General features: G+C 72.8%; 386 protein-coding genes, 8 tRNA genes, 2 rRNA genes, 4 pseudogenes and 1 riboswitch (2 of these 401 only partly in view). Of the genes and pseudogenes, 123 read left to right on the forward strand and 277 right to left on the reverse strand.

What is annotated here, in order from left to right:
- Nucleotides 1-1594 carry the 3' portion of a phosphoenolpyruvate--protein phosphotransferase gene (gene ptsP, locus ACP7TJ_RS04590; protein WP_093768201.1) on the forward strand. It extends 77 nt beyond the left edge of the window, so the window shows 1594 of its 1671 coding nt (coding positions 78-1671); the start codon falls outside the window, past its left edge; it ends in the stop codon at nucleotides 1592-1594.
- 83 nt (nucleotides 1595-1677) lie between these two features.
- Here ptsP and ACP7TJ_RS04595 read toward each other — a convergent pair whose 3' ends face one another.
- Entirely contained in the window at nucleotides 1678-2568 is an 891-nt protein-coding gene (locus tag ACP7TJ_RS04595; protein ID WP_266544787.1) for a hypothetical protein, read from the reverse strand.
- A gap of 91 nt (nucleotides 2569-2659) precedes the next feature.
- A complete protein-coding gene (locus ACP7TJ_RS04600) occupies nucleotides 2660-4636 on the reverse strand; it encodes an acetoacetate--CoA ligase (RefSeq protein WP_427762220.1) in 1977 nt (658 codons plus the stop codon).
- Nucleotides 4637-4849: 213 nt separating this feature from the next.
- On the opposite strand from ACP7TJ_RS04600, the gene ACP7TJ_RS04605 reads away from it, so the two are divergent.
- Nucleotides 4850-7060, forward strand: a complete 2211-nt coding sequence (locus tag ACP7TJ_RS04605; RefSeq protein WP_427762222.1) for a glycoside hydrolase family 31 protein — start codon at nucleotides 4850-4852, stop codon at nucleotides 7058-7060.
- Here the strand turns inward: ACP7TJ_RS04605 and ACP7TJ_RS04610 are convergent.
- Together ACP7TJ_RS04610 and ACP7TJ_RS04615 are read right to left on the reverse strand one after the other, a co-directional pair.
- On the reverse strand, nucleotides 7051-7581 hold the full coding sequence (locus tag ACP7TJ_RS04610; protein WP_093768205.1) for an NUDIX domain-containing protein: 531 nt from the start codon (nucleotides 7579-7581) through the stop codon (nucleotides 7051-7053). The genes ACP7TJ_RS04605 and ACP7TJ_RS04610 overlap by 10 nt on opposite strands.
- A 49-nt stretch (nucleotides 7582-7630) precedes the next feature.
- On the reverse strand, nucleotides 7631-8440 hold the full coding sequence (locus ACP7TJ_RS04615) for a M15 family metallopeptidase (protein WP_093768206.1): 810 nt from the start codon (nucleotides 8438-8440) through the stop codon (nucleotides 7631-7633).
- A 328-nt stretch (nucleotides 8441-8768) separates the two neighbouring features.
- Between ACP7TJ_RS04615 and ACP7TJ_RS04620 the strand changes: the two genes are divergently transcribed.
- Nucleotides 8769-9494 carry an MIP/aquaporin family protein gene (locus tag ACP7TJ_RS04620; RefSeq protein WP_093768207.1) on the forward strand — a complete coding sequence of 242 codons (726 nt, stop codon included), beginning with the start codon at nucleotides 8769-8771 and terminating at the stop codon, nucleotides 9492-9494.
- A gap of 27 nt (nucleotides 9495-9521) precedes the next feature.
- Entirely contained in the window at nucleotides 9522-11033 is a 1512-nt protein-coding gene (glpK, locus tag ACP7TJ_RS04625; RefSeq protein WP_427762225.1) for a glycerol kinase GlpK, read from the forward strand.
- A gap of 58 nt (nucleotides 11034-11091) precedes the next feature.
- Here the strand turns inward: glpK (ACP7TJ_RS04625) and ACP7TJ_RS04630 are convergent, their stop codons facing one another.
- From ACP7TJ_RS04630 to ACP7TJ_RS04650, 5 genes are read right to left on the reverse strand one after another with little or no spacing between them, the layout of a single operon-like run.
- Entirely contained in the window at nucleotides 11092-11697 is a 606-nt protein-coding gene (locus tag ACP7TJ_RS04630; RefSeq protein WP_093768209.1) for a GTP-binding protein, read from the reverse strand.
- A complete protein-coding gene (locus ACP7TJ_RS04635) occupies nucleotides 11678-15322 on the reverse strand; it encodes a hydantoinase B/oxoprolinase family protein (RefSeq protein ID WP_427762227.1) in 3645 nt (1214 codons plus the stop codon). Before ACP7TJ_RS04635 ends, ACP7TJ_RS04630 begins: the two co-directional genes overlap by 20 nt.
- Nucleotides 15323-15346: 24 nt before the next feature.
- A complete protein-coding gene (locus ACP7TJ_RS04640) occupies nucleotides 15347-15742 on the reverse strand; it encodes a DUF742 domain-containing protein (RefSeq protein ID WP_093768211.1) in 396 nt (131 codons plus the stop codon).
- Between the two features lie 9 nt (nucleotides 15743-15751).
- Nucleotides 15752-16183: a roadblock/LC7 domain-containing protein gene (locus ACP7TJ_RS04645; protein ID WP_006136686.1), complete on the reverse strand. Its 432-nt coding sequence runs from the start codon at nucleotides 16181-16183 to the stop codon at nucleotides 15752-15754.
- Nucleotides 16180-19089 carry a nitrate- and nitrite sensing domain-containing protein gene (locus tag ACP7TJ_RS04650; RefSeq protein ID WP_427762230.1) on the reverse strand — a complete coding sequence of 970 codons (2910 nt, stop codon included), beginning with the start codon at nucleotides 19087-19089 and terminating at the stop codon, nucleotides 16180-16182. The genes ACP7TJ_RS04645 and ACP7TJ_RS04650 overlap by 4 nt, the downstream gene beginning before the upstream one ends.
- A 419-nt stretch (nucleotides 19090-19508) precedes the next feature.
- Between ACP7TJ_RS04650 and ACP7TJ_RS04655 the strand changes: the two genes are divergently transcribed.
- Both ACP7TJ_RS04655 and ACP7TJ_RS04660 read left to right on the forward strand, forming a co-directional pair.
- Complete coding sequence (locus tag ACP7TJ_RS04655) at nucleotides 19509-20054, forward strand: hypothetical protein (protein ID WP_193459228.1); 546 nt, start codon at nucleotides 19509-19511, stop codon at nucleotides 20052-20054.
- Between the two features lie 106 nt (nucleotides 20055-20160).
- Nucleotides 20161-20955, forward strand: coding sequence for an IclR family transcriptional regulator (locus ACP7TJ_RS04660; protein ID WP_380876302.1), 795 nt, complete (start codon nucleotides 20161-20163; stop codon nucleotides 20953-20955).
- A gap of 45 nt (nucleotides 20956-21000) precedes the next feature.
- Here the strand turns inward: ACP7TJ_RS04660 and ACP7TJ_RS04665 are convergent, their stop codons facing one another.
- The 4 genes from ACP7TJ_RS04665 to ACP7TJ_RS04680 all read right to left on the reverse strand — a co-directional run bounded on the left by ACP7TJ_RS04665 (nucleotide 21001) and on the right by ACP7TJ_RS04680 (nucleotide 28949).
- Nucleotides 21001-25626 carry a hypothetical protein gene (locus tag ACP7TJ_RS04665; RefSeq protein WP_427762233.1) on the reverse strand — a complete coding sequence of 1542 codons (4626 nt, stop codon included), beginning with the start codon at nucleotides 25624-25626 and terminating at the stop codon, nucleotides 21001-21003.
- 33 nt (nucleotides 25627-25659) lie between these two features.
- Nucleotides 25660-26541, reverse strand: coding sequence for a hypothetical protein (locus ACP7TJ_RS04670; RefSeq protein WP_093768214.1), 882 nt, complete (start codon nucleotides 26539-26541; stop codon nucleotides 25660-25662).
- An 82-nt stretch (nucleotides 26542-26623) separates the two neighbouring features.
- Nucleotides 26624-28150 carry a hypothetical protein gene (locus ACP7TJ_RS04675; protein WP_093768215.1) on the reverse strand — a complete coding sequence of 509 codons (1527 nt, stop codon included), beginning with the start codon at nucleotides 28148-28150 and terminating at the stop codon, nucleotides 26624-26626.
- A 103-nt stretch (nucleotides 28151-28253) separates the two neighbouring features.
- Entirely contained in the window at nucleotides 28254-28949 is a 696-nt protein-coding gene (locus tag ACP7TJ_RS04680; protein ID WP_093768216.1) for a GntR family transcriptional regulator, read from the reverse strand.
- A 134-nt stretch (nucleotides 28950-29083) separates the two neighbouring features.
- On the opposite strand from ACP7TJ_RS04680, the gene ACP7TJ_RS04685 reads away from it, so the two are divergent.
- From ACP7TJ_RS04685 to ACP7TJ_RS04705, 5 genes are read left to right on the forward strand one after another with little or no spacing between them, the layout of a single operon-like run.
- A complete protein-coding gene (locus ACP7TJ_RS04685; RefSeq protein ID WP_425823444.1) occupies nucleotides 29084-30409 on the forward strand; it encodes an MFS transporter in 1326 nt (441 codons plus the stop codon).
- Complete coding sequence (locus tag ACP7TJ_RS04690; RefSeq protein WP_176710885.1) at nucleotides 30406-31251, forward strand: putative hydro-lyase; 846 nt, start codon at nucleotides 30406-30408, stop codon at nucleotides 31249-31251. The genes ACP7TJ_RS04685 and ACP7TJ_RS04690 overlap by 4 nt, the downstream gene beginning before the upstream one ends.
- Nucleotides 31252-31296: 45 nt before the next feature.
- Nucleotides 31297-32055 (forward strand): LamB/YcsF family protein, encoded by a 759-nt coding sequence (locus ACP7TJ_RS04695; protein WP_427762236.1) that lies wholly within the window; start codon nucleotides 31297-31299, stop codon nucleotides 32053-32055.
- Nucleotides 32052-32681 (forward strand): 5-oxoprolinase subunit PxpB, encoded by a 630-nt coding sequence (gene pxpB, locus ACP7TJ_RS04700; protein ID WP_093768219.1) that lies wholly within the window; start codon nucleotides 32052-32054, stop codon nucleotides 32679-32681. Before ACP7TJ_RS04695 ends, pxpB begins: the two co-directional genes overlap by 4 nt.
- Entirely contained in the window at nucleotides 32678-33556 is an 879-nt protein-coding gene (locus ACP7TJ_RS04705) for a biotin-dependent carboxyltransferase family protein (protein ID WP_167743972.1), read from the forward strand. The genes pxpB and ACP7TJ_RS04705 overlap by 4 nt, the downstream gene beginning before the upstream one ends.
- A 134-nt stretch (nucleotides 33557-33690) precedes the next feature.
- Here ACP7TJ_RS04705 and ACP7TJ_RS04710 read toward each other — a convergent pair whose 3' ends face one another.
- Nucleotides 33691-35109: a HEAT repeat domain-containing protein gene (locus tag ACP7TJ_RS04710; RefSeq protein WP_427762239.1), complete on the reverse strand. Its 1419-nt coding sequence runs from the start codon at nucleotides 35107-35109 to the stop codon at nucleotides 33691-33693.
- 300 nt (nucleotides 35110-35409) lie between these two features.
- On the reverse strand, nucleotides 35410-35802 hold the full coding sequence (locus ACP7TJ_RS04715; RefSeq protein WP_093768222.1) for an ankyrin repeat domain-containing protein: 393 nt from the start codon (nucleotides 35800-35802) through the stop codon (nucleotides 35410-35412).
- Between the two features lie 259 nt (nucleotides 35803-36061).
- Between ACP7TJ_RS04715 and ACP7TJ_RS04720 the strand changes: the two genes are divergently transcribed.
- Nucleotides 36062-36256, forward strand: coding sequence for a hypothetical protein (locus tag ACP7TJ_RS04720; RefSeq protein ID WP_024887312.1), 195 nt, complete (start codon nucleotides 36062-36064; stop codon nucleotides 36254-36256).
- A gap of 49 nt (nucleotides 36257-36305) precedes the next feature.
- Nucleotides 36306-37988: a hypothetical protein gene (locus ACP7TJ_RS04725; RefSeq protein ID WP_167743974.1), complete on the forward strand. Its 1683-nt coding sequence runs from the start codon at nucleotides 36306-36308 to the stop codon at nucleotides 37986-37988.
- A gap of 241 nt (nucleotides 37989-38229) precedes the next feature.
- Here ACP7TJ_RS04725 and ACP7TJ_RS04730 read toward each other — a convergent pair whose 3' ends face one another.
- Nucleotides 38230-39729 carry a PLP-dependent aminotransferase family protein gene (locus ACP7TJ_RS04730; protein ID WP_427762241.1) on the reverse strand — a complete coding sequence of 500 codons (1500 nt, stop codon included), beginning with the start codon at nucleotides 39727-39729 and terminating at the stop codon, nucleotides 38230-38232.
- Nucleotides 39730-39828: 99 nt separating this feature from the next.
- Between ACP7TJ_RS04730 and ACP7TJ_RS04735 the strand changes: the two genes are divergently transcribed.
- The 4 genes from ACP7TJ_RS04735 (at nucleotide 39829) to ACP7TJ_RS04750 (ending at nucleotide 43312) form a co-directional block, all read left to right on the forward strand.
- Nucleotides 39829-40494: a YczE/YyaS/YitT family protein gene (locus ACP7TJ_RS04735; RefSeq protein ID WP_093768225.1), complete on the forward strand. Its 666-nt coding sequence runs from the start codon at nucleotides 39829-39831 to the stop codon at nucleotides 40492-40494.
- A complete protein-coding gene (locus ACP7TJ_RS04740; RefSeq protein WP_391113305.1) occupies nucleotides 40491-41258 on the forward strand; it encodes a glycerophosphodiester phosphodiesterase in 768 nt (255 codons plus the stop codon). The genes ACP7TJ_RS04735 and ACP7TJ_RS04740 overlap by 4 nt, the downstream gene beginning before the upstream one ends.
- 53 nt (nucleotides 41259-41311) lie before the next feature.
- A complete protein-coding gene (locus ACP7TJ_RS04745; protein ID WP_107308680.1) occupies nucleotides 41312-42658 on the forward strand; it encodes an MFS transporter in 1347 nt (448 codons plus the stop codon).
- Nucleotides 42659-42937: 279 nt separating this feature from the next.
- Nucleotides 42938-43312 (forward strand): RNA polymerase-binding protein RbpA, encoded by a 375-nt coding sequence (locus tag ACP7TJ_RS04750; RefSeq protein WP_003977404.1) that lies wholly within the window; start codon nucleotides 42938-42940, stop codon nucleotides 43310-43312.
- A gap of 121 nt (nucleotides 43313-43433) precedes the next feature.
- On the opposite strand, the gene fxsA is transcribed toward ACP7TJ_RS04750, so the two are convergent.
- The 4 genes from fxsA to ACP7TJ_RS04770 all read right to left on the reverse strand — a co-directional run bounded on the left by fxsA (nucleotide 43434) and on the right by ACP7TJ_RS04770 (nucleotide 47640).
- Nucleotides 43434-44024, reverse strand: coding sequence for an FxsA family membrane protein (gene fxsA, locus ACP7TJ_RS04755; protein WP_367452694.1), 591 nt, complete (start codon nucleotides 44022-44024; stop codon nucleotides 43434-43436).
- Between the two features lie 65 nt (nucleotides 44025-44089).
- Complete coding sequence (locus ACP7TJ_RS04760) at nucleotides 44090-44959, reverse strand: polyprenol monophosphomannose synthase (RefSeq protein ID WP_093768228.1); 870 nt, start codon at nucleotides 44957-44959, stop codon at nucleotides 44090-44092.
- 539 nt (nucleotides 44960-45498) lie between these two features.
- Nucleotides 45499-47103: an amidohydrolase gene (locus tag ACP7TJ_RS04765; RefSeq protein ID WP_266544818.1), complete on the reverse strand. Its 1605-nt coding sequence runs from the start codon at nucleotides 47101-47103 to the stop codon at nucleotides 45499-45501.
- A gap of 96 nt (nucleotides 47104-47199) precedes the next feature.
- Nucleotides 47200-47640 carry an Lrp/AsnC family transcriptional regulator gene (locus ACP7TJ_RS04770; RefSeq protein WP_093768230.1) on the reverse strand — a complete coding sequence of 147 codons (441 nt, stop codon included), beginning with the start codon at nucleotides 47638-47640 and terminating at the stop codon, nucleotides 47200-47202.
- Nucleotides 47641-47854: 214 nt separating this feature from the next.
- On the opposite strand from ACP7TJ_RS04770, the gene ACP7TJ_RS04775 reads away from it, so the two are divergent.
- Together ACP7TJ_RS04775 and ACP7TJ_RS04780 are read left to right on the forward strand one after the other, a co-directional pair.
- Nucleotides 47855-48289 (forward strand): hypothetical protein, encoded by a 435-nt coding sequence (locus tag ACP7TJ_RS04775; RefSeq protein WP_266395648.1) that lies wholly within the window; start codon nucleotides 47855-47857, stop codon nucleotides 48287-48289.
- 169 nt (nucleotides 48290-48458) lie between these two features.
- Complete coding sequence (locus ACP7TJ_RS04780) at nucleotides 48459-48713, forward strand: hypothetical protein (RefSeq protein WP_208840759.1); 255 nt, start codon at nucleotides 48459-48461, stop codon at nucleotides 48711-48713.
- On the opposite strand, the gene ACP7TJ_RS04785 is transcribed toward ACP7TJ_RS04780, so the two are convergent.
- Nucleotides 48676-49848, reverse strand: coding sequence for an acyl-CoA dehydrogenase family protein (locus ACP7TJ_RS04785; protein WP_093768233.1), 1173 nt, complete (start codon nucleotides 49846-49848; stop codon nucleotides 48676-48678). The genes ACP7TJ_RS04780 and ACP7TJ_RS04785 overlap by 38 nt on opposite strands.
- Before the next feature lie 334 nt (nucleotides 49849-50182).
- On the opposite strand from ACP7TJ_RS04785, the gene ACP7TJ_RS04790 reads away from it, so the two are divergent.
- Nucleotides 50183-51421, forward strand: coding sequence for a glycoside hydrolase family 18 protein (locus ACP7TJ_RS04790; protein ID WP_093768234.1), 1239 nt, complete (start codon nucleotides 50183-50185; stop codon nucleotides 51419-51421).
- A gap of 20 nt (nucleotides 51422-51441) precedes the next feature.
- On the opposite strand, the gene ACP7TJ_RS04795 is transcribed toward ACP7TJ_RS04790, so the two are convergent.
- The 3 genes from ACP7TJ_RS04795 to ACP7TJ_RS04805 all read right to left on the reverse strand — a co-directional run bounded on the left by ACP7TJ_RS04795 (nucleotide 51442) and on the right by ACP7TJ_RS04805 (nucleotide 53845).
- The gene (locus ACP7TJ_RS04795) at nucleotides 51442-52098 is read right to left on the reverse strand and encodes a TetR/AcrR family transcriptional regulator (RefSeq protein ID WP_427762247.1); all 657 of its coding nucleotides are present in this window, start codon (nucleotides 52096-52098) and stop codon (nucleotides 51442-51444) included.
- 91 nt (nucleotides 52099-52189) lie between these two features.
- Nucleotides 52190-52330, reverse strand: a complete 141-nt coding sequence (locus ACP7TJ_RS04800; RefSeq protein ID WP_167743982.1) for an SCO1431 family membrane protein — start codon at nucleotides 52328-52330, stop codon at nucleotides 52190-52192.
- Nucleotides 52331-52471: 141 nt separating this feature from the next.
- Nucleotides 52472-53845, reverse strand: coding sequence for a peptidase C39 family protein (locus tag ACP7TJ_RS04805; RefSeq protein WP_427762249.1), 1374 nt, complete (start codon nucleotides 53843-53845; stop codon nucleotides 52472-52474).
- 345 nt (nucleotides 53846-54190) lie between these two features.
- On the opposite strand from ACP7TJ_RS04805, the gene ACP7TJ_RS04810 reads away from it, so the two are divergent.
- Nucleotides 54191-54748, forward strand: a complete 558-nt coding sequence (locus ACP7TJ_RS04810) for a uridine kinase family protein (protein ID WP_427762251.1) — start codon at nucleotides 54191-54193, stop codon at nucleotides 54746-54748.
- Nucleotides 54749-55200: 452 nt separating this feature from the next.
- On the forward strand, nucleotides 55201-57063 hold the full coding sequence (locus tag ACP7TJ_RS04815; protein WP_093768238.1) for an AAA family ATPase: 1863 nt from the start codon (nucleotides 55201-55203) through the stop codon (nucleotides 57061-57063).
- A gap of 33 nt (nucleotides 57064-57096) precedes the next feature.
- Here ACP7TJ_RS04815 and ACP7TJ_RS04820 read toward each other — a convergent pair whose 3' ends face one another.
- The 9 genes from ACP7TJ_RS04820 to ACP7TJ_RS04860 form a co-directional block, all read right to left on the reverse strand.
- The gene (locus ACP7TJ_RS04820) at nucleotides 57097-58173 is read right to left on the reverse strand and encodes a hemolysin family protein (protein ID WP_093768239.1); all 1077 of its coding nucleotides are present in this window, start codon (nucleotides 58171-58173) and stop codon (nucleotides 57097-57099) included.
- On the reverse strand, nucleotides 58170-59501 hold the full coding sequence (locus ACP7TJ_RS04825) for a hemolysin family protein (RefSeq protein ID WP_093768240.1): 1332 nt from the start codon (nucleotides 59499-59501) through the stop codon (nucleotides 58170-58172). The genes ACP7TJ_RS04820 and ACP7TJ_RS04825 overlap by 4 nt, the downstream gene beginning before the upstream one ends.
- Before the next feature lie 254 nt (nucleotides 59502-59755).
- Nucleotides 59756-60217 (reverse strand): PH domain-containing protein, encoded by a 462-nt coding sequence (locus ACP7TJ_RS04830; protein WP_427762254.1) that lies wholly within the window; start codon nucleotides 60215-60217, stop codon nucleotides 59756-59758.
- A gap of 19 nt (nucleotides 60218-60236) precedes the next feature.
- Complete coding sequence (hisG, locus tag ACP7TJ_RS04835) at nucleotides 60237-61085, reverse strand: ATP phosphoribosyltransferase (protein ID WP_167743985.1); 849 nt, start codon at nucleotides 61083-61085, stop codon at nucleotides 60237-60239.
- 46 nt (nucleotides 61086-61131) lie between these two features.
- The gene (locus ACP7TJ_RS04840; RefSeq protein WP_004990764.1) at nucleotides 61132-61404 is read right to left on the reverse strand and encodes a phosphoribosyl-ATP diphosphatase; all 273 of its coding nucleotides are present in this window, start codon (nucleotides 61402-61404) and stop codon (nucleotides 61132-61134) included.
- A gap of 34 nt (nucleotides 61405-61438) precedes the next feature.
- The gene (gene ribH, locus ACP7TJ_RS04845) at nucleotides 61439-61924 is read right to left on the reverse strand and encodes a 6,7-dimethyl-8-ribityllumazine synthase (protein WP_019523710.1); all 486 of its coding nucleotides are present in this window, start codon (nucleotides 61922-61924) and stop codon (nucleotides 61439-61441) included.
- 20 nt (nucleotides 61925-61944) lie between these two features.
- Complete coding sequence (locus ACP7TJ_RS04850; RefSeq protein ID WP_255303968.1) at nucleotides 61945-63285, reverse strand: bifunctional 3,4-dihydroxy-2-butanone-4-phosphate synthase/GTP cyclohydrolase II; 1341 nt, start codon at nucleotides 63283-63285, stop codon at nucleotides 61945-61947.
- Nucleotides 63282-63923 (reverse strand): nicotinamide mononucleotide transporter family protein, encoded by a 642-nt coding sequence (locus ACP7TJ_RS04855; protein ID WP_093768243.1) that lies wholly within the window; start codon nucleotides 63921-63923, stop codon nucleotides 63282-63284. Before ACP7TJ_RS04855 ends, ACP7TJ_RS04850 begins: the two co-directional genes overlap by 4 nt.
- Complete coding sequence (locus tag ACP7TJ_RS04860) at nucleotides 63920-64534, reverse strand: riboflavin synthase (protein WP_093768244.1); 615 nt, start codon at nucleotides 64532-64534, stop codon at nucleotides 63920-63922. The genes ACP7TJ_RS04855 and ACP7TJ_RS04860 overlap by 4 nt, the downstream gene beginning before the upstream one ends.
- A 144-nt stretch (nucleotides 64535-64678) precedes the next feature.
- Nucleotides 64679-64809, reverse strand: a riboswitch (FMN riboswitch).
- Nucleotides 64810-65222: 413 nt separating this feature from the next.
- Here ACP7TJ_RS04860 and ACP7TJ_RS04865 point away from each other — a divergent pair.
- Nucleotides 65223-65981: an SDR family oxidoreductase gene (locus tag ACP7TJ_RS04865; RefSeq protein ID WP_266544837.1), complete on the forward strand. Its 759-nt coding sequence runs from the start codon at nucleotides 65223-65225 to the stop codon at nucleotides 65979-65981.
- Between the two features lie 283 nt (nucleotides 65982-66264).
- Here the strand turns inward: ACP7TJ_RS04865 and ACP7TJ_RS04870 are convergent, their stop codons facing one another.
- A complete protein-coding gene (locus tag ACP7TJ_RS04870; RefSeq protein ID WP_403451878.1) occupies nucleotides 66265-67452 on the reverse strand; it encodes an ROK family transcriptional regulator in 1188 nt (395 codons plus the stop codon).
- Nucleotides 67453-67602: 150 nt separating this feature from the next.
- Between ACP7TJ_RS04870 and ACP7TJ_RS04875 the strand changes: the two genes are divergently transcribed.
- Entirely contained in the window at nucleotides 67603-68808 is a 1206-nt protein-coding gene (locus ACP7TJ_RS04875) for an MFS transporter (protein WP_266544843.1), read from the forward strand.
- Here the strand turns inward: ACP7TJ_RS04875 and ACP7TJ_RS04880 are convergent.
- Complete coding sequence (locus ACP7TJ_RS04880; RefSeq protein ID WP_093768248.1) at nucleotides 68768-69226, reverse strand: acyl-CoA thioesterase; 459 nt, start codon at nucleotides 69224-69226, stop codon at nucleotides 68768-68770. The genes ACP7TJ_RS04875 and ACP7TJ_RS04880 overlap by 41 nt on opposite strands.
- A 174-nt stretch (nucleotides 69227-69400) precedes the next feature.
- Here ACP7TJ_RS04880 and ACP7TJ_RS04885 point away from each other — a divergent pair, with 174 nt between their 5' ends.
- Nucleotides 69401-70804, forward strand: coding sequence for a uracil-xanthine permease family protein (locus ACP7TJ_RS04885; RefSeq protein WP_093768249.1), 1404 nt, complete (start codon nucleotides 69401-69403; stop codon nucleotides 70802-70804).
- Here the strand turns inward: ACP7TJ_RS04885 and ACP7TJ_RS04890 are convergent.
- The gene (locus ACP7TJ_RS04890) at nucleotides 70786-71898 is read right to left on the reverse strand and encodes a glycoside hydrolase family 6 protein (protein ID WP_367560392.1); all 1113 of its coding nucleotides are present in this window, start codon (nucleotides 71896-71898) and stop codon (nucleotides 70786-70788) included. The two genes, ACP7TJ_RS04885 and ACP7TJ_RS04890, sit on opposite strands and share 19 nt — an antisense overlap.
- 173 nt (nucleotides 71899-72071) lie before the next feature.
- Here ACP7TJ_RS04890 and ACP7TJ_RS04895 point away from each other — a divergent pair, with 173 nt between their 5' ends.
- On the forward strand, nucleotides 72072-72758 hold the full coding sequence (locus ACP7TJ_RS04895) for a DUF5995 family protein (RefSeq protein WP_193459248.1): 687 nt from the start codon (nucleotides 72072-72074) through the stop codon (nucleotides 72756-72758).
- A 2-nt stretch (nucleotides 72759-72760) separates the two neighbouring features.
- On the opposite strand, the gene ACP7TJ_RS04900 is transcribed toward ACP7TJ_RS04895, so the two are convergent.
- The 14 genes and pseudogenes from ACP7TJ_RS04900 to fmt all read right to left on the reverse strand — a co-directional run bounded on the left by ACP7TJ_RS04900 (nucleotide 72761) and on the right by fmt (nucleotide 88484).
- On the reverse strand, nucleotides 72761-74458 hold the full coding sequence (locus tag ACP7TJ_RS04900) for a flavin monoamine oxidase family protein (RefSeq protein WP_367453050.1): 1698 nt from the start codon (nucleotides 74456-74458) through the stop codon (nucleotides 72761-72763).
- 39 nt (nucleotides 74459-74497) lie between these two features.
- Nucleotides 74498-75286, reverse strand: a complete 789-nt coding sequence (locus tag ACP7TJ_RS04905) for a carbon-nitrogen hydrolase family protein (RefSeq protein WP_193459249.1) — start codon at nucleotides 75284-75286, stop codon at nucleotides 74498-74500.
- Nucleotides 75287-75497: 211 nt separating this feature from the next.
- On the reverse strand, nucleotides 75498-76697 hold the full coding sequence (locus ACP7TJ_RS04910) for an MFS transporter (protein ID WP_367488590.1): 1200 nt from the start codon (nucleotides 76695-76697) through the stop codon (nucleotides 75498-75500).
- A 100-nt stretch (nucleotides 76698-76797) separates the two neighbouring features.
- Nucleotides 76798-78979, reverse strand: a pseudogene (locus ACP7TJ_RS04915) (bifunctional polysaccharide deacetylase/glycosyltransferase family 2 protein).
- A complete protein-coding gene (locus ACP7TJ_RS04920) occupies nucleotides 78979-79683 on the reverse strand; it encodes a hypothetical protein (RefSeq protein WP_193459252.1) in 705 nt (234 codons plus the stop codon). The pseudogene ACP7TJ_RS04915 and the gene ACP7TJ_RS04920 overlap by 1 nt, the downstream one beginning before the upstream one ends.
- A gap of 83 nt (nucleotides 79684-79766) precedes the next feature.
- On the reverse strand, nucleotides 79767-80219 hold the full coding sequence (locus tag ACP7TJ_RS04925; protein ID WP_030867804.1) for an Lrp/AsnC family transcriptional regulator: 453 nt from the start codon (nucleotides 80217-80219) through the stop codon (nucleotides 79767-79769).
- Nucleotides 80220-80229: 10 nt separating this feature from the next.
- Nucleotides 80230-81708, reverse strand: coding sequence for an amino acid permease (locus tag ACP7TJ_RS04930; RefSeq protein ID WP_093768256.1), 1479 nt, complete (start codon nucleotides 81706-81708; stop codon nucleotides 80230-80232).
- A 245-nt stretch (nucleotides 81709-81953) separates the two neighbouring features.
- Nucleotides 81954-83396, reverse strand: a complete 1443-nt coding sequence (locus ACP7TJ_RS04935; RefSeq protein WP_193459317.1) for a GuaB1 family IMP dehydrogenase-related protein — start codon at nucleotides 83394-83396, stop codon at nucleotides 81954-81956.
- Between the two features lie 92 nt (nucleotides 83397-83488).
- Nucleotides 83489-83857, reverse strand: coding sequence for a barstar family protein (locus tag ACP7TJ_RS04940; protein ID WP_427762263.1), 369 nt, complete (start codon nucleotides 83855-83857; stop codon nucleotides 83489-83491).
- Nucleotides 83854-84087, reverse strand: coding sequence for a ribonuclease domain-containing protein (locus ACP7TJ_RS04945; RefSeq protein ID WP_427762265.1), 234 nt, complete (start codon nucleotides 84085-84087; stop codon nucleotides 83854-83856). The genes ACP7TJ_RS04940 and ACP7TJ_RS04945 overlap by 4 nt, the downstream gene beginning before the upstream one ends.
- A 6-nt stretch (nucleotides 84088-84093) precedes the next feature.
- Nucleotides 84094-85137 carry a sugar-binding transcriptional regulator gene (locus ACP7TJ_RS04950; RefSeq protein WP_019523731.1) on the reverse strand — a complete coding sequence of 348 codons (1044 nt, stop codon included), beginning with the start codon at nucleotides 85135-85137 and terminating at the stop codon, nucleotides 84094-84096.
- Between the two features lie 78 nt (nucleotides 85138-85215).
- Nucleotides 85216-85902 (reverse strand): ribulose-phosphate 3-epimerase, encoded by a 687-nt coding sequence (rpe, locus tag ACP7TJ_RS04955; protein WP_189910316.1) that lies wholly within the window; start codon nucleotides 85900-85902, stop codon nucleotides 85216-85218.
- Nucleotides 85903-86048: 146 nt separating this feature from the next.
- On the reverse strand, nucleotides 86049-87476 hold the full coding sequence (locus ACP7TJ_RS04960; protein WP_093768261.1) for an RsmB/NOP family class I SAM-dependent RNA methyltransferase: 1428 nt from the start codon (nucleotides 87474-87476) through the stop codon (nucleotides 86049-86051).
- Nucleotides 87477-87551: 75 nt separating this feature from the next.
- Nucleotides 87552-88484, reverse strand: coding sequence for a methionyl-tRNA formyltransferase (fmt, locus tag ACP7TJ_RS04965; protein WP_427762268.1), 933 nt, complete (start codon nucleotides 88482-88484; stop codon nucleotides 87552-87554).
- A gap of 292 nt (nucleotides 88485-88776) precedes the next feature.
- Between fmt and ACP7TJ_RS04970 the strand changes: the two genes are divergently transcribed.
- Entirely contained in the window at nucleotides 88777-89325 is a 549-nt protein-coding gene (locus tag ACP7TJ_RS04970; RefSeq protein ID WP_427762270.1) for a hypothetical protein, read from the forward strand.
- Between the two features lie 130 nt (nucleotides 89326-89455).
- On the opposite strand, the gene ACP7TJ_RS04975 is transcribed toward ACP7TJ_RS04970, so the two are convergent.
- The 14 genes from ACP7TJ_RS04975 to pyrR form a co-directional block, all read right to left on the reverse strand.
- The gene (locus tag ACP7TJ_RS04975; protein WP_401409052.1) at nucleotides 89456-91603 is read right to left on the reverse strand and encodes a primosomal protein N'; all 2148 of its coding nucleotides are present in this window, start codon (nucleotides 91601-91603) and stop codon (nucleotides 89456-89458) included.
- Nucleotides 91604-91739: 136 nt separating this feature from the next.
- The gene (gene metK, locus ACP7TJ_RS04980) at nucleotides 91740-92948 is read right to left on the reverse strand and encodes a methionine adenosyltransferase (protein WP_093768265.1); all 1209 of its coding nucleotides are present in this window, start codon (nucleotides 92946-92948) and stop codon (nucleotides 91740-91742) included.
- A gap of 237 nt (nucleotides 92949-93185) precedes the next feature.
- Nucleotides 93186-94388, reverse strand: coding sequence for a bifunctional phosphopantothenoylcysteine decarboxylase/phosphopantothenate--cysteine ligase CoaBC (coaBC, locus tag ACP7TJ_RS04985; RefSeq protein ID WP_167743997.1), 1203 nt, complete (start codon nucleotides 94386-94388; stop codon nucleotides 93186-93188).
- 122 nt (nucleotides 94389-94510) lie between these two features.
- The gene (rpoZ, locus tag ACP7TJ_RS04990) at nucleotides 94511-94783 is read right to left on the reverse strand and encodes a DNA-directed RNA polymerase subunit omega (RefSeq protein WP_006131222.1); all 273 of its coding nucleotides are present in this window, start codon (nucleotides 94781-94783) and stop codon (nucleotides 94511-94513) included.
- A gap of 62 nt (nucleotides 94784-94845) precedes the next feature.
- Nucleotides 94846-95439: a guanylate kinase gene (gene gmk, locus ACP7TJ_RS04995; RefSeq protein WP_093768267.1), complete on the reverse strand. Its 594-nt coding sequence runs from the start codon at nucleotides 95437-95439 to the stop codon at nucleotides 94846-94848.
- A 60-nt stretch (nucleotides 95440-95499) separates the two neighbouring features.
- Nucleotides 95500-95823 carry an integration host factor gene (locus tag ACP7TJ_RS05000; protein ID WP_003977346.1) on the reverse strand — a complete coding sequence of 108 codons (324 nt, stop codon included), beginning with the start codon at nucleotides 95821-95823 and terminating at the stop codon, nucleotides 95500-95502.
- Between the two features lie 290 nt (nucleotides 95824-96113).
- Nucleotides 96114-96959, reverse strand: a complete 846-nt coding sequence (gene pyrF, locus ACP7TJ_RS05005; protein WP_093768268.1) for an orotidine-5'-phosphate decarboxylase — start codon at nucleotides 96957-96959, stop codon at nucleotides 96114-96116.
- Nucleotides 96956-98062: a quinone-dependent dihydroorotate dehydrogenase gene (locus ACP7TJ_RS05010; protein WP_193459257.1), complete on the reverse strand. Its 1107-nt coding sequence runs from the start codon at nucleotides 98060-98062 to the stop codon at nucleotides 96956-96958. Before ACP7TJ_RS05010 ends, pyrF begins: the two co-directional genes overlap by 4 nt.
- A 48-nt stretch (nucleotides 98063-98110) precedes the next feature.
- The gene (gene carB / locus ACP7TJ_RS05015; RefSeq protein WP_167743999.1) at nucleotides 98111-101425 is read right to left on the reverse strand and encodes a carbamoyl-phosphate synthase large subunit; all 3315 of its coding nucleotides are present in this window, start codon (nucleotides 101423-101425) and stop codon (nucleotides 98111-98113) included.
- On the reverse strand, nucleotides 101418-102560 hold the full coding sequence (carA, locus tag ACP7TJ_RS05020) for a glutamine-hydrolyzing carbamoyl-phosphate synthase small subunit (protein WP_427762276.1): 1143 nt from the start codon (nucleotides 102558-102560) through the stop codon (nucleotides 101418-101420). Before carA ends, carB begins: the two co-directional genes overlap by 8 nt.
- Nucleotides 102557-103117 (reverse strand): hypothetical protein, encoded by a 561-nt coding sequence (locus tag ACP7TJ_RS05025; RefSeq protein WP_093768272.1) that lies wholly within the window; start codon nucleotides 103115-103117, stop codon nucleotides 102557-102559. The genes carA and ACP7TJ_RS05025 overlap by 4 nt, the downstream gene beginning before the upstream one ends.
- Nucleotides 103114-104400 carry a dihydroorotase gene (locus tag ACP7TJ_RS05030; protein ID WP_427762278.1) on the reverse strand — a complete coding sequence of 429 codons (1287 nt, stop codon included), beginning with the start codon at nucleotides 104398-104400 and terminating at the stop codon, nucleotides 103114-103116. The genes ACP7TJ_RS05025 and ACP7TJ_RS05030 overlap by 4 nt, the downstream gene beginning before the upstream one ends.
- A gap of 4 nt (nucleotides 104401-104404) precedes the next feature.
- A complete protein-coding gene (locus ACP7TJ_RS05035) occupies nucleotides 104405-105400 on the reverse strand; it encodes an aspartate carbamoyltransferase catalytic subunit (protein ID WP_167744000.1) in 996 nt (331 codons plus the stop codon).
- Nucleotides 105401-105506: 106 nt separating this feature from the next.
- On the reverse strand, nucleotides 105507-106091 hold the full coding sequence (pyrR, locus tag ACP7TJ_RS05040) for a bifunctional pyr operon transcriptional regulator/uracil phosphoribosyltransferase PyrR (protein ID WP_167744001.1): 585 nt from the start codon (nucleotides 106089-106091) through the stop codon (nucleotides 105507-105509).
- 262 nt (nucleotides 106092-106353) lie between these two features.
- Here pyrR and bldD point away from each other — a divergent pair, with 262 nt between their 5' ends.
- Entirely contained in the window at nucleotides 106354-106857 is a 504-nt protein-coding gene (bldD, locus tag ACP7TJ_RS05045; protein WP_006131213.1) for a transcriptional regulator BldD, read from the forward strand.
- A 168-nt stretch (nucleotides 106858-107025) separates the two neighbouring features.
- Here the strand turns inward: bldD and nusB are convergent, their stop codons facing one another.
- The 19 genes from nusB to ACP7TJ_RS05140 form a co-directional block, all read right to left on the reverse strand.
- The gene (gene nusB / locus ACP7TJ_RS05050) at nucleotides 107026-107457 is read right to left on the reverse strand and encodes a transcription antitermination factor NusB (protein ID WP_093768276.1); all 432 of its coding nucleotides are present in this window, start codon (nucleotides 107455-107457) and stop codon (nucleotides 107026-107028) included.
- A 2-nt stretch (nucleotides 107458-107459) separates the two neighbouring features.
- Nucleotides 107460-108026, reverse strand: a complete 567-nt coding sequence (gene efp, locus ACP7TJ_RS05055; protein ID WP_006131211.1) for an elongation factor P — start codon at nucleotides 108024-108026, stop codon at nucleotides 107460-107462.
- Nucleotides 108027-108096: 70 nt separating this feature from the next.
- Entirely contained in the window at nucleotides 108097-109203 is a 1107-nt protein-coding gene (locus ACP7TJ_RS05060; RefSeq protein WP_093768277.1) for an aminopeptidase P family protein, read from the reverse strand.
- A 131-nt stretch (nucleotides 109204-109334) separates the two neighbouring features.
- Nucleotides 109335-110177: a Pro-rich N-terminal domain-containing protein gene (locus tag ACP7TJ_RS05065; protein ID WP_093768278.1), complete on the reverse strand. Its 843-nt coding sequence runs from the start codon at nucleotides 110175-110177 to the stop codon at nucleotides 109335-109337.
- A 131-nt stretch (nucleotides 110178-110308) separates the two neighbouring features.
- A complete protein-coding gene (gene aroB, locus ACP7TJ_RS05070) occupies nucleotides 110309-111403 on the reverse strand; it encodes a 3-dehydroquinate synthase (RefSeq protein WP_167744002.1) in 1095 nt (364 codons plus the stop codon).
- Nucleotides 111400-111882, reverse strand: a complete 483-nt coding sequence (locus ACP7TJ_RS05075) for a shikimate kinase (RefSeq protein ID WP_189910380.1) — start codon at nucleotides 111880-111882, stop codon at nucleotides 111400-111402. Before ACP7TJ_RS05075 ends, aroB begins: the two co-directional genes overlap by 4 nt.
- A gap of 26 nt (nucleotides 111883-111908) precedes the next feature.
- Complete coding sequence (gene aroC / locus ACP7TJ_RS05080) at nucleotides 111909-113093, reverse strand: chorismate synthase (RefSeq protein ID WP_093768281.1); 1185 nt, start codon at nucleotides 113091-113093, stop codon at nucleotides 111909-111911.
- 181 nt (nucleotides 113094-113274) lie between these two features.
- A complete protein-coding gene (locus ACP7TJ_RS05085) occupies nucleotides 113275-113610 on the reverse strand; it encodes a hypothetical protein (protein ID WP_189910322.1) in 336 nt (111 codons plus the stop codon).
- Nucleotides 113611-113661: 51 nt separating this feature from the next.
- The gene (locus ACP7TJ_RS05090; RefSeq protein WP_189910323.1) at nucleotides 113662-114489 is read right to left on the reverse strand and encodes a shikimate dehydrogenase; all 828 of its coding nucleotides are present in this window, start codon (nucleotides 114487-114489) and stop codon (nucleotides 113662-113664) included.
- Nucleotides 114489-116210 (reverse strand): endolytic transglycosylase MltG, encoded by a 1722-nt coding sequence (gene mltG / locus ACP7TJ_RS05095; protein ID WP_427762283.1) that lies wholly within the window; start codon nucleotides 116208-116210, stop codon nucleotides 114489-114491. Before mltG ends, ACP7TJ_RS05090 begins: the two co-directional genes overlap by 1 nt.
- A gap of 127 nt (nucleotides 116211-116337) precedes the next feature.
- Nucleotides 116338-116802: a Holliday junction resolvase RuvX gene (gene ruvX, locus ACP7TJ_RS05100; RefSeq protein ID WP_387792072.1), complete on the reverse strand. Its 465-nt coding sequence runs from the start codon at nucleotides 116800-116802 to the stop codon at nucleotides 116338-116340.
- Nucleotides 116803-116837: 35 nt separating this feature from the next.
- Nucleotides 116838-119510, reverse strand: a complete 2673-nt coding sequence (gene alaS / locus ACP7TJ_RS05105; RefSeq protein ID WP_093768286.1) for an alanine--tRNA ligase — start codon at nucleotides 119508-119510, stop codon at nucleotides 116838-116840.
- Complete coding sequence (locus ACP7TJ_RS05110; protein ID WP_093768287.1) at nucleotides 119510-119878, reverse strand: hypothetical protein; 369 nt, start codon at nucleotides 119876-119878, stop codon at nucleotides 119510-119512. Before ACP7TJ_RS05110 ends, alaS begins: the two co-directional genes overlap by 1 nt.
- A 7-nt stretch (nucleotides 119879-119885) precedes the next feature.
- A complete protein-coding gene (locus tag ACP7TJ_RS05115) occupies nucleotides 119886-120335 on the reverse strand; it encodes a DUF948 domain-containing protein (protein ID WP_093768288.1) in 450 nt (149 codons plus the stop codon).
- Between the two features lie 200 nt (nucleotides 120336-120535).
- A complete protein-coding gene (rpsD, locus tag ACP7TJ_RS05120; protein WP_019523761.1) occupies nucleotides 120536-121150 on the reverse strand; it encodes a 30S ribosomal protein S4 in 615 nt (204 codons plus the stop codon).
- 300 nt (nucleotides 121151-121450) lie between these two features.
- Nucleotides 121451-122806, reverse strand: a complete 1356-nt coding sequence (locus tag ACP7TJ_RS05125; RefSeq protein ID WP_093768289.1) for a replication-associated recombination protein A — start codon at nucleotides 122804-122806, stop codon at nucleotides 121451-121453.
- A gap of 43 nt (nucleotides 122807-122849) precedes the next feature.
- Nucleotides 122850-123515, reverse strand: a complete 666-nt coding sequence (locus ACP7TJ_RS05130) for a vitamin K epoxide reductase family protein (RefSeq protein ID WP_176710886.1) — start codon at nucleotides 123513-123515, stop codon at nucleotides 122850-122852.
- A gap of 260 nt (nucleotides 123516-123775) precedes the next feature.
- Nucleotides 123776-125038: a histidine--tRNA ligase gene (gene hisS, locus ACP7TJ_RS05135; RefSeq protein ID WP_093768291.1), complete on the reverse strand. Its 1263-nt coding sequence runs from the start codon at nucleotides 125036-125038 to the stop codon at nucleotides 123776-123778.
- An 11-nt stretch (nucleotides 125039-125049) separates the two neighbouring features.
- Nucleotides 125050-125760, reverse strand: coding sequence for an MBL fold metallo-hydrolase (locus ACP7TJ_RS05140; RefSeq protein ID WP_093768292.1), 711 nt, complete (start codon nucleotides 125758-125760; stop codon nucleotides 125050-125052).
- Nucleotides 125761-125943: 183 nt separating this feature from the next.
- Between ACP7TJ_RS05140 and ACP7TJ_RS05145 the strand changes: the two genes are divergently transcribed.
- Both ACP7TJ_RS05145 and ACP7TJ_RS05150 read left to right on the forward strand, forming a co-directional pair.
- Nucleotides 125944-126765, forward strand: a complete 822-nt coding sequence (locus ACP7TJ_RS05145) for a peptidylprolyl isomerase (RefSeq protein WP_167744007.1) — start codon at nucleotides 125944-125946, stop codon at nucleotides 126763-126765.
- Between the two features lie 137 nt (nucleotides 126766-126902).
- Entirely contained in the window at nucleotides 126903-128132 is a 1230-nt protein-coding gene (locus ACP7TJ_RS05150; protein ID WP_167744008.1) for a DUF349 domain-containing protein, read from the forward strand.
- A 75-nt stretch (nucleotides 128133-128207) separates the two neighbouring features.
- Here the strand turns inward: ACP7TJ_RS05150 and relA are convergent, their stop codons facing one another.
- The 15 genes from relA to pgsA form a co-directional block, all read right to left on the reverse strand.
- Nucleotides 128208-130733: a GTP pyrophosphokinase gene (gene relA, locus ACP7TJ_RS05155; protein WP_093768295.1), complete on the reverse strand. Its 2526-nt coding sequence runs from the start codon at nucleotides 130731-130733 to the stop codon at nucleotides 128208-128210.
- 193 nt (nucleotides 130734-130926) lie between these two features.
- Entirely contained in the window at nucleotides 130927-131475 is a 549-nt protein-coding gene (locus ACP7TJ_RS05160; RefSeq protein WP_427762288.1) for an adenine phosphoribosyltransferase, read from the reverse strand.
- Nucleotides 131472-132587 carry a protein translocase subunit SecF gene (gene secF, locus ACP7TJ_RS05165; protein ID WP_093768297.1) on the reverse strand — a complete coding sequence of 372 codons (1116 nt, stop codon included), beginning with the start codon at nucleotides 132585-132587 and terminating at the stop codon, nucleotides 131472-131474. The genes ACP7TJ_RS05160 and secF overlap by 4 nt, the downstream gene beginning before the upstream one ends.
- A 3-nt stretch (nucleotides 132588-132590) precedes the next feature.
- On the reverse strand, nucleotides 132591-134363 hold the full coding sequence (gene secD / locus ACP7TJ_RS05170; RefSeq protein WP_167744010.1) for a protein translocase subunit SecD: 1773 nt from the start codon (nucleotides 134361-134363) through the stop codon (nucleotides 132591-132593).
- Nucleotides 134364-134498: 135 nt separating this feature from the next.
- A complete protein-coding gene (gene yajC, locus ACP7TJ_RS05175) occupies nucleotides 134499-134981 on the reverse strand; it encodes a preprotein translocase subunit YajC (protein WP_093768299.1) in 483 nt (160 codons plus the stop codon).
- A 165-nt stretch (nucleotides 134982-135146) separates the two neighbouring features.
- Entirely contained in the window at nucleotides 135147-136217 is a 1071-nt protein-coding gene (gene ruvB, locus ACP7TJ_RS05180) for a Holliday junction branch migration DNA helicase RuvB (RefSeq protein ID WP_367544671.1), read from the reverse strand.
- Between the two features lie 61 nt (nucleotides 136218-136278).
- Complete coding sequence (gene ruvA, locus ACP7TJ_RS05185) at nucleotides 136279-136884, reverse strand: Holliday junction branch migration protein RuvA (RefSeq protein WP_167744011.1); 606 nt, start codon at nucleotides 136882-136884, stop codon at nucleotides 136279-136281.
- Nucleotides 136881-137459, reverse strand: a complete 579-nt coding sequence (ruvC, locus tag ACP7TJ_RS05190) for a crossover junction endodeoxyribonuclease RuvC (protein WP_093768302.1) — start codon at nucleotides 137457-137459, stop codon at nucleotides 136881-136883. Before ruvC ends, ruvA begins: the two co-directional genes overlap by 4 nt.
- A 106-nt stretch (nucleotides 137460-137565) precedes the next feature.
- Nucleotides 137566-138318 carry a YebC/PmpR family DNA-binding transcriptional regulator gene (locus tag ACP7TJ_RS05195; RefSeq protein WP_033275074.1) on the reverse strand — a complete coding sequence of 251 codons (753 nt, stop codon included), beginning with the start codon at nucleotides 138316-138318 and terminating at the stop codon, nucleotides 137566-137568.
- 48 nt (nucleotides 138319-138366) lie between these two features.
- Nucleotides 138367-138972 (reverse strand): pyridoxal 5'-phosphate synthase glutaminase subunit PdxT, encoded by a 606-nt coding sequence (pdxT, locus tag ACP7TJ_RS05200; protein WP_167744012.1) that lies wholly within the window; start codon nucleotides 138970-138972, stop codon nucleotides 138367-138369.
- Nucleotides 138972-139883 carry a pyridoxal 5'-phosphate synthase lyase subunit PdxS gene (pdxS, locus tag ACP7TJ_RS05205; RefSeq protein WP_093768304.1) on the reverse strand — a complete coding sequence of 304 codons (912 nt, stop codon included), beginning with the start codon at nucleotides 139881-139883 and terminating at the stop codon, nucleotides 138972-138974. Before pdxS ends, pdxT begins: the two co-directional genes overlap by 1 nt.
- A gap of 136 nt (nucleotides 139884-140019) precedes the next feature.
- Nucleotides 140020-140562 (reverse strand): hypothetical protein, encoded by a 543-nt coding sequence (locus ACP7TJ_RS05210; RefSeq protein ID WP_093768305.1) that lies wholly within the window; start codon nucleotides 140560-140562, stop codon nucleotides 140020-140022.
- 362 nt (nucleotides 140563-140924) lie between these two features.
- Entirely contained in the window at nucleotides 140925-142088 is a 1164-nt protein-coding gene (locus ACP7TJ_RS05215; RefSeq protein ID WP_228918634.1) for a glycosyltransferase family 4 protein, read from the reverse strand.
- The gene (locus tag ACP7TJ_RS05220) at nucleotides 142085-143014 is read right to left on the reverse strand and encodes a phosphatidylinositol mannoside acyltransferase (protein WP_228918633.1); all 930 of its coding nucleotides are present in this window, start codon (nucleotides 143012-143014) and stop codon (nucleotides 142085-142087) included. The genes ACP7TJ_RS05215 and ACP7TJ_RS05220 overlap by 4 nt, the downstream gene beginning before the upstream one ends.
- A complete protein-coding gene (pgsA, locus tag ACP7TJ_RS05225; RefSeq protein WP_167744015.1) occupies nucleotides 143011-143736 on the reverse strand; it encodes a phosphatidylinositol phosphate synthase in 726 nt (241 codons plus the stop codon). The genes ACP7TJ_RS05220 and pgsA overlap by 4 nt, the downstream gene beginning before the upstream one ends.
- Nucleotides 143737-144001: 265 nt before the next feature.
- On the opposite strand from pgsA, the gene ACP7TJ_RS05230 reads away from it, so the two are divergent.
- Nucleotides 144002-146200, forward strand: coding sequence for an elongation factor G-like protein EF-G2 (locus ACP7TJ_RS05230; protein ID WP_093768309.1), 2199 nt, complete (start codon nucleotides 144002-144004; stop codon nucleotides 146198-146200).
- Between the two features lie 216 nt (nucleotides 146201-146416).
- Nucleotides 146417-148072, forward strand: a complete 1656-nt coding sequence (locus ACP7TJ_RS05235; RefSeq protein WP_193459266.1) for a hypothetical protein — start codon at nucleotides 146417-146419, stop codon at nucleotides 148070-148072.
- A 54-nt stretch (nucleotides 148073-148126) separates the two neighbouring features.
- On the opposite strand, the gene ACP7TJ_RS05240 is transcribed toward ACP7TJ_RS05235, so the two are convergent.
- The 4 genes from ACP7TJ_RS05240 to ACP7TJ_RS05255 all read right to left on the reverse strand — a co-directional run bounded on the left by ACP7TJ_RS05240 (nucleotide 148127) and on the right by ACP7TJ_RS05255 (nucleotide 152614).
- On the reverse strand, nucleotides 148127-148675 hold the full coding sequence (locus ACP7TJ_RS05240; protein ID WP_167744017.1) for an HIT family protein: 549 nt from the start codon (nucleotides 148673-148675) through the stop codon (nucleotides 148127-148129).
- A 79-nt stretch (nucleotides 148676-148754) separates the two neighbouring features.
- On the reverse strand, nucleotides 148755-150731 hold the full coding sequence (gene thrS, locus ACP7TJ_RS05245; RefSeq protein ID WP_427762295.1) for a threonine--tRNA ligase: 1977 nt from the start codon (nucleotides 150729-150731) through the stop codon (nucleotides 148755-148757).
- Between the two features lie 93 nt (nucleotides 150732-150824).
- The gene (locus tag ACP7TJ_RS05250) at nucleotides 150825-152051 is read right to left on the reverse strand and encodes a hypothetical protein (protein WP_427762297.1); all 1227 of its coding nucleotides are present in this window, start codon (nucleotides 152049-152051) and stop codon (nucleotides 150825-150827) included.
- A complete protein-coding gene (locus ACP7TJ_RS05255; RefSeq protein WP_190004194.1) occupies nucleotides 152048-152614 on the reverse strand; it encodes a DUF4365 domain-containing protein in 567 nt (188 codons plus the stop codon). Before ACP7TJ_RS05255 ends, ACP7TJ_RS05250 begins: the two co-directional genes overlap by 4 nt.
- Before the next feature lie 168 nt (nucleotides 152615-152782).
- On the opposite strand from ACP7TJ_RS05255, the gene ACP7TJ_RS05260 reads away from it, so the two are divergent.
- Complete coding sequence (locus tag ACP7TJ_RS05260) at nucleotides 152783-153508, forward strand: 3'-5' exonuclease (protein ID WP_093768315.1); 726 nt, start codon at nucleotides 152783-152785, stop codon at nucleotides 153506-153508.
- Nucleotides 153509-153570: 62 nt separating this feature from the next.
- On the opposite strand, the gene ACP7TJ_RS05265 is transcribed toward ACP7TJ_RS05260, so the two are convergent.
- The 9 genes from ACP7TJ_RS05265 to ACP7TJ_RS05305 form a co-directional block, all read right to left on the reverse strand.
- Nucleotides 153571-153642, reverse strand: a tRNA-Val gene (locus ACP7TJ_RS05265).
- A 39-nt stretch (nucleotides 153643-153681) separates the two neighbouring features.
- The gene (locus ACP7TJ_RS05270; protein ID WP_093768316.1) at nucleotides 153682-154131 is read right to left on the reverse strand and encodes an SRPBCC family protein; all 450 of its coding nucleotides are present in this window, start codon (nucleotides 154129-154131) and stop codon (nucleotides 153682-153684) included.
- Between the two features lie 35 nt (nucleotides 154132-154166).
- Nucleotides 154167-156902 (reverse strand): Tat pathway signal sequence domain protein, encoded by a 2736-nt coding sequence (locus tag ACP7TJ_RS05275; RefSeq protein ID WP_427762300.1) that lies wholly within the window; start codon nucleotides 156900-156902, stop codon nucleotides 154167-154169.
- A 91-nt stretch (nucleotides 156903-156993) separates the two neighbouring features.
- The gene (locus ACP7TJ_RS05280) at nucleotides 156994-157572 is read right to left on the reverse strand and encodes a hypothetical protein (RefSeq protein WP_427762302.1); all 579 of its coding nucleotides are present in this window, start codon (nucleotides 157570-157572) and stop codon (nucleotides 156994-156996) included.
- Nucleotides 157573-157583: 11 nt separating this feature from the next.
- On the reverse strand, nucleotides 157584-158474 hold the full coding sequence (locus ACP7TJ_RS05285) for a carbohydrate ABC transporter permease (protein WP_167744021.1): 891 nt from the start codon (nucleotides 158472-158474) through the stop codon (nucleotides 157584-157586).
- Nucleotides 158471-159472: a carbohydrate ABC transporter permease gene (locus ACP7TJ_RS05290; RefSeq protein ID WP_427762304.1), complete on the reverse strand. Its 1002-nt coding sequence runs from the start codon at nucleotides 159470-159472 to the stop codon at nucleotides 158471-158473. Before ACP7TJ_RS05290 ends, ACP7TJ_RS05285 begins: the two co-directional genes overlap by 4 nt.
- Complete coding sequence (locus ACP7TJ_RS05295) at nucleotides 159472-160761, reverse strand: ABC transporter substrate-binding protein (RefSeq protein ID WP_427762306.1); 1290 nt, start codon at nucleotides 160759-160761, stop codon at nucleotides 159472-159474. The genes ACP7TJ_RS05290 and ACP7TJ_RS05295 overlap by 1 nt, the downstream gene beginning before the upstream one ends.
- A gap of 366 nt (nucleotides 160762-161127) precedes the next feature.
- A tRNA-Val gene (locus tag ACP7TJ_RS05300) sits at nucleotides 161128-161199 on the reverse strand.
- Nucleotides 161200-161287: 88 nt separating this feature from the next.
- Nucleotides 161288-161746, reverse strand: a complete 459-nt coding sequence (locus tag ACP7TJ_RS05305) for a TIGR02611 family protein (RefSeq protein WP_093768321.1) — start codon at nucleotides 161744-161746, stop codon at nucleotides 161288-161290.
- Between the two features lie 191 nt (nucleotides 161747-161937).
- Between ACP7TJ_RS05305 and ACP7TJ_RS05310 the strand changes: the two genes are divergently transcribed.
- Both ACP7TJ_RS05310 and ACP7TJ_RS05315 read left to right on the forward strand, forming a co-directional pair.
- Nucleotides 161938-162351, forward strand: coding sequence for an SsgA family sporulation/cell division regulator (locus ACP7TJ_RS05310; RefSeq protein WP_004002642.1), 414 nt, complete (start codon nucleotides 161938-161940; stop codon nucleotides 162349-162351).
- 419 nt (nucleotides 162352-162770) lie between these two features.
- Nucleotides 162771-163331: a CGNR zinc finger domain-containing protein gene (locus ACP7TJ_RS05315; protein ID WP_093768322.1), complete on the forward strand. Its 561-nt coding sequence runs from the start codon at nucleotides 162771-162773 to the stop codon at nucleotides 163329-163331.
- Nucleotides 163332-163416: 85 nt separating this feature from the next.
- Here the strand turns inward: ACP7TJ_RS05315 and ACP7TJ_RS05320 are convergent, their stop codons facing one another.
- Entirely contained in the window at nucleotides 163417-163569 is a 153-nt protein-coding gene (locus ACP7TJ_RS05320; RefSeq protein ID WP_019523797.1) for a hypothetical protein, read from the reverse strand.
- A gap of 150 nt (nucleotides 163570-163719) precedes the next feature.
- Complete coding sequence (locus ACP7TJ_RS05325; RefSeq protein WP_376725279.1) at nucleotides 163720-164169, reverse strand: hypothetical protein; 450 nt, start codon at nucleotides 164167-164169, stop codon at nucleotides 163720-163722.
- Nucleotides 164170-164408: 239 nt separating this feature from the next.
- Here ACP7TJ_RS05325 and ACP7TJ_RS05330 point away from each other — a divergent pair, with 239 nt between their 5' ends.
- Nucleotides 164409-164933: a DsbA family protein gene (locus ACP7TJ_RS05330; RefSeq protein WP_189910336.1), complete on the forward strand. Its 525-nt coding sequence runs from the start codon at nucleotides 164409-164411 to the stop codon at nucleotides 164931-164933.
- Between the two features lie 27 nt (nucleotides 164934-164960).
- Here ACP7TJ_RS05330 and ACP7TJ_RS05335 read toward each other — a convergent pair whose 3' ends face one another.
- From ACP7TJ_RS05335 to ACP7TJ_RS05345, 3 genes are read right to left on the reverse strand one after another with little or no spacing between them, the layout of a single operon-like run.
- Nucleotides 164961-165785, reverse strand: coding sequence for a GNAT family N-acetyltransferase (locus ACP7TJ_RS05335; protein ID WP_403163797.1), 825 nt, complete (start codon nucleotides 165783-165785; stop codon nucleotides 164961-164963).
- Nucleotides 165786-165838: 53 nt separating this feature from the next.
- The gene (locus ACP7TJ_RS05340; protein WP_167744027.1) at nucleotides 165839-166660 is read right to left on the reverse strand and encodes an aminotransferase class IV; all 822 of its coding nucleotides are present in this window, start codon (nucleotides 166658-166660) and stop codon (nucleotides 165839-165841) included.
- Complete coding sequence (locus tag ACP7TJ_RS05345) at nucleotides 166657-167709, reverse strand: chorismate-binding protein (protein WP_193459273.1); 1053 nt, start codon at nucleotides 167707-167709, stop codon at nucleotides 166657-166659. The genes ACP7TJ_RS05340 and ACP7TJ_RS05345 overlap by 4 nt, the downstream gene beginning before the upstream one ends.
- Before the next feature lie 153 nt (nucleotides 167710-167862).
- Here ACP7TJ_RS05345 and ACP7TJ_RS05350 point away from each other — a divergent pair.
- The 5 genes from ACP7TJ_RS05350 (at nucleotide 167863) to ACP7TJ_RS05370 (ending at nucleotide 168346) form a co-directional block, all read left to right on the forward strand.
- Nucleotides 167863-167935, forward strand: a tRNA-Gly gene (locus ACP7TJ_RS05350).
- A 37-nt stretch (nucleotides 167936-167972) separates the two neighbouring features.
- A tRNA-Cys gene (locus tag ACP7TJ_RS05355) sits at nucleotides 167973-168046 on the forward strand.
- 1 nt (nucleotide 168047) lies between these two features.
- Nucleotides 168048-168119 (forward strand) — tRNA-Val (locus ACP7TJ_RS05360).
- Between the two features lie 40 nt (nucleotides 168120-168159).
- A tRNA-Val gene (locus ACP7TJ_RS05365) sits at nucleotides 168160-168231 on the forward strand.
- A gap of 43 nt (nucleotides 168232-168274) precedes the next feature.
- Nucleotides 168275-168346, forward strand: a tRNA-Val gene (locus ACP7TJ_RS05370).
- Nucleotides 168347-168396: 50 nt separating this feature from the next.
- On the opposite strand, the gene ACP7TJ_RS05375 is transcribed toward ACP7TJ_RS05370, so the two are convergent.
- From ACP7TJ_RS05375 to ACP7TJ_RS05390, 4 genes are all read right to left on the reverse strand, one after another.
- Complete coding sequence (locus tag ACP7TJ_RS05375) at nucleotides 168397-168678, reverse strand: zf-TFIIB domain-containing protein (RefSeq protein ID WP_078540911.1); 282 nt, start codon at nucleotides 168676-168678, stop codon at nucleotides 168397-168399.
- A gap of 102 nt (nucleotides 168679-168780) precedes the next feature.
- Nucleotides 168781-169707: a phosphotransferase family protein gene (locus tag ACP7TJ_RS05380; RefSeq protein WP_367547653.1), complete on the reverse strand. Its 927-nt coding sequence runs from the start codon at nucleotides 169705-169707 to the stop codon at nucleotides 168781-168783.
- A gap of 187 nt (nucleotides 169708-169894) precedes the next feature.
- Nucleotides 169895-170074 carry a hypothetical protein gene (locus ACP7TJ_RS05385; RefSeq protein WP_093768329.1) on the reverse strand — a complete coding sequence of 60 codons (180 nt, stop codon included), beginning with the start codon at nucleotides 170072-170074 and terminating at the stop codon, nucleotides 169895-169897.
- Between the two features lie 198 nt (nucleotides 170075-170272).
- On the reverse strand, nucleotides 170273-170548 hold the full coding sequence (locus ACP7TJ_RS05390) for a hypothetical protein (protein ID WP_093768330.1): 276 nt from the start codon (nucleotides 170546-170548) through the stop codon (nucleotides 170273-170275).
- A 204-nt stretch (nucleotides 170549-170752) separates the two neighbouring features.
- On the opposite strand from ACP7TJ_RS05390, the gene ACP7TJ_RS05395 reads away from it, so the two are divergent.
- Nucleotides 170753-172033 (forward strand): serine/threonine-protein kinase, encoded by a 1281-nt coding sequence (locus ACP7TJ_RS05395; RefSeq protein ID WP_167744030.1) that lies wholly within the window; start codon nucleotides 170753-170755, stop codon nucleotides 172031-172033.
- Between the two features lie 23 nt (nucleotides 172034-172056).
- Here the strand turns inward: ACP7TJ_RS05395 and ACP7TJ_RS05400 are convergent, their stop codons facing one another.
- From ACP7TJ_RS05400 to ACP7TJ_RS05440, 9 genes are all read right to left on the reverse strand, one after another.
- Entirely contained in the window at nucleotides 172057-172875 is an 819-nt protein-coding gene (locus tag ACP7TJ_RS05400; RefSeq protein WP_093768332.1) for a TrmH family RNA methyltransferase, read from the reverse strand.
- A 1-nt stretch (nucleotide 172876) separates the two neighbouring features.
- Nucleotides 172877-174112, reverse strand: coding sequence for a uroporphyrinogen-III C-methyltransferase (gene cobA, locus ACP7TJ_RS05405; RefSeq protein WP_425949915.1), 1236 nt, complete (start codon nucleotides 174110-174112; stop codon nucleotides 172877-172879).
- Nucleotides 174113-174330: 218 nt separating this feature from the next.
- A complete protein-coding gene (gene cobT, locus ACP7TJ_RS05410; RefSeq protein WP_427762314.1) occupies nucleotides 174331-178014 on the reverse strand; it encodes a nicotinate-nucleotide--dimethylbenzimidazole phosphoribosyltransferase in 3684 nt (1227 codons plus the stop codon).
- Between the two features lie 369 nt (nucleotides 178015-178383).
- Complete coding sequence (gene cbiE / locus ACP7TJ_RS05415; protein WP_167744033.1) at nucleotides 178384-179595, reverse strand: precorrin-6y C5,15-methyltransferase (decarboxylating) subunit CbiE; 1212 nt, start codon at nucleotides 179593-179595, stop codon at nucleotides 178384-178386.
- Between the two features lie 127 nt (nucleotides 179596-179722).
- Nucleotides 179723-180361, reverse strand: a complete 639-nt coding sequence (locus ACP7TJ_RS05420; RefSeq protein ID WP_427762315.1) for a GNAT family N-acetyltransferase — start codon at nucleotides 180359-180361, stop codon at nucleotides 179723-179725.
- 130 nt (nucleotides 180362-180491) lie between these two features.
- Complete coding sequence (locus tag ACP7TJ_RS05425) at nucleotides 180492-181319, reverse strand: MetQ/NlpA family ABC transporter substrate-binding protein (RefSeq protein ID WP_093765864.1); 828 nt, start codon at nucleotides 181317-181319, stop codon at nucleotides 180492-180494.
- 73 nt (nucleotides 181320-181392) lie between these two features.
- Nucleotides 181393-182130, reverse strand: coding sequence for a methionine ABC transporter permease (locus ACP7TJ_RS05430; RefSeq protein WP_167744034.1), 738 nt, complete (start codon nucleotides 182128-182130; stop codon nucleotides 181393-181395).
- Nucleotides 182127-183173, reverse strand: coding sequence for a methionine ABC transporter ATP-binding protein (locus ACP7TJ_RS05435; protein ID WP_246532042.1), 1047 nt, complete (start codon nucleotides 183171-183173; stop codon nucleotides 182127-182129). Before ACP7TJ_RS05435 ends, ACP7TJ_RS05430 begins: the two co-directional genes overlap by 4 nt.
- A 391-nt stretch (nucleotides 183174-183564) precedes the next feature.
- A complete protein-coding gene (locus tag ACP7TJ_RS05440; protein ID WP_189910345.1) occupies nucleotides 183565-184215 on the reverse strand; it encodes an HAD family hydrolase in 651 nt (216 codons plus the stop codon).
- Between the two features lie 94 nt (nucleotides 184216-184309).
- Here ACP7TJ_RS05440 and ACP7TJ_RS05445 point away from each other — a divergent pair, with 94 nt between their 5' ends.
- Both ACP7TJ_RS05445 and ACP7TJ_RS05450 read left to right on the forward strand, forming a co-directional pair.
- Entirely contained in the window at nucleotides 184310-184669 is a 360-nt protein-coding gene (locus ACP7TJ_RS05445) for a hypothetical protein (RefSeq protein ID WP_093765861.1), read from the forward strand.
- A gap of 1 nt (nucleotide 184670) precedes the next feature.
- Nucleotides 184671-185099 carry a hypothetical protein gene (locus ACP7TJ_RS05450; protein WP_093765860.1) on the forward strand — a complete coding sequence of 143 codons (429 nt, stop codon included), beginning with the start codon at nucleotides 184671-184673 and terminating at the stop codon, nucleotides 185097-185099.
- A gap of 43 nt (nucleotides 185100-185142) precedes the next feature.
- On the opposite strand, the gene ACP7TJ_RS05455 is transcribed toward ACP7TJ_RS05450, so the two are convergent.
- The 3 genes from ACP7TJ_RS05455 to ACP7TJ_RS05465 form a co-directional block, all read right to left on the reverse strand.
- Nucleotides 185143-185640 (reverse strand): GNAT family N-acetyltransferase, encoded by a 498-nt coding sequence (locus tag ACP7TJ_RS05455; RefSeq protein WP_093765859.1) that lies wholly within the window; start codon nucleotides 185638-185640, stop codon nucleotides 185143-185145.
- Nucleotides 185641-185697: 57 nt separating this feature from the next.
- Nucleotides 185698-186180, reverse strand: a complete 483-nt coding sequence (locus ACP7TJ_RS05460; RefSeq protein WP_220451508.1) for a sigma-70 family RNA polymerase sigma factor — start codon at nucleotides 186178-186180, stop codon at nucleotides 185698-185700.
- A 141-nt stretch (nucleotides 186181-186321) separates the two neighbouring features.
- The gene (locus ACP7TJ_RS05465; RefSeq protein WP_427762316.1) at nucleotides 186322-187500 is read right to left on the reverse strand and encodes a glycerophosphodiester phosphodiesterase; all 1179 of its coding nucleotides are present in this window, start codon (nucleotides 187498-187500) and stop codon (nucleotides 186322-186324) included.
- A 413-nt stretch (nucleotides 187501-187913) separates the two neighbouring features.
- On the opposite strand from ACP7TJ_RS05465, the gene ACP7TJ_RS05470 reads away from it, so the two are divergent.
- Nucleotides 187914-188588: a lysophospholipid acyltransferase family protein gene (locus ACP7TJ_RS05470; RefSeq protein WP_048458238.1), complete on the forward strand. Its 675-nt coding sequence runs from the start codon at nucleotides 187914-187916 to the stop codon at nucleotides 188586-188588.
- A gap of 162 nt (nucleotides 188589-188750) precedes the next feature.
- Here ACP7TJ_RS05470 and ACP7TJ_RS05475 read toward each other — a convergent pair whose 3' ends face one another.
- The 5 genes from ACP7TJ_RS05475 to ACP7TJ_RS05495 all read right to left on the reverse strand — a co-directional run bounded on the left by ACP7TJ_RS05475 (nucleotide 188751) and on the right by ACP7TJ_RS05495 (nucleotide 194870).
- Nucleotides 188751-190274, reverse strand: coding sequence for an MFS transporter (locus tag ACP7TJ_RS05475; protein WP_367560379.1), 1524 nt, complete (start codon nucleotides 190272-190274; stop codon nucleotides 188751-188753).
- Nucleotides 190271-190840: a TetR/AcrR family transcriptional regulator gene (locus ACP7TJ_RS05480; protein WP_220451507.1), complete on the reverse strand. Its 570-nt coding sequence runs from the start codon at nucleotides 190838-190840 to the stop codon at nucleotides 190271-190273. Before ACP7TJ_RS05480 ends, ACP7TJ_RS05475 begins: the two co-directional genes overlap by 4 nt.
- Before the next feature lie 82 nt (nucleotides 190841-190922).
- On the reverse strand, nucleotides 190923-191900 hold the full coding sequence (locus ACP7TJ_RS05485) for an aldo/keto reductase (RefSeq protein WP_266395771.1): 978 nt from the start codon (nucleotides 191898-191900) through the stop codon (nucleotides 190923-190925).
- Between the two features lie 242 nt (nucleotides 191901-192142).
- Nucleotides 192143-193573, reverse strand: coding sequence for an argininosuccinate lyase (argH, locus tag ACP7TJ_RS05490; RefSeq protein ID WP_427762317.1), 1431 nt, complete (start codon nucleotides 193571-193573; stop codon nucleotides 192143-192145).
- A 103-nt stretch (nucleotides 193574-193676) separates the two neighbouring features.
- Nucleotides 193677-194870, reverse strand: coding sequence for an argininosuccinate synthase (locus tag ACP7TJ_RS05495; RefSeq protein ID WP_189910349.1), 1194 nt, complete (start codon nucleotides 194868-194870; stop codon nucleotides 193677-193679).
- Between the two features lie 215 nt (nucleotides 194871-195085).
- Between ACP7TJ_RS05495 and ACP7TJ_RS05500 the strand changes: the two genes are divergently transcribed.
- The 6 genes and pseudogenes from ACP7TJ_RS05500 (at nucleotide 195086) to ACP7TJ_RS05525 (ending at nucleotide 200140) form a co-directional block, all read left to right on the forward strand.
- The gene (locus tag ACP7TJ_RS05500; protein WP_427762318.1) at nucleotides 195086-195961 is read left to right on the forward strand and encodes a hypothetical protein; all 876 of its coding nucleotides are present in this window, start codon (nucleotides 195086-195088) and stop codon (nucleotides 195959-195961) included.
- 122 nt (nucleotides 195962-196083) lie between these two features.
- On the forward strand, nucleotides 196084-196671 hold the full coding sequence (locus ACP7TJ_RS05505) for a pyridoxamine 5'-phosphate oxidase family protein (RefSeq protein WP_093765872.1): 588 nt from the start codon (nucleotides 196084-196086) through the stop codon (nucleotides 196669-196671).
- 3 nt (nucleotides 196672-196674) lie between these two features.
- Nucleotides 196675-197379 (forward strand): L,D-transpeptidase family protein, encoded by a 705-nt coding sequence (locus tag ACP7TJ_RS05510; protein ID WP_093765851.1) that lies wholly within the window; start codon nucleotides 196675-196677, stop codon nucleotides 197377-197379.
- An 88-nt stretch (nucleotides 197380-197467) separates the two neighbouring features.
- Nucleotides 197468-198850, forward strand: a complete 1383-nt coding sequence (locus ACP7TJ_RS05515) for a ferredoxin reductase family protein (protein WP_427762319.1) — start codon at nucleotides 197468-197470, stop codon at nucleotides 198848-198850.
- Between the two features lie 53 nt (nucleotides 198851-198903).
- Nucleotides 198904-199338: pseudogene (locus ACP7TJ_RS05520) on the forward strand (FMN-binding protein); the annotation flags it as partial.
- A gap of 64 nt (nucleotides 199339-199402) precedes the next feature.
- Nucleotides 199403-200140, forward strand: coding sequence for an FAD:protein FMN transferase (locus tag ACP7TJ_RS05525; protein WP_427767282.1), 738 nt, complete (start codon nucleotides 199403-199405; stop codon nucleotides 200138-200140).
- 80 nt (nucleotides 200141-200220) lie between these two features.
- On the opposite strand, the gene ACP7TJ_RS05530 is transcribed toward ACP7TJ_RS05525, so the two are convergent.
- From ACP7TJ_RS05530 to argC, 5 genes are read right to left on the reverse strand one after another with little or no spacing between them, the layout of a single operon-like run.
- Nucleotides 200221-200769, reverse strand: coding sequence for an arginine repressor (locus ACP7TJ_RS05530; protein WP_093765849.1), 549 nt, complete (start codon nucleotides 200767-200769; stop codon nucleotides 200221-200223).
- Nucleotides 200770-200776: 7 nt separating this feature from the next.
- Complete coding sequence (locus tag ACP7TJ_RS05535) at nucleotides 200777-201982, reverse strand: acetylornithine transaminase (RefSeq protein WP_093765848.1); 1206 nt, start codon at nucleotides 201980-201982, stop codon at nucleotides 200777-200779.
- A complete protein-coding gene (gene argB / locus ACP7TJ_RS05540; RefSeq protein WP_093765847.1) occupies nucleotides 201979-202881 on the reverse strand; it encodes an acetylglutamate kinase in 903 nt (300 codons plus the stop codon). The genes ACP7TJ_RS05535 and argB overlap by 4 nt, the downstream gene beginning before the upstream one ends.
- Nucleotides 202878-204029 carry a bifunctional glutamate N-acetyltransferase/amino-acid acetyltransferase ArgJ gene (gene argJ / locus ACP7TJ_RS05545; protein ID WP_387622508.1) on the reverse strand — a complete coding sequence of 384 codons (1152 nt, stop codon included), beginning with the start codon at nucleotides 204027-204029 and terminating at the stop codon, nucleotides 202878-202880. Before argJ ends, argB begins: the two co-directional genes overlap by 4 nt.
- On the reverse strand, nucleotides 204026-205054 hold the full coding sequence (argC, locus tag ACP7TJ_RS05550; protein WP_380866295.1) for an N-acetyl-gamma-glutamyl-phosphate reductase: 1029 nt from the start codon (nucleotides 205052-205054) through the stop codon (nucleotides 204026-204028). Before argC ends, argJ begins: the two co-directional genes overlap by 4 nt.
- Nucleotides 205055-205548: 494 nt before the next feature.
- On the opposite strand from argC, the gene ACP7TJ_RS05555 reads away from it, so the two are divergent.
- Complete coding sequence (locus ACP7TJ_RS05555) at nucleotides 205549-206001, forward strand: hypothetical protein (RefSeq protein WP_367474469.1); 453 nt, start codon at nucleotides 205549-205551, stop codon at nucleotides 205999-206001.
- A gap of 51 nt (nucleotides 206002-206052) precedes the next feature.
- Nucleotides 206053-206325 (forward strand): annotated as a pseudogene (locus ACP7TJ_RS05560) (DUF5958 family protein); the annotation flags it as partial.
- A gap of 108 nt (nucleotides 206326-206433) precedes the next feature.
- Here the strand turns inward: ACP7TJ_RS05560 and ACP7TJ_RS05565 are convergent.
- The gene (locus ACP7TJ_RS05565) at nucleotides 206434-207528 is read right to left on the reverse strand and encodes a barstar family protein (protein ID WP_427762323.1); all 1095 of its coding nucleotides are present in this window, start codon (nucleotides 207526-207528) and stop codon (nucleotides 206434-206436) included.
- Nucleotides 207529-207745: 217 nt separating this feature from the next.
- Between ACP7TJ_RS05565 and ACP7TJ_RS05570 the strand changes: the two genes are divergently transcribed.
- Nucleotides 207746-209152, forward strand: coding sequence for an erythromycin esterase family protein (locus tag ACP7TJ_RS05570; RefSeq protein ID WP_427762327.1), 1407 nt, complete (start codon nucleotides 207746-207748; stop codon nucleotides 209150-209152).
- A 93-nt stretch (nucleotides 209153-209245) separates the two neighbouring features.
- Nucleotides 209246-209692 (forward strand): DUF6314 family protein, encoded by a 447-nt coding sequence (locus tag ACP7TJ_RS05575; RefSeq protein WP_266395785.1) that lies wholly within the window; start codon nucleotides 209246-209248, stop codon nucleotides 209690-209692.
- Here the strand turns inward: ACP7TJ_RS05575 and ACP7TJ_RS05580 are convergent.
- The 3 genes from ACP7TJ_RS05580 to ACP7TJ_RS05590 form a co-directional block, all read right to left on the reverse strand.
- A complete protein-coding gene (locus ACP7TJ_RS05580; RefSeq protein ID WP_093765840.1) occupies nucleotides 209689-210282 on the reverse strand; it encodes a histidine phosphatase family protein in 594 nt (197 codons plus the stop codon). The genes ACP7TJ_RS05575 and ACP7TJ_RS05580 overlap by 4 nt on opposite strands.
- Before the next feature lie 132 nt (nucleotides 210283-210414).
- Complete coding sequence (locus ACP7TJ_RS05585) at nucleotides 210415-210858, reverse strand: GNAT family N-acetyltransferase (protein WP_167742582.1); 444 nt, start codon at nucleotides 210856-210858, stop codon at nucleotides 210415-210417.
- Nucleotides 210859-210898: 40 nt separating this feature from the next.
- Nucleotides 210899-212335, reverse strand: coding sequence for a PLP-dependent aminotransferase family protein (locus ACP7TJ_RS05590; protein ID WP_367449389.1), 1437 nt, complete (start codon nucleotides 212333-212335; stop codon nucleotides 210899-210901).
- Here ACP7TJ_RS05590 and ACP7TJ_RS05595 point away from each other — a divergent pair.
- Nucleotides 212334-213251 (forward strand): DMT family transporter, encoded by a 918-nt coding sequence (locus tag ACP7TJ_RS05595; RefSeq protein ID WP_093765837.1) that lies wholly within the window; start codon nucleotides 212334-212336, stop codon nucleotides 213249-213251. The two genes, ACP7TJ_RS05590 and ACP7TJ_RS05595, sit on opposite strands and share 2 nt — an antisense overlap.
- Nucleotides 213252-213373: 122 nt before the next feature.
- Entirely contained in the window at nucleotides 213374-213574 is a 201-nt protein-coding gene (locus ACP7TJ_RS05600) for a DUF1918 domain-containing protein (protein ID WP_093765836.1), read from the forward strand.
- Here the strand turns inward: ACP7TJ_RS05600 and ACP7TJ_RS05605 are convergent, their stop codons facing one another.
- Entirely contained in the window at nucleotides 213575-214846 is a 1272-nt protein-coding gene (locus tag ACP7TJ_RS05605) for a glycoside hydrolase family 10 protein (RefSeq protein WP_380883162.1), read from the reverse strand.
- 180 nt (nucleotides 214847-215026) lie between these two features.
- Between ACP7TJ_RS05605 and ACP7TJ_RS05610 the strand changes: the two genes are divergently transcribed.
- A complete protein-coding gene (locus ACP7TJ_RS05610; protein WP_093765834.1) occupies nucleotides 215027-215887 on the forward strand; it encodes a 3-hydroxybutyryl-CoA dehydrogenase in 861 nt (286 codons plus the stop codon).
- A 96-nt stretch (nucleotides 215888-215983) separates the two neighbouring features.
- Here ACP7TJ_RS05610 and ACP7TJ_RS05615 read toward each other — a convergent pair whose 3' ends face one another.
- The 10 genes from ACP7TJ_RS05615 to infC all read right to left on the reverse strand — a co-directional run bounded on the left by ACP7TJ_RS05615 (nucleotide 215984) and on the right by infC (nucleotide 227887).
- Entirely contained in the window at nucleotides 215984-216511 is a 528-nt protein-coding gene (locus ACP7TJ_RS05615) for an NUDIX domain-containing protein (RefSeq protein ID WP_189910362.1), read from the reverse strand.
- Between the two features lie 165 nt (nucleotides 216512-216676).
- On the reverse strand, nucleotides 216677-218017 hold the full coding sequence (locus tag ACP7TJ_RS05620) for a transcriptional regulator (RefSeq protein WP_401409082.1): 1341 nt from the start codon (nucleotides 218015-218017) through the stop codon (nucleotides 216677-216679).
- A 256-nt stretch (nucleotides 218018-218273) separates the two neighbouring features.
- Nucleotides 218274-219338: a PP2C family protein-serine/threonine phosphatase gene (locus ACP7TJ_RS05625; protein ID WP_401544369.1), complete on the reverse strand. Its 1065-nt coding sequence runs from the start codon at nucleotides 219336-219338 to the stop codon at nucleotides 218274-218276.
- 1019 nt (nucleotides 219339-220357) lie between these two features.
- Nucleotides 220358-222880: a phenylalanine--tRNA ligase subunit beta gene (gene pheT / locus ACP7TJ_RS05630; protein ID WP_167742577.1), complete on the reverse strand. Its 2523-nt coding sequence runs from the start codon at nucleotides 222878-222880 to the stop codon at nucleotides 220358-220360.
- Entirely contained in the window at nucleotides 222880-223998 is a 1119-nt protein-coding gene (gene pheS, locus ACP7TJ_RS05635; protein WP_367547678.1) for a phenylalanine--tRNA ligase subunit alpha, read from the reverse strand. The genes pheT and pheS overlap by 1 nt, the downstream gene beginning before the upstream one ends.
- Before the next feature lie 174 nt (nucleotides 223999-224172).
- Nucleotides 224173-225318: a sensor histidine kinase gene (locus ACP7TJ_RS05640; protein ID WP_093765829.1), complete on the reverse strand. Its 1146-nt coding sequence runs from the start codon at nucleotides 225316-225318 to the stop codon at nucleotides 224173-224175.
- Between the two features lie 91 nt (nucleotides 225319-225409).
- Entirely contained in the window at nucleotides 225410-226270 is an 861-nt protein-coding gene (locus tag ACP7TJ_RS05645) for a TrmH family RNA methyltransferase (RefSeq protein WP_093765828.1), read from the reverse strand.
- Nucleotides 226271-226453: 183 nt separating this feature from the next.
- A complete protein-coding gene (gene rplT, locus ACP7TJ_RS05650; RefSeq protein WP_004933571.1) occupies nucleotides 226454-226837 on the reverse strand; it encodes a 50S ribosomal protein L20 in 384 nt (127 codons plus the stop codon).
- Between the two features lie 98 nt (nucleotides 226838-226935).
- Nucleotides 226936-227130 (reverse strand): 50S ribosomal protein L35, encoded by a 195-nt coding sequence (gene rpmI / locus ACP7TJ_RS05655; protein ID WP_003977225.1) that lies wholly within the window; start codon nucleotides 227128-227130, stop codon nucleotides 226936-226938.
- A gap of 112 nt (nucleotides 227131-227242) precedes the next feature.
- Nucleotides 227243-227887: a translation initiation factor IF-3 gene (infC, locus tag ACP7TJ_RS05660; protein WP_078540917.1), complete on the reverse strand. Its 645-nt coding sequence runs from the start codon at nucleotides 227885-227887 to the stop codon at nucleotides 227243-227245.
- Nucleotides 227888-228285: 398 nt separating this feature from the next.
- Between infC and ACP7TJ_RS05665 the strand changes: the two genes are divergently transcribed.
- A complete protein-coding gene (locus ACP7TJ_RS05665; RefSeq protein ID WP_093765827.1) occupies nucleotides 228286-228663 on the forward strand; it encodes a DUF1844 domain-containing protein in 378 nt (125 codons plus the stop codon).
- A 43-nt stretch (nucleotides 228664-228706) separates the two neighbouring features.
- Here ACP7TJ_RS05665 and ACP7TJ_RS05670 read toward each other — a convergent pair whose 3' ends face one another.
- Nucleotides 228707-229438 carry an SseB family protein gene (locus ACP7TJ_RS05670; protein WP_427762336.1) on the reverse strand — a complete coding sequence of 244 codons (732 nt, stop codon included), beginning with the start codon at nucleotides 229436-229438 and terminating at the stop codon, nucleotides 228707-228709.
- 60 nt (nucleotides 229439-229498) lie between these two features.
- Between ACP7TJ_RS05670 and ACP7TJ_RS05675 the strand changes: the two genes are divergently transcribed.
- Nucleotides 229499-230194, forward strand: coding sequence for a serine hydrolase (locus ACP7TJ_RS05675; protein ID WP_189910366.1), 696 nt, complete (start codon nucleotides 229499-229501; stop codon nucleotides 230192-230194).
- Here ACP7TJ_RS05675 and mycP read toward each other — a convergent pair.
- Nucleotides 230191-231357, reverse strand: a complete 1167-nt coding sequence (mycP, locus tag ACP7TJ_RS05680) for a type VII secretion-associated serine protease mycosin (RefSeq protein WP_167742576.1) — start codon at nucleotides 231355-231357, stop codon at nucleotides 230191-230193. The two genes, ACP7TJ_RS05675 and mycP, sit on opposite strands and share 4 nt — an antisense overlap.
- Nucleotides 231354-233417, reverse strand: coding sequence for a hypothetical protein (locus tag ACP7TJ_RS05685; RefSeq protein WP_427762339.1), 2064 nt, complete (start codon nucleotides 233415-233417; stop codon nucleotides 231354-231356). Before ACP7TJ_RS05685 ends, mycP begins: the two co-directional genes overlap by 4 nt.
- 272 nt (nucleotides 233418-233689) lie before the next feature.
- Here ACP7TJ_RS05685 and ACP7TJ_RS05690 point away from each other — a divergent pair, with 272 nt between their 5' ends.
- Nucleotides 233690-234892: an amino acid deaminase/aldolase gene (locus ACP7TJ_RS05690; protein WP_193459301.1), complete on the forward strand. Its 1203-nt coding sequence runs from the start codon at nucleotides 233690-233692 to the stop codon at nucleotides 234890-234892.
- A 33-nt stretch (nucleotides 234893-234925) separates the two neighbouring features.
- On the opposite strand, the gene ACP7TJ_RS05695 is transcribed toward ACP7TJ_RS05690, so the two are convergent.
- Genes ACP7TJ_RS05695 through ACP7TJ_RS05710 form a run of 4 tightly spaced genes read right to left on the reverse strand, consistent with a single transcriptional unit; the run spans nucleotide 234926 to nucleotide 239466 of the window.
- A complete protein-coding gene (locus ACP7TJ_RS05695; protein ID WP_427767286.1) occupies nucleotides 234926-235873 on the reverse strand; it encodes a DUF2510 domain-containing protein in 948 nt (315 codons plus the stop codon).
- Between the two features lie 48 nt (nucleotides 235874-235921).
- Nucleotides 235922-236704, reverse strand: coding sequence for a 3-oxoacyl-ACP reductase (locus ACP7TJ_RS05700; RefSeq protein WP_093765821.1), 783 nt, complete (start codon nucleotides 236702-236704; stop codon nucleotides 235922-235924).
- A gap of 6 nt (nucleotides 236705-236710) precedes the next feature.
- The gene (locus ACP7TJ_RS05705) at nucleotides 236711-238087 is read right to left on the reverse strand and encodes an aldehyde dehydrogenase family protein (protein ID WP_427762342.1); all 1377 of its coding nucleotides are present in this window, start codon (nucleotides 238085-238087) and stop codon (nucleotides 236711-236713) included.
- 8 nt (nucleotides 238088-238095) lie between these two features.
- Nucleotides 238096-239466 carry a glutamine synthetase family protein gene (locus tag ACP7TJ_RS05710; RefSeq protein WP_228918560.1) on the reverse strand — a complete coding sequence of 457 codons (1371 nt, stop codon included), beginning with the start codon at nucleotides 239464-239466 and terminating at the stop codon, nucleotides 238096-238098.
- 86 nt (nucleotides 239467-239552) lie between these two features.
- On the opposite strand from ACP7TJ_RS05710, the gene ACP7TJ_RS05715 reads away from it, so the two are divergent.
- The 3 genes from ACP7TJ_RS05715 to ACP7TJ_RS05725 all read left to right on the forward strand — a co-directional run bounded on the left by ACP7TJ_RS05715 (nucleotide 239553) and on the right by ACP7TJ_RS05725 (nucleotide 242593).
- A complete protein-coding gene (locus ACP7TJ_RS05715) occupies nucleotides 239553-240287 on the forward strand; it encodes a FadR/GntR family transcriptional regulator (RefSeq protein ID WP_427762344.1) in 735 nt (244 codons plus the stop codon).
- 84 nt (nucleotides 240288-240371) lie between these two features.
- A complete protein-coding gene (gene eat / locus ACP7TJ_RS05720; protein ID WP_427767289.1) occupies nucleotides 240372-241889 on the forward strand; it encodes an ethanolamine permease in 1518 nt (505 codons plus the stop codon).
- A 17-nt stretch (nucleotides 241890-241906) separates the two neighbouring features.
- Nucleotides 241907-242593 (forward strand): gamma-glutamyl-gamma-aminobutyrate hydrolase family protein, encoded by a 687-nt coding sequence (locus tag ACP7TJ_RS05725; protein ID WP_167742574.1) that lies wholly within the window; start codon nucleotides 241907-241909, stop codon nucleotides 242591-242593.
- A 125-nt stretch (nucleotides 242594-242718) separates the two neighbouring features.
- Here the strand turns inward: ACP7TJ_RS05725 and ACP7TJ_RS05730 are convergent, their stop codons facing one another.
- From ACP7TJ_RS05730 to ACP7TJ_RS05750, 5 genes are all read right to left on the reverse strand, one after another.
- A complete protein-coding gene (locus tag ACP7TJ_RS05730) occupies nucleotides 242719-243654 on the reverse strand; it encodes a LysR family transcriptional regulator (protein WP_167742573.1) in 936 nt (311 codons plus the stop codon).
- A 52-nt stretch (nucleotides 243655-243706) separates the two neighbouring features.
- On the reverse strand, nucleotides 243707-244435 hold the full coding sequence (locus ACP7TJ_RS05735; RefSeq protein ID WP_266395813.1) for a helical backbone metal receptor: 729 nt from the start codon (nucleotides 244433-244435) through the stop codon (nucleotides 243707-243709).
- Nucleotides 244432-245004 carry a helix-turn-helix domain-containing protein gene (locus ACP7TJ_RS05740; RefSeq protein ID WP_093765813.1) on the reverse strand — a complete coding sequence of 191 codons (573 nt, stop codon included), beginning with the start codon at nucleotides 245002-245004 and terminating at the stop codon, nucleotides 244432-244434. Before ACP7TJ_RS05740 ends, ACP7TJ_RS05735 begins: the two co-directional genes overlap by 4 nt.
- 399 nt (nucleotides 245005-245403) lie before the next feature.
- Nucleotides 245404-248025 carry an ABC transporter permease/substrate binding protein gene (locus ACP7TJ_RS05745; protein WP_387585134.1) on the reverse strand — a complete coding sequence of 874 codons (2622 nt, stop codon included), beginning with the start codon at nucleotides 248023-248025 and terminating at the stop codon, nucleotides 245404-245406.
- Nucleotides 248018-249103 (reverse strand): quaternary amine ABC transporter ATP-binding protein, encoded by a 1086-nt coding sequence (locus ACP7TJ_RS05750; RefSeq protein ID WP_093765811.1) that lies wholly within the window; start codon nucleotides 249101-249103, stop codon nucleotides 248018-248020. Before ACP7TJ_RS05750 ends, ACP7TJ_RS05745 begins: the two co-directional genes overlap by 8 nt.
- Nucleotides 249104-249329: 226 nt before the next feature.
- Here ACP7TJ_RS05750 and ACP7TJ_RS05755 point away from each other — a divergent pair, with 226 nt between their 5' ends.
- The 3 genes from ACP7TJ_RS05755 (at nucleotide 249330) to ACP7TJ_RS05765 (ending at nucleotide 252129) form a co-directional block, all read left to right on the forward strand.
- On the forward strand, nucleotides 249330-250259 hold the full coding sequence (locus ACP7TJ_RS05755; RefSeq protein WP_367449409.1) for a 5'-3' exonuclease: 930 nt from the start codon (nucleotides 249330-249332) through the stop codon (nucleotides 250257-250259).
- Nucleotides 250260-250300: 41 nt separating this feature from the next.
- Nucleotides 250301-251143 carry a siderophore-interacting protein gene (locus ACP7TJ_RS05760; RefSeq protein ID WP_093765810.1) on the forward strand — a complete coding sequence of 281 codons (843 nt, stop codon included), beginning with the start codon at nucleotides 250301-250303 and terminating at the stop codon, nucleotides 251141-251143.
- A gap of 86 nt (nucleotides 251144-251229) precedes the next feature.
- On the forward strand, nucleotides 251230-252129 hold the full coding sequence (locus ACP7TJ_RS05765; RefSeq protein ID WP_266404100.1) for an RluA family pseudouridine synthase: 900 nt from the start codon (nucleotides 251230-251232) through the stop codon (nucleotides 252127-252129).
- Here ACP7TJ_RS05765 and ACP7TJ_RS05770 read toward each other — a convergent pair.
- The 17 genes from ACP7TJ_RS05770 to ACP7TJ_RS05850 all read right to left on the reverse strand — a co-directional run bounded on the left by ACP7TJ_RS05770 (nucleotide 252123) and on the right by ACP7TJ_RS05850 (nucleotide 269328).
- A complete protein-coding gene (locus ACP7TJ_RS05770; RefSeq protein WP_367463507.1) occupies nucleotides 252123-253691 on the reverse strand; it encodes a cytochrome P450 in 1569 nt (522 codons plus the stop codon). The genes ACP7TJ_RS05765 and ACP7TJ_RS05770 overlap by 7 nt on opposite strands.
- A gap of 61 nt (nucleotides 253692-253752) precedes the next feature.
- The gene (locus ACP7TJ_RS05775; RefSeq protein ID WP_093765807.1) at nucleotides 253753-254373 is read right to left on the reverse strand and encodes a GTP-binding protein; all 621 of its coding nucleotides are present in this window, start codon (nucleotides 254371-254373) and stop codon (nucleotides 253753-253755) included.
- Nucleotides 254354-254764 (reverse strand): DUF742 domain-containing protein, encoded by a 411-nt coding sequence (locus ACP7TJ_RS05780; protein WP_093765806.1) that lies wholly within the window; start codon nucleotides 254762-254764, stop codon nucleotides 254354-254356. Before ACP7TJ_RS05780 ends, ACP7TJ_RS05775 begins: the two co-directional genes overlap by 20 nt.
- On the reverse strand, nucleotides 254761-255168 hold the full coding sequence (locus ACP7TJ_RS05785; RefSeq protein ID WP_006132309.1) for a roadblock/LC7 domain-containing protein: 408 nt from the start codon (nucleotides 255166-255168) through the stop codon (nucleotides 254761-254763). Before ACP7TJ_RS05785 ends, ACP7TJ_RS05780 begins: the two co-directional genes overlap by 4 nt.
- A complete protein-coding gene (locus ACP7TJ_RS05790; protein WP_403436571.1) occupies nucleotides 255165-256775 on the reverse strand; it encodes an ATP-binding protein in 1611 nt (536 codons plus the stop codon). Before ACP7TJ_RS05790 ends, ACP7TJ_RS05785 begins: the two co-directional genes overlap by 4 nt.
- Before the next feature lie 410 nt (nucleotides 256776-257185).
- Entirely contained in the window at nucleotides 257186-260044 is a 2859-nt protein-coding gene (locus ACP7TJ_RS05795) for a DEAD/DEAH box helicase (RefSeq protein WP_167742565.1), read from the reverse strand.
- A gap of 36 nt (nucleotides 260045-260080) precedes the next feature.
- Nucleotides 260081-260971 (reverse strand): diacylglycerol kinase, encoded by an 891-nt coding sequence (locus ACP7TJ_RS05800; protein ID WP_266395832.1) that lies wholly within the window; start codon nucleotides 260969-260971, stop codon nucleotides 260081-260083.
- Nucleotides 260972-261002: 31 nt separating this feature from the next.
- Complete coding sequence (gene tatC, locus ACP7TJ_RS05805; protein WP_093765802.1) at nucleotides 261003-261872, reverse strand: twin-arginine translocase subunit TatC; 870 nt, start codon at nucleotides 261870-261872, stop codon at nucleotides 261003-261005.
- Between the two features lie 92 nt (nucleotides 261873-261964).
- Nucleotides 261965-262246 carry a Sec-independent protein translocase subunit TatA gene (gene tatA, locus ACP7TJ_RS05810; protein ID WP_024885165.1) on the reverse strand — a complete coding sequence of 94 codons (282 nt, stop codon included), beginning with the start codon at nucleotides 262244-262246 and terminating at the stop codon, nucleotides 261965-261967.
- A gap of 256 nt (nucleotides 262247-262502) precedes the next feature.
- The gene (locus tag ACP7TJ_RS05815; RefSeq protein WP_093765801.1) at nucleotides 262503-262697 is read right to left on the reverse strand and encodes a hypothetical protein; all 195 of its coding nucleotides are present in this window, start codon (nucleotides 262695-262697) and stop codon (nucleotides 262503-262505) included.
- 9 nt (nucleotides 262698-262706) lie between these two features.
- Nucleotides 262707-262967: a hypothetical protein gene (locus ACP7TJ_RS05820; RefSeq protein ID WP_048460022.1), complete on the reverse strand. Its 261-nt coding sequence runs from the start codon at nucleotides 262965-262967 to the stop codon at nucleotides 262707-262709.
- A gap of 64 nt (nucleotides 262968-263031) precedes the next feature.
- Entirely contained in the window at nucleotides 263032-264027 is a 996-nt protein-coding gene (locus tag ACP7TJ_RS05825) for a helix-turn-helix transcriptional regulator (protein WP_093765800.1), read from the reverse strand.
- Between the two features lie 18 nt (nucleotides 264028-264045).
- On the reverse strand, nucleotides 264046-264999 hold the full coding sequence (locus ACP7TJ_RS05830; RefSeq protein WP_093765799.1) for a helix-turn-helix transcriptional regulator: 954 nt from the start codon (nucleotides 264997-264999) through the stop codon (nucleotides 264046-264048).
- A 123-nt stretch (nucleotides 265000-265122) separates the two neighbouring features.
- Nucleotides 265123-265494 carry an FKBP-type peptidyl-prolyl cis-trans isomerase gene (locus ACP7TJ_RS05835; protein ID WP_093765798.1) on the reverse strand — a complete coding sequence of 124 codons (372 nt, stop codon included), beginning with the start codon at nucleotides 265492-265494 and terminating at the stop codon, nucleotides 265123-265125.
- Nucleotides 265495-265557: 63 nt separating this feature from the next.
- Nucleotides 265558-266559 (reverse strand): FKBP-type peptidyl-prolyl cis-trans isomerase, encoded by a 1002-nt coding sequence (locus tag ACP7TJ_RS05840; protein ID WP_093765797.1) that lies wholly within the window; start codon nucleotides 266557-266559, stop codon nucleotides 265558-265560.
- Between the two features lie 138 nt (nucleotides 266560-266697).
- Entirely contained in the window at nucleotides 266698-268059 is a 1362-nt protein-coding gene (pafA, locus tag ACP7TJ_RS05845; RefSeq protein ID WP_006132297.1) for a Pup--protein ligase, read from the reverse strand.
- A gap of 9 nt (nucleotides 268060-268068) precedes the next feature.
- On the reverse strand, nucleotides 268069-269328 hold the full coding sequence (locus ACP7TJ_RS05850; protein WP_427762353.1) for an MFS transporter: 1260 nt from the start codon (nucleotides 269326-269328) through the stop codon (nucleotides 268069-268071).
- 88 nt (nucleotides 269329-269416) lie between these two features.
- On the opposite strand from ACP7TJ_RS05850, the gene ACP7TJ_RS05855 reads away from it, so the two are divergent.
- Complete coding sequence (locus ACP7TJ_RS05855) at nucleotides 269417-270418, forward strand: LacI family DNA-binding transcriptional regulator (protein ID WP_427762355.1); 1002 nt, start codon at nucleotides 269417-269419, stop codon at nucleotides 270416-270418.
- Nucleotides 270419-270843: 425 nt separating this feature from the next.
- On the opposite strand, the gene prcA is transcribed toward ACP7TJ_RS05855, so the two are convergent.
- The 6 genes and pseudogenes from prcA to arc all read right to left on the reverse strand — a co-directional run bounded on the left by prcA (nucleotide 270844) and on the right by arc (nucleotide 276701).
- Nucleotides 270844-271602: a proteasome subunit alpha gene (prcA, locus tag ACP7TJ_RS05860; RefSeq protein ID WP_167742559.1), complete on the reverse strand. Its 759-nt coding sequence runs from the start codon at nucleotides 271600-271602 to the stop codon at nucleotides 270844-270846.
- A 44-nt stretch (nucleotides 271603-271646) separates the two neighbouring features.
- Entirely contained in the window at nucleotides 271647-272492 is an 846-nt protein-coding gene (prcB, locus tag ACP7TJ_RS05865; protein ID WP_093765793.1) for a proteasome subunit beta, read from the reverse strand.
- Nucleotides 272444-272638 (reverse strand): annotated as a pseudogene (locus ACP7TJ_RS05870) (endonuclease domain-containing protein); the annotation flags it as partial. The gene prcB and the pseudogene ACP7TJ_RS05870, both read right to left, overlap by 49 nt.
- 136 nt (nucleotides 272639-272774) lie before the next feature.
- The gene (locus tag ACP7TJ_RS05875) at nucleotides 272775-272993 is read right to left on the reverse strand and encodes a ubiquitin-like protein Pup (RefSeq protein WP_427762358.1); all 219 of its coding nucleotides are present in this window, start codon (nucleotides 272991-272993) and stop codon (nucleotides 272775-272777) included.
- A 197-nt stretch (nucleotides 272994-273190) separates the two neighbouring features.
- Complete coding sequence (gene dop / locus ACP7TJ_RS05880) at nucleotides 273191-274702, reverse strand: depupylase/deamidase Dop (protein ID WP_167742558.1); 1512 nt, start codon at nucleotides 274700-274702, stop codon at nucleotides 273191-273193.
- Between the two features lie 232 nt (nucleotides 274703-274934).
- Nucleotides 274935-276701 (reverse strand): proteasome ATPase, encoded by a 1767-nt coding sequence (gene arc / locus ACP7TJ_RS05885; RefSeq protein ID WP_093765790.1) that lies wholly within the window; start codon nucleotides 276699-276701, stop codon nucleotides 274935-274937.
- Nucleotides 276702-276952: 251 nt separating this feature from the next.
- Between arc and ACP7TJ_RS05890 the strand changes: the two genes are divergently transcribed.
- On the forward strand, nucleotides 276953-277252 hold the full coding sequence (locus tag ACP7TJ_RS05890) for a ferredoxin (protein ID WP_093765789.1): 300 nt from the start codon (nucleotides 276953-276955) through the stop codon (nucleotides 277250-277252).
- Between the two features lie 80 nt (nucleotides 277253-277332).
- Here ACP7TJ_RS05890 and ACP7TJ_RS05895 read toward each other — a convergent pair whose 3' ends face one another.
- From ACP7TJ_RS05895 to ACP7TJ_RS05905, 3 genes are all read right to left on the reverse strand, one after another.
- Complete coding sequence (locus tag ACP7TJ_RS05895; RefSeq protein ID WP_367488477.1) at nucleotides 277333-277908, reverse strand: hypothetical protein; 576 nt, start codon at nucleotides 277906-277908, stop codon at nucleotides 277333-277335.
- Nucleotides 277909-278127: 219 nt separating this feature from the next.
- Nucleotides 278128-279030 carry a tRNA (adenine-N1)-methyltransferase gene (locus ACP7TJ_RS05900; RefSeq protein WP_019522703.1) on the reverse strand — a complete coding sequence of 301 codons (903 nt, stop codon included), beginning with the start codon at nucleotides 279028-279030 and terminating at the stop codon, nucleotides 278128-278130.
- Nucleotides 279031-279091: 61 nt separating this feature from the next.
- The gene (locus tag ACP7TJ_RS05905) at nucleotides 279092-280645 is read right to left on the reverse strand and encodes a site-2 protease family protein (protein ID WP_427762361.1); all 1554 of its coding nucleotides are present in this window, start codon (nucleotides 280643-280645) and stop codon (nucleotides 279092-279094) included.
- A 223-nt stretch (nucleotides 280646-280868) separates the two neighbouring features.
- Here ACP7TJ_RS05905 and ACP7TJ_RS05910 point away from each other — a divergent pair, with 223 nt between their 5' ends.
- Together ACP7TJ_RS05910 and ACP7TJ_RS05915 are read left to right on the forward strand one after the other, a co-directional pair.
- The gene (locus tag ACP7TJ_RS05910; protein WP_093765786.1) at nucleotides 280869-281813 is read left to right on the forward strand and encodes a RecB family exonuclease; all 945 of its coding nucleotides are present in this window, start codon (nucleotides 280869-280871) and stop codon (nucleotides 281811-281813) included.
- A gap of 14 nt (nucleotides 281814-281827) precedes the next feature.
- Nucleotides 281828-282499, forward strand: a complete 672-nt coding sequence (locus ACP7TJ_RS05915; protein WP_024885186.1) for a response regulator — start codon at nucleotides 281828-281830, stop codon at nucleotides 282497-282499.
- A gap of 78 nt (nucleotides 282500-282577) precedes the next feature.
- On the opposite strand, the gene ACP7TJ_RS05920 is transcribed toward ACP7TJ_RS05915, so the two are convergent.
- The 4 genes from ACP7TJ_RS05920 to metH form a co-directional block, all read right to left on the reverse strand.
- On the reverse strand, nucleotides 282578-284164 hold the full coding sequence (locus ACP7TJ_RS05920) for an ABC transporter substrate-binding protein (protein ID WP_387622555.1): 1587 nt from the start codon (nucleotides 284162-284164) through the stop codon (nucleotides 282578-282580).
- A gap of 64 nt (nucleotides 284165-284228) precedes the next feature.
- The gene (locus tag ACP7TJ_RS05925; RefSeq protein ID WP_387792018.1) at nucleotides 284229-285836 is read right to left on the reverse strand and encodes an ABC transporter substrate-binding protein; all 1608 of its coding nucleotides are present in this window, start codon (nucleotides 285834-285836) and stop codon (nucleotides 284229-284231) included.
- A 449-nt stretch (nucleotides 285837-286285) separates the two neighbouring features.
- Entirely contained in the window at nucleotides 286286-286987 is a 702-nt protein-coding gene (locus tag ACP7TJ_RS05930; RefSeq protein WP_093765782.1) for an HAD family hydrolase, read from the reverse strand.
- Between the two features lie 151 nt (nucleotides 286988-287138).
- Nucleotides 287139-290651 carry a methionine synthase gene (metH, locus tag ACP7TJ_RS05935; protein ID WP_427762365.1) on the reverse strand — a complete coding sequence of 1171 codons (3513 nt, stop codon included), beginning with the start codon at nucleotides 290649-290651 and terminating at the stop codon, nucleotides 287139-287141.
- A gap of 299 nt (nucleotides 290652-290950) precedes the next feature.
- Between metH and ACP7TJ_RS05940 the strand changes: the two genes are divergently transcribed.
- The 5 genes from ACP7TJ_RS05940 to ACP7TJ_RS05960 all read left to right on the forward strand — a co-directional run bounded on the left by ACP7TJ_RS05940 (nucleotide 290951) and on the right by ACP7TJ_RS05960 (nucleotide 297327).
- Nucleotides 290951-291715 (forward strand): IclR family transcriptional regulator, encoded by a 765-nt coding sequence (locus ACP7TJ_RS05940; protein ID WP_093768501.1) that lies wholly within the window; start codon nucleotides 290951-290953, stop codon nucleotides 291713-291715.
- Between the two features lie 362 nt (nucleotides 291716-292077).
- Nucleotides 292078-292872: an MIP/aquaporin family protein gene (locus ACP7TJ_RS05945; protein WP_093768502.1), complete on the forward strand. Its 795-nt coding sequence runs from the start codon at nucleotides 292078-292080 to the stop codon at nucleotides 292870-292872.
- Between the two features lie 83 nt (nucleotides 292873-292955).
- Nucleotides 292956-294494 (forward strand): glycerol kinase GlpK, encoded by a 1539-nt coding sequence (gene glpK / locus ACP7TJ_RS05950; protein WP_093768503.1) that lies wholly within the window; start codon nucleotides 292956-292958, stop codon nucleotides 294492-294494.
- Nucleotides 294495-294501: 7 nt separating this feature from the next.
- Nucleotides 294502-296118, forward strand: a complete 1617-nt coding sequence (locus ACP7TJ_RS05955; protein ID WP_167744428.1) for a glycerol-3-phosphate dehydrogenase/oxidase — start codon at nucleotides 294502-294504, stop codon at nucleotides 296116-296118.
- Between the two features lie 228 nt (nucleotides 296119-296346).
- Nucleotides 296347-297327 carry a PAC2 family protein gene (locus ACP7TJ_RS05960; protein ID WP_189911894.1) on the forward strand — a complete coding sequence of 327 codons (981 nt, stop codon included), beginning with the start codon at nucleotides 296347-296349 and terminating at the stop codon, nucleotides 297325-297327.
- Nucleotides 297328-297441: 114 nt separating this feature from the next.
- On the opposite strand, the gene mshC is transcribed toward ACP7TJ_RS05960, so the two are convergent.
- From mshC to ACP7TJ_RS05980, 4 genes are all read right to left on the reverse strand, one after another.
- Entirely contained in the window at nucleotides 297442-298671 is a 1230-nt protein-coding gene (mshC, locus tag ACP7TJ_RS05965; protein WP_093768506.1) for a cysteine--1-D-myo-inosityl 2-amino-2-deoxy-alpha-D-glucopyranoside ligase, read from the reverse strand.
- Between the two features lie 112 nt (nucleotides 298672-298783).
- Nucleotides 298784-299617 carry an SCO1664 family protein gene (locus tag ACP7TJ_RS05970; RefSeq protein WP_404715645.1) on the reverse strand — a complete coding sequence of 278 codons (834 nt, stop codon included), beginning with the start codon at nucleotides 299615-299617 and terminating at the stop codon, nucleotides 298784-298786.
- Entirely contained in the window at nucleotides 299581-300171 is a 591-nt protein-coding gene (locus tag ACP7TJ_RS05975) for a DUF3090 domain-containing protein (protein ID WP_093768508.1), read from the reverse strand. The genes ACP7TJ_RS05970 and ACP7TJ_RS05975 overlap by 37 nt, the downstream gene beginning before the upstream one ends.
- Before the next feature lie 88 nt (nucleotides 300172-300259).
- A complete protein-coding gene (locus ACP7TJ_RS05980; protein ID WP_093768509.1) occupies nucleotides 300260-300946 on the reverse strand; it encodes a histidine phosphatase family protein in 687 nt (228 codons plus the stop codon).
- A gap of 107 nt (nucleotides 300947-301053) precedes the next feature.
- Between ACP7TJ_RS05980 and corA the strand changes: the two genes are divergently transcribed.
- Nucleotides 301054-302049 carry a magnesium/cobalt transporter CorA gene (corA, locus tag ACP7TJ_RS05985; RefSeq protein ID WP_167744426.1) on the forward strand — a complete coding sequence of 332 codons (996 nt, stop codon included), beginning with the start codon at nucleotides 301054-301056 and terminating at the stop codon, nucleotides 302047-302049.
- Between the two features lie 13 nt (nucleotides 302050-302062).
- On the opposite strand, the gene ACP7TJ_RS05990 is transcribed toward corA, so the two are convergent.
- Both ACP7TJ_RS05990 and ACP7TJ_RS05995 read right to left on the reverse strand, forming a co-directional pair.
- Nucleotides 302063-302851, reverse strand: coding sequence for a ferritin-like domain-containing protein (locus ACP7TJ_RS05990; protein WP_093768511.1), 789 nt, complete (start codon nucleotides 302849-302851; stop codon nucleotides 302063-302065).
- Between the two features lie 273 nt (nucleotides 302852-303124).
- Nucleotides 303125-304180 carry an LLM class F420-dependent oxidoreductase gene (locus ACP7TJ_RS05995; protein WP_167744424.1) on the reverse strand — a complete coding sequence of 352 codons (1056 nt, stop codon included), beginning with the start codon at nucleotides 304178-304180 and terminating at the stop codon, nucleotides 303125-303127.
- Between the two features lie 188 nt (nucleotides 304181-304368).
- Here ACP7TJ_RS05995 and ACP7TJ_RS06000 point away from each other — a divergent pair, with 188 nt between their 5' ends.
- Entirely contained in the window at nucleotides 304369-305355 is a 987-nt protein-coding gene (locus ACP7TJ_RS06000) for an aldo/keto reductase (RefSeq protein WP_167744423.1), read from the forward strand.
- On the forward strand, nucleotides 305352-307391 hold the full coding sequence (locus ACP7TJ_RS06005) for a helix-hairpin-helix domain-containing protein (protein WP_427762371.1): 2040 nt from the start codon (nucleotides 305352-305354) through the stop codon (nucleotides 307389-307391). Before ACP7TJ_RS06000 ends, ACP7TJ_RS06005 begins: the two co-directional genes overlap by 4 nt.
- A gap of 77 nt (nucleotides 307392-307468) precedes the next feature.
- Here ACP7TJ_RS06005 and ACP7TJ_RS06010 read toward each other — a convergent pair whose 3' ends face one another.
- A complete protein-coding gene (locus ACP7TJ_RS06010) occupies nucleotides 307469-308155 on the reverse strand; it encodes a hypothetical protein (protein ID WP_176710893.1) in 687 nt (228 codons plus the stop codon).
- 47 nt (nucleotides 308156-308202) lie between these two features.
- Between ACP7TJ_RS06010 and ACP7TJ_RS06015 the strand changes: the two genes are divergently transcribed.
- Complete coding sequence (locus tag ACP7TJ_RS06015; protein WP_004933366.1) at nucleotides 308203-308391, forward strand: DUF5703 family protein; 189 nt, start codon at nucleotides 308203-308205, stop codon at nucleotides 308389-308391.
- 76 nt (nucleotides 308392-308467) lie between these two features.
- Here ACP7TJ_RS06015 and ACP7TJ_RS06020 read toward each other — a convergent pair whose 3' ends face one another.
- The 3 genes from ACP7TJ_RS06020 to ACP7TJ_RS06030 all read right to left on the reverse strand — a co-directional run bounded on the left by ACP7TJ_RS06020 (nucleotide 308468) and on the right by ACP7TJ_RS06030 (nucleotide 311115).
- The gene (locus ACP7TJ_RS06020; RefSeq protein WP_093768516.1) at nucleotides 308468-309262 is read right to left on the reverse strand and encodes a chaplin family protein; all 795 of its coding nucleotides are present in this window, start codon (nucleotides 309260-309262) and stop codon (nucleotides 308468-308470) included.
- Between the two features lie 162 nt (nucleotides 309263-309424).
- Nucleotides 309425-309658 carry a chaplin ChpH gene (gene chpH, locus ACP7TJ_RS06025; protein WP_006135972.1) on the reverse strand — a complete coding sequence of 78 codons (234 nt, stop codon included), beginning with the start codon at nucleotides 309656-309658 and terminating at the stop codon, nucleotides 309425-309427.
- Nucleotides 309659-309789: 131 nt separating this feature from the next.
- Nucleotides 309790-311115, reverse strand: a complete 1326-nt coding sequence (locus tag ACP7TJ_RS06030) for a M20/M25/M40 family metallo-hydrolase (RefSeq protein WP_093768517.1) — start codon at nucleotides 311113-311115, stop codon at nucleotides 309790-309792.
- Between the two features lie 197 nt (nucleotides 311116-311312).
- Between ACP7TJ_RS06030 and ACP7TJ_RS06035 the strand changes: the two genes are divergently transcribed.
- Both ACP7TJ_RS06035 and ACP7TJ_RS06040 read left to right on the forward strand, forming a co-directional pair.
- Nucleotides 311313-311397, forward strand: a tRNA-Leu gene (locus ACP7TJ_RS06035).
- Nucleotides 311398-311459: 62 nt separating this feature from the next.
- The gene (locus ACP7TJ_RS06040; protein WP_167744419.1) at nucleotides 311460-311837 is read left to right on the forward strand and encodes a YchJ family protein; all 378 of its coding nucleotides are present in this window, start codon (nucleotides 311460-311462) and stop codon (nucleotides 311835-311837) included.
- An 18-nt stretch (nucleotides 311838-311855) separates the two neighbouring features.
- Here ACP7TJ_RS06040 and ACP7TJ_RS06045 read toward each other — a convergent pair whose 3' ends face one another.
- Nucleotides 311856-312557, reverse strand: a complete 702-nt coding sequence (locus ACP7TJ_RS06045; RefSeq protein ID WP_093768519.1) for a FadR/GntR family transcriptional regulator — start codon at nucleotides 312555-312557, stop codon at nucleotides 311856-311858.
- A gap of 144 nt (nucleotides 312558-312701) precedes the next feature.
- Between ACP7TJ_RS06045 and ACP7TJ_RS06050 the strand changes: the two genes are divergently transcribed.
- Together ACP7TJ_RS06050 and ACP7TJ_RS06055 are read left to right on the forward strand one after the other, a co-directional pair.
- Entirely contained in the window at nucleotides 312702-313220 is a 519-nt protein-coding gene (locus ACP7TJ_RS06050) for a gluconokinase (protein ID WP_093768520.1), read from the forward strand.
- 74 nt (nucleotides 313221-313294) lie between these two features.
- Nucleotides 313295-314692 (forward strand): GntP family permease, encoded by a 1398-nt coding sequence (locus tag ACP7TJ_RS06055; RefSeq protein WP_093769059.1) that lies wholly within the window; start codon nucleotides 313295-313297, stop codon nucleotides 314690-314692.
- Between the two features lie 69 nt (nucleotides 314693-314761).
- On the opposite strand, the gene ACP7TJ_RS06060 is transcribed toward ACP7TJ_RS06055, so the two are convergent.
- The 4 genes from ACP7TJ_RS06060 to ACP7TJ_RS06075 form a co-directional block, all read right to left on the reverse strand.
- Nucleotides 314762-315385: a cytochrome b/b6 domain-containing protein gene (locus ACP7TJ_RS06060; protein WP_093769060.1), complete on the reverse strand. Its 624-nt coding sequence runs from the start codon at nucleotides 315383-315385 to the stop codon at nucleotides 314762-314764.
- Nucleotides 315369-316130 (reverse strand): molybdopterin-dependent oxidoreductase, encoded by a 762-nt coding sequence (locus tag ACP7TJ_RS06065; protein WP_189911897.1) that lies wholly within the window; start codon nucleotides 316128-316130, stop codon nucleotides 315369-315371. Before ACP7TJ_RS06065 ends, ACP7TJ_RS06060 begins: the two co-directional genes overlap by 17 nt.
- 82 nt (nucleotides 316131-316212) lie before the next feature.
- Entirely contained in the window at nucleotides 316213-317754 is a 1542-nt protein-coding gene (locus ACP7TJ_RS06070; protein ID WP_193460016.1) for an APC family permease, read from the reverse strand.
- A gap of 51 nt (nucleotides 317755-317805) precedes the next feature.
- Nucleotides 317806-318756: a hypothetical protein gene (locus ACP7TJ_RS06075; RefSeq protein WP_093769063.1), complete on the reverse strand. Its 951-nt coding sequence runs from the start codon at nucleotides 318754-318756 to the stop codon at nucleotides 317806-317808.
- Nucleotides 318757-319015: 259 nt separating this feature from the next.
- On the opposite strand from ACP7TJ_RS06075, the gene ACP7TJ_RS06080 reads away from it, so the two are divergent.
- The 3 genes from ACP7TJ_RS06080 to ACP7TJ_RS06090 are packed head-to-tail and all read left to right on the forward strand — an operon-like array spanning nucleotide 319016 to nucleotide 320303.
- Nucleotides 319016-319570: an NUDIX hydrolase gene (locus tag ACP7TJ_RS06080; protein ID WP_390924418.1), complete on the forward strand. Its 555-nt coding sequence runs from the start codon at nucleotides 319016-319018 to the stop codon at nucleotides 319568-319570.
- Nucleotides 319571-319587: 17 nt separating this feature from the next.
- Nucleotides 319588-319980, forward strand: a complete 393-nt coding sequence (locus ACP7TJ_RS06085; protein WP_167744414.1) for a YidH family protein — start codon at nucleotides 319588-319590, stop codon at nucleotides 319978-319980.
- Complete coding sequence (locus ACP7TJ_RS06090) at nucleotides 319977-320303, forward strand: DUF202 domain-containing protein (protein WP_427762378.1); 327 nt, start codon at nucleotides 319977-319979, stop codon at nucleotides 320301-320303. Before ACP7TJ_RS06085 ends, ACP7TJ_RS06090 begins: the two co-directional genes overlap by 4 nt.
- 108 nt (nucleotides 320304-320411) lie before the next feature.
- Here the strand turns inward: ACP7TJ_RS06090 and ACP7TJ_RS06095 are convergent, their stop codons facing one another.
- On the reverse strand, nucleotides 320412-321341 hold the full coding sequence (locus tag ACP7TJ_RS06095; protein ID WP_427762380.1) for an NADP-dependent oxidoreductase: 930 nt from the start codon (nucleotides 321339-321341) through the stop codon (nucleotides 320412-320414).
- Nucleotides 321342-321538: 197 nt separating this feature from the next.
- On the opposite strand from ACP7TJ_RS06095, the gene ACP7TJ_RS06100 reads away from it, so the two are divergent.
- Together ACP7TJ_RS06100 and ACP7TJ_RS06105 are read left to right on the forward strand one after the other, a co-directional pair.
- The gene (locus tag ACP7TJ_RS06100; protein WP_266395893.1) at nucleotides 321539-322561 is read left to right on the forward strand and encodes a phosphotransferase family protein; all 1023 of its coding nucleotides are present in this window, start codon (nucleotides 321539-321541) and stop codon (nucleotides 322559-322561) included.
- A 6-nt stretch (nucleotides 322562-322567) separates the two neighbouring features.
- Nucleotides 322568-323782 carry an acyl-CoA dehydrogenase family protein gene (locus ACP7TJ_RS06105; protein ID WP_189911902.1) on the forward strand — a complete coding sequence of 405 codons (1215 nt, stop codon included), beginning with the start codon at nucleotides 322568-322570 and terminating at the stop codon, nucleotides 323780-323782.
- A gap of 89 nt (nucleotides 323783-323871) precedes the next feature.
- Here the strand turns inward: ACP7TJ_RS06105 and ACP7TJ_RS06110 are convergent, their stop codons facing one another.
- Together ACP7TJ_RS06110 and ACP7TJ_RS06115 are read right to left on the reverse strand one after the other, a co-directional pair.
- Nucleotides 323872-324465 carry a TetR/AcrR family transcriptional regulator gene (locus ACP7TJ_RS06110; RefSeq protein ID WP_093769023.1) on the reverse strand — a complete coding sequence of 198 codons (594 nt, stop codon included), beginning with the start codon at nucleotides 324463-324465 and terminating at the stop codon, nucleotides 323872-323874.
- Nucleotides 324466-324631: 166 nt separating this feature from the next.
- Nucleotides 324632-325405: an SDR family oxidoreductase gene (locus ACP7TJ_RS06115; RefSeq protein WP_320584410.1), complete on the reverse strand. Its 774-nt coding sequence runs from the start codon at nucleotides 325403-325405 to the stop codon at nucleotides 324632-324634.
- A 184-nt stretch (nucleotides 325406-325589) separates the two neighbouring features.
- On the opposite strand from ACP7TJ_RS06115, the gene ACP7TJ_RS06120 reads away from it, so the two are divergent.
- Both ACP7TJ_RS06120 and ACP7TJ_RS06125 read left to right on the forward strand, forming a co-directional pair.
- Nucleotides 325590-326846, forward strand: a complete 1257-nt coding sequence (locus ACP7TJ_RS06120; protein WP_266545066.1) for an exo-beta-N-acetylmuramidase NamZ family protein — start codon at nucleotides 325590-325592, stop codon at nucleotides 326844-326846.
- Between the two features lie 465 nt (nucleotides 326847-327311).
- Complete coding sequence (locus ACP7TJ_RS06125) at nucleotides 327312-327914, forward strand: hypothetical protein (RefSeq protein WP_093769017.1); 603 nt, start codon at nucleotides 327312-327314, stop codon at nucleotides 327912-327914.
- A 93-nt stretch (nucleotides 327915-328007) separates the two neighbouring features.
- Here ACP7TJ_RS06125 and soxR read toward each other — a convergent pair whose 3' ends face one another.
- A complete protein-coding gene (soxR, locus tag ACP7TJ_RS06130) occupies nucleotides 328008-328484 on the reverse strand; it encodes a redox-sensitive transcriptional activator SoxR (RefSeq protein ID WP_093769018.1) in 477 nt (158 codons plus the stop codon).
- A 131-nt stretch (nucleotides 328485-328615) separates the two neighbouring features.
- Here soxR and ACP7TJ_RS06135 point away from each other — a divergent pair, with 131 nt between their 5' ends.
- Entirely contained in the window at nucleotides 328616-329077 is a 462-nt protein-coding gene (locus ACP7TJ_RS06135) for a MaoC family dehydratase (protein ID WP_093769019.1), read from the forward strand.
- Here the strand turns inward: ACP7TJ_RS06135 and ACP7TJ_RS06140 are convergent.
- The 3 genes from ACP7TJ_RS06140 to ACP7TJ_RS06150 form a co-directional block, all read right to left on the reverse strand.
- Nucleotides 329074-329712, reverse strand: coding sequence for a TetR/AcrR family transcriptional regulator (locus ACP7TJ_RS06140; RefSeq protein WP_427762384.1), 639 nt, complete (start codon nucleotides 329710-329712; stop codon nucleotides 329074-329076). The genes ACP7TJ_RS06135 and ACP7TJ_RS06140 overlap by 4 nt on opposite strands.
- Before the next feature lie 139 nt (nucleotides 329713-329851).
- Nucleotides 329852-330139 (reverse strand): YiaA/YiaB family inner membrane protein, encoded by a 288-nt coding sequence (locus tag ACP7TJ_RS06145; RefSeq protein WP_093769024.1) that lies wholly within the window; start codon nucleotides 330137-330139, stop codon nucleotides 329852-329854.
- Nucleotides 330140-330218: 79 nt separating this feature from the next.
- Nucleotides 330219-331370: an acyl-CoA dehydrogenase family protein gene (locus ACP7TJ_RS06150; RefSeq protein WP_093769021.1), complete on the reverse strand. Its 1152-nt coding sequence runs from the start codon at nucleotides 331368-331370 to the stop codon at nucleotides 330219-330221.
- A gap of 93 nt (nucleotides 331371-331463) precedes the next feature.
- Between ACP7TJ_RS06150 and ACP7TJ_RS06155 the strand changes: the two genes are divergently transcribed.
- Together ACP7TJ_RS06155 and ACP7TJ_RS06160 are read left to right on the forward strand one after the other, a co-directional pair.
- Entirely contained in the window at nucleotides 331464-332105 is a 642-nt protein-coding gene (locus ACP7TJ_RS06155) for a TetR/AcrR family transcriptional regulator (RefSeq protein WP_093769022.1), read from the forward strand.
- A 408-nt stretch (nucleotides 332106-332513) separates the two neighbouring features.
- Entirely contained in the window at nucleotides 332514-333236 is a 723-nt protein-coding gene (locus ACP7TJ_RS06160) for an ArsR/SmtB family transcription factor (protein WP_167744403.1), read from the forward strand.
- An 18-nt stretch (nucleotides 333237-333254) separates the two neighbouring features.
- Here the strand turns inward: ACP7TJ_RS06160 and ACP7TJ_RS06165 are convergent, their stop codons facing one another.
- The gene (locus ACP7TJ_RS06165; RefSeq protein WP_167744402.1) at nucleotides 333255-333857 is read right to left on the reverse strand and encodes a TetR/AcrR family transcriptional regulator; all 603 of its coding nucleotides are present in this window, start codon (nucleotides 333855-333857) and stop codon (nucleotides 333255-333257) included.
- Between the two features lie 94 nt (nucleotides 333858-333951).
- On the opposite strand from ACP7TJ_RS06165, the gene ACP7TJ_RS06170 reads away from it, so the two are divergent.
- The 3 genes from ACP7TJ_RS06170 to ACP7TJ_RS06180 all read left to right on the forward strand — a co-directional run bounded on the left by ACP7TJ_RS06170 (nucleotide 333952) and on the right by ACP7TJ_RS06180 (nucleotide 336753).
- Entirely contained in the window at nucleotides 333952-334974 is a 1023-nt protein-coding gene (locus tag ACP7TJ_RS06170; RefSeq protein WP_427762388.1) for a zinc-binding dehydrogenase, read from the forward strand.
- Nucleotides 334971-335573 carry an NADPH-dependent F420 reductase gene (locus tag ACP7TJ_RS06175; protein ID WP_427762390.1) on the forward strand — a complete coding sequence of 201 codons (603 nt, stop codon included), beginning with the start codon at nucleotides 334971-334973 and terminating at the stop codon, nucleotides 335571-335573. Before ACP7TJ_RS06170 ends, ACP7TJ_RS06175 begins: the two co-directional genes overlap by 4 nt.
- Nucleotides 335574-335652: 79 nt before the next feature.
- On the forward strand, nucleotides 335653-336753 hold the full coding sequence (locus ACP7TJ_RS06180; RefSeq protein WP_367451090.1) for an alkene reductase: 1101 nt from the start codon (nucleotides 335653-335655) through the stop codon (nucleotides 336751-336753).
- Nucleotides 336754-336873: 120 nt separating this feature from the next.
- Here the strand turns inward: ACP7TJ_RS06180 and ACP7TJ_RS06185 are convergent, their stop codons facing one another.
- The 8 genes from ACP7TJ_RS06185 to ACP7TJ_RS06220 all read right to left on the reverse strand — a co-directional run bounded on the left by ACP7TJ_RS06185 (nucleotide 336874) and on the right by ACP7TJ_RS06220 (nucleotide 347493).
- A complete protein-coding gene (locus ACP7TJ_RS06185; protein ID WP_367491523.1) occupies nucleotides 336874-337959 on the reverse strand; it encodes a Zn-dependent alcohol dehydrogenase in 1086 nt (361 codons plus the stop codon).
- Between the two features lie 16 nt (nucleotides 337960-337975).
- Entirely contained in the window at nucleotides 337976-339364 is a 1389-nt protein-coding gene (locus ACP7TJ_RS06190; protein WP_367451095.1) for an aldehyde dehydrogenase family protein, read from the reverse strand.
- 90 nt (nucleotides 339365-339454) lie between these two features.
- Entirely contained in the window at nucleotides 339455-340831 is a 1377-nt protein-coding gene (locus ACP7TJ_RS06195; protein ID WP_427762392.1) for an ABC transporter ATP-binding protein, read from the reverse strand.
- Nucleotides 340832-341102: 271 nt separating this feature from the next.
- Nucleotides 341103-342347 (reverse strand): MFS transporter, encoded by a 1245-nt coding sequence (locus ACP7TJ_RS06200; protein WP_427762394.1) that lies wholly within the window; start codon nucleotides 342345-342347, stop codon nucleotides 341103-341105.
- A 42-nt stretch (nucleotides 342348-342389) separates the two neighbouring features.
- Entirely contained in the window at nucleotides 342390-343802 is a 1413-nt protein-coding gene (locus ACP7TJ_RS06205; protein WP_266395926.1) for a CitMHS family transporter, read from the reverse strand.
- 135 nt (nucleotides 343803-343937) lie between these two features.
- The gene (locus ACP7TJ_RS06210; protein WP_376725251.1) at nucleotides 343938-346202 is read right to left on the reverse strand and encodes a molybdopterin oxidoreductase family protein; all 2265 of its coding nucleotides are present in this window, start codon (nucleotides 346200-346202) and stop codon (nucleotides 343938-343940) included.
- Nucleotides 346203-346303: 101 nt separating this feature from the next.
- Nucleotides 346304-346921: a TetR/AcrR family transcriptional regulator gene (locus ACP7TJ_RS06215; protein ID WP_189911942.1), complete on the reverse strand. Its 618-nt coding sequence runs from the start codon at nucleotides 346919-346921 to the stop codon at nucleotides 346304-346306.
- A complete protein-coding gene (locus ACP7TJ_RS06220) occupies nucleotides 346921-347493 on the reverse strand; it encodes a hypothetical protein (protein ID WP_266545094.1) in 573 nt (190 codons plus the stop codon). Before ACP7TJ_RS06220 ends, ACP7TJ_RS06215 begins: the two co-directional genes overlap by 1 nt.
- Nucleotides 347494-347674: 181 nt before the next feature.
- On the opposite strand from ACP7TJ_RS06220, the gene hmgA reads away from it, so the two are divergent.
- The 3 genes from hmgA to ACP7TJ_RS06235 are packed head-to-tail and all read left to right on the forward strand — an operon-like array spanning nucleotide 347675 to nucleotide 351011.
- Complete coding sequence (gene hmgA / locus ACP7TJ_RS06225; protein WP_093764980.1) at nucleotides 347675-349036, forward strand: homogentisate 1,2-dioxygenase; 1362 nt, start codon at nucleotides 347675-347677, stop codon at nucleotides 349034-349036.
- 27 nt (nucleotides 349037-349063) lie between these two features.
- Nucleotides 349064-349813 (forward strand): GntR family transcriptional regulator, encoded by a 750-nt coding sequence (locus ACP7TJ_RS06230; RefSeq protein WP_266395932.1) that lies wholly within the window; start codon nucleotides 349064-349066, stop codon nucleotides 349811-349813.
- 25 nt (nucleotides 349814-349838) lie between these two features.
- Nucleotides 349839-351011 carry a type ISP restriction/modification enzyme gene (locus tag ACP7TJ_RS06235; RefSeq protein ID WP_189911921.1) on the forward strand — a complete coding sequence of 391 codons (1173 nt, stop codon included), beginning with the start codon at nucleotides 349839-349841 and terminating at the stop codon, nucleotides 351009-351011.
- Nucleotides 351012-351041: 30 nt separating this feature from the next.
- Here the strand turns inward: ACP7TJ_RS06235 and ACP7TJ_RS06240 are convergent, their stop codons facing one another.
- Nucleotides 351042-351755: a TetR/AcrR family transcriptional regulator gene (locus tag ACP7TJ_RS06240; protein ID WP_093764983.1), complete on the reverse strand. Its 714-nt coding sequence runs from the start codon at nucleotides 351753-351755 to the stop codon at nucleotides 351042-351044.
- A gap of 63 nt (nucleotides 351756-351818) precedes the next feature.
- Here ACP7TJ_RS06240 and ACP7TJ_RS06245 point away from each other — a divergent pair, with 63 nt between their 5' ends.
- Nucleotides 351819-352799, forward strand: a complete 981-nt coding sequence (locus ACP7TJ_RS06245; RefSeq protein ID WP_427762399.1) for an ATP-binding cassette domain-containing protein — start codon at nucleotides 351819-351821, stop codon at nucleotides 352797-352799.
- Nucleotides 352796-353578, forward strand: a complete 783-nt coding sequence (locus tag ACP7TJ_RS06250) for an ABC transporter permease (protein ID WP_093764985.1) — start codon at nucleotides 352796-352798, stop codon at nucleotides 353576-353578. The genes ACP7TJ_RS06245 and ACP7TJ_RS06250 overlap by 4 nt, the downstream gene beginning before the upstream one ends.
- 191 nt (nucleotides 353579-353769) lie before the next feature.
- Here ACP7TJ_RS06250 and ACP7TJ_RS06255 read toward each other — a convergent pair whose 3' ends face one another.
- The 3 genes from ACP7TJ_RS06255 to ACP7TJ_RS06265 all read right to left on the reverse strand — a co-directional run bounded on the left by ACP7TJ_RS06255 (nucleotide 353770) and on the right by ACP7TJ_RS06265 (nucleotide 355526).
- Nucleotides 353770-354042, reverse strand: coding sequence for a hypothetical protein (locus ACP7TJ_RS06255; protein ID WP_031021765.1), 273 nt, complete (start codon nucleotides 354040-354042; stop codon nucleotides 353770-353772).
- Between the two features lie 126 nt (nucleotides 354043-354168).
- Nucleotides 354169-354987, reverse strand: a complete 819-nt coding sequence (locus ACP7TJ_RS06260; protein WP_167744387.1) for an anti-sigma factor — start codon at nucleotides 354985-354987, stop codon at nucleotides 354169-354171.
- Nucleotides 354984-355526 carry a sigma-70 family RNA polymerase sigma factor gene (locus ACP7TJ_RS06265; protein ID WP_028961874.1) on the reverse strand — a complete coding sequence of 181 codons (543 nt, stop codon included), beginning with the start codon at nucleotides 355524-355526 and terminating at the stop codon, nucleotides 354984-354986. Before ACP7TJ_RS06265 ends, ACP7TJ_RS06260 begins: the two co-directional genes overlap by 4 nt.
- 305 nt (nucleotides 355527-355831) lie before the next feature.
- On the opposite strand from ACP7TJ_RS06265, the gene ACP7TJ_RS06270 reads away from it, so the two are divergent.
- The 4 genes from ACP7TJ_RS06270 to ACP7TJ_RS06285 all read left to right on the forward strand — a co-directional run bounded on the left by ACP7TJ_RS06270 (nucleotide 355832) and on the right by ACP7TJ_RS06285 (nucleotide 362209).
- Nucleotides 355832-357364 carry a DUF4331 domain-containing protein gene (locus tag ACP7TJ_RS06270; RefSeq protein WP_167744386.1) on the forward strand — a complete coding sequence of 511 codons (1533 nt, stop codon included), beginning with the start codon at nucleotides 355832-355834 and terminating at the stop codon, nucleotides 357362-357364.
- Between the two features lie 100 nt (nucleotides 357365-357464).
- A complete protein-coding gene (locus ACP7TJ_RS06275) occupies nucleotides 357465-358934 on the forward strand; it encodes a tetratricopeptide repeat protein (RefSeq protein ID WP_376725246.1) in 1470 nt (489 codons plus the stop codon).
- The gene (locus tag ACP7TJ_RS06280) at nucleotides 358931-360508 is read left to right on the forward strand and encodes a nickel transporter (RefSeq protein ID WP_427762403.1); all 1578 of its coding nucleotides are present in this window, start codon (nucleotides 358931-358933) and stop codon (nucleotides 360506-360508) included. Before ACP7TJ_RS06275 ends, ACP7TJ_RS06280 begins: the two co-directional genes overlap by 4 nt.
- A 9-nt stretch (nucleotides 360509-360517) precedes the next feature.
- Nucleotides 360518-362209, forward strand: a complete 1692-nt coding sequence (locus ACP7TJ_RS06285; protein WP_189911925.1) for a serine/threonine-protein kinase — start codon at nucleotides 360518-360520, stop codon at nucleotides 362207-362209.
- Between the two features lie 9 nt (nucleotides 362210-362218).
- Here the strand turns inward: ACP7TJ_RS06285 and ACP7TJ_RS06290 are convergent, their stop codons facing one another.
- Nucleotides 362219-363025: an SGNH/GDSL hydrolase family protein gene (locus ACP7TJ_RS06290; protein ID WP_167744382.1), complete on the reverse strand. Its 807-nt coding sequence runs from the start codon at nucleotides 363023-363025 to the stop codon at nucleotides 362219-362221.
- 227 nt (nucleotides 363026-363252) lie between these two features.
- Here ACP7TJ_RS06290 and ACP7TJ_RS06295 point away from each other — a divergent pair, with 227 nt between their 5' ends.
- Both ACP7TJ_RS06295 and ACP7TJ_RS06300 read left to right on the forward strand, forming a co-directional pair.
- The gene (locus tag ACP7TJ_RS06295; RefSeq protein ID WP_189911927.1) at nucleotides 363253-364347 is read left to right on the forward strand and encodes a DUF5925 domain-containing protein; all 1095 of its coding nucleotides are present in this window, start codon (nucleotides 363253-363255) and stop codon (nucleotides 364345-364347) included.
- Between the two features lie 16 nt (nucleotides 364348-364363).
- Nucleotides 364364-365080: a DUF72 domain-containing protein gene (locus ACP7TJ_RS06300; RefSeq protein ID WP_167744381.1), complete on the forward strand. Its 717-nt coding sequence runs from the start codon at nucleotides 364364-364366 to the stop codon at nucleotides 365078-365080.
- 85 nt (nucleotides 365081-365165) lie between these two features.
- On the opposite strand, the gene ACP7TJ_RS06305 is transcribed toward ACP7TJ_RS06300, so the two are convergent.
- Nucleotides 365166-365534, reverse strand: a complete 369-nt coding sequence (locus ACP7TJ_RS06305; protein ID WP_167744380.1) for a GntR family transcriptional regulator — start codon at nucleotides 365532-365534, stop codon at nucleotides 365166-365168.
- A 96-nt stretch (nucleotides 365535-365630) separates the two neighbouring features.
- Between ACP7TJ_RS06305 and ACP7TJ_RS06310 the strand changes: the two genes are divergently transcribed.
- Both ACP7TJ_RS06310 and ACP7TJ_RS06315 read left to right on the forward strand, forming a co-directional pair.
- Nucleotides 365631-366563, forward strand: coding sequence for a GNAT family N-acetyltransferase (locus ACP7TJ_RS06310; RefSeq protein ID WP_189911928.1), 933 nt, complete (start codon nucleotides 365631-365633; stop codon nucleotides 366561-366563).
- Nucleotides 366544-367044 (forward strand): DUF402 domain-containing protein, encoded by a 501-nt coding sequence (locus ACP7TJ_RS06315; RefSeq protein ID WP_093764996.1) that lies wholly within the window; start codon nucleotides 366544-366546, stop codon nucleotides 367042-367044. Before ACP7TJ_RS06310 ends, ACP7TJ_RS06315 begins: the two co-directional genes overlap by 20 nt.
- A gap of 20 nt (nucleotides 367045-367064) precedes the next feature.
- Here the strand turns inward: ACP7TJ_RS06315 and ACP7TJ_RS06320 are convergent, their stop codons facing one another.
- Nucleotides 367065-367685, reverse strand: a complete 621-nt coding sequence (locus tag ACP7TJ_RS06320; RefSeq protein WP_093764997.1) for a class I SAM-dependent methyltransferase — start codon at nucleotides 367683-367685, stop codon at nucleotides 367065-367067.
- 138 nt (nucleotides 367686-367823) lie between these two features.
- Between ACP7TJ_RS06320 and ACP7TJ_RS06325 the strand changes: the two genes are divergently transcribed.
- Nucleotides 367824-367958: a hypothetical protein gene (locus ACP7TJ_RS06325; protein ID WP_093765043.1), complete on the forward strand. Its 135-nt coding sequence runs from the start codon at nucleotides 367824-367826 to the stop codon at nucleotides 367956-367958.
- Between the two features lie 17 nt (nucleotides 367959-367975).
- Here ACP7TJ_RS06325 and ACP7TJ_RS06330 read toward each other — a convergent pair whose 3' ends face one another.
- A complete protein-coding gene (locus ACP7TJ_RS06330; protein WP_093764998.1) occupies nucleotides 367976-368452 on the reverse strand; it encodes a GNAT family N-acetyltransferase in 477 nt (158 codons plus the stop codon).
- Between the two features lie 183 nt (nucleotides 368453-368635).
- Here ACP7TJ_RS06330 and ACP7TJ_RS06335 point away from each other — a divergent pair, with 183 nt between their 5' ends.
- Nucleotides 368636-369673 carry a lytic polysaccharide monooxygenase auxiliary activity family 9 protein gene (locus ACP7TJ_RS06335; protein WP_167744376.1) on the forward strand — a complete coding sequence of 346 codons (1038 nt, stop codon included), beginning with the start codon at nucleotides 368636-368638 and terminating at the stop codon, nucleotides 369671-369673.
- A 74-nt stretch (nucleotides 369674-369747) separates the two neighbouring features.
- Here ACP7TJ_RS06335 and ACP7TJ_RS06340 read toward each other — a convergent pair whose 3' ends face one another.
- The 3 genes from ACP7TJ_RS06340 to ACP7TJ_RS06350 form a co-directional block, all read right to left on the reverse strand.
- A complete protein-coding gene (locus ACP7TJ_RS06340) occupies nucleotides 369748-370608 on the reverse strand; it encodes an esterase/lipase family protein (protein WP_093765000.1) in 861 nt (286 codons plus the stop codon).
- 190 nt (nucleotides 370609-370798) lie between these two features.
- On the reverse strand, nucleotides 370799-371767 hold the full coding sequence (locus tag ACP7TJ_RS06345; RefSeq protein WP_167744374.1) for a DNA polymerase Y family protein: 969 nt from the start codon (nucleotides 371765-371767) through the stop codon (nucleotides 370799-370801).
- Complete coding sequence (locus ACP7TJ_RS06350; protein ID WP_427762410.1) at nucleotides 371764-375327, reverse strand: DNA polymerase III subunit alpha; 3564 nt, start codon at nucleotides 375325-375327, stop codon at nucleotides 371764-371766. The genes ACP7TJ_RS06345 and ACP7TJ_RS06350 overlap by 4 nt, the downstream gene beginning before the upstream one ends.
- A gap of 154 nt (nucleotides 375328-375481) precedes the next feature.
- Here ACP7TJ_RS06350 and ACP7TJ_RS06355 point away from each other — a divergent pair, with 154 nt between their 5' ends.
- On the forward strand, nucleotides 375482-376543 hold the full coding sequence (locus ACP7TJ_RS06355) for a DUF3533 domain-containing protein (protein ID WP_093765002.1): 1062 nt from the start codon (nucleotides 375482-375484) through the stop codon (nucleotides 376541-376543).
- 59 nt (nucleotides 376544-376602) lie between these two features.
- Here ACP7TJ_RS06355 and ACP7TJ_RS06360 read toward each other — a convergent pair whose 3' ends face one another.
- From ACP7TJ_RS06360 to ACP7TJ_RS06370, 3 genes are all read right to left on the reverse strand, one after another.
- Complete coding sequence (locus ACP7TJ_RS06360) at nucleotides 376603-377649, reverse strand: S1 family peptidase (protein WP_167744430.1); 1047 nt, start codon at nucleotides 377647-377649, stop codon at nucleotides 376603-376605.
- Between the two features lie 509 nt (nucleotides 377650-378158).
- Nucleotides 378159-379064: a S1 family peptidase gene (locus ACP7TJ_RS06365; RefSeq protein ID WP_167744371.1), complete on the reverse strand. Its 906-nt coding sequence runs from the start codon at nucleotides 379062-379064 to the stop codon at nucleotides 378159-378161.
- A gap of 330 nt (nucleotides 379065-379394) precedes the next feature.
- Nucleotides 379395-380555, reverse strand: coding sequence for a DUF5685 family protein (locus ACP7TJ_RS06370; protein ID WP_189911932.1), 1161 nt, complete (start codon nucleotides 380553-380555; stop codon nucleotides 379395-379397).
- A 291-nt stretch (nucleotides 380556-380846) separates the two neighbouring features.
- On the opposite strand from ACP7TJ_RS06370, the gene ACP7TJ_RS06375 reads away from it, so the two are divergent.
- Nucleotides 380847-381284, forward strand: coding sequence for a cell division protein SepF (locus tag ACP7TJ_RS06375; protein ID WP_093765006.1), 438 nt, complete (start codon nucleotides 380847-380849; stop codon nucleotides 381282-381284).
- 40 nt (nucleotides 381285-381324) lie between these two features.
- On the opposite strand, the gene ACP7TJ_RS06380 is transcribed toward ACP7TJ_RS06375, so the two are convergent.
- Both ACP7TJ_RS06380 and ACP7TJ_RS06385 read right to left on the reverse strand, forming a co-directional pair.
- Nucleotides 381325-382515 (reverse strand): acyl-CoA dehydrogenase family protein, encoded by a 1191-nt coding sequence (locus ACP7TJ_RS06380; RefSeq protein ID WP_189911933.1) that lies wholly within the window; start codon nucleotides 382513-382515, stop codon nucleotides 381325-381327.
- 115 nt (nucleotides 382516-382630) lie between these two features.
- Nucleotides 382631-384256, reverse strand: coding sequence for an MFS transporter (locus tag ACP7TJ_RS06385; protein ID WP_167744369.1), 1626 nt, complete (start codon nucleotides 384254-384256; stop codon nucleotides 382631-382633).
- Between the two features lie 263 nt (nucleotides 384257-384519).
- Here ACP7TJ_RS06385 and ACP7TJ_RS06390 point away from each other — a divergent pair, with 263 nt between their 5' ends.
- Both ACP7TJ_RS06390 and ACP7TJ_RS06395 read left to right on the forward strand, forming a co-directional pair.
- The gene (locus ACP7TJ_RS06390; protein WP_401544721.1) at nucleotides 384520-385800 is read left to right on the forward strand and encodes a glycosyltransferase family 39 protein; all 1281 of its coding nucleotides are present in this window, start codon (nucleotides 384520-384522) and stop codon (nucleotides 385798-385800) included.
- A gap of 230 nt (nucleotides 385801-386030) precedes the next feature.
- The gene (locus tag ACP7TJ_RS06395) at nucleotides 386031-387035 is read left to right on the forward strand and encodes a phosphatase PAP2 family protein (protein ID WP_167744367.1); all 1005 of its coding nucleotides are present in this window, start codon (nucleotides 386031-386033) and stop codon (nucleotides 387033-387035) included.
- Nucleotides 387036-387107: 72 nt separating this feature from the next.
- Here the strand turns inward: ACP7TJ_RS06395 and ACP7TJ_RS06400 are convergent, their stop codons facing one another.
- Nucleotides 387108-387323, reverse strand: a complete 216-nt coding sequence (locus ACP7TJ_RS06400) for an I78 family peptidase inhibitor (RefSeq protein ID WP_093765011.1) — start codon at nucleotides 387321-387323, stop codon at nucleotides 387108-387110.
- 416 nt (nucleotides 387324-387739) lie between these two features.
- Nucleotides 387740-388387: a transglycosylase family protein gene (locus ACP7TJ_RS06405; protein WP_387585048.1), complete on the reverse strand. Its 648-nt coding sequence runs from the start codon at nucleotides 388385-388387 to the stop codon at nucleotides 387740-387742.
- Between the two features lie 546 nt (nucleotides 388388-388933).
- On the opposite strand from ACP7TJ_RS06405, the gene ACP7TJ_RS06410 reads away from it, so the two are divergent.
- Nucleotides 388934-389794: a hypothetical protein gene (locus ACP7TJ_RS06410; RefSeq protein WP_189911937.1), complete on the forward strand. Its 861-nt coding sequence runs from the start codon at nucleotides 388934-388936 to the stop codon at nucleotides 389792-389794.
- Nucleotides 389795-389916: 122 nt separating this feature from the next.
- Nucleotides 389917-390291 (forward strand): hypothetical protein, encoded by a 375-nt coding sequence (locus ACP7TJ_RS06415; RefSeq protein ID WP_427762415.1) that lies wholly within the window; start codon nucleotides 389917-389919, stop codon nucleotides 390289-390291.
- A gap of 56 nt (nucleotides 390292-390347) precedes the next feature.
- Here the strand turns inward: ACP7TJ_RS06415 and der are convergent, their stop codons facing one another.
- From der to aroH, 5 genes are all read right to left on the reverse strand, one after another.
- On the reverse strand, nucleotides 390348-391838 hold the full coding sequence (gene der, locus ACP7TJ_RS06420; RefSeq protein ID WP_093765015.1) for a ribosome biogenesis GTPase Der: 1491 nt from the start codon (nucleotides 391836-391838) through the stop codon (nucleotides 390348-390350).
- 76 nt (nucleotides 391839-391914) lie between these two features.
- Entirely contained in the window at nucleotides 391915-392562 is a 648-nt protein-coding gene (locus ACP7TJ_RS06425; RefSeq protein WP_093765016.1) for a lysophospholipid acyltransferase family protein, read from the reverse strand.
- A complete protein-coding gene (cmk, locus tag ACP7TJ_RS06430; RefSeq protein WP_093765017.1) occupies nucleotides 392559-393245 on the reverse strand; it encodes a (d)CMP kinase in 687 nt (228 codons plus the stop codon). The genes ACP7TJ_RS06425 and cmk overlap by 4 nt, the downstream gene beginning before the upstream one ends.
- Before the next feature lie 137 nt (nucleotides 393246-393382).
- Nucleotides 393383-394468, reverse strand: coding sequence for a prephenate dehydrogenase (locus ACP7TJ_RS06435; RefSeq protein WP_093765018.1), 1086 nt, complete (start codon nucleotides 394466-394468; stop codon nucleotides 393383-393385).
- Nucleotides 394465-394827: a chorismate mutase gene (aroH, locus tag ACP7TJ_RS06440; RefSeq protein ID WP_093765019.1), complete on the reverse strand. Its 363-nt coding sequence runs from the start codon at nucleotides 394825-394827 to the stop codon at nucleotides 394465-394467. Before aroH ends, ACP7TJ_RS06435 begins: the two co-directional genes overlap by 4 nt.
- Before the next feature lie 156 nt (nucleotides 394828-394983).
- On the opposite strand from aroH, the gene ACP7TJ_RS06445 reads away from it, so the two are divergent.
- Nucleotides 394984-395727, forward strand: a complete 744-nt coding sequence (locus tag ACP7TJ_RS06445) for a nucleotidyltransferase domain-containing protein (protein ID WP_385998007.1) — start codon at nucleotides 394984-394986, stop codon at nucleotides 395725-395727.
- Here the strand turns inward: ACP7TJ_RS06445 and ACP7TJ_RS06450 are convergent.
- The 12 genes from ACP7TJ_RS06450 to ACP7TJ_RS06505 all read right to left on the reverse strand — a co-directional run bounded on the left by ACP7TJ_RS06450 (nucleotide 395653) and on the right by ACP7TJ_RS06505 (nucleotide 409123).
- Nucleotides 395653-396405 carry a nucleotidyltransferase domain-containing protein gene (locus tag ACP7TJ_RS06450; RefSeq protein ID WP_367547747.1) on the reverse strand — a complete coding sequence of 251 codons (753 nt, stop codon included), beginning with the start codon at nucleotides 396403-396405 and terminating at the stop codon, nucleotides 395653-395655. The two genes, ACP7TJ_RS06445 and ACP7TJ_RS06450, sit on opposite strands and share 75 nt — an antisense overlap.
- 3 nt (nucleotides 396406-396408) lie before the next feature.
- A complete protein-coding gene (locus ACP7TJ_RS06455) occupies nucleotides 396409-397431 on the reverse strand; it encodes an ADP-ribosylglycohydrolase family protein (protein ID WP_427762419.1) in 1023 nt (340 codons plus the stop codon).
- Nucleotides 397428-398147 carry an NUDIX hydrolase gene (locus ACP7TJ_RS06460; RefSeq protein WP_093765046.1) on the reverse strand — a complete coding sequence of 240 codons (720 nt, stop codon included), beginning with the start codon at nucleotides 398145-398147 and terminating at the stop codon, nucleotides 397428-397430. The genes ACP7TJ_RS06455 and ACP7TJ_RS06460 overlap by 4 nt, the downstream gene beginning before the upstream one ends.
- A 69-nt stretch (nucleotides 398148-398216) precedes the next feature.
- Nucleotides 398217-399332 carry a pseudouridine synthase gene (locus ACP7TJ_RS06465; protein ID WP_093765022.1) on the reverse strand — a complete coding sequence of 372 codons (1116 nt, stop codon included), beginning with the start codon at nucleotides 399330-399332 and terminating at the stop codon, nucleotides 398217-398219.
- Nucleotides 399332-399901, reverse strand: a complete 570-nt coding sequence (gene scpB, locus ACP7TJ_RS06470; RefSeq protein ID WP_228920843.1) for an SMC-Scp complex subunit ScpB — start codon at nucleotides 399899-399901, stop codon at nucleotides 399332-399334. Before scpB ends, ACP7TJ_RS06465 begins: the two co-directional genes overlap by 1 nt.
- A gap of 59 nt (nucleotides 399902-399960) precedes the next feature.
- A complete protein-coding gene (locus ACP7TJ_RS06475; RefSeq protein ID WP_427762420.1) occupies nucleotides 399961-401118 on the reverse strand; it encodes a segregation and condensation protein A in 1158 nt (385 codons plus the stop codon).
- Nucleotides 401119-401136: 18 nt separating this feature from the next.
- Entirely contained in the window at nucleotides 401137-401643 is a 507-nt protein-coding gene (locus tag ACP7TJ_RS06480) for a hypothetical protein (protein WP_266545142.1), read from the reverse strand.
- A gap of 41 nt (nucleotides 401644-401684) precedes the next feature.
- On the reverse strand, nucleotides 401685-402821 hold the full coding sequence (locus ACP7TJ_RS06485; protein ID WP_078492773.1) for a ParA family protein: 1137 nt from the start codon (nucleotides 402819-402821) through the stop codon (nucleotides 401685-401687).
- A 413-nt stretch (nucleotides 402822-403234) separates the two neighbouring features.
- Nucleotides 403235-404359, reverse strand: coding sequence for an alanine dehydrogenase (gene ald, locus ACP7TJ_RS06490; RefSeq protein ID WP_093765026.1), 1125 nt, complete (start codon nucleotides 404357-404359; stop codon nucleotides 403235-403237).
- Nucleotides 404360-404495: 136 nt separating this feature from the next.
- Nucleotides 404496-406553 carry a tetratricopeptide repeat protein gene (locus ACP7TJ_RS06495; RefSeq protein ID WP_427762424.1) on the reverse strand — a complete coding sequence of 686 codons (2058 nt, stop codon included), beginning with the start codon at nucleotides 406551-406553 and terminating at the stop codon, nucleotides 404496-404498.
- Nucleotides 406554-406739: 186 nt separating this feature from the next.
- A complete protein-coding gene (locus ACP7TJ_RS06500; RefSeq protein ID WP_093765028.1) occupies nucleotides 406740-407366 on the reverse strand; it encodes an NUDIX domain-containing protein in 627 nt (208 codons plus the stop codon).
- A 107-nt stretch (nucleotides 407367-407473) separates the two neighbouring features.
- Nucleotides 407474-409123, reverse strand: coding sequence for a CTP synthase (locus tag ACP7TJ_RS06505; protein ID WP_093765029.1), 1650 nt, complete (start codon nucleotides 409121-409123; stop codon nucleotides 407474-407476).
- Nucleotides 409124-409586: 463 nt separating this feature from the next.
- Between ACP7TJ_RS06505 and ACP7TJ_RS06510 the strand changes: the two genes are divergently transcribed.
- Together ACP7TJ_RS06510 and ACP7TJ_RS06515 are read left to right on the forward strand one after the other, a co-directional pair.
- Nucleotides 409587-411389, forward strand: coding sequence for a glycoside hydrolase family 15 protein (locus ACP7TJ_RS06510; protein WP_427767297.1), 1803 nt, complete (start codon nucleotides 409587-409589; stop codon nucleotides 411387-411389).
- Nucleotides 411390-411489: 100 nt separating this feature from the next.
- A complete protein-coding gene (locus ACP7TJ_RS06515; RefSeq protein WP_093765030.1) occupies nucleotides 411490-413121 on the forward strand; it encodes a PucR family transcriptional regulator in 1632 nt (543 codons plus the stop codon).
- A gap of 35 nt (nucleotides 413122-413156) precedes the next feature.
- Here the strand turns inward: ACP7TJ_RS06515 and ACP7TJ_RS06520 are convergent, their stop codons facing one another.
- From ACP7TJ_RS06520 to ACP7TJ_RS06540, 5 genes are all read right to left on the reverse strand, one after another.
- The gene (locus tag ACP7TJ_RS06520) at nucleotides 413157-414296 is read right to left on the reverse strand and encodes a glycosyltransferase family 4 protein (protein WP_427762427.1); all 1140 of its coding nucleotides are present in this window, start codon (nucleotides 414294-414296) and stop codon (nucleotides 413157-413159) included.
- 206 nt (nucleotides 414297-414502) lie between these two features.
- On the reverse strand, nucleotides 414503-416245 hold the full coding sequence (gene recN / locus ACP7TJ_RS06525; RefSeq protein WP_367491801.1) for a DNA repair protein RecN: 1743 nt from the start codon (nucleotides 416243-416245) through the stop codon (nucleotides 414503-414505).
- 141 nt (nucleotides 416246-416386) lie between these two features.
- The gene (locus ACP7TJ_RS06530; protein ID WP_093765032.1) at nucleotides 416387-417292 is read right to left on the reverse strand and encodes an NAD kinase; all 906 of its coding nucleotides are present in this window, start codon (nucleotides 417290-417292) and stop codon (nucleotides 416387-416389) included.
- Nucleotides 417289-418104, reverse strand: a complete 816-nt coding sequence (locus tag ACP7TJ_RS06535; RefSeq protein ID WP_367452659.1) for a TlyA family RNA methyltransferase — start codon at nucleotides 418102-418104, stop codon at nucleotides 417289-417291. The genes ACP7TJ_RS06530 and ACP7TJ_RS06535 overlap by 4 nt, the downstream gene beginning before the upstream one ends.
- Nucleotides 418105-418111: 7 nt before the next feature.
- Entirely contained in the window at nucleotides 418112-418468 is a 357-nt protein-coding gene (locus ACP7TJ_RS06540) for a hypothetical protein (RefSeq protein ID WP_093765034.1), read from the reverse strand.
- Between the two features lie 42 nt (nucleotides 418469-418510).
- Here ACP7TJ_RS06540 and ACP7TJ_RS06545 point away from each other — a divergent pair, with 42 nt between their 5' ends.
- Nucleotides 418511-418858 (forward strand): sterol-binding protein, encoded by a 348-nt coding sequence (locus tag ACP7TJ_RS06545; RefSeq protein WP_093765035.1) that lies wholly within the window; start codon nucleotides 418511-418513, stop codon nucleotides 418856-418858.
- Nucleotides 418859-418875: 17 nt separating this feature from the next.
- Here the strand turns inward: ACP7TJ_RS06545 and ACP7TJ_RS06550 are convergent, their stop codons facing one another.
- From ACP7TJ_RS06550 to ACP7TJ_RS06565, 4 genes are all read right to left on the reverse strand, one after another.
- Nucleotides 418876-419727, reverse strand: coding sequence for an ABC transporter ATP-binding protein (locus ACP7TJ_RS06550; RefSeq protein ID WP_093765036.1), 852 nt, complete (start codon nucleotides 419725-419727; stop codon nucleotides 418876-418878).
- Nucleotides 419724-420761 (reverse strand): FecCD family ABC transporter permease, encoded by a 1038-nt coding sequence (locus ACP7TJ_RS06555; RefSeq protein ID WP_093765037.1) that lies wholly within the window; start codon nucleotides 420759-420761, stop codon nucleotides 419724-419726. The genes ACP7TJ_RS06550 and ACP7TJ_RS06555 overlap by 4 nt, the downstream gene beginning before the upstream one ends.
- A complete protein-coding gene (locus tag ACP7TJ_RS06560) occupies nucleotides 420758-421801 on the reverse strand; it encodes a FecCD family ABC transporter permease (RefSeq protein ID WP_093765038.1) in 1044 nt (347 codons plus the stop codon). The genes ACP7TJ_RS06555 and ACP7TJ_RS06560 overlap by 4 nt, the downstream gene beginning before the upstream one ends.
- A 67-nt stretch (nucleotides 421802-421868) precedes the next feature.
- The gene (locus tag ACP7TJ_RS06565) at nucleotides 421869-422897 is read right to left on the reverse strand and encodes an HAD hydrolase-like protein (protein ID WP_266396013.1); all 1029 of its coding nucleotides are present in this window, start codon (nucleotides 422895-422897) and stop codon (nucleotides 421869-421871) included.
- Between the two features lie 71 nt (nucleotides 422898-422968).
- Between ACP7TJ_RS06565 and ACP7TJ_RS06570 the strand changes: the two genes are divergently transcribed.
- A complete protein-coding gene (locus ACP7TJ_RS06570; protein WP_093765040.1) occupies nucleotides 422969-424261 on the forward strand; it encodes a DUF1015 domain-containing protein in 1293 nt (430 codons plus the stop codon).
- Between the two features lie 82 nt (nucleotides 424262-424343).
- Here the strand turns inward: ACP7TJ_RS06570 and ACP7TJ_RS06575 are convergent, their stop codons facing one another.
- The 3 genes from ACP7TJ_RS06575 to ACP7TJ_RS06585 form a co-directional block, all read right to left on the reverse strand.
- On the reverse strand, nucleotides 424344-425114 hold the full coding sequence (locus ACP7TJ_RS06575; protein WP_380878512.1) for a hypothetical protein: 771 nt from the start codon (nucleotides 425112-425114) through the stop codon (nucleotides 424344-424346).
- Between the two features lie 1106 nt (nucleotides 425115-426220).
- Nucleotides 426221-426337 (reverse strand): 5S ribosomal RNA (rrf, locus tag ACP7TJ_RS06580).
- Between the two features lie 104 nt (nucleotides 426338-426441).
- Nucleotides 426442-427500: ribosomal RNA gene (locus ACP7TJ_RS06585) — 23S ribosomal RNA — on the reverse strand (it continues 2065 nt past the right edge of the window).

Raw genomic sequence — 427500 nt, forward strand, 5'->3', positions numbered from 1 at the left:
GCTGGAGCCGCCGGCCAAGCAGATCCCGGCGGAGGAGGCGGAGCGCGAGCAGCAGCGCGCCCGTCAGGCCGTGGATGCGGTCGCGGCCGATCTGACCGCGCGCGGGAACCTCGCCGGCGGCGAGGCGCAGGCGGTGCTCGAGGCGCAGGCCCTGATGGCGCAGGACCCGGAGCTGATGGCCGACGTCGACCGCCGTGTCGCCGTGGGCAGCTCCGCCGAGCGCGCGGTCTACGACGCGTTCGCCGCGTACCGCGAGCTGCTGGCGAACGCGGGCGAGTACCTGGCGGGCCGGGTGGCCGACCTGGACGACGTGCGCAACCGCATCGTGGCGCGACTGCTCGGTGTGCCGATGCCGGGCGTGCCGGACAGCGACGAGCCGTATGTGCTGGTGGCGCGGGATCTCGCGCCGGCGGACACCGCGCTGCTGGACCCCACGCTGGTGCTCGGCTTCGTGACCGAGGAGGGCGGGCCGACCAGTCACAGCGCGATCCTGGCGCGGGCCCTGGGTGTGCCGGCGGTCGTGGCCCTGCCGGGGGCCGGTGAGATCGCCGAGGGCACGCTGATAGCGGTCGACGGCAGCTCGGGCGAGGTTTTCGTGCACCCGACCGAGGAGCGCCGGGCCGCTCTGGAGGCCGCGGCCGCCGAGCGGAAGGCCGCCCTCGCGGCGGCGACCGGGCCGGGGGCGACGGCCGACGGGCACAAGGTGCCGCTGCTGGCGAACATCGGCGGGCCGGCGGACGTGGCGGCGGCGATCGAGGCGGGCGCCGAGGGCGTCGGTCTGTTCCGTACCGAGTTCCTGTTCCTGGACGACAGCAAGAACGCTCCGTCCGAGGAGAAGCAGGTCGAGGCGTACCGGCAGGTGCTGGAGGCGTTCCCCGAGGGGCGTGTCGTCGTGCGGGTGCTGGACGCGGGCGCGGACAAGCCGCTGGACTTCCTCACGCCGGGCGACGAGCCGAACCCGGCGCTGGGCGTGCGGGGTCTGCGGACCCTGCTCGACCACCCGGAGGTGCTGCGCACCCAGCTGACGGCGCTGGCCAAGGCCGCGGAGGGGCTGCCCGTGCACCTCGAGGTGATGGCCCCGATGGTGGCGGACCGGGCCGACGCGAAGGCCTTCGCGGACGCGTGCCGGGAGGCGGGGCTGCGGGCGAAGTACGGCGCGATGGTGGAGATCCCCTCGGCGGCGCTGCGGGCGCGCTCGGTGCTGCGGGAGGTGGAGTTCCTGTCGCTGGGCACGAACGACCTCGCGCAGTACACGTTCGCCGCGGACCGTCAGGTGGGTGCGGTCTCCCGGCTGCAGGATCCGTGGCAGCCGGCGCTGCTCGACCTGGTGGCGCTGTCCGCCGAGGCGGCGCGGGCCGAGGGCAAGAGCTGCGGTGTGTGCGGCGAGGCCGCGTCGGACCCGCTGCTGGCGTGTGTGCTGACGGGGCTGGGCGTCACCTCTCTCTCGATGGGTGCGGCGTCCATTCCTTATGTGCGGGCGTCGCTGGCGAAGTTCACGCTGGCGCAGTGCGAGCGGGCCGCCGCTGCCGCCCGGGCCGCGGACAGCGCGGACGAGGCGCGGAACGCGGCGCAGGCGGTGCTGTCGGGCGAGTAGTCCTCGCCGGACGCGGACGTTGTGCTCGGGGCGCTCCACTTCGGTGGGGCGCCCCTTGTGCTGTCCGGGGTCGGTGGCGGTGATCAGTGGCGGTGGTCCGGGCCGGGGTCGGCGTCCGAGAGGTCGGGTGACGCGCAGTAGTCGACGTGGGACTCCGGCGGGATGATCTCGCCGGTCTCGGTGTCGGTGCAGTAGGCGTCGAAGACCTCTCCGGCGGTGAGGGGGATCAGTCCCTGGCCGCGGATGCGCCAGCCGTGGATGCGGTCGGGGGCGCCCGGGGCGCTGGTGCGCATCACGAGGCCGCCGGGACCGGCGGTGGCGAGGCCGACGGCCAGGACGGTGGTGAACTCCAGGGCTTCGGTCTCGTCGATGCGGACGCCGTCGTCGGTGTCGTCGGCGTGCAACACGGCGACCAGGGATTCGGGTGGTCCGGAGACGCTGCAGACGAGGTGGCGGTCGCCCGGTGGCGCGCTGTCGAGGATGCGGGAGACGAGGCGGGAGGCGCGGGCGAAGGCCGCGTGTCCGAGGTCCTCGCCGCAGGAGGCGCAGGGGCCGAGGCGGGCGAGGAGTGTCGTGGCGTACTCCCAGGTGGCGCGGCGGACGGCCTCGTCGACGAGGGTGGTCATGAGGTCGGACAGGGGCCGGCCGTCGTAGGGGACGGCGGGTCCGGCGGCCGCGCGCTCGGCGGTGAAGCGGGTGCGGCTGAGGTGGCTGTCGGGGTCGAGGCCGTACTGCGCGCAGTAGTCGGCGTACTCCGCGGGGTCGAAGAGCGCCACCGTGGTGTGGCTGCCCTGGAGGGCGCGGGTGCGCAGCACGGCTTCGACGTGTTTCAGATACGTGGCGTGGTCGTCGAAGACGAAGGTGTCGTAGCGCCGCATGGCGCGGAAGTCGTGTTCGTCGGTGAGCACGCCGATGGTGCCCACGATCTCGCGGCGCAGGACGCGTCGCAGGGTCCGGTGGTCGGTGTACGCCATGTCTCCCCCTCTGCACGGTCGATCAATGCTCACTCACCGTAATCGGCGGCACTGACAACGGGTGCGGAGGAGGAGACGGGGGCGTGACCGGTCAGGGGCGGGTGCGGGCCAGCTCCTGGTAGTGGGCGAGCAGGTCGAGGTTGTCGATGGAGCCGGGGTTGACGGCCTTCTCCAGGGGTGTGCCCTGGAGGAGTCGCTTGACCGGGACCTCGATGCGCTTGCCGGTGAGGGTGTGCGGGATGCCGGGCACCTCGATGATCTCGTCGGGGACGTGCCGGGGCGAGAGCTGGGTGCGGATGGTCTTCCTGATGCGGTCGGTCAGGTCGTCGTCGAGGGTGGCGCCGGGCGCCAGGTGGACGAAGAGCGGCATCCAGTAGCCGCCGTCGGGCTGTTCGATGCCGACGACCAGGGACTCCTTGATCTCGGGGAGGCGTTCGACGGCCTCGTAGATGTCGGCGGAGCCCATGCGGACGCCCTGGCGGTTGAGGGTGGAGTCGGAGCGGCCGTGGATGACGACGGAGCCGCGGGAGGTGAGGGTGATCCAGTCGCCGTGGCGCCAGACGCCGGGGTAGGTGTCGAAGTAGCTGTCGTGGTAGCGGCTGCCGTCGGGGTCGTTCCAGAAGCGGATCGGCATGGACGGCATGGGGTTGGTGACCACGAGTTCGCCGACCTCGTCGGTGAGGGGCTTGCCGCTGGGGTCCCAGGACTGCAGGTCGGTGCCGAGGCAGGGGGCCTGGAGCTCGCCGACGTGGACGGGCAGGGTGGGGACGGCTCCGGCGAAGCAGGAGCAGACGTCGGTGCCGCCGCTGACGGAGGCGATCCACAGGTCGGCGCCGCTCTCGGCGAACTCGTCGTGCAGCCAGCGGAAGCCGTCGGGCGGCAGCGGGGAGCCGGTGGTGGCCACGCACTTCACGGCGGACAGGTCGTGGTCGCGTGAGGGGTGGACACCGGCCTTGCGGCAGGCCATCACGTACGCGGCGGAGGTGCCGTAGAGGGTGGCTCCGGTGCGTTCGGCGATGCGCCACTGGGCGCCGGTGTCGGGGTGGCCGGGGCTGCCGTCGTAGAGGACGACGGTGGTGCCGGTGAGGAGGCCGGAGACGAGGAAGTTCCACATCATCCAGCCGGTCGAGGTGTACCAGAAGAAGCGGTCCTCGGGGCCGAGGTCGCAGTGCAGGCCGAGCTGCTTGAGGTGTTCGACGAGGATGCCGCCCTGGGACTGGACGATGGCCTTGGGCAGTCCGGTGGTGCCGGAGGAGTAGAGCACCCACAGCGGGTGGTCGAAGGGCACCTGCTCGAAGACCGGCTCGGTGTCGGCGGCGGTGAGGGCGGACCACTCCAGGGCGCCGTCGGGGGCGTCGGTGCCGAGCAGGGGGATGTGCACGACGGCGCGCAGGGTGGGCAGTTCGCGGCGGAGTTCGGCGACGATCTCGCGGCGGTCGTGTTCCTTGCCGCCGTAGCGGTAGCCGTCGACGGTGAACAGGACGACCGGTTCGACCTGCTGGAAGCGGTCGAGGACGCTGCGGGCGCCGAAGTCGGGGGCGCAGGAGGTCCACACGCCGCCGACGGCCGCGGTGGCGAGGAGGGCGACGACGGCCTCGGGGATGTTGGGCAGGTAGCCGCTGACCCGGTCGCCGGGGCGTACGCCGAGGGCGCGCAGTTCGGCGGCGAGGGAGCCGACCTGGCTGCGCAGGTCGGCCCAGGTGACGGGGCGGGGGTCGTGGGTCTCGTCGACGTGGAGCAGGGCCGGCTCGTCCGCGCGGGCGCCGGCGGCGCGCAGGGCGTGCTCGGCGTAGTTGAGGGTCGCTCCGGGGAACCACTGGGCGCCGGGCATGGAGCGGTCGCCGAGGACGCGCTCGTACGGCGTGGTGAAGCGGACGTCGAACCACTCGGTGACCGCTTTCCAGAAGGTCTCCAGCTCCTCGACGGACCACCGGTGGAGCGCCGCGTAGCCGCCCTCGGCCGGGGCGCCGTGGTGTTCGGCGGCCCAGGCCTGGAACCGGGTGATGCGGGCCTCGGCTGTACGTTCCGGTGTGGGCTGCCAGAGCGGCTGAGGGTTCACGGTCGACATGGGGCGGCTCCCGGACTGTGCGCGTCGTGTGCGTCCTCCGCGCACGGGCTGGGGTGTGCGCGTGACGCGGCTGACAGGGACGATGCCACGTGATCGACTTCTGCACCAGGGCGCCCCCCACATAGTCCCCTTCGTGAAGATGTGGTCCGATCACGGGTGAACGGGAGTTGAACGCCACGCTTGCGGGGCGCGGTCAATGGCAGGGTGAGCAACATGAACGGTCGTGACCTGGTGCGTTCGTGGTGGTCGGTCGGCAGGGCGGGAGCGGCACGGGGGTTGCGTACCGTACGAGCAGCGTGGCGCAGGCGGGGTGCGGACGCCACCGGGGCGGGGCCGCGGGGGCCGGTGCGGGCGCGGGTGCCGGGGACCGTGCGGGAGGTGGAGCCGGGTCCCGGCGGGGGTGTGATCCGGTTCGCCCGCTCGGAACTGCGGATCCTCGTCGCGGTGAACGGCGCGGTGTTCTGGGGGTGGGACGGAGCGGGTCCGGAGCCGTCGTACGCGCTGGCCGGTGCGTGTCCCGAGCCGGATCCGCGGGCCGCGCTGGAGCCGGACACGGACGGCGGCTGGCGTGTGGTGGCCGAGCGGGTGACGGTCGCGGTGTCGCGGCACGGCGCCCTGGAGGTGCTCACGCCCGGGGGTGTGACGCTGCGGCGGGATCTGCCGCCGCGGTGGTGGGAGGCGGAGGACGGGCCGGCGCGGTGGATGCAGCGGTCGGAGGTTCCGGCGGACGCCCGGTTCTTCGGTCCGGGTGGCCGGGCGGAGGGGGTGCGGCTGCGGGACGGCGCCTACCGGCTGGGGAACGGCGTGGCCGGGCGGGCGGCCGAGGGGGCGGGGAGTGCGGCGCCGGTGGCGATGCCCGTGCAGCTGGTGGTGGCCGACGCGGGCACGCATCTGCTGTTCGTCGACAACCCGTGGGACGGCACGGTGACGCTGCGGGAGGGCGCGGAGGGCGCCGGTTCCGGGCACGACCGGGCGGGCACGTGCGAGCTGCGCATGGAGGGCGGTCCGGTGCGTGGCTGGGCGATGGTGGGTACGCCGGCGCGGGTCCTGCTGACGTGGGCGTCGCTGACCGGGGCGCCGGCGCTGCCGCCCGCATGGGCGTTCGGCCATCACCATGTGCGGGAGGGCACGGGCGGTGAGGACGAGGTGCGGCGGGTCGTGGCCGGGCACCAGGAGCGGAGGCTGCCGCTGGACGCGGTGCATCTGGGGGACGGTCATCTGGACGGCGGCCGGGCGTTCACCGTCGACCTGGATCGCTTCCCGAAGCTGCCCATGCTGGCCGACGAGCTGCGGCGCGAGGGGATACGGCTGGTGTCGGTGGTGCCCCCTGCGGTGCGGGCGGAGGACCGGCGCGGCGAGGCGGTGTTCCCTGATCTCACCGGCGCGCGCGAGCGGTACGCGGGGCAGGCGGCGCAGGGCTTCGCGGGGGTGTGGCACACGCTCGGCTCCTCCGCCCCGGTCGGGCGGGAGGCGCACCGGGTGGACGCGCTGTGCCTGGCCCGGTCGGCGTACGAAGGGCTGCGCAGCGAAGTGCCACCCGGCGAAGGGCCGCTGGTGCTGTCGCGGTCCGGGTGGGCGGGGCTGCAGCGGTACAGCGGGGTGTGGTGTGGCGAGGGAGCCGCGGGGTGGTCCGGACTGCGGGCGTCGCTCGCGCAGGTGCTGGGGCTCGGGTTGTGCGGTGTGCCGTTCTCCGGGCCGGACGTCGTGGGCGGCGGCAGGCACGGGTCGTCCGAGCTGTACGTGCGGCGGATGCAGTTGGCCGCGTATCTGCCGTTGCTGCGCACGGTCGCCGCGGGCCCGGTGGGCGGCGGGCCGTGGGAGTACGGCGCGGTGGTGCTGGGCCACGCGCGCGTGGCGCTGGGCGAACGGCGGCGGCTGCTGCCGTACTTCGTGACGCTGGCGCACCTCGCGCGACGGACCGGGGCGCCGATGGTGCGGCCGTTGTGGTGGCCGGCGCCGGAGGAGCGGGTGTTGCGGGACTGCGAGGACGCCTTTCTGCTGGGTGACGCGCTGCTGGTGGCGCCGGTGCTGGAGCCGGGCGCGGTCCGGCGGGAGGTGCGGCTGCCGCGCGGGCGGTGGTACGACACGGCGACGGGGCGGGTGTACGAGGGGCCGGCGAAGGTGCTGGTCGACGCCCCGCTGGAGCGGATACCCGTGTTCGCGCGGGCGGGCGCCGTGGTCCCGGTGCGCGGGGAGGACGGCGGGACGGAGCTGGAGGTGTGGGCGCCCGCCCCGGGCCGGACCGGGGGCGGGCTGGTGGTGCCGGACGACGGGGACGGCGGGGACGGGCCGGAGGCCGAGCGGTACTCGGTGACCCGCTCGGGCCCGCGGGTCGTCGTACGGCGGGAGACGGAGAACGGCGCGGAGGAGCCGTCCCGGCCGGTGCGCGTGCGCGGGCTCGGCGGGTCGGGCGGTCAGATGTAGCGGCCCTCGAAGAAGGCGCGCACCGCCACGGTGTGCAGGGGGAAGGCGAGTTCCTCGGGGCGGCGCAGCAGGTGCGTGCCCTCGGTCTCGTCGGTGGGCGCGGAGGCGGGCAGGTCGGCCGCCGGGCGTTCGGGGAGCAGGCCGAACAGCAGCAGGTGGCCGTCGGGGGCGCTCATGGCGTCGACGAGCCGGACGTCGCGGCTCTCGGCGTCGAGGCCGGTCTCCTCCTTGAGTTCGCGGACGACGGCGTGGCGCCAGTCCTCGCCGTCGTCGATGTAGCCGCCGGGCAGGGCGGTGCCGCCCTTGGCGGGCGGGATCGACCGGGTGACGACGACCAGGGCGGTGCCCTGGGTGTCGTACACGGGCTGGAGGGCCACGGCGACGGGGAGCGGGTTGCGGTAGGCGACGGCGCCGCAGGCGGGGCAGGTGCGCGGCCAGCCGGAGACGCCCTCTCCGTAGGGCGCGCCGCAGGACGAACAGTGGCTGCCCGCCGCGGAGTTGGGAACGTGAGTATCGGACACGCGCGGGACTGTATCCGATGGCGGAAGGGACGTCTCCGGTAGGTCGGGGTCAGCGGTGGCCGGCGAGGGACCCGCGGGACACGGGGAAGTCGAAGTAGGTGTCCGGGTACGCCTCGGGCTTGAAGGTGTAGTGCCACCACTCCTCGGCGAGGTTCACGAAGCCGAGGTCCTCCAGGGTGTCCTTGAGCAGCATCCGGTGGGCGCGCTGCACGCCGGTCACCCGCGGGTCGAGGGTGTGGCTGAGGGTGTCGAAGCAGTCGTAACCGGTGCCCATGTCGACGGAGTTGTCGGGGAACCGCTCGTCCTGGGGCGCGAAGCAGGGGGTGAGCGTTTCGCCCGGGCGGTAGGGACGGGTGGGGTGGGCGGGGAGCTTCACCAGGGTGAGGTCGACCGTGGAGCCGCGGCTGTGGCCGGACTTCTCGGCGATGTACCCGTCGGCGAACAGGCGGGTCTTGTCGACGTTCGGGTAGAACTCGGCCTTCATGGTCTGGTCGTCGAGGTCCTCGGCCCAGCGGACGAAGTGGTCCACGGCGCGCTGCGGGCGGTAGCAGTCGTACACCTTGAGGGAGTAGCCCTGCGGCAGCAGCCGGCGCTGGGCGGTGCGGAGGGCCTCGGCGGCGGGGCGGGTGAGGATGCACAGGGGCTGCCGGTAGCCGTCGATGCGCTCGCCGACGAAGTTGTGCGGGGTGACGTAGCGGATGTCGTGCAGGATCGTCGGGTCGACGCTGTGGAGGGCCACGAAGTCGCGGGGCGCCTTGGGTTCGGGGGTCGCCCGGGCGGGTGCGGCCGCCGCGGTCGCGGTGAGCAGGGCGGCGAGGGCGGTGACCAGGGCGCGTACCGCGCGGGAGGATCGTGTCATGTCCCCTGCATTTATCAGACGGGGGCCGCCGCGCGGAAGCAGGCGCCCCGACCCGTTCTGCCGCCGACCTTGACGCTTCCTGACCGCCGGTGAACACTTCCGGTGTCAGTCGACATCGCCGTACATCTCGGCGCATTTCGGCGCGCCACGGCAGGCGTCCACCGACGCCAGGACTCCCCCACGGGCGATGCGGCTGCGACGGCACGCTCGTCACGGACGCCGGGCGGGGCGCGGATCCTCCCTGCCTTCGGCTGAAGTCGCCACGGGAAACGCACCCTGCACGTGAGGTCCGGGGCCGACCGTCCTGGGCCCCGGCCCAGGAGCCGCCATGAGCAACGGAGACATATTCGTCGGCGAGGTCATCGGCACCGCCATCCTCATTCTCTTCGGCGCCGGCGTGGTCGCCGCCGTCGTCCTCAACCACTCGAAGGCGAAGGACGCCGGCTGGGTGGTCATCGCGTTCGGCTGGGGCTTCGGCGTGATGGCCGGGGCGTACACCGCGGCCCCGCTGTCCGGGGGCCACCTGAACCCGGCGGTCACCCTCGGGATCGCCGTCGACACCGGCGAGTGGGACAAGGTCCCGGTCTACGTCGCCGGGCAGATGGCCGGCGCGATGCTGGGCGCCCTGCTGTGCTGGCTGGTCTACTACGCGCAGTTCGAGGCCAACGCCGAGGAGGACATCTCCCAGCCGACGCTCGGCATCTTCTCCACCACCCCGGCGATCCGCCGTCCGGTCGCCAACCTCGTCACCGAGATCATCGCGACCATGGGCCTGGTGCTGCCGATCCTGGCGTTCGGGCTCACCAAGGGGCTCGGCGAGTCGGGCACCGCGATCCTCATCGTGTCGTTCCTGGTCGTCGGCATCGGCATGTCGCTCGGCGGCCCCACCGGGTACGCCATCAACCCGGCCCGTGACCTCGGCCCGCGCATCGTGCACGCGCTGCTCCCGATCCCCCGCAAGGGCACCTCGGACTGGGGGTACGCGTGGGTTCCCGTCGTGGGGCCGCTCATCGGCGGGGCGCTGTCCGGGCTCGTGTTCAACGCAGCGTTCTGACTCCGCAGAACCGACGAAGGGGACGTCATGACGGACAAGTTCGTCGCCGCGATCGACCAGGGCACCACCTCCAGCCGTTGCATCGTCTTCGACCAGCACGGCGCGATCGTCGCCGTGGACCAGCGCGAGCACCGCCAGATCTTCCCGAAGCCGGGCTGGGTGGAGCACGACGCCACGGAGATCTGGTCCAAGGTGCAGGCCGTGGTGGCCGGCGCGCTCGCCAAGGCCGGCCTGCGCGCCGACCGGCTCAGCGCGCTGGGCATAACCAACCAGCGTGAGACGACGGTCCTGTGGGACCGGTCCACGGGCAAGCCCGTGCACAACGCCATCGTGTGGCAGGACACCAGAACCGCCGGGCTGTGCGCGCAGCTCGGCGGATCCGACGGGCAGGACCGGTTCCGCGACCGCACGGGTCTGCCGCTGGCCAGCTACTTCTCCGGGCCCAAGGCGGCCTGGCTGCTGGACCACGTGCCCGGGCTGCGGGCTCGCGCGGAGAACGGCGAGATCGCCTTCGGCACCATCGACTCCTGGCTGATCTGGAACCTCACCGGCGGCACCGACGGCGGACGGCACGTCACCGACGTGACCAACGCCGGGCGGACCATGCTGATGAACCTGCAGACCCTCCAGTGGGACCCGACCGTCCTGGACGCGATGAACGTCCCGGAGGCCGTGCTCCCGGAGATCAGGTCCTCCGCCGAGGTCTACGGCACCGCCGTGGGCCAGCTCGCCGGGGTGCCCGTCGCCTCCGCGCTGGGCGACCAGCAGGCCGCGGTCTTCGGACAGGCCTGCTACGACGTCGGCAGCGCCAAGAACACCTACGGCACCGGGAGTTTCCTGCTGCTCAACACCGGTGACCGGCCCGTGCCGTCGAAGCACGGGCTGCTCACCACCCTGGGCTACAAGATCGGTGACGAGGCTCCCGTGTACTGCCTTGAGGGGTCGATCGCCATCACGGGCGCGCTGGTGCAATGGTTCCGCGACCAGCTCGGCATCATCCGCACCGCGGACGAGATCGAGCCGCTCGCGGCGAGCGTGGAGGACAACGGCGGCGCGTACATCGTGCCCGCGTTCTCCGGCCTCTTCGCCCCCTACTGGCGCTCCGACGCGCGCGGGGTGGTCACGGGCCTGACCCGTTACGTCACCAAGGCGCATCTGGCGCGGGCGGTCCTGGAGGCGACGAGCTGGCAGACGCGCGAGGTCGTCGACGCCATGTACCAGGACTCCGGGGTACGCATCACCACGCTGAAGGTGGACGGCGGCATGACGAAGAACGGCCTGCTGATGCAGCACCAGGCGGACGTGCTCGGGGTGCCGGTGATCAGGCCCCGGGTGTCGGAGACGACCTGTCTGGGCGCCGCCTACGCGGCGGGACTCGCCACGGGCGTGTGGAACGGCCTGGACGAGCTGAAGTCGCACTGGCTCAAGGACGCCGAGTGGACGCCCGCCATGTCGTCGTCCGTGCGGGACCGTGAGCACCGCAACTGGCGCAAGGCGGTGGAGAAGAGCCTCGGCTGGGTCGAGGAGGGCGAGGACTGAGCCACGGCGGCTCGTGCTCCGGTCGGCGGGGGCACGGGCCGCGCCTTCCCGGCCGCGGTCAGGTGGTGACCGCGCTGCGCCGCCGCGCGGCCTGGGTCATGGCGTGCTGGACGACGCCGACCAGGACCTCCTTGACCGACTCGCGGTCGCGCGCGTCGCACAGCACCAGCGGTACGTCGTCGTCGAGGTCGAGGGCCCGCCGTACCGCGTCCTCCGGGTAACGGGCCGATCCCTCGAAGCAGTTGACGCCGACCAGGAAGGGTATGGCGCGCCGCTCGAAGTAGTCGACGGCGGCGAAGCAGTCCTCCAGGCGCCGGGTGTCGGCGAGGACGACCGCGCCCAGGGCGCCCTCGGACAGCTCGTCCCACATGAACCAGAACCGCTCCTGGCCGGGCGTGCCGAACAGGTACAGCACCAGGTCCTCGCGCAGGGTGATGCGCCCGAAGTCCATGGCCACCGTGGTGGTGCTCTTCGCCTCGACGCCACTGGTGTCGTCCACGGGCCGCCCGGCCTCCGTGAGCAGCTCCTCGGTGCGCAGCGGCCTGATCTCGCTGACCGCGCCGACGAGCGTGGTCTTGCCCACGCCGAAGCCGCCGGCCACCAGGATCTTGAGCGTGACCGGCTCGACCGGGGGCTTGCCGCGCTCAGAACGCCCGAAGATCATCGGTCTCTTCTCCTGCTCGATCGTGGTCGGGCGGCGGGCCGTATCCCCCGCCGCCGGGGGTTTCGATGACGAGGACGTCGCCGGGGCCGACGTCCGCCGAGTCGCTGCCGGCGAGCCGGGTGACCGTGCCGTCGGCCCGCTCGATCCGGTTGGCGCCCGTCGCTCCGGGAGCCCCGCCCGCCATGCCGTAGGGCGGCACCCTGCGGTGCTGGGACAGCGTGGAGACCGTCATGGGTTCCAGGAAGCGGATCCGGCGCACGGCTCCGTCGCCGCCGCGCCACCGCCCGGCGCCGCCGCTGCCCCGGCGCACGGCGAACTCCTCGAGCCGGACCGGCAGCCGCCACTCCAGGATCTCCGGGTCGGTGAGCCGGGAGTTGGTCATGTGGGTCTGGACGACGGGCGCGCCCGGGTATCCGTCGCCGGCGCCGGAGCCGGACGCCACGGTCTCGTAGTACTGGTGGCGGGCGTTGCCGAAGGTCACGTTGTTCATGGTGCCGGACCCCTCGGCCTGGACGCCGAGCGCCGCGTAGAGGGCGCCGGTGACGGCCTGTGAGGTCTCGACGTTGCCCGCGACGACGGCGGCCGGGGGTTCGGGCGCCAGCATGGAGCCGGGCGGGACGACGATGCACAGCGGCCGCAGACAGCCGTCGTTGAGCGGGATGTCGTCGGCGACCAGGGTGCGGAAGACGTACAGGACGGCCGCGTTGACGACGGAGAAGGGCGCGTTGAAGTTGGTGGCGAGCTGCGGGGAGGTGCCGGTGAAGTCGATGGTCGCGGAACGGACGGCGCGGTCCACGCTCACCTTGACGCGGATGACGGCGCCCGAGTCGGTCTCGTAGGCGTACTCGCCGTCGTCCAGGGCGTCGATGACGCGGCGCACCGCCTCCTCGGCGTTGTCCTGCACGTGCCGCATGTAGGCCTGGACGACGTCGAGGCCGTAGGTGCCGATCATGCGGCCGACCTCTTCGACGCCCTTGTGGTTGGCGGCGATCTGGGCGCGCAGGTCGGCGAGGTTGGTCGCCGGGTTGCGGGAGGGGTGGGGCGCCCCGGTGAGCAGACGGAGGGTCTCCTCCTCGCGGAACCGGCCGTTCTCGGTGAGCAGCCAGTTGTCGAAGAGAACGCCTTCCTCGTCGATGGTGCGGCTGTTCGCGGGCATGGAGCCGGGGGCGATGCCGCCGATCTCGGCGTGGTGGCCGCGGGAGGCGACGTGGAAGAGGACCTCGGGTTCCGTGCCGTCCTCGGGGGTGCCGAAGACGGGGGTGACGACCGTGACGTCGGGCAGGTGGGTGCCGCCGTGGTAGGGGTCGTTGACGGCGTAGGTGTCGCCGGGGCGCATGGAGGCGCCTCGCCGCCGGATGACCTCCTTGACGCTGGTGCCCATCGAGCCCAGGTGGACGGGGATGTGCGGGGCGTTGGCCACCAGGTTCCCGTCGGGGTCGAAGAGGGCGCAGGAGAAGTCCAGGCGTTCCTTGATGTTGACGGACTGGGCGGTGGACTCCAGGCGGGCGCCCATCTGTTCGGCGATGGACATGAAGAGGTTGTTGAAGATCTCCAGCAGGACCGGGTCTGCCTCCGTGCCGGCTCCGGAACTCCGCGTGACCGCGACGCGTTCCATGACCAGGTGCCCGTCGTGCGTGGTCGCGGCCCGCCAGCCGTCGTCGACGACGGTGGTGGAGCCGTCCTCGGCGATGATCGCGGGGCCGGTGACGGTCTCGCCGGGAGGGAGGTCCTCGCGGCGGTGGAGGGGGGCGTCGCGCCAGGCGCCGCCGGTGTGGAGGCGGACGGTGACGGGTGCGGCGGGCCGGCCGGACCAGGTGGCGAGGGCCGAGAGATCGGGGGGTTCGGTGGTGCCGGTGGCCTCGACGGACAGGGCCTCGACGACGATCGGGCGGTCGAGGGTGAAGGAGTAGGTGGCGCGGTGCCGGTCCTCGAAGGCGCGCCGCATGGTGTCCGGGTCGGTGAGCTCGACGCTGAGGGTGGTGTCGGTGCCGTCGTAGCGGAGCTGCGCGCGGCGGGTGACCTCGATGCGTTCTTCGGGGACGTCCTCGGCGAGGAGTTCGGCGCGGGCCGCCGCCTCCAGCTCGTCGGCGATGCCGTGGACGCCGGGCATGGCGGCGGGCTCCAGCGGGGCCTCGACGGAGCGTTCCCGCATGGCGGTGGTGTCCGCGAGGCCGATGCCGAGGGCGGACAGCACGCCGGCCATGGGCGGCACGAGGACGGTGCGGATGCCGAGGGAGTCGGCGACCATGCAGGCGTGCTGGCCGCCCGCCCCGCCGAAGGCGGTGAGGGCGTACCGCGTGATGTCGTGGCCCTTCTGCACGGAGATCCGCTTGACCGCGGCCGCGATGTTGGCGACGGCGATCTGGAGATAGCCCTCGGCGACCTGTTCGGGGGTGCGGTCGTCGCCTGTGCTCTCGTGGATCTCGCGGGCGAGGGCGGTGAAGCGTGCGCGGACCACGTCCGCGTCGAGCGGCTGGTCGCCGCCGGGGCCGAACACGGCCGGGAAGTGGGCGGGCTGGATGCGGCCCAGCATGACGTTGGCGTCGGTGACAGCGAGCGGGCCGCCGCGCCGGTAACAGGCGGGGCCGGGGTCGGCGCCGGCCGAGTCGGGGCCGACGCGGTAGCGGGAGCCGTCGAAATGCAGGACCGAGCCGCCGCCTGCGGCGACGGTGTGGATGTCGAGCATCGGCGCGCGCAGCCGCACCCCGGCGATCCGCGTGGTGAAGACGCGTTCGTACTCGCCGGCGAAGTGGGAGACGTCGGTGGAGGTGCCGCCCATGTCGAAGCCGATGACCCGGTCGAAGCCGGCGAGCTGCGACATGCGGGCCATGCCGACGATCCCGCCGGCCGGTCCGGACAGGATGGCGTCCTTGCCGCGGAACTGCCGGGCCTCGGTGAGTCCGCCGTTGGACTGCATGAACATCAGCCGTACGCCTTCGAGCGCGTCGGCGACCTGGCGCACGTAGCGGCGCAGCACGGGTGAGAGGTAGGCGTCGACGACGGCGGTGTCCCCGCGCGGCACCAGTTTCATCAGCGGACTGACCTCGCTGGAGAGCGAGATCTGCGGGAAGCCGATGCGGGCGGCGAGTTCCCCGACGGCCTGTTCGTGGGCGGGGTGGCGGTCGCTGTGCAGGCAGACCACGGCGACGGCCCGGATCCCGTCGTCGTACGCCTGCCGCAGCTGGCCTTCGAGGGCGTCGAGGCCGGGGGCCCGCAGCACGGCGCCGTCGGCGGCGACGCGTTCGTCCACCTCGATCACCCGCTCGTGGAGCGGTAAGGGCAGGTCGATGCGGCGCGCGAAGATGTGCGGGCGGTTCTGGTAGGCGATCCGCAGGGCGTCGCGGAAGCCGCGGGTGACGACCAGAAGGGTGCGCTCGCCTTTGCGTTCGAGGAGGGCGTTGGTGGCGACGGTAGTCCCCATGCGGACGACGTCCACGGGGTCGCCGGACCCATTGAGCAGCGCGCGGACGCCGATCACCGCAGCGTCGGCGCCGGGCGGGCCCGAGCGGTCCGGGTCCGGGTTGTCGGAGAGGACCTTGCGGGTGAGCAGCCGGCCGTCGGGGCGGCGCGCGACGATGTCGGTGAAGGTGCCGCCTCGGTCGACCCAGAACTGCCAGCCTGTCACGTCACTACCCCGCTTCCGCGCCGGTCACAGCGCCCGGAGGCCGTTGATCACGTCGCGCAGAATACTCTCGTCCGGCAGCTCGGCCGGGGGTACCGGCCGGTTCACATGGACCAATTCGGCGTCCACGAGATCGCCCACGAGGACCCGGACCACGCCCACCGGCAGGTCGAGCCCGGCGGCGAGTTCGGCGACCGTCTGGGGGGTGTCGCGGCACAGCCCGACGATGTCGACGTGCTCCGGGGAGAGGGAGGGGTCGTCCTGCGCCTCGTCCGCGTGCGGCTCCACGACGACCACGGCGATCAGGTCGAGGCGGTGCTGGGCCGCACTGGTGGTGCGGCCCCGCGTCATGGCGTACGGACGGACGACCGGTCCGGCGTCCTCGTCGAACCAGTGGCTACTACCCTGACCGTGATCGCTCATGTCGGTCCACTACCCACCCGAGGGCAGATCGGTGCGTGGCGCGGCGCCCAGATGCACGCCGACGCGCTTGACCAGCAGGGTCATCTCGTAGGCCACCTGGCCGACGTCGGAGTCGGCGTCCGCGAGGACCGCGAGGCAGCTGCCGTCCCCGGCGGCGGTGACGAACAGGAACGCCTCGTCGAGCTCGACGACGGTCTGGCGGACCTCACCGGCCTCGAAGTGGCGGCCCACGCCCTTGGCGAGGCTGTGGAAGCCGGAGGCGACGGCGGCCAGGTGCTCGCTGTCCTCCCGGGTGAGGTCCTTGGACGCCCCCGTGGGCAGACCGTCGCCGGAGAGCACGATCGCCTTGCGGATGCTGGCGACGCGGTCCACCAGGTCGTCGAGGAGCCAGTTCAGCTCGCCCTTGTCGTTCGTGTGGCCGGTGGCGCTCGGTTCGGTCATCGACCGTCCCCCTTAGTCCTTCGTCGTGGTGCTGTGCCGCTGCCGGCGTCGTCGCCCGCGGCGTTCTCCTCCCGGCCGCGCTGCCAGCCGCGCTGGAGCGAGGCCATGCGGCTGCGTACGTCGTCCGCGTCCCGTTCGACGGGCCGGGCCCGGTCGGTCTTCCGGGTCGCGGCGTCACGCTTGAGCTGCGGGGCCAGGCTGGCCTGCCGCACGCGCCGGGGCAGTGGTGCGCTGTCGGGCTGCGGTGTGCCGGTGTCCGTGTCGTCGGTGACCGGAGAGGAGTCGTCGGGGCCGCCGTGCGTGGTCGCGGGGCGGCGGGCGGGGGCGCCGGACGCAGGGCCCGCGGGCGCGGCGGCGGCGTCCCGTTCCCCCGGACCGTCGGCGGGCCGGGCGGGTCCGGTGGTGCGGCGGCGGCCGGGCAGGGGCGGCGGTGTCTCCGCGTCCGGCTGCTCCGGGTCGCGCGCCGGGAGCTCCGACACGGGTTCCGCACCGGCGCGGCCGATGGCCCGGCGGCTGGTGTCGCCGCGGCGCCGGGCGGGCAGCGGAGGGGGCTCGTCCGCGCCGGGGCGGCCGGGCGGGGCTGCGGTGTCGTCGTCGGTCCGTCCGCCCCGGGCCCGCTGGTCGCGGACCGGGCGGCCGTGGGAGCTGACCAGCTTGGGGGTCGCCCGGCGGGTGAGCGGCACGGGTCCGCTCCCCCGCTCGCCGGTGTCGTCCCGGCCGTCGGCGGCGCTCCCGTGCCGTGCGGTGTCGCGGCCCGGCCGCTCGTCGTCGGTGCGGGAGCGGCGGGGCCCGAACAGGCCGCCGTGCTCGCCGTCCTCGTCGTCCAGGGCGGGGAAGCCGTCGAGGGCGTCCAGGTCGACGGGCGCTTCGAGTTCGACCGGCCCGTCCAGCACGGAGGCGGGCAGTCCGGGCAGGGCCACGGGCACCTGGGAGAGCGCGGCGCGGCGGCCGTCCGCCGGTTCCTTCTCCGTGCGGCGCGGGCGGTCGAGGCGGAACCCGACGCCGTTGGTGTCGGGCACGTCGTCGGTGAGCAGCGCGTCCGGGATGAAGACGACGGCCGTGGTGCCGCCGTACGGGGAGGGCTGGAGGGAGACGCGGACGTTCTGGCGCTGTGCGAGCCGGCTGACCACGAACAGGCCGAGCCGGTCGGTGTCGGACAGTTCGAACTCCGGTGTCTCCGCGAGCCGCAGGTTGGCGTCGAGCAGCGCGTCGGCGGCCATGCCGAGGCCCCGGTCGTGGATCTCCAGGGTGAAGCCGTTGCCGACGCGTTCGCCGACGACCTGGACGGCGGTGTGCGGCGGCGAGAACACCGTGGCGTTCTCCAGCAGTTCGGCCACCAGGTGGGTCAGGTCGGCGACGGCCGGCCCGGTGACCGCGACGCGAGGCAGCCGGCGGACCTCGATGCGCTCGTAGTCCTCGACCTCGGCGACGGCGGCCCGTACGACGTCCATGAGCTGGACGGGCTTGCGCCACTGCCGGGAGGGGGCGGCGCCGGAGAGGATGACCAGGCCCTCGGCGTGCCGGCGCATACGGGTCGTCAGGTGGTCCAGCCGGAACAGGTCGGCGAGTTCCTCGGTGTCGTCGGTCCTGCGCTCCATCGCGTCGAGCAGGGTGAGCTGCTTGTGCAGCAGCACCTGGCTGCGGCGGGCGAGATTGACGAACACCTCCGAGACGCCGGCCCGCAGTTCGGCCTGCTTGACGGCGGCCTCGACGGCGGCGCGCTGCAAGGTGTTGAGGGCCTGGCCGACCTCGCCGATCTCGTTCTTGTCGTACTCCAGGCGCGGGACCTCGGTCTCCACGTCGACCTGTTCGCCGGCCGAGAGACGGCGCATCACGCTGGGCAGCCGCACCCCGGAGGCCTCGTGGGCGTCCAGGCGCAGCTGCTTGAGGTCGCGGATGAGTTTCCGGCCGACGCGCACCGAGAGGAACAGGGAGAACAGCAGGGCGGCCAGACCGAGCACGCCGGCGGCGACGGCCTGTGCGATGACGCCCATGGCGACGGGCCGGACGCGTTCCTGGTAGCGGTCGGTCGCCCGGTCGTTGAGGGCGCCGAGTTCGTCGAGCACGTTGCCGGCGGCGGTGTCCCAGCTCTTGGCGGTGACCCCGCGGGGCTCGCCGTCCTCGGCGAAGACGGCGGCCTGTTCGCCGACCCGCAGCGGGGCGGTCGCGGCGTTGCCCCAGAAGGTCTCGTAGCGGTCGCGCTCGTCCGCGGGGAGCTGCGGCAGGGCGGTGTCGTAGAGCAGGGTGCGCTGGGCCATGAGGTCGGAGACGTCCCGCACCTCGGTGGGGGCCAGCTTGCCGACGATCAGGGCGGAGCCGAGCAGGGCGTCCTCGCGGGAGAGCAGTTCGCGGGCGCGGGAGAGGTTCACCAGGGCGCGGTACTGCTTGTCGAGGTCGACGTCCTCGACCACGTGCAGGTCGGACAGCAGCACGTAGCAGGGGTCGACGAGGCGGTTGTAGAGGTCGAGCGCCTGACGGCGGTCGACGGTGCCGTCGTCGACGCTGCGGCGGAGGGACTCGATGCCCTCGAACGAGTCGAGGGCGGCGTCGAGTTTGTCGGAGTCGCCGTGCATGGCCTCGCGCACGCCGCTGCCGGACGCGCTCCTGCGCACGGCGGCCACGGCCTTGTCCGTCGCGGTGCGGCTCGCCTTGAGGGCCGTGAGCCCGTCGGAGGCGCGGGGGTCGGCGAGATGGACGAGGGTCTGCCGCCGCTCCTGCTGGAGGACGCGGACGGTGTCCTCGACGGGGTAGCCGACCTCCTCCATCACCGACGACACATCGAACAGGTGGCTCGCCTCACGGCTCGTGATCACGGTGGTGAAGGCCCAGAGCGTGGTCAGGGACACCAGCGGCACGAGAAGCAGCGCCACGATCTTCCGGCGGATGGACTTCCCGCGAAAGCGCATGGCCTCCCCCAGCTCGGCCCCCTGGACGACCGGGGGCACACATGTGCGTCAACAAACGGCGCGAGCCTACTACCGCCCCGGCGACAACTCGAAGACCCGGCCGGAGGGTTCGATTCCGGCACGCGGTCGGTTCAGGCGGAGTTGTCCGGCCATTGCGGGAGATTGCCTCCCCGAATCCGGGACGAGTTCCCCAGCCCCTTCTCCCGGCTTTCACACGGGGGTTGGCCGAAATCTTTCCCGACCGGGAATCTTCACGACGCTCCGCACGTCCTTACCTGCGGGACACGGGGGCGGAATCGGACACAGGAGCCGTGTCCCGCACCTGGGCGGCGTAAAACAGCGCAAGCCGGGCAGCCAATGGGGAGCCGGGTCTTCGGACAGCAGCAGCGGGCTGGCGGCGGTGGGGAGTGACACGGGTGATGGGCACGGCGGAGCGGCGTGAGACGTCCGGGGACGGCACGGCGACCCGGGAGGTGACGCGGCAGGAGGCCGCGCCGGCGGTGCACGCGCCGGGCGCGGCCGGGCGGCGGGCGGACGGCGGACCGGCCCGGGATGCGGCCGAGGGCCGGACGGCGTACCGGCCGCTGTGGGTGGAGGAGCCGGCCAAGCGGCGCAGGCTGCCCGACCCGGTGCGGACGGCCGCGGTGCGGGCGGTGCTCGTCATCGCGGTGACGCTGATCCAGGCCATGGTGGCCGTGCTGTGCACGCTGGCCGGGTCCTGGCTCGCCTTCCCGGTGGTCGTCAGCAGCGTCGTCAGCACGATCGCGGCCACCTGGGCGGTGCTCGACGTGTGGGTGACCCGCCAGGTGTGGAACCAGCGGCACGGCGTGGTGTCCGTGCCCAGCAGCACGGCCAGGGCACTGCGCCGCGAGCGGCGCCAGGCCCGCCGCCGGGAGCGGGCCGCCGAGCGCGAGCGGGCCCGCATACGCCGGCGGGGCGGCACCGGGCAGCTGTCGCACCCGTAGGCACCCCCTCGGTAGGGTGACGTTCCGTACGACGCACAGGTGAGCGCGGTGCGCGACGGCCCGGCGGGCGGCGCGCACCGGGTGTACGGAGAGACGGGGGCCGGCCATGACCCGTGCGGGGCGGCCCGGAGAGCGGCGGAAGGGCCCGAGCGGCGCCGTGCAGTCCGTGGACCGGGCGGTGAGCGTGCTGGAGATCCTCGCCCGGCGCGGCGAGGCCGGGGTCACGGAGATCGCCGAAGAGCTGGGCGTGCACCGCTCCACCGCCTTCCGGCTGCTGGGCGTCCTGGAGAACCGCGGCCTGGTCGCGCAGGCCGGCGACCGGGGCAAGTACCACCTGGGGGCCGGTGTGCTGCGGCTCGCGGGCGCGGCGGCCGTGCGGCTGGACGTCTCGCAGGAGGCCGTCCCGGTCTGCCGCGACCTCGCCGACGAAGTGGGCGAGACGGTCAACACGGCGGTGCTGGACGAGGACGCGGCCGTCAACATCATGCAGGCGCGCGGCACGGCCGCCGTGACGGCACAGGACTGGCTGGGCCGGCGCACGGCGCTGCACGCGACGTCCAGCGGCAAGGTGTTCCTGGCCCATATGACGCCCGCGCGCCGCGAGGAGCAGCTGTCCCGCCCGCTGCGCCGGTTCACCGAGCACACCGTGACGGACGCCGCCCTGCTGCGCTCCGAGCTGGAGCGGGTCCCGGAGCAGGGGTACGCGGCGACGCGAGAGGAGCTGGAGCTCGGACTCGTCGCCGTCGCGGCGCCGGTCCGCGCGCACGACGGCGCGGTGGTCGCCGCGGTCAGCGTCTCGGGCCCGGTGTTCCGGATGACCCCCGAGCGGCTGCCGTGGGTGGGCGCGCGGACCGCGGCCGCGGCGGGCGAGCTGTCGCGTCGGATGGGGTACGGATCCTGACGGTGCGGCCTCCGGGCAGGGCGCGGACGCGGTCCGCGCCGTCACTCAGGTCGTCGCCGCCGGCCGCTTGAACATCCGCGTCGCCGTGATCTCGCTGTGCGTCTCCTGGCCCGGGTCCTGCTGGGGCAGGCCCGGGCGGAGGTGCTCCTCCACGCTGATGTACTTGAGGCCCGCCCGCAGGTCGGCGTCGTTGCGGAGCCGGATGACCAGGGGGAACTCGGCCAGGGCCGTGGTGTCGAACAGGCCTGTGGTGTACAGCAGCTGGACGCCGAGCGCGTCGGCGACCGCACGCTGGAGCTCCAGCAGATAGGTGGCGTTGGCCCGGCCGATGGGGTTGTCGAGGAACAGGGTGCCGGCGTGCCGGTGCTTGTCGCGGCCCCGGTCGTTGGAGCGCAGCGCGGCCATGGTGCAGTACAGGGCGATGGCCGCGGTGAGCAGCTGCCCGCCGGAGAACACGTCGCCCATCTGCCCGACCGGCACCCGCTCGGCGCGCAGCACCGCGTCGGGCTTGAGGATCTCCACCGCCACGCCCTTGGGCCGCAGGGCGGCGGCGACGCCGCGCAGCAGCAGGGACATGCCGTCGCGCCGCAGGTCGGAGTTCTTCCTGACGGCCGCGCGGGTGGCCTCGTCGATGACCTCGCCGAGGCGCTCGGTGAGGGTGGCCTGGTCGGGCTCCTCGAAGCGGATGCGCAGGAACTCCTGCCCTGACCACTCCCCCAGGCCCTCCGGCAGCCGGGACAGCCGCTGGGCGGAGCGCAGGGTGGCGAGGGCCGACTCGACCAGACCCCGCAGCCGGTCCACGATCGAGTCGCGGTTGCGCTCCAGTTGCTCCAGCTCGTCCGTGAGCACCCGCAGCCGGGGGGCGAAGGCGTCGGACCACTTCTTGGCGTGCTCCGGCAGCGCGGAGGCGGGCAGTTCGCGGATCTGCTGGCGGGCAGGCGTGCGGACCTGCTCGTAGCGGGTGGAGTTGGCGTGCCGCACCAGCACGTCGCTCGCCTCGCGCACGGCGGCCTCGGCGGCGGAGAGGTCGGCGGCGCAGCCGCGCAGCGAGCGGCGCGCCTCGGCGGCGGACCGCCGGGCGTCCTCCAGGTCGCCGGGATACGGCTCGGTCCGCTCCTGCTCCTCCTCGGCGGCGTGCTCGCGCAGCAGGTCGCGGAGCATGGCGGCGATCTCGTCGAAGCCGCCTGCCGCGTCCTCGGCGGACCGGTGGGCGGCGAGGAGTTCGGCGTGCGCCTCCTGGGCCTGACGCAACTCCTCCTCGCGGGTGGCGAGTTCGGCGGTGGCCGTGCGCAGGAGGGCCTGGGCGTGCTCGGCGTCACGCGGGACCAGTTCCTCGGGGAGGTCGGTGTGCGCCCCGCCGTCCGCGGGGGCGAGGCGCTCGGCCTCGCCGCGGAGCCGGCCGAGCTGCTCGCTCGCGCCGGACATACGGGTCTCCAGGAGCTGGACCAGCTCCTCGGCGCGGGCGGCGGCGGCCTGCCGGCTGGGCCCGTCGGATCCGTCGGGCGACTGGAGCAGCTGCTCGGCGCGGGTGCGGACCTTGTTGCTGAGCCGGTCCAGCTCGGCGCGGGCGGCGCTCTCGTCGCTCTCCGCGCGGGCCTGTTCGGCGCGCAGGTCGGCGCCGACGCCGACCTTCTCGTACAGCTGGGACGCGGCGCGGTAGGCCTCCCGCAGGGCGGGCAGGGACGTCTGCGGGGCGCCGTCGCCGTCCTCGGGCAGGTCGTCGGGGGCGCCGGCGATCTCGGAGCGCTCGGCGCGCAGGGTGCGGGCCGTACGCCGGGCGTCGTCGGCGGCGCGCTGGGCGGCGCGCCGGTCCTCGTCGGCGGCGCGGGCGCGCTCCAGACAGGACTGGGCGCGGGCCTCCGCCTCGGCGGCGTCGTCGGCCAGTTCGCGCAGCTTGGCCTGCCAGCCGGCGCGTTCCCGCAGCCGGAAGGCGAGTCCGGCGAGGGCGTCGGCGGCGCGCCGGGCCTTCTGGGCGGCCTCCTGCCGCTCGTCGCGGACCCGGACCGCCTCGGCGGCCGCCTCCTCGGCCTCCGCCCGCAGGCCGCGCGCCTCGGCCAGCTCGGCCTCGGTCTCCTCGGCGAACGCCCGTGTCTGCTCGGCCGTCGCGGCCAGTTCGGCGAGGCGTCCGGCCGGGCAGCCGGTGCGCCACGAGGCGAGCCGGGCGGCGAGTTCGCGGTCCTTGCCGAGCCGGGCGGCGAGGGCGCGGATCTCCTCGTCCCGCTCGGCGGCGCGGGCGCGCAGCGCCTGCCGCTCCTCGTCGGCGGCGTGCTCGTCGTGCATGGCCGGGTTCGGCGGTACGAGGAACACGTCGCCGGAGCCGGACGCGGGCGTGGGCGCGAGCAGCGCGGCGGCCGTGCCGACGGCGACGGCGGACCGGGGCAGCAGGGCCGCGTCGCTCAGCGCCTCGCGGGCGCGGACATGGGAGTCGGGGTCGGTGATGACGACGCCGTCGACCAGCTCGGGGCGGGCGGCCAGGACGCGCGCGTGGTCGGCGGGGTCGACGGCCTGGGCGAGGTAGCGCCACCCGGGGAGGGCGGGGATGCCGTGCTCACCGAGGAACTCGACGGTGGCCAGCACGTCCGGGCCGGGCGGCAGCAGTCCGCCGTCGCCGAGGGCGCCGAGGATGCGGGCGTCGTCCGCGGCGGCGGTGCGCAGCTCGAACAGCTGGCGCTCGGCGGAGGACACGGCGTCGTCCAGCAGCTCGCGCAACTCGTCGGCGAACCGGTCCAGTTCCTCCGCGCTCAGCCCGCCCTCGCGGGGGCCGTCGGCCGCGCCGCCGGAGTCCGTGCGCTGGCCGGGCAGGGCGGTCCGGCGCTTGCCGGAGGCGCCGGGCAGGCTCAGCAGCTCCGCGAGCCGCTGTTCGGCGGCGAGGCCCTCGGCGGTACGGCGCTCGCCCTCGTGGGCGCGCTCGGCGGCCGTGGCCGCGTCGGCGGCGCGGGCGGCGGTCAGCTCGGCGCGGCTCTCGGCGGCGGCCGCCTCACGGGCGTGCTCGGTGGCCCGGCGGGCGGTCTCGCGGGCGGTGTCCCAGGCGGCGACGGCGGTCTTCTCGGCGTCGCTGGCCGCGAGGGCGGCGCGGGCCGGGTCGGCGTCGGGGGCGCTGTCGTCGAGCCAGCCGGCCCGGACGGCCTCGGCGGTCTCCTGCTCGACCTCGGCGAGCCGCTGGCGCAGGTGGCCGATCTCGCTGCGGGCGCGCTGCGCCTCGGTGGCGGCGGCGGTGGAGTCGCGGTAGGCGCCGTCGCCTGCCTCCTGAAGGGCGGCGGACCGCTCCTCCTCCTCGTTGGCGAGGTCCTCCGCGTTCCGTGCCGCGGCGTGCAGGGCGCGGACCAGGTCGACGGCGGCCTTGGCGCGTGCGGCGAGGGCCGGGGCGGCGTCCCGCTCGGCCTCCTGGATCGCGGCGGACACCCGGGCCACCCGGTCGGCGGCGGCGCGGTGCCGCAGCACGGACTCGGCGGCCTGCCAGGCGGAGTACAGGGTGCGGGCGTCGGCCAGTTCGCGCTTCTGGGCGGCGGCGGACTTCTCGGCGGCGGCGAGCGCCAGCGAGGCGTGCCGGTAGGCGAGTTCGGCGGCGATGGACGCGCTGTGCGCGCGGGCGGTCTCGGCCCGGGTGACGGCGTGGGCGGCGGCGGTGACGCGGTGGGCGAGGTCGGCGGCGCGCTCGCGCTCCAAGGCGCCGCGCGCGGAGAGCCGGCGGGCGAGGGTGCGGGTGCGGCGTTCCGCGGAGGCGTGGATCTCCCGGGCGCGGGTGCGGGCGTCGGCGGCCTCGACGATCCGGCCGAGCAGGTCCGCCGACCCGGCGGTGAAGTCGCGTTCGGCGATGAGTTCGGCACGCCGGCCCAGCTTGTTGCCGAAGCCGCTGACGAGGTCGGCGAGTCCGTCGGTGTCACGGGTGTCGGTGACGGCGCGCAGCAGCAGGTCGGTGAAGTCGGAGTCCTTCTTCACCGCGAAGAGGCCGGCCGCCTCGCCCTCGTCGGCGTTCATCTCCCGCTGGTAGCGGAAAAGTTCGGGGTCGAGCCCGAGGTCGCCGAGGTGCTCGGTCCAGCGCTCGTGGATCTCCTCCCAGTGCACCTCCAGGTGCGGGTAGGTCCTGCCCGCCTCGGTCAGGGCGTCGCGGAAGCCCTTCATGGTGCGGCGCCGGCCGCGCGCGCCGGACTGCCCCTCGGCGGGCGGGCGCACGGACGTGGCCTCGGCGACGGGCAGGTTGTCCAGGCTGAGGCCGGGTCCCGGGCGGAAGGAGTACCAGGCCTCGGCGAACTTCCGCGGGTCGTTGGAGACCTGACGGCCTCGCCACTCGCTGACCTTGCCGACGACGACGCACTCGCCGGTCTGCACATGCTGCCATTCGAGCGCCACATGGCCGCAGTCGTCGGCGAGCAGGAACTTGCGCAGCACACCGGAGCTGGCCCCGCCGAGGGTGTTGCGGTGGCCCGGGAGCATCACGGAGAAGATCAGCTTCAGCAGGACGGACTTGCCCCCGCCATTCTCCAGGAAGAGCACCCCGGCGGGCGCGGGGCGGCGGGGCGGGCCGACGGGCTCGTCCGCGAAGAACTCCGCCTGCGTCGGCGCCGGGTTCGGCACGGTGGCGCCGACGCCGCGCAGGTCGAGCACGGTGTCGGCGTAGCGTGCGCCCGCCGGTCCGATGGAGTAGAGGCGGACCCGGGACAGCTCGTACATGGCGGACTCTCGTGAGGCTTCGTGGGGTGGGGGTCAGGCGGAGTGGAAGGGCAGGCCGGCGTCGGCGACCAGGTCCAGGGCGTCGCCGTCCTCGGGCGGCAGCAGGGTGGGGGTGCCGTCGGTGACGGGGACGACGCCGAGGTCGAGCAGTTCGGCCATGGCCGCGCTGCCCGCCATGTCGCGGACCTGGAGCTGGTAGCGGGCGGTGGTGCGGTAGGTGCCGCCGTTGTCGTCGCCGGTGCGCTGGAGGAAGCCGGAGTCGGTGAGGAAGGAGACGGCCTTCGCGACGATGCCGGTGGTGGAACCGGCCAGACGGCGGGCGTCCTTGGTGGCGCCGGTGGCGCTGCGCCGGGACCAGATCCGCCAGGCGGCCTCCAGTCCGGGGGCGCCGGTGGCCGGGTCGGTGTTCTCGCCCTGCTCGGCGGCCCGCTCCTCCAGCCGGTGGCAGGCCTGGCGGACGAAGGCGTCGACGCCGTTGACCGTGACGCGTCCGATGTAGCCGTCGTCGGCGAGGTCCTCGGGGCGGGGGAAGGCCATGGCGGCGACGGCGAGGTGGGCGAGGCCGTGCAGGAAGCGGTCGCCGCCGTCGGCGGAGGCGCGGCGCGCGTAGTCGCCCATGCGGACGGCGAACACGGAGTCCTCGGCGGCGGTGACGGCCATGCCGGCGCGCGGGGACACCTCCAGCACGACGAGTCCGAGGCCGGTGGCGACGGCGTCGGCGAGCCGCGCGAACGGCGGGTCCTCGCGGTAGCGGCGCAGCAGGTCCGCGTACTCCTGGTCGCGGGCGGGCTGCAGCTTGGGCTGGAGGCCGAAGGCGACGAGCCGGGCCGCGTCGGCGGCGTCGGCGGGCGTGACGGCGGTGCTCGCCGGCGTCGCCGCGGGCTCCGGCTCGCTCCGGTCGGCGTGCTCGGTCACGGTCGGGACTCCTCGGTGCGGGGGATGTCGGTGCGGGGGATGTGGCCGTGAGGGGCGCGCATGCGGGGTGCCGGTGTCGCGGTCATGCCGCCTCCGTACGGTCCGCGGCCATGCCCGCCGCGTCCAGCAGGGCCGTGCCCACGATGAGGTCGGCGCCGCCGAACTCGGGGTCGTCGAGCTCGGTGCCGTCGTCCACGGCGAACAGCAGCTTCCGTTCGCCCTGGCGGTAGGCCGTGCCGACCGGGGGGCTGGCGGCGTGGACGGCCAGCAGGGCGACCAGGTAGGGCAGCTCGGGGTCCTTGCGGCGGGCGTCGGCGAGCAGCCCGGACAGCCGGCGGGGCGCGTCGGCCGGGAGGTCGAGCAGCTCGGTGGCGGCCGCGAGCTGCTCTTCGCTGAAGCGGCTGTCGTCGGGCGTGGCGATGAGGTCCGGCTCGGGCATCTCCGCGCCGAGGTGCTCCCGCTCCACGGGCGGGGTGAGCAGGATCTCGACGAGGTCGGCGACCCGGACGGACACGGGCGTGCGCAGCCCGGTGCCGTGGGCGAAGAACGCGTCGGTGACCCGGGACGCCTGCTCCACGGGGAGCGGCAGCAGCGGCGCGAGGAGCTGGCCGTAGAGGTCGGTGCCGGCGGCCGCGGCGGGCGTGGCGAAGGCCTGCCGGTCCTGCTCGGCGCGGAACAGCGGACCGGCCTCCAGGAGCCGGGACTGCAGCTGGGTGTGGCGCCGGATGCAGTCCTTGACGATGTCCACCAGCTCGGCGGCGCGGCGCTTGTGCTCGGGGTCCTCGGACTCGTCGCGGGCCTTGCGGATGTTGGTGAGGATCGCGTTCTCGTGGCGGTAGCGGTCGGCGACGTGGTCGAGCGCCTCGGCGATCATGTCGGGCACGGCGCTGAGCCAGTCCACCGCGCGGACGTTGCGCCGGGTGGCCTCCAGGGCGCGGCGCAGGGTCTCGGAGTACTGCACCGTGCGGTAGCGGGCCTGCTCGGCGGCGAGCTGGGCGTCGGCGAGCCTGCCCCGGCTGATCAGCACCTCGAGTTTGACCTCGGCGGCGATCTGGGCGCTGGTGACGTCGGTGTCGAGGGCGCCGACCAGGACGTTGACCGCCTCGTCGGTGGTGCGCAGGTACACCGTGCCGCCGGGGCCCGGCACCTCCTCGATCAGCTTGAAGTCGTAGTCCCGGCGGACGTACGTGCCGTCCGGGCCGAAGACGCCGTACACCGCGCGGAAGCCGCGGTCGACGCTGCCGACGTTGATCAGGTTCTCCAGGACCCAGCGGGCCACGCGCTCGTGCTCGGCGGCGGGGCGGTCCGGGGCCTGGGCGGCGACGCGGGGGACGAGCCGGGCGACGATCTGGTCGTGGTCGGCGCCGGTGTCGAAGTCCATGTTCAGCGTGACCAGGTCGATGGCGGCGAGCGCGATCTCCGCCATGCCGTACACCGAGTACTCGCCCGCGAGATTGGCCTTGCGGGTGTCCAGGTCGTGCAGCGGCGCGGTGCACGCGAGCGCGCGCAGCCGCCGCGCCAGTCCCTCGTCGGCGGCCGGGCCCGGCGCGGGGCGCGGCCCCGCGCTGAGCTGGGGCGGAACGCTGTCCGTCGATGCAGGCGAAGTCACGGTGCACAGACTAGGTCCTCGGTCCGACAACGGCCCAAACGAGGCAGTTGCACCCCGGCGCCGTGACCTGCGGACCGTCCGGGAGGACCGTTTCCGTACGGTCCTAGTCCCCGCCCCCCACCTTGCGTCGGTAGACCTCCCCCACCCGTTCCAGCGACACGTCGAGGTAGGCGGCGAGCAGGCGTTCGGCCGTGTCCCGCTCGCCCGCCTCAAGAGCCTGGAGAATCTCGACATTTCGCGCGATGTACGGTTCGTGCAGCCGCTGCGGCTCGTCCACCGCGTGGAAGGCGAGCCGGAGTTCGGCGAAGACGCTGCGCATCAGCTCGGCGGTGCGCTCGCCGGAGGCGAGGGCGACCAGTTCCTGGTGGAAGTGGATGTTGGCCGTGCCCACCGCTTTCCAGTCACCTTCGCGGGCCGCCCGCCGCCCCTCCGCGACCGCCTGGGCGAGTCCGTCGAGGGCGTAGGGCGGCTCACCGAGTCCCCGTACGACGGCGCACTCGACGAGCCGGCGGGTGCGGTAGATGTCCTCGACGTCCTCGACGGTCAGCACCCGCACGAACACGCCCCGGTTGAGCTCGTGGACGAGCAGCCGTTCGTGCGTGAGCAGCCGGAACGCCTCGCGCAGCGTGTTGCGGGAGACCCCGAGGGCGCCGCCGATGCTGTCCTCCGAGAGCCGGGTGCCGGGTGGGAAGAAACCCTCGGCGATGCGGCTCCTGAGGATGTCCGCGACACGCTCGGCGGTGCTGGTCCTGCCCAACAGGGCACGGTCGTCGGCCAGTCCGCTCATCCGCTCTGCCATGCCGAAATTCAAGCGCACACCGAAGGATGAGACAACATGGGTATTGAAGGATCGTTCAACGATCCTCTACCTTGCTGAGGCACTGGCACGGCTCACTCCTTCCTTGCACCCCCGTCCCCTTCTGCGAGGTGCCCATGAGCACGACCCCTCCTCCGTCGAGCGCCCTGACCGGTCCCCCACGCTCCGTCAAGCCCGAGCCCCCCTTCATCGAGGACGGGGCGTTCGGCTGGCTGCGCGCGCTCGGCCCGCGCGGCAGGCGCGCCTTCGGCGGCGCTTTCGGCGGGTATGCCCTGGATTCGTACGACTACTTCACGCTGCCGCTAACGATGGTGGCGCTGTCCGCGTACTTCGGTCTGAACAGCGGTCAGACCGGACTGCTGACCACCGTGACCCTGGTCGTCTCGGCGGTGGGCGGCGCCCTGGCAGGCGTCCTCGCGGACCGCGTCGGCCGGGTCAAGGCGCTGCTGCTGACCGTGATCACCTACGCGGTGTTCACCGTGGCCTGCGGCTTCGCCCCCAACTACGAGACGCTGCTGGTGTTCCGCGCCCTGCAGGGCCTCGGCTTCGGCGGCGAGTGGGCGGTCGGCGCGATCCTGGTCGCCGAGTACGCCGGCGCCCGCCACCGCGGACGCACCCTCGGGGCGGTGCAGAGCTCCTGGGCCGTGGGCTGGGCCCTGGCCGTGATCGTCTACACGGCGGTCTTCTCGCTGGTCGACGGCGACCTGGCCTGGCGCGTGCTGTTCTGGACCGGTGCGCTGCCCGCGCTGCTCGTGGTCTGGGTGCGGCGCAGCGTGCAGGACGCGCCGGAGGCGGCCGCCGCGCGGGAGAAGAGCCCGGGCAAGGGATCGTTCGCGGCGATCTTCCGGCCGGCCCGTGAGGGCTCCCCCGGGCTGCTGCGCACCACCCTGTTCGCGGTCCTGCTCTCCACCGGCGTCCAGGGCGGCTACTACACCCTCGCCACCTGGGTACCGACGTACCTCAAGACCGAGCGCGACCTGTCGGTCGTGGGCACCGGCGGCTATCTCACGTTCCTCATCTCGGGCGCGTTCATCGGCTATCTGACGGGCGGTTACCTCACCGACCTGCTGGGCCGCCGGCGCAACATCTGGCTGTTCGCCCTGCTGTCGGCGGTGTGCATCGTCGCGTACACGAACATCCCCAGCGGCGCGAACACCCTGGTCCTGGTGCTCGGCTTCCCGCTCGGATTCTGCATGTCGGCCATCTTCAGCGGCTTCGGCTCCTACCTGAGCGAGCTGTACCCGACGGCCGTGCGCGGCACCGGACAGGGCTTCACCTACAACACCGGCCGCGCCGTCGGCGCCGTCTTCCCCACCACTGTCGGCTTCCTCGCCGACAGCTGGGGCGTGGGCGGCGCCCTGGTCTTCGGCGCGATCGGGTACGGCCTGGCCGCGCTGGCGCTGCTCGGGCTGCCTGAGACGCGCGGGAAGGAGCTGGAGTGACCCCCTCCGACGACGGCGCCCGCACCGCCGTGGACGACCGCCCCGTGGTCCTCGCCGACGACACCACGCGCGCGTGGAGCCCGCGGACGGCCCGCGCCCGCTTCCGGGAGGGCCTGGCGGTCCCCACGGCCGGCGTGGCCGCCGGGTACGCCCAGGCCAACCTGGTCTCCGTGCCCGCCGACTGGGCGTACGACATGCTGCTGTTCTGTCAGCGCAACCCGCGCGCGTGTCCCCTCCTCGACGTCACCGACGCCGGTTCCACCACCACCGTGCTCGCCTCCGGCGCCGACCTGCGCACCGATCTGCCGCGCTACCGGGTGTGGGAGGACGGCGAGCTGGTGGACGAGCCGACGGACGTACGGGCGTACTGGCGGGACGATCTGGTGTCGTTCCTCATCGGCTGCAGCTTCACCTTCGAGTGGGCGCTCGCGGCGGCGGGGGTGCCGCTGCGCCACGTCGAGCAGGGCCGGAACGTCCCGATGTACCGGACGACCTGGCAGTGCCGGCCGGCGGGGCGGCTGAGCGGCCCGATGGTGGTGTCGATGCGTCCGGTGCCGCCGGAGCACCTCGACGCCGCCATCCGGGAGAGCGGTCTGATGCCGGCCGTGCACGGCGCCCCGGTGCACTGCGGCGACCCGTCCGTGCTCGGCGTCGACGACCTGGACCGTCCCGACTTCGGCGACCGGGTGGAGCTCGCACCGGACGACATCCCGGTGTTCTGGGCCTGCGGGGTCACCCCGCAGGCGGCGGTCATGGCGTCCCGGCCGCCGTTCGCCCTCACCCACGCGCCGGGCCGGATGTTCATCGGCGACGCCCGGGACGAGCAGTTCCGTGTGGTCTGACCTCCCCGCGCACGACACCGCACCACGAGAAGAAGCGAAGGATTCATGACCTCGATCGATCTGAACGCCGACCTCGGCGAGGGCTTCGGCCACTGGCGGCTCACCGACGACGAGCGGCTGCTGTCGGTGGTGACCAGCGCCAATGTGGCCTGCGGGTTCCACGCGGGGGACGCACCCACCATGCGCCGGGTGTGCGAACTCGCCGCCGAACGCGGGGTGCGGATCGGCGCCCAGGTGTCCTACCGGGACCTGGCGGGGTTCGGCCGGCGGGCGATGGACGTGCCGCCCGCCGAGCTGACGGCCGAGGTGGCCTACCAGATCGGCGCCCTCGAGGTGTTCGCCCGCGCGGCGGGGACCCGCGTCGCGTACGTCAAGCCGCACGGGGCGCTCTACAACCGGGTGGTGCGCGACGAGGAGCAGGCGCGCGCGGTGGTCGACGGGGTCGTCCTCGCCGACCCCACACTGCCCGTGCTCGGGCTGCCCGGCTCACGGCTGCTGGAGCTGGCCGCGAAGGCCGGGCTCCCGGCCGTCGAGGAGGCGTTCGCGGACCGCGCGTACACCGACGAGGGCACGCTGGTGGCGCGCGGTCAGGAGGGCGCCCTGGTCACCGACCCGGGGGCCGTCCTGCGGCGTTCGGTGGACCTGGCCCGCAGCGGCGAGGTCGTGACGCTCTCGGGGCGGCGCATCGGGATGAAGGCCCGCTCCCTGTGCCTGCACGGCGACACACCGGGCGCCGTGGACCTGGCGCGACAGGTGCGGGACGCCCTGGAGGCGTCCGGGGTCCGCGTGGAGGCGTTCGCATGAAGGCGCTGCCCGTCGGCACGGACGCGCTGCTCGTCGAGGTGGCCTCGGGCGAGGAGGCGCAGGCGCTCCTCGCGGACCTGCTGCGCCGCCGCGCGGAGGGGTCGCTGACGGTCCGTGAGATCGTCCCGGCCGCGCGCACGGTGCTGCTCGACGGCCTGTCCGATCCCGCGCGCCTGGCCGCCGAACTGACCTCACGGCCGGTGCCGCCCGTGCCGCCGCGCACGGCCGGGACGGTCGAGATCCCGGTGCGGTACGACGGTCCGGACCTGGCCGACGTGGCGGCGCACTGGGGCGTCCCGGAGGCGGAGGTGGCACGGATCCACGCGGACGCCGAGTTCCGCGTGGCCTTCTGCGGCTTCGCCCCCGGCTTCGGCTACCTCACCGGCCTCCCCGCCCGCTACGAGTCGCCCCGCCGCTCCACCCCGCGGACGTCCGTCCCGGCGGGCTCGGTGGCTCTCGCCGGGCCGTACACGGGCGTCTACCCGCGCCCCTCCCCCGGCGGCTGGCAGCTCATCGGCACCACGGACGTCGTGCTGTGGGACCCCACCCGGGAGCCCGCGGCGCTGCTCTCCCCCGGCACGCGCGTGCGGTTCGTCCCGGTGGCCCCGACGGGACCGGCGACATGACGGACCGCGCGCTCTCCGTCGTGCGGGCGGGGGCCCTGACGACCGTTCAGGACCGCGGCCGCCCCGGCCACGCCCACCTCGGCGTCCCCCGCTCCGGCGCACTGGACGGCCCGGCCGCCGCGCTCGCCAACCGGCTGGTGGGCAACGGCCCGGACGCGGCCGTCCTGGAGACCACCCTCGACGGCTGCTCCCTGCGACCCCGTTCGACCGTCACGGTCGCGGTCACCGGGGCGCCCTGCCGGGTGACGGTGGACGGACGGCCTGCCGCCTGGGGCGCGCCGGTACGGGTGCGGGCCGGGGCCGTGCTGGACGTCGGTCCCGCGGTTCTGGGGGTACGCGCCTACGTCGGCGTGTCCGGCGGGGTGGCCGTGGAGCCGGTGCTGGGGAGCCGGTCCACCGACCTGCTGTCCGGGCTCGGCCCGGCGCCGCTGACGGACGGGGCGGTGCTGCCGCTCGGCGCGCGAACGGGTCTCCACGCGCGCGTGGACGTGGCCCCGCAGGCGGCGCCGCCCGCCGAACTCGTTCTGCGGGTGACGCTCGGGCCGCGTGACGACTGGTTCACGGCGGAGGCGGTACGGCGCTTCGTGACCGGCACGTTCTTCGTCTCGCCGGCGAGCAACCGCATCGGGCTGCGGACGACGGGGCCGGTGCTGGAGCGGGCGCGGGAGGAGGAGCTGCCCAGTGAGGGGATGGTGCTGGGGGCGGTGCAGGTGCCGCCGGCGGGAACGCCGGTGATCTTTCTCGCCGATCATCCGACGACCGGCGGCTATCCGGTGATCGGCGTGGTGCACGCGGCGGATGTGCCTGCGGCGGCGCAGGCTCGGCCGGGGACGCCGGTGCGGTTCGTCGCGGTGCGGGGGCGTGGGGGTTTCTGAGGTTTCCTCGCCCCCGCCGCCCCTTCCCTTCCCGTCCCTGGGGCTGCGCCCCGGACCCCCTTGTCGGCCCTGGCGGGCCTCGTCCTCAAACGCCGGACGGGCTACGGACAGCCCCCCGGCGTTCGAGGAGCGGATCACACGGCCGTGCCCTCGGGGCCGATCCTGCCGCGGACCGCTGTCTGGACCTCGGCCTCCTCCGCCGGGTCGGCGGCGAGGCGGCGGAGGCGGTCCACGACGCGGGCGTCACCCGTCTCGGCGTGGCGGGCCGCGATCTCGCGGGTGGTCTCCTCGCAGTCCCACAGGCATTCGACGGCGAAGCCGGCGGGGAAGGACGGGTCGGTGGCGGCGAGGGCGCGGGCGGCGCGGCCGCGGAGGTGGGAGGAGGCGGTCTCGCGGTAGATGTGCCGCAGTACGGGTGCGGCGCAGACGATGCCGAGGCGGCCGGCGCCGTCGACGAGGGTCCACAGGGTGGTCGCGTCGGGGCCTTCGCCCCGTACGGCCTCGCGGAGTGCGGCGAGGACCAGGTCGCGGTCGCGCGTGCCGCCCCGGCAGGCGAGGACACGGGCGGCGGCCTCGCCGAGCGCGTCGGGCCGGCGGGCCCAGCCGCGCGCCCGGTCGACGGCGGCCACACTGCGCATGCGTTCGAAGGCGTCGACGGCGGCGTCCACGACGGCCGTCGAGCCGTCGGTCGCCGCGGCCTCGATCAGGTCGAGGGCGTCGGGATCGGCGGTGTCGGCGAGATGGCGCAGGGCCGTACAACGGGCTCCGTCGGAGCCGTCCCGGGCGGCCCGGAGGATCTCCGGGCGGTCCTCGGGCCCCGCCACGGCGGAGAGGCAGCGGGCGGCCGGCACATGAAGGGCGGCGCCGCGGTCCATACCCTGCTGGGCCCAGTCGAACACGGCCTGGACGCTCCAGCCGGGGCGTGGCCCGGCGGGGCGCATCTGCCGTTGCCAGCGGTCGAAGGAGCCGGCCTCCTGGGCGGCCCGTACGCGCGTGGCGACGGCCGGGCGCGGGTCGTCGGCCCACAAGCGCCAGGGACGTGGTTCGAAGGCGTCGCGGACGGTCGCGGCCAGTTCGGCCTCGCCCTCGGCGTCGGTGGAGAAGCGTGCGAGCACCGGGGCGGCGAGGGAGCGCAGCCCGGCGTCGTCGTCGCGCAGGGCGAGCTCGTCGAGGGCCCAGGCCCAGTTGGTGCCCTGGGCGGCGTACCTGCGCAACAGATGCAGGGCGTCCTGCCGTCCGTAGGAGGCGAGGTGCCCCAGGACGGCGAGGGCGAGCCCGGTGCGTGACTCGTCGGTGTCGAGGACGTCCTCGGGATCGAAGAGGTGCGCCTCGACGGCCTCGAGTCCGCCGTGCAGGTCGAGGTAGAGGCGGGCGTAGTAGAGGGAGCGGTTCTCCACCTGCCAGTCGTGGCGCGGGTCGCGCAGCACACAGTGGTTCAGCGCCGCGAGCGCCTCGGAGCGCGGGGCGGTGAGCGCGTGCAGTGTGCCGTCGCCGCGGCCCCGCTGGAGCAGGCCGAGCAGCGTACCGCTGGGCGCTATGACCGGATCGAACATGGGAAACAGCCTCACATCAAGCGTCGACGCAACCGGGAGTGTGGATTACCTGGCCGCGTGACAACACGTCGGGGCGCCCGCCGTTTCCTGCTTGTTGTAGACCATCTCTCTCTGCCTCTCGTCGGTGGCCCATGCGGACCGCGTCACGGCCCGCGCGGTGCGGCAACACCTGCCCAGCCGTCGCGTCCGTGAATCACGTCGTCATGATGACCCGGCGGTCACATCTACCGCGACCGTATTTCGGCGGCCCTGTACCGCCTCCCCCGTTTTCCGTGTCGTCGCTGGTCGGAGCGGACTCGCTCAGCTCTTGCCGAACAGCTCGAGCAGCTCCGTGCGGGCGAACATCCGGGCCGTGTCGACGGCCGACGGGGTGCCCGCGGAGGGGTCGGCGCCGCCCTCGAGGAGGGCCTTGACGACGCCGGTCTCGCCCTTGAAGACCGCTCCCGCGAGTGGCGTCTGACCGCGGTCGTTGACGCGGTCGGCGTCGGCGCCGCGGGCCAGCAGGGCGCGCACCGCCTCGGCGTGGCCGTGGTAGGCGGCAAGCATCACGAGGGAGTCGCCGCGGTCGTTGGTGAGGTCCGCGGGGACGCCCGCGTCGACGTAGGCCACAAGGTCCTCGGTGCGGCCGCGCCGGGCCAGGTCGAAGATCTTGGTCGCGAGCTCCACGACCTCGGGGTCGGGGGCTTCACTCATCGCCGGACCGCCTCTCACTGCACAGGTACACGCATCGGAACAGGGCGTACGTCTGCACGTGGGGCAGCCGTACGGGTGAATCGCCAGGGTACTGGCTCGGGCGGCACATGACCCGACGCGCCCGAGGCAATGAATCAACGCAGACCCGGAGGGGCGTTCAGGGCGGATATCCACCCAGTTGCACCTTTTATCGTATAGATACATTCTGTGATCAGGGAAGTACTCATGGTGACTGTCCCCGTGAACCAGGAGAACTCACATGATCATCTCGATCTCATGCGTGGTGCTGCTCGGCATCGTCGTCTTCGTCTTCTTCCGCAAGGACGGACTGAAGCTGTCGCACGCACTGGTGGCGATGCTGTTCGGCTTCTATCTGGCCAGCACGGCCATCGCGCCGAGCATCAAGGCGGGCGGCGAGAGCCTCGCCGGCCTCCTGGGCGGGTTCAAGTTCTGACCCGTCCGCCCACGCCCCGCCCGCCCGTACGCACCCTCTGGAGACAGTAGTGGCCCGGCGTCCCCTTCCCCGCATCCTCAGCAACGGCAGCGCCCAGCTCGCCCGGAGCCGGGAGCTGGCCAGGACGGCGGCCGACAGCGCCACGGACGTCCTCCACCCGCTGATCACCATCACGCGCGGGCTGCGCCGGCTGGCCTCGGCCGGACGGCGCAGGTGGGTCGACACCCCCAAGGAGCGGCGCGGCGCGCTGCTCTTCGCCGTGGCGGCGGTGCTGCTGGCCGTGGCGCTCGCGCCGTACGGCCCGCTGCTCGCCGTCGTCGCCCTGATGGCGGCGGCGGCCTGGCACGGCCGGGACCGCGCGCCCGCGGCTCCCGCCGGACCCGCCCCCGGCCAGCTGCAGCGCCTGAAGTCGCTGTACGAGGCCCTGGTGCCGTACTTCTCGGCGAGCGACGATCCCGAGCCGCTGTACGCCCGCGGCGGCGACTGGGGGAAGGTCTTCTCCGAGTACGAGTTCGACGGCGACGGCCGTCTCGCGCACCTGGTGATCTCCTACCCGGCCTACTTCACGGACGCCGAGCCCGACTCCCGGGCGCGGATCGAGCATCTGCTCGGCGCCAAGTGCGGACGCGGCCGGGAGTACCACTTCGCGTGGGACGAGGAGGCCAACCAGCTCACCGTCCGCGTCCTCGCCCCGCTGTCCACCGACATCGCCGCGCAGCCCTTCGTCACGGCCCCCGGCGAGACGGTGCTCGGCTTCACGGACCCCACGCGCGTGCAGCGGACGCTGCCGCTCACCCACGGCGCGCACGGCGAGGAGCGGACCGACGTCCCCCCGGTCGTGTGGCGCACCGGCGTCCGCTCCACCGAGCCGCATCTGCTCGCCGTCGGCCAGCCGGGCAGCGGCACCTCGACGCTGCTGCGGTCCATCGCCCTCCAGGCGCTGCACCACGGCGACGTGGTGATCGTCGACGGCGGCGGAACCGGCGAATACGCCTGCCTCACCGGCCGGGACGGGGTACTCGCCGTGGAGTGCGCCCTGTCGGGGGCGGTGACCAGTCTGGAGTGGGCGGCCGCCGAGACCGAGCGCCGGCTGGCCGCCGCGAGCAAGGCGCACCAGGCGGGCGACCCGCCCCCCGAGGACACCAGGCGTCCGCTGTGGCTGCTGCTGGACCGGCCGAGCGTCTTCACCCACCTGGCCGCGGCGGACGACGGCACCGATCCGCAGTCCCTCCTCCAGGCCCCGCTGCGGCACGGGCGCGCGGCGAACGTCACCGTCGTGGTCGCGGAACAGTTCGACGGCCTCGACGCCCTGACCGCACCGGTACGGCAGCACACCCGCGCGCGGGTGGTGCTGGGGCCCGCCACGGCCGGGCAGCTGGAGTCCGTTCTGGGTGCGCCGCCGCACACGACGCCGGTCGAGCAGATGCCGCCCGGACGCGGCTACGCCCGGCTCGGCACGGGTCCGGTCCACCGCCTCCAGGTCCCGGCGACCCCGGACCCGTACGACGACGCGACCAGCGAGGCCCACCGTCAGGCCGTCCTGGACCTCCTCCCGCCCCGCACGACGCCGGCGGACGAGGAGCCGGGTCCGGTGCCGGAGGCGGTACGGCTGGACAAGGCGGCGACGGAGAAGGTGGCCGCGGCGGCGCTGGCCGCGGAGACGGAGATGTCGGAGCCGGCCTCCGCGCCACCCGCCCCGGAGGGCGCGGCGGTGGCGGAGTCCTCCTCCTGACCCCGCCCGCCGTCGGGCGGCCGCCGCCTGCGGGCAGTCGTGCCGCAGGGCGGCACGGGTGGGCGCAGGCGGCACCTTGGCAGCGGGCCTCGCCGACAGCGCCGCGCCTGCGGCCGAGGGGGTGCCGCGCACGGTCGTACGCCGGGTGCGGGCCGTCCGTGGCCGGTCGCGCAGTTCCCCGCGCCCCTGAGGGCGTCGTCACCCTGTGCCCGGTCGCGCGGCGCCCCTCTCGGGGTGGCCCTCACGCCACGAAGGTGCGGGGGGCCTCCCCGCCCGACGTTCCCCCCGTCTCGACGATCCGCGCCGCCGCCGCCAGGCGGACCGCCGCCTCCTCCGCGACCGCGCCGCCCACCGTGAACGGCAGCCGGACGTAGCCCTCGAAGGCGCCGTCCACCCCGAAGCGGGGCCCGGACGGGACGCGTACGCCCACCCGCTCCCCCGCCTCGGCCAGGCGGGAGCCGGACAGGCCGCCCGTGCGGACCCAGAGGGTGAGCCCGCCGCGCGGGACCTCGAACTCCCAGCCGGGGAGTTCCCGCCGCACCGCACCGACCAGTTCGTCCCGGTTCTGCCGGGCCTGGGCGCGGCGCAGTTCGACCGCCTCCTCCCAGCCGCCGGTACCGAACAGCCAGTTCACGGCGAGCTGTTCGAGCACAGGCGTGCCGAGGTCGGCGTAGGCGCGCGCCGCGACGAGGCTGCGGATCACGTCGGGTGCGGCGCGCACCCAGCCGATGCGCATCCCCGCCCAGAACGCCTTGCTCGCCGAGCCGACCGTGATGACCGTCGACCCGGCGGGGTCGAACGCGCACACCGGCCGCGGCATCTCCACGTCCTCGTCGAGCCACAGCTCGCTCATCGTCTCGTCGGCGACGAGCACCGTGCCGGCCGAGCGGGCCGCGTCGACGAGCCGGCGCCGCTGGCCGTCGTCGGCGAGCGCGCCGGTGGGGTTGTGGAAGTCGGCGACGACGTAGGCGATGCGCGGCGCGGCCTCGCGCAGCACCTGGCGCCAGCGGTCGAGGTCCCAGCCGGTGAGGCCCTCGGCCATGGCGACGGGGACCAGCCGGGCGCCGGCCTCGCGCATCAGCTGGAGGATGTTGGCGTAGGAGGGCGACTCCACGGCGATGCGCTCGCCGCGTCCGCCGAAGAGATGGCAGATGGCGTCGATGGCGCCCATCGCGCCGGTGGTGACCATGATCTGCTCGGGCATGGTGGAGATGCCCCGCTGGGTGTAGCGGTCGGCGATCATCGCGCGCAGCGCGGGCAGCCCGGCCGGGTAGTCGCCGTGGGTGTGCGCGTACGGCGGCAGTTCCTCCAGCGCGCCCTGCACGGCACGGGTGAGCCACGGCTCGGGGGCGGGCAGCGCGGCACAGCCGAGGTCGATCATGGAGCCGAGCGCCTCGGGCGGCAGCGGCTCCAGGCCCCGCGCGGGCACCGGGTTGCCCGCCGGGACGGCGGTCCAGCTGCCGGCGCCGCGCCGTGACTCGAGGAAGCCCTCGCCGCGCAGCGCCTCGTAGGCGGCGGCGACGGTGGTGCGGCTGACGGAGAGGGCCAGGGCGAGTTCCCGCTCGGCGGGCAGCCGCGCGGCGACCGGCACGCGCCCTTCGAGCACCAGCAGGCGGACGCCGTCGGCGAGGGCGCGGTAGGCGGGCGGACGCCGGGTGCCGGGACCCGCCGGGCGGTCCTGCTGGGAGCCGAGCAGCCGGGCCAGCTGGGCGGCACCCACTGCGGAAGTCCACTGCGCCATACGAATCAGTCCACCTTCCCCGGATTGGCCATGGATGGCATGACCAGTCAGGCTCCAGGGTGACACGCGTCGGTCCACTTCCACCACAGGGGGCACCTCTTGGCCAGAAACGCGCTCGGCGAGCGCCATGTCGTGCGGCGGCTGTTCCAGCTCTACGCGGGCCTGGCCCTGTACGGGGCGAGTTCGGCGCTGCTGGTGCGGTCGGGGCTCGGGCTCGAACCGTGGAACGTCCTGCACCAGGGCCTGTCCGAGCGCACGGGGCTGTCCATGGGCGTGGTGCTGACCGCGGTGGGCGCGGCGGTGCTGCTGCTGTGGATCCCGCTGCGGCAGCGGCCGGGACTCGGCACGGTCTCCAACGTGCTGGTGATCGGCGTGGCGATGGACGCGACGCTGGCGGTGGTGCCGGACGCGCGAGGCATGGCCGTGCGGGTGGCCCTGATGGCGTCGGGGATCGTGCTGAACGGCGCGGCGACCGGCCTGTACATCGCGGCCCGGTTCGGTCCGGGACCGCGCGACGGGCTGATGACCGGCCTGCACCGGCGCACGGGCGTGTCGGTGCGCCTGGTCCGCACGGCCATCGAGATCACCGTGGTGGTCACCGGCTTCGTGCTGGGCGGCACGGTCGGCGTCGGCACCCTGCTGTACGCGGTGGCCATCGGCCCGCTCGCCCAGCTGTTCCTGCGCGTCTTCGCCGTCCCCGCGCCGGGAGAGGGCAGCACCGTCGTTGCGGGGCGGACCCCCCGGCGGGCGATACTGCGGTCGTGACCCCGCGGATACGCCATCCCTACCTCGACCATCCCGGACCGCTCGCCTTCGCCCACCGGGGCGGGGCCGCGGACGGTCTCGAGAACACCGTCCGGCAGTTCCGGAGCGCCGTCGAGGCGGGCTACCGGTACATCGAGACCGACGTCCACGCCACGCGCGACGGCCGGCTCGTCGCCTTCCACGACGCCACCCTGGACCGGGTGACGGACGGCGCGGGCCGGATCGCCGACCTGCCCTGGGCGGAGGTGGCGCGGGCGCGGGTGGCCGGCCAGGAGCCGGTCCCGCTGTTCGAGGAGCTGCTGGAGACCTTCCCCGAGGTCCGCTGGAACGTCGACGTGAAGGCCGAGGCGGCGCTGCGCCCGCTGCTGGACCTGGTCGAGCGCGCCGCGGCCTGGGACCGGATCTGCGTCGGGTCCTTCTCGGAGGCGCGTGTGGTGCGCGCCCAGCGGCTGGCCGGGCCGCGGCTCGCCACGTCGTTCGGCACCCGGGGCGTGCTCGGCCTGCGGCTGCGGTCCTGGGGGCTGCCGGCGCCGCTGCGCCGGTCGGCCGTCGCCGCCCAGGTGCCCGAGGAGCAGTCGGGCGTCCGCGTGACCGACGAGCGTTTTGTGCGGACGGCCCACGCGCGGGGGCTCCAGGTCCATGTGTGGACCGTGAACGATCCGGAACGCATGCACCGGCTCCTCGACCTGGGGGTGGATGGCATCATGACCGATCACATCGACACACTGCGCAAGGTCATGGAGGACCGCGGCACCTGGGTCTGAGACCGCCGCAGCCCTCGTCACCTCGGCGCGCACACGGGGAAGCGAGGGCACGGGTGGACACCGACACCGTGCGGTCACCGGCGGCGGACGACAGCGCCGGACGGCGGCGCGAGCAGCGCGGCTGGTACTTCTACGACTGGGCCTGCTCCGTGTACTCCACGAGCGTGCTCACCGTGTTCCTCGGCCCCTATTTGACCTCGGTCGCCGAGGCCGCGGCGGACGCGGACGGGTTCGTGCACCCGCTGGGCGTCCCCGTGCGGGCGGGCTCCTTCTTCGCGTACGCCGTGTCCCTGTCGGTGGTCGTGGCGGTGCTGGTGATGCCGCTGGTGGGGGCAGCCGCCGACCGCACCGGGCGGAAGAAGCCGCTGCTCGCGGCGGCCGCGTACACCGGAGCCGCCGCCACCGCCGGGATGTTCTTCCTCGACGGCGACCGCTATCTGCTGGGCGGTCTGCTGCTGGTGGCGGCGAACGCCGCGCAGTCGGTCGCGATGATGCTCTACAACTCCTACCTGCCGCAGATCGCGCCGCCGGAGGAGCGCGACGCCGTCTCCTCGCGCGGCTGGGCCTTCGGCTACGCGGCGGGGGCGCTGGTGCTGGTGGCGAACCTCGTGCTCTACACGGGGCACGAGAGTTTCGGGGTGTCCGAGGGCATGGCGGTGCGCATCTGTCTGGCCTCGGCCGGGCTGTGGTGGGGCGCGTTCGCCCTGATACCCCTGCGCCGGCTGCGGGACCGCCGTACCCCCGCGCGGGAGGCGGCCCTGCCGGGGTTCCGGCAGCTTGCGGCGACGGTACGCGACATGCGAAGGCACCCGCTGACCCTGGCCTTCCTGCTGGCGTACCTGGTCTACAACGACGGCATCCAGACGGTGATCTCCCAGGCCTCCGTGTACGGCTCGAAGGAGCTGGGGCTCGGGCAGTCGACGCTGATCGTGGCCGTGCTGCTGGTCCAGGTGCTGGCGGTGGCGGGCGCGTTGCTGCTCGGCAGGCTCGCCCGGAGGTACGGCGCGAAGCGCACGATCCTCGGCTCGCTGGTCGCCTGGACGCTGACGCTGGCGGCCGGATACTTCCTGCCGGCCGGCGCGCCGGGGTGGTTCTTCGTGCTGGCCGCCGGGATCGGCCTGGTCCTCGGCGGCAGCCAGGCCCTGTCCCGCTCCCTCTTCTCCCAGCTGGTCCCGCCCGGCAAGGAGGCCGAGTACTTCTCGGCGTACGAGATCAGCGACCGGGGGCTGAGCTGGCTCGGGCCGCTGCTGTTCGGTCTGACGTACCAGCTCACCGGCAGCTACCGGGACGCGATCGTCTCCCTCGTGGGCTTCTTCGTCCTGGGATTCGTCCTGCTCGCGCGGGTACCCGTACGGCGGGCGATCGCCGACGCGGGCAACCCGGTGCCCCAGCGGATTTAGCGTTCGACGTGAAAGGGCGGTAGTGTACGCGTTTGGCCTGCCAGGCGTACCGTTACTGCGCGTCAAAGATGCCGAACCGCTGTGTGACATCTGTGACCAGATGTGACAAACCGGGCGTCGGTGGGTACTGCACTGGTTGACAAAGGCTGCGGCCACGACGGCGACACATGACCCGGAACGGGACTCGGAACGGGAATCTTTACCGCCGACCGGACGTTGACCGGATGACGACGACAGCGACACCTGTCCTGTGGGCGACAAGCCCGGGAGGCACGATTCATGAGTGAGCGAGCTCTTCGCGGCACGCGCCTCGTGGTGACCAGCTACGAGACGGACCGCGGCATCGACCTGGCCCCCCGCCAGGCCGTGGAGTACGCATGCGAGAAGGGGCACCGCTTCGAGATGCCCTTCTCGGTCGAGGCGGAGATCCCGCCGGAGTGGGAGTGCAAGGTCTGCGGTGCCCAGGCACTCCTGGTGGACGGAGACGGTCCGGAGGAGAAGAAGGCCAAGCCTGCGCGTACGCACTGGGACATGCTGATGGAGCGGCGCACCCGTGAGGAGCTCGAAGAGGTCCTCGAGGAGCGTCTCGCCGTTCTGCGGTCCGGTGCGATGAACATCGCGGTGCATCCGCGGGACAGCCGCAAGTCGGCCTGATCCCGGCGGGAGCCCGCCCGGACGCACAGCGACAGGACCGAGGGCGCCGTACATGTACGGCGCCCTCGGTCCTGTCCGCGTGCCCGGAAGCGGGCCGGGTTGCCTCTTTCGTCCGCGGAGGCTACTTCGTCAGCGGGGGCCGCGGTCCCTGCGGGGTGTCCCCCGGGGTGCTTCCGTGCTCGTCCCTGATCACCTCGCCCTGGACCACCTTGCCGTCCGGACGGTGCATACGGGCCTGGGTGAAGGCGTCCCCCAGCGGACTCTGCGCGGCGGCCTCGCGGAGCTTGCGCTCGAAGGTGCGCTCCGCGTAGCGGCTGACGGCCTTCTGGACCGGCGGGACCAGCAGGAGCAGCCCCAGCGCGTCGGAGATCAGACCGGGCAGGACGATCAGCAGACCGCCCAGCATCGTCAGCCCGTTGCCCTCGCTGTTCGGCCGGGCGCCGGGGATCACCGGTCCGCCGCCCTGCTGCTGTCGCGCGGTCTCGGTGAGATTCCTGAACGCGCGGCGGCCCGCCCGCTTGATCACATACGAGCCGAGGACGATGCCGGCCAGCAGGATCAGGAAGACCACCAGGCCGTTCGACGCGCCGGCGACCAGCGTCAGCAGCCAGATCTCCAGTACGAGCCATGCGGCGACGCCGAGCGGCAGCAGCGTGCGCAGCCGGGAGCGCCGGGGCCGGGCGGGGTACGGGCTCTGAGCACCAGTCGTCATACCCCCAGTGTGCCTGGGCCCGGCTCAGCACGGGATAAGCGGGCCCGGCGGCACCGGGTCCGGGCCTACGGCTCGGAGCGCCCGGTGTCCGGGGTCGTCTCCTTGACCGGGACGGCCTTGCCTGCGCGGGGCTGGCGGGGCTTGTCGTCGTCCGCGCGGCCGAGGACCTTGCCGACCCTCTCCCCCACGCCCCAGGCGGTGACCCGCCACAGGGCCTCGACGAGGATGTCCCGGCTCATCTTGGAGTCGCCGAGCTCGCGCTCCACGAAGGTGATCGGCACCTCGACGACGTGGTAGCCGGCCTTCACCGCACGCCGGGCGAGGTCGACCTGGAAGCAGTAGCCCTGGGAGGCGACCTCTTCGAGGCCGAGGCCCTCCAGCGTCTCGCGGCGGAACGCGCGGAAGCCGCCGGTGATGTCGCGCAGCGGAAGATCGAGCGCCATGCGCGAGTAGAGGCTGCCGCCGCGGGAGATGAACTCTCGGGACTTCGGCCAGTTGACCACCCGACCGCCGGGCACCCAGCGTGAGCCGAGCACCAGGTCGGCGCCCTTGAGGGCGGTGAGCAGCCGGGGCAGCTCCTCGGGCTGGTGGGAGCCGTCGGCGTCCATCTCGACCAGCACGCCGTAGCCGTGCTCCAGGCCCCAGCGGAAGCCCGCGAGGTAGGCGGCGCCGAGGCCCTCCTTGCCCTTGCGGTGCAGCACCTGGACGTGGTCGTCCCCGGCGGCCAGTTCGTCGGCCAGCTTGCCGGTGCCGTCGGGGCTGTTGTCGTCGGCCACGAGGACGTGCGCCTCGGGAACGGCCTTGCGCACGCGTCCGACGATCGCCTTGATGTTCTCCGCCTCGTTGTACGTGGGGATGATCACCAAAGCCGTACCGAGCGGGCCGAATTTCCGCCCCTGGGATCCTGCCGCGAGGGTCCCGCCGCCGTCGTTCACTGCTGCCCCTTCATGTCCTGTGCGCAGGATCCCACCTTAGTGTGCACGGCCTGTCGTGACGTGACAGGACGTACATATGGTGGTGTCGTTTCCCGATCATCGGGTAGGCACATCTTCTTCCACCGGGTGCGCGCGGACGGCGGATGGGGGCCCGGCGCCCTTCGGGCCGGCCCGGGACCCGCCGGCTGCGGATCACCTGGAGCCGTTGTCTACTGAGCGCCCGGGCCCCACCCGGGGTCGCACCTCCCCGGCCGGCGGACACGTCCCTCGGTCCCGCGCCGCGCTGAGCCTGGCTCCCAGCGACGGTGCCCCGGTGCGGCACACCGTCCCTGACCCAGCGGCGCCGGCCCGAGTGGCCGGACGGTCTCCGGTCGGGCGTCCGGTGGTGGACCCGGCCGAACCTACCGGCCCCCCGCGGCCGCCTGTCAACAGTCGTCCGACCTGCGCAGTGTCGTTCAAGTGCCTGGTCAGGGGCGAGGATGCGCAGGTCGCACGACGGGCGCGCGGCGCATGATCGCCCGCCGCGCCGCCCGTTCAGATCACTCGCCCGGCCGTACGAAGACCGTGCGGCCGCCGACCACCGTGCGGAGACAGACCGGCAGGTCACGGCCGGGGGTGAGGTCGGGCAGGCCGGGGGTGCCGGACCTCGGGTCGGTGGACCAGCGGGCCACCCGGTCGTCGGGCGCCTGGACGACGAGTGCGCCGGTGCGCCAGACCGCGTAGTCGGCCGGGGCGCCGGGCACCAGAACGCCCGCGTCGTCCCGTCCGGTCGCCCGCCAGCCGCCTCGGGTGTGGGCGGTGAAGGCGGCGCGGACGGAGACGCGGTGCTCGGGAGTGCGGTGGAAGGCCGCCGCCCGGACGGTGCCCCAGGGGTCGAGCGGGGTCACCGGGCTGTCGGAGCCGAAGGCGAGCGGGACGCCGGCCCGCAGCAGCGCGGCGAACGGGTTCAGCGTGCGGGCGCGCTCCGCGCCGAGGCGCCGGGCGTACATGCCGTCCTCGCCGCCCCACAGCGCGTCGAAGGCGGGCTGGACGGAGGCGGTGAGGCCGAGCTCGGCGAACGCGGCGATCGTCTCCGGGGTGACCATCTCGGCGTGCTCGACGCGGTGCCGGGCGGCGCGTACACGGGCCGGGCCGAGCTTCTCGGCCGCCGCGCGGACGCCGTCGACCACGGTGCTCACGGCGGCGTCGCCGATGGCGTGGAAGCCCGCCTGGAGGCCCGCCTCGGTGCAGGCGACCACATGGGCGGCGACCGCGCCGGCGTCGAGGTGCGCGGTGCCGGTGTGGGCGGCGTCGGCGTAGGGCTCGTGCAGGCAGGCGGTGTGCGAGCCGAGGGCGCCGTCGGCGAAGAGGTCGCCGGCCGCGCCGAGCGCGCCCAGTTCGCGGGCCTTGGCAACGTCCTGCTCGGCCCAGTAGCCGACGACGCGGGGGCCGGGCTCCTCGCGGGCGAGGCGCAGCAGGCCGGTGAAGTCGTCCTCGGAGGAGATCTCGGGGCCGCCGCACTCGTGCACCGTGCCGATGCCGAGGGAGGCCGCGTGGGCCAGGGCGGCGCGCTGGGCGGCGGTGCGCTGGGCGGGGGTGACGGCGCCCAGGGCGGCGGCGCGCACCGCGTGGTGGTCGTCGCCGGTGAGCGGGCGGTCCTCGCGGGTCACGCCGCCCGCGACGAGGTCGAGCAGCGCGGTGGAGACGACGGCGGAGTGCACGTCGATGCGGCTCAGGTACAGCGGGCGTCCCGCGGTGGCCTCGTCGAGCTCCGCGCGGGTCGGGGGCCGGCCGCCGGGCCAGCGGGCGGCGTCCCAGCCGTGCCCGAGGAGGACGCGGTCGTCCGGGCGAGCGACGGCGAACTCCCGCACCCGGGCGAGGGCGTCCTCCAGGGAGGCGGCGGTGGACAGGTCCAGGCCGGTGAGGGCGAGGCCGGTGGCGGTGGTGTGGACGTGCGCGTCGGTGAACGCCGGGGTGACCAGCGCCCCGTCGAGGTCGACCACCTCGTCGACCCCGTCCGCGAAGGCGTCGGCGGCGCCCTCGGAACCCACCCAGGCGACCTGCCCGCGCTCGACGACCATCGCGGTGGCGAAGGGGTCGGCGGGGCTGTGGACCTCTCCACGACGGAGCAGGACGGTGGGCGGCGGGGCGGTACGTTCACTCATGCCCTTAGTCTCGCGCGCCGCGCGCACGGTCCGGCACGCAGGTCCCACTCGGGGCGCATGGAGGTGCGCGGGGGAGCCCGGCGCGCTCCGGACCCCTCAGATGCGCGGCGGGCGCGCCTCGTACGGCGTGGACAGGACCACGGTCGTGCGGGTGGACACTCCCGCCAGGGTGCGCACCCGCGCGAGGAGCTCCTCCAGTTCGTGCGGGGTCGCGACGCGGACCTTGAGGATGTAGTTCTCGTCGCCCGCGACGCTGTGGCACGCCTCGATCTCGGGGACGCCGGCCAGGCGGTCCGCGATGTCGTCGGGGGCGCTGGGGTCGAACGGCTTGACCGAGATGAACGCGGTCATGGGCAGGCCGACCGCCTCCGGGTCGACCACCGCCGCGTAGCCGCGGATGACGCCGCGCTGCTCCAGCCGCCGCACCCGCTGGTGCACGGCCGACGTGGACAGGCCCGTGGCCTTGCCCAGGTCGGTGTAGCTCATCCGCCCGTCCTTGACGAGCAGCTGCACGATCTGTCGGTCCAGCTCCTCCATGGCGCTGAACCTACAGGGCTCTTGATCGCCTCGGATACCGGAACGACGACGCGCGAGCACCACGGACGGCGCCTGCGAGCGGCATGTGACGAAGACCACACACCTTGCGCCGTCTCCGTGATGTTCTCGTGATTACCCCCCGGAGGTGGAGGGAAGTGCTTGCTGTGGTCGAGGCCGCAGCGCCTGAACGGCCCAGCCCGAGGGGGAGAACCCAATGCAGAGTCTTAAGCGCCCTGGTCGTACCACGTCCAAGCGGCAGCAGCCCGTCGTCATGCCCGAGCCGGAGTACGTCGAACCCGGAACCCCGGACGACGACTTCGACGCGTACGACACCTTCGAGATGTTCCGGGTCGTGTGCCCGGACTGCTCGCAGCCCATCGCCCTGCTGGCGGACGAGGAGATCCTGCCGGAGCACGCCCTGTGCGCCTCGCCGTGGAACCCGTTCGGGCTCACGGTCTGCCCCGGCACCGGCCGCCGGGCGTCCGAGGCCCGGCCCGCGGACGAGACCGTGACGCCGCAGGAGCAGGACACCGCCCTGCTGCTGACGCTCCCTCAGGGGCTCGACTGGCGGACCCAGCCCTTCTCGCACGTCGGCGGACCGGGATCGCGGCCCATCCGGTTCCCCGTGATGCGGCGCGACGCCGCCTGAGCGCGGGCCGGCCCGGGGGTGGCGGAGAGCCGCCACCCTCGCCGTTCGCCGCCCCGCCCTTCGCCGCTCCCTGGGCGATCCCGCCGGGTCCGCCGCTCGGGGCATCGCTGAACGCACGCTCTATTCGGGAGGCCGGTGACCCGGCCGCCCGTTCGCGCGTTGGCCGGGCATGACGACCCCCACGTACTCGACGACCGGGCGTCAGCGCCATGTGTTCGTGCCGCCGCCCGTCGAGGCGGCCGTGACCGTCCCGCCGCCGCACCTGCCGGACCCGCCGATCTACCGCGAGATGATGCGGACGTGGACGGACCGGGGCCGCACCGTGCCGGGGCGGCACGACCCGGAGTGGGCCCGGCTCGCCGAGCCCTGGCGGGGCTTCGGCCGGCTCAGCGCGTCTCCGGCCCCGCGAGGTGGCGGGCGATGACCATGCGCTGGATCTGGTTGGTGCCCTCGACGATCTGCAGCACCTTCGCCTCACGCATGTAGCGCTCGGCGGGGAAGTCGGCGGTGTAGCCGTAGCCGCCGAGGATCTGCACGGCGTCGGTGGTGACCCGCATCGCGGTGTCGGTGCAGTGCAGCTTGGCCATGGCGGCCTGCCGTCCGAACGGCCGGCCCGCGTCCCGCAGCCGGGCCGCCGCCAGGTACAGCGCGCGCCCCGCCTCGATCTGGGTGGCCATGTCGGCGAGCATGAAGCGCAGCCCCTGGAAGTCGGCGACCGGCCTGCCGAACTGGCGCCGCTCGGTGGCGTAGCCGACGGCCTCGTCGAGCGCCGCCTGGGCCACGCCGATGGCGCACGCCGCGATGCCGAGCCGGCCGCCGTCGAGCGCGGACAGGGCGATCGCGAAGCCCTGCCCCTCCTCGCCGATGCGGCGCGCGTCGGGCACCCGGACGCCGTCGAAGTGGACCTGGGCGGTGGGGGACCCCTTCATGCCCATCTTCTTCTCCGGCGCGGCGGCGCTGAGCCCTTCGGCGTCCCCCGGCACCAGGAACGCGCTGATGCCGCGCGCCCCCTCGCCGCCGGTGCGCGCCATGACCGTGTAGAAGTCGGCGACGCCGCCGTGGGTGATCCACGCCTTGGTGCCGTCGATGACCCAGTCGTCCCCGTCGCGGACCGCGCGGGTACGCAGGGACGCGGCGTCGGAGCCGGAGGAGGGCTCGGAGAGGCAGTAGCCGCCGAGCAGTCCGCCGCCGAGCATGGCGGGCAGATGCTCCGCCTGCTGCTCCTTGGCGCCGTAGGCCGCGAGCGGATAGGTGGCGAGCGTGTGCACGCTGACGCCGAGGGCCACGGTGAGGCGGGCCCGGGCGAGCTCCTCCAGGACCTGGAGGTAGACCTCGTAGGGCTGGTCGCCGCCGCCGTACTCGGAGTCGTAGGGCAGGCCGAGCAGGCCGGACTCGGACAGCAGGGTGAACAGCTCGCGCGGGAAGCGGCCGGCTTCCTCCTCCTCGGCGGCCCTGGGGGCGACCTCGCGCTGGGCGATGTCGCGGACGAGCGTGAGCAGGTCCCGGGCCTCGTCCGTGGGCAGTAGCCGGTCCACCGGCTGCGGGGCGCGGTCGGGCATGGCGTCGCTCTCCTCCCTGTTGGGGCACATCGGCGTGCGCCTTGGGTGGAGGCGGCTCCGCCGGGGTCGTTCCGGTGCCGGGGCGATGGTCGCACTCCCGGGTCTCGGAAGCTGCTGACCAGCGGCTGTGCGCTGTGAGTATGCCCGATCGGCGGCATCCCGTCACCAGTTAACGACCGCTTACTTCGCGCGACCTCGCGGTACGCGCCCCGCGCTCGCATTGGTCCGCACCATTGACCAACTGGTCTAGTCCTTCTAGGGTTTCGCTCCAGCCCGAATCGCCGCGTTCATGCCACACAACGCGGCTCTCCCCTCCCCCACGAGGAGACACCGGATGCCATCCCCCCACCGCCCCCGCACGCTGCGGGCACTCGTGTCCGCCGCATGCACCGCCGTGCTCGGCGCCGGACTGCTCGCCGGCCCGGGCGCCTCGACCGCCACCGCGGCGACCTCGGCTCAGGAGGCCGCCCCCGGTGCGAAGGTCGTCGGCTACTTCACCGAATGGGGCACGTACGACCGGAAGTACTACGTCAAGAACATCGAGACGTCCGGCTCCGCGGACCGGCTCACCCACATCAACTACGCCTTCGGCAACGTCACCGGCGGCAGGTGCGCCCTCGGCGACGCCTACGCGGCCACCGACCGCGCCTACACCGCCGAGGAGTCCGTCGACGGGGTCGCCGACACCTGGGACCAGCCGCTGCGCGGCACCTTCAACCAGCTGCGGAAGCTGAAGGAGAAGCACCCCGGTCTCAAGGTGATCTGGTCCTTCGGCGGCTGGACCTGGTCCGGCGGCTTCGGCGAGGCCGCGAAGAACCCGGCCGCCTTCGCGCGGTCCTGCCTCGACCTGGTGGAGGACCCGCGCTGGGCGGGCGTCTTCGACGGCATCGACATCGACTGGGAGTACCCCAACGCCTGCGGCGCCACCTGCGACACCAGCGGCCGTGACGCCTACCGCGAGCTGATGGCGGCGCTGCGCTCCACGTTCGGCCCCGACCGTCTGGTCACCGCCGCGATCCCGGCGGACGCCACCGAGGGCGGCAAGATCGACGCGGCCGACTACGCGGGCGCCGCCCAGTACGTCGACTGGTACAACCCGATGACGTACGACTTCTTCGGCGCCTGGGACACCGCCGGGCCGACCGCCCCGCACTCGCCGCTGACCTCGTACGACGGCATTCCGAAGGCGGAGTACGACAGCGCCGCCACGATCGCGAAGCTGACCGGTCTCGGCATCCCCGCGGACAAGCTGCTGCTCGGCATCGGCTTCTACGGCCGCGGCTGGACCGGCGTCACCCAGGCGGAGCCGGGCGGCACCGCGACCGGGCCCGCACCCGGCACGTACGAGGCGGGGATCGACGACTACAAGGTGCTGAAGGACAAGTGCCCCGCAACCGGCACCGTCGGGGGCACCGCCTACGCCAAGTGCGGCGACCAGTGGTGGAGCTACGACACCCCGGCGACCGTCGCCTCCAAGACGGAGTGGAAGAACCAGCAGGGCCTGGGCGGGACGTTCTTCTGGGAGCTCAGCGGCGACACCGCGGACGGCGAGCTGATCAAGGCCATCCGGTAGCCCCGGCGGCCGGCCCCGCGTCAGCCGTCGCGGCGCGCGGGCTCCGGGGCCGGCCAGGACGGGTCCAGCTCCTCGATGGCGCGCATCGCCCCGCCGAGCGTCTTCACCAGCAGCTCGCACATGGTCTCGCGGGACAGGTCGGGGTGGTCGATCCAGGCCAGCACCGCGCCCTCCACGCTGCACACCCAGGCCAGCAGCCCCATCCGGGCCACCGGGGCGATGTCGCGGCGGCCGTAGGCGCCCTCGGCGATGGTCGCGACGATCGCCTCGCGCACCCCGTCCCGGATGGCGTGCACCTCGGCGTCGAAGCCGACGCCGCCGCTCACGATCGCGCGGTAGGCGGCCTGGTTGTGCTCGGCGTACCGCAGATAGCTGTCGATGGTGCGCTGCACCCGCTCCACGGGCGGCAGTTCGTCGCCGCTCGCCGCCATCGTGACGAGACCGGTCACCGAGTCCTCGATGATGGCCAGGTAGTAGCCGCGCTTGGAATGGAAGTAGTAGTAGATCAGGCCCTTGGCGACCCGCGCCTGGCGTGCGATGTCGTCCATCGACAGCGCGTCGTAGGACCGGTCGGCGAACAAGCGGCGCCCGATGGCGATGAGTTCGGCGCGACGGGCCGACGCTCGCCGGGTGCCGCCGACCGAGGGAGGCACGGCGGACTGCTGGCTGATGTTCAATGTCGGCCCAGGTCTCCTGCGGGGGCGGGACGGTCCCGCAGGAGTATGGCAGGTCGGTCCGCGCCGGGGCAGGGCCGTTCGCACCTCGGGACTACAGCAGTCCCAGCTGCGTCAGCAGCATCGCGAGGACCACGACGAGGGTCCAGCCCAGCACGTGTTCGGCGATCTCCGGACCGTCCTCACGGGGTCCGCCGGTACGGGCACGGGTGACGGTGGCGGTGTCGGCGCTCATCTACTCTCCCTGGTCTCCGTGGTGTGTGGATCCCCCCGGGCGACGTCGTCCACCTTGCCACCGGAAACGGCGGATTCCGCCGAGAGGTTGCTCACACGCGGCGGGCCCCGGTGGCGGCCGGGGCCCGCCGCGCGCGCCGGTTCAGCGCACGCCCACCGCCGCGAGCGCCTTGCGCTGGCGGGGGGTCGGGCGGGCCGGGAAGTACAGGTAGCAGACGCCGCCGGTGCCGGAGACGACCTTCCCGGAGGCGTTGTACCGCTTGGTGCGGAGCCAGATGTTCTCCCATTCGCGCCGCTGGTAGACGCGGCGCACGGCCTCGTTGTCGTCCGAGGCGGGGTCGTTGGCGATCACGTCGCCGTCGGCGGTGAAGCCGATCACGGTCATCAGGTGCCCTGAGGTGCCGTAGCCCGCACCCGTCAGCTCCTCCTTCAGGAACGACTGGGAGGTGATGGCCGGGATGCCCGCCGCGATCAGCGTCTCCAGGTCGGTGAGCGACCGCAGCCGGGTGACCACGCCCTGGAGGCCGGGGAAGGTGGCCGCGTAGGCGGCGTTGAACGGCCAGTTGCCGCACCCGGCGTACTGGTAGTCGTAGGTGTGGCGGGCCGCGTGGCAGATCTGCGGGTCGGCGTACGCCGGGTCGACCCAGGAGAGCTGCTCCTCGCTGAGCCGGCCGCCCCAGTACTCGATGATCATCTGCGAGGAGGTGGGGCTGCACCAGGCCTCGCCGCCGTTGTCGTACTCCGGGTACTGGCCCTTGTGGATCTCCTGCGAGTAGCGCGGGACGAGCAGTTCCTTGGCGAGCCCGGGCGCCGACGCGGGGACGGTGAACCGGTCGGGGACGTCGGACCCCATCACGCCGAGCCGCCACACGGTCGGGGTGAGGCGGGTGCCGGGGCGGCGGTACAGGGTGAGACGCAGCCGGACCGAGGCGAGGCGCAGCCCCGAGGCGGCGTCGTCGACGGCGAACGTGTCCGTCCAGACGCTGCTCCTGCCGTCGCCCTGGTCGTCGACGGAGGTGCGCCGGATGTCGGCGTCGCCGGCCGCCCAGCGGCCCATCACGTACCAGGGGGTGTCCGTGCCGTCGGAGTACGCGCCCTTCAGCTCGATCTGGATCCAGGTGCCCTCGGGGGTGTGCGCGTTCCAGGAGGCGATCGCCTCGGTGGAGGGGACCGCGAGGCGGTGGACGGGCGAGGTCCAGGTCGCGTACTCCCAGGCGGCCGTGCGGCCGGTGTGCGGGTCGGTGTAGTCCGTGGTGCCCGCCGCGTCGGCGATCACCAGGCCGGGGCGGAGGCCGGCCACGGCGCGGGTGCCGGCGGCGGTGCCGGAGCGCCAGTCGGTGTACGTGGTCCAGGCATGGTGGTCGACGGTGCGGGCGGCGGCCCGCCCGGGCGCCGCGGGCCGGGTGGCGCCGGTGGTCGGGACGGCCGCGGACGCCGTCGCCGCGCTCCCGGCGACGGTGGCGACGACCGCCGCGGTCAGAAGGGTTCTGCGGGACGGCAGTTCGGCTCTGCTCATGGGTGGGGGACCCCCAGGTGTCGGAGTCGGGACAAGACCGGTGCACGGCCGCCGGACGGTGTGCGTCCGGCGGATGGAGCGGGTGTGCGCCCCACTATGAACGCAGCCGGGCGGGTCCTGCCAGCATCCGGGCCGCGCGGCGCCGGCCAACATGGGACTCGACCAATGGCGGAAGCGCCGCAGGTGGCGGCGGCCCCGCCCGCGGCGGCCGGCATCCCGGGCGGGCGGACCCTGACGCCCTCCGGGGCCTAGAGTGCTCCCGTCCGCCCTCCCCCACAGCCCTGGGAACCAGCCATTCACACGCTCGCCTCCCGCATCCGCCGGCTTCCTCCCTCGTGCGGCCCGGTGCGGCTCGTCGCCGTCGACGGGCACGCCGGGTCCGGGAAGTCGACGTTCGCCGGGCTGCTGGCCGACCGGCTCGGCGCGGCCCCGGTGCTGCACCTCGACGACATCGCCCGCCACGACGAGCTGTTCGACTGGACCGCGCGGCTGCACGACGAGGTGATCGGCCCGCTCTCCCGCGGCGCGACCGCGCACTACGCTCCCTACGACTGGCGCGCCCGCCGCCCCGGACCCCCGCTGCCGCTGCCCGCCGCGCCGGTGGTGCTGATCGAGGGCGTCGGCGCGGGACGCGCGGCGCTGCGCCCGTATCTGGCGCTGCTGCTGTGGATGGACGTGCCGCGTGAGGAGTCCTGGGCGCGGGGGCGGGCGCGGGACGGCGAGGAGCAGCGGGAGTTCTGGGACGGCTGGGAGCGGGCGGAGCGCGCGCACTTCGCGGACGATCCCTCGCGCCCCTTCGCGCACCTGCTGGTACGGCAGCGAGAGCAGGGGTACGAGGTGGTTTCCGGGCCTGCCGGGACAGGTGAGGCACCATCCACCCTTACGGACGGTGACGAGTCGTAGGCGATGTGGTGATCCTGTGAAGAGCGGGTCCCGGACAAGTTGCCGCAGTCCCCCAACTCGGCTTGACCGAGGGCCCGTACAGGTCTTACGTTCTCAATGTGCGGCCCTTCGGGAGCCGTCGGCAGACACGAAGCCCCCGGTTGTTCCCCCGTGACCGGGGGCTTCGTTCTGCCCTTTTCACGCTTTCCGGGCGCGCAGCGGCATATGACGATCACCCTCGGTGAGGATCACCTTCCGCGCCCCTCCCACGCGCCCCCCTTCCTCCTCCGTTCCACCTGCTCCGCACCCTGCGGACGCGGGGCCCCCGCAGGTACGATGCCCTCGGTGCGACCGGCGACGAAGCTTCGCGCACCTTGCAACTCCGGTCCGCGGCACAGCGGTTCGGCCACAGGGCGCCGGCGGCCGAAGGGCCGGCCGGCACACCGACGGGGGCACGGTTTGTGGGGGACGTGATGGACTTCGGCACGCAGGGCCCGCAGGCCCCGGCCGACCTCGCCTGGCTGCGAGGCGTGGACGCCTACACGATGGGCGCCTATCCGCAGGCGGAGGAGGAGTTCCGGACCGCCGTACGGATCGACCCGGGGATGGCGGACGGCTGGCTCGGACTGCACGCGCTGCGCGTCGACACGACGACCGCGCTGCTGCGGATGTTCCGCCACCGCGACCGCTTCGGCGAACAGCGCACCCGGCACCACCGCACCCTCAACTCCTGGTACTGGCTGGGCTGGTGGGTGCAGCCCGTCCTCGAGACCCCGCGCGACCTGCTGCTCGCCCACGCCTCGCACTGGCTGGACGGCCGGCACGTCCCCGAGCTGGACCGCGCGCTCGCCGGACTGCCCCCGGTGGACACCGACCCGCAGGTGCGCTTCCTGCACGCCTGCCGCGCCTATCTCGTCAAGGACTGGGAGCAGCTGGTCCGGCACACCGACCCGCTCGTGGACGACCCGCTGCTGGGCATCGAGGCGGGCCTGTTCGGCGGCATGGCCCGGGTGCGCCTCGAGATGTACGGGCAGGCGGAGCCGCTGCTGTCGGCGGCGCTGATGCGGTGCCGCAGCGAGCAGCCGCAGCGCAAGGAGCTGCGTTACTGGCTGGCCCGCGCCCGCGAGGGCACGGGCCGCAGCGCCGCCGCGCTCCCCCTGTACCGGGCCGTGCACCGGGTCGATCCGGCCTTCATGGACACCTCCGCCCGGCTCGCGGCGATCGCCGAGGGGGACGGCTACGACGACTGCGCCGACCTCGCCGCGATCACCCTGACCGGCACCGGGCAGGAGACCGTCGACGGCCAGGACACGCTGGACCCGCTCTTCGGGACGGAGGGGCGCGACCTGAGGCTGTCCGACCCGGACCCCGCCCCTCCCCCGATGCCGTCGTTCGGCGGGTCCGGGGCGCGTGAACGCTCCGGCGGCCCCGGCCCGGTGCTGCCCCCGGGGCCCACCGATGCGGCGCTGCTGGAGGAGGCGCTCGCGGAGCTGGAGCGCATGGTGGGTCTGGAACCGGTGAAGCGCCAGGTCAAAGCCCTGTCCGCGCAGTTGAACATGGCGCGGCTGCGGGCCGGGCAGGGGCTGCCGGTGCAGCCGCCGAAACGGCACTTCGTCTTCTCCGGCCCCTCCGGCACGGGCAAGACCACGGTCGCCCGGATCCTGGGCCGGGTCTTCTACGCCCTCGGACTGCTCGGCGGCGACCACCTGGTGGAGGCGCAGCGGGCGGACCTGGTGGGCGAGTACCTGGGGCAGACGGCGGTGAAGGCCAACGAGCTGATCGACTCCGCGCTCGGCGGGGTGCTCTTCGTCGACGAGGCGTACTCCCTGTCGAACTCGGGGTACGGCAAGGGCGACGCGTACGGCGACGAGGCGCTGCAGGTGCTGCTGAAGCGGGCGGAGGACAACCGCGACCACCTGGTGGTGATCCTCGCCGGCTACCCGGAGGGCATGGACCGGCTGCTGGCCGCGAACCCCGGGCTGTCGTCCCGGTTCACCACCCGCGTCGACTTCCCCTCGTACCGGCCGCTGGAGCTGACCAGGATCGGCGAGGTGCTGGCCGCGGAGAACGGCGACGAGTGGGACGAGGAGGCCCTGGACGAGCTGCGCTCCATCGCCGGGCACGTGGTGGACCAGGGGTGGATCGACGAGCTGGGCAACGGGCGGTTCCTGCGCACCCTGTACGAGAAGAGCTGCGCCTACCGCGACCTGCGGCTGTCGGCCTACCCGGGGCCGCTGTCCCGGGACGACCTGGCGACCCTGCGGCTGCCGGACCTGATGCAGGCGTACGGGGAGGTGCTGTCGGGGCGGGGCCCGTCGGACCCGTCGGGGCCCTAGGACCCCGACGGGCATGCCGGCATGGGGCCGCGGTCAGGTGGCCAGCGCCTCCTCCGGAGCCCCGCTCGCCCGCTGCGGGGTGAGCGTGACCTCCCGGTGGGCGGGGTCCCGCACCTCGCCCACGAGCATCTCCAGCACGTCCTCCAGGGCGACCAGCCCCAGCACCTTGCCGGACGCGTCCGACACCTGCGCCAGATGGGTCGCCGCGCGGCGCATCACCGTGAGGGCGTCGTCCAGCGGCAGTTCGGGGCGCAGGGTGGTCATCGGACGCCACAGCTGCTGCGGGACGGCCCGGTCGGCGTCCTCCAGGTCCAGGACGTCCTTGACGTGCAGATAGCCCATGAAGGCGCCGCCCTCGGCGGCCACCGGGAAGCGGGAGTACCCGGTGCGTGCGGTCAGCTCCACGATCTGCCCCGGAGTGACCGCCGGGGTGACCGTCACCAGGGACTCGCGGCGCAGCAGGACGTCCGTCACCGGGCGCGAGCCCAGCTCCAGTGCGTCCTCCAGGCGCTCCGCCTCCTCCGGGTCGAGAAGGCCGGCCTGGCCGGCGTCCTCCACCAGCCGGTTGAGCTGCTCGCTGGTGAAGACGGCCTCCACCTCGTCCTTGGGCTCCACGCGGAAGAGCCGCAGGACGCCCTGGGCGCAGGCGCCGAGGGCGACGGTGACCGGCTTGCACAGGCGGGCGAACCACACCAGGCCCGGGCTGAGCCACAGGGCCGCCTTCCCGGGCGCGGCCATCGCCAGGTTCTTCGGGACCATTTCGCCGATGACGAGGTGGAAGAAGACCACGGCGGCGAGCGCGATGACGTAGCCGAGCGGGTGGATCACCCCGTGCGGCAGGTGCATCCACGCGAACACCGGCTCGAGCAGCCGGGCGACGGTCGGTTCGGCGACCGCGCCCAGGGTGAGCGAGCAGACGGTGATGCCGAACTGGGCGGCCGCCATCATCTGCGGCAGATGCTCCAGGCCGTACAGCACCTGGCGGGCGCGGGCGGTGCCGAGCGGCTCGATCTGGCTGCGGCGGACCGACACCAGGGCGAACTCGGCGCCGACGAAGAAGCCGTTGGCGAGCACGAGCAGTGCGGCGAACAGCAGTTGCAGGACGCTCATCCGGCGGCCTCCGCGAGAGGGACCCGGGCCGTGCGGACCAGGCGGACGCGTTCCGCGCGGTAGTGGCCGACCCGGCGCACCGACAGCCGCCAGCCCGGCAGTTCCGTGCGGTCCCCCACGGCCGGAATGCGGCCGAGCAGATCGGCGACCAGGCCGGCCACCGTCTCGTAGGGGCCCTCGGGGACCTCCAGTCCTATGCGGCGCAGGAGGTCGACCCGGGCGCCGCCGTCGACGTCCCAGGCCGGGTTGCCGTCCTCCGGCGGGGCCGGGGCGAGTTCGGGCACGTCCTGTCCGTCGTGCTCGTCGCGCACCTCGCCGACGATCTCCTCGACGATGTCCTCCAGGGTGACGACGCCGGCGGTGCCGCCGTACTCGTCGACGACGACCGCGATGGGCTGCTCGCTGCGCAGCCGGGTGAGCAGCGGGCGCACCGGCAGCGTCTCGGGGACCAGCAGCGCCGGGCGGGCGATGCGGGCGACCGGGGTGCGCAGCCGTTCGTGCGCGGGGACCGCCAGGGCGTCCTTGAGGTGGACCATGCCGGCGATCTCGTCGATCCGCTCCCGGTACACGGGGAAGCGGGACAGGCCGGTGGCGCGGGTGAGGTTGACCACGTCCTCGGCGGTCGCGGACGCCTGGAGGGCGCTGACCCGCACGCGCGGGGTCATGACGTGCTGGGCGGTCAGCTCGCCCAGGGACAGGGTGCGGACGAAGAGGTCCGCCGTGTCCTGCTCCAGGGCGCCCGCGCGGGCCGAGTGCCGGGCCAGGGAGACCAGTTCGCCGGGGGTGCGGGCGGAGGCGAGCTCGTCGGCGGGCTCGATGCCCATGGCCCGCACCAGCCGGTTGGCCACGGCGTTCAGTCCGGCGATGACCGGGCGGAACAGGCGGGCGAAGGCGTGCTGCGGGCCGGCGACGAAGCGCGCGACCTGCATCGGCCGGGACACCGCCCAGTTCTTCGGCACGAGTTCGCCGATCACCATCTGCACCGCGGACGCGAGCAGCATGCCGATCACCACGGACACGCCGGAGACCGCGCCCTCGGGTATGCCGGCGCCGGTGAGCGGGCCGTCCAGCAGCTGGGCCAGGGCCGGTTCGGCGAGCATGCCGACCACCAGGGAGGTGATGGTGATGCCGAGCTGGGTGCCGGAGAGCTGGAAGGACAGTTCGCGCAGGGACGCGACGACCCGGCGGGCGCGCCGGTCGCCGGCCGCGGCGGCCTCCTCGGCGTCGGCCCGTTCGACGGTGACCAGGCCGAACTCGGCGGCCACGAAGAAGCCGTTGGCGAGAATCAGCAGGAAGGCGGCTGCGAGAAGCAGCAGAGGGGTGCTCATGATGCCGCCGCCTCCGCATGCGCGCGCACCGGGCGGTGGGCGCTATGTCGGCAGGGGGCGGCGCAGGTACTGCAGGACGATCCGTCCATCGCCGGAGAGGGTCACTCCTCGGATAGCTGGGGCCCCTCGGCGCACCGGGCGGGGCGGCAGGGGCGGAGGCGTTGTCGGCGCGCCTCCGCCCAACAGATTAATCAAGACAGGGGCGACTGCGGCAGGTCCGTTCTCCCCGCGGGACGGTGCCGGACGGCTCCGGGTCAGTCGCGGGGCGCCTCGGCCCCGGGTGCGGAGTGCGCCTCGGCGAGGGCCCGCAGGGCGCGGGCGTCGGCGACCGCACGCTGCCGGGCGATGCCCGGCTGGATGCCGAGCGCGGGCAGGCTGGTGCCGTCGCTGAGGTCGAGGAACACCCAGGGATCACCCGAGCGGAGGTTCACCTGAAGGATCTCCGCCCACTCCAGACGGCGCCGGTTCACGATGTTGACGACCGTGACGCCCGCCTCGTCGGCGACGATCTTCGGCCGGGCCAGCAGGAACAGCACACCGGCCAGCAGCGCGGCGGTGAACACGAAGCTGATCCGCTCGCCCGGGCCGAGCCCGCCGAGGAGCAGGCCGATCAGACTGACCACGACGAAGAGCGCGACGCCCGCGGTAAGCAGCACGGCGCGGGTGCGGCTGGGCCGGAAGGTGACGGGCAGCTCGGGGAGCTGGGTGCCGGACATGGTGGCTCTCCCTGCCCCGTCAGAGGCGGCAGGCGTGGATCGCCGTGGTGAGGATGGCGCGGGCCCCGATGTCGTACAGGTCGTCCATGATGCGCTGCGCCTCCTTGGAGGGGACCATCGCCCGGACGGCGACCCAGCCCTCGTTGTGCAGCGGGGAGACGGTCGGGGACTCGAGGCCGGGGGTCAGCGCGACGGCCTTCTCCAGCTGCTCGACCCGGCAGTCGTAGTCCATCATCACGTACGTGCGGGCAACCAGGACGCCCTGGAGGCGGCGCAGGAACTGCTGCACCTTGGGGTCCTCGCCGTCCGTGCCGGTGCGCCGGATCACCACGGCCTCGGACGTCATGATCGGCTCGCCGACGACCTCGAGGCCGGCGTTGCGCAGGGAGGTGCCGGTCTCGACGACGTCCGCGATGACCTGGGCGACGCCGAGCTGGATGGCGGTCTCGACCGCGCCGTCGAGGTGGACGACGGAGGCGTCGATGCCGTGTTCCGCGAGGTGCGCGGCGACGATGCCCTCGTAGGAGGTGGCGACGGTCTTGCCGGCGAGATCGGCGGGGCCGGTGATCGTGCCGGGCTTGGCGGCGTAGCGGAAGGTGGAGCGGGCGAAGCCGAGCGGCAGGATCTCCTCGGCGTCGGCGCCGGAGTCGATCAGCAGGTCGCGGCCGGTGATGCCGATGTCCAGCTGCCCGGAGGCGACGTAGATCGCGATGTCGCGGGGGCGGAGGTAGAAGAACTCGACCTCGTTGACCGGGTCGACGATCCGCAGCTCCTTGGACTCCCTGCGCTGCTGGTAGCCGGCCTCATGCAGCATCTCCGCCGCAGGTCCTGACAGGGAACCCTTGTTGGGGACGGCGATGCGCAGCATGAGGTCGGCTTCCTTTGCGTGGAGGGGTGGGGTGGAGCGGGGTTGCTTACAGGTGGGCGTAGACGTCGTCGAGGGAGATGCCGCGGGCGACCATCATCACCTGGACGTGGTAGAGCAGCTGCGAGATCTCCTCGGCGGCCGCCTCCTTGCCCTCGTACTCGGCGGCCATCCAGACCTCGGCGGCCTCCTCGACGACCTTCTTGCCGATGGCATGGACGCCCTTGTCCACCAGTTCGGCGGTGCGGGAGGTGGCGGGGTCCCCGTGGGCGGCCTTGTGCTGGAGCTCGGTGAAGAGCTCCTCGAACGTCTTCTTGGACATGGTGGTCCTTACCCTACGCGGTGACGGGGACTGCTCACCGCCAGGGTTCGGACACCGAGCGCAGGCAGGCGGCGGTGGCGACGGCCGCGGTGACCGCCTCGTGCCCCTTGTCCTCGCGGGAGCCGGGCAGTCCGGCGCGGTCGAGGGCCTGCTGTTCGTCGTCGCATGTGAGCAGTCCGAAGCCGACGGGGACGCCGGTGTCGACGGACACCTGGGTGAGCCCCTGGGTGACGCCCTGGCACACGTAGTCGAAGTGGGGCGTGCCGCCGCGGATGACGACGCCGAGGGCGACGATCGCGTCGTAGCCCCGGCCGGCCAGGACCTTGGCGACGACGGGCAGTTCCCAGCTACCGGGGACCCTCAGCAGGGTCGGCTCGTCGATGCCCAGGTCGTGCAGGGCGCGCAGGGCGCCGTCCACCAGTCCGTCCATCACCTTCTCGTGCCACTGTGCCGCGATGACGGCGACCCGCAGATCACCCACGTTGCGTACCGTCAGCTCCGGTGCACCCTTGCCGCTCACGTCTCTCCTCGTGGTTCTTGTTACTGGTTGCCGCAGGCGGGCACGGTCGGCGTGTCCAGCCAGGGCAGGTCGTGGCCCATCCGGTCCCGCTTGGTGCGCAGGTAGCGGAGGTTGTGCTCGCTCGCGGTGACGGGCATCGGCTCGCGCCGGGCGACGTCGATGCCGTGGCGGGCGAGCGCGTCGGACTTGTCGGGGTTGTTGGTCATCAGGCGGACGCTGCGCACGCCGAGGTCGGCGAGGATCTGCGCGCCGGCCGCGTAGTCGCGGGCGTCGGCGGGCAGGCCGAGTTCGAGGTTGGCGTCGAGGGTGTCGCGTCCGCGCTCCTGCAGTTCGTAGGCGCGCAGCTTGGACATCAGGCCGATGCCGCGCCCCTCGTGGCCGCGCAGGTAGACGACGACGCCCCGGCCCTCGGCCTGGATGCGGTCCAGGGAGGCGTCGAGCTGGGGGCCGCAGTCGCAGCGCTGGGAGCCGAAGACGTCGCCGGTGAGGCATTCGGAGTGCATGCGGACGAGGACGTCCGCGCCGTCGCCGAGGTCGCCGTGCACCAGGGCGACGTGCTCGACGCCGTCGACGGTGGAGCGGAAGCCGTACGCGGTGAAGGTGCCGTGGGCGGTGGGGAGCCGGACCTCGGCCTCGCGGCGGACGGTGGGCTCGCTGCTGCGCCGGTAGGCGATCAGGTCCTCGATGGAGATGATCGACAGGCCGTGCTTGCGGGCGAAGGGAACCAGCTCGGGCAGCCGCAGCATGCGGCCGTCCTCACCGGCGATCTCCACGATGGCGCCGGCCGGGCGCAGTCCCGCGAGGCGGGCCAGGTCGACGGCGGCCTCGGTGTGGCCGTCGCGCTCGAGCACGCCGCCGGGGCGGGCGCGCAGCGGGAAGATGTGGCCGGGGCGGACGAAGTCGTCCGGCGCCGCGGTGCCGCCGGCCAGCAGCCGGAGGGTGGTGGCCCGGTCGGAGGCGGAGATGCCGGTGGTCACGCCGTGGGCGGCGGAGGCGTCGACGGTGACGGTGAACGCGGTCCGCATGGACTCGGTGTTCTGCGCCACCATCTGCGGGATCTCCAGCCGGTCGAGCTCCTCGCCCGTCATCGGCGCGCAGATCATGCCGCGGCACTCGGTCATCATGAAGGCGACGATCTCCTCGGTCGCCTTCTCGGCGGCGACGATCAGGTCGCCCTCGTTCTCCCGGTTCTCGTCGTCGACGACCACCACGGGGCGGCCGGCGGCGATGTCGGCGATCGCCCGCTCGACGGGGTCGAGTTGGAGGCCGAGGTCCTCGGTGTCGTACAGGATCGGCGGGATCGAGGGGGTGGCGCGCAGCGCCTCGTTCGGGGCGGTGGCGGGTGACGGGCGGGCAGTCATGCCGGCGCTCCTTCCAGTGCGGGCCGCGCGTCGCGGGAGCGCAGCCACCAGTCGCGCATGCCCCACAGGACGAGTGCGCCGTAGATGACGTAGACGAAGCCGGAGAAGGCGAAGCCATTGGCGAAGTTCAGCGGGACGCCGACGAGGTCGACGAGCAGCCAGGCGAACCAGAACTCGACCATGCCGCGGGCCTGGGCGTACATCGCGACGATCGTGCCGACGAAGATGTAGGCGTCCGGCCAGGGGTCCCAGGACAACGACGGGTAGGCGGTGAAGAGTCCGCCGACGGCGAGGGTGCCGAGGGCGGCCCCGGCGAGCAGCACGCCCCGCTCGCGCCAGGTGGCGAACCGGACGGCGACGGAGCCGTCCCGCGCCTGCTGCCGGCCGCGGTTCCACTGCCGGAAGCCCCAGACGGCGACGAGCATGACGACGACCTGCTTGCCGGCGCTGCCGGAGAGGTGGGCGGTGGCGAACGCCGTGAACAGGATGAGCCCGGAGAGGAACTGGGCAGGCCAGGTCCACAGGGAGCGGCGCCAGCCGAGGGCGAGGCCGATCAGGCCGATCACGTTGCCGATCATGTCGGCCCACTTGATGTGCTGGCCGAACAGGGTGAAGGCCTCGGAGTTGAGCCAGTTCACCGGGTGGCCCCCTCACCGGCGACGCGGTCGCCGAGCATCCGCTCGACGTACTTGGCGATGACGTCCACCTCGAGGTTGACCGGGTCCCCGGGCTTCTTGATGCCGAGGGTGGTCAGGGCGAGGGTGGTGGGGATGAGGCTGACGGTGAAGTGGTCGCGCCCGGCGTCGACGACGGTGAGGCTGATGCCGTCGACGGTGATGGAGCCCTTCTCCACGACGTAGCGGCTGAGCTCCGCGGGGAGGGAGATCTTGACGATCTCCCAGTGCTCGGACGGGGTGCGGTCGAGGATCTCGCCGGTGCCGTCGACGTGACCCTGGACGATGTGGCCGCCGAGGCGGTCGCCGACGGCGGTGGGCCGCTCGAGGTTGACGCGGGAGCCGACGGCGAGGGCGCCGAGGCTGGAGCGGTTCAGGGTCTCCGCCATGACGTCGGCGGTGAACTCGTCGCCCTCGTGCTCCACGACGGTGAGGCACACGCCGTTGACGGCGATGGAGTCGCCGTGTTTCGCGCCCTGTGTGACCACGGGGCCGCGCAGGCGGAAGCGACAGGCGTCGTCGAGGGTCTCGACGGCGGTGACCTCGCCCAGCTCTTCGACGATTCCGGTGAACACTTCCCGGGTCCTCCTGCCTCTTCGGGCACGGACTCCGGGGCTGTCGATGACGACAGGATCACGAGCGAGGACACCGGGGGCGACGCCGGACAGGGCCCGCCCGAAAGGCGAACCGGTACGGCGGCGCGCATGGATGCCCGCCCGCCGCGCACTGCCTCCCATCCGGACTTTAACCGTCGGTCCAGGAATTTCACCTGGTCAACCGGTCGCTGGAGGCGACCGGGTCGCGGACTGTAACCGCCGGTTCGGACTTTCACCGACCCCGGAGTGCGCTGCTACTGGTACAGGCCCAGTGTGCCACGGCCGCGACTCGGCCACGCAGGTGAGGTGTGTGGAGTGGGTCACAGCGGGCGACCTAGAAGCAACCGAGGGTCGCACGATGCACAACTGCCGCGAGTGTGCGCCCCCTTGGCGCCCCCTCCCGCACCCGGCGAGTGGTCCATACCTATTGACCGGAGTGGTCTAGTCCTCTTAGGGTCCGAGCCATCTCCGCGGAGTGCCGGCCGGACCAGGGGTCCGCCGCGCTCCCCTCCCCGACCGGCCCGGCGGCGGTGACGACGGCCCTTGCCCGCCGCCGGGCCTCACCACACGCGCGGATGCGCCCGGCGCCCGGCCCGGCGAAGCTGGACCCCTTACGGCGCCACGCGCACACCCCCAGGGCGCCGGTGTCCGAAGGGACTCGAGCAGCATGACCACGATCCTGGTGACCGGCGGTACCGGAACCCTCGGCCGGCCCGTCGTCGAACGGCTGCGGGCGGACGGCCACGAGGTGCGGGTGCTCAGCCGGCACACCCCGCCCTACGCCGTCGACCTGCGCGAGGGCGGCAGCGGACTGGACCGGGCCCTCGACGGCACGGGCACGGTCGTGCACTGCGCCACCTCGGCGCGGGGCGGCGACGAACAGGCCGCGCGGAACCTGATCGCGGCCGCGCGGCGGGCCGGGGCGCAGCACCTGGTCTACATCTCGATCGTCGGCGTGGACCGGGTGCCGTTCCCCTACTACCGCACCAAGCTGGCGGTGGAGCGGCAGATCGAGGACTCCGGGACGGGCTGGACGGTGCTGCGCGCCACCCAGTTCCACGACCTGCTGTTCCGGTTGTTCCAGGGCCTGTCGAAGTCGCCGGTGATGCCGCTGCCCGCCCGGGTGAAGGACCAGCCGGTGGAGGTCAGGGAGGTCGCGGACCGCCTGGCCGGACTGGCACAGGGCGCGCCCGCCGGCCGCGCCGACGACCTGGCCGGCCCCGAGATCCGCACGCTCCCCTCCCTGGCCCGCGCGTACCTGGATGCGGCGGGCCGCCGCCGCGCGCTGGTGAAGGTCCCGCTGCGCGGAGCGGCGTACGAGGCGTTCCGCGCGGGCGGCCACCTCGCCCCGGAACGGGCGGTCGGGACCCGCACGTTCGAGGAGTTCCTGGCGGAGCGGTTCGCCGCGAGGGCGGGGCGCCGGTAGGGGTACGGACGGTCGCCCGCCCCGCCGGGCCGGGCGTCTTGGCGAGGGGACCGCCTCGTCCGGCACCGGGCAGGCCGCAGGCCGCCGCCCGGCCGGGGCCTGCCCGTGCGACCTGCCGCGTCCGGGCCGTCCCGGCATCGAGCGGGGGCAGGCCGCACGCTCGTCCGGCCCCTCACCGAACGGATCGCGGAGAACGCGGCCCGCCGGCAGCCACCCGGCCGGAGGGACGCCTCGCAGGACGCGACACGCACGCCCCTTCCGGTGTCGCCGGCGGGCGTCCCGCTCAGTGCTCCGGCACGCCGAAGAGTTCGTCCTGGGCGTGGTCGCGTGCCGTGAGGAGGGCGCCGCGGAGGACCGCTCCTCCGCCCAGGGTGCTGGGGCGTACCTCGACGGGGAGGGGGGACATCGCGGTCAGGCGGTCGTGGACGCGGGCCGCCAGTGCCTCGCCGCCCGCCTGGCCGATCTCGCCGCCCAGGACCACGCACCCGGGGTCCAGCAGCGCGACCACGGAGGCGACGCCGACGGCGACGCGGTCGGCCAGGACGTCGAGGAAACGCGTGTGCGCCGTGCTCCCGTGCGCGGACACGGCCGCCCGCACCGCACCCGCCGCCTCCGGACCGGCCCCGGGCTCCGGCGCGACGCCGCACTCGGCCGCGAGCTGTGCGACCGCCGCAGCGCCGGCCAGGGAGTGGAAGCCGCCCGCGCAGTCGGTGGCCGAGGGCAGGCCCCGGGTGCCCGGGACGGGGAGGAAGCCGATCTCGCCGGTGCCGCCCGAGGCGCCCCGGCGCAACGTGCCGTCGAGGATCACCGCGGCGCCGGTGCCGTGGCCCAGCCACAGCAGCACGAAGGTGTCCCGGTCACGGGCGGCCCCGTCGCGCTGCTCGGCGAGTGCGGCGAGGTTGGTCTCGTTCTCCACGCTGACCCGGGCCTCGGGCAGCCGTTCCTGGAGCACCGCGACCAGGCGCCGGTGCCACTGCGGCAGGCCGGTGGAGTCGCGGAGTTCGCCGGTCGCGGGGTCGATCAGGCCGGGCGCGCCGATGCCCACCGTGTGCAGCCGGTCGGCGCCGGCCTCCTTGGCCGTCCGCTCGACGAGGGCGACGGCCTGCTCGACGGCGGGGCCGGTGCCGGTGTCGTCGGCGATGGGCAGGGACGCCTCGGCCAGCACTCCGCCGACGAGGTCGGACACGACCAGGGCGACGCCCTCGGTGCGCACGTCCAGGGCGGCGAGGTGCGCGCGGCCGGCGACGATGCCGTAGAGCCGGGCGTTGGGGCCGCGCCGCTGGGCGCGGGCCTCGCCGGCGACCTCGATCAGGCCGGCCGCGGTGAGGCGTTCGACGAGGTCGGCGACGGTGGGCCGGGAGAGTCCGGTGAGTTCCTTCAACCGCCCGGCGGTGAGCGGGCCCTCCTGCTGGAGCAGGCGCAGGGCGAGCCGGTCGTTGATGGCTCGGGCGGTGCTCGGGGATGCGGCCATGCCGGGATCCTTCCAGATCGGCGGGCCCGGCCGGCGGGCGCCGTGTCCGGGGACGGCCCGTTTCTTTCAGGCAGGGTTCCTGATAGTTTACGGCGGCGCACACGAAGCGGGGACGCGTACGACAGCGGTGGATCAGGGAGGGGCGGGTCGATGAGTGCGGTGGTTCATACGCAACACGAGGTGAGGCGGGCACGGTACGCCGTGGCCGCGGTGTTCGCCGTGCACGGCGCGGTCACCGGTTCGTTCGCGACCCGGGTCCCCTGGATCCAGGACCACGCGGGGGTCAGCGCGGGCCAGCTGGGCCTGGCGCTCGCCTTCCCCGCACTGGGCGCGTCCCTGGCGATGCCGCTCGCGGGCGGCATCTCGCACCGCTTCGGCGCCCGCAACGCGCTGCGCGGGCTGCTCGCCCTGTGGACGCTCGCGCTGGTGCTGCCGGCCCTCGCCCCGAACCTGCTCACCCTGTGTCTGGCCCTGTTCGTCTACGGCGCCACCGCGGGCATGTCGGACGTGGCGATGAACGCCCTCGGCGTCGAGGTGGAGAACCGGCTCGACCGGTCGATCATGTCCGGCCTGCACGGCATGTGGAGCGTCGGCGCGGTCGTCGGCTCGGCGGCCGGCACGCTCGCCGCGCACCTGGGCTCGGACGCCCGGCTGCACCACGCGCTGGCGGCCGGCGTGCTGACGGTCGTGGGCTTCGCGGCCTGCGCCTGGGTGCTCGACCTGCAGCCGGCCGAGGACGAGGAGCCGCCGCCGCGGTTCGCGCTGCCGCCCCGCTCGGCGCTGCTCATCGGCGCGATCGGCTTCTGCGCGGTGTTCGCCGAGGGGGCGAGCCTGGACTGGTCGGCGGTCTATCTGCGCGACCAGCTGGAGACGTCCGCGGGCCTCGCGGCCGCCTGCACCACCGGTTTCACGCTCACCATGGCGGTCGCCCGCATCGCGGGCGACCGGGTGGTGGACCGCTACGGCGCGGTGCGCACGGTCCGCGCGAGCGGCGTGGTCGCCCTCCTCGGCGGCCTGCTGATCGTGTTCGCCCGTCACCCCGCCGTCGCCATGACCGGGTTCGCGCTGATGGGTCTGGGCATCGCGGTGGTCGTCCCGCTGTGCTTCGCCGCCGCCGGCCGCAGCGGCTCCAACCCGAGCCTGGCCATCGCGGGCGTGGCGACCATCACCTACACCTCGGGGCTGATCGCCCCCAGCGCGATCGGCATGCTGGCCCAGGCCACCAGCCTGATGGTGTCGTTCATGCTGGTGACGCTGCTGACGTGCGGCATCGCGGGCTTCGCCGGGGTGCTGCGCGCGGGCGACCGGGTGAAGGTCACGCGTCCGGACGCAGCAGTCCCCGAGCGGCGCCCCTGAACGCCTCGCTCCAGGGCGCCGGGCGCAGGGTGGTGGCGTCCAGCCGCACCAGCACCCGGCTGCCCCGGGCGTAGGTCACGGCGCCGTCCGGCGAGCAGAACCGGAAGCCGTAGGTGAGCCCGGTCGTGCCGAGCCGGTCCAGCCACAGATGGACGGCGTAGGGGCCGGGCCGCGTCACCGGGGCCTCGTAGGTGAGGCGCAGTTCCTTGACCGCGTTGCAGGCGTCGCCGGCGGCCGCCCAGTCGCCGTCGAAGGTGACGCCGTTGGCCTGCCACAGCTCGGCCCAGGCGCGCTCGACGAGCAGCGGGTAGCGGGCGTTGTGCAGCAGCCCCAGCGCGTCGAGGTCGTCGAAGTGGACGGTCACGGGGATCAGCCGGCCGTAGGAGAGGGCGGGCGCGGGCGGGGCTTCGGCGGTCACGGGCGGTGCTCCTGGGACGTACGGGATCGGTGCCGTGCGCATCGATCGACGGCGTGCCCTCATCCTAAGCGGACGCTCAGAAGCGCCCGCGTGCCCGCCCACCTGTGCGAACCACGCCTCTCCGGGCCGCACAATGGTGCGGACACGCTGGCCGCACGACGAAAGCGACAACCCATGGATCTCGGCGTCCGCTGGAAACTGCACGGAGACGGACGCACTCCGGCACCCGGGGCGGTGGTCCGTCCCGACGAGCGCCTCTCCTGGCCGCGCACCGCGGGCCTCGGCGCCCAGCACGTGGTCGCCATGTTCGGCGCGTCCTTCGTGGCGCCCGTCCTCATGGGCCTCGACCCCAACCTGGCGATCATGATGTCGGGCGTCGCGACCGTCGTCTTCCTGCTGGCCACCCGCGGCCGGGTGCCCAGCTACCTGGGCTGTTCGCTCTCCTTCGTCGGCGTCGCCGCGGTGATCCGGGCGGACGGCGGCTCCAGCGCCACGGTGACGGGCGCGGTGTTCGTGGTGGGCGCCGCGCTGTTCCTGGCGGGCCTCGCGGTGCGGCGCTTCGGCGCGCGGATCATCCACGCGGCGATGCCGCCCGTGGTGACCGGCGCGGTGGTGATGCTGATCGGCTTCAACCTGGCGCCGGTGACCGCCTCGACGTACTGGCCGCAGGACCAGTGGACCGCGCTGTTCGTGATGCTCTTCACCGGACTGGCCGTGGTCTGCCTGCGGGGCTTCTGGTCCCGCATCGCGATCTTCCTCGGCCTGATCTTCGGATACGTGCTGTCCTGGGCGCAGGACCGGATCCTCGGGCCGATCCACTCGGCCGACGCGAGCGGCAAGGTCACCGACCACTGGCGTCTGGACCTGTCCGCCGTGGGCCGGGCGGACTGGATCGGCCTGCCCGACTTCCACGGGCCGTCCTTCGAGTGGTCGGCGATCCTGGTCGCGCTGCCGGTGGTCATCGCGCTGATCGCCGAGAACGCGGGCCATGTGAAGGCGGTCGGCGAGATGACCGGCGACGACCTCGACGGCAAGCTCGGCACGGCCATCTCCGCGGACGGCGTCGGCTCCATGCTGTCCACCGCGGTCGGCGGCCCGCCCAACACCACGTACTCCGAGAACATCGGCGTGATGGCCGCGACCCGCGTCTACTCCACCGCCGCCTACTGGGCCGCCGCCGGCTTCGCCCTGCTGTTCGGCCTGTGCCCCAAGTTCGGCGCGGTCGTGGCGGCGATCCCCGGCGGTGTGCTGGGCGGCATCACCGTCATCCTGTACGGCATGATCGGCCTGCTCGGGGCGCAGATCTGGCTCAACGCCAAGGTGGACCTGCGCAATCCGCTGAACCTGGTGCCGGCCGCGGCGGGCATCATCATCGGTGTCGGCAACGTCTCCATGGAGTTCACCGACACCTTCTCGCTCAGCGGCATCGCCCTCGGCACGGTGGTCGTCATCACCGGCTACCATGCGCTGCGCGCCTTCGCGCCCGCCCATCTGAAGACGCAGAAGCCGCTGCTCGACGAGGGCACCTCCTCCTACGACACGGGCGGCTCCGAGGAGGATCAGCGCGCCAAGTCGTAGGCGTACGACGGGCTGAAGGTCCCCGGCGCGCCCTCGCAGCCGTCGGACTCGCCGGGGAGCTTGACCCACAGGTAGGCGTCGATCCGGGGCTCGCCGGTGCTGAGCGTCGGCGCGCGGCCCAGTCTGCGGCCGGCGGGGTCGCACCATGCGCCGTCGGCGGGGGCGCCGTTGCCGTTGCGGCTGGTGTCGATCACCGCGCCGAGGCCCGTCCCGCCGAGGGCGTCGAGCACGGCACGGTCGTAGGCGATCTCGTCGGCGGTGCCGTGGAAGTTGGACACGTTGCTGAAGACGCCGTCCGACGACGTGGGCGAGGCGGCCCCCGCCTGCCGCAGCAGGTCCGCCTGCTTTGCGGGCGTGTGCCAGCCGGAGTGCCCGGCGTCGTAGTAGACACGGGCGCGGGGGTTGGCCGCCTTGAACAGGCGCCCGGCGCGGGCCAGCGAGGCGAACCGCTCGGCCCGCTGCCCGGCGGACAGACAGTCGGCCTGCGCGACCGAGTCGGGCTCCAGGATCACCACGACCTCCCCGCTGCCGAGCCCGGCGGCGAACCGGTCGATCCAGTCGTCGTAGGCGTCCAGGTCCGGGGCGCCGCCCTCGGAGTGGCCGCCGCAGTCCCGCCCGGGAATCGCGTACGGCACCACGACGGGCACCCGCCCCTGGGCGGCCCCGCCGGACGTCACCGCCCTGACCCGCGCGGTGACGGTGTCCGGCGACCAGTCCGCGAACCAGACGGCCGCCGGCCGGTCGGCTATCCGCGACTCGATGACGGGCCGGCGCGGATCGCCGGGATGCGCCCGCACCCAGTCGAGCACCCGGGAGGCGGGATGCCGGTAGAGCCGCGTGGCCGCCGCCTCGACCGTCTTCCTCTTCACACGCGGCGACGCGGAAGCCGGCGCACCGGCCCGCTCGGGCCTGACGGACGGCGACGCGGACACGGTGGCCGAAGGGGAAGCCGAGGGCACGGCGGGCAGCGGCACGTACCTGGGCGACGCGGAGGGCACGGGCCGGGCCTCCGGCGCGTCCCGCCCGTCCCCGGTCGCCGAGATCACCCCGGACACGGTGCCGGCCGCGACGACGACCGAGGCCGCCGCGACCATCGCGGCCCTCCGCGCGGCACGCCGGCGTTCCGCACGGCGCGCCGAGAGTCTCCGGGCACGCGAGCCTGCCACCTTGTGCTTCCCCCTCCCCCACGGCGGGCGCGTTCCCCCGTTCCGGGGAAGCGCCGGGCCCGCCGCCACTGGAGCCAGACTAAAGGTGTCACCCTGCGCTCATGGCGCAATGCGAACAAGTCCTCACCCCGGTCGACACGGTCGTCGCCCGTCTGCGCGCCCTCGACGCGGCCCTGCCCGCGCGGGACGGGGTCGCGGTCTTCAACCGTGTCTACCTCGCCGTGACCCGGGCCGTGGACCGGCGCGTCGACGCCGGTCTGTTCCCCGACCCGCGTGCGGTGATCACCCTGGACGTCCGTTTCGCGGAGCGCTATCTGGCGGCCGTCGACGCGGCGGCGGACGGCCGGCGTCCCCCCGCCTGCTGGCGTCCGCTGTTCCAGTCCCGCCGCCATCCCGGGGTACGTCCGGTGCAGTTCGCGCTGGCGGGCATCAACGCGCACATCGGGCACGACCTCGCGCTGGCCGTCGTAGACACCTGCCGTACGCTCGGCTGCGAACCCGCCGACCTGGAGGACGAGTTCGAGGCCGTGGGCGAACTCCTCCTGTCGCTGGAGGAGCGCATCCGCGACGAGCTGGTGCCCGGCCCCGAGTCACTGAGGATCGCCGACCCGCTGACCCATCTGCTCGGCGCGTGGAGCCTGGACCGCGCCCGGGACGCGGCCTGGACGGCGGCGCGTGCCCTGTGGGCGCTGCGCCGGCTGCCCGACGTGGCAGCGGAGTTCACCGAACGGCTGGACACCGCGGTGGGGTTCGCGGGCCGCATGCTGCTCACTCCGCTGCCCGACTGACCTCAGTCCTCCGGGAGTTCGACGGGCGCGATCTCGTCGTACAGGTCGCCGGGACCCGGGTTGCCCGGGTCGGTGGCGCCCCCGAGCTGGTGCATGACGCCCCACACCGCGTTGAGCGCGGTCTGCACGGCGCCCTCGGCCCAGCCGGCCGTCCACGAGATGTCGTCGCCGGCGAGGAAGATGCCCCGCTTGTCCTCCGGCAGCCGGTCCTGCATGAAGTGGGTGAACAGCCGCCGCTGGTAGCGGTAGTGACCCGGCAGGTTGGCCTTGAACGCGCCCATGAAGTAGGGCTCGTTCTCCCAGGAGACGGTCACCGGGTTGCCGATGATGTGCTTCCGGATGTCGACCTTGGGGTAGATCTCGCCGAGCGACTTCAGCATGACCTCCATCCGCTCGTTCGCGGACAGGGGCAGCCACTTCAGACTGTCGTCGCACCAGGTGTAGGACAGGCAGATGACCGCCGGCTTGTCCGGGCCGTTGTCCAGCAGATAGGTCCCGCGGGTCATCCGGTCGGTGAGCGTCATCGACATGACGTCCCGCCCGGTGTCCTCGTCCTTGTCCAGCCAGAAGGGACGGTCCACGGGCACGAACAGCTTGGAGCTCTCCATGTAGTGGGTGCGCTCGATGGCGGTCCAGTGGTCGATCGGGAAGAGCGAGTCGTCACAGTCGATCTTCGACAGCAGCATCCAGGACTGCGCGGTGAAGATGGCCGCCCGGTACGTACGGATGTCACCACGGGCGTCCGTCACGGTGATCCGGTTGCCTGCGGTCCGCCCGAGCCGCGTGACGGCGGGCCGCGGCTCGCCGTCCACGTGCAGCGACTTCAACGACGTCCCGTACGGCCAGTGGACGATCTTCTCGGGCTCCCGCTCCCACAACCTGAGCGGCAGCTGCTGCGACCCGCCGACGATCCCCCGGTGATGGTCGTCGGCCTCGGTGTAGACGACCCGCAGAATCTCCAGGATGGAATTCGGGAAATCGGTGTCCCATCCCCCGGTCCCGAACCCGACCTGCCCGAAGATCTCCCGGTGCCGGAACGACTTGAAGGCCTCCGACTCGCACAGGAACCCGTAGAACGTCTGGTTGTCGAGCTTCTCCACCAGCCGCGACCAGATCTCCCGGATCCGCGGCACGTCCCGCTCGCGCAGGGCCCGGTTCATGTCGGAGAAGTCGGCCCCCTCCTCCAGACACCGCGCCCAGGCGTCGGCGACGTCACGGTAGACCTGCGGCAGATCGTCCATCGTCTCCGCGTAGTGCGACTCCCCCTTCAGATCGACGACGGTCGAAGGGGTCGCCTCGGCCAGCGGATTCGGGAAAGGCCGGGTCTCCAGCCCCACCAGGTCGATGTAGTGCTGCAGGGCCGTGGACGACGGCGGGAACCGCATGGCGCCCATCTCCGCCGTCAGCGACGGATCGCACCCCTCGAACCCGACGGTCCGCAGGCGCCCGCCGATCTGGTCGGCCTCGTACACGACCGGCTTGAGCCCCATCTTCATCAGCTCGTAGGCGGCGACGATCCCGGACAGCCCACCGCCGATGACGGCGACCTCGGTGCCGTGCTCGGTGGCCGGCACCTGCCCGATCCCGGCGGGGTGGGCCAGGAAGTCGTCGTACGCGTACGGGAAGTCAGGGCCGAACATGGTGATCGGCGGCTGCTGCTCGTCGGCGTGCTCGACGGCGTTGGGCACCGTGGACGTCATGGGGTACGGACTCCTTGCAGTGATGGGAACCAGGGAAGATCAGACGAGGGACCCGTAGAGGCGGGGCCGCCGGTCCCGCAGATACGGGTTGTCCTCACGCGACGCGGCGAGAAGCACCGGGTCGACGTCGGCGAGGAGCAGTTCCTCGCCCCGGCCGGCGCGAGCGCGGGCGACCCCGTCGGGCCCGGCCAGCGTGGACAGCCCCACGAACTCGAACGCGCCCTCCGGGCCGACCCGGTTGACGTACGCGATGTACAGCTGGCTCTCGAAGGCGCGCACGGGCACGACGGACTCGGCGACGAACTGGTACGGGTGCAGCTGGGCCGTGGGCACCAGCAGCAGGTCGGTGCCGGCGAGGGCGTGCGCGCGGACGTTCTCCGGGAACTCCACGTCGTAGCAGATCATCAGGCCGACGGTGAGTCCGTTCAGCTCGGCCTGCACGACCGGGTTCTCGCCCGGGGTGAAGTGGTCGTGCTCGAAGCAGCCGTAGAGGTGGGTCTTGCGGTAGTTCGCGAGACGGGCGCCGTCGGGGGCGACGAGCTGGACGGAGTTGTACACCGTGTCGCCGGCGCGCTCGGGGTAGCCGTAGGCGACGGCGAGGCCGTGGCGGGCGGCGGTCTCGGCGACCGCGTCCGCGGCGTCGCCGTCGGCGGGCTCGGCGAGACGGCCGAGGTCGTCGCCGATGGCATAGCCGGTGAGGAAGAGCTCCGAGGTCACCAGCAGTTCCGCGCCCGCCGCGGCGGCGCGGGCGGCCGCGTCGTCGAGAGCCTTGAGGTTCTCGGTGACATGGCCGGGGTGGCCGGAGCTCTGGAGCAGGGCGGTGCGCATGGGGGATCCTCACCGGGCAGGCGGGGGGTCGGGGGTCAATCATGAAGGTACGGGCGGGCGGGCTCGCCCAACAAGAAGGAGCCGTTGCGCACCGGTGCGGTGCTTGTTGCGTCTCGGACGCGGTTTCCGGCGATTCGTTGCGCGGGCGTGCGGGGGTGACCGTCGGACGTCCACCCCCGCCGCTACCTCTCTCCACCACCCCCTACGGGCGTCACGCCGTGCGGCGGGGGCGGGCAGCGGTCAACCCCACCGCCAGCACCACGTACGGCACCGCCGCCACCGCGAACGCCGCCCCGTGCCCGTGACCTGAGGCGATCACCGTGTACCCCGCGAACACGGTCAGCGTCACCACCTCCGTACCCAGCCCCGCCACCGACGTCAGCGTCGCCCGCCCCGTCGCCTCGATCCGGTGCTGCACACGCGTCTCCGCCAGCACCGTCGCCGCCTGGAACGCCCCGAACGCCACCGCGACGAGCACCAGCCCCACCACGGTCCCGCCCAAGGCCCCCACCGCCAGAGCGAGCCCGCCGCCGCCCAGCAGCAGCGCCAGCCCGCCCGTACCGAACCGCTCGCCCTCCCCCGCCAGCAGACTCCCCGCGGTGGCCCCGCCCCAGATCACCAGCAGCACCCCCGGCACGGCGGCATCGCCGACGCCCGCCTCCCGCACCAGCAGCGGCGTGTACTCGTCCAGCGCCCCCCACACCGCCGCCACCGCCGGCACCAGCAGCAACGCACGCCGCACGGACCGGTCCCGCCGAGCCTCACCCAGCCCGGCCCGCAGAGCGGCGACCCATCCCTGCCGCACGCCCGTTCCCGCCCGGGCGGCCCGCCGCTCGGGAAACCGCAAGGCCGTCACCGACGTCAGCAGACACACCAGCACACTCGCCGCCCCCACGGCCGCATGTCCGCCCCACGCCAGCACAGGCCCGGCCAGCCCCATCGCCGCCATCACGGCGACCAGCCCCGCCGCCCGCGCCCGTCCGAGCACGCGGGCGTACCGGTCCGCCGCCCCGCTCCGCTCCAGCTCGTCGTAGACGAGGGCCTCCAGCGCGCCCGAGGTCAGCGCCCCGCCGATCCCCCACAGCACGAACCCCACCGCGAAGGCGGCGTACGACGGCACGAGCACCCACGAGGCGAACCCGGCGCCCGTCAGCAGCGGACCGACGACCAGCAACAGCCGCCGCGACACCGCGTCGGCCCAGGCCCCGGACGGCACCTCCAGCACCACGGCGGTGACGGACCACAGGGCGAACAGGGACGAGATCTGCCACACGGACAGCCCGGCGTCGCTGAACAGCAGCGCGTACACCGGGTACAGCAGGACGAATTCTTCGAGGAACGAGTAGCCGTACAGCGTGGTCGTCAGCCGACGCACGCGCACGTCGACGGCACGCGTGGGCGTGAGAGTCATGAGGCCTTCCCGTAAGGGCGGTTCGGACACCGGACGCTGAGGTCGAACGGAGCCCGAGGCGGCCCTCGGGAGGCACTGCGCGTGGATCAATGTCGCCAGGTCATACCCCCGAGCGTAGTCCTCCTCCCGCCGGCGGCACCACCACATTCCCCTTCCGCTTGAGCCGCTGCCAGGGCAGCCGGTACCCGCTGAGCGCGGTGAGACAGGCCTGCACCAGCACCAGGTACATCACCTGCCGGTACACGATCTGCTGCACCGGCAGCGCCCACAGCGGCCGCAGCGGCTCCCCGTCGAGACGGAACGCGTACGCGGCGCACACCCCCTGCACCGCCAGCACCCCGCACCAGGCCAGCAGCGTGAGCGCCGCGTTCCCGAACACCAGCCCGTACACGGTCAGCAGGTCGATCAGCGGGGCGAGCAGCGGCGTGAGGATCTGGAACACCGCCAGCAACGGCAGCCCCACCCGCCCGAACCGCCCGGCGTGCCCCCGCTCGACGAGGGCGTGCCGGTGCTTCCACGCGGCCTGCATCGTGCCGTAGCTCCACCGGTACCGCTGGCGCCAGAGCTGCCGCAGGGACCCCGGCGCCTCGGTCCGGGCGACGGCGTGCTCGGCGTAGCGCACCTCCCAGCCGGCCCGGTGCAGGGCCATGGTGAGGTCGGTGTCCTCGGCGAGCGTGTCCCCGCTGAGCATCCCGGCCTCGCGCAGGGCACGGACGCGGAAGGCCCCGACCGCGCCGGGCACGGTCGGCATGCAGTGCAGCAGGTCGTACATGCGCCGGTCGAGGTTGAAGCCCATGACGTACTCGATGTGCTGCCAGCGGCCGAGCATGCCGTGCCGGTTGCCGACCTTGGCGTTGCCGGCGGTGGCGCCGACGGACGGGTCGGCGAACGGCTCGACGAGGCGCCGGACCGTCGAGGGCTCGAAGACGGTGTCGGCGTCCAGCATCACGACGATCTCGTGCGAGGCCCGCAGCACACCGGTGTTCAGCGCGGCCGCCTTGCCCCGGTTGGGCGTCCGCACCACGGTCACCCCGGGCAGCCCCAGCGCCTCGGCGGCGTCGGCGGTCCCGTCGTCGGACCCGTCGTCCACGACGACGATCTCCACGGGGTGGTCGCTCGCGGCCAGGGACCGCAGCGTCTTGCCGATGCACAGCACCTCGTTGCAGGCGGGCACGACCACGCTGACCGGCCCGGTGACGGGCGGACCCGGCCCGGCGCGCGGACACCGGCGTGCGAGTCGCGCGTGACGGTGGGCCAGCCCGAGCATCAGCACGCACCGCGCCAGCACCAGCCCCCCGACGACCAGCAGCAGCACGCCCAGCACCGACACCGTGGTCCCCGACACGGTCACGGCGGTCACGAACACCCACCCCTGCCACCGCGCCGCGGTGCCGGCGCCGTCCGTGAGTCGTTCGACGCCCACCAGCTCGGCGACCGTGGCGAAGCGGTAGCCGTCGGCCTTGAGCCGCGGCACCAGCGTCTCCAGCGCCCGCACGGTCTGCGAGCGGTCGCCGCCGGAGTCGTGCAGCAGGACGACCGTGCCCCGGCCGGGGGGGGTCGGGGGTGGCCGCGTCGGCGATGGCCCGGGCGCCGGGGCGGCTCCAGTCCCGGGTGTCCTGGTCGACGAAGGCCAGCACGTACCCCTTCTCGCCGAGGTGCCGGGCGACGGACCAGGACGGCCCGTCCAGCGCGCCGGCGGTCGAGGAGTACGGCATCCGCACGAGCGAGCTGTGGACGCCTGCGGCCCCGGCGAGTGCGAGCTGGGTGAACGCCAGCTCGCGGTCGACCGCGTCCCCGGACTGCGTGGCCAGGTCGGGGTGGGAGAAGGTGTGCACCCCGATCTCGTGCCCCGAGCGGATCAGGTCCCGTACCAGGCCGGGGTGGCGGGCGGTCTGGCGTCCGGTGACGAAGAAGGTGCCGGGGACGCCGTGGCGGTCGAGGACCTCGCGGACGCGGGGCGTCCACACGGGGTCGGGTCCGTCGTCGAAGGTCAGCACGACCGTTCTGCCGGGCGCTCGGTAGGAGCGCGGCGGATCGTGACCGGCGTCGACGACCGGTCCCCCGTCCGCGACCTCCCGGGGCACCCCCGCCCCGCTCCGCCCGGCCCGTTCCCCGCGGCCCTCCTGGTCCCCGGCGAAGCCGCGGGAGGTGTAGCCGTCGACGGCGAGGACGGAGACGACGAAGGCCAGCAGGACGAGGGGCACCACGATGCGGAACCAGTGCCGCCGCGGTCCCGGTGCCGCGGGCGGTGAACCGGCCGGGCGGTGCGGTCGCCGCCGCATCAGGGGGTCCCGGCGGCCGGCGGGTCGTCGGGCGGGGAGGCGCCGGGGTTCTCGGTCGGCGCCTCGGGCGTGGGCTGCGGTGTTCCGGGCGGCTCGGGCGGGTTGTCCGTACCGGGCCCGGAAGGCTCGCCTGTGCCGGGCGGCGGCGCCTCGGAGTCACCGCCGTCGGGAGGCGCGGACGGCTCGCCCGTACCGGGCTCGGCGGGCTCCTCGGGTTCGCCGCCCGGCTCCTCGGGGTCATCAGGCTCGTCGGACGGCGCCGGCTCGTCGGTGACCTCCACCCCGCCCGGGTCCGGCGGCTCCACCGGCACTCCGGCGACGCTCCCGGGACCGGCGCCGGGCGGCAGCAGCAACGAGCCCGCCGGGTCCTCCCCGGGGATCACGATCAGCGGTACGAGCGGCGAGCCGGGCCCCACCGCGGCCCCGGCGTCCTCGGGCGGCCGTGCGTCCCCGTCCGCGTCCTGCCGCTGCGGCGCGGCCGGTGAGGACTCCCCGGGCAGCGGCGGCAGCAGGGCTTCCGGGGCGAACGGGGTCGCCCCCATCAGGCTCAGCGCGAGCACGCTCAGATATCCGGCGGCCAGCCCGGCGGCCCCGTAGCCGGCCCGCCGCAGCAGCCGGGCCCGCCGGCCGGAGGCGTCGACGAAAACCGGGTCCGGCCCCTCGGACTCACCGGTCACCGCACCGGCATCGGAGGGCTGCCGCATATGCCCCAGATTACGCCGGTCCGGCGACCGTCACGCGGGGGACGGCGCACCGGCGACGGCGGGCCCGGCCCACGTGTCGCGGCTCATGCCGGCGAGCCGGACGAGAACCGCCGCAGCAGCGGCGACAGCACCAGCACGGACTTGGTCCGCTCCACGAAGGGCTCGCCGGCGATGCGCTCCAGCACCCGTTCGAAGTGCCGCATGTCGGAGGCGAAGACCTGGGCGACCGCGTCCGCGTCCCCGGTGACGGTGGACGCGGCGACGACCTCCTGGTACCGCTCCAGACCCCGCTGGATGGTCTCCGGGGAGGTGTTGCTGCGGCAGTAGATCTCGACGAACCCCTCCGTCTCCCAGCCGAGGGCGGCGGGATCCACCCGCACGGTGAAACCGGTGATGGCCCCGGTGGCGCGCAGCCGGTCCACGCGCCGTTTGACGGCGGGCGCGGAGAGGCCGACGAGCTGGCCGATGTCCGCGTAGGAGCGGCGGGCGTCCTCGGCGAGGGCGTGCACGATGCGTTCGTCGAGATCGTTCAGCACTGCGGGTCGTTCACTTCGCTTCCGACGGGGCGGGGGCGGCGAGCCGGGAGCGGCGGTAGCCGTAGAGGAAGTAGAACACGAGCCCGACGGCCATCCAGACACCGAAGACGACCCAGGTGACGGTGGACAGGCTGCCCATCATCCAGAGGCAGAAGCCGAGGCCGAGGGCGGGCAGCAGCGGGGACAGCGGGACCCGGAAGGAGCGCGGCATGTCGGGGCGGCTGCGGCGCAGCACCACGACGGCGACGTTGACCAGCGCGAAGGCGAAGAGGGTGCCGATGCTGGTGGCGTCGGCGAGCTGGCCGAGCGGGACGGCGGCGGCGAGCACACCGCAGAACAGGGAGACGATCAGGGTGTTGGCGCGGGGCGTGCCGGTGCGCGGGCTGACCCGGGCGAACACCTTGGGCACCAGTCCGTCGCGGGACATGGCGAACAGGATGCGGGTCTGGCCGTAGAGCACGGTGAGGACGACGCTGGCGATGGCGACGACGGCGCAGAACGCCAGCAGGGTGCCCCAGAAGCTCTGGCCGGTGACCTCGCGCATGATCTGGGCGAGGGTGGCCTCGGAGTCGGTGAACTGCCGCCACGGCTTGGCGCCCACGGCGACGGCGGCGACCAGGACGTACAGCGCGGTGATGATCGCGAGGGACAGCAGGATCGCGCGGGGCAGGTCGCGCTGCGCGTTCTTGGCCTCCTCGCCGGCGGTGGAGGCGGCGTCGAAGCCGATGTACGAGAAGAACAGGGTGGCTCCGGCGGCGCTGACGCCGGCCATGCCGAGCGGCATGAAGTTCTCGTAGTTGCCGGAGCGGAAGCCCTGGACGCCGATGGCGCAGAACAGCACGAGGGCGCCGATCTTGACGAGGACCATGACGGTGTTGGCGCGGGCGGACTCGCGGGCGCCGCCGAGCAGGAACGCCATGGCCAGCAGGACGACGATCAGCGCCGGCGCGTTGAAGATCCCGCCGTCGCCGGGCGGGGCGGACAGCGCGGCGGGCAGGGTGACGCCGATGGTGCCGTCGAGGAGCTCGTTGAGGTACTCGCCCCAGCCGACGGCGACGGCGGCGACCGAGACGCCGTACTCCAGCATCAGACACCAGCCGCAGACCCAGGCGATCAGTTCGCCCATCGTTGCGTACGCATACGAGTACGAGGAGCCGGAGACCGGGATGGTGCCGGCCAGCTCCGCGTAGGAGAGGGCGGAGAAGAGGGCCGTCAGACCGGCGATGACGAAGGACAGCGTGACCGCAGGACCGGCCTTGGGGACGGCCTCCCCGAGGACGACGAAGATGCCGGTGCCGAGCGTGGCGCCGATGCTGATCATCGTCAGCTGCCACAGTCCGAGGGAGCGGCGCAGGGCGCCGCCCTCGCCGCGGCCGCCCTCGGCGACCAGGCGTTCCACGGGCTTGCGGCGCATCAGGCGCATGCCCACGCCCTCGGAGTGGGGGGCGGCGGGACCGCCGTTGTGCGGGGGTGCGCCATGGTCGAGCACGCGCTGACTCCTTGATCGCTGCCGGGCTTCCGCGGCCGGGGACCGACGGCGCCCCGCGACAGCCGGGACCCGTCGAGCGGGGTCCCCGCCACACACGTACAGCGCGTAACCCTACGAGGTTCTTCGTTGCTGCTGAAATGCAGCAACCTTGCGCACCACCGCAAGATCATTGCGTTCCTCGGGGTGAGGCGGGTGTTCGTTGCGCCGGCCGTGTGGGCCGTTCCACACCCGCCCCACCGGACGGGTCAGCTCCAGCTGGCGTGCAGCGGCTTGCCCTCGGCGTAGCCGGCCGCGCTCTGGACGCCGACGACGGCCTTCTCGGCGAACTCCGCCAGCGAGGCGGCGCCGGCGTAGGTGCAGGAGGAGCGGACGCCGGCGATGATCGAGTCGATCAGGTCCTCGACGCCGGGGCGCTCCGGGTCGAGGAACATGCGGGAGGTGGAGATGCCCTCCTCGAACAGCGCCTTGCGGGCGCGGTCGTAGGCGGACTCCTCGGAGGTGCGGTTGCGCACGGCGCGGGCGGAGGCCATGCCGAAGGACTCCTTGTAGGGGCGGCCGTTCGCGTCGTGCTGGAGGTCGCCCGGGGACTCGTAGGTGCCGGCGAACCAGGAGCCGATCATCACGTTGGACGCGCCGGCCGCGAGGGCCATGGCCACGTCGCGCGGGTGACGGACACCGCCGTCGGCCCACACGTGCTTGCCGTACTTCCTCGCCTCGGCGGCGCACTCCAGCACGGCGGAGAACTGCGGCCGGCCGACGCCGGTCATCATCCGGGTGGTGCACATGGCGCCGGGGCCGACGCCGACCTTGACGATGTCCGCGCCCGCCTCGACGAGGTCGCGGACGCCCTCGGCGGAAACGATGTTGCCGGCGACGACCGGGACCTGCGGGTCGAGCCCGCGCACCAGCCGGACGGCGTTGACCATCGACTCCTGGTGGCCGTGGGCGGTGTCGATGACGAGGGTGTCGACGCCCGCCTCGAGGAGCTGCTTGGCCTTGCCCGCCACGTCGCCGTTGATGCCAACGGCGGCGGCGATACGCAGCCGTCCCCGGTCGTCGGTGGCGGGCCTGTAGAGGGTGGCGCGCAGGGCGCCCTTGCGGGTGAGGATGCCGGCCAGGCGGCCCTCGGCGTCCACGGCGGGCGCGTAGCGGCGGTTGGCGCCGTCGAGGGTGTTGAAGGCCTCGCGCGGGTCCATGCCGGCGTCGAGGAGGAGCAGGTCCTTGGACATGACCTCGTCGAGCTGGGTGAAGCGGTCCACGCCGGACAGGTCGGCGTCGGTGACCACGCCGACCGGACGGCGCTCCTCGTCGACGACCACGCCCGCGTTGTGCGCCCGCTTCGGCAGCAGGGACAGCGCGTCCGCGACGGTCTGGTGCGGGGCCAGCACGATCGGGGTGTCCAGCACCAGGTGGCGGGCCTTCACCCAGGAAACGACCTCGGTGACGACCTCGATCGGAATGTCCTGCGGTATGACCACGAGTCCGCCGCGCCGGGCGACCGTCTCGGCCATGCGGCGGCCGGCGATGGCGGTCATGTTGGCGACGACGAGCGGGACGGTGGTACCCGTGCCGTCCGGGGAGCTGAGGTCCACATCCTGCCGCGAGCCGACCGCGGAGCGGCTCGGCACCATGAAGACGTCGTCGTACGTCAGGTCGTAGGGGGGCTGGATGTCGTTGAGGAAACGCACGTGCTGCACATCCCAGTCGATCAGAGGTGGCCCCCGGACAGGTCAGCCAGGGGGAAGAGCACGTACTTCATTCTCCCATGGCGACCGGAATGTCAGTCCCGGTCGGATCGTCCAGCCTGGTCGGGAAGGTGCTCGGCGGATCCTCCAACGGCGAGCGCCACGGTGAGCGAGGGGTCGCGTTCTGCGGCCTCGGCGAACACCTCCTGGGCGGTCGCCCACTCCTGGGGGCGGGCGTCGGCATAGGCCCGCCAGCCGCGGACGACGAGCAGCAGCCCGCGTCCGTCCGCGCCCCCGGGCCGGACGGTGCGGTCGGAGAGGGAGTCGACGAGGGCGTCCCAGTTGCGGCCGAACCAGTCGGGCAGGCCGAGCGCGCGGACGCAGCGGTCCATCAGGCCCGCCTTGTCGGTCACCCCGTCGAGGTCGAGGGCGACCACGAGCGGGCCGGAGGGGTCGTGGGTCATCTCGGTACCGCCGTGAACGATGTGTAGGGGTCGTCGGTGCGGTACGTCCCGCCGTTCCGGCCGGTGACGACGCGCCGGGCGCCGCGGTCGTCCGGTCCGGGCGCGGGCGCCGTGCAGGCGCGGTAGTGGCCGCGTTCGCATTGGGGCGGCCCCCCTTCACCGCCGGACGCGGGAGGCGGGCCCGTGGCGGCGTCGTGCGGCCGACGCCGTCGGCCCTCTCCCGGTCCCACCCGCCGTCAGGGGCCGTCCGGGTCCGCGCGGTTCAGGGCGGAGCGCGGGGTGGGTCCGGCGGTCATCAGGTAGTCGGCGGCCGAGGTGTCGGTCACCAGGCTGGTGACGAGGCCGGAGCGCAGCACCGCGTCGATGGCCGGTCCCTTGCGCTGTCCGCCGGCGATGGCGACCACCTCGGGCACCTTGCGCAGCTGGTCGGTCTTGACCGTGATGCACCGCTCCCCCAGGTCGCGGCCGACCCGGCGCCCTTCGGCGTCGAAGAGGTGGGCGGACATCTCGGCGGCCACGCCGAGGGAGGCGTAGTGGGCCCGCTCCTCGTCGCTGAGCATGTCGTGCACCGTGGAGATGCCCGGCTCCCAGGAGCCGATGGACACGCAGGCGACGGTGACCTTGTCGAAGTACTCGAAGGCCCGCGCGATGCCCGTCTGGTGACGCAGCGCCTCCGCGGTGGCGGCGTCCGGCAGCAGCATCGGCGCGTAGATGGGGTGGGCGTCGCCGCCCGACACCTGCGCGGCGCGGCGCACGGCCTCGACGGAGCCGCGCTCCGCCGTGCCCGCGTCGTACACGCCGGTCAGCTGGACGACCGTGCAGGGCGGCAGCCGGTCCAGGGCCGCCGCCATGTGGATGGTGGAACGCCCCCAGGCGAGGCCCAGCACGTCCCCCTCGTTGACCAGCTCGCCGAGCAGGTCGGCGGCCACCTCTCCCAGGTTCTCGGGGTCGGGCGTCTCCTCGGCCTCGGCCGGGGACTCGACCACGACGGCGTGCCGCAGGCCGTAGCGGGCGCGGAGCGCGTCCGAGCGCTCGGCGTCCAGCTCGGCGGGTACGCGGATCTCGATGCGTACCAGATCCCGCTCGAGGGCGGTCTCCAGGACCCGGGCCACCTTGAAGCGGCTGACGCCGAACTCCTCGGCGATCTGGATCTTGGACTTGCCCTCGAGGTAGAAGCGGCGGGCCATGGCCGCCGCCTGCACCAGCTCAGCGGGTCCCATCCGCATGGCTGACCGGCCCGCCGACATACCCGACACGGCGATCTCCTCACTGCTGTTCACACTCTGGACTCGCCGTTCATCCTTGCAGATCCGGCGCTGTCGATCAGCCCTGCTGACCGCCGTTCACGTACATGACGCTCAGTGGTCGTGCAACCACGACGCCCTGGACGTCGCCGCCTCCGCCTGCTTGCGCAGGGCACGGACCGCCTCGGCCGGGTCCGACGCCCCGTACACGGCGGATCCCGCGACGAAGACGTCCGCGCCGGCGTCGGCGCACTGCTCGATGGTCGAGGCCGACACACCGCCGTCGACCTGCAGCCACAGCTCCAGACCGTGCTTGCTGATCAGCTCACGGGTGCGGCGGATCTTCGGCAGCATGATGTCGAGGAACGCCTGCCCGCCGAAGCCCGGCTCAACCGTCATGATCAGCAGCATGTCCAGCTCGGGCAGCAGATCCTCGTACGGCTCGATCGGCGTCGCGGGCCGCAGCGCCATGGAGGCGCGGGCGCCCTTGGCGCGGATCTCCCGGGCGAGCCGGACGGGCGCGGTGGCCGCCTCGACGTGGAAGGTGACGGAGCCCGCCCCCGCCTCCACGTACTGCGGCGCCCAGCGGTCGGGCGCCTCGATCATCAGATGACAGTCCAGCGGCGTGTCCGTGGCCCGGGCGAGCGACTCGACGACCGGCACGCCGAGCGTCAGGTTCGGCACGAAGTGGTTGTCCATCACGTCGACGTGGAGCCAGTCGGCTCCCTCCACGGCCTTCGCCTCCTCGGCGAGCCGGGCGAAGTCGGCGGACAGAATGCTGGGACTGATCTGCGGGGCCATGCCCCAAGCGTATGCGCTGCGCCGCGCGGCGGTACGAACGGTCCGGGGACTGGTCAACGGCGGGCGGCGGCGCGGAGATCCACGCCGCCGCGAGACGTCGCCCACGGCGGTCGGCCACTGCGCCGCGGGGCGCCCGCGCCTCGGGGTCAGGCAGTGCGGCGCAACAGCGCCAAGTACATCGCGTCCGTGCCGTGGAGGTGGGGCCAGAGCTGGATGTCGGGGCCGTCGCCGAGGTCGGGGACGTCGGGGAGGAGGGGACGGGCGTCGATCAGTTCGGCGTCCGGGAACTGCTTGAGGAGGTCCGCCACCACCGCCCGGGTCTCCGCGAGGTGCGGTGAGCAGGTCGCGTAGCCGACGACGCCGCCGACCCGCACGGACTCCAGGGCGGTCCGCAGCAGCCCGCGCTGGAGCGGCGCGAAGCCGTCCAGGTCCTCCGGGCGTCGCCGCCACCGCGCCTCGGGCCGCCGGCGCAGGGCGCCGAGACCGGTGCACGGCACGTCGACCAGCACCCGGTCGAAGCTGCCGGGCCGCCACGGCGGACGCGTCCCGTCGGCGGCGACCACCTGGTACGGGCCGGGGTTCCCGGCCAGCGCCTTGGCCACCAGCCCCGCCCGGTGCGGCTGCTTCTCGGAGGCGAGCAGCACGGCCCCGCGCTCCGCGGCGAGGGCGCCGAGCAGCGCCGCCTTGCCGCCGGGACCCGCGCACGCGTCCAGCCACCTCCGGTCCGGCCCCTCGACGGGCGCCGCCGCGAGCGCGAGCGCCACCAGTTGGCTGCCCTCGTCCTGGACCCCGGCCCGCCCCTCGGCGACCGCCGGGACCGCGCCGGGCTCCCCGCCCTCGGTGAGCCGCACCGCGTACGGGGACCAGCGGCCGGGGACGGCGGCCTCCTCGGCGAGCAGCTCGTCGGTGGTGGCCCGCCCGGGACGCGCGACCAGCGTCACCTCGGGCCGCTCGTTGTCGGCGCGCAGCAGCTCCTCCACCCCGGCTCGCCCGCCGCCGAGGGAGTCCCACAGCGCGGAGACCACCCAGCGCGGGTGGGAGTGCACGACGGCGAGGTGGTCCTCGGGATCCTCGTCGTACGGCGGAGCGACCCGCTCCAGCCAGCCGTCCAGGTCGTCCTGGGCGATCTTCCGCAGCACGGCGTTGACGAACTTGGCGCGCCCGTCGCCGAGCACCACCCGGGCCAGCTCGACGGTGGCGGACACGGCGGCGTGCGTCGGGATCCGCGTGCCGAGGAGCTGGTGCGCGCCGAGGCTCAGCACGTCCAGCACCGGCGGGTCGACCTCGCGCAGCGGCCGGTCGACGCACGCGGCGATGACGGCGTCGTAGGTGCCCTGGCGGCGCAGGGTGCCGTACACCAGCTCGGTGGCCAGCGCCGCGTCCCGCGCGTCGAACTTCTCGGGTCCCTCGTTCTCCCGCGCCTTGCGCAGCAGCGGGGGCAGGACGAGGTTGGCGTACGCGTCACGCTCGTCCACGGCCCTCAGCGCCTCGAAGGCGAGGACGCGGACGGGGTCCTTCTTGGGACGGCGGTAGGGCTTGGCGGGCCTGCGGGGCCGACGGGGCTGGTCGCTCACGAAAAAGGTGCTCCGGATGTGGGTGGACGTGCGCGCTCCAGCCTACGGCGTACTGCCGGGGAGGAGCCGGGGGCGTCAGTCGCCGAGGGTCTCCCCGGCCGCGATCCGCACCCCGCGCGCCCAGTCCGCGCCGCGCATCGGCTTCTTGCCCTGGGGCTGCACCCACAGCAGCTCCACGGCGTACGAACCGGTCCCGGCGTACACGTTGTTCTTGCCCGCGGACAGCTGAGCGGGCGTCAGGTCCGTCCGCTCCGGCACGGGCCGGGCCTGGACGATCTTCAGCCGCTCGCCGCGGAAGGTGGTCCAGGCGCCGGGCGCGGGCGTGCAGCCGCGCACCACCCGGTCGACGCGCAGCGCCGGGGCCCGCCAGTCGACGCGCGCGTCCTCGACCTTGACCTTGGGGGCCAGGCTGACGCCCTCGGCGGGCTGCGGCACGGCCTTCAGCGTGCCGTCCTCGATGCCGTCCATGGTCGCGGCGAGCAGTCCGGCGCCGGCGAAGGCGAGCCGGGTGAGCAGGTCGCCGCTGGTGTCGGTGGGACGGATCTCCTCGGTGACCGTGCCGTAGACGGGCCCGGAGTCCAGACCCTCCTCGATGAGGAAGGTGCTGGCGCCGGTGATCTCGTCGCCCGCCATGATCGCGTGCTGCACGGGAGCCGCGCCGCGCCAGGCCGGCAGCAGCGAGAAGTGCAGGTTGACCCAGCCGTGGGCGGGGATGTCGAGGGCCACCCGGGGCAGCAGCGCGCCGTAGGCGACGACGGGGCAGCAGTCGGGGGCGATCTCCCTGAGCCGCTCCAGGAAGTCGGGGTCCTTCGGCCGGACCGGCTTCAGCACCTCGATGCCGGCCTCCTCCGCCCGCTCGGCGACCGGCGAGGCGACCAGCCGGCGGCCGCGTCCGGCGGGCGCGTCCGGCCGCGTGACGACGGCGGCGACCTCGTGCCGCCCGGAGGCGAGAAGAGCGTCCAGTGCGGGAACGGCGACCTCGGGGGTACCGGCGAAGACGAGCTTCATGGGGTGCGGAGGGCCTCTCGGGCGGGAACGGTTCGGGCGGCGCACCAGTCTATGGGGCGGCCTTCCGCCGTGGGCGCAGGTACGAGATCCACGTCCGGGGCCGTCGCTCGCGGTGCAGGAACGTTCCGAGCTGGGGACGGTCCCGTGCGCGCCGGTTTCCGCGGGGGCGTACGCATATGCCGCCGCGCCCCAGCCCGTGACCCGGGGACCGGAACGGCGTTGGTCAAGAAAGAGTTGACCACGGGCCCCGACAGGGTCCATCCCTTTCAACGCCGGTTCGAGAGGCTTGTTCATGGCCGACCACGCAACCCACGACGCCCAGGCTCGGGCCAGCCTGCACTTGCTGGTGCGGGACATCGAGCGGGTCCGCCGGCAGGTGGACGCACTGCGCACGCTCACCGCCCAGCTCGGCAACGTCTACCGCCCGCGCCGCTCCGGTCCCTCCACGGGCTTCGTCGTCTACGGACGGGCCCCCGCCCCGACCGTCCGACTCGCCCAGGAACTGCGGGACAGCGTCGAGACCCTGGTCACGGCCGCCGTGGACTTCGACCGCTCCCTGGGCTTCTCGTGGGACGCGGTGGGCTCCGCGCTCGGTGTCACCAAGCAGGCCGTGCACCGCCGGTACGGCGCCCGCCGGGCGGCCGCGCAGGCGGCGGCCACCTCCGAGGCCGAGCGGAGCCCGGAGCCGTCGGGCGCCCGCACCGTCAACGTCGGCTCCGGCGTGACCACGGTGCCCACGGTGCCGGCGGCCCGCGCCATGCCCACCCAGCCCACCGCGGGCAGCCCGTCCCTCCGCGACGACTCCCGCCCCACGGCCTTCCCGACCCCGCGCAACGGCTGACCCCGCCCACGCCCTCCCGACCGCCGTCCCGGGAGGGCGTGCCTCACATCCGGGGCACGCCCCGTTCCTGCTCGCGTGGTGCGCGCCGAAGACGCCGCGGGGCGCGCGTCACACCCGTCGGGCACGCGCCCTACCCGATGTCCGCCGGATCGATCCGCACCCACACCGGCGTGCTGCCGCCCCGCGCCATCCGCGCCGCCTGCGCGGCCTTCAACGCCCCCGCGAGCGCCGCCCCGTTCCCCGGGGGGACGCGGATCAGAGCCCGGTCCCACTGCTCCCCCGGCGGGGGCGCCCCCGGCCGACGGGGACGCCCCGCGGAAGTGACCGGCATCGGCACCGGCCCCAGCACCTCCGCGGTGGGCGGCAGCTCCACGGCCCCGAGGAATTCGGCCACGGCCTCCCCGGGCCCGGCCACCGCCGCCATCCGTGACACCGGCGGAAAACCCAGCTCACCCCGCTCCGCCAGTTCCCGTACCGCGAATCCCGCGGGGTCCCAGCGCACCAGCGCCTGCACCGGCCTCAGGGTCGGTTCGGCGACCACGACCACCGTGCCGCCCGCCGTCTGCGGCCGGACCAGCGCCGCCGCGCCCATCCACCGCCGCAGCGCCTCCTCCCCGGCCCGCAGGTCGGGGCGGCTCAGCATGGCCCAGCCGTCCAGCAGCAGCGCCGCCGCGTACCCGCCCTCGGCGACCGGTTCCGCGCCCGGTGTGCTCACCACCACCGCGGGCGCCCCGGGCACCGTGTCCAGCACGTGCTCCCGCCCCGACGTACGGACCGGCACCGCGGGGAACGCCCGCCCCAGTTCCTCGGCGGTGCGCCGCGCCCCCACCACCTGCGCCCGCAGCCGGAAGCCGCCGCACTCGGGACAGTGCCAGCGGCTCTCCGTGCGCCCGCACCACGCGCAGCGCAGATCGTCGGAGCCATGCGCCTCCAGCGGGCCCGAACAGTGGCGGCACCGCGCCGGCGCCCGGCAGGTCGCACACGCCATCCGCGGGACGTAGCCGCGCCGGGGCACCTGGACCAGCACCGGGCCGTGCCGCAGTCCCTCCCGGACGGCCTGCCAGGCGAGCGTGGGCAGGCGGGCGGCGCGGGCGGCCTCGTCCCGTGCGAGATCCTGGTCGCCCACGGTCCGCACCAGCGGCGCGGCGGCCCGCACCCGCTCCCGCGCGGCCTGCAGCGGCCGGGCCCAGCCGGTGTCCACGAGCTGCGCGGCCTCCACCGTGCAGCTCCAGCCGCCCAGCAGGAAGCCGCACCGGTCCTGCGCGGCCCGCAGCAGCAGCACCTCCCGAGCGTGCGGCTGCGGGGCGTGCTGCTCGCTGTGGTTGTCGTCGCCGTCGTCCCACACGGCGACCAGCCCGAGGTCGCGCACCGGGGCGAACATCGCCGCCCGCGTCCCGATCACCGCCCTCACCGCACCGCGCCGTACGGCGAGCCACCGGGCGTACCGCTTCTCCGGTCCGGCGTCGGCGGTGAGCACCGCGTGCCGGCCCTCCCCCAGCAGCTCGGTGAGCGCGGCGTCGAGCCGGGCCACGGCCCGCCCGTCCGGCAGGACGACCAGCGCGCCGCGCCCCGAGGACAGGGTCGCCGCGACCGCCCGGGCGATCTCCTCGCACCACAGCGGGCCGGGCAGGGCGTTCCACACGGCGCGCGGGCTGCCGCCCGTGGCCAGGGACTCCAGGAAGGCCGGACCCTGCTCGTACCGCTCCCAGGACCCGGCCGCCGGTGCCGGGGGCGGGGGCAGCGGGTCCGGCGAGGGGCGCTGCTCGGCGCGGGCGTTGCGCGGCGGCACCGCGAGCTGGAGGACGTCGGCGAGACTGCCCGCGTACCGGTCGGCGACCGCGCGGGCGAGACCGAGCAGCTCCTCGTCCAGCACCCGCTCGGGCGAGACGACCTGGGCCAGCGCGGCCAGGGGCCCCGCGTAGTCGGATGCGGCCCGGCGCTCGACCAGGAACCCGTCGATCAGGCCCCCGCCCTCACGCCGCCCGTCCCGCACCCGGTGCCGGCCGGCGCCGAACCGCACCCGCACCCGGACCCCCGGCTGGGCGTCGGCGTCCAGCTCCTCGGGCACGGCGTAGTCGAAGTAGCGGTCGAGATGGAGGACGCCCTTGTCGACGAGGACCCGGGCGACGGGCAGCTCCTTGGCGAGGGCGGCGCCGCGCCAGGTGCGGGGCTTGGCGCGGGGGGTTTGCGCCTGGCGGACGGTCTCTCGGATGAGGGCGAGCTGTTCCGGGGGCGCGCCTTGCGCGTCCCCGGCGGTCCGTCCGTCCTCGCTGCTCACCCCTGCATTGTTCCAAACGCGACTGACAACACCGCGGCCCGCCAAGGACGCGCAAGGCGTGCCCGCAACGCACCGAGGCCCGGTGCCCTCCCGAGAGGGAGCGGCACCGGGCCTCGGCCGGGAACAGCCCGCGCCGTTACAGCCCCGCGGCCTTCTTCAGCGCGTCCACGCGGTCGGTGCGCTCCCAGGTGAAGTCCGGCAGCTCACGGCCGAAGTGGCCGTACGCCGCGGTCTGGGCGTAGATCGGACGCAGCAGGTCCAGGTCACGGATGATCGCGGCGGGTCGGAGGTCGAAGACCTCGTCGATCGCCCGCTCGATCTTCTCCACGTCGACCTTGGCGGTGCCGAAGGTCTCCACGAACAGGCCCACCGGCTCGGCCTTGCCGATCGCGTACGCGACCTGCACCTCGCAGCGCGCGGCCAGGCCGGCCGCGACCACGTTCTTGGCGACCCAGCGCATCGCGTACGCCGCGGAGCGGTCCACCTTGGACGGGTCCTTGCCGGAGAAGGCGCCGCCGCCGTGGCGGGCCATGCCGCCGTAGGTGTCGATGATGATCTTCCGGCCGGTGAGGCCGGCGTCGCCCATCGGGCCGCCGATCTCGAAGCGCCCGGTGGGGTTCACCAGCAGCCGGTAGTTCTCGGTGTCGAGCTTGATGCCGTCGTCGAGCAGCGCCTTCAGCTCCGGCTCCACGACGAACTCGCGGATGTCGGGAGCGAGCAGCGACTCCAGGTCGATGTCGGAGGCGTGCTGCGAGGAGACGACCACGGTGTCGAGGCGGACCGCCTTGTCGCCGTCGTACTCGATGGTGACCTGGGTCTTGCCGTCCGGGCGCAGGTAGGGGATGGTCCCGTTCTTGCGCACGTCGGACAGGCGCTTGGACAGGCGGTGCGCCAGGAAGATCGGCAGCGGCATCAGCGTCGGCGTCTCGTCCGTCGCGTAGCCGAACATCAGGCCCTGGTCGCCGGCGCCCTGCCGGTCCAGCTCGTCGTCGTCGCCCTCGACCCGGGTCTCGTAGGCCGTGTCGACGCCCTGGGCGATGTCCGGGGACTGCGCGCCGATCGACACGGAGACGCCGCAGGAGGCGCCGTCGAAGCCCTTCTTCGAGGAGTCGTAACCGATCTCCAGGATCTTGCTGCGCACCAGCGTCGCGATGTCCGCGTACGTCTTGGTGGTGACCTCGCCGGCCACGTGCACGAGGCCGGTGGTGATCAGGGTCTCGACGGCGACCCGGGAGGTCGGGTCCTCGCGGAGCAGCGCGTCGAGAATGGTGTCGCTGATCTGGTCAGCGATCTTGTCGGGGTGACCCTCGGTCACGGACTCCGAGGTGAACAGACGACGGGACACAATGCTCCCTGGGGTTGCAGCGGCTGCTGGCTGATCATGGGCGGACGGCGGGGGCTGCACCCGACGCCGTCCGTGGAACAGTTTATCGGTCGTGCGTCGCCACGGGTCCCCCCGTCTCGCCTCGCGAGAGCGCTGTGACCTGCGGCACGGGCATTCTCTCCGGGCGGGGCGCGGTTCGCCAGAGGCGCCACACCCCGGATGGCGGCGTTCCGGGGAGCCGGGTCATGGATGAGCCATTCATGCGAGCCGCTCGGCGACGAGGTCCCAGACGGTGTCGGCGAGGGCCTCCTTCGGCCCGTGCGGGACGGGCGTCTCGCTGCCGTCGGCGCCCAGCACCACGGCCTCGTTGGTCTCGGAACCGAATGTCTTCGCCTCGCCCACCTCGTTCACCACGAGGAGGTCGCAGTTCTTGCGCTTCAGCTTGGCGCGGCCGTTGGCGAGCACGTCGTCGGTCTCCGCGGCGAAGCCGACGATCACCTGTCCGGACCTCACCCGGTCGCCGGAGACCTCGGCGAGAATGTCCGGATTCCGCACCAGGGCGATGGGCTCGGGCTCCTGGTCGTCCTTCTTCTTGATCTTCCCGGCCGCGTAGACGGCGGGGCGGAAGTCGGCGACGGCGGCGGCCATGACGACCGCGTCGGCGTCGCGGGCGGCGCCGAGGACGGCCTCGCGCAGTTCCACGGCCGTGCCGACGCGGACGACGTCGACGCCGGCCGGGTCGGGCAGCGCGGTGTTGGCGGCGATCAGGGTGACGCGGGCGCCGCGGGCGGCGGCGGTGCGGGCGAGGGCGTAGCCCTGCTTGCCGGAGGAGCGGTTGCCGAGGAAGCGGACCGGGTCGAGGGGCTCGCGGGTGCCTCCGGCGCTGACGACGACGTGCCGCCCGGCGAGGTCGGGGGCGGTGGCGCCGCGGGCCAGGACGCGGCGGCAGACCTCGAAGATCTCGGCGGGGTCGGGCAGCCGGCCCTTGCCGGTGTCGACGCCGGTGAGGCGGCCCACGGCCGGCTCGACGACGACGGCGCCGCGGGCGCGCAGCGTGGCGACGTTCTCCTGGGTGGCCGGGTGCTCCCACATCTCGGTGTGCATGGCGGGCGCGAAGACCACCGGGCAGCGCGCGGTGAGGAGGGTGTTGGTGAGGAGGTCGTCGGCGAGGCCGTGGGCGGCCTTGGCGAGCATGTCGGCCGTGGCGGGCGCGACGACGACCAGGTCGGCGTGCTGGCCGATGCGGACGTGCGGCACCTCGTGGACGTCGTCCCAGACCTCCGTGGAGACCGGGTTGCCGGACAAGGCGGACCAGGTGGCGGCGCCGACGAAGTGCAGCGCGGAGGCGGTGGGGACGACGCGTACGTCGTGTCCCGACTCGGTGAGCCGCCTGAGCAGCTCACAGGCCTTGTAGGCGGCGATGCCGCCGCTGACCCCCAGAACGACCTTCGGCTTGTCCACCGTCTCTCCCCGCACCTCGGAATCCTGCTTCCCTCACCCATGAGACACCACAGGCCCGGCAGACGTGCTGCCGGGCCTGTGGAAAAGTCAGCTGCGAGCTGATGGTACGACGTACTGACCGATCACTGGTTGGGGCCGTCGACGGCCTCGGAGGTCAGCAGTCCCGCGTTGATCTCGCGCAGCGCGATCGACAGCGGCTTCTCGTGGACGTGGGTGTCGACGAGAGGACCGACGTACTCGAGCAGGCCTTCGCCGAGCTGCGAGTAGTACGCGTTGATCTGGCGGGCCCGCTTGGCCGCGTAGATCACGAGGCTGTACTTCGAGTCCGTGGCCTCGAGGAGCTCGTCGATCGGCGGGTTGATGATGCCCTCGGGCGCGGAGATGGAAGAGGACACGCTCTACCTTCCGATGGATGGGAAAGATTCAGTCGTTCCGACCGGCGGACAGTTGTCCACGATCACACGACGTTCATCAAGGCTAGCAGCTCGCGAGCGACCTCCTCGACGGAGGTGTTGACCAGGGTCGTGTCGAACTCCGGCTCGGCCGCGAGCTCGGTCCGCGCGGCCTCCAGCCGGCGCTCGATGACCTCGGGCGACTCGGTGCCCCGGCCGGTGAGCCTGCGCACCAGCTCCTCCCAGGAGGGCGGGGCCAGGAACACCAGCTGGGCGTCGGCCATGGACTCCTGAACCTGCCGCGCGCCCTGGAGGTCGATCTCCAGCAGCACGGGCACCCCGGCCTCCAGGTGCTCCAGCACCGCCGCGCGGGGCGTGCCGTAGCGGTTCCCCGCGAACTCGGCCCACTCCAGCAGCTCGCCGTTGGCGATCAGCTTGTCCATCTCCTCGTCGGTGACGAAGAAGTAATGGACGCCGTGCTGCTCACCGGGGCGGGGCTTGCGGGTCGTCGCCGACACCGAGAGCCAGACCTCGGGGTGTTCCTTGCGCATATGCCCGACGACCGTGCTCTTACCGACCCCGGAGGGGCCGGAGAGCACGGTCAGTCGCGGACGTTCGTCCGGGGGTACGGGGGTCGCCCCCCGGGGTGTTGCAGCCATGCGGCGATTATTCCAGCAATCGCGAGGTGTCCGGGACGCCGGTCCCGGACCGCCCGTGACTCAGGAGCCGGTGCTGCCGAACTCGCGCTCCAGGGAGGCGATCTGGTTCGACCCGAGACCCCGCACGCGGCGGCTCTCGGAGATCCCCAGACGCTCCATGATCTGCTTGGCGCGGACCTTGCCCACGCCCGGCAGGGACTCGAGCAGGGCGGAGACCTTCATCTTGCCGATGACGTCGTTCTCCTGGCCCTGCTTGATGACCTCGTGCAGGGAGGCGCCGGAGTGCTTGAGTCGATTCTTGACCTCGGCCCGCTCCCGGCGAGCCGCGGCGGCCTTTTCGAGCGCGGCTGCGCGCTGTTCAGGGGTAAGGGGCGGAAGAGCCACGCCTACGTCACCTCGGATGTCGAACTGTCGGATACGGACCGGTGAGGAACCTAGTCGCCCCACACCTGGGGAGCCACGAGCAACACGTGCCGCCCGTTCTCCCCCACTGCCTTGAAGGCGTGGGAGGTACCCCCACTCGTCGGAGACTAGCGGCCCACGGGCTCTGAGTCAGCGAGAACAGCGGAAAAGTCCTGGTCAGCCTCCGTCAGGCCGGACATTTAGGACATAATTCCTCGGATTTGAGGGTGTATCCACAGTCCGACGACCACGGAGTCCCTCGGTGAGCCCTCTCAGGCGGACGTCAGCGCGGCGCGGATCTCGTCCGCGAACCGCTCCGCGGCGTCACGCAGAGCGACCGTGTCGGGACCGTGGCGCAACACCCCGCGGCTGACGTTCGGCACCACGTTGCGCACCGCGCGCCCGAACACCGCCGGGAGGTCCGCCGGCGTCGCCCCCTGCGCCCCGATGCCGGGCGCGAGGATCGGCCCGCCCATGTCGAGGTCGTACGAGGACAGGTCGCCGAGGGTGGCGCCGACGACCGCGCCGAACGAGCCGAGCGGCTCCTCCCCCGCGTTCTCCAGCGCGAGGTGGCCGAGGACCGTCGCCCCGACCGTGCGCCCGTCGGCCCGCACCGCGTGCTGCACCTCGCCGCCCTCCGGGTTGGAGGTCAGCGCCAGCACGAACAGTCCGGCGCCGGACTCCCTCGCCAGCGCGACGGCGGGGCTCAGCGAGCCGTAGCCGAGGTATGGCGAGACGGTGAGCGCGTCGGAGAACAGCGGCGCGTCCTGGTGCAGGAACGCCTCCGCGTAGGCGGCCATGGTGGAGCCGATGTCGCCGCGCTTGGCGTCCATGACGACCAGCGCCCCGGCCTCCCGGGCCTCCCGCACGGTGGTCTCCAGCACGGCGACGCCGCGCGAGCCGAACCGCTCGAAGAAGGCGCTCTGCGGCTTGAGCACGGCGACCCGGCCGGCCACGGCCTCGACGACGGTGCGGCTGAAGCGCTCCAGGCCGTCGACGTCGTCGCCCAGGCCCCACTCGGCCAGCAGGGAGGCGTGCGGGTCGATGCCCACGCACAGGGGGCCCCGCTCGTCCATCGCGCGGCGCAGCCGTGCGCCGAAGGGTTCGAGTCCGGTCATGCGGAGGTCCTCACATCGGCGCCCACCGCGTCGGCGAGCGTGGCGTAGGGGCTGGTGCGCAGCCGCGCGGCGAGCCCCTTGTGGATGGAACGGGCCCAGAGGGGTCCCTGGTAGACGAAGGCGCTGTACCCCTGGACCAGCGTGGCACCGGCCAGGACGCGCTGCCAGGCGTCCTCGGCGTTCTCGATGCCGCCGACGCCGACCAGGGTGATCCGGTCGCCCACGCGCGCGTAGAGGCGGCGCAGCACGTCCAGCGAGCGGGCCTTGAGGGGCGCGCCGGAGAGTCCGCCGGTCTCCTGGACCAGGGCCGGGTCGGAGGTCAGGCCGAGGCCCTCGCGGGCGATGGTGGTGTTGGTGGCGATGATGCCGTCGAGGCCGAGCTCCACGGCCAGGTCGGCGACGGCGTCGACGTCCTCGTCGGCCAGGTCGGGGGCGATCTTCACCAGGAGCGGCACCCGGCGCGCCGGGACCGCGCGGTCGGCGGCCTCGCGCACGGCGGTGAGCAGCGGGCGGAGCTGGTCCACGGCCTGGAGGCTGCGCAGGCCCGGGGTGTTGGGACTGGAGACGTTGACCACCAGGTAGTCGGCGTGGGGCGCGAGCCGCTCGGCGGACTTCACGTAGTCGGCGGCTGCCTCGGCCTCCGGGACGACCTTGGTCTTGCCGATGTTGACGCCCACGACCGTCCGGAACACCGGCCTGCGCGAGGCCAGGCGGGCGGCGACGGCGAGCGAGCCGTCGTTGTTGAAGCCCATGCGGTTGATCAGCGCGCGGTCGGGGACCAGCCGGAACAGCCGCTTCCTGGGGTTGCCGGGCTGCGGTTCGCCGGTCACGGTGCCGATCTCGACGTGGTCGAAGCCGAGCATCGCCAGGCCGTCGATGCCGACGGCGTTCTTGTCGAAGCCGGCGGCCAGCCCGAAGGGGCTGTGCAGGCGCAGTCCGAGGGCCTCGGTGCGCAGTTCCTCGTACCGGGGGGCGAGCACCGCGGCGACGAAGGTGCGCAGGACCGGCACGCGGGCGACGCGGCGGATCCACCGGAAGGCCAGGTGGTGGGCCTCCTCCGGGTCCATCCGCGAGAAGAGCAGGGTGAAGAGAATCCTGTACATGGTGTCCTCATGGAGAGGGGGACACCGTTTCCGGTGTCCCCCTGGGGGCTACTGGTCCTCGCGGGCCGCGGTCAGATGTTCCGCGTGTTCCTGGAGCGAGCGGACTCCCACGTCGCCCCGGTTGAGCGCGTCGATGCCCTGGACCGCGGCGGCGAGCGCCTGGACCGTGGTCAGGCAGGGCACCGAGCGGGCCACGGCCGCGGTGCGGATCTCGTAGCCGTCGAGCCGGCCGCCCGTGCCGTACGGGGTGTTGACGATGAGGTCGACCTCGCCGTCGTGGATGAGCTGGACGATGGTCTTCTCGCCGTTCGGGCCGGTGCCCTCGAACTGCTTACGCACGACCGTGGCCTTGATGCCGTTGCGCTTGAGGACCTCGGCGGTGCCGGAGGTGGCGAGCAGCTCGAAGCCGTGCGCCACCAGCTCGCGCGCCGGGAAGATCATCGAGCGCTTGTCGCGGTTGGCGACCGAGATGAAGGCGCGGCCCTTGGTGGGCAGCGGGCCGTAGGCGCCGGCCTGCGACTTGGCGTAGGCCGTGCCGAAGACGCTGTCGATGCCCATGACCTCGCCGGTGGAGCGCATCTCCGGGCCGAGGACCGTGTCGACGCCGCGGCCGTGGATGTCCCGGAAGCGGGACCACGGCATCACGGCCTCCTTGACGGAGATCGGCGCGTCCAGCGGCAGTTCGCCGCCGTCGCCGGTGGCCGGGAGCAGGCCCTCGGCGCGCAGCTCGGCGATGGTGGTGCCGAGCGAGACGCGCGCGGCGGCCTTGGCGAGCGGCACCGCGGTCGCCTTCGAGGTGAAGGGGACGGTGCGGGAGGCGCGCGGGTTGGCCTCGAGGACGTAGAGGATGTCCCCGGCCAGGGCGAACTGGATGTTGATCAGTCCGCGCACGCCGACGCCCTTGGCGATGGCCTCGGTGGAGGCGCGCAGCCGCTTGATGTCGAAGCCGCCGAGGGTGATCGGGGGCAGGGCGCACGCCGAGTCGCCGGAGTGGATGCCGGCCTCCTCGATGTGCTCCATGACGCCGCCGAGGTAGAGCTCCTCGCCGTCGTAGAGGGCGTCGACGTCGATCTCGATGGCGTCGTCGAGGAAGCGGTCGACGAGGACCGGCCGGGAGGGGCTGATCTCGGTCGACTCGGCGATGTACGCCTCCAGACGGTTCTCGTCGTAGACGATCTCCATGCCGCGTCCGCCGAGCACGTAGGACGGGCGGACGAGGACCGGGTAGCCGATCTCGTCGGCGATGGCCTTGGCCTCGGCGAAGGTGGTGGCGGTGCCGTGCTTGGGGGCGGGCAGGCCGGCCTCCTTGAGGACCCGGCCGAAGGCGCCGCGGTCCTCGGCGGCGTGGATGGCCTCCGGGGAGGTGCCCACGACCGGCACGCCGTTGTCCTTGAGCGCCTGGGACAGGCCCAGCGGGGTCTGGCCGCCGAGCTGGACGATCACGCCCGCGACCGGCCCCGCCTGCTGCTCGGCGTGGACGATCTCCAGGACGTCCTCCAGGGTGAGCGGCTCGAAGTAGAGCCGGTCGGAGGTGTCGTAGTCGGTGGAGACGGTCTCCGGGTTGCAGTTGACCATCACGGTCTCGTAGCCGGCGTCGCGGAGCGCGAAGGAGGCGTGGACGCAGGAGTAGTCGAACTCGATGCCCTGGCCGATGCGGTTGGGGCCGGAGCCCAGGATGATCACTGCGGGCTTCTCGCGCGGCGCGACCTCGGTCTCCTCGTCGTAGGAGGAGTAGAAGTACGGCGTCTTCGCGGCGAACTCGGCGGCGCAGGTGTCGACCGTCTTGTAGACCGGACGGATGCCGAGCGCGTGCCGCACCTCGCGGACCACGTCCTCGCGCAGGCCGCGGATCTCACCGATCTGCTGGTCGGAGAAGCCGTGCCGCTTGGCCTCGGCGAGCAGGTCGGGGGTGAGCTCCGGGGCCTCGGCCAGCTCGTCGGCGGTCTCCTTGATGAGGAAGAGCTGGTCGACGAACCACGGGTCGATCTTGGTGGCCTCGAAGACCTCCTCGGGGGTGGCGCCCGCGCGGATGGCCTGCATGACGGCGTTGATGCGGCCGTCGGTGGGGCGGACCGCCTCGCGCAGCAGCTCGTCCTTGTCGCCGGGCTCGCCGGTGAAGGTGAACTGGCTGCCCTTCTTCTCCAGCGAGCGCAGCGCCTTCTGGAACGCCTCGGTGAAGTTGCGGCCGATGGCCATGGCCTCGCCGACCGACTTCATGGTGGTGGTGAGGGTGGAGTCGGCGCTGGGGAACTTCTCGAAGGCGAACCGCGGGGCCTTCACGACCACGTAGTCGAGCGTCGGCTCGAAGGAGGCCGGGGTCTCCTGCGTGATGTCGTTCGGGATCTCGTCCAGGGTGTAGCCGACGGCGAGCTTGGCGGCGATCTTGGCGATCGGGAAGCCGGTCGCCTTGGAGGCGAGGGCCGAGGAGCGGGACACGCGCGGGTTCATCTCGATGACGATGACCCGGCCGTCCTCGGGGTTCACCGCGAACTGGATGTTGCAGCCGCCGGTGTCGACGCCGACCTCGCGGATGATCGCGATGCCGACGTCGCGCAGCACCTGGTACTCGCGGTCGGTCAGCGTCATCGCGGGCGCCACGGTGATGGAGTCGCCGGTGTGCACGCCCATGGGGTCGAAGTTCTCGATGGAGCAGACGACCACGACGTTGTCGTGCTTGTCGCGCATCAGCTCCAGCTCGTACTCCTTCCAGCCGAGGATGGACTCCTCAAGGAGCACCTCGGTGGTCGGCGAGAGGGTGAGGCCCTGGCCGGCGATGCGGCGCAGTTCCTCCTCGTCGTGTGCGAAGCCGGAGCCGGCGCCGCCCATGGTGAACGACGGGCGGACGACGACCGGGTAGCCGCCGAGCTCCTCGACGCCCTTGAGGACGTCGTCCATGGAGTGGCAGATGTAGGACCGGGCGGACTCACCGTGCCCGATCTTCTTGCGGACCTCCTCCACGACCTCCTTGAACAGGTCGCGGTCCTCGCCCTTGTGGATCGCCTCGACGTTGGCGCCGATCAGCTCGACGCCGTACTTGTCGAGGACGCCGTTCTCGTGCAGGGAGATCGCCGTGTTGAGGGCCGTCTGGCCGCCCAGGGTGGGCAGCAGCGCGTCCGGCTGCTCCTTGGCGATGATCTTCTCGACGAACTCGGGCGTGATCGGCTCGACGTAGGTCGCGTCGGCGATCTCCGGGTCGGTCATGATCGTCGCCGGGTTGGAGTTGACCAGGATCACGCGCAGGCCCTCGGCCTTGAGCACGCGGCACGCCTGGGTGCCGGAGTAGTCGAACTCCGCGGCCTGGCCGATGACGATCGGGCCGGAGCCGATGACCAGGACGGACTGGATATCGGTGCGCTTAGGCACGCTGGCCCTCCATCAGGGAGACGAAGCGGTCGAACAGGTAGGCGGCGTCGTGCGGGCCCGCGGCCGCTTCGGGGTGGTACTGGACGCTGAAGGCCGGCTTGTCGAGCAGCTGGAGGCCCTCCACCACGTTGTCGTTGAGGCAGACGTGGGACACCTCGGCGCGGCCGAACGGGGTGTCGGAGACCTTGTCGAGCGGGGCGTCGACGGCGAAGCCGTGGTTGTGCGCGGTGACCTCGACCTTGCCGGTCGTGCGGTCCTGCACCGGCTGGTTGATGCCGCGGTGGCCGTACTTCAGCTTGTAGGTGCCGAAGCCGAGGGCGCGGCCGAGGATCTGGTTGCCGAAGCAGATGCCGAACAGGGGGGTGCCGCGCTCCAGCACGCCCCGCATCACGGAGACGGCGTGGTCGGCGGTGGCGGGGTCGCCGGGGCCGTTGGAGAAGAACACGCCGTCCGGGTCCACCGCGTACACGTCGTCGACGGTGGCGGTGGCGGGCAGCACGTGCACCTCGATGCCGCGCTCGGCCATCCGGTACGGGGTCATGCCCTTGATGCCGAGGTCGACGGCGGCGACGGTGAACTTCTTCTCGCCCTGCGCGGGGACGACGTACGCCTCCTTGGTGGCCACCTCGGCGGAGAGGTCGGCGCCCTTCATCTCGGGAGCCTGGCGGACCTCGGCGAGCATGGTGCCCTCGTCGGGCAGGGCGTTGCCGGAGAAGATGCCGACGCGCATGGCGCCGCGCTCGCGCAGGTGGCGGGTGAGGGCGCGGGTGTCGACGCCGCTGATGCCGACGATGCCCTGGGCGGCCAGCTCCTCGTCGAGGGTGCGGCGGGAGCGCCAGCTGGACGGCACGCGCGCGGGGTCGCGCACGACGTAGCCGGAGACCCAGATCCGCCGGGACTCGGCGTCCTCGTCGTTGACGCCGGTGTTGCCGACGTGCGGGGCGGTCATCACCACGACCTGGCGGTGGTACGAAGGGTCGGTGAGGGTCTCCTGGTAGCCGGTCATGCCGGTGGAGAACACCGCTTCGCCGAAGGTCTCCCCCACCGCCCCGTAGGCACGGCCCCGGAAGATCCGGCCGTCCTCCAGGACGAGTACGGCGGGAACCTTGGCGGCTCCCCTGGTGGAGGTTGTCATCGTGCGCCTTCCGTCTTGTTGATCATGTTCGTGAGGGCCTCGACCCACTCGGTGTGCTCCGCCGCGTGGTCGGAGCGGAAACCGGAGTCGATGAGCCGGTCGCCGTGCTGCCAGGTGATCACCAGCAGGCCGCCCTCGGTGAGGACCTTGCCGGCGATGCCCTTGTCGAGCCGGGCCTCGCGCAGCGCGTCCGCCGGGACGAAGAAGTCGTCCGCGCCGGGGCGCACGACGTCCAGTCCGGCGTCGCTGAGCGTCAGCTCGGCACGGCTGCGGGTGCCCAGGCCGTGCGCCACGATGCGGTCCAGCCACTGACCGGCCGTGGTGGAGCCGTGGTAGCGGCCGCTCATGGTCAGTGTCGCCGGGCCGGGGTCGTCCGGCGCGCTGTGCAGCTCCGGCAGGTCGCTCTGGAGCGTGCCGCGCCACTTCCAGCCCTCGCGCATCAGCCAGTAGACGAGCGCGACGAAGAGGGCGAGGCCGACGACCCAGCCGATCCGGGCGGCCCAGTCGGTCACTTCCGCCGATTCCTTCTCGGCGGCCAGCAGGAGGAGAGATGTCACGTGAGCTTCCCGTCGACGAGCGTGGCCTTGCCCCGGAGCCAGGTGTGGGTGACACGGCCCGGCAGCTCGCGGCCCTCGTAGGGCGTGTTGCGGCTGCGCGAGGCGAAGCCCGCGGGGTCCACCGGTCCACGGTATGCCGTGTCGACGAGGGTGAGGTTGGCGGGCTCACCTGCCGAGACGGGGCGGCCGTGGCCCTCGGCGCGGCCGATGCGCGCGGGCGTGAAGGACATGCGCTCGGCGACGCCGGCCCAGTCCAGCAGGCCCGTGTCGACCATCGTCTCCTGGACCACCGACAGCGCGGTCTCCAGGCCGACCATGCCCATGGCGGCTGCGGCCCACTCGCAGTCCTTGTCCTCGTGCGGGTGCGGGGCGTGGTCGGTGGCGACGATGTCGATGGTGCCGTCGGCGAGCGCCTCGCGCAGCGCCAGCACGTCGCGCTCGGTGCGCAGCGGCGGGTTGACCTTGTAGACCGGGTTGTAGGAGCGCACCAGCTCGTCGGTGAGGAGCAGGTGGTGCGGGGTGACCTCGGCGGTGACGCGGATGCCGCGGGACTTGGCCCAGCGGACGATCTCCACGGAGCCGGCGGTCGACAGGTGGCAGATGTGGACGCGGGAGCCGACGTGGTCGGCGAGCAGCACGTCGCGGGCGATGACCGACTCCTCCGCGACGGCCGGCCAGCCGCCGAGGCCCAGCTCGGCGGAGACGACGCCCTCGTTCATCTGGGCGCCCTCGGTGAGGCGGGGCTCCTGGGCGTGCTGGGCGACGACGCCGTCGAAGGCCTTCACGTACTCCAGGGCGCGGCGCATGATCACGGCGTCGTGGACGCACTTGCCGTCGTCGGAGAAGACGGTGACGCCGGCCGCGGACTCGTGCATCGCGCCCAGCTCGGCGAGCTTCTTCCCCTCCAGGCCGACGGTGACGGCGCCGATCGGCTGCACGTCGCAGTAGCCGTGCTCCATTCCGAGCCGCCAGACCTGCTCGACGACGCCGGCGGTGTCGGCGACCGGGAAGGTGTTGGCCATGGCGAACACGGCGGTGTAGCCGCCGCTCGCGGCGGCGCGGGTGCCGGTCAGCACGGTCTCGGAGTCCTCGCGGCCGGGCTCGCGCAGATGGGTGTGCAGGTCGACCAGGCCCGGCAGCAGCACCTTGCCGCCGGCCTCGACGACCTCGGCGCCCTCGGCGGACAGCCCGCTGCCCACCTCGGCGACGGTCCCGCCGTCGATCAGCACGTCCTGCGGCTCGCCGCCGAGCACCTTCGCACCACGGATCAGGGTCTTGCTCATCGTCTCAGTTCTCCTCGGCGGTACGGGCGGGGGCGGCGGGCGTGCCGGCCGTCTGGAACTCGGCTCCGCCGAGCAGCAGGTAGAGGACGGCCATCCGGATGGAGACGCCGTTGGTGACCTGTTCGACGACGGTGCAGCGGTCGGAGTCGGCGACCTCGGCGGTGATCTCCATGCCGCGGACCATCGGGCCGGGGTGCATCACGATCGCGTGCCCCGGCATCCGCGCCATGCGGTCGCCGTCGAGGCCGTAGCGGCGGGAGTACTCGCGCTCGGTGGGGAAGAACGCGGCGTTCATCCGCTCGCGCTGGACGCGCAGCATCATCACCGCGTCGGACTTGGGCAGCGTGGAGTCCAGGTCGTAGGAGACCTCGCAGGGCCAGGTCTCGACGCCGACCGGGAGCAGGGTGGGCGGGGCGACGAGCGTGACCTCGGCGCCGAGGGTGTGCAGCAGGTCGACGTTGGACCGGGCGACCCGGCTGTGCAGGACGTCGCCGACGAGGGTGATGCGGCGGCCGTTCAGGTCCTGGCCGAGCCCGGCGTCCCGGCCGACGAGCCGGCGCCGCATGGTGAACGCGTCGAGCAGCGCCTGGGTGGGGTGCTGGTGGGTGCCGTCTCCGGCGTTGATGACGTGGGCGTCGATCCAGCCGGACGTGGCGAGCCGGTAGGGGGCGCCGGAGGCGCCGTGCCGGATGACGACCGCGTCGACGCCCATGGCCTCCAGGGTCTGGGCGGTGTCCTTCAAGGACTCGCCCTTGGAGACGCTGGAGCCCTTGGCGGAGAAGTTGATGACGTCCGCGGACAGCCGCTTCTCGGCGGCCTCGAAGGAGATCCGGGTGCGGGTGGAGTCCTCGAAGAAGAGGTTGACGACGGTACGGCCGCGCAGGGTGGGGAGTTTCTTGATCGGCCGGTCGGCCACCCGGGCCATCTCCTCGGCGGTGTCGAGGATGAGGACGGCGTCGTCGCGGGTGAGGTCGGCGGCCGAGATGAGATGACGCTGCATCTGTCAGGCTCCGTAAAGGCAGTTCAATGAGGCGAAAACGGGCAGACGGGTACGCGCGTGGGCGTGCCGCGCCGGCGCACACCCGTCCGGCGTGCGCTTCGCGGTGCTACTGGGGGGTCTGCTTGGCGCCGAGCAGCACGGTGTCGCGGCCGTCCTCCTCGGCGAGCAGGACCTTGACCGTCTCCCGCAGCGACGTGGGAAGGTTCTTGCCGACGTAGTCGGCGCGGATGGGCAGTTCGCGGTGGCCGCGGTCGACGAGCACGGCCAGCTGGACCGCGCGGGGGCGGCCGATGTCGTTCAGCGCGTCGAGGGCGGCGCGGATGGTGCGGCCGGAGAAGAGCACGTCGTCGACGAGGACGACGAGCTTGCCGTCGATGCCGTCACCGGGGATCTCGGTGCGGGCCAGCGCACGCGGCGGCTGCATGCGCAGGTCGTCGCGGTACATGGTGATGTCGAGCGAGCCGACCGGAACCTTGCGCTCGGTGATCTGCTCGAGCTTGTCGGCGAGCCGCCGGGCGAGGAAGACGCCCCGGGTCGGGATGCCGAGGAGCACCACGTCGTCGGCGCCCTTGGCGCGCTCGACGATCTCGTGGGCGATGCGGGTCATGACCCGCGCGATGTCGGGGGCCTCGAGTACGGGCCGTGCGTCCGCGTGCGACGTGGGCGGCGGCTGCGGGTCCTGCGTGTCCATACGAAACGGACCTCCTTCTCCGCCTCACGGGACGGACCTTAAAGGACGTCGGATTGCGTTCCTCAGGCTAGCAGGTCGTTCTCGGGCCGCAGCGACACCCCTGATCACCCGGATGGAGCAGCCGATCTTCGCTACCACGGAAGAGTCGGTGTGGACCATTCGGCTTGACGCACGAGAGTAACGCTGCGTAACCTCACAGTGAGTTACCAGCCGCGCGGCATGGAATCCAGCCATCCGCGTCGACACAGTGCCGGGGAGCTATATGTCCAGCGAATACGCCAAACAGCTCGGGGCCAAGCTCCGGGCGATCCGCACCCAGCAGGGCCTTTCCCTCCACGGTGTCGAGGAGAAGTCCCAGGGCCGCTGGAAGGCGGTCGTGGTCGGTTCGTACGAGCGCGGCGACCGCGCCGTGACCGTGCAGCGCCTTGCGGAGCTGGCGGACTTCTACGGCGTCCCGGTGCAGGAGCTGCTGCCGGGCACCACCCCGGGCGGCGCCGCCGAGCCGCCGCCGAAGCTGGTCCTGGACCTGGAGCGGCTGGCCACGGTGCCGGCCGAGAAGGCGGGCCCGCTCCAGCGCTACGCGGCGACGATCCAGTCGCAGCGCGGTGACTACAACGGCAAGGTGCTGTCGATCCGCCAGGACGACCTGCGCACGCTCGCCGTGATCTACGACCAGTCGCCCTCGGTCCTCACCGAGCAGCTGATCAGCTGGGGCGTGCTGGACGCGGACGCGCGCCGTGCGGTGGCGTCCCACGAGGACGCGTAGGCGCTCCGCGGGGGCGCAGAAACGTGCCGCCGGGGTGCGGGAACCTTGTGGTTCCCGCACCCCGGCGGTTTTTTCGTCTGCCGACCGCGTTTCGTCGTCGGCCGCGGGCCGTCCAGCGCTGAGCGCGCAGTTCCCCGCGCCCCTGAGGGGCGCTTACCGACGGGCGGCTTACTGGTCGCGGCGCAGGGACGGCTTGAGTTCCTTCAGGCGGCCGAGGAGGCCGTTCACGAACGAGGGGGACTCGTCCGTGGAGAACTCCTTCGCCAGCTGCACCATCTCGTCCAGCACGACCGCGTCCGGAGTCTCGTCGACCCAGATCAGCTCGTACGCGCCGAGCCGCAGGATGGAGCGGTCCACGACCGGCATCCGGTCGAGCGTCCAGCCGACCGAGTACTGGGCGATCAGCTCGTCGATCCGCTTCGCGTGCTCCGCGTAGCCCTCGACGAGCTGCATCGTGTACTCGCTCACCGGCGGCTGCCGGGTGTCCGTCCGGGAGTGCCGGATCCAGTCGGCGAGGACCGTCAGGACCTCGGTGCCGCGCTGGTCGCCCTCGAAGATGATCTGGAAGGCGCGCTTGCGGGCCGTGTTGCGGGCAGCCACGGTTAGCTGTTCACCCGGCCGAGGTAGTCGCTCGTACGGGTGTCGACCTTGATCTTCTCACCGGTGGTGATGAAGAGCGGGACCTGGATCTGGTGGCCGGTCTCCAGCGTGGCGGGCTTGGTGCCGCCGGTGGAGCGGTCGCCCTGGACGCCGGGCTCCGTCTCCTGGATGGTCAGCTCGACGGCGGCCGGCAGCTCGACGAAGAGCACCTCGCCCTCGTGCTGGGCGACGGTGGCGGTGAAGCCCTCGACGAGGAAGTTGGCGGCGTCGCCGACGGCCTTGCGGTCGACCATGAGCTGGTCGTAGGTCTCCATGTCCATGAAGACGAAGTAGTCGCCGTCCATGTAGGAGAACTGCATGTCGCGCTTGTCGACGGTGGCCGTTTCGACCTTGACGCCGGCGTTGAAGGTCTTGTCGACGACCTTGCCGGAGAGCACGTTCTTGAGCTTGGTGCGCACGAAGGCCGGGCCCTTGCCGGGCTTGACGTGCTGGAACTCGACGACGGACCAGAGCTGGCCGCCTTCGAGCTTGAGCACCATGCCGTTCTTGAGGTCGTTCGTGGAAGCCACGGTTGCGGAATCTCCTGGACTGGACTGACGTGGACGACGGCCGGGGCGAAGGCAGGCGCACTGCGCGAGGCTAGAGCGCGAGCAGCTCCTTGGTCGTGATGGTGAGTAGCTCGGGTCCGCCGTCCGCCTCGGGGCGCACGACGAGCGTGTCATCGATCCGGACCCCGCCCCGGCCGGGGAGGTGGACCCCCGGCTCGACGGTGACCGGCACGCAAGCGTCCAGTTTACCCATGGCCGCCGGGGTCAATTGAGGGTCCTCGTCGATTTCCAGTCCGACGCCGTGACCGGTGAGGACCGGAAGCGCCTCCGCGTACCCGGCGGAGTCCAGCACCTGGCGGGCCGCACGGTCCACGTCACGGCATGCGGCGCCGGGCACCAGGGATTCGCGTCCCGCGCGCTGGGCGGAGAACACCAGGTCGTACAGCTCGATCTGCCAGTCGGCCGGGGCGGTGCCGATGACGAAGGTGCGGCCGATCTCGCAGCGGTAGCCGCGGTAGGTGGCGCCGAGGCAGACGGAGAGGAAGTCGCCCTCCTCCACCCGGCGGTCGGTGGGGCGGTGGCCGGGGCGGCCGGCGTTGGGGCCGGTGGCGACCGAGGTGGGGAAGGCCGGACCGTCGGCGCCGTGGTCGACCAGGCGGCGCTCCAGTTCCAGGGCGAGGTGGCGTTCGGTGCGGCCGACCAGGATGGACTCCAGGAGTTCGCCCAGGGCCTGGTCGGCGATCTCCGCACCGATGCGCAGACAGGAGATCTCCTCCTCGTCCTTGACCACACGGAGCTGTTCGACCGCGCCGCCGACGCCGGTGAGGCGCAGCCGGGGGGCCGTCTCGCGGATCGCGCGGTGCCGGGTGACGGTGAGGTGGTGCTCCTCCACGGCGAGGGCGTCGACGCCCTGGGCGAGAGCGAGGGCGGCGGCCTCCACGGCGGGGTCGCCGCCGATGCCGGTCATGACGTGCAGGCGCAGGGCCTCGTCGGGACGGTTGTGCGGGATGCGGTCGTCCGGGGGCTCCGCGCACACCAGTACGTCCTCGGTCCTGCCGAGCAGCAGCACGGCGTTCCCGGGGGCGGCGCCGGACAGGTAGCGGACGTTGGCGGGCCGGGACACCAGCGCGGCGGTGCTGCCGCTCGCGTTGCAGTGATCCCGGAGGCGCGTCCGGCGGACCGCGTAGACCTCAGACATGATTCGAGCCTAGGAGCCGCGGCGGGATGTCGCCGGTCGAGCGGGGCCGACCGGGGTCGCGGCCGCTCCGTGCCGGGGCCCGTGCCCTCAGGAGGCCGAGGTCGCCGCCTCCGCGCTCACCACTTCGGGGCTCACCACTTCGGAGGGCTGGCGATCGCCCGGGTGAGGACGTCGTCGAGGATGCGGGCCGTCTCCGGTATGTCCAGCTGGGAGTTGTCGATGATCGGCAGCCCCGAGCCGTACCAGCCGGCCATGCGGCCGTGGATGCGGGCCACCTCCTCGTCGCCGAGGCGGCGGTTGCCGCTGCGCTCCGCGTTGCGCTCCAGGACGACGTCCAGGCCGGGCAGGAGGACGACGGGCAGCAGGCCGGGGCCGACGTGCCGCTTCCAGCCGCCGAGGCCGACGACCGGGCGGTCCGGGAAGACGGCGTCGTCGAGGATGCACGAGATGCCGTTGGCCAGGAAGTTACGGGCGGCGAAGCCGCAGGTGCGGCGGGCCAGCCGGTACTGCGCCTCGGAGTTGTCGTTCCAGCCGGTCTGCGGGTCGGCGAAGCCGGAGCGGACCCATTCGCGGACGTCGTCGAGGCTGATGTGCGCGGTGGGCACCCGGCGGTGGTCCGCCCAGTACTTGGCCACGCTCGTCTTGCCGGCGCCCGCGGGGCCGATGAGCAGCACGGCGAGGGTCGTCGCGGTCGGGTCGGGGGTCGCCGGGGCCTGCGGCGGGCTCGGCATGCCGACCGGGCCGCCGGGCGGCAGCGTGACATGGCCGGTGGTGTCCGGCGGCGGGGGCATGGAGGCGTGCTGGGGGCCCGCCGGGGGCGGGGGCGCCGGGTAGCCGGGGTGCTGGGCGGGCATCGGGGCCGCCGGGCCCTGCTGGTGCTGACCTGGGTGGTGTGCGGCCGGTGACCAGCCGGCGGCCGGTCCGTGCCCCGGCTGGTGGGGCGGCGGCAGCGGAGAACCCACTGCGTGCTGCATCCGGTGCCACTCCGTCTCGTACAGGCAATGGGTCACTGACAGCGGGGGCCGTCCCCGCGCTACCGAACGGTACCGCCCCCTGCCGCCGTTGTGTGAACGGCCGGGGGCGGTGATGAGTGCCCGTCAGGCGGCTACTCCCCCACCTCGCCGTAGGCGGCGAGCAGGACGGCCGGGTCGGGGCCCTCCAGCACGGTGGGCTTGGCGAGCCCGTCGAGGACGATGAAGCGCAGCAGGTTGCCGCGGGACTTCTTGTCGACCTTCATGTTCTCCAGCAGCTTGGGCCACTGGTCGTAGCGGTAGTGCAGCGGGAGCCCGACGGCCTCGAGGACCGTGCGGTGGCGGTCGGCGGTGGCGTCGTCCAGGCGGCCGGCGAGGCGGCCCAGTTCGGCGGCGAAGTGCATGCCGACGGCGACGGCGGCGCCGTGGCGCCACTTGTACCGCTCGTTCTTCTCGATGGCGTGGCCGAGGGTGTGGCCGTAGTTGAGGATCTCGCGGAGGCCGGACTCCTTGAGGTCGCTGGAGACCACGTCGGCCTTCACCCGGATCGAGCGTTCGATCAGCTCGGCGGTGTGCGGTCCGGCCGGGGTGCGGGCGGCCTCGGGGTCGGACTCGATCAGGTCGAGGATCACCGGGTCGGCGATGAAGCCGGCCTTGATGACCTCGGCGAGCCCGGAGACGTAGTCGTGGACCGGGAGGGAGTCGAGGGCGGCGAGGTCGCAGAGGACGCCGGCGGGCGGGTGGAAGGCGCCGACGAGGTTCTTGCCCTCGGCGGTGTTGATGCCGGTCTTGCCGCCCACGGCCGCGTCGACCATGCCCAGCACGGTGGTCGGCACGGCGATCCAGCGCACGCCCCGCAGCCAGGTCGCGGCGACGAACCCGGCCAGGTCGGTGGTGGAGCCGCCGCCGACGCCGATGACGACGTCGGTGCGGGTGAAGCCGGACTGGCCGAGCGCCTTCCAGCAGTAGGCGGCGACCTCGGCGGTCTTGGCCTCCTCCGCGTTCGGCACCTGGATGGCGACGGCCTCGTAGCCCTGCCCGGCGAGGTCGGCGCGGAGCGCCTCCCCGGTCTCGGCGAGGGCCTCGGGGTGGATGACCGCCACGCGCTGGGCCTTGTCGCCGATCAGACCGGCGAGTTCGCCGAGCAGCTGCCGGCCGACCAGGACGTCGTAGGGCTCGGTGCCCGCCGTGCCCGCGACGTGGATGCGGGTCACTGCCTCGTTGCTCATGCTTCCTTCAGCTCCAGTGCGTCCAGAACCGCCTCGGTGACTTCTTCGGGCGTGCGGCCGTCGGTCGGCACGACGGCCGTGGCCGCCTCCTCGTACAGGTGACGGCGGGCCTCCATCAGCTCGCGCCACTGCTTGCGCGGGTTGACCGCGAGGAGCGGGCGTGCGGCGTTGAGGCCGGTGCGGCGGACCGCCTCCTCGACGTCCATCGACAGGTAGACGACCCGCTCCCCGGCGAGCAGCGCGCGGGTGTCCGGGTCGAGGATCGCGCCGCCGCCCAGGGCGAGGACTCCGTCGTGCGAGGCGAGCGCCTGCCGCACGGCCTCCTTCTCCAGGGCGCGGAAGGCGGGCTCGCCGTCCTCCACGAAGATGTCGGAGACGGCGCGGCCCTCGGCGGCGACGATGTCGTCGTCGGTGTCCCGGTAGCCGACGCCGAGTCGCTCGGCGAGGAGCTGCCCGACGGTGGACTTGCCGACGCCCATCGGGCCGGTCAGAACGAGCCGCGGGCTCACCGGATCGCCAGGTTGTCGAGGTACGAGGTGACGTTGCGGCGGGTCTCGGTGACGCTGTCGCCGCCGAACTTCTCCGCGACCGCGTCCGCCAGCACCAGGGCCACCATGGCCTCGGCGACGATGCCGGCTGCCGGGACGGCGGAGACGTCGGAGCGCTGGTGGTGGGCCTGCGCCGGCTCGCCGGTGGTGACGTCCACCGTCCTGAGGGCGCGGGGCACGGTGGCGATGGGCTTCATCGCCGCGCGGACGCGCAGCAGCTCGCCGGTGGACAGGCCGCCCTCGGTGCCGCCGGCCCGGCCGGAGACCCGCTTGATGCCCTCGGGGGTGCCGACGATCTCGTCGTGCGCCTTGGAGCCGGGCACGCGGGCCAGCTCGAAGCCGTCGCCGATCTCGACGCCCTTGATGGCCTGGATGCCCATGAGGGCGCCGGCCAGCCGGGCGTCCAGCTTGCGGTCCCAGTGCACGTGCGAGCCGAGGCCCACGGGGACGCCGTAGGCCAGCACCTCGACGACGCCGCCCAGCGTGTCGCCGTCCTTGTGCGCCTGGTCGACCTCGGCGACCATCGCCTTCGAGGTGTCCGCGTCCAGGCAGCGCAGCGGGTCGGCGTCCAGCTTCTCCACGTCGGCCGGCGTCGGGTACACGCCCTTCGGCGCCTTCACCGAGCACAGCTCGACGACGTGCGAGACGATCTCGATGCCGGCCGTCTCCTTGAGGTACGAGCGGGCCACCGCGCCGAGCGCCACGCGGGCGGCGGTCTCACGGGCGGAGGCGCGCTCCAGGATGGGACGGGCCTCGTCGAAGCCGTACTTCTGCATGCCGGCGAGGTCGGCGTGGCCGGGACGCGGACGGGTCAGCGGCGCGTTGCGCGCGAGGCCGGCCAGCACCTCAGGGTCGACCGGGTCGGCCGCCATGACCTGCTCCCACTTGGGCCACTCGGTGTTGCCCACCATGATCGCGACGGGGGAGCCCAGGGTCAGGCCGTGCCGGACGCCGCCCAGGAACGTGACCTCGTCCCGCTCGAACTTCATCCGGGCACCGCGACCGTAGCCGAGCCGCCGCCTCGCCAGGTGGTCCGCCACCATCTCCGTGCTGATCGGCACGCCGGCGGGAAGGCCCTCCAGCGTCGCGACGAGTGCGGGACCGTGGGACTCTCCCGCGGTCAGCCAGCGCAACCTGCTCAACGGTGCTCCTCCGTGTTCGCGCCCCGGTACTGCCCTGCGCACGCTCCTGTTCGCGTACGCGCGCGGCGGGACGGGGTGCGCGGGTCCCGGTCCGCCGTCCTTCGATCCTCCCACGCCGGGCGCGGGCTCCGGCCGCCGGTCCACCTGACGGACGGCCGGGATCACCGGCCGGCCGCGGGGATCAGGCCCGCTCGCCGCCCTCGCGGCGCGGGGCGTAGGCGCCGAGGAAGTCGGCGCCGCTCGGCTCGCGGGCGCCCGAGTGGGCAGCGCCGCCGTCCTGGTTCCGCGGGGCGTACGGGCCGAGGAAGTCGGCCCCGCTCGCCTGCGTCCGGAGGGGCGCGCCCGCGCGCGGTGCGCGGCGGGCGGCGAGGCGGCGCTTGAGCTTGACCGTCCAGGCCGTCAGGAAGGCGAGCACCACCAGCGCCAGCACGGTGATCTGCACCCAGTCGGGCAGAAAGCCCAGCAGCGACTCGAACATCTGCGTCTTCCAGGACGCCAGCGGCACGCCTGCGGACATGAAAAGGGTCCCCTCCCTCGTGTCCCGCCCCCTGCGGAACGAGCAGGGATCCTACCGGGCTGCCAGGGCCTGTTCACCCGCCCGCCGCATGGCCTCCAGCGGGGCCGGGGAGCGGCCGGTCATCTGCTCCACCTGGAGCACCGCCTGGTGCACCAGCAGGTCGAGCCCACTGACCACGGCTCCGCCGTACGCGGACCAGCGCGCCGCGAGGGCCGTCGGCCACGGGTCGTACAGCACGTCGAAGAGGGCCGCCGGGCGCTCGGGCACGGCGTGGGCAAGGGCGTCGGTGACCCCGGCCGGGGTGGTGCTGACGACCAGCGGCGCGTGCAGGGCCTCCTCGGCGTCGTCCCAGGCGGCGATCCGCACGGTGACGTCGAGGCGTTCCGCCCACTGCCGCATCTCGTCGGCGCGGGCCTCGCTGCGCACGTGGACGGCGATCTCTCCGGTGCAGACGCGGGACAGCGCGGCGAGCGCGGAGGAGGCGGTGGCGCCCGCGCCGAGGATCGCGGCGGTGTCCACCTTGTCGATGCCGTGCTCGTGCAGCGCGGCGACCATGCCGGGGATGTCGGTGTTGTCGCCGGTGCGGCGGCCGTCCTCGGTGAGGACGACCGTGTTGACCGCGTCGACCGAGGCCGCCGTCTCGCTGATCCCGTCGAGCAGCGGGATCACGGCCCGCTTCAGCGGCATGGTCAGCGACAGCCCCGCCCACTCCGGTCCGAGGGTCTCGAAGAAGCCGGGCAGCGCCTTCTCGTCGATCTCGAACCGGTCGTAGGTCCAGCCCTCCAGGCCCAGCTCGGCGTAGGCGGCGCGGTGCAGCACCGGGGAGAGGGAATGGGCGATCGGGGAGCCGAGCACGGCGGCACGGCGGGCGGGCGGCATCAGTTGCCCCTCGACGCGTTGAACTTGTCGACGAGCCTCTGGTGCTCCGCGATGGTCTTGGCGAACTCGGTCTTGTCCATGCCGTCAGTGGCCACGAAGTACATCCAGCCGTCCCGGGTCGGTTTCAGCGCGGCCTGCAGCGCATCGTCGCCCGGGTTGCCGATCGGACCGGGCGGCAGGCCCTTGTTCGTGTACGTGTTGTACGGGTCGGGGTTGCTGTTGATCTCCGACTCGGAGATGTCGATCTCGCTCTGGCCCAAGAGGTAGTTGAAGGTCGAGTCGAACTGAAGCTTCTGGTTCGTCTCGGTGTTGGTCGGCTTGAGCCGGTTGTAGATGACCTCCGACATCTTGCGGAAGTCGTCGTGGGTCTTGCCCTCCGCCTGCACCAGGCTGGCGACCGTCACCAGTTCCCAGGGCCCTTCGAGGCCGAGGCTCTTCGCCTTGGTCTCGAAGTCCAGGGACTCGTACTTCTCGGTGGCACGAGCCACCATTTGCCTGAGCACGTCCTCCGGCTTCTGCCCCTTCGCGACGGCGTAGCTGGAGGGGAAGAGGAACCCTTCGAGCGGGTCCTTCACGTTCGGGTGGTTCACGGCCCAGTCGGGCAGTCCGAGGGTCTTCCACCTGGTCTCGGCGACCTTGGCCGTGGTGCCCTTCTCGACCTCGAGACGCGCGTCGATCAGCTCGTAGACGGCGGCGTTGCGCTTGCCCTCGGCGATGATCAGGTTGTCGCGGCTCTTCGGGCTGAGCATCAGTTCGACCGCGCTCGCGGCCGACATCTCCTTCTGGAGCGTGTAGACGCCGTCCTGGATGTTCTTGCCGTCGGGGTTGGCCGCCTGGGCCGCGACGAAGGCGTCGACGCTCTTGACCACGCCCATCTTCTTGAGCACCTGGCCGATGGCGTAGCCGCCGGAACCCTTGGGGATGGTGACGGTGACCTGCTCGCCGTTGCCGGACCCCGCGAAGTCGGGGGCGCTGCCGAAACGATCCTGGTAGAACTGGTAGCCGAAGTAGCTCACACCGGCCAGTCCGCCGCCGAAGACCGCGACGACCACGAGACAGGCCAGTCCGCTGCGCCGCTTCTTCTCCTTGCCGCCGCCCCTGCGGTCCCCGCCGCCCCGGCGCTCGCCGCGTCCGCGCCGGTCGTCGGGCTCGCCGTCGCGGCCGTCCTCGTCGTCGCCGCCCGCGAAGAACGCGTGCTCGCCCTGGTCGGGCCCGGGGTCCCAGTCGGTCCCCGGCTCGGGCTCCCGCACCGGCTCGGGCCGCCGGCGGCCGGGAGGCTCGGGCGGCGGGTATGCCTCGGGGGCGCCGTAGTAGTCGGACTGCTCGCCGCCGTAGGGCGCGGGCTGCTGGGCGTACGGGTCCTGGGGGCCGCCGGCGTACGGGTCCTGGGGGTAGGAGCCCGTAGGCCAGCCGTTCTGGTCGTACTGCGGCTGCTGGTGCTGCTGCGGTGCCTGGTGCTGCTGGTGCTGAGGCTGCTGGGGCGCGTACTGCTGGCCGTACTCGTCGTACTGCGGGTACGACTGATCGCCGTACCCGTGCTGCTCGCCCGTGCCCCAGTCGCCGTACTGCTGCTGCGGCTGCTGCGGGTGGTACTGCGGCTGGCCGCCGTAGGACTGCTGGGCCTGCTGGGCGGCCTGCTGTCCTCCCCATCCGCCGTCCCCGTACAACGGGTCGTCCGGATGCCACGGTTCGGAGCCTGGGCCCCGGCCATACTCAGTCATCGATCCCCTAGAGCCGCGAGGCGGCGGCAGCCCGGCCACCTGAAGACCGCGGCTTCCGCTCCGCCTCTCTCTGTGCGGGGGCTGTTCGAACACCGCCCGCATCGCGCGGAACGTTACCGTATCGCGATCAGATGACCACTTCGACGCCCTCGCCGGGTGGTTTGCCTGACACCCGTTCGGATTCCAGTGCCTGCTGGAGGATGATCACAGCGGCGGCCTGGTCGATGACGGAGCGCCCCTTCCTGGACTTCACGCCCGAGGCGCGCAGTCCCTGACTGGCCGTCACCGTGGTCATCCGCTCGTCCACGAGCCGCACCGGAACCGGGGCGATCATACGTGCCAGTTCCTGGGTGAAGCCGCGGACCTTGGCGGCGGCGGGGCCCTCGCCCCCCTTGAGGGAGCGAGGGAGACCGACGACGACCTCGATCGGCTCGTACTCCTCGACGAGCTGCCTCAGTCTGCGGTGCGCGGCCGGGACGTCCCGGCCGGGGACCGTCTCGACCGGGGTGGCGAGGATCCCGTCGGGGTCGCAGGAGGCGACCCCGATCCGGGCGTCCCCGACGTCGACCGCGAGACGGCGGCCGCGACGCATGGCCGGGCCGTCCGCCTGCTCGTGCACGGGACCGCTCACTTGGCGGTGTCCGCCACGAGACGCTCCACGGCGTCCACGGCCTCGCCGACGGCGGCCGGGTTCTGGCCGCCGCCCTGGGCGACGTCCGGCTTGCCGCCACCGCCGCCGCCGAGGGTCTTGGCGGCGGCGCGCACCAGGTCACCGGCCTTGAGTCCGCGCTCGCGGGCGGCCTCGTTGGTGGCGATGACGGTGAGCGGCTTGCCGCCGACCGTGCTGAACAGGGCGACGACGGCGGCCCGTCCGCCCTGGATGCGGCCGCGCACGTCGAGCACCAGCTTGCGCAGGTCGTCGGCGGTGGTGCCGTCCGGGACCTGTCCGGTGACCACGGCGACGCCCTTGATGTCCTTGGCGGACTCGGCGAGGCCGGCGGCGGCCTGGAGCACCTTCTCGGCGCGGAACCTCTCGATCTCCTTCTCGGCGTCCTTGAGCCGGCCGAGCATGGCGGAGACCTTCTCGGGCAGCTCCTCGGAACGGCCCTTGAGCAGCTCGGTGAGCTGGTTGACGACCGTGTGCTCGCGGGCGAGGAAGTGGTAGGCGTCCACGCCGACCAGGGCCTCGATGCGGCGCACGCCGGAGCCGATGGAGGACTCGCCGAGCAGCTTCACCAGGCCCAGCTGGGCGGTGTTGTGCACGTGGGTGCCGCCGCACAGCTCCTTGGAGAAGTCGCCGATGGTGACCACGCGCACGCGGTCGCCGTACTTCTCGCCGAACTCGGCGATGGCGCCCTGCTTCTTGGCCTCGTCGATCCCCATGACGTCGGCGCGCACGTCGAGGTCGCGGGCGAGCACCTCGTTGATCTTCTGCTCGACGTCCAGCATGACCGTCTGCGGGACGGCGGACGGCGAACCGAAGTCGAAGCGGAACCGGCCGGGCTGGTTCTCCGAACCGGCCTGGGCGGCCGTCGGGCCGAGGGCGTCGCGCAGGGCCTGGTGGGTGAGGTGGGTGGCCGAGTGGGCGCGGGCGATGGCCTTGCGCCTGCGGTCGTCGATGGCGGCGTGGGCGCGGGACCCCACGGTGACCTCGCCGACCTGGACGACTCCCTTGTGGACGTAGACGCCCGGGACGGGCTTCTGGCAGTCGCGGACCTCGATCACGGCGCCGGAGTCGGTGCGGATCCGGCCGGTGTCGCCGATCTGGCCGCCGCCCTCGGCGTAGAAGGGGGTGCGGTCCAGGACGATCTCGACCTCGTCGCCCTCGGTGGCGGCGGGCGAGGAGACGCCATCGACGAGGATGCCGACGACCGCGGACTCACCCTCGGTGTCCGTGTAGCCGATGAAGTCGGTGGCGCCGGCCCGGTCGGCGATCTCGCGGTAGGCGCCGAGGTCGGCGTGGCCGGTCTTCTTGGCCTGGGCGTCGGCCTTGGCGCGCTCCCGCTGCTCCTTCATCAGACGGCGGAAGCCGTCCTCGTCCACGGAGAGGCCCTGCTCGGCGGCCATCTCCAGGGTGAGGTCGATGGGGAAGCCCCAGGTGTCGTGGAGCAGGAAGGCCTTGTCGCCGGGGAGCACGGCGGAGCCGGCGGCCTTGGTCTCGGACACGGCGGTGTCGAGGATGTTGGTGCCGGCCTTCAGCGTCTTGAGGAAGGCGTTCTCCTCGGCGAGGGCGACCTTCTCGATGCGCTCGCGGTCGGTGATCAGCTCCGGGTACTGCTGCCCCATCATGCCGACGACGACGTCGATGAGGTCCTTGACGACCGGGCCGGTGGCGCCGAGCAGGCGCATGTTGCGGATGGCGCGGCGCATGATGCGGCGCAGCACGTAGCCGCGGCCCTCGTTGCCGGGGGTGACGCCGTCGCCGATGAGCATGGTGGCGGTGCGCATGTGGTCGGTGACCACGCGCAGGGAGACGTCCGAGGCCTGGGCGTCGCCGTAGCGGACGCCGGTCAGCTCGGTGGCCTTCTCGATGACGGCCATGGAGGTGTCGATCTCGTACATGTTCTGCACGCCCTGCAGAATCATGGCGAGCCGCTCGAGGCCGAGGCCGGTGTCGATGTTCTTGCTGGGCAGGTCGCCGAGGATCTCGAAGTCGTCCTTGCCGGTGCCCTCACCCCGCTCGTACTGCATGAAGACGAGGTTCCAGATTTCCACGTACCGCTCGTCGTTGACGGCGGGGCCGCCCTCGGCGCCGAACTCGGGCCCGCGGTCGTAGTTGATCTCGGAGCAGGGGCCGCAGGGGCCGGGGACGCCCATGGACCAGAAGTTGTCCTTCTTGCCCAGGCGCTGGATGCGCTCCTTGGGCACGCCCACGACCTCGTGCCAGATCTGCTCGGCCTCGTCGTCGTCCTGGTAGACGGTGATCCAGAGCTTCTCGGGCTCCAGCCCGTAACCGCCCTTGTCCTGAGGGCTGGTGAGCAGCTCCCAGGCGAGCTTGATGGCGCCCTCCTTGAAGTAGTCACCGAAGGAGAAGTTGCCGCACATCTGGAAGAACGTGCCGTGGCGGGTGGTCTTGCCGACCTCTTCGATGTCGGGGGTGCGCACGCACTTCTGGACGCTGGTGGCGCGGTCGAAGGGCGGCGTGACCTCGCCGAGGAAGTAGGGCTTGAAGGGCACCATGCCGGCCGGGACGAGGAGCAGAGTCGGGTCGTCCGCGATGAGCGACGCCGACGGGACGACGGTGTGCCCGCGCTCCTCGAAGAAGCTCAGCCAGCGGCGGCGGATCTCGGCCGACTCCATCAGTGGTCCTCATTCCGGTTGTACGGGTACGTCGGGTACGTCGACTTCTTCGGGCCCTCGACGTACGGGGGGCTGTTGCGGTTCTCGATCACGGCGTAGCCGCGGGGCGCGGGCAGTTCACGGTCGACGGGGGCGTTCAGCCCGAGCGCGTCGCCGAGTTCGGCCTCGCGCCGGTCCATGTGGTCGCGGACCTCGAGGGCGAAGTCCACCGCCCGGTCCTTGAGCCGGCCGCCGGCCTCGATCGCCTTGTTGGCCGCGGCGACCGCGAGGTGCTCGGGGGTGAGCTGCTTCAGCTTGCGGTTGACCTTGGTGGTGGCCCACACGCCGGCGGCGACGCCGGTGCTGAACCAGAACGTTCGGCGGAACATCGTCGGGTCAGTCCTTCTTTCCCCGGGTCCGCTTGTCGCGCCGCGCGCCCGGGACGGTGCGGCCCACGATCACGTCGCGCCGCGTCCTGGCCGGCGCGTCCTCCTTGCGGCCGCCGATGGCCCGGCGCACGCCGTAACCGAAGGCGGCGACCTTGACCAGGGGGCCGCCGAAGGTGGAGGCCACGGTGGTGGACAGCGCGGAGGCGTTGGAGGTGACCTCCTGGACGTCGGAGGCGATCGCGTCGACCCGTTCGATCTGGGTCTGCGCGGACCGCACCGCCGCGGAGGCGTCCGCCAGCAGGGGGACGGCCTGGTCGGTCACGTCCGCCACCAGCTTGGTGGTCGCCCGGAGCGTCTGGGCCAGCCTCGCCAGTGCGACGGCGAGGAAGGAGACCAGGATCGCCCAGAAGACGGCCACCAGGATTCCGGCCACCTCGCCACCGGACACTGTGTGCACCCGCTCCCTTGAAACGCGCCTGAACATCGAGAAAGTCGTGTCACCGAGCCTATCGCGCCGGTGACGGGTCTCCGTACCGGATTACCGTCCGCCACGGCGCCGGTCCCGGACGGAAGGCGCCGGGGCGAGGACGAGCCCGCCGCCTCCCCGCCCCGGAGGGCGGGGGGACGACGGGCTCGGGATACCGCGTGCCTGCTGGATCAGCGGGCGTAGTACTCGACGACGAGCTGCTCGTCGCAGATCACCGGGATCTCCTTGCGGTTCGGCTCGCGGTCCAGGCGGAACGCCAGGGCCTTGAGGTTCACCTGGAGGTAGCGCGGGATCTCACCGTCGGGGGCGAAGCCACCCTCACGAGCGATCGTGAAGAGGGTCTTCTCCTTGCTGCGCTCGCGGACCTCGACGACGTCGTCCGGGCGGACACGGAAGGAAGGCTTGTCGACCTTCTTGCCGTTCACCTGGATGTGGCCGTGCGTGACCATCTGGCGGGCCTGGTAGATCGTGCGGGCGATGCCCGAACGCAGGACCAGCGCGTCGAGACGGCGCTCGAGCTCGATGACCAGGGCCTCGCCGGTCTTCATCGAGGTCTTGGAGGCGCGCTCGTAGGCACGGACGAGCTGCCGCTCGGAGAGGTCGTACTGCGCGCGCAGACGCTGCTTCTCCAGCAGACGGACCTTGTAGTCCGAGTTCTGCTTGCGGCCACGACCGTGCTCACCCGGCGGGTAGGGGCGGGCCTCGAAGTACTTGACGGCCTTCGGGGTCAGCGCGATACCGAGGGCACGCGACTTCTTGACCTTGGGGCGGGACTGGTTCGCCACTTCTTTTCCTTTTCCTGTTTCGGCTGCCTCAGGGTTACGGGAGGTCGCATCCGCAGCCCGGGAATCCCGGCAGGTCCGCGAGGGACGAGCCAGGCAGCCGCTCCCTGGACTGGGCACATACGTGCAGCACACGAACGGCCCACCGACCGGTCCCGGGACTTACGGGTGGTGGTGGGCTGCCCGCGACACCTACGACGGTGCGCGACGCTCCTGGATCGAAGATCCGGCTGGTCGTCCCGCCTGAGGCGCCGACCGGAGCCGGACACGGGACACAGCACTCCGCGTGATTCTACAGGGTGCTCAGGACCGCTTGCGACCGAGGTGCTTCCTGGTCCACTCCACGGCGTCCGCGTACCGCGCCTCGGCGCCGTGCCGGGTGGGCTCGTAGTACTCGCGGTCCTTGAGGGCGTCCGGGGCGTACTGCTGCTCGGCGATGCCCTCGGGCAGGTCGTGCGGGTAGACGTAGCCCTTGCCGTGGCCGAGCTTGCCCGCCCCCTTGTAGTGGCTGTCGCGCAGATGGGAGGGGACCGGTCCTGCCAGTCCCTTGCGGACGTCCTCCAGGGCGGCGCCGATCGCGGTGGTGGCGGCGTTGGACTTGGGCGCGAGCGCCAGGGCGATGGTGGCGTGGCTGAGGGTGAGCGCGGCCTCGGGGAAGCCGATCATGGCGACGGCCTGGGCGGCGGCGACCGCGGTCTGCAGCGCGCTCGGGTCGGCGAGGCCGATGTCCTCGCTGGCGGAGATCATCAGGCGGCGGGCGATGAAGCGGGGGTCCTCGCCGGCCTCGATCATGCGGGCCAGGTAGTGCAGCGCGGCGTCCACGTCGGAGCCGCGGATCGACTTGATCAGCGCGCTGGCGACGTCGTAGTGCTGGTCGCCGTCGCGGTCGTACTTCACGGCGGCCCGGTCGACCGTCTCCTCCAGGGTCGCCAGGGTCACCTCGGGCTCGCCCTTGTCCAGCGCGGCGCCGGCGGCGGCCTCCAGGGCGGTGAGCGCGCGGCGGGCGTCCCCGCCGGCGATGCGCAGCAGGTGGTCGGCGGTGTCGTCGGGGAGGGTGACGGCGCCCTTGAGACCGCGCTCGTCGGTGAGGGCGCGCCGCAGCAGGGAGCGGATGTCGTCGTCGGTGAGCGGTTCGAGGGTGAGCAGCAGGGAGCGGGAGAGCAGCGGGGAGATGACCGAGAAGTAGGGGTTCTCGGTGGTCGCGGCGATGAGCGTGACCCAGCGGTTCTCCACGGCGGGGAGCAGGGAGTCCTGCTGGGCCTTGCTGAAGCGGTGGATCTCGTCGAGGAAGAGGACCGTCTCCTGGCCGTACCCGCCGGAGGCGCGGCGGGCGCCGTCGATGACCGCGCGGACCTCCTTGACGCCCGCGGTGATCGCGGACAGCTCCACGAAGCGCTTGTTGGTGGCCTTGGAGACCACGTAGGCGAGGGTCGTCTTGCCCGTGCCCGGCGGGCCCCAGAGGATCACCGAGGAGGGTCCCGCGGGGCCCGAGGAGCCCTCGCCGACCAGTCTGCGCAGGGGGGAGCCCGGCTTCAGCAGGTGCTGCTGGCCCACCACCTCGTCGAGGGTGCGCGGGCGCATCCGGACCGCCAGCGGGCTGCCGGCGGGGTCCTTCTCCTGGCGTTCTTCTGCTGCGGCGGTGAACAGGTCGGGCTCCACGCTGAAACCCTAAGGCACCGCGCCGACAGCCCGGCGCGGGCGGTCAGCTGGTCCAGAAGTCCCACCAGCGGGTCAGGATCAGCATGCCGATGACGCCGATGTGCAGCACCGGCAGGACCCAGGTGAACTCGCCGAAGAAGCTCTTGAGCCAGGAGGGCGCGGGCAGGAAGCCCTTGCGGATGTTGAAGGACGTCACGTACCAGAACATGACGATCGTGGCGACCCAGGCGAGGCAGCACCACAGGCACAGGGCGTTGATCCGGTACAGGGACTGGAACATCAGCCAGGCGCAGAAGCCGACGCCGAAGAGGGTGCCCGCGTTGAAGGTGAGCCAGTACCAGCGGGGGTAGCGGGCCCGGGCGAGCAGGCTCATGCCGACGCAGACCACGATGCCGTAGGTGACCAGGCCGAGCATCGGGTTGGGGAAGCCGAACACGGAGGCCTGGTCGCTCTCCATGACGCTGCCGCAGGAGACGACGGGGTTGAGGCTGCAGCCGGGGACGAACGTCTCGCCCTTGACCTTGGCCTCGAGCAGCTTGAACTTGTCGAGCGTGATCACCCATGCGGCGAGCACGCCGGCCGCGCCGGTGATCACCAGGAGCCAGGCGAGCGCCCTGCTGCCGCCCTCCGTGCGGGGCGAGGTGTCACTCCCACCGGGGGGAGAGGATTGCGGCTCCATGTCGACGTCCCTGACTGTCGTCTTGCTCATCACGCCGATTCCGTCACTCATGAGTGTGGACCTGCTTCGGGCAGGGGCCATTGTGCCGTACGGCGCCAGGGGTTCGCTGTTGACCGGGGATAAGGACGGACAGGCGTTCGCCCCGGGGCGCGGGGTTTCGGCCGCTCCGCGCGGGGCGCCCGCACACACGCCCGACTCGGCTCCCCTCCAGGGTGGCGGCGGACGCCGTGCTGTTGACGACGCGGGCGCCGGCCCCCTGGGCAGGGGACCGGCGCCCGGGCACGGACGTCTCAGCCGAGGCGGGACTCGAGCTCCGCCACGACCTCGTTCACGCCGACCGCGGTCTGCTCGCCGGACTCCAGGTCCTTGAGCTGGATCACGCCCTGCTCGATGTCGCGCTCGCCGAGGATCAGCGCGTACCGGGCGCCCGAGCGGTTGGCCGCCTTCATCGCGGCCTTGAGGCCCTTGCCGCCGTAGGCGAAGTCCGCGGCCACGCCGTTCTTGCGCAGCTCGGTGACCTTCGCGAAGAGCACCCGGCGGGCCTCGTCGCCGAGCGGCACGGCGAACACGCTGGTGGCCGCGGGCAGTTCGAGCTCGACGCCCTCCGCCTCCAGGGCCAGCACCGTGCGGTCGACGCCGAGCGCCCAGCCGACGGACGGCAGCGCGGGGCCGCCGATCATCTCGGACAGGCCGTCGTAGCGGCCGCCGCCGCCCACCGCGGACTGGGAGCCGAGGCCGTCGTGGACGAACTCGAAGGTGGTGCGGGTGTAGTAGTCCAGGCCGCGCACCAGCTTGGGGTCGTCCTCGAAGGCCACACCGGCCGCCATGACCAGCTCGCGCACCTCCTCGTGGTACGCCTTGCAGGCGTCGCAGAGGTAGTCGCGCAGCAGCGGGGCGTCCCCGAGCTGCTTCTGCACCGCCTCGCGCTTGTCGTCCAGGACGCGCAGCGGGTTGATCTCCGCACGGCGCAGGGTGTCCTCGTCGAGGTCCAGGCCGCGCAGGAAGGTCTGCAGTGCCTCCCGGTAGACGGGGCGGCACTCCTTGTCGCCCAGGCTGTTGAGCAGGATGCGGAAGTTCTGCAGGCCCAGGGAGCGGTACGCCTGGTCGGCCAGGATGATCAGCTCGGCGTCGAGCGCCGGGTCCTCCGCGCCGATCGCCTCGGCGCCGACCTGGGAGAAGTGCCGGTAACGGCCCTTCTGCGGGCGCTCGTAGCGGTAGTACGAGCCCGAGTACCAGAGCTTGACCGGGAGGTTGCCCGCCTTGTGCAGGTTGGCCTCCAGGGCGGCGCGCAGCACGGAGGCGGTGCCTTCGGGGCGCAGGGCGAGCTTGGTGCCGCCCTTGGTCTCGAAGGCGTACATCTCCTTGGTGACGATGTCGGTGGACTCGCCGACGCCGCGCGCGAACAGCTCGACGTTCTCGAAGCCGGGCGTCTCGATGTAGCCATAGCCGGAGCCGCGCAGCGGGGCGGCGATCGCCTCGCGCACGGCGAGGTACTTGGCGGAATCGGGCGGCAGCAGGTCGTAGGTGCCCTTGGGTGCCTTGAAGGTGCTCACGGAAGTACTCGTCACATTCCTCGTCGGGGAGCCTCGGTCGGGGCTCCCTGGCCGGCGGCCACCTGCCGCAGATACGGGTTGGTGGCGCGCTCCTGGCCGATGGTGGTCTGGGGGCCGTGGCCGGACAGCACCACGGTCGAGTCGTCGAGCGGCAGGCACACGCGGGCCAGCGAGTCGAGCATCTCGGCCATGTCACCGCCGGGCAGGTCGGTGCGTCCGATGGAGCCGGCGAACAGCAGGTCGCCCGAGAACATGACCGGCGGGATGTCGGCCGACTCGGGCAGGTTGAAGGTCACCGACCCCTTGGTATGGCCCGGGGCGTGCGCGACGGAGAACTCCAGACCCGCCAGGTTCAGCGTGGCGCCGTCGGCGAGCTCCTTGACGTCGTCCGGCTCCCCCACCGTCAGCTCCCCCATGAGCGGCATGCCGACGGCCCGGCCTATGCCCTTCTCCGGGTCGCTCATCATGTACCGGTCCTCGGGGTGGATCCAGGCGGGCACGTCGTGCGCCCCGCAGACCGGGACCACCGAGGCGACGTGGTCGATGTGGCCGTGGGTGAGGACGACGGCGACGGGCTTGAGCCGGTGCTTGCGGACCGCCTCCGCCACACCGTCGGCGGCCTGGTGGCCCGGGTCGATGATCACGCACTCCTCACCGGCGGCGGGGGCGACAAGATAACAGTTCGTCCCCCATGCCCCGGCGGGGAACCCGGCAATGAGCACGATCGTCCTTCGTTTGTGTCGGTACGGGAGGCTTGCGACGGGCTGCGCCCGTGGTCAGAGCCTACCGGCGCTGCCGATTCCTCAGCGAACCCATATACGGTACGGGGCACACGCAGGCGGTCGGCTCACCGCACGCACGCACGCGTACCGGCCGGCACACGAGACGCATGAGGAGAGAACCCGGTGGTCAGCCAGGAGCAGCGGCGGCGTCAGCTCGCCCGGGAGAAGTTCTTGCGGCAGCAGCAGCGGCGTACCGAGGCGCGGCGCAAGTCGCGGGTCCGCAACGCGGTCATCGCGTCGGTGCTCGGTGTGACCCTGATCGGCAGCCTCGCGCTGTACACGACGGGGGTGCTCAAGCAGGACGACGACAAGACCAACGCGGCCGCGGAGGTCACGCCGGAGGCCGAGAAGACCGGCAAGGCCCCGGACCCCTGCGAGAAGCCGGCCGAGGGCACGGTCAAGAAGCAGACGTGGAAGAAGGAGCCGGCGCTGTCGATCGACAAGTCGGCGACGTACACGATGAAGCTCGAGACCACCTGCGGGACGGTGGACGTGGCGCTGAACGCGTCGGCGGCCCCGCACACGGTCAACTCGTTCCACTTCCTCGCGGGCAAGGGCTACTTCGACCACACGAAGTGCCACCGGCTCACCACCAACGGCATCTACGTCCTGCAGTGCGGCGACCCGACGGGCACGGGCACCGGCGGTCCCGGCTACACGATCCCGGACGAGAACCTGAAGGACCCGAGCCTGAAGAACAACACGTACCCGGCGGGCACGGTGGCGATGGCCAACACCGGGCAGAAGGACAGTGGCGGCAGCCAGTTCTTCCTGGTCTACGAGGACAGTCAGCTTCCGCCCAACTACACACCGTTCGGCACCGTCTCGGACGCGGGCATGAAGGTTCTGAAGAAGATCGCCGACGCCGGGGAGAGCACCGGGGCCGGCGACGGGGCGCCCAACGCGACGGTCGTGATCGACAAGGCGACCGTCACCGCATCCTGAGCCCCAACTGCGTAATTTCGGTCGCGCGGGATGCGGACAGGCATCCCGTCGGTCGCCTATGTTGGCCGTGACGAAACTGTGGACGATGCCCGGGGGAGCACACAGGCCCCTCGACGGCATCATGTGGAGGAGGCGCTGTGAGCAGCGACCCGTGGGGCCGCGTCGACGAGACGGGGACCGTGTACGTGCGTACGGCCGACGGCGAGAAGGTCGTCGGTTCCTGGCAGGCCGGCTCCCCTGACGAGGCGCTGGCCTACTTCGAGCGCAAGTACGAGGGCCTGGTTGTCGAGATCGGCCTCCTCGAGAAGCGGGTGAGGACCACCGACCTGTCGTCCAAGGACGCCATGGCCGCGATCGGCCACCTGCGCGAGCAGATCGACGCCCATCACGCGGTCGGCGACCTGGACGCCCTCAGGGTCCGGCTGGACAAGCTCGTGGAGCTGGTCGAGAAGCGCCGTGAGGAGCGCAAGGCACAGCGGGCCCGGCAGTCCGAGGAGGCGCGGCAGGCCAAGGAGGCGCTGGTCGTCGAGGCCGAGGAGCTGGCGCAGTCGGACCAGTGGCGGGCGGCCGGGGAGCGGCTGCGGGCCCTGGTGGACACCTGGAAGGGTCTGCCGCGGCTGGACCGCAAGTCCGACGACGAGCTGTGGCACCGGTTCTCCCACGCGCGGTCGGCGTTCTCCAAGCGGCGCAAGCAGCACTTCGCGCAGCTGGACGCGCAGCGCGAGGACGCCCGCCGGATCAAGGAGCAGCTGGTCGCCGAGGCCGAGGCGCTGTCGGGCTCGACGGACTGGGGTCCGACCGCGGCCCGGTACCGCGACCTGATGGCGCAGTGGAAGGCCGCCGGCCGTGCCCAGCGCGAGCACGAGGAGGAACTGTGGAACCGCTTCCGCGGCGCCCAGGACGTCTTCTTCGCGGCCCGCTCCTCGGTGTTCGCGGAGCGTGACGCGGAGCAGGCGGAGAACCTCAAGCTCAAGGAGGAGCTGGCCGGCGAGGCGGAGAAGCTGCTGCCGGTCAAGGACCTCAAGGCCGCCCGGGCCGCGTTCCGTGCGATCAACGAGCGCTGGGAGGCCATCGGCCATGTTCCGAGGGACGCCCGCCCGAAGGTCGAGGGCCGGATGCACGCCGTGGAGCGCGCGATCCAGGAGGCCGAGGAGGCCGAGTGGCGCCGGACCAACCCGGAGGCCCGTGCCCGGGCCGAGGGTCTGACCGGTCAGCTCCAGGCGGCCGTGGACAAGCTGAAGGGCCAGATCGAGCAGGCCCGCGCGCAGGGCAACACCGCGAAGGCGGAGAAGCTCGAGCGGGAGCTGGAGGGCCGCCAGGCGCTGCTGGACCAGGCCCTGAAGGGTCTCCAGGAGTTCGGCGGCTGAGCCGGGCGACGGACACGACGAAGGGGCCGCCGTACCCGAGGTACGGCGGCCCCTTCCGTGTGTCTTCCTCGCGTCCTAGCCGCGGTTGCGGGCCGAGGTGACGCGGTAGACGTCGTAGACGCCCTCCACGCCGCGTACGGCCTTCAGGACGTGGCCCAGGTGCTTGGGGTCGCCCATCTCGAAGGTGAAGCGGGAGGTGGCGACCCGGTCGCGGGAGGTCTGCACGGCCGCGGACAGGATGTTGACGTGCTGGTCGGACAGCACGCGCGTGACGTCCGACAGCAGCCGGGAGCGGTCCAGCGCCTCGACCTGGATGGCGACGAGGAACACCGAGGACTGGGTGGGCGCCCACTCGACCTCGAGGATCCGCTCGGGCTCACGGGACAGCGAGTCGACGTTCACGCAGTCGCTGCGGTGCACGGAGACACCGCTGCCGCGGGTGACGAAGCCGATGATCGGGTCGCCGGGCACCGGGGTGCAGCAGCGGGCCAGCTTGACCCACACGTCCTCGACGCCCTTGACGACGACGCCCGGGTCGGAGCTGGAGCGGCGCTTGCGGCGGCTGCGGGTGGGCGGGACCGACTCGTCGATCTCCTCGGTGGCCGCCTCCTCGCCGCCGAGGGCCTGCACCAGCTTCTGCACGATGTTCTGCGCGGAGACGTGCCCCTCGCCGATCGCCGCGTACAGCGCGGAGATGTCCGAGTAACGCATCTCGTGCGCCAGCGTGACCAGCGAGTCGCCGGTGAGGATGCGCTGGATGGGCAGGTTCTGCTTGCGCATGGCGCGGACGATGGAGTCCTTGCCCTGCTCGATCGCCTCGTCGCGGCGCTCCTTGGAGAACCAGGCGCGGATCTTGTTGCGGGCGCGGGGCGACTTCACGAAGCCGAGCCAGTCGCGGGAGGGGCCCGCACCGGCCGCCTTGGAGGTGAAGACCTCCACCAGGTCGCCGTTGTCGAGGGTCGACTCCAGCGGCACCAGACGCCCGTTGACCCGGGCGCCTATGGTGCGGTGGCCGACCTCGGTGTGCACCGCGTACGCGAAGTCCACGGGCGTGGCGCCGGCGGGCAGCGCTATGACGTCGCCCTTGGGCGTGAAGACGAAGACCTCGTTGCGCGAGAGGTCGAAGCGCAGCGACTCCAGGAACTCGCCCGGGTCCTCGGTCTCCTTCTGCCAGTCGAGGAGCTGGCGCAGCCACGCCATGTCGTTGAGGTGGTCGTCCTTGCTCTTGCCGGACGACTTGGGCGCGTCGGTGCGGATCTTGGAGGCGCCGGCGACGGCCTCCTGCTTGTACTTCCAGTGCGCGGCGATGCCGTACTCGGCGCGGCGGTGCATGTCGAAGGTGCGGATCTGCAGCTCGACGGGCTTGCCGCCGGGGCCGATGACCGTCGTGTGCAGCGACTGGTACATGTTGAACTTGGGCATCGCGATGTAGTCCTTGAACCGGCCGGGGACCGGGTTCCATCGCGCGTGCACCGTGCCGAGGGCCGCGTAGCAGTCGCGGACGGTGTCCACGAGGACGCGGATGCCCACCAGGTCGTAGATCTCCGCGAAGTCACGGCCGCGGACGATCATCTTCTGGTAGACGCTGTAGTAGTGCTTGGGGCGGCCGGTGACGGTCGCCTTGATGCGGGCGGCCCGCAGGTCCTGCTGCACCTCGTCGGTGACGATGGCGAGGTACTCGTCGCGCTTGGGGGCGCGCTCGGCGACCAGGCGGACGATCTCGTCGTACATCTTGGGGTAGAGGATCGCGAAGGCGAGGTCCTCCAGCTCCCACTTGATGGTGTTCATGCCCAGGCGGTGGGCGAGCGGCGCGTAGATCTCCAGGGTCTCGCGCGCCTTCTTCTCCTGCTTCTCGCGCTTGAGGTAGCGCATGGTGCGCATGTTGTGCAGGCGGTCGGCGAGCTTGATGACCAGGACGCGGGGGTCCTTGGCCATGGCGACGACCATCTTGCGCACGGTCTCGGCCTGGGCGGCCTCGCCGAACTTGACCTTGTCCAGCTTGGTGACGCCGTCGACGAGCAGCGCGACCACGTCGCCGAAGTCGCGGCGCAGGTCCTCCAGGCCGTACTCGGTGTCCTCGACCGTGTCGTGCAGCAGACCGGCCATCAGGGTGGCCGGGTCCATGCCGAGCTCGGCGAGGATCGTGGTGACGGCGAGCGGATGCGTGATGTACGGGTCGCCGCTCTTGCGCTTCTGGCCGCGGTGCCAGCGCTCGGCGACCTGGTACGCCTTCTCGATCTGGCGCAGCGTGGCGTTCTCGATCTTGGGGTCGTTGCTGCGCACGATACGCAGCAGCGGCTCCAGCACCGGGTTGTACGGGTTGGCCCGCTGGACGCCGAGCCGGGCCAGGCGGGCCCGGACGCGGTTGGAGGAGCCGGAGCGGGGCTGGCCGGTGTTGGGGCGGGCCAGGGACGCGGAGCGCTCGGGAGGGGACGGCTTGGGCCGCGGCTGCTCGGGCTTGTCCACGGGAGCCCCCTGGGCGCGCTGCACCGGCCCGCGGGTGTCGTTCTTCGCCTGGGGCGTGTCCGGTGCGGGCTTGGCCGCCGGCGCCGAGGCGGGCTCGGGCTTGGCGGCGGTCAGGTGCTGGGCCTCGTCTGGCAAGAGGGCTCCTCGTGCGCGATCCGGGTCCCCCGGTCAGGCTCCGGAGACCCCATGGTAGCGAGAGCGGACCCGTCGATCGCCTCCGGAGCGGTGTGAGGACCGTCAACAGGAGAAACACACGAGGCGGACGCCGGATTCCTCCGGGTCCGCCTGCGTGGTGCTTCCGGGGCCGTCTGCGCTGCCCCGCGGGTCCTCAGAGCCTGAGCAGCGCCTCCAGCGGGGCGCCCGCCAGGGCCGGCTCCAGCCGGGCCCGGCCGCCGAGGAAGCCCAGCTCCATCAGCACGGCGAGGCCCGCGACCTCGGCGCCCGCCCTGCGGATGAGCTGGAGGGACGCCTCGGCGGTGCCGCCGGTGGCCAGGACGTCGTCGACGACCAGGACGCGGTCCTCGGCGCCGAGGTCCTCCGCGTGGACCTCGATCTCGGCCGAGCCGTACTCCAGGTCGTACGCCTGGCTGAGGGTGGCCCCGGGGAGCTTGCCCGCCTTGCGGACGGGGATGAAGCCCAGGCCGGCGCGGACGGCGACCGGGGCGCCGAGGATGAACCCGCGGGCCTCCAGACCGACGACCTTGGTGGCGCCGGCCCGGCGGGCGACGTCCGCGAAGGCCCCGGTGAGCACGTCGAACGCCTTGGGGTCGGCCAGGAGCGGGGTGATGTCCTTGAACATCACGCCCGGCTCCGGGTAGTCCGCCACGTCCCGGATGCGGCTCAGCAGCAGGTCGGACAGGTCGGCGTAGTCGGTCATCGGCGCTTCCCCGAGGGTCGGCCGCGGCCACGGGCACGGGAGGCGGGCTGGTTGCGGGGCCCGACGACCGCCGCCGCGACGTCGGCGGGCTCGTCGTGCTCGTCGCCGGTCAGCGGGGCGTCCTGGCCCTCGTCCGGGTCGCCGCCGTGGGCGCGCTTGGCCAGCACGCGCTTCTTCAGGCTCTTCATGGCCGGCTCGCGCTCCTTGAGGTCGGCGACGAGCGGGGTGGCGATGAAGATCGAGGAGTACGCACCGGCGGCGAGCCCCACGAACAGCGACAGGGAGATGTCGTTCAGCATGCCGGCGCCGAGGACGCCGCCGCCGATGAACAGCAGGCCCGCCACCGGCAGCAGCGCGACCACCGTGGTGTTGACCGACCGCACCAGGGTGCTGTTGATCGACCGGTTGGCGATCTCGCTGTAGGTCCAGCGGGTCTGCTTGGTGATGTCCCTGGTCTGTTCCTTGAGGCTGTCGAAGACGACCACCGTGTCGTACAGCGAATAACCGAGGATGGTGAGCAGACCGATCACCGTGCCGGGGGTGACCTCGAAGCCGACGAGGGCGTAGATCCCGACCGTGATGGTGATGTCGTGGATCAGCGCGACGAACGCGGCGAGCGCCATGCGCCACTCGAAGGCGATCGCCAGATAGATCACCACCAGGATCAGGAAGATCCCCAGGCCCTGCCAGGCCTTGTTGGCGATCTGCTCGCCCCAGCTGGGACCGACCAGTTCGGCGTTGATCTTCTCGGCGTCGACCTTGAGGTCGTCGGCGAGCCGCTCCTTGATGGTGTCCGAGGTCTTGGTGTCGATGCCCGCGACCTGGATGCGCATGCTGCCGTCGCCGAGCTTCTGGACGATGGCGTCGTGGCCGGAGGCGTCCTCCGCGTAGCCCTCGGCGGTGGACACCGAGACGCTCATGTTCTTCGGGGTGGTGAAGACCGCGCCGCCCTGGAACTCGATGCCCATGTGCAGGCCGCGCACCGCCAGGCCGACGATGGCCGTGATGGTGATGAGGATCGAGATGCCGTACCAGATCTTGCGGTTCTTGACGAAGTCGTAGCCGATCTCGCCGTGGTGCAGTCGGGCGCCGAGGGTGCCGAGCTTCGACATCTCTCACGCCTCCTTCGTCTGGGCAGGGGCGGAGGGACGACGGGTGCGGCGCAGCGGCGGTTTCGCGCCCAGCGCCTTCGGGTCGAGACCGGACCACTTGTGGCCGCTCGCGAAGAACCTGCGGCGGGCCATGAGCGTCAGCAGCGGCTTGGTGAAGAGGAACACCACCACGACGTCGAGGACGGTGGTCAGACCCAGGGTGAACGCGAAGCCCTGCACCTTGCCGACGGTGACCACGAAGAGCACGGCGGCGGCGAGGAAGGACACGAAGTCGGAGACCAGGATGGTGCGCCGGGCGCGCGGCCAGGCCCGCTCCACGGAGGGGCGCAGCGAGCGGCCCTCGCGGATCTCGTCCCGGACCCGTTCGAAGTAGACGATGAACGAGTCCGCCGTGATGCCGATGGCGACGATGGCGCCGCAGACGGCCGGCAGGTTCAGCGCGAAGCCGATGGTCGGGCCGAGCAGCGCCATGATCACGTAGGTGAGGGCCGCGGAGACCATCAGCGACGCGATGGCGATGAAGGAAAGACCGCGGTAGTAGAAGAGCAGGTACAGGATCACCAGCGCGAGGCCGATGGCGCCGGCGATCAGACCGGCCTGGAGCTGCTCGCCGCCCAGGGCGGCGGTGACGGTGGTGACGCTGTCCTCGCGGAAGGTCAGCGGCAGGGCGCCGTAGGACAGCATGTTGGCGAGTTCCTGCGCCGACTGCTGATTGAAGTTGCCGGAGATCTCGGCGTTGCCGCCGGTCAGGGCCTGCCGGACGTACGGGTCGGAGACGACCTCGCCGTCCAGGACGATCGCGAACTGGTTCTGCGGGGACTGCTTCTGCGCGAGCTGGCCGGTGATGTCGGCGAACTTCTTGGAGCCCTCACCCGTGAACTTCATGGTCACGGTCCAGCCGGCGCCGGACGTGGTGTTCAGGACGGCGTCGGCCTCGTCGACGTCGGTGCCGTCGACGGCGGCCGGGCCGAGGATGTACTTCTGCCACTGGCCCTCGGAGTTCTGGCCGCAGGCGACGGTGGACTCGGTGGCCTTGGCGCCGTCACCGGCCGTGGCGCGGACGCTCTCCTTGGTGCAGTCGAGCTTGGCGTACTCGGCCTGGAGCTTGGCGTCGGGGTCCGACGCGCCGCCCGTCGCGGACGCGGAGGGGCTGGCCTTGTCGGTGGGGGACGGGCTCTCGTCGGCCTTCAGGGCGTCGGTGACAGCGCGGCCCTGGGTGGTGGCGCTCGCCGAGGGGTCGGCGGACGCCGAGGAGCCGTCGGTGGCCTCCTGGCTCGCGCCGTCCGTCGCCTTGTCCCCGGCCTTGTCGCCGGAGGGGGCCGCGGAGGGCTCGCCGGTCGCGCTGGGCTGCGGGGCGGCGCCGCCCCCGGCCAGCTCGGTGGCGATCACGGGACGGAAGTAGAGCTTGGCGGTGGTGCCGACCTGTTCCCGGGCCTGCTTGGAATTCGTGCCCTTGGGAATGTTGACGATGATGTTGCGGTCGCCCTGCGTCTGGACCTCGGCCTCGGAGACGCCCAGACCGTTGACACGCCGCTCCATGATGGAGACCGCGGTGTCCATGTTGGTCTTGTTGATCGCGGACTCCTGGCCCGCCTCGGGGACCGCTGCCAGCGTGATGCTCGTACCGCCGGCCAGGTCGATGCCGAGACGCGGAGTGGTGTGCCCGGAGGCGAACATCCCTCCGGTGAGCGCCACGATGGCGATCAGGATCAGAGCCAGCGAGCGCCACGGCTTGCTTGTGGCGCTCGCGTTCCGTCCCTTTTTGAGTGCTGCCACCTTCTCGTACTCCCTCTCGGGCCGCCTCGTCCCCGGTCGGGAGGCCGGCGGCCATGACATGGTGTCGGGATGATCCCGTGCGAGCCGGGCATGCTCCGGGGCGCGCGGGCAGCACCCGCGCGCCCCGGAACGCGGCTACTTCGCGTCGGAGTCGCCGTCGGACTTCTTCGCGCGCGCGTCCGCCGTGGCGTCGGCCGGCTCGTCCTCCGCGTCCTTCTTGCCGAGGTCGACGGGCGTGTCGTCGGAGTCGGCGGCAGCGTCGGAGGCGTCGTCGGTCTCGGTGAGGGAGGAGGCGTCGTCGGGGACGACGTCGGCGTCGGACTGCAGGTCGTGCTCGATGCCGTGCACGATGCGGTTGTACTCCTCATCGGTCAGCACGGCACCGATCGAGTTCTTGGCGAACAGCAGCTCCACACCCGGCCCGGCGTCGAGGAGGACGGTGTCCTCGCTGACCTCCTTGACCGTGGCGTACATGCCCCCGATGGTGCGGACGCCGGAACCGGGCTGCATCTGGTTCCGCATCTCGATGGCCTGCTGCTGCTTCTTCTTGGCCGACCGGGTCATCAGGAACATGGCCCCGATGAGCACAATGAACGGGAGGAGGGTCAGGAGACTCACGGGTCGGAACTTCCTTCACACGACCGCGATGGTGAACGGCCTGATGGTTGGGGGTATGTGGTGCCGCCGACAAGGGCGGCATCGGCGGAGTCTAAGCGAGTCCGCACCAAGGGAACAACGCTCAGCATGGCACCGGGGTTCCTGCCCGGGCCAGCGTGCTCGCCGTCACGCCCCGAACAGGTCCCCTTGTCCGTTTCCGGCGGACTGCGGGCGCGGCGGCGTGAGGCCGAGGTGCGACCATGCCGCGGGCGTCGCCACCCGTCCCCGCGGGGTACGGGCGAGCAGTCCCTCCCGCACCAGGAAGGGCTCGGCCACCTCCTCCACGGTCTCACGCTCCTCCCCCACCGCGACGGCGAGCGTGGACAGGCCCACCGGACCGCCGCCGAACAGCTTCAGCAGCGCCTCCAGCACCGCCCGGTCCAGCCGGTCCAGCCCCCGGGCGTCCACCTCGTACACCGCGAGGGCCGCGGCGGCGACGTCCTGGGTGATCCGGCCGTCCGCCTTGACCTGCGCGTAGTCGCGGACCCGGCGCAGCAGGCGGTTGGCGATGCGGGGCGTGCCGCGGGAGCGTCCGGCGATCTCGGCGGCGCCCTCGGCGTCGATCTCCACGTCGAGCAGGCTCGCCGAGCGGTGGACGACCCGCTCCAGCTCGCCCGGCTCGTAGAACTCCATGTGCGCGGTGAAGCCGAAGCGGTCGCGCAGCGGGGGCGGCAGCAGGCCGGCCCGGGTGGTGGCGCCGACCAGGGTGAAGGGCGGCAGCTCCAGCGGGATGGCGGTGGCGCCGGGGCCCTTGCCGACGATCACGTCGACGCGGAAGTCCTCCATCGCCATGTACAGCATCTCCTCGGCGGGCCGGGACATGCGGTGGATCTCGTCGAGGAAGAGGACCTCGCCCTCCTGGAGGGAGGAGAGGATCGCCGCGAGATCGCCGGCGTGCTGGATGGCGGGGCCCGAGGTGATGCGGATGGGGGCGCCCATCTCCGCGGCGATGATCATGGAGAGGGTGGTCTTGCCGAGGCCGGGGGCGCCGGAGAGCAGCACGTGGTCGGCCGTGGCGCCCCGGGCGCGGGCGGCGCGCAGCACGAGGTCGAGCTGCTCGCGGACCTTCTCCTGGCCGATGAACTCGCCCAGGTCCTTGGGGCGCAGCGCGGCCTCGACGGCCTGGTCCTCGCGGTCGGCGACCGATTCCACCAGCCGCTCGGAGGCGGCGGTGTCGTTCGTGTCGTCCCAGTTCATGTGCGTGTGCCTCAGCTCTCCGTACGGACTCGGGCGCGGTCGTGGGCCGGCGGGCGGCGGTCTATCGGGCGCGGTTCAGCGTCTGCAGGGCCGCCTTGAGCAGCTGCCCCACCGGTACGGCGCCCTCGGCGGCCTCCGCCTGGGGGGTCACCGCGGCCACGGCCTCGTCGGCCTCACGGGTCGCGTACCCCAGGCCGATGAGGGCGGCGTGCAGCTGGTCGCGCCAGCCGGCGGTGACGGGCGCGCCGACGACGGGGGCGCCGGTGGGCTCGCCGAGCCTGTCCTTCAGTTCGAGGAGCAGCTTCTGGGCGCCCTTCTTGCCGATGCCGGGGACGGTGGTGAGCGCCTTCTCGTCGCCCGTGGCCACGGCGCGGCGCAGGGCGTCGGGGCTGTGCACGGCGAGCATGGCCTGGGCGAGCCGGGGGCCGACGCCGCTGGCGGTCTGGAGCAGCTCGAAGACCTGGCGGCCGTCCTCGTCGGCGAAGCCGTACAGCGTCAGGGAGTCCTCGCGGACCACGAGGGAGGTGGCGAGCTTCGCGGGCTGTCCGACGCGGAGCGTGGACAGCGTGTCCGGCGTGCACCGGACGGCCATGCCGACGCCGCCGACCTCGACCACCGCGGTGTCGGGGGTGAGGGCGGCGACCGTGCCGCTGACGAAGGCGATCATGCCGTACGGCCTTTCGATGCGTGGCGGGCCGCGGGGGCCCGGGGGGTGGTCGGCGGGGTACGCGCCGCCTGCGCGGCGACGGCCTGCTGGAGGCGGTTCTGGGCGGGGGCGCGCCAGATGTGGCAGATGGCGAGCGCGAGGGCGTCGGCGGCGTCGGCCGGCCTGGGCGGCGCGTCGAGCCGCAGCAGGCGGGTCACCATGGCGCCGACCTGGGCCTTGTCGGCGCGGCCCGAGCCGGTGACGGCGGCCTTGACCTCGCTGGGCGTGTGCAGGGCGACGGGGATGCCGCGCCGGGAGGCGCACAGGATCGCGACGGCGCTGGCCTGGGCGGTGCCCATGACCGTGCGCACGTTGTGCTGGCTGAAGACGCGCTCCACGGCGACGAACTCCGGGCGGTGCTCGTCGAGCCACTGCTCCAGGCCCTGCTCGACGGCGACCAGGCGGTGTCCGAGGTCGGCGTCGGCGGGCGTGCGGACGACTCCCACGCCGAGCATGGTGAGCGGGCGCCCCGCGACCCCTTCGACCACGCCGACACCGCACCGGGTCAGCCCCGGGTCCACCCCCAGTACGCGCACGCGTCGCCCCCTTGCTCGATCACCTGTTTGTGCAGGCTATCGGGTGCCACCGACAAAGCGGCGGGCCGACGGGGTGTGTCCCGTCGGCCCGCCGCCCTGAGACGCGTCAGGCGTCGACCTTCTCCATGATCTCGTCGCTCACGTCGAAGTTGGCGAAGACGTTCTGCACGTCGTCGCTGTCCTCCAGCGCGTCGATGAGCTTGAAGATCTTCTTCGCGCCCTCCTCGTCCAGCTCGACCTGCATGGTCGGGACGAAGTTGGCGTCGGCCGACTCGTAGTCGATGCCGGCGTCCTGGAGCGCGGTGCGGACGGCGACCAGGTCGGTGGCCTCGCTGAGCACCTCGAAGGACTCACCGAGGTCGTTGACCTCCTCGGCGCCCGCGTCGAGGACGGCGGCGAGGACGTCGTCCTCGGACAGCTCACCCTTGGGGACGATCACCACGCCCTTGCGGTTGAACAGGTACGACACGGAACCCGGGTCGGCCATGGAGCCGCCGTTGCGGGTCATCGCGACGCGCACGTCCGAGGCGGCGCGGTTGCGGTTGTCGGTGAGGCACTCGATGAGCACCGCGACGCCGTTGGGGCCGTAGCCCTCGTACATGATCGTCTCGTAGTCGGCGCCGCCGGCCTCCAGGCCGGCGCCGCGCTTGACCGCGGAGTCGATGTTCTTGTTCGGCACCGACTGCTTCTTCGCCTTCTGGATGGCGTCGTACAGCGTCGGGTTGCCTTCGGGATCGGCTCCGCCCATCCGGGCCGCGACCTCGATGTTCTTGATGAGCTTCGCGAAGAGCTTGCCGCGCTTGGCGTCGATCACGGCCTTCTTGTGCTTCGTCGTGGCCCATTTAGAGTGGCCGGACATCTGCCTGTCTCCTTCGCGTAACCCATCTCTGCAACGAACGCAGGAATCCTACAAGGACTCGCCCCGCCGGTCCGCCCGCACCATGTCGGTGAAGAGGCGGTGCACCCGGTGGTCCCCGGTCAGCTCCGGGTGGAAGGACGTCGCCAGCGCGTTGCCCTGGCGGACCGCGACGATGTGTCCGCCGTGCTCGGCGAGCACCTCGGCGGACGCGCCGACGGACTCCACCCAGGGGGCGCGGATGAAGACCCCCTCCACGGGCTCCCCGGAGACGCCCTTGACCTCGACGGCGGCCTCGAAGGACTCGTTCTGGCGTCCGAAGGCGTTGCGGCGCACGATCATGTCGATGCCGCCGACGGTCTCCTGCCCGGAGCGCGGGTCGAGGATCTTGTCGGCGAGCATGATCATGCCGGCGCAGGTGCCGTAGACGGGCATGCCGGCGCGCACGCGCGCGCGAAGGGGTTCCATCAGGCCGAAGAGCACGGCCAGCTTGGAGATCGTGGTGGACTCCCCGCCCGGGATCACCAGGCCGTCGACCTCGGCGAGCTCCTCGGGGCGCCGGACGGGCCTGGCCACGGCGTCCGCCGCGGCCAGGGCCACCAGATGCTCCCGTACGTCGCCCTGGAGTGCGAGCACTCCGATCACGGGAGCGGTCATCACCAGCCCCGGTTGGCGTAGCGCTCGGCCTCGGGCAGGGTGTCGCAGTTGATGCCGACCATGGCCTCGCCGAGGTTGCGGGAGGCGTCCGCGATGATCTTCGGGTCGTCGTAGAAGGTGGTCGCCTTCACGATGGCCGCGGCGCGCTTGGCGGGGTCGCCGGACTTGAAGATGCCCGAGCCGACGAAGACGCCCTCGGCGCCGAGCTGGCGCATCAGCGCGGCGTCGGCCGGCGTGGCCACACCGCCGGCGGAGAACAGCACGACGGGCAGCTTGCCCAGCTCGGCGACCTCCTTGACCAGCTCGTACGGGGCGCGCAGCTCCTTGGCGGCGGCGTACAGCTCGTGGTTGTCGTAGCCGCGCAGGCGGGCGATCTCGTTCTTGATCTGGCGCAGGTGGCGGACGGCCTCCACGACGTTGCCGGTGCCGGCCTCGCCCTTGGAGCGGATCATCGCGGCGCCCTCGGCGATGCGGCGCAGGGCCTCGCCCAGGTTGGTGGCGCCGCAGACGAAGGGGGTGGTGAACGCCCACTTGTCGGAGTGGTTGACCTCGTCGGCCGGGGTGAGGACCTCGGACTCGTCGATGTAGTCGACGCCGAGCGACTGGAGCACCTGGGCCTCGACGAAGTGGCCGATGCGGGACTTCGCCATCACCGGGATGGACACGGCGTCGATGATGCCCTCGATCATGTCCGGGTCGGACATACGGGCCACACCGCCGTCCTTGCGGATGTCGGCCGGGACGCGCTCCAGGGCCATGACGGCGACGGCGCCCGCGTCCTCGGCGATCTTCGCCTGCTCCGGCGTGACGACGTCCATGATCACGCCGCCCTTGAGCTGCTCGGCCATGCCGCGCTTCACGCGCGCGGTGCCGGTCTCGGGACCCTGGTTTTCGGAGAGCGTGCTGGACACGAATGACCTCGCTGGGATGAGGGGGATTCTGCAGCACTGAGGAAACGTGACCGGAGCAGGCCACAGCAAGGGCCAATGAGGACCCGGTGGCTCGTTTTCGGTCGGGGACCGGGCGTCCCGTGGCCGGAAACCGCCGTCAGGCGGCCCGCTCGATCAGCGCCGGCGGCGGCTCGTCGTCCATCTCGAAGGCCATCGGGAACGGGGCGTGTCCCGCCAGCCGGAACCAGCGCACCTTCCGGTGCAGGCGCAGCGCGCGGGCGGCGCGCACGGCGTCGTTGTGGAAGCGGCGGGCCATCGGCACCCTGCGGACGGCCTCGGCGAGCTCGAGGGCGGCCTCCTCTCCCCCGGGCGCCTCCCGAACCCCGTCCACCTGCTGGGGCTCGGCGAACACCGCCCGCAGCGCCTGGCTCAGCTCGCTCTCGGCGACCTCCCGCTGCTCCTCCACCGCCTGCCGCGCGGCGTGCGCGGCCTCGTACAGCACGATCGAGGCGGCGGGGTCGAGCACCCCGGAGGTGGCCAGTTCCTGCGCCACGGAGGCGCGGCGCAGCAGTTGCGCGTCGAGCGCGGCACGGGCGGCGTCGATCCGGGCGTGCAGCCGGTCCAGCCGCCCGGCCGTCCAGCTCAGGTACAGCCCGACGGCGACGAGGACGACGAGGATCCAGATCAGGGTTGCGGTCACGGGCGGCAAGGCTAGTACCGGCTCCGCCGGCCACGGTCCCTGGGGCCGCACCCCGGGTGCGGGCGGGGCACACGCCTCGCGGCCTGCCGGGCGTGGTCCGACGCCCAGTGCAGGTCGCACGTGGCCGTTCGCGCAGTTCCCCGCGCCCCTGGGGGCGTCCACCCGCCGCCGTCTGCACGAGTTCCCGCCGACTGCGGGCAGTCGTGCCGCTTGGGGCGGCACGGGTGGGCGCAGGCGGCACCCTCTCGGCGAGCCTCGCCTTCCGCGCCGTACCCGCGGCCAAGAGGGTGCCTCGCATCGTCGTACGCCGGGTGCAGGCCGTCGGGGGCTGGCCGCGCAGTTCCCCGCGCCCCTTGGGCGCGTCAGTCCCGCGTCAGCCCCAGCCGCGCTCGCAGCCCCGTCGCCCGGTCGTCCGTGGCGACCGCCGCCGCGCCCGCGGTGACCGTTTCGTAGACGGAGAGGATGTCCGCGCCGACCGTCGACCAGTCGAAGCGGCGCACATGGGCGCTGCCCCGCTCGCGGAGTTGCTCGCGGCGCTCGGGGTCGCCCAGGAGGCGCACGGCCGCGTCGGCGAGCGCGTCCGCGTCCTCGTTGGCGAACAGCTCGCCGGCCGCGCCCTGGTCGAGGACCTGGGCGAACGCGTCCAGGTCGGAGGCGAGCACCGGCGCGCCGGCCGACATCGCCTCGACCAGGATGATGCCGAAGCTCTCGCCGCCGGTGTTGGGCGCCACGTACAGGTCCACGCTGCGCAGCAGCCGCGCCTTGTCCTCGTCGCTGACCATGCCGAGGAACTCCACGCGCGGGCGCAGCTCCGCCGGCAGCGACTCGACCGCCTCCTCCTCGTCGCCGCGCCCGGCCACCAGCAGCCGGGTCTGCGGGCGGGCGGCGAGGATCTTCGGCAGCGCCCGCATCAGCACCGGCAGGCCCTTGCGGGGCTCGTCGATGCGGCCGATGAAGCCGATGGTGCCGCCCTGCCACTCGGGTCTGGGCTCGGCCTTGGCGAAGAAGTCGACGTCGACGCCGTTGGGGATGACCACCGCGTCGCCGCCGAGATGTTCGACGAGGGTGCGGCGGGCGTACTCGCTCACCGCGATCCGCGCGCTGATCTTCTCCAGGGCGGCCTGGAGGATGGCGTACGCGGCGATCATGGCCTTGGAGCGCGGGTTGGAGGTGTGGAAGGTCGCCACCAGCGGGCCCTGCGCCGCCCAGCAGGTCAGCAGGCCGAGGGACGGCGAGGACGGCTCGTGGATGTGCACCACGTCGAAGGAGCCGTCGTGCAGCCAGCGCCGCACCCGCGCGGCCGACAGGAAGCCGAAGTTCAGCCGGGCCACCGAGCCGTTGTACGGCACCGGCACGGCGCGGCCGGCGGAGACGACGTACGGGGGCAGCGGGGTGTCGTCGTCGGCCGGGGCGAGGACGGACACCTCGTGCCCGAGACGGATGAAGTACTCGGCCAGGTCGCGGATGTGGAACTGGACGCCGCCCGGCACGTCCCAGGAGTACGGGCAGACGATGCCGATCCTCACGCCGTGCCCTCCCGGTCCTGCGCGGGGGCGTGCGCGGGGTCGAGGTCCTCGGTCCACAAGCGCTGCAGCATGTGCCAGTCCTCCGGATGCTCGGCGATTCCCGTGGCGAAGGCGTCGGCCAGCGCCTGTGTCATCACAGACGTCTTCTCCGCGCGCGTGCCTGACGCGGGAACCTCGACCGGGGGGTGCACCCGGCCCTGCATCACGGGCGACTCGTCGTACCAGAGGGTCACGGGCAGCAGCCGCGCGCCGGTGTGCTGGGCCAGCAGCGCGGGTCCCGCGGGCATGCGGGCGGCGTGGCCGAAGAAGCTCACCTCGATGCCCGAGGCGGACAGGTCGCGGTCGGCGACCAGGCAGACCAGGCCGCCCTCGCGCAACCGCCGGGCCAGCGTGCCGAAGGCGGAGCCGCCGCTGTGCGGCAGGACCTCCATGCCGAGACCCTCGCGGTAGGCGACGAACCGGTCGTACAGCGTCTCCGGCTTCAGGCGCTCGGCGACAGTGGTGAACGGGATGCCGAGCTTGGTGGTGACCCAGGCGCCGGCGAGGTCCCAGTTGGCCAGGTGCGGCAGCGCCAGGACGACGCCCTTGCCTGCCGCCATGCCCTCGTTGAGATGGTGCAGGTCCTTCGGGGTGAAGCAGTCGGCGATGCGCTCCGCGCTCCAGGCGGGCAGCCGGAAGGACTCCATCCAGTACCGCAGGTAGGACCGCATGCCCGCGCGGGACATCTCGGCCAGCCGCTCGGGGCCCGCGTCGGGCACCACGCGCGCGTAGTTGCTCTCCAGCCGCAGCACGCCCTTGCCGCGCTGCTTCCAGGCGGCGTCGGCGATGGTCCGGCCGAGGCGCACGGCGACCGGCTCGGGCAGCTTCTTCACCGTGCCCCAGCCCGCGCCGTACAGGGCGTCGGTGAGCCGCTCCCGTGTGCTCACTGGGCGGCCTCGCTCCCCTGCGCCTGCTGCTCCGCGGCCTCCGCCTCGGCGGACTCGCGGCGCACGGTCACCACGCGCTGGATCAGCGTGACGAGGCTGCCGACGGCGACCACCCACAGGGCGATGGGCAGCAGGTACTGGATGCCGGGCACACCGAACGTGTGCATGCCCGCGAACCCGGCCGCGACCAGCGAGATCACCAGCCGCTCGGCCCGCTCCACCAGCCCGTTGACGGCGACCGGCAGCCCGATCGACTCGCCGCGCGCCTTGGTGTACGACACCACCTGGCCGCTGGCGAGGCAGAAGATCGACACCGCGCACAGCACGTTGTCGTCGCCGGAGCCCGCGTACCAGAGGGCGAAGCCGCCGAAGACCGCGCCGTCGGCGACCCGGTCCAGGGTGGAGTCGAGGAAGGCGCCCCAGCGGCTGGAACGGCCCAGCTGGCGGGCCATGTTGCCGTCGACCAGGTCGGAGAACACGAACAGCGTGATGACGACCGTGCCCCAGAAGAACTCGCCGCGCGGGTAGAACACCAGCGCGCCGGCCACCACGCCCGCGGTGCCGATGAGCGTGACCGTGTCGGGGCTGACCCCCCGCCGGATGAGAAACGCGGCGAACGGTGTGAGGACACGCGTGAAAAATGCACGCGCGTACTTGTTCAGCATGGCCTTCCCGACGGTCGGTGTGGCCGTGTGGCCCCTGCTGGCCACCGGCGGGCCCATCGTAGTCACCGTGTGCGGGCGGGGCTGCGGGACCACCCAGGCCGCCGCGCGCGGGCGTCGCCGTGATCGCCGCCGCGCCCCGGGGACCGGGGCCGCGGCGGGGATCACGTCCTTCGTATGGACGTGCCGTGACGGGAGTGGAAAGCTCGAAGAACCGCGGGCGCCGCCGGAGCCGCACCGCAGGCGATGCCCCCGGACGGGGTCCGGGGAAGGCTTCCACGGGTCCGCGCCCACAGTGACCTCACCGTGCACGGGAGGCAGGATCATGGGCGACAAGGCGCACACACACCCCGGGGCCGCCGGCAGGGCACAGGCGGCCGACCGTCCCACGTCCGTACGGAACGTGGTACTGGTCGGCCACTCCGGATCGGGCAAGACGACTCTGGTGGAGGCTCTCGCGCTGACCGCGGGGGCGGTGAACCGGGCGGGCCGCGTGGAAGACGGCGGGACCGTCTCCGACTACGACGAGATCGAGCACCGGCAGCAGCGTTCGGTGCAGCTCTCCCTGGTGCCGGTCGAGTGGAACGGCATCAAGGTCAACCTTCTGGACACCCCCGGCTACGCCGACTTCGTCGGGGAGCTCAGGGCCGGTCTGCGAGCCGCGGACGCGGCCCTTTTCGTCGTCTCGGCCGCGGACGGCGTGGACGGCTCGACCCGCATGGTGTGGGACGAGTGCGCGGCCGTCGGCATGCCGCGCGCCCTCGTGATCACGCACCTGGAGGCGGCCCGCGCCGACTTCGAGGAGATGACCCGGGTCTGCGCGGAGACCTTCGGCGGGGACGACCCGGACGCGGTACTGCCGCTGTACCTGCCGCTGCGCGGCCCCGAAGGGCCCGACGGGCACGCGCCGGTGACCGGTCTCATCGGGCTGCTGACGCGCAAGCTGTTCGACTACTCCAGCGGCGAACGCACGGTGTCCGAGCCGGTCGGGGACCAGGTGCCGCTGATCGAGGAGGCGCGCGGCCGGCTGATCGAGGGGATCATCTCCGAGAGCGAGGACGAGACCCTCATGGACCGCTACCTCGGCGGGGAGGACGTCGACGTCAAGACGCTGATCGACGACGCGGAGCGGGCGGTGGCACGGGGCGTCTTCTTCCCCGTCCTGGCCGCCGCGCCCGCCGCCCCCGGCGCCCGCCAGGGACTCGGCACGGTGGAGCTGCTCGACCTGATCACCGGCGGATTCCCGACCCCGCTGGAGCACGGCACCCCGGCGGTGACCACGCCGGACGGCCGGCCGCGCGAGCTGAAGCCGTGCGACCCGGACGCCCCGCTGGTCGCGGAGGTCGTGAAGACGTCGTCCGACCCCTACGTGGGACGGCTCTCGCTGGTCCGGGTCTTCTCCGGGACGCTGCGCGCCGACCAGACCGTGCACGTCTCCGGGCACGGGCTGACCGACCGGGGCCACGAGGACCACGACGTCGACGAGCGGGTCGGCGCGCTGTCCACGCCGTTCGGCAAGGTGCAGCGGCCGGTCTCGCACGTCATCGCGGGCGATCTGGCGTGCGTGGCGAAGCTGTCCCGCGCGGAGACCGGAGACACCCTGTCCTCGAAGGACGACCCGCTGGTCATGGAGCCGTGGGAGATGCCCGACCCGCTGCTGCCGCTGGCCATCGAGGCGCACAGCAAGGCCGACGAGGACAAGCTGTCCCAGGGGCTCGCGCGGCTGGTCGCCGAGGACCCGACGATGCGGCTCGAGCAGAACCAGGACACCCACCAGGTGGTGCTGTGGTGTCTCGGCGAGGCGCACGCCGACGTGGCACTGGAACGGCTGCGCAGCCGGTACGGCGTGCAGGTCGACGTGGTGCCGCACCGGGTGGCGCTGCGGGAGACGTTCGGCGGCAGGGCCTCCGGGCGCGGACGGCACGTCAAACAGTCCGGCGGGCACGGGCAGTTCGCGATCTGCGAGATCGAGGTGGAGCCGCTGCCGAACGGCTCGGGCATCGAGTTCGTGGACAAGGTGGTCGGCGGCGCCGTGCCGCGGCAGTTCGTCCCGTCGGTGGAGAAAGGTGTACGGACCCAGGCACGGAAGGGAGTTGCCGCGGGGCATCCGCTCGTCGACGTACGGGTGACGCTCCTGGACGGCAAGGCGCACTCGGTGGACTCCTCGGACGCCGCGTTCCAGACGGCGGGCGCGCTGGCACTGAGGGAGGCCGCCGCGGACGCGAGGATCCATCTGCTGGAGCCGGTGGCCGAGGTGTCCGTGCTGGTCGGCGACGACTACGTGGGCGCCGTGATGAGCGACCTGTCCGGGCGCCGCGGCCGCGTGCTGGGCACCGAGCAGTCGCCCGGCGGACGCACGCTCATCCGGGCGGAGGTGCCGGAGATCGAGATCGGCCGGTACACCGTCGATCTGCGGTCGCTGTCCCACGGCACCGCCCGCTTCAGCCGCCGCTACGTCCGGCACGAACCGATGCCGCCGCAGGTCGCGGAACGGGTCAAGGGGGAGGCGCACGCGGCCTCCTGACGCGCAGGGCGCCCGCCGGTCACTCCGGCGGGCGCCCGTGTGCGCGGTCGCGCTTCCGCTTCACTCCGCGCGACCTGCCCGTACCGGAGAACGGCTTGGAACGACCCCCGGCGGACGACGGTGGCTGCCTATACGCTGAACACCTGATCAACAGGTGTGCGCAGCACGGAAGTCGGGAAGGCCGCAAGACGACAGTCGCGGCGATCGGGGGCGGGAATGACCGTTGAGAGCGGTTACGCGGAGTTCTTCGGTCCGCAGGTGCCGCGCACGGGCGACGAGGGCCAGACACCCACCTTCGCGCTGGCCTCGGCGGCCTACCGGGACAACGAGGCCGAGGAAATACTCAAGGCCAACAGCGAGTGGCACAAGTCGGAGGTGGGCAAGCCGCGGATCAAGCTGTTCCGGCCCAATCTGGGCGAGGCGTTCTCCCGGGCGATCATCGACCGGATGCTGGGCTCGGGCCGCGCCCCGCTCATCCAGTCCTTCGGCACCCAGCCCCAGGTGGTGGTGGAGCACGCGCTGGCGGCCCACCGCATCCGCCGCGAGCGCGACAACTGGCTGACCGCCGTGATGGTCCTGTGCGGGCTGCTGTTCCTGCCCGGCCTGCTCGTGTGGCTGCTGGTGTTCCAGATCCGCACGACCATGGCCAAGCGCGACGACAAGCGGGCCGGCGCGCTCGCCACCGCCCTCCTGGTCGGTGTCGGCGCCCTGGCCGTGCTGTTCCTGCTGCGCATGCCGTTCAGCGGATTCTGGGCCTGGTACGCGCGCGCGGCGGTCCTGGCCCCGGTGGTGGGCTGGTTCTGGGCCAAGCAGATCTGCGAGCGCACCGCCCGCGACCTGCGGGAGCGCTGGGACAGCCTGCTGTCGGGCAGCAGCATCGGCGCCAAGGTGCCCGAGGCGGTGCCGAGCAGCCCCGGCGAGACGGCGGCCGAGCAGCTGCGCCAGTCGCTGGCCCGGCTCAGCGCCGAGCAGCAGTCCAACTCCGTCTTCTACGCCGGTCCCAAGGGCATCCTCGGCATGGGCACCCGCTGGGGCAGCTGGCAGCTCGCCGAGGACCTGGCGCCGGCCGACCCCGGCCGGGAGATCCACCCGTTCCGCAGCTGGGACGTGATCAAGGCCATCCACGACCGGCTGCGCATGCTGGAGCGCGGCCCGCTGAACACGGGCGGCTTCCCCAAGCCGTCGATACGCCACTGGATCGTCACGCCCATCGGGGAGAACGCCACGGCGGTCACCCGGCCCGAGGGCACCGACGTCGAGGCGTACCAGGTGAAGCAGCACGCCGTGCAGGAGATCTGCAACAAGCAGCAGTTCGGCGCGGGCGACCGGCACTACCTGGGCGTGCAGTGGACGCTGTGGGACGGCCAGCTGGTGATCACGATGCTGATCACGGTGACCGTGCTGCACGAGACGCTGCGCATCGAGGTCACCGGGCACGCCCTGGGGCCGGTGCACTCGCTGTTCACCACCAAGCCGGCGGCCAAGGAGAAGGAGGTCCAGAAGTCGGTCAAGTTCTGGGAGACCCGGAAGGTCAAGCTCCCGCTGGTCGACTCGGACGAGGTGGTGCGGCTGGCCGCCCGCGCGCCCCTGACCAACTACCCGCCGCTGCTGTACTGGCTGGGCGGCAAGCTGACCCTGCCCGAGCCGTTCGGGCTGCGGCACGCCTGGGCGGACAAGCCCTGGCGGCACCGGTTCATGGCGGACGACGCGCTGCGGGCGGCGACGCCGGTGCTGCGCGTGGTGCACTCCGCGGCGATCAAGGTGCTGGAGGAGAACGGCGTGGACACCACGAAGTTCGGCTCCCGCTCGTCGTCCCTGTCCACGGCGGTGCAGGAGGCGACGCCGGGCAAGGCCGACCTGTACGACGCGTAGGCGGCAGGCGGGCGGGGTGCGCGACGCGGACCCCGCCTCCCCCGGTCCAGGGCCTCAGGCCGCCGGCCAGGCCTCCGCGAGCATCTTGCGGGTGTCGGCCAGCAGCTGCGGCAGCACCTTGGTGTGGCCGATGACCGGCATGAAGTTGGTGTCGCCGCCCCAGCGCGGGACGACGTGCTGATGCAGGTGGGCGGCGATGCCCGCGCCCGCGACCGTGCCCTGGTTCATGCCGATGTTGAAGCCGTGCGCCCCCGACGCCGTGCGCAGCGCCGTCATCGCCTGCTTGGTGAGCACGGCGAGCTCCGCCGTCTCCTCGACGGTGAGTTCGGTGTAGTCGGCCACGTGCCGGTACGGCACGGTCATCAGATGGCCGCCGGTGTACGGGTACAGGTTGAGCACCGCGTACACCAGCTTGCCGCGGCGCAGGATCAGCCCGTCCTCGTCGGACTCGGCCGGGAGGGAACAGAAGGGGCAGCCGTCGCCGGCACCGGGGCCGCTCGGCTTGTTCTCACCCTGGATGTAGGCCATCCGGTGGGGCGTCCACAGACGCTGGAACGCGTCCTGCGTCCCCACTCCCAACTGCTGCTCCGGCTCACTCGTCATGCGTGCAGCATATGGCGTGACCTCGGGACCGCGGCAAAAAGCCCCCGGGATCGCTCCCGGGGGCTTTCTCACGTACGGGTCAGACCTGCGCCCGCTCCTCGACGACCTTCACGATCTTGGCGATGGCCTCGTCGACGGGGATGCCGTTCTCCTGCGAGCCGTCGCGGTAGCGGAAGGACACCGCGCCGTTCGCCATGTCCTCGTCGCCCGCGATGACCATGAAGGGCACCTTCTGCTTCTGGGCGTTCCTGATTTTCTTCTGCATCCGGTCGGAGGAGGAGTCCACCTCGATCCGCAGGCCCTGCTTGCGGGCCGCGTCCGCGAACTTCTCCAGGTGGTCGACGTGCGCGTCGCCGATCGGGATGCCCACCGCCTGCACGGGCGCCAGCCACGCCGGGAAGGCGCCCGCGTAGTGCTCCAGGAGCACCGCGAAGAACCGCTCGATGGAGCCGAACAGCGCACGGTGGATCATGACCGGGCGGGTCTTGGAGCCGTCCGCCGCCGTGTACTCCAGGTCGAAGCGCTCCGGCAGGTTGAAGTCGAGCTGGATGGTCGACATCTGCCAGGTGCGGCCGATGGCGTCCTTCGCCTGGACGGAGATCTTCGGCCCGTAGAAGGCCGCGCCGCCCGGGTCCGGGACCAGCGGCAGGCCCTGCTTCTCGGCGACCTGGCGCAGCGTCTCGGTCGCCTCCTCCCACGCCTCGTCGCTGCCGACGAACTTCTCCGGGTCCTTGGTGGACAGCTCCAGGTAGAAGTCGGTGAGGCCGTAGTCGCGCAGCAGGTTCAGGACGAAGGTGAGGGTCCTGTCGAGCTCCTCGGACATCTGCTCGCGGGTGCAGTAGATGTGCGCGTCGTCCTGGGTGAAGCCGCGGGCCCGGGTCAGGCCGTGCACGACGCCCGACTTCTCGTACCGGTACACGGTCCCGAACTCGAAGAGGCGCAGCGGCAGTTCGCGGTAGGAGCGGCCGCGCGCGTCGAAGATCAGGTTGTGCATCGGGCAGTTCATGGGCTTGAGGTAGTAGTCCACGCCCTCGTCGAGCTGCATGGGCGGGTACATGCCGTCGGCGTACCAGTCCAGGTGGCCCGAGGTCTCGAAGAGCTTCCCCTTCGTCGCGTGCGGGGTGTAGACGAACTCGTAGCCCTCCTCCTCGTGCCGGCGGCGCGAGTAGTCCTCCATGACCCGGCGGACGATGCCGCCCTTGGGGTGGAAGACGGCGAGGCCGGAGCCGATCTGCTCCGGGATGGAGAACAGGTCGAGCTCGCTGCCGAGCTTGCGGTGGTCGCGCTTCTCCGCCTCGGCGAGGAACTCCAGGTGCGCCTTCAGCTCCTCCTTGGAGGGCCAGGCGGTGCCGTAGATGCGCTGGAGCATCGGGTTCTTCTCGCTGCCGCGCCAGTAGGCGGCCGCGTTGCGCATCAGCTTGAACGCCGGGATGTTCCGGGTGGAGGGCAGGTGGGGACCGCGGCAGAGGTCCTTCCAGCACAGCTCGCCGGTCTTGGCGTCCAGGTTGTCGTAGATCGTCAGCTCACCGGCGCCGACCTCGACGTCCGCGCCGTCGTCGTGCGAGGCGGAGCCCTTAAGACCGATCAGCTCCAGCTTGTACGGCTCGTCGGCGAGCTCCTCGCGGGCGGCCTCGTCGGTCACCACGCGGCGGGAGAAGCGCTGGCCGCGCTTCTGGATCTCCTGCATCTTCTTCTCGATGGCCTTGAGATCCTCGGGCGTGAAGGGCTTCTCCACGTCGAAGTCGTAGTAGAAGCCGTCCCGGACCGGCGGGCCGATGCCCAGCTTGGCCTCGGGGAACAGCTCCTGAACGGCCTGGGCCATCACGTGCGCGGTGGAGTGGCGCAGGATGTTGAGGCCGTCCTCGGAGGAGATCTCGACGCCCTCGACGGTCTCGCCGTCCTGGACCTGGTACGAGAGGTCCTTGAGCTCGCCGGCCACCCGAGCGGCGATGACCGAGCGCTCGCCGGCGAAGAGCTCGGCGGCCGTAGTGCCCGTCGTCACCACGCGTTCTTCCCGCTCGGAATCGCGCTGGATGATCACACGGACGTCTGACACCGGTCTCTCCTGACTGAAGGCTGTGGTCGCGGCGCCATACCGGAGCGCACGCATGGGTGCGATCGTACCGACCCGGGACCGGTGCAGGCGAAATCAGCCGTCGCAGGAGGGGCCGAAGGCCTCGCCGAAGTCGTCCGCGCTCTCCTGGAGCGCCTTGAGCAGACGGTCGCGTTCGGCCTCGTCGACCTGGACCGGCGCGACCTGCCGGACCTCGGTGAGACGCCGGAACCCGCCGTGTCCGGCCAGCCGCCCCCGCATCCGCACCGGCAGCCCCAGGAGGTGGGCGTGTCCGGCGATCCGGTAGTCGTCCTCCCCGAGCGTGACGCGGAGGTGTCCGACGTCGGCGCCCGCCAGCACCCGCAGCCGCACCAGACCGTCGCCCCGGGGCCGCGCCCGGTACATCCGCACGACGGCACCGGTGACCGTGACGGTGACGGAGGGCTCCGCGCGCCGGTAGCGGCGGCCCGCCTCCAGCAGCACGGGCAGGTCGCCGGGCGAGAACTCCACGGGCCCGGCGGTGGCCACGCACCCCTCGGGCACCCCGGCCGCCGGCGCCCAGTCCACGCCGACGCGGGCGCCCTCGGCCCCCTGCACCAGGGCGACGAGGGCCTCGGTGAGCTCGTGGCTGACGCCCGCGCCGACGGCCGTGGTGAAGGCGTCCATGGAGCCGGTGGCCCGCCCGTGGTCGACGGCCTCGCGGGCGGCGCGCAGGGCGTGGAACAGGCACACGGCGAGCGGGCGGCCGGTGGCCACGGGCACGAAGGCGGTGAGGCGGCGGCCGTCCGGCGCGGGGCCCGCCAGCACGCCGTCCAGCGCGGCGGCGGCCGGGCGGCGGTGGCGGGCGCCGTGGTAGCCGGTGCGGGCGCGGGTGGCGAGCGCGGCGGCGAGCAGGGTGCGGCGGGCGGCGGTCCTGAGCTGTTCCTCCGCGGTCCAGGCGACGGCGTCGCCGGGGCCGGGCGGCAGGTCGCGGGACCAGCGAATCTCGTCGCTGGGCACGGCGAGGGCGAGCAGGATCTCGCGGGCGGAGGGCGTGCCGCTGCGGGACAGCGCGTCCAGGGCCTCGGCGAGCAGGTCCTCGCTGTCGGGGAAGGTCCGGCCGACCGGGACGAGCAGGCTGGTGCCGGTGCCGGGGCCTGGCGGGGTCCAGCGGCCGTAGCGTCCGGGGGCGCCGCCGCGCCGCTGCCAGCCGTGCCGGCGCAGAAGGGCGGTGAGCACGGCGGGGTCGGTGCCGGCGGCCTCGGGCGGCGGTGCGCCGGGGAAGAGGTCGGCGGGGTGCGGGCGTACGGGCCGGGCGGGTTCCCCGGTGGGGCGGTGGGTCACGGTCTGCCTCCCCTGCCGACCCGCGTCATGATCTCGCACAGCGCACGGTCGTCGAAGATGCGTGAGGTGGGGATCCGTACGGTGGTGCGGCGGCGGCCGGTGACGGGGTGTCCGGCGAGGTTCACCCAGTAGCAGCAGTGGCGCAGGTCGAGCCGGTCGTGTCCGGCGCGCAGCCAGTCGTCCTGGGAGCGCGGCAGGATCATCACGACGAGGATCTTGTGCACGGAGACCGGGGTGCGGGCGAGCTTCTCCAGGTGGGCGTTGTCCAGGGTGAAGGAGAAGGAGCGTCCCCGGGGGTGCGGGGCGATCTGCGAGGTGGCCTTGAGCTGCACCTTGATGGTGACCTCGTCGTCGACGAGGTGTCCGGGCGCGCTGTGGCTGACGTGCCAGTCGATGCCGTTGTCCGGGAAGGGCTGGGACAGCGAGCAGCCCGCCGCCGCGGCGACGGCGTGGAGGTAGCCGACCTGCAGGGTCTCCATGCAGGCGGTGGTGGCGAGGGTGCCGCGAGCGGCCGGTGTGCGCTCCGGCAGCAGCCCGCCCCGCTCGGGCTGCGCGATGGCCATGGCCAACAGCCTTCCGAAGCAGTCGAATCCCATGCGCGGGTCGCTGAACTGCAAAGACCCGTACTCCTGTTGTCTCCTCCCGGCGTAGTGCGCAAACAGCGCGGGTATCACCGGTCCGAGCAGTGGACGGCACGTCAACTGCTGGTGGTGAGCGAGGGGTTGGTGGGTATGACGTGCTGGTACGAGGGGCCGCTGGCCGCCTTCGACACGGAGACCACGGGTGTGGACGTCGAGACCGACCGGATCGTGTCGGCCGCCCTCGTCGTCCAGGACGCGCCGGGCACCCGGCCGCGGGTGACCCGCTGGCTGGTGAATCCGGGCGTGCCGGTGCCGGCCGCGGCGACCGAGGTGCACGGGCTGACGGAGGAGCATCTGCAGCGCAACGGCCGCTGGCCGGCGCCGGTGATGTACGAGGTGGCGCAGGCGCTGGCGGAGCAGGCGGCGGTGGGCCGGCCCGTGGTGGTGATGAACGCGCCGTTCGATCTGACGCTGCTGGACCGGGAGTTGCGCCGGCACCGGGCGTCGTCGCTGGCCCGCTGGTTCGAGCGGACGCCGCTGCTGGTGCTGGATCCGCGGGTGCTGGACAAGCATCTGGACCGCTACCGCAAGGGCCGCCGCACGCTGGCTGACCTGTGCGCGCACTACGAGGTGGAGCTGGAGGAGGCGCACGACGCGGCGGCGGACGCGGTGGCCGCGCTGGAGGTCACGCGGGCGGTGGGCCGCCGGTTCGCGTCCCGGCTGGAGCGGCTGTCCCCCGGTGAGCTGCACACCTTGCAGGCGGTGTGGCACGCCGCACAGGCGCGGGGCCTTCAGGCCTGGTTCCAGCGCACCGGCACGGAGGAGACCGTCGACCCGGCCTGGCCCCTGCGCCCGGACCTGCCGGCGGCGGCGTGACCTCACACAAAGAGAGCGACGTGGTCCGCGTTTTCGGCGGACACACGTCGCTCTCGCGAGCGTGGGCGATACTGGGTTCGAACCAGTGACCTCTTCGGTGTGAACGAAGCGCTCTCCCACTGAGCTAATCGCCCGGGAACGGACTGAACAATACAGGGGTCGGGACGCTTCGTTCAAACCGCTTCCAGGTGCGCCGCCAGTCCGCGCCGCCCGGCCCGCAGCATCAGCGCGTGGTTGGCCCGGAAGAGGGGCCGGCCGGGCACGGCGAGCAGACGCAGCAGCCGCGCCCGGACGTCGACCTCCTGCTCGTAGTGGGCGAGGCAGCCGTGCGCGCCCAGATCGGTGAGGGTCCACCGCGCCCAGCCGTCGATGTCGCCGGACAGCCCGGCCTCCAGCACGCCGTTCTCCCGGTCCCGCCGCCCCTCCCGCAGGGTGAAGGTCAGGTCGTACGGCAGGACGGAGCGGATCGTGACGATGCCGGTGGTGTCGTCGAGGCGGGCGACCTCCCGCACCTGCGGCCACCAGCGGGGGTAGTCCTCGATCCGCTCGAGCACGCCGTACACGGTCGCGGCGGGCGCGGACAGCGTCCACACGGTGCGGAAGCGGTAATGGTTCCGGTCCATGCACGGAGTGTGCCCGCCCGCGCCCTCCTCGTGCGTCACGGCATGCGGTCCCCCAGGAGTGCCAGGTTCTCGATGGCGGCGAGTCCGTAGAGGGCGGTGTCGTTGGTGGAGACCCAGGGGGCCTCGCTGCCGGCGACCAGGGCGGTGGGGCCGCTCACCTTCTCGGTCTTCCAGGGCGCGGACTCCTTGTAGCCGTCGGAGTCGTAGAACTTCGCCCACGCCCGCTTCGCCAGCGCCTCGTCGCCGGTGCGTACGGCGGCGTAGGCGTCGAGGCGGGAGTGGCCCTGGAAGAGGATCAGGCTGCCGAAGTCGGAGCCGTAGCGTGCGGCCTGTTCCGCCTTGGTGGCGTTGAAGTAGCGGCAGTAGTCGTAGTACGCCTCTTCGAACTCCGGCATGTCGACGAGGTCGATCAGTTCGGCGCACAGTTCGTTCAGGCCGAAGACGGCGGACAGGTGGGAGACCTCCACCTTCGGGGTGCCGGCCACGGCGAACCGGCCGGTGTCGAGGTCGTACAGGCCGCTGCCCTGGACGAAGCCGTTGGGCTGGGCGGCGATGGTCTCCATGGTGGAGAGCACGCGCGCCCGGGCCTTCTGCCACTTGGGGCCCTTGCGTTCCCATTCGGTGAGCCAGGCGGAGACCAGGCCGCTCCAGTCGGTGCCGAAGCCGATGGACAGGGCGTTGCGGTCGGGGGTGTACGGCTCGGTGCGGATCTTGCGGAGCGGGTCGAGGGCGAGGAAGGTCTCGTCGGAGTCGACGTTGGCGTGCATGAGGTCGCCGGTGCGTTCGTCGGCGGTGAGGAAGTAGTAGAAGCGCCGGTAGGTGGTGTTGGCGATGCGCTGCTGCTTGGCGCTGTCGGCGTAGTGCTGGACGCCGTGGCGGGTGCCGAGTCCGGCCCATTCGCCTAGGTGGTAGACGTCGACCTCGCCGGTGTGGCGGGTCATGGCCTCGGCGAAGCGGAAGATGTCGGCGCGCCCCGAGCGCAGGTAGGCGTACCAGAGCCACAGGTCGGGCGAGAGCTCGCTGTTGTCCCAGGCGTAGCCGCCGACGTCGTAGCGCCACTGGTGCCGGACGGTGTCGTAGGTGTGCATGATGTCGCCGTAGTCCCAGAAGCCGTACCAGCGGCGCTGCTCCACCTGGTCCTTGTAGTAGGTGAAGAGGAAGTCGAGGTGGTCCTCGATCTTCGCCTTGGCGGGGGTGGAGCGGTCGGGCTCGGCGAACAGGCCCTTGCCGAAGACGCCGGCGGCGACGAGCTGCCGGGGCGGCGCGGCGAGCTGCGGCAGCACGCGTACGGCGCGCGCCCGGTCGGCGAGCCGGTCGGCGTCCGGGGTGGTGGCCTCGGCCCAGAACAGCAGCTCGGAGGTGCGGGCGATGCCGTAGGGGGTGCCGAAGCCGGGCTCGTAGTCCTCGTAGGTGATGTTGAGGCCTTCGAGCTGTTCGGGGAAGGTGTCCTGTCCCATGCCGTCGTGGTAGAAGCGCAGGTCCATGGGCTGGGCCTCGGGTGACCAGAGCCAGAGGGTGACCTCGGCGGTGTCGGTGTGCGCGTTGCGGATGTCGAGCTGGGCGGGGTGCTTCTCCCAGAAGTCGCGCAGTCCGAAGGAGAGGCCGCCGCTGACGCCGCCGACGTAGCCGAAGCCGGAGGCGCGCCGCCCGCCGCCCGCGCCGATCCAGCCGTGGCCCTTCTTGGTGCGCTTGCGGACGGTGAAGCCGTCGGCGGAGAGCTGGGAGAGGGTGTGGTCGCCCCATTCGGGGATGTACTGCAGGCGGCTGGTGACGCGCTGGTCCCAGGTGGTCGGGTCGGGCAGCTTTCGGCCCTCGAACTGGGCCTGCTGCACGGCGGCCCCGGGGTCGCGGCGCAGCCCGGTGATGCCCTTCACCGCCTCCCGGAGCATTCCCTCGCCCTCGCCGCCGAGCCGGATGTGCCGGTCGTACGTCGCGTCGCGCAGCGGGACGGAGAAGCGGACGCCGATGCCGCGCACGAAGTCGCCCCTGTCGCTGCCGGGTTCCTGCTTCCCGTCGTAGGTGATGGTGTGCACCATGCGGAAGGAGTCGGCGCCCGCGTAGAAGTAGAGGCGCACGGAGAACGGCAGCAGGGTGTCGCGGCCCTTGCGGTGGGTGCCGTCGACGCGGACGACCGCGCGGACGGGACCGTCCTGCTCGACGGTGACGCCGGAGATCGTGCCGTCGAACCGCTCGGTCCTGACCGTGGTGCGGTCGCCGTCCTCGATCTCGGGCTGGCGCAGCACGACGAGGCGTGCGTCGCGGGCGATCTCGGTGGAGCCGCGGGTGACCGACCGGACGAGGGTGTCGCCGCCGGTGCCGATCCGGGCGGTGATGACACCGGTGGAGACGGTGACGGTGGCGCCGCGCCGGGTGACGGTGACCTTCTTCTCGGGCGCGGCGGGGGTGCCGGGTTTCAGGGTGAGCCGGCCGGTTCCGGAACTGACGGCGTGGGCGGTCCACTTGAGGGAGCCGTCGGGCCAGTGGGCGAGCGGCCAGGTCTGGACGGGGACGTCGTTGCCGTCGGCGTCCGTCACCGCGAAGGTGCGGCCCTCCGGGTGGGCGCCGCGGGGCCAGGGGACGCCGACGGTGGAACCGGGGGCCGCGCCCAGTCCGCCCTCCTCCAGCCAGTCCAGGGTCACCGGGTCGGCGCCGGCGGGCCCGGCGGCAGGCGCGGCGGCGGCGTCCCGTGCGCCGAGGGTCCAGCCGGCCTGGATGGCGGCTCCGGCGACGGCGGCCGCCTTGATGAGAGTTCTGCGGGGGATGGGGGACATGGCCCGTCCTTTCCATGGCTGGGTAATGTCAGGCGCATGACAGCGGAGGGCTCGGCGCCGAAGCGCCCGCCCCGACGGGTGGCACCGCCCGTCAGCGGTGCCGGTGACGCTCCTCCACGGCGACGGCGGCCGCCGCGACGGCCCCCAGCACGGGGACCGCGAGGGGGGTGCTGAACCAGGCGGAACAGACCACGACGGCCAGTCCGCCGATGAGCAGGAAGGATCCGGCGGGGTCGCGTACGGTGTGCCGCCCGGCCCGTGCCATGAGCGGCCGCCACGGGACACCGGGCCGCCACAGCGCCGCCGCGCGCAGCAGCGCGGCCGCCGCCCCGATCAGTGCGAGCACCCCGACGACCCCGACCAGCGGACCGCCCGGCAGCCCGGCCCGTACGGCCCGCAGGTCGGTCCACACGACGGCGACGGCCGCCCACCCGGCGAGCCCGACGAGCCAGCCGCCGCGCACCGCCGCCCTGAAGTCGGCCGTGAACTCCCGCCACCCGCCCTGCTCGTGGGTCAGATGGCGGCGCAGGTGCCGGGCCCCCGCCGCCAGCGCGGCGGGGTAGGTGACGAGCGGAAGCGCGGCCAGCGCGATCCAGACGCCGGTCAGCAGGCACTCGGCGAAGAGCGCGAACCTCCCCCAGGCCCTCGACCCGGTGCGTGCCTGCGCCATCGTCAGCTCACTCAGCCCTTCAGTCCGGAGGTCGCCATGCCGTCGATGAGATAGCGCTGGAAGGCCAGGAAGAAGGCCAGCACCGGCAGCAGCGCGACCAGCGACATGGCGATCATGCCGCCGTAGTTGGCGAGTCCCTCCTGGTCGACGAACATCTTCAGCCCGAGGGAGACCGTGTACTTGCCCGGCTCGTTGAGGTAGATCAGCGGGCCCATGAAGTCGTTCCAGGCGTTGATGAAGGTGAAGATGGCACTGGTGATCAGCGCGGGCCGGCACAGCGGCAGCACGATCGACCAGTAGATACGCAGATGCCCGCAGCCGTCGAGCCGGGCCGCCTCGTCCAGTTCCCGCGGCAGGTTCCGCATGAACTGCACCATCAGGAAGACGAAGAACGCCTCCGTGGCCAGGTACTTCCCCAGCAGCAGCGGGGTGTACGTGTTGATCATGTCCAGGTTGCGGAACAGCACGTACTGCGGGATCAGCAGCACGTGGTAGGGCAGCAGCAGCGTGCCGATCATCAGCGTGAAGAGCAGATTGCGGCCCGCGAACCGGATCTTGGCGAAGGCGTACGCGGTGAGCGAGCAGGAGACCAGGATGCCGATGACCGAACCGACCGCGAGGAAGAGCGAGTTGAAGAAGAAGGTGGAGATGGAGATGTCGGCGATGCCGTCGGTGAGGCTGGTGTAGTTGGACACGATCGGGTCGGCCGGGAAGAGGTCCAGGCTGCCGACGATGTCCTCGCTCCGCTTGAACGACCCGCCGACGACCCACACCACGGGGTAGAGGATCACCGCGAGGAGCGCCAGCGCCCCGATGTGCCAGGCGAGCGAGCCGGGCAGCCGGCGCCGCAGCGCCCCCTTCCCCGACGGGGCGCGGGTGATGTCGGTGGCCTGTGCGGTCATCGGCCGCCCTCCTCGTAGTGCACCCAGCGCTTCTGGGACCAGAACAGCACCGCCGTGACCAGGGCGACCGCGACCAGCAGCATCCACGCCATGGCGGAGGCCAGGCCCATCCGGCTGTTCTCGAAGCCCTGGACGTACAGGTAGCAGGTGTAGACCATGGAGCCGTCCGCCGGGCCGCAGGCGTTGCCGCCCGCGCCGCCGCCGACGATGTAGGCGGAGCTGAAGATCTGGAACGAGTGGATCGTCTCCAGCAGGACGTTGAAGAACAGCACCGGCGAGATCATCGGCAGGGTGATGTTCCAGAACTGCCGCAGCCTGCCGGCCCCGTCGACGTCGGCCGCCTCGTACAGCTCCCGCGGCACCTGCTTGAGACCGGCCAGGAAGATGACCATCGGCGCGCCGAACTGCCAGACGGTCAGGGCGACCAAACTGTAGATGATGAGGTCCGGGTCGCCGGTCCAGCCGCCGGCGTCGATGCCGAAGACCCTCTGGGTCCGGTCGACGACGGCGTCGTCCGAGAAGATCGCCTTCCAGACGATGGCGACGGAGACGCTCGCCCCGATCAGCGACGGGGCGTAGAAGGCGGCCCGGTAGAAGGCCTGCCCGCGCCGCTTCTGCGCCAGCAGCAGGGCCACGCCGAGCGCCACGAGCAGCTTGACGGGCGTGCCGACGACGACGTACCAGAGGGTGACCCGCACCGAGTGGCGCCAGCGCGGGTCGCCGAACATCTCGGAGAAGTTGTCCAGGCCGATCCAGCGCGGGGCGTCGAAGAGGTTGTAGTCGGTGAAGGCGAAGTAGAGCGAGGCGGCCATCGGGCCCGCCGTCAGCAGCAGGAACCCGGCGATCCACGGGGACATGAAGAGATAGCCGGCCAGGTTCTCCCGGCGGCCCCGCCGCTTCAGGCCGGCGGGGCGCAGGGGTGTGCCCGGACCGTGCCGCGGCTCGGGGTCCTTGGCCCGGACCTCCGTCGCGGGGGCGTGTGTCACGGCGGTTCCCATCAGCTGCTCAGGGCGGTCTTCGACTCGTTGAAGAACTGCTCGACGGCGTCGGCCACCGACCGCTTGCCCAGCCCCAGCTCCTCGCCGATGCGCAGGAACGCGGCCTCGCAGATGTCGGCGCCGTTCGGGTGCGGGGTGATGGGCTCCAGCACGCCCGCCTCGACGAGGGACTCCTCGTAGGCGGCGATCGCCTTGTTCACCGGGTCGGTGGGCCGGTACGCCTCGTACTGCGCCGTGGTGGCGGGGACGCCGCGGTCGTACCCCATGATCGTGGCGACCTCGGGGTCGTGCACCATGAAGTCGATGAACTTCGCGACCTCCACCGGGTGCTGGGTGCGCTTGGAGGCGCTCAGCATCAGCGAGCCGAGGTACTGGCCGGTCCGCTTGCCGTCGGTGGTGGGGATGGGGGCGAGACCGTACTCGCTCTTGCCCTCGGAGGTGTAGCGGACGGTGAAGTTGTCCCAGGTGAACTCGGATCCCGCGAGTTCGGCGGAGAGTGCCGACTTGGGCTTGATCTGGGCGACCTTCTTGGGATCGGCGAAGAGTCCGGACCTCACGCCCTTTTCCGCCTTCGTCCACCACCGGGTCAGATCCGTCTCGGTGAAACCGAGACCGTCCTCGGTGAAGAACGCCTTGCCGTTCTGACGCAGGTACAGGTCGTAGAGGTACATGACGCCGTACATGCCGCTGTCGCCGGCCCGGCCCGTCCGGTCGCGCACCCGGGCCATCGCCTCGTCGAAGTCGTCCCAGGTCCATCCCATGTCGGGGGTGATCCCGGCACGGGCGTAGACGGGCTTGTCGATGACGAGGGCCATCGAGTTGGACCCCACGGGCACGCCGAGGAGTTTGCCGTCGATCTCACCGAACGTGTCGAGGCCCGCCCGGAATCCCTCCATGCGCAGGTTGCCGGCCTTCACCTGCTCCTTGAGGTCCAGGAGCACATTCTTCGCATCGTATTTGCGGAGGAATCCGACGGCATTCTGGAAGACGTCCGGCGGATTCCCGCCGGAGGCCTGCGTGTTGAACTTCTTCCAGAAATCCGGGTACGGCTGGAAGTCGGTCTTGACCTTGATCTTCGGGTACTTCTTCTCGAAGAGATCGATGGTCTTGTTGATGCGCCGCGCCCGGTCCTCGGCGCCCCACCACGCATAACGGATCGTCACCGTTCCGTCCCCGGAACCGCTTCCGCCACCGCAGGCGGTCGCCGTCGCACCGAGCCCCGTGACGGCGAGCGAGGCCCCCGCCGCTTTGAGGACCGTCCGCCTCTCCACACCCTTGCCCTGCTGCATACGAGCCTCCCCGCGACGGTCCCGACCGTCTCATGAATCGTTTCAAGTAAGCGCTTGCTGGCACAAGGTACGGAGGCCCCACGGGCGCGTCAATGATTCGGACAGGATTTGATGGCGGGCCCTCGCGGGAGCCGGCCGGCGGGGGCGTCCGGCGGCCATCCGGGCCGGGAGGGAAAGCGGCAGGTCCCCGCCCCTGCGGCCGACCGGCCGAACAGCGCGGCGACGGCCGCGACGGGCCGCGCGGAAGGTCACGGTTGGGTGAAGCGCGGGCGAAGCGGAACGGGGCGGAGGGGGCGTCGGCAGGCCGTCCCGGATACGACGAAGCGGCCCGGCTCACTGTTGGTGAGCCGGGCCGCTTGATCCCGGTGGGCGATACTGGGTTCGAACCAGTGACCTCTTCGGTGTGAACGAAGCGCTCTCCCACTGAGCTAATCGCCCGGGCGCAGGAAGAACATTACCCCATGTCAGGGGGTGCCCGTGACCAGTGTGACCGCCGGGGGCCGGGCGGGCCGACCCCCGGCCCGCGTCACTGGTCCTTGATCTTCCAGGGCATCTGCAGACCGAACTTCCACAGGTAGAAGCCGGCCAGCGCGGCCACGATCACCAGGCCGACCGACGTCAGGATGATGTTGCGGCGGCGCACCCGCGGGTCCAGCGCCCGCTGGGCCGCCTCGGTGACCTTCCGCTTGGTCCAGCGCAGCACCAGCTGGGCCCAGACGAACTCGGTCGCCCAGATCGCCAGGCCGCCGAAGATCACGACCCATCCCGGGCCGGGCAGCACCAGCATCAGCGCGCCGGCCACCACCACGGCCAGGCCGACGACGAAGACCCCCACCTGCCAGCTCACGTGCAGCGCACGCCGCGCCTTCACGAACTCGGGCGCCCTCGACCCGAGCGCCCGCTCGTCCCGACGTTCGCTCTTGTCCACCGTCACCCCGTGGGCCGCGGTCACGACCTCGCCGGCCTCGTCACTCCCCGTGTTCATGCATCCCAACACTACCGGAGCGAATGACATCACCGGAATGGACGCAGGGCGCGAACGATCTCTCGGCCGGAAGAGTTACGTAATCCCACGCAAAACACTCAGAGGGGTTTACAACGGCACCGTAGGTGGCATGTCGATTTCGCCGACGTGCGAATCCCCGAGCGCACACTGAGCGAAAGGCCCTGGCGCTTATGAACACCACGGTCAGCTGCGAGCTGCACCTGCGCCTCGTTGTGTCGAGCGAGTCCTCCCTGCCTGTCCCCGCAGGCCTGCGGTACGACACGGCCGACCCCTACGCCGTGCACGCCACCTTCCACACCGGAGCCGAGGAAACCGTCGAGTGGGTGTTCGCCCGCGACCTCCTCGCCGAGGGACTTCACCGCCCCACGGGCACCGGCGACGTCCGCGTCTGGCCGTCGCGCAGTCATGGTCAGGGCGTCGTGTGCATCGCCCTGAGCTCTCCGGAGGGGGAAGCCCTGCTCGAGGCCCCGGCCCGGGCTCTGGAGTCCTTCCTGAAGCGCACAGACGCCGCCGTGCCGCCCGGCACGGAGCACCGGCACTTCGATCTCGATCAGGAGCTCTCGCACATTCTGGCGGAAAGCTAGCGAGGCCGCCGCGAAGCTGCCCGGCGCCGTCGACTCGGGGTGACGGCTCGGGCCCGGACAGCCGCATACGGATGCAGCCGCATACGGCTTGTGCATCGGCGTCGACGCCGCGGGGTTTGCCGTGGCTCGGCGCCGGTGTGCTGCGGCGGGGCTGATCGCGCAGTTCCCCGCGCCCCCTTCGCCCACCGGGGGGCCGCGCGGTGTTTCGTTGGCGGCTGCGGGGCGTCGGGGGTTGAGCGCGCCGTTCCCCGCGCCCCTGTGGGGCGCCTGAGCGCGTCGCTGGGTGGGAAGCGCTGGTGTCGCTTTAGCGTGGGAATCGAAGCCATGTGCGGAGCGGGGAGGTGCGAGGTGCGGCGGAGCCACTACCATCGGCCAGCATCGGCGGGCGCCCGCCCGACCCCCAGGCCAGGGAGCGAATCGTGCTGATCACCCATGACACCCGGTGCGCGCTGGACACCGTGGTGGATCTGGTGAACACCGCACCGGAGGACGACGCGACTCCGGACGGACTGGCGGACGTCGCCGCCCTCGAGGCGTTCGTGCGGGACCACGAGGTCAGCGAGGTCGGGGTGCTGACCGAGTTCGACCTGGCCGCGGTACGCAAGATCCGCGCCCGGTTCGCCGCGGTGTTCGCCGCTCCGGACGCCCGCAGCGCCGCCACGATGATCAACGAGCTGATCGCGGCCGCCGGCACCACTCCCCGGCTCACCGACCACGACGGCTACGACTGGCACGTGCACTACTTCGCCCCGGGCGCCTCCGTGGCCGACCACCTGGCCGCCGACTGCGGGATGGCGCTGGCGTTCTTCGTGGTCGCCGGGGAGCAGGAGCGCCTGCGCCGCTGCGAGGCGCCGGACTGCCGGCACGCCTTCGTCGACCTGTCCCGCAACCGCTCGCGCCGCTACTGCGACAGCCGCACCTGCGGCAACCGGCTGCACGTCGCCGCCTACCGGGCGCGCCGCAAGGAGGCGGCGGGCTGATCCGCCCCCGGCCGCCACGGAGAGTGACGGGAGATGCCGGGCCGACGCGGTCCCGACGGGTGACGCCGGGAACCGCGGGTACGGCTCACAGCCACAGCAGGTCGTGCAAGGCGGCCGTGAGCAGCAGACACCCGATCACCGCAAGGAAGATCATCAGCGGTGGCTGGGATAGGGCGAAGAGACATCCGCGCGGCTCGTCCTGCTGCGGCGCGGCATCGCTCTGTGTCGTGTCCAGCATCTCGCCGCGATGATGACGCATCGGACGGGCCGGACGCGATCAACACTCGTGGAAAGCGCGTGGGCACACGGAAAGCGCGATCCAACCGGTCAGAGCGTGATCATTTCCGCGCGGTCCGGGACCCCCTGTGACGCATGTGGTCCCGGGCGGTCATATGCCGTGCTTCTTGAGGATGGCCTCGATGTCGCTGAAGTCGTCGTCCCCCTGCGCGGCCGGCTTCTGCCGGGGAGCGGGGCTCTGCCCGCGGGAGGACGCCTGTCCCAGGGCGGGCGCGGAGGCGCCGGGCGCCGTGGCGGCGGGGGCGGCCGACTCCTGTGCCGCCTTGCGTTCCTTACGGGTGCCGCCGCGCCGGCGCTCCACCGTGCGGGTCGTGGCGAACAGCAGCCAGGACAGGCCCAGCACGCCGAAGCCCGCCCATGCCGTCGGGCTGAAAGCGGTGTCCGCGAGCCACTCGACGACGCCGGTCATCACCAGACCGAGCGGCACCAGCGCGTACGCGGCGATGCGGGTCGCCGTGAGGTAGCGCTTGCGGTAGGCCGTGACCACCGCGATGCCCAGGCCTGCCGCGGCGACGGCGGAGCAGACGGTCTCGGCAATCATCCGGTCCTCCAGGGCAGCGGGCGTGGTGTCACGACGGGCTTCGCTTCGTCCCTTCCATCCTGCACCCACCGCACCCGCAGCGGCCATGCCCGTGGCGGACATCAGGGACATCTCCGGGTCCCGGCTCCTCCGCAGGTGCCGGTCGGCGCACACCTGGGGGATCTCGGGGCCGGGGGCCGAGGGTGCGGGCGCGGGGCCGGATTGGGTGGTGCCGGGGCGTGGCTGGAAGACTGTCGGCCATGAGTGACTCCTCCCCCGCCCGTCCCGCCGCCCCCGTCCTCGACGTGTGGTGCGAGCTGCAGTGTTCCGACTGCCGGACCGCCCTGGACGACCTCCGCGCCCTGCGGGCCCGGTACGGCGACCGGCTGGACATCCGGCTGCGGCACTTCCCGCTGGAGAAGCACAAGCACGCCTTCGCCGCGGCCCAGGCCGCCGAGGAGGCGTGGGAGCAGGGCCGGGGCTGGGACTACGCGGAGGCCGTGCTCGGCCGGGTCGAGGAGCTGGAGCGCGGGGGCGAGGCGGTCCTGGTCGAGACCGCCCGCGAGCTGGGACTGGACGCCGACGAGGTCGACACCGCCCTGATCGACGGGCGGCACATCCTGGTGGTCGACGCCGACCAGGCCGAGGGCAAGGCGATCGGGGTGACCGGGACGCCGACGTACGTCATCGGCGGGGAGCGGCTCGACGGCGGCAAGAGCCAGGAGGGGCTGCGCGAGCGGATCGAGGAGATCGCGGACCGGCTGCTGGCCGGGCCGGACGCCTGACCCCGCCGTCCTCTTCCGCCTCGGCGGCTACACCAGCGGCTTGTACAGCGAGTACCGGGTGGTGTTGTAGCCGAGCGAGTCGTAGAGTCGCTCGGCCGGGGGGTTGTCCGCGAACACGTTGAGGCCGATGGTCCGGTTGCCCGCGGCGGCGGCCTGGGCCTCGGCGAGCAGCATGAGGCTGCGCCCGTGGCCCTGGCCCCGGTGGGCGGGGAGCGTCTCCACGTCGAACACGTACGCGCGCTCCCCGCGCACGGCGAGCCACAGCGTGCCGACCACGGCGCCCTCGTGTTCGAGGACGCTGAGGAGCATGTCCTCCGTGGCGAGGCCGTCGGGCAGCAGCGCGGCCTGGTCCGCGGCGGCCTTGGCCCGCGCCTCGGCCTCGGGCACCCCGCGCCGCGCCCACTCGCGCGCGTAGTCCGCCGAGCTCTCGGTCTGCCAGGCGCCGTACTCCTCCTCGGTCATGGGCCGTGCGCGGGTGCCGTCCGGCAGGGCGGGCGGGGTGTCGCCGAGGGCCTTCTCCATGTTCCGGTTGCGCACGACGTAGCCGAGCGCCGTGGCGAGGGCCAGGGCGGTGCCCGGTTCTGCGGGGACGGTGACCTCGATGCGGCGGCAGCCCCAGCCGCGGGCCACCTCCTCCGCCGCGAGCGCGGCCACCGTGCCCCGGCCGCGCCGGCGGTCGGGTTCGTCGATGCGCAGGCTGAGGATCCACGCCACGGCGTCGCCGAAGACGGGGTCCGTGCCGAGCCGCATCTCCCCCACCGGACGGCTGTTCACGCAGACGTGGAAGTGACGCGAACGTGTCCCGTCGGGGTTCCGCTGAAGCGGCTCGGTCGGCCGCAGGGTGGTGGTCATCAGGGGTGTTCTACCCCGCTGGGGCTTCCGGCTTCACCGGGTTTTCCGGCCCCTCACGGGTCGATGTCCGCCGCGGACCGCTCGTCGAAGATCCGCATGGCCTTGGCCGTCACCGGGCCGGGCGCGGCGGACAGTTCGCGGTCGTCGACGCGGTGCACGGCCTGTACGTCACGGAGGGTGGAGGTGAGGAAGATCTCGTCGGCCTCCCGCAGGACGTCCAGCGGCAGGTCGGTCTCCTTGGCGCCGGTCCACTCGACGACCAGGTGGCGGGTGATGCCCGCGAGGCAGCCGGAGGCGAGCGGCGGGGTGTGGATCTCGCCGTCGAGGACGACGAAGACGTTCGACCCGGTGCCCTCGCAGAGCTGTCCGACGGTGTTGCCGAACAGCGCCTCGGTGGCGCCGTGTTCGTGCGCGCGGGCGAGGGCGACGACGTTCTCGGCGTACGAGGTGGTCTTCAGGCCGGTGAGCGCGCCGCGCTCGTTGCGGGTCCAGGGCACGGTGACGACGGCCGTGGTGTCCGGGCGGCGGGTGGTCCCGCCGAGGGCGACGACGAGGGTCGGGCCCTGGTCGCCTCGGTCGGAGCCGAGCGGGCCGTGTCCGCCGGTGTAGGTGAGGCGCAGCCGGCCGAGCGGCACGGGGTTGGCCTCGAGGACGGCGGCACAGGCGCGGCGGACCTCGTCGAGGTCGGGGTCGGGCAGCCCGAGGCCCCGGGCGGAGCGGGTCAGCCGGTCGAGATGCCGGGTGAGGGCGAACGGCCGGCCGTCCACGGCCTTCACCGTCTCGAAGATGCCGTCGCCCACGGTCAGCCCGTGGTCGAAGACGGAGACGCGGGCGGACTCGGAGTCCCGCAGCGCGCCGTCGAGCCAGATCTTCACGTCTGGATCCTTTCGCTCACCTGGTACGTCCCCGACGCTACCGCGAGCAGCCGGGAAGCCTTCAGTTCGGTCTCCCGCCACTCCCCTTCGGGGTCGGAACCCCAGGTGATGCCGGCGCCCGTGCCGAACCGCAGCGCGGCCGCGCCGTCCGCGTCCCGGTCGATCCAGAAGGTCCGGATGCCGACGGCGAGCACCCCGGTGCCGCGGTCGGCGTCGACCCAGCCGATCCCGCCGCAGTACGGGCCGCGCGGGGCGGTCTCCAGCGCGTCGATGATCCGCAGCGCGCTGGACTTGGGCGCCCCGGTGACGGAGCCGGGCGGGAAGGCGGCGCGCAGCAGCCCGGGCCAGCCCTCGCCGTCGCGCAGCTCGCCGCGGACCGTGGAGACGAGGTGGACCAGTCCCGGGTGCTTCTCGACGGCGCAGAGGTCGGGGACGGTGACGGTGCCGGTGGCGCAGACCTGTCCGATGTCGTTGCGGACCAGGTCGACGATCATGACGTTCTCGGCGTAGTCCTTCTCCAGCAGGTCCGCCTCGGTCCGGCCGGTGCCCTTGATCGGCCCGGACTCGACGGCCCGGCCCTCGCGCCGGAGGAACAGCTCGGGCGAGGCGGTGGCGATCTCCACGCCGTGCCGCGGCAGCCGAATCGTTCCTGCGTACGGCGCCGGGTTGCCGCGGGCCAGCAGGGCGGTGAGGGCGTCCACGTCGGCGTCCGGGGGCACCGGCGCGGACAGGACACGGCAGAGGTTCGCCTGGTAGACCTCGCCCGCCGCTATGTGGTCGCGGATCCGGCGCACCGCCGCCGTGTACGCGGCGCGGTCGAGGGAGGACGTCCAGTCGCCGGCCGCCGGGCCGCGCCAGGCGCCCGGAGCGGGCGGCGGCACGGGCTGGGTGCGGACGTCCCGGAACCGGGCGCAGGTCAGGCGCCCCTCGAAGTCGGCGGCGACGGCCCAGAAGCCCGAGGAGTCCAGGGCGGCGGGGTCGTCGGTGACGTCGGCGAGGCCGGTGGCGACGCGGTCACCGAAGCGCGCGAGAGGTGGCAGGTCGAGCACGCCACGAGTCTATGGCGGGGGCGCACGGGTGACGTGACCACGCCCGTGAGCAGGCGCAGCGCAGCACGCTGCGCAAACGGGTTTTTGTACTGGCCCCGGAATCCGCTAGAGTTCAGTTCGTCGCCGGGACGCGCAAGCGGACCGAAACGACAGGCGGACGTAGCTCAGTTGGTAGAGCGCAACCTTGCCAAGGTTGAGGTCGCGAGTTCGAGCCTCGTCGTCCGCTCGAAGGAAGAGGGGGCTTCCCGGTCCCCTACACTCCTGGTGGAGTGGCCGAGAGGCGAGGCAACGGCCTGCAAAGCCGTCTACACGGGTTCAAATCCCGTCTCCACCTCCAAGGACGATTAGCTCAGCGGGAGAGCGCTTCCCTGACACGGAAGAGGTCACTGGTTCAATCCCAGTATCGTCCACTGGATCTCCGGATCCTGGGTCTGCGAAGATCCGAACCCCGCGCGATTAGCTCAGCGGGAGAGCGCTTCCCTGACACGGAAGAGGTCACTGGTTCAATCCCAGTATCGCGCACGCAGTGCCCGTGATCCGCTCCGCGGAGTGGTCATGGTCCCGAGGACGATTAGCTCAGCGGGAGAGCGCTTCCCTGACACGGAAGAGGTCACTGGTTCAATCCCAGTATCGTCCACACGGCTCGAAGCCCCCGGTCCCGCGACCGGGGGCTTCGTCGTGTGCCCGTCAGCTGGAGAAGAGCATGTGGCCGAAGCTCTTGTGACGGCGGTTGCCGTAGTGGCCCCCGTGCGGCGCCCCCCACGCCGGGGCCTGCGGCGCCGCGGCCGGGTAGGCCTGGGGTGCGGCCGGCGGGGGCGGGGCGGGCTGCGACCACTGGGACTCGAGCCGGGTCAGCGCCTCGAGCTCGCCGTAGTCGAGGAAGATCCCCCGGCACCCGCTGCACTGCTCGATCTGGACACCGTTGCGGTTGTACGTGTGCATGGGGGCACGGCACTTCGGACACTGCATCTTCGTCGTCAACTCCTCGCCGGTCGTACCTGCTTCGCGTATCAGCTGGACAGACTCCGTCCGGCTGTGGGCCGGTTGCACCCTACGCCGGGGAAATTCGTCTCAGTCCGCCGGGGCGGCGGCCGGTACGGACCGCATACGGGCGCAGGCGTCGACCAGCCACTCCTCCACCTCGTCCAGCGGCCGGCCCGCCGCGGCCGCCTTGGTGACGGCGCGGGCGGCGGTCTGCGCGGTGAGGGCGCGGGCCGGGACGTCCAGCGCGGGCCAGGGGTCGCCGTCGGGCGGTACGGCGGGGCCGCCGGCGGCCCGGTAGGCGGCCAGGAAGCGGTGCCAGGCGTCGGGGTCGAGCATCCCCACGGCGTACCAGGCGGCGGGGCGGGCCAGGTCCCAGACCGGCGGGCCCGCGCCGAGGTCGTCCACGTCGATCAGCCGCCACGGGCCGCCCGGGGCGGGGTCGCGTATCAGCTGGCCGAGGTGGAAGTCGCCGTGGCAGAGGCGTACGGGTCCCGGCGCGGGCGCCTCGCCGCGGGTCCATGGCGGGAGGTCCGCCCAGGCGTCCAGCACGGGGCCGGCGGCCGGGTGGCGCGGGGTGAGGTCCCGGAGGAGCGCGACGGCCCGGGCGGCCTTCTCGGGTCCGCGCAGGGGAGGGACGGCCTCGGGGAGCGGGATCCGGTGCAAGCGGGCGAGGAGGGCGCCCGCCTCCTCCCAGGGGGCGGCGTCCGGGTCGTCCGGGTCCACGGGGGTGCCGTACGGCCAGTGCGTGACCGGGCGGCCGTGCAGCTCGGCCGGGGCCGGGGCGAGCGGGGGCAGCAGGATGCCGGGGAGGCGGGCGGCGACGGCGAGCCGGAGGGCGAGCGCGGCGGCGTCGGTGCCGGGGGCGTGCGCCTTGGCCACGGCGGCGGCGTGCCGGACGACGGTGGTGTCCTCGCGGTGGGCGAGGGTGGCCGCGGTGCAGGCGCAGGCGGGGTCGCGGGCGTGGGCCGCCTCCGCGGCGCGGGCGGTCAGGGCGGGGAGGAGGTCCTCGGTCACGGGGTGAGGCTACGCGGGGCCGGCGGGCGCGTATCGGGCGCCGGGGACGAGCGCCCGGGGAAAAGCAATGCCGGCGCAGCTCCCCAGCTGCGCCGGCATCTTGCCGTCCGCCGCACCCCCGTCCCCACGGGGTTTCATGGGTGGATGTCCCCGCCCGGACCGCTCTTCCGGGCCTGGGGTCGCTGAATCAGCGCCCCAGCATCTCGCCCACGGACGACGCCTGTGTGGTCACCGTCTCCCACCCGTCGAAGACGAGGAGGAGCAGGACCGCCAGGGGCAGGGCCATGAGCGTCGCCACCAGCGGGTGCCGGCGGCCCTCGCCGCGATCCCGCGTGCGGAGCAGCGTCCGCGGTGCCGTGTACGCCATGGTCCCTTCTCCTGACCGTTTCTGTTGTCGTTGGCAGCGGCGGGCGTCCGACCTCGGGGGACGAGTGCTGCACCCGCCGCTCGACCTCAAATCTAGGGGTCCCGGGCTCCTGGCACGTCATGCCCTCGTACCGATCCATGGGCCTCCCCGAGGATGAGCGGGGCCCCGCGCCGTACTCCCCTGGGTGGAGACGGCGTCCTACGCCTCGGGGACATCCCCGAGGGGACGGCCGCCGCGGCCCGCTCCCTCCGAGGTGTCCTGGCGGGGGACGGGCTGCTCCACCAGCGCGAGCACCCGGTTCGCCATGAAACGCGCCGTGCGCACCACAGCCCCGGTTCGGGTGACTTCGCTCACTTCGACCACCCCTCGTCGTACCGCCGTCTCGACCCTGCGCCCCGCCCGCGAGGCCACCACCTCGTACGTCCGCGTCGTGTCCCCCGCGTCCACGACGATCTCGACCCGGTCACCCTTCACGCGATCAATCCCCCTTTCGTGTCGGGTGGTTGGGATCAGCCGGGACCGCCCTCGCGCGAACCCGGCCTGCTCACGCGCTCCCTGACCACTCTTCAAGTCTCCCACCGGCCACTGACAATCCGTCGCGCGGAGAGGGCGCGGCCTCTGCGCACGGACGGCTGTGGAAACGTAAGCTGTGGCACGTCACAGGACCGGGCAGCGGGGATGAACATGGCGATGATGCGCCTGAGGCGCGAGGACCCGCGCGTCGTCGGCTCTTTCAGGCTTCACCGACGGCTCGGCGCGGGCGGGATGGGCGTGGTCTATCTGGGCTCCGACAAGAAGGGGCAGCGGGTCGCGCTGAAGGTCATCCGCCCCGATCTCGCGGAGGACCAGGAGTTCCGCTCACGGTTCGCCCGCGAGGTCTCGGCGGCCCGGCGCATCCGCGGCGGCTGCACCGCCCGGCTGGTCGCCGCCGACCTGGAGGCGGACCGCCCCTGGTTCGCCACCCAGTACGTGCCCGGCCCGTCGCTGCACGACAAGGTCGCCGACGAGGGTCCGCTCGGCGCCGCCGAGGTGGCCGCCGTGGGCGCCGCGCTCTCCGAGGGGCTGGTCGCGGTGCACGAGGCCGGGGTGGTGCACCGGGACCTCAAGCCGTCCAACATCCTGCTGTCCCCGAAGGGGCCGCGGATCATCGACTTCGGCATCGCCTGGGCCACCGGTGCGTCGACGCTCACGCATGTGGGCACGGCCGTCGGCTCGCCCGGTTTCCTCGCGCCCGAGCAGGTGCGCGGCGCGGCCGTCACGCCCGCCACGGACGTCTTCTCGCTGGGCGCCACGCTCGCGTACGCGTCGATGGGCGACTCGCCCTTCGGGCACGGCAGTTCCGAGGTGATGCTGTACCGGGTGGTGCACGAGGAGGCGCAGCTGCAGGGCGTCCCCGACGCGCTGGCCCCGCTGGTGCGGGCCTGTCTGGCGAAGGACCCCGAGGAGCGGCCGAGCACGCTGCAACTGTCGCTGCGGCTCAAGGAGATCGCCGCGCGCGAGGCGCAGGGGCTCGCCGACGTCCGGCCGCCGGCGCCGCGGACCCCCGAGTCCGAGCGGGCGGGCGGCCGGCTCGCCGACACGTACCCCGACCGGGACGCGCGCCGGCAGGGCGGCCGGGCCACTCCCCCGCGCGGCGGCTCCGTCTCCCGGAGCGGCGGTCCGTCGTCCTCGCGGGGCGGCCGGAGCGTGCCCCCGTCCCGGGGCGGCGGCTCCGGGCGCGGCGGGGCGCCCCGCCAGGGCACACCGGCCCGTCCCAGGCCGCGCACCGGCACACCCTCCCGCGGCGGAACCCGCCCCGGCACCGGCACAGGCGCCCGCCGCCCGGCCTCCCGCACGGGCTCCGGCCTGCGCCCGGCGAATCCACGGCTGCTGAGGCAGCGGTTGTTCGTGTTCGTGGTGGTGACGTTGGTGGTGGCGTTCGGGATCGCGCTGGTGCAGGGGTGTCAGGGGCCGTCCTGAAGCGCGCCTCCGGGCGGAGGTGCCTACTGCTGTGGCCGCCCCGCCGTCACCGCGTAGAAGGCGACCGCCGCTGCCGCGCCCACGTTGAGGGAGTCCACTCCGTGGGCCATCGGGATGCGGACCCAGGTGTCGGCGGCGGAGAGGGCGCGGGGTGAGAGGCCCGTGCCTTCCGCGCCCAGCATCAGGGCCACCCGGTCCATCCGGTGCGGGGCCGTCTCGTCGAGGGTGCGGGCGCGTTCGTCCGGGGTGAGGGCGAGGACGGTGAAGCCGAGGTCCTGGACCGTCGTCAGGTCCTTGGGCCAGGTCTCCAGGCGGGCGTACGGGACGGAGAAGACGGCGCCCATGGAGACCTTGACGCTGCGGCGGTACAGCGGGTCGGCGCAGTCCGGGGAGAGCAGGACCGCGTCCATGCCGAGGGCGGCGGCCGAGCGGAAGATCGCGCCGATGTTGGTGTGGTCGTTGACCGACTCCATGACGACGACACGGCGGGCCGTGCGGAGCACGTCGGCGGGGTCGGGCAGCGGCCGGCGCCGCATGGAGGCGAGCGCGCCGCGGTGCACGTGGTAGCCGGTGACCTGTTCGGCGAGCGCGGGCTCCACGACGTACACCGGGGCGTCGGAGCGGGCGATGACGTCCCGCATGACGTCCACCCACTTCCGCGACAGCAGCATGGAGCGCATGGCGTAACCGGCCTCCCCGGCCCGCCTGATGACCTTCTCGCCCTCGGCGATGAACAGGCCCTCGGCGGGTTCGCGGCGGCGGCGCAGCTCGACGTCCGTGAGGTCGGTGTAGTCGTGCAGGCGCGGGTCGGCGGGGTCGTCGACGGTGATGATCTCGCCCATGTCAGCCGGCCGTCCCGTCCGGGCCGACGGCCACGACGTCGCCGATGACGATGACCGCGGGCGGCTTCACGTCCCGGGCGACGACCGTTTCGGCGACCGTGGCGAGGGTGGCGTCGACGCGGCGTTGAGCGGCGGTGGTGCCCTCCTGGACCAGGGCGACCGGGGTGTCCGGGGACTTGCCGTGCGCCACCAGGGTCTCGGCGATCCGGCCGATCTTGTCGACGCCCATGAGGATCACCAGGGTGCCGGTGAGCTTGGCCAGCGACGGCCAGTCGACCAGGGAGCGCTCGTCGTCGGGTGCGACATGGCCGCTGACCACGGTGAACTCGTGCGCCACACCGCGGTGGGTGACGGGGATGCCGGCCGCGCCGGGCACGGAGATGGAACTGGAGATGCCGGGGACGACGGTGCAGGGGATGCCGGCCTCGGTGAGGGCGTGCAGTTCCTCCATGCCGCGCCCGAACACGTACGGGTCGCCGCCCTTGAGGCGGACCACGGACTTGCCCTGCTTGGCGTGCTCGATCAGCGCGTTGTTGATGGCCTCCTGGGCCATGTACCGGCCGTACGGGATCTTCGCCGCGTCGATCACCTCGACGTGCGGCGGGAGTTCGGCGAGGAGGTCGCGCGGGCCGAGCCGGTCGGCGATGACGACGTCGGCCTCGGCGAGCAGGCGGCGCCCGCGCACGGTGATGAGGTCAGGGTCGCCGGGGCCGCCGCCGACGAGGGCGACTCCGGGTGTGCGCCTGCGGTGGTGCGGGGCGACGAGGGTGCCGTCGCGCAGGCCCTCGACCACGGCGTCGCGGACGGCCGCGGTGTGCCGGGGATCGCGTCCGCGCGCGTCGGTGGTGAGCACGGCGACGGTGACGCCCTCGCTGTGACCGGTCGCGGGGGTCCAGGCGGTGGCCTGGTCGGCGTCGTCGGAGCGGACGCACCAGACGCGGTGCTGCTCCGCCTCGGCGGAGGCGGCGGTGTTGGCGTCGGGGTCGCTGGTGGCGATCAGCGCGTACCAGGCGCCGGCGAGGTCGCCCTCGGCGTAGGGGCGGCGGTGCCAGGTGATCTCACCGGTGTCCGCCATCGCCTCCACGGAGGGCGTGGCCTCCGGCGACACCAGGTGGATGTCGGCGCCCGCCTTGATCAGGGCGGGGAGACGCCGCTGGGCGACCTGGCCGCCGCCGAGGACGACGACCCGGCGTCCGGTGAGGCGGAGGCCTATGGGGTAGGGCGGGTGTTCGGCCATCAGCTGGGGCTCCTCGGACGAGCGATGGGTCAGCGGGCACGCTGCGGCGTCGGAGCGGGCCTGACGTGGCATTTTATGCCCGAGGGCGGCGTACGTGGGGTGGGTCCGGGGAGTGGGACGGGTCTCACCGAGGGCCGGCCTCTCGGACCGGCGGGTTCCGCCACGGACGGCGTCCCCGCGCGCCCCGTGCCGACGGGGCGGGCGGGGACGTCCGTCTGCTACTTCTCCGTCACGCCCGCCGAGTCGAACGTGGCGACCTCGTGCATGGCGCGGGCCGTGCTCTGGACCAGCGGGAGCGCGAGCAGCGCGCCCGTGCCCTCGCCGAGGCGCAGGTCGAGGTCGACCAGCGGGCGCAGCCCCAGCTTGTTGAGCGCGGCCACGTGGCCGGGCTCGGCGCTGCGGTGGCCGGCGATGCAGGCCGCGAGGACCTCCGGCGCGATGGCGCGGGCGACCAGCGCGGCGGCGCCGGCGCTGACGCCGTCCAGGATCACCGGTGTCCGCAGCGACGCACCGCCGAGCAGCAGGCCGACCATCGCCGCGTGCTCGAAACCGCCGACCGCGGCCAGGACGCCGAGCGGGTCGGACGGGTCCGGCTGGTGCAGGTCGAGGGCGCGGCGGACGACGTCGGTCTTGCGGGCGAGCGTCTCGTCGTTGATGCCGGTGCCGCGGCCGGTGACCTCGGCCGGGTCGGCGCCGGTGTAGACGGAGATGAGGGCCGCGGACGCGGTGGTGTTCGCGATGCCCATCTCGCCCGTGAGCAGCGCTTTGTTGCCGGCCGCGACGAGGTCGCGGGCCGTCTCGATGCCCACCTCGACGGCCTGCTTGGCCTCCTCGCGGGTCATCGCGGGCCCGGCGGTCATGTCGGACGTCCCGGCGCGGATCTTGCGCGGCAGCAGTCCGGGCGTGGCCGGCAGGTCGGAGGAGACGCCCACGTCGACCACGCAGACCTCGGCGCCGACCTGGGCGGCGAAGGCGTTGCACACCGCTCCCCCGCCGAGGAAGTTCGCCACCATCTGGGCGGTGACCTCCTGCGGCCAGGGGGTGACGCCCTGGGCGTGCACCCCGTGGTCGCCGGCGAAGATCGCGACGGCCGCGGGCTCCGGGATCGGCGGCGGGCACTGCCGGGACAGCCCCGACAGCTGGGCGGAGATGATCTCCAGCATGCCGAGCGCTCCGGCCGGCTTGGTCATGCGCTTCTGGCGCTCCCACGCCTCGCCGAGCGCCTTGGCGTCGAGCGGGCGGATCTGCGCGACGGTCTCGGCAAGCAGGTCGTGGGGGTCCTCTCCGGGCAGGGCGCGGCGGCCGTACGTCTCCTCGTGCACCACCCATGACAGGGGGCGGCGCTTGGACCAGCCGGCCTGCATCAGCTCGGGCTCGTCCGGGAATTCGTCGACGTAGCCGACGCACAGGTAGGCGACGACCTCCAGGTGCTCGGGCAGGTCCAGGGCGCGGACCATCTCGCGCTCGTCGAAGAAGCTGACCCAGCCGACGCCGAGACCCTCGGCGCGGGCGGCGAGCCAGAGGTTCTCCACCGCGAGCGCGGAGGAGTACGGCGCCATCTGCGGCTGGGTGTGCCGGCCGAGGGTGTGGCGTCCGCCGCGCGTGGGGTCGGCGGTGACCACGATGTTCACCGGGGTGTCGAGGATGGCCTCGATCTTCAGTTCCTTGAACTGCTTGGCCCGGCCCTTGGGGAGCGTCTTGGCGTAGGCCTCGCGCTGGCGCATCGCCAGTTCGTGCATCCGGCGCCGGGTCTCCTCGGAGCGGATGACGACGAAGTCCCACGGCTGCGAGTGCCCGACGGAGGGCGCGGTGTGGGCGGCCTCCAGGACGCGCAGCAGCACCTCGTGCGGGATGGGGTCGCTGCGGAAGCCGTTGCGGATGTCCCGGCGCTCGCGCATGACCTTCAGCACGGCCTCGCGCTCGGCGTCCGCGTAGCCGGGGGCGGCCGGTCCGGCCGGCTCCGGCCGCGGCTCGGGCTCCACGCCGGCGCCCTGGGTGTCCAGGTCGTCGCCGTTCTGCGCGACCTCGGCCCCGGCGTCGGCGGCGGGGGCGGGCGGTACGGCGGCGGGGGTCTCCTCGGGGGCGGCCTGGGGCTCCGGTGCGGGGGCCTCCGGGACGGCGACGGCCTCGGCGGGCGCGGCCTCGGGGGCTGCTTCCTCGGGGACCGTCACGCCCTGCGGCGGGGTGGGAGCCAGGTGGGGCGCGGTGGGCACGGTGCCGTCCACGGGGACGAACTGGCCCAGCGGCTGGTCCGCCCCGGGCTCCAGCGGCAGGGTGCCGGGAAGCGGGGTCGCGTGCGCGGGCGTCTGCTGCGGACCCTGTACCGCCTCGGGGGCGGGCATGGGCTCCGGGGCCGCCTGGGGCTCGGGAGCGGCGGCCTGGGGTTCGACAGCGGTCGGGGGCTCCGGCGCGGCCGCGGTTTCCTCGGTGGCCGGTGCGGACTCGGGAGCCGCCGGGGGCGCGGGAGCGGCCGGTCCGGCAGGAGCGGGGGCCGTCTCGGCGGCGGGCTCCTGGGACGCCGGGGCTTCGGACTCCGCCGCGGGCGCGTGCTCCGGGGCCGCCGGCGCCTCAGTGGGGGGCACGGCGGTGCCGGCGGCCTCCGCTGCCGGGGCCTCGGGGGTCTGCGTGTCCTGCGCGGCGGCCGCGTCCGGCACCGGGGCGGTCTCGGGCGCCTCGGGGACCTGAACGGCCTCGGGCGCGGCGACCTCCGCGACGGCGGCGGGGGTTTCCCGGGGCGCGTCGGCGTCGGCCTGGACCTCGGTGTCCGGCGCACCTGCGGTCTCGTCGGCGGCCACCTGCGGCTCGGCCGCCTGCGGTTCCGCCGTCTGCGCTTCGGCCGCCTGGGCGGCAGCCGCCTGGGCCGCGTCGTCCTGCCCGTCCGCCGCGACGGCCTCCGGTGTCTGGGCCTGCTCGGGCCCGGCCACCGTCGCGCCGGTGTGCTGCGCCGCCTCGGGGGCGACCGGCGCCTCGGCCTGCGGGGCCTGGGGTTCCTGAGCCGCAGCCTCCTGCGGCGCCTCGGCGCCCTCGGCCTCCGGCACGGGCGCGCCACCGTCCGCCCGCTCAGCGGCAGGCGCGTCCTGCGCCTCGCCGGCCTCCGGGGTCACCGGCGCCTCCACAGCGCCCTCCGGAGCGACAGCGACGCCCGCCTGCTGAGCGGCCTCCGCCGCCTCGCCGGGTGCGGCGTCCCATGTCTCCGCGGCGCCACCCGTCGCCGCGTCCCCGGGCGCACCCGGCCCCGGCACGACCGGCGTGACCTGCTCGCCGTACGCCGCAGGCGTCCGCTCGCCCTCGGCGGCGACCGCGGTGCCGACCGCCTGGGTGGCGACCCGGGCGACGGCCGCCTGGGCCGCGTCCGCCGGTCCCGCGACCGGAGTCGCGCCGCCCGCGCCCTGGGCGACCCAGGGCGCGGCCTGCGGTGCCGCCGCCTCGCGTGTGCGCGGGACGTCGAGGTACTCGGGGCCGAGGGTCGGCGGGCCCGGCTGGCGGGCCGGCAGGTCGGCGGGGCCGCGGTCGGCGAGGGAGCGGACCGGGCTCGCGGACAGGTCGGGCAGCGGCGGGCCGAGGTGCAGCGGACGGCGCGGCGCGGCCGGTGAGGGGGCAGGCGCGGGCGCCGGCTGCTGCGGCTCGGGCGGGCGGACGCCGCCGAGGTCGACGGAGCCGCTGTCGCGGCCGTCCGTCTCGTGCGGGCCCGGCTGGTGGACGGTCTCGACGACCGGCTCGGGCGCGGGCGGCGCGATCTCGTTGCCCCAGGCGCCCTGGGCGCCCGGCAGCAGCAGGTCTTCGTCCTCGGCGGGACTGTCGGAGAGGTAGGTGAACGCGTCCGGCGCGGCGACGCCCGGCTGCTCCACCCTGCCTGCGTTCTCCGGCAGTCCCTCGCCCGGGACCTGGCCGGTGTCGGTCATGCGTACCCCTCGCCCATCGGTTAGTGCTCCTACGACCAGCTCACCCGGAACGGCGCACCGACCGCCCCACACTGAAGAACGAGCGTGCGTCCCCAGCGGCACGAACGGCCCGCCCGAAAAAGGCGACAAAGCCATTCACTGGCATTGTCGCGGGCGCACCGCCGTCGCGTCAGCTTGATCGGCGACGGTTCCGCTGTGGACTGCGCCACTTTGCGCGTCCTTCGGTTCCTGCCGTACCACGACCCACCCCAAAACGGGCGCGCTTTTTGGACATTGGCCGACGAAGCGTCGGGTGACCAGTGCGGTACAACGATCGGCCAGCCTACCGCGCGCAGTACGACAAACCGATCACGGGGACGGCTACGGGGCTCAGCGGCCTCGAGCGGGCAGCACCCCGCTGAGCAGGAACGCGACGCTCCGTTCCTTCTCCGTCCAGGCCCGCGTGTCGAGTTCGACGGACTGGAGGAGGGCGCACTCGACGCGGTAGCCGTGCTCCGTCAGGTTCCGGCCGATCAGTTCGGCGTCGTCGCGGGTGGCGGCGTGCGTGACGATGCGCTGCGGACGGCGGTCGGCCACGGCGGAGACCACGGCCGCTCCCCCGCCGCCGACCCGGACCACGTCGGGTTCGGGAAGGTTCTCCAGGATCTGCGGCGCGGTGCCGTGGAGGATCTGCATCTGGACGCCGTGGCGGCGTGCGGCGGCGTCGGTGCGGGCGCAGGCGTGACGGTCGCGGTCGACGGCGATGACGGCGGCCCCGGCCCGCGCGGCGTCGGTGGCGAACGCTCCGGAGCCGCAGCCGATGTCCCAGACGAGGTCGCCCAGGCCCGGTCCCAGGCGGGCGAGTTGGCCGATGCGCACGGGTTCCCGCTCGCCCTCGCCGAGGTCGCCGCCGTACTCCCCGGAGGGCAGCGTCCAGCCGCGCGGCCCCGCGGAGGGGTTGCGTCCGGCGATCCAGCCGGCGGAGTCGCCGGAGGCCACCGGGCCGCCGATGACGATCACCACGTTGGGGTCGCGCCAGGTGTGGTCGGCGGCCTTGTCGGAGGTGACGACGGTGACCTGCTCGCGGTCGGTGCCGAGTTCCTCGCAGATGACGAAGGAGCGGTGGACGCCCTCCATCAGCAGGCCGAGTTCGGCGGGTCCGGCGCCGGGCGAGGTGAGAACCGCCACTTTGGTGTGGGCCCGGCACACGTTCACGGCGCGGCGCAGGGTGCGCGGGTGGGCGACGACCACCTCCGCGTCGTCCCAGGGCATGCCGGCCCGGGCGAAGGCGGCGGCGACCGAGGAGACGGCGGGCACGACCTCGACCTCCAAGCCGAACTCCGGCGCGCGCAGGGTGCGTACGACGCCGAAGAAGCCGGGGTCGCCGTCGGCGAGCACGACCGCGGTGCCGCGGTGCGCGGCGATGCGGCGGGCGGCGAGGGAGACGGAGCCGAGGCGGATGCGCTCGGCCGCGGCGGGCACCTCGGGGAGCGCCAGGTGGTGTGCGGCGCCGGCGACCAGCGTGGCGGCGCCGAGCGCGCCGCGTGCCGCGTCGGTCAGCGGCGAGCCGTCCCAGCCGATCACCGTGACCCGGTCGGCCATCGTCGTCAGTCTCCTGAGGTTTGCGCAGGTCGTCGTCGGCTGTTCCGCCCGAAGGCGGTCTGCTGAGATTACCTGGTGCGGTCACGGGCCGCCGCGCCGGTGCGGGCCGCCGTACGCCTCTCGGACGTCAGTTCCAGTCGGTGTAGCCGGGGAAGCCGCCGCTGCCGGCCAGCTGTCCGTCCGCGCCCTCGATGTCCTCGGGCAGCAGGCTCCACACGATGTAGTCGGTGCGGACCTCGCTCCAGCCGCCGTCCTCGCCGCGGACGCGGGCTATGCAGGCGTTGCGCAGCACGCCCTCGCTGATGCAGCCGATCTTCTGGGCGACCTGCTGGGCGGCGGTGTTGTCGGCGGCGGTGCGCAGTTCGACGCGCTGGAGCTTCTGGTCGCCGAACAGCCACTGGGCGGTGGCGAGCGCGGCCTCGGAGGCGTAGCCCTCGCCGCGCGCCCAGGGGGCGACGATGTACGACAGCTCGGTGGACCGCACATGCCAGTTGGTGCGGGTGAGCCGGATGAGGCCGACCAGGCGCTGGGTGAGGAACTCGGTGACGGCGAGGTCGAGGCCGTGTCCCGCGGCGCGTTCGGCGGGGGCGTACTCGGTGATCCAGGTGCGGGCGGTGTCCTCGGTGAACGGCTGCGGGACGCCGGTCCAGGCGCCTACCTGCTCGTCGCTCATCATCGCGGCGAGGGCGGGGACGTCGTCCGCGTCGAGGGGACGCAGCACCAACCGCTCCGTGCTGAGGGAGATGTCGGGGAAGGTGCTCGTCATGCGCCGCTCCGTAACCTGAGAGACCGTCGGGTGCTGCTGAACTGCCCAGCATGCAGCATGAAAGCACCGGAACGCACCACGGGGTCCACCCCGTGCACGGAGTGGACCCCATGGGCGGCGCGAGGCCGGATCAGAAGGAGGCGAGCACCGAGCCGGCGTACTTGTCCTCGATGAACTTCTTCACCTCGGGCGAGGTGAGGAGCTTCGCGAGCTTCTTGACGCGCGGGTCGTTCTCCTGGCCCTCCTTGACGGCGAGGAGGTTGCTGTTCGGGTTGTCCTTGGCCTCCTCGAGGACCAGGGCGTCCTGGGCGGGCTTCAGGTCGGCCTCGATGGCGTAGTTGCCGTTGACCACGGCGGCGTCGACGTCGTCCAGGGAGCGCGGGGTCTGGGCGGCCTCGAGCTCCTTGAAGGTGAGCTTCTTGGGGTTCTCGGTGATGTCCGCGGGGGTCGCCGAGGTGCCGACGCCGTCCTTGAGGGTGATCAGGCCGCCCGCGGCGAGCAGCTGCAGCGCCCGGCCCTCGTTGACGGTGTCGTTCGGGATCGCGATCGTCGCACCGCTCTTCAGCTCGTCGGCCTTCTTCACCTTGTGCGAGTAGAGGCCGAGCGGCTCCAGGTGCACATCGACGACCGACACGATGTGGGTGCCGTTCTTCTTGTTGAAGTCGTCGAGGTACGGCTGGGTCTGGAAGTAGTTGGCGCCGACCGAGCCGTCCTCCGTCGCGGTGTTCGGGGTGACGTAGTCGGTGAACTCCTTGACCTCGAGGTCGAGGCCGGCCTTCTCGGCGAGGTTGTCCTTCACGAAGTTCAGGATCTCGGCGTGCGGCACGGGGCTCGCGGCGACGACCAGCGGGCCGGAGGTGTCGGTGGCGGCGTCCTTGTCCGAGCCGCAGGCGGTGAGCCCGAGGGTGAGGGCTCCGGCGGCGAGGACGGCGGTGGTGATCTTGGCGGTGTTACGCACGAAAAGTGCCTTTCCTTGGATGGTGCGACCCCGTCTTGGTGCACGGGGAGTCAGGGGGGTGAGCCGGGCCGGCTCAGGCGGCCTTGCCGACCTCGGCGGAGGCGGGCTTCTCGCCCTTCAGCAGCCGCAGCTTCGGACCGGGTCCGGAGCGGGCGCCGCGGCGGTGCAGGGCGCGGGCGGCGAAGTCGCCGGCGAACTGGATCAGCGAGATGACCACGGCGAGGATCGCGACGGTGATCCACATCAGGCCGGTCTCGAAGCGCTGGTAGCCGTAGCGGACGGCGAGGTCGCCGAGTCCGCCGCCGCCGACGGTGCCCGCCATGGCGGAGTAGCCGATGAGCGCGATGACCGTGGTGGTGGTGGAGGCGATGAGCGAGGGCAGCGCCTCGGGGACGAGGACCTTGCGGACGATGGTCCAGGTGTTGCCGCCCATCGCCTGCACGGCCTCCACGAGCCCGTGGTCCACCTCGCGCACGGCGGTCTCGACGAGCCGCGCGAAGAAGGGGATGCCGCCGATGGCGAGCGGCACGATCGCCGCCTCGCTGCCGATGGTGGTGCCGGTCACCCAGCGGGTGAAGTTCATCAGGGCGACCATGAGGATGATGAACGGCAGCGAGCGGCCGATGTTCACGATCTGCCCGATGACCTTGTTCACCACGGTGTTCTGCAGCAGTCCGCCCCTGTCGGTGAGGACCAGCAGGATGCCGAGCGGAAGGCCGCCGACGACGGCGATCAGGGTGGACCAGCCGACCATGATCAGCGTCTCGGTACAGGCCTGTTCCAGCAGCGGCTGCATCTCGGACCAGGTCACTTGGCGCCCTCCTTCACCAGCGTGGGCTCGTCGTGGTCGACGACGTCGATCTGCAGGCCCTGCTCGCGCAGGAAGCCGATGGGCACGACGTTGTCCTCGTAGCGGCCGGGCAGTTCGATGCGCATGCGGCCGACCTGGAGCCCGCCGACGGTGTCGATGGCGGCGCCGAGGATCGATATGTCGATGTTGTAGGTGCGCGAGAGCTGGGAGATGACCGGCTGGGTGGCGCTCTCGCCGTGGAAGGTCACGTCGACGACGGTGCGGTCGTCGCCGCTCGCCTCGCCGCCGACGGGGAACAGCGCGGCGGCGAGTTCCGAGCCGGGGGTGGCCAGCAGGTCGGTGACCGTGCCGGACTCGACGATGCGGCCCCGTTCCATGAGGGCGGCCGAGTCGCAGATCGACTTCACGACGTCCATCTCGTGCGTGATGAGCAGGACGGTGAGGCCGAGCTGGCGGTTGAGGTCGCGCAGCAGCTGGAGGATCGAGCGGGTGGTCTCCGGGTCCAGGGCGCTGGTGGCCTCGTCGGAGAGCAGCACCTTGGGGTCGCCGGCGAGGGCGCGGGCGATGCCGACGCGCTGCTTCTGACCGCCCGAGAGCTGGGCCGGGTAGGCCTTGGCCTTGTCGGCGAGGCCGACCAGGTCGAGCAGTTCCAGCGCCTTGCGGGAACGTTCCTTCCCGGACGTGCCGAGGATTTCCAGCGGGAGTTCGACGTTGTCCTGCACGGTGCGTGAGGACAGCAGGTTGAAGTGCTGGAAGACCATGCCGATGCGGCTGCGCGCCCGGCGGAGCTCCCGCCCGGCGCGGGGGCCGCGGCCGGCGAGCGCGGTGAGGTCCTGGCCGGCCACCGTCACGGTGCCCGAGGTGGGACGCTCCAGCAGGTTGACGCAGCGGATGAGGGAGGACTTGCCGGCGCCGGACTGGCCGATGACGCCGTAGACCTCGCCTTCGCGGACGTGCAGGTCGACGCCGTCCAGGGCGGTGACCTCGCGGCCGCGGGAGCGGTGAGTCCGATAGACCTTCGTGAGGCCCGAGGTGGTGATCACGTGGGTTTCCGTCACTGTCGAGTGCGCGGCACGTCGTGGGCGCCGGGCACGTGGCATGCAGGGAAAGGCGGCAGGCCGGCACGGCTCTCGCGGACATGCGGGAGTCCGGGAGGAGACGTGCGCGGGGCGTGGCTCGGTCGCGCGTGCGGGGCACGCGGGCGGACGTGAGCCGGCTCTCGCTTCGGGGCGCGAGGCTCAGACGGTGCGGGGGCCCTCTAGAAGGCGCGCATTCGCAGCAGACACAGACAACGAGCACCGGGCGTCATGGTCGCCTCGGTCGCAGGGATGCGGTCGCTCGTCGTGGTCATGGTGGTCAGTAAAGCAGACGTTCACTTCTGAACGGACCCGGCTGTCCGCATAGTGGACAGCCGTGGACACCCGCATCCGCACGTCAGGGCCGTACGGCGATCTCGATGTCGGCATCCGTGACCAGTGCGGACAGGGCCGACAGGTCCTTCACGACGAGGTCGGCGGTCAGCTCCTCGGCACGGTGGGTTGTGGTCAAGGCCACGGTCGTCATGCCGGCGGCGCGGCCGGCCTGGAGCCCGGCGGGGGCGTCCTCGAAGACCACGCAGTCGGCGGGGGCGACGCCGAGCATGCGCGCCGCGAGCAGGTACGGCTCGGGGTCGGGCTTGCCGCGGGTGATGTCGTCGGCGGCGACCAGCGTCTTGGGCAGGATGCCGACGGCGCCCAGCCGGGCCTCGGCGAGCCGCCGGGTGGCGGAGGTGACCACGGCCCAGCGCTCGGCCGGCAGCCCGGCGAGGAAGTCCTTCGTCCCGGGCAGCAGGCCGACCCCGCCGTCGGCGACGTCCTCCACCTCCAGCTCCTCGATGCGCGCGACGGCCTGCGGCACGACGGGGGCGGGCAGCAGGTCGGCGGCTATCTCGGCGGCCGGCCGGCCGTGCAGCTCGATCCGCGCGAAGTCCTCGGCCGTCAGCCCGTACTCGACGGCCCACCGCGTCCAGCAGCGGTTGACCGAGTCCAGGGAGGACACGAGGGTCCCGTCGTTGTCGAAGAGCAGGGCGCGCGCATGAATGGTCATGCCATCGACCCTACGGGGCGCCGGACGCGGACCGGGAACGACGGCCGCGGGGCCGACGTCGGCGCGGCTTTTCCGGCGTAATAGGCTCCCTGCCATGCTGGATGTCCTGACCGTGGTGACCGCTGTCGCCGGGCTGCTGCTCGCCGCCTGGTGCGGCTGGGCCGCCTACCGTGACCAGCCGACGAAGGACTGGCACTTCATCGGCATGGCCGTGGTCACGCTGCTGGTGCTGGTGCAGCTGGTGGTCGGGATCGTGCAGCTGGCCCGGGGCGAGAAGCCGGACCAGGGCACGACGATCTTCGTGGCGTATCTGCTGGGCTCGTTCGCCTGCGTCCCGGCGGCGGGCTTCCTGTCGCTGGGCGAGCGCACCCGCTGGGGTTCGGTGACCGTCGCCGCGAGCGGCGTGGTGCTGGCCGTGCTCGAGGTGCGGCTGTTCGACATCTGGGGAGGCTGAGGTGACCGCGACGCAGGAGAGGCCGAACCGGACGCGGCTGGCGAGCGGGCCCGGACTGCTGCTGGTCTGGCTGTACGGGGTGATGGTGGTGGGCGCCGTGTCGCGCTCGGCCTACCAGATCGCCACCGAGTTCGACCGGGCGCCGCTCGCCTACACGCTGTCCGCGCTGGCCGGCGTGGTCTACGGCTTCATCACCTACACGCTGGTGCGCGGCGGGGAGAAGGCCCGCAGGGCGGCGCTGGTGTGCTGCGCCGCCGAGCTGGTGGGCGTGCTGACCGTCGGCACCTGGACGCTGGTGGAGCCGACCGCCTTCCCCGACGCCACCGTGTGGTCCGACTACGGGATGGGCTACCTGTTCATCCCGGTGCTGCTGCCGCTGACCGCCGTGTACTGGCTGCGCCGGGCGCGCGTCCAGGAGCCGGCCGCCTGACGGGCGGCCCGCCCCCTCGGGCGGCCGCCCCTTCCGTCTCCGGTCAGGCGGTCGTCGCGTACGTCTCCGCCTGCTTCTCCAGCACGATCATCGGTACGCCGTCGGCGCCGCGGGACGTGCCCACGCGCTGGTAGCCGACCTTGCTGTAGAGGCTGAGGTTGCTCTCGCTGCGGTGACCGGCGTGCAGCCGGAAGGTGCGGGCGCCGCGCTCGCCGGCGAGGGCGGACTCGGCGGCCTTGAGGAGCCGGGCGCCGATGCCGTGGCCCTGGAGGCGGGGGTGGACGCAGAGCTTGCCGATCGCGGCGGCGCCCTCCTCGGTGATCCTGCCGTGCACCGACCCGACGATCTCGTCGCCGAGGCGCGCGACGAACACGCAGTCCTGGGCGACCTCCTCGCGGACCGAGTCGAGGGTCTGGACCAGGGGATCGATGCGGTAGTTGCCGTAGAGGGCCGCCTCGCTCTGGAAGCACAGGTACTGCAACCTGAAGATCTGCTCCGCGTCCTGCTCGGCCGCCGCAGAGATGGTCACGCTCATGCCCATGTGCGCACGCCTCCCGCTCACCTGATCACCTGTCGTCCCCCACTCCTATCCCCGTCCTCAGCCCGTCGCAACCTCCGCCGCGAGTAAACGACGCAGACATCCCAGGCATCTGGAGCGTTCCGGGCCGAGACTGCCCTGTGAGATACCCAACTCCCCTGCGATTTCCCGGTATGTCGGATCGCGCGGGGACAGCAGCGCGGCGAGCAGACCGGGGCAGCGGCCGGGAAGCCGGCGCATCGCGTCGCGCAGGGCGCGGCGGTGGGCGGCGGCGAGCGCGAGCCGTTCCGGGTCGTGCCGGCCGGCGTCGGCGGGTTCGCAGGTCAGCGCCGTCTCGCGGCGGACGGTACGGCGGAAGCGGCGGGCCTCCGCGCGCACCGCGCGGCGCAGCCACAGCGGTGGGTCGGCGGGCGGTCCGTCACGGCGGAGCCGCTCGAGAAGCCGGAGCCAGACCGCCTGTTCCAGGTCGCCGGCCTCCGTGCCGCCGCCGCTCGTCTCGGCGGCGGCCTCGGCGGCGAGCAGCGGGCCGAGCAGGGCGATCAGGTCGCGCTCGGGGAGCGGCGCGTCCGCGGGCGGCGGGTCGTGGGCGGGGAGCGGGTCGGTTCTCACACGCGCAACGACCCGTCCGCCCCGGGCGGGGTTGCCCGGGGCGGACGTACCTCACCCCTTCCGGGGCGGTGCGGGTCAGGGGTTGACGAAGTCCTCGCGGGCCAGCAGCCCGGTGTCCGGGTGGTCGGTGAAGACGCCGTCGATGCCGGTGGCGAAGTAGGCGCGGTAGGCGCCGAAGACGTCTCCGTAGGCGTCGGGGTCGGCACCCTCGCGGAACTCGGCGGGCAGGAACGGGTTCTCGTTGCGCATCGTGTAGGGGTGCAGGATCAGGCCCGCGCGGTGGGCGTCCCGGACCAGGGTGGTGGGCTCGGTGAGCCGGCCCGCGGAGTCGCGCGGGATGATCAGGTTCAGGGTGGGGCCGATGCCCTGCGCGTAGGAGGCGATCTCCTTCAGGCCCCGGGGCGTGACGAGGTCGGCCGTGGTGCGCGGGTCGCCGGACTCGACGAAGTCCCAGGGGCGGCTGCCGGCGTCGGACAGCAGCACCACCAGCGGGTTGTCCACGAGCTCGCGGAGGCGCTGGACGCTGGTCGGCTCGAACGACTGCAGGATCACCGGGGAGTTTTTGCGGTCCTTGCCGTGCTTGCGCAGCAGTTTCGCCACCCGCTCCTCCAGGCCGAGGCCGAACGCGCGGAAGTAGGTGGGGTGCTTGAGCTCGGGGTAGATCCACACCTGCTTGCCGCGCTTGCGCGTCTGCTCGTCCTGCCAGCGCAGCACCTCCTCGAAGGTGGGGATCTCCCAGCGGCCGTCGTAGAGGGTGTTGTGCGGGCGGTTGGCGGGGATGCGCTCCACGGCGCGCAGCCGCTTGAGCTCGGCGAGCGTGAAGTCCTCGGTGAACCAGCCGGTGACCTGGACGCCGTCCAGCGTCTTGGTGGTGCGGCGGCCGGCGAACTCGGAGTGGTCGGCGACGTCGGTGGTGCCGCCGATCTCCGGCTCGTGGCGGCAGACGAGGTGGCCGTCCTTGGTGGGGACGAGGTCGCCGGCCTCGACGATGTCCGCGCCCATGTCGAGGGCGAGCTGGTACGCACCGAAGGTGTGCTCGGGCCGGTAGCCGCTGGCGCCGCGGTGACCGATGACCGTCGGCACGGGCAGGCTGTCGAGGCCCCGGCCGCGTCCGTGCCCCTGCCCGGCGCCCCGGGCCGCGCGGGCCGGGCCGGCGAGCCCGAGGACGGTGCCGCCCGCGCCGAGGACCGCCGCTCCGAGCACGGCCCGCCGGCCGGACCCGCTCGCCTGTTCGTTCGACTCCGGTGTCGCCATGAACGCCTCCTGTGTCGGCTGGTGCGGTGCGGGCCGATCGTAGGTGCGCCCGGTTGACGCACGGGAGACCTCGGGCCGAACACACGGGTGATGTCGTATGACGTACGCCCCTCCTCCGGATGACGTACGTCTGTCGTATTCCGGTGGTGGTGTGACGGAGCGTCCGGTTCGTACCGGCGGGCGCGGGTACCCGGGCGGGGCGCGGGTCCGGGCGAGCCGCGTCACAGCGTGACGGCCGTGTTGCGCGCCACCCGCGGGCGCGGCCGCGCAGGTGAACCAGGGTCAAGAGTCCGTAAGACCTCGGTTAACTGCCACGAGCCCGATGTGCGCGACTCCCCGGACCGCGAGTAATGTCCTCACCTGCACAGACTCATACGGCATTCATCGACGTCCGCTTCCCACCGGAGGGCCCGTTGTCCCGCTTCGCGCTCATCAAGGCAGTGCTCGGTCCGATCATGCGCCTGATGTTCCGCCCACGGGTGGAGGGCGCGGAGCACATCCCGGGCGACGGTCCGGTGATCCTGGCCGGCAACCACCTCACGTTCATCGACTCGATGATCCTGCCGCTCGTGTGCGACCGGCAGGTCTTCTTCATCGGCAAGGACGAGTACGTCACCGGCAAGGGCCTCAAGGGGCGGCTGATGGCGTGGTTCTTCACCGGCGTCGGCATGATCCCCGTGGACCGCGACGGCGGCCGGGGCGGTGTGGCCGCGCTGATGACCGGGCGCCGGGTGCTGGAGGAGGGCAACGTCTTCGGGATCTACCCGGAGGGCACCCGCTCCCCCGACGGCCGCCTCTACCGCGGCCGCACCGGCATCGCCCGGCTGACGCTGATGACGGGCGCGCCGGTGGTGCCGTTCGCGATGATCGGCACGGACAAGCTGCAGCCGGGCGGGGCGGGGCTGCCCCGCCCCGGGCGGGTCACCGTCCGGTTCGGTGAGGCGATGGAGTTCTCCCGCTACGAGGGGATGGACCGCGACCGGTACGTGCTGCGGGCGGTCACCGACTCGGTGATGACGGAGGTCATGCGGCTGTCGGGGCAGGAGTACGTGGACATGTACGCCAGCAAGGCGAAGGAAGCTGCCTAGTCGGGCAGCGTTCCTTTCCGGCGGGCGCCGGTGGAGCTCTGCTCCGTCGGCGCCCGTCGCCGTTTCGGGGTCCCTGCGGGCGGGTGGGGGCTTGGCGCGCAGTTCCCCGCGCCCCTCAAGGGGTTGTCGGGGGGCCGGGTGCGCAGGTGTCCGCGGGTCCTGTCAGGTGTTGTCCAGCCGTTGGTGCTTCAGCATGAACCACGCTGCCGCCGAGGCTGCCAGGAGGACCGTCGCCCCTGCGCCCGCTGCCAGGGTCAGGCCGTTGACGAAGGCCTCGCGGGCCGCGTCGAGCATGGGCTCCGCCGTGGCGGGGGGCATGTGGGTCGCCGCTTCCACCGCGCTGCCCAGGGATTCGTGGGCGGCGGGTGGGGTGCCCTGGGGGGCGGGGAAGTTCCGGTAGACGCCTGTGACGATCGAGCCCAGGACGGCGATGCCCAGGGCCGCGCCCAGTTCGTAGGCCGTCTCGGAGACGGCGGAGGCCGCGCCCGCCTGTTCCTTGGGGACGCTGGAGAGGATCACGTCCGCGGTCACCGTGAAGGAGAAGCCCGCGCCCGCGCCGACCACCAGGAGGGCCGTGCCGAGCAGGGGGTAGCCGGTGGACTGGCCGATGACGGTGAGGGCGGCCAGGGCCAGGCCGATGGCCGCCAGGCCCCCGGCGACGACCGAGCGCACCGAGAAGCGGCGGGCGGTCCGGCCGGCGAGCAGGCCGGCCGCCACCGCGCCGATCGCGGCGGGCAGTTCGGCGAGACCGGCCTCGAACGGGCGTCGGCCCTGGACCAGTTGCAGGTACTGGGAGAGGAAGAAGACCAGGCCGGACAGGCCGAGGACGGTGAGGAGGTCGGCGAGCACCGCTCCGCTGAATCCCCTGCTGCGGAACAGCCGCATGTCCAGGAGCGGCTTCGGCAGGACCAGCTGGCGGCGGACGAACAGGTACAAGGCCGTCGCGCCCAGCAGGCCTGCCGCGAGGGCGGACGCGCCGAGGCCGTGGCTCGCGGTCTCCTTCACCGCGTAGACCACGCCGATCATGCCGGCGAGGGAGAGGGCCACGCTCGTGAGGTCCCACGGGCCCGGTTCGGGGGTGCGGGACTCCGGGAGGAGCTTGATGCCGACGACCACCAGGACCGCCATGACCGGCAGGTTGATCAGGAAGACCGAGCCCCACCAGAAGTGCTCCAGCAGCAGTCCGCCGAGAATCGGTCCGACCGCCGTGCCGGCGGAGGCGGTCGCGCCCCAGATGCCGATGGCGAGGCTGCGCTCGCGCGGGTCGTGGAAGAGGTTGCGGATCAGCGCGAGGGTGGCCGGCATCAGCGTGGCCCCGGCGACGCCGAGCAGGGCGCGCGCCGCGATCATCACCTCGGGCGTGTGCGCGTAGGCGTTGAGCACGGAGACCAGGCCGAACGCGGCGGCGCCGTACAGCAGGATCCGCTTGCGGCCGATGCGGTCGCCGAGGCTGCCCATCGACACGAGCAGTCCGGCGAGCACGAAGGAGTAGACGTCGCCGATCCACAGCAGCTGGGAGCCGGTGGGTGCGAGGTCCTCGCTGATGTACGGGGTGGCGAGGCCGAGGACGGTCGCGTCGACGGCCACCAGCAGGACGGCGAGCACGAGGACCGACAGGGCGAGCCAGCGGCCGGGGCGGCGCGCCGTCTCCTCGGTCGGGGTCTCCTGCCGTATGGCGCTGGTCATGATTCCTTCCTTGCCGCCGGTTCCGCCGGGCGTCGTACGCCGCCGAGCAGCAGCTCGACGATCATGTGGGTGAAGTCCTTGGGGGCGACCCGGCCCTCGGCGACCGCCCAGGCGGCGGAGGCGAGCAGGCCGTAGAGGGCCTCGGTGAGCCAGGCCGGGGTGAGGTCGATGCGGAACTCGCCGCTCGACTGGCCGCGCCGGAAGAGCGCGGCGACGCTCTCGTCGATCCTCGCCCAGCCCTCGTTCTGCTCCTCGCCCTCGAAGAGCTGGTTCTCGGAGTAGAGGAAGGCGAGCAGGCCCGCGTGCGGTTCGATCTCGGCGACCAGGCGCCGTACGGCGTCGGTGGCGGGGCCCTCGTCGGTGCGGGCGGCGGCGAGGGCGGCCTCGCACTCGGCGATGCCCAGCGCCTCCAGGGCGCGGACCAGCGCGTCCCGGCCGGCGAACTGCCGGTGCAGGGTGGCGCGGCTGATCCCTGCGGCCCTGGCGACCTCGTCCATGGTCGCGGTGGATTTGCGGGTCAGCAGGGCCGCGGCGCTGCGCAGCACGTGGTCTCGGTCGACAGCCATGAGACGACGGTACCGCACATGAGACATTCCTGTATCATGCGGGGTATGCATGTCTCACGGCTGGGGCAGGGGGCCACGGCGATCAGTGCCAGGGCAGGGCGCCTCGGTGCTGCCAGTACGTCTCGGGGGTTTCCGCCAGCGGCGCCAGGCGGGCGAGCTGGTCGTCGGTGAGGTCGACGGCCGCCGCGTGCAGGTTGGAGGTCAGCTGGAGGACCGTCGCCGCGCCGGACAGGACGACGCCCGTCCACGGTTGGCGCAGGACGACCGCGAGGGCGACGGCGTCGCAGCCCAGGCCCGTCTCCTCGGCCACGGCGCGCAGCGGCTCGGGCGCGTGCGGTGCGGCCAGGCGGCCGTTGGCCATGCCCTCCTTCACGATCACCGTGAGTCCGGCGTCGTGGGCCTCGGCCAGTGCGGCGCCCGCGGAGGTCTCCAGGACGTTGTAGGTGGACTGGACCGCGCGGAAGAGGGGTTCGCCGTCGACGGTGACGGCGAGGGCCGCGCGGACGGCGTCCGCCTGGCGGGGGCCGCTGGTGGAGAAGCCGACGGTCACACCCTGTGCCGCCGCCTCGGCGAGGCGGGCGTGCAGATCCTTGTCGGTGAGGGCCGGGCTGTCCGGGGTGACCGAGTGGATCTGGTAGAGGTCGAGGCGGTCGCCGAGGATCGCGCCGCTCTCGGCGCGCTGGCGTTCGTACGCGGCGAGGGAGTGGTCCTTGACCTCGTGACGCTCCGCGTCGGTGGTCCAATCGGCTGTGTAGGTGTAGCCCCACTTGCTGCCGACGACCACGTCGGCGGCGTCGGGGCGGCTCTTCAGCCAGTCCGCGAGGAACTCCTCGCTGCGGCCGTAGGAGCGGGCCGCGTCGATGTAGCGGACGCCTTGGGCGTAGGCGGCGTCGAGGAGTTCGTGGGTGCGGGTGCGGAGGTTCTCGACCGTGCGGTCGTCGCCTTCGCCGAGGTCGGCGGCCCGGTCGAGGGTGATGTAGCCGGGGCGGCCCACCGCGGCGAGGCCCAGGCCCAGGTGGGCGGTGGGGGTGGTGGCGGTGGCCAGGCGGGAGAAGGGCATGTCGGCTCCGTCGGTCGGCTCCGGTTCGGCGGTGTCAACGTAACCCGAGTTGCGGCTGCCGCCTCGCCTATGAGCCCGGGACGTGCCGAGGCGCGGCGGGTGCGGGGGTCCCTCCGGGGCGCGGGGCGTGCGGCCGCGTGGGGGTTCGCCGCGCAGTTCCCCGCGCCCCTGAAAGGGTGTTGCGCGTGCGGCCGCGTGGGAGTTCGCCGCGCAGTTCCCCGCGCCCCTTCAGGGCGCTTCGCCTACTGCTTCTTCGCGGTCGACCACGTGTGCTGGAGGGACACGTTCTCCTTCAGTTCCGCGAGCTGGACCGCCACCGCGCCGGGGGCCGTGCCTCCCCTGCCGTTGCGGGAGGCCAGGGCGCCGGGGACGTCGAGGACCGAGCGGACCTCGGGAGTGAGGTGGGCCGAGATCTTCGCGAACTGCTCGTCCGTGAGGTCGTTCAGTTCCTTGCCCTCCGCCTCGGCGACCTTCACGCACTCGCCGGCCACCTCGTGGGCGACGCGGAAGGGCACGCCCTGGCGGACCAGCCACTCGGCGATGTCGGTGGCGAGGGAGAAGCCGGCGGGCGCCAGTTCCTCCATGCGCTCGCGGTGCACGGTGAGCGTGGCCATCATCCCGGTGAACGCGGGCAGCAGAATCTCCAGCTGGTCGATGGAGTCGAAGACCGGCTCCTTGTCCTCCTGGAGGTCGCGGTTGTACGCGAGCGGGAGGGCCTTGAGGGTGGCCATCAGGCCCGTGAGGTTGCCGATCAGGCGGCCGGACTTGCCGCGCGCCAGCTCGGCGATGTCCGGGTTCTTCTTCTGCGGCATGATCGACGAGCCGGTGGAGAAGGCGTCGTGCAGGGTCACGAAGGAGAACTCCTTCGTGTTCCAGATGATGACCTCCTCGGCGATCCGGGAGATGTTCACGCCGATCATCGCGGTGATGAAGGCGAACTCGGCGACGAAGTCCCGGGAGGCCGTGCCGTCGATGGAGTTGCCGGCGCTGCCGTGCTCGAAGCCGAGGTCCTTGGCGACCGCCTCGGGGTCCAGGCCGAGGGAGGAGCCCGCCAGGGCGCCGGAGCCGTACGGGGAGACGGCGGTCCGCTCGTCCCACTGGCGCAGCCGCTCGGCGTCCCGGGAGAGGGACTGCACATGGGCGAGGACATGGTGGGCGAAGAGCACCGGCTGGGCGTGCTGGAGGTGGGTGCGGCCGGGCATCGCCACGTCCGGGTGGGCCTCGGCGAGCCCGATCAGCGCGTCCTGGAGGTCGGCGATCAGACCGCCGATGGTGCGGGCATGGTCGCGTAGGTACATCCGGAAGAGGGTGGCGACCTGGTCGTTCCGGGACCGTCCGGCGCGCAGCTTGCCGCCGAGGTCCGGGCCGAGCCGCTCCAGGAGGCCGCGCTCCAGGGCGGTGTGGACGTCCTCGTCGGCGATGGTGCCGGTGAAGGTGCCGGAGGCGACGTCGGCCTCGAGCTGGTCGAGTCCTTCGAGCATGCGGGTCAGCTCGTCCTCGGTGAGCAGGCCCGCCTGATGCAGCACGCGCGCGTGGGCGCGGGAGCCGGCGATGTCGTAGGGGGCGAGCCGCCAGTCGAAGTGGACGGACGCGGACAGCTTCTCCAGGGCCTCGGCGGGACCGTCGGCGAAACGGCCGCCCCAGAGCCGGACGTCACCGCTGTTGCTGCTCACTGCGTGCTCCTCGAGGGTTCCGGATGTGCCGCCGCCTCCCCACGGGCGCGTGGAGAGGCGGCTGTCAGGCTAGTGCGTGTGATGGGTCGTCAGGCGCTGCGGCTCAGGCGAGGTCGCGCTTGGCCGCGATCTTCGACGACAGGCTGTAGATGTCGATGAAGCCCTTGGCCGCGGCCTGGTCGAAGGTGTCGCCGGTGTCGTAGGTGGCCAGGTTGAAGTCGTACAGGGACGACTCCGAGCGCCGGCCGGTGACGACGGCGCGGCCGCCGTGCAGCGTCATCCGGATGTCGCCGTTGACGTGCTGGTTGGCCTCGGCGATGAAGCCGTCGAGGGCGCGCTTCAGCGGGGAGAACCACTGGCCGTCGTAGACCAGCTCGCCCCAGCGCTGCTCGACCTGCCGCTTGTAGCGGGCCAGCTCGCGCTCGACCGTGACGTTCTCCAGCTCCTGGTGGGCGGTGATCAGGGCGATCGCGCCGGGGGCCTCGTAGACCTCGCGGGACTTGATGCCGACGAGGCGGTCCTCGACCATGTCGATCCGGCCGATGCCCTGGGCGCCGGCGCGCTCGTTGAGCTGCTGGATGGCCTGGAGGACGGTGACGGGCTTGCCGTCGATGGCGACCGGGACGCCCTCCTTGAAGGTGATGACGACCTCGTCGGGCTCCCGGGGCACGGCCGGGTTCTGCGTGTACTCGTACACGTCCTCGATGGGCGCGTTCCAGATGTCCTCGAGGAAGCCGGTCTCGACGGCGCGCCCGAAGACGTTCTGGTCGATGGAGTACGGGGACTTCTTGGTGGTGGCGATCGGCAGGCCCTTGGCCTCGCAGAAGGCGATGGCCTTGTCCCGGGTCATCGCGTAGTCGCGGACCGGGGCGATGCACTTCAGGTCGGGGGCGAGGGCGACGATGCCGGCCTCGAAGCGGACCTGGTCGTTGCCCTTGCCGGTGCAGCCGTGGGCGACGGTGGTGGCGCCGTGCTTCTGCGCGGCGGCGACGAGGTGCTTGACGATCGTCGGCCGGGACAGCGCGGAGACCAGCGGGTAGCGGTCCATGTAGAGGGCGTTGGCCTTGATCGCCGGGAGGCAGTACTCCTCGGCGAACTCGTCCTTGGCGTCCGCGACCTCGGCCTCGACGGCACCGCAGGCGAGCGCGCGCTTGCGGATGACGTCCAGGTCCTCGCCGCCCTGGCCGACGTCGACCGCAACGGCGATGACCTCGGCGCCCGTCTCCTCGGCGATCCAGCCGATGGCGACGGAGGTGTCCAGACCGCCTGAGTAGGCGAGTACGACGCGCTCGGTCACGGGTTTCTCCTCACAGTGCATTCGCTGATATGCATGAGTATGCAGGAGTCCGCATGATTCGTCAATTCGCCTGGTCGCGGGGTGCCTGCCGGGACCGCACCGCGGTTATTTCGCGCAGCAGTTGAACGCGGGAAACCGCTTGCGCGTACTGCTCACCGGACGCAGGCGCCGCGTCCCTCCACCGAGACACCCCCGACCCCGAGTGAGGCATTCGCATGTCCAGGGCTCTTCCGAAGTACAACAAGCGCCGTGTCGGCCTGGCCGGCGGCGCCGCCGCCGTGGCACTGACCGGCGCCGTGATCGCGGGCACCGCGCTCGCGGGCGAGTCGTCCGACGGCGGCGGCGCGGACGCCAGGACCCTGGCCGGACCCGGCACGATCTCCTGCCCGGACGTCGCCTCGCAGCTCCCCGCCGTCCCCGCCTCGGCGCAGGCCGATGTCACCCGCAACCTGGCCCTGCTCGACCAGCAGATCGCCGAGGCGAACAAACGCCTGGTCGACACCGTCGGCCAGGGCGGGCCCAACTTCGTCCAGAACGCCATCCTCGGCCCCCTCGAGGACAAGCGGATCGCCACCGTCAACCGCATCGCCACCGCCATCGGCCGCACCGCCGACCGCCCCGCCGGCCTGGACTCCCTCGCCGCCTGCTCGCTCGACGCGCAGGGCGACCCGGCCGCTCCGGGACAGGAGGAGACCGGCGGCGCCGGGACCGCCGCGCCGCCCGCCGAGGACGCGGGCGGCGACACGGGCGCGGGCGGCGGTGACGCGGGCGCCGGCCAGGGCGGGGACGCCACAGGCGCCGGCACGATCTCCTGCCCGGACGTCGCCTCGCAGCTCCCCGCCGTCCCCGCCTCGGCGCAGGCCGAGGTCACCCGCAACCTGGCCCTGCTCGACCAGCAGATCGCCGAGGCGAACAAACGCCTGGTCGACACCGTCGGCCAGGGCGGGCCCAACTTCGTCCAGAACGCCATCCTCGGCCCCCTCGAGGACAAGCGGATCGCCACCGTCAACCGCATCGCCACCGCCATCGGCCGCACCGCCGACCGCCCCGCCGGCCTGGACTCCCTCGCCGCCTGCACGCTCACCAAGTGACGTGACAGGCGCTGTGGCCGCCCCGTTCAAGCGCCGGCCGGGGCGGCCACGGTCCGCTTCCCGCCGGGCAGCACCGCCAAATGCTTAGACAGGCGAAAGATCTGCCCGGATAATCGGTGGACATGGGAAAAACGTATGAGCGCATCGACGGGCGTCTCCGCACCTTCATCGAGGAGCAGCCGGTCTTCTTCACCGCCACCGCTCCGCTGTCCGCCGACGGCACGGTCAACCTCTCCCCCAAAGGGCTCAAGGGTTCCTTCGCGGTCCTGGACGACCTCACCGTCGCCTACCTCGACTTCGCGGGGTCCAACGCCGAGACCGTCGCCCACCTCCGGGAGAACGGCCGGATCACCCTGATGTGGTGCGCCTTCCAGGGACCGCCGAACATCGTGCGCGTGCACGGCCGCGGGGAACCCGTGTTCCGCGACGACCCGCGGTTCAAGGAGCTGCTCGGCCACTTCCCCGGCATCGACCCGTGGACCCACGGACTGCGCGCGGTCGTGGTCGTGCGCGCCGAGCTGATCCGGGACACCTGCGGCTACGCCGTGCCCTACATGGCGTACGAGGGCGAGCGGGACCTGCACGAGAGGCGGTTCGCCAGGGAGGACGACGCCTCCCTCGACGCGTACTTCACCAAGAAGGAGCACGTCGCGACCAGCCTGGACGGACTTCCCGGGCTGCCGTTGCCGCTGCCCCCGTCCAGCATGTGAGCCATGCGCCCACGTCACGTCTCCGTCGCCGTCCTCGTGTCTCTGTCCCTGCTCTCGCTCGGCACCGCGCGGCGGCCCGCGTCGCCGTTGCCGGAGCGGATGGCGGACACCGGGGGCGGCACCCAGATCGTCACAGCCGTAGCGGCGCGGACCGGGTCCACCACCGGCACGCTCACCTGGTGGGACCGCAAAGGCGGACGCTGGGTGGCGGCCGGGTCCGCGAAGGCCCGCTTCGGCGCGAACGGACTCGCCGAGGGCACGACCCGGAAGCAGGGCACGAACACCACCCCCACCGGGCTGTACGGCCTGCCGTACGCCTTCGGCATCGAGGCGGCCCCCTCCGGCACCCGGTACAGCTACCGGCCCGTGCGGCAGAACTCCTGGTGGTGCCAGGACAACGACTCGCGTGTCTACAACCGCTGGACGGAGCCCCGGGCGGCCGACTGCCGGGCGAGCCGGGCCGAGCACCTGATCACCTACCGCACGCAGTACGCCCACGCCCTGGTCGTGGACTTCAACTACCGCCGTCCGGTGCGCGGCCGGGGCGCCGGCATCTTCCTGCACGTCAACGGCCGGGGCGCCACTGCGGGTTGCGTGTCCGTGCCGAAGAGCGCGATGCGGAAGATCCTGCGCTGGGCCGACCCCGCGCGGGCCCCCCACCTCGCGATCGGGACCACCGGCGGGCGCACCGCGATCACCCGTTACTGAACCAGGCGGCGCATTCACGGTTTCCGCTGAACACTCCGGCCTGGCGGCACGTATGTGAGGGCCAAGGGCCGAGTCCCACGGAGGAACCGTGACCACCACGCTCGCCGGCGGCCGTGCCGCCCGCCGCCAGACGATGCGCCGCATCCGTCCGCGCCGCTCCCCCGCCGTCCCGCTGCTGCTCGCCGTGGGTGCGGGAGCGGTGGCCGTGCTGTGGCTCTGGTGGACGAGCACGCCGTCCATCGCGGACACCACCGGCAGGATCATCGCCGCCGGCCGGATCACCGGCCTGCTCGCCGGATACCTGATGGCCCTGGTCGTGCTGCAGATGGCGCGGGTGCCCGCGCTGGAACGGCGGGTCGGCTCGGACCGGGTCGCCCGCTGGCACGCGATGAGCGGCCGCTACACCGTCAGCCTGGTCATCGCCCATGTCTTCCTGATCATGTGGGGCTACGCCCGGCAGGCCGGCAGGACCCTCGCCGACATCGTGTCGCAGACGGTCACCTCCGTCACCACGCTGCCGGACATGGGCAAGGCCGCCGTCGGCACCGGACTGCTGTTCGTGATCGCCTTCCTGTCGGTCGGCCCGGTCCGGCGCCGGCTGCCGTACGACGGCTGGTACCACGTGCACCTGCTGACGTACGCGGCGGTGTTCCTGACGTTCTGGCACCAGATCACCACCGGCAACGAGTTCGCCGTCACCCCGTCGGCGAAGACCTTCTGGTACGGGTTGTACGGCGCCGTGACCGTGCTGGTCCTGTGGTACCGGATCCTCACCCCGATCCGGCTGAACCTGCGGCACCGGCTGCGGGTCCAGGCCGTCATCGAGGAGACGCCCGGCGTCGTGTCGGTGCTGATCGGCGGGCGCAGGCTGCACCGGATGGGCGCCGAGGCCGGGCAGTTCTTCCGCTGGCGCTTCCTGGCGCCCGGGATGCGGTTGAGCTCCCACCCGTACTCGCTGTCCGCCGCGCCCCGTCCGGACATGCTGCGGATCACCGTCAAGGCGATCGGCGACCACAGCTCCCGGCTGCGCGAGCTGGAGCCCGGCACCCGGGTGTGGGCGGAGGGCCCCTACGGGGCGCTGACCGCGCAGCGCCGCAGCCGCGGCAAGGTGCTGCTGGTCGCCGGCGGGGTGGGCATCACCCCGATGCGCGCCCTGTTCGAGACACTGCCCGGCGCCTCCGGCGACATCACCCTGCTGTACCGGGCCAACAGCACGCAGGACCTGGCGCTGTGGGGCGAGCTGGCGAAGATCGCCGACGAGCGCGGCGCCCGGCTGATGTACGCGGTGAACAGCCCCGACGGGGAGCGCCCGGACATCTCGGCGGAGAGCCTGCGACGCAAGATCCCCGACATCGACCGCCACGACGTCTTCATGTGCGGGCCGCCCGGATTCGCCCAGCAGGTGTACGCGGCCCTGCGGGACGCCGGGGTTCCCGCGCGCCGGATCCACCACGAGTCGTTCGAGATGTGAGCGGCGGGCCGTCGGCCCCGATCGCCCGTTACCCATCAGGAGCTTGAGAAGCGATGAGGAAGAGTCACCCCGTCCGGCGCGCCGTGCTGGCGACCGCCGCCACCGTCTCCGGGATCGTGCTGCTGCTGTCGCTGAAACCCGCGTCCGACCCGGGGTCGGCCGAGGCGGCGGGCGGCGCACCGCCCGCCGCGGAGTCCGTACAGGGCGGCGCCCGGCCCATCGGGGACGGCACGGTCACCGGCGACGCGGCGCAGACCCAGTACGGGGCGGTGCAGGTACGACTGACCGTCAGCGGCGGCAGGATCACCAAGGCCGAGGCTGTCCAGGCCCCCAAGGGCGGCCAGAGCGACCAGATCACCTCCAACGCCGTGCCGAAGCTGAACCAGGCGGCCGTGCAGGCCGGCACCGCGGACATCGACGCCGTGTCGGGCGCCACGTACACCAGCGCCGGCTACAAGGAGTCCCTCCAGTCGGCCCTGGACAAGGCCGGTGGCTGACACGGTGACGGACCCCGTTGAGGCGCCCGCCGCGGCGCGTCGTGTGGTGGAGACGATGGGGACCGTCTTCTCCCTCGACGTCCGCGGCGGGGAACCCGGCGCGGTGCGCGCGGCGCTGGAGGAGGCCGCCGCCGGACTGGTCCGGGTCGACGAGGTGTTCAGCACCTACCGCGAGGACACCCAGATCTCCCGGCTGGCGCGCGGCGAGCTGGACGTCGGGCAGTGCGCCCCCGAGGTCGCCGAGGTGCTGGAGCTGGCCGCGGAGGCGGAACGGATCAGCGACGGCTGGTTCAGCACCCGGTACCGGGGGCGGCTCGACCCGACCGGGATCGTCAAGGGCTGGGCCACCGAGCGCGCCGCCCGGCAGCTGCTGGCGGCCGGGGCGTCCGGGGTGAGCGTCAACGGCGGCGGCGACGTCCAGCTGCTCGGCTCGCCGGGCACGGGCCGGCCCTGGCGGGTCGGCGTGTCGGACCCGCTGCGCCCGGGCGGCCTCGCCGCGGTGGTCTCCGCCGCCGGGGCGCGGGAGCTGGCGGTGGCCACGTCCGGCACCGCGGAGCGGGGCGACCACATCGTGGACCCGCGCACGGGCCGCTCGGCGGTGACCGACCTGGTCGCGGTGACGGTGGTCGCTCCCCGCCTGACCTGGGCGGACTGCTGGGCCACGGCGGCCTTCGCGATGGGCTCCCGAGAGGGCCTGCGCTGGCTGGACGCCCTCCCCGACACGGAGGCCCTGCTGATCACAGCAGGCGACGAGGTCCGCTGCACGGCGAACCTCGCCGACTGGCTGGGCTGAGGGAGACACCCCCAGGGGCGCGGGGAACTGCGCGCCGAGCCCCCACGGCGGGGCACCCGGCGACGAAGGCAACCGCCCCCTCAGTGGCCGTTCTGAGCCAACCGCAGCAAATGATCAGCCAGAGCCTGCCCACCCGTAGGCTCCCGGCTGATCAGCAACAACGTGTCATCCCCGGCAATGGTGCCGAGAATGTCGTGCAACTCGGCCTGATCAATGGCGGACGCCAAGAACTGCGCCGCCCCCGGAGGCGTCCGAAGCACGACAAGATTCGCGGAGGCCTCCGCGGAGATCAGCAGCTCCTGTGAGAGCCTCCGCATCCGCTCTTCCTTGGCGGACTCCCCGAGCGGCGCACGCGGCGTGCGGAACCCGCCCTCGCTCGGCACCGCGTAGATCAGATCCCCTTCGTGGTTGCGGATCTTCACCGCGTTCAGCTCGTCGAGGTCGCGGGAGAGCGTCGCCTGGGTGACGCTCAGCCCGTCGTCGGCGAGCAGCTTCGCGAGCTGGCTCTGCGACCGCACCGGCTGCCGGTTGAGGATGTCCACGATCCGGCGGTGCCGCGCGGTACGGGTCTGCGGCACGGCGGGCCCGGCCTGCCCCGCCGTCCGCTCCTGATCCTGCTCCTGGCTCATCGTCGTCTCATTCTCCGGATCGTCCTTCCCCGCCCGCGCGTCCGGCGGCGTCCAGGATGCCGGGCAGCGCCCCGAGGAGCGCGGCCACCGCGTCGTCCCCGAGGTTCAGCGGCGGCATGAGCCGGACGACGTCAGGGGCGGCGGCGTTCACGAGGAACCCGGCGTCCTGAGCCGCCTGTTGCGCCTGGGGCGCGAGCGGCTCGGTGAGCACGATACCCAGGAGCAGACCCGCTCCCCGGACGTGGTCGACCAAGGGGTGCCCGAGGCCCTCGATTCCCTCGCGCAGCTTCTCGCCCTGCCGCTTGGCGTTCTCCAGCAGTCCCTCGCCGGCGATGGTGTCGAGCACCGCGAGTCCGGCGGCGCAGGCGACCGGGTTGCCGCCGAAGGTCGTGCCGTGGTGGCCGGGCCGGAGCAGCTGGGCCGCGCGGCCGAAGGCGACGGTGGCGCCGAGCGGCAGCCCGCCGCCGAGCTGCTTGGCGAGGGTGACGACGTCCGGCAGGACGCCCTCGTGGGCCTGGTACGCGAACCAGTCGCCGGTCCGGCCGACGCCGGTCTGCACCTCGTCCAGCACGAGCAGCGCGCCCTTGGCGGCCGTGATGGCGCGGGCCGCCTTGAGGTAGCCCGTCGGCGGGACCACGACGCCCAGCTCGCCCTGGATGGGTTCGAGGATGACGAGGGCCGTGTCCTCGGTGACGGCCGCGTCCAGCGCCTGGGCGTCGCCGAACGGCACGTGGGTGACGTCTCCGGGCAGCGGCAGGAACGGCTCCCGCTTGCCGGCCTGCCCGGTGAGCGCGAGGGCGCCCATGGTGCGGCCGTGGAAGGCGCCCTCCGTCGCGACGACGTGGGTGCGTCCGGTGAGGCGGCCGATCTTGAAGGCGGCCTCGTTGGCCTCGGCGCCGGAGTTGCAGAAGAAGACCCTGCCGTCCCGGCCGAAGAGCTGGAGCAGCCGCTCGGCGAGGGCGACGGTCGGCTCGGCGAGGAAGAGGTTGGAGATGTGGCCCAGGGAGGAGATCTGCCGGGTGACGGCCTCGACGATCGCCGGGTGGCCGTGACCGAGGGCGTTGGTGGCGATGCCGCCGACGAAGTCGAGGTACTCCTTGCCGTCGGCGTCCCAGAGCCGCTGTCCTTCGCCGCGCACGAGAGGGAGGCGGGGCGTGCCGTAGTTGTCCATCAGCGCGCCCTGCCACCGGGCGGTCAGTTCCGCGTTGCTCACGACTCCCCCTGTTCGTCGGGCACGACCATGGTGCCGATGCCCTCGTCCGTGAAGATCTCCAGCAGGATCGAGTGCTGGACCCGGCCGTCGATGACGCGGGCGGTGTTCACGCCGTTGCGCACGGCGTGCAGGCAGCCCTCCATCTTGGGCACCATCCCCGAGGACAGCTCCGGCAGGAGCTTCTCGAGCTGCGACGCGGTGAGACGGCTGATCACCTCGTCGCTGTTCGGCCAGTCCTCGTAGAGGCCCTCGACGTCCGTGAGGACCATGAGGGTTTCGGCGCCCAGAGCAGCAGCGAGTGCCGCAGCCGCCGTATCAGCATTGACGTTGTAGACATGGTGGTCGTCCTGGGAGCGGGCGATCGACGAGACGACCGGGATGCGGCCGTCGGCGAGCAGGGCCTCGATCGCGCCCGTGTCGATCTCGGTGATCTCGCCCACCCGCCCGATGTCGACCAGCTCTCCGTCGATCTCGGGCTGGTGTTTGACTGCGGTGAGGGTGTGCGCGTCCTCGCCGGTGAGGCCGACGGCGAGCGGGCCGTGCCGGTTGAGCAGTCCGACCAGCTCGCGCTGGACCTGTCCGGCGAGCACCATGCGTACGACGTCCATGGCGTCCTCGGTGGTGACGCGCAGGCCGGCCTTGAACTCGCTGACGATGCCGTGGGTCTCGAGCGCGCGGCTGATCTGCGGGCCGCCGCCGTGCACGACGACGGGTTTCAGGCCGGCGTGCCTCAGGAAGACGACGTCCTGGGCGAACGCGGCCTTCAGTTCCTCGTCGACCATGGCGTTGCCGCCGAACTTGATGACGACGGTCTTGCCGTGGTGCCGGGTCAGCCAGGGCAGGGCCTCGATGAGGATCTGGGCCTTGGGCAGCGCGGTGTGCTTACGGGTGCCGGTCATGAGGAATAGGCGCTGTTCTCGTGGACGTAGTCGGCGGTGAGGTCGTTGGTCCAGATGGTGGCGGTGGCGTCGCCGGCGGCCAGGTCGGCGACGATGTGCACCTCGCGGTAGCGCATGTCGACCTTGTCGCGGTCCTCGCCGACGCCGCCGTTCTTGCACACCCAGACGCCGTTGATGGCGACGTTCAGCCGGTCGGGCTCGAAGGCGGCCTTGGTGGTGCCGATGGCGGAGAGGACGCGGCCCCAGTTGGGGTCCTCGCCGTGGAGGGCGCACTTGAGGAGGTTGTTGCGGGCGATGGAGCGGCCCACCTCGACGGCGTCGTCCTCGGAGGCGGCGCCCACGACCTCGACCTTGATGTCCTTGCTGGCGCCCTCGGCGTCGCGGATGAGCTGCTGACCGAGGTCGTCGCACACCTGCCGCACGGCCTCGGCGAAGTCGTCGTACTCCGGGGTGACGCCGGAGGCGCCGGAGGCGAGCAGCAGCACGGTGTCGTTGGTGGACATGCAGCCGTCGGAGTCGACGCGGTCGAAGGTGACCCTGGTGGCGGCGCGCAGCGCCTTGTCCAGGGTCTCGCTGTCGACGTCGGCGTCGGTGGTGAGGACGACGAGCATGGTGGCGAGGCCGGGGGCGAGCATGCCCGCGCCCTTGGCCATGCCGCCGACGGTCCACCCGTCCCGGCCGGCCACCGACGTCTTGTGGACGGTGTCGGTGGTCTTGATGGCGATGGCGGCCTTCTCGCCGCCGTGCTCGGAGAGCTGGGCGGCCGCGGTCCCGACGCCGGGGAGCAGCTTGTCCATGGGGAGCAGGACGCCGATGAGCCCGGTGGAGCAGACGGCGACCTCGCCGGCGCCCACGCCCAGCACCTCGGCGGCCTTCTCGGCGGTGGCGTGCGTGTCCTGGAAGCCCTTGGGCCCGGTGCAGGCGTTGGCGCCGCCGGAGTTGAGGACGACGGCGGCGAGCTGCCCGCTCCTGAGGACCTGCTCGGACCAGAGCACGGGCGCGGCCTTGACGCGGTTGGAGGTGAAGACGCCGGCGGCGGCGCGTCGGGGGCCGTTGTTGACCACGAGGGCCAGGTCGGGGTTGCCGTTCTCCTTGATCCCGGCGGCGATGCCCGCCGCCGTGAATCCCTTCGCTGCCGTCACACTCACGGCGCAACTCCGATCGTCGTCAGCCCCGTGGTCTCGTCGAGACCCAGGGCGATGTTCATGCTCTGGACGGCACCGCCCGCGGTGCCCTTGGTGAGGTTGTCGATGGCGCTGATCGCGACGATCCGGCCGGCGGCGGCGTCGTGGGCGACCTGCACCTGGACGGCGTTGGAGCCGTACACGGAGGCGGTGGCGGGCCACTGTCCCTCGGGCAGAAGGCGCACGAACGGTTCGTCGGCGAACGCCTTCTCGTAGGCGGCGCGCACGGACTCGGCGGTGACGCCGGGCCTCGCCTTCGCGGAGCAGGTGGCGAGGATGCCACGGGGCATCGGCGCCAGGGTGGGTGTGAAGGAGACGGTGACGCGCTCGCCGGCCGCCGCACTGAGGTTCTGGATCATCTCGGGGGTGTGCCGGTGCCCGCCGCCCACGCCGTACGGCGTCATGGAGCCCATGACCTCGCTGCCCAGCAGGTGCGGCTTGGGCGACTTGCCCGCGCCGGAGGTGCCGGACGCGGCGACGACCACGGCCTCGTTCTCGGCGAGCCCGGCGGTGTAGGCCGGGAACAGGGCGAGGGAGACGGCGGTGGGGTAGCAACCGGGCACCGCGACACGCCTGGACCCCTCCAGCGCGGCGCGGCCGCCCGGCAGTTCGGGCAGGCCGTAGGGCCAGGTGCCGGCGTGCGGGGAGCCGTAGAACGCCTCCCAGTCGGCGGCGTCCTTCAGCCGGAAGTCGGCGCCCATGTCGATCACCAGCACCTCGTCGCCGAGCTGCTCGGCGACGGCGGCGGACTGGCCGTGCGGCAGGGCGAGGAAGACGACGTCGTGCCCGGCGAGCGCCTCGGGGGTGGTCGGCTCCAGCACCCGGTCGGCCAGGGGGAGCAGGTGCGGCTGGAGCGCGCCCAGCCGCTGTCCGGCGTTGGTGTTCCCGGTCAGGGCGCCGATCTCGACCCCGGGGTGGGTCAGGAGCAGACGCAGCAGCTCACCGCCCGCGTACCCGCTCGCTCCGGCCACCGCCGCACGTACCGCCATGACAACCTCCTCTTGATGGCATGACTATACGTTTCGCTGCACGTTTATGCAACGCGATGCCGAGCGGCGCCGGGCGAAGGTGGCCGAGCTGGAGGGGCTGAACCGCCGGGAGGCCAGGCAGCTGGGGCTGGTCGCACCGCTGCCACGCGCTCAGCAGCACCTCTGGTCCCCGCCACAGTCGTCCCCCGACCCACCACTCCCAATGAATCCCCACATTCACGCCACCCGATGGATCCGCTCTTACCGGCGACCAGCGTGACCAGAGGGCGACGGCCGATTACGAGCACAAGCACGGCGTCCTCGAAGGCATTCTGGACGGCTGGCAGGACACCCAGGCCGCCACGGAAATGACAGCGGCCGAGTTCGAACGTATCCGGGCCTCAGCCCACGAGGCCCTCACTCCTGGTGGCGGATAGCGGCACCTGCGCACTTGGCGAAGCGGGTCGTAGGAAATGCAGGTGCCGAATCACGGGCCGTGCGGGCAGCATGCGTGCATGTCCACCGAAGTCAGCGGGATGATCGAGTGCCGGCCAGGTGCCCGCCTCTGGGGCCCGGACGACGAGGACTCCGTGTGGCACGCCGCCATCGACCTCTTCCTGCTCGACAACGGCAACGCCTACGACGCCCTCGCCTGCCTCTTCGGCATCCGGAACCACTTCGGCTTCCGCCCTCTGGCCGACAGCCGCGGCTTTCCGAGCGACGCGTCCGAGGGGCTCCAGACCGAGTACGCCGCGTACGGCGGATCTCCCGATACCCACGGCACGACATGGATCACGTGGGCCGAGCTCGCCTCGACCGACTGGCAGGAAACAGACGGATCCGGCACGCGAAGCCGAGAATCGGTCGCCGGAAACGAAACCCACTGGGGGCCGGTGTGGAGCGTGATGCGGACACTCGGCGAACTCCATGGAGCAGAGCATGTGCGACTCGTTACCTGGTTCCACTGACCTCGACTCCGCGCCGAAGCGCTTGCCCGATGGGAACTCCATCTTCGCCACCACTGTGTCCAGGCACGTGCCGTCGCCGAGGACGGACCGGAGGGCATCCGCCGTGCCGGTCTGCGCCCGACGCACACGCCGGCTGTGCTGGTCACGCATGGTCGGATAGACGATCAACTGGGGAAGATCGCCTCTCTGACTCCCCGCGACGAACGCCGGAAGGCCTTCCGGCTGCTGGTCGCGGTGCTCGCAATCGCCGACGGACGACGCCGCGAGCGCTACTGCTCGAACGGTTGCAGTCACTGGTGGCACAGGCTGTCCGCGGCTGATTGATCGCTCCGTCGGCATCAGCGCCCAGTTGGGCCCCGTATCAGGCGCGTACATAGCCCGACGGACCGGCAGCAGCGTTGGAGTCACTACGACTGCGGCAGCTCGGCCAGTTCACGTGAGGGTCACGTGCATCCCGCCCTCGGTCAGAACGTCGATCACCAGGGCGACTAGGTCATATTGCTCACCCTCTGGCGCCAGGACGCGGGACAGGTGCTCGCGTGCAGTCGCAGCGTTCCTCCAGACCAGGGTCGCGGGAGCGGTATAGCCGAAGTTGCCGCGCAGACAGTCCACGAGGGCGTCCAAGCAGCCGCCGAAGTAGCCACCCGGCCCGTTGACGGCCTCGCCGAGTGCCAGGTAGAGGCCCGGTTCGTCCGTGATGTGCCGGCCATCCAGCTCGTACGCGTGTCCGGCACGGTCATGGTGCTTCAGCCGACAGCCCCGCTCCCGGACGAGATCGAGCCAGGCCCCACGCCGGCGGGTCTCGAGCCCGGCCCAAGCACCAGGGGCGTCCGGCGAGCCGGCAAGCCAGCGCTCCCATACTGGCCGGGCGTATCCCGGTACAGGTGCGAGGTATCCGTCGAGTTCCAGATCAATGAGCTCCGTCCCACGGGAGGACGGCTGCCACGCACGGACTTTGGGTCGCAGCAGACGATCGGTGAGCGGTTCGCCCCGGTCGTCCCGTATCTCAAGCCAGACCTCCTCCAGGTCCAGCGTGTGCCGGGTGCCCGTAGCCAGTGCCCGCCGTAGCCGATCACTCGGGACAAGCCCTCGCAGGACGAGAGGAGGTTCCACTGGCTCGGGCGGCAGAACGCGGGCGAACTCCCGGCAGGAACCCAGCCACCGGTACCCGTCGTGCAGCCGGACAGGCCCTCGGTGCCCCTCGGGCGGGCCCACGTAGTCGTCCAGACCGGTGAGCACAAGACCGTCCGTCCCCGGGTACGGCCCAAGACTCTCCGCGTCCTCCAGCTGCCAGGCATCGAGCGTCCTGTCCTCCGGCACCAGCCACACCCTGCTACCGACCCAGCCGCGCGGGACCTCGGCTCCATCCGGAACCCAGCCGAACAGCTCGTACGTCCCACGCAGGGGTTCCCGGAACAGTCCCTCCACCTCGGTACAGACGCCCCAGACGTGGCCGCTTCCTGGGTCCGTCAGCGCGTACCGTCCCTGCCCGCGATGGCCCCTGTCCACATGCACGGTGGGAATCATGCCCAGACCAGGGACAGTCCGTGAAGCTCGTTTCAAGATCGGTCACGGTGAACCGTTCCGGGTCGGATGGAGGCTGAGCGCTCGATCTGGCGGACGGCACCATCTGAAGCGCTCAGTCACATACCCCGATCGGCCCAGCGCCGGGTTTGCTCTGCGGGCGGACCGGAGGTGTGCCGACCATGCTGTCCCGGGGGGCTGACGTGAGGAGACCCAGCCCATGCAGTCCGCGTCCCACCTCTCGCGCCGCCGCCGCGCCGCCCTGCCGGTCCTGCCGGCCTTGCTGGCCCTGCTGCTGTCGGCAGTTCTTCCCGCGGCGCCCGCCCGGGCCGGCGGCTACACGCCCGACCCGGTCGTCGCCGAGCTGACCCGGGCGGCGTCCGCGCTGGCTTCCGGCGAGCCGATGGACACCCTCGGGGATCTGCGGCCGCTGGGCCGGGCCGTCGACGGTGCCGTGATCGTGGGGGTGGGAGAGGCCACGCACGGCTCCCACCAGTTCTTCGCGCTCCAGGAGCGCGTCTTCCGGTACCTGGCCGAGGAGAAGGGCTTCACCGCCCTCGCCCGGGAGGCGGGCTGGGACGCCGGCCTGCGGATCAACGAGTGGCTGCTGACCGGCAGGGGTGACATCCGCCGGATCATGCGCGAGGTCTTCCAGAGCGAGGACCGGCTCTGGAACAACGAGGAGTATCTGCATCTGTTCGAGTGGATGCGCGCCCACAACGCGCGCGGCGGCCGCCCTCTGCAGTTCGTGGGCGACGACATCGTCCCGGTCGAGCCCAGGCTGTACGACCGGGTACTGCGGTACGTCGACCGCCGCCTCCCCGAGCTGCGCGCGCGGTTCGCCGAGCTCTACCGGGACCGCCCCACCGGTGAGGTGCTGACCGCCACCCGCGAGTTCAGGAACCGGCCGCAGGACGAGCGGCTGGACATGGCCCGCCGCACCCGGCAGGCGTACGAGCTGCTCCGCTCGCAGGCGCCGGACCGGGACCGCGAGGAGTTCGACTGGACCGTCCAGCACGCCCGGGTCATCGCGCAGAGCGCCCGCTTCTACGCGTTCGACAACGCGACCGAGGGGACGCAGCAGGATCTGTACCGCGACGAGCAGATGGCCGCGAACCTCACCTGGTGGTACGAGCACACGGGCAGCAAGACCGTCCTCGCCGCGCACGACGGGCACGTGGCCCTGGTCAGCAACAGCCCCGACTACCCCCGGCCGCAGGGCGCCTTCCTGCGCGACCGGTTCGGCGCGGGGTACCTCAGCGTCCGCACGAGCTTCGGCGAGGGATCCTTCGTCGCGTACGACGGCCTCAGCACCCAGGAGGCCCTGCCGCTGGGCACCTTCACCACGGGGCCGCCCGAGCCGGGCACCAACGAGTACACCCTGGATCTCGTGCCCCACCCGGTCTACCTGCTGGACCTGCGCACGGTCCGGGAACCGGCCAGGCAGTGGCTGACCGCGTCACGTCCGACCACGGAGATCGGCACCGTGTGGCCCGCCCCCGAGGCCGACACGTCGCTGCTGATGAGCTCGGACCTGCTCGTCCACTTCCACCACATCGACGCCGCCCGTCTCCTTCCCGCCGAGGGACGCGGCGCACCGGACGCCGAGTGCCGGGTGGCGACCTGACGGACGGCGTCGGCGCTTCGCACGGCAGGATAGGGAGGGACAGGAGTACGTGGACGGGTCGCGCGAGGGCGCGACCACGGGGAACGGGGTGTCGTGGGCGAGTTCTGGCCGGTACCCGACGCGCTGGCCTACCTGGCCGGCCGCTGGCGGGCGGAACGGACCGTGCGGGACCTGGCGAGCGGCGACGAGGGACGGTTCGCCGGGACGGTCGACTTCGGCCCGCTGGAGGACGGCGGCCTGCTGTACCGGGAGTCCGGCGACTTCACCTGGCGGGGCGTCACCCGGCCCGCCGGGCGCACGCTCCGCTTCCTGCCCGGCCCCGACGGCACGGCGGACGTGCGGTTCGCGGACGGCCGCTTCTTCCACGGCCTGGACCTCAGGTCCGGCCGCCACCTCGCCAACCACCCCTGCTCGGCGGATCTCTACCGGGGCGAGTTCACCGTCCGGGACGCCCGCCACTGGCGCACGGTCTGGCGGGTGCGCGGCCCGGCGAAGGACCTGGAACTCGTCACGGACCACGCGCGCGTGGACCGGCCCTAGGCGCGCAGAGGCTGGGCCGAGACGCTCTCCAGCCGCAGACTCCAGCGGCCCGGCCGCCCGGCCACGCTGATCGTCGACAGCGAGCGGACGTCGATGTTCCAGTACGTGGCGGGCGGCGCCTTGAGCGCGTAGACGAGCGCCGCGCGGATCACCGACGGCTCGGCCACGGCGACCACCCGGCAGCCGTCCTCGGCGGGCCGGGTGTCGAGCCAGCCGCCGACGCGTCCGATGAAGTCCAGCAGGCACTCGCCGCCGTGGGGCGTGGACCGCGGGTCGGCGAGCCAGGCGTCCACCGCCTCCGGCTCGCGGGCCATCGCCTCGCCCAGGGTCAGTCCGCGCCAGCGCCCCATGTCGCAGTCGCGCAGGGCGAGCTGGACGAGCGGCGCGTAGCCGAGCCCCTCCCCGGTGGCGCGGCTGCGGGGCGCCGGGGAGCAGTAGCGCAGGTCGGCCGCCGCCAGGGGCAGCAGTTCGTGCGCGACGCGTTGCACCTCGCTCCAACCGGCCTGGTCCAGCGGCCGGGAGTCCTCGAAGCGCTCGGACAGCACCGTGGAGCTCCCCGCTGCGGCGACGAACGTGACCCGGAGTGCCATGCGGCGATGGTCAGCCGCCGGGGTCGGCTGGTCAAGAGGTGCCGGCCGGCCATGACGCATGGTGGCGCGCCCCTCACCCTCCGGCGGGGACGTAGGGAACGAATCCGCCCGGAACGCCCGCGGGAGCGCGTTCTACGACTCCTGGAAGATCAGCGCCATCCACTGGTCGGGCCGCTCCAGTGGCCGGAACCCGAGCGGCGCGTACACCTCGTGCGCGTCGTGCGTGGCGAGCAGGACGCGCCGCACGCCGTAGTCGCGCACGTCGTCCCGTACGGCGGTGACCAGCGCGGTGCCGAGGCCCTTGCCGCGGACGGCGGGGTCCACGTACACGTCGCACAGCCAGGCGAAGGTGGCCCGGTCGGTGATGACGCGGGCGTACGCCACCTGCGCGCCGGTGACCGTGTCGTACACACCGAAGTTGAGGGAGCCGCCGATCGCCCGGTCCTGTGTCTCACGGGGGCGGCCGAGGGCCCAGTAGGCGTCGGTGGACAGCCACCGGTGCACCGTGTCGGCGTCGATCCGGGCGGGGTCGGTGGAGAGCTCGTAGCCCTCGGGCAGGCGGGGGTCGGCAGTCATGCGCCGATGCTGGCAGCCGGTGGCGGCGGGCGTCGAGCCGTTATCCCACCACCTGGGACCAGGCGGTGCGCAGCCGGTGCACGCCCTCCGTGATCTCACCGGCGCCGGCCACGGCGGCGAAGCTCAGGCGCAGGTGTCCGGCGGGCGGTTCGGCGCTGAAGTAGGGGCGCCCCGGGGTGACGGCGACGCCCGCGCGCAGGGCGGCGGCGGTCAGGGCGGACTCGGACGCGCCGTCGGGCAGGCGCAGCCACAGGTGGTAGCCGCCGGAGGGGATGTGCGGCAGGGCCAGGCCGGGCAGGTGGAGGCGGAGCGCGGCGGTCATGGCGTCGCGGCGGGCGCGCAGGGCGGCGGCGATCGCGCGCAGGTGGCGGGGCCAGGCGGGCGAGCCGACCAGCTCCAGGGTGGCCTCCTGGAGCGGACGCGGCACGAAGAAGGTGTCGACGATCTGGATGGCCCGCAGCCGCTCCAGCACCGGGCCGTGCGCGGCGAGGGCGCTCACCCGGAAGCTCGGCGAGGTGGCCTTGGTCAGCGAGCTGACGTGCACCACCACGCCGTCGGGGTCGTCGGCGGCGAGCGGACGCGGCAGCGGGCCCGCATCCTCGTGCACCAGCCTCCGTACGAAGTCGTCCTCGACGACGAACGCGCCGGCCTGCCGGGCGATGCGCAGCACCTCGGCGCGCCGCTCGGGGGCGAGGACGGCGCCGGTGGGGTTCTGGAAGAGGGGCTGGCAGACGAAGACGCGGGCGCCGGTCGCGCGGAAGGCGTCGGCGAGCAGGGACGGCCGTACTCCGTCGGCGTCCACCGGGACGGGCACCGGGCGGAGTCCGGCGGCGCGGGCGATGGCCAGCATGCCCGGGTAGGTGGGCGACTCGACGAGGACGGGCGCGCCGGGCGGGGCGAGGGCGCGCAGGGCGGTGGTCAGGGCCGACTGTCCGCCCGCGGTGACCAGCACGCCGGCCGCCGTCACGGGTCCGCCGACGGCGCGCGCGAACCACTCGCGCAGCTCCGGCAGCCCTTCCATGGGCGGCCGGCCCCACGCTCCCGGCCTGCGCCCGGCGCGGGCCAGCGCCGCCGCCATGGCGCGCTCCGGCTGGAGCGAGGGGTGCAGGTAGCCGCCGTTGAACTCGATCACCCCGGGCGCGGGGGCGGCCAGCGAGACGAGGACGCCGGACGCGTCGACCGAGCGCGGTACGAGGTCGGCGGCGCCGTCGGCGCTGAGGGCGACCTCCTGCCAGGAGGTGTCCCCGGTGGGGGCGGCCGGTGTGCGGGGCACGGCACGGAAGGCGCCGGCGCCGGGGCGGGTGACGACCAGGCCCTCGGCGGCGAGCCGCGCCAGGGCCCGGGAGACGGTCACGGGGCTGACCCGGAACCGCTCGACGAGGGCACGGCTGGACGGGAGCTTCTCACCGGGAGAGTAGCGGTCCAGCTCCTGTCGAAGCTGTTCCGCCAGTTCACCGACGCTGCTACTCTCATGCATGAGAGTACAGAGTAGCGCTACCGCCGCGGTTCCGATAGCAGTCCCCGCTCCCCCGCGCGGCCGTGGCTTCGGCACCCTCCAGGCCGCCCTCGGAGTGGTCGCCTTCTCCCTGACCTTCCCCGCCACTGCCTGGGGCCTGGAGGGCTTCGGCCCCTGGTCGCTGGTGGCGGTGCGCAGCGTGCTCGCGGCGGTGATCGCCGGGGGCTGTCTGCTGGCCCTGCGCGTCCCGCTCCCCGCCCGCCGCCACTGGCCGGGGCTCGCGGTGGTCGCCGCGGGTGTGGTGCTCGGCTTCCCGATGCTGACCACGCTGGCGCTGCGGACGTCCACGACGGCGCACGCCGCCGTGGTGGTCGGTCTGCTCCCGCTCACCACGGCGCTGTTCTCGTCCCTGCGGACGGGCGCACGCCCCTCGCGCACCTTCTGGGCGGCGGCCCTCGCCGGCGCGGCGGCGGTGGTGGCGTTCACCGTGCAGCAGAGCGGGGGCGCGCTGACGACGGCGGACCTGTACCTGTTCGGGGCGCTGCTGATCTGCGCGGCCGGCTACACCGAGGGCGGCCGGCTGGCCGGCGCCATGCCGGGCTGGCAGGTCATCGGCTGGGCCCTGGTGCTGTGCCTGCCGCTCACCGTGCCGGTCGCCGTGGTCGCCCTGACCGCGGAACCGGTCCAGCTGACCGCGCACAGCGTGACCGGCCTGCTGTGGGTGGCGGCGGGCTCCCAGTTCCTCGGCCTGATCGTCTGGTACCGGGGCATGGCCGCCATCGGCATCCCCAAGGCCAGCCAACTACAGCTCGCCCAGCCCCTGCTGACGTTGTTCTGGTCGGTGTTCCTCCTGGGCGAACACCTCCCCCTGGCGGCCCCGGTCACGGCGGTGGCGGTCCTGGTGTGCATCGCCGTGACGCAGCGGGCGCGGGGGTGAGGTGCGGCCCGCGCGGCGGGCGGAGGCTCACGATGTCGTGAGCGGACCGCTGCCGTCACGCGCCCCCCGCCGTAGACTCTAAGGAGCATGGACCGCTGCTCCCTTCAGGTGAGGAGGCGACGATGCGCGCAACCGTGGGTGACCAGCTTGTCCAGCACGGCAGGGTGGTCGGCCAGCACGACAAGGTCGGCGAGATCGTCGAAGTGCTCGGCCGGGACGGCGACCCGCCGTTCCGGGTCCGGTTCGAGGACGGGCACGAGGGCATCTGCTCCCCCGGCCCCGACACCCAGATCCGGCACCGGGAGACCGTGACCCGGCACTGATCAGGACGGGGGCCCGGCGGGCCGGCCGTAGTGGTCGGCCACCACCCGTGCCATCGCCCCGACCGGATCGGCCGTCACCTCGCGTGCCGCGAAGAACACGTGCCCCCGCACCTCGGGGTACCGCTTCGCCAGCGTGAGGTGGCGGGACAGTTCGGCGGGGTCCTGCCAGGCAGCGGGCTGCGCCGGGTCCCCCGCCTTGTACAGCGCCTCCCCCGCGTACAGCCGCGTGCCCGAGCCGCGCACGACGTCGGCCCACCAGGGCAGCAGTGTCGCGTAGTCCGCCGCGGCGAAGCCGATGTGCCAGTACAGCTGCGGGCAGATGTAGTCGATCCAGTTCTCCTGCGCCCACTTCCGGGTGTCCGCGTGCAGATCGTCGTACGACTGCACGCCCGCACGGGTGGCGGAGCCCCGCACGTCGACGTCGGCGTTGCGCCACACCCCGAAGGGGCTGATGCCGAAGCGGGCGCCGGGGCGGATCGCCCGGATGCCCTCGGCCGTCTCGCGGACCAGCCGGTCGACGTTGTCCCGCCGCCAGGCCGCGCGGTCCGGGAAGGCGGCGCCGTACCGGTCGTAGGCGGCGTCGTCGTCGAAGGTCTGCCCGGCCACCGGGTACGGGTAGAAGTAGTCGTCGAAGTGGACCCCGTCGACCGGGTAGCGGCGCACCGCGTCCAGCATCGCCTCCCGCACGAACGCACGGACCTCGGGCAGCCCCGGGTCGTAGTACAGCTTCCCGCCGTACGGGATCACCCAGCCGGGGTTGCGGCGCGCCGGGTGGGAGGCGGCGAGCCGGGAGGGGTCGGCGTGCAGGGCGACCCGGTACGGGTTGAACCAGGCGTGCAGCTGCAGCCCGCGGGCGTGCGCCTCGGTGACCGCCGTGCCGAGCGGGTCCCAGCCGGGGTCCGCGCCCTGCGTGCCGGTGAGGTACTGCGACCACGGCTCGTACGGGGACGGCCACAGCGCGTCGGCCGTGGGCCGGACCTGGAGCATCACCGTGTTGAGGCGGGCGCGGACGGCGGCGTCCAGGTGGGCGAGCAGCTCGGCGCGCTGCCGGCCGGCGCTCAGGCCGGGCCGGGACGGCCAGTCCCGGTTGGTGACCGTGGCCACCCACATGCCCCGCATCTCACCGGTCGCCGCGCCTCCCCGGCCGGGCCCGCCCGCGGCCCCCGTGCCCTGCGCCGGCCGCGGCGCGGCGGACCCCTGCGTCATGGTCGCCAGGGCGGCCAGCGCCGCCGCCGCGAAGCCCCTGCGTGACACCCGCACCCTCGCCCCCATCCTCTTCTGTGCCGACTTCTGTCACGATCGTCTTGGAACCGCCTGGTCAGGGCGGTCTCCCGGCCAGGATGCCCGACCCCCGCGATCGATCATCGATACTTCGGAGTAACGTGCTCGAACGGAGCAGGCGCCGGGACCCGGCACCCTGCCACAGCCGTAAGCAGTAGCGAAAGGGACGATGTGACCGACATCGAACGCGTCGGAGTGGTGGGCTGCGGTCAGATGGGCGCGGGTATCGCCGAGGTGTGCGCCCGTGCCGGGCTGGACGTCAAGGTCGCCGAGACCACCGGCGAAGCCCTGGAGATCGGCCGTACCCGGCTGTTCAACTCCCTGTCGAAGGCGGCGGAGCGCGGCAAGATCAGCGAGGAGGAGCTGGCGGACACCCAGGCCCGGCTGACCTTCACCACGGACCTCGGCGAGTTCGCCGACCGTGACCTGGTGATCGAGGCCGTCGTCGAGAACGAGCAGGTGAAGACGGAGATCTTCCAGGTGCTCGACCAGGTGGTGACCCGTCCCGACGCGATCCTGGCGTCGAACACCTCCTCCATCCCGCTGGTGAAGCTGGCCGTCGCGACGTCCCGCCCGGACCACGTCATCGGCATCCACTTCTTCAACCCGGCCCCGGTGCAGAAGCTGGTCGAGCTGATCCCGGCGCTCACCACCTCCGAGGGCACCCTGAGCCGCGCGCAGGTCTTCACCGAGAAGGTGCTGGGCAAGCACGCCATCCGCGCCCAGGACCGCTCCGGCTTCGTGGTCAACGCGCTGCTGATCCCGTACCTGCTCTCCGCGATCCGGATGTTCGAGTCGGGCATCGCCAGCCGCGAGGACATCGACAACGGCATGGAGATGGGCTGCGCCCACCCGATGGGCCCGCTCAAGCTCTCCGACCTGATCGGCCTGGACACGGTCGCCTCGGTCGCGTACTCGATGTACGAGGAGTACAAGGAGCCCCTGTACGCGGCTCCCCCGCTGCTCCAGCGCATGGTGGACGCGGGCCGTCTGGGCCGCAAGACGGGGTCGGGCTTCTACACGTACGACTGACGGGACGCGCGACGTCCCCTCCGCGGGTCCCCGGCCGGTCGTCCGGCCGGGGACCCGCGTCCTTCGCGCCGCGCCGGAGTTCGTGCGGCCCGCTTCCTAGAGGCGCAGGTGGTGCAGGAGGAGCAGGGCCGCGGCCATGTTGGCCGCGGGGACCTCGCCGCGGGTGATCAGGTCCGGGACCGCTTTCAGGGGGACCCACTCACGGCGGTCCGACTCGAAGGCGTCGACGGGGTCACCGACGTACTCGCCCTCGTGGGACCAGTAGATGTGGTGGCGGGCGTCGGTGAGTCCGTTGGACGGCTCCACGCTCATCAGGTGGTGCAGGGGGCCCGGGCGCCAGCCGGTCTCCTCCTCCAGCTCCCTCGCCGCCGCGGCGGCGACGTCCTCGCCGTCCTCCACCACGCCCGCCGCGAGTTCCCAGCCCCAGCTGTCGGTGATGAAGCGGTGCCGCCACAGCAGCAGGACCTCGTTGGCGTCGTTCACCACCGTGGCCACGGCGACGGGCCTCAGCCGTATGAGGAAGTGGTCGAGGTGACGGCCGTCCGGGAGTTCGACATCCGCGAGATTGACGCTGAACCAGCGGTTTGAGTACACAGGCTGTTCGTTTTGTTTCGTCCACTGCATGGTTCTGCCGCCTTCCGATGGGTAAGGGGCAATATCGCAGCGGCGGCGGCCGTACAGCAGGCGTACGGAGGGCCGCCCGTGACGCATGGGGCGGCGCGGTGAGGCATGCGCCGGGCGCGGCGCGGCCACGGCCGCCCTCGTACGCCGGAGGCGGCCCGCGGCCGTCTACAGCGGCACGCGCAGCGCTCCGTCGATGAGTTCGGCCGCCTCGGCGGTGCCCGTACACCCGCTGCGGATCAGATGGTCGCGCACCTCGCGCAGCCGGTCGCGCAGCCGCTGCGACTCCATGCCGCGCGCCTGTTCGGCCATCTGCACGGCGACGGCCACCGCACGGTCGGCGTTGCCCTGGCGCAGTTCGACCGTGCACAGCATGGCCAGCCGGTGCACCCGGCCCCGGTCGTGCGCCGGGCTGTCCACGGCCGCCGCCGCGTGCTCCCCCGCCGCCGCCAGCTCGCCGAGGCTCAACAACGCCTCCGCCACCTGCACGTTGACCAGGCCCGGCTGGACATAGCCGGTCTCGTCGGGCTCGTGGCCGCGGTGGATGCGCTCCGCGGACTCCTCGGCCCGCCGGATGCAGGACAACGCGCCCGCCGCGTCGCCGAGATGGGCGTACGCCTTGGCCTGCATCGCGTACAGGTCGGAGGCGAGCGCCGGAGTGATGCGGTGGCCCGCCGCGCGCAGCGCGGCCTCGGCGAAGGCGACGGCCTGCCGGAACTCCCGCATGTGCAGGGACTGGTTGACGAGCAGGGCGATGACATAGGCGCCGAGACCCCGGTCGCCGCTGGCCTTGGCGAGCCGCAGCGCCTGGTGGAAGTAGCGCTGGGCGAGGCCGTGGGCGTCGGAGTCGTAGGCGCAGATGCCCGCGACGGCCACCAGACCGCCGGTGGCGCGGTGCAGTTGGCGGCCGGTGGCGTCGGTGTAGCTGCCGCGCAGCAGCGGGGCCGCCTCGGCGTTGAGGAAGCCGACGATACGGGCGCGGGTCGCCATGCCGCCGGCCTTGCGGTACATCTGCTCGTAGTGGGCGCGGGCGGCGCGCAGCATCGCCAGGTCGCCGGGGGTGACCCGGTGCGGGCCGCCGCGGGAGACGTCCACGTCCTCGGGCGGGTTCTCCCACTCCCACACGGGCATCACGGCCGGGGTGCCGGTGACGGCGGGGGCGCCGAGCAGGTGCGGGCGGCCCTGCTGGTCGGAGCGCCACAGCGCGGTGGCCCGCTCGACGAAGCCGGAGAGCGAACCGGCGTGCGCGGCGGCCGGTTCGCCGGGGACGCCCAGGCCGACGTCGTCGAGGGTGACGGGGCGGCGCAGCCGGGCGGCGAGCACCTCGCAGATCAGGTCGGGCACCTGGCCCCGGGGGCGCTGCCCTTTCAGCCACCGGGCCACCGCGGTGTGTTCGTAGCGCAGCGTCAGACCGCGTGCCCGCCCGGCCTGGTTGACGTGCGCGGCAAGCCCCGCGTGGGAGATGCCGGCCTCGTCGAGGATCGCGTCGAGCAGAGTGTTGGGCTGCATGTCGGGCCCCCCGGTGGCTCGGTGCGGACAGGGTAGTGGCTGCGCGTTCACACGGGGTGTGAACGGAGTGTCCGCATCCGCAGTGTGCACGCGCTGTCGCGGAGCGTGCCCGGCCGGTTGACTGAATTGCCTCGAAAGAGGCCGGCCGGGCCGCCGGCTCCCCCTCGTACAGCGGCGGCCCGTGTATCCGCCGTCCGCCCGGCCGCCTGCCCGACACTCCGTGGCGGGGCGGACGGCCCGCCGGCCCCGCGCGGCGCTACCTGTCGGCCGTGGCCGAGCGGTGGACGCCGCGGGTCTGCCGCGCGGGCGGGGAGCAGCGTTCGTTCCTGAGGATCAGCAGGGCCACGTCGTCCTTCGGCGGGCCGCCGCCGTGACCGAGCAGGGCGGTGAGGACCGTCCGCAGGACGGCCTGGGGCGTCTGCGGACGGTCGCGGGCCGCCTCGGTGAGGACCTCCCGGAGCGGGAAGAAGCGGCCGTCGGCGTCGCGGGCCTCCTCCGCGCCGTCGGTGTGCAGGACGAGGATGTCGCCGGGGAGCAGACGGCCGCAGGCGGTGGTGGGCAGCTCGCCGGGGAGCGGGAACAGGCCGAGGGGCGGGAGCGTATCGGCCCGGCCCAGCGGCTCGGCGCCCGCGCCGGTCAGCCGGTACGGCCAGGGGTGGCCGCAGTTGAGGGCGTGCACCTCGCCGTCCGGGAGGATCTCCAGCAGCAGGACGGTGACGAACTCCTCCGCGGCGGGGGCGCCGTCCGGCGCGTGGTGGTCACCGTGCGCCCGCTCGCGCAGATGCCGGTCCATGGCGCGTTCCAGGCGGCGCAGCACCCCGGCGAGGGTCTTCTCGTCGTGGGCGGCCTCGCGGAAGCAGCCGAGGACGGCGGCGCCGGTGCGGACGGCGCCCAGCCCGTGGCCCCGGACGTCGCCGATGACGGCGCGTACACCGTGCTCGGTGGCCGTCACCTCGTACAGGTCGCCGCCGATGCGGGCGCCCCGGTCCGCGGAGAGGTGGACGGCGGCGACGGCCAGCCCTTCGACCCGGGGCGGCGGGGGCCGCAGCAGCACGCTCTGGGCGGCCTCGGCGATCCGGCGGGCGTCCCGGACCTCGCGGAGCATGCGGCGCCGGACGTGCAGGACGATGCCGGTGCCGACCGCGCACAGCACGGCGCTGCTGACCAGGCGCGCTCCGAGGGCGTCGTCCCGGGCCAGCGGGCAGGAAAGGCGGTAGGCCACCGCGACGGCGCCCCACGCCGTGGGCACCGCGAGGGAGCGCAGCCGTGACAGGAACCGGGGTGGCACCCCGCGGGGAGCCCCAGCCTTGAAGCGGATCATGCCGATGGCCCCCCAAATAGGCCCGGACAGCGCAGACCGGCCTCGAGAGGCCGGTCCGATTCTGTCGACCGCGGCCCCCGATCCGGCCGCATCACCCGGCTCAGTCACCCGAACGAGTGAGTAACCGGCGGGACGCCGAGGTTCCGCTCACTGACCAGCCCTGACATGCTCGCGCCCACTCCGCATATGCCCGAACCGGAACCCGCCCTCCGGCCCTCCGGGCCGCCTGAACCCCAACGGCCCCTCCGGCAGGGGCGCACGCGGTACGCAGGCACCGGCGCCGGCGGGACTGCCACGGACGGGGCACCCGCCCTGTCATCGCCCGGCGGAACGGCGACAGTCGGGGCCGCTTCGCCGACGCCATGGGGCCATCCGTCTCGGCACATGCCGCGCCGCGCTCATCACGCGAGGCGCCGCCGCGCTGAGTCGGGGTGACCGCGTCCCCCTGCGGACCGCGCCCCCGGTCCCGGCGCCGTGCTACGAAAGCCCGCAGTGCCCCGGCCGATCCGCGGAGCCCACAACGCCGGGCGCCCACCCGATCCACGCCCCCTCCCGAGCGCCGCCCTTCGCCCGCGCCTCGCGGGCCGAAGCGCCCCGGCAACCCCCGGCCACCATGCGGCCCGCCGCCCCCACGATCCCGGGCACCCCGAAACGCCGACCGCACGACCGCCACCCTTCGCCGCACGCGCCTCGCGGACCGAACGGCTGCGGCAGCCCCCGGCACCATGCGGCCCGCCGCCCCCACGGTCCCGGACGCCCCCGAAACACCGACCGCACGACCGCCCCCCTTCACCGCTCGCGCCTCGCGGGCCGCTCGCGCCTCGCGGGCCGCTCGCGCCCTCCTCGGCCGCAGCCTTCGGCTCCCCGCCGACCGCCAAGCCCCACCGCACCGCGCACGCGCCTCGCAGGGCGGCGGCCCGCAGCAGCCCTTCAGGCGCACTCGCCCCCGAGACGCACGACGGGCCGGTCCCAAGGCGTCTGCCTTGAGGACCGGCCCGTGCGTGGGACAGCCTGCGGTGTCAGCCGCGGAGCACCGCGCCCGTGCGGTCCGTCGCCAGGGCGACCGCCGCCTCTCGGGCCGCCGACGCCTCGTCGACCGTCAGGGTGCGGTCGTCCGCGCGGAAGCGCAGCGCGTAGGCCAGGGACTTGCGGCCCTCGCCCAGCTGCTCGGCGTTCTCGTAGACGTCGAACAGGCGGATGGACTCCAGCAGTTCGCCGGCGCCCTCGCGCAGGGCGGCCTCCACGTCGGCGGCGGGGACATAGGCGTCGACGACCAGGGCGACGTCCTGCGTGGCGACCGGGAAGGTGGAGATGGACGGCGCCTGGGGGACGGTGTCGCCCACCCGCTCCAGCGCGTCCAGGTCCAGCTCCATCGCGCAGGCGCGGGCGGACAGGCCCAGCGTCTTCAGGACGCGCGGGTGCAGCTCACCGGCGTGGCCGACGACGCGCTCGGCGCCGTCGACGGTGACGGTCAGCTCGGCGCAGCGGCCCGGGTGCCACGGCCCGTACTGCCCCTTGCGGATGCCCAGCTCGGCGCCGGCCTCGCGGGCGACGGTCCGGGCGGCCTCGATCGCGTCGGCCCAGTCGGCCGGGCGGCCCTTGCCCCACCAGCCGGCCTGTTCGCGGGCGCCGGCCAGGACCACGGCGACGTGCCGGGGCTGGTCGGGCAGCGCGGCGTCGAGCGCGGCGATGTCGTCGGGGCTGGGGCGCCGGTCGACGGGGAGGTTCGCGGCGGCCCTGGCGGCGTCCCGCGGCTGGAAGACCAGGCCGGTCTCGAACAGCGCCAGGTCGTGCGAGCCCCGGCCGTCGTTGCGGCGCAGCGCGGCGAGCAGCCCCGGCAGCAGGGAGGTCCGCAGCGCGGGCTCCTCGTCGCTGAGCGGGTTGACCAGCGTGACGACGCGGCGGGCCGGGTCGTCGGCCTCCAGACCGAGCTGGTCGAAGACCCGCTCGCTGACGAACGGGTAGTTCAGCGCCTCCACGTACCCGGCCCCGGCGAGCGCCCGGCCGATGCGGCGGTGCAGCCGCTGGCGGCCGGTCAGGCCCCGGCCGGCGGGCGGCCTGGGCAGGGTGGAGGGCAGGTTCTCGTAGCCCTCCAGCCGGATGACCTCCTCGGCGAGGTCGTTCGGGTCGGTGAGGTCGGGCCGCCACGACGGGACGGTGACGACCAGCTCGTCCGCCCCGTAGACGTCGCAGCCCACCTCCTGGAGGCGGCGTACGACGGTCTCCCGGCCGTAGGTCACACCGGCGACCTTGTCCGGGTGGTCGGCGGCCACGGTGATGGTGTGCGGCGCGCCCGGCGCGACGACCTCGGTGACGCCGGCCTCGGCGGTGCCGCCGGCGAGCAGCACCAGCAGGTCGACGGTGCGCTGCGCGGCGGCGGACGCGGCCTGCGGGTCCACACCGCGCTCGAAGCGGCGGGACGCCTCGGAGGACAGCTTGTGGCGGCGGGCCGTGCGGGCCACCGACACCTGGTCGAAGTGGGCCGCCTCGATGATCACGTCGGTCGTCGCCCCGGCGCCCTCCTCGGAGGGGTCGTGGTCGGCGATCTCGGTGTCGGCGCCGCCCATGACGCCGGCCAGGCCGATCGGGCCGCGGTCGTCGGTGATGACGAGGTCCTCGGCGTGCAGCTTCCGCTCGACGCCGTCGAGGGTGACGATCTTCTCGCCCTCCTGCGCGCGGCGGACGCCGATGGTGCCCTGGACCTGGTGGCGGTCGTAGGCGTGCAGCGGCTGGCCGAGCTCCATCATCACGTAGTTGGTGACGTCGACGGCGAGCGAGATCGGGCGCATGCCGACCTTCTGCAGCCGGCGCTGGAGCCAGATCGGGGAGCGCGCCTCGGGGCTGAGGCCGGTCACCGTGCGGGCGGTGAAGCGGTCACAGCCGGCCGGGTCGGAGACCTTCACCGGGTAGCCGAAGGCGTTGGGCCCGGGCACGTCGAGCAGCGCCGGGTCGCGCAGCGGCAGACCGTAGGCGATGGCGGTCTCGCGGGCGACGCCGCGGATGGACAGGCAGTCGCCGCGGTTGGCGGTGACGGCGATGTCCAGGACCTCGTCGACCAGTTCGAGCAGCTCGATGGCGTCCTTGCCGACCTCGGTCTCCGGCGGCAGCACGATGATGCCGTGGGTGCCGTCGTCGCCCATGCCCAGCTCGTCGCTGGAGCAGATCATGCCGTGCGAGACCTTGCCGTAGGTCTTGCGGGCGCTGATGGAGAAGCCGCCGGGCAGGGTGGCGCCGGGCAGGACCACGACGACCTTGTCGCCGACGGAGAAGTTGCGGGCGCCGCAGACGATCTCCTGGGGCTCACCGGTGCCGTTGGCCTGCCCGACGTCGACGGTGCAGAAGCGGATCGGCTTCTTGAAGCCCTCCAGCTCCTCGATGGTCAGCACTTGACCGACGACCAGCGGGCCCTTGAGGTCGGCGCCGAGGTGCTCGACGGTCTCGACCTCCAGACCGGCCGAAATCAGCTTGGCCTGCACGTCGCGGCCGGTCTCGGTGGCCGGCAGGTCGACGTACTCCCGCAGCCAGGAAAGCGGGACCCGCATCAGATCTCCATCCCGAACGGCCGGGTGAACCGGACGTCACCCTCGACCATGTCTCGCATGTCCTCGACGTTGTGGCGGAACATCAGCATCCGCTCGATGCCGAACCCGAAGGCGAAGCCGCTGTACTTCTCCGGGTCGACGCCGCAGGCGGTGAGCACCCGCGGGTTGACCATGCCGCAGCCGCCGAGCTCGATCCAGCCCTCGCTGGAGCAGGTGCGGCAGGGCCGGTCGGGGTTGCCGACGGACGCGCCCTTGCAGACGTAGCAGAGCATGTCCATCTCGGCGCTGGGCTCGGTGAAGGGGAAGAAGTTCGGCCGCAGCCGGGTCTTCATCTCCGCGCCGAACAGCGACTGGACCATGTGGTCCAGGGTGCCCTTGAGGTCCGCCATGGTCAGGCCCTCGTCGACGGCGAGCAGCTCGACCTGGTGGAAGACGGGGGTGTGCGTGGCGTCCAGCTCGTCGGTGCGGTACACCCGGCCGGGGCAGATCACGTAGACCGGCAGCCCGCGGTCGAGCAGCGAGCGGATCTGCACGGGCGAGGTGTGGGTGCGCAGCACGACTCCGGCGTCGGCGCCCTCGGGGCCCTGCACGAAGAACGTGTCCGCCTCACCGCGCGCCGGGTGGTCCGGGCCGATGTTGAGCGCGTCGAAGTTGAACCACTCGGCCTCGACCTCGGGGCCCTCGGCGACCTCGTAGCCCATGGCCACGAAGATGTCCTCGATGCGCTCGGAGAGCGTGGTGAGCGGGTGGCGGGCGCCGGCCGGGACGCGGTCGTGGGGCAGCGTGACGTCCACGGACTCCTCGACGAGGACGCGGGCGTCCCGCTCGGCCTCCAGCTCCGCCTGGCGGGCGGCGAGCGCCTTGTTCACGGCACCGCGCGCCTGGCCGACGCGCTTGCCGGCCTCGGCCTTGGCGTGCGGGGGCAGCGCGCCGATCTCGCGGTTGGCCAACGCCAGCGGGGAGGTGCCGCCGGTGTGGGCGACCTTGGCCTCCTGGAGCGCGTCGAGGGAGTCCGCGGCGGCGAAGGCGGCGAGCGCCTCGTCCCGCATGCGCTCGATCTCTTCCGGTTTCAACGCCTCGACCTCGACAGGGTCGTACGACTTATTCGGTGCCGACATCTCTTCCCGTGCTTCCGTTGGCTGGCTGATGGTCCCCGTCATCGACTCGTGGACGAATGATCGGTCGCGCGCCCGGTGTGCGCTGCGGCTTCCGTCCTCGGGACGCAAAGGTGCCAAGGGCCGAGTCTAACGGGGTGGTGGTACGCGAAGGCGCCCGTGGGGGCCGCAGGCGTCTCAGGTGAGATACGCGGGGGCCGCCACGGGCAACGTAAATCGGAACTCGGCGCCGCCGCCGGGGGCGCGTCCGACCGTGATGGTGCCGCCGTGGGCCTCGACGATGCCCTTGACGATGTACAGCCCGAGGCCCGTGCCGCCGCGCTTGCTGCCCCGCCAGAAGCGGGTGAAGACGCGGTTCATGGACTCCTCCGGGATGCCGGGCCCCTCGTCGCTGACGGTGACCGACGTGGCTGCGGGCTCGGCGTGCTCGCGGTCGCGCGGCGACGCCGAGGGTGTGATGTCGATGGTGACGGTTCCCTCGCCGTGGCGCACGGCATTTTCCAGCAGGTTGCTCAGCACCTGGTCGATCTTGTCGGGGTCGGCCCACAGCGCGGGCAGCGGGTGCTGCACCCGCAGCAGGAACCGGTCGGCGGGCTGGCCTGCGGCGACGTGCGCCTGGATGTGCCGGCCCACGGCGGCCCCGATGTCGACGGGCTGGCGGCGCACCTCGAGACGCCCGGAGTCGATGCGGGATATGTCGAGGAGTTCGGCGATGAGCCGGGTGACGCGGTCGGCGTCGGCGTCGACGGTCTCCAGCATCAGCCGCTTCTGGTCGTCGGTGAAGCGTTCCCACTTGGCGAGCAGGGTGGCGGTGAAGCCCTTGACCGAGGTGAGCGGCGAGCGCAGTTCGTGCGCGACGGTCGCGATCAGCTCGGCGTGGCTGCGCTCGGTCCGGCGCCGCGCCTCGGTGTCGCGGAGGGTGACGACGACCCGGCGGACGGGCCCGGTGGGGCGGGTGCGGACGTAGCGGGCGGAGACGAGGACCTCCCTGCCGCCGTGCAGCAGGAGGTTGCGCTCGGGCTGGCCGACCCGGATGGCGAGGCCTCCGTAGGGGTCGGTGAGCTGCCACCAGCGGCGCCCTTCCAGGTCCTCTAACGGCAGCGCGGTCTCCAGGGACCGGCCGAGGGCCTGCTCGGCGGGGACGGCGGTGATGCGCACGGCGGCGGCGTTGAAGCAGATCACCCGTCCGTGCTCGTCGGCGACGACGAGTCCGTCGGGGAGCTGGTCGGGGTCGATGCCGAGGTCGGCGAGGTCACCGGGCCGGGGCGCGGGCGGGCGCGCCGTGCGCTCTGCTCCCGGTGCGCTGCTCGTGCCGACGCTCATCCCCGTACCCCACCTCTCGGAACGTCCTCGGGGCGCCCCGTTCCCGGGCCCCGGCCGAGAGCTTGGGGAGGTCCCCGAGCTGGTCAGCCTACTAGCTCTCGGTGACGGAGCGGGACCCTCCGGCGGCGCGCTGTGCACGTGCCGACGCGTAGAGACATACGGCGGCGGCGGTGGCGAGGTTCAGGCTCTCCGCCTTTCCGTGGATGGGGACCCGGACGACGGCGTCGGCGAGGGCGCGGGTCTCCTCGGGCAGGCCCCAGGCCTCGTTGCCGAAGATCCAGGCGGTGGGGCCGCCCATGGTGCCCTTGTCGAGCTCCTCGTCGAGGTCGCGGTCGCCGGCCCCGTCGGCGGCGAGCAGCCGTACGCCGGCGTCGCGCAGGCCGGTGACGGCGCGTTCGACGGGTACGCCCACGGCGACGGGCAGATGGAAGTGGGAGCCGACGGAGGCGCGCACGGCCTTGGGGTTGTACAGGTCGACGGAGGCGTCGGTGAGGACGACGGCGTCGGCCCCGGCGGCGTCGGCGCACCGCAGCACGGTGCCGGCGTTCCCCGGGTCGCGGACGTGGGCGAGGACGGCGACGAGGCGGGGACGGGCGGCGAGGATCTCCTCGAACGGCGTGTCCAGGAAGCGGCAGACACCGACCAGGCCCTGGGGGGTGACGGTGGTGGAGATGTCGGCGACCACCTCCTCGGAGGCGAGGTGGACGCGCGCGCCCGCGTCCCGGGCTGCCCCGACGATGTCGGCGTACCGGTCGGCGGCCTCGGGGGTGGTGAACAGCTCCACGAGGGTGGCGGTGTCCCCGGCGCGGTGCGCGGCGGCCTCGCGGACGGCCTGCGGTCCCTCGGCGAGGAACAGCCGCTCCTTCCCCCGGAAGTTCCGCCTGGCGAGCCGCCGCGCGGCACTCACCCGGGCGGAACGGGGAGAAATCAGCTCAGGACCAGCGGACACCATTTCAGTCACCTTCAACTTCTCGACCGGGGGCCGGCACAACGCCCTCAGGGGCGCGGGGAACTGCGCGACCAGCCACCACCCACCCGCAGCCGACGAGCGGGCCGGGGCAACGACACAGCACGGGACCCGCAGGCCGAAGCCTACGGGTCCCGAAGATCAGAACGTCGGCCAAGGCCGACGACCTCACGCAGCCTTGGGCGCGTTCACGTCCGCCGGCAGCGCCTTCTGCGCGACCTCGACGAGCGCGGCGAAGGCGGTGGCGTCGTTGACAGCCAGCTCGGCCAGGATCTTGCGGTCCACCTCGACGTTGGCGGCCTTCAGACCCTGGATGAAGCGGTTGTACGTGATGCCGTTGGCGCGGGCAGCGGCGTTGATGCGCTGGATCCACAGCTGACGGAAGTCGCCCTTGCGCTTCTTGCGGTCGTTGTAGTTGTAGACCAGCGAGTGGGTGACCTGCTCCTTGGCCTTGCGGTACAGGCGCGAGCGCTGACCGCGGTAGCCGGAGGCCTGCTCGAGGATCGCCCGGCGCTTCTTGTGGGCGTTGACTGCCCGCTTGACGCGTGCCACTTGTTAACTCCTTGTAGCGGGGCCGTGGTGGTGCTCACACGGCCCGGAATCGATTGGGTCCCGGTCTGACGTACGTACGGCGCTCACGCGCCGGGGCGTCACTTGCCGAGAAGCTTCTTGATCTTCGCGGCGTCGCCCGGGGCCATCTCGGCGTTGCCGGTGAGGCGACGCGTCACACGGGACGACTTGTGCTCGAGCAGGTGGCGCTTGCCGGCACGCTCGCGGAGCACCTTGCCGGAGCCGGTGATCTTGAAGCGCTTGCTGGCACCGCTGTGCGACTTGTTCTTCGGCATAGCGCCGTTCTCTCCTCGTCGGTGGCGCTCCTGTGCCCGGTCGTGAAACCGGGCACACGGTGGAGCGTCGTACTTGTATCGGGTTGCTTCCTGGGACTCACGCCCCGGGGAGTCACGCCTCGGCCGGCTCCTCGGCCGCCTGCACGGAGTCCGCGTCGGCGGCGTTCTGCGACTTGCCGGGGTTGGCCTTCGCTTCTGCCTTGCGGGCTTCCTGTGCCTGGCGGGCCTCGGCCATCGCCTCGGTCTTCTTCTTGTGCGGACCGAGAACCATGATCATGTTTCGGCCGTCCTGCTTCGGGTTCGACTCGACGAACCCGAGGTCGGCCACGTCCTCCGCGAGACGCTGCAGCAGTCGGTAGCCGAGTTCCGGCCGGGACTGCTCGCGACCACGGAACATGATCGTGATCTTGACCTTGTCGCCCTGCTTGAGGAACCGGACGACGTGACCCTTCTTGGTGTCGTAGTCGTGCGGGTCGATCTTCGGCCGGAGCTTCATCTCCTTGATGACCGTGTGCGCCTGGTTCTTGCGCGCCTCACGGGCCTTCATGGCCGACTCGTACTTGAACTTCCCGTAGTCCATGAGCTTGCACACGGGCGGACGGGCGTTCGCCGCGACCTCCACGAGGTCGAGGTCGTACTCCTGCGCAAGCTCCAGGGCCTTGGCAAGCGGGACAATCCCGACCTGCTCGCCGCTGGGACCGACAAGTCGCACCTCGGGAACGCGAATCCGGTCGTTGATGCGGGGCTCGGCGCTGATGGATCCTCCTCGGTAGCACCACGCGACGGTCTGGCGGACAGCCGCGTAACGTCTGTGTTCGTTAGACCTAACCGCGCCGAGACACGAAAAATGCCCCGGACGATCACAGGCGGGGCTCCTCGAACTACCGGAGCACCGCCACGGAGACCGCGGGGCGCGCTTTCGGGCCGATCGCCGACTCGGGGACGGGATCTGCCTGACCGGTGACCCGCCGCCCTGAGGGCAGCCAGGTGGGAGTTCGAAAGCCTCCACTTGTGGGCCGGGCTCGTGTGTGGTGAGACATACGGGTCCGACCGGTCGTTACACAAGGTTAGCAGCTCCCGGAGACGGGCACCAACCGGCCGTCCGCCCGGCTCCTGGCGTCGGCGGCGCGCCGGGCTGCGCCTATCGTGTGGGGCATGAGTGAGACCTCCCCCTCGGACACCCCCGAGACCCCCGGCAGCCCCGACTTCGACGCCATGGCCCGCGACATCGCGGAGGTCCCGGCGGTCGAGGTGATCGTGACGGTCGCCGTCAACCTGATGAGCGCCGCCGCCGTGAAGCTCGGTCTGACCGAGGAGGGCGACACGTACAAGGATCTGGACGAGGCCCGCAAGCTGGTGCACGCGCTGGCCGGTCTGCTGGACGCCTCCGCGACCGAGATCAGCTCGTTCCACGCGGCGCCGCTGCGGGACGGCCTGAAGTCGCTGCAGCTCGCCTTCCGCGAGGCTTCCTTGGTCCCGGACGAGCCGGGCAAGGGTCCGGGCGAGAAGTACACGGGCGCGATCTACGGCTGACGCGGCGGGCGCCCCGGTGCCGGGGCGCCCCACCCGTTTCCGCTCAGCCGCGTACGTACAGGGGCTCGCCGGGAGGCGTCGCCTCGGCCGGCAGGACTGCCAGGTCGAGGCCGCGCACCAGGCGGGCCCTCAGTGTCTCGTCGGCGGCGAGCCGCTGGGCCACGGCCCGGGCGGCCTCGGCGACCGGCGCGGCCGGGTCGAGGACGAGGGCGAGGGTGCCGTCGGCCTGTCCCGGCCCGAGGTGGGCGCGGACCACGGAGGGCTCGGCGGCGACGGCGTTCCGTACGGCCTCGACGACGGCGGGGTCGTTCAGCGGGTCGGTGCTGGTGCGGCCCTCGGCGAGGGCGAGCAGCGCGGGCCCGGTCAGTTCGAACGGCACCGGACCGGCCAGGTCGAGGACGACCGTGTCCGCCTTCTCGTGCGCGGCCGCCTGGAGCGCCTGGTGCAGAGGTACGGCGACGGGGCGGGCCTGTGCGTCCCAGCGGGCGAGGGAGTCGGTGGAGGTGAAGGCGGGCAGCGCGGTGCGGCCGCCGGCCTTCAGGGTGGGGACGGCCATGTCGCTCGTCTTCTCGCGGCGCAGCCCGTTCTCGTCCTCCTCGACCTCTCCGAGCACGGCCACCACGGGAACGAGCAGCCGGGCGCCCTTGAGGGCTTCCAGGACCGGGCCGACGGCGTTGCCGTCCTCCGCCCAGGCGGCGAGCGCGGCGCTCAGCCGGGGGTCGGCGGAGCCGTCGTCGTCGCGGAAGGGGGAGTCGGGAATGTTCTTGTTCGCCACGGTCACCGACCTTAGCGGCCGTGGGCGGGACGCCCGGAGGCGGGCGGGAGGGAGCGCGAGGTGACGGACGGGCCGAGGGTGTCGGCGGCGGCGCTGGATCCGGCGAGCGGGGAGACGTACGCATCGGGCGAAGGGCTCTTCGTGACCGCGAGCGTGGTGAAGGCGGACATCCTGACCGCGCTGCTGCTGACCGCGCGGGACGCGGGGCGTGACCTGACCGCCGCGGAGCGGGGGCTCGCGGAGGCGATGATTGTACGCAGCGACAACGACGCGGCGACGGCGCTGTGGCAGGTCGTCGGGCGGGCGGCGGGGCTGGACGCGGCGAACGCCCGGCTCGGCCTCACCCGCACCGTGGCCGACGTGCGCTGGGGACTGACCCGCACCACGGCCGTGGACCGGGTCACGCTGCTGCGGCGGATCTTCACGCCTGACGCTGTTCTGGACGAGGTCTCGCGGGCGTACGTACGGGAGTTGATGGAGCGGGTCGTGCCGGAACAGGCCTGGGGCGTGCCGGCCCTGGCGGACCCGGGCACGCGGTGGGCCGTGAAGAACGGCTGGCTGCCCCGGGACGCGACGGGCCTGTGGGTGGTGAACAGCACGGGGTGTGTGACGGCCGGCGGGCGCGCGTACGCGGTGGCGGTGCTGTCGGACGGCCACACGTCGATGGCGGAGGGCGTGGCGCGGGTGGAGGAAGCGGCGCGGGAGGCCGTGGACGCGCTGGCACGGCGCGCCGGGAACGTCGGGCGAAACGTCTAGAACGTCTCGTTCTCGGGGCGGCGGCCCCGCCACAGGACGACCGCCGCGACGAGGAGGACGCCGCCGGCGCCACCGGCCAGGGGGGCGGCCCAGTCGGCGGTGTCGTCGCCGGGGGTGTCGGCGGCCGGGCCCGGGCCGAAGTACTCGTCGCCGTACGCCGCCGCCCTGAGGCCCTCCGGCTTCAGACGGCCCGCGGCCTCGATCGCGGCGGCCGGGTCGATGAAGCCGAAGCCGCGGGAGTCGTCGCGTCCGGCGGCGGGCGCGTTGCGGGCGGTGTCCTCCAGGAGCCGCTTGATCTGCGCCGGGGTCAGGTCCGGGTGTGCGGCCTTCACCAGGGCGACGGCGCCGGAGACGAACGCGGCGGCGGCGCTGGTGCCCCAGCCCTCGTAGTACTTGTGGTCGGGGTCGGCGATGATCACGTCGACGCCGGGGGCGCTGACCGTGGCGTACCAGCGGCGGGTGGAGAAGGGCGCGCGGGTGCCGTAGCGGTCGACGGCGGTGGCGGCGATGACGCCCGGGTAGGCCGCCGGGTAGGAGATCCGGTCGCCCTTCTCGCCGCCGTTGCCGGCGGAGGCGACGACGACCACGCCCTTGCGCAGGGCGTACTGGATCGCCTCGTCCTCACCCTGCTCCGGGTGCGCGGAGGCGGAGTCGTCGCCGAGGGAGAGGTTGATGACGTCGGCGCCGTGGTCGGCGGCCCAGCGGATGCCCTCGGCGAGGGCGTTGCCGCGGGTGCTGCGGGCCTTGGCGCGGGCCGGGTCCTTGTCCTCGAGGATGACGCGGACGGGGAGGATCCTCGCCTCGGGGGCGACGCCCAGGACGCCGTCGCCGTTGCCCGGGCCGTGCCCGTGACCGGCGATGATGCCGGCCATGGCGGTGCCGTGCCGGGCCCACGCCTCGTCGCCCTCGCGCGCGCCGAAGCCGACGAGGTCCTTGCCCTCCAGGACGTTGCCGTCGAGGTCGGGGTGGTCGGCCTCGACACCGGTGTCCAGGACGGCGACGGTGACGCCCGCGCCGCGCGTGGTGGGCCACACCTGGTCGGTGTGCAGGGCGTCCAGGGCCCACTGCCGGTCGCGGATGCCGTCGGCGTACGCGGGGGTCGCGGGGATCAGGACGAGGGCCGCGGCGAGCAGGCCGCCGAGGGCGGCGGGGCGCTTCCTCATGACGGACGCTCCGTGGGGGTGCCGGCCCGCTGGCGCAGGGCGCGTTCGAAGCGGTCGGCGAGACCGCGGGCCTCGTGGCCCAGGCCCGCCTGGGCGGGGGCGGTGGTGGCTCCGGACCGCATGGCGTCCTCGGCGGGCTGCGGCTCGTCGGCTCTCCGGCCGTCGGCCCAGCCGGAGACGGCGTAGACGACGACGGGGGCGTCGGTGAGCACGGAGATCGCCCAGGAGGCCCGCTGCTCCGGGCCGAAGCCCTCGGCCGCGGTGTCCTTCGCCGCGTACGGCAGCGGCATCAGGTCGCTGCGGCGGTCAAGGCGCTCCCGGTCGAAGCGGCGGGCGAGGGCCTCCATGCCGGCCGCGTCGGCTTCGGTGAACAGCAGGCCGACGGTGGTGACATGGCTCTGCGTGGCGTCGGTGTAGGTGGCGCGCAGCAGGCGCTCGCAGCCGACGGGGGCGAGGGCGCGGGTGAGCAGGGCGTCGAAGGCGCCCTCGCAGCCGCTGTCGGGGGCGACGGCGATCCGCGTCCAGACGCGGTCGGCCTCCCCGGGGCCCGCGCCACGGCCCTGGACGGTGGGCGGGAACAGCTGGTCGACGGGCACTTCGTGCCACAGGTCGCCCGCGACCGCGAAGGCGTGCCGGGTGCCGGCTCCCTCGGGCCCGTCGGCGAGCCAGGCGCCGGTGACGGCGCCGCCGATCAGCCCGGTGCCGAGCACGAGACAGACGGCCGCGGCGACGGCCTGGGCGCGGGTGCGGCGGGCGAACGGCCACGGGCGGCTCTTGGGTTCCCCGAACGACACGGCAGCGGGACGTCCCGCGCCGGGGACGCCGCCCGGGGACATGGGCGCGCTCCAGGACAGCGCGGGGTCCGGCCCGGCGGGGACGGGGCGCAGCCGGGTGGTCGTCTCCGACGGGGTCTCCGTACGGGGCCGGTGCGCGGGCCGGGGCGGCGCGGAGGGTGCGGGCGGCGTCCGGGACACGCGCTGCCCGACGCCGGGGGGCGCGGACACGCCCCGCCCGACGGTGGGCGGCGCGTCCGGGAACCGCGCGGAGGCCTGCGGCGGCGGTGCGGACCGGTCGGGGGCGTCGCCCCCGATCCGGGGGTAGCGGGGGCGCGCCCCGGCGGTGGGGGGTGTGACCTCGCGGTTTGGGGTGCTGTCGCCGGTGGGGCGGTAGGGGGGTTCGGCGGGGGCCATGCCGGTGCGGCGCGCGTCGGACGCGGTGGGGCGGTTGGTGGGTTCGGCGGAGACCGAGCCCGTGCGGCGCGCTTCGGACGCGGTGGGCCCGTGCGCGGGTTCGGAGGGGGCCATGCCCGTGCGGCGCGCTTCGGACGCGGTAGGCCGGTATGCGGGTTCGGAGGGAGCCATGCCTGTACGGCGCGCGTCGGACGTGATGGGCCCGTGTGCGGGCTCGGCGGGAGCCCCGCCCGTGCGGCGCGCGTCGGGCGCGGCGGGCGTGGTCGGGCGGGCGGTGGGGCCGTCGCCGGACGGGCGGTACGGGCGCTCGGCGGTGCCCGCGCCGCGCGCGTCGCCGGTGGCGGGGGGTGTCGGGGGGTGCGTCGGTTCGGCAGGGGCCGCGCCGCGCGGGTCGCCGTCGGGCCAGGCGTGGGGAGCAGGGCGCTGGGCGCCGACGGTGCCGCTGTCGGAGGCAGGGCCGGACGGGCGGTGCGGCCGCTCTGTGCGGGGCGCGCCCGGGCCGCGGGCGTCGGCGGACGCGCGGGGCGTCGCCGTGCCGTGGTCAGCGGTGCTGTCCCCGGTCGCTGTACCCGCGCTGGTTCCCCGGTCACCGGACGCGTCCGGGGCGCCCGGCCCGGGGCGCTGAGCCTCGACGCGGTCCGTGCCGGCCGTGCCGGACGGCCGGTACGCCCGGTCGTCGCCACCCGCGCCCGTGTCCGGTCCGTCGGACGCGGGGCGCGGGGCGACCACCCGGCCCGTGTCCTCGGAAGCGGGCCGGTCCGTCTGCTCGTCCAGCGGGGTGCGGGGGTCGAACGGCCCCGGGTTGCCTGCGGTGCGGGGGGCGTGGGGCGGGCGCGGGGGGAGGGAGGCGCGGCGCGCTTCCGTGCTCATGCACCCCCCGTTTCCTCGAGCCCGGGCCGGTCCTCGTCGTCCGCGGCCGGTGTGTCGCTGCCAGGTGGCCCGGCGCGGACGCGTCCCGGGCACAGATACCCGCACGACCGGCGCGTCATCCCGCCCGGACGACCGGGCCGGCCCCGTACCGCCGTGCGTGCGCGTCACTCTACGGCGTGCGGCGCACCGAACGGGAACCAGTCCGCAGGCCCGCGGCATCTGCCCGGAACGTCCCCCTACCCTGCGGTAATCCGGTCTGGCAGGCTGCGGTCATGACTGCGCGCGCCGCCGACCGGGCCCGTTACGACCGGGCCACCGCCCAGCTCGACGCCCCCGTCGCGATCGTGGATCTCGACGCCTTCGACGCCAATGCGGACGATCTGGTCCGCCGTGCCGGGGGCAAGCCGATCCGGGTCGCCAGCAAGTCCGTGCGCTGCCGGGCGCTGCTCGAACGGGTCCTGGCCCGCGAGGGTTTCGCGGGCATCATGTCGTTCACGCTCGCCGAGTCGCTGTGGCTGGCCCGCTCCGGTTTCGACGACGTCCTCCTCGCCTACCCGTCCGCCGACCGCGCCGGGTACGCCGAACTCGCCGCCGATCCCAAGCTCGCCGCCGCCGTCACCGTGATGGTCGACGATCCGGCGCAGCTGGACCTGATCGACGCGGCGCGGGCCGGCGGCGGTGAAGTGGTGCGGGTGTGCCTGGAGTTGGACACCGCGCTCAAGCTGCTCGGCGGGCGGGTGCGGATCGGCGCCCGCCGCTCCCCGCTGCACTCCCCCGCCCAGGTCGCCGAGGTGGCCCGCGCGGTGGCCCGCCGGCCGGGGTTCCAGCTCGTCGGGATCATGGCGTACGAGGGCCATGTGGCCGGGGTCGGGGACGCGGTGGCCGGGCGGCCGCTGCGGTCGCGCGCGGTGCGGCTGATGCAGGCCGCCGCGCGCCGCGAACTCGCCGAGCGGCGGGCCGCGGTGGTGCGGGCGGTCCGGGAGGTCGTGCCGGACCTGGAGTTCGTCAACGGCGGCGGCACGGGCAGTGTGCAGCACACGGCGGCCGAGGACGCGGTGACCGAGATCGCGGCCGGTTCGGGGCTGTACGTGCCGCGGCTGTTCGACAACTACACGTCGTTCAGGGGGCGTCCGGCCGCGCTGTTCGCCCTGCCGGTGGTGCGGCGGCCCGGGGTCGGCGTGGTCACGGTGCTGGGCGGCGGCTACCCGGCGTCCGGCGCGCCCGGCGCGGACCGGCTGCCGGTGCCGTATCTGCCCGAGGGGCTGCGCTACGACCCGCAGGAGGGCGCCGGCGAGGTGCAGACGCCGCTGCTGGGGCCGGTCGCGGACGATCTGCTGATCGGCGACAAGGTGTGGTTCCGGCACGCCAAGGCGGGCGAGCTGTGCGAGCGGTTCGACACGCTGCGTCTGGTGGAGGGGGACGCCGTGACGGCGACCGTTCCGACGTACCGGGGTGAGGGGCACACCTTCCTCTAGCCTCCAGCGGTCCCGCGCCCGCCCCTCGGCTGCTCAGCCGGTCGGGCCGATGCTGCTGCCGACCCCGCCGCCGGACGCCTGGTCGGCGGTCGAGCGGATGCCCTTGGTGATGCGGTCCATGTCGGCCACGGGCGGCCCGTCCGGGCCCGCCTCGAAGACGAACCGGACGAGGACCGGGGACTCGGTGCCGACGCTGGACGGGAAGACGAGGGACTGGACGTAGCCGCCGGGGCCCTCGGCGGTGGTCACCCGCCAGCGCACCAGGTAGCCGGCGCGGCCCGCCACCGCGACCGGGGCCGCCTTGACGACCTGATGGGACGTCATGCCGCCGTAGGGGCGGTTGCCGAGGGTGTCCTCGTCGAAGGCCTCCTCGGCGGCGTCGGGGATGTCCGCCTCGGCGAGGGCGCGGGGCGAGGACTCGTCGGTGGTGGTCACCGTGCGGGAGATGACGAGGCCGCCGCGGCAGAGGGAGCCCTCGCCGGGGCAGTCGTGGGTGCCGTCGGTGGTCATGACGGCGTCCTTCTCGGCCACGTGCTGCGGGCGGACCCAGCCGTCGAGGAGCGGGAAGGTGACGCCGTTCAGCTCGTCCACGACCACGCCCTCGTCCTCCGGAGCGGGCTCGGAGGCGGACGGCGAGGACGGCCGCGTGGACTCCGTCGTGGGCGCGGGGGCCGTCGGGCTGGGCCCGGTGCGGACCTCGGGGTCCTCGTCGTCACGGGTGAGCGCCACCGCCCCGGCGACGACGGCGGCGACCAGCACGGCCCCGGCGACGGTCAGCGCGACGGCCTTGGCCCCGCCGGACCCGCCCGTGCCGCCACCGCCGGGCGCGGCCGGAGGACCGAAGCCACCCGCCCCCGCCCCGGACGCCGGCACGTAAGCGGCCGCCGGCGTCCGCCGGTGGTCGGTCCAGGACGTGCCGTCCCACCAGCGCTCCAGGTGCGGGGCGTGCGGGTCGGGGTACCAGCCGGGCGGGGGCGTCATACTCACCCGGGCACTGTAACGACGGGCGCCGTCACCGGGGGACGGGCACTACAGGGGTGTGACGTACGCCCCCGAGATGCCGCCGTCGACGAGGAAGTCGGTGGCGTTGACGAAGGACGAGTCGTCGCTGGCCAGGAAGGCGACGGCGGCGGCGATCTCCTCGGCCTCGGCGAACCGGCCGAGCGGGATGTGCACCAGCCGGCGCGCGGCCCGCTCCGGGTCCTTGGCGAACAGCTCCCGCAGCAACGGGGTGTTGACCGGCCCGGGGCACAGTGCGTTGACCCGGATGCCCTCACGGGCGAACTGCACGCCGAGCTCACGGGACAGGGCGAGGACGCCGCCCTTGGACGCGGTGTACGAGATCTGCGAGGTCGCCGCGCCCATCCGGGCCACGAAGGACGCGGTGTTGATGACGGAGCCCCTGCCCTGCTCCCGCATGTAGGGGATGGCGGCCTTGCAGCACAGGTAGACGGAGGTGAGGTTGACCTCCTGGACCCGCTTCCACGCCTCCAGGCCCGTCTCCAGGATGGAGTCGTCGTCGGGCGGCGAGATGCCCGCGTTGTTGAAGGCGACGTCCACGCTGCCGTACGTCTCGTACGCGGTGCGGAACAGCGCCTCGACCTGCTCGGGGTCGGTGACGTCGGTGTGGACGAAGATGCCGCCGGTCTCCTCGGCGGCCGCCTTGCCGCGGACCTCGTCGACGTCCGCGCAGACCACGTTCGCCCCCTCGGAGGCGAGGCGGCGCGCGGAGGCGAGCCCGATGCCGCTGCCGGCTCCGGTGACGACGGCGGTGCGGCCGGTCAGGCGGCGGCAGATGATGTCCTCGCTCATGTGCGGTCAGGCCTCCGTGCTGATGAAGACGTTCTTGGTTTCGGTGAAGGCGGTCAGGGCGTCCGGGCCCAGCTCGCGGCCCACGCCGGACTGCTTGAACCCGCCGAAGGGGGTCCAATAGCGCACGCTGGAATGCGAGTTGACCGACAGGTTGCCCGCGCGCACGGCGCGGGAGACGCGCAGGGCGCGGCCGACGTCCCGGGTCCACAGCGAGCCGGCGAGTCCGTAGTCGGTGGCGTTGGCGAGGCGGACGGCGTCGGCCTCGTCGTCGAAGGGCAGGACGACGGCGACGGGTCCGAAGACCTCCTCGACGGCGACGCGGTCGTCGGGGCGGACACCGGTGAGAACCGTGGGCGGGAACCAGTGGCCGGGGCCCTCGGGGGCCTTGCCGCGGATGCCGTCGAGGGTGTCGGGGACGTAGGCGCGGACGCGGTCGAGCTGGGTTCGGGAGATCAGCGGGCCCATGTCGACGTCCGCGTCGCCGCCGGGGTCGCCGACGCGGACGGCCTCGATCGCGGGGGCGAGCAGCTCCAGGAAGCGGTCGTGGGCGGAGCGTTCGACGAGGATGCGGGTGCGGGCGCAGCAGTCCTGGCCGGCGTTGTCGAGGAAGGACATGGGGGCGGCGGCCGCGGCGGCCTCCAGGTCGGCGTCGGCGAAGACGATGTTGGGGCTCTTGCCGCCGAGTTCGAGGGTGACGCGCTTGAGGTGCGCGGCGCCCTTGGCCCACACCTGCTTGCCGACGGCCGTCGACCCGGTGAAGACGATCTTGGCGACGCCGGGGTGTTCGACGAGGGCGTTCCCGGCGACCGCGCCGTGCCCGGGGAGCACCTGGAACAGGCCCTCGGGAAGGCCTGCCTCCAGGGCGAGTTCGGCGAGGCGCAGGGCGGTGAGGGGGGTGGTCTCGGCGGGCTTGAGGAGGACCGCGTTCCCGGCGGCGAGGGCGGGGGCGGTGCCCCAGGCCGCGATCGGCATGGGGAAGTTCCAGGGCGCGATGACGCCGACGACGCCGAGCGGTTCGAGGAAGGTGACGTCGACGCCGCCCGGCACCGGGATCTGCCGGCCGGTGAGGCGTTCCACTCCCCCGGCCGCGTAGTCGAGCAGGTCGCGGACGTTGCCCGCCTCCCAGCGGGCGTTGCCGAGGGTGTGGCCGGCCTCGCGGACCTCCAGCAGGGCGAGTTCCTCGACGTGGTCGTCGACGGCGACGGCGAACCGGCGCAGCAGGCGGGCGCGTTCGCCGGGCGCGAGGGCGGCCCAGACGGTCTGCGCGCGGGCCGCGCGGGCGACGGCGGCGTCCACGTCGGCGGGGCTCGCGGCCGGGACGGTGGCGATGACCTCCTCGGTGGCGGGGTTGCACACCTGGAGCTCGGCGGACTGGTCGGACACTCGGGGCCTCACATGCGTTCGAAGGAGCGGCGCAGCTCCCAGTCGGTGACCGCGGCGTCGAAGGCGTCGGTCTCGACGCGCGCCATGTTGCGGTAGTGGGCGACGACCTCCTCGCCGAAGGCGGCCTTGGCGATCTCGCTGTGCTCCCACAGTTCGGCGGCCTCGCGCAGCGTGGTGGGGACGTGCTCAAAACCGGCGGTGTAGGCGTTGCCCGCGCAGGGCTCGGGCAGTTCGAGGCGCTGCTCGATGCCGTGCAGGCCTGCGGCGACCATGCCGGCCACGGCCAGGTACGGGTTGACGTCGCCGCCGGGCAGCCGGTTCTCGAAACGCAGGGAGCGGCCGTGGCCGACCACGCGCAGCGCGCAGGTGCGGTTGTCGTGGCCCCAGGCGACGGCGGTCGGGGCGAAGGAGCCCGGCTGGAACCGCTTGTAGCTGTTGATGTGCGGGGCGTAGAGCAGGGAGAACTCGCGGAGCGCGGCGAGCTGCCCGGCGAGGAAGTGCCGCATCACCTCCGACATGCTGTCCGGGTCCTCCGGGGAGTCCGGCATGGCGCTCTCCCCGGCGAGGTCGGCGAGCGAGAGGTGGATGTGGCAGGAGTTGCCCTCGCGTTCGTCGTACTTGGCCATGAAGGTGATCGAGACGCCCTCCTGGGCGGCGATCTCCTTGGCGCCGGTCTTGTAGACCGCGTGCTGGTCGCAGGTGACCAGGGCCTCGTCGTAGCGGAAGACGATCTCGTGCTGGCCGGGGTTGCACTCGCCCTTGGCGGACTCGACGGTGAGGCCGGCGCCGGCCATCTCGTTGCGGATGCGGCGCAGCAGGGGCTCGACGCGGCCGGTGCCGAGCACCGAGTAGTCGACGTTGTACCGGTTGGCCGGGGTGAGGCCGCGGTAGCCGGAGTCCCAGGCCTGTTCGTAGGTGTCCTTGAAGACGATGAACTCCAGCTCGGTGCCGGCCTGGGCGGTGTAGCCGAGGGCGGCGAGCCGGTCGAGCTGCCGGCGCAGTATCTGCCGGGGCGCGGCGGCCACCGGGGAGCCGTCGGCCCAGGCGAGGTCGGCGACGACCATCGCGGTGCCCTCGTTCCAGGGGACGCGGCGCAGCGTGTCCAGGTCGGGGTACATGGCGAAGTCGCCGTAGCCGGTCTCCCAGGAGGACATGGCGTAGCCGTCGACGGTGTTCATGTCGGCGTCGACGGCGAGCAGGTAGTTGCAGCCCTCCGTGCCGTGGTGGAGGACCTCGTCGAGGAAGAAGCGGGCGGCGAACCGCTTGCCCTGGAGGCGGCCTTGCATGTCGGGGAAGGCCAGGACGACAGTGTCGATCTCGCCGCCCGCGACGAGGGCGTGCAGCTCCTCGACGGCAAGCGGGGGTGTGCGGTCTGCCACGGGAGGGCCTCCTGAGGCTTCTTCGGTCAGCCGGGAGCCATAAGGTATTGCCGGGAACCATTGCTTGGGAAGGGGGGCACGACCAGATGCCGGAGAATGCGGTCGGCGCGGTCGGGGACCGGCTGGCGCCGGTGCTGCGGCAGGTCCGTGCGGGCAACGGCTTCGAGGAGGCGCTGGAGCAGATCCTCCAGGTGGTGCGGCTGGGCCTGGTGGCGGGCGGGGAGCGGCTGCCGGCCGAGCGGGAGCTGGCGGAGCGGCTGGGGATCAGCCGGGTGACGCTGCGCGAGGTGCTGAAGGTGCTCCAGGACCAGGGCCTGGTGGAGTCGCGGCGCGGCCGGTACGGCGGGACGTTCGTGCTGCCCCGTCCGACGGACGCCGGCGAGGAGGAACTGCGGCGGCGGATCGCCGAGGTGGACATCGAGGACGTGCTGCGCTTCCGGGAGGTGCTGGAGGTGGGCGCGGCGGGCCTGTGCGCGGCGCACGGGCTGACGGAGGGGCAGGCGGAGCGGCTGCGTGAGGCGCTGGCGGGCACGCAGGAGGCGCCGCTGGGCGACTACCGGCGGGCGGACACGCTGTTCCACCTCACCCTGGCGGAGCTGTCCGGCTCGCCCTCGCTGACCGCGCAGTACGCGGCCGTCCGGGCGACGGTGAACGACCTGCTGGACTGCATCCCGCTGCTGGTGCGCAACCTGGAGCACTCGCAGCGGCAGCACGCGGCGCTGGTCGAGGCGGTGCTCGAGGGGGACGCGGACGGGGCGCGCGAGGTGATGCGGGAGCACTGTGCCGGTACGGCGGCACTGCTGCGGGGGTTCCTCGCCTGACGGCGTGGCGCGCGGCGGGCACGGGCAGTTTTACCGCGGCTTAACGCACGGGGGTTGCGCTCACGTCGGGTGCGCCACGAAGGTATGGGCCCACAAAGGTCTGGATCCGTGCCATTACCACCTTCCGCGCCACACCGTCTCCTGGGGAGCCGTGCCGTGAGCCTTCCATCCGCATCCCGTGAACCCGCCGGCGAGCCCGACGACTACCTGGAGCGCCGGAGACTGCGCCGGGGCAGCGCGGGCTGGCTGCTGCTGACCGGCCTCGGTGTCGCCTACGTCGTCTCCGGCGACTACTCCGGCTGGAACTTCGGCCTGGCCGAGGGCGGCTTCGGCGGCCTGGCGATCGCCATGGTCCTGATGGGCGCCATGTACACCTGCATGGTGTTCGCCCTCGCCGAGCTGTCGTCGGTCCTGCCCACGGCGGGCGGCGGCTACGGGTTCGCCCGCCGGGCGCTCGGCCCGTGGGGCGGCTTCCTCACCGGCACCGCCATCCTCATCGAGTACGTCCTCGCGCCGGCCGCGATCTCCATCTTCATCGGCGACTACGTCGAGTCCCTCCGCCTGTTCGGCCTGGAGTCGGGCTGGCCGGTGTACCTGGCCTGCTTCATCGTGTTCACCGGCATCCACCTGTGGGGCGTGGGCGAGGCGCTGCGGTTCAGCTTCGTCGTCACCGGCATCGCGGTGGCCGCGCTGGTGGTGTTCGCGCTGGCCGCGCTGCCCGAGTTCGACGCGTCCTCGCTGGACGACATCCCGGTGGACACCTCGGCGCTGGGCGCCAGTTCCTGGCTGCCGATGGGGCTGCTCGGGATCTGGGCGGCGTTCCCGTTCGGCATGTGGTTCTTCCTGGGTGTGGAGGGCGTGCCGCTGGCCGCCGAGGAGACCCGGGAGCCGGCCCGTACGCTGCCGCGCGCGATCCGCTGGTCGATGGGCATCCTGGTGGTGCTGGCCCTGATGACCTTCTTCACGGCGGCCGGGGCGCGCGGCTCGTCCGCGATCCAGGACGCGGGCAACCCGCTGGTCGAGGCGCTCCAGCCGGACGGCGAGGCGACGGTGCTGAGCAGGATCGTGAACTACGCGGGACTCGCGGGGCTCATCGCCTCGTTCTTCTCCCTGATCTACGCCGGCTCGCGGCAGCTGTTCGCCCTGTCCCGGGCGGGCTACCTGCCCCGGTTCCTGTCCCTGACCAGCAGCCGGCGCGCCCCGTACCTGGGGCTGCTGGTGCCGGGCGCGATCGGGTTCGCGCTGGCCGCGAGCACGGGCAACGGGGCGCGGATGCTGAACATCGCCGTGTTCGGTGCGACGATCTCCTACGCGCTGATGTCGCTGTCGCACATCGTGCTGCGGCGCCGTGAGCCGGAGCTGCCGCGGCCGTACCGGACGCCGGGCGGCGTGCTGACCTCGTCGGTGGCGCTGGTGCTGGCCTGCGCGGCGCTGGTGGCGACGTTCCTGGTGGACGTGACGGCGGCGTTCATCGCGCTGGCGGTGTACATCGTGGCGCTGGCCTACTTCGGGCTGTACAGCCGCAGGCATCTGGTGGCGAAGGCGCCGGAGGAGGAGTTCGCGGCGCTGGCGGCGGCCGAGGCGGAGCTGGCGCGGGACTGAGGAAGAGGAGGTGCCCGGTGTCGGGCAGGCCACTGATCGGCATCAGTACCTACGCGGAGTCGGGCGTGCGGTGGGGCGTGTGGCAGCTGGACGCCGCGCTGCTGCCGGCCGGCTATCCGCGGCTGGTGCAGCGGGCGGGCGGTCTGGCGGCGATGCTCCCGCCGGACGCGCCGGAGCACGCGGCGGCGGCCGTGGCCCGGCTGGACGGCCTGGTCGTCGCGGGCGGCCCGGACGTGGAGCCCGTCCACTACGGCGCCGAGCCCGACCCGCGCACGGGGCCTCCGGCCCGGGCACGGGACGCCTGGGAGCTGGCGCTCATCCGGGCGGCCCTGGAGCGGGGCGTGCCGCTGCTCGGCGTCTGCCGGGGCATGCAGCTGCTGAACGTCGCCCTGGGCGGCACCCTGGTCCAGCACATCGACGGCCACGCGGAGGTGCCGGGCGTCTTCGGCCACCACCCGGTCAAGCCGGTCCCGGGCACGCGGTACGCCGAGGCCGTCCCCGAGGAGACGTCGGTCCCCACCTACCACCACCAGGCGGTCGACCGCCTCGGCGCCGGACTGATCCCGTCCGCCCACGCGGAGGACGGCACGGTGGAAGCGGTCGAACGACCGGACGGCCCCTGGGTGGTGGGGGTGCAGTGGCATCCGGAGATGGGGGACGACGAACGGGTGGTGTCCGCGCTGATCACGGCGGCGGGGGTCTGACAGGGCGCCCGCCCGTCGGACCGGCGCCGCCGGACGCCCGGGGCTGGGGGGCCGACAGCCGGGGAAACAGGTTCTTCGGGAGCCGGAGACGCCGCGTCCCCTCCGTCGGGCGCGGGCCCGCGTCCTCAGCCGCGGGTCAGTGAGAGCAGGTCCCGTGCCGGGCCCGTCGGGCGGTGGCCCGTGGGCCAGACCGCGCGGAGGTCCCGGGCCAGGGCGACCGCCTGGACCGGGATCCGGACCAGGCGCCGCATCCCCAGCTCCTCCCCCACCGCCAGTTCGCTCAGCACCGCCGGTCCCGCGCCGCCGACGGCCGCCGCCTTGACCGCCGTCGTCGAGGACAGCTCGATCAGCGGGCGGGCCAGCCCGCCGAGCGCCGCGTCCAGCACCTGCCGCGTGCCGGAGCCCTCCTCCCGCAGGACCAGCGGTGTGACCGCCAGTTCCTCCGCCGCGAGGGGGCGCCTGCGCCGGGCCCAGGGGTGCGAGGGGGCCGTGACCACGACCAGCCGGTCGTGGGCGATCACCGCGGAGTCCAGTCCGGCCGGCACCGTCAGCCCTTCCACGAAGCCGAGGTCCGCCTCCCCCGCCAGCAGCCGTTCCGCGACCGCCGTGGAGTTGCCGGCGAGCAGGGACACCGCTGTGTCCGGCCGCTGCGCGCGCAGCGCGACCAGCCACCCCGGCAGCAGGTACTCGGCGATCGTCATGCTCGCCGCCACTCGCAGCCGTGAGTCCCTGCGGTCCCGCAGCGCCTGCGCGCCCGCGTCGAACGCCTCGGCCGCCTCGACGATCCGCAGGGCCCAGTCGGTGACCAGGGCGCCCGCGTCGGTGAGCCGCGACCCGCGGGGCGAGCGGTCGACGAGGGCGACGCCGAGCTGCCGTTCCATCGACCGGATCCGGCTGCTCGCGGCGGGCTGGGTGATGCCCAGCTCCCGCGCGGCCCGGCCCAGGCTCCCCACCCGTGCCACGGCGAGCAGCAGCTCGAGCGCGCCGAGGTCGGGCACCCGGTGCGCCAGCGAACCGCCGCTCCCGGGCCGTTCGTCGCCGTGGTCTTCCGTCCTGCTCATAAGCTCAGCTTATGCAACGCCCGGCATCCGCCCGCCGCACGAGCGCCGGCCGTCAGCGGCGGACCGTCCGCAACGCCCGCCCCAGCACCTCCGGCGCCTTTGCCAACGACGGGCCGTACCAGGTCAGATGGCGCCCGCTGAGAAGGGCGCACGGCAGGCCGGGGAAGGCCTCAGGGCCGTCGTCGGCCGTGAAGCGGTACGGCTCGTCGGGGAGGACGACCACGTCGGGCCGGGCCGCGCGCAACTCGTCGAGCGGGATGCGCGGATACCGTTCGGAGTGGTCCGCGTACAGCGTGCGCACCCCGAGGCGGGCCAGCAGGTCCCCCGCGAAGGTGTCGCGGCCGAGCACCATCCACGGGCGGCGCCAGATCGGCACCACCGCCGTGCGCGGCTCCTGGAACGCCGGCGGCGCCTCCCACGCCGCCTCCGCCGCGTCCAGCCAGCCGGGCCGGCTCCGCACCCCGCACGCCGTCAGGACGCGGTCCAGCTCGGTGAAGGCCTGCGGCAGGGTCCGTACATGCGTGACCAGCACCTCGAGGCCCGCCGTGCGCAGGGCGTCCAGGTCGGGCTGCCGGTTCTCCTCCTCGTTGGCGATCACCAGGTCGGGGGCGAGGGCCGCGATGCGGTCCACCGCGGGGTTCTTGGTGCCGCCGGCACGGGCCACGTCGAGCCCGGCGGGGTGCGTGCACCAGTCGGTCGCCGCGACGAGCGCGCCGGGCGCGGACACGGCCACGGCCTCCGTCAGCGACGGGACGAGGGAGACGACCCGTACACGGCTCATCGGCGCGGCTTGGTGTCCCGCAGCGCCTCGATGTGCTCGGCGACGGCGACGACCAGCAGCCGGGTCTCCGGCACCGTGGCCCGCCAGCGGTGCCGGACGCCTCCGGTGAGGTACAGGGTGTCGCCGCGCCCGAGACGGTAGGCGCGCCCCTCTGCCTCGATCTCCACGGCGCCTTCCGCGACGTACATCAACTGGTCGTTGCGGAACTGCAGTTCGCGTCCGGCGTCGTGGTCGCCGGTGAACTCCGAGGCGTGCATCTGGTGGTGGCCGCGGACCAGGGACCGTACCCGTGGCTCGGTCCACTCCTCGGCGCCCTCCGAGCGGACGACGTCCACGCTGCACGCCGGGTCGGCGGCCGCGAGCAGCTCGACCGCGGTGGTGCGCAGCGCGTCGGCGAGCTTCTCCAGGGAGGTCTGGCTGGGACGCGCGCGCTCGTTCTCGATCTGGCTGAGGAACGGGACCGACAGACCGCTGCGCTCGGCCACGACGGCGAGGGTGAGGTCCAGCGCGCGGCGTCGCCGCCGCACGGCCGCGCCCACCCGCAGGGGCTGTTCTTTGTGGTCGCCCATCGCTCCGGCTCCCTCCTTCGCCGCTCGTCGCACCCGACCGCCGGGGTTCCGGCGCTCTTCCCTTGCCGAGTTGGTCTGCACCCTACGCATGTTCGGCAGACCGTTTCAGGCACCTGTCACGTCGGGGTCATGTGCGGCCGGTGCGGACCTCTCGGTTCACGCCGGCCTCCTGCTGGGCCCCTCGGCACACCTCGGATGCGAAGAGACGTGCTCCAGCCATTGTTCACCGTGTTCGCCGGAAGGTCACGGGGGAGGTCCGGGAAGGCGCTGGCGCTGTGTGGTTGACCGGATTCATACGGTGGCGGGGGCGGATCCGGAGAGCGCGAGGGGCGGGTCCGCGCGCCCCGGAGGGACGCTTCGGGACCCGCCCCTCGCAGGACGTGACCGGTACGGCGGCGGCTACTGCGGCGTCATCCGCTCCACCATGTCCGGGTGCTCCTCGAGCCAGGCGGCGACGGCCTCCTCCTCGTGTCCCTGGCCGCGGTTCTTGATCTCCGCCTCCAGGGACCCGAGCTCGTCCTCACTCATGTGGAAACCCTTGATCCACTCGGTGAGCCGGGGGTACTGCTCGGGGAACTTCTTGCTGGCGATGGTGTGGATGGTGTTGCTCTCGCCCCAGGCGCGCTTCGGGTCCGCGAGCTTGGTCAGCTCGTAGTCGTTGTAGGCCCAGTGCGGCGACCACAGGGTGACGGCCACCGGCTTCTTCTTGGCGTAGGAGCGCTTGAGCTCGGCCAGCATCGCCGGCGAGGAGCCGTCGACGACCTCGTACTCCTCGTCCAGGCCGTAGGCCGGCAGCACCTTGTTCTTCAGGATGTCCATCTGGCCGGTGCCCGCCTCGATGCCGACGATCCGCCCGCCGAACAGGTCGGCCTTGCCCTTCAGGTCGGCCAGGGACTTGACGTCCTTGACGTAGGAGGGGACGGAGATCTCCAGCGAGACCGGTTCGTACCAGGTGCCGAGGTCGGTGAGTTGGTCCTTGTTCGGCTCGTAGAAGTTCTTCTGCGAGTGCGGCAGCCACGCGTCGAAGTTGAGGTCGATGTCCCCGGACGCGAGGCCGGTGTAGACCGGACCGACCTCCATCTGCTTGAGGTTCAGCTGGTAACCGCGCCGCTCCAGGACGTTCTTCCACAGGTAGGTGACGGCGACGTCCTCCTCCCACGGGAACCACGCCACGTCCAGGGCGCGCTTCGCCTCGGCGGGGGTGTCACCGCCCGAACCGGACTCCACCGGCGCCAGCTTGTCGACGATGCCCGGGTTGTCCTTCAGCCAGGCGCGCACGGCGTCCTGCTGGCGGCCCTTGCCGGCCTTGTTGATCTCGGCCTCCAGGCCGGTGAGTTCCTTCTCGCTCATCGAGAAGTCCTTCAGCCACTTCCCGACGACCGGGTTCTCACCGGCGAAGCCCTTACGGGACACCAGGTGCACCGCGTCGCCCTCGCCCCAGGAGCCCTTGGGGTCCTTCAGCTTCTTCAGGTCGTAGTCGCTGTACGCCCAGTGCGGGGACCAGAGCGTGACGACCACCGGTTCCTTCTTGCTGTAGGCGCGCTTGAGCTCGGCCAGCATCGCCGGGGTGGAGCTGTCGACGACCTTGTACTCCTTGTCGAGGCCGTAGTCGCCGAGCACCTTGCTCTTCAGCAGGCCCATCATGCCCGCGCTGGACTCGATGCCGGTGATCTTCCCGTCGAAGGCGGCGGCCTTGCCCTTCAGGTCCTCCAGGGAGTCGATGCCCTCCATGTAGGCGGGGACGGTCAGCTCCAGACTCGTCTCCTCGTACCAGGCGCCGAGGTCGTCGAGCCGGTCGCCGTACTTCTTCCAGTACTCGGCGTGCGTGGTGGGCAGCCAGGCGTCGGTCTGGAAGTCGACGTCGCCCTGCGCCAGCGCGGTGTACAGCGGCCCGGCGTCCAGCTGCTTGGCCTCGACCTCGAAGCCGCGCCGCTCGAGGATCTCCTTCCACAGGTACGTGGAGGCGACGCCCTCGTCCCACGGGATGTAGCCGATGCTGATCTTCTTGCCGTCGCCGACGTTCTTGTCGTTGGCCGTGGTGTCGCCGGACCCGGCGGAACCGCCGAACAGGCCCATGCCTCCGGCCACCAGGGCCAGCACGACGATGCCGATCACGGCGACCTGCGGCCGGGGCCGGTAGGACCAGATCTTCAGGCCCTGGGCGGCGCGTGCCTTGGCGGCCGCGCGGCGGCCCAGCGGGGACACCTGGGTGCCCAGGGCGCTGGTCATGCGGTCCAGGTAGATCGCCAGGATGACGATGGCCAGACCGGACTCGGCGCCGAGGCCGATGTTGAGCTGGCCGATGGCCTCGATGACGGCGCCGCCGAGGCCGCCGGTGCCGACCATGCCGGCGATCGCGGCCATGGACAGGCCGAGCATGATGACCTGGTTGACGCCCGCCATCACCGTGGGCAGCGCCAGCGGGAGCTGGACGCGCAGCAGGGTGTTGCGGGGGGTGGTGCCGAACGCCTCGGCCGCCTCGACCAGTTCCTTGTCGACCTGGCGGATGCCCAGCTCGGTCATGCGCACGCCCGGGGCGAGCGCGAAGATCAGCGTGGCGACGATGCCCGGGGCGGACCCCGTCCCGAAGAACAGGATCGCCGGAATCAGATAGATCATCGCCGGCAGCGTCTGCATGAAGTCGAGAATCGGCCGGACGAAGGCGCTGACCCGGTCGGAGCGGGCCGCCCAGACGCCCACCGGCACGGAGATCACCAGGGCGATCACGGTGGCGACGATCACCAGCGCCAGCGTCACCATCGAGTCCTCCCACAACTCCATGGAGTCGAGGAAGGCGAAGCCGACGAAGGTGAGGACACCGGCGAGGGTGCCGCGCAGCCAGAAGGCGATGACCGCGAAGATGCCGCAGAGGATCAGCGGCTCCGGGGCCTGGAGGACGGCGTTGACACCGTCGTAGGCGCCGGTGAAGACGGCCTTGAAGAAGTCGAACAGCCAGGTCAGGTTGGAGAGCAGCCAGTCGACCGAGCTGTTGACCCAGTCGCCGAGCGGGATCCTAGGCACGGGCCATCACCTTGCCGCCCTGGTCCTTGGGGCTGTCGCAGACGCCGGGGTCCGCCTCCTCGTCGCCGAGGAAGCCGACCAGGCGCTGCCGGGGCACGACGCCGACGAGGTCGCCGTCGTCGACCACGGCCACCGGGTGCGGCACGCGCGCGCTGATGGCGCACAGGTCGGTGAAGGAGGTGCCGGGCGCGGCGGTCTCGCAGCCGCAGTCGGCCTCGTCGCCGCGCACCTCGGGGTCCATGACCGCCTGGGCGGTCAGCACGCGGGAGCGGTCGACGTCCTGGGTGAAGGAGGCCACGTAGTCGTTGTCCGGCCGGATCAGGATGTCCTGCGCGGTGCCGATCTGCACGATGCGACCGTCCCGCATGACGGCGATGCGGTCACCGAGGCGCATGGCCTCGTTGAGGTCGTGGGTGATGAAGACGATGGTCTTCTTCAGCTTCTTCTGCAGCTCGATCAGCTGGTCCTGCATGTCGCGGCGGATCAGCGGGTCCAGGGCGCTGAAGGACTCGTCCATCAACAGCAGGTCGGCGTCGGTGGCGAGCGCGCGGGCGAGGCCGACGCGCTGCTGCATGCCGCCGGACAGCTCGTCGGGCCACGCGTCCTCCCAGCCGGCCAGGCCGCACAGGGCGAGCGCCTCGTCGGCGCGGCGTTCGCGCTCGGCGCGGGGCACGCCCTGCACTTCAAGACCGTAGGCAGCGTTGTCACGGACGCTGCGGTGCGGGAAGAGCGCGAAGTGCTGGAAGACCATGCTGATCTTGCGGGACCTGACGTCCCGCAGCTCGCGGTCGGACAGGGCGGTGAGGTCCTGTCCGTCGAAGCGGACGTGTCCGGCGGTCGGCTCCAGCAGACCGTTCAGCATCCGCAGCAGGGTCGACTTGCCGGAGCCCGAGAGGCCCATGACGACGAAGATCTCGCCCGGCTCCACGGAGAAGGACGCGTCGATGACGGCGGCGGTGACGCCGTCGGCCCGCAGTTCCTCGCGGTCCGCCGTGTTGTTGCGCAGCCGTTCGACTGCCTGGTCCGGTCGTCTGCCGAACACCTTGAACAGGTGCTCGGCCTCAAGCCTTGATGACACACGTACCTCTCGTCTCGGCGACAGATGCCGGAGCGATGCGGCGGACCAGCGGTCCGCATCAGGTTGAAACAGCAACCGGCATCGTTCCGCCGCCGCGCCTCCCCGGATTCGAACGGCGCAAACGCTTCGTGGGCCGCCTCACAGATGTGGCGCACTGCGCAACACGTCGCGCGAAAGGCCACGCGGGCGTGCCGACGGGCCGGTGCTGTCGGTGGGGTGGGGCATGATGCGGGACGTGACCGGACTGATGCTTCTCGACACCGCCTCCCTCTATTTCCGCGCCTACTTCGGCGTCCCGGAGTCCGTCAAGGCGCCGGACGGCACGCCGGTGAACGCCGTGCGCGGGCTGCTGGACTTCATCGACCGCCTGATCAGGGACCACCGGCCGGAGCGCCTGGTGGCCTGCATGGACGCCGACTGGCGCCCGCAGTGGCGGGTGGAGCTCATCCCCTCCTACAAGGCGCACCGGGTCGCCGAGGAGCAGGAGACGGGGCCGGACGTGGAGGAGGTGCCGGACACGCTGTCGCCGCAGGTGCCGGTGATCGAGGAGGTGCTCGACGCGCTGGGCATCGCCCGGGTGGGCGTCGCCGGGTACGAGGCGGACGACGTGATCGGCACGTTCACCGCGCGGGCGGACGGCCCGGTCGACATCGTCACCGGCGACCGGGACCTGTACCAGCTGGTGGACGACGCGCGCGGGGTGCGGGTGCTGTACCCGGTGAAGGGCGTCGGCACGCTGCAGGTCACCGACGAGGCGGCGCTGCGCGCGAAGTATGGGGTGGACGGCAAGGGGTACGCGGATCTCGCGCTGCTGCGCGGCGACCCGAGCGACGGCCTGCCGGGCGTGCCCGGCATCGGGGAGAAGACGGCGGCCAAGCTGCTGGCCGAGTTCACGGACCTGGCCGGGATCCTGGCGGCCGTGGACGACCCGCGGTCGAAGCTCACACCGACGCAGCGCAGGCGTCTGGACGAGGCGCGGCCGTATCTCGCGGTGGCGCCGAAGGTCGTCCGGGTCGCGGACGACGTCCCGGTCCCGGACGTCGACACGGTCCTGCCGCGCGTCCCGCGCGACCCGGCCGCCGTGGAATCCCTGGCCGCGCGCTGGGGTCTGGGCGGGTCGGTCACCCGCCTGCTGGCGACTCTCGCGGAGCGGTAGGTGCTAACTTAGGCATACCTAACTGTGACTGGGAGGCCCTCATGGCTGAGCGACCGGCACGCGCGTCGCGCACCCCGCACACCGGCGTGGTGGTCCGCACCGAGCGGCTGACCCCGCACATGCAGCGCGTGGTGCTGGGCGGCGAGGGCCTCGCGCGCGTCTCGGCGGACACCTGCACCGACCACTACGTCAAGCTGCTGTTCCCGGCGCCGGGGGCGGTCTACCCGGAGCCCTTCGACCTGGAGCGGATCCGCGCCGAGTTCCCGCGCGAGCAGTGGCCGGTGACCCGGACGTACACGATCCGCCACTGGGACCCCGAACACCGCGAGATGACCCTCGACTTCGTGATCCACGGCGACGAGGGTCTGGCCGGCCCGTGGGCGACGAACGCCCGCCCCGGCGACGTCGTCCGCTTCCTCGGTCCCGGCGGCGCCTACGCCCCCGACCCGGCCGCCGACTGGCACCTCCTGGCCGGTGACGAGAGCGCGCTCCCCGCCATCGCCCGCGCCCTGGAGTCGCTGCCGCAGGGCGCCCGCGCGTACGCGTTCCTCGAGATCGCGGGCCCTGAGGAGGAGCAGAAGATCGACTCCGACGCGGAGATCCGCTGGCTGCACCGCGGCGACCGCAGGGTCGGCGAGGCCCTGGTGGAGGCCGTCCGCGCCCTTGACCGGCCGGAGGGCCGCGTGCACGCCTTCGTGCACGGCGAGGCGCACTTCGTGAAGGAACTGCGCCGCCTGCTCCGCGTGGACCGCGCGATCCCCCGCGAGGACCTCTCCATCTCCGGCTACTGGCGCCTGGGCCACAACGAGGACGGCTGGCAGGCCTCGAAGAAGGAATGGAACGCCCGCATCGAGGCGGAACAGGAAGACACGCCCGCTGCGTAGACGCCCCGCACACCCCCGTACCCTTGCCCCACGTGAGACGCCGACGTACCCCCACCCCTCCCCCGCCCCTGCCGCAACGCGACGGCGTGGACCCGGTCCGGGTGCGTCTCCCCGCAGACGGCCCGGGATCAACGGTGCGCGAGCACCTGGTCCTGCGGCTGGCCGCACACACCGCCGTGATCGACGGCATGTTCGATGCCGGGGAGATCGTCGGCTCCGACGGGACCCCCGTCCCCCCGGACACCCCCTACACCCCCGGCCTCTGCGTCTGGTTCCACCGCGACATGCCCGAGGAACCCCCGGTCCCGTTCCCCCTGCACGTGGTGCACCAGGACGACCACCTCGTCGTCGCGGACAAGCCCCATTTCCTGGCCACCACCCCCCGCGGCAGCCACGTCCGCCAGACGGCGCTGGCCCGCCTCCGCCACGACCTCGGCCTGCCGGAACTGACCGCGGCGCACCGCCTGGACCGCCTCACCGCCGGACTGGTGCTGTTCATCGTGCGCCCCGAGGAGCGCGGCGCGTACCAGACGCTGTTCCGCGACCGGCGGGTGCGCAAGGAGTACGAGGCCGTGGCCGCGTACGACCCGGACCTCGGCCTCCCCCGCACCGTGTGCAGCCGGATCGTGAAGGAGCGCGGGGTGCTGACCGCGAGGGAGGTCGACGGGGAGCCGAACGCGGAGACCCGGGTGGAGCTGCTCGCGCACCGGGCGGACGGCCTGGGCCGGTACCGGCTGGTGCCCGGCACCGGCCAGACCCACCAGCTCCGGGTGCACATGAGCGCCCTCGGGGTGCCGATCCTCGGCGACCCCCTCTACCCCGAGGTGACCGCTCCGGTCCCGGCCGGCGACTTCCGGCGCCCGCTGCAACTGCTGGCGCGGGAACTGGCGTTCACGGATCCGGTGACGCGGGCGGAACGCCGGTTCACCAGCGGCCGGGTGCTGGAGGCATGGGCCTCGTACGAGGAGTGGGCGGCGGATCAGTAGCCGCGCCACCACCGCAGGAACCGCTGCCAGGCGCCCTTCGGCGGCTCCGGCCGCGCGGGCGGAGGCGGCACGGGCACCGCGGCCGGTGCCGGACCGGCGTCCGGAACCCCGCCGACGCTCGCACCCCCGCCCGGGTCCCGGCCCCCCGCGGAAACTCCGGCCGATACGGCCGCGGGCGCCGGAGCCGTCGCCTGCCTGGGAACTCCCCCGATCTGCCAGTCGTACGCCGCAGGTGCCCCCGCGCCGTTCTCGTGGCTCGGCGCCTGCGTGATCTCCTGCTGCGGCCGTGGCGTGAAGTGCACCGGCAGCGACACCAGATGGCGTGAGGCGATCGACTCGGTGAACGTCAGCTCCTCCTCGTCGCAGCTCAGCTCCACGTCCGGCAGCCGCATGAGCAGGGCGTCGACGCCGACCTCGGCGATGACACGGCCGATGTCCTGGCCGGGGCACTCGTGGGTGCCGCCGCCGAACGCGAGGTGCGAGCGGTTGCCCTGCATGTCGGCGGTCGGGTCGGGGCGGACCCGGGGGTCGACGTTGGCCGGCGCGGGCGCGAACAGCAGCCCGTCGCCCTTGCGGATGCGCTGCCCGCCCAGCTCGGTGTCCTGCTTGGCGTAGTAGGCGAAGATGGTGCTGAACGGCGGTTCGTCCCAGAGGAGTTGCTCCACCGCCTGGGGCACGGTCATCTGGCCGCCGTTGAGCTGGGACCGGAAGCGCGGGTCGATCAGCACCTGGCGCAGCACGTTGGCGAGCAGGTTCGCCGTGGCCTCGTAGGCGGCGATCAGCACCACCCGCAGGTGCTGGCTGACCTCCTCGTCGGACAGCCCGGCCGGGTGGCTGACGAGGTGGCCGGTGAAGTCGTTCCGGGGTTCCTTGCGGCGGCGGGCGGTGAGGCGGTTCAGCGCCTCCATCACATAGGCGTTGCTGGCGATGGCGGTCTCGGTGCCGCGGATCATGTCGCGGGCGGCCTGCACCATGCGGTCGTCGTACTCGTCGGGCATGCCGAGGACGTGGCACATCACGGCCATCGGCAGGTGCTCGGCGTACTGGCTCACCAGGTCGGCCTCGCCGGCCTCGCAGAACCGGTTGACGACGCGCTGGACGCTGCGGTTGACGTACCGGCGCAGGCTGCGGAAGTCGGTGGCGGAGACGGCGGTGTCGATGGCGCCGCGCCAGCGCCGGTGCTGCTCGCCCTCGGTGTGGGCGCACATCGGCTGCCAGGCGATGTGCGGCATCAGCGGGTGGTCCGGCTTGACCAGGCCGTCGCGGAGCGCGGACCAGATGCGGCTGTCCTTGGTGAACTGCGCGGGGCTGCGCACCAGTTGCTGGCTCTCGGCGTGGCCGAGCACCACCCACAGCGGTACGTCGTCGTGGATGAGCGCGGGCGCCACCGGGCCGTGCTCCTCGCGCAGCCGCTCGTAGAGCTTCTTGAGGTCGTCCGACTCGTGGAGCCGGGCGAGTCCGCCGGGGCCCAGGCCGTGCGCGGGGCATCCGGGGGGCGGTCCGGGCCGGGCGTCGTCACCGGCCGGGCGGTCCGGCGTCTGGGAGTGGGAGTCAGGCGTCACTGTGGTCGCTCCGAAAAGGGGGAAAGCCCAAAGGGTCCGGGGAGGGGGAGGGTGCCGCGTGTCAGGTCAGCGAGCCCGTCATGGCGAGCGAGTGCAGGAAGCGCATCAGGGTCATCAGCACGTCACGGCTCGAGGCGCGGCGCCGCACGTCGCACTCCACGATGGGGATCACCTCGGACAGGTCGAGCGCGGCCCGCAGGTCGGCGACGGGGTAACGGGGCGCGTCCGGGAAGGAGTTGACCGCGACGACGAAGGGCACGCCGCGTTCCTCCAGGCGGCCCATGACGTCGAAACTGACCTCCAGACGGCGGGTGTCGACCAGCACGACCGCGCCGAGCGCGCCCTCGAACAGGCCGTTCCACAGGAACCAGAAGCGTTCCTGGCCCGGCGTGCCGAACAGGTACAGCACCAGCTCGTCGGTGATCCTGATGCGGCCGAAGTCCATGGCGACGGTGGTGGCCGTCTTGGACGCGGAGCCGTAGTTGTCGTCGACCCCGATGCCGGCCTGCGTCATGGTCTCCTCGGTGGTCAGCGGTTTGATCTCGCTGACCGAGCCGACCATCGTGGTCTTGCCGACCCCGAACCCGCCGACGATCACGATCTTCACCGCGGACTGCGCCGTGTGGGGCAGCTGGTCCTCGGCGCGTGGGCCCGGGATGGTGTCAGAGCCGTTGAAGTCCATGCATCACCGCTTCGAGAAGGGAACGGTCCGGGAGCGCCTTGCGGACGATCGGGGAGCGCGCCTGGACCAGTTCCGCCGTCAGCAGTTCGGTGATCAGCACGGTCACCACGCTGAACGGCAGACTGAGATAGGCCGACAACTCGGCCACGGACAGGGGGGCGACGCAGAGCCGGAGCAGCGCCGCCTGCTCGGGGGTGGCGGAGGGCGGGAGGTCGGGGGAACGCGCCACGATCAGCGTGACCAGGTCGATGTCGGCGCGCTCGCCGTCCGGTCCCGCCACGACGTACAGCCGCTCCGGGTTGCCGCCCTCGCCCTCCTTCCGGGCCGGGGCGGCCGGCTGTGCGGGGGTGCCCTGCCCGGGAGTGCGCCTCTGGCGTTGGGGAGGAGTCATACGGTCTGCCCGTTCCGTCGGGGCGGACTGGTCAGATGGGCGCCGATGCGGACGACGAGGTCGCGCATCATGCCGCCCATGCGGCCGGGTTCGCAGGTCATGTCGGAGAGCACCGCGAGGTAGGCGTTGGCGCCGGCCGCCATCAGGTAGAAGTAGCCCTCGTCGATCTCGATGAGCACCATCTTCATCTCGCCGTCGCCGTGCGGGAGTTCCTGCGCGACGGCGGCGGCGAGGCTCTGCACTCCGGCGCAGGCGGCCGCGACCCGGTCGGCGGCGTCCGGCTCGCCTCCGTAGCGGGCGATGCGCAGGCCGTCGGCGGAGAGCACCACGATCATCTCGACGCCGGGTACGCCGTCGGCGAGCTCCTTGAGCATCCAGTCGAAGTTGGCTCGTTGCTGGATCACTTGAGGTCCCCCTCGTCCTCGGCCTCGGTGCGGGCCGGTTCATTGATGAGATGCAGGTAGGCGGTCGGGTTCCGGGTGAAGTCGGTGGGGTGGACGTCCGGGTCGAGGTCCTTCTTCAGCCCCTCCCAGAAGGCGTCGACCCACAGCCCGGGTTCACGGTCGGGTCGCTTCTTCTTCTCGGGCTCGGCCGCGGCCCAGATGTCGTGGTACTCCTCGCCGCGCTCCCTGGCCTCGCGTTCGGCGCGCTCGGCGGCGGCCTGCTCGGCGTAGCGCTGGGCGAGCGGGGTCTTGACGCGGCTGCGGCGCTGCGGGAGGCCGCCCGCGGTCCACTCGGTGACCTCGGGGACGTCGTCCTCGACGGCGGCCGTGGCGGGGATGCGGGGGCTGGTGGGGCGGCGCTTCTTGGGGGCGCGCTGCGGGCCGGGGAGGGCGTCGACGGGGCGGGGCACGGCGGTGGCGCCGATACCGTGGGCGAGGCCGACGCCGGGTTCGTCGGTGATCATCTCGCTGGGGACGACCAGGACGGCGCGGACGCCGCCGTAGGCGGAGGCGCGCAGCGACACCTGCATGCTGAACTGGGTGCACAGGCGGCCGACGACGGCGAGGCCGAGGCGCGGGTTGGCGCCGATCTCCTGGAGGTCGACGCCGCGCTGGGCGCGGTCGAGGATGCCCTCGATGCGGGCGCGGGCCTGCTCGTCGAGGCTGACGCCGGCGTCCTCGATCTCGATGGCGACGCCGGTCTGCACCTCGGTGGCGGTGACGCTGACCTTGCTGGTGGGCGGCGAGTAGCGGGTGGCGTTGTCGAGGAGTTCGGCGGCGGCGTGGATGACCGGCTCGACGTGGATGCCCTTGATGTTGATCTTGGCGATCGACTTCAGGTCGATGCGGCGGTACTCGAGGATGCGGGACATGGCGCCGCGCAGCACGCTGTAGAGCGCGACCGGCTTGGGCCACTGGCGTCCGGGCCGGCCGCCGCCGAGGACGGAGATGGAGTCGGCGAGGCGGCCGATCAGCGCGGTGCCGTGGTCGATGCGCAGCAGGTCGTCGAAGACCTCGGGGTTGCGGCCGTGGTCCTCCTCCATCTCCCGCAGTTCCTTGGCCTGCTGGTGGACGATCGCCTGGACGCGGCGGGCGATGGAGACGAAGGAGCGCTGCGAGGAGTCACGCAGGTTCTCCTCGTCGTCGATGATCTTGAGGACCGTGCGCAGCAGCACCTGCTGGTATCCGGGCAGGTCCCGCCAGGACGGGTTGAGCCGCGGCAGGTCGCGCATCACCTCGTCCGGCTCGTTGCCGGCGTGCAGGTGGTCCAGACAGGCGGGGAAGACCTTCTGGATGAAGTACTCGGTCTCCGTGTCGTGGGCGGCGATCCGCGCCTCCAGATACGCACGGTGACGCTCGTGTTCGGCCCGCGCCTCCCGCAGCACGCGGCCGCGGCGCGCCGCCTCGGTCGCGGTGGAGGCCACCAGCAGGGTCGCCACGGCGCCGCAGACGCCGACGGCGATCCGGGCGGGCTCCGTCACCAGGGCGACGGCGGCTCCGGTCGCCGCGGCCATCACTATGGCCGGCAGCAACAGCACGCGTGCGTAAGGAAGATGGACACTCGCCATGTGAGCCCTCTGAAGCGTATCGACTGACGGTCGGGAACGTGCACATAAGGGAACAGGCGCACGAATTCATCTCAACTCGATGCGCTGCGGGCGAGCTTAGTCCGACGGGATCATCGCCATGTCATATTCAGCGAGTGCCGGAAACGGCCCCTGGGGGCGGAGTACGCTCGGAGCCATTTGCACGGCCCGGAACTGTTCGAACACAGCACGTCACGGCGTACAGACGTACGACGGCCACTCACCGTCACGGGTGAACCGGGCCTTCGGAACGGCGGTCCACGGCCTCTCGGAGGCGTCCTCATCCCTTCCCGCGTACGCGGCCGTTGATGCGGCCGCACGAGGGCGCGCACAGGGCAGAAGCCCGGCGCGCGAGGGGCGCACCGGGCTTCCGGAGAGAATGTCGAGCGGGGTCAGCCCACGGAGGAGTAGGCCACCACCCCGCGCAGCAGACCCTCCACGGCCTTGCGGGCGTTCTTGGCGACCGTCGAGCCCTCGGCGACCGGGGCCGCCGCGGCGATCTGCCCCAGCACGTCGATGACCTGCTTGCACCAGCGCACGAAGTCGCCGGCCGGCATCTCCGCCTCGCGCAGCACCTCGTCCAGGCCCTTGCCGGAGGCCCACATGTAGGCGGCCCAGGCGAAGCCGAGGTCGGGCTCGCGCTGGCCCACGCCCTCGGTCTGGCTGATCCGGAAGTCCTCCTCCAGCGCGTCCAGCCGGCCCCAGATGCGGACCATCTCGCCGAGCGCCGCCTTCGCCTTGCCCGACGGCAGCTTGGGCGCCATCGCGTCGTCGGCGACCCGCGACTCGTACACCAGCGCCGAGACGCACGCGGCGAGCTCGGCGGGGCCGAGGCCCTCCCAGACCCGCTCGCGCAGACACTCGCTGGCCAGCAGGTCGAGTTCGCCGTACAGCCGGGCCAGCCGCCTGCCGTGCTCGGTGACCTCGTCGCCGCGCAGGTAGTCCATCTCCGTCAGCAGCGCGACGATCCGGTCGAAGGTGCGGGCGATGGTGTTCGTCCGGCCCTCGATGCGCCGCTCCAGCTGCGAGGTGTCCCGCAGCAGCCGGTGGTAGCGCTCCGCCCAGCGGGCGTGGTCCTCGCGGTCCTGGCAGCCGTGGCACGGGTGCGCCCGCAGCGCCTTGCGCAGCCGTGCGATCTCCCGGTCGTCGGCGGCCGGGGCGCGCTTCTTGCCGTGCCGGTCCGGCACGATGTGGCCGGCCTTGGTGCGCAGCGCGGAGGCGAGGTCCCGGCGGGACTGCGGGGAGCGCGGGTTGAAGGACTTCGGGATCCGCATCCGCTCCAGCGCCTCCACGGGCACCGGGAAGTCGATCGACGCCAGCCGCTTCACCTGCCGCTCGGCGGTCAGCACCAGCGGGCGCGGACCGTCGTGGTACTCCAGGCCCCGGTGGCCGTTGGTGCGGCCCGCGGGCAGCCCCGGGTCGAGCACCAGCGCCAGCCCGGCGTACTTGCCGGTGGGCACGTGGATGACGTCGCCGGGCTTGAGCTTCTCCAGCGCGACGGCGGCCTCCGCGCGCCGCTGCACCTGGCCCTGGCGGGCCAGTTCGTTCTCCCGGTCCTTCAGCTCCCTGCGCAGCCGCGCGTACTCCTCGAAGTCGCCGAGGTGGCAGGTCATCGAGGCCTTGTAGCCCTCCAGGCCCTCCTCGTTGCGCTGCACCTGGCGCGAGATGCCGACGACCGACTTGTCCGCCTGGAACTGCGCGAACGACGTCTCCAGCAGCTCCCGCGAGCGGTGCCGCCCGAACTGCTCGACCAGGTTGACCGCCATGTTGTACGACGGCTTGAAGCTGGAGCGCAGCGGATACGTGCGCGTGCCGGCCAGTCCCGCGAGGTGGTCGGGGTTCATCCCGCGCTGCCACAGCACCACGGCGTGGCCCTCGACGTCGATGCCGCGGCGGCCCGCCCGGCCGGTCAGCTGGGTGAACTCGCCGGGGGTGATGTCGGCGTGCTGCTCGCCGTTCCACTTGACCAGCTTCTCCAGCACCACCGAGCGCGCGGGCATGTTGATGCCCAGCGCCAGGGTCTCGGTCGCGAACACGGCCTTCACCAGACCGCGCACGAACAGCTCCTCGACGACCTCCTTGAAGGTCGGCAGCATGCCCGCGTGGTGGGCGGCTATGCCCCGCTCCAGGCCCTCCAGCCACTCGTAGTAGCCGAGGACGTGCAGGTCCTCCGTCGGGATGGAGGCGGTGCGCTCCTCGACCAGGTCGCGGACCCGGATCCGCGCCTCCTCGTCGTTGAGCCGCAGGCCCGCGTACAGGCACTGCTGCACGGCGGCCTCGCAGGCGGCCCGGCTGAAGATGAAGGTGATGGCGGGCAGCAGGCCCTCGGCGTCTAGGCGCTCGATGACCTCCGGCCGGCTCGGCGTCCACACGCGCGAGCGCTGTCTGCGCTCCCGCTCGCGGTCCGCCTCCCGCATGCCGTTGCGGCCCCGGCGGCGGTCGCCCCAGGACGGGCGGCTCGCCTCCAGCCGGGCCATACGCGTCAGGTCGGGGTTGACGGCCTTCTTGTGGCCCTCCCCCTCCTCGAACAGGTCGTACATCCGGCGGCCGGCCAGCACGTGCTGGAACAGCGGCACGGGCCGGTGCTCGGAGACGATCACCTCGGTGTCCCCGCGGACGGTGTCCAGCCAGTCGCCGAACTCCTCGGCGTTGGACACGGTCGCCGACAGGGAGACCAGCGTCACCGACTCCGGAAGGTGGATGATCACTTCCTCCCAGACGGCGCCCCGGAAGCGGTCGGACAGGTAGTGCACCTCGTCCATCACCACGTAACCCAGGCCGAGCAGGGTCTGGGACCCGGCGTACAGCATGTTCCGCAGGACCTCGGTGGTCATCACGACCACGGGCGCGTCGGAGTTGACGCTGTTGTCACCGGTGAGCAGGCCCACCTTGTCGGTGCCGTACCGGCGGCACAGGTCGGCGTACTTCTGGTTCGACAGCGCCTTGATGGGCGTCGTGTAGAAGCACTTCTTGCCCTGCTGGAGGGCGAGGTGGACGGCGAACTCGCCGACGATCGTCTTGCCGGATCCGGTGGGGGCGGCGACCAGCACGCCCTTCCCGGCCTCCAGGGCCCGGCAGGCCTCCACCTGGAAGGGGTCGAGGCCGAAGTCGTACATCTCGCGGAAGGAGGCGAGCGAGGTGGCCTGCTCGGCAGCGCGCCTGCGTGCTGCCGCGTACCGCTCGGCCGGTGAGAGGTCCTCTGTCATCGTGCTTTCGAGCGTACCGGGCCGCACCGACAACGTGACGATCATTATCCGGATCGGCCGCGTGAGGTGCGGCGACGCCGCTCAGGGGCCGACGACCCGGACCGCCCCCGGCACGCAGCGGGCGGTCAGCGGCAGCGGCCCGACGTACTCGCCGTCCGCGTACCCGGTGACGTCCTCGGCGACCAGTTCCACGCTCGCCGCCCGCAGCACGGTCACCACCGGGTGGTCCACGTGCGTCCCCCGGTAGACCCGCGGGAACACCCGCAGCAGCGTGGCCCGGCTGCACTCGCCGACCACCGTGATGTCGAACAGCCCGTCGGTGAGGTCGGCTCCCGGGCATATCCGCATGCCCCCGCCGTACGACGGCCCGTTCCCCACGGCCACGAGCGTCGCCTCGACCTCGCGGACCTCCCCGCCGTCCAGGGTGATCCGGTACGGCAGCGGCCGGAAGGCGGCCAGCTCGGCGACCATCGCCAGGTCGTACTTGAAGCGGCCGAGCGGGGCGCGCATCCGGTTGCCCCGGTCGTTGACCCGGGAGTCGAAGCCGGAGGCGAGCACGGCGCCGAACCAGCGGTCGCCGATCCGCCCGAGGTCGATGTCACGGGAGCGCCCGCTCTTGAGTGCGTCGGCGATCATCCGGCCGGACGTGGCGGGTTCGCCCAGGGGCATGCCGAGCGCCCGGGCGAAGTCGTTGCCGGTACCGGCGGCCACCAGGCCGAAGGGGGTGCCGGTGCCGACGACGGCCTGCAGGGCGAGGTTGGCCATGCCGTCGCCGCCGACGGCGATCAGGGCCCCCGTGCCCTCCTCGACGGCGGTACGCGCCCGGGACAGCGCGTCCCCGGGGCCGTCGCCCGTCACGGTGGTGACGTGGAAGCCGGCGTCGCGCAGCGCGGAGGCGGCCGACCGCGCCGCGCGGGCGCCCCGGCCGCCGCCCGCGGTGGGGTTCACGAAGAGGGTGATCTCGCTGGTCACGGGAGTGACCCTACGAGGTGCCGGACCGTCCTCAGGTCACGTCGTCATAACCGTTGACGCGGTCCCGGGAGGTCTGCTCGGGCAGTGTGGTGACCGGTTCGGCCGGTGCGACGGCTTCGGGGATGTGATCGAGCTCCGAGGCCTCGTCGTCCGCGGGGCCCTCGGCCTCCTTGCGGGCGCGCCGTCTGTCGTTCAGCAGGGAGAAGCCCACGGCGACGAAGTACAGGACGACGATCGGCCCGGACAGCGCCAGCATGCCCACCGGGTCGGTGGTGGGCGTGGCCACCGCGCCGAAGACGAAGACGCCCATGACGACACCGCGCCACCAGCCCGCCATCCGGCGGCCGGACACGATGCCCACCATGTTCAGCATGATCAGCAGCAGCGGCAGCTCGAAGGCCAGGCCGAAGACCAGCACCATGCGGATGGTGAAGTCGAGGACCTCGTCGAGCGACAGGATGTTCGCCGATCCCCCGGGCGTGAGACTGAGCAGCACCTTGATGCTGACCGGGAGGATGACGTACGAGAGGAGGGCGCCGCCGGCGAACAGCGGCACGGCGGCCGCGGTGAAGACGTAGGTGTACTTCTTCTCGTGCCGGTGCAGACCGGGGGCGACGAAGGCCCACAGCTGGTAGAGCCAGACCGGGCTGGAGACGACCAGGCCCGCCATGAGGCTCACCTTGATCGTCGTGGTGAACGGCGACGTCAGTGTGTTGAACGACACGATGGCGCAGTTGCCGCCGTCGCTGTTCGTCAGGTCGTCGCACTTGGGCACCGGATCGGCCAGGAACTGCATGAGCTGTTCGCTGTAGAACGCGGCGACGACCGACACCACGACGATCGCGAGCACGGCCTTGGCCAGGCGGTTCCGCAGCTCACGCAGGTGTTCCACCAGAGGCATGCGCCCCTCGGGATCCCTCTGCTGTGTGCGGGCAGACTTGAGCAACCCACGTTCCCATCTCGTGCGGCGGGCCGGACGTCACCGGCCCTGCGTCAGCGCTTGGTCGTGTCCGTCGGCTCGGTGACCGGGCGGGAGCTGGTCACGTCGCCGGGGGCGGCCTGGATGGTGCGCTGCGCCGGGGGCTGCTCGCCGGTGGCCGGCGGGTCGGCCGGAGCGGAGGACTTGTTGTCCTCCTTCATCGCCTTCGCCTCGCTCTTCAGGATGCGGGCGGACTTGCCGAGCGACCGCGCCATGTCGGGAAGCTTCTTCGCACCGAACAGCAGGATGATGACGACGAGGATCAGAATGATCTCGGTGGGTCCGAGCCGTCCCATAAGTCTTTACCTTCTCACCGAGGCGGGTGGGTGGGGGGCTGTCCGACCGGTCGGACATGCGTCCGAAGGACGGTACAGACAGCGATCGTAACGCCCAAGGGTGAACGTGCGGCAATCCCTGTGCGTACTCCCGTCCGCGGTCCGGGCCTCGTTCTCCGGGCCGCGATCAGCAGCGTACCTGCCGGGCCCCGGCCGGTGACAGGGCGGCGACGGCGGCCCGTCCGGACGACGGTCCCGCCGGTGCGGCGCCGCGGGGCTACAGGGCCTCCGCCGAGCGGGCCGTGCTCGCGGCCGCGCGCTCCAGATCCTCGGCCGCGCGGCCGATGCGGCGGGCCGAGTCCGCGACCTGCCTGCCGAGGCGCTCCGCCTCGACGAAGACCCGGACGGCGAGCACTGCGAGCACCGCCAGCCCCAGGAACCCCAGGGCCACGGCGAACATCGGCCAGAACATGGGTCGAGCCTAGACGGTCGAGTGCAGCCGGAGCGTACGCACCCCGCCGCCGGTCAGCAGCTCGACGATCCGCTCCCCCGCCGGCTTGCGGACGGCGGCGCCGCACTCGGGGCAGGTGAAGGAGTAGAACGTGGTGCGGCTGCTGGCGCCGATGGCCAGCCGCAGCGCGCTCGCGGAGAGTTCGAAGCGCTCCCGGCAGTCCGGGCAGCCCGCCCGGAACATCACCGGGGCCACGTTCCTCATCCCGGAGAACGCGGACGCCGCCGTCATGCCCCGTGTCCCTGTGGTCGCCGACTCGCTCAAAGCCCTCGCTCCTGACTGTCGTGCTGCCCGGTCATCCCGCCGTCACGGCCCCGTCGTACGCCGCCAGCGCCTCACGCGCCGCCCGGCGGGCGCTCTCGGCCAGCTCCCGCGGCTCCACGATGCGCCCGTCGCGGCCGAGCCGCAGCGCCAGCCGCTTCAGCGACGCCGGGTCGGGGGTGCGCAGGGTGATACGGAGCCCGCCGTCGGGAAGCTCATCGGCGCTGTCGTGCGGGTAGTACTCGGCGACCCAGCGCCCGCCAGGACCGACCTCGACGACCACCTCCGGGTCCTCGGCGGAGGGCTGCACCAGCCCCTCGGACAGGTCGCGCAGCTCCACCTCGGGCGGCGCGGAGGGCTCGTCCAGGATCTTGATCTCGGCGACCCGGTCCAGCCGGAAGGTGCGGCGCGCCTCGGAGCGACGGCACCACGCCTCGACGTACGTGTGCCCGACGCTGACCAGGCGGATGGGGTCGATCTCCCGCTCGGTGACCTCGTCGCGGGCGGGCGAGTAGTAGCGGATCCACAGCCGGCGGCGCTCGGCGATGGCCCGGTCGACGTCCGCGAAGACGCCGCCCTCGGACTCGAAGGTCACCGAGAGCCGGGAGCTGGCGCCGGCCGTCTCGCCGGCCGCGGTCTCCACCTTGGCGGTGGCCCGCAGCAGCGCCTGACGGTCGCTCTCGCGCAGCCCCGGCAGCGTGGCCACGGCGCGGGCGGCGACGAGCAGCGCGGTGGCCTCGTCGGCGGCCAGGCGCAGCGGCTCGGCGGCGTCGGCGCCCAGGGCGGCCGGGTTGTGCCACCAGATGCGCTCGCCGTCGGTGTCGATGTCCAGCAGGTCGCCGCCGCGGAAGCTGGTGCCGCACATGGGCAGCACGTCGAGGTCGGAGACCAGCTCGTCCTCGGTGATGCCGAAGGCGCGCGCCACGTCCTCGATACGGGCGCCGGGCCGCTCGCGCAGATACGTCACCAGGGACAGCATCCGCCGGGTCTGGTCGATGGCGTTCACGGGCCTGACCGGTTTGCCTGCCACGTTGTCGTCCGCTCCCCCTCAGCCCTTGGCCACGGCACGCAGCCGGTCCACCACGTCGGCCCGCAGTTCCTCGGGCTCCAGCACCACCACGTCCGGTCCGAACTCCACCAGCCAGGCGTCCAGTCCGTGCCCGTACGGGATCTCCAACTCGTCCCAGCCGTCGCCGAGTTCCCGGACCGAGGTGGCCTTGGCCCGGAGCGGGAAGCCGGCGTCGGAGCGCAGCCGGATGCGCGCCGACCGGTCGGCGGTCTCCCCGGCCCAGCTCGCCACGGTCTCCCGCACGGTGACGACGTCCGGCGCCGGCACGGTGAACCGGCCGGCGCGCGAGCGCACCTTGCCCGTGATCCGGGAGAGCCTGAAGACCCGCTCGGCGCCGCGGTCGCGGTCCCAGCCGGCCAGGTACCAGTGGCCGCGCCAGCACTCCAGCGCCCACGGTTCGACGTGCCGCTGCTCGGGCTGGGCGGCGTTGGCCTTGCGGTAGTCGAAGACGACGGGGCGGCGGTCCCGGCAGGCCAGCATCAGCGGCTCGAACGCGGCCTCGTGCACCGGGATGCGCGGCTCCAGCGCGCTGTGCGCGCCGTACGGGTCGACGTCCTCGGGGAGTCCGGCCGCGCGCAGCTTCTGCAGGGCGCCGGAGGCCGCGCCGGCCAGCCGGGCCTGCTGCCACACCTTCGCGGCGAGCCCGAGGGCGGCGGCCTCCTCGGCGTCCAGGGTGATGGGCGGCAGCCGGTTGCTGTCGCGGCGGGCGAGGTAGCCCGTCTCGCCCTCGAGGTTCTCGACGGTCTCGATGACCAGTCCGAGTTCGCGCAGGTCGTCCTTGTCGCGCTCGAACATGCGGTTGAAGGAGTCGTCGGAGCCCGCCTCGAGGTACGCCTCGATGGACTCACGCAGTTCGCGCTTGGTGAGCGGCCGCCGCGTCCCGAGCAGACACAGCGCCAGATTCATCAGCCGCTCGGCCTTGGCAATGGCCATCGACGCGCTTCGCCTCCCTATGGTGCTTACGACCGATGACCGTACCGCCCCGGGGTGGCATGGTAAAAGCCGAGGACCCGTGCCCGGACAGGCATGGGCCCTCGGCGATCGACTCCGGTCGGATCAGACGCCGAGCAGGTCGACCACGAAGATCAGGGTCTCACCGGGCTGGATCGCCGGGGTGGGGCTCTGGTTGCCGTAGGCGAGGTGGGCCGGGATGGTCAGCTGGCGGCGGCCGCCGACCTTCATGCCCTGCACGCCCTGGTCCCAGCCCTTGATGACCCGGCCCGCGCCGAGCGGGAAGCGGAAGGGGGTGCCACGGTTCCAGCTGGCGTCGAACTCCTCGCCGGTGCTGAAGGCGACGCCCACGTAGTGGACGGTGACGGTGTCACCCGCCTTCGCCACCTCGCCGTCGCCCTCCCAGATGTCCTTGATCTCGAGGTCCGCCGGGGGCTCGCCGCCCGGGAAGTCGATCTCGGGCTTGTCGATGCTCACGTCTTCATGCTCCTGCTTGTCTGCGGAAAGGCGAACACGCACAGTCTTGCATCCCGGCGGGGGTCACAGCTTCGCGAGGATGTCCACGGAGAAGACCAGCGTGGAGTCCTTCTGGATGCCGCTGCCCTGCGGCGGGTTGTCGCCGTAGCCCAGCTCCGGCGGGATCACGATGAGGACGCGGCTGCCGACCTTCTTGCCGGTCAGGCCCTGCGCCCAGCCCTTGACGACCTGCTGGAGCGAGAAGGACGTCAGCTGGCCGCGGCCGTACGTGGAGTCGAACTCCTTGCCGCCGTCCCACAGCACGCCCTTGTACTGCACCAGGACGCTGTCCTCGGCGCCGACCTTCTCGCCGTCGCCCTCGATGACGTAGTTCGCCACGAGCTTCTTCGGCGCCTGGGCGTCGGGCACCTCGATGGAGGGGGCCTTGCCATCGGTGTTGGTGCCGACCTTCGGCAGGTCGATGTTGTCCTGGGCGACGTCGGTGCCCTTGGCGGAGCTCTTGGCGTTGAACGTGTCCTGCACGTCGACCACGAACACCAGCGTGTCGGTGCCCTTGATGCCCGCCTGCGCGTTGCCCTGCTCGCCGTAGCCCCAGGTGGGCGGGACCGCCATCTGGACGCGGCTGCCGGTCTTCTTCCCCACGAGCCCGTAGCGCCAGCCGTCGATGATCGTGCCCTGGGCGAGCTGGATGGCCAGGGGCTCCTTGCGGTCGTAGGAGTTGTCGAACACCTTGGCGGTGCTCCAGACCTGGCCCAGGTAGTGGGCGACGATGAAGTCGTTCTCCGCGATCGTGCGCCCGCCGCCCGCGATGACCGTCTTGACCGCGAGGTCCTTGGAGGGGTCGCCGCTGCCCTTGGCGACGGTCGGCTTCTCCCCGAACTTCGTCCCGGCCGTGATCGCCGGCAGCGGGCCCTCGACGATCTTCGGGGACGGCGCCGCCGACGTCTCGGGCTCGGAGGGCGAGGCCGTCTCGCTGGCCTTGCCGGAATCGGACTTGTCGTCGCCGCACGCGGCGAGGGTGGCCAGTCCAGCGGGAACGGCAATGAGAAGTGAGCGTCGGCGCACGGTGGGGGCCTCGTAATCATCGATCTTGTGGATGGCGTCCGCGCAACTCTACGGCGTGAGAAGGGCGCCGCACGGTGTAACGTACGGCGCCCGTGTGACGTTCCGGGTGTTTCGTCAACTCCCGGGGGGCACGTCCTCTCACATGCCGGCGATCAGCTTCTCCACCCGCTCGTCCACCGAACGGAACGGGTCCTTGCACAACACGGTGCGCTGCGCCTGGTCGTTGAGCTTGAGGTGCACCCAGTCGACGGTGAAGTCCCGCCGCTGCTCCTGGGCGCGCCGGATGAAGTCACCGCGCAGCCGGGCCCGAGTGGTCTGCGGCGGCACGGACTTGCCCTCGAAGATCTTCAGGTCGTTGCAGATCCGGGCGGCTTGTCCCTTCTTCTCGAGCAGGTAGTACAGGCCACGACGGCGGTGGATGTCGTGGTACGCGAGGTCTATCTGCGCGACCCGCGGGTGCGACATGGTCATGTTGTGCTTGGCGCGGTAGCGCTCGAGCAGCTTGTACTTCATGACCCAGTCGATCTCGGTGCCGATGCGGTCGAGGTCCTCGGACTCGATCGCGTCCAGCGTGCGGCCCCACAGCTCCAGCACCTGGTCGACGGTGCCGGTGCGGATGCCGCGGCGCTCGCAGAAGTCCAGCGCCTTCTCGTAGTACTCGCGCTGCACCTCCAGCGCGGACGCCTCCCGGCCGCTGGCCAGACGCACCTTCCTGCGCCCGGTGATGTCGTGGCTGACCTCGCGGATCGCCCGGATCGGGTTCTCCAGGGTGAGGTCGCGCATGACGGTGCCCGCCTCGATCATGCGCAGCACCAGGTCGGTGGCGCCGACCTTGAGCAGCATGGTCGTCTCGGACATGTTCGAGTCGCCGACGATGACGTGCAGCCGGCGGTAGCGCTCGGCGTCGGCGTGCGGCTCGTCGCGCGTGTTGATGATCGGCCGGGAGCGGGTCGTCGCCGAGGAGACGCCCTCCCAGATGTGCTCGGCGCGCTGGCTGACGCAGTAGACGGCGCCGCGCGGCGTCTGCAGCACCTTGCCGGCCCCGCACAGCAGCTGCCTCGTCACCAGGAACGGGATGAGGATGTCCGCGAGCCGGGAGAACTCCCCGTGCCGGGCCACGAGGTAGTTCTCGTGGCATCCGTAGGAGTTGCCCGCCGAGTCGGTGTTGTTCTTGAAGAGGTAGACGTCGCCCGCGATTCCCTCCTCGTGCAGGCGTCGTTCGGCGTCCACCAGGAGTCCTTCGAGAATGCGCTCGCCGGCCTTGTCGTGGGTGACCAGTTCGGTCACGTTGTCACATTCCGGCGTTGCGTATTCCGGATGTGACCCCACGTCGAGATAGAGGCGGGCGCCGTTCCGCAGAAAGACATTGCTGCTTCGGCCCCATGACACGACACGCCGGAAGAGGTACCGCGCCACCTCGTCAGGCGACAGGCGGCGCTGTCCCCTGAACGTGCACGTGACGCCGTACTCGTTCTCCAGCCCGAAAATGCGGCGGTCCATGAGGGAACATTACGCCCGATCCTTCGAGCTGAAACGGGGTTCGACGGCACGGTTCGGATCATTTTCCGATCCGGCCGCGACAACCGCCGTCCTCGCCGGAACCGCCAATACCCGTCCGGTGGCGGTCAAAACCAGCAGCGACACGCCTCCCGCGGCGCCCGGTACGGCGAATCCCCACAGCGCCCCTCCCGCCTCGACCACGGGCCCGGTCACTCCGGTGCCGAGCGACGCGCCGACGGTGAAGGTGGTCACCAGCCAGGAGAACGCCTCGGTGACCGTCCCGCGCGGCGCGTGCCGGTCCACCAGCACGAACGCGCACGCGATCGCCGGGGCCAGGAACACCCCGGCGACCACGGTGAGCAGCGTCATGGCCACCGGCCCCGGCATCAGCATCAGCGGCAGGTAGAACACGGCCAGCAGCGCCACGATCACCTGGAGCCGCCGCGCGGGCTCCCCGGCCCACTGCCGCGCCCCGTACGCGATGCCGCCGACCAGCGCGCCCAGCCCGATCCCGGCCATCAGCCAGCCGTAGACGGCGTCGCCGCCGTGGTCGTCGGCGTACGTCACGGCGGCCACCGTGATGGACCCCAGCGCCATGCCGACGGCCAGGAAGGCCCCGAGCAGCGCGATGAGGCCGGGCGAGCGCAGCGCCCCCAGCCAGTGCGCCTCACGCGGCGCGGACCGCCAGGCCCGCGAGGGCGGCGAGACGACCACGGACAGCGCCCCGAGCACTCCGATGACGTTCAGCACGAGCAGCGCGGCCTGGGCCGACCACAGGGAGGTGCACACCGTCACGAGCAGCGGCCCGACGGCGAACATCACCTCCTGGGCCACGGCGTCGAGGGCGTACGCCCGGTGCACGTGCTCCTCCTTGGGCAGCACCGAGGACCACAACGCCCGCAGCCCGCCCTCCAGCGGCGGCGCGAACAGCCCCGCCAGGGCGACGGCGCCGTACGCCACGACCAGCGACCCGGTCCCCGTGAAGGCGAACACGGCCATCGCCAGCGCCGACAACAGGGCCGCCGGCAGCTGCACCCGGGGCTGCCCCTTCAGATCGACCAGCCGCCCCAGCACCGGCTGCCCCACGGCGTTGGACAGACCGTAGACCGCGGCGAGCACGCCGGCCAGGCTGTACGACCCGCCTTCCGCCCGTACGAACAGCACGATCGCGATCGGAGCGGTCGCGTTGGGCAGCCGCCCGATCAGCGTGCCCACGAGCAGCCGGGTGGCGTGCCGCGCCCGGAGAATGTCCAGGTATCCCGTCGCCATCCCGACCCTCTCACCAACGTGTTACGTATAACTAGGTCCTCCATACGTACCATGACCGCGGTTCACCAGTCCAGACGAAGGAGCGCCGGTGCCCAGAGCCAGGACCCGTCCCACGAGCCGGGACGTCGCCCGGGAAGCAGGCGTCTCCCAGGCCGCGGTGTCCCTGGTGCTGGGCGACAAGTGGCGCGGCCGGGTCTCGGAGGCCACGGCGGAACGCGTCCGCGAGGCCGCCCGCACGCTGGGCTACCGCCCCAACCTCGCGGCCCGCAACCTCCGGCTGGGACGCACGCGTACGGTCCTCCTGGTCGTGCCGGCCCTGACCACGGAGTTCTTCGCGGGCGTGTACACAGGCGCGGCCCGCGTGGCGTCCCGTCACGGCTTCGGGGTGGTGCTCTACCCCTCCCCGGAGGGCATCGGCCCGGCCCGCGACCCGTTCGCGTCCGCGCAGGCCGCCCTGGACGGCGTCATCGCGTCCTCGATGGCGGCGGAGGCGCTCTCCGCGATCCGCGGCGACCAGCTGCCCCTGGTCATGCTGGACAGCGACCCCGCTGCCGACGGGGTCACGGTGAACCTGGACATCGCGGACGGCGTCCGCCAAGTGGCCGAGCACCTTCTCGGGCTGGGCCACCGCCACTTCCTGCACCTAGGGGCGGACGTACCGTCCTGGACCTTCGAGGTCCGGGCGCGGGAGCTGGAGGCGCGGCTCCGCCGCGTCCCGGGCGCGTCGCTGCGCACGGTGCGCTCGCCGATCTCCATCAAGGGGGCGGAGGCCGCCGCGGAGGCCGCGCTGACCTCGGGGGACCGGGTGACGGCGGTCGTGTGCGACGACGACCAGCTCGCCGCCGGCACCTACAAAGCTGCCCGCCGCCTGGGACTGCGCGTCCCGGCGGACCTTTCGGTCACGGGGATGGACGACTTGGCCCTGGCGACGGCGATCGACCCGGAACTGACGACCGTCCGCCTGGACGCGGAACTCTTCGGCGAACGGGGCATGCAGGCTCTGTTCGCCGTCCTGAACGGCGAACAGCCCTCCGGGACGGGCATCCCGGTCCACCTGGAGGTACGGGGTTCGACGACCCGGGTCCCGTGAGCAGGGGGCGTGAGTGCGGGCCGGGGGTGTCGGCGCAGCCCGGGGCTTACGGGGTGCCGCCGCGCCCACCCGTGCCGCCCTGGGGGTACCTCCCAGGCCCTTAAGGCACTGGGGGAGGCACGAATGCCCGCGGTTGGCGGCAGCTTGCGCCCGCCGCCCGGCCGCGGGCCGGCGGGTGGCCGGGGCGGCGCCCGCCACCGGGGCCGTGCAGCCGCCCGCGGCGGGGAGGGGACGGGGTGGGGGTGGGCGCCCGCAGCGGCTGGCGCGTCCACGCCCTGAACCTCTCCAGCACGCACTCTCGCGCCAGACCGAGGACGACCACCCCCACCGCGGCCCCGCACCACCACCCCACCCCAGGCGCCACCTCAACCCCCACCGGACAGGACACTGCGCCGCAGGCGTCAGCCCCCAGCCCCCACCGGCGGTTACTCCACGTCCCCGCCGGACTCCGTCTTGTCCGAGCCGCCCGAGCCGCCCGAGCCGCCCGCCGCCTCCAGGAGGCGAACCAGCTGTCGCCCCTCGATCCGCTTGAACTTCCGCTTCTGCGGCCGCGTCCGGTCCAGCACCGCCACCTCCAGCCGCTCCGCGGGAATCTCCCGCTCGCTGCCGTTCGTGTCCCGCGACAACGCCTGGACCGCCAGCTTCAACGCCTCCGCCAGCGTCATCCCGTCCCGGTGCCGCTGGTCGAGGTACCCGCTGATCTGCTCCGCGTTACCCCCCACCGCCACCGAGCCGTGCTCGTCCACGATCGACCCGTCGTGCGGCAGCCGGTAGATCTGGTCCTGCTCCGGGGTCTCCCCGACCTCGGCCACCACCAGCTCCACCTCGTACGGCTTCTCCCCCACGCTGGAGAAGATCGTGCCGAGCGTCTGCGCGTACACGTTCGCCAGACCCCGCGCGGTGACGTCACCGCGGTCGTAGGTGTAACCCCGCAGATCGGCGTACCGCACCCCACCGATCCGCAGATTCTCGTACTCGTTGTACTTGCCGGCCGCGGCGAACCCGATCCGGTCGTAGATCTCGCTGAACTTGTGCAGCGCACGGGACGGGTTCTCACCGACGAACACGATCCCGTCGGCGTACTGCAGCACGACCAGGCTGCGGCCACGGGCGATGCCCTTGCGGGCGTACTCCGCCCGGTCCGCCATCGCCTGCTGAGGTGAGACATAGAACGGCGTCGACACCGGTTACCCGTCCCTTTCTGTCGAAGTCACTGGACCACCCTGAACTACAGCAACGAGGCCCGCGGGCCGTCCGGCTGCTCCAGCCTGCGCTCCAGCACGGACCGGGCGATGTCGGACGACTCGTCCTCGGAGAGCCGGCGGTAGCCGTCCTCGGTGATCACGGTGACGATCGGATAGATCCGGCGGGCGACATCGGGACCACCGGTCGCCGAGTCGTCGTCTGCCGCGTCGTACAGCGCCTGCACCACCAGCGTGGTGGCCTCGGCCTCGCTCAGATCCTCACGGAACAGCTTCTTCATCGCACCGCGCGCGAAGATCGACCCGGACCCGGTCGCGGCGAACCCGTGCTCCTCGGACCGCCCGCCGGTGACGTCGTAGGAGAAGATGCGCCCCTTCTCCCGGTCCACGTCGTACCCGGCGAACAGGGGCACCACCGCCAGGCCCTGCATGGCCATGCCCAGGTTCGAGCGGATCATCGTCGACAGCCGGTTCGCCTTGCCCTCCAGCGACAGCTGCGCGCCCTCGACCTTCTCGAAGTGCTCGAGCTCGAGCTGGAACAGCTTGACCATCTCCACGGCCAGACCCGCCGTGCCGGCGATGCCGACCGCCGAGTACTCGTCGGCCGGGAACACCTTCTCGATGTCCCGCTGCGCGATCACGTTCCCCATGGTGGCCCGCCGGTCACCGGCGAGGACCACACCGCCGGGGAAAGTGACGGCCACGATGGTCGTGCCGTGCGGCGCCTCGATCACGCCCTGCACGGGCGGCAACGTCCTCCTGCCCGGCAGCAGCTCCGGCTGGTGCTCGGAGAGGAAGTCCATGAAGGAGGAGGAGCCCGGCGTCAGGAAGGCAGCCGGCAGACGCCCGGTGCCAGAAGTATTGGCTTCCACGAAGTTCCTTCCAGGTAGGCAGCTGCCCGACGAACAGCGTCGGGATCATCTCCCAACTTGCCGATGGCCGAATTGCAGTTGAAGCACATTACGCCACGGACCCTACCCGCCCCACAGCAATGATCCACATTTCCGGCACCAGCTTCTGGAACGGCCCGCCGCACGCCTCGGAGCCGGGCGGACGCCGCCCGCGGCCGGTCACAGGACCGGCCGCGGACAGCGCCCTCTCCGTACCGTTCACCGCTGACCGCGGTGACTGCCGAACCGGCGAAGCCGGTGAGGCTACTCGCCGCCCTTCTGCACGAAGGACCGCACGAAGTCCTCGGCATTGGCCTCGAGCACGTCGTCGATCTCGTCCAGGACGTCGTCCACGTCGTCGCTGAGCTTCTCGTGACGCTCCTTGAGGTCCTCCGAAGCCTGCGCCTCTGCCGCCTGCTCCTCGACCTCCTCGGTGGACCGCGTGGCCTTCTGCTGTCCGCCGCCGGTGTCCCTGGTCGCCATCACCCTCACCCCGCTCGGTTCGCCCGACACAGTTGCTCGGTCAAGATCAGACCCTACAAGCCGGGTCCGACAATGCCCCCGCAGTTGCTCCAACGTACGGGGACCACCTCGATGATTCCCGGACGGGCGGCTTTCCACCCCGTCCGGCCGGTCCTCCCGGGTACCCGCAGGTGCCCGGGCGGGCGCGGATCACCCGCTCACCCGCCGGAAAGCACCCTGACCAGGTCTTCCGCCGTCCGGCAGCGGTCCAGGAGCGCCTTGACGTGATTACGCGTTCCGCGAAGCGGTTCCAGGGTTGGGACCCGCTGCAGCGAGTCCCGGCCCGGCAGATCGAAGATCACCGAGTCCCAGGAGGCCGCCGCGACGTCGTCCGCGTACTGCTCCAGGCACCGCCCGCGGAAGTAGGCGCGGGTGTCCTCCGGAGGCGCCGTGCGGGCCCGCTCGACCTCGGCCTCGTCGAGCAGCCGCTTCATCCGTCCGCGGGCCACCAGACGGTTGTAGAGGCCCTTCTCGGGACGCACGTCGGCGTACTGAAGGTCGACCAAGTGCAGCCGGGCCGCGTCCCAGTCGAGGCCGTCCCGGCGCCGGTATCCCTCCATGAGCTCCCGCTTGGCAACCCAGTCCAACTCGCCGGCGAGGCTCATCGGGTCGTTCTCCAGCCGTGTGAGCGTGTCCTCCCAGCGGGCGAGGACGTCCTTGGTCTGCTCGTCGGCATCGTCCCCGAAGCGCTCCTCGACGTACTTGCGGCCGAGCTCGTAGTACTCCATCTGGAGCTGCACGGCGGTCAGGGTCCGCCCGCTGCGCAGCGTGACGAGGTGCTTCAGGGACGGGTCGTGCGACACCTGGTGCAGGGTCCGGACCGGCTGGTCGACGGCCAGGTCCACCGCGATGAACCCGTCCTCGATCATGGACAGCACCAGCGCCGTCGTGCCGAGCTTGAGATAGGTCGAGATCTCGGAAAGGTTCGCGTCGCCGATGATCACATGCAGCCGCCGGTACTTCTCGGCGTCCGCGTGCGGCTCGTCGCGCGTGTTGATGATGGGGCGCTTCAGCGTGGTCTCGAGGCCGACCTCGACCTCGAAGTAGTCCGCCCGCTGACTGATCTGGAAGCCGTGCTCGTGGCCGTCCTGGCCGATGCCGACCCGGCCGGCGCCGGTGAAGACCTGCCGGGAGACGAAGAACGGCGTCAGATGGCGCACGATGTCCGAGAAGGGGGTCTCCCGCTTCATCAGGTAGTTCTCGTGCGTGCCGTAGGACGCGCCCTTGTTGTCGGTGTTGTTCTTGTACAGGTGGATCGGCTGGGCGCCCGGCAGCTGCGCGGCCCGCTCCGCCGCCTCCGCCATGATCCGCTCGCCGGCCTTGTCCCACAGCACGGCGTCCCGCGGGTTGGTCACCTCGGGAGCGCTGTACTCCGGATGGGCGTGGTCGACGTAGAGCCGTGCGCCGTTGGTCAGGATGACGTTGGCCAGGCCGATGTCCTCGTCGGTGAGCTGGCTGGTGTCGGCGGCCTCGCGGGCGAGGTCGAACCCTCGCGCGTCCCGCAGCGGATTCTCCTCCTCGAAGTCCCAGCGGGCCCGGCGGGCCCGGTGCATCGCCGCCGCGTAGGCGTTCACGATCTGGGACGAGGTGAGCATGGCATTGGCGTTGGGGTGACCGGGGACGGAGATTCCGTACTCCGTCTCGATGCCCATTACTCGCCGTACGGTCATGCGGCCCTCCTTGCCCGGCGGCGTCCCCGGTCGGGGGCGCCGCAGTACCGCTGGCGCTCCGGTGCGTGTGCGGTGCCCGTCCCCGCACTGCGCGACTCGGCGGTACGGAAGAGCCTAGAACGCCTTTGCGCTGGTGGGGAGATCATTTGCGTCATTGCTGTGCTCCAGCCGTGGCACCGGAAAGCAGTGGGCTGCGGGTACCCGTGGTGGGCACCCGCAGCCACCCTCGCTTTTACAGGTACTGTCCGGTGTTCGCCACCGTGTCGATGGAGCGTCCGGTGTCCGCGCCCTGCTTTCCGGTGATGAGGGTGCGGATGTAAACAATCCGCTCGCCCTTCTTTCCGGAGATCCGGGCCCAGTCGTCCGGGTTGGTGGTGTTGGGCAGGTCCTCGTTCTCCTTGAACTCGTCCACGCAGGCCTGGAGCAGGTGGGAGACGCGGAGGCCCTTCTGATTCTTCTCGAGGAAGTCCTTGATCGCCATCTTCTTGGCCCGGCCCACGATGTTCTCGATCATGGCGCCGGAATTGAAGTCCTTGAAGTACAGGACTTCCTTGTCGCCGTTGGCGTAGGTGACTTCCAGGAAGCGGTTCTCCTCGGATTCCGCGTACATCTGTTCCACGGCGGTCTGGATCATGCTCTGGACCGTCATGGCCTTGTCGCTGCCGTGCTCGGCGAGGTCGTCGGCGTGCAGCGGGAGGCGCTCGGTGAGGTACTTGCCGAAGATGTCCTTGGCCGCCTCGGCGTCCGGACGCTCGATCTTGATCTTCACGTCCAGCCGGCCGGGGCGCAGGATGGCCGGATCGATCATGTCCTCACGGTTGGAGGCGCCGATCACGACCACGTTCTGCAGACCCTCGACGCCGTCGATCTCGGCGAGCAGCTGCGGGACGATGGTGTTCTCCACGTCCGAACTGACGCCGGATCCGCGGGTGCGGAAGAGGGACTCCATCTCGTCGAAGAAGACGATGACGGGGGTGCCCTCGCTGGCCTTCTCCCGGGCCCGCTGGAAGACCAGGCGGATCTGCCGCTCGGTCTCACCGACGTACTTGTTCAGCAGCTCGGGGCCCTTGATGTTGAGGAAGAAGCTCTTGCCTGCGGCCTGACCGGTGACCTCGGCGACCTTCTTGGCCAGCGAGTTCGCCACGGCCTTGGCGATGAGCGTCTTGCCGCAACCGGGGGGCCCGTAGAGCAGCACGCCCTTGGGCGGCCGCAGCTCGTGCTCCTTGAACAGGTCCGGGTAGAGGTACGGCAGCTCGACCGCGTCGCGGATGGCCTCGATCTGGTTGCCGAGGCCGCCGATCTGCTCGTAGCCGATGTCGGGGACTTCCTCGAGGACGAGCTCCTCGACCTCGCTCTTGGGCACGACCTCGTAGACGTACCCGGAGCGGGGCTCCAGGAGCAGGGCGTCACCGGCGCGGATGGTGACGTCCAGCAGCGGCTCGGCGAGCCGCACCACCCGTTCCTCGTCGGTGTGGCCCAGGACCAGGGCCCGCTCTCCGTCCTCGAGGATCTCCTTGAGGGTGACGATCTCGCCGACGCGCTCGAACTCCATGGCCTCGACCACGTTGAGCGCTTCGTTGAGCATCACTTCCTGGCCGCGCCGGAGCTCCTCCAGCTCGACGTTCGGGCTGACGTTCACCCGCAGCTTGCGGCCGCCGGTGAAGATGTCGGCCGTGCCGTCCTCGTTCGCCGTGAGGAAGACACCGAAGCCGGCCGGGGGCTGGGCGAGCCGGTCGACCTCCTCCTTGAGGGCCACGATCTGGTCGCGGGCCTCACGGAGGGTGCTCGCCAGCCGTTCGTTCTGGGCGGACACGCCGGCCAGGTTGGTCTGCAGCTCGACGATCCGCTCTTCGAGAATTCTCGTGTGCCGCGGAGAGTCGGCGAGCTTGCGTCGCAGGACGGCGATCTCCTGCTCAAGGTAGGCGATCTGCCCGGCCGGGTCGTCGGACCCGCGTCCCGGGCGGATGCCGCGGTTCATGTCGTCGTCGTGGGCTGCCACGGTCCTCACCTCCTCCAAGGGGAGCTGGACGCTTCCAGACCCTACCTGGGCGGGTGTCGATTGAAACCCCTAGATCACAAAGACGGTCGGGGTGTGTCCGATCTTCACCCTTGCGCTCTCCCTCACGCCAGGGGAATACCCATCGAGAATGATCGGAACCCAGTCGGCGTTAGGGTCGACGTGTTCAACACCCGTCAGAGCTGGCCGGATTCCCGCACGGCTCGGCGAACCCAACGGCAGGAGAGACGATCGTGCAGCAGGAGGCCGCAACCGGCGCCGAGGCCCTGGAGGTCTGGATCGACCAGGATCTGTGTACCGGCGACGGCATCTGCGCCCAGTACGCGCCCGAGGTGTTCGAGCTGGACATCGACGGCCTGGCGTACGTGAAGAACGAGCAGGACGAGCTGCTTCAGGACAAGGGCGCGGCAACGCCCGTCCCGCTGCCGCTCCTCACGGACGTCGTCGACTCCGCGAAGGAGTGCCCCGGCGAGTGCATCCACGTCCGACGCGTTTCGGACAGCGTCGAGGTGTACGGACCCGACGCCGGGTGACCGTCGTCGCACGGCGGGTCACGTCTGTCTGATGCCTCACACGCCGGGGAGCACGCGATCGGCGCGCGCCCGCGTGCGGGTCACACGCTCCGCGCGTCGGACGGCGCGGACCGCACGAACGCGCCGTTCTCCCAGCGCCACTTCACCGTCTCGCGCACGTCGGGACAGCAACGGGGCACGTCGGTGGAGGAGTAGCCGAGCAGCGTGGCGACGACCTCCCCGCCGCGTACGGTGAAGTCCTCGACGTTGGTGCGGTCCTCGGGGTCGACGAGGGTGGCCACCACGCGCGGCTCCGCGCCGGAGGCCTGGGTGAGCACGTAGACGCCGTCGGGCGGAGTGCCCATCGGGGCGTCGCAGTGGACCGCGGCCACCGTCTCGGGGCGGCCGTCGCCGTCGAGGTCGCCGGACGCCTGCTTCTTCACCACCAGCTTCACGGGACCGCAGTCGAGCGGGAACCGCACGTCGGTCGGGTCCGGCGGCAGCGCCTGCGCCGGGGCGTTCTTCGTGTGCGGGGCGCCCGGCGCGGCGGCGGTCGCGTGGTCGGGCTGCAGGACGGAGGAGAGCGCCACGACACCGGCGACGGCCGTGGCGGTGGCGACCCAGTGGATGGGCCGGGCGTGCGTGTGGGCGAGTTCCGGAACGGCGGAAGACTGCACGAGGAGTGTCTCCTGTGAGGGCTGTGCCGGTGGGGGTGGCCAGCATCGTGCCACACGTCACAGGACGGAGGGAACGGCGGGGTCCGCAGTCGTCGCGCGGAGCTGCCACAAGGGGCAGGTGCGGGCCCGGACCCCAAAGCGTCGGCGCCGTGGCGCAGTTCCCTCCGCGGTACGGGAACTGCGCCACGGCGCCGGAGCGTTGTAGGGGTGCGGTCCGCGTCAGCGGCCGGTGCCTCCGTCGGCGTTGGGGCCGGAGTAGTCCTCGCCGTAGGCGCCCTTGGCCGGGCGGCGCCGGCGCATGGGCGGCTCGACGCCGTCGGCGAGCCGGCGGGCGGTGAGCAGGAAGCCGGTGTGGCCGATCATCCGGTGGTCGGGGCGGACGGCCAGGCCCTCGATGTGCCAGTTGCGGATCATCGTCTCCCAGGCGGTCGGCTCGTTGAAGCAGCCGATCTCCCGGATGGACTCGACGGTCCGGGCGAGCTGGGTGGTGGTGGCCACGTAGCAGCAGAGGATGCCGCCGGGGACGAGCGCCTTGGAGACGGCCTCCAGGCACTCCCAGGGGGCGAGCATGTCGAGGATGACGCGGTCGACGTCCGTGTCGGACAGGTTGTCCTGGAGGTCGCCCACGGTGAGCTGCCAGGCGGGGTGCGGGCCGCCGAAGTAGCGCTCGACGTTCTGCCGGGCGATGTCGGCGAAGTCCTCGCGGCGCTCGTAGGAGTGCAGCATGCCCTGGTCGCCGATGGCGCGCAGCAGGAAGCTGCTGAGCGAGCCGGAGCCCACGCCGGCCTCGACGACGCGCGCGCCGGGGAAGATGTCGGCGAAGGCGAGGATCTGCCCCGCGTCCTTCGGGTAGACGACGGCTGCCCCTCGGGGCATGGACAGGACGTAGTCGGGGAGCAGGGGGCGCAGCGCGAGATAGGCGACGTTCCCGGTGGTGCGGACCACGCTGCCCTCGGGAGCGCCGATCAGTTCGTCGTGGGGGAAGGAACCCTTGTGGGTGTGGAAGTTCTTCCCGGCCTCGAGCGTGAACGTGTAGTGGCGGCCCTTGGGGTCGGTCAGCTGTACCTGGTCCCCGACCTTGAAGGGCCCGCGCCTGCGGGCGGCACCGGTCGGTTCGGACATGTGACCAGCCTACCGGTCCCCGGAGGGCCCGCCGACCACGGACGGCGGCCGGGACGGCGGGTCAGGAGGGGCGCGCCATGGCCTTCACGAAGGCCCGCTCCACGTCGGCGGCGGACAGCACGCCGTAGATCTCGCCGGTCTCCTCGACCACCAGGTACTCGGTGGCGGGCGTCGCGCGCAGCGCGTCCAGCAGCTCCTCCCCGGCCAGTTCCGCGGAGACGCGCATGCCGTCGGTGATGTCCTGGGCGAGGGTGCCGGCCGGCACCCAGGGGCGCCGGTGCTCCGGCACACCGACGATCGCGGCCTCGCGGACCAGGGAGACCGGCACGCCGTCGGCGTCGACGACGACCAGGGCGCGGGCGCCTGCCGCGTTGGCCCGGCGCAGCGCCTCGGAAAGCGGGGTGTCGCTCTCCACGGGGACCGCGCGGCGGGTAAGGGTGCGGGCCCGCAGCTCGGGCAGGTGCTCGCGCAGGCGGGCCATGCGCAGGCTGTTCCCGGCGCCGGTCCAGATGATCGCGGCGAGGATCGCGGCGAGCAGGGCGTCCAGGACGGTGTCCATGCCGACGTTGTCCACGGCGTCGGAGCCGAGCGCCCCGGACTGGGTGAGCAGCGGCAGCCCGATCAGCACGCAGACGGCGAGGGCGCGGCCCACCCAGGCGGCGGCGACGGTGCCGGTCATGGGTTTGCCGGTGATCGCCCAGACGACCGCGCGGAGCATCCGGCCGCCGTCCAGCGGCAGGCCGGGCAGCAGGTTGAAGGCGGCCACGATGAGGTTGGACACCATCAGTCCGGCCAGCAGCACGCCGGGCACGCTGCTCGGGTCGACCGCGAGCAGGCCGAGGTAGAACAGCCCGGCCAGCACCAGGGAGAGCAGCGGGCCGACGAACGCCAGCACGAACTCTCTGCCGGGCGTCTCGGCCTCCTTCTCGATCTCGGAGACGCCGCCGAAGAACTGGAGCTGGATGCGGCGCACCGGGAGCTTGAAGCGGAGGGCGGCGAGGGTGTGGGCGAGCTCGTGCACCAGCACGGAGGCGTAGAAGGCCACCGCGAAGAACAGGGAGACCAGGTAGCTGGCCGCGCCCAGCTCGGGCAGGACGCGGTCGATCTGGCCGCCGAACACCCAGGTGATGAGGATCGCGACGAGGAACCAGCTGGGCGCGACGTAGACGGGCACGCCGAAGGGGCGGCCCATCAGCAGTCCGCCGCGGCGCCGCTCCTCGGGGCGTTGCGGAGCTTGTCCCTTGCCGCTGCCGGAGTGGGCGAACGGGTGGTCGGGGTGCTCGGGCCGCCCGGCGGGGGCGCGAGCGGGGCGGTCCGCCGGGGGTTCGGGGTGCTCCGGAACGCGGTCCCGGCCGTGCGCGGGGGCGCCGCGGTCCGGGGCGCCGTGGTCCGGGGCGGCGCCGGTGTCCTGCGGCGTTCCGCTCTCGGGGGCCGGGGCACCGGCGTCGGGCGTGGGGCCCTCGGGCCGGGCGTCCTTCGCGTCGGCGGGCGTCGGAGCGGAGGGAGCCGTGGGAGCGTCGCCGGTGCCGCCGGGGGCCGGGGCCTCGGGGCCGGTGTGCTCGGCCGACTCGTCGTTGCCGGGCCGCGGCTGTCCGCGCCCGCCGCTTACGTCCACCGGTGTCCCCTCGTTCGCTGCGTCTCCCGCGCCTGCCGGACGGGAGGGTCCTGGGTCGATGGTATGCGGCGTTCGCCGCCCCTTCCGCCCCGCACCCCTGTCTCTACCCCCTCGTTCCCCTTCCTCCCCACGCTCCCCCGTCGCGCACTCCCCGCCCGCGTGCCCCGGGGCTCTGTCCACAGGGTCACCGCGATGTCGGCGGCGGGCCGTAAGGTCTGTGGTCATGGAGACGAGCACCGAGGGCGCGACGCGGCCCGACATCAGCCCGGCCGGGTCCGGCGAGGCCGTGGACACGGTCGTGGTGGCCGGTCCCCCCGCCGCGCCGCCCGCCTCGCTGTCCCCGTCCCGTGCGAGTGACTTCATGCAGTGCCCGCTGCTGTACCGGTTCCGGGTGATCGACCGGCTGCCGGAGAAGCCGAGCGAGGCGGCGACCCGGGGCACGCTGGTGCACGCGGTGCTTGAGCGGCTGTTCGACGCCCCGGCCGCCGACCGCACCGTGCCGCGCGCGAAGTCGCTGGTCCCCGGCCAGTGGGACCGGCTGCGCGAGAGCAGACCGGAGGTCGCGGAGCTGTTCGCGGACGACCCGGAGGGCGAGCGGCTGGCGCGCTGGCTGACGGAGGCCGAGGCGCTGGTCGAGCGGTGGTTCACGCTGGAGGACCCGAGCCGGCTGGAGCCCGCCGAGCGGGAGCTGTTCGTGGAGGCGGAGCTGGACTCCGGGCTGCGGCTGCGCGGCATCATCGACCGGGTGGACGTGGCGCCCACCGGCGAGGTGCGGATCGTCGACTACAAGACGGGCAAGGCGCCCCGCCCGGAGTACGCCGAGGGCGCGCTGTTCCAGATGAAGTTCTACGCCCTGGTGGTGTGGCGCCTGAAGAAGGTGATCCCGCGCCGGCTCCAGCTGGTGTACCTGGGCAGCGGGGACGTGCTGACCTACGACCCGGTGCTCGCCGATCTGGAGCGGGTGGAGCGCAAGCTGCTCGCGCTGTGGGAGGCGATCCGGCAGGCGACCGAGACGGGCGACTGGCGGCCCCGCCCGACGAAGCTGTGCGGCTGGTGCGACCACCAGGCGCACTGCCCGGAGTTCGGCGGCACTCCCCCGCCCTACCCCCTGCCCTTGAGGGCGCCCGAGTCCGGCGCGGCCGAGCAGGGCAGAATGGGGCCGGACTAGCGAAGGAGACTTACGTGGCCATCCGCGTCCTACTGGTCGACGACCAGCCGCTGCTGCGCACCGGATTCCGGATGATCCTGGAGGCCGAGCAGGACCTCGCGGTCGTCGGCGAGGCCGGGGACGGCCTCCAGGCCCTGGACCAGGTGCGGGCGCTGCAGCCCGACGTGGTGCTCATGGACATCCGTATGCCGCGGATGGACGGGGTGGAGGCCACCCGCCAGATCACCGGCCCCGAGCGGAACGGCCCGGCGAAGGTGCTGGTGCTGACGACGTTCGATCTCGACGAGTACGTGGTGGAGGCGCTGAAGGCGGGGGCCAGCGGCTTCCTCCTGAAGGACGCCCCGGCCAACGAGCTGGTGCAGGCGATCCGCGTGGTGGCCGCCGGGGAGGCGATGCTCGCGCCGAGCATCACGCGCCGGCTGCTGGACAAGTACGCCACGCATCTGCCGTCCGGCGAGGAGCCCGTGCCGGACACGCTGCACACGCTGACCGACCGCGAGGTCGAGGTGCTGAAGCTGGTGGCGCGCGGGCTGTCCAACGCGGAGATCGCCGCCGACCTGTTCGTCAGCGAGACCACCGTGAAGACGCACGTCGGTCATGTGCTGACCAAGCTGGGGCTGCGCGACCGCGTGCAGGCCGCGGTGTACGCGTACGAGAGCGGGCTGGTGCGCCCCGGCGCCCAGTAGCGCGTCCGTCGTCCGCATACGGACGTGGGGGCGCCCTCCTGGCCGGGAGGGCGCCCCCACGTTCGTGTGTGCGGCGGGTCAGCTGCTCTTGCTCAGCTCCCAGAACCGGAACACGGTGGACGCGTCGAGGCAGTACTCCAGTCCGTAGACGCCGTCCTGGACGACCGCGTACTGCTTGCCCTGCCAGATGGGCAGCAGCGGGACGTCCTCGGCGACCTGGTCCTGGATCGCACCGAACTCCTTGTCGGTGGCGCCGCGGTCGCTCTCGGCGGCGGTGCGCGGCAGGAGCGTCTCGGTGATCTCGCCCGCGTCGTAGTTGTTGTCGAGGACGTTGCCCTCGCCGAAGAACGGACCCGTGAAGTTGTCGGCGTCCGGGTAGTCCGGCACCCAGCCCTTCACGTAGACGCCGTACTTGCCGGCCGCGACGTCCTTCTCGTACTGGGCAAACTCGACCGACTTCACGTCGGCGTCGAACAGCCCGCTGGCGTTGAGCTGCTTGGCGATCGCCTCGAGCTGCTGGTCGGTGGCCGGGCCGTAACGGTCCGGGGTGGACCAGAGGGTCAGCTCCACCTTCCCGGTGATGCCCTCCTCCTTCAGCGCGGCCTTGGCCTTGGCCTTGGAGGGGCGGGCGCCGTAGGTGTCGAAGAAGGCCGTGTTGTGGCCGGCCACACCGGCCGGGATGATCGAGTACAGCGGGGTGGCCGTGCCCTCGTACACGTCGTGCATCAGGGCGTCGCGGTCGATCAGGTACGCCATGGCCTTGCGGACGCCGAGCCGGCCGGCGACCGGGTCGTCCATGTTGAAGACCAGGTGCTGCACCTCGGCGCTGCTGCCCTCGACGACCTCGATGCCGCCGTTGCCGCGGTCGGCCTCCTCGATCTCGTTGATGGCCCGGGCGGTGAGACCGCGGTAGGCGATGTCGACCTCGCCCTTCTCCAGGGCCTTCTTCAGACCGTCCTGGTCGCCGTGGAAGAACTGCAGCGTCACACCGGAGTTCTGCGGCTCGGCCGAGCCGCTGTAGTGCTCGTTGACGGAGAACACGGCCTTGTTGTCGTCGAACGAGTCCAGCTTGTACGGGCCGGAGCCGACCGCCTTGCCGTCCTCACGCAGACCGTTCGCGTCGTACGCGCGGTGGTTGACGATGGAGCCGGCGCCGGAGGCGATCTTGCTGGGGAAGGTGGCGTCGGCCGTGTTCAGCCGGAAGACGACCGTCTTCTCGTCCGGCGTCTCCACCTTCTCCAGGGTCGGGAACATGACCGCGGGACCGTCGGGGTCGTCGATCTTCAGCATGCGGTCGAAGGAGAACTTCACGTCCTCGGAGGTGAGCGGGTCACCGTTGCTGAACTTCAGTCCGTCCCGCAGCGTGCAGGTGTAGACCCGGGTGGCGGTGTCGGAGAACGCGCAGCTCTGCGCGGCGTCCGGCTGCGGCTCGGTACCGCCTTTGGGGAAGCCGAGCAGCGACTGGAACACGTTGTTGAACAGCAGCCAGGATCCGGGGTCGTAGCCGGAGGCGGGGTCGGTGGCCAGGACGTCGTCGGACATACCGACGACGATCTTGGAGCCGTTCGACGCCGCTTCCCCGTCCTCGGAGCCGCAGCCGGTCAGCAGGCCGGAGGCCAGCACGGCCACGAGGGGCAGTGCCGGCCACTGGGTGCGCAGGTTCACGAGTGATGCCTTGTCGTTTCCATCGGGTCCGGACCGAGCCACCGGATCCCGGCGTACGGATGCGTCAGTCGCTGACGCCGCGTCCGAGCTCCCACAGCTGGAGCGTGGAGGAGGAGTTGAGCGCGTAGGCGGTGCCGGTGATGTCGTCACGGGCGGCGAGGTACTGCTTGCCCTGCCACAGCGGCAGCACGGGGACGTCGTCGGCGACGATGTTCTGGATCTCCGTGAAGCTCTTCAAGGCGTTGAGGCGGTCGGCCTGGCGGCGCGACTCGGGGATGAGGTCCTTGCGGACCTCGGTGTTGACGTAGGGCGAGTTGAGGAAGTTGTCCTCGTCCAGGAAGGGCGCGACGAAGGCGTCGGCGTCCGGGTAGTCCGGGAACCAGCCCATGCCGTAGACGTCGTACTTGCCCTTCTGGCCGGCCGGGCGGAACTTGTCCCAGGAGGTGCCCTTGATGTCCGTGCGGAACAGGCCGGTTTCGTTGAGCTGCTTGCTGAGCTGCTCGAACTCCGTCTTGGTGGCCGGACCGTAGTGGTCGGTCGTGTAGTGGAGCGTGAGCTTCACCGGCGTGTCGATGCCGGCTTCCTCGAGCAGCTCGCGGGCCTTGCCCACGTTCGGGTCGCCGTACGTGTTGAAGAACGCGTTGGAGTGGCCGGTGACGCCGGCGGGCACCAGCGAGAACAGCGGCTCGGCCTGGCTGCCGTAGACCTTGGCGACGAGCTCGTCGCGGTTGATCACCTGGGCCATCGCCTGGCGGACGGCCTTGTCCTTCACCGACTCGGCCTTGGTGTTGAAGGCCAGGTAGCGGATCTCCAGACCGGGGGACTCCACCAGCTCGACGTCGCCGTCGGCGGCGTTGGCCAGCCGCTGGATCTGCTCCGGCGACATGCTGCGGGACATGACGTCGATGTCGCCGTCCTCGAGCGCGTCGCCCATGGCGTCGGCGCTGTCGTAGGCGACGAGTTCGACCTTGTCGTTGTTGACCTGGAGCGCGCCCTTGTACGACGGGTTCTTGGTGAAGGTGGCGCGGACCAGGGCGCCGTCCTTGACCTCGGTCTCCATGGTGTACGGGCCGGAGCCGTCGACGTCGAAGCCCTCGCGGAGCTTCTTCTGGGCGTAGTCGTCCTTGTTGACGATGCCCGCGACCGGGGTGGACAGCTTGTACGGGAAGGTGGCGTCGGCCGCCTTGAGGTGGAAGATCACCTCGCGGTCGCCCTGCGTCTCGATGGTGTCGATGGTGGACAGCAGGGCGAAGACACCGCTGTCACCCTTGAGGGAGAGGGCGCGGTCGATGGAGTACTTCACGTCCTGCGCGGTGATCGGGTCGCCGTTCGAGAACTTGAGGCCGTCGCGCAGGGTGCAGCTGTAGCGCTCGTTGCCGGCGTCGGTGAAGCCGCAGGACTCGGCCGCCTCGGGCACGGGTTCGCCGTCACCGCGGGGCTGCACCATGAGGGTCTGGACGGTCTGCCGCAGGATGTTCCAGGTGCCGACGTCGTAGGCCCAGGCGGGGTCGAGGGGGGCGAGCCCTTCTTCCTCGGATGCGGTGAACCGGTCCGTGGTGCCCACGACGATCGCGTCGCCGTCGCCGCTGCCGCTCTCGGTGTCACCACAGGCGGCGAGCACCGGCGCGAGCAGGCCCATCGCGGCCGCCAGCACCAAAGTCTTGCGGTTCATGCTCGAGTTTCTCCAGGACGTTGTCGACTCCGTGCCGTCCGCGCGCGCAGGGGTCGGCGCGGCGGAGGACAGGGAGGGGTGTGGTTCTCGCGACGACATTAGTCCGCGTCCGCAGGAGGGTTCGCAGCCCCCGGAGTTGGGGCCTCATCACGCAGTGGAACCAGGTGTGAACGGACCGACAGGGATGACAGGGGAAGGATTAGTGCAGCTTCCCACCAATCGGGACACATGGGCGCGCCGGTGATCTCCTGAATCGGGCGGGATGCACGCCCGGACATCGTTGTCGACCCGTGTGAATGTGGTGAAGATCACATGTGAAAGGGGCTTCGGTGACTCTGCACATTCGGCCACCCGCGGCCGGAAACGCATGCGGACGGCTCGGACGGAACGGCCCCTGGACGGAGCGCCGCGCATGCCGGTTCCGACGGCGGTGCACACCGCGTGAACGGTCAGCGCAGGTCTGTCATCAGACCTCGCAGGAACGGCAGGTCCACGACGTCGAGCGACGGGACGACCGTGCGCCGGGCGGCGGGGGTGATCGGGCCCACCGAGGGCACCGCGACGACCTGGCAGCCGGCGGCCTCGGCGGCGGTGACGCCGGTGACCGTGTCCTCGACGACCGCGCAGCGCACGGGGTCGGCGCCGAGTCCGACGGCCGCCGCGAGGTAGGGGTCGGGGTGCGGCTTGGTGCGCGGCACCTCGTCACCGGCGACGGACAGGGCGAAGTACTCGGCGCCCAGGACGGGCAGCACCCGGTCGATGATGCGCCGGTGGGAGGCGGAGACGAGCGCAGTCGGGATCTCGTGCTCGGCCAGCTCGTCGAGCAGGCGCGCGGCGCCCGGCATCAGCGGCAGGGCGTGGTCGATGCGGCTCTCGAAGGCGTCGTTGAGCAGGACCGTGAGCTCGTCGAGGCCGATGTCGGCCCCGGTCGCCTCGATCAGGAATCCCGCGCTGCGGGTCATGGGGCCGCCGACCACCACATGGCGCCAGGCGTCGTCGAGGGTGTGGCCGAGGGAGCTGAAGACCTCCACCTCGACGTCCCACCAGAAGCCCTCGGTGTCCACCAGGGTGCCGTCCATGTCGAGGAGCACGGCCTGGAGAGCCGAGCCTTGGGCCGTCAGGGTTCCGAGTGCGGGGACCGTACTGGTCATCCACCAACCTCCTGTAGGGACGATCAGGCCGGTTCCCCAGGGGGAACCGGCCTGCAGTGGACCGACCAGTATACGTCGGGTGCGCCGGACGTGCCTGGTGCGGCGGCCGGGGCGGCGGCGGCACGGGCCCGGCGGGCGTCGCCGGACCGGCTCAGCGGGCGTTGAAGTACTTCGCCTCCGGGTGGTGGATCACGATGGCGTCGGTGGACTGCTCGGGGTGGAGCTGGAACTCCTCGGAGAGCTGTACGCCGATGCGTTCCGGCTGGAGCAGGTCCGCGATCTTCGCGCGGTCCTCCAGGTCGGGGCAGGCGCCGTAGCCGAGGGAGAAGCGCGCGCCCCGGTACTTCAGGGCGAACATGTCCTCCATGGCGTCCGGGTCCTCGCCCCCGAAGCCGAGCTCGGACCGCACGCGGGCGTGCCAGTACTCGGCGAGGGCCTCGGCGAGCTGGACGGACAGGCCGTGCAGCTCCAGGTACTCGCGGTAGGCGTTGGCCTCGAAGAGCCGGGCGGTCTCCTCGCCGATGCGGGAGCCGACGGTGACGACCTGGAACCCGACGACGTCCGTCTCGCCGGACTCCTCCGGGCGGAAGAAGTCGGCCAGGCACAGACGACGGCCGCGGCGCTGGCGCGGGAAGGTGAAGCGGGTGCGCTCGTTGCCCTCCTCGTCCAGGATGATCAGGTCGTCGTCCTTGGAGACGCACGGGAAGTAGCCGTAGACCACGGCCGCCTCCAGCAGGTTCTCCGTCTGGAGCCGGTCCAGCAGACCGCGCAGCCGCGGCCGGCCCTCGGTCTCCACCAGTTCCTCGTAGGTGGGGCCGTCGCCGGTGCGGGCCTGCTTCAGACCCCACTGGCCCTTGAACAGCGCGCCCTCGTCGAGCCAGGAGGCGTATTCCTTGAGCTGGATGCCCTTGACGACGCGGGTGCCCCGGAACGGCGGGGTGGGGACCGGGTTGTCGGTGGCGACGTCGGAGCGGACGCTGCCTTCCTGCGGGCGCTCCTCGATCTCCACGGTCGTCGCGCGGACCCGGCGCTGTTTCAGCTCGGGCAGCGTGGCGCCGGGGACGCCGCGTTTGATGCCGATGAGGGCGTCCATCAGGCGCAGGCCCTCGAACGCGTCGCGGGCGTAGCGGACCTCGCCCTGGTAGATCTCGTGCAGGTCCTGTTCGACGTAGGCGCGGGTGAGGGCGGCGCCGCCGAGGATGACCGGGTAGTCGGCGGCCAGGCCGCGCTGGTTGAGCTCCTCCAGGTTCTCCTTCATGATCACCGTGGACTTCACCAGCAGACCCGACATGCCGATCACGTCGGCCTTGTGCTCGTCCGCGGCCTCCAGGATCGCCGACACCGGCTGCTTGATGCCGAGGTTGACCACGTTGTAGCCGTTGTTCGACAGGATGATGTCGACCAGGTTCTTGCCGATGTCGTGCACGTCCCCGCGCACCGTGGCCAGCACGATCGTGCCCTTGCCGGCCTCGTCGGTCTTCTCCATGTGCGGCTCCAGATGAGCCACCGCGCTCTTCATCACCTCGGCCGACTGCAGCACGAACGGCAGCTGCATCTGCCCCGACCCGAACAGCTCACCGACCACCTTCATCCCGTCCAGCAAGGTGTCGTTGACGATGTCCAGCGCCCTGCGCGTCTCAAGCGCCTCGTCCAGATCGGCCTCCAGGCCGTTCTTCTCGCCGTCGATGATGCGGCGCTTGAGGCGCTCCTCCAGCGGCAGCGCGGCCAGCTCCTCCGCCTTGCCCGCCTTCAGCGACTTCGCCGTCGCCCCCTCGAACAGCTGCATGAGCTTCTGCAGCGGGTCGTAGCCCTCCGAGCGGCGGTCGTAGATCAGGTCCAGGGCGGTGGTCACTTCCTCCTCACTGAACCGCGCGATCGGAAGGATCTTCGACGCGTGCACGATCGCCGAGTCCAGGCCCGCCTTCACGCACTCGTCCAGGAAGACACTGTTCAGCAGGATGCGGGCCGCCGGGTTCAGGCCGAAGGAAATGTTCGACAGACCCAACGTGGTCTGCACGTCCGGATGGCGGCGCTTCAGCTCACGGATGCCCTCGATCGTGGCCAGGCCGTCCTTGCGGGACTCCTCCTGGCCGGTGCAGATCGTGAACGTCAGACAGTCCACGAGGATGTCCTCCTCGCGGATGCCCCAGTTCCCGGTCAGATCCGCGATCAGGCGCTCGGCGATCTCGACCTTCTTCTGGGCCGTGCGCGCCTGCCCCTCCTCGTCGATGGTCAGCGCGATCAGCGCCGCACCGTGCTCCCGCGCCAGCTCCGTCACCCGGGCGAAGCGCGACTCGGGGCCGTCGCCGTCCTCGTAGTTCACCGAGTTGATCACCGCGCGGCCGCCGAGCTTCTCCAGCCCGGCGCGGATCACGTCGACCTCGGTGGAGTCCAGCACGATCGGCAGCGTCGAGGCGGTCGCGAACCGGCCCGCCAGCTCCCGCATGTCCGCCGCACCGTCACGGCCCACGTAGTCGACGCACAGGTCCAGCATGTGCGCGCCCTCGCGGATCTGCTCCCGCGCCATCTCCACGCAGTCGTCCCAGCGGCCCTCCAGCATCGCCTCACGGAACTTCTTCGACCCGTTGGCGTTCGTGCGCTCACCGATCGCCAGGTACGAGGTGTCCTGCCGGAACGGCACGCTCTGGTAGAGGGACGCCGCACCCGGCTCGGGCCGCGGGTCGCGCTCCACCGGGGCCAGCTCCCGCACCCGCTCGACCAGCCGCCGCAGATGCTCCGGAGTGGTGCCGCAGCAGCCGCCCACCAGCGACAGCCCGTACTCCCGCACGAACGTCTCCTGCGCATCCGCCAGCTCCGGCGGGGTCAGCGGGTAGTGGGCGCCGTCCTTGGTCAGCTCGGGCAGACCGGCGTTCGGCATGCACGACAGCCGGACGCGGGAGTGGCGCGCCAGGTAGCGCAGGTGCTCGCTCATCTCCGCGGGGCCGGTCGCACAGTTCAGGCCGATCATGTCGATGCCCAGCGGCTCCAGCGCGGTCAGGGCCGCACCGATCTCCGAGCCGAGCAGCATCGTGCCGGTGGTCTCCACCGTCACCGACACGATCAGCGGGACCTCGAGGCCGACGGCCTCCATGGCGCGGCGGGCGGCGATGACGGACGCCTTGGTCTGCAGCAGGTCCTGCGTGGTCTCCACGAGCAGCGCGTCGGCGCCGCCGGCGAGCAGGCCCTCCGCGTTCTGCTGGTAGGCGTCGCGGATGGCGCCGAACGTGGTGTGGCCGAGGGTGGGCAGCTTGGTGCCCGGGCCCATGGAGCCCAGCACCCAGCGCGGCCGGCCGTCCCGGCCGGTGAACTCGTCCGCCGTCTCGCGGGCGATGCGGGCGCCCGCCTCGGACAGTTCGAGCACGCGCTCGGCGATGTCGTATTCGCCCAATGCGGTGAGGTTGGCGCCGAACGTGTTCGTCTCGACGCAGTCGACGCCCGCGTCGAAGTACTCGGCATGGACCGAACGGACGATGTCGGGGCGGGTGACGTTCAGGATCTCGTTGCAGCCCTCGAGGTTCTGGAAGTCCTCGAGCGTGGGGTCCTGGGCCTGGAGCATCGTGCCCATGGCTCCGTCGGCCACCACCACACGGGTGGCCAGGGCCTCACGGAGTGCGGACACACGGGTCCGGCTGTCGGCGGAAGGGGTCAGCGGCAACGAGGCCATGAAAGGGGCTCCCTCAGGTGCGACGGCTGTCGGCTTTGCGGCTGCCCGGAAAAGTCACCTGTTCGAGCTTCCCCGGCAGGGCGCACGCCGTCAGGGTATCCGGGACCGCCCCCTGGCGTCGGGAGCGTCCACGGGCCGGACGAAGATGGCCGACGGGCGACGGTCGGGGCGGGAGAGACCCGGCCGATCATGACCGACCATTAGCGAAGGGTCGGCATCGACCGGTAGTGTTCGGCATTGCCGAACAGCGGCAGCGACGTCGCGAGTCGGCGCTCGAAGGGGACGGAGGCAGTACGGCGATGGCACGGAACATCCAGTCGCTCGAACGGGCGGCAGCGATGCTGCGCCTGCTCGCGGGCGGCGAGCGACGGCTCGGCCTCTCGGACATCGCCTCCTCGCTGGGCCTCGCCAAGGGCACCGCCCACGGCATCCTGCGCACCCTCCAGCAGGAGGGGTTCGTCGAACAGGATGAGGCCTCCGGCCGCTACCAGCTGGGCGCCGAGCTGCTGCGCCTGGGCACCACCTACCTGGACGTGCACGAGCTGCGCGCCCGCGCCCTGGTGTGGACGGACGACCTGGCACGCTCCAGCGGGGAGAGCGTCTACCTCGGGGTGCTGCACCAGCAGGGCGTGCTGATCGTGCACCACGTCTTCCGGCCCGACGACAGCCGGCAGGTGCTGGAGATCGGCGCCATGCAGCCGCTGCACTCCACGGCCCTGGGCAAGGTGCTGTCGGCCTACGACCCGGTCGCGCACAGCGAGGCCCTGGAGGCCGATCGCAAGGCGTTCACCGACCGCACGGTGTGCGATGTCGAGGCCTTCGAGGAGATCCTCGACCTCACCCGCGCGCGGGGGTACGCGGCGGACGTGGAGGAGACCTGGGAGGGCGTGGCCTCGCTCGCCGCGCCCATCCACGACCGGCGGCGCATGCCGGTCGGGGCGGTCGGCATCACCGGCGCGGTGGAGCGGCTGCGCAAGGACGGCGAGCTGCGGCCCGAGCTGATCGCGGCGGTGCGGGACTGCGCCCGCGCGGTGTCGCGGGACCTGGGCGCCGGACGCTTCTGAGCGGGCGGGCGCGCCCAGGCGGCGACCCGGCGCCCGCCCCATGTCGGACACACAGCACCCGGACGCCCCGAGGGCGGGCCGGGGCTCAGGCACGCCCGCGAACGAAGACGCGCGGCGCCCGGTCCGCCCGGGTCACCCCGGCGATCAATAACGATCGCACTTTCGACAACCGAGACTCTTGACGCATCTCCGGTGCCGGGCAAGACTCCCGTCCATCGGTCGGCATTGTCGAACACCTACCGGCAATACGCGCTAGAGTGGGACAACGCCAAGGGCCGGCAACGCTCTCACCCCCTGAGGGCGCCAATCCCCGGAGGGACCCGGGGGTCGGCATCCCTGGACGAAGGACAAAGGAGTCGCGGGTGTCCAGCTCCGACATCTTCATCGGCGAGACCATCGGTACCGCCATACTCATCCTGCTCGGCGGCGGTGTGTGCGCCGCCGTGACGCTCAAGGCCTCCAAGGCCCGTAACGCCGGCTGGCTCGCCATCGCCTTCGGCTGGGGCTTCGCCGTCATGACGGCGGTCTACATCGCGGGGCCGCTCTCCGGCGCCCATCTGAATCCGGCCGTGACCGTCGCCCTCGCCGTCAAGGACGGCGAGTGGGCGAACGTCCCGACCTACTTCGCCGGGGAGTTCCTCGGCGCGATGATCGGCGCCACGCTGGTGTGGCTCGCGTACTACGGCCAGTTCCAGGCCCACCTCACCGACAAGGAGATCGTCGGCGGCCCGGGCGCCCAGACGACGTCCGCCAAGGCCGTCGAGGCGCAGGAGAAGGGCGCCGGCCCGGTGCTCGGCGTCTTCTCCACGGGTCCGGAGATCCGGAACACGGTGCAGAACCTCACCACGGAGATCATCGGCACCTTCGTGCTGCTGCTCGCCGTGCTCACGCAGGGCCTGAACGACGCGGGCAACGGCCTCGGCGTGCTCGGCGGTCTGATCACCGCGCTCGTGGTGGTCTCGATCGGCCTGTCGCTGGGCGGCCCGACGGGCTACGCCATCAACCCCGCCCGTGACCTCGGCCCCCGTATCGTCCACGCCCTGCTGCCGCTGCCCAACAAGGGCGGCTCCGACTGGTCGTACGCCTGGGTCCCGGTGGTCGGTCCGCTGATCGGCGGCGCCATCGCGGCCGGCGTCTACAACGTCGCCTTCGCCTAGATGACCTCACCGGCTTCCACCGCGATCGTTGCAGAAGCGCCGTACCCACTGCCCCGTAACCAAGGAACTTCCAGGAGCACACCGTGACCGACGCCCACACCGCCGGCCCGTTCATCGCCGCCATCGACCAGGGCACCACCTCTTCCCGCTGCATCGTCTTCGACCGCGACGGGCGCATCGTCTCCGTCGACCAGAAGGAGCACGAGCAGATCTTCCCCAAGCCCGGCTGGGTGGAGCACGACGCCACCGAGATCTGGGCCAACGTCCAGGAGGTGGTCGCCGGCGCCGTCGCCAAGGCCGGCATCACCCGGGACGACATCAAGGCCATCGGCATCACCAACCAGCGCGAGACCACCGTGCTGTGGGACAGGCACACCGGTGAGCCGGTCCACAACGCGATCGTCTGGCAGGACACCCGTACCGACGCCCTCTGCCGTGAGCTGGGCCGCAACGTGGGCCAGGACCGCTTCCGCCGCGAGACGGGCCTGCCCCTGGCCTCCTACTTCGCCGGCCCCAAGGCCCGCTGGCTGCTCGACAACGTCGAGGGCCTGAAGGAGCGTGCGGAAGCGGGCGACATTCTTTTCGGCACCATGGACACATGGGTCATCTGGAACCTCACGGGCGGAACGGACGGCGGCCGGCACGTCACCGACGTCACCAACGCCTCCCGCACCCTGCTGATGAACCTGCACACCATGCAGTGGGACCAGAAGATCGCCGAGTCGATCGGCGTCCCCACGCCGATGCTGCCGGAGATCCGCTCCTCCGCCGAGGTCTACGGCGAGATCAAGGGCGGCAAGCTGGGCGACCTGCTCGGCGGCATCCCGGTCGCCTCGGCGCTGGGCGACCAGCAGGCGGCCCTGTTCGGCCAGACCTGCTTCTCCGAGGGCGAGACCAAGTCGACCTACGGCACCGGCACCTTCATGGTGATGAACACCGGCGACAAGCTCATCAACTCCTACAGCGGCCTGCTGACCACGGTCGGCTACCAGATCGGCGACCAGAAGCCGGTCTACGCCCTGGAGGGCTCGATCGCCGTCACCGGTTCGCTGGTGCAGTGGATGCGCGACCAGATGGGCCTGATCTCCACCGCCGCCGAGATCGAGACCCTGGCGCTGTCCGTCGAGGACAACGGCGGCGCCTACTTCGTGCCGGCCTTCTCCGGCCTGTTCGCCCCGTACTGGCGCTCCGACGCCCGCGGAGTGATCGCCGGCCTCACCCGGTACGTGACCAAGGCGCACCTCGCGCGCGCCGTCCTGGAGGCCACCGCCTGGCAGACGCGGGAGATCGCCGACGCCATGACGAAGGACTCCGGCGTGGAGCTCACCGCCCTCAAGGTCGACGGCGGCATGACCTCCAACAACCTGCTGATGCAGACGCTCTCGGACTTCCTGGACGCCCCCGTGGTGCGCCCGATGGTCGCCGAGACCACCTGCCTCGGCGCCGCCTACGCCGCCGGCCTGGCCGTCGGCTTCTGGAACAGCACCGACGACCTGCGCGCCAACTGGCGCAGGGCCGCCGAGTGGACCCCCCGCATGGACGCGGACACCCGCGACCGTGAGTACAAGAGCTGGCTCAAGGCCGTCGAGCGGACCATGGGCTGGCTCGAGGACGAGGAGTAGAACCGCCATGACCACCCAAGCCACCCTGCAGTCCGTACCTGCCCTGGGGACGCACCCGGCGTCCGGCCCGAACCCGAGCCGTGCCGAGACCCGGGAGCAGCTTTCCAAGGCGTCGTACGACCTCCTCGTCATCGGCGGCGGCATCCTGGGCATCTCCACCGCCTGGCACGCCGCGCAGTCCGGTCTCAGGGTGGCTCTGGTGGACGCCGGTGACTTCGCCGGGGCCACCTCCTCCGCCTCCTCCAAGCTGCTCCACGGCGGTCTGCGCTACCTGCAGACCGGCGCGGTGAAGCTGGTGGCGGAGAACCACTTCGAGCGCCGTGCGGTCTCCCGTCAGGTGGCCCCCCACCTGTCGAACCCGCTCACGTTCTACCTCCCCGTGTACAAGGGCGGGCCGCACGGCGCGGCGAAGCTCGGGGCCGGTGTGTTCGCCTACTCGGCGCTGTCGGCCTTCGGTGACGGCGTCGGCCACCTGCTCTCGCCAGCGAAGGCCGCGCAGGACGTGCCGGAGCTGCGCACCGAGAACCTCAAGGCCGTGGCCGTGTACGGCGACGACCAGATGAACGACGCGCGCATGGCGCTGATGACGGTCCGCGCGGCCGCCGAGTCGGGCGCGGTCGTGCTCAACCACGCCGAGGTGACGGGCCTGCGCTTCACCAAGGGCCGGGTCACCGGCGCCGAGCTGCGGGACCGGCTCTCCGGCGACGAGTTCGGCGTCAACGCGCGGCTGGTGCTCAACGCGACCGGCCCGTGGGTGGACCACCTGCGCCGCATGGAGGACCCGGACGCCGCCCCGTCGATCCGGCTGTCTAAGGGCGCGCACCTGGTCCTGAAGCGGACCTCCCCGTGGAAGGCCGCGCTGGCCACGCCCATCGACAAGTACCGGATCACCTTCGCCCTCCCCTGGGAGGACATGCTGCTGCTCGGCACCACCGACGAGGTGTACGAGGGCGACCCGGCGGACGTCGCGGTGAACGAGAAGGACATCGCGCAGATACTCGACGAGGCCGCGTTCTCCATCCGGGACCAGCAGCTCGGCCGTGACCTGATCACCTACTCCTTCGCCGGTCTGCGGGTGCTGCCGGGCGGTCCCGGCGACACGGCCAAGGCCAAGCGGGAGACGGTGGTCACCGAGGGCCGGGGCGGGATGCTGTCCGTCGCGGGCGGCAAGTGGACCACGTTCCGCCACATCGGCCGTACGGTGATGCGCAAGCTGCAGGAGCTGCCCGGCCATCCGCTGGGCGAGAACTTCGAGCCGGTCGGCGCGCTGCCGAAGAAGCTGCCGCTGCCCGGCGTGGCCAACCCGCGCGCCGTCGCCCACCGCCTGCTGGTGGACGGCCCGGCGCCCGGCCCGCGCATGGCGGCGGACACCGCCCGGCACCTGGCCACCCACTACGGGTCGCTGGCCTTCGACATCGCCCGCCTGGCGAACGAGGACCCGGCGCTGGCCCGGCGTGTCCACCCGGACGCCCCGGAGATCTGGGCGCAGGTCGTGTGGGCCCGGGACCACGAGTGGGCCGAGACCGCGGACGACGTGCTGCGCCGCCGCACCACCCTGACCATCCGGGGCCTGGCCACGGACGAGATCCGGGCGGACGTGCAGGAGCTGCTCGACAGGAAGTGACCGCGCCCGCGCCGGCTCCCCCGCACGGGAGCCGGCGTGCGGTTGAGGGGCGGCCCGCGCCGACGGGGCCGCCCCTCGCCGCGTTCCGCGGTCCGCCGCACGGGGTGTTTCCCGGTGCCGTGCGGGGCAGTGATGGGGCACTCCCCTTGAGCGGGGAGCTGCGGGAGCCCCCGTGGACACGCCGTAAGGTTGGTGCGTACACGAGGGCACGTCGGAAGGAGGCGCTGGGTGATCGAGCTCGAGGGGGTTCCCGAGCTGATCGACCCGGTCATGGTGGCCGCGTTCGAGGGCTGGAACGACGCCGGTGACGCCGCCTCCACCGCGGTCGCGCATCTGGACAGGGAGTGGAAGGGCGAGGTGTTCGCGGCGCTCGACGCCGAGGACTACTACGACTTCCAGGTCAACCGCCCCACGGTGTTCATGGAGAACGGCGTGCGGAAGATCACCTGGCCGACGACGCGGCTGTCGGTGGTGCGGGTGGGCGGCGAGAAACCGCGCGACCTGGTGCTGGTGCGCGGCATCGAACCGTCCATGCGCTGGCGCTCGTTCTGCAACGAGATCCTCGGCTTCGCGCACGAGCTGGGCGTGGAGCTGGTGGTGGTGCTGGGCGCGCTGCTCGGTGACACCCCCCACACCCGTCCGGTCCCGATCAGCGGGACCACGTCCGACCCGGACCTGGCCCGCCGCATGGACCTCGAGGAGACCAAGTACGAAGGGCCCACGGGCATCGTCGGCATCCTCCAGGAGGCGTGCACGCACGCGGGCGTCCCCGCGGTGTCGCTGTGGGCGGCGGTCCCGCACTACGTGTCGCAGCCGCCCAACCCGAAGGCCACGCTGGCCCTGCTGAACCGGCTCGAGGACCTGATCGACGTGCGGATCCCGCTGGGCGAGCTGCCCGAGGACGCGCGCGCCTGGCAGGTGGGCGTGGACCAGCTGGCCGCGGAGGACAGCGAGGTCGCCGAGTACGTGCAGACGCTGGAGGAGGCGCGGGACACCGCCGAGCTGCCGGAGGCGTCCGGCGAGGCGATCGCCCGCGAGTTCGAGCGGTATCTGCGGCGGCGGGACGGGGCATCGGGCCCACCCGGAGGTCACGCGACCGCGGAGGGGTCCGACGGTGGGCCGTCGTACCGGCGGGACGGGCCCGGCGGCCGGTCTCGGCCGTCCAAGCCGCCTCGGCAGGAGGACGGCGACGAGTCGCCGGACGACTGAGGAGACGCAGCAAGGGGCGCCCCGTTCCAGGAACGGGGCGCCCCTTCGCGCTGTCTCGCCGTCGTACGCCGGGTGCGGCGCCGTCGTGGTTGTTCGCGCAGTTCCCCGCGCCCCTTAGAGGGCGACTCCCAGCAGTGCGTCCACGGCGCGGGAGACGATGCCGGGCGCGCCGGTGTCGGTGCCGCCGCTCTGCTCCTGCAGCACGGTCCAGCGGTCGACGGCGGCGAGCGCGGCCGGGGCGTTCAGGTCGTCCGCGAGGGCGTCGCGGATCTCCTCGACGAGCGCCTCGGCGGACGGGCCGTCGGGGCGGGAGACCGCGGCGCGCCAGTGCTGAAGGCGGGTCACGGCGTCCTGGAGGACCTGGCCGGTCCACTCCCAGTCGGAGCGGTAGTGGTGGGCGAGGAGCGCCAGGCGGATCGCCGCCGGGTCGACGCCGTCGCGCCGGAGCTGGGAGACGAAGACCAGGTTGCCCTTGGACTTGGACATCTTCTCGCCGTCCAGGGCGACCATGCCGGCGTGTACATAGGCCTTGGCCATCGGGTACTCGCCGGTGAGCACCTGGGCGTGCGAGGCGCCCATCTCGTGGTGCGGGAAGACCAGGTCGGAGCCGCCGCCCTGGATGTCGAAGGTCATGCCGAGGTGGTCGAGGGCGATGGCCACGCACTCGATGTGCCAGCCGGGCCGGCCGCGGCCGAGCGAGCCGCCGTCCCAGCTCGGCTCGCCCTCGCGGGCGGCCATCCAGAGCATCGGGTCGACGGGGTTCTTCTTGCCCGGGCGGTCCGGGTCGCCGCCGCGTTCGGCGGACAGCATCCGCATGGCGGCCGCGTCCAGGTGCGAGACCTGGCCGAAGTGCCGGTCGGATTCGACGGAGAAGTAGATGTCGCCGTCGATCTCGTAGGTGGCGCCGAGTTCCCGGAGCCGCTCGACGATCGGGACGATGCCGGGTATGGCCTCGACCGCGCCTATGTAGTGCCGGGGCGGCAGCATCCGCAGGGCGGTCATGTCCTCGCGGAACAGGGCCGTCTCCCGCTCGGCGAGTGCGGTCCAGTCGACGCCGTCGCGCTCGGCCCGCTCCAGCAGCGGGTCGTCGACGTCGGTGACGTTCTGGACGTAGTGAACCTGCCGCTTGTTGTCGAGCCACACGCGCTGCACGAGGTCGAACGCGTTGTAGGTCGCCGCGTGTCCGATGTGGGTGGCGTCGTAGGGCGTGATGCCGCAGACGTAGAGACGGGCGACGGGACCGGGGTCGAGGGTGACCGGACCGTCGGTCGCGGTGTCGTGGATCCTCAGGTCGCGGCCCTGACCGGGCAGGGCGGGGACTTCGGAAGCGGGCCAGGCATGCATGTCATGAGCCTAACCGGACCCGAGTTCCGGATACGAACCGGAACGGGCTGTATGGCCGGGAAGGCGGTCTTGCGGGTCGCCGTGCCGTGTGCCCGACCGGCCTCCGTCACGGTCAGACCGGGGGCCAGGGGATGGCGGGCCAGTCGGTGCCCGGTTCCGGGTGGGTGCCGGAGGCGAGCAGGGAGTCCACGCGGGCGCGGGTGGCGTCGATCTCCGCGGGGGTGATCAGCGGGCTCAGGGCCGTGGTGAGGGGCCCGGAGGGGGCGAGGGCGCCCCTGAGGGTCCTCAGGACCTCCAGGGCCTCCTCGGGCAGCGGCTCCCCCGCCCAGCCCCACAGCAGCGTGCGCAGCTTGTTCTCGGTGTTGAAGGTGACCCCGTGGTCGATGCCGTAGAGGCGGCCGTCGGCCGTGGGCAGCAGGTGCCCGCCCTTGCGGTCGGCGTTGTTGATCACCGCGTCGAGCACGGAGAGGCGGCGCAGGCGGTCGTCGTCGGCGTGCACCAGCAGCGCGGTGCGGCCCTCGCCGGCCTCGGCGAAGCCGATCGCCTTCCAGCCCGGCTCGGGCTCCTCGCCGTCCACCAGGGCGAGCAGCTCGGCGCCGGGCGCGGTCTCGATCCACAGCTGGCACATGCCCTCGCCGTACGGGCCGTCGCGCAGCACGGTGGGCGGCACCAGGTCCCAGCCGGTCGCCCGGGACACCTCGTACGCGGCCGCCTCGCGGCCGGCCAGGGTGCCGTCGGGGAAGTCCCACAGGGGCCGCTCCCCCGCGACGGGCTTGTAGACGCAGGCGGCCTCGCGGTCCTGGTGGGTGACGGTGCAGTACAGCGCGGCGTTCGAGGCCTCACGGATGCGTCCGCGCACGGTCAGCTCGCCGCGGGCGAGCAGCTCGGCCGCGGCCGGATCGGTGGCGGTCACGCTCCGCGGCGGTATCCGTTCTGGCGCGGACATACGTGTCCTTCCGGGTCGAGCGGGAGACTGCACAGCGGGCACGGCGGCCGGCCCGCGTTGACGACGTCCAGGGCGCGCTTGGCGAAGGCCCGCGCCTGCGCCCCGGTGAGCCGGACGCGCAGCACCGGGGGGCCGTTCTCCTCGTCCTGGAGGAGCCGCTCCTCCGCCTCGGCGAGGTCCTCGTCGGAGTCGGCGTCCAGTTCGACGAGGGCCTGCGCCTCCACGATCATGCGCTGCTCCTCGCCGTCCCAGGCGAGCGCCATGGTGCCGACGCGGAACTCCTCCTCCACGGGGGTGTCCAGCGGCGCGGTGTCGGTGATCTCGGCCGGCGCCATCGCGGGCACGGCCGCGCTGCCGCCGCTGCGGCGCACCACCTCGTCGAGCAGCTCGTCCATGCGTTCGGCGAGCGCCGCGACCTGGGTCTTCTCCAGGGCCACGCTGGTCACCCGGGAGCCGGCGGATGCCTGGAGGAAGAACGTACGGCGCCCTGGCAGTCCGACCGTGCCGGCCACGAAACGTTCCGGTGGGTCGTAGAGGAACACCTGACGGGACACGTCCTGTCTCCATGGGAAGTCGGGGATCGGGCGATGGGTGGTTCGGAACGCAGGCTCTGCGGTCGCTTCACCCTACTGCGGGGAACGATCACGGTGCGCCCGCGTCGCCCCCCACCGTGGCGTCGCCGGCCGGCGGCTCCTCGCGCGGCGCCAGGGACGCGAAGTCGCCGGTGTCGCCGAGTCTGAGGAGAAAGGGGCGCAGCCGGGTGTAACGGATCGCGGTGACGGAACACGGTTCGACGGAGATCCGCTGGAAGAGGTCGAGATGAAGTCCGAGGGCGTCCGCCACCAGAGACTTGATGATGTCGCCGTGCGAGCACATCAGGTACACGGCGTCGGGTCCGTGGTCGCGCTCCACGCGCGCGTTCCACTCGCGCACCGCTTCGGCGGCGCGCGTCTGCATGGCGCGCATGGACTCCCCGCCGGGGAAGGCCGCGGCGGACGGGTGCGCCTGCACGACCTCCATGAGCGGCTCGTCCTTGAGCTCGGCGAGCTTGCGTCCGGTCCAGTCGCCGTAGTGGCACTCGCCGATGCGTTCGTCGGTGTGGTGGGTGAGGCCGGGGCGGGCCTGGAGCAGCGGGCCGACGGTCTCCCGGCAGCGGTCGAGCGGGCTGGTGACGACCTCGGCCAGCGGCAGCGGGGCGAGCCGTCCGGGCAGGGCGGCCGCCTGTGCGGTCCCGCGGTCGTCGAGGTGCACGCCGGGCGTCCAGCCGGCGAGCAGTCCCTCGGTGTTGGCGGTGGATCGTCCGTGCCGGACCAGGAGCAACGTGGGCATGCGGCCCAGGGTAGGCGCAGGGGCGTGCCCGGGGAGCGGGGCGTGTGGACGACGGCGGGACGGGAAGGCGACGGCAGACCGGTTGTCGGGACGGGAGGGCATGCTTCGTGATCGTCGACTGCGGCGTCTACCGGGAGGGGCACCGGGTGGAGGGCCCCCAGGACTTCTCCGACGCGCTGGACGAGGCACGGTCGGCGGGAGGTTTCGTCTGGATCGGGCTGCACGAGCCGACGGCGGAGGAGTTCGACCTGGTCGCGCGGGAGTTCGCGCTGCATCCGCTGGCGGTGGAGGACGCCCTCAAGGCGCACCAGCGGCCGAAGCTGGAAGTCTACGACGACTCGGTGTTCGTGGTCCTCAAGCCGGTGGTGTACGAGCCGAGCGGCGACACCGTGTCCTCCGGCGAGATCATGCTCTTCCTGGGCGACTCGTTCGCGGTGAGCGTACGGCACGGGGAGGGAGCCCCCCTGGACGCGGTGCGGGACCGGCTGGAGCGGGAGCCTGAGCTGCTGGGCGAGGGGGCGACGGCGGTGCTGTACGCAGTCGCCGACGCCGTGGTCGACCACTACCTGGAGGTGGCGACCGAGCTGCAGACCGACCTGGAGGAGCTGGAGGCGGAGGTCTTCACCCCCGACGCGGGCGGTTCGCGCCGTACCGCCTCCAGGATCTACGGCTTCAAGCGGCAGATCCTGGAGTTTCGCCGGGCCACCGTGCCGCTGGCGGCGCCGCTGGCCCGGCTGGCGGGGGTCGGCACGTCCGGGGCGCGGGTGCCGTTCGTGGAGGACGGGTCCCGGCCGTACTTCCGTGACGTCCACGACCACCTCACGCGCGTGAACGAGACGGTGGAGGGGCAGGACCGGCTGGTCTCGGACGTCCTGTCGGCGCATCTGGCGCAGGTGGGCGTGCAGCAGAACGACGACATGCGGAAGATCTCCGCGTGGGCGGCCATGGCCGTGGTCCCCACGATGATCGCGGGCATCTACGGGATGAACTTCGAGCACATGCCCGAGCTGCGCTGGACGTGGTCGTACCCGGTGCTGATCGCGCTGATGGTTGTGCTCGAGGTGGTGCTGTTCCGCACCTTCAAGCGCCGGGGGTGGCTGTAGCCGGCGCGGGCGGTCAGGCCACTTCCGGCTCCGGGGTCGCGGGGCCGCCCAGCGCGTCGCGCCGCTCGGGCATCCGCAGCGAGACCATGCGGCGCCGGCCGCCGAGGCGTTCGTACAGGTACACGGCGTGGATGCCGGCCGCGAGGAGCGCCGCCTTGGGTTTCGGCCAGCCGAGGATGCGGCCCATGTGGGCCGTCACGGCGAGGCTGACGTCGCGGTAGACGCGGATCTCGGCGCGCGCGCACTCGCGCAGGGTGCGCTGGATGGCACGGCCGTGTCCGGCGTAGGCGAAGCGGAGCAGCTCCTCGTGGCAGTAGGCGAGGTGGTTGTCCTCGTCGTTGGAGATCATCTTCACCGCGCGGCCGATGTCGGGGTGGTCCGCGAAGTGCTTGCGCAGCAGTTCCATCTGCTCGGAGGCGCGCTGCTCGGTGACCCTGCTGTGGGCGAGGTAGGTGACGATGTCCTGGACGGTGAGCGGCTCGTCGCGCTTGAGCTTGTCGTGGGCCAGGCCGATGCCGTTCCGCTCCAGGAGCATCGTGTAGTCGGTGTCCGGAGGGACCGGGACGGGCTCCAGACCGCGCTTCTTCAGCAGGGCGTTGAAGATCCGGCCGTGTTTGTCCTCGTCGGCGCCGTGCCGGGTGATCTTGGGGGCCAGGTCCCGCTGGGACTCGGGCACGAGGGCGGCGATACGGGCGTTCTCCCAGCCGCCTTGGGACTCACCGCTCGCGGCGATCGAACAGAACAGCGCGAACGACTCGTCGTTGTCGAGGATCTCCTGGAACAGACTCTTCGCCGACAGCATGGGGCCCACCTCTCCGCGGCGTCCGCAGGTCCGCGGTCCGCACGTCCACAGTTCCGCAAAGAAGGAGTCAAGTGCGCCGGTGGGGGTGCGGCAACCGGTGCGGCGGACAACTCCGCCAATTGGAGTACGTGCGGGGTGGCGCGGGGGCGCGTAACCCCGGGGGCCTGAGGGCGTTGGTGTGGGTGACGGCCGTGGCGGGGTCGACCCCCGAGCCCCCACCACGGCCGCAGGACCTGGCCGCCGCCGCGGGGGACGCGGCGGCGGCCGGACGGGTCAGGCCAGGCCCGCGCGCTCCAGGGCCTCGACGCCGGCGCGCAGCGAGGCCAGCCGCTCGTCGAGGGTGAAGCCGGCCGGGGCGAGGGTGAGGGTGGTGACCCCGGCGGCCGCGTAGGCCTTCATGCGGTCGGCGATGCGGTCGACCGAGCCGAGCAGGGTGGTGCGGTCGATCAGGTCGTGCGGGACGGCGGCGGCCGCGCCCTGCTTGTCGCCGGACAGGTACTTGTCCTGGATCTCGGCGGCCTCCCGCTCGTAGCCCATCCGCTGGGCGAGCTGGTTGTAGAAGTTCTGCTTGCGGCTGCCCATGCCGCCGACGTACAGCGCCGTGTAGGGGCGGAAGGTGTCGGCGAGCGTGGCCACGTCCTTGTCGTCTCCCACGGCGAGCGGGACGGTCGGGCAGATGTCGAAGCCCTCGAGGGTCTTGCCGGCCTTCTCGCGGCCCGCGCGCAGATGGCGGACGGCGGTGTCCTCCAGGTGGTCGGCGGACGGGAAGATCAGCAGGGCGCCGTCGGCGATCTCACCGGTCTGCTCGAGGTTCTTCGGGCCGATCGCGGCGATGTACAGCGGGATGTGCTCGCGCTGCGGGTGCACGGTGAGCTTGAGGGGCTTGCCCGGGCCTCCGGGCAGGGGCAGGGTCCAGTGCTCGCCCTCGAAGGAGAGGCGCTCGCGGGTCATGGCCTTGCGGATGATCTCGACGTACTCGCGGGTGCGGGCCAGCGGCTTGTCGAACTTGACGCCGTACCAGCCCTCCGAGACCTGGGGGCCGGAGACGCCGAGACCGAGGCGGAAGCGGCCCTCGGACAGCGAGTCGAGGGTGGCCGCGGTCATCGCGGTCATGGCCGGCTGGCGGGCCGGGATCTGGAAGATGGCCGAGCCCACGTCGATGCGCTCGGTGCGGGCCGCGACGAAGGCGAGGACGGTGGCGGCGTCGGAGCCGTAGGCCTCGGCGGCCCAGCAGACCGCGTATCCGAGGCGGTCCGCCTCCTGGGCCACGGCGAGGTTGTCCGCGTCCATTCCGGCGCCCCAGTAGCCGAGGTTGATCCCTAGCTGCATGGCCGTCTCCCCTTACCGATCAGTAACGTGACTTGCGCAGACCTTATACCTCCCGCGCCCGCGAGGGAGGGGTGCCGGAGGCACGGCGGGGCGGGTCGGGCCGGCCCCGCGGGCGGTCGCGCGGCGCCCGGAAAACGGTTGTCCACAGGCCCCCACTCGTGAGGCTCCGGCCAGTAATCTCGGCGTTCATGGAGCAGAGGCATCTCGGCCGCACCGGCCTGCGTGTGTCCCGGATCGGGCTCGGGACCCTCACCTGGGGCCGTGACACCGACGAGCACGACGCGGCAGAGCTCTTGAAGACGTTCTGGGACGCGGGCGGGACGCTGGTCGACACGGCGGACGTGTACGGCGACGGGGAGGCCGAGTATCTGCTCGGGCGGCTGATGGAGGGGCTGGTGCCGCGCCGGGACCTGGTGATCTCCACGAAGGCCGGCAGCGTGCCCGACCCGGACCGCCGGTTCGACGGCTCGCGCGGCCATCTGCTGTCCGCGCTGGACGCCTCGCTCACCCGCCTCGGCACCGACTACGTCGACGTGTGGCACGTCCACGCCTACGATCCGGCCACCCCGCTGGAGGAGACGCTCCAGGCGCTGGACATCGCCGTCGCCAGCGGCCGGGTGCGGTACGCGGGCGTGTCCAACTTCTGCGGCTGGCAGCTCGCCAAGGCCGCGACCTGGCAGCTCGCCGCACCGGGCGCGCGCACCCGCCTGGCGAGCACCCAGATGGAGTACTCGCTGCTGCAGCGCGGGGTGGAGCGGGAGGTGCTGCCCGCCGCGGTCGACCTCGGCATCGGCATGCTGCCGTCCTCCCCGCTCGGGCGGGGCGTGCTCACCGGCAAGTACCGCGGGGACGCCACCCCGGCGGACTCGCGCGGCGCCTCGGAGCACCTCGCGCCGTTCGTCGCGCCGTACCTGGACGACACGGCGAGCCGGATCGTGGACGCGGTGACGACCGCGGCGGATGGGCTCGCGGTGACCGCGCTCCAGGTGGCGCTCGCCTGGGTCCGCGACCGGCCGGGGGTGACCGCGCCCATCGTGGGCGCGCGGACGGCGCAGCAGCTCACGGCGGCGTTGTCAGTGGAGGCGCTTAGTCTTCCTGACGAGATCTGCCGGGCGCTCGACGACGTGTCGGCTCCCGTGCACCGCTATCCCGATCACGACTGGAGCACGCTGTGAGCACGCCGGAGACCCCTGAGGAGCCGAGGAGCGCGGACGACGGCACGCCCGCCGAGGGCGCGCAGGTGTCCGAGGCCGAGGCGGAGCTGGCCGCGCAGCGCCTGGAGCGGGAGCGGATCGAGCGGCGCAAGGCGGAGCGGCAGGGCCCGATCGAGGCCGGCGCCAAGCTGAGCGGCACGGCGGCCGACCTGCTCGCCGCCGTCCGGGCCGTGGAGAGCGGCGAGAAGCCGCCGGCCACCGTGTTCGAGGAGGCGCGGCCCGCGCCGCGGCGCCCCGCGCCCGAGCCGGTGCGGCGGGCCCCGGTGGTCCCGGAGGGACCGGCCGCGCCCGCCGAGGGCACCGTGGGCGAGGTGCGGGAGGTCCTGACGCGGGGCGGTGCGCCCGCCGCGCTCGCCGCGCCGGCCGCCGCCGCCCTGGGCGAGGACGCCGCGGACCTGCTGCGGGAGGATCCCTGGCAGCTTCTGCGGGTGCCGGGCGTCCGCCCCGAGCAGGCGGACGGGTTCGCCCGCGCGCTGCTCGGCGGCGAGGCCGGGCCCGACGACGAGCGGCGGGGCCGTGCGCTGACCGTCTGGCTGCTGGAGCAGGCCGCCGCGGCCGGGCACACGGTGCTGGAGACCGCCGCGCTCACCGAGGCGCTGGGCCGCCAGGGCGTGCCCGGCCCGGAGGACGCGGTGCGGAACGCCATCGCCGAGGGGGACGTCCTCGTGTTCCAGGACGCGGTCGGCGAGGCGGTCGGGGAGGACGAGGAGCAGCCCGTCCGGGTGCTGGTCGGTCTGGAGCGCTGCGCCCTCGCCGAGGAGAGCCTCGCCGACGGTCTGGCCCGGCTGATCAACTCCGCGCCCAAGCAGGACGGGGCGGCCGAGGAGTGGGAGCGGGCGGCCTCCGCGGCGGAGGGCTCCGCGGCCGACCTGATCCGCGCGGCCTCGGGGCACGGACTGGTGCTGCACACCGGCGGGGAGGCCGCGCTGGCCGAGCCGGCGGCCCTGCTGAACGCGGCGCACGGCATGGGGCTGCGCGCCTGGGCGGCCACGCACAGCCCGGTCGGGCGGGAGCGGTTCGCGTCCCGCGTCGACGGCCCGGCCGTCGCCACCGTCGCCGGGCTGCTGTCCGGCGCCGAGGGGCCCGGGCGGGACCCGGAGGGCGCGCTGGCCGTGGACCTGCTGGTGGTGCTGGACGCGCCGCAGCTCGACGTGGAGACCGCCGCGCTGCTGTCGGAGTCCCTGCCGGACGGGGCGCGGCTGGTCCTGTCCGGCGACCCGGCGGTGCTGTGGTCGGTGGGACCCGGGCGGGTGTTCGCGGATCTGCTGGCGGTGCGGGCCTGCCCGCAGATCGCTTCCCGGCGCCCGGATCCGGGGCCGCTGGGCGAGCTGGTCTCGGGCATCGGCGTCGGCGAGCTGCTCCAGGTGGAGGCCCCCGAGAAGGAGGTCGTCATCGTGCCCGTGCGGGACGCGGGCGAGGCGGTGCACCGGACCGTCCAGCTGGTGGCGGACTCGGTGCCCCGCGCCCTCGGGGTGCCGGCCGAGGAGACGCAGGTGATCACCCCGGGCCACGGCGGCGCGGTCGGCACGCGCGTGCTGAACGCGGCGCTGAAGGAGCGGCTGAACCCGGGCCCGGGCCGCTTCGCCGGCTTCGACCCCGGCGACCGGGTCGCGTGGTCCCCCGCTCCCGGACGCACCCTGCCGGGCCGCGTGGTCGGGGCGGACGGCCAGGGCCTGCGCCTGGACTGCGCGGGCGAGACGGTCGTCGTGCCGCGTGACCGCGTGGAGCAGACGGTCCGCCACGGCTGGGCGCTGACCGCGCACCAGGCGGTGGGCGCCCGCTGGCCGGCGGCGGTCGTGGTCCTCCCCGGCGACGCGGTCCCCGCCCTGAGCCGCCCCTGGATCTACACGGCCTTCAGCCGCGCCGACCGCCACCTGTCGGTGGTCCACGGAGTGGACCAGGCCCTCCAGCGGGCGGTCGCCGAGGTCCCGGCGAAGCCGCGCACGACGCGCCTGCCCGTGCTGCTGGCACCGCAGTTGCCTGGGGCGGCGGATTAGGTGTTCAGGGCGCCCCCGGCGCAGTGTGCGCGACGGCGGCGGCACCCCCGCGGGGGTGCCGCCGCCGTCGGCGTAGGTCAGCGGTCTGCGTCCAGGGGTTCCAGGTCCTCGTCCGTGTCGGGGGCCAGGACCGTTTCCAGGTCGTCGTCGTCCTCTTCGTCGTCTCCGTCGTCGTCGAAGACGGCGCTGACGTCGAAGCGGCACACCACCGCCTCGGGGTCCACCTGCTCGAAGGGGGCCTCGAGCCACTCGCCGGGGTCCGGAATCTCGTCCGATGCCGTCACCCAGAGCGTGGAGTCGCCCTCCTCCAGGCCGAACTCCTTGTGCCGGGAGGCGATCTCGTCCGGTTCGTACTCCCCGAACAGCAGGCCCAGCGCGCCGTGGACGGTGCGGGAGGCCTCCGAACCCTCGTCGTCCGCCTCCTCGATCCGCTGGGCGTGCGCCAGCAGCCGCTGTGGCTCGGCGACGGCGTAGTCGCGGCGGATCAGCACGCTGAGGGCGTTCGGCTCCTCGGGGCCGGCGTACGGGGGCAGGGCCTCCTCGGTACCGGGGATCTCGAAGGGCGTGACCTCGTCGTAACGGTCGTAGAGCAGTTCGTCGTACGTCTCCGCGGCCGCGGCCAGCTGGTTGAAGGCCTCGTAGACGGCCGGGTCGTCGTCACCCGACCGGCTCTCGACCGCGGCCAGGTGGCGGTCGAGCGCGGTCTTCACCGCCTCGGCGGCGGCACGTACCTCGGCAGCGGTGGGCTGCGCAGCATCAGACATAGTGCAGACGCTATCCGTACCGGGGCCCGGCCCGCACAATAGATGCGATGCCGGAATACGAATTTGTCGACGTGTACGTGCCGCGCGGGGTCTCCCGCAAGGAGACGGCGCGTCTGCTGACGGACCATGCCGAGTACGGTCACTGGGAGTTGTACCGCCTGACGCTGATGCGTGACGGCAGCCGCAGGGTGCGGCTGCGGCGGCGGATCATCCGCCAGGTGCGCGCCACCTGGTGAGCTGCGCGCGCCCGACCGGAGTCAACAGGCGGAGCGGACCCCGCGTCCTCGCGGGGTCCGCTCCGTGTGTCCGAGATCACGCCGCGGCGCGCGCCCTGCGGTACAGGATGCTGCCGGCGAGCAGCGCACCCGCGCCGGCCGGCAGCACGAGGCCGAGCGGCAGTCCGCTGCCGGTCTCGGCGAGCTGCGCGTCGCCCTGCGGGCCCGGCTGGTTGCCGGTGGAGGGGGTGTCCGGAGTGCTGGGCGTGCCAGGCGTACCGGGTTCACCCGGGTTCCCCGGCTCGCCGGGGTTGCCGGGCTCCTCCGGGTTACCGGGCTCTCCAGGGTTGCCGGGCTCCCCCGGGTTACCGGGCTCTCCAGGGTTCCCCGGCTCACCGGGCTGACCGGGCTCTCCCGGCTCCCCCGGGTTGCCCGGCTCACCGGGCTCGCCCGGGTGACCCCCGTCGTGCCCCGTGTTGGCGCAGTCGTTGCCGGCCGCCCCGTTGCCCACGCCGATGACATCGACGCTGTTGCCGCAGACGTTCACCGGCACGTGCACCGGCGCCTGCACCACGTTGCCGGAGGCCACGCCGGGCGAGTCGCTCGCCGTGCCGTGGGCGTGCGCGCCGCCGTGGTGGCCGGAGCCGCCCTTGTTGGCGCAGGCGTTGCCGACCGCCGGGTTGAGGACCCCGACGACGTTGACCGTGTTGCCGCAGACGTTGACCGGCACATGCACCGGCGCCTGCACCACGTTGCCGGAGAGCACGCCCGGCGAGCCCTTGGCCCCGCCCGTCGCACCGGAGTCGGCGTGGGCGGCGGCGCCGCCCGCGGCGGCGAGCACACCGGTGGCGGCGGCCATGGTCATCAAGCCCTTGCGGGTGACCTGTCGCATTGCTGAATTCCTGTCCTCGGACCTGCTGCCGGGAGACGGCGCCTGCCGCGTCCCGGATTCTCGACGAATGAGGAACCGGTCGGCCCCGGAGCACATGGCGCGCGCTCCGGGGCCGACGGCTCGAACCCTCAGCGGGCGTTGCCTAGAGGGCGAGACACGACATCACGCGTTGACGCAGGTGTTGCCGAAGGCGGGGTTCAGCAGCCCGATCACGGAGATCGTGTTGCCGCAGACGTTCACGGGCACGTGAACCGGCACCTGCACGACGTTGCCGGACAGGACGCCCGGGGAGTGCACGGCGGCACCCTGGGCGCCCGAGTCGGCAGCGGCCATGCCCGCGCCCGCGAGAACCAGACCACCGGTGGCGGCCGCGACAGCGACGACCTTCTTGAGCATGTATTCCTCCTTGTTGGCAAGGTGATCCAAAGTCGCGGATCACATCACGGGTAACGAGGAGGAAGTAATGAGGCTACGAGCTTATGGTCGCATTCACTCTTCCCGGTCAACTCCGCACGCCTGCACGATTCTCAGGACGCGTCCAGGAACCGGTCGAGCACACGGACGCCGAACTTGAGACCGTCCACCGGCACCCGCTCGTCCACGCCGTGGAACATGCCCGCGAAGTCCAGCTCCGGCGGCAGCTTCAGCGGCGCGAAGCCGAAGCAGCGGATGCCGAGGTCGTCGAAGGACTTGGCGTCGGTGCCGCCGGAGAGCATGTAGGGCACGGCGCGCGCGATCGGGTCCTCGGCGCTCAGCGCGGTCTGCATGGCGTCGACGAGCCGGCCGTCGAAGTCGGTCTCCAGCGCCTTGTCGGAGTGCACGTCCTCGCGCCGCACGCGCGGGCCGAGGATGCGGTCGAGGTCGGCGAGGAACTCCTCCTCGTAGCCGGGCAGGAAGCGGCCGTCGACGTGCGCGGTGGCCTGGCCGGGGATGACGTTGACCTTGTAGCCGGCGCCGAGCTGGGTGGGCGCCGCCGAGTTGCGCAGGGTGGTGCCGATCATGCGGGCGATGCCGCCCAGCTTGGCGAGGGTCTCGTCCATGTTCTCCGGGTCGAGCTCGGTGCCGAGCGCGTCGGACAGCTCGTCCAGGAAGGCGCGGACGGTCTTGGTGACCCTGACCGGCCACGTGTGGCGGCCGAGGCGGGCGACGGCCTCGCACAGCTCGGTGATGGCGTTGTCGTCGTTGGTCATCGAGCCGTGGCCGGCGGTGCCGTCGACGGTGAGCCGCATCCAGTGCATGCCCTTCTCGGCGGTCTCGACGAGGTAGAGGCGCAGCTTCTCGTTGACGGTGAAGGAGAAGCCGCCGACCTCGCCGATCGCCTCCGTGACGCCCTCGAACAGCTCGGGGTGCCGGTGCACCAGGTGCTTGGCGCCGTACGTGCCGCCGGCCTCCTCGTCGGCGAGGAAGGCGAGGACGACGTCCCGCGGGGGCTTGCGGCCGCTGCGCATGCGGTCGCGGACGACCGCGAGGGTCATCGCGTCCATGTCCTTCATGTCGACGGCCCCGCGCCCCCACACGCACCCGTCGGCGATCTCGCCGGAGAACGGGTGGTGGGTCCAGTCGTCCGCGTTGGCGGGCACGACGTCGGTGTGGCCGTGGATGAGCAGGGCGGGCCGCGACGGGTCCTCGCCCTCGATCCGCGCGATGGTGGAGGCGCGTCCCGGGTGGGACTCGAAGATCCGCGGTTCCAGGCCGACTTCGGCGAGCTTCTCGGCGACGTACTCGGCCGCCTTGCGCTCGCCGGGGCCGGAGTGGTCGCCGTAGTTGCTGGTGTCGATCCGGATCAGCTCGCGGCAGAGGTCCACGACCTCGTCCTCACCGGTGACGCCCTTGGCCGGGTCCGTCTCGCTCACGTGCTTCCTCCCGCTGCTGGTGTTCCCGCTGGTCGGTCCTCCTCCATCCTCCCCCTCCCGGCGGCCGGCCCCAAGACCCGCCCCGCCCCGTCACACGCCGTTCACGCGGCGGCGCGCCGGGGGTGATCGGCCACCCCGGAACACCTGGTAATGTTTATGTCGTCGCCGCGGGGGGAAACCCGCGCGACAGACACCTTGTCCGGGTGGCGGAATGGCAGACGCGCTAGCTTGAGGTGCTAGTGCCCTTTATCGGGCGTGGGGGTTCAAGTCCCCCCTCGGACACTGGGAACTGAGGGCCGCGACCGCGAGGTCGCGGCCCTCGGGCGTTGTACGGAAGGTGCCCCATGACGTCTCGCACGCCCTGCCCCTGCGGCCTCCCCGAGGCCTACGAGGAGTGCTGCGGCCGCTTCCACGGCGGCGCGGCCTCCGCACCGACGGCGGAGCGGCTGATGCGGTCGCGGTACGCGGCGTTCGTCCGGCGGGACGGGGCGTACCTGCTGCGGACGTGGCATCCGCGGACCCGGCCGGCCCGGCTCGACCTCGACCCGGGGATGCGGTGGACGGGGCTGGAGATCCTGGCCACGGAGGACGGCTCCGCCTTCCACTCCACCGGCACGGTGACCTTCCGCGCCTCGTACCGGGGCGGCTCCCTGCACGAGCGCAGCCGCTTCGAGCGGGTCGACGGGGCCTGGGTGTACGTCGACGGGGACTTCCTGAGCTGAGGTTCTGACCAGGGCCGGTCAGGGCGCCAGGATGTCGAGTTCCTGGAGGGCTCCCTCGGTGATCTCGCGGGTGAGCTTCTCCGCGCGGGCTGCGTCGCGGGCGCGGACGGCCTCGGCGAGCTGGACGTGGAGGGTGACGGCGGCCGGGTCGGGGTCCTCGAACATCACGTCGTGGTGGGTGCGTCCGGCCAGCACCTCCGCGACCACGTCGCCGAGGCGGGCGAACATCTCGTTGCCGGAGGCGGTCAGGATGACGCGGTGGAACGCCACGTCGTGGAAGAGGTAGCCCTCCAGCTTGTGGCCGCGTGAGTGGGCGACCATCCCCAGGGCGCACTCGGTGAGTTCGGCGCACTGCTCGGCCGTGGCGTTGCGTGCGGCGAGGCCCGCCGCGACCGGTTCGATCGCGGAGCGCAGCACGGTCAGCGAGCGCAGCTGGCGGGGGCGGTCGGCGCCGGCCAGGCGCCAGCGGATGACCTGCGGGTCGTAGACGTTCCACTCGCGGGACGGGAGGACCGTGACGCCGACGCGGCGGCGGGACTCGACCAGGTGCATGGACTCCAGGACGCGGACCACCTCGCGCATCACGGAGCGCGACACGTCGAAACGCTGGGCGAGCTCGTCGGTGCGCAGCACACTGCCGGGCGGATACTCGCCTGCGGTGATCTCGGGGCCGAGGGTGTCCAGTACGCGGCCGTGCAGCCCCCGGCCCGTGGTGCTCATGCACTCAGAGTACGGGGCGGATCACTCCCCTAAAAAGTCAGACTTATTCATCACAGCCTCTTGAAGTTGTCGTACTTATAAGTTTCAGTTGCCGTCGGCGTCATCGGCAAGGTGTCGACGAGGACAGCAGACAGTGAGGCAGCGATGAACACCCCCCAGGTCGTCGTGGTCATGGGCGTCGCCGGAACGGGCAAGACCACCATCGGTCCTCTGCTCGCGGCCCGCCTCGGCGTTCCGTACGCCGAGGGCGACGACTTCCACCCGCAGAGCAACATCGCCAAGATGTCGGCGGGCACCCCGCTCACCGACGACGACCGGTGGCCCTGGCTGGACGCCATCGGCGACTGGGCGCAGGGGCGCGCGGGTCTGGGCGGCGTGGTCAGCTGCTCGGCGCTGAAGCGGTCGTACCGCGACCGGCTGCGGGCCGCCGCGCCCGGCGTGGTCTTCGTGCACCTCACCGGCGACCGCGCCCTCATCGAGGACCGGATGTCGCACCGGCAGGGGCACTTCATGCCCACGGCACTGCTCGACTCCCAGTTCGCCACGCTCCAGCCGCTGGAGCCGGACGAGGCCGGGGTCGCCGTGAACGTGACGGGCCGCCCCGAGGAGATCACGGAACGGGCGGCCGCCGCCCTGACGTCGCTCTCCGAGCCCACCCCGTAGGACCCACCCCCCACCGGCCCCCTCTCCCCCGGGGCCGCACTCTCCCCCGACCCCGTACACCCTAGGGATCCACCGTGACCAGACTCAGCGTCGAGATGCTGGCAGCGGACGTACCCGAGCCGATCACCTCGGCCGGCCACGCTCAGCTGGGCATCGCCGTCCTGGCGGGCATAGCCGTCATCGTCCTGCTCATCACCAAGTTCAAACTGCACGCCTTTCTGTCGCTGACCATCGGGTCACTGGCGCTCGGCGCCTTCGCCGGCGCGCCGCTGGACAAGGTCATCACCAGCTTCAGCACCGGGCTCGGCTCCACCGTCGCCGGCGTGGGCGTGCTGATCGCGCTCGGCGCGATCCTCGGCAAGATGCTCGCCGACTCCGGCGGCGCCGACCAGATCGTCGACACCATCCTCGCGAAGGCCGGCGGCCGCTCCATGCCGTGGGCCATGGTGCTGATCGCCTCGGTCATCGGTCTGCCGCTGTTCTTCGAGGTCGGCGTGGTGCTGCTGATCCCGGTGGTGCTGATGGTCGCCAAGCGCGGCAACTACTCGCTCATGCGCATCGGCATCCCGGCCCTCGCCGGTCTGTCCGTGATGCACGGCCTGGTCCCGCCGCACCCCGGCCCGCTGGTCGCCATCGACGCGGTCGGCGCCAACCTCGGTGTGACGCTGGCGCTCGGCGTGCTCGTCGCCATCCCCACCGTGGTCATCGCCGGTCCGCTGTTCTCCAAGTACGCCGCCCGCTGGGTGGACGTCCCGGCGCCGGAGCGGATGATCCCGCAGCGTCCCTCCGAGGACCTGGAGCGGCGCCCCGGCTTCGGCGCGACGCTGGCCACGATCCTGCTGCCGGTCGTGCTGATGCTCGCCAAGGCGCTGGTCGACATCGTGATCGACGACCCCGAGCACGACGTGCAGCGCGTCTTCGACGTGATCGGCTCCCCGCTGATCGCGCTGCTCGCCGCCGTGCTGGTCGGCATCTTCACCCTCGGCATGCCCGCCGGCTTCAGCCGGGAGCGGATCTCCTCCCTGGTGGAGAAGAGCCTGGCGCCGATCGCGGGCATCCTGCTGATCGTCGGCGCGGGCGGCGGCTTCAAGCAGACGCTGATCGACACAGGCGTGGGCCGGATGATCCTGGACATCTCCGAGGACTGGTCGATCCCGGCGCTGCTGCTGGCCTGGCTGATCGCGGTGGCGATCCGGCTGGCGACGGGCTCGGCGACCGTAGCGACCGTCTCGGCGGCCGGTCTGGTCGCGCCGCTCGCGGCCGACATGTCGACCACGCACGCCGCGCTGCTGGTGCTGGCCATCGGCGCCGGTTCGCTGTTCTTCAGCCATGTCAACGACGCCGGCTTCTGGCTGGTGAAGGAGTACTTCGGCCTGAACGTCGGCCAGACGATCAAGACCTGGTCGATCATGGAGACGATCATCTCGGTGGTCGCGGGGGCGCTGGTGCTCCTGCTGTCCCTGATCATCTAGCCGGGTCCGGCTCGGCTCACGGCGGCCCGTGCGCACCCCAGGGGAGGGGCGCACGGGCCGCCGTCGTGTTCAGGGCCGCCACAGGGGGTGCTCGCGCTCGGCCCACTCCCGGCGGACCGAGCCGGTGCGCAGACCGCGGCGGGCCTCGGGGTCGGCGAGGGCCATGCCGACGTGCCCGGCGAGGACGATGCCGACGGTCAGCGCCAGCCAGTCGTGGACGAAGGTCGCGGCGGTGCGCCAGACCAGCGGGGTGAGGTGGGTGAACCACATCAGCAGCCCGGTGCCGAGCATCACCAGCGTGGCCCCGGCGATCCAGGCCGCGTACAGCTTCTGCCCGGCGTTGAACTTCCCGGCCGGGCGGGACGCGGGACGGCGGTCGCGGCGCAGGGCGGCCCGCAGCCAGACCCGGTCGTGCGGGCCGAAGCGGTTGAGCCGGGCCAGGTCGGCGCGGAAGGCGCGGGAGACGAGGGCGGCCGACACGGGTACGGGCAGGAGCAGGCCCGACCACTGGTGGAGGGTGACGACCAGGGCGCGGCGGCCGGCCAGCTGGGCGAGCTGGGGGACGTAGAGGCAGGCGGCGGTGGCCACGCAGACGCCCATGAGCAGGGCCGTGGCGCGGTGCGCCCATCGCTGGGCGGGGGCGAAACGCCGTACGGTCGCGGCGGCGGGCGGGGCGTCAGCTCGTGGGGGCATCGTCGCGTCCGTTCGAGCGGCCGACCCAGGCGTCGACGTCGTAGCCGCGCACCTCCCAGTAGCCCGGCTCGACGTCCTCGGTGACGGTGATGCCGGAGAGCCACTTGGCCGACTTGTAGAAGTACATGGGCGCCACGTAGAGCCGCGCCGGACCGCCGTGGCCGTGGCCGATGTCCTCGTCCCGCATCCGCAGGGCGACCAGGACGTCCGCGCGGCGGGCCTGGCCGAGGGTGAGGCTCTCGGAGTACGTCCCGTCGAAACAGGTGAAGCGCACCGCGCGGGCGGTGGGACGCACCCCGGCCGCGTCCAGCAGCCGGGACAGCCGCACACCCTCGAACGGGGTGCCGGGCACCCGCCAGCCGGTCACGCACTGCACGTCGCGGACCAGGCGGGTCTGCGGCAGCGCCTTCAGGTCGGTGAGGGTGTAGGAGGCGGGGCGGTCGACGAGGCCGTCGACGGTGAGCCGGTAGGTGCGGGCGTCCTTGCGCGGGACGGAGGCGGCGACCGAGTAGTAGCGGAAGCCGCCGCCGTTCGGGAGGAGTCCGGTCAGGCCGGTGGGGTCGCGGTCCGCGGCGCCGGCGAGGAAGGACTCCAGACCACGCTGGAGGGAGGGCGCGGCGGCCAGGCCGAGCGCGCCGAGGCCGAGGGTGCCGAGCAGGACGCGGCGGCCGACGGGCGTGCCGCGCGCGTCCGGGTCGTCGGCGCCCGGGACGTCCGGCTCCGGTGAGGGGTGTTCGGGTTTCACCCCCTCATTCGAGCACCCGCGGCCCCGGACGGACCAGGGAACGCGGGTACCCGTCAGACTTCGGTAAGGGGCGGAGCCGGTCCTACGGGGTGTGCTCGGCCTCCTTGTCCAGCTGGAACGCCTCGTTGCCCAGGCCGATGCGGGCGTGGGTCTCGGGGGCGCGGGCGCGCAGGATCGCGCCCTGGACCAGTCCGACCACGAGGGCGAGGCCGATGACGCCGGGCAGGATCCAGCGCAGGGCGGAGTCCGGTCCCGCGCCGACCAGCACGTCGAAGTCCTTGACCGTGTAGCCGGCGATCACCAGGAGGGCGATTCCGGCCACCGCCGAGGTGGCCAGGCGCCAGGCCTGGGCGGCCGCGGCGCCGCGCCGTACGAAGAAGACCACGACGGACAGCGAGGCGATGGCCATCAGGACGATGACGCCGAGCGCGCCGATGTTGCCGCCCCAGGTGAACAGGTGCAGCACGGGCGCGGTGGGGTCGCCGGCCGGCTTGTCGTCGGTGAGCGCAAAGGTCAGCACCAGCACGACGGCGATGCCGGTCTGCAGCAGGGAGCCGGTGCCGGGGGCGCCGCTGGAGCCCGTGGTGCGGCCGAAGGCGGCGGGCAGCAGGCCCTCACGGCCCATGGCGAAGGCGTACCGGGCGACGACGTTGTGGAAGCTGAGCATGGCGGCGAACATGCCGGTCACGAACAGCACGTGCAGCACGTCCGTGAAGGCCGCGCCGAGCCGGTCCTCGGTGAGGAAGAACAGCAGGCCCGCGCTCTGCTCCTGGGAGGTGGGGACGATCGTGGCGGGGCCGGTGGCCACGGTGAGGGCCCAGCTGCTGAGGGCGAAGAAGACGGCGACACCGGTGACGGCGAGGAACATCACGCGCGGCACCAGGACGTGCGGCCTGCTGGTCTCCTCCGCGTAGACCGGCGCCTGCTCGAAGCCGAGGAAGGCCGCGATGCAGAAGCACAGGGCGGTGCCGACGCCGGCGCCGGTGAGGGTGTCGGGGTTGAAGGCGTGCAGCGACAGGCCCTCCGGGCCGGGGTCGGCGACGGCGGCGATGTCGAAGACGACGACCAGCAGCACCTCGATGACCAGCAGGACGCCGAGCACCTTCGCGTTGACGTCGATCTTCAGCCAGCCCAGCACGCCCACGGCGAGCGCGGCGGCCAGCGCCGGTATCCACCAGGCGACCTCGAGGTCGGCGTAGGTGGCGAAGAGGCCGGAGACCTCGAAGCCGAAGATGCCGTAGATGCCGACCTGGAGGGAGTTGTAGGCGACCAGGGCGACCAGGGCCGCGCCCGCGCCCGCGGTGCCGCCGAGCCCGCGGGAGATGTACGCGTAGAAGGCGCCCGCGTTGTGCACGTGCCGGCTCATCTCGGCGTAGCCGAGGCTGAACAGCACCAGGACGGCGCCCAGGACCACGAAGAGCAGCGGCTGGCCGACGATGCCCATCACCGCGAATGTGGTGGGCATGACACCCGCGACGACCATGAGCGGAGCGGTCGCGGCCAGCACGGAGAGCAGCAGGCCCCCCGTGCCGAGGCGGTCGGCCCGCAGGGCCCGTTCCCGCCCCTTGAAGGTGCTGATCCCCTCGGCCGGGGCTCTGTTGGTGCTCGAACTGTCCGTCGTCATCTCGAGACCGTCCTTGGGTCGGTGGTGGGTACGGGGGCGTTCGGGGTGGGGTCAGGCCGTGCCCAGGGCGGCGGCGCGTGCGGTACGGAAGGCGGTGAGGCCGTCCCGGTCGGGATAGGACCAGGGGGCGGGGGTGGCGTGGTCGCCGATGCGGTGGAACAGCGCGGCGGCCTCGGCTCCCCGGCCCTCGCACACCTTGGCGTGGGCGAGGAAGTTGAGGTCGACCAGCCGGCGCGGATGGTCCTCGTGCTCCCACTCCAGCCACCAGTCGAAGGCCGCCTTCATCACCTGCCGGGCGCGGCGTCCGACCCAGTGGCCCGAGGCGGCCGGGTCGGCGGGCTCGTGCCCGGCGGCGGCGAGGGAGCGGTAGCGCTCCGCGTGCGCGATGACGGGCAGGATGGCCAGCGGTGAGTCGGCGGGGGCCTGTTCGGCGGCCCAGTTCGCGAAGTCGTACACCTCGTGCAGCGGGTCGGGGCCCGCCTCCACGCGGCGCTCCGCGAGCCAGCCGACGACCAGGTGGTGGGCGTGGTGGTGGTCGGCGTAGCGGGTGCGGACCTGCTCGAAGACGCGGACGACGTCGCCCTCCGCGCCCAGGGAGCACTCCAGCATCAGCAGCCCGAGCCAGGGCGTCGGGTCGTGCGGCAGCTGCTCGGCGGCCTTGCGGCAGGCCTCGCGGACCCGGGCCGGTTTCTCCTTGCCGCGCAGGGCGCGCCGTACCTGGGCCATGGCCAGCAGCGCGGTCGCATCACCGGAGTCGGGCTCGGCGAGCAGCCACTCGCGGGCCCACGCGGCGCAGTACGACTCCTTCGCGAGCACCGCGATCCGGTGTCCGCGGCGGTCCCAGTCGTCCCCCGTCCTGACCAGCAGCGAGCGGGTGCTCTGCCACCGCCCCTGTGCCAGTGCGGCCCGCGCGGCGACGAGTTCGGCGTCGTCGAGGGCCTCGTCGTGGGCCTGTGCCGCTCGTTTGCGGGCACGGCCGAGGGGAGGCGGGGGTGGGGACACCGCGGAACTTCCTCACGCGCTTCTCTTGTCATACGGCTCACGGCGGGTGGTCGGTGGCAGTGGTCGGCTGCCGATCGCCACGAGCTGATCACGGACAGCAAACCGTCAGCCAACGGACCACGTCAAGGGCACCGGGGCCGTTACACGCGTCAACTGCGGTCACGAACGGGCAACTTGTGTCGCCCGTGAACGAACTCGGGTTCCCGACGGCGCAGGTCGGCGGCGCCCGGGACGGCGCGGACGCTGCTTTGATGGCGGTATGAGCGAGAGCGGCAGCAGCGGCAGCGGAATGAGCGCCGACGAGATCCTCGACGTCGTCGACGAGCACGACCGGGTGACCGGGCAGGCCCCGCGCGGCGAGGTGTACGCACGGGGGCTGCGCCACCGCTGCGTCTTCGTCCTGGCGCGGGACGCGGAGGACAGGATCTTCGTCCACCGCCGCACCCCGGCGAAGCTGGTGTTCCCGTCGCTGTACGACATGTTCGTCGGCGGGGTGGTCGGGGCGGGCGAGACGTACGACGACGCGGCGCTGCGGGAGGCGGAGGAGGAACTGGGCGTGAGCGGCCTGCCCGCCCCCTCGCACCTGTTCACCTTCCTGTACGACGACGGCGGGAACCGGACCTGGTGGTCCGCCGTCTACGAGGTGCGCTGCGAGCTGGACGTGCGTCCGCAGGCCGAGGAGGTGGCCTGGCACGCCTTCCTGCCCGAGCACGAGGTGCAGCGGCGGCTCGGTACGTGGGAGTGGGTGCCGGACGGGCTCGCGGCGTACGAGCGGTTGCGGGCGTATCGGGCCGGGCGGACGGACCCGGCCTGACCGGTAAGGTCGCCCCCGTGATCGACTTTGTACGGAACGTCCGGTTGTGGTTCGCCCCCGCCGAGGTGCGGAACGACGGGGAGACGCCCGACTACCGCTTCTCGCTGGCGAACGAGCGGACGTTCCTCGCCTGGCTGCGGACCGCGCTCGCGCTGATCGGCGGCGGATTCGCGGTCGACCAGTTCCTGCCCGATCTGCCCTGGGGGTGGCGGGTCGGACTGGCCCTCGCGCTGCTGGCGGCGGGGGCGCTGTGCGCGCTGCGGGCGGTCAACCACTGGGTGCGGTGCGAGCGGGCGATGCGGCGGGGGGAGGATCTTCCCGTGTCGCGGTTCCCGGCGCTGCTGGGGGTGGTGGTGGCGGGGGTGGCCGTGGTGATGGTCGTGGTGGTGCTGGTGGGGTGGGAGGCGTGACATCCGGGGCGCTCGGGGAGCGGGACCCCGGGCTTCAGCCCGAGCGGACCCGGCTGGCGTGGCGGCGGACGACGCTGGCGAGCACGGTGGTGGCCGTGCTGGCGGGGAAGGCGGGGCTGGCGGGCGGGGCGTCGGCGGGGGTGCTGGCGGCGGGGGCGGTGTGCTGTGCGGGGTGGGTGGGGGTGTTGGCGGTCGCCCAACGGCGGATTCGGGGGCTGGCGGGGCTGGGTGAGCCCGAGCGGCTGGCGGTGCGGTGGGCGGTGGGGGTCGTGGTGTGCGTGCTTCTTACGGTGGGGGGTGGGGTGGGGGTGGTGCTGGGGTAGGGGTTCTCGCCCCCGCCGCCCTTTCCCTTCCCGACCCGGGGCTCCGCCCCGGACCCCGCTCCTCAAACGCCGGAGGGGCTGTTGGTCCGGGGCGGAGCCCCGGGAGGGTCACTCCGGCACCGTGACCACGATCTTGCCGCGCACGTGGCCCTCCTCGCTGCGGCGGTGGGCGTCCGCCGTGCGCTCCAGAGGGAACGCCTCCTCGACGTGGATCGTCAGGACGCCCTGGTCCGCCAGTTCGGACAGCTTGCGGAGGTCCGTGGGGTCGGGGCGGACGAACCAGTACGCGCCGCCGTAGCCGGTGACGCCGGGGTCGACGATCGACGCCACGCGGCCCTCCGGCGCCACGAGGTTCGCGGAGGCCTTGAGGGCGTCCCCGCCGACCGTGTCGAAGACCGCGTCCACGCCCTCGGGAGCGAGGCCGCGGACGCGTTCGGCCAGGCCCTCGCCGTAGCTCACCGGCTCGGCACCCAGCCCGCGCACGAAGTCGTGGTTGCCCTCGCTCGCCGTGCCGATGACCCGGGCGCCGAGGTGCGCGGCGAGCTGGACGGCGACGGAGCCGACCCCGCCGGCCGCCGCGTGCACCAGCACGGTCTCGCCCCGGCGCACGCCGAGGACGCGGTGCAGCACCTGGTACGCGGTGAGTCCGGCGAGCGGGATGCCGGCCGCCTGCTCGAAGCTGAGAGCGCGCGGCTTGGGCGCGAGGGTGCGCACGGGGGCGGCCACGTACTCGGCGCAGGTGCCGAAGGAGAGGACGTCCTCGCGGACGTAGCCGATCACCTCGTCGCCCTCGGAGAACTCGGGGACCGCGGGCCCGGGGCGGACGACGACGCCCGCGAGGTCCCAGCCGGGGATCACCGGGAAGACGGCCGGGAGGATCGCGTCGAGGTGACCTTGGCGGGCCTTCCAGTCGACCGGGTTGACGGACGCCGCCCGGACTCTGACGAGCACCGAGTCGGGGCCCAGCTTGGGGTCGTCGGCCTCGCCGTACTCGAGGACCTCGGGGCCGCCGTACCGTGCGTAGCTGATCGCCTTCATGCGTCGACCCTCCGGGGCCGGCCCACGGCGTGCAAGCCGAATGGCCCGATGTACGCCATTCGCGCCACCGGAGGGGCCGACGGACGAGGGGCGCTCCCCCTATCGTGGACCCGATCACGTTTCGCTCCCGGTCTGGACGGCATACCGACCGGTCGGCATCATGGGCGGGTACTGTCCGCCTGCCCACAGGAGCGACGATGAGCCCCGACCACCCGCCCGGACTGGACCTCGACCGGCTGCACGAGCTGCTCGAACGCGAGCGGCCCGGTCTGCTCGGCGGCCCGCTCTCCGGCCGGCTGATCGAGGGCGGCAGGTCGAACCTCACCTACACGGTCACCGACGGCGCGGCGACCTGGGTGGTGCGGCGCCCGCCGCTCGGCCACGTCCTGGCCACCGCGCACGACATGAAGCGCGAGCACCGGGTGATCAGCGCCCTGCACCCGACCGGGGTGCCGGTGCCGCGTCCGGTGCTGCTGTGGGAGGACGAGGAGGTGCTCGGCGCGCCGTTCTACGTCATGGAGTACGTCGAGGGCACCCCGTACCGCACCGCCGAGCAGCTCGCCCCGCTGGGTCCCGAGCGCACCCGGAACGCCGTGCTGAACCTGGTGGACACGCTGGTCGAGCTGCACGCCGTCGACCCGGCCGAGGTCGGGCTCGCGGACTTCGGCCGGCCCGAGGGCTTCCTGGACCGGCAGCTGCGGCGCTGGGGCAAGCAGCTCGACGCCTCGCGCAACCGGGAGCTGGCCGGCATCGACGAGCTGCACGCCGCGCTGGGCCGTGAGCTGCCCGTCTCCCCGGCGCCCACCGTCGTGCACGGCGACTACCGCCTCGACAACGCGCTGATCAGCGACGACGAGTCGGTCCGCGCCGTCCTGGACTGGGAGATGTCCACGCTGGGCGACCCGCTGACGGACCTGGGTCTGCTGGTGATGTACAGCAGCCCGCTGGGGATGCCGGACTCCCCCGTCTCCACCACCGCCGAGGCCCCGGGCCATCCGACGCCGGCCGAGCTGATCGAGCGGTACGCCGCACGGTCGGGGCGGGACGCGTCATCCGTCTCCTGGTACACGGCGTTCGCGTGGTTCAAGCTCGCCGTGATCCTGGAGGGCATCCACTACCGGTACACGCTGGGCCAGACGGTCGGAGCCGGGTTCGACCGCATCGGCGATCTGGTCCCGGTCTTCATCGAGCACGGTCTGACCACCCTTCAGGAAGGCTGACGAGACATGGACTTCACGTTCGACGCGCGCACCGAGGAGCTGCGCGCCCGGCTCCTCGCCTTCATGGACGAGCACGTGTACCCGGCCGAGCAGGTCGCGCACGAGCAGCGGGAGCGGCTGTCCTCGCCGTGGGAGAACCCGCCGGTGGTGGAGGAGCTGAAGGCGGAGGCGCGCCGGCAGGGCCTGTGGAACCTGTTCCTGCCCGACGCCGAGCACGGCGCCGGACTCACCAACCTCCAGTACGCCCCGCTCGCCGAGATCACGGGCCGGTCCCCGCAGCTCGCGCCGACCGCCACCAACTGCGCCGCGCCCGACACCGGGAACATGGAGGTGCTGGCGCAGTTCGGCGACGAGCGGCAGAAGAAGCAGTGGCTCGAACCGCTGCTCGCGGGCGAGATCCGTTCGGCGTTCGCGATGACCGAGCCGGACGTGGCCTCCTCGGACGCCACCAACATCACCACGCACATCCGGCGGGAGGGCGACGAGTACGTCGTCACCGGACGCAAGTGGTACATCTCCGGGGCGATGCACCCGGACTGCACGATCTTCATCGTGATGGGCAAGACCGACCCGGACGGGGCGGACATCCGCCGCCAGCAGTCCATGGTGCTGGTCCCGCGCGACACCCCGGGCGTCACCGTGAAGCGGGCGATGCGGGTCTTCGGCTACGAGGACCACTACCACGGCGGCCACGCCGAGGTGATCTTCGACGAGGCGCGGGTGCCGGTGTCGAACCTCATCGGCGAGGAGGGCGGCGGGTTCGCCATCGCCCAGGCGCGGCTCGGTCCGGGCCGGATCCACCACTGCATGCGGCTGATCGGCATGGCCGAGCGGGCGATCGAGCTGATGTGCCGCCGGGCGGTGTCCCGGGACGCCTTCGGCAAGGCGCTCGCCCAGCAGGGCGTGGTGCAGAACTGGATCGCGGACGCGCGGGTCGCGGTCGAGCAGCTGCGGCTGCTGGTGCTGAAGACCGCCTGGATGATGGACACCGTCGGCAACCGGGGCGCGCACACCGAGATCCAGGCCATCAAGATCGCGACTCCGCGCACGGTCGTCGGCATCCTCGACCGGGCGATCCAGCTGTACGGCGCGGGCGGGGTGAGCCAGGACTTCCCGCTGGCCGAGCTGTACGCGGGCGCGCGCACGCTGATGATCGCGGACGGCCCGGACGAGGTGCACCAGCGGTCGCTGGCCCGGCGGGAGCTGAAGAAGTACCGGTAGGCGGGGACCGGCTCGCCGGGTGCCGCGGGGCGCCCGGCGAGCCGGAGCCGTTCAGGGGCGCGGGAGCCGTGCGGGGACTTCGGAGCCGCTTACGGGCGCAGGGCGCGCAGCAGCAGGTCGGCGAGGTGGTCGGCGACCTGCTGAGGGCTGAGCGGGCCGTCGGGGCGGTACCAGGTGGACAGGTGGTGCACCGAGCCGAAGTGGTAGTCGACGACCAGGTCGGCCGGGGTCGCCGTGGAGAAGACGCCCTCGCGCTGGCCCTCCTCGATCAGCGCGCGGAACCGCTCGTGGTAGCGGCGGCGCTCGGCGCGGACCTGCTTGTTCTTCTCCGGGCTGAGGTGGTGCATGGAGCGGAAGAAGATCGACGCGTCGTCGAGGTTCTCGATGGTGGTGACGACGACGTCGGCGGCCGCGCCGCGCAGCCGCTTCTCGATGGGCTCGTCGGCGTCGGCGAACCGGTCCAGGCGCTCCTGCTGGAGGCGCAGCACGCGCGCGTACACCTCGTGCAGCAGGTCGTCCTTGGAGCCGAAGTAGTGGTACAGCGCCCCCTTGGTGACGCCGGCCGCCTCGACGATCTCCTGCACCGAGGTGCGGTCGTAGCCCTGCTCGGCGAAGAGCCGGGTGGCGGCGGCCAGCAGCCGCTGCGGCACGGGGGTCCCGTCACCGTCCGTCGTTCTGGGCACTGCCGCCACCCGCCTTTCCGTGTTGCTGTCGGTCGTCATGCGTCCAGGGAACGCCGTCCCCGCCGGGAGATCTTCCCACTTCACGGAACCGCCGCGTCAGGCGCCGCCTCCCCGCCCGGTTCCTCCCCCGGTGCGGCGGGGGTGCGGGCGGGTGCCGGCGCGTGCGTCAGCGAGTGGTCTCCCACTGCCGCTGGACGCGGTTCATGCCGCCGAGCCAGCGTTCGGGGTCGGTCGCGCGGGCGCGGTAGTACTCGGCGACCTCGGGGTGCGGCAGGATCAGGAAGCGGTCCTGCTCGATGCCGTCGAACAGGGCGTCGGCCACGTCCTCGGGCTCGATCGCGGTGGGCTTCAGCACCAGGTCCCCGGCGCTGCCGCTGGCGTCGAGCATGTCGGTGCGCACGCCCTGCGGGCAGATCGCGTGCACCTTCACCCCGCGGTGCCGGTACGTCAGCGACAGCCACTCGGCGAAGGCGTAGGCGCCGTGCTTGGTGACGCTGTAGGGGGCGGTGCCGATCATGGTGAGCAGTCCGGCGGCGGAGACGGTGGAGACGAAACGGCCGCTGCCGCGCTCCAGCCACTCGGGGAGCAGGGCGTGCGCCGCGCGGACGTGCGCCATCACGTTGACGTCCCAGGACAGCGCCCAGTCCTCCTCGCGCAGCGGCGCGCCGGGCTCCCCGCCGTCGCGGCCGACCCCGGCGTTGGCGCACCAGACGTCGACCGTCCCGCCGAGCGCGTCGCGGGCCTCGTCGACGACCGAGGAGGCGTCGCCCGCCACCGCGAGGCCGCCGATCTCCTCGGCCACGGCCTTGGCGCGGGCGGCGTCCAGGTCGTTGACCACGACCCGCGCCCCCTGCGCGGCGAAACGGCGGGCGAGCGCCGCTCCGATGCCGCCCCCGGCTCCCGTGACGACCACCTTCGCACCCTGCACGGCTTGCACCATCGGTCTCCTCCGACGCGGCTCGCGAACGCCTGACCGCGTCAGACTAACCGGTCGGTATGCCAGGAGGAAGGGGCATTGCGAGCGTCGTCGGTCCGGCTCGTTCCCCGGCGCGGTCCGGCGCGCTAGCGTGCGTGGCCATGACATGTACCGCCCTGGCATGTACCGCGATCACGGAGGTCACCGCATGAGGCTGTCCCGACGGAGCCTGCTCGCCACCACCACGGCCGCGGTCGCGGCCTCCGCCGCGCCGGCCGCCGCCGCTTCCGGGCCTGGACCGGCGCACGGCGGCGGCCGCACCCTGCGCACCGGGTTCGAACGGCTCGCGGCGGACGGCTACGCGCTGCTCGACGGCCGCCGGGTGGGCGTGGTCACCAACCCCACCGGCATCACCCGCGACGTCCAGCACATCGTCGACGTCATGCACGCCGACGACAGAGTGGACCTGACCGCGGTCTTCGGACCCGAGCACGGCTTCCGGGGCACCGCGCAGGCGGGCGGCTCGGAAGGCCGCTACGACGACCCGGCGACCGGCCTGCCCGTCTACGACACCTATCTGAAGAGCGGCCAGGACCTCGCCGCCGTCTTCACGGCCTCCGGCGTGGACACGGTCCTCTTCGACATCCAGGACGTCGGCGCCCGCTTCTACACGTACATCTGGACGCTCTTCGACTGCATGGAGGCGGCGCAGCTCGCGGGCCTGTCCTTCGTGGTCCTGGACCGGCCGAACCCGGTGTCCGGGCGGGCGGCGCTGGGTCCGGTGCTGCACAAGGAGTTCGCGACGTTCGTCGGACGGCAGCCCGTCTCGCAGGCGCACGGGATGACGGTGGCGGAACTGGCGCTGCTGTTCAACGCGGAGTTCCTTCGGACGCCGGTCGCCCTGGAGACCGTGCGGATGTCGGGCTGGAAGCGGTCGGACTTCTATGACGCGTCCGGGCTGCCGTGGGTGCCGCCGAGCCCGAACATGCCGACACCGGAGACGGCGCTGGTGTACTCGGGGACGTGTCTGTTCGAGGGCACGAACCTGTCGGAGGGGCGCGGCACCACCCGGCCGTTCGAGCTGCTGGGCGCGGAGGGCGTCGACGGGCGCTGGGCGGCCGCGGCGAACGAGCTGGACCTGCCGGGCGTGCGGTTCCGTGAGGCGTACTTCGCGCCGACGTTCTCCAAGTTCCAGGGGAGGACCATCGGGGGCGTGCAGCTGCATGTGCACGACCGGGAGCGGTTCGACCCGGTGCGGACCGGCATCGGCCTGCTGGTCACGGCGAAGCGGTCGTGGGACGGCTTCGCCTGGCGCGCGGACAACTGGATCGACAAGCTCACCGGCTCCACCCAGGTCCGCACGATGATCGACGCGGGCGCGGACACCGACGAGGTGGTGGCCGGCTGGCAGAGCGAGCTGGCGGCGTTCCGCCGGAAGCGGCGCGAGCACCTGCTCTACCGGTAGGTCTCTGCCGGCCAGGGCAGGCAACGGCGGCGGATCGCGTGACGGCGGTCCGCCGCCGTCGCGTTCACGCCTCCTTTTCCGCCCCATGCACCCCGGTGACCTGCGCTTTCACCGCCCCGCGCCGTGTGGTGCGGGTCTTCTCGGCCGAGTGAGCGGTGATCGGTGTGCATATCGACGGGGTGTTCAGGAACCCGTGGAAGCCGCGGGGAGTTCTCAGAGCGTCGGGAAAGGGCCGTTCCTCCGCCGGGAGGGACGAAGGGCGGCCGTTACCGCCGGTATTCCCGCGACGGCGACAACTGAAGTGCGGGCAAAGGGAGTTGGCACGGCGCTCCCGCGGCCGGCTGAGGGGGCCGTCGAAAGAAGGATGGAGCCGAATCGCATGCCGACACGTCTATTCGGCGACGTCCGTTCGACGACGCCGAAGTGACCGGATTACAGGTGCAGGTGTGACGGAGGTGCAGGACGATGGCCGGTTTCCGGAGTCTGGCGAGACAGGTCCGAGATCCCCGGTGCGATCTGGCGCTGCGGCGCTACTCGCTGCGCAAGTGCCTGGAGCGGTTCGCCCCGTACGGGCACCGGGCGACCTGGGACCACTTGTGCTCGCGGGCCGGGTTCGATCCCGAGGACCGCTCCGTCGACCCGGCGCGGCTCGTGGCCGCACTGGACGAGCTGGAGGAGGCCCGGGCGGTCTGGCTGGCGTACGAGGTGGAGTTCGCCGAGCGCCGCAGGAAGGAGAAGCACGACGGTCTGCGCAGGCCCGGCAGTGTGGACGACTGGCACCGGATGACCTGGGGAGGTTTCGGGGTCGCCTGGTGCGACGACCCGCGGGTGCACCCGACGGAGCCCCTGGCGGAGGTGCTGCGGCGGCTGATCGCCGCGCTGGAGCGTGAGCCGGGCTCGTCCTGCCCCGTGTGCGGGGGAGAAGGGCTCGTCTGGCGCCACGACCTGGATCACGAGCCCTCGGCGGGCCCGGTGTGCACGGAGTGCGGCATCCTGGTCCCGCGTCCCGTGCTGACCCCGGCGGCCCTCGCCGAGTCCCGCCGCGCGAGGCTGCTGGTCTCCGCCTGACCCGGCGGCCGACGAGGGCAACACGAAGGACGAACGACGAGCGACAGCCGCCGGTCGAGCGAGGGGCGGGTGGCGGAACGGCCGCCCGCCCCGTCAGTCGCCGGATCCCTTCTTCCGGCTCTCGGTCATGAGCCGGGACCCGGTGAGGCGCTCGCCGAAGACGTCGTCGGGGTTGGACAGCACACACCCCTCCAGTGAGAGGCAGCCGCAGCCGATGCAGTCGGTGAGGTGGTCGCGCAGCCGGTTCAGCTGCCGGATGCGCTCGTCCAGTTCGGAGCGCCACGCCTCGGAGAGCCGCGCCCAGTCGTCGCGGGTCGGTGTGCGCTCCTCGGGCAGTTCGGCGAGCGCCTCGCGGATCGTGGCGAGGGGGATGCCGACGCGCTGGGCGGCGCGGATGAAGGCGACCCGGCGCAGGGTGTCACGGGTGTAGCGGCGCTGGTTGCCGGGGGTGCGCCGGCTGCGGATCAGCCCTTTGGACTCGTAGAAGTGCAGGGCCGACACGGCGGCTCCGCTGCGGGCGGAGAGCTGGCCGACCGTGAGTTCGTGGATCTTCTCTGGAATCCGGTGCACTCCTCGAAGCCTACCGACCCCGTCCGGCGGCCGGTCCGTTGACAGGGGCCGCACGGCCGACCATGCTAAGCAGTTGCTTAGGCATGCGCACGCGGATGCGCCTGCGACTACGTGACGCGAGAGGCCGGGACATGGCAGAGCCGAGGATCTTCACGTCCGTCGACGACCTGAAGGCGGCGGTGGGCGAGCAGCTGGGGTACACCGACTGGCTGGAGGTCGACCAGAAGCGGATCGACCTGTTCGCCGAGGCCACCGGTGACCACCAGTGGATCCATGTGGACCCGGAGAAGGCCGCGGCGGGACCGTTCGGCACGACCATCGCGCACGGCTATCTGACGCTGTCGCTGCTGCCGCTGTTCGGCCCCCAGCTGATGTCCGTCGAGGGCGTGAAGATGGGCGTCAACTACGGCACGAACAAGGTGCGCTTCCCCGCCCCCGTCCCGGTCGGCTCGCGGCTGCGCGCCACCGCGAGGATCAGCGCCGTGGACGAGGTGCCGGGCGGCGTGCAGGTGGCCACCGCCTTCACCGTGGAGCGTGAGGGCGGCGACAAGCCGGTGTGCGTGGCCGAGTCGGTGGCCCGCTACTACCTCTAGACGGACCCGGTGTTCCCGGCCCCCACCATGCGGAGCACGAGGTCGGCGTAGAGCGCGCCGACCTGCTCCGGGGTGCGGGACCCGTCGACGTTGAACCAGCGGGCCACGTCGATGCACAGGGAGAGCACGGCGAGCGTGGTGCCCGGCACGTCCGGGACGTCGAACTCGCCGGAGCGGACGCCGTCCTCGATGATGCCGCGCACCTCGGCGTCGACCTGGCGGCGCAGGCCGACGATCTCCGCGCGGGCGTCGGGGCCCAGCGAGTCGAGTTCGTACTGCACGACCCTGGCGGTGGTGCGGCCGCGCGCGTGCCAGCGGACGAAGGAGCTGACCGCGTCGGCGAGCCGCTCGGTGGCGGTGCCCTCGCCGCGGGACGCGGTGCGCAGGATGTCCAGCGCCTTCTCGTGCCCGATGCGGCTGATGCGGTGGAGCAGCTCTTCCTTGGTCTTGTAGTGGATGTAGAGCGCGGCCGGGCTCATCCCGGCGCGGCCCGCGATGTCGCGGGTCGTCGTGGCGTGGTAGCCGCGCTCCGCGAAGGCCTCCACGGCGGCGAGCAGCAGCCGCCGGGCCGCGTCGGGCGTGACCTCACCCCACGGCTGCGCCTCACCGCCGGCCGTCTCCTCCGCCGTACTCATCGCTCACCCCATTCGCTGGCAGGGTCGCCATCCTACCGGCAAGGGTGAGCGAGCGCTTAGCGTGCCTACGGGCGCTGTGGGATCCGCGCCGCGGCCCCCGGCGCGGCCCCGCTCCGCCCACCGCCCGCAGGCGCGGCCCTCACAGCTTCTGCAGCGGGTCGTAATCGGCCAGCATCTTCTCCAGCCGCGCCTGGTCGACCCGGTTCACGATCTGCCCCGCCTCCTGGCGGTCGCGGATGACCTTGGCCAGGGTGAACGCGGACGTGACCAGGTACAGGACCGCGATCCCCAGGAAGGCGCGGACCCAGGCGTCGGTCTCCAGGTTGAAGATGCCGACCGCGGTGGCCCCCAGGGCCACTCCGAAGGACGCCACGGCCTGACCGTAGAAGGCCGCCGTGCTCTGCTGCTTGACCGGTGTCTCGCTCATGCGGAACAGGATCGGCGGATGCGGCCGCGGCCACATCCGCCGGGGTACTCATGCCGTACTCAGTTCGACGGCCCGGTCCTCAGAACGCCGAGACCCCCGTCAGCGCCCGCCCGATGACCAGCTTCTGTATCTGGCTGGTGCCTTCGTAGAGCGTCATGACCCGCGCGTCGCGCAGCAGCTTCCCCGCCGGGTACTCGTCGATGTAGCCGTACCCGCCGAACACCTGCAGCGCGTTGTTCGCGGCCCGCACCGCCGCCTCCGACGCGAACAGCTTCGCCTTGGACGACTCCACGGCGAACGGCTTCCCCCGGTCGATCAGATCGGCGACCCGCCAGGTGAGCAGCCGTGCCGCGTCCACGTCGACAGCGATGTCACTGATCAGCTCCTGGACCAGCTGGTGCCCGGCGATCGGCTTGCCGAACTGCTCCCGCTCCCCCGCGTAGGCCACCGCCGCGTCCAGCGCGGCCTGGGCGATGCCGACACACCCCGCGGCCACCGACATCCGCCCCTTCGCCAGGGCGGACATGGCGACCGAGAACCCCTTCCCCTCCTCGCCCAGCCTCGCGGACGCGGGCACCCGCACCCCGTCCAGCACCAGCTCGGCCGTGGCCTGCCCCCGCAACCCCAGCTTCCCGTGCACGGCACGGCGGGTCAGGCCGGGCGTGTCCGTGGGCACGAGGAACGCGGAGACCCCCTTGTGCCCCGGTGCGTCCGTGGAGCGCGCGAACAGCAGCACCACGTCCGCCCACGTCCCGTTCGTGATGAACATCTTCGCGCCGTCGACGACGTACTCGTCACCGGCCCGCACCGCCCGCGTGGCGAGCTGTCCCGCGTCGGAGCCGGTCCCCGGCTCGGTCAGCCCGAAGCAGCCGACGAGCGCACCGGAGGTGAGCCCCGGCAGCCAGGTCCGCTTCTGCTCCTCGGTCCCCCAGGCGGCGATCGTCTTGGCGACCAGCCCGAGGGAGACGGAGACGATGCCGCGGACGGAGGAGTCACCGCGCCCCAGCTCCTCGGTGACCAGGCAGTACGCGAGGTGGTCGCCGCCGGACCCGCCGTACTCCTCGTCGATCGTCAGCCCGAGGAAGCCGACCTCGCCGAGCTTCTTCACGATGCCCCGGTCGACCTCCTCCGCGCGGTCCCAGGCGGCGGCGTACGGCGTGACCTCGCGCCGCACGAAGTCCCGGGCGAGCCGGGACACGGCCTCCTGCTCGTCACTCAGCTCCAGGTCCATCCCGAGTCACCCCATGCGAATGTGAGACGCGCGTGATCGTACACACGTTAATTAGCACTGCTAGTTTACTGTCGCAGCCCTACTATGTGCGCCATGGCCCGACCGCGCAAGCCCTTGCTCAGCACCGACCGGATCGTGGAGACGGCGCGTGCGCTGGTGGACGCGGAAGGGCTGGCGGCGGTCTCCACCCGCCGGCTCGCCGCCGAGCTGGGGGTCAGCGGGCCGTCGCTCTACAACCACTTCCGCACCAAGGACGAGATCCTGGAGGCGGTGGCGGACTCGGTGAGCGCGCAGGTCGACCTGTCGATGTTCGAGGACGGCCGGGACTGGCGGACGGCGCTGCACGACTGGGCGGTGTCCTACCGCAACGCGCTGCGCGACCACCCCAACATCGTCCCGGTGCTGGCCCGCGGCCCCGGCCGGCGCCCCGCGGCGCTGCGGCTGGCCGACGCGGCCTACGGAGCGATGGTCGAGGCGGGCTGGCCGCCCGCGCAGGCCACGTCCATCGGCGCGCTGATGCGCTACTTCATCATGGGCTCGGCGCTCGGCTCCTTCGCCGGAGGCTTCGTGGACGACGCGAGCGCCTACGACCCCGCGGACTACCCGCACCTCGGCCAGGCGCATCTCCTCGCGGAACAGCAGGAGAAGATCGACGAACGCGCCTTCGAGACGGGTCTGACGGCCCTGCTGGACGGCCTGGCCCTGCAGTTCGAGCAGGTACGGCAACGCGCCTGACCGCGCCCGGACCGGCGGGCGCGCCGCCGGGGCGGAACCGGCACCGTGGATCCGCGCTTCCGACCGCCGTGCGGCCCGGCGGGGGTCGCTCGCGCAGTTCCCCGCGCCCCTGAGGGCGTCCCCGACGCCCCGCGCACCGGACCGGCACCGGCCCTGGACTCACCCCGCGGACGCCACCGTCCGCACTCCGCACGGTTCGGCGGCCGCGCCGCCAGGGCGGAACCGGCACCGTGGATCCGCTTCCGGCCGCCGTGCGGCCCGGCGGGGGTCGCTCGCGCAGTTCCCCGCGCCCCTGAGGGCGTCCCCGACGCCCCGCGCACCGGACCGGCACCGGCCCTGGACTCACCCCGCGGACGCCGCCGTCCGCGCTCCCGCACGGTTCGGCGGTCGCCGAACCGTTCCTGCCGCATGCTGGAGGGCATGACCTCCAAGGACCCCAGGGCGGGCGCCCTCGCGCGGCTCGCCGCACTGGCCGCGGACGAGACGCGGGCCGCGTGTCTGCTCGCGCTGCTGGACGGGCGGGCCTGGACGGCGGGTGAGCTGGCCCGGCACTGCGGGGTCGCCGCGTCCACGCTCAGCGAGCACCTGGGCAAGCTGGTCGGCGGCGGACTGCTGACCGAGGAGCGGCAGGGCCGGCACCGGTACGTGCGGCTGGCGGACGCCCGGGTCGCCCAGCTCGTGGAGGACCTCACGGCGCAGCTCGCCCCGGACGCCGCCGAACCGCCGCGCGGGCTGCGGCAGTCGGGCGCGGGCTCCGCGATGGCACGCGGCCGCACCTGCTACGACCATCTCGCCGGGCGGCTCGGGATCGCCGTCACGGACGCCCTCACCGCGCGGGGGCTCCTGCGCCAGGACACCGGGTTCGCACTCACCGACGCGGGGCTGGACTGGTTCGGCGCGCTCGGCGTGGACCTCGACGGGCGGGGCCGGCGCCCGCTCGCCCGCGCCTGCCTGGACTGGACGGAACGCCGCCCCCACCTGGCCGGGGCGGCGGGCGCGGCCCTGTGCCGGCACCTCCTGGAGCGGGGCTGGTGCGTACGGATCGGCTCCGGACGCGCCGTGAAGGTGACCGGCACCGGGGAGCAGGCGCTCACGGACCTCCTGGGGATCGACACGGCGGCGCTGCGCTGAGACCCCGAGGCGCGCCCCTCAGTCCAGCGCGTGCGCCCGGCACGTGCGCAGGATCTCGTCGGACAGTTCCGGTTCGACATGCCGCACCGCCCGCGCCAGCACCATCGCGCCGACCATCCGGCTGAGCAGCAGCACTGCCCGCTCCCGCGCCTCCTCCGGAGTGATCTCGCCACCCTCCCCCTCACGCGCGAACTCCCCCGCGAATCCGGCGAGGTAGCCCTCCACCCCGGCCGCGTACGAGCGCTGCACCTCCTCGGTGTGCCGTCCGGCGTCGATGACCAGGGAGGCGGAGGGGCAGCCGCCGTCGGGGGCGTCGCGGTGCTCGGCGGAGAGGTAGTCCTCCACCACCCGCCGCAGGGGCGGCCCGGCGGGCACGTCGCCCTCCTCGACGGCCTGCCTCAGCACGCCCAGTGAGGCCGCGAACGAGGCGTTGCAGACCTCGGCGGCCAGGTCGTCCTTGGACGCGAAGTGGTTGTAGAAGCCGCCGTGGGTGAGGCCCGCCTCCTTCATCAGGTCGGCGATCCCGACGGCGTCGATGCCCTGCGCACGGAACATGCGTCCGGCCGCCTCGACGATGTTCTGCCGGTTCCTGGCCTTCTCTTCCCTGGTGATCCGCGGCATGCCCGCCCTCCCGCTCCGACGCTGTTTGACGTTTTCAAGGTTACCCCTCATCATTATTTTAATGTCGATCATCATTAAAAGGTGGTGAGCAGTCATGCGCTCCGTCGTGCACACCCGCCGAGGGGACCCCGCCGAGGTCCTCGAACTGCGGGAGGAACCCGGCCGGCCGCGGCCCGGCGCCGGGGAGGTGCTGGTCCGTCTTCGGGTCAGGCCCGTCCATCCGGGCGATCTGGTCGCCGTGGAGGGCGGTCTGCCGGGCCTCCCGGACCAGCGGTCGAAGCCCCGGATCCCCGGCGTGGAGGGGATGGGCGTCGTCGAGAGCGCCGGCGCGGACGTGCGGACGCCGCGGCCCGGTCGGCGCGTCGCGGTGTTCCCTGCGCCGGGCGCCTGGGCCGAGTACGTGGTGGTCCCGGCCGAGCGCGCCGTGCCGGTGCCGGACGAGGTCGGGGACGACACCGCGGCGCTGATGCTGGTCAACCCGCTGACGCTGGTCATGCTGCACCGGGCGGTGGAGCAGGCCCTGGACGGGCACGACGGCCCGGTCGTGCAGACCGCCGCCGGCTCCTCCGTCGGCCGGCTCGTCGCCGCGCGCGCCGAGCGGCACGGTCTGCGCCTGGTCAATCTCGTACGGAGCACGGCCGGGGCGCGGAAGATGCGGGAGCTGTTCCCCGCGCAGCCCGTGATCGTCACGTCGGACGCCGGCTGGCGGGAGCAGGTGCGCCGCGCGACCGGCGGCGAGGGCGCGCGGGCCGTCCTGGACTGCGTCGGCGGCTCCCTCACCGAGGACCTCGCCGGCCTGCTCGCCGACGGCGGCACCCTGATCAGCTACGGCCGGCTCGGCTCCGGCGCCACCACGCTGGACGACCTGCCGCTCGTCAACCGGGGCTTGACGATCCGGGGCGTGACCATATGGCACTGGACGGAGCGCACCCCTGAACAGCGGGCGGAGGACCTCGCCTTCGCCGTGGACCTGGCGCGCACCTCCCCGGAGCTGCTGGAGGTCGCGGCCCGCTACGACCTGGCCGACGTCAGGGCCGCCGTGGAACACGCCCGCCGCCCGGGCAAGAGCGGCACCGTGCTGCTCACCTCGCCGCCCGGGACCGGGGGTGTGCGATGAGGATCGGCATGCTCGGCGCCGGAACCGTCGCCCGGGCCCTCGCCCGGCACGCGATCCGCCAGGGCCACGAGGTCGTCCTCAGCAACAGCCGCGGCCCCGCCTCGCTCACCCCGCTGGTGCGGGAACTCGGCCCGCTGGCCGGTGCCGCGACCCCGGCGGAGGCGGCCGCCGCCGACCTCGTCGTGCTCGCGGTCGGCTGGCCCCGCGTGCCGGAGGTCGCCGCCGCGCTCCCCCGCCTGGACGGCACCGTGGTCGTCGACGCCACCAACCAGTTCGCGTCCCTTCCCCCGAACCCGAGGATCGCCGACCTGGGCGACCTCACGGGCAGCGAGTACGTGGCCTCCCTGCTGCCGGGCGCGCGCGTGGTGAAGGCGTTCAACGCCCTCTTCGCGCAGTACATCGCGGCCGACCCGCGCCACGCGGCCGGACGGCAGGTGCTGTTCCTCGCCGGCGACGACCCGGACGCCAAGCGGACCGTCGAGCGCCTGGCCGGCTCTTTCGGCTTCGCGCCCGTCGACCTCGGCCCGCTCCGCGAGGGCGGCCGTCTGATCCAGCTCGGCGGACCGCTGTCGGGGCTGCACGTCCTCAAGCAGGACTGATCCGCCCTCGGACGCAGTGCCCCGCCCGGCGCGGCGCCCCTCCCTCCCTCACTCCCCTCACCCGAGAAAGAGATTCCTCATGTCCGACACCGCCTCCCAGCCCCTCCTCCGGCCCGTCCGCCTGGGCGCGCTCGAGCTGCCCAACCGGGTCGTCATGGCGCCCATGACCCGCGCCCGGGCCACCAATCCGGAGCTGGTCCCGACCGCCCTGCACGCCGCGTACTACACCCAGCGGGCGAGCGCCGGGCTGATCGTCAGCGAGGGGACCTGGGTCGGCCCGGACGCCATCGGCTACGTCCACGTCCCCGGCATCTACACCGAGGCGCAGACCGCCGGCTGGGCCGCGGTCACCGACGCCGTGCACGCGGCGGGCGGCAGGATCGTCTCGCAGATCGGCCATCTCGGAGCCGTCTCCCACCCGGACCACCTCGACGGCCGGCTCCCCGTGGGGCCGTCGGCGGTCAACCCCCACGAGATGTCGTTCACCCCCGACGGCCCGAAGGAGACGGTCACGCCCCGCGCCCTGACCGCCGCGGAGATCGCCGCCACCCTCGACGACTACCGCCGGGCCGCCGAGAACGCCCGGCGCGCCGGGTTCGACGGCCTGGAGATCCACGCGCAGGGCAACCAGTTCATCGCCCAGTTCCTCAGTCCCCGTCTCAACCGGCGCACCGACGCCTACGGCGGCAGCGCGGAGAACCGGGCGCGCCTCCTCCTCGACATCGTGGAGACCGTCACCGAGGTGTGGGGCTCCGGCCGGGTGGGCGTGAAGCTCTCCCCGTACTGGCGGAGCGGGACCGCCTTCACCGCGGACGACGAGGTGCTCGCCGACTACGACCAGGTGCTGAAGCGGCTCGGGGACTGCGACCTGGCCTATCTCCACCTGGTCGGCCCGGAGGCGGGCGCGGGCGTGGACGACACGCTCACCGCGTTCAGCCGCTTCCGCGCGCACTACCGGGGCGCGGTCGTCGCCAACCTCGGGTTCACGCGGGAGAGCGGCAACGACCTGATCGCGCGGGGACTGGCCGACGCGGTGTCCTTCGGGGCGCCGTACATCGCCAATCCCGACCTGGTGGAGCGGTTCGGCCACGGCCTTCCGCTCGCCGAGGGCGACCGTGACACGTACTACTCGGGCGGCGAGCGGGGGTACACCGACTACCCCGCCGCCGGTCGGCCGTAGGGCGCCCCGACGGCGCCGCGGCCGCCCCCTTCACCGGCTTGAGGGCGGGGGCGGGTGCGGCGCCGTGGGGATTGTTCGCGCGGTTCCCCGCGCCCCTGGGGGCGCGTCCGCACCGCATGGCTAGAAGACCACCAGGGCGCGGCCTCCCTTGCCGGCGATCATGGTGTCGAAGGCGGCCGGGATGCCGTCCAGGGTGATCCGGTCGGTGACCAGGGCGCCCAGGTCGAAGGCGCCGGAGCGGATGTGCGCGGCGAGGACCGGCAGGTCGCGGGCCGGGTCGGAGTTGCCGTAGACGCAGCCGGCGAGGGTGCGGCCCCAGTGGAAGATCTCCAGGGCGTTGAAGGAGACCTTCTCCTCCTTGCCGCCGATGCCGACGACCGTGGTGCGTCCACCGCGCCGGGTGGACTCCCAGGCGGTGCGGATGGTGCTCGCCCGGCCGACGCACTCCACCGCGACGTCCACCCCCTGCTTCCCGGTGAGGGCGCGGATCTGGCGGGCGGTGGTGTCGGAGGCGACGACGTACTCGGTGGCGCCCGCCGCGCGGGCCAGTTCCTCCTTCTCCGGGGACACGTCCACGGCGACGACCGTGGCGGCGCCCGCGATCCGGGCCGACTGGAGCGCGGCGAGTCCCACTCCCCCGACGCCGAACACGGCGACGCTCTCGCCGGCGCGGACGCGGGCGGAGTGGTGGACCGCGCCGTAGCCGGTGAGGACGGCGCAGCCCAGCAGGGCGGCGTCGGCGAGGGGGACGCCGTCCGGGGCGGGCAGCACGCAGGCGCCGGGCACCACGGTCTCCTCGGCGAACGCGGCCACGTTCAGGCCGGGGTGCAGGGCGGTGCCGTCGTCGGCGCGGCGGGCGTGCACCCGCGCGGCGCCGTCCAGGGCGTGCGCGCACAGCCAGACCTCGCCGCGCCCGCAGGCGGGGCAGGTACCGCAGGAGGGCGCCCAGTTGAGGACGACGCCGTCGCCGGGTGCGACATGGGTGACGTCCTCGCCGACGGCGACGACGGTGCCGGCGCCCTCGTGGCCGAGGATCGCCGGGACGGGCACGCGCATGGTGCCGTCGGACAGGGACAGGTCGGAGTGGCACACCCCGGCGGCGGCGAGGCGGACGCGCACCTCGCCGGGTCCGGGGTCGGGCAGGTCGACGCCGGTGATCTCCAGCGGGGCGCCGACGGCGGGCAGAACGGCGGCTCGTACGGCCATGAGGGTCTCGACTCCCCTAGAACTGGAGGGACTTGGTCTGCACGTACTCGGTCAGGCCGTGCACGCCGAGTTCACGGCCCACGCCCGACTGCTTGTAACCCCCGAAGGGGGCCAGCGGGTTGAACCGGCCGCCGTTGATGTCGACCTGGCCGGTGTCCATACGGCGGGCGAAGGCGACGGCCTCCGACTCGTCACCGGCCCAGACGGCTCCGGCCAGGCCGTAGACGGTGCCGTTGGCGATGCGCAGGGCGTCCTCCTCGTCCTCGTAGCGCAGCACGCACAGCACGGGGCCGAAGATCTCCTCCTGCGCGACGGTCATGTCCGGGGTGACGTCGGCGAGGACGGTGGGGCTGACGTACCAGCCCTGCGGGCGCGGGGCCTCGGGGCCGCCCGCGGCGAGGCGGGCGCCCTCGGCGACGCCCTTCTCGATGTAGCCGCGCACGCGGTCCCGCTGCCGGGCGCTGACCAGGGGGCCGATGCGGTCGCCGTACTTGGCGGCGGCCGCCGCGGCCAGCTCCACGGCCTCGTCGTACCGGTCGCGGTGGACCAGCATGCGGGTCCAGGCGCTGCACGTCTGGCCGGAGTTGGACATCACGTTGGCGACGCCGACGTTGACGGCGCGGGCCAGGTCGGCGCTGGGCAGGACGACGTTGGCGGACTTGCCGCCGAGTTCCAGGGCGACCCGCTTCACCATGCCGGCGGCGATCGCGCCGATCCGGCGGCCGACGGCGGTGGAGCCGGTGAAGGAGAGCAGGTCGACACCGGGGTGCTCGGCGAGCGCCTGTCCGGCCACCGGACCGAGGCCGGTGACCAGGTTGAACACACCCGCCGGAACGCCGGCCTCGTGCACGCACTCGGCGAAGATCCGGGCGACCAGCGGGGTGTTCTCGGCGGGTTTCACCACGATCGTGCAGCCGGCGGCGAGGGCGGGGGCGGCCTTGGCGACGATCTGGTGCAGCGGGTAGTTCCACGGGGTGATCGCACCGACCACGCCGGCCGGTTCGTGGAACACGGTCGAGTTGCCGATCCTCTCCTCGAAGGAGTACGTCGCGGCCAGCTCGGCGTACGATCCGGCGACCGCGACCGGCACGCCGGCGTGGACGGTCCGGGCGAGCTGCTCGGGCGCGCCGAGTTCCGCGGTGACCGTCGCGGCGATCTCGTCCTGGCGGGCGTGCAGCTGGTCCCGCAGCGCGGTGAGGCGGGCCGCGCGCTCGGCGGGCGGGGTGGCGGCCCAGGCCGGGAGGGCGGCGCGGGCGGCGCGCACGGCGGCGTCGACGTCCTCCACGGTGCCCGCGGGGACGGTGGCGATCACCTGTTCGTCCGCCGGGTCGACGACCTCGATCACGTCGGGGCCGGCGGCCGGGCGCCAGGCGCCGTCGATGTACATGCCGTCGTATGCCTTCATCGCGGTTCCTCCGGGGCGGGGGCGTCCTGTGCGGACACCTAAACTAGCGATGTTAGTTTTTTCGCGCCAGGGGGTCACCGCCTGCCGTGCTCACTCCTCCAGGCCGGGCAGCCGGTCCGGGCGGGGGCAGATCCGCTGACCGTGCTGGTCGAAGACGAACAGGTGGGCGAGGTCGACCAGGAGCGGCACCTGCATGCCGTGCCGGAGCCGGATGTCGGGCGTGGTGCGGACGATGAGGTCGCCGGGGAGCCGGTGCTCGGCGGAGGCGGGGGCGGACAGCGCGCCTGCGGGGTCCGGACGCCCGGGTCCGTCCAGCGTGGCCACGGCGCCCGTGCGCGCGGAGTGTGCGCGGAGGGCGCCCGCGCGCTCCCGGAGGCGGTCCAGCACGGTGCCGCCCTCGCGGCGGCGGCGCCGGACAGCCGGACGGCCGGGGGCCGGGCGCGGGGCCTCCAGCTCGGGGACGACGGCGGCGCGGGAGCCGGTGTCGAAGTGCACCAGCACCTCGTGGCCCTGGAACTCCAGGTGCTCCACCAGGCCGGTGAGGGGCACCTCGCCGGGGCGCGCGGCGGACGGCTTGGCGATCCGCACGGCCTCGGAGCGCAGGCCCACGATGACCTCGCGGCCCTGCTGCACCCGCAGCAACTGGTGGTCCAGGGACAGCGGTTCGGGCAGCCGCAGGAACTGCTTGCCGAGACTGACGGTCATCGCGCCGTCCAGCGGGGCGCGGACCAGGCCGCGCAGCAGATTGATGCGCGGGGTGCCGATGAACGCGGCGACGAAGACGTTCTCCGGCAGGGAGTACACCGTGCGGGGCGTGCCGACCTGCTGGAGGACGCCGCCGCGCAGCACGGCGACCCGGTCGCCGAGCGACATCGCCTCGGACTGGTCGTGGGTGACGTAGACGGTGGTGACCCCCAACTGCCGTGTCAGCTGGGAGATTTCCGCGCGGACGTGATTGCGTAGCTTGGCGTCGAGGTTGGACAGCGGCTCGTCCATCAGGAACGCGGAAGGGCGGCGGGCGATGGCCCGGCCCATCGCCACGCGCTGGCGCTCACCGCCGGAGAGCTGGGCGGGGAAACGGTCGAGGAGGTCCTCGATGCCCAGCATCCGGGCGGTGGCGTCCACCTTGGGCGACGGGTCGTCGCCGGGGGCCTCGATGCGGAGGGGGAAGCCGATGTTGTCCCGGCTGGTCATGCTCGGGTAGAGGGCGAAGTTCTGGAACACCATCGCCATGTCCCGCTCGGACGGGGGCAGGTCGTTGGCGTACTCGCCGTCGAGGAAGAGGCTGCCCTCGTCGATCTCCTCCAGGCCCGCGATCATCCGCAGCACGGTGGACTTGCCGCAGCCGGACGGGCCGAGCAGGACGAGGAACTCGCCGGGGGTGACGGCCAGGGACAGCCGGTCGACCACGCGAGCACCTCGCGTGTAGGACTTGCTCACGTCGTGCAGGGTGATGGCGCGTGTCATGAAGGGTGCCCCCGGGGGCTCATCAGGGCGCTGCTGCTCCGCGGTCGGACGCCTCGTGCGGGTCGTACGGGGCGTGTGAGTCACGGAAGCTAACGGAAAGTAGGCGGCCGGGGAAGACGGCGGACGCGATCGGGACGTTTCGTCCGCCTGGTGAGAAACCGGAGGGGACCGTTCGACACGGCCGCTCGGCTCCCCTGGTCGTCCGGTCCGCCGTCGCCGGAGGTCGAGCCGCCCCGGCGGGGGCCGTCCTGGCAGGACCGGCCCACGGGGCTCACCGCGCCCTGCGGGCCCCGCACCGGCCCCGCTCGTGCGGGACGCGCGCGGACGTGTCCGCCGCAGCCCCCTCCGGTGCGGGCCCCGCCGGTGTCCGCACCGCGACCCCCGCCGACGCCAGCAGCAGGGCGCCCAGCATCACGAACGGGGCCGCCACGCCTGCGGCTCCGGCGACCAGGCCCGCCGTCGCGGGGGCCGCGACCTGGCCCAGGCGGTTGCCGGTCAGGCGCAGGGCGAGGGCGGTGGAGCGGGCGGCGGGGGGTGCGGCCTGGACGACCGTCGTCATGGAGAGCGGCTGCCCCACGCCCAGGCAGAAGCCCAGGGCCGCGAGGACGAGCGCCAGTACGGGCACCGGCAGCGGCAGCGCGACGGCCGCGCACAGCAGCGCCGCGAGCAGGCAGGTCACCGTGAGCAGGGCCGTACGGCCGAGCAGCCGCAGCATCGGGGTGAGGACCAGCCGGCAGGCGATCGTCGCGGCGGCGCGCAGGCTGAGCAGCAGGCCGACGACGGCCGGGTCGATTCCCCGGTGCTCGCCGACCACGGGCAGGTAGGCGGTGAGGATGTCGGTCGCGGACAGCACCGCCACGCTGATCAGCAGGCCGGCCGGCACTCCCCGCGCCCGCAGGATGCCGCGTACCGGCACCCGGTCGCCCCGCGCCCTGCGGAGTTCCACCTCCCCCGGTTTCTCGACGCGCCACAGCGAGGTGAGCGCGACGGCCCCGCCCGCGCCCGCCGCGAGCAGGGCGAGGGCGCTGGTGCGGGCCATGTCCGCGCCGATCAGCGCGCCCGCCGCGACCGGCCCGGCGAGCTGCCCCAGCGAGGCGCCGATGGTGAAGTGCCCGAAGTTGCGGTCCTGTTCGTGCGGCGCGGACCGGCGGGCGACGAGCGACTGCGCCCCGATGACGAAGCACAGGTGTCCGAGGCCCATCACCCCGCTCCACAGCGCCATGGCCCACAGGGTCCCGGCGACGCCGCTGAGCGCACAGCCCGCGGAGATCAGCACGACGCCCGTCGACAGCAGCGGGGCGCAGCGGCCGTGGTCGGTGCGCCGGCCGAGCGGGACGGCGGCGAACAGCGGCAGCAGCGCGTAGACGCCGGCGATGACGCCGACCGCCCGCTCGTCCGCGCCGAGGGCCAGCGCCCGGTAGGAGACGGCGGGCCGGGCCATCGACACGGCCGCCTGCGCGAAGCCGAAGGCGATGACGAGCCGGAGCAGCCAGCCGCGGTTCCCGCCGGGCGTCATGACGAAGTCCTTCCTGGGACGGGGGGCCGAGGTGCGGCGCGGTCAGATCGTGCCGAAGAGGATCCCGGCCGCGAGGATCAGCAGGCAGGTGAGCGCCGCCCACTTGACCACGAACCGGGTGTGGTCGCCGAACTCGACCCGGGCCATGCCGACGAGGACGTACACCGCCGGGACGAGCGGGCTGGACATGTGCAGCGGCTGGCCGACGAGGGAGGCGCGGGCCATCTCCAGCGGGGTGACGCCGTGCGCCGCCCCGGCCTCGGCGAGCACGGGCAGGACGCCGAAGTAGAAGCCGTCGTTGGACATGAAGTAGGTGAGCGGCAGGCTCAGCACGCCGGTGACGAGGGCCATGTGCGGGCCCAGTCCCTCGGGGACGGTGTCGACCAGCCAGCCGGCCATGTGGTCGACCATGCCGGTGCCCTGGAGGACGCCGGTGAAGACGGCGGCGGCGAAGACCATGCCGGAGACGTTGAGCACGTTGTCGGCGTGGGCGGCGATACGGGCCTTCTGGTCGGGCAGGCGCGGGTAGTTGACGGAGAGGGCGAGCGCGGCGCCGAGCAGGAACAGCACCGGGATGGGCAGCAGCTCCAGGATCATCGCGGTGAGCAGGACGCCGGTGAGCAGCGCGTTGAACCAGTAGAGGCGCGGCCGCAGGGTGGGCCGGTCCGGGTCGAGGCCCTTGAGGAGGTCCTCGTCGTCGTCCCCGCCGTGCACGCGGTCCACGTGGTCCGTGCCGCCGCCGACGGGTCGCTTCCGGGGACGCGCGGGGCCGGCAGCGGCGCCCGCGCCGACCAGCACCGCCTCCTTCGCCCCGACGGACTCCTCGTCCTCGATCCGCAACGCGCCCAGGCGCCTGCGCTCCCGCAGGCCCAGCACGTAGGCGAGGCCGAGGACGCCCAGCAGGCCGACCAGCAACGCGGGGATCATCGGGACGAAGATGTCCGCGGCGTCGAGCTTCAGCGCGGTGGCCGCGCGGGCCGTGGGGCCGCCCCAGGGGACGGTGTTCATGACGCCGTTGGCCATGGCGGCGACGCCGGTCATCACGACCAGGCTCATCCCCAGCCGCTTGTACAGCGGGTACATCGCCGAGACGGTGATCATGAAGGTGGTGGAGCCGTCGCCGTCCAGCGACACGATCGCGGCGAGCACGGCGGTGCCCACGACGACCCGCATCGGATCGGCCTTGCAGAAGCGGAGGATCGCGCGCACGACCGGGTCGAAGAGCCCGACGTCGATCATGACGCCGAAGTAGACGATCGCGAACATCAGCATCGCCGCCGTGGGGGCGAGGCTGGACACTCCGTCGATGACGTAGTCGCCGAGGTGGGCGCCCTTGCCGACGGCCACGCAGAACAGCGCGGGGATCAGCACGAGCGCCGCGATCGGCGACATCTTCTTCGTCATGATCAGGACCAGGAAGGTCGCGATCATGGCGAAGCCGAGGATGGTCAGCATGAATGGGACACCTAACGTTCGCCCTTGAACATCCGGCCAGGGCCGGCGGTGTGACGACGTTAGGTACGCCCGGGCGGCGTCAACAAGACGTCGGACCGTGAGCAATAAGCGCAAAACCCCAGGTCAGGCGTTTGCTCAGGTCAGCGCGGTGAGCATTTCCGGCTCGTCGGCCCGCTCCGGGGACACCTCGACGGGCACCCCGTTGAGCACCGCGTTGCCCGACAGCGGGTCGAGGAGGCTGCCGTCGAGGAGCTGGTTGACGTTGACTCCGGGGTTCACGGAGGCGTGCCGGGTGCGGGTGCCGGGCCGGTCGTGGCCCCAGCCGTGCGGCAGGCTCACCACCCCGCGGCGCACGGCGTCGGTGACCTCGGCGAGGACGGTCACCTCTCCCCCGGCCCCCTTGACCCGCACCGGCTGCCCGTCCCCCACGCCGAGGCGTGCGGCGTCGTCGGGGTGGAGGTGCAGGGTGCAGCGGTTCGAGCCGCCGGTGAGGGCGGGCACGTTGTGCAGCCAGCTGTTGTTGGAGCGCAGATGGCGGCGGCCGACGAGGACGAGTCCGTCGGGCCGCTCGCGCAGGGCGGCCCGCAGCCGGGGCAGGTCGGCGGCGATCGGGCCGGGCAGCAGTTCCACCTTGCCGCTGCGGGTCTTCAGCGGCCGGGGCAGGCGGGGGCGCAGCGGTCCGAGGTCGATGCCGTGCGGGTGGGCGAGCAGCTTCTCCAGGGTGAGCCCGTCCGGGTCGGCGCCGAAGCCCTCCCCGTAGGGGCCGAGGCGCAGCATCATGTCCAGACGCCGTTCGGGGCCGTTGTCGCCGGTGAGCAGGCCGGCGAGCTCCTTCGGGTCGCGGCCGTGCACCGGGGAGTGCGGTGCGCTCACGGCCTTGCCCAGGGTCTGCTGGATCACCAGGTCGTCCACGGCCGACGGGTCGGCGCCGTGCATGCCCGTGGCGGCGAGGACGAGCCGGGCGAGGATCTCGGTCTCGGCCATGCGGCCGGGTTCGAGGGGCACGGCGGGGCGCGTGTAGCGGACCTGGTTGCGTACGGCGAGGGTGTTGAACGCGAAGTCGTGGTGGGGGCTCTGGGCCGGCGGGGGCGGCGGCAGGACGACGTGCGCGTGCCGGGAGGTCTCGTTGAGGTAGGGGTCGACGCTCACCATGAAGTCGAGGGAGGCGAGCGCCCTGTCCAGCCGGTCGCCGTCGGGCGCGGAGAGCACCGGGTTGGCGCCGACGGCGACGACGGCGCGGACCGGGGCGCCCTCCTCGGTGGGGGTGTCGATCTCCTCGGCGAGGGCGGACAGCGGCAGTTCGCCCTTGGCCTCGGGGTGGCGGCCGACCCGGGAGTGCCAGCGGCCGAGGGCGAAGCCGCGGCCGGGTCCCGCGGGGCGCGGCGTCCTGTCGGTGGCGGCCAGCGGGAAGAGCGCGCCGCCCGGCCGGTCCAGGTTGCCGGTGAGGGCGTTGAGGACGTCGACGAGCCAGCTGGCGAGGGTGCCGTGCGGGACGGTGCAGCTGCCGATGCGGGCGTAGACGGCGGCGGTGGGCGCGGCGGCGAGTTCGCGGGCGAGGGTGCGGATGACGGCGGCGTCGACGTCGCAGGCGTCGGCGACCGCCTCGGGGGTGAAGTCGGCCAGGGCGTCGGAGAGTTCGGCGACGCCCTGGATGTGCGGCGCGGCGTCGCCGAGGTCGACGAGGTCCTCGTCGAAGAGGGTGCGGGCGATGGCGGCGAGCAGCAGCGCGTCGGTGCCGGGGCGTACGGCGAGGTGCCGGTCGGCGAGGCGGGCGGTGCGGGTGCGGCGCGGGTCGACGACGGTGAGGGTGCCGCCGCGCGCCTTGAGCGCCTTGAGCCGCCCCGGGAAGTCGGGCGCGGTGCACAGGCTGCCGTTGGACTCGAGCGGGTTGGCGCCGATCAGCAGCAGATGGCCGGTGCGGTCCAGGTCGGGTACGGGGATGAGGTTGGCGTCGCCGAAGAGGAGCCCGCTGGAGACGTGCTTGGGCATCTGGTCCACGGTGGACGCGGTGAACAGGCTGTGGGTGCCGAGCCCGCCGATGAGCAGCGGCGGGTAGAGGGCGCCGGCCATGGTGTGGACGTTGGGGTTGCCGAGGACGACGCCGACGGCGTGGGGGCCGTACCGTTCGACGACTCCGCACAGTCCGGCGGCGACGGCGTCGAAGGCCTCCTCCCAGGTGGCCTCGCGCAGTTCCCCGTCGACGCGGACGAGCGGGGTGCGCAGCCGGTCGGGGTCGGAGTCCACCTCCGGGAAGGCGGCGCCCTTGGGGCAGACGAACCCCTTGCTGAACACGTCGTCGCGGTCGCCGCGGGCGCCGGTGACCTTGCCGTCGTCGACGGTGAGGACCAGGCCGCAGGTGGCCTCGCACAGGGGGCAGATACGCAGGGCGGTGCGGGACACGGGTCCTCCCGGTACGGCGGCGGTGACGCACGGACGGGCCGAGCATACCGACCGGTACGCATGGAGGGGAGGGCGTGCGGGAAACCGGGCGGGATCGGTGGTCAGTCCAGCACCCTGGCCAGGTACGCCCGGAGCAGCGCGCGCAGTTCGGCGATGACCTTCTCGTCCCCCTCGGGCGCCGCCCGGAACGCCAGGCCGACCAGGGCGTCGGCGGTCTCCACGGCGACCAGGAAGGCGCGGCGCAGATCGTCGTCGGCCGGGCGACCCAGGTAGCCGGAGAGCAGCGCGGTGAGCCGGTCGGCGACCCGGTGGTTGGGTTCGGCGCGGCGCGCGCCGACCGGGATCTGGTTGCCGAAGTCGACGAGGGAGAAGCCGGGGGCGGTCCGCTTCATGTCCAGGTACGTGTCGAGCACGACGTCCATGGCGTGCCGCCAGCCGCGGTCGCCGGTCACGGACAGCCGTTCGGTGACGCGTGCGGTGAAGCGCTCCAGGTTGCGCTGGGCGAGCGCGTCCGCCATCTGGCGTTTGTTGCTGAAGAAGCGGTAGACGGAGCCGATGGGCACCCCGGCGCGCTCGGCGACCGCGCGGGTGCTCAGGTCGTCGTACCCGACCTCGTCGAGGAGGCCCGCGCAGGCGTCGAGGATCCTGGCCAGCCGTTCGGCGCTGCGCCGCTGCACCGGCGCCCGGCGGAGCGATGGCGTGTGGGACACGGGCCTCATCATGCCTGCCCGGGACCGTCCGGTGAACCGGGCCCCTCGGCGAGCGGCGCCACGCTCTGCTCCGTGGTCGGCTCCTGCCCGGAGACGGTGATGTCGGCGGTGCTCTCCACGGGCTGGCCGTCGACGGCCCACACGGACCCGTCGTCGGCGTACAGCCGCGCGGTGACCTGGTGGGTGCCGCGCGGGAAGGCGCCGGGGGCGAGGTGGTACTCGGGGGTGCGCAGCACGGCGACGCGGCGGCCGTTCACCTCCAGGTGCGCCAGGCCCCGGCCGGCCTCGGCGCGGCGGCCCGTGCCGTCGGGTGAGAAGCGGAAGTTCAGCACCCGCAGCCGTACGTCCCAGCCGCCCTCGGCGTCAGGGGCGACCTCCACGGTGACCTGGGGCGCGTCCTGCTCGTCGACCTCCCGGTAGGGGCGGCCGTCCTCGTCGCGCTCGTCCAGGAGCCGGCCCACGGGTGAGGCCGACACCTCGCCCGCCCCCTGGCCGCCCGGGGTGTCGCAGCCCGCGGATCCGGCCAGCACGACGACACAGACCGCGAGCGCGGGGATGACCGTCCTCCGCCTCCACGTCATGCCGGGGAGCGTAGAACAGCGGTCCGAACGCGCGAATCCCCCTGGAGTCTGGTTCCGCGTCCTCCGTGAAGGGGAGGGGAGGTCCGGCCCCGGAACGAGACCGCGCGGCACCCTTGCGTCCGGGTAACCGCAATCCTACGGTGTCCTATAGGAATCGGCACGGTGCAAGGGAGCAGCGGACATGAGCGACGGGGCCACCGCCCGCGGGAGCGCGACGGAGCGCGAGGAGGCGCGCAAGATCGCCGAAGGGCTGGAGCACCTCTCCGGCTTCGGCAACGAGCACAGCTCGGAGGCGGTGCCGGGGGCTCTGCCCGTCGGCCGCAACTCCCCGCAGCGCGCGCCGCTCGGGCTGTACGCGGAGCAGCTGAGCGGGTCGGCCTTCACCGAGCCGCGCGCGGTCAACCGCCGCTCGTGGCTGTACCGGATCCGCCCGTCCGCCGCGCACCCGGCGTTCACCCGCACGGGCAACGGCGCCCTGCGCTCGGCGCCGTTCACCCAGACGGTGCCCGACCCCAACCGGCTGCGCTGGAACCCGCTGCCGGATCCGGCCGAGGGCACCGACTTCCTGGCCGGCCTGTGGACCCTGGGCGGCAACGGCGACGTGACCCAGCGCACCGGCATGGCGGTGCACCTGTACCACGCCAACGCCTCCATGCGGCGGGTGTTCAGCGACGCCGACGGTGAGCTGCTGATCGTGCCGGAGCGCGGAGGGCTGCTGCTGCGCACGGAGTTCGGCCTGCTGCATCTGGAGCCGGGCCACATCGCGCTGATCCCGCGTGGGGTGCGGTTCCGTGTGGAGCTGCTGGACGAGACGGCCCGCGGCTATGTGTGCGAGAACTATGGGGCGCCGTTCCAGCTGCCCGACCTCGGTCCGATCGGCGCCAACGGTCTGGCGAACGCCCGGGACTTCCGCGCCCCGGTCGCCGCGTACGAGGACGTCGAGGGCCCGGTGGAGGTGGTGAACAAGTACTGCGGCAACCTCTGGACGGCCACGTACGACCACTCCCCGCTGGATGTCGTCGCCTGGCACGGCAACCATGTGCCGTACGCCTACGACCTGCGCCGGTTCAATGTGATGGGCACCATCTCGTACGACCACCCGGACCCGTCGATCTTCACCGTGCTGACGTCCCCGAGCGACACGCCGGGCCTCGCGGGCGTGGACTTCGTGGTGTTCGCGCCGCGCTGGCTGGTCGGCGAGGACACCTTCCGGCCGCCGTACTTCCACCGGAACGTGATGAGCGAGTACATGGGCCTGATCGAGGGCGCGTACGACGCGAAGACGGCCGGGGAGGGGGGCTTCGTGCCGGGCGGCGGCTCCCTGCACACCATGATGTCGGCGCACGGCCCGGACCGGGAGACCTTCGACCGGGCGAGCGCGGCGGAGCTGAAGCCGCAGAAGATCGACGACGGTCTTGCCTTCATGTTCGAGACCCGCTGGCCGGTGTCCCTCACCCCCCAGGCTGCGCGGGCGGAGCACCTCCAGCAGGGGTACGACGACGTGTGGCAGGGTCTCGAGCGTCACTTCCGGCCATTGCACTGACCGTTCTCCGACCGGTACGGATAGCGCGTGACCTCCTTCGCTCCGGACTCGATCGTCCTCAACCGCAAGTTGCCGCTCTGGTATCAGGTGTCGCAGTCGCTGCGCGCCTCGATCCTCGGCCGCTCGCCCCACGACCCGCTGCGCCTGCCCACCGAGGAGCAGCTGGCCGGGCACTACGGGGTGAGCGTGCTGACCATGCGGCAGGCGCTGAAGGAGCTGGAGGACGAGGGGCTGATCACCCGGCACCGGCGGCGCGGCACGTTCATCGAGCCGGACGCCCGGAGGGGCGCGCCGGTGCGGCTGCTGGGCTCGGTCGACGCGATCGTGGCCCAGCAGTCCGGCATGACGACGGAGCTGCTGGAGCACGGTCCCGCGCCGGTCCCGGCCGAACTCGCCGAGCACTTCCCCGACCTGGCGGAGACGGCCGCCTACCACCGGCTGCGCAGCGACGAGAAGACCGGCGAGCCGACCAACCACGCCCGCAACTACGTCCGTCCGGAACTGGCCGAGCGGATCGATCCGCAGGATCTGGTGCGGTGGCCGATGACGAAGGTGCTGCGGGACGTCGTCGGCGCGGACATCAGCCGCATCACGGACACGGTGGAGGCGCGGCTCGCGGACCCGGAGACGGCACGGCTGCTCCGGGTCCCGCTGCTCAGCCCGATCCTGCACTACACGGGTGTCACCTACGACTCCGGCGGAAAGGCCCTGGACGTGGCCGTCATCCACTACCGGGGCGACCGTTTCTCCTTCACGGTGACCCTGGACGCCACCTGATCCGCGCCCGCCGGCAGGTCGTACGATGCCCAGCGTGACGCACGACGACGCTCCGCTGCTGGCGGACCTCATGCCGTGGTCCGTCGCACCGCCGCGGCTCGGCCGGGGGTGGCCGGCGGCCCCCGACGCGGCGTCCCTGAAGGCCCGTTGGGACGCGCTGGTGAAGGCCGAGGGCCCGGACCGCGAGGCCCTGTTCCGGCCGACGCGGTCCCGTACCCCGCACACGGCGGTCGGGCAGCTGCCCGGGCGGGACGGCGGCACGGAGCGGCTGGCCCGCGCCACGGGGCCGTGTCCGCAGCCGGTGCGGGTGCTGCACGGGCCGTTCGACGAGCAGTGGCTGATCCCCGACCAGCGGCTGATCGACGCGCCCCGGCCGGAGTTGTGGCGGGTGGCGGACGCCCGCCAGATCTTCGCCGTCGAGACGTCCGGCGACGGCCCGCCGCTGCTCGCCACGTCCCTCTTCCCGGTCCTGCGCACGGGCCGGATCCGCCCGCTGTACCGCCGCCCGGGCGCCGCCGAGCCCAACCTGGCCCCCGGGCTGACGGACCACCTCGCCGCCCGGCTGGGCCTTGAGGTCTCCCCCGTCGACGTCCTCGCCTGGGCGACGGCCGTGGCGCGCCCCTCGCCGGACGGGCTCGCCGTGCCGCTCACCGGCGCGCCGGACGCCTGGCAGCGGGGCGTGGCGCTGGGCCGCCGCATGCTGTGGCTGATGCGCCGGGACGGTGAACGCCCCAGACTCCCCGGCGGCCGCCGCCCCTACGTCCGGGCCCCGCTGCCGTCCCGTCCGCCCGCGCCGGCCTACGACCGCGAAGAAGAGGCGCTGCTGCTGGGCGAGGGCCGCATCTCCCCGGTTCCGCCGGAGGCCTGGGAGTTCGAGTCCGGCGGGGTGCGGGTGCTGGAGGAGTGGTTCACGGCCCGGACCCGCCCGGCCGAGCCCGGCACGCTGGAGGCGGTCGGTCCGGCCGCCTGGCCGCAGACCTGGACGTCGGAGCTTCTGGAACTGGTCACGGTGCTCGCTCTCCTCGCCGAACTGCGGCCCTCGCGCGAGGAACTGACGGCCGCCCCCTTGCCGGCGCCGGTCACCCCGGCCGACCTGCGCGCGGCCGGCGTCCTGCCCGCCCCCGCCTGGGCCCGCCGCCCGGCCTCGGTCCTGGACACCCGCGAGGAGGGCCCGGAGGGCCAGCTCGCGCTGCTCTGAGCGGGCGGGGGTGCCGCGGGCGACAGAGGCTCAGCGCCCGGGGTCGAAGCCGTCCAGGACGCGGGTGAGGGCCCGGTCGAAGACCGCCTCCAGGTCGATCGGGCCCGGGTCCTCCAGGAACGCCGCCGCCATCCTCGGGTATGCGCCGGTCGCGAGGCGGGACCGGAGATACGCGATGCGGACCGCGTTCTCCTGTTCCTGCGACCAGGGCAGTGAACGGGTGCGTTCGGCGGTGGCCAGTTCGTTGCTGACGTAGGTCGTCACGATGCCGTTCAGCATCGCGATCAGCTCCATCTTGACGCCCTGCGGGCCGGGCATCGGGTCGAGGCAGGCCAGGCAGTGCTCCAGGTAGCGCAGGGAGTTGGGGCTGAAGCCGTAGACCGGTGACATCAGGCGCGGCAGCCAGGGGTGCCGGTGCATCAGGTCCCTGGTCTGGTGGGCCACCCGCAGCATGTCGGCGCGCCAGTCCCCGCTCGGCTCCCACAGCTCGTGCTCTCCGCCGGCCGCGTCCACCATCAGCTCGTACAGGTCCTCCTTGCGGGGGACGTAGTTGTAGAGCGACATGGTGCCGCAGCCCAGCTCGGCCGCGACGCGGCGCATGGAGACCGCGTCCAGCCCCTCGGCGTCCGCGATCCGCACGGCCGCCGCCGCGATGTCGGCACGGCTGTACGCCGGCCTGGGCCCTCGGCCGCTGCGCTCGGGGCGCGCCCAGATCACTTCGGGTTCGGCCGCTCGGCCCGCCATCGGTCATCACCTCGCCCCCCATCGTAGTTACGTACACCGTACGTAGTGCGGTATGGTCGCGCCATGACTACTACGTACGCTGTACTTAGTGAGGGTCTGGAGAAGCGCTTCGGCACCGTGCGCGCCCTGCGCGGACTGGATCTGGCGGTGGCGGAGGGCACGGTGTGCGGGCTGCTCGGGCCCAACGGGGCGGGCAAGACGACGGCGGTGCGGCTGCTGACCACGCTGCTGCGGCCCGACGCGGGGTCCGCCCGAATCGCGGGACTCGACCTGGTGCGCGAGGCAGCCGCCGTACGCCGGCGGATCGGCGTCACGGGACAGGACACCTCGATCGACGGGGACCTCACCGGCCGGGAGAACCTGCGGCTGTTCGCCCGGCTGCACCGGGCGCGGGACGCGGCGGCGCGGGCCGACGCGCTGCTCGACCGGTTCGGGCTGACGGAGGCGGCCGACCGCCCCGCGTCCGCCTGGTCGGGCGGCATGCGGCGCCGGCTCGACCTGGCGGTGAGCCTGGTCCGCCGGCCCGAGGTGCTGTTCCTGGACGAGCCGACGACGGGTCTCGACCCCGCGGGCCGCGGCCTGGTCCGGGAGGTGGTCCGGGAGCTGACCGGCGAGGGCACGACGGTGCTGCTCACCACCCAGTACCTGGAGGAGGCCGACCAGCTGGCCGACGACATCGCGCTGGTCGACCGGGGCCGGGTCGCGCACACGGGCTCACCGGCCGAACTGAAGGCGCTGGTCGGCACGCACGCGGAGGTGATGGTGGCGGACGGCGCCACGCTGGAGGCGGCGGCCGGGGTGCTGGACCGGCTCACCGGGTCGCGGCCCTCGCTGGACCGGGAGCGGCTCGCGGTCGGCGCGGTCACCCGGGACCCGACCCTGACCCTCCCGCATCTGGTGCGCACGCTCGACGCGGCGGGCGTACCGCTCGTCGACGCGAGCCTCAGGCCGCCCACGCTCGACGACGTGTTCCTGCGGCTGACCGAACGGCCCGCGGACCCGGCGACCCTCCCCTACGACGACGACAAGGAGCGTGCGGCATGAGCACGTTGGCGTACGACGGCACCGCGATGCTGGGCCGGCAGCTGCGGCGGACGCGGAACAACCCGGGGCTGCTGATCCTCACCCAGTCGATGCCGGTGAGCATGCTGCTGTTCTTCGGCTACGTCTTCGGCAGCGCGCTCGCCGTGCCGGGGTCCGAGTACCGCTCGTTCCTGGTGCCGGGGCTGCTGGTGGCGACGGCGGCGGGCGGCGTGATGACCGGCATGTTCCAGTCGGCGCAGGATGCGCACCGCGGGGTGACGGACCGGTTCAGGACGCTGCCGGTGAGCCGGGCGGCCGTGCCCGCGGGGCAGGCGGTCGCGGACGTGCTGGTGACGGCGGCCGGGGCGGTGCCGTTCCTGCTGGTAGGACTCGCGGTGGGCTGGCGGGTGGAGGGCGGCGCGCTCGCGGCGGCGGGCGGCTTCGGCCTGCTGCTGCTGTTCCGCTTCGCCTGCGTGTGGGCCGGGATCTACCTGGGGCTGCTGACGCGGAACGAGGAGGCGGCCGGCCAGCTGGGCGGGGCGACCTTCCTGCTGCCGCTGCTGTCGAGCGCGTACATCCCGACGACGGGGCTGCCGGACGGGGTGCGCACGGCGGCGGAGTGGAATCCGGTCAGCGCGGTGGCGACGGCGCTGCGGGACCTGTTCGGCAACGCGCCGGCGCCGGAGGGCGCGGCCTGGCCGATGGCGCATCCGGTGGCGGGGTCGCTGGCCTGGTGCGCGGTGCTGCTGGCGGTGTTCGTACCGCTGGCGGTGCGGCAGTACGCGCGCGGTGAGCGGTGAGCGGTCGCGGCCTCCGCACGAGGACGCGCGGAAGCGAGCGGAGTCGAGAGCACCTGCGGGGACGCCGGGTGGGATCGGGGCCGGCAGGGTGAGGTCCGGTGTCGCGGACCGACGGGGTAGGGCCGTGTGCCGTGGGTACGACGGGCGGGCGGGCGCCGCGCCGGGACGGGTGGGACCGTCCGGCGCGGACGCTACCGGCTGCCGAACAGGGAGCGGCGCAGTCGGCGCAGCGGGGCGAAGAGCGAGACGCGGCTCGCGCGGGCCCGTGCGCCCCTGGTGCCGTGGTGCGCGCTGTCACGCGCGGTCAGCTCACGCATGAGCGACGTCGCCTCGGCCGTCTCCCGCTGCGGGACGGCCGGTCCCGCGAGGACCGAGAGGTGGCGGTCGAGGCGCGAACTGCTCGCGCTGCTGCCGCAGGTGATCGCAGGGACCCTGGCCCTGCTGCGCACTGTTATCTGTTCCATGTCACTCCCCACCCGTACGACTCCACCCGGCCCGGGCAGGGTAACCCTATCGCCCCGTACGGGCACCCGTGTATCGAGGTCACAGGATTCACCTTCCCCGTAAGGGTGTTGACGAACACTCGACGATTACTCTCCGAATCCGACCGTTTTCAGGGCGAGTTGCACGATGGGCTGGCCGGTGGGTTGTGGAGAGCCGCCGTCCGGTTCGACGGTCACCGCGAGTGACGTCGACGCGGGGTCGAGACCGGACGCCACCAAGGGCGTGTCGCGGTCGAAGAGCCCGAGGGAGCGGGGCCGGCCGTCCCGGTCCATGAGCCAGAGCTGACGCACCCGGCCCTCCGGCGGGTCGTCGTATCCGCCCAGAGTGACGACCGCCCCGCGGGCCGATACGGAGGCGATCACTCCGATCGTGCGGCCGCGGGCGTCCCGGCCGCTGCTCGCACGGGCGTCCGGGGCGGCCAGAACGTGGGCGATCTCACGTGCCCGGTCGCGCTCGGCGGCGAGTTCGTCCTGCGTGCGGTTCGCCTGGACGGCGAACAGGGAGGCGACGACGAGCGCCGCGGCGGCGGTGGCCGTGGCGAACGGCACGAGCAGCACCGCCCGGCGCCGCTCCCGGGCGCGCGGCGGGGGCGCGGCTCCCCAGACATGGGGCGGGAGCTGGGGTTCGCGGGCGCGCGCCCCTTCCTGCGGGGCGGGTTCCTGGGCGGTGGTGCGCACGGCGGCCAGGACCCGGTCGCGGAGGGCGGGCGGGGCGGGCGCGGCGGTGGACCAGGCCAGCCGGACGGCGTCCTCGGCGAGGTCGCGCACCTCGGCGGCGCACCGGTCGCAGAACGTCAGATGCTTCTCGAAGCGGATCCGCTCGGCGGGCTCCAGCGCGTCGAGGGCGTAGGGGGCGGCCAGCGAGTGGGGGTCCTCGCGGGAGAACAGCCGGCGGAACACGCTCATGCCGCGCCTCCCAGGCAGTCGCGCAGGCGGGTGAGCCCGTCCCGCATGCGGGTCTTGACGGTGCCCAGCGGGAGCCGGAGCCGTTCGGCCACCTCGCGGTAGGTGTAGCCGTCGTAGTAGGCGAGGGTGACCGACTGGCGCTGGAGCGCGGTGAGGCGGTCCAGGCAGCGGCGGACCCATTCGCGTTCGAGGCCGGCCTCGACCTCCTCGGCGACCTGGTCGAAGGCGGGGCCGTGGCCGCGCCGGGCCTCGCGCTGCTCGCGCTCGCCGGCCGCGCGGGCGCTGCGCACCCGGTCGACGGCCCTGCGGTGGGCGAGGGTGAGCACCCAGGACAGGGCGCTGCCCCGGCCGGGGTCGAACCGGGCGGCGGAACGCCAGAGTTCGAGCAGCACCTCCTGGGCCACCTCCTCGGACTGGGCCGGGTCGCGCACCACGCGCCGCACCAGTCCGTAGACCGGCCCGGAGACCAGTCCGTACAGATCCTCGAACGCCTTCTGGTCACCTCCGGCCACCCGGATCAGCAGCTGGTCCGCCTCCAACGCTCGTCCCCCCATCCCGGCCCCGCCGGACCGTCCGGTCGCACAGGCATACGCAGTGAGCGCGCCTCCGGAGGAGAAGTACGGATCACCGGGCCGAAAACGCGGGTCGGCGCGGAGAAATGCTAAGGCTGCGACGGCCGTTGGGGAGCGGCAAGCGCGAGACCGGGCAGCGGCGGGGCCATGCCGGGCAGGCGGGGCGGGAAAAACCCGTCCGCGGAAAACTCGTCCGCGCTTCGACCAATCCGGTCCGCCGCACACTCCGAATCCCCGTGCGTCAAGGCAAGTCGGCACTGAGGACGGACGGCATGACTACTGACTCCAGGACCGGTTCGGGGCGCAGGGGCCTCGCGACCCTGATCTGCGGTGCGCTGGCCGCCGGGGGGCTCGCGGCCGCCGGCGCGTCCGCGCTGGAACCCGAAGCGGCCTCGGCCTCCTCCCACCGGGAGGCCCCGCTGATCTCGGGCACCCCGCAGTACGACAACACGGACCTGTACGCGTTCGTCAGCCCCGACAAGCCGGACACGACGACGATCATCGCGAACTGGATCCCCTTCGAGGAGCCCGCCGGCGGGCCGAACTTCTTCACGTTCGCCGAGGACGCGCAGTACGACATCCACATCGACAACAACGGCGACGCGCAGGGCGAGCTGCTGTTCCGCTACACGTTCAGGACGCACGTCAAGAACGACAAGACGTTCCTCTACAACACCGGCCCGGTCACCAGCCTGGACGACCCTGACCTCAACGTCACGCAGACCTACGACATCGAGCTGCTGAAGCTGAAGGACCAGCACGCGGTGTCCCGCACGAAGATCGCGGACGACGTGCCGGTGGCGCCGTCGAACGTCGGCAAGGCGTCCATGCCGGACTACGGCACCCTCCGCACGCAGGCGGTGCACGAACTGGCGGGCGGCGCCACCACGTTCGCCGGCCAGGCCGACGACCCGTTCTTCCTGGACCTGCGGGTCTTCGACCTGCTGTACGGCGGGAACCTCTCGGAGGTCGGCAACGACACGCTGAAGGGCTACAACGTCAACTCCGTGGCGCTGCAGGTGCCGACGCACCTGATCACGGAGTCCGCGGACCAGCCGGTCGTCGGCGTCTGGTCCACCACCCAGCGCAAGAACGCCGAGGGGCACTTCGTGCAGGTGTCCCGGCTGGGCAACCCGCTGGTGAACGAGGTCGTCAACCCGATCGGCGACAAGGACACGTTCAACGCGTCCGCGCCGTGGGACGACGCGCAGTTCCTGAAGAACGTCACCGAGCCGGAGCTGCCGAAGCTGATCGAGGCGATCTACAAGATCCCGGCGCCGAAGGAGCCGCGCGACGACCTGGTCGACGTGTTCCTCAAGGGCGTCGAGGGCCTCAACCAGCCTCCGCACGTGCGCCCCTCGGAGATGCTGCGCCTCAACACCTCGATCGCGCCGGCCGCGAAGCCGAAGCGGCTGGGCGTCCTGGACGGCGACACCGCCGGCTTCCCCAACGGACGCCGGCTGACGGACGACGTCGTGGACGCCGCGCTCCAGGTGGTCGAGGGCGAGCTGGTGGGGGCGAAGAACGACCTGGGCGACGCGGTCGACGAGAACGACAAGAAGTTCGGTGGGGCCTTCCCGTACCTGGCCAACCCCACGGAGGGCTCGCGCGGCCCGCTCGCCAAGGGCGTCGACAGCGGCAACGACGTGCGCAGCCAGCTCGGCGACGCGCTGCGGCCCGCCGGGGCGGGCGGCGCCGACGACACCACCCTGATCGCCGCGTCCGCGGGCGCGGGAGCGGGCGGACTGCTGCTGATCGGCGTGGCGCTCATGTGGTGGCGCCGCATGCGCCGCCGCGCCTACTGACCCGCCCGGCGGCCGGCACCCCGGCCGCCCCACCGTCCGGCGCGGCCCTCCCCTCCCATCCCCCACGGCAGGGCCGCGCCCCCACCGACGAAGGAGTCCCATGTCCCCGCGCTCGAACGACAGCACCCGCGGGAGCGGCCAGGAGGCGACGCCGCCCGCCGGAGCGCCGCCCGCCGCGGAAACCCCACGGCCGCCGTCCGCCGCCGGACGGGTCGACGCCCTGCGGCGGTTCGCCGCCGCCGCGCGGCGAGGGCGCGGGCCGCATCTCGCGTCGTGCGCCGTGCTGCTGGCCGTGGCGATGACCGCCGGGGCCGTCGCCGTGGGGGGTGACGGACGGGACGCGGCGCGGGCCGTGCCCGGGGTGTCCCGGGCGGTGAGCGCCGATGTGCTGGTCCGGGGGGACCTGGACACGGCGATCCGGTCGTTGCAGACCCATGTGCGGCAGCAGCCGCGGGACTTCGGGGCCTGGGCGGCCCTCGGGTTCGCGCAGGTCGAGCGGGCGCGGACCGACGGGGACCCCTCCCGGTACACCCGTGCCGAACGCGCCCTCGCGCGGTCCCTCGCCCTGCGTCCCGGCAACGACCAGGCGCTCGCGGGGCAGGCCGCCCTCGCCGCCGCGCGCCACGACTTCGCCGCCGCCCTGGACCACGCCGACCGCGCCCTGGAGCGGAACCCGTACAGCGAACGCGCTCTCTGCTCCCGTATCGACGCCCTGGTGGAACTCGGCCGGTACGCGGAGGCCGCGAAGGCGGCCACCGTCGCCGACCGCAGGCGTCCGGGCGTCCCCGTGTTCACGCGGTACGCGTACGTGCGGGAGCTGCGCGGCGACGTGCGCACCGCCCGCCGGGTGCTGCACCGCGCCCTCGACAGCGCGGCCGGCCCCGCCGACGTGGCGTACGTGGCGACCGCGCTGGGCAACCTGGAACGCGGCCAGGGGCGTTACGACACCGCCCTGCACCACTACGCCCGCGCACTCGCCGCGGACGACGCCTACCTCCCCGCCCTGGAGGGCCGGGCGCGCGCCCAGGCCGCGGACGGCGACCGCGCGGGCGCGATCACGACGCTGGAGCAGGTCGTCGCCCGCTCCCCGCTGCCCGGCCCGCTGGTCGCCCTCGGCGAGCTGTACGAGGACCGGGGCGACCGCGCGAAGGCCCGCGAGCAGTACGCCCTCGTCGACGCCTGGACCGCGCTGGCCCGGGCCGGCGGTGTGGACGTGGACCTGGACACCGCGCTCGCCGCGGCCGACCACGGGGACACCGCCGAGGCGCTCCGCGCGGCCCGCGCCGCATGGGACCGACGGCGGACGGTGCACACGGCGGACGCCCTCGCCTGGGCGCTGCACCGTGCGGGCCGTTCCGCGGAGGCCCTGCCGTACGCCCGCCGGGCCACGGCCACCGGCTACCGCGACGCCGCCTTCCTCCACCACCGGGGCATGATCGAGAAGGCCGCCGGGCAGGACCGCGCCGCCCGCGCTTCCCTCACCGCCGCCCTGAGGCTGAATCCCGGCTTCTCCCCGCTCGGCGCCCGCGCGGCACGGGCCGCCCTCGAGGACCTGGAGGCGGCGCGTTGAACCTCCCGCGTCCCGCCGCGGCCGGCGCCGCGCTCCTCACCGCCGCCACCGCCCTCGCCCTGGTCCCGGCCACGGAGGCGAGCGCGCACCCGCTCGGCAACTTCACCGTCAACCGGTACGACGGCCTGGTGGCCGCGCCGGGCGAACTGCGCGTGCACCACGTCGAGGACCTCGCCGAGATCCCCGCCACCCAGGCCGCCCCCGACCTCGCCGGCCTGGGACGCGACGCCTGGGCCCGCGAGCGGTGTTCGACGGCCGCCCGGGAGAGCGCGGTCCGGGCCGACGGGCGGCCGGCGCCGCTCACCGTGCGCGCCGCGCGCGTCCAGGTGCGGCCCGGCCAGGCGGGACTGGACACCCTGCGCGTGGAATGCCGGCTGACCGCACCCCTCCCCCGGGGCCGTACCGTCGCCGTGGACTTCCGCGCGGCGGGCGGGGACTCCGGCCCCGGCTGGCGGGAGATCACCGCGCGGGGGGACCGTACGACGCTGGCCGCCTCGGACGTGCCGGAGTCGTCCCCCTCCGCCCGGCTGACCCGCTACCCGGAGGACCGGCTCGCGTCCCCGCCCGACACCCGGACGGCGTCCCTGCGGGTCCGCCCCGGCGGCCCGGCGGCGGCCGGGCCGGACGAGGCGGACACGCCCGCCTCCGCGATCCTGCCCCGGGGCGCCGACCGCTGGACGCGGGCCCTGGACGACCTGGTCGCCCGGCGCGACCTGACCGTGGGTTTCGCCGCGCTCGCCCTGCTGCTCGCGGTGGTCCTCGGCGCGATGCACGCGCTCGCGCCGGGCCACGGCAAGACCCTGATGGCCGCGACCGCGGCGGCGCGCGGCGGCCGGGCGCGGATGCGGGACGTGCTGCCGATGGCCGCCTCCGTCACGGTCACCCACACCCTCGGCGTGGTCGCCCTGGGCCTGCTGGTCTCGGCGGGTTCCGCCGCCGCGCCCTCCGTCGTCGCCTGGCTGGGCGTCGCCAGCGGCGTCCTGGTCACCCTGGCCGGCGCGCAGCTCGTCCGCCGCGCCCTGCGCCGGCGGGGCCACCCCACGCATCCCCATCCCCACGAGCACGAGCACGCCCCCGACCACGGACACGAGCACGGACACGAGCACGAGCACGGACACGGGCACGCGCACGACCGCCCGCACCCCCACGACCACCCGCACGCCCACGACCACCCCCACACCTCGCTCACCCACACCCACGGCGGCCGTACCCACACCCACTCCGCCGCGCCCACGCTCCGCGGCACGATCCTGCTCGGGTTCGCGGGCGGGCTGGTGCCCAGTCCGTCCGCCGTCGTGGTGCTGGTCGGCGCCGCCGCCCTGGGCCACGCCTGGTTCGGGCTGCTGCTCGTCGTCGCGTACGGCGTGGGACTGGCGCTCACGCTCACCGCCGCCGGCTACGCGGTGGTGCGGGCGGGCGGGGGCGTGTCCCGGCTGCTGGCCCGGCGCCCGCGCTGGACGAGCGCGCCGTGGGCGGCGCTGGTGCGCCGGAGCGCGCCCCTCGGTTCGGCGTGCGTGGTGCTGATCCTGGGGGCCGGATTGGTGTTCAGGGGGGCGGCATCCGCTCTCGGCTGAGCTACTTTCATGAGGAAAGGGCGAATTCGCCCGGACGCGAATGGGGGCGCCGTGTCCGAAGAACCGGACAGTGAGCGGGTGATCGCGGGACGCTACCGGCTGCTGTCGCCGCTGGGCGAGGGCGGCATGGGCACCGTGTGGCAGGCCCGCGACGAGGTGCTGCACCGCGAGGTCGCGGTGAAGGAGGTCCGCGCCCCGGCCGGGCTGCCGGCGTCCGACGTGGAGCGGATGTACGCGCGGCTGGAGCGGGAGGCCTGGGCGGCGGCCCGCATCGCCGACCGCACCGTGGTGACGGTGTACGACGTGGCCACGGAGGACGGGCGTCCGTGGATCGTGATGGAGCTGGTGCGCGGTCTGTCGCTGGCGGAGGTGCTGGACGCTGAGGGCCCCCTGTCGCCGCCGCGGGCCGCGCGGATCGGCGCGGAGGTGCTGGCCGCGCTGCGCGCCGCCCACGCGGCGGGGGTGCTGCACCGGGACGTGAAGCCCGCCAACGTGCTGATCGCGAACGACGGCCGGGTGGTGCTCACCGACTTCGGGATCGCCACGGTCGAGGGCAGCTCGGCCCTGACGATGACCGGGGAGGTCGTCGGCTCGCCCGAATTCCTGGCGCCGGAGCGGGCGTTGGGCCGCACCCCCGGTCCGGAGTCGGACCTGTGGTCGCTGGGCGTGCTGCTGTACGCGGCGGTCGAGGGCCACTCCCCGTTCCGGCAGGACACCCCGCTGTCCACGCTGCGGGCGATCGTGGACGAGGAGCTGCCGCCGCCCCGCCGGGCGGGTCCGCTCGCGCCGGTCATCGAGGGGCTGCTGCGCAAGGACCCGGCCGAACGCCTTTCTCCGGACCGCGCGCTGGAGGCCCTGCGGGTCGTCGCCGCCGGGGGCGCACCGGGCGCGGACCCCGCGCGTACGGCCTCCTCGTACGCGCCCACGGTGGCCGCGCTCCCCGCGCCGCCGCCGACCGACCCGTATCAACCATCCGTGACAGCCCGTCAGCGGGGCGGCGGAGCGCCCACGGCCGCCACGGCGACGGCCCCGCCCCCGCGTGGCCGGCGCGGCGCCGCCCTGCTGGTCGCGGGGGTGGTCCTGCTGGCGCTCGCGCTGGCCGGGCTGACGTACGCGCTGCTGGACCGGGACGGCGGTGGGCCGGAGGCCGGGAACGGCGGGGCGAGTTCCCCGGCAGCGACCGGCGGCAAGGGCGCCGGAGCGACGGCGGAGACGGAGGACGCCCCGTCACCTTCTGGTTCCGCGACGGACGACGGGGCCAAGGACGAGGGCGACGGCGGCGGGCACGGCGAGGAGCCCCCTCCCCTCACGGTGTCGGTCACGGTGACCGGCACCCGCACGGAGTACTCCAGCGTCTGCCCGCCCCCGCACGACGAGGCGCCCTCGTTCACGGCGACGTTCACGGTGAACCGGCTGCCGGCCGAGGTGCGCTACCGCTGGTCGGCCGAGGGCGGCTCGGTGGCGGACCGGGGCTGGCGCACCCTGTCGTTCCCCGCGGACGGCGGCCGGACCACGCGGGACACGGTGGTGGTGACGACGTACTCGGAGAGCGGGGAGCTGCACGGCCGGATCGGCGTGGAGGTGCGGGAGCCGGTGCGCACCACGTCGGAGACCGTGCCGTTCTCAGTGGTGTGCGAGGCGGAGACCCCGTCGGGCGGGGCCTCCGCCTCGGCGTCCGGTGCGGACGGGGACGGTTACTGAACCAGGGGGTCAGGCCGCCGAGTTGAGCACCGGGAGGTAGCCGCCCGACTGTCCGGCGGCCTTCGGGTGGTACGAGTTGCCGATGTTCAGCCAGTCCACGCTGTGCAGCCACGAGTCCCCGGAGCAGATCTCGTGGCCGGTGAACGTGGTGCGGACGTCGCCGAACGTGTAGCCGTACGCCCGGGCGCGCTGGGCGATGGCGTTGTTCAGGTGGTCGGAGGCGTCGTTGATGGCCTTCCGCTTGGTCTCGGAGAGGCCGACGCAGCTGGTGCCGAGCCGGTAGAAGCGGGGGTAGCCGAGCACCACGACATGGGCGTTGGGCGCACGGTCCCGGATCGCCGTGTAGACGCCGTCGAGCCTGCCGGGCAGCGTCGAGTCGACGAAGGCCCGGGCGGTGGCGATGCGGGAGAGGCAGGAGCTGTCGGACTGGAGCACACAGGTCGTCATGACGTCGGCGAACCCGGCGTCGTTGCCGCCGATGCTGATGGAGACGAGGGCGGTGCTCGCGGAGAGCGGGCCGAGCTGCCCGGAGAGAACATCACCCGTTCGGGCGCCCGAGCAGGCGGTGAAGGAGAAGGACGAGGGGGAGTTCGCGGCCGCCCAGAGGTACGGGTGGGCCTTCGTGCTGCGCTTGCAGTCGCCGCTGGAGGAGATGTAGCTGCCGGCGCCGACACCCGAGGAGTAGGAGTCGCCCAGGGCCACGTACGGGCCGGGGGCCGCCTGCGAGGACGCGTGCGCCGCGGCCGCCCCGGTGAGGGCGGCGGTGACGGCGAGGGCCAGAGCGGTGAGGAAGAGGACAAGTCGGGAACGTCTCATGGAACCTCCCTTTAGCAGGATCTCTGCCTCAACCTTGGTACCAACTACGCGTGTTGAGCGGAAGTGTTCATGTCAAAATTATTACCGTTGAGTACCGGACAAACACCGGGGCGGTCTGACTTTCTCTCACTTCTCCCGGAGTAGCCGGACACGGGAGCGACGCGACGCGCGCGGGCGCACCCGGCAAATCGGGTGCACGGGGGGCTCGCGTGACCGATCATGGCGGCATGTCCGCGCACCCACACGACGCCCTGCCGATCCGGCTCAACGTCGACGACAACGACTCCCCGTCCGATGTCGTCGACGCGCTGTTCCTCGGCCGCTTCGCGACGGGCGAGCAGCCCTACTCGCACGCCGTCAACATCGAACGCGTCCGGTCCCACGCGACGCTCCTGCCCGCGGACGCGCGGGTGCTGCGGCTCGCCAAGGACGACGACCGCAGCGCCACCCTGGCCGAGGGGGACGGCTGGACGCTGCTGATCTCCCGCTGGAGCCGGGGCGCCGACGTCACGGTGACCGCGACCAGCGCCGACCTGGCCCAGCGGATCCTGGACGAGGCCACCGACGGCGCCGCCGACGAGCCGGAACCACAGCCGGAGAACGTCACCATGGGGTTCTGGTACGTCTCCCCGCGGCGCGGCCCGCACCGCACCACCCGTCAGATCACGGCCGGCACCTGGGAGGAGATCCGGCCCAACTACACCGCCCCGGTCGCGGACGCGATGGACCGTCTGATGAAGACCACCCCCGAGGACATCTCGGGGCGGCTGCTCCTGCTGCACGGCCCGCCGGGCACCGGCAAGACCTCCGCGCTGCGCACCCTGGCCCGGTCCTGGCGTGACTGGTGCCAGGTCGACTGCGTCCTGGACCCCGAGCGGCTCTTCTCCGACGTCGGCTATCTGATGGACATCGCGATCGGCGAGGAGGACGCGTCCGGCAGGAACCGCTGGCGGCTGCTGCTCCTGGAGGACTGCGACGAACTGATCCGCGGCGAGGCCAAGCACACCGCGGGTCAGGCGCTGTCCCGGCTGCTGAACCTCACCGACGGCCTGCTCGGCCAGGGGCGCAACGTGCTGGTGGGCGTCACCACCAACGAGGACCTGGAGCGGCTGCACCCCGCCGTGGTGCGTCCGGGCCGCTGCCTGGCCCGGATCGAGGTGGGGCCGCTGACCCGCACGGAGGCGGTGGGCTGGCTGGGCCGTGAGGACGGCGTCGGACGCGAGGGCGCGACCCTGGCCGAGCTGTACGCGCTGCGCCGGGGCACCTCCCCGACCTCCCTGCCGGAGCCGCGCGGCGACGCGGACGCGGGCCTGTACCTGTAGGGGCCGGGAGGGCCGCATGCCGCTGCTGGTCGGGACCTCGGGATGGCAGTACAAGGACTGGCGCGGGGTGCTGTACCCGCCCGGTCTGCCGGTACGGCTGTGGCTGGAGGAGTACGCGGCCGCCTTCCCCACCGTCGAGGTCAACAACGCGTTCTACCGGCTGCCGTCCCGGGAGACCTTCGCGTCCTGGCGGGAGCGCACCCCGCCGGGCTTCGTCGTGGCGGTCAAGGCGAGCCGCTACCTGACGCACATCAAGCGGCTGCGGGACCCCGAGGAGCCGGTGGACCGCCTGATGAGCCGCGCCGCCGCCCTCGGCGACCGGCTGGGCCCGGTCCTCCTCCAGCTCCCGCCCACCCTCCAGGCCGACCCCGCCCTCCTGGACGCCTGCCTGCGCTGCTTCCCGGAATCCACCCGGGTGGCGGTCGAACCACGCCACCCGTCCTGGTGGACACCGGACGTCCGCGCGGTCCTGGAGGCACGGGGCGCGGCCCTGTGCTGGGCGGACGTCCTCTCCCGCCCGGTGACCCCGCTGTGGCGCACCGCCGACTGGGGCTACGTCCGCTTCCACCAGGGCCGCGCCCACCCCTGGCCCCACTACGGCCGCCAGGCCCTCCGCACCTGGCTCCACCGCATCACCACGACCTGGCCCCAGGAAGCAGACGTCCACGCCTACTTCAACAACGACCCCGGCGCGGCAGCGGTCCACAACGCCAGAACACTCATGACGCTCTGAGCGCAACACCCCCAGGGGCGCGGGGAACTGCGCGCTCAGCCCGAACGCACCCGCAGCGGCCGCCGAACCCGAACCCCCGCGGCGCCTAGGCCCGATGAACCGCCCGCAACGCATCCCGCACCGCGGCCACCGCCGCCTCCTCCCCCACCCCCAGCCGCCGAGCCCGCTCGGCGAAAACCTGCGCGGCAGCGGCAACCTCCCTCTCCGCCGCCGACCCCGCGGCAGCGATCACCGTTCCGTTCCGCCCCCGCGTCTCGATCACCCCGTCCGCCTCCAGCGCCCGGTACGCCTTGGCGACCGTGTTCGCCGCGAGGCCGAGCGTCTCGGCCAGCCCCCGCACGGTCGGCAGCCGGTACCCCACCGGAAGCTCCCCCGACCGCGCCTGCTCGGCGATCTGCGCCCGCACCTGCTCGTAAGGCGGTGTTCCGTCCTGGATATGGATCCGTACAGTCACGCCGCGATTCTCGCGCACCCCCGCCCCGGAGGCCGCATCCCCCGGCCACGAAAAATGGGAGGCACCCCGCCGCACCACCTCGTAGCGTGCCCTCACATGACAGTGACCGTCCGCGATCTGCGCCCCGACGCCCCCGCCGACCTGGAGGGCTTCGCCCGCGTTCGGCAGGCCGCCCTGCCGTTCATCCTGGTCACCCCTCAGTCCCTGGCCCACGACCTCACCCAGCTGCACCCCGACGCCCACTACCGCCCGCTCGTGGCGGTGGACGACGACGGCGAGGTGATCGGCACCGCCCAGGTGCACCTGGCGTACGACAGCGCCGTGCCCGGCCAGGGCAATCTCAACGTCTACGTGCACCCCCGGCACACGCGCCGGGGCGCGGGGACGCTGCTGGTGCGCGCCGCCGAGGACCATCTGACCGCGCACGGGGCGGTCCGGCTGCTGGCCTGGGTGCTGGACGAGCCCGGCAACCGCGCCTTCGCCGAGCTGCACGGCTACCGGGCGAGCCGCTCCGCGCACTTCCTCCGCCTGGACCTCGCGCACGGCGAGCTGCCCCCGCCGCAGGACCCGCCGCCCGGGGTGGAGCTGCGTCCGGGGTCCGCGTACGCCGACGACCCGCGCCCGCTGTTCGAGCTGGACGCGGAGACCACGGCGGACGAACCGAGCGACGTCGACACGGAGTTCACCGACTACGAGGCGTGGCTCAGGGAGACCTGGCGGCACCCGCTGTTCGACGCCGAGCTGACCACGGTGGCCGTGGTCGACGGCCGGCCGGCCGCGTTCACCGCGGCCCGCACGGACGGCGCCACGCGGTACGCGACGGGCATGACCGGCACGGCCCGCGCCCATCGCGGCCGGGGTCTGGCGAAGCTCGCGAAGAACGACTCGCTGCACCGGGCCCGCGCGGCCGGGTACACGGAGGCCTTCACGGGCAACGACACCGGGAACGAGCCGATGATCGCGATCAACAAGTGGTTCGGCTACGAACTGTGCGGAACGGAGGTGCGCCATGTCCGCGAACTCGGCTGACGGACCGGCGACGGTCGAGGTGGTCCTGGTCAAGGCGGGCCGCACGAAGATCAGTTACCCGGCGGAGCTGCTCGCCGACGACGGCACCCGGGTGAGCGTGCGCGCCCCGTGGGCGGGCGAGGGCGTGCGCGACTTCGGCTTCGTGCGTTTCGAGCCCGGGGACGTCTTCACGGAGCACTACTGGCGGGACCGCTGGTACTCCGTGAAGGAGGTGCGCGCCTCCGGGGGCGCGCTCAAGGGCCACTACTGCGACATCACCCGTCCGGCCGAGCTGTCCGGGGGCCGTCTGGTCGTGGAGGACCTCGACCTGGACCTGTGGGTCTCCGCCGACGGCACGGACGTACGGCGGCTGGACGAGGACGAGTTCGCGGAGAGCGGCCTGTCCGCCCGGGACCCGGGCGCGGCGGCGGCCGCGGTGGCCGCCCTCGACGAACTGGACGCCCTGGCCCGAGGGGCGGGTCTGGGCACCCTGCTCGCCTGAGACCCCCTTCGGGCCCGGGGTCACTCCCGCAGGGCCACCACCGCGTACCGCTCGTCGTCGACCTCCCGCCCCCACAGCGCCGGGTCCCCGGACAGCCGCTCCACGCGCACCCGTGCGGTGAGCGGGGCGAGGAGGTCGGTGAGCCGGTCCGCGGGTATGCCGACCGGGCTCACCGTCCCCCACACGCCCTCGACCAGCACCAGCCGTCCGCCCGGCCGCAGCAGGTCGCGCCAGCGCCGCAGCGCCCGGTCCGGCTCGGGCAGCGTCCACAGCACATGCCGGACGAGGACGGCGTCGTACCGCTCGCCGTCGACCGGCGGGCGGGCCGCGTCGCCGGTGAGGAAGACCGCGTGCCGCCCGGCGAGCTTCTGCCGGGCCAGCTCCACCATGGCCGGGGACCGGTCCACGCCGGTGACCCGATGGCCCTGCTCGGCGGCGAGGAGGGAGAGGCTGCCGGTGCCGCAGCCGAGGTCGAGGACGTCGCCGGGCCTGCCCGGCAGCCAGTCCTTCAGCCGCGCGGCCCAGGCGGCGCGCACCCGGGGGTCGCGCAGGCCGTGGTCCGGCTCCTCGTCGAAGGCGGCCGCCCGCGCGTCCCAGTCGACACCGTCCGGGTCCGTCCCGTCACCGTGCTGTGTGGTCATGCGTGCAGGGTGACACCTGCCACTGACAATCGATTCGTGACCGCGGCCACAGACACGACGGGACGGATGAGGAACTCTCCCCCGAAAGGTTCACCGCCGTGGGAACGGGTGACCCGGTGGGCCTTCGAGGAGGCAGCCATGCGCCGCGTCACCGTGCAGAAGCCCTCGAGGAGGACGGACACCCGCCGGGTCCGCGAGGAGGCCGACGAGCGTCCCGCGGACCGCCCCGAGATCCGTAAGGACGTCGCCCGGACCTGGTGGCCCGACGGCTGAACGCCGCCGCGCGGGGTTCAGCGCAGCCGCTTGCGGTAGTGGATCCGGTCGTACGGACCGGTCACCCGGCGCTCCACGGTCTCGTAGCCGAGCCGCGGGTAGATCGTCTGGTTCTCCCACATCATGGCGTTTGTGAACAGCCGGATCTCGGGCAGTCCGAGCGCCCGCGCCCGGGCCTCCGTGAACTCCAGCAGCAGCCGTCCCAGCCCGGCGCCCTGCGCGTCGGGGCGGACGGCGACGGTGTCCAGGTACAGGTGGTCCGTGCGGGGCTCCAGCACGACGAGGCCGGCGACCCGTACGGGACCGGTCCCGCCGTCGTCCGGGAGCTCCGCGACGAACACCCGGCCCGCGGCCACGTTCGCCGCGTGGTCCGCCTCCATGGGCACCGGCACCACTCCGATGCGGGCGACGTAGGGCCGGAAGGCCGCGTCGACCACCGCCTTCACGGCCGGTACGTCGGCGGCGACGGCCGGTCTGATCCGTGCGTTCGTCATGCGCGCACGGTACCTACCTCATCCCAGTCCGAACGCTCCCTTAAAGCGACCATAAGGATCTCCCCGCACCGTCCTCACCGGGCGATTTCCGGGTTTCACCGGGCTAGTTTCTGAGCCACCCCCACGGGATCCCCCCGGGGTCTCCCCCATGAGATCCGCTGTTCGCCGAGGAGTTGCTGCCCCATGTCCGCACGCCGCAAGGCCGCTGTCGCCGTCATAGGTCTCGCCCCGCTCGCCCTCACCGGACTGGCCGCCGCGCCGGCCGCCGCCCACGGTTCGATGGGCGACCCGGTCAGCCGGGTCTTCCAGTGCTTCGGCGAGGGGCCGGAGAGCCCGACGTCGGAGGCGTGCAAGGCGGCCGTCGCGGCCGGCGGCACCCAGGCGCTGTACGACTGGAACGGCGTCCGCATCGGTGACGCGGGCGGCCGCCACCAGGAGCTGATCCCGGACGGCAAGCTGTGCAGCGCCGGCAACGAGGCGTTCAAGGGCCTCGACCTGGCGCGCGCCGACTGGCCGGCGACGAGCGTGTCCAGCGGCGAGCGCACCTTCAAGTACCGGGTGACGGCCCCGCACAAGGGCACCTTCACGGTGTACATCACCAAGCCCGGCTACGACCCGGCCCAGCCGCTGGCCTGGGACGACCTGGACCTGGCCAACCCGGTGGCGACGTCCACCGACCCGGCCGCGGTCGACGGCTTCTACACCTTCTCCGGCGCCCTCCCGGAGCGCTCCGGCCGGCAGCTGCTGTACGCGGTCTGGCAGCGGTCGGACAGCCCGGAGGCGTTCTACTCCTGCTCGGACGTCACCTTCGGCGGCGCCCAGGCGGGCGGCGGCGCGGCCGGCGGCGGAACGGCGGACGAGAGCGGCGAGGCGGACAAGGGCGAGGAGGCCGCGGGTGGCGACACCCCGAAGGAGGCGCCCGCCCCGGCGCCGTCCGCCTCCGCCCCGTCCCAGGAGCAGATCGAGGCCGGCGCGGAGAAGTCGACGGTCGAGAACCACGGGCACGGCGACGACGACCCCGCCACCACGGCCGACCCGGTCGCCGCGGACACCGGCAACCAGCTGAAGGCGGCCGGCGGCGGGCAGGACCTGGCGGAGACCGGCGGCGACGCGAACACGCCGTACCTGATGGCCGGCGGCGCCGCGGCGCTGGCGCTCGGCTCGGCCGCGCTGTTCGCCTCCGCGCGGCGGCGCACGGCGGCCGGACGCCACGGCCGCTGAACCGGCGGCGGGTCCCTGTCCGGCGGCTCAGGCCGGACAGGGACCCGCTGCTTTTCACCTCGACCTGACACGTGTCAGCTGAACACAGAGGCGCAGGTGGTGCGTTTCGCGCGGTCCGGGTCGAGGGCGTTCGCCACCTCGTGGAAGGCGATCCGGTCGAGCAGCCCGATGGCCAGGTGCTCGGACAGGTCGACCGCGCAGAGGTCCTGGAGGACCACGTTGCGGACGTTCGGACCGGTCAGGAAGGCGCTGCGGTACGGGGTGACGACCTGGTCGTACCTGGTGGCGATGACGGTGTAGCGGACGCCGGGGACGGTGTCGCCGCCCGCGTTGAGCTTGGTGAGGAAGGCGGAGCCGGCGATCTGGTCGGCGAGGGCGGGGGTGGCCGTGCTGAGCAGGTCCTCGGCGCCGGGGAAGTACGGCAGCAGCGCGGTGAGGCCGCTGAGCGTCGTGCCGTGGTTGCTGGGGGCGATGCCGATGAGGGCGTTCACCTCGGCGGCGCCGCCGAGGAACTTGAGGTAGTAGCGGGGCATCATGCCGCCCTGGGAGTGGCCGACGAGGTCGACCTCCGCGGCGCCGGTCGCGGCGCGCACCCGGTCGACGTAGGCGTCGAGCTGTTCGGCGGACTTCTCGACGGGGCCGAGGCCGTGGAAGAAGGGGACGCCGGGGAGCTGGCCGTAGTCCAGGGAGAAGACGCAGTAGCCACGGTTCTTCAAGTAAGGCGCGAGGCCCAGCCAGTTGTCGACGGAGTTGCCGAAGGTGCCGTGGACCAGGACGACGGGGCGGGGGTGGGCGGCGGAGGGCTTGCAGGTGAAGTCGTTCCAGCCGGAGCTGGGGGCGGCGGCCTGCGCGCTCGACGCGGCGGGGGCGATGACGGCGACCGCGGCCAGCAGGAACGCGGCCAGCGGTCTGATCACCCGCTTCCAGGGCAGCATCGTGTGATCTCCTTGCGGCTCAAGGGGAAGGGTGGGGTCCTACGCCCTGTGATCCGGATCACGGGATGCTGTTCACTCATCAAGTTACGGGTGAGTAGGAAAACCTGGAGGTTACGGGTCGGCAAAAAATCCCAACAATGGCCCGCGCTCACCCGCCGAGACCTGATAGTGCCTCACCAAGCGGGAGGAATCAGGCCGCCAGCGTCCCCGGCATCACCGCGTGCGGGCCGAACTTGGCCCGTAGGCGGTCCGCGACCTCCTCGATGCGGCGCACCTTCTCGTCCACCGGGTCGAAGGTGAGCTGGTGGGCGGCCTGTTCGGCGGGGTCGAGCCCCTCCGCGCGCAGCACCACCGCGCGCACCCGGGCGCGTTGCAGCCCGAGCGCCTCGTACAGGCCGTACGCCGCCCTGGTGAGGGCGGGCGAGTGCGCGGTCGGCTCGGGGAGCGTGCGGGTGCGGGTGGTCGCCGACCGGTCGGCGTAGCGGACGGTGAGGGTGAGGCCGCGGCAGACCTTGTCCAGGGCGCGCAGCCGGGCGCCCAGCTCCTCGGCGGCCGAGAGCAGGGCGCGCCGGTGCCGGCCGGGGTCCAGCTCGTCGCGGGTGAAGGGGCGTTCGGCGGCCAGTGACCGGGAGACGGCGTCGGGCACGACCCGGCCGCGGTCGACACCGTTCGCCTTCTCGTGCAGCTCGCGTCCGGCGCGGGCGCCCACCAGCCGCTGGAGCGTGGACAGCGGGGCGGCGGCGACCCGGCCGAGGGTGTCCAGGCCGTATTCGCACAGGGTGCGGGCGGTCCTGGCGCCCACACCGGGCAGCGCGACGACGGGCTGTCCGGCGAGGAACTCCCGCACCTCGTCCTCGGCCACCGCGCGGGTCCGCCCCGGCCGGGCCTCCCGCAGCGCCATGCGGGCCGTCATCGGTCCGGGACCCGCGCCGATCACGCAGTCGACGCCGTGCAGGGCGAGGGCGCGCACCCGGATCACCGAGGCCAGTTCCAGCGCGGTGCGCCCGAAGTACCGTTCGGCGCCGCGCAGATCGGCCAGCGCCCCGTCCGGCGGCAGGGCCTGCACGACGGGGGTGAACTCCTCCAGCAGGCCGAGCAGCCCCGGCAGGGCCGCCTCGTACATCGGCGGCAGCTGGAAACGTACGCAGAGAATGGTCATCCCGCACTCCCCGGACTCTGGTGCCACAACTTCCTTCCCACCGCGGGCCCTTCGCCCGCGGGGCGCAGATCGGCCCAGGGGTGCATCTCGTACCCCGTGGGCATGCGGATCGTCCGCTCCTCCATCGGATCCCGGGCGGCCGAACCGGCCGGCGCGGGCAGCCCGTCCGAACCGGCCAGCCGCCTGCGGGCCGGCGCGTCGCCGTCGTCGGCGGCCCCGGAGCCGTTGCCGGCCGGGGCGGCGAGCCGCGCGGCGACCCCCTCCAGTCCCTCCTCCCGGCGGACCTCCAGCAGGTCGGCGAGGTTCCAGGCGGCGGAGCCGACCACGCTGAAGCTGCGCGGACCGCGCCGCTGCACCACCCCGCGCACCAGCAGCAGCCAGGAGTGGAAGACGGTGTGGGCGCAGGTGTCGTGCGAGTCGTCGAAGAACGCGAGGTCGACCAGGCCCGTGCCGTCGTCCAGGGTGGAGAAGATGACCCGCCGCCCGGAGCGGATGGGCGGGGTCTGGGTGGCCGCCTTGGCGCCCGCGACCAGCACCGTCTCTCCGTGCCGCACCTCGCGCAGCCGCCGCGCGGAGACCACGCCCAGCTCCTTGAGGAAGGCGCCGTGGTCGTCCATCAGATGGCGGGAGGCGTCCATGGACAGCACGCCGAGTTCGGCGCTGAGCTTCTCCGGCTCGGTGAGGTCGGGCAACCCGGCCGGGGCGGTCCGCCGGCCGCCGGACAGCGGAAGCTGGTCGCCGCGTCCGCCGCGGGCGCCGCGGTGCAGCTCGGTCAGGTGCAGTTGCAGGTCGCGGCGGTTGGCGCCGAACGCGTCGAGCGCGCCGACCTGGGCGAGCCGCCCGGCGAGCGGACGGCTGGGCCGGGCCCGCTCCCAGAAGTCGAGCAGCGAGGCGTACGGCCGGCCCTCGGCGATCCGCTCCGCCTCGGCCTCGCTGATGCCGTGCACGTCGGAGAGCGCCAGGCGCAGGCCCCACACCGGCTTCCCGCTCCTGGGGGCGTCCTTCGGTGCTCCCTTCACATCCCCCGAATCAGACACCAGTTCGATCCTGTGTGCGACCCCCGACTTGTTCACGTCCAGCGGCAGCACCGGCACCCCCCGCCGCCGGGCGTCCGCCAGCAGCAGCCGCTTCGGGTACATCCCGGGGTCGTGGGTGAGCAGCCCGGCGTAGAAGGCGGCCGGATGGTGCGCCTTCAGCCACGCCGACTGGTACGTCGGCACGGCGAAGGCGACCGCGTGCGCCTTGCAGAAGCCGTAGGAGCCGAAGGCCTCGACGATCTCCCAGGTCCGCTGAATCGTTTCCGCGTCGTAGCCCCGGGCCGCCGCGTGCTGGGCGAACCACACCTTGATCCGCCCCTGCGACTCCGGGTCGGACAGCCCGCGCCGCACCCGGTCCGCCTCGCCGCGCCCGCAGCCGGTCAGCACCGAGACGATGTCGATGACCTGCTCGTGGAAGACCACGACGCCGTACGTCCCCTTCAGCGCCTCCTCCAGGTCCGGGTGCGGGTAGCGCACCGGCGCCCGCCCGTGCCGTGCCTCGATGAACGGCCGCACCATGTCGGCGGCGACCGGTCCCGGCCGGAACAGCGAGATGTCCACGACCAGATCGTGGAAGGTGGACGGCTGGAGCCGCCCGACCAGGTCCCGCTGGCCCGGAGACTCGATCTGGAAGCAGCCGAGCGTCTCGGTCGACCGGATCAGCCCGTACGTCGCCGGATCGCCCTCCGGCACCGCGTCCAGGTCGATCCGCTCCCCCGTCGCCCGCTCCACCTCGCCGACCGCGTGCGCCATCGCCGACTGCATCCGCACGCCCAGCACGTCCAGCTTGAGCAGCCCGAGATCCTCCACGTCGTCCTTGTCGAACTGCGCCATCGGGAAGCCCTCGCCGCTGGTCGGCATGACCGGCGTACGGGAGAGCAGGGAGGCGTCGGACAGCAGCACCCCGCAGGGGTGCATGGCGACACCGCGCGGCAGCGCGTCGAGGGCCTCGACCAGCTCCCACAGCCTGCCGTACTTCTCCTTCTCCCCCGCCAGTTGCCGCAGTTCGGGCAGCTCCTCGAGCGCCGCGCGGGCGTCGCGGGCGCGGATGTGCGGGAAGGACTTGGCGACCCGGTCGATCTCGGCCGGGTCCATGGACAGCGCGGCGCCGACGTCCCGGATGGCGTGGCGCACCCGGTAGGTCTCCGGCATGGCGACCGTGGCGACCCGCTCGGCGCCGAACCGGCCGATGATCGCGCGGTAGACCTCGAGCCGCCGGGCGGACTCCACGTCGATGTCGATGTCCGGCAGCACCACCCGCTCCTTGGACAGGAAGCGCTCCATCAGCAGCCCGTGCTCGACCGGGTCGGCGTGCGCGATGCCCAGCAGATGGTTGACCAGCGAGCCGGCGCCGGAGCCCCGTGCGGCGACCCGGATGCCCATGTCCCGCACGTCGTCGACGACCTGGGCGACGGTGAGGAAGTAGGAGGCGAAGCCGTGGTGGGCGATGATGTCCAGCTCGTGGTGCATCCGCTCCCAGTACTCCCGGCGGCGGTCGTAGCCGCGCAGCACCATGCCCGCCGCCGCGCGGGAGGCCAGCGTCCGCTGGGCGGTGCGACGGCCGGCGCCGACCAGGTGCGGCTCGGGGAAGTGGACGCTGCCCATGCCGAGGTCGTCCTCGGGGTCGACCAGGCACTCGGCTGCCGTGGCCTGCGTCTGGTCGAGCAGCCGCAGGGCGGTCTCGCGGCGGAAGCCGGCGGCCTCCACGATCCGCTCGGCCGTCCCCAGCATGGCGCCCTGGTCCTTCAGCCAGGCCTCGCCCGGGTCCAGCCCTTCGGCCGGGTCGACCGGGACCAGCCGGCGGGCCGCGTCCAGCACGTCGGCGACCGGGCCGAGGCCGGGGTCGGCGTACCGGACGGCGTTGCTGAGCACGGGCCGTACCCGCTGCTCGGCGGCGAAGCCCAGGGTGCGGGCGGCCAGCCGCAGCGAGCCGGGGCCGGTGCCGGTGCGGCCGTGCCAGACGGCCTCCAGGCGCAGCGCGTCGCCGTACACCTCGCGCCAGGGGGCGAGCAGCCGGGCGGCGCGGTCGGGGCGTCCCGTGGCGAGGGCGCGGCCGACGTCGGAGTCGGGGCCGAGCAGGACGGTCAGTCCGTCGGCGTGGTTGTCCTCCCAGGCCAGTCGGGGCAGGCCGTCCGCGGTGTGGGCGGCGGAGACCAGCCGGCACAGGTCGGCCCAGCCGCGGGCGCCGTCCCGGGCGAGGAAGGTCACGCGCGGTGTCGACTCGTCGACGAAGGCGCCGCCGCGCACCGGGGTGCGGCGGCGGTCCCGGCGTACGGAGCTGTCGCCGGGGCCGGGAGCGGCTGCCGGGGGCGTCACCGCCAGCTCCGCGCCGAACAGCGGGCGGACGCCGGCCTTGGCGCAGGCCTTGGCGAAGCGGACGGACCCGGCGAGGGTGTCGCGGTCGGTGAGGGCGAGGGCGTCCATGCCGCGCTCGGAGGCGCGCTCGGCCAGCCGTTCCGGGTGGGAGGCGCCGTAGCGCAGGGAGAACCCGGAGACGGTGTGCAGATGCGTGAAACCCGGCACGCACACCTCCCGCACTCATGAGTCCCGACCGTCTATCGAACAACTGTTCCCAGTCACCTCACCCCCACCATAGACCAATTTTCGAATGAGTGTGCGACATCCGTTCGGCCCTGTCCCACCTGCGCAAACACCCGCTCCCCAGGACCGTGGGGACATGACACAGAGCACCGGCCCCGGGACCCGCCCGCGCCCGTTCCTCGGTGAGGTGCGCGACGCCGTCACCCCCCGGGCCACCCTGCTGGTGCTCGGCGTGATCGCGCTCATGCTGCTGTTCATCACCTCGTACGTGGGCGCCCTGCACCACCCGCAGCTGCGGGACGCGCCCGTCGGGGTCGTCGCGCCCCCGTCCGCGGCGCGGGAGACCGTAACCCGGCTGAAGGAGCTGCCCGGCTCGCCGCTGGACCCACGGGCGGTGGACGGCGCGGACACCGCCCGCCGGCAGATCGAGGCCCGGGACATCGACGGGGCCCTGGTGGTCGACCCCGAGGGGACCACCGACACCCTGCTGGTCGCCACCGGCGGCGGCACCGCGCTGGCCACCGCCCTGGAGCGGCTCTTCACCGAGGTGGAGCGGGACGAGCGGCGCACCCTGCGGGTCGAGGACGTCGCCCCCGCCTCCGCCCAGGACGCCAACGGTCTGTCGTCGTTCTACGTGGTGGTCGGCTGGTGCGTGGGCGGCTATCTGTGCGCGTCCATCCTGGCGATCAGCGCGGGCGCCCGCGCGTCCACCCCGCGCCGGGCGGTGATCCGGCTCGGCGCCATGGCCGTGGTCGCGGTGCTCGGCGGGCTCGGCGGCGCGCTCGTCGTCGGCCCCGCCCTGGACGCGCTGCCGGACGGTTTCGCGGGCCTGTGGGGGCTGGGCGCCCTGATCATCTTCGCCGTCGGCGCCGCCACGCTCGCGCTGCAGGCGGTCCTCGGGGTCATCGGGATCGGCGTGGCGATCCTGCTCGTGGTGATCCTGGGCAACCCGAGCGCGGGCGGGGCCCTGCCGGCGCCGCTGCTGCCGCCGTTCTGGGCGGCGATCGGACCGGCACTCCCACCGGGAGCGGGCACCTGGGCGGCCCGCTCGATCGTGTACTTCCGGGGCAACGACGTGACCGGCCCGCTGCTGGTCCTGTCCGCCTGGGCCGTGGCGGGGACCGCCGTCACCGTGCTGATGTCGGCGCTGCGCCGGCGTCCGGAGCCGGCGCGCACCGCACGAGGATCCGGTGCCTGAACGCGAGCGTCCCGCCCCTCCGCGCGGGAGGGGCGGGACGCCGTGCGGCCGGAGCGGGCTCAGCCGATCTGCGTACCGGTGGCCGACAGGGCCTCGGTCACGGGCTGGAAGAAGGTCGTGCCGCCCGAGGTGCAGTCGCCGCTGCCGCCGGATGTCAGGCCGACCGCCTTGTCGCCCGAGAAGAGCGAGCCGCCGCTGTCGCCGGGCTCGGCGCACACGTCGGTCTGGATCAGACCGTTGACGATGTCGCCGTTGCCGTAGTTCACGGTGGCGTCCAGGCCGGTGACCGTGCCGGAGTGGACCTGGGTGGTGGAGCCGCTGCGGGTCACCTGCATGCCGACGGCGGCCTCGGCCGCGCCGGAGATCGACTGCGAGGAGCCGTCGTACAGGTTCACCTGGCTCGGGTGCGCCACGTCGGCCGTGTACTTGACCAGGCCGTAGTCGTCGCCCGGGAAGCTGGACGCGGCGTTCTCACCGATGACCTGGCCCGAGGAGTCCGACCAGGTCGAGATCCCCTCGGTGCAGTGGCCCGCGGTGAGGAAGTGCGGCTCACCGCCCTTGGTCACGTTGAAGCCCAGCGAGCAGCGCCCGCCGTTGCCGGTGATGGCGTCGCCGCCCGCGATGAAGGGCTTGAACTCACCCTGGGTGCGCTGGAGCTCCACCGTGGTCCCGAGACCCTCGGCGACCTCGGTCAGCTTGGCCCACTCGGCCTTGGAGACCGTGCGGTCCGCCGTGACGACGACCTTGTTGGAGACCGGGTCGGTCACCCAGGAGGTGCCCGGGATGGTGGCGTCCTGCTGGAGCGTGGTGCGCGCGCTCTTCAGCTCGGCGAGCGAGTTCGCCACGACTCTGGCCTTCGCGCCGGCCGACTCGACGGTCCCGGCCGCGGCCTCGTCGAGCACGTTCACCACGAGGCTCTTGCTCTTCGCGTCGTAGTACGTTCCCGCCGCGTCGCCGCCCAGGTCCTGGAGCAGCGCCGAGGCGAGGTTTCCGGCCGCCTGGACCGAGAGGGTGCGGGGCGCGGCGTCGGCCGGGACCTCGCTGGCGTTCGCAGTCTGGAAGGTGACCGCGCCCGCGGCCAGTGCGGCGATGCCCGCACCCGCCATGACGGCACGGCGCCTGGGTATGCGTCGGTGCTTCAACTCACGTCCTCCTGTGGGGGGACGGCCCGGAGGGGTTGTGGGGACCTCGCCGGACCGGAAGGCGTACGGCCACGGGGGTGGAGCACAGAAAAAGCCACGCCCGCGCCGGTCGAACGCCGCCCACTCTTCCGAACGTCACAGGGAGCACACAAGGTCGACTTCCGGACGCGCGTACGTCAACGGCCGTGCGCCCTCTATGTCCTGACAGTTCATGGAGACGCGGGACGGTTCATACTGCAAACGTCACGCGGGGGTCACCGGGGGCACGCACCGCCCGTTCGGTCGCTGGCCGAAAATCAACCCTCCGCGGCGAGATCCGTCCGGCGTGCGGTGAGCGGGAGTTGCCAATCGCACCGGCCGCGGCGCCCGGCCCGGAACAGGGACGAGCCCCCGCACGCGGATCGCGTGCGGGGGCTCGTGGGGCTGCCGGCTCCTCGGGAGCCGTACCGGACCGGCCGTGCCGGCGGGGCGTCCTAGTAGACGCTGACCCCGTAGGCGCTCAGGGCCTCGGTCACCGGCTGGAAGAAGGTCGTGCCGCCGGAGGAGCAGTTGCCGCTGCCGCCGGAGGTCAGACCGTACGCGGTGCCGTTGCTGCCGTAGAGCGGGCCGCCGGAGTCGCCGGGCTCGGCGCAGACCGTGGTCTGGATGAGGCCGGAGACGATGTCGCCGCCGCCGTAGTTGACGGTCGCGTTGAGGGCGGTGACCCGGCCGCTGTGCGTGCCCGTGGTGGAGCCGTCACGGATGACGGTGGTGCCCACGCTCGGGGTGGCGGCGCGGGTGATGTCCACGCCGTTCGCGGTGCCGGGCCGGCTGACGGACCCGGTGTACCGGACGATGCCGTAGTCGTTGCCCGGGAAGCTGGATCCGGCCGTCGAGCCGATGGCCGTGGTGCGGGCGGAGTTGGAGTACCAGGTGCCCGCGCCGTCGGTGCAGTGACCGGCGGTCAGGAAGTAGTCGACGCCGCTGCTGCTGCGGACGTTGAAGCCGAGGGAGCAGCGCCAGCTGCTCGCGTAGATGGCGTCACCGCCCTGGATGAGCTTGGTGAACTTGCCCGGGGTGCGCTTGACGGTGATCGCCTCGGCGTCCTCCCCGGCCTGCTGCTTGATCTTGTTGATCTCGGCCTGGGAGACGGTGCTGTCGACGGTCACGACGACCCGGTTGGTCTTGCTGTCGACGGCCCAGGCGGTGCCGGGGACGTCGGCCTTCAGCACCGAACCGCTCACGCTCTTGAGCTCGGAGGAGCTGAAGGTGGTGGGGGTGTCGGCCGCGTTCGCGCTGGGGACCGCGATCGCGGCGGCGGCCACGAGGCCGGTGGAAACGGCGATCAGCCGAGTCCGTCTCGAGATGCCGCTCTGGGGGGTGGTGCGCTTGATCCTCACGTTTCGTTCCTCCACAAAGGAAGTTGGGGGCCCTCGTGGGGTTTGCGGGCCCGGTGAGGCGCAGTCAGCGGCCGGCGGACCGGATTCCGGACCCGACGTGCCCCTGACAAGCGCTGCGGCGAGTATTCGGCCGACCGACCGTTCGGCGCAAGGGTGCCTTTTGGCCTACGGATTAGGGACGACTGGTCGACTTGCTCCCCTCCAGGCCCTGCGTTACCGGTCGTCACACCAGGGTGACGACCGGTCGAACAACGATCGGGGTGGCCGAATCTCGCCCCCGGAGGGCCCACGGAGGGAACCGCGAGCGCGCCTGTCACGTCCGAGGCCGGCTCAGCAGTCGCAGCCGCAGTCGCACCCGCCGCAACAGCCGTCCTCCCCGCAACAACTGCAGCAGTCGCAGCACTCGCAGCAGTCGCAGTCGCAGTTGTTGAGGCAGCCCTCCTTGCGCTCACGCGTCCACGGGTCCTCGTAGGTCCCGCAGCAGAGCTGACAGGTGCAGGCGAGTCCCAGCCACACGGCGCACCCCGCCAGCAGCCCGCGCCGGTCCCGGCGCGGCGGTCCGGGCGGCGTGGGCCCGCCCGGCGCACCGGGAGCACCCGGAGGGGCGTACGGATGCGAACCGTGGGCACAGGAGGGCGTACCGAAGACACGCCGGACGGAGTCGGGGAGTTCATGCACGAGAAGCCGGTGGGCGAGAGAGCCGTCCGTGAACTCGACCTCGCGCAGCGCCAGCCGGATGCCGTGGACCGCGTCGTCGGCGAGCCGGCGGGCCTCGTCGAGCGAGGTGCCCGTGGCGGTGAGCGGGTTCCAGGCGCCGGAGGCGGCGTCGGCCTCCCGGTCCTCCACCGCGTCCAGCAGATGCGCGAGCCGCCCGAAGAGGCGCCCGGCCTCCGCGAGCGGTCCGGCGTTGTGCGGCCGCCCGGCGAGCACCGCGGTGTGCGCGAAGGCCGCCGCGGTCGCCGTCTCGGTCGGCTCGGTGACGGCGAGCACCGGGGTGCCGGGTCCGGCCAGCGACTCGACGCCGGTCTGCCGGTCCACCGCGTCGACCAGGACCGCGGTGTCGAACCCGACGTCGGAGCCGGTCCGGGCGCCCGCCCGGTCCCAGCTCGCCGCCACCCTGCGCGCGGCGAGCGCCACCGGCCGGCGGGCCAGCAGCCCGTCCCCGTCGGTGACATGGTCGCGCACCTTCGCGGAGGCGAGGACGAGGGAGACGGCCGCGGCCAGCCGCGCGCCCTCGCCCTGGGCGACGGACGCGGTGCGCATTCCGCGCAGCGGACAGGGGCCGGCGGTCCGGCGTCCCGTGCCGCCGCCCGGATCCGCCTGAGCCTCCGTCAGGACGGAGATCAGCAAGCCGTCGTAATTCGTGACGATCCGCGCGAGCTGCCCGTGGTCGCCGCGCAGGGCCAGACAGAGCCCGCAGAGATGGGCCGTCCACTGGGCGGTGAGTTTCTCGCCCAGCCGGTGGCGGCAGGGCCTGACGATCCCGAACACGACGTCCCCCCGTGCGTGTGTACGACGTTCGGCTGCGGCATCGTACCGGTCGCGGCGTTCACCCGGATGCGCCCCTCTTCACCCGTACGCTGCGTAGAATCATATTTCACTCACAGTCAGCAGCCGTTTGTGTCAGGGCCCTTGGGAAACCAGGACTCTCGACGGATTCGCTGTGCACCAGTACCGTCACAAACCCCCCGCGCGGCGTCTATCCACTTGGCGCACCCTCCGCATCATGGACGACCATAGGGATGCGGAAAGCACGAAAGACCGCTGTGAGAGGAGGCGTCCATGGGATCGGTACGCAAGGCGAGTGCCTGGCTTGGCCTCGTCGACGACAACGAAGACGAGCGTTACTACGACGACGACTACTCCGACGGGCCCGAGCCCGGGGAGGCCTGGGTCACCGATCCGCGGGTCAAGGTGGCCGCGGACGCCGCCCAGGAGCGGGGCCGCCGGATCGGCACGGTCACCCCGGACAGCTTCCGGGACGCCCGCGCCATCGGTGAGCTGTTCCGCGAGGGCGTGCCGGTCATCATGAACCTCACGGCCATGGACGCCGGCGACGCCAAGCGCGTCGTCGACTTCGCGGCGGGCCTGATCTTCGGTCTGCGCGGCTCCATCGAGCGGGTGTCCAACCGCGTGTTCCTGCTCAGCCCCGCCGACACCGAGGTGGTCAGTGGCGAGCCGGCCGCGCACCGCGCCGACGGTTTCTTCAACCAGAGCTGAGGCGGGGCCGCCGAGCCGGCCCCGCCCCCCGCGGGCCTGTCTACCGGAACGCGTCGATCCCGGTGAGGGCCTTGCCCAGCACGAGCTGATGCATCTCCACGGTGCCCTCGTAGGTGAGCACCGACTCCAGGTTCGTCGCGTGCCGCATCACCGGGTACTCCAGCGAGATCCCGTTGGCCCCGAGGATCGTCCGGGCCGTACGGCAGATCTCGATCGCCTCGCGCACGTTGTTGAGCTTGCCGAAGCTGACCTGCTCGGGACGCAGGCGGCCGGCGTCCATCCGCCGCCCCAGATGGTGGGCGAGCAGGATCCCCTTGTGCAGTTCCACCGCCATGTCGGCGAGCTTGGCCTGGGTGAGCTGGAAGCCGCCGATGGGCCGCCCGAACTGCTCCCGTGACTTCGCGTAGTCGACCGCCGTCTCGAAACAGCTCCGCGCGGCGCCCATCGCGCCCCACACGATCCCGTACCGGGCGTGCGACAGACAGCTCAGCGGGCCCTTCAGCCCCGTCACCCCCGGCAGCACCGCGTCGGCGGGCAGCCGTACGTCGTCCATGACCAGCTCGCTGGTGACGGAGGCGCGCAGGGACCACTTGTGCGTGATCTCCGGCGCCGAGAAGCCGGACGCGTCGGTGGGCACGGCGAAGCCGCGGATGCCCTCGTCGGTCTGCGCCCACACCACGGCGACCCCGGCCACGGACCCGTTGGTGATCCACATCTTCCGGCCGTTGAGCACCCAGTCGGCGCCGTCGCGTTTGGCGTAGGTGCGCATCGAGCCGGGGTCGGAGCCGTGGTCGGGCTCGGTCAGCCCGAAGCAGCCGATGACCTCGCCCGCCGCCATCCGGGGCAGCCACCGCTGCTTCTGCTCCTCGCTGCCGAAGCGGTGGATCGCGTACATGGCGAGGGAGCCCTGCACGGAGACCAGGGAGCGGATGCCGGAGTCGGCCGCCTCCAGTTCCAGGCAGGCCAGCCCGTACTGCACGGCGCTCGCCCCCGCGCAGCCGTAGCCGTCGAGGGACATGCCGAGCGCGCCGATCCCGCCGAGTTCCCGGGCCAGCTCCCGGATGCCGGGCAGCTCGCCCTTCTCGTACCAGTCCGCGACGTACGGCAGCACCCGGTCCGCCGCCCAGCCGCGCACCGTGTCCCGGATCGCCAGGTCCTCCGGCTCCAGCAGGTCGTCGAGGCCGAGGGGGTCGGCGGGGTCGAACGCGGGCGGCTTCGCGGACGCGGCCATGGGGGCACCCTCCGGGGGCTGGTCATCCGGTACGTCGACTAGCACTGCTAGTCGGGCTCGGGCCGACGTTACGACGCGCTCCCCCCGGCGTCCACCCCGGCCCGTGCCGGACGCCTCACACCGTGACGCCGGACCCCCGCGACTCCCGCGACTCGCGCTGCGCGGGCATCCGCACGGGGGCGTCCCCGGAGGGAGCCTCCTCCTCCGGGTCGCAGTGCATCAGGCGGGGCAGGCGCAGGGCCATCGCCGCGCCGGCCAGGAGCAGGCCCGCGCTGACCAGGAGCGTGACGTGCAGGCCGTGGACGAAGGAGTGGCGTGCGGCGAGCCGCAGCGCCTCCCCCGCGGGGCCGCCGAGCCGCGCCGCCACCTCGTAGGCCTCGCCGAGCGAGTGCGCCGCCGCGGCGGACGCCCGGTCGGGCACCCCGGGGACCTGGGAGAGGCCGGGCGCGTAGGCCGCGTTCATCACGCTGCCGAGCAGCGCGATGCCGATGCCGGCGCCGAGCTGGTAGGACGTCTCGCCGACGGCCGCCGCCCCGCCGGCCTGGTCCTGCGGGGCCTCGCTGAGCATCGACTCGTACGCGCCGAACAGGGTCGTCTCCAGGCCGAAGCCGAGCAGCACGAACCCGCCGAGCAGCAGCGGGGCGTTGTCCTCGCTTCCCATCGCGGTCAGCAGCACCACCGCCCCGGCCGTGAGGCAGAAGCCGAGGGAGACCATGCGGCGCGGGCCGAACCGGCGCAGCATCCGCGCGCCCGCCAGGCCCGCGGCCATCGCCGCGAACGTGAGCGGCACCAGCCGCAGCCCGGTCTCCAGCGGGGACAGCCCCAGCACCAGCTGGAGGTACTGCGCGGCGATCAGTTCAAGGCCCACCAGCGCGAGCATGGCCAGCACGATGCAGCCGACCGAGGTGCTGAACGCGGGCCGGGAGAACATCCGCAGGTCGAGCAGCGGGTGCTCGCGCCGCCGCTGCCGGCGGACGAACAGCACCAGCAGCGCGGCCCCGGCGGCCAGCGGCACCAGCGTGGCCGCGCCGAGGTCACCCGCGCCGAGCCGCTTCACGCCGAGGACCACCGCGAACAGCCCGGCGGCGGCCGTGAGCGCGCCGACCACGTCCCAGGGGCCGTCGCCGTCGCCCTTCGACTCGGGCAGCAGGATCCGCCCGACGGGCAGGCTGACCAGCATCAGCGGAATGTTGACCAGGAAGACCGAGCCCCACCAGAAGTGCTCCAGCAGGAAGCCGCCGAGCAGCGGTCCGACCGCGGCGCCCACGGCGGCGACGGCGCTCCAGACGCCGATGGCGAGCGCCCGCTCACGGCGGTCGGGGAAGACCTGGCGCAGGATCGACAGCGTGGCCGGCATGATCATCGCGCCGCCGACGCCGAGCAGCGCCCGCGCCACGATCAGCAGGTGCGCGTTGTCCGCGAAGGCCGCCATGGCCGAGGCCACGCCGAACAGGGTGTAGCCGAGGAGGAGGACGCGTCTGCGGCCGACCCGGTCGCCCAGGGTGCCGAACAGGATCAGCAGCGAGGCGCAGACCAGCGGATAGGCGTCGACGATCCAGAGCAGTTCCACCGCGCCGGGCTTGAGGTCCTCGGTGACGGCGGGGACGGCCACGTGCAGCACGGTGGCGTCGACGGCGACCAGCAGCAGGCTGACGCAGAGGACGACGAGCACCACCCACCGGTTGGCACCGGCCCCGGCCGCCCGACGGCGCAGCGCGGCGGCCGTGGTCGTCCCGGACATGTACGTACCTCCCAGAAGTTCCCTCGCGGTACCGCGGGCTCACGGGGTGGGGGACTCCCCCGTGCCTCGGCCGGAGAGGAGCGGTCGTCCCCGGCCCGCGCGGCGAACGGCGAGTGACACGTCAGAGTACGCGAGGGAACGCCGAGGTCGAGTGGCGGGCCTCTCAACCTCGCGGCCGATCGGTGTGGCGTACACCACTCCTTCCGTCCGGTTCCCGCGCCGACGCGGGCGGGCCGGTTCCGGGCCGGGTCGATAATCGGCGCGTGAACGATCTCGAGACGCGTGCCGTCGCGGCCCGCCCCGGAGCTCTTCGCCGGGCCGCCCCGGCGCTCCTCGGGTACGCCGCCGTGCGCGCCCTGGGCCTGGTCGTCCTGGCCCTGTGGAGCGAGGCGCGCGGCAAGAGCGCGCACACCTTGCTGACCGCCCGCTGGGACTCCCTCTGGTACACGAGGGTCGCCGAGCTGGGGTACGGCTACGAGGTGCGGCTGCCGAACGGCGACGTGCACTCCAACCTGGCGTTCTTCCCGCTGCTGCCGTGGCTGGAGCGGCTGGTGGCGGCGGTGTCCCCGCTGTCGCACGCCGACGGGGGGTTCGTGGTGAGCCTGCTCGCCTCGCTCGCCGCGGCCTGGGGGATCTTCGCGGTGGCCGACCGTCTGTACGGGCGGCGGGCCGGGGTGTGCGCGGTGCTGCTGTGGGCGGTGCTGCCGGTCGGGATCGTGCAGTCGATGGCGTACAGCGAGTCGCTGTTCACGGCGTTGGCGGCCTGGGCGCTGTACGCGGTGCTGACGGGGCGCTGGGTGACGGCGGGCCTGCTGGCGGGGCTGGCGGGGCTGACCCGGCCGGTGGGGCTCGCGGTGGTCGCGGCGGTGTGGGCGGCCGGGGTGGCCGCCTTCCTGCGGGAGCGCTCCGGCTCCTCCTTCGTGGGGGACGGCAGTACGGCGCCGGCGGGTGGCGCGCGCGGCGACGGCCGCGCCGGTCCCCCGCCCGGCGCCCCGCGTGCGGGCTCATCCGACGGCGCTCCGTCATCGCCGCACGCCCCCGGTGTGCGCCTGCGCCGGATGGCCGGGATGCTGCTCGCGCCCCTCGGTGCCGCCGGATACGTCCTGTGGGTCGGCGACCGGACCGGGGGCGGCCCGCTGGGCTATCTGGACGTGCAGGCCGGCTGGCGCAACGGCTTCGACGGCGGCTACGCCTTCGCCCTGTTCGTCGTCGGCCGGTTCACGTCCTTCCCGTCGGCCCTGGCCGGGGCCGCGCTGGTGCTGGGCGTGGCTCTGGTGGTGTGGCTCTACGTCCTGTGCGTACGGCAGCGGCAGCCGCTTCCGCTGCTCGTCTACGCCGGCACGGTCACCGCGCTCGCCCTGTGCGCGTCGAGCTACTTCGGGTCGAAACCGCGGCTGCTGATGCCGGCCTTCCCGCTGCTCCTGCCGCTCGCCGTGGCCCTGGCCCGGGCGCGGACGCGCCTGCTCGCGGCGGGGCTGGGGGCGGTCGCGGCGGCATCGGCGGCGTACGGCGCCTTCTGGCTGAACGGGTCCGGACCGCCCTGATCCCGCCACGCGGCCGGCCGGTGAGCGGGACGGGAATTCCGCGCGAGCCCCGGGTGAACCAATTCGGACGGCCGATAAACCCGGCGCACGACATGCCCAAAACAATTGCGCGCGGGGGTTCGGATTCGCCGGAAATAAAGACCCGGCTGAGAGGAATGCCACATCACATCGTCATCACAAAGCCGCTGAATCGTCGGGGCCGCACACTCACTCGCTGTAACGTCGATTGGGTGCGTACCGAACGGAGTCACACCCGTCTGGACCGGGTGTTCGCGAGGCTGGACCGTGAGCCGGAGCGACCGGCCCACGTCGGCATGCCGCGAATGAGCCGGCACCGGATCGTGCTCCTCGGCGCGACCCTGGCCTTCTACGCGGCGATCGTGTGGGCCGTGGTGGCCACCTCCTGGCTGGTCCGTCTGGACTGGCAGGTCATGTTCTTCCGCCCCTACCAGCAGTGGCCGGAGCTGCACGCCTTCGTCGACTACTACGTGGTGCTGGGCCAGCGCGGCCCCACCGCCGTGATGGTCGCCGCCTGGCTCGGCTGGCGCTCCTGGCGGCAGCACACGCTGCGTCCGCTGCTCGCCCTCGGCGTCTCCCTGCTGCTGCTCAACGTCACGGTGGGCGCCGCGAAGTACGGCATGGGGCGGCTCGGGCCGCACTACGCGACCGAGATCGGCTCGAACGAGATGTGGCTCGGCGGGGATATATTTCCGAGCGGTCACACCGCGAACGCCGTGGTGACCTGGGGAATCCTGGCCTATCTGGCCTCCACCCCGCGGGCCCGCCGCTGGCTTTCGGCGCTGTCCGCGGTGACGTCCCTGGGCGTCGGCCTGTCCACCGTCTACATCGGCACCCACTGGCTGAGCGACGTGCTGCTGGGCTGGGCCGCGGGCCTGCTGATCCTGCTCGCGCTGCCCTGGTTCGAGCCGCTGATCGCGCGGGCCGAGGCCCGGATCCTCGCCGTGCGGGACCGGCTGCGCGACCGCCGCGGGGCCAAGGCCCCGGTGCCCGCCCCGGCGGGCCGCCCCGTCGTGGTCCGTCCGCTCGCCGAGCGCGCCGCCGACACCGTGCACGAGCCGGTTCCCGCCGGGCGCGCGGCCCGGTCGCCGGTCTATCTCGCGCCCGGCCCGCACACCAGCCGTGCCGAACGCTCCCCGGTGACGCCCGTCGGCAGCAGGCGCCCGCAGCACACCGACCGCCACCCGCGCGGGACGACACCGGCGCCACGCCCCTGAGCGACGCCTGACACGCCGACGGCCCCGGTCCTCCACCTGAGGACCGGGGCCGTCGGCGTGTCTCAGCCTGTCTCAGCCCTTCCAGGCCCGCGCCACCCGGCCGTCCCTCACCTCGAAGTTCAGCCGGCCCACGCGGTACTCCATGGTGACGATCGTCCCCGGCGCCAGGGCCCGCACCGAGGACCAGCCGCGCTCACGCGCGAGGTGCTCGGCCCGGTCGGCGGCGAGGCCGACATAGGCGTCCGGGTTGTCGCTGGGTTCCCTGGGGGGTGTCGGAATGGGTGCCATGCGGCCACGCTATGCCCTGGCCCGGAAACGGGGAAGTCCGCACCGGAAGCCGGGGCCCGGGACCCTCCGCGGTCACACTTGTGTCACAGGATCACGACGGCGCCGTACGGGCGGGGGTCACCCGAAAGAGCGGTTCCGTACGCCGTCCGCCGTCATTCGACGGGAATTCCAAGGTGCCTGGTCGTCGCCCTGACAAACCCCGAAAGAATTGTGTCGTGTGAGGTATCCGGGAGCGCTTCCGCGGCACATTCCCGGACGGGCGCGGTCGGTCCGTGAAACGGATGTGCACAAGAAATGCGCATGTTCGTCACATGGGCCGGCATGCCCTCCCCCGGCGGCCGGCGGTCGGCGGGCCGGAGGGGCGAGGGTCCCTCCGGACGGCCGGAGGGACCCGGGTGCGCGGGCGAGCGGGCGCCTCAGAGGTCGAGCCGCTGCCCGGGCACGATCACGTCGGGATCGTCGCCGATGACGTCCCGGTTGGCCGCGTACAGCCGCTGCCAGTCCGTCCCGTGCCGGGCGGCGATGGCGCTCAGGGTGTCGCCGGGGCGGACAACGCAGTCGCCTCGGGAGACGCCCCGGCCCGGGTCGGCGGACGTGCACCCGGGGGCTCCCTGTGCCGTGCTCCGCTGCGTCGCGGCCGGCTTCTGCTCGGCCTTCTTCGCGGGCGCGGGGTCCGCGGCGGGGGCGGGCCCCGACGCCCCGGCGCGGGCGCCGCAGATGGGCCAGGCCTCCCAGCCCTGGGCGCGCTGGACCTTGGTGGCGATCTCGATCTGCTGGGCCTTGCCGGCCCGGTCGGCCGTCGGGGCGTACGCGGTGCCGCCGAAGGCGCGCCAGGTGGAGGCGGAGAACTGGAGCCCGCCGTAGTAGCCGTTGCCGGTGTTGATGTGCCAGTCGCCGCCGCTCTCGCACTGGGCGATGCGGTCCCACACCCCGTCGTCCGCGGCCGCGGCGCCGCCGGCCGCGGCGAGCAGTCCGAGCGGTGCGAGCAGGGCCGCGCCGGCCAGGACGGCCACCGGACGGGCCCTGCGGGCGTCACGACGGGAGTTGTCGGCACATGCGGACATGGAAGTCCTTCCCCGAGGACTCGGGCTGCCCCTGGCGGGACGCCGCCCGGCGCGTCGTCGGACACGCGGGCCGCGACCGCCCCGTCCGCCGTCGGGGCCGTACGAAGGGTGGTGCGTCGGTGGTGCGGTCGGCGGACGTACCCGAGCGGTGCTCGTTGCACCCGGCGGAGGAATGTAAGGAGCCGCCGGTGCCGGGATCAACCAACGGCCCGTCGTGCCTGGCCAGTTGCGACTTACCCGGGGTATCGGCGATTTCCGGCCACCCATTTCATTGCGCGATTTCCGGATTTGTCGACCATGGCGCGGAGCGAGTTGTGAGGCACCTCACCCCGTCAAGCCCCTTGCGCTTGCGGGGTGTTGACGTTGAGTGCCGGATTCCGCACCTGCTGTGACCCTGCGCGCTGGATGGTTCGATTCCGTTCGCCGTAAGGCGTGACTCCCGCCACAGATCGCCCGTTGTCTTCTTCATGAGCCGGGGACCCACCCGGACCACGGGCCGGGAGCCACCCGGCCTCGCCACGCACCGCATCCCCGAGGGAGCCACCCGTGCCGCGCATGCTCGACGTCAGCGACGAGGTACGCGCCGAGATCGGCGACGAAGAAGCAGCCCGCCTGCTCGCCGGAGAGTCCGCCCCGGGCAGTTACGACTGCACCTCCTGCCGCACCCCGGGCGACTCGGAGCAGGAGCGCACCAGCACCGTCCTGTTCATCGGTGACGAGACCGCCGTGCTCGCCTTCGCCCACGCCACCTGCCTGCCCTCGCAGGTCGTCCAGGTCACCGAGGAACAGCTCCAGGGCGCCGTGCGCTCCATCGGCGCCGTCGGCGCGGAGTCCCAGCAGCAGGTGCCGCAGACGCATCAGCCGCAGTACGTCCAGCAGCCGCAGCACGTCCAGCAGCCGCATCAGTCGCAGCAGCCCTCGAACCTCGTGCCCGAGCAGGCCGTGCTGGGGGTGACCAGCGGGCTGGTGCTGATCCAGAACGAGCTGCACCCGGCCCTGGTGGTGGAGCCGACCGCCCCGGTCGCCCGGCCCGGCACGCTCGGGTCCGGCGACGACTTCCTGCCGCTGCTGATCGAGCAGGGCTTCATGCCGCTGACCGAGCTGGCCGCCGTGCCCCCGGTGCTGCACGGGTGGTCGGTGCTGCTCGCGGCGGGGCAGCTGCACGCCGTTCTCCAGCCGAACCCGAACGGCGGCCGTCCGGTGGCCTGGTGGCAGGCGCACCAGCCGCTGCAGGTCACCGACGGGTGGCGGGCGGCGGCGAACAAGCATCAGCAGGTGCTGATGTTCGCCGCACCCGTCGGCTCCATCGGGCGTCAGCCCCGGGAGGATCTGATGCGGGACGCGCTGGACAAGGCCGCGGCCGACGGGAAGCTGGTGGCCGCAGCGTTGCCGCTCGCCGGGATCTGAGGCGGGGGCGCGTTCGGCCGTGCGCCGGCTGACGGTGCGCGGCGAGCGCGGTGACGGGGGTGCTGCCTGCGAAAACCCGAGGTGGGCCGCATCCCTTGGGGCACGGGGTCGTTTGGAGATACGTGCACGCATATGACGCTCCCCGCCGCCAGTCCCTCGCCTCGGTCCCCGCACCCGTGCGCCCGGCGCAGGACTCCCGGAGCGGCCACTCGGCCACGCCGATCTACGACGCTCTCTACGCCGAGTACGTCAAGTCCTTCCGTACGCTGCCGGGCGACCGCAGCGGCGAGGAGGACTGGGGCTTCACCGCCTTCGGGAACATCCCGCACAGTACGGGCGCGTACCGTGGCCACAGTCCCGGGTCGTTCAGCGCGTCCCTCGTCCGTCCCGCCGTCGAGCCGCCGCAGTGGCAGCGCGTGGGCCCGGTGGGCCGCGGGACGAACGAGATGCGCCATGTGCCGGCCGGGCTGCCCCCTGCCCCCCGCGGCGGCGTCTGACCGGACATGGCGAAGGGGCGGTCCCGATCACGGGACCGCCCCTTCGCCATGTCCGGCTACTTCTTCCGCCCGCGCTTCTCCCGCACCCGCACCGAGATGTGGATCGGCGTGCCCTCGAAGCCGAACTCCTCGCGCAGCCGGCGCTCGATGAAGCGCCGGTAGCCCGCCTCGATGAAGCCGGAGGCGAACAGCACGAACCGCGGCGGCCTGGTGCCGGCCTGGGTGCCGAACAGGATGCGCGGCTGCTTGCCGCCCCGCACCGGGTGCGGGTGGGCGGCGACCAGCTCGCCGAGGAAGGCGTTCAGGCGGCCCGTCGGAACCCGGGTCTCCCAGCCCTCCAGCGCCGTCTCGATCGCCGGGACCAGCTTCTCCATGTGGCGGCCGGTGCGCGCCGAGACGTTGACCCGCGGCGCCCAGGCGACCTGGCCGAGCTCCGTCTCGATCTCCCGCTCCAGGTAGTAGCGGCGCTCCTCGTCGAGGGTGTCCCACTTGTTGAAGGCGAGGACGAGCGCGCGGCCCGCCTCGACGGCCATGGTGACGATGCGCTGGTCCTGGACCGAGATGGACTCGGCGGCGTCGATGAGGACGACGGCCACCTCCGCCTTCTCGACGGCCGCGGCGGTGCGCAGCGAGGCGTAGTAGTCGGCGCCCTGCTGGAGGTGGACCCGCTTGCGGATGCCCGCCGTGTCGACGAACTTCCAGGTCTTGCCGCCCAGTTCGATCATCTCGTCGACCGGGTCGCGGGTGGTGCCGGCGAGTTCGTTGACGACGACCCGCTCCTCCCCCGCGACCTTGTTCAGCAGCGAGGACTTGCCGACGTTGGGGCGGCCGATCAGGGCGACGCGGCGCGGACCGCCGACGGCCGTGCCGAAGGTCTGGGCGGGCGCCTCGGGCAGCACCTCGAGGACCTGGTCCAGCATGTCGCCGGTGCCGCGGCCGTGCAGCGCGGAGACCGGGTGCGGCTCGCCCAGGCCCAGGGACCACAGGTAGGCCGCGTCGGCCTCGCCGCTCGGGCCGTCCACCTTGTTGGCGCACAGCACGACGGGCTTGCCCGCCTTGCGCAGCAGGCGGACCACGGCCTCGTCGGTGTCGGTGGCGCCCACCTTGGCGTCCACCACGAAGACGACCGCGTCGGCGGCGTCGATGGCGTACTCGGCCTGGGCGGCGACGGAGGCGTCGATGCCGAGGACGTCCTGCTCCCAGCCGCCGGTGTCGACGACCTTGAAGCGGCGGCCCGCCCACTCGGCCTCGTAGGTGACCCGGTCGCGGGTGACGCCCGGCTTGTCCTCGACGACCGCCTCACGGCGGCCGATGATGCGGTTCACCAGGGTCGACTTGCCGACATTGGGGCGGCCGACGACGGCGAGCACCGGAAGCGGACCGTGGCCCGCCGCCTCGATGGCGCCCTCGACGTCCTCGAGGTCGAAGCCCTCCTCCGCGGCGAGCTCCATGAACTCCGCGAACTCGGCATCGCCCAGCGCCCCGTGATCGTGCTCGTGCGCAGCGTCGTGCGCGTCCGAGCCGCCGGGCTCGATGTGGTCGTTCATGAAGTCCGTACCTCGTCGTTCATCGTGGTGATCGGTGGAGCCCCGCGGGGCGGAGATCCACTACTCAAAGTGTCGCTCAGCGGCCGGTGAGACGCCTGGCGTTCTCCAGGTGGGCCGTGAGCTGCTTCTGGATGCGTGCCGTTGCCTCGTCGAGCGCCTTGCGCGTACGTCTCCCGCTGCCGTCGCCCGCGTCGAACGGGTCGCCGAAGACGACATCGACGCGGGAGCGCAGCGGGGGCAGTGCCTTTATCAACCGGCCGGGCCGGTCGGAACTTCCCAGGACGGCGACCGGCACGATCGGCGCCCCGCCGCGCACGGCGAAGTACGCGAGCCCGGCGCGGATCGAGGCGAAGTCGCCCTCGCCGCGGGTGCCCTCGGGGAAGATGCCGAGGACGCCGCCCCGCTCCAGCACGCCCAGCGCACGCGCGATCGCGGTGCGGTCGGTGGAGTGCCGGTCGACCTTCACCTGGCCGATGCCGGTCAGGAACGGGTCGAGCGGGCCGACGAACGCCTCCTTCTTGATCAGGAAGTGCGTCGGCCGGGGCGACACGCCCATGACCATGGGCCCGTCGATGTTGTGCGCGTGGTTGACGGCGAGGATCACCGGGCCGGCCGCGGGGACCCGCCAGGAGCCCAGCACCCGCGGCTTCCACAGCCCGTACATCAGGCCGACGCCGATGCGCCGCCCGACCTCGGCGCCCCGCAGCGAGGGAACGTCGGTCACTTCCCCGCCCGCTTCTCCTCGACGAGGGTGACGACACACTCGACGACCTGCTGCAGGGTCAGGTCGGTGGTGTCCACCTCGACCGCGTCGTCGGCCTTGGCCAGCGGGGAGGTCTTGCGGCTGGAGTCGGCCGCGTCCCGTTTGATCAGGGCCTCGCGGGTGGTGTGCAGGTCGGCGCCCTTGAGCTCGCCGCTGCGGCGGGCGGCGCGGGCCTCCGGGGAGGCGGTGAGGAAGATCTTCAGGTCGGCGTCGGGGAGCACGGTGGTGCCGATGTCGCGGCCCTCGACGACGATGCCGGTGACGGCGGAGGCGGCTATGGCGCGCTGCAGCTCCGTGATCCGGGCGCGCACCTCGGGCACCGCGCTGACCGCGCTGACCTTGGAGGTGACGTCCTGCTCGCGGATCGGACCGGACACGTCCACCCCGTCGACGGTGATCGTCGGCTCCGTGGGGTCGGTGCCGGAGAGGATCTCGGGCTTGGCGGCCGCGGCGGCGATCGCGGACGGGTCCGCCGTGTCGATGCCGTTGTTCACCATCCACCAGGTGATCGCCCGGTACTGGGCGCCGGTGTCCAGGTAGCTCAGGCCGAGCTGCGCCGCCACGGCCTTCGACGTGCTCGACTTGCCCGTGCCGGAGGGACCGTCGATGGCGACGATCACGGGCTTGGCGGCGCCGTTTTCCACGGAGGAACACCTTCCTGGTGCGGTGGGGTGGGGTGTGCGGGGCGCGGACACGCCCCGCACCAGATTACTGGCTCCCCGGAACCCCTCCGACATGCGGACGCCCTCCCCGCCCGCGGGGGCGGGCGGGGAGACGGGGGTCACTGCCGGATCGCCCAGCCCCGCTCCCGCAGCGCGGCCGTGAGAACCGGGGCGGCCTTGGGCTCGACCATGAGCTGGATGAGGCCGGCCTGCTGTCCGGTGGCATGCTCGATGCGGACGTCCTCGATGTTGACCCCGGCGCGCTCGGCGTCGGCGAAGATGCGGGCGAGCTGGCCCGGCTGGTCGTCGATGAGCACGGCGACGGTCTCGTAGACGCGCGGCGCGGAGCCGTGCTTGCCGGGAACGCGGACCTGGCCGGCGTTGCCGCGGCGCAGCACGTCCTCGACGCCGGTGGCGCCCTCGCGGCGCTTGTGCTCGTCGGAGGACTCCAGCGCGCGCAGGGCGCGGACGGTCTCCTCCAGGTCGGCGGCGACATCGGTGAGCAGGTCGGCGACCGGTCCGGGGTTGGCGGAGAGGATGTCGATCCACATCCGCGGGTCGGAGGCGGCGATCCGGGTCACGTCCCGGATGCCCTGGCCGCACAGCCGTACGGCGGCCTCGTCGGCGTGCTCCAGGCGGGCGGCGACCATGCTGGACACCAGGTGCGGCATGTGGGAGACGAGGGCCACGGCGCGGTCGTGGGCGTCGGCGTCCATGACGACCGGCACGGCACGGCAGTGCGACACCAGTTCCAGGGCGAGGTTGAGGACCTCGGTGTCGGTGTCGCGGGTGGGGGTGAGGACCCAGGGGCGGCCCTCGAAGAGGTCGCCGGTGGCGGCCAGCGGGCCGGACTTCTCCCGTCCTGACATGGGGTGGGTGCCGAGGTAGGGGGTGAGGTCGAGTCCGCGCGCCTGGAGCTCGCGGCGCGGTCCGCCCTTGACGCTGGCGACGTCGATGTAGCCGCGGGCGACGCCGCGCCGCATCGCGTCGGCGAGCACGTCGGCCACGTGCGCGGGCGGTGCGGCGACGACGGCGAGGTCCACCGGCCCGTCGGGCGCCTCGTCGGTGCCGGCGCCGAGGGCGGCGGCGGTGCGGGCCTGCTCGGGGTCGTGGTCGGCGAGGTGGACGGCGACGCCCCGCTGGGACAGGGCGAGGGCGGCGGACGTGCCGATCAGTCCGGTGCCGATGACGAGGGCGGTTCTCACTGGGCGATGTCCTTGCGGAGGGCGGCCGCGGCGCCGAGGTAGACGTGGGCGACGTCGGAGCGGGGCCGGTCGGACTCGATGTGCGCGAGGAGGCGGACGACGCGGGGCATGGCGCCCTCGACGTCGAGTTCCTGCGCGCAGATGAGGGGCACGTCGGCGATGCCCAGCTTGCGGGCGGCGGCGGCCGGGAAGTCGCAGTGCAGGTCGGGCGTGGCCGTGAACCAGACGCTGATCAGGTCGTCGGTGTGCAGTCCGTTGCGCTCCAGTACCGCGGTGAGCAGGGCTCCTACCCGCTCCGCCATGTGTCCGGCCTCGTCCCGCTCCAACTGGACGGCCCCCCGGACCGCGCGTACCGCCACGACGATGCTCCTTGCTGACGTGCGTAAAGGCTGTTCGGTCGTCCAGCGTAGTCAGCCGCGGGCCGGACCGGCGCGGGGCGACCGCCCGCTGAGACGGCCGGACGGTGGACGGAAATGCGGTTCGCCGGGCGTGATCCACCGCGTACGCTCCCGGGCATGCGCCCCGAGAGCCTGGTCACGGACCACACGATCTACGCCTGTGTCATGGGCTCCCGTGCCTTCGGTCTGGCCACGGAGGGCAGTGACACCGACCGCCGGGGCGTGTTCCTGGCGCCCACTCCCCTGTTCTGGCGCTTCGAGAAACCGCCGACGCACGTCGAGGGGCCGGCGGTGGAGCAGTTCAGCTGGGAGCTGGAGCGCTTCTGCGCGCTGGCGCTGCGCGGCAACCCGAACGTCCTGGAGTGCCTGCACTCCCCGCTGGTCGAGTACGCCGACGCCACCGGCCGCGAGCTGCTGGCGCTGCGCGACGCGTTCCTCTCCCGCAAGGTCCACGAGACGTTCGTCCGGTACGCCCACGGCCAGCGCCGCAAGCTGGACGCCGACGTCCGCACCCACGGCGCCCCGCGCTGGAAGCACGCCATGCACCTGCTCCGCCTGCTGATGACCGCCCGCGACCTGCTGCGCACGGGCGTCCTCACGGTCGATGTGGGCGACCGCCGCGAGGGCCTGCTCGAGGTGAAGCGCGGCGAGGTGCCGTGGGCCGAGGCGGAGGCCCGCATGAACCGCCTGGCACGGGAGGCCGAGGAGGCGGCGGCGCGCAGCCCGCTCCCGGAGGAGCCCGACCGGCGCCGCGTGGAGGACTTCCTCGTCCGCGCCCGTCGCGCGTCAGCCCTCCAGCCGTACCCGGACGAGAAGGTCGTGCAGGGCGTCGTGTCCCCCGGGCGCGTCGGGCAGACCTGACGCGGCCTGTGCCGCGTCCAGCACCCCGTGCAGCCGCTCCACGTCGTCCCGCACCCGGTCGTGGTCGACGTCGGCGCCCCCGTGCTCCCGCTCCGCCTTGGCGTCGATCAGCTCCGGCAGGTACGCCGGGGCCTCCGGCACCTCCCCGGCCAGCGTGGGCAGATGCGCCCGCACCTCCCCGGCCCGCATCAGGTGGATGCCGGTGAGCAGCACCCGGAAGGTGTACAGCAGCGGTTTCAGCTCGCCGTTCCTCTCGAACAGCCGCCATTGGGTGCCCGCGAACCCCCGGTAGTGGTGGGCGTGGTGGCTGGTGAACACCCCGGGCGCCAGTGCGACCAGTTCCCGGTGGGCCTCGGTGGTGTGCACGACCAGCGGGGAGAGCAGCTGTTCCAGCACGTAGCCGTTGCGCCGCAGCATCAGGCGGACGAACTTGCGCAGGTCGTGGGTGACCAGGTCCATCTCGACGCCGTCGCGCACCCACATCCTGGAGCGGGTCTCGTCCGGTTCGCGCAGTCCGACGAGGGCGGCGGCCGGCAGCAGGTGGGCGCCCCGCAGGTCCACGTCCGAGTCACGGGACGGGAAGCCGTACAGGTGCGCGCCGGAGACCGTGGCGAACAGCACCGGGTCGGGCTGCTGTGCGATCACCGGGCGCAGGTCGAGGTCGAGGGTGTCGGTCATCGCTCAAGCGTCCCAGAGCGTGCCGAGGGTCAGCAGTTCGTCGCGGTACTCGATGCGGGACGCCCAGTCGGCGGGCCAGGCGTCCGCGCCCAGGTAAGCGCCCGCGAAGGCGCCCGCCAGGCAGGCGATGGAGTCGGAGTCGCCGGAGGTGCAGGCGGCGCGGCGCAGGGCCGTCAGGGGCTCGTCGACGAAGAGGAGGAAGCAGAGCAGGCCGGTCGCCAGGGCCTCCTCGGCGACCCAGCCCTCACCGGTGGCCTTGCACGGGTCGGTCTCCGGGGAGACGGTCCGCACGGCCTCCTGGAGGCGGCCCAGGATCTCCAGGCACTCGTCCCAGCCGCGCGCGATGAACTGCTCCGGGGAGGCGTCTCCGGCGCGGGTCCACAGGTCGCCGAGCCAGAACTCGTGGTAGCGGGTGCGGTTCTCGTAGGCGTAGGAGCGGAGCAGCCCGATCAGGCCGGTCGGTTCGGCGCCCTCGGCGAGCAGCCGTACGGCGTGCGCGGTGAGGTCGGAGGCGGCGAGCGCGGTGGGGTGGCCGTGGGTGAGGGCGGACTGCAGCTGGGCGGCCCCGGCGCGCTGTTCGTCGGTGAGGCCGGGGGCCAGGCCGACGGGGGCGACGCGCATGTTGGCGCCGCAGCCCTTGGAGTGGATCTGGCTGGCGTCCTGCCAGGGCCGGTCGTCGCGGGACAGCAGGTGACAGGCGCGCAGGCAGGTGTTGCCGGGGGCACGGTTGTTCTCCGGGGAGCGCCACCACTCCACGAACTCCTCGCGCACCGGGCGCTCCAGGCGCTTCGGGCCGAGCGTCCCCCGGTCCATGGCGGTGCGCAGGCCCCGCCCGAGGGCGAGCGTCATCTGCGTGTCGTCGGTGACGATCGCCGGCTTCGGCAGGTCCAGGGAACGCCAGTCGCCGTACATGGCGAGGATCGAGGGGACGTCCTTGAACTCGGTGGGGAAGCCCAGCGCGTCCCCGAGGGCGAGTCCGGTGAGCGCTCCGGTCGCGGCGCGCTTGGTGACGGCGGTCGTGGTCATGCGGGACGTCCTTCCGGGGTCGGCCGGAGCAGCGGCGGGTGGAGGGCGGCGGCGGTGCCCGCGCGGTACAGCGCGGCGGGCTTGCCCCGGCCGCCGGTGAGGCGCGCGGCGCCGGGGACGGCTTCGACGAAACCGGGGGTGGCGAGGACCTTGCGCCGGAAGTTGGGGCGGTCCAGGGCCGTGCCCCAGACGGTCTCGTAGACCTGCTGGAGCTCTCCGAGGGTGAACTCCGGCGGGCAGAAGGCGGTGGCGAGGCCGGTGTACTCGAGCTTGGCGCCGATCCGGTCCCGCGCGTCGGCGAGGATCCGGTCGTGGTCGAAGGCGAGATCCCGCGCCGCCTCGTACGGGGTCCAGCGGGCCTGGGCCGCGTCGCCGCCGCCGTGCGCCTCGGGGGCGTCGGGCAGCAGCGCGGCGAAGGCGACGGACACCACGCGCATCCGGGGGTCCCGGTCCGGCTCGCTGTAGGTGCGCAGCTGCTCCAGGTGCAGCCCGGTGACGTCCGTGAGACCGGTCTCCTCGCCCAGTTCGCGCCGGGCGGCGCGCTCCGCGGACTCGTCGGGCCGCAGGAAGCCCCCGGGCAGCGCCCAGCGGCCGGCATACGGCTCCTGGCCGCGTTCGACGAGCAGGACGTGCAGCGTGCCCTCGCGGATGGTGAACACGGCGAGGTCGACGGTCACGGCGAAGGGTTCGAAGGCGTGCTTGTCGTAGCCGTCCAGCACGACGTCCACCCCCTTTAATAGTCAGTACGACTATTAAAGGGGGTGGACGCGTGGGAGCACAAGCCCCTAGAGGTCGACCTCCTTCATCAGCATGCCGACCTCGGTGTTCGACAGCCGCCGCAGCCAGCCCGACTTCTGGTCGCCCAGGGTGATCGGCCCGAAGGCGGTGCGCACCAGCTTGTCGACCGGGAAACCGGCCTCCGCGAGCATGCGGCGCACGATGTGCTTGCGGCCCTCGTGCAGGGTCACCTCGACGAGGTAGTTCTTGCCGGTCTGCTCCACCACCCGGAAGTGGTCGGCGCGGGCGTACCCGTCCTCGAGCTGGATGCCGTCCTTGAGCCGCTTGCCCAGGTCGCGCGGGATCGGCCCGACGATGTGCGCCAGGTAGGTCTTCTTCACCCCGTACTTGGGGTGGGTCAGCCGGTGCGCCAGCTCGCCGTGGTTGGTGAGCAGGATGACGCCCTCGGTCTCGGTGTCGAGCCGGCCGACGTGGAAGAGCCGGGTCTCGCGGTTGGTGACGTAGTCACCGAGGCACTGGCGGCCCTCCGGGTCCTCCATGGTGGAGACCACCCCGGCGGGCTTGTTCAGCGAGAAGAACTGGTACGACTGCGTGGCCACGGTCAGGCCGTCGACCTTGACCTCGTCCTTCTCCGGGTCGACCCGCTTGCCCTGCTCCAGCACGATCTCGCCGTTGACCTCGACCCGTGCCTGCTCGATCAGCTCCTCGCAGGCGCGCCGGGAACCGTAGCCGGCCCGGGCGAGCACCTTCTGCAGCCGCTCGCCCTCCTGCTCGGCGCCCGGGAAGGTCTTGGGCAGCTTGACGTCCTTCCTGCCCGCGTACCGCTCCCGGTTGCGCTCCTCGGCCCGCGCCTCGTACTCGCGGGACGTCGCCGGGACCGAGCGGCCCCGCTGCAAGGGCTTCTTCGGCCCGCCCTTGGCGCCTCCGCGCGCCCCGGGCCCACGGCCCGACTTGGGTCCCTCCTGGGAGGCGCCGGGGCCCACGTCGTAGCGCCGCTCCTCCGGGCGCGGCCTCTTCGGACGACCGCCCTGCCGGTCGTCGCGGTTGTTGCCGGCGCCGCGGTGATCACCACGGCCACCGCCGCTCCCGCCGCGGCCGCCGCTGTTGCCACCACGGCTCCCGCCGTTGTTTCCGCTGCTGTTCCTGCCGCTGCTGCTTCGCATCAAAGTTCCGTCTTGTCGTCTGCGTCCTCGGAATCCGGGGCGTCCGGATCGAACGACGGGACCCCTTCCAGTGTCTCGGCCTCGATCGCCTCCGCCTCCGGGAGGAAGGGCGCGAGCTCCGGGAGCTCGTCCAGACCGCGCAGGCCCATCCGCTCCAGGAAGTAGTTCGTCGTCGTGTACAGGATCGCACCTGTTTCGGGTTCCGTGCCCGCCTCCTCGATCAGACCCCGCTGGAGGAGGGTGCGCATCACGCCGTCGCAGTTGACTCCGCGCACGGCGGAGACGCGGCTGCGGCTGACCGGCTGCCGGTAGGCGACGACCGCGAGGGTCTCCAGCGCGGCCTGGGTGAGGCGGGCCTGCTGGCCGTCCAGGACGAAGCGCTCGACGGCCGCGGCGTACTCGGGGCGGGTGTAGAAGCGCCAGCCGCCCGCGACCCGGCGCAGCTCGAAGCCGCGGCGCTGGACGGTGTACTCGTCGGCCAGCTCGGCCAGCGCGTCGGCGACCTGGCGGCGCGGGCGGTCCAGGATCTTCGCCAGGTGCTCCTCGGTCGCGGGCTCGTCCACGACCATCAGCACGGCCTCCAGGGCCGGCTTCAGGTCGAGTTCCGCGACCCCGCCGGTGTCCTCGCTCACGGTGTCCTCTCCTCCTGGGGCAGCTCGGGCGGCCGGTCGAACTCGTCGGTGACCGCGGGTACGGCGTCCCCGTCGCCGCCCGTCCAGCGCACGGTCAGCTCGCCCAGCGCGGTCTCCTGCTCGAGGGCGACGGCCTTCTCCCGGTACAGCTCCAGCAGGGCGAGGAAGCGGGCGATGACGGTCAGGGTGTCGTCGGTGTCCTCGACGAGCGCCCGGAAGCCGGCCTCGCCCAGCTCCTTGAGCCGCGCGACGACGATCCCGGCCTGCTCCTGCACGCTGACCAGCGGCGCGTGGATGTGGTCGACGTACACCTGCGGCTTGGGCTTCGGCTGCATCGCCTTGACCGCCAGCCTGGCGAACCCCTCGGGGCCGATGCTGATGACCACGTCGGGCAGCAGCTCCGCGTGGTGCGGTTCCAGCCCGACGGTACGGGGGAAACGGCGGGCCTCGTCGTCCAGCCTGCGGCTGAAGATGTCGGCGATCTGCTTGTACGCGCGGTACTGCAGCAGCCGCGCGAACAGCAGGTCGCGTGCCTCCAGCAGGGCGAGGTCGGCCTCGTCCTCCACCTCGGCGGCGGGCAGCAGCCGGGCCGCCTTCAGGTCCAGCAGGGTGGCCGCGACGACCAGGAACTCGGTCGTCTCGTCCAGGTCCCAGTCCGGCCCCATGGCCCGGATGTACGCCATGAACTCGTCCGTCACCTTGGACAGCGCGACCTCGGTGACGTCCAGCTTGTGCTTGGCGATCAACTGCAGCAGCAGATCGAACGGCCCCTCGAAGTTCGCCAGCCGGACCTTGAACCGCCCGTCCCCGGCGTCCTCCTCGACCTCGGCCGCGACGGCGGATCCGGCCGCCGGGGCCGTCGGTGCGGGAGGCGGCGCGACCACCGCGCCCGACTCGGCACCCGGCCCGGCCCGCGCGGCGTCCGGCTCCGCGGCCGACGCCGCCCCCCGTGCCGCGCCGCCAGGCGCCGTGCCCGCGTCGGCGGACGCCTCCGGCGCCTGGGCGGACGGCGCGACGGGAGGCGTGGCCTCCGCTGGGGCGTCCTGGGCAGCCGCCTCCCCGGTGAGGGGGGTCGCCGTGTCCCGCGGGGTGGCCGGGCCGCGGCCCAGGGGGCGGCGGCGAGGCGCGGGGGCGGCTGGGTCGTTCGAGGTCATGGCCCCCGCAGGCTACCGCTACCGTCCCCGCAGGCGTCGTACGAGGATGCTGGCGTCCCCCCGGCTCTCCAGGTCCGCGAGGACCACGGCGACCGCCTCGCGGACGATGCGGCCGCGGTCGACGGCGAGCCCGTGCTCGCCGCGCAGCACGAGGCGGGCGTGCTCGAGGTCCATCAGCTCCTCCGCGGACACGTACACGGTGATCTTCTCGTCGTGCCGCTCGCGTCCGCTGGGCCGCCGTGCCGCGGTCCGTCCCCGCTTGCGCGGGGGTGTGGCGGCCGTGCCGTCGGCGGCCGCCGCCGCACGCCGTCCGGCGCCCGCGGCGCCCCGGCTGCGGGACTCCGCGGCCTCGGCGGGCTCCACGTCCGCCGCGGCGTGCTCCGCGCCCTCGCCGTCGCCGCCCTGCACGGGCACCGACTGCGGCGCGTCCTCGTGGGCGGCCGCGGCCGCGTCCCCCTCCCCCGCGGGAGCGGGGACCCGGGCGTCGCCGGCGGCGCGCCTGGGGGTGGACGCCTGCAGCGCCATCCCCCCTGTCGTACGGAAGAGTTCGTCGGCCCCCGGCAGACTCACTCGGCGTGACACCGGGCGAGCACCTCCCTGGCGAGCTGACGGTAGGCGGCGGCGCCGACGGAGTTGGACGCGTACGTGGTGATCGGCTCACCGGCGACCGTGGTCTCCGGGAAGCGGACCGTGCGTCCGATGACCGTGTGGTAGACGTGGTCGTCGAACGCCTCGACCACCCGCGCGAGCACCTCACGGCTGTGCACCGTGCGCGAGTCGTACATGGTGGCGAGGATCCCGTCGAGCTCCAGCTCCGGGTTGAGCCGCTCCTGGACCTTCTCGATGGTCTCGGTCAGCAGGGCCACACCGCGCAGCGCGAAGAACTCGCACTCCAGCGGCACGATCACCTTGTGCGCCGCGGTGAGCGCGTTGACCGTGAGCAGACCGAGCGAGGGCTGGCAGTCGATGACGATGTAGTCGTAGTCGTCCATCAGCGGCTTCAGCGCCCGCTGCAGCGTCGACTCGCGCGCGACCTCGCTCACCAGCTGGACCTCGGCCGCCGACAGGTCGATGTTGCTGGGCAGCAGGTCCATGTTGGGGACCGCGGTCTTCAGCAGCACCTCGTCGGCCGCCATGCCCCGCTCCATGAGCAGGTTGTAGACGGTGAGGTCGAGCTCCATCGGGTTGACGCCGAGTCCGACCGACAGCGCGCCCTGCGGGTCGAAGTCGACGAGCAGCACCCGGCGTCCGTACTCCGCGAGCGCGGCGCCCAGGTTGATGGTCGACGTGGTCTTGCCGACGCCGCCCTTCTGGTTGCACATCGCGATGATCTTCGCGGGTCCGTGGTCGGTCAGCGGGCCCGGGATCGGGAAGTACGGCAGCGGGCGCCCGGTCGGGCCGATGCGCTCACGGCGCTGGCGTGCCGCGTCGGGCGCGAGCGTGGCCGCGTACTCCGGATCGGGCTCGTACTCGGCGTCGGGGTCGTAGAAGTGCCCCTCGGGCAGTTCGTCGTAGTCGGCGAAATGGTTGTGGGGCGCGCCACTTCCGTCGCCGGCCATGGCGTTCACGTGATGGCCATCCATGCTCTGGTGTGCTGGGTGAGTCACTCCTGGAGTTGCGTGACTCTGGTGGGCTGCGAAGGTGCGCACAGCGACGGAGCCGACAGCAGCGAATCCCGCGGACCCCTGGCCCGGCGCAGGCATTCCTGGTTGACCACCCCCGGGAGTAAATGTCGACTCATTCACAAGTCGTCTTACCTCCTTGGTGACCAGGAAACTTCTAGACAGGTCAGCGTGGCACCATGCCGACGGTTGGCGACTCTATGGCGTGTCGGCCGTCCGCAGCAACACAATCCGCCGGACCCGGCACGATGTGTCGGTAATGAAACACCCCTCTGTCAAGGGCGTACGGCCGTCGCACGGCAGGTTTCACGGGTGTACGAATCGGTAGAACGGTTACGTTCGAGGCGAGTTGCCCCTGAACCAGGACGTGACCATACACACATCCGGCCGGACCTTGGCGGGCAAGGTCCGGCCTGGTGCGAGGCGTTGACGTCCTGTGTTGACGTATCGCCTTTGCGAGTCGGTGACTTGGTCGACTTGACGCCGTGCGCGGGTCAGCCGAGCAGCGAGGCGAGCTCCACGTGCTCCAGCCCGTGCGCCTCGGCGACCTCCTTGTAAACGACCTTGCCGTCATGGGTGTTGAGACCCTTGGCGAGCGCCGGGTCGCGGCGCAGCGCCTCCACCCAGCCACGGTTGGCGAGTTCGACGATGTACGGCAGCGTGGCGTTGGTGAGCGCGTAGGTCGAGGTGTTGGGCACCGCGCCGGGCATGTTGGCGACGCAGTAGAAGACCGACTCGTGGACCGTGAAGGTCGGCTCGGCGTGCGTGGTCGGACGGGAGTCCTCGAAGCAGCCGCCCTGGTCGATCGCGATGTCGACAAGGACACTTCCGGCCTTCATCCGGGAGACCAGCTCGTTGGTGACCAGCTTGGGCGCCTTGGCGCCCGGCACCAGCACGGCGCCGATCACGAGGTCGGCCTCCAGGCAGGCCTTCTCCAGCTCGAAGGCGTTGGAGACGACGGTCTGGATGCGCGTGCCGAAGACCTTGTCGGCCTCCTTGAGCTTGTTGATGTCCTTGTCGAGCAGGGTCACGTGGAAGCCCATGCCGATGGCGATCTGCGCGGCGTTCCAGCCGGAGACGCCGGCGCCGATGACGACCGCACGGCCGGCCAGCACGCCGGGGACGCCGCCGGGCAGCACGCCGCGGCCGCCGTGGGCGCGCATCAGGTGGTAGGCGCCGACCTGGGTGGAGAGCCGGCCCGCGACCTCGGACATCGGGGCGAGCAGCGGCAGCGCGCGGTTGGGCAGCTCGACGGTCTCGTAGGCGATGGCGGTGGTGCCGGACTCCAGCAGGGCGTCCGTGCACTCCTTGGACGCGGCCAGGTGCAGGTAGGTGAAGAGCGTCTGGTCCTTGCGCAGGCGGTGGTACTCCTCCGCGACCGGCTCCTTGACCTTGAGCAGCAGGTCGGCGGCGGCCCAGACCTCGTCGGCGGTGTCCAGGATCTGGCCGCCCGCGGCGACGTACTCGCCGTCCGGGATCGAGGAGCCGACACCGGCGCCGCGCTCGATGACGACCTGGTGGCCGTGGCGCACGAGCTCGTGCACGCCGGCGGGGGTGATGGCCACCCGGAACTCGTTGTTCTTGACCTCGCGGGGGATGCCGACCTTCACGTGGATCACGGTCCTTGGCTCAGAGGGTATGGGGATATCACTACACATACCCGGGCACGCACGGGCACACCGGGAGAGACCGCAGGAGATGGTGCGGCAGAGCCAGTTTAATGAAGGTGTTCCCGCTGTCTAGCCTTCCATTGCATCAATCTTCTGCGGGAGTGCTACGGATTTCGCAGGCGTTAGCGTCATGTTCCGGCTCGGAGTCGCCCTCGGGGGCCTCCTCGGCCAGCATGCTCTCGGCCGTGCTCCGGTGCAGCGCGGCCGACGCGGGGTCGCCGAGACGCGCGTAGGAGTCGGCCAGCCGCAGGTGCAGCGCGGCCTGCAGCCGGGTGTCCTCGGCTCGCCGCGCCCACTCCACGGCCTCCCGGCAGGTGCGCAGCGACTCCTCCAGCCGCCCCGCGTACTCCTGCACCCGGCCCAGTTCGCTCAGCGCCCGCGCCTGGGCGGACACGTCCCCGTCCCTGCGGTGCCCGGCGACGGCCGCGCGCCAGTCGCGCATCGCCTCGCCGTAGCGGCCCGCGTAGGTGTGGGCGGCGCCGATGCGGCCGTAGAGCCGGGCGGCCTCGGGACGCTCGTCGCGGGCGAGGCGCTCGGCGAGGGCGCGGCCGAACCAGTCCGCCGCCCGGTCGTAGTCCCCGAGCTCCAGGTGCGCGCCGCCTACGGATTCCATCGCGCGCCCGGTGGCGTACGGGTCGTTCGCCTCCCGTCCGGCGTCCAGCGCGGCCCGGTAGCGCGCCAGCGCCTCCGTGGTGCGGCCGGTGCGGGCGTCGAGGTCGCCGAGGTTGAGCAGGGCGGCGGCCCGTTCGCGGGGCAGGTCGCGGCGCTCGGCGACGTCGAGGACGAGGTTGTGGATGTCGTAGAGGTCGCTCGCGGCGGCGCGGGTGCCGATGTGGGCGACCAGGGCCCGCACCAGCTGGGACATCAGCCGCCGGGCCAGGGTGTCCAGCTCCCCGTCGGCGACCGCGAGCCGGGCGGCAGCCAGCAGGGCGGGCCGGCGCAGGCGCAGCCAGTCGGCGGCGGCGCGGGGCGTGGGGAAGCGCAGGGGGCGCGGCAGGGCGAGGAGCTTCTGGCGGGCCTCGGGGCTGTCGGTCTCGGTGACGGCGCGGCAGGACTGGAGCAGCCGCACGGTGCGCTCCAGCATGCGGGCGCGGGCGAGCTGGAGCTCGGCGGGCCGCTCGTGGTCCTCGGCGAGCCGGCGCAGCTCGCGGTGCAGACAGCCGAGCACCCGGTACTGCGGCAGGGAGGAGCCGACCGAGTGGAGCAGGCCGTGGGCGGCGAAGTCGTCGAGGGTGGTGTGCGCGGCCTCCACCGAGCAGCCGGTGAGCGCGGCGGCGGTGTGCGGGTCGGCCAGTCCGGCCGGGGCGAGGGCCAGCAGGCGCAGGGTGCGGGCGGCGGTCTGCGGCAGCGCGTCGTGCACCAGCCGCAGCAGCCGGGCGATGACCGGTCCGGCGCCGGGGTCGGTGTGCAGCTGCTTGGCGAGGTCGGCGACGGCGGCCTTGGGGCGTGCGGCGAGCCAGCCGCCGGCCAGCACCAGCGCGGCGGGCTGGCCCTGGCACTGTTCGGCGAGGCGTTCGGCGGCCCGCGGGTCGACGGTGATGCGCACCGAGCCGGTGAACCGGGACAGCAGTTCCACCCCGGACTTGGTGTCGAGGCCGCCGAGGGTGCAGGGGCGGACGTCGGCGATGCCGGTGAGCGGGCCGGAGGAGACCGCGACGGCCAGGCAGTCGGGGTTGTCCGGGAGCAGGGCGTCGACCTGCTCGGCGTCGGCGGCGTCGTCGAGCAGGAGCACCGCGCGGCGCTCGGCGAGGGCGGTGCGCAGCGCCTCGCCGAGCTGGTCCTCGGGGGCGCCGGCGGGGGTGGGCTCGCCGAGCGCGTCGAGCAGGTCGCGGGCGGCGCGCCCCACGGGCACGGGGGTGCCGTCGGGCTCGCTCAGCCGGGTGCGGAGGACCCCGTCGGGGTACGCGGCGGCGACCTGGCGGACGAGTTCCTCGGCGAGCGCCGAGCGGCCGGATCCGGGCCGTCCCGCGATGAGCAGGACGCGTGCGCGGGGGGCCTTGCGGCCGGAGAGGGTGTCGAGCCCGGCGCGCTCGATGTCGGCGCGCAGTTCCTTCAACTCCCTGGTACGGCCCAGGAATCGACCTTCCGGATGGGCGTCCCGAGGGAACCGCACACCGTTCGGGTCCACCGCCTGATCCGTCACGGGCCACACTCCCGTCCCACCGCACGCGCAAGCCCGCCGGGTCTCCGGTACGGGCGTTTTCCGCAGCCTAGTTCACGCTCTGCGACGTTCCGTGAGGAGCGCGGCGCGGTGGGCGAGACTCCCCCGATCGGATCAACAGATCGTAGGATTCACTCTCCGGGTGTCGGCGTCAGAGGCCGGACAGCCTCACGCCTCGAACGGCCGGGCCGGCCACGGCGCCTCCGCCGGGCGCAGCGCGTCCAGGCCGTCGCCGGAGCGGGCGGCGACCAGCGACAGCACGCCCACCACCAGGCAGTTGTTGTGCAGGTCGCCGGCGAGCACCCCGCGCACCAGCTCGTCGACGGGGACCCGGGCCAGCTCCATGTCGGCCTCCTCGTCCTCCACCGCGAACCGGTCGCCCTCGGCCTCGGACAGCCCCCGTGCCAGGAAGATCCGCACGGCCTCGTCGCAGCCGCCGGGCGTGGTGTAGACGTCGGCCAGCACCCGCCAGTCCTCCGCCTTGACGTGCGCCTCCTCGTACAGCTCGCGCTGGGCGGCGTGCAGCGGGTTCTCGCCGGGCACGTCGAGCAGTCCGGCCGGGATCTCCCAGAGCTTCTGGCGCACCGGGTGCCGGTACTGGCGCAGCACCACGGCCCGGTCCGCGTCGTCGAGGGCGAGGACGGCCACGGACCCCGGGTGGACCTGGTAGTCGCGGTCGACCACGGCGCCCCCGGGCATGACGACCTCGTCGGTGCGCACGGAGGTCTTCTTGCCGACGAAGGGAGTCTGCGTCCGGCGGATCTCCCACTCCTCCGGGGTGTCCTTGATCGTCATGCCTGTCCTTCCGAACCGATGCGGTGGAACCCGGCCGGCCTGCGACAAGGCGGCCGGGGCGCGAACCGTTGAAGGTTCGCACCCCGGCAACCGTACAACTGGGCGTGCTACTCCGAGATCTTCCGCTCGACCGCGGCCTTCACCAGCCCGGCGAAGAGCGGGTGCGGGCGGGTCGGACGCGACCGCAGCTCGGGGTGCGCCTGGGTGGCGACCAGGTAGGGGTGCACCTCACGCGGGTACTCGACGTACTCGACGAGCTTGCCGTCGGGCGACGTGCCGGAGAACACCAGGCCCGCCTTCTTCTCCAGCTCCGCGCGGTAGGCGTTGTTCACCTCGTAGCGGTGCCGGTGGCGCTCCTCGACGTACTCCTTGCCGTCGTAGACCTCGCGGACGATGGAGCCCTCGGCCAGCTTGGCCGGGTACATGCCGAGCCGCATGGTGCCGCCCATGTCGCCCTCGCCTGCGACGATGTCGAGCTGCTCCGCCATGGTGGAGATCACCGGGTGGGCGGTGGCCGGGTCGAACTCGGTGGAGTTGGCGTCGGAGATGTCCGCCAGGTTCCGCGCGGCCTCGATCACGATGCACTGCAGGCCCAGGCACAGACCCAGCAGCGGGATCTTGTGCTCGCGGGCGTACTTGATCGCGCCGACCTTGCCGAGCACACCACGGTCGCCGAAACCGCCGGGGATGCAGATGCCGTCGACGTCGCCGAGCTGCGCCTGGGCGCCCGCCGGGGTCTTGCAGTCGTCGGACGTGACCCACTTGATCTTGACGCGGGCCTTGTTGGCGAAGCCGCCGGCGCGCAGCGCCTCGGTCACCGACAGGTAGGCGTCCGGCAGGTCGATGTACTTGCCGACCAGGGCCAGGGTGATCTCGTGGTCGGGGTTGTGCACCCGGTCCAGCAGGTCGTCCCAGGTGGTCCAGTCGACGTCGCGGAACGGCAGGTCCAGCTTGCGGACCACGTAGGCGTCCAGGCCCTCGCCGTGCACGGTCTTCGGGATGTCGTAGATCGAGCGGGCGTCGGGGCAGGCGACCACGGCGGCCTCGTCGACGTCGCACATCAGCGAGATCTTCCGCTTGATCGCGGTGGGGACCTCGCGGTCGCAGCGCAGCACGATCGCGTCGGGCTGGATGCCGATGTTGCGCAGCGCCGCCACCGAGTGCTGGGTCGGCTTGGTCTTCAGCTCACCGGAGGGGCCGATGTAGGGAAGGAGAGAGATGTGGACCACGAACACGTTGTCGCGGCCGACCTCGTGCCGCACCTGGCGGACCGTCTCCAGGAACGGCAGCGACTCGATGTCGCCGACCGTGCCGCCGACCTCCGTGATCACGACGTCGACCTCGTCGGTCGCCATGCGCCGGATGCGGTGCTTGATCTCGTTGGTGATGTGCGGGATGACCTGGACGGTGTCGCCCAGGTACTCCCCGCGCCGCTCCTTGGCGATCACCGTGGAGTAGACCTGGCCCGTGGTGACGTTCGCGGAGCCGTCGAGGTCGCGGTCGAGGAAGCGCTCGTAGTGGCCGATGTCCAGGTCGGTCTCGGCGCCGTCGTTGGTGACGAACACCTCACCGTGCTGGAAGGGGTTCATCGTGCCCGGGTCGACGTTGAGGTACGGGTCGAGCTTCTGCATCACGACGCGCAGACCGCGGGCCTTGAGCAGCATGCCGAGGCTGGAGGCGGTCAGGCCCTTGCCGAGAGAGGAGGCGACACCCCCGGTGACGAAGATGTGCTTGGTCGTCGATGATTTGGGCGGCATGGCCAAGAGGGGGCTCCCGTGGTCGCGGTCTGTGGGTGCGGTTCCGGGGTTTCTCGCCCACCGGTCCACGGGCTACCAGCGTATCAGCGCCGCGGGGGGATGGCTCACGGCCACGCTCCGCGCACGGGAGGCCACGCAGCATGCAGCACACACGAGACCCTCACCCGGGGGTCACTCGTTCGGCGGAGCCGCGTTGCCGCGAGCGGCACACAGATCATCTACGTGCGTCGTATCCTGCTCGGACACTCGCTGCCGAGCCCGGCCGGCCGAACGGCACCACCCCCGCCCGTAAGTTCCGGAACAACGTGAGCTCGTCAGTTCGTTGAGCAAAGATTGGCGCTTTGCATGCACGGCGGAGCGGCTGCTTTGCTTCACAGCTCAACGACGCATTGCAACAACCCCCTTGACCGCACTAGCGACAGCCCCCTCGTGGGGTGACGTGGCCGTTCGACTGGAGATGCACGTGGCCGGGCGCATCGAAGATTACGCACTCATCGGAGACATGCAGACCGCAGCGCTGGTCTGCCGGGACGGCACGGTCGACTGGCTGTGCCTGCCGCGCTTCGACTCGCACGCCATCTTCGCCGGGCTGCTGGGAACCGAGGAACACGGCTTCTGGCGGCTGGGTCCCGCGCACGCCGACGACGCGGAGCCGCCCGCGGCGACCCGGCGGCACTACCGGGGCGACTCCCTGATCCTGGAATCCGAGTGGGACACCGACAGCGGCACGGTCCGCGTGACGGATTTCATGCCCCCGCGCGACGGCGCCCCCCAGCTGATCCGCATCGTGGAGGGGGTGTCGGGCCGCGTCCCCATGCGCTCGACGCTGCGCATGCGCTTCTCCTACGGCCGGGTGGTGCCGTGGGTGCACCGCCACGAGGGCCGTACCGTCGCCGTGGCAGGACCGGACTCGGTGTGGTTCGACACCACCGCCGAGACCTACGGCGAGGAACTGACCACGTACTCGGACTTCGCCGTGGCGCCCGGCGACCGGATCGCGTTCACCCTCTCCTGGGAGCCCTCGCACAAGCAGCCCCCGGCGCTGCCCGAGCCCGAGCAGTCCCTCGAGGCCACCGAGGACTTCTGGCGCGAGTGGGTCGAGCACTGTACGTACCACGGCCCCTACCGCGAGGCCGTGATCCGCTCCCTGATCACGCTGAAGGCCCTCACCTACGCCCCCACCGGCGGCATCGTCGCCGCGCCCACCACCTCCCTGCCCGAGGACATCGGCGGCGTCCGCAACTGGGACTACCGCTACACCTGGCTCCGTGACGCGGCGATCACCCTGTCCTCGCTGCTGCGCACCGGCTACCGCGAGGAGGCCCGCGCCTGGCGCGAGTGGCTGCTGCGCGCGGTCGCCGGCGACCCGGAGAACCTTCAGATCATGTACGGCATCGCCGGCGAGCGCGAGCTCGGCGAGGCGGAGCTGGACTGGCTGCCCGGCTACGAGGCCTCCGCCCCGGTCCGGGTCGGCAACGGCGCGGCCCACCAGCTCCAGCTCGACGTGTACGGCGAGGTCATCGAGGCCCTGCACCTGGCCCACATGACCGGCCTCGCGCGCAACGACTACGCCTCGCTGCTCCAGCTCAAGCTGATCCGCTACCTGGAGAAGCACTGGCAGGAGCCGGACGAGGGCATCTGGGAGGTGCGCGGCCCGCGCCGCCACTTCGTGCACTCCAAGGTGATGGCCTGGGTGGCCGTCGACCGCACGATCAAGCTGATCGAGTCCGGCGACGCCGAGGGCCCGCTGGAGGAGTGGAAGCAGCTCCGCGACGACATCCACCGCGACGTGTGCGAGAAGGGCTACGACAAGGAGCGCAACACCTTCACCCAGTCCTACGGCTCCAAGGAGCTGGACGCGGCCCTGCTGCTGATCCCCCAGGTGGGCTTCCTGCCGCCGGACGACAAGCGGGTGATCGGCACCGTCGAGGCGATCCAGCGCGAGCTGTCCACCTCCGACGGGTTCATCCTGCGCTACCCGACCGAGGGCATGGACGAGGGCGTCGACGGCCTGCCCGGCGACGAGGGCGCGTTCCTCGCCTGCTCGTTCTGGATGGCCGACGACCTGGCCATGATCGGCCGGGTGGACGAGGCGCGGAAGCTGTTCGAGAAGCTGCTGGCGCTGCGCAACGACCTCGGGCTGCTGGCGGAGGAGTGGGACCCGCGCCTCCAGCGCCAGGCCGGCAACTTCCCGCAGGCGTTCAGCCACGTGCCGCTCATCGACACGGCCCTGCGGCTGACGGCGTCGGGGGCGTACGGAGGCTGACGGCGCCGCCCCGCCCCCGGCCGGCCCGGAGGCGGGGCGCGGACCCGTTCACGCAGGCCGGACGTGTGACGAGGACACGCCCCCGGGTACCGTCCGCTGCATGAGCACCGCCGGCACACCCCCGCCCACAGGCATCACCGTGCAGCGCGCCCTGGAGCTGCCCGGGCTGCGCGGCGGCCTCCCCGAGGTCGTCGCCTGCGCGGAGCGGCTGGGGCGCACGGTGCGCTGGGTGCACGCGGGCGAGGTGCCCAACATCGCCTCCCTGCTCAAGGGCGGCGAGCTGCTGCTGACCACCGGCTACGGGCTGGGCACGCGCCCGGCCGACCAGCGGGCGTTCGTGCGCACGCTGGCCGAGCGGGGCATCGCGGCCCTGGTGGTCGAGCTGGGCCCGCGCTTCACCCGGCTGCCCGCCGCCCTGGTCGACGCGGCCCGCTCCGCCGGGCTGCCGCTGGTGCAGCTCCACCGCGAGGTGCCGTTCGTCACGGTCACCGAGGAGATCCACACCGAGATCGTCAACGGGCACTACGCGCTGCTCCAGCGCGCGGAGGAGGTGCACCGGCGCTGCACCGAGGCGCTGCTCGGCGGCGGGGGCGCGCCGCAGGTCCTGGAGATCCTCGCCGGATTCACCGGCAACCCCGTGTTCCTGGAGACCACCGACGGCCAGTTGCTGTACGCGGCCGGCGAGGGCCCCGAGCGCGCGGACCCGCTCCAGGTGTGGGAGGGGCTGCGCGACCGGCAGCGCGACGACCCGCCGGCCGGCACGGTCCTCGTGGACGTGCCCGGCGGAGGCCCCGGCAGCGGGGGTGTCCGGGCGCGGCTGGTGCTGCTGCCGGTGCGCAGCACGCCGGAACCGGTGCACCGGATGGCGGCCGAGCGGGCGGCGGGCATCCTCGCCCTGGTGCTGATGCAGGCCCGCCAGGAGGAGGAGCTGGCGGCGCGCGGCCGCGGCGACTTCCTCACCGACCTCGCCGAGGGCCGGATCACCGCCGAGGCCGCACCCGCGCAGGCCCGCGTGCTGGGTTTCAAGCCGGGCCGGGGACCGCTGCTGCCGGTGGTCATGCGGCTCGGCGACACGCTCTCCCCGCAGGGCGGTGGCTGGGCGGTGCTGGCCCGCGCGGTGGGCGAGGAGCTGTCGTCGCTCGGCGTGCCGGTGCTGCTGGGCGTGCGGCCGGTCGAGGGGCGGGTGCCGCTGCTGCTCGCGCTGCGCGCGGAGTCGGACCGGCCGTCCGTCGCGGACCGGGTGGCGGCCGCGCTGCGCGCCGGGGTGGAGCGCGCGGGCATGCTGCGGCCGGGCGGACGGCCGCCCGTGGTGGTGGTCGGGCCGGCCGGCGACTGGGCGGCGGTGCCGATGGGGCTGCGGCACGCGGTGGAGGCGGCGACGGCGGCGCAGGGTCTGCCCGGGCGACCCTGGTACGACGCCCGGCGGCTGGACATCGACCTGCTGCTGTGGCGGCTGCGCGACCACCCGGACCTGGCGGACTTCGTGCAGCGGGCGATCGGCCCTGTGCTGGACCACGACCGGCGCTCGCGGCCCGCGCTGCTGCCGACCCTGGAGACGTATCTCGCGCACGCCGGACGCAAGGCGGAGACCGCGCGGGAGCTGCACCTGAACCGGCAGACGCTGTACAACCGGCTCGCCCGCATCGGGGAGTTGCTGGGCGCCGACCTCGACGACCCGCAGACGGTGCTGACGTTGAGCCTGGCGCTGCGGGCGCGGCGGCACGTGCCCTGACCGTCGGGGAGGCACGACCGCCCGGGGACGGAGGATCAGATCAACGGCCGGGGCTGGGTCAGCTCGTCGTAGACGCTGAGCACCTGGGCGACCGTCTGGTCCTCGGTCGGCCAGGTCGCGGCCTGCCGCACGCCCCGCCGTACGAGCGACTCCCGGTGCTCCGGATCCTCCAGGAGCCGGGTCACGGCGTCGGCGAGCGCCCGCGCGTTGCCGTGGGGCACGAGTTCGGCCGCGTCGCCGACGAGTTCGGGGACGGAGCCCACCCGGGTCGCGACGAGCGGCACGCGCGCGTGCAGCGCCTCCTGGGCGAACGTCGACCGCGCCTCCTCCCTGCGGCTGGGCAGCACGGCCACGTCGGCCGCGGCGAGCAGGTCTGAGGCGTCCTCCCGCCGGCCGAGCAGCCGCACCGGCAGGTCCCGCGCCTCCACGGCCCGCCGCAGTTCGCCGTGCAGCGGCCCCTCCCCCGCGATCACCACCAGCGGCACCGGGTCGAGGCGCTGCCAGGCGTGCGCGGCGTCCACCAGGACGTCGAGGCCGCGGTGCCGTTCCAGGGAGCCGACGGCGATGATCAACGGGCGGTCCAGGGCGCCGAGTTCGGCCCGCACCTTGGGTGTGCGCCGCTCCGCGTCCTGAGACGCCGGCGCGCTGCGGGGGCCGGGCAGGGAGACCGCGGCGAGCCGGGCGTCACGCGCTCCGCCGCGGCGGGCCCGGTCCACCAGCGCGGAGGTCGTGCCCAGCACCACGTCGGCCGCCCGCACGACCCGCCGCTCCAGTACGCGCAGGAAGTGCGCGCGGGGGCCTTCGGCGTGCGCCCGGTCGTGCCAGGTGACGACGAACGGGGTGCTCCGCCCGCTGAGCGCCATGGACGTGCGGAACGAGGCGTGCAGACCGTGCGCGTGCACCAGGTCGGCGCCCGAGCAGGCGACGCGCAGCGCGGCCACCGACCCCGGGTCGCTGCTGCGGGGCACGTGCACGTGCTCCGCGCCGACCTCGGTGAAGCCGTAGGCGCGGTCCGCCTCCTCGGGGGCGCACACCGTGACCCGCACGCCCCGCGCCACCAGCCCGGCGGCCAGCGAGCGGACGTGCGCGCCGCCGGCGGCGTTGCCGCCGCCCAGCACCTGCACGGTGCGCAGCGGCGACCGGCCGTGCGGTGCGTGGCTGCTCACGGGGGTCACGTGGCCGGGCTCCTGGTTCGGGTCGTACGTCACGACGAACGTACCGAAGGATCCCGCGGAGGGGCGGCCCGCGCGGCGTCCTCCGCGTACACCGTCAAGCATGCCAGCACGCACGGCAGTTCTGGGAACCGCGCGGGCGTACGCCGGGGTCCACACCTGACGGCACATCACCCGTAAGGATGACGGAAGGTCCCCGTCCGGCAGGGTCAGGCGTCCGCCCGCGCCGCCGCGAGCAGCTCCTCGGCGTGCGCCCGCGCCGTCTCGGAGTCCTCCTGGCCGGCCAGCATCCGCGACAACTCCCGTACGCGGTCCTCGCCTTCGAGCACCTTGACGCCGGACCGGGTGACCGAGCCGTCGCTGGTCTTCTCCACCAGCAGCTGCCGGTCGGCGAACGCGGCCACCTGTGGCAGGTGCGTGACGACGACGACCTGCGCCTTCTTCGCCAGCCGGGCCAGACGCCGCCCGATCTCGACCGCCGCCTTGCCGCCGACCCCGGCGTCCACCTCGTCGAACAGATACGTCGGCACCGGGTCGGTCCCGGCGAAGACGACCTCCACGGCCAGCATCACGCGCGACAGCTCACCGCCGGAGGCGCCCTTGGCGATCGGGCGGGGCGGCGCCCCGGGGTGCGGGGCCAGCAGCAGCTCGACCTCGTCCACACCCGACGGTCCGTACGCCACCGTGCGCCCGTTCACCTCGACGCCGTCGGGGTCGTCGGTCTGCCGGATGTCGAACGACACGCGCGCGTGCGGCATGGCGAGCGACGCCAGCTCCTCCGTCACGGCCGCCGCGAACCGCTCCGCCGCCTCCGCCCGCGCCTCCGACAACTCCTGCGCCAGCGAACCCAGTTCGGCGCGGAGCGCGTCCCGCTCGGCGGTCAGCTCGCCGATCCGCTCGTCGTCGCCCTCCAGTGCGGTGAGGCGCGCGGCGCTGCGCTCCGCCCAGGCCAGCACCTCGGCGACGTTCTCGCCGTACTTGCGGGTCAGCGCGTTCAGCGCCGCCCGACGCTCCTCCACCGCCGCCAGCCGCAGCGGGTCCGCGTCCAGGTCGTCGGCGTAACCGGCCAGCTCGCCCGCGACGTCACGCAGCAGGATGCCGATCTCGCCGATGCGGTCGGTCAGCGCGGCCAGCGTCGGGTCATGGGCCCGTACGGCCTCCAGCGCCCGCTGGGCGCCCGCGACGAGCGTCCCGGCGTCCACGCCCTCCGGGTCCTCCGGGTTGCCCGCCAGCGCGGCGTGCGCGACGGCGGCGGCCGACGCGAGCGCCTCGGCGTGCCCGAGCCGCTCGGCCTCCTCGGCCAGTTCCGTGTCCTCCCCGGCGCGCGGCTCGACGGCGGCGATCTCCTCCAGGCCGAAGCGCAGCATGTCGGCCTCCTGGGCCCGCTCCCGCGCCCGGGTGGTGATCTCCTCCAGCTCCGCGGTGACCGCCCGCAGCCGCTTGTACGCCTCCGCGTACGTCCCGAGCGGCTTGGCGACCGCGTACCCGGCGTACCGGTCGAGCGCCTGGCGCTGCCGGGACAGCTTCAGCAGGCCCTGCTGGTCGCTCTGCCCGTGCACGGCCACCAGGTCGTCGGCGAGCTCCGCGAGCAGCCCCACGGGCACGCTGCGCCCGCCCAGGTGCGCCCGGGACCGACCCTCGGCCGAGACGGTACGGCTGACCAGCAGCGTCCCCTCGTCGAGCTCGGCCCCTGCCTCCTCGGCGCGCACGACGGCCGGTGAGCCCTCGGGCACGGCGATCCGCCCCTCGACCACCGCGTTGCGCGCGCCGATCCGCACCAGGGCCGCATCCGCCCGTCCGCCCAGCAGCAGGCCCAGGCTGGTGACCACCATGGTCTTGCCCGCACCCGTCTCACCGGTGACGGCGGTGAAGCCGGGCGACAGCTCCACCACAGCGTCGTCGATGACACCGAGCGACCGTATCCGCATCTCCTCTAGCACGGACACGACCATACGAGGTCCACGCCGGGGAGTGCGACCGCCCCACCCCTGTCACCCGGGGGAGCAGATCTCCCCCAGGGCCGCGGGGAACTGCGCGAACGGCCACAAACAACCCGCACCCGCCGGAGCTGCGAAACCACCCCATCGGGACGGCTAATGCGGCGCCCCGCGCCACCCCGACACGGGCAACGCGAACTTCGCGACCAGCCGGTCGGTGAACGAGGCATGGTGCAACCGGGCGAGCCGCACCGGCACGGCCCCCCGCCGCACCTCCACCCGGGCGCCCGCCGGCAGCTCGACCGTCCGCCGCCCGTCGCACCACAGCACGCCCGGCGGGACGTGCGGCAGCACCTCCACCGCCAGCACCGAGTCCGGCGAGGTCACCAGCGGCTTGGCGAACAGCGCGTGCGCGCTGATCGGCACCATCAGCAGCGCCTCGACCTCCGGCCACACCACGGGCCCGCCCGCGGAGAACGCGTACGCGGTGGACCCGGTGGGCGTGGCGCACACGATGCCGTCGCAGCCGAACCCGGTCACCGGCCGGCCGTCGATCTCCAGGACGACCTCCAGCATCCGCTCGGCGGACACCTTCTGCACGGCCGCCTCGTTCAGCGCCCAGTCCGTGTGCACGATGTCACCGTTGCGGTGCACCACGACGTCGACGGTCATCCGCTCCTCGACCTCGTACGCCCGGCTCACCACCCGGTCGACGACCTTCTCCAGGTCGTCCCGCTCGGCCTCGGCGAGGAAGCCCACCCTGCCGAGGTTGACGCCGAGCATCGGCACCCCGGAGGCGCGGGCGAACTCGGCGCCGCGCAGCAGCGTGCCGTCACCGCCGAGGACGATCAGCAGCTCGCAGTCGTCCAGGCACTGGGGGGTGGCCTCCTTGACCGTCTGCACGTCGTCCGGGAGCGGCAGGTCGCGGGCCTCCTCCTCCAGCACCCGCACCCCGAGCCCCGAGCGCAGCAGCCCCTTGACCACCAGCTCGGCGCTGCGGATGGCCGCGGCCCGCCCGGTGTGGGCCAGCAGGAAAACAGTACGAGCACGGTTCTGTGTCAACGCGGCCCCTCCGCCACAGCACGGTCAACGTCGGCCGGGTCCAGTTCCGGTGCCCCGGCCCGCAGCCACAGGAAGTATTCGACATTCCCGGAGGGTCCGGGCAGCGGACTCGCCGTCACGCCCTTCACCCCGAGCCCCAGCTCCCAGGCCTTGGCCGCCACCTCCCGGACGGCCTCGGCGCGCAACTGCGGGCTGCGCACGACACCGCCGCTGCCCAGCCGCTCCTTGCCCACCTCGAACTGCGGTTTCACCATCATCACCAGATCGGCGTCCGGCGTCACGCACCGCTTCAGAGCGGGCAGCACCAGTCCGAGCGGGATGAACGACAGATCCCCCACCACAAGATCCACTGGCTTCCCATCGATGACCTCGAGTGTCAACTCCCGTACGTTCGTACGGTCCTTGACGGTCACGCGTTCATCCTGCCGGAGAGACCAGGCGAGTTGTCCGTATCCGACGTCCACCGCGACCACGTGCGCGGCGCCCGCCCGCAGCAGCACATCGGTGAAACCGCCGGTGGAGGCGCCCGCGTCGAGCGCCCGCCGGCCCTTCACCACCAGGCCCTGCGGCACGAAGGCGTCCAGCGCCCCGGCCAGTTTGTGCCCCCCGCGCGAGACGTAGTCGGGGTCGTCGGCGTCCTCGGCGACCACGATCGCGGCCGCGGTCTCCACCTGGGTGGCGGGCTTGGTCGCCACCGTCCTGCCCACGCTGACCCGCCCGGCGGCGATCAGCTGGCCGGCGTGCTCGCGCGAGCGTGCCAGCTTGCGGCGGACCAGCTCCGCGTCGAGACGGCGGCGTGCGACTCCTGCCACGTTCGGTTCAGCTCCTGTGTACGTGTGCCGACTGGGACGGGTGCCCCGGCGTGCCCCGGTGCGGGGCCGCGGGCGAGGGACCCGGGCGGGCGTCGAGCGCGGTGAGCGCGTCGCGCAGCCCCCGGTGTACATCCTCGTACACCTCGAGGTGGCCGTCGGTGGTGAGGTGGTCGGCGTCGGCCAGCCGTTCCACCTGGGCGTCGACCTCGGCGTTCCCGGTCGGGGTGCGCGGCACGCCCAGCGGAGCGGGACCGGCGGGCCCGTCGTCGTACGGCGGCTGCGCCGCGGCCTGCTCCGGCGGCCCGTCCCGCGTGGCCCCGGGGACCGGCTCCGTGTCCGCCGCCTTCGGCACTGCGTCGTTCATGCCCCGACGCTACCGCGAACGGCTGGGGTACCGTCGTGCGCGATGACCACGATCGAGGAGTGCCGTGCGGCACTCGACAAGCTGTCGGACAGCATGGGCGACGCCGAGGGCGACGTCCGTGCGGCGGCCTCGATGGAGCGGTCGGTCACCTGCCACGTCACGGACCTGGACGTGACCTTCGCGGGCCGCCTCACCGGCGGCCGGATCGAGGTGCGGGACACCGTCCCCGGCCCGCCGCGCGAGAAGGCGCAGATACGGCTCGCCATGACGGGTGACGACCTGGTGGCCCTGGTGGACGGGCGGCTGCACTTCGCCCGGGCGTGGGCCTCGGGGCGGGTGCGGCTGGAGGCCGGCCTGCGCGATCTGTTCCATCTGCGCAAGCTTCTCTGACGCCTCAGACCAACGCCTCAGACCTTCGTGGCCTCCGCCTTCGTACGGGACGCCCGCGCCGCGGGCACGACCAGCGGGGTGCCCGTCTCGGGGTCGTCGATGACCTGGCAGCGCAGCCCGAACACCTCCTCCACCAGCTCGGCGGTCACGATGTCCTTCGGCGCGCCCTGGGCGATGACCCGGCCCTCGCGCAGGGCGATGAGGTGGGTGGCGTAGCGGGCGGCGTGGTTGAGGTCGTGCAGGACGGCGACGAGGGTGCGGCCCTGCTCCTCGTGCAGGTCGGCGCACAGGTCGAGCACGTCGATCTGGTGCTGGATGTCCAGGTAGGTGGTCGGCTCGTCGAGCAGCAGCAGCGGCGTCTCCTGGGCCAGCGCCATGGCGATCCACACGCGCTGCCGCTGTCCTCCGGACAGCTCGTCGACGTACCGCTCGGCGAGGTCGGCGACGCCGGTGCGGGCCATCGACTCCCGCACGACCCGCTCGTCCTCGGCCGACCACTGGCGCAGCAGGCTCTGGTGCGGGTAGCGGCCGCGCGCGACCAGGTCGCCGACGGTGATGCCGTCGGGCGCGACGGAGGACTGGGGCAGCAGGCCGAGGGTGCGGGCGACCTTCTTGGCGGGCAGGGAGTGGATGGCCTGCCCGTCGAGCAGCACGCGGCCCTCGCTGGGCTTGAGCATGCGGGACAGGGCGCGCAGCAGGGTGGACTTGCCGCAGGCGTTGGGGCCGACGACGACGGTGAAGGAGTGGTCCGGTATCTCCACCGACAGATGTTCGGCGATGACCCGCTGGTCGTAGGCCAGAGTGACGTTCTCGGCGGACAGGCGGTTCACGGTGCTCCTTCGGGTGTTCTTCTTCTCGGCGCCGCTCATATCCGGCCCGCCCTGCGCTCGGTGACCAGCAGCCACAGCAGGTAGACGCCGCCGACGACGCCGGTGACCACCCCCACGGGCAGCTGCTCCGCGCCGAACGCCCGCTGCGAGACGAAGTCGGCGAGGACCAGCAGGGCGGCCCCCATGCACATCGAGGCGACCAGGTTCGGTCCGGGCGACCGGGTGAGGCGCCGGGCGAGCTGCGGCGCGGTGAGCGCGACGAAGCTGACGGGTCCCGCGGCGGCGGTGGCGGACGCGGTGAGCAGCACGGCGGACAGCATCAGCACCAGCCGCAGCCGCTCGACGCGCACGCCGAGGGCGTTCGAGACGTCGTCGCCCATCTCCGTCATGCGCAGGGCGCGGGAGTTGGCGAGGACCACCGGGACGAGGACGGCGCACAGCGCGAGCAGCGGCCACACCTGGTCCCAGTCGCGCCCGTCGAGGGACCCGGTCATCCAGACGACCGCGCGGGCGGCGTCGACGATGTCGGACTTGGTGAGCAGATAGCCGTTGACGGCCGTGACGACGGCGGAGACGCCGATGCCGACCAGCACCAGCCGGTAGCCGTGCACGCCCCGCTTCCAGGCGAGGACGTAGATGGCGGTGCCGGTGAGCAGGCCGCCGGCGAGCGCGCCGAGGGCCACCTGGTTGGCGCTGCCGGAGAACAGCACGATCACGGTGAGCGCGCCGGCCGTCGCGCCCTGGCCGAGGCCGAGGATGTCGGGGCTGCCCAGCGGGTTGCGGGAGATGGACTGGAACAGGGCGCCGCCGATCCCGAGGGAGGCGCCGACCAGCAGCCCGACCAGGACCCGCGGCAGCCGCAGCTCGGTGACGATGAACTCCTGCCCCTCGGTGCCCTGCCCGGCGAGGGAGCGCAGCACGTCGGAGGCGGACATCGGGAAGTCGCCGGTGCCGATGAGCAGCACGCTCGCGCCGAGCGCCAGCAGCATCAGCAGCACGACGACGGTGAAGGCACGCACGTCCAGCCGGACCGAGAGGCCGCCGGGGACGCGCACCGCACGGTTGGTCTTCACAGCTGGGCCGTCCTCCGCCGTCGTACGAGAAGAATGAACACCGGGCCGCCGATGATCGCGGTGACGATGCCCACCTGGAGTTCGGCGGGCCGGGCCACGATCCGGCCGAGCACGTCGGCGCCGAGCAGCAGCACCGGCGACAGGACCGCCGCGTACGGCAGGATCCAGCGCTGGTCGGGCCCGGTGAAGGAGCGCACCACGTGCGGCACCATCAGGCCGACGAAGACGATCGGACCGCACGCGGCGGTGGCGGCGCCGCTCAGCATCGTCGCGACGAGCATGGACAGCGCGCGGGTGCGGTTGAGGTCGGCGCCGAGCGCCTTGGCGGTGTCGTCGCCCATGGCCATGGCGTTCAGCGGCCGGGCGAGCAGCAGCGCCAGCAGGCTGCCGACGACCAGGAACGGCACGACCTGCATGACGGCCTCGTCGCTGCCGGAGGCGAGCGAGCCGACCGTCCAGAAACGCATCCGGCCGAGGGCGGCGTCGTCGAGGATCATCACGGCCTGGAGGTAGCCGTAGAGCGCGGCGCTGATGGCCGTGCCGGCGAGCACCAGCCGTACCGGGGTGGCGCCCCGGCGCCCGCCGAGGAACCACACGATCGCGCCGACGGCGGCCGCCCCGCAGAACGCGAACCAGACGTACCCCGACAGGGAGGTGACGCCGAAGAAGGTGATGGCGGTGACGACCGCCGCGGAGGCGCCGGCGTTCAGTCCGAGGAGTCCCGGGTCGGCCAGCGGGTTGCGGGTGAGCGCCTGCAGCACGGCCCCGGCGAGGCCGAGGGCGGCGCCGGCGAGCAGGCCGAGCAGGGTGCGGGACAGCCGGTCGGACACCACGGTGTCGGCGTAGGTGCCCGACGCGTCGAACAGCCCGTGCCACACCTGCCCCAGGGACAGTTCCTTCGCGCCGACCGCGATGCTCGCCAGCGCGACGAGCACCAGCACCGCGAGGGACACGAGGAGGCCGGCCGTGCGTATCGCCCGGCGGCCGGGGAGCACGGAGGCAGGCTCCGCGCGCTGTTCGGGGGGACTCTCGACCAACACCCGGTTAGGCTAGCCTATCCTCCACTCGGATCGAGATCCGGAAGCCGCCCCGCGCCCCGGCGGACCGTCACAGCCCCAGCCGCGCCAGCGCCTTCCCCGCGTCCAGTGGGCACGTCTCCTCGCCCGCCGCCGTCCAGGCCGCCGCGCACAGCGCCCGCAGCCCGTCCAACGGCGCCCCGTCCCCGTCCAGCTCCAGCCGCCCGGCGCCGGCCGCCGCCGTCCACCCGCCGCACCGGAAACCGCCGCCGTCCTCGACGACCTCGGGCTGACCGGTCAGCAGCCCCCGCAGATCGGCGTCCACGTACGTCGGCCGGTGGTGCGGCGGCGCCGCGAGGAGCTGCGCACCGTCCGTCACGCCGGTGAGCACCAGCAGCGAGTCCACCCCGCCGTTGAACGCCCCCTCGATGTCCGTGTCCAGCCGGTCCCCCACCACCAGCGGCCGCTCGGCGCCCGTGCGCAGGATCGTCTCCCGGTGCATGGGCGGCAGCGGCTTGCCCGCGACCTGCGGCTCGGCGCCGGTGGCGATCCGCACGACCTCCACCGCCGCGCCGTTGCCGGGCGCGATGCCCCGGCCACTGGGGATCGTCAGGTCGGTGTTGGACGCGAACCACGGCACGCCGCGCGCCACGGCGTAGCACGCCTCGGCGAAGCGGCCCCACGCCAGCTCAGGGCCGCCGTACCCCTGCACGACCGCCGCCGGGTCGTCGTCCGCCGACTCCACCGGCACCAGCCCGCGCTCGCGCAGCGCCACCCGCAGGCCCTCGCCGCCCACGACGAGCACCCGGGAGCCCTGCGGCACCTGGTCGGCGATGAGCCGCGCCACCGCCTGCGCGGAGGTGATGACGTCACCGGCCTCGGCCGGTATACCGAGCTCGGTCAGGTGCGCGGCGACGGCGTCGGGCGTGCGCAGCGCGTTGTTGGTCACGTAGGCGAGACGCATCCCGCCGTCCCTCGCCGCCGCGAGCGAGGGAACCGCGTGGCCGATGGCCTCACCGCCCGCGTACACCACTCCGTCGAGGTCGAGCAGCGCCGTGTCGTACGCCTCGCTCAGGGCCTGCCCACTGCCCTCGGGCCTCGTCCTGACGCTCCGGCTCATTCGCATCGCTCCTCGTTCGACGGCTTTCCCCCGATCATCCCCCATGGGGCCGACACCCGTACGATGCCGAGATGAACTCTGCAGGTCACTCGAAGGCAACGGCGCCCCGAGGGCTGGAACTCACCCCGTTCCGCGGCCTTCGGTACGACCCTGACCGGGTCGGCAGCCTGGCCGCCGTGACATCCCCGCCCTACGACGTCGTGGTCCGCCCCGACGGCCTGCACCACCTCCAGTCCGCCGACCCGTACAACATCGTCCGCCTGATCCTGCCCGAGGCCGGCACGCCCGCGGAGCGCAACGCCCAGGCCGCCGAGACGCTCCGCCGCTGGCGCGCCGAGGGCGTCCTCACCCCCGACCCGGAACCCGGCCTGTACGTCTACGAGCAGCGCGACGGCGACGGCCTGGTGCAGCGGGGTGTGATCGGCACGCTGCGCGTCTCCGAACCGGAGGAGCGGCTGGTGCTGCCGCACGAGGACGTCATGCCGCACATCGTCGCGGACCGCGCGGACCTGATGCGCGCCACCAGCGCCAACCTGGAGCCGCTGCTCCTCACCTACCGGGGCGACGGATCGGCGGCGGGTACGGCCGACCTGATCGAGCGCACGGCCGGCCGGCCGCCGCTCCTCGCGACCACCACCGAGGACGGCGTCCACCACGGCCTGTGGTCGGTCACCGACCCCGCCGACCTGGCGATGATCCGCGGCGAACTGTCCGCCCACCAGGCGCTGATCGCCGACGGCCACCACCGCTGGGCGACCTACCGCCGGCTGCGCGCGGAGCACCCCTCCCCCGGCCCCTGGGACCACGGCCTGGTCCTGCTGGTCGACACGGCCCGCTATCCGCTGCGGGTGCGCGCCATCCACCGCCTGCTGCACGACCTGCCGGTCGCCAAGGCCCTGAAGGCGCTGGACGGTTCCTTCCGCGTCCGCCGTCTGGACGTACCGCTGCCGGGAGCGATGGACGCGCTGGCCGAGGCGGCGGAGCAGGGCAACGCGTTCCTCCTCACCGGGGACGACGGCGCCTTCCACCTCGTCGACCGGCCGGACCCCGCGCTGCTGGACCGCACGGTGCCGGCGGACCGCCCGGAGGCCTGGCGCACCCTGGACGCGACGGTCCTGCACGCCACGCTCCTCGACCACGTCTGGCGCGTCCCCGACGACCCCGCCCACATCGCGTACATCCACGACACGGCGGCCACGGTGGACAAGGCCCGACGCGACGGCGGTACGGCGGTGCTGATGCACCCCGTGCACGAGGACGTGGTGCGCGACCTCGCCCGCCAGGGGGTCACGATGCCCCGCAAGTCGACGTCGTTCGGCCCGAAACCGGCGTCGGGCCTGGTGCTGCGCGTCCTGGACCTCTGAGCGCCGGGGAACAGGAGAAGGGGCGGGCCCCGGCTGTGCGCCGGGGCCCGCCCCTTCTCCTGTGCGTGATGCCGCGAGGACGTCAGTCCTTGTCGTCGTCCCGCGCGTCCTGCTCGTCCTGCTCGTCGCGGCTGTCGACGGCGCCGTCCACGGGAGCGGCCTCGTCCTCGTCCTCGACGAGGGCGTCCATGAACTCCACGCCGTCCAGCTCGGCCAGCCGGTCGGAGGCGTCCGTGCTGCCGTCCCGGTCGGCCTCGACGGCCTTGGCGAACCACTCGCGCGCCTCGCCCTCACGGCCGGCCGCGAGCAGCGCGTCGGCGTACGCGTACCGCAGACGCGCGGTCCACGGCTGCACGGAGTTCGAGGCCAGCTCGGAGCTCTGCAGGGTGACGATGGCCGCGTCCAGCTGGCCCATGTCACGCCGGGCACCGGCCGCGACGAGCCGCATCTCGACCTGCCCGGCCTTGTCCAGCTTCTGCACCTCGGGGGCGCCGGCCATGTCCAGCGCCTTCTCCGGCCGTCCGAGCCCGCGCTCGCAGTCCGCCATCAGCGGCCACAGCTCCACGGTCCCGGTCATCCGCCGCGCGGCCCGGAACTCGGCGAGCGCCTCGGCGTACTTCTGCGTCGCGTACGCGGCGAACCCGGCGGCCTCCCGCACGGCGGCCACGCGCGAGGCGAGCCGCAGAGCGATACGGGAGTAGGCGTAGGCGCGCTCGGGGTCCTCGTCGATGAGCCGGGCGACCATCACCAGGTTCTTGGCGACGTCCTCGGCGAGCGTCTTGGGCAGGCTCTGCAGCTCCTGCCGGACGTCCTTGTCGATCTCCTCGCCGGTGACGTCCTCGGGGATCGGCAGCCGCTTGATGGGCTCGCGGTCACGGTCCCGCTCGTCACGGAAGCGGCCGCCGCCCTGGCGGTCGTCGCGTCCACGGAAGCCACCGGGACGGCCGCCCCGGTCGTCACGCCGCGGCCCACGGCCACGGTCACGGTCGTCGCGGCCGCGGTAGCCGCCGCGGTCCCGGTCGTCGCGGCGGTCGTCACGGCGGTCGTCGCGCCGGAAGCCACCGCCGCGGGAGTCGCGGTCGCCACTGCGGGTGTCGGTACGGCTGTCGCCGCCGCGACGGAAGCCGCCACGGTCGCGGTCGCGGTCGCCGCGCTCGGGACGGTCGTCACGACGGAAACCACCACGGTCGCCACGGTTGTCGTCGCGGCGGAAACCGCCACGGTCACCACGGTCACCGCGGTTGTCATCACGGCGGAAGCCGCCACGGTCGCCGCGATCGTCGCTGCGGCCGCGGTAGCCGCCACGGTCCCGGTCGTCCCGGCGGTCATCCCTGCGGTCGTCGCGTCGGCCGTAGCCGCGGTCGTCGTCGCGACGGAAGCCGCCACGGTCACGGTCGCGGTCGCCGCGCTCGGGACGGTCGTCACGACGGAAACCGCCACGGTCACCACGGTTGTCGTCACGGCGGAAACCGCCACGGTCACCGCGGTCGTCGGAGCGTCCTCGGTAACCGCCACGGTCCCGGTCATCACGCCGGTCATCACGCCGGTCGTCACGACGGTCGTCCCGGCCGCGGTACCCACCGCGCTCGCCCCCGCGGCTGTCACGGTTGTCGTCGCGACCACGGAAGCCGCCACGCTCGGGCCGGCCGCCGCTGCGGTCACGGTCGCTGTTGCGGTCCCGATCGCGGTCGCGGTCGTCGCGGCGGAACGGGGGACGGTCGCCGTCCCTGCGGAAGCCACGGTCGCGGTCGTTGCCACGCCGGGGGCCGCCGCGCTGGCCGCCACGGTCCCCACGGTCCGAGCGGTCACCACTGTCCCGTCGCCGCTGGTCGCGCTCCGGTCGGTCGTCGGGAGAGTTGGTGGACATCGGTGACTCCTGTCTCGGTACTGCAAGCATAAATACAAAAAGGACCCCTGGCCCCAGCTGAACGCTGGCGACCAAGGGTCCTTCCAAAGATTGTTCGGCGGCGTCCTACTCTCCCACAGGGTCCCCCCTGCAGTACCATCGGCGCTGTAAGGCTTAGCTTCCGGGTTCGGAATGTAACCGGGCGTTTCCCCTACGCTATGACCACCGAAACCCTAATGGTTTCGAGCGAACAAGCACACTCTTCTGTTATGTGTTCTGCTCAAAGCCGACAACGGTCGTTGTCTCAGAACTAACACAGTGGACGCGAGCAACTGAGGACAAGCCCTCGGCCTATTAGTACCGGTCAACTCCACACGTTACCGTGCTTCCATATCCGGCCTATCAACCCAGTCGTCTACTGGGAGCCTTACCCTCTCTAGGAGGTGGGAGTCCTCATCTCGAAGCAGGCTTCCCGCTTAGATGCTTTCAGCGGTTATCCCTCCCGAACGTAGCCAACCAGCCATGCCCTTGGCAGAACAACTGGCACACCAGAGGTTCGTCCGTCCCGGTCCTCTCGTACTAGGGACAGCCCTTCTCAAGACTCCTACGCGCACAGCGGATAGGGACCGAACTGTCTCACGACGTTCTAAACCCAGCTCGCGTACCGCTTTAATGGGCGAACAGCCCAACCCTTGGGACCGACTCCAGCCCCAGGATGCGACGAGCCGACATCGAGGTGCCAAACCATCCCGTCGATATGGACTCTTGGGGAAGATCAGCCTGTTATCCCCGGGGTACCTTTTATCCGTTGAGCGACGGCGCTTCCACAAGCCACCGCCGGATCACTAGTCCCGACTTTCGTCCCTGCTCGACCCGTCGGTCTCACAGTCAAGCTCCCTTGTGCACTTACACTCAACACCTGATTGCCAACCAGGCTGAGGGAACCTTTGGGCGCCTCCGTTACCCTTTAGGAGGCAACCGCCCCAGTTAAACTACCCATCAGACACTGTCCCTGATCCGGATCACGGACCCAGGTTAGACATCCAGCACGACCAGACTGGTATTTCAACGACGACTCCACCCGAACTGGCGTCCGAGCTTCACAGTCTCCCAGCTATCCTACACAAGCCGAACCGAACACCAATATCAAACTGTAGTAAAGGTCCCGGGGTCTTTCCGTCCTGCTGCGCGAAACGAGCATCTTTACTCGTAGTGCAATTTCACCGGGCCTATGGTTGAGACAGTCGAGAAGTCGTTACGCCATTCGTGCAGGTCGGAACTTACCCGACAAGGAATTTCGCTACCTTAGGATGGTTATAGTTACCACCGCCGTTTACTGGCGCTTAAGTTCTCAGCTTCGCCTGGACGAATCCAAGCTAACCGGTCCCCTTAA

It is taken from the genome of Streptomyces sp. DSM 41931, from assembly GCF_050271085.1.
Taxonomy (GTDB): Bacteria; Actinomycetota; Actinomycetes; order Streptomycetales; family Streptomycetaceae; genus Streptomyces; species Streptomyces albogriseolus.

Bases quoted from the DNA above. Each gene is read 5' to 3' on its own strand.
- ACP7TJ_RS04780 (WP_208840759.1), top strand. From the start codon at position 48,459: ATGACGACCCCCACGTACTCGACGACCGGGCGTCAGCGCCATGTGTTC.
- ACP7TJ_RS04825 (WP_093768240.1), bottom strand. From the start codon at position 59,501: ATGAGCACCCCTCTGCTGCTTCTCGCAGCCGCCTTCCTGCTGATTCTC.
- ACP7TJ_RS06330 (WP_093764998.1), bottom strand. From the start codon at position 368,452: ATGACGAACGCACGGATCAGACCGGCCGTCGCCGCCGACGTACCGGCC.
- ACP7TJ_RS06150 (WP_093769021.1), bottom strand. From the start codon at position 331,370: ATGGACCTGGAGCTGAGTGACGAGCAGGAGGCCGTGTCCCGGCTCGCC.
- alaS (WP_093768286.1), bottom strand. From the start codon at position 119,510: ATGGAGTCGGCCGAGATCCGCCGCCGCTGGCTGAGCTTCTTCGAGGAG.
- ACP7TJ_RS05555 (WP_367474469.1), top strand. From the start codon at position 205,549: ATGTCCACCGAAGTCAGCGGGATGATCGAGTGCCGGCCAGGTGCCCGC.
- ACP7TJ_RS04765 (WP_266544818.1), bottom strand. From the start codon at position 47,103: ATGAGTGAACGTACCGCCCCGCCGCCCACCGTCCTGCTCCGTCGTGGA.
- ACP7TJ_RS04875 (WP_266544843.1), top strand. From the start codon at position 67,603: ATGAGTGCGGTGGTTCATACGCAACACGAGGTGAGGCGGGCACGGTAC.
- ACP7TJ_RS05330 (WP_189910336.1), top strand. From the start codon at position 164,409: ATGAGTGACTCCTCCCCCGCCCGTCCCGCCGCCCCCGTCCTCGACGTG.
- ACP7TJ_RS05970 (WP_404715645.1), bottom strand. From the start codon at position 299,617: ATGTCCGCGCCAGAACGGATACCGCCGCGGAGCGTGACCGCCACCGAT.
- ACP7TJ_RS05455 (WP_093765859.1), bottom strand. From the start codon at position 185,640: ATGGGCATGAGCGTGACCATCTCTGCGGCGGCCGAGCAGGACGCGGAG.
- aroB (WP_167744002.1), bottom strand. From the start codon at position 111,403: ATGAGCAACGAGGCAGTGACCCGCATCCACGTCGCGGGCACGGCGGGC.
- ACP7TJ_RS04840 (WP_004990764.1), bottom strand. From the start codon at position 61,404: ATGTCCAAGAAGACGTTCGAGGAGCTCTTCACCGAGCTCCAGCACAAG.
- ACP7TJ_RS04830 (WP_427762254.1), bottom strand. From the start codon at position 60,217: ATGTCCGGCACCCAGCTCCCCGAGCTGCCCGTCACCTTCCGGCCCAGC.
- ACP7TJ_RS06000 (WP_167744423.1), top strand. From the start codon at position 304,369: ATGGAGCAGAGGCATCTCGGCCGCACCGGCCTGCGTGTGTCCCGGATC.
- ACP7TJ_RS06340 (WP_093765000.1), bottom strand. From the start codon at position 370,608: ATGCTGCCCTGGAAGCGGGTGATCAGACCGCTGGCCGCGTTCCTGCTG.
- ACP7TJ_RS05510 (WP_093765851.1), top strand. From the start codon at position 196,675: ATGCGCCCACGTCACGTCTCCGTCGCCGTCCTCGTGTCTCTGTCCCTG.
- ACP7TJ_RS04655 (WP_193459228.1), top strand. From the start codon at position 19,509: ATGGGCACGGCGGAGCGGCGTGAGACGTCCGGGGACGGCACGGCGACC.
- ACP7TJ_RS06240 (WP_093764983.1), bottom strand. From the start codon at position 351,755: ATGGCGGGCCGAGCGGCCGAACCCGAAGTGATCTGGGCGCGCCCCGAG.
- bldD (WP_006131213.1), top strand. From the start codon at position 106,354: ATGTCCAGCGAATACGCCAAACAGCTCGGGGCCAAGCTCCGGGCGATC.
- metH (WP_427762365.1), bottom strand. From the start codon at position 290,651: ATGGCCTCGTTGCCGCTGACCCCTTCCGCCGACAGCCGGACCCGTGTG.
- ACP7TJ_RS04730 (WP_427762241.1), bottom strand. From the start codon at position 39,729: ATGGCGCAGTGGACTTCCGCAGTGGGTGCCGCCCAGCTGGCCCGGCTG.
- ACP7TJ_RS04770 (WP_093768230.1), bottom strand. From the start codon at position 47,640: ATGGAGGAGCTGGACCGACAGATCGTGCAGCTGCTCGTCAAGGACGGG.
- ACP7TJ_RS05595 (WP_093765837.1), top strand. From the start codon at position 212,334: ATGAGAGTACAGAGTAGCGCTACCGCCGCGGTTCCGATAGCAGTCCCC.
- ACP7TJ_RS05195 (WP_033275074.1), bottom strand. From the start codon at position 138,318: ATGTCCGGCCACTCTAAATGGGCCACGACGAAGCACAAGAAGGCCGTG.
- ACP7TJ_RS06155 (WP_093769022.1), top strand. From the start codon at position 331,464: ATGGCCCGACCGCGCAAGCCCTTGCTCAGCACCGACCGGATCGTGGAG.
- ACP7TJ_RS05335 (WP_403163797.1), bottom strand. From the start codon at position 165,785: ATGACCACCACCCTGCGGCCGACCGAGCCGCTTCAGCGGAACCCCGAC.
- ACP7TJ_RS05590 (WP_367449389.1), bottom strand. From the start codon at position 212,335: ATGCATGAGAGTAGCAGCGTCGGTGAACTGGCGGAACAGCTTCGACAG.
- ACP7TJ_RS05690 (WP_193459301.1), top strand. From the start codon at position 233,690: ATGACTGCGCGCGCCGCCGACCGGGCCCGTTACGACCGGGCCACCGCC.
- ACP7TJ_RS05990 (WP_093768511.1), bottom strand. From the start codon at position 302,851: ATGCTGTCGGCGAAGAGTCTGTTCCAGGAGATCCTCGACAACGACGAG.
- ACP7TJ_RS05400 (WP_093768332.1), bottom strand. From the start codon at position 172,875: ATGGGCGAGATCATCACCGTCGACGACCCCGCCGACCCGCGCCTGCAC.
- ACP7TJ_RS06455 (WP_427762419.1), bottom strand. From the start codon at position 397,431: ATGACCACGACCGCCGTCACCAAGCGCGCCGCGACCGGAGCGCTCACC.
- ACP7TJ_RS06205 (WP_266395926.1), bottom strand. From the start codon at position 343,802: ATGCTGACCATCCTCGGCTTCGCCATGATCGCGACCTTCCTGGTCCTG.
- ACP7TJ_RS05160 (WP_427762288.1), bottom strand. From the start codon at position 131,475: ATGACCGACTACGCCGACCTGTCCGACCTGCTGCTGAGCCGCATCCGG.
- ACP7TJ_RS06480 (WP_266545142.1), bottom strand. From the start codon at position 401,643: ATGGCGCTGCAGGCGTCCACCCCCAGGCGCGCCGCCGGCGACGCCCGG.
- ACP7TJ_RS06315 (WP_093764996.1), top strand. From the start codon at position 366,544: ATGTCCGCGAACTCGGCTGACGGACCGGCGACGGTCGAGGTGGTCCTG.
- ACP7TJ_RS05795 (WP_167742565.1), bottom strand. From the start codon at position 260,044: ATGATCGTCACGTTGTCGGTGCGGCCCGGTACGCTCGAAAGCACGATG.
- ACP7TJ_RS06380 (WP_189911933.1), bottom strand. From the start codon at position 382,515: ATGGCCGCGTCCGCGAAGCCGCCCGCGTTCGACCCCGCCGACCCCCTC.
- ACP7TJ_RS04600 (WP_427762220.1), bottom strand. From the start codon at position 4,636: ATGTCGACCGTGAACCCTCAGCCGCTCTGGCAGCCCACACCGGAACGT.
- ACP7TJ_RS04705 (WP_167743972.1), top strand. From the start codon at position 32,678: ATGACGGACCGCGCGCTCTCCGTCGTGCGGGCGGGGGCCCTGACGACC.
- ACP7TJ_RS06010 (WP_176710893.1), bottom strand. From the start codon at position 308,155: ATGTCTGATGCTGCGCAGCCCACCGCTGCCGAGGTACGTGCCGCCGCC.
- ACP7TJ_RS05850 (WP_427762353.1), bottom strand. From the start codon at position 269,328: ATGGCGACGGGATACCTGGACATTCTCCGGGCGCGGCACGCCACCCGG.
- ACP7TJ_RS04615 (WP_093768206.1), bottom strand. From the start codon at position 8,440: ATGACACGATCCTCCCGCGCGGTACGCGCCCTGGTCACCGCCCTCGCC.
- ACP7TJ_RS06175 (WP_427762390.1), top strand. From the start codon at position 334,971: ATGAGGATCGGCATGCTCGGCGCCGGAACCGTCGCCCGGGCCCTCGCC.
- ACP7TJ_RS05815 (WP_093765801.1), bottom strand. From the start codon at position 262,697: ATGTTCTGGCCGATGTTCGCCGTGGCCCTGGGGTTCCTGGGGCTGGCG.
- pheS (WP_367547678.1), bottom strand. From the start codon at position 223,998: ATGTCGGCACCGAATAAGTCGTACGACCCTGTCGAGGTCGAGGCGTTG.
- ACP7TJ_RS05615 (WP_189910362.1), bottom strand. From the start codon at position 216,511: ATGCAGTGGACGAAACAAAACGAACAGCCTGTGTACTCAAACCGCTGG.
- ACP7TJ_RS05035 (WP_167744000.1), bottom strand. From the start codon at position 105,400: ATGCAGCGTCATCTCATCTCGGCCGCCGACCTCACCCGCGACGACGCC.
- ACP7TJ_RS05085 (WP_189910322.1), bottom strand. From the start codon at position 113,610: ATGTCCGCAGGCGTGCCGCTGGCGTCCTGGAAGACGCAGATGTTCGAG.
- ACP7TJ_RS06355 (WP_093765002.1), top strand. From the start codon at position 375,482: ATGACACAGAGCACCGGCCCCGGGACCCGCCCGCGCCCGTTCCTCGGT.
- ACP7TJ_RS05260 (WP_093768315.1), top strand. From the start codon at position 152,783: ATGACGTGCTGGTACGAGGGGCCGCTGGCCGCCTTCGACACGGAGACC.
- ACP7TJ_RS05270 (WP_093768316.1), bottom strand. From the start codon at position 154,131: ATGGACCGGAACCATTACCGCTTCCGCACCGTGTGGACGCTGTCCGCG.
- ACP7TJ_RS06190 (WP_367451095.1), bottom strand. From the start codon at position 339,364: ATGAAGGCATACGACGGCATGTACATCGACGGCGCCTGGCGCCCGGCC.
- ACP7TJ_RS05480 (WP_220451507.1), bottom strand. From the start codon at position 190,840: ATGGCTGTCGACCGAGACCACGTGCTGCGCAGCGCCGCGGCCCTGCTG.
- ACP7TJ_RS06500 (WP_093765028.1), bottom strand. From the start codon at position 407,366: ATGACGATCAAGGACACCCCGGAGGAGTGGGAGATCCGCCGGACGCAG.
- ACP7TJ_RS04910 (WP_367488590.1), bottom strand. From the start codon at position 76,697: ATGACTCTCACGCCCACGCGTGCCGTCGACGTGCGCGTGCGTCGGCTG.
- ACP7TJ_RS06250 (WP_093764985.1), top strand. From the start codon at position 352,796: ATGAGCACGTTGGCGTACGACGGCACCGCGATGCTGGGCCGGCAGCTG.
- ACP7TJ_RS04595 (WP_266544787.1), bottom strand. From the start codon at position 2,568: ATGGCGTACACCGACCACCGGACCCTGCGACGCGTCCTGCGCCGCGAG.
- ACP7TJ_RS04970 (WP_427762270.1), top strand. From the start codon at position 88,777: ATGGCCGACCACGCAACCCACGACGCCCAGGCTCGGGCCAGCCTGCAC.
- ACP7TJ_RS05600 (WP_093765836.1), top strand. From the start codon at position 213,374: ATGCGCGCAACCGTGGGTGACCAGCTTGTCCAGCACGGCAGGGTGGTC.
- glpK (WP_427762225.1), top strand. From the start codon at position 9,522: ATGACGGACAAGTTCGTCGCCGCGATCGACCAGGGCACCACCTCCAGC.
- argB (WP_093765847.1), bottom strand. From the start codon at position 202,881: ATGACCGGCACCCGTAAGCACACCGCGCTGCCCAAGGCCCAGATCCTC.
- ACP7TJ_RS04805 (WP_427762249.1), bottom strand. From the start codon at position 53,845: ATGAGCAGAGCCGAACTGCCGTCCCGCAGAACCCTTCTGACCGCGGCG.
- der (WP_093765015.1), bottom strand. From the start codon at position 391,838: ATGAACGACCACATCGAGCCCGGCGGCTCGGACGCGCACGACGCTGCG.
- ACP7TJ_RS06545 (WP_093765035.1), top strand. From the start codon at position 418,511: ATGACCACGATCGAGGAGTGCCGTGCGGCACTCGACAAGCTGTCGGAC.
- ACP7TJ_RS06360 (WP_167744430.1), bottom strand. From the start codon at position 377,649: ATGGCGGGTGCGGGCATCGCCGCACTGGCCGCGGGCGCGGTCACCTTC.
- ACP7TJ_RS06565 (WP_266396013.1), bottom strand. From the start codon at position 422,897: ATGAGCCGGAGCGTCAGGACGAGGCCCGAGGGCAGTGGGCAGGCCCTG.
- pxpB (WP_093768219.1), top strand. From the start codon at position 32,052: ATGAAGGCGCTGCCCGTCGGCACGGACGCGCTGCTCGTCGAGGTGGCC.
- ACP7TJ_RS06485 (WP_078492773.1), bottom strand. From the start codon at position 402,821: ATGCCTGCGCCGGGCCAGGGGTCCGCGGGATTCGCTGCTGTCGGCTCC.
- ACP7TJ_RS05485 (WP_266395771.1), bottom strand. From the start codon at position 191,900: ATGCCCTTCTCCCGCCTGGCCACCGCCACCACCCCCACCGCCCACCTG.
- ACP7TJ_RS06385 (WP_167744369.1), bottom strand. From the start codon at position 384,256: ATGTCCGGGACGACCACGGCCGCCGCGCTGCGCCGTCGGGCGGCCGGG.
- hisG (WP_167743985.1), bottom strand. From the start codon at position 61,085: ATGCTGCGCATCGCCGTCCCCAACAAGGGTTCCCTGTCAGGACCTGCG.
- ACP7TJ_RS05375 (WP_078540911.1), bottom strand. From the start codon at position 168,678: ATGCAGTGTCCGAAGTGCCGTGCCCCCATGCACACGTACAACCGCAAC.
- ACP7TJ_RS05620 (WP_401409082.1), bottom strand. From the start codon at position 218,017: ATGCAGCCCAACACTCTGCTCGACGCGATCCTCGACGAGGCCGGCATC.
- ACP7TJ_RS06245 (WP_427762399.1), top strand. From the start codon at position 351,819: ATGACTACTACGTACGCTGTACTTAGTGAGGGTCTGGAGAAGCGCTTC.
- ruvA (WP_167744011.1), bottom strand. From the start codon at position 136,884: ATGATCGCCTTCGTCAGCGGCACGGTCGCCGCCCTCACCCCCGACACC.
- cobT (WP_427762314.1), bottom strand. From the start codon at position 178,014: ATGACCGACACCGGCCAGGTCCCGGGCGAGGGACTGCCGGAGAACGCA.
- mycP (WP_167742576.1), bottom strand. From the start codon at position 231,357: ATGAGGAAGCGCCCCGCCGCCCTCGGCGGCCTGCTCGCCGCGGCCCTC.
- ACP7TJ_RS06270 (WP_167744386.1), top strand. From the start codon at position 355,832: ATGACTACTGACTCCAGGACCGGTTCGGGGCGCAGGGGCCTCGCGACC.
- ACP7TJ_RS06050 (WP_093768520.1), top strand. From the start codon at position 312,702: ATGAACACCCCCCAGGTCGTCGTGGTCATGGGCGTCGCCGGAACGGGC.
- ACP7TJ_RS05290 (WP_427762304.1), bottom strand. From the start codon at position 159,472: ATGGGAACCGCCGTGACACACGCCCCCGCGACGGAGGTCCGGGCCAAG.
- ACP7TJ_RS06015 (WP_004933366.1), top strand. From the start codon at position 308,203: ATGCCGGAATACGAATTTGTCGACGTGTACGTGCCGCGCGGGGTCTCC.
- ACP7TJ_RS05740 (WP_093765813.1), bottom strand. From the start codon at position 245,004: ATGGGCGACCACAAAGAACAGCCCCTGCGGGTGGGCGCGGCCGTGCGG.
- ACP7TJ_RS04640 (WP_093768211.1), bottom strand. From the start codon at position 15,742: ATGAGCGATCACGGTCAGGGTAGTAGCCACTGGTTCGACGAGGACGCC.
- ACP7TJ_RS06095 (WP_427762380.1), bottom strand. From the start codon at position 321,341: ATGAAGGCGATCAGCTACGCACGGTACGGCGGCCCCGAGGTCCTCGAG.
- ACP7TJ_RS05995 (WP_167744424.1), bottom strand. From the start codon at position 304,180: ATGCAGCTAGGGATCAACCTCGGCTACTGGGGCGCCGGAATGGACGCG.
- ACP7TJ_RS04630 (WP_093768209.1), bottom strand. From the start codon at position 11,697: ATGATCTTCGGGCGTTCTGAGCGCGGCAAGCCCCCGGTCGAGCCGGTC.
- ACP7TJ_RS05230 (WP_093768309.1), top strand. From the start codon at position 144,002: ATGGGCGACAAGGCGCACACACACCCCGGGGCCGCCGGCAGGGCACAG.
- ACP7TJ_RS04720 (WP_024887312.1), top strand. From the start codon at position 36,062: ATGATCATCTCGATCTCATGCGTGGTGCTGCTCGGCATCGTCGTCTTC.
- ACP7TJ_RS05060 (WP_093768277.1), bottom strand. From the start codon at position 109,203: ATGTCTGAGGTCTACGCGGTCCGCCGGACGCGCCTCCGGGATCACTGC.
- ACP7TJ_RS05320 (WP_019523797.1), bottom strand. From the start codon at position 163,569: ATGCTGGACACGACACAGAGCGATGCCGCGCCGCAGCAGGACGAGCCG.
- pafA (WP_006132297.1), bottom strand. From the start codon at position 268,059: ATGGACCGCCGCATTTTCGGGCTGGAGAACGAGTACGGCGTCACGTGC.
- mshC (WP_093768506.1), bottom strand. From the start codon at position 298,671: ATGCATGCCTGGCCCGCTTCCGAAGTCCCCGCCCTGCCCGGTCAGGGC.
- ACP7TJ_RS06255 (WP_031021765.1), bottom strand. From the start codon at position 354,042: ATGGAACAGATAACAGTGCGCAGCAGGGCCAGGGTCCCTGCGATCACC.
- ACP7TJ_RS06515 (WP_093765030.1), top strand. From the start codon at position 411,490: ATGAGCACCGCCGGCACACCCCCGCCCACAGGCATCACCGTGCAGCGC.
- ACP7TJ_RS04620 (WP_093768207.1), top strand. From the start codon at position 8,769: ATGAGCAACGGAGACATATTCGTCGGCGAGGTCATCGGCACCGCCATC.
- ACP7TJ_RS05475 (WP_367560379.1), bottom strand. From the start codon at position 190,274: ATGACCAGCGCCATACGGCAGGAGACCCCGACCGAGGAGACGGCGCGC.
- ACP7TJ_RS06310 (WP_189911928.1), top strand. From the start codon at position 365,631: ATGACAGTGACCGTCCGCGATCTGCGCCCCGACGCCCCCGCCGACCTG.
- ACP7TJ_RS06215 (WP_189911942.1), bottom strand. From the start codon at position 346,921: ATGAGGCCCGTGTCCCACACGCCATCGCTCCGCCGGGCGCCGGTGCAG.
- secF (WP_093768297.1), bottom strand. From the start codon at position 132,587: ATGTCGAAGCTCGGCACCCTCGGCGCCCGACTGCACCACGGCGAGATC.
- ACP7TJ_RS05830 (WP_093765799.1), bottom strand. From the start codon at position 264,999: ATGGCCATTGCCAAGGCCGAGCGGCTGATGAATCTGGCGCTGTGTCTG.
- ACP7TJ_RS05695 (WP_427767286.1), bottom strand. From the start codon at position 235,873: ATGACGCCCCCGCCCGGCTGGTACCCCGACCCGCACGCCCCGCACCTG.
- ACP7TJ_RS04710 (WP_427762239.1), bottom strand. From the start codon at position 35,109: ATGTTCGATCCGGTCATAGCGCCCAGCGGTACGCTGCTCGGCCTGCTC.
- ACP7TJ_RS06260 (WP_167744387.1), bottom strand. From the start codon at position 354,987: ATGAGCGTGTTCCGCCGGCTGTTCTCCCGCGAGGACCCCCACTCGCTG.
- ACP7TJ_RS05820 (WP_048460022.1), bottom strand. From the start codon at position 262,967: ATGACGGCGGCGTCCGCGTTCTCCGGGATGAGGAACGTGGCCCCGGTG.
- ACP7TJ_RS05130 (WP_176710886.1), bottom strand. From the start codon at position 123,515: ATGAGCAAGACGACAGTCAGGGACGTCGACATGGAGCCGCAATCCTCT.
- ACP7TJ_RS04790 (WP_093768234.1), top strand. From the start codon at position 50,183: ATGCCATCCCCCCACCGCCCCCGCACGCTGCGGGCACTCGTGTCCGCC.
- ACP7TJ_RS04900 (WP_367453050.1), bottom strand. From the start codon at position 74,458: ATGACGTCCACGGTGCCCAACGCCGTCGAGCACGCCGACGAGCAGCAG.
- ACP7TJ_RS05900 (WP_019522703.1), bottom strand. From the start codon at position 279,030: ATGTCCGAACCGACCGGTGCCGCCCGCAGGCGCGGGCCCTTCAAGGTC.
- ACP7TJ_RS06290 (WP_167744382.1), bottom strand. From the start codon at position 363,025: ATGAGACGTTCCCGACTTGTCCTCTTCCTCACCGCTCTGGCCCTCGCC.
- ACP7TJ_RS04695 (WP_427762236.1), top strand. From the start codon at position 31,297: ATGACCTCGATCGATCTGAACGCCGACCTCGGCGAGGGCTTCGGCCAC.
- ACP7TJ_RS05285 (WP_167744021.1), bottom strand. From the start codon at position 158,474: ATGACCGCACAGGCCACCGACATCACCCGCGCCCCGTCGGGGAAGGGG.
- ACP7TJ_RS05790 (WP_403436571.1), bottom strand. From the start codon at position 256,775: ATGGCGAGTGTCCATCTTCCTTACGCACGCGTGCTGTTGCTGCCGGCC.
- cobA (WP_425949915.1), bottom strand. From the start codon at position 174,112: ATGGCCGAACACCCGCCCTACCCCATAGGCCTCCGCCTCACCGGACGC.
- ACP7TJ_RS06135 (WP_093769019.1), top strand. From the start codon at position 328,616: ATGGCAGAGCCGAGGATCTTCACGTCCGTCGACGACCTGAAGGCGGCG.
- ACP7TJ_RS05700 (WP_093765821.1), bottom strand. From the start codon at position 236,704: ATGAGCGAGGACATCATCTGCCGCCGCCTGACCGGCCGCACCGCCGTC.
- ACP7TJ_RS04920 (WP_193459252.1), bottom strand. From the start codon at position 79,683: ATGCGGCAGCCCTCCGATGCCGGTGCGGTGACCGGTGAGTCCGAGGGG.
- ACP7TJ_RS05570 (WP_427762327.1), top strand. From the start codon at position 207,746: ATGCAGTCCGCGTCCCACCTCTCGCGCCGCCGCCGCGCCGCCCTGCCG.
- ACP7TJ_RS05280 (WP_427762302.1), bottom strand. From the start codon at position 157,572: ATGGCGCAGGCACGCACCGGGTCGAGGGCCTGGGGGAGGTTCGCGCTC.
- cbiE (WP_167744033.1), bottom strand. From the start codon at position 179,595: ATGGCCGACCGGGTCACGGTGATCGGCTGGGACGGCTCGCCGCTGACC.
- ACP7TJ_RS06040 (WP_167744419.1), top strand. From the start codon at position 311,460: ATGACGTCTCGCACGCCCTGCCCCTGCGGCCTCCCCGAGGCCTACGAG.
- ACP7TJ_RS05640 (WP_093765829.1), bottom strand. From the start codon at position 225,318: ATGAGCGTCGGCACGAGCAGCGCACCGGGAGCAGAGCGCACGGCGCGC.
- ACP7TJ_RS05980 (WP_093768509.1), bottom strand. From the start codon at position 300,946: ATGCCCACGTTGCTCCTGGTCCGGCACGGACGATCCACCGCCAACACC.
- ACP7TJ_RS05420 (WP_427762315.1), bottom strand. From the start codon at position 180,361: ATGACGAGCACCTTCCCCGACATCTCCCTCAGCACGGAGCGGTTGGTG.
- gmk (WP_093768267.1), bottom strand. From the start codon at position 95,439: ATGGCTGCAACACCCCGGGGGGCGACCCCCGTACCCCCGGACGAACGT.
- ACP7TJ_RS05295 (WP_427762306.1), bottom strand. From the start codon at position 160,761: ATGCAGCAGGGCAAGGGTGTGGAGAGGCGGACGGTCCTCAAAGCGGCG.
- ACP7TJ_RS05910 (WP_093765786.1), top strand. From the start codon at position 280,869: ATGGAGACGAGCACCGAGGGCGCGACGCGGCCCGACATCAGCCCGGCC.
- fxsA (WP_367452694.1), bottom strand. From the start codon at position 44,024: ATGACGACTGGTGCTCAGAGCCCGTACCCCGCCCGGCCCCGGCGCTCC.
- ACP7TJ_RS06120 (WP_266545066.1), top strand. From the start codon at position 325,590: ATGAGGCTGTCCCGACGGAGCCTGCTCGCCACCACCACGGCCGCGGTC.
- ACP7TJ_RS05645 (WP_093765828.1), bottom strand. From the start codon at position 226,270: ATGGTGTCCGCTGGTCCTGAGCTGATTTCTCCCCGTTCCGCCCGGGTG.
- ACP7TJ_RS06295 (WP_189911927.1), top strand. From the start codon at position 363,253: ATGTCCGCGCACCCACACGACGCCCTGCCGATCCGGCTCAACGTCGAC.
- ACP7TJ_RS06185 (WP_367491523.1), bottom strand. From the start codon at position 337,959: ATGGCCGTACGAGCCGCCGTTCTGCCCGCCGTCGGCGCCCCGCTGGAG.
- carA (WP_427762276.1), bottom strand. From the start codon at position 102,560: ATGACAACCTCCACCAGGGGAGCCGCCAAGGTTCCCGCCGTACTCGTC.
- ACP7TJ_RS05625 (WP_401544369.1), bottom strand. From the start codon at position 219,338: ATGATCCGCTTCAAGGCTGGGGCTCCCCGCGGGGTGCCACCCCGGTTC.
- ACP7TJ_RS04940 (WP_427762263.1), bottom strand. From the start codon at position 83,857: ATGACCCACGACCCCTCCGGCCCGCTCGTGGTCGCCCTCGACCTCGAC.
- tatA (WP_024885165.1), bottom strand. From the start codon at position 262,246: ATGGGACGGCTCGGACCCACCGAGATCATTCTGATCCTCGTCGTCATC.
- rpe (WP_189910316.1), bottom strand. From the start codon at position 85,902: ATGGCCCCGCAGATCAGTCCCAGCATTCTGTCCGCCGACTTCGCCCGG.
- ACP7TJ_RS05500 (WP_427762318.1), top strand. From the start codon at position 195,086: ATGTCCAGGGCTCTTCCGAAGTACAACAAGCGCCGTGTCGGCCTGGCC.
- ACP7TJ_RS05030 (WP_427762278.1), bottom strand. From the start codon at position 104,400: ATGAGCAAGACCCTGATCCGTGGTGCGAAGGTGCTCGGCGGCGAGCCG.
- ACP7TJ_RS04890 (WP_367560392.1), bottom strand. From the start codon at position 71,898: ATGGTCGCGGCGGCCTCGGTCGTCGTCGCGGCCGGCACCGTGTCCGGG.
- ACP7TJ_RS04665 (WP_427762233.1), bottom strand. From the start codon at position 25,626: ATGTACGAGCTGTCCCGGGTCCGCCTCTACTCCATCGGACCGGCGGGC.
- ACP7TJ_RS05065 (WP_093768278.1), bottom strand. From the start codon at position 110,177: ATGCAGCACGCAGTGGGTTCTCCGCTGCCGCCGCCCCACCAGCCGGGG.
- ACP7TJ_RS06465 (WP_093765022.1), bottom strand. From the start codon at position 399,332: ATGCGAAGCAGCAGCGGCAGGAACAGCAGCGGAAACAACGGCGGGAGC.
- ACP7TJ_RS06060 (WP_093769060.1), bottom strand. From the start codon at position 315,385: ATGCCCCCACGAGCTGACGCCCCGCCCGCCGCCGCGACCGTACGGCGT.
- ACP7TJ_RS06195 (WP_427762392.1), bottom strand. From the start codon at position 340,831: ATGACACGCGCCATCACCCTGCACGACGTGAGCAAGTCCTACACGCGA.
- ACP7TJ_RS05010 (WP_193459257.1), bottom strand. From the start codon at position 98,062: ATGTACAGGATTCTCTTCACCCTGCTCTTCTCGCGGATGGACCCGGAG.
- ACP7TJ_RS06220 (WP_266545094.1), bottom strand. From the start codon at position 347,493: ATGACGTGGAGGCGGAGGACGGTCATCCCCGCGCTCGCGGTCTGTGTC.
- ACP7TJ_RS04715 (WP_093768222.1), bottom strand. From the start codon at position 35,802: ATGAGTGAAGCCCCCGACCCCGAGGTCGTGGAGCTCGCGACCAAGATC.
- hmgA (WP_093764980.1), top strand. From the start codon at position 347,675: ATGAGCGACGGGGCCACCGCCCGCGGGAGCGCGACGGAGCGCGAGGAG.
- ACP7TJ_RS06125 (WP_093769017.1), top strand. From the start codon at position 327,312: ATGGCCGGTTTCCGGAGTCTGGCGAGACAGGTCCGAGATCCCCGGTGC.
- ACP7TJ_RS06275 (WP_376725246.1), top strand. From the start codon at position 357,465: ATGTCCCCGCGCTCGAACGACAGCACCCGCGGGAGCGGCCAGGAGGCG.
- tatC (WP_093765802.1), bottom strand. From the start codon at position 261,872: ATGCCTCTGGTGGAACACCTGCGTGAGCTGCGGAACCGCCTGGCCAAG.
- ACP7TJ_RS06200 (WP_427762394.1), bottom strand. From the start codon at position 342,347: ATGACGCCCGGCGGGAACCGCGGCTGGCTGCTCCGGCTCGTCATCGCC.
- ACP7TJ_RS06070 (WP_193460016.1), bottom strand. From the start codon at position 317,754: ATGACGACGGACAGTTCGAGCACCAACAGAGCCCCGGCCGAGGGGATC.
- ACP7TJ_RS05715 (WP_427762344.1), top strand. From the start codon at position 239,553: ATGCCGGAGAATGCGGTCGGCGCGGTCGGGGACCGGCTGGCGCCGGTG.
- ACP7TJ_RS04865 (WP_266544837.1), top strand. From the start codon at position 65,223: ATGACCACGATCCTGGTGACCGGCGGTACCGGAACCCTCGGCCGGCCC.
- dop (WP_167742558.1), bottom strand. From the start codon at position 274,702: ATGACCGTACGGCGAGTAATGGGCATCGAGACGGAGTACGGAATCTCC.
- ACP7TJ_RS04750 (WP_003977404.1), top strand. From the start codon at position 42,938: ATGAGTGAGCGAGCTCTTCGCGGCACGCGCCTCGTGGTGACCAGCTAC.
- ACP7TJ_RS06100 (WP_266395893.1), top strand. From the start codon at position 321,539: ATGAGCCCCGACCACCCGCCCGGACTGGACCTCGACCGGCTGCACGAG.
- ACP7TJ_RS04800 (WP_167743982.1), bottom strand. From the start codon at position 52,330: ATGAGCGCCGACACCGCCACCGTCACCCGTGCCCGTACCGGCGGACCC.
- ACP7TJ_RS05235 (WP_193459266.1), top strand. From the start codon at position 146,417: ATGACCGTTGAGAGCGGTTACGCGGAGTTCTTCGGTCCGCAGGTGCCG.
- ACP7TJ_RS05445 (WP_093765861.1), top strand. From the start codon at position 184,310: ATGCTGGATGTCCTGACCGTGGTGACCGCTGTCGCCGGGCTGCTGCTC.
- ACP7TJ_RS05760 (WP_093765810.1), top strand. From the start codon at position 250,301: ATGGCTGAGCGACCGGCACGCGCGTCGCGCACCCCGCACACCGGCGTG.
- ACP7TJ_RS06170 (WP_427762388.1), top strand. From the start codon at position 333,952: ATGCGCTCCGTCGTGCACACCCGCCGAGGGGACCCCGCCGAGGTCCTC.
- ACP7TJ_RS06540 (WP_093765034.1), bottom strand. From the start codon at position 418,468: ATGAACGACGCAGTGCCGAAGGCGGCGGACACGGAGCCGGTCCCCGGG.
- ACP7TJ_RS05110 (WP_093768287.1), bottom strand. From the start codon at position 119,878: ATGTTCCGCCGAACGTTCTGGTTCAGCACCGGCGTCGCCGCCGGCGTG.
- ACP7TJ_RS05505 (WP_093765872.1), top strand. From the start codon at position 196,084: ATGGGAAAAACGTATGAGCGCATCGACGGGCGTCTCCGCACCTTCATC.
- pyrF (WP_093768268.1), bottom strand. From the start codon at position 96,959: ATGACCGGACTCGAACCCTTCGGCGCACGGCTGCGCCGCGCGATGGAC.
- ACP7TJ_RS05925 (WP_387792018.1), bottom strand. From the start codon at position 285,836: ATGAACCGCAAGACTTTGGTGCTGGCGGCCGCGATGGGCCTGCTCGCG.
- ACP7TJ_RS06045 (WP_093768519.1), bottom strand. From the start codon at position 312,557: ATGAGCACCACGGGCCGGGGGCTGCACGGCCGCGTACTGGACACCCTC.
- ACP7TJ_RS06345 (WP_167744374.1), bottom strand. From the start codon at position 371,767: ATGACCATTCTCTGCGTACGTTTCCAGCTGCCGCCGATGTACGAGGCG.
- pyrR (WP_167744001.1), bottom strand. From the start codon at position 106,091: ATGGACACGCAGGACCCGCAGCCGCCGCCCACGTCGCACGCGGACGCA.
- ACP7TJ_RS06550 (WP_093765036.1), bottom strand. From the start codon at position 419,727: ATGAGCGGCGCCGAGAAGAAGAACACCCGAAGGAGCACCGTGAACCGC.
- ACP7TJ_RS06020 (WP_093768516.1), bottom strand. From the start codon at position 309,262: ATGCGACAGGTCACCCGCAAGGGCTTGATGACCATGGCCGCCGCCACC.
- ACP7TJ_RS06445 (WP_385998007.1), top strand. From the start codon at position 394,984: ATGCGCCCCGAGAGCCTGGTCACGGACCACACGATCTACGCCTGTGTC.
- ACP7TJ_RS04775 (WP_266395648.1), top strand. From the start codon at position 47,855: ATGCAGAGTCTTAAGCGCCCTGGTCGTACCACGTCCAAGCGGCAGCAG.
- ACP7TJ_RS06505 (WP_093765029.1), bottom strand. From the start codon at position 409,123: ATGCCGCCCAAATCATCGACGACCAAGCACATCTTCGTCACCGGGGGT.
- ACP7TJ_RS05940 (WP_093768501.1), top strand. From the start codon at position 290,951: ATGGCACGGAACATCCAGTCGCTCGAACGGGCGGCAGCGATGCTGCGC.
- chpH (WP_006135972.1), bottom strand. From the start codon at position 309,658: ATGCTCAAGAAGGTCGTCGCTGTCGCGGCCGCCACCGGTGGTCTGGTT.
- ACP7TJ_RS05440 (WP_189910345.1), bottom strand. From the start codon at position 184,215: ATGACCATTCATGCGCGCGCCCTGCTCTTCGACAACGACGGGACCCTC.
- pgsA (WP_167744015.1), bottom strand. From the start codon at position 143,736: ATGGGCCCGCCGGTGGCCAGCAGGGGCCACACGGCCACACCGACCGTC.
- eat (WP_427767289.1), top strand. From the start codon at position 240,372: ATGGGCCCACAAAGGTCTGGATCCGTGCCATTACCACCTTCCGCGCCA.
- ACP7TJ_RS04685 (WP_425823444.1), top strand. From the start codon at position 29,084: ATGAGCACGACCCCTCCTCCGTCGAGCGCCCTGACCGGTCCCCCACGC.
- ACP7TJ_RS06105 (WP_189911902.1), top strand. From the start codon at position 322,568: ATGGACTTCACGTTCGACGCGCGCACCGAGGAGCTGCGCGCCCGGCTC.
- ACP7TJ_RS04680 (WP_093768216.1), bottom strand. From the start codon at position 28,949: ATGGCAGAGCGGATGAGCGGACTGGCCGACGACCGTGCCCTGTTGGGC.
- ACP7TJ_RS05385 (WP_093768329.1), bottom strand. From the start codon at position 170,074: ATGGCGTACACGGCACCGCGGACGCTGCTCCGCACGCGGGATCGCGGC.
- ACP7TJ_RS05525 (WP_427767282.1), top strand. From the start codon at position 199,403: ATGGGGACCGTCTTCTCCCTCGACGTCCGCGGCGGGGAACCCGGCGCG.
- ACP7TJ_RS05580 (WP_093765840.1), bottom strand. From the start codon at position 210,282: ATGGCACTCCGGGTCACGTTCGTCGCCGCAGCGGGGAGCTCCACGGTG.
- ACP7TJ_RS05605 (WP_380883162.1), bottom strand. From the start codon at position 214,846: ATGGGGGCGAGGGTGCGGGTGTCACGCAGGGGCTTCGCGGCGGCGGCG.
- ACP7TJ_RS05465 (WP_427762316.1), bottom strand. From the start codon at position 187,500: ATGGCGACACCGGAGTCGAACGAACAGGCGAGCGGGTCCGGCCGGCGG.
- ACP7TJ_RS05735 (WP_266395813.1), bottom strand. From the start codon at position 244,435: ATGAGCCGTGTACGGGTCGTCTCCCTCGTCCCGTCGCTGACGGAGGCC.
- ACP7TJ_RS04660 (WP_380876302.1), top strand. From the start codon at position 20,161: ATGACCCGTGCGGGGCGGCCCGGAGAGCGGCGGAAGGGCCCGAGCGGC.
- fmt (WP_427762268.1), bottom strand. From the start codon at position 88,484: ATGAAGCTCGTCTTCGCCGGTACCCCCGAGGTCGCCGTTCCCGCACTG.
- pdxT (WP_167744012.1), bottom strand. From the start codon at position 138,972: ATGACCGCTCCCGTGATCGGAGTGCTCGCACTCCAGGGCGACGTACGG.
- ACP7TJ_RS06235 (WP_189911921.1), top strand. From the start codon at position 349,839: ATGCCCAGCGTGACGCACGACGACGCTCCGCTGCTGGCGGACCTCATG.
- ruvX (WP_387792072.1), bottom strand. From the start codon at position 116,802: ATGCGTCGCGGCCGCCGTCTCGCGGTCGACGTCGGGGACGCCCGGATC.
- scpB (WP_228920843.1), bottom strand. From the start codon at position 399,901: ATGGTCGTGGACGAGCCCGCGACCGAGGAGCACCTGGCGAAGATCCTG.
- ACP7TJ_RS05930 (WP_093765782.1), bottom strand. From the start codon at position 286,987: ATGACCAGTACGGTCCCCGCACTCGGAACCCTGACGGCCCAAGGCTCG.
- ACP7TJ_RS05090 (WP_189910323.1), bottom strand. From the start codon at position 114,489: ATGCCGCCCGCCCGCCGTGCCGCCGTGCTCGGCTCCCCGATCGCCCAT.
- ACP7TJ_RS06300 (WP_167744381.1), top strand. From the start codon at position 364,364: ATGCCGCTGCTGGTCGGGACCTCGGGATGGCAGTACAAGGACTGGCGC.
- ACP7TJ_RS04645 (WP_006136686.1), bottom strand. From the start codon at position 16,183: ATGACCGAACCGAGCGCCACCGGCCACACGAACGACAAGGGCGAGCTG.
- ACP7TJ_RS06080 (WP_390924418.1), top strand. From the start codon at position 319,016: ATGAGCGAGAGCGGCAGCAGCGGCAGCGGAATGAGCGCCGACGAGATC.
- ACP7TJ_RS05255 (WP_190004194.1), bottom strand. From the start codon at position 152,614: ATGGCCATCGCGCAGCCCGAGCGGGGCGGGCTGCTGCCGGAGCGCACA.
- ACP7TJ_RS06285 (WP_189911925.1), top strand. From the start codon at position 360,518: ATGAGGAAAGGGCGAATTCGCCCGGACGCGAATGGGGGCGCCGTGTCC.
- ACP7TJ_RS06400 (WP_093765011.1), bottom strand. From the start codon at position 387,323: ATGGCACCCATTCCGACACCCCCCAGGGAACCCAGCGACAACCCGGAC.
- ACP7TJ_RS06115 (WP_320584410.1), bottom strand. From the start codon at position 325,405: ATGGTGCAAGCCGTGCAGGGTGCGAAGGTGGTCGTCACGGGAGCCGGG.
- ACP7TJ_RS06165 (WP_167744402.1), bottom strand. From the start codon at position 333,857: ATGCCGCGGATCACCAGGGAAGAGAAGGCCAGGAACCGGCAGAACATC.
- ACP7TJ_RS05730 (WP_167742573.1), bottom strand. From the start codon at position 243,654: ATGAGCAGGACGGAAGACCACGGCGACGAACGGCCCGGGAGCGGCGGT.
- ruvB (WP_367544671.1), bottom strand. From the start codon at position 136,217: ATGAACTGGGACGACACGAACGACACCGCCGCCTCCGAGCGGCTGGTG.
- ACP7TJ_RS05275 (WP_427762300.1), bottom strand. From the start codon at position 156,902: ATGTCCCCCATCCCCCGCAGAACTCTCATCAAGGCGGCCGCCGTCGCC.
- ACP7TJ_RS05955 (WP_167744428.1), top strand. From the start codon at position 294,502: ATGACCACCCAAGCCACCCTGCAGTCCGTACCTGCCCTGGGGACGCAC.
- ACP7TJ_RS05530 (WP_093765849.1), bottom strand. From the start codon at position 200,769: ATGAGCCAGGAGCAGGATCAGGAGCGGACGGCGGGGCAGGCCGGGCCC.
- ACP7TJ_RS06570 (WP_093765040.1), top strand. From the start codon at position 422,969: ATGAACTCTGCAGGTCACTCGAAGGCAACGGCGCCCCGAGGGCTGGAA.
- ACP7TJ_RS06145 (WP_093769024.1), bottom strand. From the start codon at position 330,139: ATGAGCGAGACACCGGTCAAGCAGCAGAGCACGGCGGCCTTCTACGGT.
- ACP7TJ_RS06450 (WP_367547747.1), bottom strand. From the start codon at position 396,405: ATGACCGACACCCTCGACCTCGACCTGCGCCCGGTGATCGCACAGCAG.
- ACP7TJ_RS05755 (WP_367449409.1), top strand. From the start codon at position 249,330: ATGCGGGACGTGACCGGACTGATGCTTCTCGACACCGCCTCCCTCTAT.
- mltG (WP_427762283.1), bottom strand. From the start codon at position 116,210: ATGACTGAGTATGGCCGGGGCCCAGGCTCCGAACCGTGGCATCCGGAC.
- ACP7TJ_RS04895 (WP_193459248.1), top strand. From the start codon at position 72,072: ATGGCGCAATGCGAACAAGTCCTCACCCCGGTCGACACGGTCGTCGCC.
- ACP7TJ_RS06160 (WP_167744403.1), top strand. From the start codon at position 332,514: ATGCTGGAGGGCATGACCTCCAAGGACCCCAGGGCGGGCGCCCTCGCG.
- ACP7TJ_RS05565 (WP_427762323.1), bottom strand. From the start codon at position 207,528: ATGATTCCCACCGTGCATGTGGACAGGGGCCATCGCGGGCAGGGACGG.
- ACP7TJ_RS05310 (WP_004002642.1), top strand. From the start codon at position 161,938: ATGAACACCACGGTCAGCTGCGAGCTGCACCTGCGCCTCGTTGTGTCG.
- ACP7TJ_RS04850 (WP_255303968.1), bottom strand. From the start codon at position 63,285: ATGACTGCCCGCCCGTCACCCGCCACCGCCCCGAACGAGGCGCTGCGC.
- ACP7TJ_RS04905 (WP_193459249.1), bottom strand. From the start codon at position 75,286: ATGCGCACCGCCCTGCTCCAGAGCTCCGGCCACCCCGGCCATGTCACC.
- ACP7TJ_RS05075 (WP_189910380.1), bottom strand. From the start codon at position 111,882: ATGGGCGTCGGCAAGTCCACCGTCGGGCAGCTCCTCGCCGAGCGACTC.
- ACP7TJ_RS05585 (WP_167742582.1), bottom strand. From the start codon at position 210,858: ATGACTGCCGACCCCCGCCTGCCCGAGGGCTACGAGCTCTCCACCGAC.
- ACP7TJ_RS06320 (WP_093764997.1), bottom strand. From the start codon at position 367,685: ATGACCACACAGCACGGTGACGGGACGGACCCGGACGGTGTCGACTGG.
- ACP7TJ_RS04815 (WP_093768238.1), top strand. From the start codon at position 55,201: ATGGACTTCGGCACGCAGGGCCCGCAGGCCCCGGCCGACCTCGCCTGG.
- ACP7TJ_RS06180 (WP_367451090.1), top strand. From the start codon at position 335,653: ATGTCCGACACCGCCTCCCAGCCCCTCCTCCGGCCCGTCCGCCTGGGC.
- ACP7TJ_RS04885 (WP_093768249.1), top strand. From the start codon at position 69,401: ATGGATCTCGGCGTCCGCTGGAAACTGCACGGAGACGGACGCACTCCG.
- ACP7TJ_RS04785 (WP_093768233.1), bottom strand. From the start codon at position 49,848: ATGCCCGACCGCGCCCCGCAGCCGGTGGACCGGCTACTGCCCACGGAC.
- ACP7TJ_RS05240 (WP_167744017.1), bottom strand. From the start codon at position 148,675: ATGACGAGTGAGCCGGAGCAGCAGTTGGGAGTGGGGACGCAGGACGCG.
- ACP7TJ_RS05325 (WP_376725279.1), bottom strand. From the start codon at position 164,169: ATGATTGCCGAGACCGTCTGCTCCGCCGTCGCCGCGGCAGGCCTGGGC.
- ACP7TJ_RS06325 (WP_093765043.1), top strand. From the start codon at position 367,824: ATGCGCCGCGTCACCGTGCAGAAGCCCTCGAGGAGGACGGACACCCGC.
- ACP7TJ_RS04650 (WP_427762230.1), bottom strand. From the start codon at position 19,089: ATGCGCTTTCGCGGGAAGTCCATCCGCCGGAAGATCGTGGCGCTGCTT.
- ACP7TJ_RS05305 (WP_093768321.1), bottom strand. From the start codon at position 161,746: ATGAACACGGGGAGTGACGAGGCCGGCGAGGTCGTGACCGCGGCCCAC.
- ACP7TJ_RS04820 (WP_093768239.1), bottom strand. From the start codon at position 58,173: ATGAGCGTCCTGCAACTGCTGTTCGCCGCACTGCTCGTGCTCGCCAAC.
- ACP7TJ_RS06475 (WP_427762420.1), bottom strand. From the start codon at position 401,118: ATGACCTCGAACGACCCAGCCGCCCCCGCGCCTCGCCGCCGCCCCCTG.
- ACP7TJ_RS06375 (WP_093765006.1), top strand. From the start codon at position 380,847: ATGGGATCGGTACGCAAGGCGAGTGCCTGGCTTGGCCTCGTCGACGAC.
- rpmI (WP_003977225.1), bottom strand. From the start codon at position 227,130: ATGCCGAAGAACAAGTCGCACAGCGGTGCCAGCAAGCGCTTCAAGATC.
- recN (WP_367491801.1), bottom strand. From the start codon at position 416,245: ATGGTCGTGTCCGTGCTAGAGGAGATGCGGATACGGTCGCTCGGTGTC.
- ACP7TJ_RS05685 (WP_427762339.1), bottom strand. From the start codon at position 233,417: ATGAGCACGGAAGCGCGCCGCGCCTCCCTCCCCCCGCGCCCGCCCCAC.
- ACP7TJ_RS05875 (WP_427762358.1), bottom strand. From the start codon at position 272,993: ATGGCGACCAGGGACACCGGCGGCGGACAGCAGAAGGCCACGCGGTCC.
- argC (WP_380866295.1), bottom strand. From the start codon at position 205,054: ATGGCGGTACGTGCGGCGGTGGCCGGAGCGAGCGGGTACGCGGGCGGT.
- ACP7TJ_RS05780 (WP_093765806.1), bottom strand. From the start codon at position 254,764: ATGACTCCTCCCCAACGCCAGAGGCGCACTCCCGGGCAGGGCACCCCC.
- ACP7TJ_RS06405 (WP_387585048.1), bottom strand. From the start codon at position 388,387: ATGTCCGCATGTGCCGACAACTCCCGTCGTGACGCCCGCAGGGCCCGT.
- ACP7TJ_RS06335 (WP_167744376.1), top strand. From the start codon at position 368,636: ATGTCCGCACGCCGCAAGGCCGCTGTCGCCGTCATAGGTCTCGCCCCG.
- ACP7TJ_RS05395 (WP_167744030.1), top strand. From the start codon at position 170,753: ATGAACATGGCGATGATGCGCCTGAGGCGCGAGGACCCGCGCGTCGTC.
- ACP7TJ_RS06140 (WP_427762384.1), bottom strand. From the start codon at position 329,712: ATGAGTACGGCGGAGGAGACGGCCGGCGGTGAGGCGCAGCCGTGGGGT.
- ACP7TJ_RS04870 (WP_403451878.1), bottom strand. From the start codon at position 67,452: ATGGCCGCATCCCCGAGCACCGCCCGAGCCATCAACGACCGGCTCGCC.
- ACP7TJ_RS05775 (WP_093765807.1), bottom strand. From the start codon at position 254,373: ATGGACTTCAACGGCTCTGACACCATCCCGGGCCCACGCGCCGAGGAC.
- ACP7TJ_RS05665 (WP_093765827.1), top strand. From the start codon at position 228,286: ATGAGTGAGACCTCCCCCTCGGACACCCCCGAGACCCCCGGCAGCCCC.
- pheT (WP_167742577.1), bottom strand. From the start codon at position 222,880: ATGCGGGTCCCGCTTTCCTGGCTGCGGGAGTACGTCGACCTGCCGGCC.
- ACP7TJ_RS04605 (WP_427762222.1), top strand. From the start codon at position 4,850: ATGAACGGTCGTGACCTGGTGCGTTCGTGGTGGTCGGTCGGCAGGGCG.